Source organism: Actinoallomurus acanthiterrae (assembly GCF_054775715.1).
In genome coordinates, this window is record NZ_BAAHCO010000001.1 from 7,878,677 (window position 1) to 8,335,857 (window position 457,181).

Genomic DNA, 457,181 nt, shown 5'->3' on the forward strand with positions numbered 1-457,181 from the left:
CTCCGCGTCGTCCTCGGCGGGGACGTGCTGCGGTACGACCACGACACGGTCTCCGGCAGCCTGCTGGTGCCGTTCGAGGCGACGGCGGAGCCGCCCCTGCGGCTGGCCGAGCTGATCATCGGCGCGCTGCTCCAGGGGTTCGCCGTCGCACCGCCCGCCGCGCGTTCCGGGACGCCGGGTCTGACGTCCGAAGAAGTCATGGCCGAGAAGCAGATCGAGGCGCGTTACCAGGGCGCGGCGAAGGTGCTGGGCGCGCACATGGCCGAGGTCGTGGAGCTGCTGTGGGTGAACGACCGCAGCTACGAGCGGCCTCAGGTGCAGGTGCTGGAGAAGACCTTCGCCGCCTTCGAACCGGTCGCCGTGGGGCTGGGGGCCCGGGGCGTGCTGCAGACCGTTCTGCAGGCCGCCGAGATCGACGACCTGATCAGGCGCTGGACGATCACGCCGGCCCGCCTCGGGACGCTGCCCGCGCCGGCCCTCGTCGGCCTGAAGGTGTTCGATGACACCGCCGACAAGCAGCTCCGTCGGATCGCCGAACTCGCGGGCAAGCTGGCCGCACCGGTGTTCTTCACCGAACGCCCGAGCGTCGAGGCCGGGATCCGGGAGGTGATCGTTGCGATCACCGCGCTGGCCACCGGAGTCGACAAAGCCCAGGCGACGCGCGCCGCCACTCTGCTCGACGGGCTGCGGAAGGCCGCCGACGGGCTCGCCTAGGAGAATGGGGCAGGCGCCCGTCAGGGAAGGGAAGGGCGTGCCGGAGATCCCAAAGCTCGGCCAGTCCCGTGTGCGAGTTACACCATGCGCCAGCCGGGAAGTACCCCGAGCGCCCCGAACGTGACGTCGTGCTCGTGGGCAAAATCACCGGCGCGCCGGGCATGCTGCTTTCAGGGCCCGGTGCCAGCAAGGACGTTAACGGGGTCCTACAACGCTGGGGGGCGGCGGGCGGGACCGCCGTGCCTGGGGGGTAGCTCTCTGGGTGTTCTTCTTCTTGTAGGATCCAGCGGATCTTGAGCACTCACCGATCGGTTACCTGCAGTGTTGCTGGCTGTGAGCATTGCTGGTGTGCGGGCTTTCCGGTTGATCATGAGCAATTTCGCTGCGGTTCGTCTGGATGCGTTCTGGTGCGGGCCCGGCGCCCGGTCCGGTGACACGGCCAGTTCGGGGTGGCGTCCGCGTTGTTGATCACAACGGCCTTCCCGCAGCCTCAGGAATGTTGCGCGGTGACAACCTTGTGAAGTGCTACCCCAACCGCCCGGAGGCGACCGCCGAGGCGATCGACGCCAGCAGCTGCACACCGGCGATGTCGCAATCTGACCCTGATCGACCGCGCGAAGGGCATGGTTATCCGGGGGTACAACGTCTACCCGCATGAGCTGGAAGAGGTCCTGCTCACCCGCGCCGATGCGAGCCTCGCCGTGTTCGTCGGCATTCGCCCACGAACGCCGCGGCCCAAGCGTTCGCCATCCGTTAGCCGGGTGCCACCGTCGACGGAATGCCCTGATCGCCTGCTACAGGCAGAAATGGCGGCGTGGAAGTAACCGCGGGTCATGCCTTTCGAGACATGCTCCCTACCACCCAAGATCCTCAAACGTGAACTTGTCGACGTCTGGCCGTATTACGGATTGAATCGCCGAAACAGGAAGGTCGTGGGTCTCGATGTAGCGGGTGGGGGTACGTGAGGAGGCGGGATGCCGCTGGTGATCGGCGTGAGGGTTCGGCGGTGATTCCGGCCGTAGCGGTCGCGCTCGTCGGTGAGATCTTCATGCGCAGGCATGCGCGATGGCTGAGGCTCAATATTCGGCGGCAGCGGCGCGGTGTCCTGACGAGAAGAGCCGTGGGCGGCTACCTCGTGCAGATCGTCGTCGGTATGGCGCTGGCCCTCGCGGTGGCGCCGCTGCTGGAGCGGCTGACCGGGGTCGGCCTGCTGGTGGTGGCGGTGCTGCTGGGCCTGAACCGCGCCGTGGGCCTGGGACTGGGCACGTTGCTGGTGTTCTTGGTATGGCGGCCCGATGACACCGTCGTCTTGTGGTTCGCGGTCCCGCTGCTCGTCATCGCGCTGCTGGCGCTGCTGTCGTCCCGGTTGACCGCGATGTTCACCGAGGCCTTTGACACGGCCGAGGGGACGATGCCCTGGGGAGTCCTTCTGCTCGCCTCCTCCGTCGGCGCGGTCGTGTGGGCGATCTGGTCGTGGTCGGGGTGGGCGTCGGCGGCGGTGCCGGCCGCTGTGTTCGTGTGGGGGCATTGGTACCGGCTGACCGGGACGCTCCCGGGGCCGTGGCGCAAGCAAGTCCAGCGCCGCGACTGCGTGCGGTTGGCCGTGATCGCCTACCTTGTCTTCTCACCGCTGGGTGGTGCGGCGGTCGCCGAACTCTCGGCGTTCCGGCCGCAATGGCTGCTGGTCGTGGTTCTGCCGCTGCTCGCCCTCGTCGCGCACCTCACGTATCCCACCCCGCACCCGGCATGGCCGTGGTTGATTCCTGGTGGCATGCGGGTCCGTCAGGTTCTCGTGCAGGGCGGGTTGCTGGCAGCGTTTCTCGCCTTGCGGTACCCAGACGCGCCGCCCGCGTTGCCGGTGACGTCGGTGGTGATGGCCGGAGCGGCGCTGGCGACGCAGTGGGCGCTGGGCACGGCCCCGATCAATGGAGTGATCACCCAGAATCTGGTGCAGCTCTCTGACGTCGAAACGATCCTTGACGACTGGGCGGCACGCGCGGTCGTACGGCGTAGGCCGGACGCCCGCCTGCTGAACGCGCTCGCCGGACGGGCCCTGCAGAGCCTGAACAACCGGGCGCCGACCGCGGAAGCGCTGCTGAACGTGGCCTTGGTGGCTCCGGGCACGGTGCAGGCACGGGCGAGTGATCCCTTCGCGGCCTGGCTGGCGTTGGTGGAGCAGGCGCTGTCTGCGGTCGAGCGATGCGCCCGTGCGGCAGGACGCGACATGGACCGCGTGCTGGCGCTGTTGCGTGCCCATACCGCCGGGGCGGCGCTGGCGGGTGCCTTGCAACGTCGGGATCTCGGGGAGGCCCGTACGGTGCTGGCCCACCGCGTCGAGCAGTTCAGCAGGGCGGGGCTGCGGATACAGCGGGATGACAACAGGCTGATGGAAGCGCGGTTGCTGTTCGGCTGCGGCGATGATGTCACCGCACTTGAGATCGTCGAGTCAGTGCTCGCCGAGCCTGATCTGGACGTGTTCAACCGTCGTGACGCGCTGGTGTTGTCGACCCTGTCCGCCGTGATCGACGGCAGAACGGACGCCGCGCATGAGCATGTACGGGTCTCGGCGGGCCTGCGGGTGACGTGGGCCGATCGTCGCAGGCTGTGGCGTGAGGCCAGGGCCATGAAGATCGTCGGTGGTGCGGGGTGGATGCTCGTCCCGGTGCGGGTCTGGCGTGCGTTCCGCAGCAAACAGCGGGCCTTGGACTCGGGCTTCTACACTCCCGAGGTGGTCTTGGAGATCTTTGACACGCTGGGCGCCATGAGGGGTGTCGAGATCCCGTGACGTTCGATTGGACCGGCTGGCTGCTGAGCCCGGCGAGCCCCCTTCTTCGCGACGTTCCGGAACCGTTGAGGCTCGCGCTTCAGTCCGTCCAGCATCGAAGGGCCGGCGATCTGGACAAGGCGTGGAAGTCCGCGCTGGCCGCCTACGCGATGGTGCGCGACGAGCCCGCCGGCTACCAGTCGAAGGCGGCCGTGGAGTACACCCTGGCGTCGCTGTACAAGGCGCAGGCGGACTACGGCGTCGCGATCGACCTCTACGAGTCCTCATACCGCGGTCATCTGCGGGCGGACGGGGCCGCGTCGCCGTTCGCGGAGATCGTCCTGAGGGGGATGGCCGACGCGCACCACAAGGCCGGCCACTACGACAAAGCCCTGGACGCCTGCCTGCGGGCGCTGGAGATGACCCGTGACGTCCGGGATGTCCGGTACGCCTTCGGATGCCAGTTGCTCGCCCGGATCCGAAGCGACGTCGGCGACATCGCCGGCGCGGCAAAAGCCGTCGAGGAGGCGAATGCCGTCCTGGCAAAAGTCAGGGGCAACTCCCCGGACACCGCGCTACTGTACGCCGCCAACATCAGCCAGGGCGCCGCCATCCAGGTCCGGGAGGGCGACGTCCGGGACGGGGTCGCACGACAGCGCCAGGCGCTGAAACTGCGCCGGCGGTATGGACGGTCGAACGGCACGGCCATCGCCGAGAGCCTCAGCCATCTGGGGCACGCCGCTTTGGCCGTCGGCCGTCATCGGCGCGCCCGGCGCTACCTGCGCCGGGCGCTGGCGATGCATCGGCGTCAGGGCGAGCACGCGGACAAGGCGCGTCAGGTCATCGACCGGATGGCCTACGGCCACGCCGGTTTCCTGCTCGGCCGCAAGTCGGCCGAGACCGAGCTGGCGGCGGTCGTGGCGGACGCCGGCGTGATCCTGGGCGAGAGCCACCGGATCACGACCCGCGCGATGACGTCGCTGGCCTCGGTGCACGCCGCCGCCGGGCGTTCGGCGGACGCTCTCGCGCTGCTGTCCGCCGCAGTCGACGGCGAGAACAAGCGGATCGGACCGATCTTCACGACCCAGTCCGACCGGCAGCGGCTGGAGTACGTCGCGACGCTGTACGGCGCGCGGGACGCGGCACTCAGCATGTTGGTGCGGGATCACGACCTCGGCCCCGACGCGGTCGCCGCCGTCCTGCGGATCGTGGTGCAACGGTCCGGTCTCACGTTGGACGCCGTCGTACGCCAGCGCCGGTCCGTGCTCTCCGGCGGCCACCCGGATCTGAGCGCCGACCTGGGGCGCCTGCGGGAGGTCGACGAGTCGCTGGCGACGGCGACGTTCGGCGCCACGCCCCCGCCGTACCGGACCGTACGTGCGTGGGAGCAAGAACGCGATCGGCTGGAAGCCCGCTTGTCGAGCCGGATCCCGGAGCTACGCCGCGACCATGACCTCGTCACGGTGACGGTCGAGCGGCTCGCCGCGGCGCTGCCGGCGGACTCGCTTCTCCTGCAGTACGTGCGATTCGACCACAGCGACGATCCACGCCGACCCGCGCGGGAGTGGTACGGCGCGTTCGCGCTGGCTGCCGGGCGGCCCGAGTCGGTGCGATTCGCCAGCCTGGGACCGGCCGACGACCTCGACGCGATGGTCGACGCCTACCGTACGGCGATCGCACCCCGCGGCGGCCGAGGAGTACGGATCAGCGCAGCCGCTCCACCACAGGACTGGCGTCCGCTCGCGGCCGAGCTGTACCGGGCGGTGATCGCGCCCCTGAACCCGCCGCCCGTATCGCGGCTGGTCGTCGTCGCCGACGGAAGCCTGCACAGAATCCCACTGGCCACCCTGATCGGCCCACGGGGCACCCCCCTGGTCGCCGACACGATCCTGACCTACCTCGGCAGCGCCCGCGACCTCCTGCAGGACCGCCCACCCGCACACGAAGGAACGGCACTCGTGATCGCCGACCCGGACTACGGCGACTACGGCGACCGGCGGCGACGCGCCGCGCTGAAGCCGGTCTTCCACGCCCTGCCGGGCGGCGCCGAGGAAGGACGCAAGGTCGCCGAGCGGCTCGGCACCATCGCGGTGAGCGGGCCGAAGGCGAGCAAGAGCGTCCTGTTCACCGATGAGCCTCCCACGGTCGTCCACCTCGCGACCCACGGATTCTGGCTCGGCGGCCTCGCCGGATCCGGCCTGGCGCTCACCGGCGCCAACCTCCCCGGCGGCGACGGGATCCTGACCACGGCCGAGATCGCCCACCTGAACCTGACCGGGACCGGCCTGGTCGTCCTGTCGGCCTGCGACACGGGGATCGGCGCGGTACGCGACGCGGAAGGGGTCTTCGGGCTCCACCGTGCCTTCACCATCGCCGGCGCCCGTACAGTCATCTCGTCGCTGTGGCCCATCCCCGACCGGGCCACCGCGGAGCTGATGACGGCCTTCTACGACTCCCTTCGGGACGGCGAACCCGCCGCCGCGCTCACCCGAACCCAAGCCGCTTTCGCGGCAGACGACCGGCCCATCCGAGAGTGGGGTGCCTTTCTGTGTCACGGCGGACTGCCATCACCAGAAGATCATCGATGACCGCACCCGACCACGACCCGATCCCGTACGCGGTGGTCACGTCCCAGGAGCTCAATGAGATCGCCGCGGCCACCGCACGGGTCACCCTGTACCCGGACGAACAGCGGCCGGTGGACATCGAGGTCAGCGGCCCCTGCCCGGCCTGCCGCGGCGGCACCGTCCACATCGAACCGGTCGAGCTGGTGCGCGCCTCGAACGCCGGCGGCGAGGCGGAGGTCGAAGCGATCTGCGCGTGCGCTTTCACGCATCCCGACAGTCCCGACGGCGCCACCGGCTGCGGCAGGTCATGGCGCCTCCTCGTCGCCTGGGACGGGCAATGACCGTCAAGGTCAGACCGGGATCGGCCGGGCACTCCGCTGACCCGATGGCGGGCCGAACGCCTGCAGGAACTGCGGCGGACCGAGCTGGAGCACATCCGCAAGCAGGCCGAGCAGTGGCGCACGGGACTGGCCGGGTTCGTGACCGTGATCCTGACCGCCGCGTTGGTGTCCGGCCGTACCTTGATCACCGGCCACGCGACCGCCACGCGGATCGTCATCGGAATCCTTATGCTCGCCGCCGTCGCCACCGCTGCAACCGGTATCTTCCTCAGTACCCGCGCCGCGCACGGCTTTCCGCCACGCCCACGCAAGCTCGCCACCGAGGACCTGATCCTCGATGACCGCCTCGCTGCCCGCCGAAGCGCCCGTGACCTCCGCGCCGCGGTCATCACGGCCGGCGTCGGCCTGCTGATGCTCACGATCGCCGTCGCGGTCGTATGGTTCGGCCCGTGAGGAGTGCACCATGGCCTCCGAAGATGACATGACCAACAGATTTCCCGTGTAGGCGTCCAACGCCATCCCAGGCCAGGAGCATCGCTAAGGAATCCGGTCACGGCCGCCATGCCGCGCGCGGTGGTGGGCGCGGCCCGGCCGGCGGCGCGGCGGCAGGTGGCCGCTGCCGCCTACGGCCGTCTCTGGGGATGGAGCAGCCGCCACAGCAGCTGCTGCGTCTCCTGGCTGGGGTCGACGCTCAGTTCCTCGAGAGAGGTTTCCAAGAGCCGGTAGGTGCGCCGTACGGCGTCCAGGCGGCCGAGGCGGGCTTGCAGGGTCATGATCCGCTGGTAGATCTCCTCTGCGTAGCGGTCGAGAGATCTGGCCCGCTCGAGGACCGTCAGGCTGCGCTCTGGTTCCTGTGGCTCGTAAAGGGCGGCGAGGTGAATGAGTGCCTCGACGGCCTGCCGGCGGAGCGCCTCGCGTTCCGGCTCGATCCACTCATACGCCTGCTCATACGTCACCTCGGAGACCAGATGGCCCTCATACGTGTCCGCGGCCTCCTGCAGCAACGCCACCCGGGTCTGGTCATCCTCGGCGTGGGACGCACGATGCAACGCGGTCTGGAATCGCCATAGGTCGACGCTCATGAGCTCTGGGTCGATGCGGTAGCGGTCGGCGACGACCACGATGAAGTTTTCGTCCACCATCCCGGTGGCGCGCCGCAACTCGCGCCGTACGTCGTGCAGGGCGGCGTGGAAACGCATCACCGCGTACTTGCGGTCGACGTCGGGCCACATCGCCGCCAGGAGCGCGTCTCGAGTGGCACCGTTGGCATAGACAGCCAGATAGCTCAGCAGTTCCCGTCCCTTACCGCGGATGCCGGTCTCCAGCTCGCGATCGCCGACTCTCACGATCGGGAGCCCAAGGACCTGTAGCTGTACGGGGCGTTCGCTGGTGGCATCTGGTTCTTCAAGCACCGGCGGCGCTGGTTCCGTGTCGGCTGCGGCCGTCTCATTCACCGGTCTGGGGCCGGGTTCGGGCTCCGGCGTGCCATGGGCGTCGCGAATGACGTCCAGGACCTGGTGGGCATCGGCGGTGGTGACATGGAACATCCGCAGGTCCTGCCACAGTCCGGGATCTGCGCCGTCCACGGAGGTGACGTTTCCGTGGTCGTCCAGATGCACTGTCGGGCCGGGGTGCTCACCAAGGCCACCGAGACTGACGATCGCCATGTCGTAGACGCCGGCCGCCGCGGCGAGGGCCTCAACGCGACGCTCGTGTTCCTTGCTCGTGGTAGCGGCTAGGACGAGGCGCGGCAAGGGCTCAGTTGGGTCGGTCTGGCGTACAGCGGTGAGATCCTGCGCATCGGTCGTGGTGTCGAGGAGGCGGGCCCGGTGGATCCGCTCCGACTCCAGCAGCCGCAACGCTGCGCTGAGGTCCGAGGTGACCCTCAGGGCCGGGATGCGCCCGGCAAGCTCGTCGACGTCGTCCGGGTCCAACGCGAAGAGTCCGGCGGCGTCGCGCCGGGGAATGACTACTTCCACATCGTGGTCACCAGCGTGAGTGAGCAACGCCAGCAGCAGCGCCCGAGCCGCACCCCGTCTCCCTGGGCCGGCAAGACCAACGACGAGACCACCGATCGGAACCGTGACGTCCTCGTCATTGCGGACGCCCAAGACGATGCGGCCGCTCGACGCCAACGGAAACAGCTGCAGCGCGCCATTCTCTGATGAAGCCTGCGCCGGATCGACGTGACCACTCACGTGCGCAGCCAGGTCGGCACGCCTGAGCCGCCGTACGACAGGTGGGTGTTCGGGCTCGCGCGTTCCGAGATCCGGGCCAGAATCGGGGGTTCGGTGACGACGACGCCGATGCAGCCGGGAGACGGCCAGTGCGGCTCCTACGCCGGCGGCGAAGCTCAAACCCACCATCGCCCCGGACGGTAGGTTCACCGTGGTCGGTGGATGCGTCGGCGACGTCGTGACCGGCGGGTCTTGGGAGACAACCGGAGCCGGCGGCCTCTGTGGTACCGACGCAGTCGGCGAGGACGCAGTGGTCGGTTCAGCGCTCGGAGTCGCCGGGGCCGCCGGTACCGTCCCTCCGTTGTCGCCGCCCTGATGGCTTGGTGCCGGGCTCGGCGTGGCGTGCGGCTGTGCGGACCGCTTGACGACGTAGGTGATCTCCGTTCGGCGGTTGCGGGCACGTGCCGCAGGGTCATCACCTCCGTCCGGCCGCGTCTCGGCGGCAATCGGCTCCGTCTCGCCTCTTCCGCGTACCTCGAAGCGATAGTGGGGACCGATGAGCGAGGCGAGCGCATCGCGTACGGACCGAGCCCGCTGCGCTGATAGGCGCTGGTTGTAGGCGGCCGGACCGATGGAATCGGTGTGACCTGTGATCACGATTGGGTGGGCCGGGTCCGTATGTTCACGGATGTCTCGAGCCGCCCGGGCGAGGGCCTCTTGCGCGAACGACGACACTTCGGAGGAATCGAAGGTGAATCGGATCGTGACCTCACGCTGCCGGCTCGCCTGCGAGGCTGATGCCGTCACCTCGGCGTCGGTCGTGCCTTCAGACTGCGTCGGTCGATGGGCTCGGCCGTAGGGCGGAGCAGCCGGTCGGTCCTCTGGCTTCGCCGGCTCCGACTCGAGCTCGTGCGCTGCGGCTGTCGCGTGCCGGGGAGCGGTGGCCACCGTCAGAGCAGCCGGTGCGGCCGGTAGTGTCCCTCCTCGGCTGATCGACAGCGACGTTCCGATCACCGTCGCCCCCAAGCTCGTGATGAGCAGTGCGGCGAGCCGCTGAGGGCCGTCGAGTCCTGGTATGCGGGGAGCAGGTCGCCCTCGTATCTGCGCAGCGGCTTCTAGCAGCACCAGCGATGCCCAGATCGCCCACAGCAGCCAGGCGAGGTACTTGATGAATCCCAGCAGGAGCGTTCCGTCGTCGGGACGGGAAAGCGTGGTGTTGATCTGATTCCAGTCGGGCAGCCGGGAGGGTATCGGCGCCCCCGCCACAGCGATGAACACCAGCGGCAGCCCTGCTGTGGCGGCGATGAGTACCAGGGCGGCGGTCAAGCTGCGCAGAACCCTGCCGAAGCCTCGACGCCGAGGCATTGGCCCATGGTGTTCAGGTGCCATGAGGCGTCTCTACTCTCGGAAGCCTAGGGACTGTTTTCCTCGCCCAAATCGATCTTCACCAAATAACAGGCCGTTGCCAAACGGCTACTCTATGCATTCGATAACCAGTGACATCACTGCAAGCGACAGTTTTGGTGAAACCCCCATGCCCACCATGATCACTAATCTGGAAGGACAGCGGCCTAGCACCACGTCCCTCATGGCAGGCGTGGGTGTCCTTCTTGTACTGGTTGTCGGAGCATGCGGTAAGAGTCATCACGCGGTTGCGCTACCAACCACTTCCGCCCCTGCGGCTCCCAGCATGTCGGCCTCTCCAACGTCCGCCGAGGACGCGGTCCGGCAGAGCTACACCCAGTACTGGGCAGTCCTCCCCCGGGCCGAGCAGGAAGTCGATGAGGGGCGCCGACTCGTGGCATGGTTGATCAATGCCTCTGCAATGGCCGCCCGTACGCAACCGCCTTATCGTCCGCCAAGAACTCCACCGACATAGCCCGCAAAGCACGACTAATCAGTAGAAGGTAAACCCACCGCGATCAAACCGTTACAAGATCCCGGCCGTCCGACGCCCACCCGCATCTGAACTGTCAGTGGCGGTAACCCGGACACCGACGGCTCGCTCACGCCACTGGCCGTTCGGTTGCTGCTCAGGGGCCTGCGCCGGAACCGTTCGAGGGCGACCTGGTGGACACGCTCGTGCGCGAGGCGTTCGAGGAGAACCAGGTCGTGGTCAGCGACGCGGTCTACCTCGGGTACCAGGATGTCCATCGGCGCCATCGCGAGCCGTACGCCCAGGCTCGGATGGCTGGCCTGATCGGCTCGTTCGAGGAGCGCCGGCCGGACCCGGACGGCGGGCGCACGTACGGCCGGCTGATGACGTCGCTAGCGGAGGCTCCGCAGGTGTTGGGATGGGGCGAGCCCGCCGTCGCACAGGTCAAGATCGCGGCGCGTATCGCCGAGGACGCATGGGGCGTGCCCGTTGGCTCGCCGGAACCGGTCGGCTACGTCGACTGAGCCCGTGCCTCGCTGCCGTCGAAGCTCCGGCGGTTCAATGACCGGGTGCGGTCAATACCGAATCTGGTAAGGCAGGGGCACTCTCTCGTGACCGTTGGTGCATGGTGTAGCGGTGGTACTCGGTAGCCCGAAGGGACCGATGCGGTCGAGGAGAGTTAGCGGACGGAGGGGACGGTTCGAAGAGGCTGTTCTTCCTGTGAGGTCCAGCCGCGCCTACCGCCGTTTTCTGGCCGCGCGGCTGGTGTCGCAGACCGGCTCGTCGATGGCGCCGATCGCGCTGGCATGGGCTGTGCTGCAAATCGGCGGCGGGGCCGGTGCGCTGGGTGGTGTGCTTGCGATCAGCATGGTTCCGCAGATGGTGCTGATGCTGATCGGTGGTGCGGTCGCAGATCGGCATCCCCGCGGCCGGATCATGATCATCGCGCACCTGGTCTCGGGAGCCACCCAGGCGATCGTCGCCGCGCTGCTGTTCACGGGGCATGCGGCGCTGTGGCAGTTGCTGGCGGTGGGTGTCGTCAGCGGCGCGGCGGGGGCGTTCTTCGGCCCGGCTGCCCAGGGCACGGTGCGGCAGTTGGTTCCCCGGGAGTCGCTGCGGGAGGCGAACGCCCTCTTGCGGCTCGGCCAGAACATCGTGAAGATCGCCGCTCCGGCTGTGGCCGGCGTGCTGATCGCGGCTGCCGGGGCGGAGACCGCGATTGCCTATGACGCGGCCACGTTCGTCGCCGCTGCGTGGATGCTGTCGCGTCTTCGTGTGCCGCTGGCCCCGATGAAGGGCAAGCGGCTGCTCGGCGCGTTGCGGGAAGGGTGGACCGATTTCTGGTCCCGGCGCTGGCTGTGGATCATGGTGGCGCAAGGAGCAACGTGCATCACGCCCTGGCTAATCGGCTATCAAGTCCTCGGGCCGCTGTACGCGCGGGACCACCTGGGTGGAGCGCCGGCGTGGGGCCTGATCGTTTCGGGGTTCGCCGCCGGGCTGATCACCGGGTCGGTGGTGGTGCTGCTGCTGCGTCCCCGTCGGGTCGGATTGGTGACCTGTACGGCGACCGCGTCGATGGCGTTGCCGCTGGTGGCCCTTGCCGCACACGCGCCGCTGCCGGTCTTGGTGGCGGCGACGTTCGTGACCGGGGTCGGCTTGGACGTCAGCATCAACACGTTCGGGACCTACCAGCAGGCCGAGGTGCCGGTGGAGATGCAGGCCCGGACGTCGTCCTACAGTCTGGTCGGCCAGCAGCTCCCGATCCCGCTGGGCTACCTGCTGGCTGGCCCGCTCGCTGCGGCGGCCGGTGTCGTCCCGGCGTTGGCGGGCTGCGCCGTGGTGATCGTGACGGTCGCGTTCGTGCCGCTGCTCAGTCGTCAGGTCCGGGCGATGCGGCTGCCCGCCCGCGCGGCCGAGGAACCCCCGGCCGCTGGGGCGGTGCCGGTCACGGCTGGGACCTCGTCACGGTCCTGACCCGCTCGGTGCGGGCGGCGAGGTAGAACGGCCGCGCCGCCTCCACGGCGTCCGGCAGCGACAGGATGCCGCGATCGCGGGCGGCGGCGGTCAGCGCCGCCTGGTCGGACGGGTCGATGCCCCACTCGTCGGCCAGATGCGTACGGATGCGTTCGGGGTCGAGGTGGTCGGGCGTACGGCCCGGCCCGGTCGCTGCCACCTGCTGGTTGGTGGTCCAGGCGGTCACGGCCGCCGCCGCGCTCGCGTCGACGTCTAGGAATCCGGCGGCCTCGGCTGGGGTTTCCGGCCAGATGCTCGCGGTCGGGTCCAGGCGCGCCGAGCGTACGAGGATCCGCAGCAGCAGTTCCCGTCGGCACAGGTCGGCGATCTCGGCCGGTGTCGCCCAGTAGCCGATCTGCGCGGGCGTGAGCGCGTTCGCGTCGAGTCCCCGAGCGTGGGCGGCGGCGAGCGCCTGGTCCTCGAGGTCGTCGGCGCCGGGCGGGTGGGAGGCGATCCAGGCGAGCACGTGGCGGCGCCAGCGTGCCGGGAAGTCGGGGTCGTACAGCTGCGCGTGGTTCAGGACCGCGATGAACGGCACGCGCGCCTGCTCGGTGGAGGCGGGCCGATATGTCGCGATCCAGCGCCGCAGATGGGAGGTCCGCCACGGCTCGGTCCGCCACCCGCGCACGGGGGCCGCGGGGAGCTGCCCGGCGGCGGCCTGGGTGATGGCGAGCTCGGCGTCGTGTGTCTTGATGTTGGTGACCGCCGGTTCCTGCTCATCGAGCCACGCCATCACGCTGGCGTAGGGCTCGGCAATGTCGCCAGTCGTGAGGTACTTCAAGGTGTTCCAGGTGCGCCGCTGGAACGGCATGCTCTGGGCCAGGTCGAAGAGCCGGTCGGCGTCCGGGCGGGTGATGACGCCGGCGCCGGCGGCGACTGCCAGGGCGTGGCGGATGCAGACCAGTGCGGTGGACAGCGGCCGGCCGTCGGGGGTGTGGGTGACGGCGACTTCGTCGTCGGCGTCGATCGCGCCGCTGGCGTACTGCTCGTAGACCCAGCCGATGCCGAGCATGCCGTACGGGGCCAGCTCGGCGGCACGCAGTGCGCCCATGCTGGCCGCGCCGACCACGGTGACGCCTTCGTCGAGGAGCAGCAGGATCTCCTTGTGCCGGACGGGTGGTACCTGGTGCCACAGCCCGTCGACGATCAGCATGGTGTCGCCGGGCGACGGGCGCAGGCGCAGCAGGTCGCCGTGTTGGATCGGCGGGTGGACCATCGCGGCCGGGGCGAGCGTCCGGACGCGCGCAGCCGTGATGGTAGGGCCGGCGAACACGTGCAGCGCAGGGGCGGTCATGCGGCGGCTCCGGCGGGTTCGGGGCGGGGGATGACGTGCCGGGCGGAGTAGATCAGGCCCGGTGCGGCGACCCGCACCACCGCGAACGGCCGGTCCGGGCCGGCGAGGTCGACGACGAGGGGTTCCCAGCCGGTGACCTGAGTGATGCGGGTGGCCAGCCACATGGCGTCGGCGTCATCGGTCGCGTGCGCCGTGGTGTGCCGCGCGGCGATGTCCGGCCACACCCGCGCGGCGGCGGGGGTGACCGGCGGGCGGTACTGGCCTGGCCGGTAGACGAGGAAGGTGATGTCGTCGCGGGCACCGGAGATGTGCGTCAGGCGGGACTGCACGGCCTCGGTGATGGCCCGGGACAGGGCCACGCCGGGGTCGCGGTGCGCTCCGGAGCCGGACACGATCGCGCTTCCGGCGTCCTCGCGCCACAGGTGACACACCATCACGGGCACGCCGAACCGGTTGGGCAGGTGCACGAGCTCGACCCACGCCCCGGCGGCCTCGAGCAGTTCCAGGTGCCGGGCGCACCAGGTGTCCGTGACCGTGGCCGGGTCGATGTACTCCTGGGCGTCGGCGGCCTGGCCGGTCAGGCGGCTGGTGGTGTCCCGCTCGATCACCTCGCACAGCCCGTGGATGATCGCCTCGGCGCGGGTGTTGCCGGAGGCGAGACCGTTGGCGGAGGCCGTGAGCATGTAGATCCGCCACTCGCTGCGGACGTGCCGGCCGATCCGCACCAGCGGGCGCGGCAGCAACACCGGTGCGCTCGTCACGGCCGAGACCGCGGTGATCCAGTCCATGCGGGTATGTTCGGTGAGCAGGCTGCCCGCGTGCTGCTCCAGCTCCGTCACCGGGTACGGCAGGTCCAGGCCTGCGGCCGCGGCGTCGGTCACGGCCGGGGCCGGGATCGCGCGTTCGCCATGCCAGAACTCGATCGCCTCCATCGCCGCCGAGACCCGGGCGGCGTCCAGGGTCGCGCCCTTGCCCTGGGCGACCGCGAGCGTGGCCGCCAGCGGCCGAACCGCCATGACCACGGGGATGCCGATGTCGTCCAGGCCGGTGACGTCGGCCAAGCGGGTGATGCCGTAGGAGGCGAGCAGGGGGCTGATCGCAGCGAGCGTGTCAGCCGGGTGCCGGGTGCGGTGAGTACCGGCGAAGAACGTCTTCTGCATAGTCGTCTCCGTGCCGTGTCTTCGGGACGTCTTCCCAGAGGGCAGGGCAGGCCCGATACGGGGCCTGCCCTGCGTGTGCGTTCCTTCGGCCCGAATCAGTGCGTTCGGGCGCGAGTGACTAGTCGACAAGGTCGGGCAGCTCGAGCTTCCGCTTGGCGTGGCCCATGTACTCGGCCGCCCAGCGCGCGGGGTCGCTGCCGAGGCTGTCGGGCACGGCCGGGTCACCGCCCGCCGTGATCGGGAACTGGCCCTCGTCGCGGAGCTCGGCGATGAAGTCGGCCGGGTCGAACTTGACCGGCTCCGCCGCGGCGGACGGGGCCGCGGTCGTGGTGGAGGTGGACATGGGGGTGCTCCCTTCCTTGTGGGGGTGACGCGCGCAGGGTCTACACGCGTGAGGTGAAGCAGCAGGTGACCATGACGCCGAGCTGGTCCTCGTACGGCGGGCGCCAGTGCGGGACGCGCACACCGTCGAAGCCGGTCATGACCCGGTGCAGCACGGAGAAGTCGCCGTTGTCGTGGGGGAACTCGGTACCGGAGAACCGGTCGGCGATCTCAGGGCTGGGCAGCCACCGCAGGTTCGGCAGCCAGCCCATCGTGCCGAGGTCACCGATGAGGCCGGCCGAGTAGGTGATGGCGCATTTCCCCTCATCGCGGTGCACCTGCATGTGGTCGCCGGGCCGGTACCACTTGTAACCCCAGCGGATCGCGACCATGTCCGTGCTGCCGGTGGCCTCACACGCCAGCTCCATCAACGCCGAGTGCCGTACGAGAGTCTTGAGGGCTTCGCCGCCCGGGTGGACGTGGCAGCGCTGCGGCGAGGTGATACTGCCGTCCCGCAGCATCTGCAGGCCCGGCACGCCCCGCTCCCGCAGAATCGCCTCGCCTTCGAGTTTTTCGGCTTCGGTGGTCAGGTCGACCCACAACTGGTCGGGGATCGCGTCGGCCGGGAGCTGGACGCGACCTTCGGCCAGCCACTGTGCGCGCAGCATTCGCGCCCCCTCACAGGTCCAGGTAGGACAGCGTCGCCAGCACGGCGGAGCGGCTGTCGGTGTGCGGGGCCCGCCAGTGCGGGATGTCGTATCCGGCCCAGCCCTGCAGCAGGCCGGGCCCGTGCGGGTGCTCCAGATGCTCGAAGCCCTCCCCCTCGGGGAAGATTCCATGCTCGGCGACGACCTTGCCGAGCACGTCCGGGTAGACGGCCCGCAGGCCCGGCGCCCAGCCCATCGGGGCGAGGTTGCCGGTGAGGGCGAGCCCGACCGTGAGCGTGGACTTCACATCATCGGTGTGCAGGCCCTGGAAGTCGCCCTCGTTGTAGGTGACGTAGACGCACCCGAACGGGACGAGCCGCCGCATGCCTGTCATCTCGCGCAGCACCAGCAGCAGCGCCTTGTCGGTCAGCAGGTCGTGAAGCACCGGCCCGCCGGCGGCCATGTGGCAGTACGCCGGCGCCGCGAACGATCCGTCTCTGTGTCCGGAGGTCTCGGCCCGCTCGTACGGCTCGGACTGCCCGACCCGCTGCGCGGCTTCGGCCTCAAGGGCCTCGAACCGCTCGGCGGGCAGGAAGCCCGGCACGCGGACCAGACCCTCCTCCTCCCATACGGCGCGTGGTGTCGTCGTCTCGGCCATCGCCACCGTCCCCTTTCCGTTGTCGTCGCGGAGTGGCTTCAGCAAGGAGCAGGGACCGATCTGGGAGAAGACGGCGCCGTGTTGACGTTCACGCATGCCCACCCGAGATGTGCTGTCCGATGCCCATACCGCGATGCTCAGCTGCGACGATGGGGCGCGCAATTGGCAGTCTCCCGCAACCACCTTGCGGGTAGTCCGCAACCGCCGATCCGCTGTACGTGCGATGGGCCCGTGTTACTTTGCGCGCGTGGACTCCACGCGCCGCGAGGAAATCGCGGCCGAGCTCCGCGCCACGGCCGCCGCCCAGGGCTGGACGCCGTGGCAACTGGCGCAGGCCGTTCACGACAAGGCCCAGACGCCGACCCTGTTGATGGCCTGGCGACTGGCGATGGGCCAGCGCCAGGCGGACGTGGTCGCCGGCCTGCGGGGCTTAGCCGCCGACGAAGAGATCAACTGCGGCCTGACGACGCAGCAGCTGTCCCGATGGGAGAACGGCCACGAGCCGCCCGGCCCGACCTACCGGCCGCTGTTCGGGTTGTGGTATCGCACCACCTTGAATCGTCTGGGCCTGACGGATGACCATCCGATCGTTACTCTGATAAAGGACGCCGTCCCGGCCGAGGAGGTCCCAGTGAGACGCCGCGAATTCTTCCAAGCCGCGGCGGTCACGCCGATCCTGGCCCACCTCGAACGAATCCGGGCACAGATGGACTCGGGCCTCCGGCACGTCCTGCCCGCCGCCGACGTCGAGCACTGGCACGAGGTCGCCACAGGCCACGTCGCCTCCTACGGCCAGTTCGCCCCCCGGGACCTGCTCAACCGGCTCGCCCCCGACCTGGAGGAGATCGCCGGCCTCATCGAGCGCTATCCCCGAGAGAAGGATCTGCTGCTCGTCGCGTCCCGGCTCGGCGGATTAACAGGCGCGCTGTGGACCGACCTGGAGGACGAGCGCCATGCCCGCGCCTGGCTGCACACCGCTGACAGGTACGCCGCCCAGGCCGGCGACACCACCCAGCGGTACTGGATCGCGATGGCCCGCGCCATGACCGCCATGTACGGCCCACAACCCGCCGCCGTCCTTCCCATCGCCGCACGCGCCCGCGCCGAACTCGGCAACGCGCCATCCGCGCCAGCCGCCCAGCTCGCCGGGCTCGCCGCCCGCGCACACGCCAGTCTCGGCCCAGCACGCGCCAAGCAGGCCCGCGCCGAACTCCGCCGTGCGGAACACCTCGCCGGGCAACTCACCGCCACCCAGACCGGAGAGCAATTCTTCGGCTTCCCCGAGCGCGAACTCGCCGCCTACGCCTCCTGGGTGCTCACCGCAGTCGGAGACACAGGGGCATGGACGGCGCAGGACCGCGCGCTGGCCGGATACCCCGCCGACGACCCAATGGACCGGCCGCTCATCCTGCTGAGCCGCGCCCGCCTGCTGGTCGAACGCCGGGAAGCCGCCGAAGCAATCCGTGTTGCCGGTGACGCGATCACCACGATCCCCGCACAACTGCGAGTACCGCTGTTGATGACACAGGCCAGCAGGACCGCCACCGACCTCGAACCGGTCTCGCCCAGCCACGCACGAGAGCTTCGCGAGCGCCTAACCGCGTAGAGGCTGCCGCCAGCGTGAATCGCTGACCCCATGGCGGGCCTTCTCGTGGAGCAGCTGCGCTCACGCCACTCGGCACGGCCGCTCCGAGGGCGCGGGCTATGGCCCGACGGGATGACCGCCAGTCCCTTTGAGGCCTGTGGGTGCCCGGAATTCGGCGACCGGGCGTGACCTGGGGTTTTCCGTTCGGGATGCGGGCCCTGCCTGAGGGCGGCAGGATTCCGGTTCGTGGCTTTAGGCGTGACCACCAGCCCGTGCGAGCCGAAGGGATCCGGGTGGTGCTCACCGCGCCGCAGGCTCCACAAATGAACGCGATCATGGAACATTGGATCGCGGTATACGCCGTGAACTCCTGGACCGGGTCCTCATCATGAACCCCCGCCACCTACGCAAGGTCCTCGCCGAATACGAGGAGTATTTCAACGAGCATCGGCCCCACCAGGCCCTGGACCAAGCCAGCCACTGGGGCCACTGCCGAACCCCGTCGACGCTGGCACCGAGGTCATACGCCGAGACCGGCTCGGCGGTCTCCTGCACGAATATGCCCAGGTCGCATAGGGGCAGCCGAGTTACGGGCACCCACAGGCTCCTTCGCCCTCTGGCAGCTCCGTATGAGCCAGGCGAGAGGCGCCTGCAGACACCGCCGCCGCTTCGTATCCGGGCATTGCGCGAAACGGTGTCATCGGTCACGAGGGACGTATGAGGTATCTCTGAAGTGCAGAGGAAGCCCCGTCGGGCGGCATTCCTGACCGGGCGCATCAGCAGCTCACACGAGCCGATCAGAGCGCAGCTCGGTCAAGCGGCGGTCAGCCGGCCGCCCGCCGAAGGCTCGGCGACCGCCACGTTCGCCGCAGTCCGCTCCGCCGTGAGTCAAAAGGCTCGATGCCACGGGTCATGGCAGGGTAAATGCATCTATGTGCCCACATGTGACGATGTTGACTTAGGTTAGCCTAACCTCATGCACTTTGGGTGGTCGGTGGCGTTTCCGAACGTGCTGATCGGGCTGCGTGAGGGCCTGGAGGCCGGTCTTGTCGTCTCGATCCTGGTGGCGGCGATGCGGCGGCTCGCCCCGGAACGGTCCCTTGCGGCCGTGTGGACCGGGGTGGCCGGTGCCGTCGCGGTCAGTTTCAGCTTCGGCGCGATCCTGACATTCACTGAGACGTCGATGTCGTCCAAGGCGCAGGAGGCGTTCGCGGGCGGGCTCAGCGTGGTGGCGGTCGCGCTGGTCACGTTCATGGTGTTCTGGATGCGCCGAACCGCCCGTTCACTCAGCGGGGATCTGAAGGCCAAGGTCGGCTCGGCGCTCGCGGTGAGCCGTACCGCGCTGGTGGTCACGGCGTTCGTCGCGGTGGCTCGCGAGGGCCTGGAGACTGCGCTGTTCATCTGGACGAACACCCAGACGGCCGGATCGGATCTGGCGCCACTGGCCGGCGCGGTGGCGGGCCTACTGATCGCGACCGTGCTGTGCGCGGGCATGTACCGCCGGGCCCTGAAGATCAATTTGAGCCGGTTCTTCACCGTCACCGGAGTGATGCTCGTCGTCATCGCGGCCGGCGTGCTCACCTACGGTCTAAAGGACCTGCAGGACGCCGGAATCGTGACCAGCGCGACGGCGTTCGACGCGAGCGGCTGGGCACCGTCCGGCACCTGGTGGGTGCAGATCGTTCAGGGAGTGCTGAACCTCACGCCGCAGATGACATGGCTGCAGGTGATCGCCTACGTCGCCTACCTCGCCACCGTCATGACGCTGTTCCTGCGGCGAACCCGCCCGGCGACGCCGCCCACCACGGCCGCCGCGACGGCGACGGCCCCCGCGTCCGGGACCGGCGCACAGGCGTCCCCGGGCCCCGCCGCAGTGGCCGCGCCCGGCTCTGCCGGAGCCTCTGATGAGACGGGAATCGGTGCGCCGAGGAGAGGCCGGCCGCGGCGTCATGCGGTTGCGGTGGGCGGCGTGATCGTGCTCGTGCCCGCGTTGGTCGCCGGGGCGATCGTTGCGACCAGGTTCCACTCCGCGGCCAGGTCCGGGCAGAAGATCAGCTTGTCGGAGCGGAACTGCGCCGGCCGATGGGACGCGCCGAAGGCGGGCCACTCCACCTTCGTCATCTCGAATCAGGGCGGCCGTGCCGTCGACATCGAGCTGATCTCGGCCGGGCACGACGGCGATCACCGCTGAGATCGAGGTGCTCGGTCCGGGCACGACACGGGACTTGTCGGCGGACCTGGCCGCCGGCCGGTACGCCTGGCGGTGCGCCTTCGACGGCATGCCCGCCCGCCTGTCATCGGCCGCCCTCGTCACCGGACACGGTACGAGCGGGCAGGTTCGGCTTCCGGTGACGCAGGCGGACATGAACGCCCCCCTTTCCCGATACGCCTCGTTCGTCGCCGGCCAACTCGGCTTGTTGAAGCATCAGGTCGCAGCATTGCGGGCCGACCTCGCCGATGGGGATCTGGGCAGGGCCCGCACCGATTGGCTGACCGCTCACCTGACCTGGCACCGGATCGGTGCCGCCTACGACGCCTTCGGCGACGCCGGCAAGGCCGTCGACGGGCTGGCCCAGGGCTTGGCGGGCGGCGTGCACGATCCAGGCTTCACGGGCTTCCACAAGATCGAATACGACCTGTGGCACGGCGTCCCGGCCTTCCGGATCACCGCCGAGGCGACCGCCCTGTCCAACGCCATCGACGACCTGGATGCGAAACTGCCCGCCTTCACCTTCGACGCCAAGAACGTCTCCACCCGCGCTCACGAGATCCTGGAGGACACGCTGCGCTTCCAGCTCACCGGCCAAGACGACTACGGCAGCGGCACCAGCATGGCCTCGGCCCTGGCCGACCTGGAGGGCGAACGCACTCTGCTGAACATCCTCGCCCCGCTGATCAACGCCCGTTCCCCGTATCTGGTCGCCTCCGCCACCGCCGACTTCGACACCCTCGAACAGGACATCAACGCCACCCGGCACGACGGCCGGTGGGCAGCGATCAAAGACCTGCCTCTCCCCCGACGCCAAGCGGTGAACGCCGCGATCGGCCAGACCCTGGAGACGCTGGCGCCCGTGCCGGACCTGCTGGAGATCCAAAAATGAACCCAGACCGTCGCAAGTTCCTCAAAGGCGCCGGAGCCGGCGTCCTGGGCGGCGCGATCGCCGGAGCGACCACTGCCGGTGCGATCGCCACATCGGCCGAGGCAGGCCCCGGGATCGGCCAGGAGCCGGCGCCGCGCGTACGGTTCCACGGCCCCCATCAGGCCGGCATCTTGACCCCAGCGCCCTCCAGCGCGGCGTTCGCGGTCTTCGACATCGTCGGTCACAGCCGCACCGGCCTCATCGAACTGATGCGGGCCCTCACCGACCAGGCACGGTTCCTCACCAGCGGCGGCACGCCCCTCGACCCGGGGCCGGCCTCCCCACCCGCCGACTCCGGCATGATCGGCCCCACCATCAACCCCAACGCCCTGACCATCACCGTCGGCGTGGGCGCATCGTCGTTCGACGACCGATTCGGCCTCGCTGCGCAAAAGCCCAAACGGCTCAAGCCGATGACCACCTTCCCCAACGACAACCTCAACCCCGCCGAATGCCACGGCGACCTGCTACTGCAGATCTGCTCCGCCAGCACCGACACCACCTTCCACGCCCTGCGCACGATCGCCAAACACACCCGGGGTGCGATGCAACCGCGCTACCGCATCGACGGATTCACCTCCCCGCCCCGCCCATCGGGAACACCCCGCAACCTGCTCGGTTTCAAAGACGGCATCGCCAACCCACCCGTCCACGATGACGCCACCGCGCGCCGGCTGCTATGGGCCGCCCCCGACGAACCCGCCTGGGCCGCCGGCGGCACCTACCACGTCATGCGGATCATCCGCATGTTCATCGAGTTCTGGGACCGGGTCTCCCTCAACGAACAAGAGAACATGTTCGGCCGCCGCCGCGACACCGGCGCCCCACTCGACGGCAGCGCCGAAACCGACATCCCCGCCTACGCCAAAGACCCCAAAGGCGCCGTCATCCCACTCGACTCCCACATCCGCCGCGCCAACCCGCGTACCCCACAGACCGACGACAGCCGGATCCTGCGCCGCGGCTACAACTACGACCGCGGCATCGACACCAACGGCAACCTCGACGCCGGCGGTCTTCAACTGCTTCCAGCAGGACCCCATACGCCAGTTCGAGGCGAACCAGCGGCGACTCGTCGACGAACCCCTCGTCGACTACATCAGCCCCACCGGCGGCGGCTACTTCTTCACCCTCCCCGGCGTCCGCGACACCACCGACTGGTACGCACGCCCCCTGCTGACCGGAAGATGACCGGCCCCCGGCAAGGATTGCAGCGCCGGTATGGGCCGGTCGATCGGATGACACCGATCATCGCCGCTGCCGCCGGTGCCCTGGCGCTCAGCCCAATCCAGATCACCGACCCGCTCCGCGTCCAAGGTGATCGGCACTGGTCCCGAGCGCCCGGAACGCCTGGGCCTGATCTTCCCTCGCGGAGGCCCAGATGATGAACCAGCCGACGAGCGATAGCCACAGTCCTCCCGGCTGCCGCAAGACCATGACCTCCGCCAGCCCGGCACCGATGAGCACCGCACCCAGCACTTGGCCGGCGCCGGTCGCGACACGGTTCGCACGGCCACGGTCGCCACACCACATCCAGATCAGCGCCCGCAGGATCCGGCCCCCGTCCAGCGGAGCCCTGGGCAGCAGGTTGAACACGGCCAGGAAAACGTTCATCGCCCCGGCCCATCCCAACGCCGCCATGATGATCGCCGGGCCGCTGCCGGCTCCGACCGCCATGCCGGCACCGATGAACCCGGCACCAGCGGCCAGGCTTGTCATGGGTCCGGCGGCCGCGATCAGGAAGTCGGCCCGCACGGTTCCCGGCTCGCCGCCGAGCTGCGCCACTCCGCCCAGCATCCACAAGGTGATGGAACGCACCCGGATGCCCTTCTTGCGGGCGACGAGGGCGTGCGCCCTCATGGGCCAGAAGCGAGGCCAGGAACAGGGCCGCTGTCGGTATCGCCACGGCCCAGTAAAGCGCCGCGGGCCGGCCGGGGTCGGTGCTCGGGAGCAGCGAACCGGCCAGCATTCCGGCGATCAATGCCAGGATCACGAAGACGGACCAATCAGCTCCCACCGGAATGCCCGCCACGTGGCCGAGCCGCAGGCTCTGCCTCATCCTCGCTCCTCGCCGAACACGGTTTCCCCCTCGCGCTTCCGCATGGCGATGAAGGCATCGCTCCGGTGTCGGCTCCTTTCACTGTCCGGACTCCAGCGGATGCGGCCGACCTCATCGCGCGGACGCGGGCGTTACCGGTCCTCTGACGGTCTCGAGTTCCTGGAAGGGTTCGCCCGGTTCCGGGTGCTCGCTGCCGCGCCGGGCGATCTCCCGTGAGATGAACTGGGACAACGCGCGGGTGCTGTCGAGGAACTGTGCGGGGAAGACGATCGTGGAGTTCTTCTCTACCGCGATCTCCCCGAGCACCTGCAGGTTCCGAAGCTGCAGCGCCACCGGATGGTCGGCGATGACGTCGGCGGCCTCGGCGAGCCGACCGGCGCTGAGCGCTTCCCCCTCAGCCGCGATGATCTTAGCGCGTTTCTCCCGTTCGGCCTCCGCCTGACGTGCCATCGCCCGTTGCATCGTCTGGGGCAGTTCGATGTCCTTCAACTCCACCAGCAGGACGTAAATGCCCCACTGGCGGGTCGTACGATCCAGGATCTGCTTGATCGACTCGTTGAGGGTCTCGGTATCGGTGAGCACCTGATCCAGCAGGGAACGGCCCACCACGTTCCGCACCGTGGTCTGGGCGATCTGCCCGATCGCGGCTTGGACGTTCTCGATCTCCACGATCGACTTCACCGGATCGACGCGGCGGAAGTAGGCGACCGCCGCCACCCCGATGGAGACGTTGTCCCGGGTGATTATCTGCTGTGACTGGATGGGCATCGTGACCGTGCGCAGGCTTACCTTCCGCATCCGATCCACCAGCGGAATCATGAACCGTAGCCCAGGCTCGCGAACATTCCTGACCTTCCCCAGTCTGAACACCACCCCGCGCTCGTACTGCCGCACGATCGCCACTCCGAGACTGGCCACCTGACATCGCCTCCTCCCCAATTCCAGGCTGGAGGCGAGAGATGCCGCCGGACAGGGGCAAAAGCCCCTTCGACGTAGGCTGGAAGACCCGGCCGCCTGCGTCGACGGGCCCGGCCTTCCACAAGATCGGCCAGGCGACAAGCCCCTGATATCGGCCGGTCAACTGCCGTTCTCTCCGCCCGGCTTGAGCAGCGCGCGTATCTCGGTCGGCAAGAAGCCGAAGGCGTGCCCGACCGCGCCCGGCTCGACGTGGAAGAGCACGACTTCGGTCACGATGGCGGCCGCCTTGGGGACGTCCTCTCGCCCGATACCCGCCTCGTCCGCGAACCGGGCGGCGAATTCGTGCACGTCGTACTTGTGCGGTACGTGGCTGGGGTTCCAGCCGTCGTAGTACATGCCACGGATGGGGTCGGGTAGCTGGGCCGCCAGGTGAGCGGCGGCTTCGACCGTCAGACGGTCGCGCAGGGTATGCGACCAGGCGCGCAGGACGCGGTAGGCGAGGCGGCGATCCTCGGTTCCGAACGCCAGCGGTTCGTGCTGTGAATACCTCGATCGAGACTGTCGATTCCCGTGAACGACATCGATCTCCCTCCTCGTGAGCCGACTCGACGGGCTCGCATGAGCACCCGGGCCGGGATGCTTCACGCCGGTGGACCGGCGGTGTGCGTCAGGTGTTTCCGGCCTCCGGCCGGTGCGGGTGCGCGTGCGGGGGTGGGCTCGCCGATGGGTTCCCAGCGGTCGGCGATGCGGGTCTCGATCTGCGGCATGGTGGTGTACTCCAAGTCTTCGATCGGCAGCCGGTGCGGCTCGAACGGACCATGTCGGCGCAGGTAGTCCATAGCGAGATTGGCCTGGTGGCGTGCCTCGTCGAAACAGGGATCGGCGAACAGGTCCCGCGGGCCGATCAGCTTTCCGTCGTGGATCTGGAAGCCCAGTGCGACCACCCGCGGCGGGCCGTCGAAACGGGCCGGGTGCGCGTGGCCGACCGAGACCGGCATGAACGGAGCATGGTGAGAGCCGCGCATGCAGCCGGCGACGGTGTAGGCGAAGGTGAACGGCTCGAGGACCTCACCGATGGCCGGCAGTCCGGACTGGGCCCGTACGATCATCACCGGGTCGTCCTTGCCGACATATTTGCCGGCGATCAGCGACAGCCGCTGCGTGCTGGTGGCGGCCGCGGTCTCGCCGAGGGTCTTCGACCGGACGCCGTGCACGACGTACCGGGCAGGCGAGCCGATGAACATCAACATGTCGTACAGCTCCGCCGGGCAGTCGAAGAAGATCCTCTTCTCCTCGAACAGATCGTAGACCTCGAAGACGAACCCCGCGTGCATCTTCGAATCGATCACCAGCCCGGCGGTGTTGAACGGGTCGGCGAACATCTTGTACAACGGGAGGTTCCACGCCCCGGGCTCGGTCTTGTCCGCCAGGAAGCACACGACCGGCTCCGACGGACGCTCCTCGAACTGCAGCTCGGCGTAGCCGGGCCCCATCCCGCGCAGATTGCCGGAGAAGGCATCGGACAGCAGATCCTGGCCGGCCCCGTACAGGCCCAGCTCCCGAGCGACGTTGGTGGTCGTCTGGAAGGTGTCCCACGCGAACGAATGGATCAGTTCGCTGTCGGCGCCGTAGCCGTGCGCCATGATCAGCGATATGTCGTCACCGCAGGCAGCGACGTGTCCGTCGATCAAAAGCTCAGTCTCGACGGCTCGATCAATCGCGTGCCGGGCCGCTGTCATCATGTCCGGGTGAACGGCCGAATGACCGACGAACCCGCCGGTGTCGGCCTTGATGATGCTCAATGTGATCATGAGGACCACCCCCCTCTCCTTCCAACCCTCAGCCAGGCCGTCCGGCCGTTTCAGAGACCGTCGTCCCGAGAGGGGCAGGACCTTCGGCTCCGATATCGGCCACCGCACGTCCCGGTCGGCGAACGGCGCCTCGCCGCTCTGGGGCCTCAGGCCACCGGAACAAACACGCCACGAGCGGGACCTTCGGCATCAGGCGTAAGTCCGGGTGGCCCTGATGACCAGGACCTATGGCTCCTGCCAGGCATGGCACGGCTGTCTAGCGTCCGAAGAGAGCCTCAAGGTTTTGGTGGTCGCGAATCCCGATCCGAGAGACCTTCGGGTGAGCCCGGCACCGTAGTCGGCAGCAGCGCACCATGGTCTCCCCGTCCGACGGCGCGCGGGACGGAGTCCGTCATGAACAGCAGACCGGACGACCTGGTACTCGGTGATGACATCGTCGCGGTCGTCTTCGGAGTCGATGGTGTGATCATCGATATCGCCCGGCCTTGCGCCGCCGCGTGGAAGTGGGTGCTGGATCCGTTCCTGCGCTCCTACGCGCTGGTTCGGGAGGCCGAGTTCACGCCGTTCGACATCGATGACGACTACATGCGGCACATGTACGCCAAGTCGCGGCTGGAGGGCATTCGCGACTTTCTGACGTCGCGCGATGTCACGTTGACCTATGACGATCTGCGTGGCCTGGCGTGTCGCGCGGAAGAGGTGTTCCTTGCCCATGTCCGGTGCCACGGAATCACCGTGGTGGACTCAACGGTCACCATGATCCGCGCGGCACGCCGTCGCGGAATCCGGACGGCGGCGATCTCCGCCGACCGGCACGCCACGGAACTGCTTTCCAGCGCGGGCGTCGCGGATCTGTTCGACGTACGGCTGGACGGCCTTGACGCGCCCGGGGTCAGGCTGCTCGCCCACTGCGAGCCAGGTCTGCTGCTGGAGGCGGCTCGGCGGTTGGACGCACCCGCGATGCGGACCGCCGTCGTCGATGAATCGCCGGCAGCCATGTCGGCCGCACGGCGCGCGGGGTTCGGCCTGGTGGTCGGCCTCGATCGCATCGGCCGGGCCGCGACGCTACGCGGCCAAGGCGCGGACGTCGTCGTCACCGACCTGTCCCAGGTACCGGTCCTCGAACCCGCCATGGCTTGAGCACGAACAGTCCAGCGGCGGCGACCACGCTCGGAGCCGCAGCCGTCTTAGACGTCAGTGTGACGTGCTGGAGATGGCCTCCACCAGTTCACCGACCTTGTCCTGGGGCAGCTTCGCCGCGAGATCGGCCTGGCTGATGATGCCGACCAGTTCTTCCCTTTCCATCACCGGCAGGCGGCGGATGTGGTGTTCGGCCATCTGGTGCAGGACATCCCCGATATCCGAGCTAGCGTCGACGGACCAGACCTCGCCGTGGATGAGGTCTCCCGCCCGGACCTCCGATGGATTCCTGCCCTGCGCGATGGCCTTCACCACGATGTCACGATCGGTGATGATCCCCTTCAACCGGCCGTCCTCGCCGCATACCGGCATCGCGCCCACATCCAGCTCGGCCATCCGCCTGGCCGCCGCAGTCAGATTCTCGTTCATTGCCAGGCACTCGCACCCGTGGTGCATGACTTCACGTGCGGTCGTCATGATCGACCTCCCCCTTGGTCCCCTTGCTCGAATCCTGCTCTCCCTCGGCCGGGGCGAAACGTTCCGGATATCAGCTTGAATGCGTGCTTATCCTGACGTGCGGTCCAGAGCCGAACGGGCCGACGCGGCTCCAGAAGGCCGCTCTTCCGCATGTGCGACGAAGGTCCCTGGCGGTATACCGGCTGGTGGGCCGACGATGAGGTCGAAGAGAAGAGCTGAAACATGACCGGTGCCACGCCAGTTCGTCCGCGCGGCATCGGCCGATCGCATCAGGGGGTTCGCCGTGCCGCGGCGTTCGATCGTGGTGGGAATCGACGGCTCGGCGCCCAGCGAGGCGGCACTCGAGTGGGCAGTGCATGAGGCGTCTCTGCGCGGCGTCGGCCTATGCTTGATCCACGTCTTCCCCTCGGCTCCCAGCGTTCTCTCCGAGCCCGGCCGTGCCCAGAGCTGGGAGGACACTCAGCGGCTGGCCGACGAGCGGCACCGGAATGCTGAGAAGATCGCACCCGGCGTGCATGTGCGCAGCGAGGTCATCGCGGACGGTGCGGCCGCCACGCTGATCGAGCGATCCACCGATGCCGGGCTCGTCGTCCTCGGCAAGCGGGGGCGCGGTGGTTTCCGCGGATTGCTGGCCGGATCGGTCGCGCTGCAGGTCGCCGGACACGCCGACTGCCCCGTCGTGATCGTCCATGCCGGATGGCGACCACCGATCGATGACCGGGAGATCGTTGTCGGGGTCGGCGGCGACACCGCGCTACGGGAGGCGTTCGCCGAAGCCGAACTCCGTGGTGTCAGACTCCGCGCCGTACGGGCCTGGCAGCCACTGGTCGCCGCCGGCCCGACCGGGATGGTGCCGATGGGAACCACCATCGCGGAAGTCGAGCGGAACGAGCAGAGCCGGCTCGCTCAGGCTCTGCAGCCCTGGAGGGAGGAATATCCGCGTGTCCGGGTGGTCGAGTCGATCGTCTGCGACCGTGCACGCCACGCGCTCATCGAAGCGGCGGGGAACGCGGAGCTGCTCGTGATCGGAGCGCGTGAGCGCTGGGGCACGCATGCGCTGGCGCTGGGAACGACCGCCCACGCGGTCGTCCACCACGTCGACTGCCCGATACTGATCGCCCGCGACCGTCCACAGCCATCGGCTTGACGTCGGCTCCTGCGACTCGCGGAATCTCCTCCACGACGTGTCCGGTCCGGGTTTCACCGGCTGAGCCGGTGGGCGGCGGCTCCCGGTAGCAGCCGACAGCGCCGCGGGCCCGAGCGAGCTCCTGACGTCTTCCTCCGATACCTCGGCGAAGTCGGCGTAGCAGTCGGCGATCGTGACCAGATCTTCGCGCGATACGGCCAGCCCGGAGTCAAGATCGGCCAGTGATTCCTGATCGGGATGAGACGCCCGGCGGTTTGCCGGGGACCGTGACCACCGGGCATGGCGCGTAGGACAGGCAGTAATGGCCGACCGAGCCGGCCGTGAGGCGTCGCCTGCCGGGGTGATCGTGCGTCGCCAGGACGAGCAGCGACGCGTTGCGAGCGAGTTCGACGAGGATGGGACCTGGCGGGCCTTCGAGGATCTCGATGTCGGCGCTGATGTCCGGGGCGGCCTCGCAGAGCGCCTGTTCAATCGAGGTCCGGCACGCGGCGACCGCCACCTGACGTTTCTGCTCACGTTGGTCATGGCTGAGCGAGGCAACCTCGCCGGGCGCCAGTTCCCAGGCATGGATGATGCGCAGTCTGCTGCCTTGCAGGCGGGCTTGGTCGACAGCCCAGCGCAGCGCCGCGGTCTTGGCCGGCGATTCGTCGATGCCTACCAGGATCGGTGCGGGCTCTGTGCCGAAGGCAGTGGTATCGGTCATGATCGTGATCACCTCTGTGCAGAGCCGTTTACGCTCTCAACGGAGCGAGATGGACGATGAACCACTCGCGCGCGAGTTCGGCGACCGACCGCACAGCGACGGGTTCGTCGAGCAAATGGCGGGGCGCCGATGCGACGCACTCGCCCCACTGGCCGCATCATCGCCGGGCTTTGCGCCGACTCTCATCCCGGTGCGGGTCGGTAACGAGCACCAGTTCGTGAGCGCGGCGAGCGACCTCGGCGACCGTCTTTTCACCGGGCTCGGCCAGCGGGCCTTTCTCGAGTCCGTGCGCCAGCAACCGGATCACCTCGGCGACCGCCTCCGTACGCGGCTCCAGCCGGGATACACGTTTCTCAAGGTCGGTCAGGGCCGACTCCCGATCCCTCTGATCGCCATGTCGGATCATCAATGCCCCCTAACCCCTCATCCGTCTCGCCCTGGCCCGTACCTGTTTCCAGGCTCCCGCCCAGGGCGGAGAGGGCCCCAGGGTCTTTTGTCACCAAACCCCCCGTCGGCCAGCTCCATGCAACTCGTGATTCGCCTCGGGAAGATCCGATTTCCGCCGCGCTTCGATCCCGTACGACTCGGCGACGCCGTTAAGGTGCCGACGAATTCCGTCGCCTGCCCGTACGGCGACGACGCAGAACGGCGCCCCGGTCCTGAGCGTCGGCGGTGTTGTCAGAAGGTCGCGGGGACGCCGACGGATGCGACGGCGCGATCGCGTTCTTCGTCGTTCAGGACTCCAGGACGGCGTGGCCGTCGACGGTCTCGTGTTCGACGAGCATTCCCGCAAGCCGGTCGAGAGCGGGCCGATGAGCCCGAAGCATGCCCAGGGCTCGGTCCTGGGCATGCCGGAGCAGCCGCATGATCTCTTCGTCGATGTTCCGCTGCGTCTGCTCGGAGTAGGGCCGCCGCAGCGCGTCCTCGGGCGCGCCGCTGAGATACCTCGGTTCTCCGGAGGCGTAGCCCACGGGCCCGAGAGCCGGTGACAGGCCGAACTCGCGCACCATGCGGGTCGCGATCTGCGTGGCGCCGGCCAGGTCGTCGGCGGCACCCGTGGACCCTTCACCGAAGACGATCAGTTCGGCCGCCCGGCCGCCGAGCCGTACGGTGAGCAGATCGGTGAGATAACCCTCGCTGTAGAGGCGGCGCTCGGCTTCGGGGAGCTGCTCGGTGACACCGAGGGTCATGCCCGCGGGCAGGATGGTGACCTTGGCGACCGGATCGGCGTGTTCGCACAGCGCCGCCAAGAGCGCGTGCCCGGACTCGTGGACGGCCACCGCGTGCCGTTCCTCGGGCAGCAAAGCGTTCGAGGTCTCCCGGCGGCCCAGCAGGACGCGGTCGCGCGCGGTGTCCAGATCCCGGGCCTCGATGATCGTCCGGCCGGCACGGACCGCGTTGATCGCGGCCTCGTTCACGAGATTGGCCAGATCCGCCCCGGAGAATCCCGGCGGACGCCTTGGCTCACCTCATTTGCGGGGCCCGAGCGGTCACGAGACGGTGAGGGGCATGTGCCCCGTGGGGGCGTGGCCGCGACCGCGCGTTGACCTTGTGGGGCGGCCGTACCCGAACGGTCACGCCCCTCTTATTCTGCACGTTACGTTGTCCAGCCTCCGGGCCTGAGGGCTGGGCCCCGGCGGGTGTCCGTACCCCGGAGCCCGGCCCTCTCATGTCTTCCCCTGCGATCACCCGGTCGTGAGGAAAGGCATGTGTTGATCAACATCTGTCGGAACCCCAAACCCGGCGCGACGTTCCCTGCGAGGAGCGTGTTCGATACTGATCATGAGGCTCATTCCCCTGGTCGTGGCCGGATACTCCGCCAGCAGGGGCCGGTCTTGTCACGTGAAGCCGGGGGTGTTTTCAGGCGACGGAGTGGGAGACGACTCCGGTGTAGGTGCCGGCGTGGCGCCGAACAGGTGAAGGGCGAGCCCGAGAAGGGTCGCCGAGGACCGCCACCGCGGCTCAGACAACGGGCTGGCTCACCGCGCCGGTGTAGGTGCCCGAACCCGCCAGGGAGGGGATATTGACCACGAGGGTGGGGTTCCAGGTGGCGGAGTTGTCACCGGCTCCGGTCGTCTTGCTGAACACGGTCCGGGACACGTTCAGTGACTGCACGGCCGCTGCGTTGGACTGCCCGGCAACGAAGGTCCCAGTTCCGGTGGTGGCAATGGGCACCTGAGGGTGTTGGAAGGGGGCGTGCGAAATGGCTGGTGCGGTGGTCGCGGCACGGTGGGACGCGGTGACGACCAGCACGGCTGAGGTCGTTCAGCATCTGCAGGAGGTGCTTGGGCCGGACCTGACGGCGTTCATCGCCGGAGTCGGCCGAAGGACAGTGAGTCGCTGGGCCGGTGGCCGAGATCCGAGCCGGGAGAGGCAGGCGTGTCTTCGGGCGGCCTATCAGATCGTTCGCCTGTTGGAACGCGAGCACGACGCGGAGGCGGTACGTTCCTGGTTCGCCGAGGTGAACCCGGAGCGGGATGGCCGGCGGCCCGCCGCGGCGTTGAGCCAAGGCTGGTTCACACGAGTTCTGGCTGCCGCGCGGGCATTCGCCGAGACACGCTGATGGGGGCGGCGGAGTGATCCGTCGGCGGTTTCGCCTATGGCGTTAGGCGCCCCCCGGCGCCGGCTCGACTCCCCCAGACCATGGGGCGGCGTCTGCCTGGTCGTGGGCGGTGAACAGGCGAAGGAGGCGTCCGGCGTCTCCGTGCAGGGCGTGGCGTGGGTCGATGGCGTAGTGGTTACGGCGGCCGATGCGGGTGCGGGTGATGTAGCCGGCGGTCTGCAGGTCAGTGACGATGGCGCCGGCGGCGCGTTCGGTGACGCCAAGGGCGGCGGCGAGTTCACGCACCAGCACGTCGGGGTCGCGGGCGATGGCGATCAGGACGCGGGCGTGGTTGGTCAGGAACGTCCACCGGCGGCCGGGCCCGGGTGGATCGCCGGGTTCCATCGCGTCCCCTTCGCTTGCTCGGCGCCACTGAGATATAGGAATTGTATTTCCTGCGTTCCTCGCGGGTAGAGCGATCGCCGGATGTCCGGTCTTCAAAGAACGAGGGGACATGCTGCCCAACCCCGCGCACTCGATCACCTCGATCGCCAAGCTGCTGGGCGTCTCCTCCGGCACCCTGTACACCACATCCCCGACCTGAAGGAACTACGCGCCGCGGCGGCGGGCACCCAGTTGCAGGGCCAAGACTGACCATCGGGCAGCGCTGGAGCCTTCGGGCACGGGCCCGCCGGGCACAGGAGGAGCCTGGCCGAGACCGCTGACCAGGGCTACAGACGCGGCCGTACCCGATCGGTCAGGCCTCCATGACCTCACGCTATGTCCCGGCCCCGATCCGTACGACCTCACCACCATCAGGAACCGTGAACGGCGGCATCGAGCACCGTCTGGTGGAGTTCGGTGAGAGAGGCGCGGATCTCACCCATCGCCCGCCGGATTCGACGGGCGGCCTGGTCGCCCGGCCGCGATTCCAGCGCCAGCTCTAGGTCCAGGTGAGCCGCGAGCAGCCGGGAGATGACCACTGCGCAGGAGTCGACGGCATCCCACGTCGCGGGCACAGATACGGATCCGGCCGCCGGACCATGTCCGTTGGACGCGGCGAGCCGGGGTGGATCAGATCGTTCAGTTCGCTCAGTCATCTGCCGGCCCTTCCCGTGGGGATCGCTCACTCGGGGCGAACGGCTCGGCGGATCGGTACACCGCATTCTCCCTGGTCTGTCAGCTGGTGGACACCACGCTAGGTGGCGTCGGCGGGGCCGCGGCCGGGACCAACGTCACACCGTGCCGGGTCCTTCGGCCCGGGCGGCGGCCGGCTGTCCTCCCGGCTCACGGAGAGCCGGGACTGACCGCAAACGTGGGCGCGGGCCGGGAAGGTGACGCATGTGCAGGACCCGGCCCGCGCCGCCCCACCCTGGTCCGCGCACCCCTCGTCGCGCGAGACCGGACCCGTAGGCCTTACAGATCTCCCACACATGATCCAGCCGGGTCTTCTCCCGCTCCAGATACCGCTTCACACAAGAGGGCGTCTTCGATCCCGAGCTGCTCGGCGACCACGTCCAGCACCTCGGTCGCAACATCCAGCGGATCGGTCAGGAAACACCCCAAATACCGGACCGTCACCACCTGCGACCCGAAACCCGGCCTCATGCGCGCACCGCGCCGACGGCCGATCAGCGCTTTCTCCTCATCGTCGAGGAAGAAGATCTGATCCATCTCCGCCCGCACCTGCGGACCGGTGACCAGGGAAACCCTCGCTACCGCCGGATTTCGTTCCGAATCACTCCGACCCCCGATTCCCCCATCTGTGCCTCGGCTCGGTCAGCCACGCGGCCCTGCACCACGCCGAGGGCCCACTGGCCGTCGTACGGCGGTCCAGCGGCGACGCCGGAAGCGACGGACGATGACCGGCGGCATGTTCCCACGGCCCGAGCCGGTCGTACAGGCACCCAGAGCGGGCACGCCCCGTCAGTATCCGTCTGAGGGTGCCGTCACCCCGGTCTGAACGGCCCGACGGCGCGGGACCATCGCCTCTGGACCGCATCGGCTCACACTGCCGAGCCTGAATCTGAGGGGGCAGAGCCATGATGTTCATCGATCGAGTCGACGCGGGCCGACGCCTGGCGGCGCGGCTTCGCCATCTGAGAGGCCGGGGTCTCGTGGTCGTCGGGCTTCCGCGAGGAGGCGTTCCCGTCGCCAAGGAGGTGGCCCGCGCGCTGGACGCGCCGTTGGATGTGATCGTGGTCCGGAAGCTGGGGGTGCCGTTCCAGCCGGAGCTGGGGATGGGGGCGATCGGTCAGGACGGCGTGCGGATCATCAACGACGACATCGTCCGCATGGCACAAGTGTCTCCCAATGAGCTGGCCGCGGTGGAGGCACGTGAACGCGCCGAGTTGGAACGGCGCGGGCGGCGGTATCGCGGAGGCCGGGCTCGGGTACCGCTCGAAGGGCGGACGGTGATCGTGGTCGATGACGGTATCGCCACCGGTTCGACGGCGCGGGCCGCCTGCCAGGTGGTACGCGCCCAGAAGGCGGCACACGTCGTCCTCGCCGTCCCGGTCGCGCCTCCTGGCTGGACCGCCGCTCTGGAGGGCGAGGCCGACGAGTTGATCTGCCTGGAGACGCCCGCGGGATTCGCGGCGATCGGGCAGTGGTACGCCGACTTCTCCCAGACCAGCGACGAGCAGGTCGCGGCCTGCTTGCGGCAGGCGGGCGGCCCCGCATCCGCGCCGGGTGTCCACGCGTCGCCGAACACCGACGTGCCGCGGGATGAGGAGGTCGAGATACAGGCCGGGCGGATACGGCTGGCCGGCCGCCTGACCGTTCCCGAAACCCCGCGCGGGTTCATCATATTCGCCCACGGCAGCGGCAGCAGCCGCCACAGTCCGCGCAACCGTTACGTGGCCACCGCGCTGAACCAGATCGGGCTCGGCACCCTGCTGTTCGACCTGCTCACCGTCAAGGAGGAGGTCGACCGGGCCAACGTGTTCGACATCGAACTGCTGGCCCGCCGACTGGTCGACACCACGGCCTGGCTACGCGGCCTCCCCGAGGCCGACGGGCTCGGGGTCGGCTACTTCGGCGCCAGCACCGGGGCTGCCGCCGCGCTGTGGGCCGCCGCCGAACCGGACGCGGATGTCACCGCCGTCGTCTCCCGCGGCGGCCGACCCGACCTAGCAGGCCCCAGGCTGGCGCACGTGACCGCCCCCACCCTGCTCATCGTCGGTGGGCGCGACGAGATCGTTCTCGAACTCAACCAGCAGGCCCAGGCCCTGTTGCGCTGCGAGAACCGGCTCGCCGTCGTTCCTGACGCAACGCACTTGTTCGAAGAACCCGGAGCCCTGGAAACGGTCGCGGGACTCGCGCGAGAGTGGTTCATCGACCATCTCGCCCCGCTCCCCCAACCCTCCCCCGGGGCGTGAACCGCACACGCGGGATGGGAGGCGAACGCTGTGGAGACCAAGCAGTGGAGTGTACGGATCGACATCAGTGAGAGCGGCAAGGACACCCACGTGCACGCCGTCCTGGTGACGATGAACGGCACAGTCCTGGAGGGCCAGGGCCACGCCCGGCGCTATCCGCGCGACCGGGCCGTCCCGAAGGTCGGCGACAAACTCGCGGCGGACCGGCCTCTCATCGACCTGGGCAGCCCGGCTCGTGCAACTCGCCAGTACCGACATGGCCGAATCCGCCCCGTGGTGACCGTTCATGCGGACCACGATCCCCCGATACGGGATCACCGACGGCAGTGAGCGGCACGGGACTCGTTCTCGCCCAGCGCTCGTTCCAGTCCGGTTCTCTCGCGGTGAGCCCCGCCGATCATCGACACGCTCGAACCGATCGGCAGTGCGCTGATCGGCGTCGCCGTATTCCACGAACGGATCGCTGCGTCAGCGGTCGACCTGGTCGTTCAGGCGCTGGGGGGGATGCTGGCCGTGATCGGAATCGTCCTCTTGGGCCATTCGCCGCTTGTGCGGTCCTGACGCACCCGATGTCCTCCGGCCTTGCCGACGGGCTGGCGGAACGTCGGCGGTGGCGAGGACCATCGGCCCTGTCGCGCACGCCTTCTCCCACGGAGCCTGGAATCGAAGGACCGATGCCGTGTCGAAAGGGGCGGATCAGGCCGTCGGCGGCTTTGGAGCTCACATGCCCCACGCGGGCGAGGAAGGTGAACCGTCGTGCGCAATGAGGACCGTGTCGTTTGGTTTCCCGAGCTCAGTCGCGACGACATCGGCGTCGTCGGTGGGAAGAACGCGTCGCTCGGCGAGCTGATCCGGAATCTCGCGCCGGTGGGCGTCCGGGTTCCGGAAGGCTTCGCCACGACCGCCCGCGCCTACTGGGAGTATCTCGCGGTGGGCGGCCTGCGCGAGCGGGTGGCCGAGGAGATCGACCGATTGCACCAAGGGGCAGAACTGACGACGGTCGGCCGGGCGATCCGGCGGGCGTTCGATGAGACCAACCTTCCGCCTGCTCTCGCTCAGGCGATCATCGATGCCTATCGTCGTCTGGGGAAGAGCGTCGGGCGTGCCGACCCCGATGTCGCCGTCCGCAGCAGCGCGACCGCGGAGGACCTTCCCGAGGCCAGCTTCGCCGGGCAGCAGGAGAGCTTCCTCAACGTCACCGGTGAGCAGGCCCTGCTGACCGCCTGCAGGCGGTGCTATGCGTCCCTGTTCACCGACCGGGCCATCGACTACCGCGAGAAGCTCGGCTATGACCATCTCAAGGTCGCACTGTCGGTCGGCGTGCAGCGGATGATCCGTTCCGATCTGGCCGGCGCGGGCGTGATGTTCTCCATCGACACCGAGACCGGATTCCCGCACTCGGTACTGATCAACGCCGCGTGGGGGCTGGGTGACACGGTCGTCGGCGGACTGGTCGACCCGGATGAATACCTGGTGTTCAAACCCCTGCTCGACCGGCCTGACCTTCGTCCAGTCCTGTCCACGACGCAGGGACGCAAGCAGCGCAAGACCGTCTACGCGGAAGGCTCTGAGCGGGCCACCACGCGGATGGTGGACACGGAGGAGGACGAGCGGCACCGCCATGTCCTCGACCAAGCGGAGATCCTCGCCCTCGCCCGATGGGCGGCCGAGATCGAGAAACACTACGGCGTCGCCATGGACATCGAGTGGGCCAAGGACGGCCTCAGCGGCGAACTATTCATCGTCCAGGCCCGGCCCGAGACCGTCCAGACCCGTCGCGAGGCCGCCCTGCTGCGCTCATACCGGCTACGTGCCGGCGGGCACCGGATCGTCAGCGGACTCGCGATCGGGGACGCCATCGCCACCGGCAAGGTCTGCGTACTGCGCAGCCCGGCGGAGATCGATTGCTTCATGCCCGGCGCGGTGCTCGTCACCGAGATCACCGATCCCGACTGGGAACCCATCATGAAGCGGGCCGCCGCCATCGTCACCGACCACGGCGGCCGCACGTCACACGCCGCCATCGTGAGCCGGGAACTCGGCGTGCCCGCGATCGTCGGCACCGCACATGCCACGGCCACCTTGGCGGACGGGCAGCCGGTCACCGTCTCCTGTGCCGAAGGCGATCAGGGGTTCGTGTACTCCGGCATCCTCGGCTTCGAGGAACAAGACCTGGACCTGGCCGACATCCCTCGTACGAATACGAGGGTAATGCTCAACCTGGCCAACCCCGCGGCGGCGTTCCGCTGGTGGCGGCTTCCCGCCGACGGCGTCGGCCTGGCCCGCATCGAGTTCATCGTCAACAACCACGTCAAGATCCATCCAATGGCACTGATCCACTTCGACACCGTCGACGACGAAGATCAGAAGCGGATCACCGAGTTGACCCGCGGCTACGACGACAGGTCCGAATACTTCGTCGATCGGCTCGCCTACGGCGTGGCCCGCATCGCTGCCTCCCGCTGGCCCGATCCCGTCATCGTCAGGATGAGCGATTTCAAGACCAACGAGTACTCCAGGCTCATCGGCGGCCGGCGATTCGAGCCGAGCGAGGAGAACCCGATGCTCGGCTGGCGCGGAGCCAGCCGCTACTACAGCGACGGTTATCGAGACGGCTTCGCCCTGGAATGCCGGGCCATCCGGCGCGTCCGGGACGACATCGGCCTCACTAACGTCATCGTCATGATCCCCTTCTGCCGGACCGTCGAGGAGGCCGACCAAGTGCTCAAGGTCATGGGCGAGAACGACCTGATCCGAGGTCAGGCAGACCTGCAGGTCTACGTCATGGCAGAGATCCCCTCCAACATCATCCTGGCCGAGCTGTTCGCCGAGCGGTTCGACGGCTTCTCCATCGGCAGCAACGATCTGACCCAGCTCACCCTCGGTGTCGACCGCGACTCGGCGGCGCTGGCCCACCTGTTCGACGAACGCAATCCCGCGGTCACCCGCAGCATCCAGCGGCTCATCACCACCGCCCACATCCAGCACCGCAAGGTCGGGTTGTGCGGACAGCGCCCGAGTGACGACCCCGACTTCGCCCGGATCCTGGTGCATGCGGGCATCGACTCGATCTCTGTGACCCCCGACAGCTTCCTCACCGTCAAACAGAACGTGGCCGCCGCCGAGCAAGACCTCCCCCGGCGGCACGGATGAGATGTCGTCGTCTCGGTCAGAGCCTCGCTCTGCGGGTCCACGGTGTCCCGGTGCCGCAGATCGCCCGCAAGCTCGTCATCCCCGGGCGCGGCCGTACCCGCCGACCATGCCTCACCTGCCATTATCCAGCGGATATGCTCGCCGGTCCGGTCGCGGCCGCAGGACCCTCCGGCTGGAGGGCCCTGCGGTGTTCGGCGGGCACGGCGAGCATGCCGGCGATCATCGCCAGCTCGGCGCGTTCGTCGTCGGTGATCGGCATGCCCCGCCACTCCAAGGCGCGGATCAGCGCAGTGATGGCCCGCTCCCATTGCCCACTCGCGGCCTCTTCGGTGATCCGCTGCACGGCGCGCGGGGTGAGCCGGTCGGCGTACTGGCCGGGCAGCATGCGCATCATCTCGGCCAGCTCCCGGCTTTGCTGCGGGGTCGTGGCCACGGGCGCGACACGGCGCCGCCGGCGTCCGATCACCTGCCGGCCAGCGGTGCGCACGAGCCACAGCGCTTTGCTCCAGACCACCATGACCATCCCCTTCGGCCCGCTGGCTCGTCATGGGCGTCTGTACTCGAAGGCCCCCTGCCCGCCCGACGACCTGCGCAATCCTCGTCGGGGCCCCGATCGGGTGGCGCAGGCCGGTACGACGCGTCTGCAGGTTCGGCCCGCGCCGTCTCGCCGCCGTTGGTCCACGACGGAGCAGGCGAGGAACTGATCAACACCAATCCTCACCTAATGTAAACAACTATTCGCCAACAGTGAACAATCATGGGGTGTGCGGGTGTCAGGAAGCCAAGGCTTCAACGGCTGGGTCGCTGGTCAGGTCACCGTGCTCGGCACGGATCATGGCCGTGCTCGCTTCTTCCTTGGTGTAGCGGCCTGGCCGGAAGGGCAGGACCCCAGAGCCGCCGGGGACGGCCTTGACAACCTGGGGGCAGCGGTCGCTGCCGATCCACTCGTCCCCGATCCTCAGCGCCATTAATCCAGCCTACGTCTGCCCGCCCGGCGGCCGCGGATCCGCGGCCGACAGGTCCTGCCCAGCGCCGCGCTGGCGGCACGGCGGGTCGAGACGGCAACGGCCAGGGCCTGATCGAGGCTGGCGTACACCGGCAAGAGACGATCGGTCCCGGTGAGCCGCAGTACGAGCGCGGGAATCCGCCGCGGAGTGGCCAAGCGGACCATGCCGCCGTCGCGGCCGGCCTCCCGCCTCACACGCAGCAAGGCGCTGAGCCCGCTGCAGTCCATGAAGGCGGTACCGGTCAGGTCGAGGACCACCTGATCCCCGGGTCTGCGGGACCGGCGCACAAAGTCTTCCAACTGTCCCGCGGTCATGAGATCGAGCTCGCCGCCGACGACGATCACGCTGACCCCGCCAAGGCGACGGCGCGTAAGGGTCAGATCACCCACACCACGGCCATAGAACTTCCACCGGATACCCCTCGCACCCGGCTCGCCCATGGCAACGCAGACCCGCATCGTGGCCTCCCGACGCGCTGACGACCGGGCGGATGGGCGAGGCGGTGACGTCTTATCGTCACCCACTTGCTTCCGTACGCTCGGTCGTCGCAGCGTCGCGTAGCTGATATTCGGGCGGCGCCGAGGTGACCGCGACGGCGCATGGAGCCGTGGACAAAGCGGTGTGCGTGACCGGTCCCAGGCGTATTCCAGGTACCGCCCCGACTCCGTGGTCGCCCAAAACCAGCAGCACCGCTCCCTTCGCCATGTCGATCACTGCCCGCTGCGGTCTTTCGGTCATGAACTCGGTCGTCACCGGCACTTTCGGGTGTCGGGAGGTCCATGGCGCGACTTCCTCCTCGAAGCGCGCCGCAGCGTCTCGCCTTATCGCGGCGGCATCGGTGAACGGCACGCGGTTCGGTCCGGGCGACGCGCTGGGATCCCACCAAGCGCACACCGCCATCACCGACCCGCCTCGCAGCTCCGCCTCGGTAAAGGCGAAATCGAGAGCGGCCCGGCTCGGCGGCGAACCGTCCACTCCCACCGTGATCCGTACGCCGTCCTGCCGGACGGGCGGCAAGGTCGGCCGTACGACGATGACCGGCCTGACGCTGTGTGCCGAGACCTGCATCGCGGTTGATCCCACGTGCAGATCTTTGAACCCTCCATGTCCCCGTGAGCCCAATACGATCAATTCGGCATCGAGGGCCGCCTCCAGCAAAGCCGCCGCAGATGTTCCTTTTCCCAAGAGGGGATGGATCTCAAGGCCCTCGGCCATCTCCCGGGCACGACGCACAGCGGCGTCGAGCACGGTCCCGCCCACGCTCTCGACCTGCTCCAAGATCTCTTTCGCGAAGGGGCGGAAGGGATAGGGCCAGTGCCAGGCGTGGCAGATCATAAGAGGCAGGTCACGCAGTCGTGCCTCCTCGGTGGCCCAGTACAGCGCCTGTTCGGCCCCTGGTGACCCGTCATAGCCCACCAGTACGGGACGTCTGTCATCTGGATCGCTCACGGGGGTCTCCTCTTGTCCGTGATTTCGCGGCTTCGCCCCGCCGGTTCGTGAATCGCCGCCGCACTTCAACCCTTGAACAGGACGGCGCGGTCGGCTCAGGGCCGTTGTCCCATGAAGCGGGGGACTTTCGACTCCTCCGGACCGCCTCAGGCGAGCTTCGCGGCAAGACCCTCGTCGCACCTCGAACGACCAGGTGAGTCGGCGATTAGCGCCGCATGATGACGGGAAGGTCCGGCCGTGATCCGTATTCGTCCCTGCACTGATCATTGGCGGGATCACTCATGGCTGATCACGATGAAGCGCGTGAAGTCCCCGAATCCGAACGTGGAGCAGCAGACAGGCATCCGGTGGTCGAGCAGCTGGACGAGGCCGAGTGCCTGCAGCTGATCTCAGCGGGCGGCGTCGGCCGGATCGCATATACCGGCCGGTTCGGGCCCGTGGTGTTGCCGGTCAACTACAAGCTGCATGAAGGGGCCATCGTGTTCCGCACGGCGCTCGGCAGCCCGATGGATGAGGACCTCCGCACCGGGATAGCCGACGCCGAGTACCAGGTGGCCTTCGAGATCGACGAGATCGACATGGCGGCCAGGGAAGGCTGGAGTGTCCTCATCCAGGGATCCGCACATCATGTGGATTCCGAAGCGGAGCGCGAATCGCTGATCCACGCGGGTGTCGAGCCATGGCCCGGCGGCCAGCGAGAGCTCTTCCTCCGCGTCAACCCCAGTCGCACCACCGGCCGGTACATCCGGCGCGCCGGCAAAGCGGCGTCCGCATAGATCCGCGGCGCGGCCTTGGATCGTACGCTGCCACCAGGACCTCGTCCATCGCCCAGCCGGGCCCCGGCGACGGCCCGGGACGACGGGAGGGAGACGAGTGGTTTCTGTTCCCTGCCGTGGAAGGCTCGATGGCCTGGGCTGATCGCGAATTCAGGAGGATCGGGATGTCATCTCCGCAAGACGATCCCGTGCCGGATGACATTGGCACGGCTCAGCCACTCGATCGTGACACCTGCTTCACGCTGCTGCGGAATGTGGTGATCGGTCGTGTCGCTTGGCCGATGATGATGGTCGCGTAGCGGTACTGCCGGTCAATTTCGTCCTGGACGGAGAGGTTGTCGTGTTCCGGACCGCGGAGGGCGGCAAGCTGTCCGCCGTGTGGCAGGGGCGGCCCTTGTCGTTCGAAACCGATGAGGTCGAGCCGGGGCTCCGGACCGGATGGAGCGTTCTGGTCAGGGGTACCGCCGAGGTCGTCACCGACGCGGCGACGATCGATGACCTGGAGCGGCTGCCACTAGCTCCATGGTCATCCACCCCCAAGCCCTATTTCGTGCGGCTGCGCGCAGCCGAGATCACCGGCCGCCGTCTCCCCCTCCATCCGGGCGGTGTGACACACGAACACATCAGCCCGGACGACAACGCCCATTGACCACGGGACGTCACCAACGCGCTCGCCGAAAAGCCGCCATGCGACGATCCGGCCCACCTCGCCGGACCGTCGGGCCCAAGCAGGTACGCACCCGGATCAGGTACCTCATTCCTCCTCCGTGAGGAACGTCACGCCGGTCCCGATCGTGGCCAGGCGCGGGTAGTCGTCCTCGTCGATGCGGCGGCCGGCGCGGTCGCTGAGCGCCTCGACGAAGTTAAGGAAGTCCAGGGAGTCCAGTTCGAGAGATTCGCGCAGATCGCTGTCGGCGTCCAGCTGGGCGACCTCGGTGCCCGGCGCGATCTCGGCGAGGACGTCCTCGATCATCTTCTGCGCCTCATCCGGTGTCATGACAGCTCCTCCGGTCGCTGCAGCAACCGCCCGACGGCCCGCAGGTAACGTCCGCCCGTGTATCCGTCGGTAGCCCGATGGTCGGCCGCGAGGGTCGCGGACACCACCGGTCGTACGCCGATGAGCCCGTCGATCGACCACGGCCGTTGAACGATCCTGCCGAATCCGACGAGCGCCACCTGTGGCGGATAGATCACACCGAAGACCGACTCGACGCCCTGATCGCCAAGATCGGTAACGGTGATCGTGGCATCTGTCAGCTCCGAGGCACGGAGCCGCCCGGAACGCGTCCGGGCGACCAGGTCGCGCAGGCCCGCCATGAGCTCGGTGAGCGAGAGACGGTCGGCGTCGTGGAGGGCCGGCGCGATGAGGCCGCCGCCGCGCAGTGAGATCGCCACTCCCAGGTGCACCCCATCGCCTGGGGCGAAGCCGCCGTCGATCCAGAATCCGTTGAGCCGCGGCACCTCCCGCAGAGCAAGGGCGGCAGCCTTGAGGAGCAGCGCGGAGGACACCAGACGATCGTTCACCGGGAGCTTCCGATTGCGTTCCCGCATCCAGTCGAGAGCGGCTGTCACGTCGATGGTGTCGCCCAGATAGTAGTGCGGGATCTCTCGTTTCGACCTGGCCATGGCTCGCGCGATCGCCTGGCGCATCGACTCGGCGCGATCAGGCGGGGGCGCCTCGGCGCGACGCCGCTCGGCGACGGCCGGTCGCCTGTCCTGTGCCGCGACACGCACGTCCTCGGCTCGTACGACCTCGCCGTACCCGCTGCCGATGACGGTGGTCAGGTCGACGCCCAGTTCGGCGGCGAGCCTGCGCGCCAGTGGTGACGCCTTGACCCGGGTGGGAGCGGTGATGGCACGCTCGACGTCCGCACGCGTGATCTCGCCGGACGGCCCGGTCCCCCGGATCGCGGCCAGATCCACTCCGTGCCGGTGGGCTAGGTGCCGTACCAGCGGTGAGGCGACCGTCGGCTCCACCGCCGGCGGTCGTTTCCCGGCCGGCGGAGCGGGCACCTTCGGCCGCGTCCGGCGTGGGCGCCCTTTCCGTACCGGTTCGGTGACGGCCTCGGGCACGGGCTCCGCGGCAGGCGTGACGATACGCTCCGGCGCCGACGGCTCCGCGGAAGCCGTCGGTTCCGGAGCAGGTTGCGGGCCGGCCTCGGTGATGGTGGCGAGCGTGGTGCCGACGGGCACTCGCTGTCCCGGCTCGACGAGGAGTCGGTCGATGGTGCCGGCGTTGAAGCATTCGACCTCAACGGTGGACTTGTCGGTCTCGACGACGGCGACGATGTCGCCTTTGTGGACCTCGTCGCCGGGGTGGACCAGCCAGTCGGTGAGCGTCCCGGCGTCCATGTCCGCGCCGAGTGAGGGCATCCGGAACTCAGCCATGACCGTCCACCGTCCGGTGGACCGCGGCGACGATGTCCGCGGTCTGCGGGATCGCGGCCTCTTCCAGATGCTTGGCGTATGGGATGGGGACCTCGGCGGTGCACACACGCTCCACGGGCGCGTCGAGATCGTAGAAGGCCTGTTCGACGATGCGGGCGGTGATCTCGGCGGACAGGCTTCCGGACCGCCAGCCCTCGTCGACCACGACGGCCCGATGCGTGCGCCGGACCGAGTCGATGACGGTGGTGTCGTCGAGCGGCCGGAGAGTCCGCAGGTCGATCACCTCCGCCTCGATCCCGTCACCGGACAGTTCGTCGGCGGCGTCCAGGGCCTTGCCGAGGGTACCGCCATAGGTGATGACGCTGACGTCCCGGCCGGGCCGGCGTACCGCGGCGAAGTCGATGTCGACGGCGCTCGCGTCCGCGGGAAGCTCACCCGCCAGGCCGTAGAGCGATCCGTGTTCGAATATCAGTACGGGGTCGGGATCCTGCAGGGCGGTCCAGAGCATGCCTCGAGCGTCTTCGAGGGTCGCCGGTGTCACGATGCGCAGCCCGGGGATGTGCGCGTACCAACCCTCCAGGCTGTGGGAGTGCTGGGCGGCGAGCTGGCGACCGGCTCCGGTGGTCATGCGAATGACCACCGGCACGCTGACCTGCCCGCCGGACATGTGCAGCAACGTCGCGGCGTTGTTGAGGATCTGGTCGAGGGCGAGCAGGCTGAAGTTGACCGTCATGATCTCTACGATCGGCCGCATCCCGCCCATCGCGGCACCGATCCCGGCGCCGACGAAGGCCGACTCCGACAGCGGTGTGTCCCGGATCCGCTCCGGGCCGAACTCTTCGAGCAGGCCGAGGCTGACCGCGAAGCAGCCGCCGTACCGGCCGACGTCCTCGCCCATGAGGAAGACGCGCTCGTCGCGCTGCAGGGCTTCGCGCAGCGCGGCGCGCATGGCCTCCCGGTAAGTGATTTTGACCGGCTCGCTCATGGCGATCCGTCCTCGCGGCTGTAGACGAAGCGAGTGAGGTCGCAGGCCGGCTCCAGTGGAGCCGCCTCGGCGAACTCGATGGCCCCGGAGATCTCGGCGGCCACCTCCTTGTCGATCAGTTCCAGGTCGTCGGCGGGGAGCTTCTCGCGCAGGACGAGGGCGTCGATCGGGTCGTGGCGCTTCCACTCTTCGATCTCGGCCTTGTCCCGGTAGCGGTCGGGGTCGTACATGGAATGGGCGCGGAACCGGTAGGTGCGCAGTTCCAGGAAGTGCGGCCCGCCGCCTTCGCGTACGGCTTCGGCGGCGTGGCGCGCGGCGTTTTCGACGGCGATGACGTCCATGCCGTCGACGGGCCAGGCCGGCATCTCGTACGTCGCGGCCCGCACCGCCAGGTCGGTCTCCTTGTGCTCGACCGCCAGCGCGGTACCCATGGCGTACAGGTTGTTCTCACAGCAGAACAGGACGGGCAGTTCCCAAAGGGCCGCGAGGTTCAGACACTCGTGGAACTCTCCCTCCGCCACCGCGCCGTCACCGAAGAAACAAGCCGTCACGCTCCGGTCACCGCGCATCTTGTCGGCGAGGGCCAGGCCGATGGCGAGGGGCAGACCGCCACCGACGATGGCGTTGCCGCCGTAGAACCGCCGGTCCACGCCGAACAGGTGCATCGAACCACCGCGGCCGTGGCTGCAGCCGCTGGTCCGGCCGTACATCTCGGCCATGATCGCCGACGCGGGTATGCCCCGGGCGAGAGCGTGGCCGTGCTCACGATAGGTGGAGACGACGTTGTCGTCGGGGGTGAGCGCCTGAAGAGCACCGGCCGCGACGGCCTCCTCGCCGATGTAGAGGTGGAGGAAGCCACGGATCTTCGCCGCGCTGTAGAGCTCGACGCATTTCTCCTCGAAGCGGCGGATGCGCAGCATCTGACGCAGCAGTTCCTTGCGGTGCTCCGCGACGGTGGCCTTCTTACGGATCATGGCGGACGCTCCAGCGTTGACACGTCGCCTTCGGGCAGGCCGAGCTCCCGCGCTTTCAGCAGGCGACGCATGACCTTGCCGCTGCGCGTGTGCGGCAGGTCCCGATCGAAAGCGATCTCCTTGGGCGCCACCGCCCCGAGCCGGCGACGGGCAAAGGCGATCAGGTCCCGTCGCAGGTCATCGCTCGGCTCGCGACCGGGTTTCAGGGCGACGAAGGCCTTGACGATCTCGCCCGCGACCGGGTCCGGTTTGCCGATGGCGCCCGCTTCGGCGACCGCCGGGTGTTCCATCAGCGTGCTCTCGACCTCGAACGGGCCGATCAGATGCCCGGCCGACTCGATGACGTCGTCGGCGCGGGCGACGAACCAGAAGTAGCCGTCGTCGTCACGGCGGGCGACGTCGCCGGTGAGGTACCAGCCGGCCGCGAACGCCTTGGCATACCGCTCGTCATCGTGCAGGTAGCCCCGGAACATCGACGGCCAGCCGGGACGAAGCGCCAGCTCACCCTCGCCGTGATCGATCACCCGGACTTCTCCGCCTTCCACGCGGGCGCGGCCGTCGGGACCGCGTTCGAGCAGGACGGCCTCGACTCCGGGCAGCGGGCGGCCCATGGAACCCGGCCGGATCTCCATCGCGGCGAAATTGCTGATCATGATCGCGCCGGTCTCGGTCTGCCACCAGTTGTCGTGGATCGGCAGGCCGAGCGCCTCCTGCCCCCACACGACCGCCTCGGGATTGAGCGGCTCACCGACGCTGGCGACGAACCGCAGCGCCGACAGGTCGTACTCCTTGGCGACCCCCGCTCCATGCCTCATGAGCATGCGAATCGCGGTCGGCGCGGTGTACCAGACGGTCACAGCCTGCTCCGACAGCACCCGATACCAGCGGCGCGTGTCGAACTCGCCGGCGTCGGTGACCAGCGCCAGCCCGCAGGTGAGCGGCGCGATCACCCCGTAGGACATGCCCGTCACCCAGCCCGGGTCCGCCGTACACCAGAACACGTCGCCTGGGTGCAGGTCGAGCGCGAACCTGGCAGTGGCGTAGTGGGCGACGACCGCCTCGTGGACGTGGATCGCGCCCTTCGGCCGGCCCGTCGTGCCGCTGGTGAAGTGCAACAGCGCCATGTCCGCCGGGTCGGTGGCCGGGATGGCGAACCCGTCGCTCGCCGCGGCCAGCGCCTCGTGGAAGGACATCGTGCCCTCCGGCATCGGGTCACCGACGATGAGCACGTGTTTCAGCCCCGGCAGCCGGTCCCGGATTCCAGCGACCTTCCGCCGGTACAGCTCCTCGCTCGTCACCAGGACCCGGGCGTCCCCGAGGCGGAGCCGCTCACAGATCGGCTCGGGCCCGAACGCCGAGAACAAGGGCGACAGCACGCTGACGTTCTTCAGAGTGCCCAGCACCGTGACGTAAAGCTCGGGAACGCGTCCGAGGAGGGTGAACACGCGATCACCTCGGCCGACGCCCAGGCCACGCAGCAGGTTGGCGAACCGGTTGGTGGCCCGGCGTAGATCCTCATAGGTCGACTCGGTGACCTTCCCATGACGGCCGACACAGCGAAGGGCGACGTCGGCACCATGACCGGCCGCGTGCCGGTCGACCGCCTCATGGGCGATATTGAGGCCGCGCCCACCCGGCAGCCCGGACAACTCGGCCCGAGCCTGCTCCCAGGAGAACTCGCGCCTGACCGTGTCGTAGTCGAGCAGGTTGGGCCGTACCGGCGGAGCCGCCCGTTTGAGGATCGGCTCCCACCTCATGGCCACGCCTCCGTTTCGCAACGACCAGTTCCAGACTCGCCGCGGCGCCTCCGCCTGCCCAGGGCCGTTCGACCACGACGTCGAAGACCGAAGGTCCTTGTGCCGGTGGGTTTCGGTCGGTCAAGGACGATAGGTACGGCCCTCGATCCCCCACTCGCCGTAAGGCGGTTGCCGCCCCGTGTCGATGGCACGGATCGAGGGACGGCCGATGTGCGCGAAGACCAGCCTGTCGACTCCATTCCGACGGGCCTGCTCCGCCGTTTCCACCACCGCCGCGTGGCCACCGACGCCACCGGCGAACCGGATCGGCCGCCGCCAGCCCGCCGCGTCCGCGAACATCAGGTCGGCGCCGTGCGCCCACGGCGGGAACTCCCAGAATTCCGGCGCCCACACCGCACTCCGCCCGACGGCCTGGATCAGGTAACCAAACGTCGGGTGAGACGTGTGGGCCACTGGCATCGGCGCGATACGCAAGTGCCTGCCGGTGAAGTCCTCGACCGCCGGGCGCAGATCGAGCGTCCGGCAACGCCGCCGGATATCGGGCATCAACTCCGCGCGCTCATCGCACACCAGCCAAGCGTCCAATGGCGGCTCCGGAACGCTCGCCTCTCCCCCGTCCAGCATGACGCGACACTCCCCATGGACCACCAGCAACCCGGCAGGCCGGTAGCGGGGCGACTTCATCGCTCCGACTCCCAGGAGTGTGAGCTCTACGGCCACCGGGCCGGTATTCCCCGCGAGGTGGTAGACCAGACCGCTGGTCCCCTCCAGATCTCGGACACCGGCCGGGAAGCGCCTCTCGGCCCGTCCGGACAGGACCTATGCCCCATGCCCGGGCAGCGCACAGGCACCTAACGTCCGAAGAAAGCCCCTGGAAGCGCCTCCTGTGCACGCGGGTCACCGTTGAGCGGCCCGCGGCGGGGGCGGACGCGTAGACCAAGGGAGGCCTGAAATGAGGTCGCGGACCGTAAGGCATCTGATGACGACGGCCGTGGTGAGCGCGTATCGGGGCGCTTCGTTCAAGGACATCGCCCAGATCATGATCGAACGTGGCATCACCGCTTTGCCGGTGATCGACGACGACCGCCGCGTGATCGGTGTCGTCTCCGAGTCCGACCTGCTCGCCAAGGAGGAGCACAGGGAGGACGAGCCATGGACCCGGCCGGAGAGGCGCCACGAGAGGCTCTTCCGGGCGAAGGCCCAGGCGGTCACCGCCGAGGAACTCATGACCACCCCGGCGATCACCATCCGGCCCGAGGCGACGGTCGTGCAGACGGCCCGGCTGCTCGACCAGCACGGGATCAAACGCCTCCCGGTCGTCGACGACCAGAATCACCTCCTCGGCATCATCAGCCGCCGCGACCTCCTGCGCGTCTTCACCCGTCCGGACGAGGAGATCCGTGAGGAGATACGACAGGAGGTGTTCGCACGCCTGCTACCGGCCGATCCCGACGCGGTGTCCGTGCGCGTCAGCCACGGCATCGTCACCCTGACCGGCGCGCTGGAGCGAAAGAGCCTGATCCCTATTGCCGTACGGCTCACCGCCACCACCGACGGCGTCGTCAGCGTGATCGACGAACTCGACTACGCCGACGACGACACCACCGAGGCCGCCCACCGCGTTCCCCGCGCCTGAATCCAGGACGGCCGCCAGAGGCCGAAGGTCCTCAGAGCCGGGACCCATGCGGCCCTGCCCGGAGGCGTCATCTGCCCGGAGGATGGTGGCATGGCGAGGTTGCGGGACCTCCTGGAACGGTTCCGGCCCGCAGGCGCCCCGGGCGCGGCGGCGCGCACTGGGGTGCCCGCCGACCGAGCGACCGAACTCGCGGCCGAGCTGGCCGACGTCTTCGCGACCCTGGAACCGGTGCAGGCCGAGTGCACGGCGATTCGCGAAGCGGCCAGGCGGGACGCACGCGACGCCCGGGGGCGAGCTCACGATCAGGCCGACACACTGATCGCGGAGGCCCGGATGAGGGTGGCAGCCGAGCGAGCGGCCGCCGCTGCCCGGGCGGGCGAACGTGTGTCGGCCGAGTACGCGGCCATCGTCACCGACGCCGAAGGGATCGCCGCTCAGATCCGAGCCCGCGCCGATGAACGGTTGCCGGCGCTGGTCGCCAGGGCCATTAGCGTCCTCAAGGGACAGACGTGAACGCGAAGCAAGCCCCACGCGGCGAGCCGGGTAAGCGGCCGAACGGTGCCCATGTGAGGCGCGCCTCCCGCACGAGGAGACGCCTGTGAAGCGCGTGCGGAGCGGTGAGGGACCATGAGTACGGCGTGGGTCGCCGGGACCACACGGGCCAGAGCGTTGGCGCGCAGGCGGGCGGGCGTGGGCATGGCTCGCAGGCTGGCGACCTGCCGGAGCGTGGATGAGGCCGTCCGGACGCTGACTCGGACACCGTACGGCCACGACGTGCGCGAGGGGCAGGATCTGGCCGCGACGCAGCATGCTGTTCTGGCGACTCTCCTCTGGCACATTCGAGTCCTGGCGGGGTGGCTGCCCGGCCGGGGCGTGGCGGCGCTGCGGATGCTCGCCGGCTGGTTCGAGATCGCCAACGTCGAAGGGCTCCTGTTCGGCGAACCCGCCTTCGAGACGGGCACACTCGCAACGGCTTGGCCCGCCCTGCGCGGGGCCTCCGATCTGCGCGCCGCGCTGGCCGCCTCGCCGTGGGGCGACCCGGGTGGAGGCGATCCCCGGTCGATCCAGCTGGGTATGCGGATCTCCTGGGCGGGACGCGCGGCCGTGGTGTCCACGAGCACGAGGCCGTGGGCCGCCGGTGCCCTGGCTCTGCTGATCGCCCGCGAGGGTTTCCTGGAGGGACGGACCCTTCCCCCGCTCCCGCCGGACCTCGTGGGACGGAAGGCGCAGCAGGCCGTCACCTTGGCCGAGCTGGCCCGTCGGCTGCCCGCGGATGCCGCCTGGTCGTTGCGGGGCGTCGAGGGCGAAGACGACCTGTGGGCGGTCGAAAGGCGCTGGTGGACCCGGGTGGAGCACGACGGTCAGGACCTGTTGTCCGGTGCCGGTCACGGTCTGGCCCCGGTGCTCGGCGCCGTCGCCGTCCTGGCGGCGGACGCTTGCCGGATGCGGGCCGCCCTCGAACTGGCCGCGCGCGGCGGCTCGCCGGAGGTCTTCGATGCGCTCGTGGCGTGAGAACCTCCAGCCGATCCGCATGGAACGGATCGCCATCGTCACACCGGCCGAAGCATTGCGCGACGTCCTCGTGTGCGTCGCGGACGCGGGCGTGGTCGAGTTCGACGGCGCGACCGCCGAAGTGGACCCGGACGCCGCATTGTCGGTCAAGCCACTCGGCGACACCGATCGCCGTGATCTCCTCGCGGGCGAAGCGCAGTTGGATGAACGCTCACGGGACGCGATCGTCCATGGCGAGGTGGCCGCCATGGCCGGGTGGACTCCGGCGGTCGCCGTACCGGCATTGGCGGAGCGGCTCGCCCCGGTGGGCGGTGGTGTCATCGTCCTGCCCCGGCCCCGTGGCGTGGACGCCCCCACCCTGCTGCGCGGCGATGGCCTCCGCGGTTCACTCAGGCCGCTCGTCGAGACGTACGGCACGGTGCCGTACCGGGATCTCGATCCGACGCCGCCGGCCGCCACGGCGTACCTGCTGATGTTCGGGATGATGTTCGGCGATGTCGGTCATGGCGCGCTGCTGCTGGCGGTGGCCGTGGTGTTGCGGTACTGGTCGCGTCTCGCCCGGTTCCGGCGGGCCTGGCCCTTCGTGGCCGGAGCGGGTCTGTCGGGCATCGCCTTCGGCGTGCTGTACGGCGAATCTTTTGGTCCGACCGGGCTGGTGCCGGCCGTCTGGCTGCGGCCGCTCGACCGGCCGGTTCCGCTGCTGATCGCCGCGGTCGGTGTCGGCGCGGCGCTCCTGACCGGTGCGTTCGTGCTGGGAGCGGTGAACCGTGTGCGCGAAGGCGGCTGGGCGGCTGCGCTGTACGCCTCGTCGGGGATCGCCGGAGCCGCGCTGCTCGCCGGCACGGCGCTCATCGCGGGCGGCTGGTACGACCATCGGACTTGGCTGGTCGCGCTCGGTGCGGCGATCGCGGTGCTCGCGATGGCACTGCTGTTCGCCGGCTTCCTCAGCCGGGGCGGTGTCTTCGAGGCGCTGATGGAGCTGTTCGACACGATCCTGGGTCTTGGGTCCAACGTGGCGTCCTTCACCCGGCTGGCCGCCTTCGGGCTCATGCACGCCGCGATCGGCCTGATCGTGTGGGACGCCACACGCTCCCTGTGGCATCAGGGAGGCGCCGCCGCGCCGGCGGCCGTCGTGCTGTTCATCGCCGGGAACCTGCTGGCGTTCGCGCTCGAAGGCCTCGTCGTCGCGATCCAGGCCCTGCGTCTGGAGTACTACGAGCTGTTCTCCAAGGTCTTCCAGCTTCAGGGGCGGCCGTTCCGGCCCTGGCACATTCCCATCACCACCGAGGAGGTCTCCTCATGTCCGCATGGCTCATCGGCCTCCCAGTGATCACCGGTGGGATCGCCCTCGCGTACGTCCTGCGTCGGCACGGCCGCCGGGCGCTGCGCCTGCTCCTCGTCGCGGACGGCATCGTGGCCGCGGCCGCGCTCGTCGTCCTGGCGGTCGCGTTGACCGCCGGTCCGGCGTCGGCCGCACCGCAGACCGCGGCCACGACCGGGAACTGGGCCGCGTTGCTGGGTGCCGCGATCGCGGTCGCCGGATCGTCGATCGGTGCCGCGATCGCGGTCGCCTACACAGGCGCGGCGGCGATCGCCGCCATGAGCGAGCGCCCGGAGCTGTTCGGCCGGGCGATCGTGATCGTCGGCCTGGCCGAGGGCATCGCGATCTACGGGCTCGTCGTCGGGGTCCTCCTGATCGGGAAGGCATGACATGGCCAAAATCGCGGTGATCGGCGAGGAGGCCCGGGTCATCGGCTTCGGTCTGGCGGGGGCGGTGGTCCTGCCGGCCGAGGACCCGGCGGCCGTGCGCGCCGCTTGGCGGTCGCTGGGCGAGGACGTCGCAGTGGTCGTCTTGACCCCGCTCGCCGCACGGTGCTTGACCGACGAGACGGCGTCGTGGCCGCTCACGGTGGTAATGCCGTCATGAGCGAGGCGGTGGCGGCGCAAGGAGGCGGTTCTCCGCACCCGGACGAGCGGGAGGCACCGGCCGGTACCTCCCCGGTCCGTTGGTTCCTGCTGCGGAAGTCGCGGCAGGAGGCCGAGCGGGTCCGCGCGGCGGCGGCCACCGATGTCGACACACAGCTCGCACGGGCCCGTGCGGAGGCGGACGCGATCCTAGCGGACGCCCGGGCCGCCGGCGCCGAGGAGGGCACCGCGCTGGGCACCGCGGACCTGGCAGGGGCCCGCCGGCGGGCCCGGGCCATCGTGCTCGGTGCTCGCCGCGAGGCCTACGAAGAGCTGGTCCGCCGAGCCCGCGTCGCAGCGTCCGCGCTGCGAGACGACCCGGTGCTGATGGGGCACCTGCGGACCGTCGCCCGCGATTTGGCCGGACCCGGCGCACAGGTCACCGAGCACGCCGACGGGGGGTTCGTCGCCGTCGGGCCGGGCACCCGCGTCGACTGCTCGCTTCCGGCGCTCGCGGACCGCGCGGTCGACGCCTTGGGCGCTGAGGTGGAGCGACTATGGGCGCCCTGACGCGTGTCAACGGCCCGCTCATCGAGGTGGCCGGGCTGCCGGGACTGGCGATGTTCGAACTGGTCGGGCTCGGGCCGGCGTCCCGGGCGAGGTCGTCGCGATCCGGGGCGACCATGCGACCGTGCAGGCGTACGAGTACACGGGCGGACTACGCCCCGGCGATCCGGTGGTGGCCTACGGTGAGCCGCTGTCCGCGTGCCTCGGGCCTCACCTGCTGGGCGGGGTGTTCGACGGGCTGCTGCGCCCGCTGTCCGGCGCCGGCACCTGGCTCACGGGCGCCCGTACGTCCCCGGACGGCCGGGAGTGGCGTTTCTCCCCGCTCGTCGCGGCCGGCGATGACGTCGGCGCGGGAACCCCGGTCGGCACCGTGCGGACGGCGGGCGCACTGACCTACCACGTGCTCGCCGACGCGTCCGGCCGGGTGCTCGCGATCCGCCCGGCCGGGGCATACGGCCCCGGCGATCCGGTCGCGAACGTCGGAGGCCACGAGGTCACGCTGACGCGCCGGCGGCCGGTACGGCGTCCGGCGCCGTACCGGGAGCGTGTGGATGAGATCGTTCCGCTGGTCACGGGCCAGCGGGTCGTCGACCTGCTGCTGCCGGTCTCCCGGGGCGGCACGGTCGCGGTGCCCGGCGGGTTCGGCACCGGCAAGACGGTGCTGCTCCAGCAGATCGCCAAGTGGTGCGATGCGGACGTCGTCGTGTACGTCGGCTGCGGGGAGCGCGGAAACGAGATGGCCGATGTCGTGGCGGAACTGGCCGAGCTGGACGACCCGCGAACCGGCGGGCGGCTCTCGGACCGCACCGTAGTGATCGCGAACACCTCGAACATGCCGATGATGGCGCGGGAGGCGAGCATCTACACGGGTGTGACGGTCGCCGAGCACTTCCGGGACATGGGCTACGACGCCGTCGTCATCGCCGACTCCACCTCCCGCTGGGCCGAGGCGCGACGGGAGTTCGCCTCGCGCAGTGGCGCGCTGCCCGCGGAAGAGGGCTACCCGGCCGATCTGGCCTCCGCGCTGGCCGCCTTCTACGAGCGGGCCGGACGGGTCACCACGCTCGCCGGACGCACCGGCTCCATCACGGTCATCGGGGCGGTGTCCCCACCGGGCGGGGACATGACCGAGCCGGTCACCGCGCACACACAGCGGTTCGTACGGTGCCTGTGGAGCCTGGACCGCGACCTCGCCTACGCCCGTCACTACCCTGCGGTCTCGTGGAGCGCGTCGTTCGCCCGTGACGCCGGGGCGATCGCGGGCTGGTACGCCCGACACGGGCATCCGGGCTGGGGCGAGCGCCGCGCCCGGCTGGCGTCGCTGCTGGCCGAGGCGGACCGGCTGGCGCTGCTGGCCGAACTCGTCGGCGCGGCCGCTCTGCCAGCCCGCGAGCGGGTGACACTGCTGGCCGGGCGGCTGCTGCGGGAGGGCGTACTGCAGCAGAGCGCGCTGAGCCCTATGGACGCCTTCTGCGGCACGGAGCGGGCCGTCGCGCTCACGGACTCGGTCCTGGGCGTCATCGGCCGCTGTGAAGCCCTGGCCGCTCGCGGGGTGCCCGCCGAACAGGTCGAGGGGAACGACTTCTCCCCCCTGCTCCGGGCCAAGGACGAGACGGCGAACCCGGACGCCGTACGGGTGCGGGCGGAGGCGATGCCGGATGAGGCCTGAACTGGAGTACACCGACATCGCGGAGCTGCGCGGTCCCCTCATCATCGTGCGCCGCACGTCCGGCGTCGGCTGGGACGAGTTCGCACGTATCAGGCTGGACTCGGGCGAGGAGCGGCACGGCCTCGTGCTGGAGGTCGATGGCGATCTCGCCGTGGTGCAGGTCCTGGAGGGCACCGAGTCGATGGCGCCGGACGGCACGCGCGTGGCCTTCACCGGAAGCCCGCTGCGGATCCCGGTCGGCCAGGGCTGGCTGGGCCGGGTCTGTGACGGCCGTGGCGAGCCTCGCGACGGCGGGCCACCCGTGTTCGGCGGCACCACCGCTCCGGTCGGCGGAGCTCCGCTGAACCCCACTGTCCGGCAGCCACCCGCAGAGCCGGTGCTCACCGGCGTGTCCGCGATCGACGCGCTCACCACCCTCGTGCGGGGCCAGAAGATCGCGATCTTCTCTTCGGCCGGCCTCCCCCACCTCGAACTCGCCGCGCAGATCGGCGCCCAGGCGAACGCCGGAGGCGAGCCGTTCAGCGTCGTGTTCGCCGCCATGGGCCTCACCCACGCCGACGCCGCGACCGTACGGGACGCGCTCGAGAAACGCTCGGCCGCCGGTGAGCTCACCCTGCTGCTCAATCTGGCCGACGACCCCGTCATCGAACGGGTTCTCACCCCCCGCCTGGCCCTGACCATCGCCGAGGGCCTGGCCTTTACCGGCGGGCGGCACGTCCTGGTCGTCATGGCCGACATGACGAGCTACTGCGAGGCATTGCGCGAGGTCTCGGTCGCGCGCGGCGAGATCCCCGCTCGGCGTGCCTACCCCGGCTACCTCTACAGCGACCTCGCGTCCCTGTACGAGCGCTGCGGAAGGATCCGCGGCATGCCGGGCTCGATCACCGTGCTCCCGGTGCTGACCATGCCGGCCGGCGACATCACGCACCCGGTGCCCGACCTCACTGGATACATCACCGAGGGCCAGATCGTCCTCACGCCCGACCTCGGCATCCATCCCCCGGTCGACGCGCTGTCGTCGCTGTCCCGGCTGATGCGTTCCGGCGTCACACCGCTGCACATGGACCTGGCCGCACAGATCCTCGCCGCGCTCGCCCACGCCCGGCAGGCCCGCGAACTCGCCGAACTCGTCGGTGCGTCCGCGCTCAGCCCGGCGGACCGGCGCCATCTCGACTTCGAACGGGCCTTCAACGAGCGTGTCGTGGCCCAGCGCCCAGACGAGAAACGGGAACTCGCCGAGACCTTCGACCGCGTCTGGCAGGCACTCGCCGCGCTGCCACGCCGCGAGCTCACCATGATCGCGGCAGACGTGCTGGACGCCCACCACCAGGAGCCGGCATGACGACACTGTCACGCATCCCGCCCGGCCGCGCCGGACGGCTGTGGCTACGCCGGCGCCTGACCACCGCCGAACGCGGCCTCGACCTTCTCCAACGCAAACTCCGCATCCTCACCAGAGAGCACGAACGACTCGTGCTGGAGGCCGAACGCGCGACCGCCGAATGGACTGCGGCGTGCGAGGAGGCCGACGCCTGGCTGCTGCGGGCGGCGCTGGCGGGCGGGCGCCGCTCCCTCCGGCACGCAGCCGAGCCGGCCGATGTCACCGTGCACTGGACATACGCGATGGGCACCGGCTATCCCGAGCGCGCGACGTGCGCACTGCCGGCGCTCCCGCCCTCGCTGCCCTGTTCCGCCGCGCTCGTCCGAGCCCGGAGAGCCTGTCGCACCGCACTCGAGACGGCCGTCCGCCACGCGGCGGCACAGGAGGCGGAACGCGTCCTGGCCCAGGAGGTCACCATCACGCGCCAGCGGATCCGGGCCCTCGAGAAACGCTGGATTCCCCGGCTGGCAACGGCGATCGCCGACATCGACCTTGCACTCGAAGAGATGGAGCGCTCTGACGCGGCCCGTCTGCTGCGTGCCGCACCGCGCGGCCGTACGGGCATCGGGCGGGGACCGTGGTCGTGATCAGACCTTCCGCACGGTTCGGCTGGGGAGGTCCGCGGCGATCCGCCGCGCCCACGCCCGCACCGCCTTCTCATCGCGGTAGTCCCCTGCGACACGCTTGGCCATCGCGGCGGCCGGGAACCCACGAGCGTCCCGCGGCAGCCGGCCACCGAAGGTGACGTGGCCCCGGGCACCGATCCGCTCGGCCAGCCTCTGCACCCCACGAACGGGAGGCGTCTCCTGCTCGCCCGCGGCTCCGCCGAGCGGACCGCTGCTGAACAGCCAGACCGGCATCTCCCTCAGGACATGCGCCTGTCTCCGGGCCAGACGACGCGCGTCACGCTGCCATCGGCCCACGTAAACGGCGCCCCCTAGGACCACAGCGTGGTACGGGGTCACCTCACGCACCGACCGCGCATCACACACGTCCACCCGGAGGCCCGCACTCCTCAGCTCCTCGCCGATCCAGTGTGCGATCTCCGCGGTTCCTCCGTGCCTTGACCCGTAGGCCACCAATACCTGGGTCATGACGACGACCTCCTCTCCGCTTCTCAGCAGACCCCACGACCGGTCGCCGTCAACGTTCAGCGAGCCTTCTCTGAACGCTGAACGGCCACCGGACAGTCCGCCTGGTGCAGTACGGCTTGACTCACCGAGCCCAGCAGCAGGCCCCGGAATCCGCCGCGGCCGCGCGAGCCGACTACGAGGAGATCGGCGTCCGCGGAGGCGTTGATGAGGGCCTCGCCCGGGTGGGCGGTCACCGTGGTCAGTTCCGCGGGGACATCGGGAAAGCGTCCACGCTGCTGGGCCATCGCGTCGCTGATACCGCTGTCCTCCTCGTCCACCGGGTGGTGGACGGCATGGATCGCGGTGAGCCCCGCCCCGCGGAGGTTGGCCTCCTCGAACCCGTACCCGAGTGCCGCCAGCGAGGACGCGGAACCGTCCACTCCCACGACGATCCGTTGCGCCTTGTGCTCCCGGCCCCGTACGGCCACGACGGGACACGCCGCTCGCGCAGCGAGCTCCACGCCCGTGGATCCCAAAAACAGCGCTCCGACGGCGCCGAGGCCACGCGAGCCGACCACCACCAGAGACGCCTTGGCCGCCTCCTCGAGCAGAACAGGGACGGGAGCCCCATCTATCACCGCCGACTCGACTCCGAGCTCAGGAGCCCGGGCCTCCGCATGACGTACGGCGGTGCGAACGATCTGCCTCGCGATTCCCATCAGGTCATCCAGCCGAGAGCCCGGCAACGGTGCACCGAGGGGCACATAAAGGTGTGGCCAGGCGAACACGTGAACGATGCGAAGCGGGCAGCGACGCAGTTCCGCCTCGCCCGCAGCCCAGTCGACGGAGGCAAGGCTCTCCTCAGAGCCGTCCACGCCGACGACCACAGGTTTCACCATCGATCCAGCGTCCATCTCGGCCTCCTTAAGTCACCTCCACCCCATCAGCGGCGGGACGGCCTTGGGCAGGGACCAACGGCCCGAACCGGGCCGCCATCGGCCCTTTGGACATCGGGCCATGGCGTCTCGTCGGAATCCGCGTTGAGCGATGGCGCGGCCGCAACGGTCTCGGAGATCGGGTGTGGGTCGGTGTTTCTCCTGCAACCGGAACGCTGACACATGCCGGAAGGGACCGAAGTCCTAGCGCGTAGGGGAAGTCCGCCTCTACAGCGCGGTGCACGGTTCACCTGGAATGGAGGTACCGCCGAGGCGAGGAGGAAGCGATGGGAACGCCAATGCGCAGAGAGGCCAGGTTGCCTGAACTGTTCGACCTCTTGGAGATGCCGTTCACGACGCTCCGGCCGTTCACCGGGCAGGCCATCCGGGTCGAGGAGTATGTCGATGATGACAAGTTCGTGATCCGAGCCGAGCTTCCCGGCATCGACCCGGACAGAAACCTCGAGATCAGCGTCTCGCGGGGGATGCTGACGATCCGCGCGGAACGCGAGGAGGAACACGAAGGGCGCCGTCACTCCGAATTCCGCTATGGCACCTATGAGCGTCATATCCGGCTGCCGGAGAACATCAAGGACGAGGACATCAAGGCGACCTACGACAAGGGCATCCTGACGATCACCGTGCCGCTTCAGGAGGCCAAGGAGGCCAGCCGCCGGATTCCCATCGAGCACTGAGCCGCACTGATGCCGGCGTCGGGCACCGACGCCGCCGACGGCATGCAGGTCGGCCAATCGGCGTACTGGACAGGAGACCGCCATGAAGACGACGCCCGATCAATGCGTGCTCGGCGCCGACATCGCCGCGATCATCTTCGGGGTCGACGGAGTCATCATCGACAGCGGCCGAGCGTCGGCCGCCGCGTGGAAAGCGGTGCTGGACCCGTTCCTGCGCTCGTACGCCAGGACTCAGGAAAGTGAGTACACGCCGTTCCAGGTTCCTGACGACTACCTAGGGACCATGGTCGGCAAGCCACGAATCGGCGCGGTACGCGACTTTCTCGCGTCTCGGGAGATCACATTGCCCTATGACGATCTCCGAGGCCTGGCGGGACGCGCGGAGGAGTTCTTTCTCACCGAGGTCCGCCACAACGGCATCGCCCCCTTCGCCGAAACCGTGGCCCTGATTCGCTCGGCACGCCGGCACAGGCTTCGCACAGCCGCGGTCTCCGTCGACTGGTACGCCACGGAGTTGCTCACCAGAGCGGGCGTCGCGGACCTGTTCGACGTACGACTGGACGGCCTGGACGCCCCAGGAACAGGACTGCCCATGCATCCCGAACCCGGCCTGTTCCTGGAGACGGCCTTGCGGCTGAGGACGTCACCGGCGCGGACCGCCGTCGTCGAGGAATCACTCGCCGGCGTGTCGGCTGGACGCCATGGCGGGTTCAGGCTGGTGGTCGGGGTCGATCGCACCGGCCAGGCCGCCGAGCTCCGCGAACACGGCGCGGACGTGGTGATCGCCGACTTGTCCAGGATGGGCTTCCTCACAGAACCCGCCATGGCGGGATGATCCTCACAAAACCCAGTTGATCACGGTCACATGGACGGCACGGCACCCACGAACATGTCGTCCACGTCATAGGCGAGCCGCGCGTTCGCCGACACGACGCCCTCGACCTGACGTACGGCGTGCAGCAGGACCGGGATCTGCGAGCGGCGCGTGACGTGTCCTTCCGCGGTCACGCGGCCGTCTTCGACGATGATCTTGATTCGTCCGCGGTCCAGCGGCAATTCCCTGGCGACGACTTCGTGGAAGACGTCGCGCCGGATGTCGGCGTCCGGGCGACGGTAGGCGCTCAGCACGTCGGCGCGTCCGACGATGCCGACGAGACGCCCGGTCGCCGGATCGATCACGGGAAGCCGGCCCACTTTGCGCTCATGCATCGTCCGTGCGGCGTCCTGGATGGTCGCGGACGCCGACACGGTGATGGGCGGTGCGGTCATCAGCTTGGCGGCCGTGACCGCCTCAGCCTTGCGCTGCTCTCGCAGGCGTCCGGGCATCAGGTGGATGTCCTCGGTAGCGGTCGGATCGGCCTCCTTGAACAGCAGGTCGCTCTTGGAAACGACCCCGCGGACCTGCCCGGTCATGTCCAGGACCGGCACGGAGTTCACCTTGCCACGGCACATGATCTCGACGATCTGTTTGAAAGGGGTCTCCTCTTCGACCGCCACGACGTCCGTCGTCATGACGTCTTTCACTTGGGTATGCACGGCCTCGTCCTCCTCTGCATCCCGATTCGCGGCCTTGCGGGTGATCTCCGCGGTCCGTGGCCTTCTTCACGCCGTAGGGGCGGCCATGTACTCGATCAGGTCCGCGAGACGGTTGGTGTAACCCCACTCGTTGTCGTACCAGCCGAAGACCTTCACCAGTTCGCCGTCGGCCTGGGTGAGTGAGGAGTCGAAGACGCAGGACGCCACCTGGCCAATGACGTCACGGGAGACGATCGGGTCGGTGGTGTAGCGGATGATGCCGGACATACCGCTCGCGGCCGCCGCGGCGAACGCGTCGTTGACCTCCTCGGTGGTCACCGGCCGGTCGAGCAGGCAGGTCAGATCGACCAGCGATCCGTCCTCGACGGGCACGCGCAGCGCCATGCCGTCGAAACGGCCCGCCAACTCCGGGATCACCTCGCCCACTGATCTGGCCGCGCCCGTGCTGGTGGGAATCATGTTCACCGCGGCGGACCGGGCGCGACGAAGATCCTTGTGCGGGCCGTCGAGAAGCACCTGGTCATTGGTGTATCCGTGGATCGTCGTCATATAACCCTTGGCCACGCCGAAGGCGTCGTGCAACACCTTGGCCATCGGTGCCACGCAGTTCGTCGTGCACGAGGCGTTCGACACGACGTCGTGCCGCGCTGGATCGTACGTGCGCTCGTTGACGCCCATGACGAGCGTCGCGTCGACGCCCTTGCCCGGCGCGGACAACACGACCTTGTGCGCGCCCGCCTTCAGATGCCGAGCGGCGTCCTCACGACGGCGGAACCGACCGGTCGACTCGATCACCAGGCCCACACCGTGCGCGGCCCAGTCGAGAGCGGCCGGGTCACGTTCGGCCGACACGACGATCGCGTGGCCGTCGACAACGATCGCCGAGTCATCGTGCCCGACATCGTGCTCGAGCGGGCCGTAAGTGGAGTCGTACTTCAGCAGATGCGCCAGTGTGGCGGGGCCGGTGATGTCGTTGACGGCCACGACCTGATGTCCACGTTTCAACGCGCACCGCAGGTAGTTCCGCCCGATGCGGCCGAACCCGTTGATGCCGATGCGGGTTTCCATCCTTGACCTCCCGAGAAAAAGGGCGTCGGCTTACGGGCGATGTACGACCCGGATGACGCCGGGCACCGTGCGGGCGATCACGTCGGCGATCCGCGCCGTCCTGTCATCGCCGTCGCCACGCAGCTCGACGATTCCCTCGTGGACGGCCACCCGCGTGGTCGCCGTCTCCGCGGACAGTTCCCTGAGGGCCGCGCGCACGTCGTCGCGGATCCGCTCATCGCCCTCGGCCAGGATTCCCATCAGGTCACGCCGGCTGACGATGCCGATCAGGTCGGCGTCGCGCAGGACGGGGACGCTCTTCACCCCGGTCGTGATCATCATGTCGACGAGCTTCAGGACATCGTCGGTCTCCCGCACGGTCCGCACGTTCGGGTTCATGACCTCCTCCACAACGGCCGGCGGTGGCGACTCCGGCTGTGCGGCGGGACGGAGGTAGGCGCGCGGATCCGCCTCGAACTCCCTACGCAGCAGGTCCATCTCACTCACGATCCCGACCATCCGCCCGTCGTCGTCGACGACCGGAGCGGCGGTGATGTCCCGCTCGTACAACAGACGGACCGCCTGCTTGACCGTCCACCCCCGCGGCACGGTCACCACAGGCATCGTCATCACCTCACGGACCAGCACTGCGACCACCTCCAGAATCCATCGGATCCCGCCCGGGACACGGCCGCCAGAGGCCGAAGGTCCCGTGGAAGGCGTCTTTGCGACATGCCGGCCACGGAGTTCCCGGCCGCGGCCGGCGCCGCGTCGAGTCAGCCGGCGGAAGGCACGACGGCCAGCGGGCAGTGTGCGTGGTGCAGCAACGCGTGGCTGACCGACCCCAGCAGCAGACCGGCGAAGCCACCCCTGCCCCGGGTACCGACCACGAGCAGATCGGCGCGGGCCGACGCCCCGGCCAGGATCCGCACCGGGCGGCCGTGCTCGATCTCGGAGACAACCTCGACCTCGGGGAACTTCTCCTGCCAAGTGGCCAGCGACTTCTCCACCATGCGCAACTCCTCCTCGGCCACGATCTGGGGGTCATAGACCAGTGGCTGCATGTCACCTGGCCCTCGCGACCCGGGATGTGACCAGACGTGGACGGCGCGCAGCCGCGCCCTGCGCAACGCGGCCTCCTCGAACGCGAATCCGATCGCCGGCTCGCTGACCGCCGATCCGTCCACCCCCACCGCGACCTCCCGCCGCACCGCGGGCTCCAGGTCCCGTACGACCACGGTGGGGACCTTCGCGTGCGTGACGACCTGCAACGTGGTCGAGCCCAGCAGCAGACCGGTCGCCGCGCCCATGCCATGGCCGCCCAGCACGACCATCGCCGCGTCCCTCGACTTCTCCAGCAGCACACGGGCCGTCTGACCGGGCACGGTCTCCGCCTCGACCGCGACGCCGGGGACACGTTCGCGCGCGGCGGCCACCGCTTTATCGAGCAGGTCCTTGCCGCCGGTCAGCAGCCACGTCCGTACGGCGGCGAGCCGCGGATCGACCGGCGTGTCGTACAACCACTCGGCCTCGGCATAGACGATCCGCAGGGGGAGGCCCCGGCGCCCTGCCTCATCGGCGGCCCACTCGACCGCGCGCAGGCTCTGGTCCGATCCGTCGGTTCCGACGATGATCGCGTTCATGATCGCCCCTCTCTTTGTCCGACCTGTTAAGACGACCGAGATTCGTGACGGCTGATGTCCGACTTCATGAGGTGCGGCGACCCACGACGGCGACGGGGCAGTCGGCGTGATGAATGACGCCGTGGACCACAGAGCCGAAGCACCGGTTGTCGTGGCCGTGAGAGCCGACGACGAGCAGGTCGGCTCGGCGGGAGTACTCGGCGAGTCTCTCGACCGGGTGGCCGGGGAGCGGTTGCTCGATGACCTTGACTTCCGGGAACTTCTCTCGCCAGGGCGCGACCACCTGCCCCAAGAGTTCCTGCACCGCAGCGGTCGCCTGATGGATGGTGGCCGGATAAGCGCCCTCATACATTGCGGTCGGCACCGGCCAGGCGTGGACCGCTCGTACCCAGGCGCCGCGGATGGCGGCGGCCTCGAAAGCGTGTTCCAAGACGATTGCCGAATGGTCGGACAGATCGACACCCACCAGCACCTCACCGCGGCTCTCGTCGGTAGCGCCCCGGACGACGATCACGGGACACCGTGTATGCCCGGCGACCCGCAAGCTGGTCGAGCCCAGGAGGAGACCGCTGAAGCCGCCGAGTCCGCGATGGCCGACGACGACTTCGTATGCCTGTTCGGCCCGCGCGAACAATGCGTACACGGGGCCTTCCAAGATCAGCTCTGATGTGATCCTCAGTCCGGGGCGAGCCTTGGCGGCTCGGGCGACGGCTTCCGCGAGAACGCGTTCCCCGGCCTCGGTCAGGGACCCGGAGGACCCGACCCCGGGGTGGAAGGGAATGCTCAAACCCCAGTGTCCGAAGGCGTGCACGATGTGCAGCGGACGGCGCCGGCGTGCTGCCTCGTGCGCGGCCCACGCCACGGCGGTGGTCGCACGTGGTGAACCGTCGGTTCCCACAACGATCGAGTCCACAGCGATCTCCTCCAGACTCCATCGCACCGGTCCGGGACACGCGCCGCCAGAGGTCGAAAGTCCCGCAGAAGATGCCCGCGCGGCCTTGATTCCGCACGCCTCGGGATGCAGAAGACCGTGCCCGCCGAGAGGCCCAAGTCCGTCGCTGCCGACTCTGACAGGGACGGAAGTCCCGGGTGGGCGGGAAGTCCGCCTCTCCTGCGAGCAATGCCCGGCGGCTGGAATGAGGATGCAGACGAGGACGAGGAGGCAGGCCATGCAGGCCTGGCTTGTCACATATGACGGCTTCGATCCCGGCGAAGAACGGCTGCGGGAGGCGTTGTGCACGTTGGGCAACGGGTACTTCGCCACCCGTGGAGCGGCCCCGGAGTCGACCGCCGACGACGTGCACTATCCCGGTACCTATTTCGCCGGGTGCTATGACCGGCTGTCGTCGCCGCTGGCCGGACGGACGGTGGTCAACGAAGATCTTGTGAACGCGCCGAACTGGCTGCCGCTGACGTTCCGCGTCCAGGGGGGCGACTGGTTCGACGGCCGTCCTTCCGGTCTGCTCAGCAATCACCAGGAGCTGGACCTACGCAGGGGCCTGCTCACCCGGCGGCTACGTCACCGCGATGTCGACGGGCGTGTCACCGCCGTGGAGCAGGAGCGGCTGGTGTCCATGGACGATCCGCACCTGGCGGCGCTGCGGACCACGATCCGCGCGGAGAACTGGTCCGGATGGCTGGAGGTGCGTTCGGGTCTGGACGCCCGGGTGCGCAACAGCGGTGTCGCTCGCTATCGAGGGCTGGCCGACGCCCACCTCGTGACCCGCTCGACGGGAGGCGATGCGGGTCTGGTCTGGTTGGGGGCCGAGACGGTCACCTCGGCGGTTCGGATCGCCGAGGCCGCGCGCACGACCGTGACCGCTTCTGGGTCGATACGTCGTGAGACGCGGGATGGACCAGGGTGGATCGCGCAACACCTGGCCGTCCAGCTGCGCCAGGACGACGTGGTCACGGTCGAAAAGGTGGTGGCGCTGCACACCTCCCGTGACCGGGCCACCGGCGACCCACTGGGGACGGCCCGGCTGGGAGCCGAGCGTGCGCCGGATTTCGCGGAGCTGCGCGACAGGCACAGCCTCGCCTGGGACCATCTGTGGCGGCGCGCCCGGCTGGACGTCGGCGGTGGCGCAGCGCAGCACACCATCAACCTGCACTTGTTCCACCTGCTGCAGACGCTGTCCCCGCACACCGTGGGGCTCGACGTCGGCGTTCCCGCCCGCGGGCTGCACGGCGAGGCCTACCGAGGGCATGTCTTCTGGGACGAGCTGTTCGTGCTCCCCTTTCTCAGCCTGCGTTTCCCGGACGTCGTACGCTCGCTCCTGCTCTACCGCTGGCACCGGCTGCCGGCGGCACGCCGGGCGGCCCGGGAGGCCGGGCACACCGGCGCGATGTACCCGTGGCAGAGCGGCAGCGACGGCCGGGACGAGACCCCGCGCATGCACTTCAACCCGCGCTCGGCGCGGTGGCTGCCGGACAACTCCCGGCTGCAGCGGCACGTCGGCCTCGCGATCGCCTACAACGTCTGGCAGTACTACCAGGCCACCGGTGACGTCGATTTCCTGTCCTCGTACGGCGCGGAGATGCTCCTCGAGATCGCCCGGTTCTGGGCGGGCCTCGCCACCCTGGACACGTGCTCCGGCCGGTACGACATCCGCGGGGTGATGGGCCCCGACGAGTATCACGACGCCTACCCTGGCTCGGCCGGACCAGGTGTGGACAACAACGCCTACACCAACGTCATGGCGGCCTGGACACTGTGCCGCGTGCCCGATGTCCTGGCCTTGCTGCCCTCCGAACGCCGCGCGGAGCTTCTAGAGCGCCTGGACCTGCGGCCTGAGGAGATCGCGCGCTTCGATGACGTGAGCCGGCGGCTCCGGGTCGTCTTCCATGCCGACGGGATCATCAGCCAGTTCGAGGGATACGAGAACCTCGCCGAGTTCGACTGGGACGGATACCGGGCCAAGTACTGCGACGTCCGCCGGCTCGACCGCATCCTCGAGGCCGAAAGCGACACCACCAACCGCTATAAGGCCTCAAAGCAGGCCGACGTGCTCATGCTGTTCTACCTCCTGTCCGCCGACCAGCTCGCCGCCCTTTTCGAACGACTCGGCTACCCTCTGGACCGCGCCGCCATTCCGAAAAACATCGAGTACTATCTGGCCCGCACCTCTCACGGCTCGACGCTCAGCGCGATCGTGCACGCCTGGGTCCTGGCCCGATCCGACCGCGCCACCTCCTGGCAGTTCTTCCTACGCGCCCTCGACAGCGACCTGCACGACGTCCAAGGCGGCACCACAGCCGAGGGCATCCACCTCGGCGCCATGGCCGGCACCCTCGACCTCGCACAACGCTGCTACACCGGCCTCGAACTCCGCGACGACGTCCTCCGGCTCAACCCCCACCTTCCGCCCGGCCTGCCCGGCCTGGGCATGGAACTGCGCTATCACGGCCACTGGGGCATCCGCCTGCACACCGACCACAAAGGCACCCGGATCGGGCTGCGTAGATCGACACAGCCACCCATCCGGATCGCCGTCAACGGCGGACCCGTCACCACACTGCCAGCCGGGCGAACCGTCTGGTTCGCCACGGACGCCGAAGCGGCCGAAGAGATCGGGTGATGGTCGAATCACCCGTAATGTGCCACCTCTCGGGCGAGCGTGGTGATCCGGTGAGCGACCTCGGTGACGGCCTGGGCTACCGGTGGTGACAGGCCGGGGCCGAGGCTGAAGTCGGCGCCTTCGATGCTGTAGATCCGCAACCTGCCGGGCATTCGGTCGAGGGCCTCGCCCAGGCGCGTCGCGGTGCCGAGTCCCAGAGCATGGCTGCTGCTGGTGCCGGGGTGGACGCCGTCGATGGAGTCGAGTTCCCGGACGCGACCGGGCTGCCCCGAGGTGGTCTGTACGGCGTCGACCACGACGGCCAGGTCCGCCTCGGCCCATAGATCGATCAGACGGGCCGGCTCACCGTCGGAGACGGCGAGGGTCACGCCCTTCAGTCGCTGGTCGCGTAGCTCGCCGATCACGGCGGGGCCGGCGCCGTCGTCGCGGCGGAGGTCGTTGCCGACACCGATGACGATCACGCGCGCTCCACGGTCAGATCGAGAAAGTGCGCCGCGCAGGAGATGCACGGGTCGTAGCTGCGGATCGCCCGTTCGCATTCGGTGGTGAGCGCGGTGTCGTCGAGGTCGATGCGTTCCTGGACCAGGCGACGCAGGTCCTCCTCGATGGCTGCCTGGTTCTGCGAGGTCGGCGGCACGATCCGGGCCGAAGTCACCATGCCGTGCGCGTCGATGTCGTAGCGGTGGAACAGGACTCCGCGTGGCGCCTCGGTCGCGCCGTGGCCGCGGCCGGCCCGGGGCGGAAGTGGGACGTACGGCTGCGGCGGGGGTTCGTAGGCGGCGACGATGCGCAGGGCCTCCTCGATCGCGTGGACGACCTCGACAGCGCGGACGATGATGCTCTGCGAGGGGTTCCGGCACTGTCGGCCGAGCCGGGCGGTGGTTGCGGCCTCCCGCGCCAGCGGTGAGAGCCGGTCCCGGTTGAGCGCGAATCTCGCCAGCGGGCCGGTCAGGTACCGGCCTCCGTGTGCGAGCCGTGCGTGCAGGGCCGTGGAGTGCGGGACCTGACTCTCGATGAGCTGGTCTTCGAAGGCGGAGACTTCGAAGGTGGTGCCCGTGGTGGTTCGTGGTGTGCCGCCCTCGAGCGGGTAGTCCTCTCCGGTCAACGCCAGGAATTCGTGGTCGATCGTCAGGTCGGGAAAGTCGAAGCCGGCCACCCATCGGACGGTGCCGAGGGCGTCCTCCAGGGCCCGGTTGAGCGGTGGCACGAGCGGGGACAGCTCGGCCGGGGCCGGCGCCCGGTGGAAGCCGCCGATCCGTACATTGATCGGGTGGATGGCCCGGCCGCCGAGCAGCTCGATGATCGCGTTACCGGCCTTCTTGATCCGAAGACCGCGTTCGACCAGCGACCGGTTCTCTCGCGCCATCTCCACCGCGCTCGGGTGGCCGAGGAAGTCCGGGGCGTGCAGCAGGTAAATGTGCAGGGCGTGGCTCTCGATCCACTCGCCGCAGTACAGCAGCCGCCGCAGGTCGTTCAGCGGTCCGTCGACCGCGACGCCGCAGGCCGCCTCCACCGCCCGGCACGCGCTCAGCTGGTAGGCGACGGGGCAGATCCCGCAGATCCGGGCGGTGATGTCCGGGGGTTCGGTGTACGCACGACCGCGCAGGAACGCCTCGAAGAAACGCGGCGGCTCGTAGATGTTCAGCCGGATCTCCTCGACCCGGTCCCCCTCGATCCGCACGTAGAGCGCGCCTTCGCCCTCGACTCGGGCCAAGGCGCCCACGCTCAGGGTCCGTTCACGTCGGTGGGTCATCCGGTATTTCCTTGAACGCGGCGACGTTGAAGGTCGAGAACGCCCGGTCCATCTCCGGGCGTGACATACCGATGTTTCCCAGCCAGGTCTTCAGCGAACCCATGTTCGCCCTGGTCGCGGGCCCGAAGCAGCCGTAGCAGCCGCGTCCGTAGGCCGGGCAGATCGCTCCGCAGCCGGTGTGGGTGACCGGGCCCAGACACGGTGTGCCGTGGGCGACCATGACGCATACGGTGCCACGCATCTTGCATTCGAAGCACACCGGATGGTTCGGGATGCCCGGCTTACGCCCGGCGAGGTAGGCAGAGATCACCTCCAGCAGCTGCCCCCGGTCGATCGGGCAGCCACGAAGCTCGAAGTCGACCGGCACGTGCGCGGAGATCGGTGTGGAGTCGGCGAGCGTGGCGACGTACTCGGGCTTGGCGTAGACGACCGACCGGTACTCCTCGGCATCGGCGTAGTTCCGCAGCGCCTGGATGCCGCCCGCGGTGGCGCACGCCCCGATCGTGACCAGCGTCCGAGAGGCCTCCCTGACGTGCTGGATCTTCTCGGCGTCGGCCGGGGTGGAGATCGAACCCTCGACCAGCGACACGTCATACGGGCCCGCCACGACGGCGCTGGAGGCCTCCAGGAAATGCGCGATCTCGACCTCGCCCGCCAGTGCCAGCAGCTCGTCCTCACAGTCGAGGAGGCTGAGCTGGCAGCCGTCACAGGAGGCGAACTTCCACACCGCCAGCTTGGGCGCCATCTACCGCTCCTTCACGCTCAGCTGCGCGGCGGCGTCCCGATAGGCCACCACCGGGCCGTCCCGGCAGATCAGCCAGGGACCCAGCTGGCAGTGACCGCACCACCCGACGCCACAGCGCATATTGCGCTCGAGGGAGATCCGCACGTCGGCCATGCCCCGGTCGCAGAGCGCCTGCGCGGTCAGGCGCATCATGATCTCCGGACCGCAGACGAAGGCCGTGGCGTTCTCCGGGCCGGCGTCCACGAGTCCGAGTAGCGAGGTGATCAGTCCGACGTGGCCGGGCCAGCCGGCGCCGGCGCGGTCGACCGTCACCTCGACGCGTGCACCGCGCTCGCGCCACCGGTCAAGCTCGGCCCGGTACAGCAGGTCCGCAGGGGTGCGGGCGCCGATGAGGACCGTGATGGCGCCATAGAACTCACGATGCTCCAGGGCGTACAGCAGAGCCGGGCGCAGCGGTGCGAGCCCGATCCCGCCCCCGGCGAAGACCAGGTCCCGGCCGACCGCGTCCTCGACTCCCCAGCCGACGCCGTACGGCCCCCGGACGCCGACCATCCGCCCGGGCCCACTCCCGGCCAGCGCACGGCTGACCGCGCCGACGTCACGGACCGTCTGCTCGATCACTCCTCCGGTACGGCTGACGGAGATCGGCGCCTCCCCGACGCCGAACGCGTACAGCATGGTGAACTGGCCGGGCCGGACCCGCGGGATCGGCGCACCGCACGGCTCCAGGACGAGCGTCGCGGTGTCGTGGGTCTCCTCCCGCCGTTCCGTCACCCGGTACGGGACCGGCGTCATGGCCGTCATACCTCACGCCCCAACGGCGCGCCGTACAGGTCCAGCAGCCGCATCCGGGTGTTCTGCAGCCGGTCGAGCATGACCGCGGTGAACCGGCGGGTGAGCTCGTACCCCAGCGCCGGATCCTTCGCGCACATCTCCCGCACCGCCCTCGCGTCCAGCCGGATCGCGCGGACCGGCTCGGCCGCGACGGCCCCGAACCGCCACTCATACGGCGGGAACAGCCACGACCAGCCCAGCACCGTACCCCGCCCGAGCGACTCCACGATCACGGTGCCACGGCCCGGAATGTGCAGATCCAGGGCGACCCGGCCGGCCTGGATCAACCAGAACCGGTCCGCGGAACCACCCTCCTCGAAGAAGCGGTGCCCGGCTGGCACGTCCTCGTAGCACGCCACCGAGGCCAGCCTCGCGATGTGGTGCTCCGGCATGTCACGGACGAAGGCGTGGCAGGTCAGCGCCGAGCCCGGCAGTGCGTGCGGCCGCTCACCCATCGCTTTCCTCCCGGAGTGCGGCCACCTCTTCGGTCAGGTCGATGCCGACCGGGCACCACACGATGCACCGCCCGCATCCGACGCATCCCGAAGAACCGAACTGGTCATGCCACGTCCCGAGCTTGTGGGTGAGCCACTGGCGGTAGCGGCTCTTGGTCGACGTGCGCACGCTGCCGCCCTGCAGATGGGAGAAGTCCAGGTCGAAGCAGGAGTCCCAGCGCTGCCACCGCTCGGCGTGGTCGCCGGTCAGGTCCGTGACGTCCTCGACGGTCGTGCAGAAACAGGTCGGGCAGACCATCGTGCAGTTACCGCAGGTGAGACAGCGTGAGGCCACATCGTCCCAACGGGCCGCCTCCAGACTTCCGGCCATCAGCTCCCGCAGGCCTTCGGCGGGCATCTCCCGGCCCATCCGGCCGGCTGCCGCGTCCACCTCCGCCCGCGCCCGCGTCTCGGTCACCGCGTCCGCCTCCTGGCGTTCGATCCGCGCGAGCACGCCGGCCCCGGCGTCGCTGCCGACGTCGACGAGGAATCGTCCCTCCCCCGTGAACTCGGTCAACGCCAGGTCATAACCGGAGTCGGCCCCCGGCCCGGTCCCCATGGAGGCGCAGAAACACGTCTCCCCCGGCTCGGTGCAGTTGACGACGATGATGAACACACCGTCCCGGCGCGCGGCATAGGCATCGTCGGAGTTCCCGCCACCGGCGAGAACCCGATCGAGGATCCCGATGGCCCGCAAATCGCAGGGGCGTACCCCCAGGAAGGCGTAACGCGGAGGCTTCTCCCTGGCCTCACTGATCTCAAAACCGTCATCGGTACGGCGGGCGTCCCACAGCTTAGAACGCGGCGGGTGCAGGAACGGCTTCCACGACTGCGGCCCCGCCGAATGGGCGAACGCCGCGGAGTCCGCACGACGCCGGATCCGGTACCCACCCGGCTCCAGCGCGACGCCCCAGCCGTAAGGAAGATCGTTTGCCGACGCCAGCTCCGCCAGCACGATCGCCCGGTCACGAACCGTCGGACCGATCACCGTATAACCCGAATCGATCAGCGCAGCGTGCAGCCCGGCCAAGCCATCGAGCATCCAGGCCATATCCGTGCCCCCGCGCGCCGTGTCTCTCCTCCTTCAGCCTCGCGGAGGGCCGACCGGCCTAGGAGGGTCCAAAGTCCCCTGTACCCAGGCCGCTCGGCCCTCTCACCAGCCCCGGTTCCGCAGCTTGTCGGCAGCGCGCCAGCCGGACATGCCGGGCACGACCGATGGCGTGTGTCGACCGTGCCCTCCTTTTCCGGAGTCAGCGGAGACGGCGAAGGTAGGGGTCCCAGTGCCGTTGTGGGAGAACACGAACGCGCGCGTCGACCGCGACGACCCCATCGGGCCCGGCGATAATCGGATTGAGGTCGACCTCGGCAATGTCAGGATGATCGTCGGCGAGGCGGGAAAGCCGCAGCAGAGCCTCCTCCAGCGACGCGGTGTCCACGGCCGGGGCGCCCCGGTGCCCCAACAGCAGCCGCGCGCCGCGCACCGAACGGATCAGCTCCGCGGCGTCCACGTCGGTAAGCGGCGTCAACCGGGCCGACCGATCACCGAGCACCTCGGTGGCGACCCCTCCCAGACCGAAGACGATCAAAGGGCCGAAGACCGGCTCCTGGACAATGCCGCACAGGACCTCGACGCCGACCCCGGCCATCCTCTGCACCAGAACACCGCTGAGCCGGTCGCCGAAGCGGGCAGCCAGCCGACCGTAGGCGCGCCGGACATCCGCTTCGCCGCGCAGGTCGAGCTCGACCGCACCGGCCTCGCTCTTGTGCACGATCCCCGGCACATCCGCCTTCAGAGCGACGTGGCCGCCGAGTTCGGCCGCGGCGCGTACGGCCTCATCGACCGAGGCGACCATCCGCCAGCCCGCCAGCGGCAGCCCGTACGCACCCAAGAGGTTCATCGTGTCGGGGGGTGACAGCCAGCCGCCTTGGGGTGACTCGTCGAGGAAGCGCCGGATGATCCGGGCCACCGTGTTCTCCCCCAGGTCGGCGAACTGCGGCTCGTTTCCGGCCGGACGTTCGAGCCACCGGCCGTGGGAGCAGGCGCGGGCCAGGGCGCGGGCCGCGTCCTCAGGGAAGGCATACGACGGGACGCGCACCTCCCCGGGCCCGCTGCGGACCCGCACCGACTCAGGCTGGCCGAGAACGACCGCCGCCAGCGGCTTGGCCACGCCACCGGCCACCACAGCGGCGGCCAGGTCAGAGGCAGCCGTCGGGACGGCCAGTGCCAGAACGGCGTCCACCCCACCATCGGCTGCGACCACGTCCAGGCAACGCGCGAACCGATCAGGGTCGATCGCCGCAGTGGTGTCCACCGGACCGGCGCAGGCGGCTCCGCGCGGCAGCAGCCGCGTCAGCTCACGTACGGTCTCCTCGCTCAGCGTCGCGGCGATCAGGCCGGCGTCGGCGCAGGCATCTGCGGCCAGCACACCCGCGCCTCCCGCGTTCGATACGATCGCGACGCGTTCCCCGGCCGGCACCGCCTGATGGGCGAGCAGCGCTGCGGCGTCGAGGATCTCGCCGATGCCGTGAGTCGCGATGATGCCGGCCTGCCGGAACAGTGCCTCCTGGGTGACCGTGGGAGTCGCCGCCGCGGCTGTGTGCGAGGCCGCCGCCCGGTGCCCGGCCGCCGACCGTCCCGCGACCACGGTAAGTAGCGGCATCCGGCGGCCGACGCGCCGGGCGGTCCGCGCGAACTTACGTGGATTGCCGAACGACTCGACGTGCAGAACACCGAGGCGGGTCGCCGGGTCCGCCTCCCACCACAGCAGAACGTCGTTGCTGCTCACGTCGTACTTGTCGCCGACCGAAACGAAGGACGACACGCCGACGTCCAGCCGGGATAGATGGTCACGGAGCGCGATGCCGATCCCGCCGGACTGCACGACGACCCCTGCCCTCCCGGCCAGGGCGGATTGGGCGGCGAAGGTCGCGTCGAGTCGTACGGCGCTGTTGGCGACGCCGAAGCAGTTGGGGCCCACCAGCCGCATGCCGTACCGCCGGCAGACGGCGAGCAGCGCGGGCCCGTCGCCCCCCGAGGTGATCACCACCAGTGATCGCACTCCCCGCCGGCCGCACTCCTCGACGACCTGGACCACGGCCTCCGGTGGCACCGCGATCACGGCGAGCTCCGGGGCCTCCGGCAGGGCGGCCACCGAGGGCACGCACGGCACACCCGCCAGCCGCTCCCCCGCGCGGGGATTGACCGCGAGCACCGCGCCACGAAAGCCGGCGGAGACCAGATTGCGCAGGATCGCCCCACCGACCGACTCGGCACGGCGGCCAGCACCGACGACGGCCACAGACGCCGGGCAGAGCAGGTGGCGCAGGCTCGCGACATCGGCGCGCCGCTCACGCTCGGCGACGGCGTCGAGGTACCCTTCGTCGGCCGTCAACGGCATCCGCACCTCGACGACACCATCCGCGAGATCGCGCTGGATGGCCAGACCCGCGGAGGCGAACACGCGCAGCATCGCGGCGTTCTGGGCCAGGGTGTCGGCGCGGAACTCCCGGACACCGCGAGAGCGGGCCAGGGACACCAGATGTTCCAGCAGCAGCGTGCCGACGCCACGGTGGTGCATTCCGTCCGCCACGACGAGCGCGATCTCCGCAGTGCCAGGGTCCCCTGTGGGCTCGTAGTTCGCGACGCCGACGAGTTCATCACCGAGCCAGGCGCCGAGAACCTCATGGGCCGGGTCAGGTCCTCGGCAGAGGCGTTCGGACACCTCGTCGGCGATCCGCGGACTCAGCCCGAAAAAGCGCAGGTAGAGGTTGTCCGGCGACATGCCATGGTGCAGGTCCCGGACGGCCCCCAGGTCGCCGGCGCGTACTTCGCGGATCTGGATCGCCGTGCCGTCGGTGAGCAACGCGAACGCCGGCTCCATCGACGCGCGTTTCGGCACGACGGCCTCTCCCGCCGCGGAGGCGTCACCCCACCGTGCCCGCCAGTGCGCTTGTTCGACCATGCTCAAAGCATCGACCGACGGGATCGTCCGGTCAGCGGGCCGAGGTCATCGAGACGCGGGACCTTCGGCCCGTACCGGGCCCTTGCTTCAGGCTCGGCGGCGTGACGGGATGACGACGATCGGGCAGCCGGCGTGGTGCACACATTGGCTGCTCACCGAGCCAAGGAGCAGCCGAGCGAACCCGCCGTGGCCCCGCGATCCGACGACCAGCATGTCGGCGTCCTCGGAGGCGTTCAAGAGCTCCTCGGCCGCGACGCCGGCGATCGCCCGGACCTTGATCGACACCTCATGTCCCACCACGGCCTTCTCCACCGCGGCGCGCGCGGCCTCGCGCATGGCCTGAAGCAGCTCCTGATCGACCGTCCCCAGCATCGGAGCGCCCGCACCGACGGTCACCATACGCGGAGCGACGGTAATCACGGTCAGCGGGACCTTCCACCGTTCGGCCTCAACAACGGCCCACTCAAGCGCGAACTGCGAATCGGCCGATCCGTCGACACCCACCACGATTCCCCCCATGGCAGCCTCCTTCGCCACGAGACGGCCCGTCGATGGCCGCCAGGCCACCGCTTTGAATTCAGTGCACCCAGCCGGGCCCGCTGTGACCAGGGGCCTTTGGCCGTTTCCCACGGGACTGACGCCCCTGGTAAGGCCGCGTCCCCGCACGACAGGCTGCCAATGTCGGAGGGAGAACCATGGACAGCTGGGCTGCGGACGTCGCTGAAACCCACGCAGGGGTCGTGTTCTTCACCGGAGACCGGGCCTACAAGATGAAGAAACCGGTCAACCTCGGCTTCCTCGACTTCTCCACGCGCGAGCGGCGGGAACGCGCCTGTCACCGCGAGGTCGAACTCAACCGACGCTTCGCCCCCGACGTCTACCTTGGCGTCGCAGACGTGGTCATGCCTCCGGGGACGCCGTGTGACCACCTGGTCGTCATGCGCCGGATGCCCGCCGAGCGGCGCCTTGCCGACCTGGTGCTGGAAGGTGCCTTTCTCGACGACGTGCTCCGGGCGATCGCCCGGCTGATCGCCTGCGCCCACGCCGCCTCGCCACGGACCGCCGAGATCTCCGCTCAGGGGACCCGAGACGCCCTGCGTGAGCGGTGGACCGCCAGTTTCGACCAGGTCCGCCCGTTCCATGGACGCGCGATCGACGCCGCAGAGGCCGGCGAGATCGAACGGCTGACGCTGCGCTTCTTGGAAGCACGAGAACCCCTCTTCAACGCGCGGATCCACGAGGGCCGCATCGTCGACGGGCACGGCGACCTGATGGCCGACGACATCTTCTGCCTCGACGACGGCCCTCGCGTGCTGGACTGCCTGGACTTCGACGACCGGCTGCGCTGGCTCGACGGGCTCGACGACGCGGCATTCCTCGCGATGGATCTCGAACGCCTGAACGCCCCGGACCTCGCCCAGCGCTTCATCACCTGGTACGCCGAATACGCCGACGATCCGGCCCCACCGTCGCTGCGCCACCACTACGTGGCCTACCGGGCATTCGTCCGCGCCAAGGTCGCCTGCCTGCGCTCGGGGCAGGGCGATACTCACGCAGCGGGCGACGTCGGCCGCTACACCGAGATCGCCCTGCGTCACCTGAACGCCGGCTCGGTCAGCCTGGTCCTGGTCGGGGGGCTACCGGGCACCGGCAAGACCGCGCTCAGCGAGGCACTCGGCGACCGGCTCGGCTTCACCGTGCTCAACAGTGATCGCGTCCGCAAGGAACTCGCCGAACTGTCCCCCGACACCCCGGCGCCTGCGCCGTACGGCACCGGCATCTACAACGCCTTCTGGACCCGGCGCACCTACGCCGAACTCCTCAAACGCGCCGCACGGCTGATGTCCTACGGCGAATCCGTCATCGTCGACGCCTCCTGGACCTCCGCTGAGCATCGGGCCGACGCCGCCCGGACCGCCGAACAAGCGCACGCGGACCTGATCCCCTTGCGCTGCGACACCCCGCTCGCCGGCGAACGCCTGCACACCCGCCCCCGCGGCGTGTCCGACGCCGACCCGGCGATCGCCGCCCACATGGCCGAATCGGCGGACCTATGGCCAGATGCCACCACGATCGACACGTCCGGCCCGATCAAGAACTCCGCCGAATGTGCCTTGATCGCCGTCCGGCCCCATGGCCCCGACCACGCCTGGCAACGCCGCCCTCGCCTGTCCCCGGACTGACCAATGCAATCACCAGCACGACGTAAGCGCATCGGTGATGAATCTTCGCCGCTAAACCATTGAGTGAATAGCAAGAAATGAGGAGGAATGATGCAAGCGGTTGCAGGCGATGAGTTGACCGTGAAGGGCCGTAATGTCGGCGATGAGGTACGCAAGGGCGTGATCCTCGAAGTACACGGTCAGAACGGCGCACCGCCTTACCTTGTCCGCTGGAGCGACGGTCACGAAAGCGTGTTCTTCCCCTCCGCCGACACTCTAGTCGAGCACTCTCCCAGTAAAGAACGATCACAATAATCGACGTGGAGATATACACGACGTCAACCTGGCAGCGGGTTCGTATAACGAACTTGAACAGCATTAATGCCACGGCGATGCGTTGATCAGGCCAGGGTGCCGCCGGCCAGGCGAGGGCTTTGTCAGCCGCATGGACGAGGCACCGGTACCGCTACGGGCACGGATCAGGCAGGTGCGGGGCAGCGAGGCCGACGGGCCGGAGAGTTGATCGATGAGCGACGTGGCCGACGCACGAACCAGCACGGGCCTTGATCCGACGGAGCGCGTGGACCTGCTGTTGCGTGACCTGCGCAGCACCCGGTCGGGGCTTTCAGCGCGGGAGGCGGAGCGGCGACTGGTCCACTACGGTCCGAACGAGCTTCAGCGCCGCGGCGGGAGACGATGGCCACGGGAGCTGGCGCGGCAGTTCACCCATCCACTAGCGCTGTTGCTGTGGGCCGCGGCGGGATTGGCGTGGGTGGCGGGGATCGCCGCGGTGGCGGTGGCGATCGTCGTGGTGATCGCCGTCAACGCCGCGTTCGCGTTCGCTCAGGAGGTGCAGGCGGAACGGGCAGTGGAGGCACTCGCCGCATACCTGCCCGTGCAGGCCAAGGTGGTACGCGACGGGCGGGTACAGGTCATCCAGGCTGCGCGGCTGGTGCCCGGCGATGTGCTGGTGGTCGAGGAGGGTGACCGGATCTCGGCGGACGCGCGGCTACTCGACGGCGGCATCGAGATGGACATGTCGACGTTGACCGGTGAGTCGATGCCGGCATTCCGTTCCGCGGAGCTACTGGACACCAGGGTGGGGTTGCTGCAGGCCCGCGATCTGGTGTTCAGCGGGACATCATGTACCGAGGGTGAGGCGCGGGCACTGGTGTTCGCGACCGGGATGCGCACGGAGCTGGGACGTATCGCGGCGCTGTCGCAACGCCTCGAGCGGGAGGAGAGCCCGCTGGAGACCCAGGTCCGCCGCGTGGCGTGGTTGATCGCCCTGATCGCGGTGCTGACCGGCCTGGCGTTCATTCCAGTGGCGACCTTCGGCGCGGGCCTGTCGCTGGCGAACGCGGTCGTGTTCGCGGTCGGGCTGCTCGTGGGCAACGTGCCCGAGGGTCTGCTTCCCGTGATCACCTTGGCGCTGGCACTGGGCGTTCGCGGGCTGGTACGCCGCGGGGCGGTGGTGAAGCGGCTGAGCGCTGTGGAGACACTGGGCTCGACCAGCGTGATCTGCACCGACAAGACCGGCACACTGACACAGAACCGTATGCGGGTGACCACGATCTGGACTGCGTCGAGCTCGTACGAAGGTGATGGGAGCCGCCCTCCGGCGGCCGGGTCGGGCGACGCGACGATTCACGAACTCGCCGCGGCGATGGCGGCATGCAACAACGCCGAGCCCGATGCGCGGGGCACCGTGGTAGGTGACTCCACCGAGGTGGCGATGCTTCAGGCGGCGAGGTCGCTCGGTGAATCCGTCGACGTGGCCGAACGGGTGCGCAGGCGGCGACGCCAGTTCCACTTCGACCCGGTCCTGAAGCTGATGTCGACCATCGACGAGCGCGACGGCGGTGTGTGGGTGGACGCCAAAGGCGCCCCCGAGGAACTGCTGCCACGGTGTACCACGATCGTGGAGAACGGTTGTGTGCGACCGCTGACCGTGGCTCGGCGAAAAGAAATCGAGCAGGTCGTGGACTCCCATGCCCGGCGCGGGCTGCGTGTGCTGGCCGTCGCAGCGCGCCACCTCGGATCAACACAACCGATACCAGAGCGCCGTGAACAAGCCGAGCGGGAGCTGTCCCTGCTCGGGCTCGTGGCCATGCACGACCCACCCCGCCCCGAGGTCGCCGACGCCGTCGCGCACTGCCACGCGGCCGGCATCCGCATCATCGTCGTCACCGGCGACCACGCGCTGACGGCCACAGCGATCGCCGCCCAGGTCGGCATCGTCCGCGGAGAGCCCACCGTGATCACCGGCGACGAACTCGACCGTCTGCGCGAGGACGACCTGGACGTGCTACTCCGCGACACACCTGAACTGATCTTCGCGCGAAGCTCACCCGAAGCCAAACTGCGGATCGCGGACGCGCTGCGGGCCGAGGGCCACGTGGTCGCCATGACCGGGGACGGGGTCAACGACGCGCCGGCGCTCCGCCGCGCCGACATCGGTGTGGCGATGGGCCGCTCGGGTACGGACGTCGCCCGCGAAGCCTCCACCATGGTGCTCACCGACGACAACTTCGCCACCATCGTCGCTGCCGTGAAGGCAGGCCGACAGGTCTATGACAACATCCGAAAGTTCATTCTCTACATCTTCGCCCACGCCACTCCGGAGATCACCCCGTTCCTGATCTTCGCACTGGCCGGCGGCGCGATCCCGCTCCCGCTGACAGTGCTGCAACTGCTCGCCTTCGACGTCGGTACCGAGACCCTCCCCGCGCTGGCGCTCGGCCGCGAGCCTGCTGAACCAGGGCTCATGCGGCGCGCCCCGCGCAAGCGCTCCGAAGGCGTGATCCGCGCATCGATGCTGCTGCGCGCGTGGCTGTTCCTCGGGGTGATCTGCGCGGGCCTGGCCATGGCGGGGTTCTTCTACGTGCTCTTGAGAGCGGGCTGGCGCCCCGGCGATGCCACCGGCCCCGGACGGCCGTTGCACCACGCCTACCGGCAGGCGACCACGATGACCTTCCTCGGCATGGTCACCGGCCAGATCGGCACCGCGTTCGCCGCCCGTACCGAACGCGCCTCCCTGCGCTCCGTAGGAGCCCTGTCCAACCCGCTGCTGCTGTGGGGCATCGCCTTCGAACTCGCCCTCGCCGCCATGTTCATCTACGCCCCGCCGTTCCAGACGCTCCTAGGCACTGCGGCCCTCACCCCCGACATGGTCGCCTTCGCCGCTCCGTTCCCCTTGATCGTGTGGGGAGCCGATGAAGTCCGTCGCTGGCTACTGCGCCGGCACGATGCCGAACTGCGGACCGTCCGCCCGGCGTGACAGCCGGCCCTGGCCGGTCGCGACCGCCGCACGGCCACGGATCATTCGGGGCGGCCCGTTCTCACCCTGGGATGGGTGCTTCTGGTCGGGCCTGGGCTTTTCGGCCGTGTTCCTCGGCTCGCAGGACGTTCAGGACAGCGTCGCCGGCGATGGTCTCGTGTTCGAGGAGAAGCGCGGCGAGTCGATCCAGTGCCTGCCGGTGGTCGCGGAGCATGGCGACCGCACGTTCTTCGGCGTGGCGGAGCAGACGCGCGATCTCTTCGTCGATGATCCGCTGGGTCTGCTCGGAGTACGGCCGCCGCAGGGCGTCCTCGGCGGGTGCGCCGAGGTACTGCGGCGTGCCGGATGCGTAGCCGACGGGACCGAGGGCGGGTGAAAGCCCGAACTCACGGACCATGCGCGCGGCGATCTGTGTTGCGCCGGACAGGTCGTCGGCGGCGCCGGTGGATCCTTCGCCGAACACGACCAGTTCCGCCGCTCGGCCGCCGAGTCGTACGGTGAGCAGGTCGGTGAGGTAGCCCTCGCTGTACAGGTGGCGCTCGGCTTCGGGGAGTTGTTCGGTGACGCCGAGCGTCATACCGGCGGGCAGGATGGTGACCTTGGCGACGGGGTCGGCGTGCTCGCACAGCGCGGCCAACAGCGCGTGCCCGGATTCGTGTACGGCCACCGCGTGCCGCTCCTCGGGCAGCAGCGCGTTAGAGGTCTCCCGGCGCCCCAGCAGGACCCGGTCGCGCGCGGTGTCCAGGTCGGCGGGCTCGATGATGGTCCGGCCGCTGCGGACCGCGTTGATGGCGGCTTCATTGACGAGGTTGGCAAGGTCGGCGCCGGAGAATCCCGGCGTGGCGCGGGCGACGGCGTCGAGGTCGACGTCACCGGTGAGGTGCTTGCCATGGGCGTGCACAGCGAGGATCGCGGCCCGTTCGGCCTGGTTGGGCAGCGGCACGGTGACCTGCCGGTCGAAGCGGCCAGGGCGCAGCAGCGCCGGGTCGAGGGTCTCGGGCCGGTTGGTGGCCGCCAGCACCACGATGCCGCTCGACTGGTCGAAACCGTCCATCTCGGCGAGCAGTTGGTTGAGTGTCTGCTCGCGTTCGTCGTGGCCGCCAGTGACGACGCCACCGCGTCTGCCGCCGATCGCGTCGATCTCGTCGATGAAGATGATCGAGGGTGCCCGTTTCCGCGCGTCGTCGAACAAGTCCCGTACCCGGGAGGCGCCGACGCCGACGAACATCTCCACGAAAGCCGAACCGGTCACCGACAGGAAGGCCACCTCCGCCTCACCGGCGACCGCCCGGGCGATCAACGTCTTGCCGGTACCCGGTGGGCCCACCATGATCACCCCACGTGGCGGTTTGGCGCCCGCCGCTGCGTACCGGTCAGGGTCACGCAGGAAGTCGACGATCTCGCTGATCTCCTGCTTGACGCCTTCATAGCCGGCGACGTCTTCGAACCGGGTGGTCGGCCGTTCGGCTTCAATGATCTTTGCTCGGGACCGCCCGAACCCGCCGACCCCACCGGCCAGGGAGCGCTGCGCGGCTCGCCCGCTCCAGATGAACAGACTGACGATGATCAGTAGCGGCAGGAAGCTGAGCAGAAGCGCGCCTGCCGAGCCGCTGCTGCGCGTGGCGGTGATGTTCACGCCCTTGGCGCGTAGCTGGCCTTCGAGTTGTGAGGTGTTCAGCGCGGTCGGGATCCGGCTGGTGAAGTGCTTGCCGCTCTTAAGGGTTCCGCTCACCGCGCCGGTGTCGTCAATCCGCACTTTTGTCACCTGACCGGCGTTCACATCGGTGACGAGCTGGCTGTAGGACAGCAACGTCTCCGGGGGCTTCGCGGACATGCCGCGTCCGAGCAGCAGCAACAAGGTGATGCCGATGCCGATCGGCACCAGCCAGCCACGCCAGGATGGAGGGGTCGGCGGTGCAGGCTTGGGGGGTTCGTTCGGCGGGCCGGGTTTTGCCGACCTCGTCGAGTGCCTCCCTCGGCCCGGCAGCCGGATCTGCGCCGTCATGAGCCGATCAGCGGCCCCACGCTTCATATCAACCTCCTTTCCTGACGCTCCCTCGGTCCGTGGAGAAGCCGGTAGGGCCGTAAGGTGGCACGTCCAGGACCAAGGTCCATGAACGGCCCGCTCGTCGTGCTCGCTGCCACGCGAATTCCCCTGGATCGCTTTAGCGGACCTCTGTGATCGCTCACTGGGTGACAGATTCGGCGATGTCGGCGGTGGCGAGCTGGACGAGCCTGCTGCCCAGGTCGATGAGCGCCCGGCCCGCGGCCAGTTCGTCACCGATCTCCGGCACGACCCGGTCGCGCGGGTGGCGCCGGGCGTGGCCGAGCCCCTCGAGGGTCGTGCCGCTCATCGTGGTGAGCACGGCGCGGACACGGGTGTCCTTGCCACTCTCGGTGATACCGATCTGCACACTCCACTGCTTGGTCTCCATCATGTCCACCTGCTTCATTCGAGCCTGCTTCAGCGGCGGGTACGGTCGTGTTCGGTGTCACGCCGTTCGCTCATGACTTTCCGGCCCTGGTCGGCCTCCTCGGCGGGTGCGGCAGAAGGGGATCACGGTCATGACGGCTACCTGCCGTCCCGCCTCGATACGTTCAACGGACACCATGGCTCTGCCCCTCAAACCTTAGGTTCTGTCTACGGAACCCGGTGCGGCCAGGGCCGATGGTCCTATCGCAGAAGGACGTCTATTGCGTGGGTGATCAGATGCCCCACGATGTGCCGTCGGTCAGGCGGGAAAGCCGTACCGGCCGTGAAGACGGACGAAGCTGGCCGGCGTCAGAACTCTCTGGGGATCCAAACCAGTCGCGACGCGCTGGAACAACACGACATTCTCCTGCCCGCCGGGTCCGATGGGTTGCACCAGCCGTCCGTCGAGCCGGAGCTGTTCGACCAGCGGCGCGGGGACTTCGGGGAAGGCGGCCGACACGACGATGGCATCGTAGGGAGCGCGATCGGGCACGCCGCCGCTGCCGTCCCCGGCGAGCACGTCAACGTTGTCGATGCCTTGCCGGGCGAGGTTCTGCCGGGCCTGCCGGGCCAGGTCCGGCCACCACTCGATGCTCACGACATCGGCCGCCAGACGGGCCAGCAGCGCGGTCTGGAAACCATGGCCGGTGCCGATCTCCATCACGTGCTCATCGCCTTCCAGCCCAAGGCCCTCGATCATCCGTGCCGACAGCGAGGGCTGCGTGGTCACCTGCCCGTGCCCGATCTCGATGGGCATGTCGAAGTAGGCCGCCGCCGCGTGATCGGCGGGCACGAATGCCGCTCGGGGCGTCATACGCACGGCTTCGATGACGCGCTCATCGCGGATGCCCGCCGCCCGGACGGCCCGGAGGAGATCATCGGGAGAAGCGTCAGCGGTCACGTCACCTGCGTTCGCGTTCGCCCGGACGGGCAAGCATCCCGCCCGGCCCGGGGTGGACGAAGCCGTACGGCCCACAGTGGTGATGCCCGGGAGCGGCCGGCGAAAATCTCCGGCGCTCGCCGATGATGCGCCGGTCCGTTGAGGCGGGATCCGGATGGTAAGGGACCTGCGGAGCGACGTTTCCGCCGGCAGGGACCATCGCCTCTATCTCGCCCGTAAGCAGGAACACACGATGCCAGAAGGGGCGAGCCCGCAAGGCCCGGCTCCCGTAAGAGATCAGGCGTGCGGAGGAAGGGGGCACCATGAGAAAACCCATCGTGGTCGGCGTCGACGGATCATCCCAGGCCCTTGACGCCTTGGACTGGGCTGTTGCTGAAGCCGGGCGCAGACGGCTCCCCCTGCGTATCGTCCACATCACGACCGGCTGGGAGCGCGGCGATATCCCGGCGTTCACTCATCCCGGATCGCAGACGCCAAAGCCGGAGAGTCCCGGGCTGCGCGTCCTCGATGTCGCCGAGGAACGCGCCCGTACGTTCGCCTCCGTCGAGCTCGAACGCCGACTCGGCGTCGGTCCCATTCCCGGCACTCTCCTCCAAGAGGCGGCCGACGCCACGCTACTCGTGCTGGGCCGGCGCGGCACCGGCGCCTTCACCCGCCTTCTGCTCGGCTCGGTGAGCCGCCAAGCGGCCGAACATGCCCCCTGCCCCGTCGTCATCGTGCCTGCGGACGGCGACACCCGGCCCCGCAGGCCGGAGATCATCGTCGGGGTCGACGGTTCCGAAGCCTCCGTCGACGCCGTGGGCTTCGCGATGGAGGAGGCGGCCCTGCGCGCGATGGGTCTGCGCGCCGTCCACACCTGGAACCGCCCCGACTACCCGGCGGAGATGCGACCGGTCTGCTACAACACGCTGACGATCGAGGAGGAAGGCGCCAGGCTCCTGTCGGAAACCCTGGCTGGATGGACGGCCAAGTACCCAGGGGTTCCGATCATCGAGCAGGTTTTCGAAGGCTCGCCTGCGGCAGTTCTCACTGAGGCCTCCCGTACTGCCGAACTCCTCGTCGTCGGCGCCAGAGGACGCGGCGGGTTCCCCGGGCTTCATCTCGGCTCGGTCAGCCACTCCGTCCTCCACCACGCGGAAGGCCCCCTGGCCGTCGTACGGCACTCCACCGGTGATACCGCGAGCAAGGGATCATGATCGGTGCTGCTCAGTGAAGGTGGTCAGGGCACCGCAGAAGCCGCTGCCGGCATTGACCTCGGGCGAGGACGCGCGGGTGGCGGCGATCCCGGCGATGTCGATCGCCCGGCGATGGTGCGGGATTGGCAACCGCCTGCTGGTCAACGCGTGTTAGCGCTCCACCAGTCAAAATTTGGGGAGCTCCGCGGCGGCCGGAAGCTGGATCGACGTTCGACCATGAGCAGAAGGAGCCGGACTTCTTCCGGTTTGAGGCTGGCGGCTGCCGTGAAGCGTTTCAAGATCGACGGCGTGCTTTCCAATTTCGGAAGTCTTCTCTGCAGTGCCACCCTCTGCGCTTTACGATCATCCGTGGCGATGACCAGGTCTCGGTGGATGGCCAATGCCAGCGACGCCGCCTCGCCGTCGTCGATCTCGGACGCCAGCTCGATGAAGGTCTGCAGCTCCGCCTCTCCAGCGAGTTCGAAGAGCTGGAGTGAGCCCTTGTCTATATGCAGATCGAGCTGCACCTGTATGCGCTCAGTAGCGCCATCGACGACTTCGATGAGATACAGCGACTCGGCTGCAGCGACGTCCGCCATGACGAACGTCACTCCGAGGCTTTCGGCGATGGCGTCGAGTTCGCCGGTGGCCAGCAAGTTCAGCGCTACACAGGCGTCCAATATCTCATGCACCCGCTCAGCACACCGCCTCGTCCATCCGTACAGATTGCGTAACCCCACCTTGCGTGATGTCCCGGCTGGTCGTCAGGCTCTGCACGATCTGCCGAGCTCGGACTCGATCTTCACGCAGATAGCCGGCGAGCTGCCCTTCAGTGATCTCACCTTCGGCGAACAGTTCGGCAGCCAGGTACCGGTAACGAAGCGGGAGGAGTTCAGCCGGTTCGACGTCCGGAGCCATACCGAGCAGCCGCTCCGCCTCGGCGGGGCGCAGGTTCGGCTGCAAACGATCGTACGCCCCCGAAGGCACCAGCTTCAGGTCTTCCAATCTGAGCATGAGGGCCTGCAACGACACCCGGAAAACCCGGGCGAGCTGAAACAGGTCGGCCAGTGTAGGCCCCTTGGGACGAAGACGATGCAGTTCGAGGAAGCGCCGCCGCAACCCGCTCCGCGGCATGAGGAAGTTGGCGGCGAAGAAGTCCGCGAACCGCTCCTCGGCCGGTCTGCGCTCCCCCATCAAGGTGACCTCAGACCGTTCCCGCCTGGTGAGGAAATGGGCATATTCGTGGCTGAGGGTCCACCGGCGGCGCTGCACTGGGTGATTGCGGTTGACTGCGACGCAGGCACCCAGTGGTTCAGCGAAGACGATCACACCGGCGACGCGCGAAGGCATCTCGGGCATGAAGATCCGGATTCCCACCTCGTCTTCGAGGATCTCGCGCAGTTGCCAGATCGGGCCATCGCCCAGCCCTAGACGTCGTCTTTCCTCAACCGCGAGATCTTCCGCCGCGTCCTCCAGGTCACGGCTGGGTGGCTCGACAGTCGCCGGATACCGGCGTGGCAGTTCCGCACCACTTCGCCGGGCCAGGTCAAGAAAGTCATCGCCCAAACGCTCCAACTCCCCGACAAGCGACTCCAAGTCCGGGGTGTCGGATCGTCGGGTCAACGCCAATCGGAACTGAGCACCGAGCGCCTCCACAGGAGGCTGCGGGCGGACCAGTTCGCTGACCTGACGGCCGTAGAGACGTGCCAGGGTAACCAGCTCCGCAGGGCGCACCTTGCGGGTGCCCTTTTCCATCGCCACAAGAAGCGGGCGGCTCACTCCCAACGCGTTGGCGGCGTCCTGCTGGGTCACGCCCGCGGCCTGGCGCGCAGCCCGAAGGCGCTCACAGACCAAAGTCTCGGCATCCGTCATCCGGCCACCCTCCGTTCTAGACCCCATCGACGCACGTTGACACCAAGATCGGCGCCGACGGCCTGCCACTCGCTGTAGTAGCGACCGTACAGGTCCAGCAAGGCGGCCCGCCCGGGTTCCGTGTCCGCTGCCGGCACGTCGAGGACCTGCGGGAACTCACCAGCCAGGCTGCTCCATGGGTCTGCGGCGACCAGGCTGCGCCCGAGCCTCATCACCTGCCATAGCCATGCCGCCCACCCCTCCGGCATGTCCTCGAATTCGGTGTTCGAGCGGTACGAGAGCCCGGCGTCGAGCTGGTCCCGCCCGGCCGCTGCGACTGCTTGCCGACGCAGTACGCAGGACGTGCATGCGCCGCAGGGATGAGCTCCGGCGATCCGGCTGGCAAAGCCGGTATCGCAGGAGATCGAGCGAGCGCAGGCCTCATCCGCACTGTCGGGCGCCTGTTTGACCACCTCCGCCTTCGTCGACCACAGGTAGGGAAGTTCGGTGCGGAACCTGGAATCCGAGGCAGCCGACACCAGATCGGCCATCAACTCCAAAGTGCGGGGATGCACCGCACGGGTGGCCTGGGATCCGTGCTGTCCCTCGATCAATGGCAGGTTGATCGCGCCGATCCCGTTTTCATAGACCCGCAGCCTCTGAAGACCGGCTGCCAATGCGGTCGCGATACCCGCAGACAGGAAGAGGAAGCCTCTGGTCCGTTGGGTGGTCTCAACCGATCGGCCCCGTCCCAGGTGGAGGCGGTACCGGCAGGGGCGGAGCTGTGGCGCGCGCAGGAGACTGAGGACGGTCTCCTGGCAGGAGGCCATCCGGGAGTTGGTGCTCACGCTCACCGGTATGTAAGTGGTGTCAGGCGCGAGGGCGATATCCCTGGCAAGGCCGGCAGTCGAGTCGAGACCTCCGCTGAAGAGAACGGCGACGGCGCGGTCGGGCACCGTGTTGAACAGGAAGTCCTGCGGTTCGTCGAGGGGAGACTCCGGCCACCGCGCCCGATCGAACTCGAACGCCCACTCATCGTCGGTCAACCAGTTCAGCAGGCCGCTGAGACGTTCCTGTAGGACCGTCCAGCGTCCTGGATCCCTTACCGCGATGTACAGGCGCAGGCGGCGGGCCCAGCCCAGCCCGTAGGGATCACGCCGGGCACGCGCGGTGAGCCGATCGGCGCTGTAGACGGCGGTCGCGATCTCCATCAGATCGGCCGCCACCGGAGGCAGCAGCGTGGACAGCTGGGAAGTGACCAGTCGTCCGTCGAGATAGGTGTCGTCTCCCCATCGGACCGCGTTGCCGGCGGTGGAACCGGCAGGACGGAAGTCGTACGGGTGCCAACTGGTGTTCATAGGTCACTCACCGGAAGGTCCAGGAGGGATTTCGTGGAGAGGCGAGGGTGGCCCGGCGCACGGACCTTGCCGTCGGGATGTGCGAGGAGGGCGCTCGCCAGCTTTTCAACGCCGGGCTGGTGCAACGCACACTCGCAACGTTCGTAGAGAGCGTCGGCCTCCCACCGCGATCTGAACACCATCCGAGGGAGGATGCGCCCGAAGCCGTAGTGCTTGGCAAGTCGCCGGACGAATCCCGACGCGAGCAGGTGCTTGGCAGCATCCGCATCGGCCGCACACTCCGCAGCCCGGGTTTCAAGCAGCACGTTGACCTCCTTGCGAAGCAGGTCGGCTTGCGGCCCGCTTTCCAGCGAGTTATCCAGCGGTGCCACCGCCGGCCCCCGTCCTGATCACCCGTGCGGAAACCTGCCCAGAGCTTCCGGGCCCGCTGGTGGAGTTCATCTGCGACGTCGAGGATCGAGGGCACACCGCCGATGTCCCGAAGCGTGGCGGCCAACGCTTTCTCCGTCCGCTCGGTCAGCTTCGCCAGATCGTCATCGTCGAGCAGGGTCCGTCGCACCGCTCGCCATGACCGAGGCAGTCCCCTGGGAAGGTAGTCGTCGTCCGGCACGCCATGCCTCCGCTCTGACATTGTCAGGCTTTAAGAGTACGTCAGGGCCGTACGATGTCAACGTCGTTGCTCCAAGGGGGCACGGCATTCGACGCGGGCCTGCCCGACGACGACGTTGTTAGCGAGATCGAGCGTTGCTCCCGTGACGACCGGGCAGATGCTGGTCGATGCCACGGAGGAGTCCGGGCACGTCCAGATCGGGGTCGCCGGGCAGCCTGCGGCATGGCGCAGCCGGTCACGGGCCGCGGTGAGCCGAGCGATGGTGGCGCGCTAAGCCTGTCACGTAGCTCCCGGTCGCGATCAGCAGCGCCGTCGAGGAGCTCGGCGACTTCATGAAGCAGCCCACTGGCCCGGTGGATGGCGGGACTATCGATGCCCGCCCGCGGGGCCAACGGCCCTACGGACTGGAGCGTTGTCAGGCGCATGCTGGGGACTGTCTGAACGTTGGCGTGCCCCACGGGAGGTATTCGGCGATGATGTGGGGTTACGGCCCCGGCTACTGGCTGGGCATGGGAATCACGACGATCCTGTTCTGGGGTTTGCTCATCGCAGGCATCATCGCCTTGGTCCGCTACATCGGCGGCGCCCGACGCACTGGTCCGCCGGATGCAACAAAACTGGTGCCACGACCAGAGGAGATCCTGGCCGAACGGCTTGCCCGCGGCGAGATCGACACTGACGAATACAAAGAACGCCTTGAGCTGCTGCGAGAACGCCGATGAACGTCACCGGTTCCCGGTCGGTTGGACACGCTCTCCGCAAGCCCCCACACGTCCAAAGCAGACCAAACCGGCACGGGAAGCGTTTTTGATCGCACCGCAGTGGTGTCAGACCTATCGATCGATACGCCCCGACCTCCCAAGTGAGAAAGGTCCCCATCAGAACTTAAGAGATCGGGAGGTGGCCATGAAGGGCTTGCGACGTTACATCGAGGATCTGCTCAAGGGCCGCCGCCCGCGCTCCTTCCCGGTCAACGAGGCGGACGCCGACGCGCTACGCGTCGCCATCCAGTTGCGTGCCGCCCGTCCGGGATCAGACGCGCCACGCGAGGAGTTCGTCGCCGACCTGCACCGTCGCCTCGCCCAGCCGGACACCAGGGCGGCACCAATGCCGATCCGGCGCCGCCTGGTGCTGGGAGGCGCGCTCGCCGCCACCGGCGCCGTGGCGGGCGCGACGATCGATCACGTGCTCACCAGCGGCACGACACCGCGAGGCGGGGGCACCTTGACACCTTTCAACGGCAGGTGGCGTCCGGTGATGGCCACCGCCGACCTCCCGGAAGGCGCCGTTCGCTCCTTCGACGTCGGCAGCGTCACCGGCTTCGTGACCCGCGCCGACGGCCGACTGCGGGCGGTCTCCCGCGTATGCACTCACCAGGGCTGCCGCCTGCACCTGGAGGCCGGCACACGGCTGCGCTGCCCCTGCCATCAAGCACTCTTCGCATTCGACGGCACAGTCCTGTACCACCGGCTACCGAAACGACCTCGTGCCCTCCCCCGCCTGGCCGTACGAGAGGCGAGCGGTGCCGTTGAGGTGTACGTCTCATCCGTCTGATACCGGTCGCGTGTGGCCGCGAACGACCAGGCGCCGGCTCGGTGGCCGCACCTGCAGCGGGGTTTAGGCCTGCACAGCAGCTCCCCGGTCGAATCCGCCAGCGCGACCGGCCTGTTTGACGAGCCGTCCTCAACGCTCACTTCGTCACCGGCCGGTGGGTTGGTAGTCGCGGGTGGGGTCGAGCGACCTCAAACCCATTGAGGGTTCGGGTCATTCCGATGTCCTGAGACATTTCGACCAGTACACGCAGCTCGCGGACCCGCTTGTCGATCGATGCGATGCCGGTCGAGTCCCGGGGCGGCGATGGCGGCGTGGGCAGCGGCGATCGCGTTGATTGTGTCAGGAAGTTACTTCGTCCAGACGGCCTTTGCGCCGCTGTGGCCGGCGAGCACGACCTCGACTACGCCTCCGATTCCGCCCACCAGCGCCATCGTGGCGAGCAGGACCGTCGCGACGGGTCGCCACCGCGATCTGGGCCCGCCGCCTCCACCCGGCGATCGTGACGTCCGTCGGGCCAAGTAGATCAAGAGGCAGATGCCCACGACGGACAGCCACAACACGATGACGAACGGCAGCACCTGCTCGCTCTGCTTGGCGTGGGCCTCGACGAGTTCCTTCTCCCCAACGCGTTCTTCGAGGGACTCGCCGCTTTGGGTCGTCAGCGGGACGGCGATCAGCCCGATGGTCGCGACGAACAGGACCGCCGGCCACAGGCGACGCGCTGCGGCGGGCCAGAATGCCATGAGGATCGCGCCGAGCGCCGCCAGCGGTACGCAGACCACGACGGCGTGGGCGACCAGCGGATGCATCGGCAGGCCGAAGACCATGTCCGTCTCCTACCCCGGCGGGTTCAACCGGCGGCAATGAAGCATGCCGGCATGCTGATGAAGCTCACCGGCGTTGGGGGCATGGCTACGGCAGCCGGTTCAGGGCCCGCTGGAAGGCGCGGGCGTGACCGGATTCGTCGTCGGCGTTGTGGGAGAAGCGTGTCGCCGCTTCGCTGTCGCCCGCTGCCTTGGCGCGCTGGGCGAAGGTCGGATACATGGTCCGGGACTCGTACTGCTCGCCGCTGATGGCCTTGGACAGGTTGGCGCGGGTCGTTCCGACGAGCCCGGCGAGTTTGGCCTGGTCGGCGAAGTGCTCGCGCCGTTCGACGTCGGCGTTGCCGCGGAACAGCCGTGCCACGGCCGGGTTCTTGGCGTGCTCGGCGTACAGCCGGTACTTGGCGTGGGCGAGGGCCTCGCCATGCATGGCGGTGTCGAGGTTGGCTTTTGTGCGCTCGGCGTGCACCATCGCCGGTCCGGCGGGGACCTGCACCGGATCGACCTTCGGCGGTGCCGGGACGCTGCCCTGCCTGGACTCGGTCACGCGCAGCGCGGTGCCGAACGCTTTGCCATGGACGGCTTCGTCGTCGGCGATTTCGGAGAAGGTGGTCGCCGCGTTGCCGTCCCCGTCGGTTTTGGCCTGCTGGGCGAACCCGGGATACATCGTTTGGGACTCATAGGTCTCACCGGCCTCGGCGGCACGCAGATTGCCGCTGTCGCTGCCCACCAGGCCGCTGAGTGCGGCCTCCTCCTTGAAGTGCTCGTTCAGTTCCACGTTGGCGGTGCGGTCGAACAAGCGAGCCACCGATGGCAGTCCTTCTCGCCGAGCCTGGTCGGCGTACAGCCGGTAAGAGGCGTTGGCGAACGCCTCACCCTTCATGGACTGGTCCAGGTCGGCGCGGCTCTGCGGGTTCGGGACCCGCGCCGAAGGCGCGGCGGGAGGTCCCGCCGCCAGGGCCGAGGCGACGAGCGCCCCGCCTACCGGGGTACTGAAGGCGATGGTGAACGCGCCGGTCGTCAGCGCTCCTCTCAGGAAGGGAATCACGAGAAGACCTCCACATCGGATGACAATGGACACCGCGGCCTTACCAAAACGCCTACCCGGCGAAGCGATCGCCAACGGCCGACCCAGTAAAGGTCTTCAATGCTCATGGCGGTTCGCGTAAACGATGTCTCACATGCGGGAAGGGTTGGATCGACTTGTCCTTGTGTCAGGTCCGCACGAGGGGTGATCGGTCCAGGATGGTGATCCCGGTGACGGCCAGGAGTGCTCCAAGGATCTGGATGGCCAGTGCCCAGGACGAGGCGAGACGTTCCTGGAAGATCAGGGTTCCGATCAGGACGGCGCCGATCGGCTCGAGGGTGTCGATGAGGGGCAGGCTGATCGCCAGTGATCCCGCCTGGTAGGAGCTTTGTGCCAGGAGCACCCCCGTGCCGCCGATGACGAGCAGCGCGTACGGTTCCCAGTGCCACAACGCGGCCAAACCGTCGTTGCGCAGCAGATCGGCGGTGGCCTTGGTCAGGGCGTCGAGCAGGGCGAAGAGCAGCCCGGCGGCGGCCGCGTACATGCCCGTCCGACGACGGCCGGGGTTGTGGAGCCCGGCCGAAACCAGCACGGTCACCAATGATGCGGTGACCAGCAGGAGCGGCAGCCAGTCCCATAACCCTGGTGCGGCCGCTCCAGCGGTATGGGGAAGCACCGTCAAGAAGGCGGCCACACCTCCGGCGGTGCATGCTGCCCCGGTCACCTCGGCCGAGGTGAGGCGCTGACCGCGGCGCCAGGCGATCAGCGGTAGAGCGAACAGCAGGTCGGTGGAGGCCAGCGGCATGACGAGCACCAGGGAGCCGAAGGCCAGGGCGGCCCCCTGGATGAAGTACGACGCCACCGACATGCTGATTCCGGCCAGCCACAGCGGCCGGTGGGCCAACGCCCAGATCAGTCGCGGCCGCAGGGATTGCGCTTCGGGGATCGAGGAGGCCGCGGCCTGCTGCACGACGGCGGCGACGCCGAAGCAGCACGCCGCCAGCAGAGCGGTCAGCACAGCGATGGCGGTTGCCACGATCACAGCATGCTCGCTGGTCGCCGTGGGTGCACGTACCGTCGGAAGCGCGAGCGGGTTGACCAGCGCCCTGGTCACCGAGCGGATGGCGCGCGGTCAGATCAGCGACGTTCCCGCCCGGTCCTCCCACTCGGCCGCCGCGGTCGTGCGCGCCAACGTCTGCACTCGCTTCAATGCGATCATGTTCAGTAGCCCGATTTCCAGCGCTCGACTTTGGCTGGTTGAGCTCGACACCTCGAGGTCAACCCGCCAAAGCACTGCGGAAGTCACCGACCTGACCAAGGCCATCGCCGAGGAGCGGTACGAGTTCCAGACCATGTACCCGCCCCTGGCCGAACGCGCCAAGGCGGTGAGCGACAACCAGGCGGCGACACGGTTCTCAACGACGCCGAGGACCAGGCCGACCCCACGCTCGTCTTCCAACATGCCCCGGACCGGCTGCGGTAGCCAGACCTCAGACGCCCGCCCCGTCGTGTCGGTGCTCCGGTCGTGCACGCCCGGTCGGGCGGCCGTCACCCGCCTTTGAACCCGTGCGTCACGCGATCCAGGCGAGTGCGGACGACCGATCGTACGGCGCTCGGCGCGACGCCCGCGACCGCTGCGGCACCAGGGCGGTGCGGCAGACCTAGCGAGGCGGGACGTTCGTCCCTGCCGACGTGAGCTCAGTCTTTCCAGTATTGAAGGCATGCTTCGTGACCTATTGAAGGCGCGCTTCGTGACCGCCACGGCGACACCATGGCATGTGGGTGGAAGCGATGATCGAAGGTGAGGCCGCTCAGCAGGCGGCCTTGGAGGGGCTGTCGTCGGCGGATGCCGCCGCACGTCTGGCCCGGGACGGGGCGAACGTCCTGCCGCAGCGCCCTCCGGTCCCGCTGTGGAGACGGATCGCGTCCCAGCTGCGCGATCCGCTCATCCTGGTCCTGCTGGTCGCGGCCGCGCTCACCATCGCCACAGGTGACCAGACCGACATGGCCGTGATCCTCCTGGTGATCGTCGTGAACACCACCGTCGGGGTCAGCCAGGAGATCCGTGCCGACCACGCGATTAGCGCCCTGTCCGAGTTGACCGCGCCGACCGCACGGGTACTCCGGGACAGGACACAGCGCCAGATCCCGGCGGCCGACGTCGTCGTCGGGGACCTACTCATGCTCGCCGAAGGCGACATCATCCCTGCGGACGCGACGATCGTCGAGGCGGCGGCGCTGCTGGTGGATGAATCCTCGCTGACCGGCGAATCGGTGCCGGTGGAAAAGACGGCACCCGCCCAGCCGACGTCCGGGGACGGATCGGTGTCGGCGGGCACGGTCGTCGTCAAGGGGCGTGGCCGGGCGGTCGTCACCGCAACCGGGACGGCCAGCGCGACCGGGCGGATCGCGGCGATGCTCGGCCGGCCCGCCGGGCTCACGCCGTTGCAGCGACGCCTGGTCGGCGTCGGTCGGCTGCTCGCCGGGGCGACCGTCGTACTGTGCGCGATCGTGCTCGCCGCGGGCCTGGTCCGCGGGCAGCCGGTCGAGCTGATGCTCGTGACCGCGATCAGCCTCGTGGTCGCGGCCGTCCCCGAGTCGCTCCCTGCCGTGGTCACACTGAGCCTGGCGCTGGGCGCCCGCCGGATGGCGGCACGCGACGCCCTGGTCCGCAAACTGCCGGCCGTGGAGACGCTCGGGTCGGTCACCGTGCTCGCCACCGACAAGACCGGCACGCTCACCGAGGGCCGCATGGTCGCACGCCGACTCTGGACGCCCACGGCCGAGGCCGCCATCACCGGTTCCGGGTACGCGCCCGACGGCCAGATCCACGTCGGTGACCACGAGCTCGACGGACCCGACCCCTATGGGTTCACCGACCTCCTGACGGCCGCCGCCCTGTGCAACGACGCGCGCCTGTCTCCGCCCGACGGCGCGGGCACACAGTGGTCCGCGCTCGGTGACCCCACCGAGGCGGCTCTTCTCGCGGCGGCCGCCAAGCTGGGCATCGACCGCCATGCCCTGCACGAACGGCTGCCGCGCTGCGACGAACGCCCCTTCGACAGCGAACGCAAGCGCATGACCACCATGCACCGCCTGCCCGACGGACGGTTCCGGGTCGTATGCAAAGGCGCGCCGGAGACCATGCTGACCCCGGCCGTTCTGGCCGACGACTCAGCGCTCCTGGCGAGGGCCGCCGACCGGGCGGATCGGCTCGCCCAGGCCGGTTTCCGCGTGCTGGCCGTGGCGTGGGCCGAGCGGCCGGACCGCCCCCGGCCGGATGAAGATCCCGAGCAGTGCCTGCGGCTCCTCGGCCTGGCCGCGATCGTCGATCCCCCGCGTACGGCGGCGGCCGCCACCATCACCGCCTGCCGCCGCGCAGGGATCCGGCCGATCCTCATCACCGGCGACCACCCGGGGACCGCCCGCGCCATCGCCACCGAACTGGGCATCATCCAGGCCGACGACCAGGTGGTCGACTGCCGGCGGCTGCGCGAACCCGACCTCACCGAGGCCGCCGTCTTCGCCCGTGCCACGCCCGGTCAGAAACTCGACATCATCCAGGCCCTGCGCGACCACGGCGAGGTGGTCGCGATGACCGGGGACGGCGTCAACGACGGGCCCGCGCTGCGCCGTTCCGACATCGGTCTGGCCATGGGCGCGTGGCACCGAGGTCGCCCGCCAGGCCGCCGACCTGGTCCTGGCCGATGACGACCTCGGTACCGTGGTCGCCGCCGTCGACGAGGGCCGCCGTGTTTACGCGAATGTCCGCCGCTTCCTCGTCTACGCCCTGTCCGGCGGTGCCGCGGAGATCGCCGTGATGTTGTTCGGCCCGCTGTTCGGCCTCGCTCTGCCGCTGTTGCCCGCCCAGATCCTGTGGATCAACCTGCTCACCCACGGCCTGCCCGGCGTCGCCCTGGGCGGCGAACCCGCCGAACCCGGCGCCATGGGCCGGGCACCTCGCCCGCCCTCCCAGAGCATCATGGGCGCCGGCCTGTGGCAGCGGGTGCCGCGCATCGCCCTCGTCCTCACCGCGGTCACCCTGGGCGTCGCCGTCTGGGCCCAGCACACCGGCCGCCCCTGGCAGAGCATGGCGTTCTTCGCCCTCGGCGCGACCCAGCTGGGCGTCGCCCTGGGCTCCCGGTCCCGGCCACATACCTGGGCCAACCCGATGCTCCCGGTCGCCGTCGCCTCCGCGCTGTCACTGCAACTCGCGGGCCTGTACCTACCGCCGCTCCGCGAACTCCTGAGCACCCGGCCACTCAGTGCCACCGACCTGGCGATCGTGCTGACCTTGTCCGTCCTCGGTTACGCCGCCGTACGCCTCGACCGCATCCTCCACCCCGGACAGCCTTCGGCCTCCCGCCCCGCCGACGTCGACGGAGCACAACGCATACGAGCAGGCGACCGGTGACACCGTCTCCTGCAGACCGCTCTGACCGCGACGGATCGCCTCGTGAACCCCGGTACCCGCCCATTAAGGAAGACGATCGGATGACCTGCGGATCTGGAATAGGAACAACTGATGTGGGTGATGACATGAATGGTGACATGGCCGGTTCGGCTGAGGCCGGGCCTGCGAGAGATGACCGGGTCGGTGGCGCAGCGACGCTGATCTCCCTGGACGAGGCCGAGTGTCTACGGTTGATCTCACCAGGCGGCGTCGGGCGGCTGGGCTACGTCGGCCGTTACGGTCTCACGATCCTTCCGGTCAATTATGGGTTGCACGAGGGCACCATCGTCTTCCGAACCGCCCAGGACAGTCCGACCGACGAGGACCTCCGTACCGGGATCGCGAACGCCGAGTACAAGGTCGCCTTTGAAATCGATGAGCTCGACCCGACAGCGCAACAGGGGTGGAGCGTCCTGGTTCAGGGCTCGTTGCATCATGTGGAGTCCGAGGACGAACGCGCATCGGTCCGACGAGCAGGCGTCGAACCGTGGGCGGGGGGTGTGCGGGAACTGTACCTGCGGATCCGGCCGACGCGCATCACCGGCCGCCGTATCGGCAAGGGCTCCTAGATGGATGGCGTGTCAAGAGGGCGATGACGCCGCCTTCGTACGGGAGTGTGCGGGGCTGAGCCATCGACGTCCGGTCACGTCGATGGCTCAGCCCGTCATTCGTCGCTGGCCCGGGTGCCGTCTACTGAGCGGATGGATCGGGCCGGGGATGCTGAAGGGCGCGGACCGGCGATGGAGGCGACGGTGCGGATGTGTTCCGCGACCGAGGTCGGGTACCGGCTGGGCTCGGTAGAACCGCGCCTTGATGAGTTCGACGAGCGCCAGATACGCCAGGACGATTCCGGCGGTGACGGCGAGGATCGCCCCGGTGACCCGCGAGAATCCCAGATCGGCCGCGAACGGCATGAAGGGCAGCGCCGCGCCGACGGCGACGACCGCCAGGGCGGCCGCGGCCACGACGGCGCCGGGCCTGCTCCGCCAGAAGGGCGTCCGGCGAGTCCGTACGAGGAAGATGACGAGCGTCTGGGTCGCCAGGGACTCCACGAACCATGACGCGCGGAACAGCGACGGGCCGGCGTCGAAGACAGCTCGAAGCAGCCAGAACATCGTGAGGTCGAACAGCGAGCTGAGCGGGCCGAACACGAGCATGAAGCGGCGGATCAGCCCAAGGTCGAAGCGCGCGGGGCGGGCGAGCTGCTCCTCATCGACCGCATCGGTGGGAATGGCGAGCTGACTCGTGTCGTAGAGCAGATTGTTCAGCAGGATCTGGCCGGGGAGCATCGGCAGGAACGGCAGCAGCGCCGATGCCGCGGCGGCGGAGAACATGTTGCCGACGTTGCTCGCCGTGCTCATCAGCACGTACTTCATCGTGTTGGCGAAGATCCGGCGCCCCTCGACGATGCCGTCCGCCAGGACTGCGAGGTCCTTCTCCAGGAGCACGACGTCGGCTGCGTCCTTGGCCACGTCGGTGGCCGAATCGACGGAGATGCCGACATCGGCGGCGTGCAACGCGAGGGCGTCATTGACGCCGTCGCCCAGGAAGGCGACGTCCAAGCCGTGCTCGCGCTGAGCCCTGACGAGCCGTGCCTTCTGTTCGGGGCCGATGCGCGCGAAGACGGTGGTCCGGGAGATCGCCTGGCGCAACTCGTCGTCGTCGAGCCTTTCGATGTCCTCGCCGGTGAGCACCTCCGCGATGCCAAGCCCGAGGTCGGCGCAGACCTTCCGCGCCACCAGCGGGTTGTCCCCGGTCACGATCTTCACCGTCACTCCCACCGCAGCGAGCCGGGCCAGTGCGTCGGCCGCGTCGGGTTTGGGCGGGTCGACGAAGACGAGGAAACCGCTGAGCCACAGGTCCTTCTCATCCGATCGCGTCAGCCTCCCGGTGCCATCACCGGCGGGCCGGGTCGCCACCGCGATGACGCGGGCGCCATCCGCGAAGTGCCGCTCGGCGAGGGCACGCGCTGCTTCGGGGACCTCCCCGCAGGATCTGAAGACCGCTTCGGGCGCTCCCTTGGTGATGACGATCCGTGCGCCGTCCGGGCACTCGACCAGTACGGACGCCATCCGGCGTTCGTGGTCGAATGGCAGGTCGTCGAGGCGCCGGTAGCGGTCGGTCGGCAGCGTTCGTGCGTCAGGCGCCCGCCACAGCGCCGCGTCCAGCGGATCGGAGCCTTCCGCCTGGCCGATCCCCGTGCACAACAGGCCGTACAGCAATGTCATGTCGTCAGCGCCGTCGGCGACCGGTACGGTTTCACGCAGCGTGATGTCCGCCCGGGTCAAGGTTCCGGTCTTGTCGGTGAACAGCACTTCGATGTCGCCCAGGTCCTCGATGGCGACCAGCCGCTTGACGAGGACCTTCAGGCGGGTCAGCCGCCGCGCTCCGGTCGCCAGGCTGGTGGTGACCACGGCGGGCAGCAACTGAGGGGTGATCCCGACCGCGATCGCCAGCGAGAAAAGCAGCGCGTCGAGGAATGGCCGGTGCAGGAGCAGGTTCACCACGAAGATCCCTGCGGTGAGAACCGCAGCGACGCGTACGAGCAGCATTGAGAACCGGCCCAGCCCGACCTGGAAGGCGGTCTGCTGCTGCCGCTCCCCCAGACCGGCCGCGATCCGGCCGAATGCCGTACGCGCCGCGGTCGCGGTGACCTGCCCGGTGGCGGTGCCCGATGCGACCACCGTGCCCATGAGCGCCGTGTCGGCGGGCCCCTTCGCCACCGGGAGGGACTCACCGCTGAGCACCGCCTCATCGCACTCCAGCGCACGGGCCATGATGAGGCGGACGTCGGCGGGAACGACCGTACCCGGCCGCAGTTCGACCACGTCACCCGGAACCAGTTCGGCGACGTCCCGGGAGACCAGGCGGCCGCCGCGGTGAACGAGGGCGCGGTGGCGAAGCCGTTCGTGCAATGCGCTCACGGCCTGCTCGGCGCGGTACTCATTGAAGAAACCCAGGCCGACACTCATCGCCACGATGACGGCGATGACGATCGCGTCGGTCCGCTCCGCGACGACGAACGACACGCCCGCGGCGACGATGAGGAGCACGAGAAGGGGGCTGCGCAGCTGACGCAACAGAACCGCCAAGGGACTGGTCCGATGACTCCGGACGGCGTTCGGACCGGCGGTGCGGCGGATCGCCGCCGCCTGTGCGTCGGTCAACCCGGGCGTTGCCGGTGGCGATGATTCCCCGCTGAGCGGGCGTTCGGGATCGGAGTGCTCCGGCGAACCGTCCATCGTCTTATGTCCTTTCGGGGTCCTCGCCGGATACGAGCGAAGGGAGAGCGCGGGCTCTTCGCCACGCGCTCTCCCTCAGGGGCGCAGTTGTCACTTGAGGATGGGGAAGCGGCGGACCAGATCGGTCTTGGCCCACCGGTGGCCGAGTCCGAGGGTGTCGCCGGCGCGCACCAGGGCCAGTCCGATGATGAGGAGCGCGTAGATGAGGTGGTCGTCCATGAACACGTTGTTGGCCGGGGGCAGAACGACGCTCCACATCATCACCAGCATCACCGCGCCCGCCGCAGCGGCGATACGCATACCGATCCCGAGCATCAGCGCGACACCGATCCCGGCCAGGCCCAGCATGAACAGCCAGTCCGCCCAGGCCGCACCCGCGATGCCGTGATAGAAGCCCTTGAACGGACCGGCGGCGGAGAACTTCAAGAACCCCAACGTGGGGTGACCGCCGTGAATCCAGGCCTGCTTGCTCGTAGTCTCATGCCCCAGCCCGAACAACTTGTCCATGAACGCCCACACGAACACGAACCCCAGCGACAACCGGGCCAGCGCCCACACATAGCGAGCAGCGGCACGTTCGGTCACCGGCTCCACACCGGGCAAACGAATGTGCAGGCGGCGGGTCGCGGCACGACGGTCGGTGACAGCCATCGTCTTCACCTCTCTCGGGGGGTGCCGGATCGGCTCCGGCTGCCTTAACTCAACCTCGTACGACCAGGCGTATCGCAGAGACGAAAGCCGTGCCGGCAGGGGACCTTCGTCCCCGCGTGTCGGGCCTTGCCGTGCGTTGCGGCACGGTCGCGGACCACCACGGCAGGACAGTGAGCGTGATTGACGCATTGCCGGCTGACCGAGCCGAGCAACAGTCCGGCGAAGCCACCACGCCCGCGGTCGCCGACTACCGAGAACTCCGCGTCACGGGACGCGTTGTCCGAGCGCCTCGGACGGGTTGCCCTCCACGACCGTGGAACGGATCGGAGCAGAGCTCTCACTTCCCACTACGGCGCGGACCGCCTCGTTCAACGCTTTGGCCGCATCGCCTTCACCACACGGCCTGGCGTCGTACGGTGGTCACGGCGATGATGGAGGCCCCACGGCGCCGAAAGGACATGTACCGGTGTTCGCTGAAGGCCTTACCGGTGACGATCGCACGCGTCCGGTACTCCCCCAGCTGCGGCTCGATGACCTGCTCACCGAGTTGCAGGGCCGGATCGCGGCCGTGCTGGCGACCCGTGATCGCGTGCACACGCTGCTCGAGGCGATCGTGTCGATCGGCAGTGATCTGGAACTGGATACCATGCTGCGCCGCATCGCCGAGACCGCGGCCACGCTGGTGGACGCCCGCTACGGGGCGCTGGGCGTGATCGGGGAGGGTGACCGGCTGGCCCGGTTCATCACCACGGGCGTGACCCAGGAACAGATCGACGCCCTCGAACACTGGCCGCACGGTCTGGGCATCCTCGGCCTGCTCATCAAGGATCCCCGGCCGATCCGGCTCCCTGACCTGTCCGCGCACCCCGAGTCGTACGGGTTCCCGGCGAACCATCCGCCGATGCGGCGGTTCCTCGGGGTGCCGATCCGGGTCCGCGACGAAGTGTTCGGGAACCTGTATCTCACCGAGAAGGCCGACGGCGGAGAGTTCGACGACGAGGACGAGAGCATCGTCCTGGCGCTGGCCACCGCCGCGGGCGTGGCGATCGAGAACGCCCGCCTGTACCAAGAGTCCCGCAGCCGCGAGCGCTGGCTGCAGGCCTCAGCGGAGGTTACGACCGCGCTGCTGTCCGGCACCCCTCCCGCCGACGTCCTGGACCTGGTGGTCCGGCGCGCACGGGACATCTGCGACGCCGACCTGGCGACCGTGTCGCTGCCTGAGGGCCCGGAGAAGAGGCTGGTCGTGCGGGCCTCCGATGCTCGGGGCACCGACCTGCTGAACCGTCCGCCCTTCGACCAGGCCATCGCCGCGAAGGTCTTCGCCAGCGGCTCTTCAGAGATGTTGCTGAAGGTCGATGAGTCCACGTCGCCGGCGACGGACGTACAGCTGGGAATGGCGATTTCGGTACCGCTCGGGATCGGAGCGGCCGCGCGGGGAGTGCTGTCGGTGGCGAACGTCACCGGCCACATCATGTTCGGCGAGCCGATGCGGCAGCTCCTGGAGACGTTCGCCGCTCAGGCCGCGATCGCGCTGGAACTGGCCGAAAGGCGGCGCGACGCCGAACGGCTCGTCGTACTCGAGGACCGGGACCGGATCGCCAAGGACTTGCACGACACCGTCATCCAACGATTGTTCGCGACCGCGATGACGCTGATGAGCGCTATCAAGATCACCCAGAAACCGGACGTCACGCGACGCGTCCAACACGCGGTCGACGACCTGGACGACACCATCCGGCAGATCCGCTCGACCATCTTCGCGTTGCAGGCGCCTCCCGACGAGCCGGCTGAGTCTGCGCTCCCGCCTCCATGACGTCATCGACGGCATGGCCGAAAGCCTGGGGTTCGCCCCCTCCGTACGCCTGGAGGGACCGATCGATGTGACCGTCGACGACGCGGTCGGCGAGAACCTTCTCGCCGTCGTCCAGGAGGCCCTGTCGAACGTCGCCCGCCACGCTCACGCGACGCGCGTCGATGTCAATGTCGTCGCCGGTCCCGACCTGCTGCTACGGGTCGCCGACGACGGCGTCGGCATCCTCGAGCAGACGAGCCGGCGCAGCGGGCTGGCGAACATGGCCGCCCGTGCCGAAACCCTGGGCGGCACCTTCGACGTCCACGCCCGCGACGGAGGCGGAACCCTTCTCAACTGGCGCGTCCCGCTGCACCCGGACAGGACGTGACCGACGTTCCGAGTGGCCGTGAGCACTGGGCCCTTATCCGCCTGAGTGGATCCGCGGAGCGGCGCCGTACGCTTGCCGAGACGGGACTTTCGCCTCATCCGGTGGCAGGGGGCGAACGGCATCGTTGAGTCATGAAGACCGATGTGGGTGAGTCTCCGGCGTTCGACCGTGCGCAGTGCCTCACGTTGGTGAAATCCGTGCCGATCGGTCGTGTGGTCTACACCCATCAGGCGCTGCCGGCGGTCATGCCGGTGAACTTCGTCCTCGACGGCGAGATGGTCATCATCCGCACCGGATCCGATTCCACGCTGGCCGCGGCCGCCCTCGGCACCGTGGTGGCCTTCGAAGTCGACCACCTCCACCGCGACACGCTGAACGGCTGGTGGGTAACCGTCACCGGGCACGCACAGCTACTCGACGACCCCGCGGACGATACGCACGCCGGGTTTGGACTTCGGCCATGGACGCAGGCACCGAACGCTCGATTCATCGGCATCTCATCCCAGTACATCACCGGCGGCAGGTTCGACCTGACGCACATCGATCCGCTGGACGAGCCCGTCACCCGGACCGGAACCTGAAGGACCGACCGGCCAACTGGCCGACCGGTTGACCGGCCGGCTGTAACTCTGCGGTCTGTTTCCGACCGTTCTGTTCCCGCGCGGGGACGAAAGTCCCGCCCGCCTGCGTGCTTTCGGCTCTGCGGCTGCCCCCGGCGGCCGGCGTTAGGTGAAGGCATCCGGAAATGCTCCGGAGCAGGACCCGCCTGGTCCGCCACTTCCCCGTCCGGAAGTGACCGGAACAGACAGCACGGGCGCATGGCCCGCGCTGTCTCCTTTCCAAAGGACGCACCGCTGACAGGGACAGACGATGACGAGAACACAGGACGATGTCGCCGCCGTGCTCATCGAGGCCGCCTCCTGGGCGCCGTCGGTGCACAACACCCAGCCGTGGTCGTTCGGCGTGCACCGATCGCGGCTGAGCGTACAGGCCGACCCGGACCGGCGCCTGAAGGTAGCCGATCCGGATGGCCGCGAGATGCTCATCAGCTGCGGCGCCGCACTGTTCAACCTCCGGCTGGCCGCTCGCCATCTCGGCCGGGTGCCTGAGATTCGGCTGCTGCCCGATCCAGGGCGACCGGGTCTGCTCGCCGATGTCGACTTCAGCGGCCAACGTCCGGCCACTCCTGCCGAAGACCTGATGTTCGCTCAGGTCAAGACCCGCCGCACCCACCGCCGCGGATTCGCCCCGGACGACCTGCCCACCGCCTTGGTGCCGAAGCTGCACACACAGGCGCGGCAGGAGGGCACCGCCCTCCGGCTCGTCGCCGATCCACGCGCCAAGCTGGCCTTGGCCGCGCTGTCTGAGGCCGGCGAGCAGATCCAGCGGCTGAATCCGGCGTACGTCGCCGAAGTCGCCCGATGGGCACCCGCCCCCGGCAGCCACCGGGACGACGGTGTCCATTCCGGCGCCTATCCGCGCGAGCCTGCGCACACCGACCCCTCCTTCCCCGTGCGTGACTTCGCGCGCGGCATGGGCTGGGGTCATGCGGAGGAGAAGCCCGACCATCTGACCGCTGCGGTGACCGGCAAGGTCCTGTTGCTCATGACCTCCGGTGACACCCCGGCCGACTGGCTCGCGGCGGGAATGGCCCTGCAACGGATCCTGCTGTGCGCCGCCGAGGACGACGTCTCCGCCGCCTTCCACACTCAGGCACTGGAGATCGGCGAGCTGAGGGCTCTCATCCGCTCGCGGTTCTGCGATGGCGCCTTTCCTCAGATGCTGCTGCGCATCGGCCACGCCGGGGGCCACCACGGAAGCGTACGGCGGCCGGGGTCCGACATCACCCGGCAAGAGCCCTGACTCAGACCCACCACATGACGGAGACCACGTGAACGCGCTCGATGTGGCCCGATGGCAGTTCGGAATCACGACCGTCTACCACTTCATCTTCGTGCCGCTGACCATCGGCCTGTCGGCCCTGGTCGCGGTGATGCAGACGATCTGGCATGTCAAGAAGGACCCGCTGTACCGGCGGATGACCCGCTTCTTCGGCACCCTGTTCCTGATCAACTTCGCGATGGGCGTCGTCACCGGCATCGTGCAGGAATTCCAGTTCGGGATGAACTGGTCGGACTACTCCCGTTTCGTCGGCGACGTGTTCGGAGCGCCGCTGGCCATGGAGGGACTGCTCGCCTTCTTCCTGGAGTCGACCTTCCTCGGCCTGTGGATCTTCGGCTGGGACAAGCTGCCGCCGCGTCTGCACCTGGCCACGATCTGGCTGGCCGCGATCGGCACGAACCTGTCGGCGTACTTCATCCTGGCCGCGAACTCCTGGATGCAGCATCCGGTCGGTTACCGGATCAACCCGGTCACTCACCGGGCCGAGCTGACCAGCATCTGGAAGCTGCTGACCAACTCCACCACTTTGGTCACCTACCCGCACGTGCTGGCGGGCGCGTTCATCACCGCAGGGGTGTTCCTCATCGGCGTCAGCGCCTGGCACCTCATGCGCGGCCGCGAGGTGGCGCTGTTCCGGCGCGCGATGCGCCTCGGACTGGTCGTGTCACTTCTCGCGGCCGTCGCCACCACGGTCTCCGGCGACCTGCAGGCCAGGATCATGACAAAGCAGCAGCCGATGAAGATGGCCGCCGCCGAGGCCCTGTACAACACCTCGGCACCCGCGTCCTTCTCCCTGTTCACCATCGGATCCCTGGACGGTGGCCAGGAGGTCTGGAGCGCCCGGGCGCCCCACGTGCTGTCGTTCATGGCCACCGGCGACCCGAACGGCAAGGTCGAGGGCATCGACGACATCCAGCGCTCCTACGAGCAGAAGTACGGTGCCGGCGACTACAAGCCCGTCATCCCGGTGACGTACTGGTCCTTCCGGCTCATGATCGGCTTCGGGTTCCTCGCCGGCCTGCTCGCGCTGGCCGGACTGTGGCTCCTGCGCCGCGGGCGCGACAACCGCTGGTTCCACCGCGCGGCGCTCGCGTCGATGGCACTGCCGTTCCTGGCCAACACGATGGGCTGGATCTTCACCGAGATGGGCCGCCAGCCCTGGACCGTCATGGGCGTACTACGCACCAAGGACAGTGTCTCGCCCGGTGTCGGGACCGCCTCGGTCGTGACCTCGCTGTCGGTGCTCACCCTGCTGTACGCGGCGTTGGCCGTCATCGCCGCGGTGCTCATGGTGCGCCAGGTGCGCACCGGCCCTCCGCCGGCCACCGGCGAACCCACCTCAGACGAGCCCGCGCCCGCCTTCTCGTACTGACCCGGAGACCTGAATGCAACTCACCACCGTCTGGTTCATCCTCATCGCGGTGCTGTGGACCGGCTATTTCGTCCTGGAAGGCTTCGACTTCGGCGTCGGGATCCTCCTGCCCGTCCTGGCCCCGCGCCGCGACCCGCACGCCGACACCGACCGCAGGGTCATCGTCAACGCGATCGGCCCGGTCTGGGACGGCAACGAGGTCTGGCTGCTCGTGGCGGGCGGTGCGACGTTCGCCGCCTTCCCCGAGTGGTACGCCTCGCTGTTCAGCGGCTTCTACCTGCCACTACTGGTCATCCTGGTCGCGCTCATCGTGCGCGGCGTGGCGTTCGAGTACCGCGGCAAGATCGACGGCGACCGGTGGCGGCGCAACTGGGACCGGGCCATCTTCTGGGGATCGGCGATACCGGCGCTGCTGTGGGGCGTGGCGTTCGCGAACCTGGTCCGCGGAGTCCCGCTCGACGCCGCCCACCGGTTCACCGGGAACCTGGTCACGCTGCTCAACCCGTACGCGCTGCTGGGCGGGCTCGCCACGCTGGGGCTGTTCGCGTTGCACGGTGCCGTCTTCCTGGCCCTGAAGACCGACGGCGAGGTGCGTCACCGTGCGCGGGCGCTGCTCACCCGGTGGTGCCCGCTGGTCGTGGTGATCGCCGCCTCCTTCCTCATCTTCACCGAGGTCGCGTACGGCAGGCCGGCGACGTGGGCGACCGCGCTCGCGGCAGCCCTCGCCCTGGTCGGCGGCGTGACCGCCGGGATCCGAGGCAGAGAGGGCTGGGCCTTCATCGGGACCGCCGTGACGCTCGCCCTGGCCGTGGCCACCCTCTTCGGGAACCTGTGGCCGGACGTCATGCCGTCGACCACCAACGCCGCGTTCAGTCTCACCGTCCACAACGCATCCTCCACGCACTACACGTTGACGGTGATGACCTGGGTCGCCGTCGTCTTCACGCCGGTGGTGCTGGCCTATCAGGGGTGGACATACTGGGTCTTCCGCAAGCGGCTGACCCGCGCCGCCATCTCCTCCCGAGGCGGCGGCCGCACCGCGCCGGGCCGGACGGCGGCATGAGACCGCTCGATCCCCGGCTGCTGCGATACGCCGGCGCGGCGCGCACCCACCTGATCGGTGCCGTTGTGCTGGGTGCCGTGCTGACCGGGCTGGTGCTCGCCCAGGCGAGGCTGCTGGCGCACGCGCTCGCCGGTTCCGGCCCCCGCAGGGCGACACTGGCGGTGCTGCTGGCCGTGGTCCTGGCGCGCGCACTTGTCACCTACGGCGGTGAGGCGGCCGCATTGCGGGCCGCCGCGGCCGTGAAGTCACAGTTGCGGCGGCGGCTCGTCCCACACGCCGTGCGCGGGCCCGGCCAGAACGCGGGCCGTATCACCGGAGAGGTCGCGACCCTGGCCACGCGCGGCCTCGACGCCCTCGACGCGTACTTCGCCAGGTATCTGCCGCAGCTCGTCCTGGCCTGCATCACACCGCTCGCCGTGCTGGTCGTCGTCGCCGGCGCCGACCCGCTCTCAGCCCTCGTCATCGCCGTGACCTTGCCCCTCATCCCGGTCTTCATGGTCCTGGTCGGCATGCACACCAAGGCACGGACGGAACGGCAGTGGCACCTGCTGGAACGGTTGGGCGGGCACTTCCTCGACGTCGTCGAGGGCCTGCCCACCCTGAAGGTGTTCGGCCGGGCCAAGGCCCAGGCGAAGGTCATCCGCGACATCACCGGCGCGCACCGGCGCGCCACGATGTCCACCCTCCGGATCGCGTTCCTGTCCGCCCTGGTCCTGGAACTGCTGTCCACCCTCGCCGTCGCGCTCGTCGCCGTGGAGGTCGGGCTCCGGCTGCTGGGCGGCGGCATACCGTACGAGACCGCGCTGCTCGTCCTACTCCTGGCGCCGGAGGCGTACCTGCCACTGCGGGCGGTCGGCGCCCAGTTCCACGCGAGCATGGAAGGTGTCACCGCAGCGCAGAGCGCCCTGGAAATCCTGGAGGCACCGGTACCCGGCCCGACGACGGGCGTCGCCCGCGCGGACCTGAGCCGGGACGTCATCCGGCTCGACGGCGTCACCGTCCGGCATCCCGACAGCGATACACCCGTGCTGAATGAGGTGTCATTGACCCTCCGCCCGACGGAACGGGTCGTGGTCACCGGCCCGAGCGGGGCCGGCAAGTCGACGCTGCTGTCGGTGCTGCTGCGGTTCACCGAGCCGACCGCCGGACATACCTCGTTCGCCGACGTTACGGTGGAGCGGTGGCGTGAACAGATCGCCTGGGTTCCGCAGCGCCCCCACCTGTTCGCCACGACCATCGCCGACAACATCCGCCTCGGCATGGCCGCCTCTAAGGAAGACGTACAGCGGGCCGCGCGGCTCGCCGGCGCGGCCCGGCTTCATCGAGGAGCTTCCCGCGGGCTACGACACCGAGGTCGGTGAGCACGGTCTGCGGCTGTCGGCCGGGCAGCGGCAGCGGATCGCGCTGGCACGCGCCTTCCTCCGCGACGCGCCGCTCCTCCTGCTGGACGAACCCACCGCCCACCTCGACCCGCACAGCGCCCACCTCGTCCGGGACGCGGTCGAACGGCTCATGACCGGGCGCACCGTCGTACTAATCACCCACGACCACGCCTGGACCCGTCACGCCGACCGCATCCTCACCGTCGACGCCGGGCGATGCACCGAACCGGAGATGGCCGCATGACCTCCGACTTCGCACTGCTGAAGCTGTTGTCCTTCACCCGGCCGCTCCGCGGCCGGCTCGCGCTCGCCGCCCTCGCCGGCGCGGCCACCACCGCCGCGGGGATCGCGCTGCTCGCCACGTCCGCCTACCTGATCGCGCGGGCCGCCGAACATCCGAACGTCACCGCGCTGGCGATCGCGGTCGTCGCGGTGCGCGCGCTGGGCATCGGCCGTGGCGTGCTCCGCTACGCCGAACGGCTCACGTCCCATGACGTTGCCTTCCGTACCCTGGCCGACGTGCGCGTGCGCCTGTACACACAGCTGGAACGACTGGTGCCGCTGCGCCGCGCCGACTCCGGCGATCTGCTCACCCGGCTCGTCTCCGACGCCGACGCCACTCAGGACCTCATCATTCGCGGGCTGATCCCACTCCTGTCCGCGTTCGCCGCCGGCGTCGGCGCCATCGCGCTCTGCGGCGCGCTCCTGCACTCCGGCGGCCTCGTGCTCGCCACCGGGTTGCTGCTGGCGGGCGTCGCCGTGCCATGGCTGTCGGTCATCGCCACCCGACGGGCCGGGCAGCGCACCACGGCCGCCCGGGCCCGGCTCACCGCCTCGACCGTAGACGCGCTGAACGGCGCCCGCGAGCTGCTCGCCTACGGCGCCACCGAACACGCATTGCGGCAGGTGCACGACGCCGACTCCGACCTGACCGCTCAGGCCCGCCGCACCGCGATGGTCCAAGCCCTCGGCACCGGCACGACCACGCTGATCGGTGGGCTGACGGTCTGGACCGCGCTCCTACTGGGCATCCGGGCGGACCTGCCCCACGTACCGCTCGCCGTCCTCGTACTGACCGCACTGGCCGCCTTCGAGACCGTCAGCGCGCTACCGGCGGTGGCGGCGCAACTTGGCCAGACCCGCGCGGCAGCACGCCGGATCACCGGGATCATCGACGCACCCGACCCGATGCCCGAACCCACGCATGCCGCACCCGCCCCTACGACGCCGGTCACCGTCCGCGTCCGCGGCGCCCGCCTCCGGTACGGCCCCGGCGACCCGTGGGCGCTGGACGGAATCGACCTCGACCTCACCCCCGGTCGCCGCGTCGCCCTCGTCGGGCCCAGCGGTGCGGGAAAGAGCACTCTGGCCGCGGTGCTGCTACGCTTCCGCGACCTGGACGAGGGGACTGTCACACTCAACGGCGTCGACCTGACCCACTACACCGCCGACGACGTACGCGCCGTCATCGGGGGCGTGCCGCAGGACCCCCACATCTTCGCGACCACCGTCCGGGAAAACCTCCGGCTCGCCCGCCCCGGCGCATCCGACCCCGAGCTACGCGCCGCCGCAGCACGCGCACGCCTCCTGACACGGATCGAATCATTGCCCGACGGCTGGGACACCATGGTCGGCGCCCACGGCATCGCCCTATCCGGCGGCGAGCGCCAGCGACTGGCACTGGCCCGGGCCCTCCTCGCCGACCCGGAAATCCTCATCCTGGACGAACCGACCGCCCACCTGGACACGGCCACCCGGCGCGCGTTGACCGCCGACCTGCTCGCCGCCACTCACGGGCACACCACTCTGCTGATCACCCACGACCTGGACAACCTGGAAGAAATCGACGAGATCATCGTCATGGACGATGGCATCGTCGTCGAACGCGGAACCCACGGCGAACTCCTGAGCCGCGAAGGCGGCTACCGCACACTCCACGAAGCCGGCCAGCCATAAGGGGGCGGACTAGACGTGTAACGACAGCCCCAGCCTTGGCCTTTCGGTGCACTCGGCCTGAATACGCAGTCGGCGCCGCCCTCATGCTGGTGCAGTCCGCACTCGGCTACCTGCATCTGCGCCGGGCTGGCCGACCGCGGAACTGCTGCTCAAGCTCAGCCATACCGAACCGGCCATCGATTCGGACGCCTGCTGATCTCCCCGACCACGCAGATTCGGTTCGTCCCTCGTCATCGGCGACCGGGTGGCCCACCTCGTCCCGGAGAACGTCCACTTCAGGCGCGATGCCCAACTCCGTCCTCAGCTCACTGCCAGACCGGCGCGGGCTGGCCGTCTGGTCGGAGATGTTCAGCGACGGCGTATTCGAGTTGGAGGAGGGCGGAGCGCTGAACCCGCAAAACCCGATCATCGCCCTCTTCGCGTTCGGCAGCGAGAAACTGTACGACTGGCTCGGCCGCAACGAACGGGCCCGGATGCTACGGACCGAAAAGACAGACCTCCAGCGCGAGCGTGGCCTCCGGGTCGTTGCGAGCGAGGATCCGCCGCATGTCGGCCGTGTCCGCGAGGGCCAGCAGCCCGGACTCCTGCTCGAGCGCCTGGGCGAGGTCGCCGGCGGGCAGGCCGGCGTGCTGCTGCAGCCACAGCAGCAGGCCCGGGTCGACGCTGCCGGAGCGGGTGGCCATGACCAGTCCTTCCAGCGGTGTGAACCTCATGGTCGTATCCACCGAACGGCCGTGGGCCACCGCGCACAGCGAGGCGCCGGCCCCCAGGTGACAGACGACGATGCGCAGCGCGGCCGGATCGGCGCCGACAAGCTCGCGCATGCCGGATTCGCGGGCGGAGCGGGAGGCACAGGCCCCGCCGGCTGTTCGCTCACTGGCCTCCTCCGTGCGGCCATACCCAGTCCGCCACGTCCGGCGTGTCCTCGCCGTGCTCGCGGGTGTAGGCGCGGGCGCGAATGCGGCGGTCGGTCATCTGCTGGCGTACGTGCGCGGCCCGGCCGCCCAGCTGCGGCAGCCGGTCGATGACGTCCATGACGAGGTGGAACCGGTCGAGGTCGTTCATCATCACCATGTCGAACGGCGTGGTGGTGGTGCCTTCCTCTTTGTAGCCGCGGACGTGCAGGTGATCGTGGCCGTGCCGCCGGTAGGTGAGGCGGTGGATGAGGTACGGGTAGCCGTGGAAGGCGAAGATCACGGGCTTGTCTGTGGTGAACAGCGCGTCGTATTCGGCGTCGGACAGCCCGTGCGGGTGCTCGGTGTCGGGCTCCAGCCGCATCAGGTCGACGACGTTGACGACGCGGACCCGCAGGTCGGGGAAGTACTGGCGGAGCAGATCGGCGGCCGCGAGGGTCTCCAGGGTCGGGATGTCGCCGGCGCAGGCCAGAACGACGTCGGGGTCGGCGCCCGCGTCGGTGCTCGCCCATTCCCAGATGCCGATGCCGCGCGTGCAGTGCAGGACCGCCTCGTCCATCGACAGCCAGGTGAGCGCGGGCTGCTTACCGGCCACGATCACGTTGACGTAGTCCCGGGAACGCAGGCAGTGGTCGGCCACGGACAGCAGCGTGTTGGCGTCCGGCGGCAGGTAGACCCGGACGATCTGCGATTTCTTGTTCACCACGACGTCGAGGAAGCCCGGGTCCTGGTGGGTGAAGCCGTTGTGGTCCTGCCGCCACACGTGGGAGCTGAGCAGGTAGTTCAGTGACGCGATCGGCCGCCGCCACGGCAGGCGGCGGGTGACGTACAGCCACTTGGCGTGCTGGTTGAACATCGAGTCGACGATGTGCACGAACGCCTCATAACTGTTGAACAGCCCGTGCCGTCCGGTGAGCAGGTACCCCTCGAGCCAGCCCTGGCACAGGTGCTCGCTCAGCACCTCCATGACCCGGCCACGGGTGGCCAGGTGCTCGTCGGTCGCCAACCGCTGAGCCTCCCAGACCCGATCGGTGACCTCGAAGACGGCCGACAACCGGTTCGAGGCGGTCTCATCAGGCCCCATGATCCGGAAGCTGTCGGCGTTGTCGGCGACGACGTCCCGCAAGAAGCCGCCCAGCACACGGGTCGCCTCGCTGAACGTCGTTCCCGGCTTGTCGACCGGCACGGCGTACGCGCGGAAGTCGCGCAGCGCCAGGTCGCGCAGCAGCAGACCGCCGTTGGCGTGCGGGGTGGCGCTCATCCGCCGCTCGCCCTCGGGCGGCAGCGCCAGCAACTCCGGAACCGGCCTGCCGTCCTCGTCGAACAGCTCCTCCGGACGGTACGAACGCAGCCACGCCTCCAGCGCGGCCAGATGCTCCGGGTCCTCCCGTACCCGGGCGAGCGGAACCTGGTGGGCGCGCCAGGTGCCCTCGACGGGCACCCCGTCGACCTCGCGCGGGCCGGTCCACCCCTTCGGCGTCCGCAGCACGACCATCGGCCATCGGGGCCGTTCGGTCGAGCCGCCGCGGGCCGACGCCTGAATGCGGGCGATGTCGTCCACGGCGTCGTCCAGGGCATCGGCCAGTTTCCGGTGCACGTCCGCCGGCTCGTCCCCGCTCACGATGATCGGCCGATGGCCGTACCCCTCCAGCAGCGCCACCAGCTCATGCTCCGGGATACGAGCCAGCACGGTCGGGTTGGCGATCTTGTACCCGTTCAGGTGCAGGATCGGCAGGACCGCGCCGTCGGCCGCCGGGTCCAGGAACTTGTTGGAATGCCAGCCGGCCGCCAGCGGCCCGGTCTCCGCCTCACCGTCGCCGACGATGCAGGCGACGACCAGGTCCGGGTTGTCGAACGCCGCACCATAGGCGTGGGCGAGGGAGTAGCCCAGCTCGCCCCCCTCATGGATCGAGCCGGGGGTCTCGGGCGCGACGTGGCTGGGCACGCCGCCGGGGAAGGAGAACTGACCGAACAACCGGGCCATGCCCGCCGCGTCGCGCGACACCGGCGGGTAGACCTCGCTGTAGGTGCCCTCGAGCCAGGCGTTCGCGACCGCCGCCGGACCGCCGTGGCCCGGCCCGATCACGTACATCATGTCCAGATCGCGTTCCTTGATCACCCGATTCAGGTGGACATAGCAGAGGTTCAGCCCCGGCGACGTCCCCCAGTGACCCAGCAGCCGGGGCTTGATGTGATCACGGGTCAGCGGTTCCCGGAGCAGGGGATTGCCCCGGAGATAGATCTGCCCGACCGACAGGTAGTTCGCGGCCCGCCAGTACGCGTCGATCCGGCGCAGCTCCTCATCCGTCAACGGCATGGCGTGATCTCCTTCTAGAACGTCTGCGTGGCCAAGTCGAGGGGGCGCCGCCCCATACTGACCGCCTGTTGCCGCGGCCTCTAATTCCCCATCGCTTCGAAGCGAAGCCTTTCGGTTCCGGCCGCACCCGCTTCGTGTCGCCAACACGACCCGGGAGACGACGTCCTGCACTTCGGCTTGCTTGTGATGATGTGCGAACGCCGCGCCCGTGGCATCTCGGGCGTGTAGGCGTCGAACACGCCGTCGTTGTGTGTCTTTCGGTACTCGGTGAAAACGGTGCGAACCGCCGTATCCAGCTCGTACCCGTAGGCCGCCAGGCCCTTTTCCACCATGCGCAGGCCACCGTTCGGCATGATGGCGCGCTTGAGCGGGGCATCGGTCTGCAGACCGACGATCAACTCGCGGTCGCGGAGAACGTATCCGGGCGCATGCGAGGTGATCGACGATGGCGTCGCGGCGTCGACGTCCGAGATGCCACGCCGACGTTCCTCGGGGAACATCGCGCTGACGTGCTCCCAGACCTCGCGGGTGCGCTCGGTAGGGCCGGTCAGGAACGAAGCGTCGCCTTCGTTGTTCGCCCCTCGTCCGGCACGGACGGAAATGGACCGCCGCAGTGTCGTGACATCAGTAGTACTGCTGAAATGGGACATATTCGTCGTCGGTTTCGTACGCCAGCTGACTCTGCATCGAAACGACGCCCTCGACCTGACGTACGGCAGCCATCAGCAGCGAGATCTGTGAGCGCTTTTCCGCGGTTCCCCTGATGGTGACGCGCCCGTCCTTCACTGTCACATCGAATCGTGTCGGATCCATGGCGAACTCGTCTTTGATCACTTCGTTGAGCACGTCCGCGCGAATGTCGGCGTCGGGCAGGCGGTAGACGGCCAGGACGTCGGCGCGGCCGACGATGCCGATGAGATGTCCGCTGAGGGCATCGACGACGGGAAGCCGGCCGATCTTGTGCCGGTACATGTACCGTGCGGCCTCCTCGACCGTCGCCGTGGCGGGCACCGTGACCGCCGGTGCCGTCATGAGGTCGGCCGCGACGGCACCGGCCACCTTGTGCTGTTCACGGCGCCGTTCGGGGGTGATATGGAATTCGTGCTCCGCCTCCGGAATGGCTTCCTTGAGCAGCAGGTCGCTTTTGGAGACGACGCCGCGTACCTGCCCGGTCGAGTCGAGCACCGGAACGGCGCTGACATGCTTACGGTGCATGACGTCGACGATGTCCTTGAACGGCGTCATCTCTTCGACTGCGACCACCGAGGTGGTCATGATGTCTTTCACTGTGGTGCGCATTGCGCCTTCCTTGATAGAGGGTTTCAGCAGGGTCACTTGAGGATGGGGAAGCGGCGGACCAGATCGGTCTTGGCCCACCGGTGGCCGAGTCCGAGGGTGTCGCCGGCGCGCACCAGGGCCAGTCCGATGATGAGGAGCGCGTAGATGAGGTGGTCGTCCATGAACACGTTGTTGGCCGGGGGCAGAACGACGCCCCACATCATCACCAGCATCACCGCGCCCGCCGCAGCGGCGATACGCATACCGATCCCGAGCATCAGCGCGACACCGATCCCGGCCAGGCCCAGCATGAACAGCCAGTCCGCCCAGGCCGCACCCGCGATGCCGTGATAGAAGCCCTTGAACGGACCGGCGGCGGAGAACTTCAAGAACCCCAACGTGGGGTGACCGCCGTGAATCCAGGCCTGCTTGCTCGTAGTCTCATGCCCCAGCCCGAACAACTTGTCCATGAACGCCCACACGAACACGAACCCCAGCGACAACCGGGCCAGCGCCCACACATAGCGAGCAGCGGCACGTTCGGTCACCGGCTCCACACCGGGCAAACGAATGTGCAGGCGGCGGGTCGCGGCACGACGGTCGGTGACAGCCATCGTCTTCACCTCTCTCGGGGGGTGCCGGATCGGCTCCGGCTGCCTTAACTCAACCCCGCACGACCACACGCACCGCAGAGGCGAAAGCAAGGCCGCACACAGGACCTTCGTCCCCGATCAACGACGCCACGGACGGGCCCAACACCGATGCCGAATCGTGGTCCGCCGATGGCGGGTCGCACGGGCCGTGCTCAAAGGGCCGTGACGTTCACGCTCATCGACGGGACCTAAGACCCTCCCGAGACCCGGCCGGCGACGAACACGCTGACAGCGCAGTCTCCATCGAACAGCGGGAGATGACATGCGAGCGCTCGTCTACCACGGACCAGGCCGTAGAGCCTGGGAAGACGTTCCCGATCCCCAGATCGTCGACGAGACCGACGCCATCGTCCGCGTCGACGCGGTCACCATCTGCGGCACGGACCTGCACATCCTCAAAGGCGACGTGCCGGCGGTGACGCCCGGACGGATCCTCGGCCACGAAGCTGTCGGCACCATCGAGACCGTAGGCGGCGGCGTGCGGACGCGCAGGCCCGGTGATCGGGTACTGATCTCCTGCATTACCGCGTGCGGGACCTGCCGGTTCTGCCGGGAATCCCGGTACGGGCAGTGCCTCGGTGGTGGCGGCTGGGTCCTGGGCCACACGATCGACGGCACCCAGGCCGAATACGTCCGCGTACCGTTCGCCGACACCTCCACCCACCCGGTGCCGGACGGCGTCGCCGACGAGGACGTGCTCATGCTCGCCGACATCCTGCCGACCAGCTATGAAGTCGGTGTCCTGAACTGCGGCGTTCGCCCGGCGACGTCGTCGCGGTGGTCGGCTCCGGGCCCATCGGCCTGTCCGCCATCATGACGGCACGCCTGTTCAGCCCGAGCCACGTCATCGCCATCGATCTGGCCGACAGCCGCCTCGAAGCGGCCAAGCGATTCGGTGCGGACGTCACGATAAACAGCTCCCGCCAGGACCCCCTGGGCATCGTCCGTTCGCTCACCGCGGGTCTGGGAGTGGATGTCACGATCGAGGCCGTCGGGGTGCCGGCCGCGTTCGAAGTCGTCCTGACGCGTTGACGTTCTCCCGCACCGGGAGAAGCGGCGCGCCCGCGCGCACCGGATCCGCGCTCGATGTGTACGGCATCGCACAGGCGGTGCCGTACACGCAACCCGAGAACGGTCGGATACCCCCGACCGGACGAAATGGAGGAGATCACACATGTTCTACGGCGACCACATGAACGGCTGGGGATACGGCTTCATGACCATCGGCATGGTGCTTTTCTGGGCGGCGCTGATCGTCGGTGTCCTCGTGCTCGCGCGCTACCTCGGCCGGACCGGGCACCCGGGCGCGGCACCGCCCCGGCCCACACCCGAGCAGCTCCTGGCCGAACGCCTCGCCCGCGGCGAGATCGGCACGGACGAATACATCGAGCGCCTGGATGCTCTGCTTTCAGGCGGCAGACGACCCCGACATGACGAGCCGCGCTCCACCGAGTACGAGACCGCCATACGACCAGAGAGGTCATGATGCGACGCTACTTGTTCGACTTCGCGTCCGGGAACAAGGACATGAAGGATCTTCTCGGAGGCAAGGGCGCGAACCTCGCCGAGATGACCCGGCTCGGGCTGCCGGTTCCCCCGGGCTTCACCATCACCACCGAAGCGTGCCGTGCCTACATCACGGCCGGGACCGAGCCGCCAGAGCTTCGCGAAGAGATGGTGGCCCACCTGGAAGCGCTGGAGAAGCGGATGGGCAGACAGCTCGGGCAACCAGACGACCCCCTGCTGCTGAGCGTGCGCTCGGGGGCAAAGTTCTCCATGCCCGGCATGATGGACACCATCCTCAACATCGGGCTGAACGACGAATCAGTCGTGGGGCTGGCCGCACAGGCGGGCGACGAACGGTTCGCGTGGGACTGCTACCGGCGTCTGCTCCAACTGTTCGGCGCGACGGTGCTCGGCGTGAACGGCGAACTGTTCGAGGCGGCGCTGGACGAGGCCAAGCACGTTAAGGGCGTGGCCGGGGACCTGAACCTGGACGCCACCGACCTGACGGCCCTCACAACGACCTTCAAACGACTCATCGCCGAGCAGGCCGGCCGATGCCGCAGGATCCGATCGAACAGCTGACCCTCGCCATCCGCGCCGTCTTCGAGTCCTGGAACAGCGACCGGGCCCGGGTCTACCGCCGTCAGGAGCACATCCCCGACGATCTCGGAACCGCCGTCAACGTCATGGCGATGGTGTTCGGCAACGTCGGTATGGACTCCGGCACGGGCGTCGCCTTCACCCGGGATCCGGGCACCGGCCAGGCCGGCGTCTACGGCGACTACCTGCCCGACGCTCAAGGCGAGGACGTCGTCGCCGGCATCCGTGACACGGTCCCGCTGCAGGAACTCGACCAGATCCACCCGGCGGCGTACGAGGAACTGCTGCGCATCATGCGGACTCTGGAGCATCACTACCGGGACCTGTGCGACATCGAGTTCACCATCGAACGCGGGAAGCTGTGGATGCTGCAGACGCGGGTCGGCAAACGCACCGCGGCGGCCGCCTTCCGCATCGCCGCGCAGCTGGTCGACGAGGGCCTGATCGACGCCGACGAGGCCCTGCGGCGTGTGTCCGGTGCGCAGCTCATGCGGTTGATGTTCCCTCGATTCGACCGTACGGCCGACGGGGTCGAGCCGATCGCCCGCGGAGTGAGCGCATCACCCGGCGCGGCCGTCGGCCGGGCGGTCTTCGACAGCCGTACAGCCGTCCAACGCGCCCAGAACGGTGAGAAGGTCATCCTGGTCCGGCGGGAGACCAACCCGGCCGACCTGGCAGGTATGATCGCGGCGGAGGGCGTTCTGACCAGCCACGGCGGAAAGACCTCGCACGCCGCAGTGGTCGCCCGGGGCATGGGACGCGCCTGCGTGTGCGGCACCGCGGCGTTGGAAGTCGACGCCGACCAGGGACGCTTCACCACCACGGACGGCATCGTCGTCCGAGATGGCGACCTGATCTCGATCGACGGGTCCGGCGGCGAGGTCTACCTCGGCGAGGTCCCCGTGGTTCCCTCACCGGTCACACAGTACTTCGAAGGCGGGCCGGACGAAGGCGACGACCTCGTGGCCGCCGTGGCCCGGACGATGTCCCATGCCGACGGAGTCCGGCGACTGGGAGTGCGCGCCAACGCGGACACGCCGCAGGACACGGCGCGGGCACGCCGTTTCGGCGCGGAGGGCATCGGACTCTGCCGCACCGAGCACATGTTCCTCGGCGATCGGCGACCCCTGGTCGAACGCCTCATCCTCGTCGAGACGCCCGAGGAGCGCCAAGCCGCCCTCGACGCGCTGATGCCGCTGCAACGGCAGGACTTCACCGAGATCCTGCGGGCCATGGACGGGCTGCCGGTGACGATCCGGCTGCTCGACCCTCCCCTGCACGAGTTCCTGCCGGACCTGACCGATCTGTCGGTCCGGGTAGCCCTCGCCGAGGAGCGCGGTGAACCCGATGAGGGCCAGGCCCGGCTCCTGCGGGCCGTCCGTCGCCTGCACGAGGAGAACCCGATGCTGGGGCTGCGCGGCGTACGGCTCGGGCTGGCGGTCCCGGGATTGTTCTCGATGCAGGTACGGGCCATCGCCGAGGCGGTCGCGGCCCGCCGGTCCAGCGGCGGTGACCCACGCGCGCAGATCATGATCCCGCTCGTCGCCGACGCGGCCGAATTGCGGATCATCGTGAAGCAGTCGAGGCAGGTGCTGGCGGACGTCGCCAGGGAGACGGGCGTCGACGTGTCCTGCCCGATCGGCACGATGATCGAGCTGCCACGGGCCGCGCTCACCGCAGGGCGGATCGCCGAGGAGGCGGACTTCTTCTCCTTCGGCACCAACGACCTCACCCAGACGACCTGGGGATTCTCCCGTGACGACGTCGAAGGCGCTTTCTTCGCCTCCTACCTCGACAAGGGCATCTTCCCGACCTCGCCCTTCGAGTCGGTGGACCGGGACGGCGTCGGCCGACTCGTCGAACTGGCCGTACGAGAAGGACGGGCCGCCCGGCCCCACCTGGAGCTGGGCATCTGCGGTGAGCACGGCGGCGATCCGGACTCGGTGCACTTCTTCCACACGGCCGGCCCGGACTACGTCTCCTGCTCACCGTTCCGCGTTCCGGTCGCCAGGCTCGAGGCCGGCCGCGCCGCCGTCGCCCAAGACGGCCGAGACTCCTCCTCGGACGCCCGCTGATCCTGCGGGCGGTGGCCGCTCTGCCGACTGGACCTGGTCGGCAGAGCGGTCATCGCCATGTGTCGGCGACGCCGGCGAGCGGTCATCACTCCTGGAGCGGGTCGGATGGCCGGTCCACGCGAAGCCGGGTGATGAAGGCCGCTGCCTGCGTACGGCGATGCATTCCGAGCTTGGTGAAGATGCCCGAGACGTAGTTCTTGACGGTCTTCTCCGCCAGAAACAGGCGTTCACCGATCTGGCGGTTGGTCAGCCCGTCACCGATGAGATCGAGGATCTTACGTTCCTGCTCAGTGAGCCCCGCAAGTGGATCTTCGCAGGGGCGTCGGCGGAGGCGCTCCAACATCCTCGCGGTGCTTCGCGGGTCCAGGAGCGACTGACCGGCCGCCACTGTACGGACCGCCCCCACCAGATCCGAGCCGTGGATCTGCTTGAGCACGTACCCCGAAGCACCGGCCATCACCGCCTCGAAGAGCGCTTCCTCGTCGGAGAACGAGGTGAGCATCAGACACGCCAGCTCCGGCATCCGCGAACGGAGCTCCCGGCACACCGTCACGCCGTCACCGTCGGGGAGCCGCACGTCCAGCACCGCGACGTCCGGCTTGAGGGCCGGAACCCGGGCCAGTGCCCGCTCGGCGGTGTCGGCCTCGCCCACGACGGTGATGTCGGCCTCGGACTCGAGCAGGGCAGCGACTCCCCGCCGCACGACTTCGTGATCATCGAGGAGGAAGACCTTGATGGGGGTCGTCATGCTCACGACCGTACAGCCATCGAGCGTACGGCGGTCCGACGATGATGGAGGCTCCCACCGCCTCGAAACGATGAGCCCTGGTGTCTCTGCGGGCATGCCTTGCACGACACCGTCATCCAGCGCCTCTTCGCCAGCGCCATGACGTGGATGAGCGCCATCAGGGTGACCTAGAAGCCCCGACGCGCCCGACGTGTCCCGGCCGCGTGGTCTTCACCGACCAGGCGTTGCCGACGGTCGCACCGATGCGCTTCGTCCTCGACGACGACGCGGTTGTCAGCGCAGGGGGAAGCCGAGCTCCCGACCCGCTTCGCGCAGGCTCTCGCGGGCGTCGGGGTGCGCGACCCGATCCACGATCTGCTGGGCCTGTGACGTGGCGTCCTGGCCCCAGATCGCTGCGGTGCCCTGCTCGCTGACGATGAAGCTGTGCTGGAAGGAGGTGACCGGTCCGGACAGCCGCGGGATCACCGCCCCGACGTTCGCCTTCGGATGCCAGGACGGCAGCGCGATGATCGCGTGACCGCCGGGAGAGTGCAGCGCCCCGACCACGAAGTCGGTCTGCCCACCGAACCCCGAATAGACCACCCCGTGCACTTGCGCTGCGTTGGCCTGGGCGAACAGGTCCACCTGCAACGCCGAGTTGACCGAGATCAGGCGCGGCTGCCGCGCGATCAGTCCCGGGTCGTTGGTCTTCTCCGTGCGCAGCATCCGCACCCGCTCGTTATGGTCCAGCCAGTCATACAGCTCCGGCGACCCGAACGCGAACGACGCGGTGATCGGGCTCGCTGACGACAGCGCTCCCGCCTTCTCCAGGGCGAGCACCCCGTCGCTGAACATCTCCGACCAGACGGCCAGCCCACGCCGGGGCCGCAGCGACTCCAGCACCGCGTCCGGCACCGCCCCGATGCCCAGCTGCAACGTCGCCTCCTCGGGCACCAGGGCCGCTACCCGCTCCCCGATGGCACGCGACACCGCGCTCGGCGCGCGACGTACCGGCCCCGGCAGTTCGCACTCTGCCTCGATCGCGAAGTCGAAGTCGCCCACCGGCACGACCGCGTCCCCGAAGGTGTACGGCATCTGCGGGTTCACCTGCGCGATGACCGGCCCGCCGCGAGCCCGGGCGGCCTCGATCGCAGCCGGCAGCACGTTCACCTCGATGCCCAGGGACACGGTCCCCTCCACCGGCCGTGATGTCTGCACGATCACAACGTCGGGCACCAGGACCTCATTGAGCAGAAGCGGCACGAGCGACAGCCTGCACGGGAAGTACCGCAGACCGGCGCGCCCTCGTTGTCCCGGACCGACGAACGGGGTCTCCAGCACGACCCCCTCCCGATCCGGCAGGCCCGTCTGACCGTTCAGCACGAACAACCGGTACTCCGCGACCGCAGCATCCAACACGGACAAGGCCCGCCACGGGGTGGCGAAGTTGCCACCGGTCACCACCCGTGGTCGGTGCGGCAAGCTTGCCAGCACCGCCGCAAGCCGTGTCTCCGAGATCACGCGCATCAGTCACCTCTGACCATCGTTCGGCCCGCTCCTTGAGCACCCGCCGAGTTCCCTAGCGATCCGCTCCAGCACACACACTGGACCACTCGACGCGCCACGGACGAAGTATGAGCCCTCTGACAGATCGCCTCCGATGGTATGGGCCTCATACGAGGCGATGCGGTCTTCGAGCACGTCCATATGAGCCGGGTAAGAAGCGCCTTCGGTCGGCGTCACGGCTTCGTATGCGGGCCTGTCCGGAACTACGCCATCGATCGTCGAGCCCGTATGAGGCTCCTCTGAAGCACCCCGCAGGCTCTGTGCGGTTGCGTTCCTGACCTGGCGCATCAGCAGCTCATACGAGCCAATCAGAGCACAGGACGGCCAGGCGGCGATCAGCCGGCCGACCGCCGAGGGTTCGGCCACCGCCACGTTCGCCGCCAAACTGGCGGCACTGCCGATGAGCAGCAACGCCCAGGGCAGCAGCCCACTCCGCCGACGGGATCGTGAATCCATCAGCAAGGACATGGATGAGGTGACAATCATTCCGTCGACCGAGATCGGAAGAAGCACGGCGGTCCAGGACGTCTCCCCGTACCGCCGCACCAGCAGATACATATGCCGATACGACACGATCGCCGCGATCACGGCCAGCACGACCACACTCAGCGTCGTCGCCCACTCACTCGGTCCCCGGCCCGCATCACCGCTCACCCACCGACGCAAGGCTGCCGTCCGGCGCCACAGCACACCGCGGGGCTGCGGCACAGTTCTTCACCACTCCCCCGCGCTCGCGCCGCAGACGGGCGATCTCGACCCTCAGCTCCGCCGATGCGATCAGGCCGCCTGCAGTGGATGAACGTTCCTGGTCAAACGCGTACCGGCGATCAGCGCCGCCTCGGATCTCGCGGACGGTTACAGAAAGTAGCGATGACGGGACGAACATGCGGGTGGCTCCCCTACAAGATCTGGAGAGGAACTGGAGACGAGGCCTTCCCGCAACGTCTCCGAACGTCCCTCAACTTCCTTGAACGGAGCCTCTGACCTGCACGTTTATGAAAAGTCGCTGGTCAACTGAACCAACGGATTCCTTTTGACACGGTAGAGGTCACTGGTTCAATCCCAGTATCGCCCACCACGTTTGGCCTGGTCAGCAGCCCGGACACCCGACAGGGTGGCCGGGCTTTTGATCGCTCGACCGTCATTTGACCGTGGCCGACGTCACGACACGGCAGCCTGGCGGGTGCCGGTGCGGGTCCGCGATGCAGGAAGATCACTTGGTCGTTCAGCGCCGTCGTGAAGATCGAACTCAACACAGTCTTACACCGCTGCACCGTCGTAGCGGATCTACCCGAGTCGGTGAGCCGGCGCAGGAAGTCCCGTACGTGCGAGGGGAGGGTCTCGATCATCCGCATCGCGCCGAACTCCGGCAGCAGATACCCCTTGATCACTGAGGTATAGCCCTGGCGTGTGTTGGCCTCCATCCGATGGGCGACCAGCCAGACATCCATCACGTACCGGGCGAAGGACTGCCGCCCGCTGCGCAGGTCAACGAACCGCCCCTCCCCGGTCCTGGCCTCAGCGCGCCGCCACGCACAAACCGCTGCTTTCTTCGCCGCGAACGTTCCCGCAGACCGCTCCCGACCCCGCACATCCCAGTAGTAAGCGGTATACCTCGGGCACCCATCACGGCGGTACCGTGTCCGCACGTACCCCATGAGCCATCCCCCTTGATCGCATGACCGTCAACTGACCGTCGTCCAGACCGACGCGATCAGCCCTTCTCCAAGTCAATGCAGTTCAGCGGGCACAGAGCATCTGGTCAGAGGAAATGCGGAGAGCCGCCGATGTTCAATAGGGCCAGGACCAGCCGAAGGCTGTTCACCCTGAATCGCCGACACGACCTTCTGAGCATGCCAGCCAGTCGGGACTCTGAATCGGCCATGCTTTCGGCCACGCCGGCATGGGGCGGCGCGGCCCGCTGAAGTGAAGGTCATGCGGCTCCGGCCTCGTTCGAGCCTTGGTCCGGCCACTCGTCCGGGAACGTCCATCCCATGCGCTTGCGCTCCTTCTCTCGCACGCGCGCCTCGCCCCACTGCAAGATCGGGTTCGGGCAGTACTGGCGGACGGCCGAATGTTCGCTCGGGTCCTTGCACATCAGGCAGGCGAGCACGCGCACCGGCCAGATCAGCTCGAATACGTGTTTGGGAGCGGGCAGCCCGGCGGCATGCGGTAGCAGTTCAAAGACCAGATCCACCGCCTTGCGCACTATGCCCTGGTACGGCAGCATGCGCGCCGACAGCGGGGGGTGCGGCACATTCCTGGCGGTGAGGGCGTCGACGACAAACTGCTTAGCCCTCTCCTACAAGCCCGGGCACTCATCCAGTGCCCCGGGCGGTCTGCGCGAACAACTCGCACCAGAAGTGCGTCTCGACGGCGCGGGCCTGAAATTCCACGACACGGGACGTACCGACCTCCTCAGCCAGTCGCGGGATGATATGCGTCTGAACGAACACGCGCTCCTCCACCGACGTTCGGTGAGGTCTGCGCCCGCCGCCCCGGCGCTCGTCCCGCGGCTTGCGGCGGAGTGGTTCACCTACGGCCGCCAGCCGTCCCCGTAGACCGTCGTCGTGGTGCAGCCACGCCGTGACGGCGGCCAACGCGCCCTTGACCGCCGCCCTACGCGCCTTGTCGGTCGGGCCGCCACCATCTGGGTTCTCTGCGTGCGCGGGCGGGCTCGGCCTTGTACCGAGCCCGCCCGCTCCAGCTCCACCCGTTCCTGAACGCGTGCTGTGACGCTCACCCGGTTCGGCGTACGTCGTTGCCCGCGAACGTCAGGAACACCCGAGCCGGACCTGCGTCACGCCACTGGCTAGCGCTGCAGCGTCAGCACGCCCGGCCGCCAAGGCAGGAGGTTGTAGTCCATGCCGTCGGAGCTCGGGTCCCGGCCCTGGTACAGCAGCTGCAGATTGCAAGGGTCAACGGTCTTGGTCTGATCAGGGTTGGTCCGGACCAGATCGCCGTGGCTGATGTCGTTGGTCCAGGTCGCGCCACTGTTGGCCTTGCCGGCGAAGGGGTTGCTCTCGGTGGCGGCCTGCGGCGTCCACGACCCGCCCAGGCTGGTGGCGGTGAACGAGCGGAAGTAACGCCCATTCGCCCCCTGCGCCTCGACGATCATGAGGTACTGGTTCTGACCCTGGACCTTGTAGACCTCAACCGCCTCGAACAGGTTAGCGGCCGTGTCGCTCATGACAGTCGTGTACGACGAGCCGAAGCTGCCCGGGAAGTTCCCGATGGGCATGCTCGCCCGGTAGATATTGCCGTCGTCGCCGGCGAAGAACATGTACATGTTCGTGTCGTCACCGATGAGTGTCTGGTCGAGGGGAGCCGCCGAGCCGGGAATGTCCCCGGTAAACAGCGTCTGCGGCGAGGACCATCCGTTGGCGTTGGTGGGGTCGCTCGAAGTGCGGTAGGAGAAGGTGGTCGCACCCACTGGTAGGCGAGCACCCAGATGTTCTTCGGGGCGAAGTACAACAGCGACGGCGCGACGGCACCGATGGACATCGTGTTCTGGCCGGCCGAGGCCATGTCGGACCAGTTTGTGAAGGGGCTGAAGTTCATCGATCCATAGTGCTTTTCGAAGTCGGTCGTCGAGGCATAGACGATGTGCTGGCCGTTGTAGACGACGTTGGTGAAGTCCTTGAGCGCGTTCAACCCCGACTTCGGGTTTGCCAGCGGGCCGGTCGATGTCCAACGGTAGCTCGACGGAAGAGCGCATGCGCTGCCCCCATCGACCTTGACGAGCTGCCACTGCTGGTTGCTGCCGTTCCAGTCGCTCCACTGCTGGACGCTGGCGCCGTCGGTGGTCGACAGGCCCGCCACCTCGACGACCTTGCCGCTGTTCCGGTTGACCAGCCGAACGTAGCCGCTGTCGGAGTCGACCAGCCGGAACTGCTGGTTGGTCCCGTCATAGTCGGACCACTGCACAAGCTGCGCACCGTCTGCGGTGGACGCACCGTTGACGTCCACGACCTTGCCGGAGTGGCGGGCCTTCAGTCGGTAGTAGCCACCGCCAGCGTCCACGAACTGGAATTGCTGGTTGTAGGCATTGCTGCGGTCCCACTGGATGAGGTTGGCACCGTCGGCGGTGGACGCACCGTTGACGTCGATGGCCTTGCCACTGTTGCGGTTCACCAGTACATACCAGGCGGTGGTGTCCACCGTGGCAGCCGACGCGGGCGTCGAGGCCATCGTGAGCAGCCCGCCCACGACCGCCACGGCCACCGCAGCGGCCAACCCCGACAGCCACCGACGACGCCACCTCGCGGTGCGCGCAAACCCAACGGACATGGCATCTTTCCTTCCATCATTTGGGATCGCCGACCTGAAGGAGGCCGCATCGGCGCGGACTCCGACGGCACCCGCGCACGGACAAACGGCCCAGGCGGCGACGGGTTAGCGCTAACATCCTTCGACGACGATCTGGGCAGGGATATGCAGGGATGTAGGCGACAGGTAACCAACCAGCGGTGCGACTGAACGCACCAAACGGACTGTGAACGATAACAATGACCGCGTCAAGATGTAACGGAAGGTTTGGAAGGAGAGTCCTGCGTGACACGCTCGGCCTCGCCGAGGCTCAGCGGCGGTCAAGCTGATCTCATCCTTTCGCCAACCGTTGATCAAGGCCACGATCTGCGGCTGCCGTGCTAACCAGTTCCGAGTTCAGTGGCCTCGGCCTAACCAGTTATGGGCCGCAAGAGCATGGGCAGGTTAATGGTGTCGGCCATTGTCTGATATCCGACGTCGTTAGGGTGCAGGTGGTCGCCGCTGTCGTAGGCGGTGTTGATCATCTGCGGGTTGCTTGGATCAGCGGTTGCCTTGGCGAAGTCGATGACACCGTCGAAGGCTCCGCTTTTGAGGATCCAGTTATTCACTGCCTCGCGTGTCTGTTCTTTTTCGGGTGACCAGTAGCCCGTCGCGATCTCCCAATCTCCCTTGAACGGGGTGAGGGTGCCGCCAAAGATCTTCAAGTGGGCTGCGTGCGCCCGGGCGATGAGCTGCTGATAGGCCGCGATCAGCTGGTTGGCCTGGGCGTCTGCGGCGCCTATGTCGTTGATTCCTTCGAGCAGGATGACGTCCTTTGCGCCGGTCCGGTCCACTACGTCCCGGTCGAACCGGTTCAATGCTCCGACGCCATAGGAGCTCGTGTCCTGCAGAACCTGGTTTCCGCTGATGCCCTCGTCGGCCACGCTCAAGGTGACGCCCTTACGGGTGTTCAGCCGGCGCGCCAGATCGTTGGGCCACCGCTTGTTCGCGTTGACCGTGGACGCCGCGCCGTCGGTGATGGAGTCGCCAAGTGCGACCACCGTGCCCTGGTTCGGCGGGCCGGCCATCACGTCAACGCTGTCCACGAACAACCACGACGAGGTCGGGGCGTATGCCGCTGTGGTGGTATCTCCGGCGTGATCGGTTCCCTGTGTGATGTACGAGGTCTCCCGTGAGTCGCTGTGCCCGGTCTGCTCGGTGGCTTGCGGTACGTAGACGCTAACTGCGAGGTCGGTCAGCGCGGGGACGGTCAGGCTGACTGGGTCGCTGAGGGCTTCAGCGCCCTGGGGGATCGTGGTCGTCCGCGAACCGGCAAAGGTCAGCGGCACGTTAGGGCCGTGGATGTTGCCATCAGCGCCGGAAACGCCGATGTATGCGTCGCCGATTTTCAGTGGCTGGTCGCCGAACGTGTTCGTGAGGCGGACGCGGACGGAGTGGCCGTCAACCGCGGCGAAAACGATGTTACGGATTGTCCCGGTGTAGTGGTGGTTGCCCATGTCCTGTGGGCTGCCGCCCCACGTGGCAACCCACTGAGCCGCGCCCGGGCGCGGCGTGTCCTGCGGCTGCTGACGCTGGTCGGCGGACGCGAAGCCGGGCGGCACCGCAATGCTACTAATTAGCAGGAACGCCCCGGCTATCGGCAGCCAAAGGTGCTGCGGGCGAGGGGTAGGGAACTTCATCTTTATTTCCTTTCGTTGAGGTGCAGAAACGCGCTGGCTGGTGTCACCCGGCGAAGGTGAAACCGCGCTGTGCGGGGAGGTCAGGACAGGTCCAGGCAATGCTGGTCCCGTGCCGGGCCGCTGCCCGGCGGGCCCGGTACGGGCCGCTATGAGGAGCCGCAGTGTCATGCCCGAGCCCAGGGGCGATAAAGGTGGAGGCGAACGCGCAACAGGGCATATTCGGTTGAGTAAATATTCTCGATAGCCCGGCACGGTGTTATCCACGCAGTTGTAGTAACCGGGGACCGCCCCCGCGGTCCGGGTCAGTTGTTGGAGCGGCCCTGGTTGTAGGAGGAGCCGATGCCGCTCAGCACGCTCTGCGGGCTGGCCGAGCCGTTGATCAGCTTTTGGGTGTCGGTCACGAGCACGTCGTAGAAGCCGGGGATCGGCCAGTCCGGGTAGAAGCTGAGCCTGTTGCCGGTGGCCAGCGTCTGGAAATCGCTGATCAGCTTCTTGTTCAGCGGGTCGGTGACGCCGTCGGTGTCGGCCGCGACCGGAACGCCGCCGTTGTTGGCGAGCAGGTTCTGGATGCCCTTCTTCATCGTGATGTCGATGAAGTCATAGGCGAGGTTCTTGTTCTTGGTGTTCTTCGGGATCACCCACATGTTGCCGCTGGACCCGGTGGTCAGATTGGTTCCGGGCCACAGGAAGCTGTCCCACTGGAAGCCCTTGATCTCCTTCTCGAACCGGCCGTACCACCAGGTGCCGGAGAAGAACATCGGGTACTTGCCGGACATGAAGGCGGTGCCGGCGTCCTCGGCCTTGATGCCCGAGGAGGCCTTGCTGATGTAGCCCTTCTTCACCCAGTCGGCGAACGTCGTCGCCCCGTACGTCCACGCGGCGTCGTGGAAGTCCACTTTGCCGGTGTAGCGCTGGTATTTGTCGACCCATGTCCGGTCGGCCTTGGTCAGCGCGAGTTGGTAGAGGTACTGCTGCGCCGGGTACTCCTGGCCGGCGTTGGCCAGCGGTGTGAGCCCCTTCTTGACGAAGGTGTCCATCGCGGCGGTGAACTCGTCGAACGTCGTCGGCACCTTGATGCCGTACTTGGCGAACATCGCCTTGTTGTAGTAGACCCTTTCGTATTCGGCGTAGTTCGGGACGCCGTACCAGCGATCGCCGCCCATCACGCCCTTGGCGTCGTACTTGGCGGTCTCGGCCAGGTTCGGGCCGAGCAGCTTGTCCCAGCCGCGTTTGGTCACCTCCGACGTCATGTCGGTGAGCAGGCCCTGCTTGGCGACCAGGCCGGCCGTCGCATTGCCCTTGCTGTACTCCAGGATGTCGGGCGCGTCCTTGGAGTTGAGAAGCATCGGCGCGGTCTTCTGGATCTGCTCGAAGCCCTTCTCCTCGAACTTCACCTTGACGCCCGGGTGGCTGCTTTCGAACTCCTTGATCGCCTGGTTCCAGGCGACGCCCATCGCGCTGTCCGCACTCTCGAAGTGCCACAACTTGAGTACCTTGGACGAGGATCCGGATCCGCCGCCGCACGCGGCGGTAAGGGCGAACATCCCCACGGCCAGCGCCGTGAGGGCCTTCGTCGGTTCGAACATTCGGTTTCTCCTTCAGCGGGCGAGTCTCGTCGGAGTACTTCAAGGGCGCGGATGCGCGAGAGCCGCTAGAAGGCGGCTGTGTCGATAGGTGCGGTCCCTCGATTCGTCGTGAGCGTCGGCGGTCGCGGCGGTCAGGTTGTGGTTTCCAGGCGCAGCAGGCGCGCGGATGGCCCCGGAGCGGCCGGCGTCACGGTGAGCCGCCCGGTACGGGCATCCCATCGAGGCCGCCAGTCGGCCATAGTCGTCGGATACTCCGGATGGATGGACAGCTGACAATCCCTCAACTGCGGCAGATCCAGGTGGATGTCGGCGGGTTGACCGCCACGCCACCAGATCGCCAGGCGGCGGGTGCCGCCGGTACGCAAGCCCAGCGAGATGACCTCGTCTGACCACCCGGGCAACCCCGAGGGCCAGAAGGGCTCGGCGGCGGCGAGTTCATCGCGGATCCGCTTGTAGACCGCCACCGCGTGCTGCACGAGGTCGCGCTCGTGCGCGTTCATATGATCGAGATGGCCGGACAGGTAGAGCCGGCCCACCATTCCATTGATCATCGCGAAGACGATGGTCTCGTCCGGCATGCCCGGTTGCGGGACAGCCCAGTTGCCGGCCTGTTCTGGCGCGATCGCGGCGGGTGCGGCCGCCGCGATCGCCGCGTAGAGCCGGACGTCCTGCTGGTCGGACGTGGACTGCAGTTGCAGGCGGGACAGCATTGCGTAGTCGGCCCGCATCGCGCCGGACGCGCAGTTCTCGAAGATCACATCGGGGTGCCGGTCGAGAAGTGCGTCGAGCCATCGGAGATGCGCCCGGTTGTGCGCGAGCAGCCCCTCGCCGGGTTGCAACGCCGCGTGGTCGGTTCCCGCGCCGGGCGTGACGTTGTAGTCGAGTTTGAAGTACGCGACGCCGTAGTCGCCCACGAGGCGGTCGACTGTAGTGTCCAGGTGAGCGCGGGCCGCGGGATGGCGCAGGTCGAGCAGGTACCGGCCGTGCTCGACGACGCGCTGCCCGCTTCGGCTCAGAAACGCCTCGTCCGGCAGTTTCGCCGCGATCGGGCTGCGTACCCCGATCACCTCCGGCTCCAGCCACAGCCCGGGACGCATCCCGTTGAGCCGGATGTGCTCCAGCACAGCGCGCAGCCCGCCATCGGGAAACCGGGTGGTCGACGGCTGCCACGCCCCCACGCTGTCCCACCACCGACCGCCGTCGTCGTACCACCCCGCATCGATGCAGAAATACTCCGCGCCGGCGCTCGCGGCGGCATCGATGAGCGGCCGCAAGCGAGCACTCGTCGGATCGCCCATCAGGGTGTTCATGTAGTCGTTGAAGATGACCGGCAACGCCGCGTCGGCCGGATGGGGCCGCCGTATGGCGCGTCGCTGCGCCGTCAGGGCGGCCAGCGCCCCCTGGTATCCCTGGTCGGACACGGAAACCGAGACGGGTACGGTCGTGAACCGGGCACCGGGCGACAGCCGGGTGCTCCACTGGTGGTCACCGTCGTTGGGCCCGGACAGAATGAGCGCGAAGGCGTTCGCGTCAGTGCGCCGACCGTCCACCTCCCAGCGCCACGCCCCATTGTGCTCGATCTGCCAGGCCCACGCCCGTCCGGTCCGCTGATTGACCAGCACACCGGTCGGCAGGTACTCGCCCGAGGACCAGGTGCTCCGGCTGACCGTGATCAGCGCGCCTCGCCCGTCATGGTCGTGGAGTTCGCTGTTGATGTCGGCCAGTCCGTCGCGTCCGCGTAGGGGGATGGTCGCCCACCTGCCCTCGGCACACCAGTCCGCGCGCGCTCGCATCAGGGCCACATCGGCCGGGTCCTCACCCGCCTCGAGCAACGCCCCGGAGGCGAAGGACGAGACCATCTGCAGGATCCGCGGCTCGGTGCCATGGTTGCCGACCTCCGTCCAGGTCCGCACGGTGGACAGGTCGGCCCGGCCGCGGAAGACCGACACCGCTTCTAGCCCGGTCACCGCGTCACGCTGCCGTACGCGCATCTCCCGCCACGGGCCGTCGGCCCGCTCCTCCGAGCCGGTGTACCGCAGTCGCGAGCCGACCGCGGTGTCGCTGAACCGGGTGTTCGACAGGGCCCGCCCTTCGCCCAGCACCAGCAGCTCGACGAGGGGCTGCCGGCGGACCGGAGGATCACTGTGCGGACGGTCCGCCGTGCCGTGCAGCGCGGCCAGCCGCACCGGTGCGTCCTTCGATACCTCCAAGACCAGCCGCACCCTGCCCGGAGACCATCCGATGAACTTGCTCGCCATAACGTCCTTCCGGCGGGGACTCCAGGCAACGTGAAAACGTTTATCAAGCGAATACGCTAACTAACCACCGACGATGTCGTGATAACGCTTTCACAACATCCATGGCGAATCGACGCCTGAAGTCAGACGGACACAGCGGGCGATCAGCCCGGGGACTCGGGAGAGGACGGCGGACTACGGCTGGGGTGGCGCCGTGCTGCCGCGGACCACCAGCTTCAGAGTCGACGAGGGAGCCCGGTACGCGCCGCCGGCCAGTCGTCCGAGCAGGAAACCGACCGCCATCCGGCCCAGTTCCGCGAAGTCTTGGCCCATCGTCGTCAGCGGCGGCGTCCACATCTCCGCGAGCGGATGGTCGTCGAAGCCGACCACGCTGACATCCTCGGGCACCCGCAGCCCCTCGGCCTGGAGACCCTTGATCACCCCGAAAGCGATCTCGTCGTTGCCGCACAACACCGCGGTCACATCACGCCGCCGGGCCAGGTGCACACCCGCCTGGTAGCCCGACCGAGCCGTCCAGTCGCTCATCAACGGCTCCGGCACCGGCGCCCCGGCCGCCTCTAGCGCCTCACGCCAACCCAGCGTCCGCCCGCTCGGCCGCCCCGATCCCGGGACGGCCACATGATGCACGGTGCGGTGGCCCAGCCCAAGGAGATAGTTGGTGGCGTCCCGACCCCCCGCACGGTCGTCAAACAACGCCCGCGGCACCCGCCGCCCTTCCGCCTCGGACGACACCGCCGCCACCGGCAGCGACTTCGGCAGAATCGTCAGCGCCCGACTGCCCCTGCTGTCAAACTCCAGCGCGATCGCCCCGGCCAGCGGCTGCCCCAGCGCCAGATCCACCGCCGCCTCGATGGACTCCTCGTCGTCGGCGTCCAGAACAGTGATCGCCACGACGAGCCCCACCGCCCGGGCGGCCTCCTCGATTCCCCGGATGGTCTCGGCGTACCCATACCGCGTGGTGTCGGCGGTCAGGACGCTGACGATCGAGCGTCGGCCGGTGACCAGAGCCTGCGCAGCGGCGTTCGGCCGGTACCCCAGCTCATCGATCGCACGCAACACCTGCCGTCGCTTGTCCGCGCTGACCGGCGCCGAACCACTAAGCACCCGTGACACCGTCGGGACGGACACACCCGCCGCCCTCGCCACGTCGGCGAGAACCGGCGGCCGCCGAAATGAACGAGTGCTCACCTCGGCAAGCGTACAGACCCTGTGCCGTGCCAAAACTCATCGTCAGAGCTTTACCTGGGCTTTCACATGATCGTTAGGAGGCTCTTCGGTATTCGTGGATCAGGCCTGTGACGGTACTGCGGCGCTTGATGGCAGCCGTGAGGTCGATCGGCTGGTCGTCGGGGGGTTGCGTCCACAGACGTGGTGTACGAGAGCGACCGCCGACCGCCGACGTCGGCCCGATGCAATGCGTTGGCTGCTCAGCAGGTGCTCGGATGCCACGAAACAGCACGTCAGCTGGCGGCACGGCGCGGCACCGGAACCGTTGTAGTCGCGGACGAACCGGCATAGACCGGCACCCAGAGCACTGATCTGACACGAGAGCAGCGGACTCTTAATCCGCGCGTTCGGACTTGCGGGTAGCCGCAGCGATGTCGGCAGAGTTCCAGGTAGGAGTGCTTCTCCTCTGGTCGTGCACGGCAGGGGCGGTCATCCGGCTGTGAAGCGTCCGTCGATCGCCAGCTGACCGTCGCAAATACGCAGGTCGCGCCCGTTCCCATCAGTGTGGCTTCCCCCAGAGAACTCGGACCTGCGAGTTGATCTATAAACTCTCCCGTTGGTGCAGGTCAGCGACTTGCTCGTTGCGCCCTATCGTGATCACCTAGGCATGCAGGTGGGATTCGAACCTGCGCGCCTCGCTGCATCTTCAGGGATCCGTCATCGTCGCCCAAGCGAGTAACGGCCTGGCGCCGATCGCTGGCGACCCACTTCGACTCACGGCGCCCGGCAAGAGAAGCGCGCTTCGCGGCATGAGCGGACGCAGTCCTGCGGTGGCCGTCCGAGGCCTCGTCCCGCTCGGCACGCTAGGTGACACCTCACGTTAGGTGACACCTACGGTTTGGCCGAGGAGGTGATCGGCGGTCCGGCTGGTGCCCCGGAGTCCGGCACCCCTGCGTAGTCGGGCAGCTCGGGCCCGTTGATCGCGCGGTCGATCAGCGCGGTGAACCACTCGCCGGCGAAATCTGGGCTCGGCTCGGCGTCCGGCTGGGGGACGTCGCGGCTCTGCACGTGCAGCCGGCCGATCTCCTGGTTGGCCTCGACGAACGAGCGCATCCGCGCCTCGTAGCCGGCGAACCCAGCCTCCGGGTCCCAGCCGGCAGCGGCCAGCTCTCCGGCCAGCAGGTAGGCGCCGACCAAGGCCAGCCCGGTACCCCCTCCGGACATCGGCGACGAGCTGAACGCCGCGTCGCCGATCAGCCCCACCCGTCCGTTCGACCAGCGATCCATCACCACCTGGGCGACCTGGTCGAGGTAGAAGTCCGGGGTGTCGTCCAGGTACGCGAGGATGCGCGGGGTCAACCAGCCCAGGCTGGCCATCTGCTCACGCAGCAGGCGCTTCTGACCCTCGACGTCGCGGTAGTCGACGTGGAGATCGGTCGCGGGGAAGGAGAACATGGCCATCGCCCGGGTGGCGTCCTGGATGGGCCGCAGCATGGCGGAGCGCCCGGACTCCTGGTCCTGATACTCGATCAGCCAGCGGTCCAGCCCGAACTCGTTGGGCACGCTATAGAAGGCCAGCACGAGCCCGAGGTGGCGGACGAACCGCTCGCGCGGCCCGAAGACCGCCGCCCGCAGCGCCGAGTGCAGCCCGTCCGCCCCGACCACCAGATCGAAGCGCCGCCGATCGCCGCCCGCGAAGGCCACGTCGACCCCGTCCGCGTCCTGGGTGAGCTCGGCGATCCGGTCGCCGAAGACGTACTCGACACCGTCCCGGGTGTCGTCGTAGAGCACCTGGGACAGGTCCCCGCGCAGGATCTCGATGTCCGCGATGAACCCGTCGCCACCGTCGTCGTCGGCGCGGAAGGTCTCCAGCACGTTCCCGTCGACGTCCACGTAGTGCGCGCCGGCGGTCTCGGTGCGGGCCGCGCGCACCGCCGCATCCAGCCCCATCCGCCGGATGACCTCCTTGGCCACCCCGCGCGCGTCCACCGCCTGCCCACCGGGACGCAGCTCGGGGGCCCGCTCCACCACGGTCACCTCGGCACCCCGCCGACGCAGCCAGTGGGCCAGCGCAGGCCCCGCGATGCTCGCCCCCGCCACCAACACCCTGGTACCGCTCACTTTGTCTCCCGCTCACCCCGCCGGATCACTGTCCGGATCGATTGCTTCTGCTCTGAACCACCGCTGTCGGTATATCCAGCGGTATAGACGACGGATCCACCCAGAATTCATCGGTGCAGCCGAGATCGTGTCCACGTTCCTGCGAACACGCTGAACTCGGCAGAAGCGAGTACTGCTCAGGATCGGCACCATCACGCGGTCGGCGGCATGAGAGCGCATCGGATGTCACACGAGCGGTGGTCGGGTCGGCTCCAGCAACTCGCTGACGTTGCCGCGGTCGAGTGCCGTGATGAGCGCATCCGTGCCCCGCGACACCTTGAGCCCGACCTCCGCCGGGTGCAGCGGCACCAATGCGAGCAGGTTGATCAGAGTTCCGTCCCCGACCTCGATGGTGCGTGCCTCCGGCCGAACGTTGAGCATCGGCGTGACGACCACCCCGACGAACGGGGTACCTGGTGCATACGGCACCGCAGGATCGCCGTTAGGTACCGAATGCCACTCCCCGATCCACGTCGCGTACTCATGCGGCAACCGAGCGACCTGTTTCAGCACCCGGACCGGCCACCCCGTCCGCTCGTCATACAACGCCGTCTGCGTCAGCGGCCAGTCCCCCGGCAGGCACAGCATCAACTCCGCGTACGGGCTGATCCCCGCTCCCTCGGGCACGGTCATCGGCCGTTCACTCATTCCCGAAGTGATCAGCGTCCGATACGGCCGCTCCGCCGTGGGCCCGATCACGTAGACGTGGACCCCGACGAGATGCGAGGCCATCTCGTGCAAAACGAACTCAACCGGCCCGAAGTGCGCGGCAACGTGCCGGTCGATGGCTTCGGCGACCTCTTCCCGCTGTCCTGCCGCCGCCACGAACCCCTCGTACCGCGGCTCATGCCGCTCAATCCCAGCCCCGCGTACCTCGTCCACGACCAGGCACTCTAGAGCAGCCGACGGCCTAGAGCACCGCCTGCCCAGCTCCGCGCGCTATTCGGCAGATCAGTGGCTCCCGGCCTGCAGGCCCGTCCGGGCAACGGCGAACGCGACGGGCCGGACGGGCCAGCGGGCACATAGGTGCGCCGCCATCGCGGCATGAGCGGGTGTTCGCCCGCCGCCTTGTCACGTGGCCGCCTGCGCTAATGGGTGCTGTGGCGGTCGGTGCTGGCCAACGCCAGGGTCTTGTACGGAAGATGGGCTCCTTACGCGTCCGGGCCATAGAGGCCGGCGATGTCCTTTGAGCCGGGCCATCGGGTGTAGGTCGGCGACTGCGGCCAGTCTTCGGGTGAGTCCTGCCATTCCTCCTGCCGTCCGTACGGCAGCAGATCGATCAACGCGAAGGTGTGAGTGAGCTGTTCGGTGCCGCGGCCGTTGGTGTGCCAGGTGCGATAGACGGTGTCGCCGTCGCGGAGGAATACGTTGACGGCGAATCCGCCGCCGGGCGGTGCGCCGACGTCGGTGCCGAAGGGACTGTTCGCCGTGGAGTACCAGGTCATCTTGTTCCCGACCCGCCGCTTGTACGCGAGCGCTTCGTCGATAGGGCCCTGGGTGACGATGACGAACCGGGCGTCGTAGTTGTCCAGGAACTCCAACCGGGTGAATTGTGAGGTGAACCCGGTGCAGCCCGGACACTGCCACTGCTCGCCGGGAAACCACATGTGGTTGTAGACGATCAGCTGCGTTCTACCGTTGAAGACGTCCGCGAGCCGGGCCGGCCCCTCCTCACCCTCCAGGGTGTAGTCGGGCATCTCGACCATCGGCAGACGGCGGCGCTGCGCGGCGATCGCGTCGAGTTCCCGGGTCGCGGCCTTCTCCCGGGCGCGCAGTGCGTCGAGCCAGCGCTGCCAGGTATCGGCGTCGACGACGGGCGGTAGCGCCTTGTTGGTCATGACTTCCTCCGAGGTGTGTTCGTGTCCCCAGCATGCGGTCTGCAGATATAGACGCCGGCCGGTCGATGAACTCATCGGTGGCTGGACCGAAGTCGTGCACGGATGCCGATCGACAATCATCCATGCTCGAACACCGGCTCGGTGGCTTTGTCGCCCAGAGCGGACACCACTTATCCATGACGTCCGACACCGCCCGGTCCGGCCGTGAGGCCGTGTCGATGAGTTCGGGCACCACCCTGTCGGGCATGCGTCACAGCTGGTCGCCCCGGTTGGCTGATCGGGCTGCGCCCGCGGTGTAGGTCATGATCGACTTGTTCCCTCTCTTCGTTTGAAGGAGTGTTATGGTCTTCGACGAATTCGCCTAGCCAGGCATCTTCCACGACGGCTGGGACGACCTGGCCAGGCTCCGGGCGCTGCTGGACTCCGGGGCCGACCCCGACGGTCGGGCGTGGGGTCACCGCAGGGTGCTGCACGTCGCGGCCGAGAGGGGTTCCCCGGAGGTGGTCGCGGAACTGGCCGGGCGCGTGGCCGACATCGACGCCGAGGACCAGGGGCATAGCGCGCTGTGGGCGGCCGTCTACCACGGCCGCCCGGACAACGCGCGCGTCCTGGCCGCAGCGGGTGCGGATCCATGGCGGCCGATGATGGCGGGCTGGTCGCCCGGACGGCTGAGCCTCGCGGGTCCTACCCCGGATCTGTTCCCCGTTCCCGCAGACGAGGTCGCGCTTTCGGACGACGAGGCTGCTCTGGCCGCCACAGCCCCACGGTTGGCCGAGATCTTCGACGGCTTCTACATCGACGGCCTGGGCTTGGCGTGTGTCGCGGGCATCAGCGCGGCCGAGGCCGGACGGCGGCTCGGCGCCACGCCGTTGCCGGTCACCGAGACGGGCCCCTTCGAGGAGCCTCCGTGGCCGGGCCCCGATGAGGAGTTGGAGGTCGTCGGCGCCACCGATGTGCTGGGCGGCTGTGTCATCACCCAACCCTGGGGGTACGCGCCGAGGATGACCGGTGTCATGGCCGCACTGTCAGTCGGCACCTTCGCCTATGGGCTGTACGTCAACCCCAAGAGCGGAGACCAAGGAGACATCTTCCGCGACGGCTCCTGCGAGGGCGGGGACCTGCACCCCGCCGGCGACCCGCACCCCGACGCGACGTCCCGCGAGATCCTTGTCGACTATCTGACGCGAGGCAACGCCGTCGCCTACTGCTGCGCCTACGCGGGCCTGCGTCTTCCTGATACCCGCGCGGTCGAGGGCCCACCCGATACCTGGCTGAGGCTGCCCGAGCGCGACTGGTGGAACTGAACGATCGCGTTCAAGCGGTCGGTGCCGACCGGGTTGAACTCGCCGGAACCGCTGTCACCAGCGACACGGACTGATCACTTCCCACCCGGACCGAGCCGTCGACTGCGCGTAGCCCAGAGCGCTGCTGCTCCAGTGTCCGCATCAGGCTCAGCGACCGGGCATCAGGTCCGCTGGCTCGTTCGGCCCGGCGCCGATGGTGCCCGAACTCGCCCACATTGATCTTGCATCGACACCACCTCGTGGTTCGGATGTGAACGACAGGTGGTGCCCGTTCCCATGTGCAGAGCCAGTTCGAGCAGCGGTCGGCGAGATTCCCGATCGTGGCCATGGCGCCGCTGCCTCGGTTGTCGTGGCGTGTAGTTACGCGCGAGGGTGACGAGCGTTCAGGTCAGCGGTAGCGGAAACCATCGAGGAAGCGGCGGAAGACACCCAGCGGCAACTCGGCCGCCGACTCTGATCGCCATGCGGCTATACCTCGATAACCGTGCGGATGTGCGGACCGAATCTGTCGAGCTACGCCTAGGATGTCGACCCGCACCCGCCGGTTTCATGGCGCGCACGAATCAGGCCGTCGGCTGCGGCTCAAGCTTCGGGTCTGGACCGTAGGCGTTGTCTCCGCGGTCGCCGGGGGTGGCCATGAAGACGATGAGGATGATGGTCCCGATGATGGGGATGAGGCCGATCAGCAACCACCATCCGCTCCGCCCGGTGTCGTGCAGCCGACGGACGCCCACCGCGAGCGACGGGATAAGCACCGCGAGTCCGTAAACGAAGCCGAGGATACCGACCAGCCTCACCGCCATACCGATCAAATCAAGCACCACGGTGATGATGACGTTGAAGAGGACGAACATCCAGTATTCCGTACGGCGTGCTCGCCCGTCGAAACCTGCATAATTCCTGAGTACGGCAAGAGGCTCTGTCGCTGATCTTGTGACGTGGAAGCATCTGGTAGTTGATCGTGTTCGGAGTGCGTTTCTGGATCTTTCGACGGTGTTCTCCCGCATCTGGCCGGGATCGTGGTGGAGACGGTGGAGCGGGTGGCTGGTCTAGTCACGTTGCGCGCCCGGGTACGGGCAGCAGCTGGGGTGTGCCCGCGCTGTGGAGAGCTTTCTGATCGGGTGCACGATCGGTGACGTGGCTGTAGACGCCGACGACGCCGGGCATCCGGTGCCCCATCCGCTCGTACTTGAGGGCGTCGCACCAGCCTTTTTGCTCTTACGAGCGCCAATCCGAGACCGGAATCAGGCATGATTCCCGTCTCAGTCGTCACGAGTTCGTTCGGTGCTTCCGCACGGAACATCTGAATTGGAGCAAAGCGTCCAATCTCGTTGGAACCGGCTCATCGCGGAAGTAGCCGAGCGCCGGATCGACCGGCAGCGCGCCGTCCGGCGAGCACCGATGCCCAGTGCCGGCCTACCTCCCGCAGCAACCGCTCGTCTTCCAGGCTCAGCGGGTGGCTCAGCATGATGGTCGGCTGCTCCTCCGGGCGGCACCCAGTTCCCTGGTTCTCCGCCTCCCTGCTCCTCGCGTACTGCCATCGACGCGGCCGAAGCCACCCATGCGTCGCGCGGTCACCGTCCGGCGGGCCGGCCGGTCACCGTCGCGCGGCTGAGTTCCCTGAGCCGCTCGGCGTCAGCGATCAGCCCGCACACCATGTCGCGAGTGTCCGCAGCACCCGCCGGCTCCGCCGAAGGTGCATCGGGGGCGATGTGGCCGACGAGTCCGGCCCGGCGCCGGCCGGGCGGCTCCGGCGAGCGTTGATCGCGGATGCCGACCTCGGCCTGTGGCGTTGCCGAACCCGGGCCGGGAAAGGCGAGGACCTCGTCGGCGCCCTGGTCAAGATGGTCGGCGACTTTGCGCGCGGCCGTAGCGATGGGACCGACCGGGACGGCGGCGAAGGACGCCGGTGACGTCAGGCGATCTCGTAGCCGCCGCGCGGCTCTGCCCGTCTCACCAATGCGCGCGATCTGTTCGTCGGGCGACGCAGCCTTCCGCCTGAGCCTGGTGCCGGCCGCTTCGAGCGTCGCGGCGACCGACGCCGCTTTCCGGTCCGCGCCGCGGATCCGGGCCTCGCGGCCCCTGGACGGTTCGGCGACCGCACGCGCGAGAACGGCATGGGTGTGCAACAGCCGGGCCAACCGCTCGGCTATCCGCCGCTGGATCCCGGCCGGGAACAGCAGCTGTGCGAAGAGCAGCGCGAGCAGGGCGCCCACGAGACTGAGGACGATGCGCAGGATCCCGGCCCGCCAGTTCAGCGGCGCGGTGAAGTCGATGAGGAGCATGGTCATCGGCGTGCCGAGCGTGATCCAATAGCCCGTGTTCACCGGTTTGAGCGTGAACCCCAGCGCGCCGCTGATGAAGATCAGAGCGAGGAGGGTGATCCGCCCAGGCGCGAGCGCCAGGGCAACGGCGGCGGCCGCGGCGCCGACCGTGGTTCCGACGGCCTGCTGCAGGACCATCCGCACCGTGTCGGTGTACGAGTCGCGCAGGCTGAACAGCACGGTGAGAATCAGCCAGTGCGGGTGAGACAGGTGCAGTTCGACGGCCAGGATCATGGTCAGCGCCAGCGCCGTACCCACGCGTGCGGCATGCCGGAACCGGGGTGACCGGGTCCTGACCGCTTCGACGCACCGGGCCCACCAGGCACGGATCCCGGGCAGTCGTCGCCCGGCGATGCGCCGCTCTTGCGCTAGGACCCGGCACACCGTGTCGGCCGACGCGTTCATCCGGCCGATGATCCAGTCGGCGTGGAGGCGCAGCGCGACGGTGGGCAGGCCGGCCCGCCCGGCGATGCCCAGGCTGTCGTGTTCGCCCAAACGGCCCATCGGGACCGAGCCCGCCGCCACAGTGTCGGGCGGCACGTCCGTATCCGTCTCGATCGCCATGCCGAGCGTGCGCAGCCGGACGGCGACGGCGGTGAGAGCTGCCCCGAATTCGGAGTGCCACTCCGTTGGATACGGTCGGCTTTCCAGGCGCAGCGTGCCCAGGACGGCTGCCTCGTCCATCACCTGGTCGATCGCCGCAATGATCCGAGCCGGTCGCCGCTGTTCCTCGAAGCCGCCCGAGCGGTAAAGGCCGTAGGCGATCCGGGCGGAGTGAAGGTCCGAACGCGCCGTGGCGCGCCGGCGAGACCATTCGCCCGGGTCCAGGTCATGGCCCGCCAGCTCATCGAGCATGTCGGCGACCGAACCTGCGGCGGCGGCGATACCAGCGCGCACCGGGCGGAGCCTCTGTGCGACCCACGGCGCCAGCAGCAGCACACAGATCCACACACCGCCCAGCGTCTCCAGCAGTCCGTTGTACAGCACCGGGCTGGTCGCCGGTCGCAGCGCCGCGACCAGCGTGCACAGCGCCGCCATCGGTCCCAGCTCGGGAATCGCCGCGCCGAGCGCTGCGACCGCGGATGTGACCACCACCATCAGCCAGTCATGGCCGCTGACCAGGCCGCCGAGCCAGGAGGACAGTGTCACGACGGCGACCCTGATGATCATCGAGCGGGCACGGGCGCCCTGGGGCCCTTGCGGCGCGATGACTCCGACGTAGAAGGCCCCCAGGGCGACGAGCTGGCTCTCGGCGACGTGCCCGGTGATCAGGCCCGCCACCAGCGGGACACACACGCCGGCCGCGGTCACCAGCCCGTAGACCGGCGCCGCGCCGCCCTCGAACGTGGCGAACGCCCGGCGCAGCCACAACAGCGATGACCGCACGGCCTGCTCCCCCCTGGCGACGTGGCGGCGGTCTCCGCCTCCTTACCCCACGTCGTTCACGACTACCCACCGCGATGCACGGAGCTACGGTCGGCTAAGGCACTGGGCCCGGGGGCCGGGGGCCGGGGAATGAAGCGGCTATTAGGCCCCTAGCCGACCGAAATGCTCGGCCGGCTGAGGGCCGGTCACATCAGCCCTTACGTTCAAGCCGGGCCCGCGTACATCACCGGCTTCATCGAAGCGCTCCTCGCGCCGGACCCGAACCGGCAACACCTCGTGTCGGCGTGCGTCTCTGCAGCGCAGAGCCAAGTACGGCTAAGCATGGAGTTCATGGCTCGGCCTGGGCGGGACGCCACAAGAGGTGGGACCCGATCAGAAGGGGTCCAGGGCGAAGGGGATCTCCAGCAAAGGGAGCCGTGCTGTGCTGGTCCAAGGTGGCACTCGGATATAACGAACGTCCCTTCGGGCCGCTTGGGCAGGCCATCGCGACCGTACCGGCGCTGACCAGGCCGATCGCCGACGACCTGGCCGGGCAGAGGAATTGGCCGAGGCCGTCGCCGACGACGTGGTCTCCCAGGTGGCGTTGACGGGGCGCTACGCGCCCGCCGTTCGGACCTATCTCGGCACGCAGGTCAGGCGGCCGCGGCCGGTCGGCGGCACCGCCCGCCTGATCTCCGCGGCGCCGGCCTCGGACGCGCTGGCGTGGCGGGCCGGCGGGGCGTGCTCATGAACGTGGGGGTGGACGTTCGGCGCCGCCGAGAAAGGCGCACCACATCCCTACGCCTGATCGGGCTCGCACATGCCCTGGCTCATTCCTCGCGCCGCACGACGATCGGGCCGTTGGCGCGAACCGCGTTCCCCGCGGTCACGACGCGATGCCCGGATCTGCGCGCCGCCGCCCGTCGCCCGCCGCCCGCCGCCAAGGCTCGAACGACCGCTCTCCGGGGAAGGACCGCGACCATGAGCCCCGCGTCCCTGTTCATCGTCGGCCTTGCCGTCGCGGTGGTGGTGCTGCTCTCCCGCACGCTGTCCGCCCGGGCGGGGATCCCCGAGGCCATCCTGCTGGTGATCCTCGGCGCTGCGGTCGGCTTCCTGCCCGGCATGCCCGAGACCCGGCTCCCGGCGCAGCTCGTGCTGCTCGGCTTCCTGCCCCCGCTCGTCTACCATGCGGCGTTCTTCACCGCGCCGAGGGAGGCGAAGGCGGACGCGGTGCCGATCATCACGCTCGCCGTCGGGCTGACGCTGGTGACCACCGTCGCCGCCGGGTCGGCGGCGTGGTGGACGATGCCCGCGATGGGCTGGGCGGCGGCCATCGCCCTCGGCGCCGCCGTCGCTCCGACCGACCCGGTCGCGGCGACCTCGATCATGAAACGGCTGGCCACGCCGATCCGAATCGTGACCATCGTCGAGGGTGAGAGCCTCATCAACGATGGCGTCGCGCTGACCGCGTTCGGGCTCGCCGTCGAAGCGCTGAGGGGGCCGTTCTCCTTCGGCCACGGTGCCGTCCGTCTGGCCGAGGTGGTCGTCGGCGGCATCGCGTACGGCCTCGTGGTGGGCCTCGTCAGCGCCCGTGTCCGCCGCCGGATCCGCGATGCCGGCAGCCAGATCATCATGTCATTGCTGACGCCGTACCTTGCGTTCGTCCCGGCCGACCGGCTTGGCCTGTCCGGGGTCCTCGCCACCGTCGCCGCGGGCTTCTACCTCGGCACCCGCGGCGAGGGCATGCTGCAGCCCGCGTCCCGGCTGACCGGACAGGTGTTCTGGCGAGTGCTGGTGTTCATGCTGGAGTCGGCCCTGTTCGTACTGCTGGGCCTGCAGACCCGTGCGCTGTTCCGTGAGCTGGCCGGCCTGCCCTGGTCACGGACCGTCATCGGCACGATGGTCGTCGCGGCCGTCGTCGTGGTCCTGCGGCTGGTGTGGACGCTGCTCGTGTTCCCGCTCTCGCGGTACCTGCCGGGGCGGCACTTCGCCTTCGACCACCTGCCGTGGCGCGAGCGGCTCGTCATCGGGTGGAGCGGCATGCGCGGCGCCACCACCCTGGCGATCGTGCTGTCCCTGCCGACGGCCGCGCGCGATCTGCCGCCGGAGATCCGCAGCGAGCAGATCTCCGTGGCTGCCGCGATCGTGTTCATCACCCTGATCGGACAGTCCGTGACGTTGCCGGCTCTGCTGCGCCGGCTCGGCCTCGCCGAGTCGGACCGCGTCCGGATCCAGACGCGCGATGCCCGCCGGGAGATGCTGGAGACCGCGCTGGCGCGGCTCGACGAGCTCATCGAAGCCGGCGCGGTGGACGAGCGCACCGCCCGGGCCTATCGCCAGATCTATGAGGACCGGATCGACCGGATCCGGGCCGAGCTCGACGAGGAGGAAGAGGAGGTCACCGACGCCGTCGGCCTGCGCCGCGAACTGGTGCGGACGCAACGCGAGAGACTCCGGCGGCTGTACCACAAGGGCAGGATCAGCGCGGAGGTCATGCGGGCCGTGGACCGCTGGCTCGACCTCGACGATCCCGACGTCCGCGACATCCGCGACGTCGAATGATCGGCGGGGCACGCCCGGGCCGCCGACCGCGGCCACCCCGCCGCGACCAGGCCGCCCCGGCACCGGGCCAGGCCCCTCCCCTATGTCCGGCTCACGACGGCCGACAGGTGGGGGTCGGACGCGCGGCGCTGTTCGTCGGTGGTGGTGACGCGAAGGCGGGCTCGTCGCTGTCCAGCCGCGCGGGCGGGCTGTCGCGATGCCCCTCGGGGATCACGGCGACCCCCATGGCGCCGCAGTTCGGGCAGGTGACCTCGCCTCCGGTGGGCGGCTGCACCGGCACGCCGTCCAGCCGGTAGAACGCGAACACCGCGCCGACGTCATCGCTCACGTACTGCACGTCGTCGTCGGCGGTCCAGTCACGGCCGCAGCGCCCGCACACGAACCTGTAGCGCTCGACCGCGACGTCGACCAGCATGGTCATCGCAACCTCCGGGTTCATCTCAGATCATGCTCAGGGGATCGCGGACGACGACGCTCTGCGGTCACCCCTGACGGCCTCGCGGTAGACATCATCCGGTTCGAGGCGCCGCAGTTCCTCGGCGATCAGTTCGGCCTCACCGCGCCGACGCAGCACCACCTGCCGGTCGGGCTCGCCGGACAAGGTCGCCCCCCTCCCATCCGGGCGCGTCACCGCGATCGCGCCGGACTCCGTGGACAGCCGGACAGTGGTGATCCGGGCCCACGCGAGAACGACAGCTCGCACGACACGCCGAGGCGTCCGGCCGGCCACGCGCCCAGCAGCGAACGCCACGGGGTGAGACGCGTCCAGGACAGGTCGGTGTCCCAGGCAGGTATGTATCCCTCGCCCAGCCGCTCGAGGGCGCCGAAAGGATCGGCGTTCCCAGCGGCGTCGGTGACGAGCCGCTCCGGAGCGAACCCGGGCCACCAGGTGACGAACGGAGTGCCGAGCACCAGCAGGGGCAGCACCACCGATTCGGCGTGCCGCACCAGCAGGCCGTACAACCGCAACAGCAAGGTCTCGCCCGGCCCGGGATCGCCCACGTGGATCTCCGCGTCCATCCGGGTCGCCACGTACCTGCCGCGCGGGATGACCACGATGATCCGGCTGGGGTGTTCCCTCGACGCCTCGGCCGATGCCCGCAGCGCGTCGTACTGGCCGGCCTCGGTCGTGACGATCATCAGGGTGAGCACCTTGCCTACGGCCGGACCGCACATCCGCGCCGCGGTCAGCGCGTGCTCGCTCGATGCTGCGGGTCGTCGTGTCAACCAGATCGATGATCATTTTCGACCTTCGCGCGGAAACCTCCGCGTGGAAACTCGCGGCCACAGGACGCCGCCCTGCGGGGTAGACAACCAGATCGACGGTTCCCTACGGCCCCGGCTCGCGCCGTGACACCGGACAGTTCCCATCTCACCACGGCGCATCTCTGGCCCGGGAACAGCCCGATGTCCTAGCTCGTTGTATCAAACCTAGCCGGGACGAGCGGTCGTCCCCCGACCCCCCGGCTCTCCGCACGGATTCCGCCGTGCCATCGAACGGTGGCGCCCGCCGCTCTGGGCGCTCCAGCACCCGGTCAGGACAGGGGCTCCGTCCCGTCGCAGGCCGTTTCGCAGGCGTCTTCGGTCATCGGCGGGGCACGCGTGCTGCGGCCTGCCCGGTACCCGCACGGCGGCATGGCTGGGGACCTGTCGGCCAATTCCCCGGTTCCCCCTCCCCGGCAGGTCCCCTGGCGTCCGGCGTCCGCCGACGCCGCAATGGCCCGGTGCGTTCGCACCACGGCCGAGAACGCACCGGGCCGCCCGACACGTCCCTGCTCGCGCCGGAAGGACGTCACGACACCGAGAAACGATCTATCAGGCGCGCCAGGCCGTCACCCACGGTCATATCCGCGTCGACGGCCGCAAGGTCGACAAGCCCGCCTACCGGCTCCGCCCCGGCCAGGTCGTCGAGGTCGCGGAGCGTAGCAAGGCCAAGACGCCGTTCGTGATCGCGGCGACGGGCGCCCACACCGCGGCGCACCCGTCGTACCTGCGGGTCGAGCTGCCGGATCTGCGTGCAAACCTCGTACGACCGCCGGCCCGAGGAGATTCCGGTCATCTGCGACGAGCAGCTCGTCGTCGAGTACTACGCGCGCTGACCCCGCCGTCGGGCGGCGGAAGCGCGCCGAGGACCGCTGCGCCCCGGACCGTGCCGCCGGCGTGGCTTATACCCCGTCCGGTCGTGGGATGCCACGAGCCCGTCCTGAGACAAGGCTGGGTGGCAGGAGGTGGTACCCATGCCCCCGACCGGCATACCGAGGTTTCAGCGCCTCTTCCGCGCCGCCGCGAGCCTGGACGTCGACAAGGACGACCTCAAGCGCTACGACGACTTCGTCGACGGCAAGATCTACGACCTGCTCCTCATCGGCCAGGCACACGCCAAGGCCAACGCCCGCGACATCATCCAGCCACACGATCTACCCGTGACCAAGGGCTTGCAGGAGAGCATCCACGAGTTCCGCAAGCTCGACGAGGAGATCGAGCTCGAGTCGCTCCTCGAGCGGCTCGCCAAGCATCCGCCGTTCGAGCTGGTGGTCGCGGACGAGACCGAGGCCGGCCTGCCGGAGATCGCCGGAGGGCTGACCGTCGCGCTCGCCCGCGCGTTCAAGCTGATCGATCCGAAGCTGAAGAACCCGCACACCGAGCAGTGGGAACGCGTCGCCCGCGTGTTCGACCTGCTGCTGTAGGCCACCACGACACCACCCGACGCACTACACGATCGGGGGATGTCAAGCGAGCACCCGCCCGAGGCGGAGTTCGTCCGGCGATCCCCGCCCCCCGGCACGGCCCGGGAGACCATGCGCCACCGCCGAGACGCGGACCGCCATGTCTACCAAGCCTGAGGATGCGACCGGCCACGCGATGGGCGAGCGTTGGATGGTGTAGCGCCATCTTGACGCAGGAGCTCCGAGCGTCCAAGCCGATCATGTTGTTCTCCGTCGAAAGCCGGGGCTCCGCCGGACCGGCCAGGAGGAGAGCATGGCCAAGGCAGTCGGAATCGATCTCGGAACCACGAACTCCGTGATCGCTACCACCGAGGACGGCCACCCGACCGTGATCCCCAACAGCGAGGGATCGCGCACGACGCCGTCCGTGGTGGCCTTCACCGAGCAGGGCGAGCGCCTCGTCGGGCAGCTCGCCCGCCGGCAGGCGATCCTGAACCCCAAGGGCACCATCTACTCGGCCAAACGCTTCATCGGCCGGCGGTACGACGAGGTGAAGAGCGAGATCAACGCGGTCTCGTTCGATGTGGTGGCCGGCCCGGATGGGGCGGTCCGTTTCAACGTCAGGGGCAAACAGCACGCGCCGGAGGAGATCTCCGCGCTGGTGCTGCGCAAGCTCGCCGACGACGCCGGCAAGTTCCTCGGGGAGCGGGTGACGGAAGCCGTCATCACGGTCCCCGCCTACTTCAACGACGCTCAACGGCAGGCCACGCGGGACGCCGGGAAGATCGCCGGCTTGGAGGTCCTGCGGATCATCAACGAGCCCACCGCGGCAGCGCTCGCCTACGGCCTGGACAAGGGCGCGAACGAGACGGTGCTCATCTTCGACCTCGGTGGCGGCACGTTCGACGTGAGCCTGCTCAGCATCGGCGAGGGCGTCGTTGAGGTCCTCGCGACCGCCGGGGACGGGCATCTCGGCGGGGACGACTTCGACCGCCGGATCGTCGACCACATCGCCGACGAGTTCCAGCGCGACAACGGCATCGACCTGCGCCAGGACCCCCAGGCGCTGCAGCGCATGTTCGAGGCGGCGGAGAAGGCGAAGGTCGAGCTGTCCTCGGTGACCCAGACGACGATCAGCCTGCCGTTCATCACCGCGGACGCGACCGGGCCCAAGCACCTGAACACGACGCTGATGCGCTCGACGTTCGAGCAGATCACCGGGGACCTGATCGAGCGCTGCACCGATCCGGTGGAGACGGCGATGGCCGACGCGAAGGTCACCGCGAATGACGTCGACGAGGTGATCCTCGTCGGCGGGTCGACGCGCATCCCGGCCGTCCAGGCCCTCGTGCGCCGGCTGACCGCCGGCAAGGATCCGAACATGACGGTCAACCCGGACGAGGTCGTCGCGCTGGGCGCGGCGGCGCAGGCCGGCGTCATCAAGGGCGAGGTCGAGGACGTCGTCCTGCTCGACGTCACCCCGCTCTCGCTCGGCCTGGAGACGCTCGGCGGCGTCATGACCAAGATCATCGAGCGGAACACGACGATCCCGGCCCGCCGGACGGAGGTCTTCAGCACCGCCGAGGACAACCAGACCGCGGTGGACGTCGTCGTCCTGCAGGGCGAACGCGAGCGGGCCGCCGACAACCGGGTCCTCGCGCGGTTCCGGCTGGAGAACATCCGCCCCGCCCCGCGTGGCGTGCCGCAGATCGAGGTGACCTTCGACATCGACGCGAACGGCATCCTCCACGTCTCCGCGCGGGACAAGGACACCGGTGCCGAGCAGAAGGTCACGATCAGCGAGACCAGCAACCTCGACCAGTCCGAGATCGAGCGGATGATCAAGGACGCCGAGCAGCACCGCTCCGAGGACGAGCGCCTGCGCGAGGTGATCGACGCCCGCAACCAGCTCGACTCCATCGCCTATCAGGTCGAAAAGCGGTTGCAGGAACTCGGGGAGGGCGTGCCGGCGCACGAGAAGGCGCGCGCCGAGATGCTCGTCGGCGACGCCCGCCAGGCGATCAAGGAGGAAGCGCCGGTCGAGCGGCTCCGGAACCTGGCCGCCGAGCTGCAGCAGGTCTTCTACGGCCTGACCGCGGCGACCGCCGGGGCGGGCCCGTCCGGGCCCGGCGGATCCGGCGGACCTGGACCCGAAGGTGGACCCGGCGCCGGGGGCGACGAGGACGTGATCGACGCGGAGTTCACGACCGATGAGTGACATGCGGCCGGAAGAGCCGAGAGAGGACGAGACCGGTTCGGCGACGAAGATCGCGGAACTGGAGGACCGCTGGAAGCGTGCCCTGGCCGACCTCGACAACCACCGCAAGCGGGCAGCCCGCGACGCCGAGCGGCAGCGCTTCGCCGAACGGGCCCGCACCGTCGCGGAGTGGCTCCCCTTCGTGGACAACCTCGAACGGGCGATCGAGCACGGCGGTGCCGACTGCGCGGTCCTCCTCGAGGGAGTGCGGGCCGTACGTGACCAAGCGCTGGAGCTGCTCACCCGGCTCGGCTTCCCGCGGCAGGACGACGTGGGGCGACCGTTCGACCCGACCCGGCACGAGGCGGTGGCCACCGTTCCCGACGCGGAGGTGCCCGAGGGGACGGTCGTCCAGGTGACCCGCCCCGGGTACGGCTCCGGGGACGGCCAGTTGCGCCCGGCGCAGGTCGTGGTGTCAAAGGGAACACAGGCCGATGGCCCCGGCTCGTGACTTCTACGAGGTCCTCGGGGTGCCGAGAAAGGCCGGCCAGGATGAGATCCAGCGCGCGTACCGCAAGCTGGCCCGTAAATACCACCCCGACGTCAACAAGGACCCGGACGCGGAGGAGCGCTTCAAGGAGGCGTCCGAGGCGTACGCCGTGCTGTCCGACCGGGAGCAGCGCAAGCGCTACGACGCCTTCGGCGAGGACTTCCGGCGCGTGCCGCCGGACGTCGACCCGCAGACGTGGGCCCGCGCCCGCGCCGGGGGGCGGACGCGTGCGGGTGCCGGGGCCGGAGGATTCGGCGACACCGGTTTCGGGGGGTTCGGCGGGGCCGGCGCCGAGGAGATCGATATCGAGGACCTGCTCGGCGGCATCTTCGGCCGCCGATCCGAGCGGGGTCGCCGCCGTGGCGGCGCCGGTTTCGGCCGGGGGCCGATCCCGGGCGCCGACCAGGAGGCCGAGCTGGAGCTCACCGTGGAAGAGGCGTACCACGGCGGGCACCACAGGATCACGATCTCCGGGCCCGACGGCCCGCGGACCATCGACGTCGACATCCCCGCCGGGGTCACCGACGGCCAGCGCATCCGGCTCGCCGGGCAGGGCGGCCACGGCTCGGACGGCGGGCAGCGGGGCCACCTGTACCTGGTCGTCCGGCTCCGGCCGCATGAGCGGTATCGCGTCGACGGCCGCGACGTCACCGTACGGCTTCCGCTGACGCCGTGGGAGGCCGCGCTCGGGACCACCGCCCCGGTCGACACTCCGGCCGGCGAGGCGAAGGTGAAGGTGCCGGCGGGCACGTCCTGCGGGCGGCGGCTGCGGCTGCGCGGCCGCGGCCTGCCCAATCCGCGCGGCAGGCCCGGCGACCTGTTCGCCGAGGTCCAGATCCAGGTGCCGCACCGGCTGAGTCCGGAGGAGAAACGCCTCTTCCAAGAGCTGGCCACCACGTCGTCCTTCGACCCGAGGGGGCGGTGATGAGATACGCGCTCGTCCGGCCGGCACGGCCCGTACCACCCGTCCGGTTCGACCTGGAGACGTTCGCGCGGGCCGCCCGGGTCCATCCGGAACTGGTCCGCCGCCTGGTCGTCCTGGGCATCCTCGACGCCGAGCGGGACGCCTCCGGAGCGCTGTGGCTCGCCCGCGACCAGTTCGCGGTCCTCGCCCGCGTGCAGCGGCTCCGCGCCGGCTTCTCGTTGAACTACGCCGCGCTCGGCCTCGTGTGCGACCTGCTCGACCGCATCGCCGCTCTCGAGGCCGCACAAAGACGCGTCCGTCCACGTCCCGGAGACCGATCATGGACCTGAACCGACTGACCGAGAAGTCCCAGGAAGCCCTGCACGACGCGCAGACCAAGGCCCTGCGCTTCGGACACACCGAGGTCGACGCCGAGCACCTCCTGCTCGCCCTACTCGACCAGCCGGAGGGCCTGGCCCCCCGGCTGCTGGCGGGGGCGGGCGCGAACACCGACCTGCTGCGCGCGGACACCGAGTCGCGGCTCGAACGGCGCCCGCGGGTCACCGGTCCGGGCGCGGCGCCCGGTCAGGTGTACGTGACCCAGCGGCTCTCCCGGCTGTTCGACACGGCCGAGCGCGAGGCGAAACGGCTGAAGGACGAGTACGTCTCGGTCGAGCACCTCGTGCTGGCCCTCATCGAGGACGGGCTGATCCAGGGGGTCACGCGGAACCGGTTCCTCGAGGAACTGACGAAGGTCCGCGGCAACCAGCGGGTGACCTCGTCGATGCCGGAGGCCGCCTACGAGGCCCTGGAGAAGTACGGCCGGGACCTGGTCACCGAGGCACGGACCGGGAAACTCGACCCGGTCATCGGCCGGGACACCGAGATCCGCCGCGTCATCCAGATCCTGTCCCGCAAGACCAAGAACAACCCGGTGCTCGTCGGCGACCCGGGCGTCGGCAAGACCGCGATCGTGGAAGGCCTCGCCCAGCGCATCGACCAGGGCGACGTGCCGGAAGGGCTGCGGGACAAGACCGTCTGGGCTCTCGACATGGGCTCGCTGGTGGCGGGCGCGAAGTACCGCGGCGAATTCGAGGAACGCCTCAAGGCGGTGCTGAACGAGGTCAAGGCCGCCGAGGGCCGGATCCTGCTGTTCGTCGACGAGTTGCACACCGTCGTCGGTGCCGGCGCGGCCGAGGGCGCGATGGACGCGGGCAACATGCTCAAGCCGATGCTGGCCCGCGGCGAGCTGCACATGATCGGCGCCACCACGCTGCAGGAGTACCGCAAGCACATCGAGAAGGACGCCGCGCTCGAACGCCGGTTCCAGCCGGTGATGATCGACGAGCCGTCGGTCGAGGACGCCATCTCCATCCTCCGTGGCCTGCGTGAACGCCTGGAGGTCTTCCACGGCGTGAAGATCCAGGATTCCGCGATCGTCGCGGCGGTGACGCTCAGCCATCGCTACATCTCCGACCGGTTCCTGCCGGACAAGGCCATCGACCTGGTCGACGAGGCGTGCGCGAAACTGCGTACGGAGATCGACTCGATGCCCGGCCGAGCTGGACGAGCTCACCCGGCGGGTGATGCGCCTGGAGATCGAGGAGGCCGCGCTGTCGAAGGAGGACGACCCGGCCAGCGGGGCGCGCCTGGAGGACCTGCGCAAGGAGCTGGCCGACCTGCGGGCCGAGGCCGACGCGATGCGGGCCCAGTGGGAGGCCGAGCGGCAGGCGCTGCGCAAGGTGCAGGACCTGCGCCAGGAGATCGAACGTGTCCGCCGTGAGGCCGACCAGGCCGAACGGAACTACGACCTGAACCGGGCCGCCGAGTTGCGCCACGGCCTGCTGCCGGAGCTGCAGCGCAGGCTGGAGGCCGAGGAGGAGCGGCTGTCCGAGAAGCAGGGCGGGCGGCGGCTGCTGCGCGAGGTCGTGGCCGAGGCGGAGATCGCCGAGATCGTGTCCCGCTGGACCGGGATCCCGGTGAGCCGTCTCGAGGAGGGCGAGCGGGAGAAGCTGCTCCGGCTCGACGAGGTGCTGCACGAACGCGTCGTCGGCCAGGACGAGGCGGTGCGGCTCGTCGCCGACGCGATCATCCGGGCCCGGGCCGGGATCAAGGACCCCCGCCGCCCGATCGGCTCGTTCATCTTCCTCGGCCCCACCGGCGTGGGGAAGACCGAACTGGCCAAGACGCTCGCCGCGGCGCTGTTCGACACCGAGGAGAACATGATCCGGCTGGACATGAGCGAGTACCAGGAGCGGCACACCGTCAGCCGCCTGGTCGGCGCCCCGCCCGGATACATCGGGTACGAGGAGGGCGGCCAGCTCACCGAGGCGGTGCGGCGTAAGCCGTACTCCGTCGTGCTGCTGGACGAGATCGAGAAGGCGCACACCGACGTCTTCAACACGCTGCTGCAGGTCCTCGACGATGGCCGGTTGACCGACGCCCAGGGCCGCACTGTGGACTTCCGCAACACCGTGCTGATCATGACGTCCAACATCGGCTCGGACTATCTGCTGGTCGGGGTCACCTCGGACGGCGAGCTCAAGCCGGACGCGCGCGATGCCGTCATGGACGCGCTTCGCTCGCACTTCCGGCCCGAGTTCCTCAACCGGGTCGACGACACCGTGTTGTTCAGACCGCTGACGCAGCAGGAGATCGAGCGAATCGTCGAGCTGATGTTCAACGATCTGCGGGCCCGCCTCGCGGATCGCCGGATGACCCTGGAGGTGACGCCCGAGGCGGACGCCTTCATCGCACGGCAGGGCTTCGATCCTGTGTACGGCGCCCGTCCGCTGCGCCGGTTCATCGCCCGTGAGGTCGAGACCCGCATCGGGCGCGCGCTGCTGTCCGGAGAGATCCTCGACGGCGCCGTGATCCGCGTGGAGCTCGACGACGGCGAGCTCACGGTCTCCTACGAGAACCCCTGAGGGGACCGAATGACCGTCCAATGCACGAACTGCGGCAGGAAGAACCGGGTGCCGACGGCGGCCGACGGCACCCCTCGCTGCGGGAACTGCCACCGGCCGCTCCCCTGGATCGCCGATGCCGGTGACGACGACTTCACCGAGGTCGCCGAACGCGCATCCGTCCCGGTGGTGGTCGATCTCTGGGCGACCTGGTGCGGCCCGTGCCGCATGGTCAGCCCGGCGCTCGAACAGCTCGGCCGCGAGATGGCCGGCCGGATCAAGCTCGTGAAGGTCGACATCGACCGTGCGCCGAAGATCCAGGAACGCTTCGCCGTCCAGGCCGTGCCGACCTTGCTCCTCATGCGGGACGGCAAGGTGATCGATCGGCAGGCCGGCGCCGCGCCGACTCCGGCGCTACGCGCATGGGTGGAGAAGAACCTTGCAAGAGACACCTGACCTGCACGGCGCGTGGCCGCGGCTGGAACCCGAGCAGATCGAGGACCTGTCCGCGTACGGCGAGCGCCTCCCGACCCGACAGGGCGAGGTCCTGTTCCGGCAGGGCGAGCCGGACTACGACTTCTTCGTGGTCCTGGAGGGCTCGGTCGCGATGGTCGACGCCGACAAGGTGATCCGGGTGCACGGCCCGGGCCGCTTCCTCGGCGAGCTGGGCCTGCTCACCGGGCAGGCGGCGCTGGTCGGAGCCGTGGTCGACGAGCCGGGAGCGGTCCTGCGGATCCCGGCGGAGCGCCTGCACCTGCTGATCGCCCGGGACCTCGCGCTCGGGGACCTCGTCCTGCGCGCCTACTTCATCCGGCGTTCGCTGCTGATCGAGCTCGGCGCCGGGCTGCGGATCATCGGCTCCCGGTTCTCCCCCGATATCCGGCGGCTGCGGGACTTCGCAGCGCGCAACCGGCTCCCGCACCGGTGGATCGACCTGGAACGGGACACGCAGGCCGAGCAGGCGCTGCGGCGGCTGTGCGTCCGGCCCGAGGACACACCGTTGGTGATCCTCAACGGCGACCGGATCCTGCGCAACCCGAGCAACGCCGAGCTGGCCCGCGCGATCGGCCTGCCGACACCGGCCGCCCACGGCGACGTCGCCGACCTCGTGATCGTCGGTGCTGGGCCGGCCGGGCTGGCCGCCGCCGTCTACGGCGCGTCCGAGGGTCTGAGCACGGTCGTCGTCGACGCGGTCGCCACCGGCGGCCAGGCCGGCACGTCCTCCTGCATCGAGAACTACCTGGGGTTCCCCTCTGGAGTCTCCGGCGCCGAACTCGCCGAGCGCGCGGTCATCCAGGCCGAGAAGTTCGGCGCGCAGCTCGGCGTCCCCGCGGAGGCCACAGCGTTGGAGGTCGAGAACGGCGGCTACGGCGTCGCCCTCGGCGACGGCGGTCGGATCGGTGCCCGTACGGTGGTGCTCGCCACCGGTGCCCGCTACCGGCGGCTCGACGTCCCTGGCCTCGAACGGTTCGAGGGCTGCGGCGTCTACTACGCCGCCACCGAGGTCGAGGCGTTGCAGTGCGTCCACGTGCCCGTCGCGGTCGTCGGCGGCGGCAACTCGGCCGGCCAGGCCGCCCTTTATCTCGCCAAGCGCGCGGACCGGGTCAGGCTTTTCGTCCGGGGCGGTGACCTGGGCGAGAACATGTCCCGCTACCTGATCGACCAGATCGAGCGCTCCCCGGGCATCGAGGTCCACCTGCGCACCGAGGTGCGCGAGCTGGTCGGCGACGAGACGCTGGAGGCGGTCGTCGTCGAGGACCACCGCACCGGCGAACGGCGCGTCCACGAAGCCCGGAACCTGTTCATCTTCATCGGCGCCGACCCCTGTGTCGGCTGGCTGGCCGGCCAGGTGAAGCTGGACGAGAAAGGCTTCATCCACACCGGCGACGACGCGCTTCCCCTGGAGACCAGCCTGCCGGGCGTGTTCGCGGTCGGCGACGTCAGGAGCGGGTCCATCAAGCGGGTTGCGTCTGCCGTGGGCGAAGGCGCGATGGCCGTCCGGCTGCTTTACGAGCGTCTCAGCGGATGATTTGGACGGTACGGCGACGTCCGGACCGCGGGCGCCTCCGTGGATCGGACGAGGCTCAGGCCCGTCGACGCGACTGCCCGGAGCCCGAGGTCTCCACGGTCCGGCGGGGCCTGGGGCCCCGGACGGCCGCCGCACGGCGTCCGCCGGCGGGCTCAGGGAGGCAGGGCGGGTTCCGGTCGCAGGAGCAGCAGGGTCGCGGTCCCGTCCCCGTCGACGATCCGGACGTCGGTCTCGGCCGAGGCTGGGACCGTGAAGTCGATCTCCGTGGGATGGTCGATCATATGGCGGAGCAGAACCGGGAATCGCGCCGAGTTCCCCCCGAGCGCGATGACGACCACATCGTCACGGGGATCGTAGGAGGCGTACGCGAACGGCAGGCGCTCGGCCTCGAACTGGTCGCCGAAGTCGGCGCCGAGCAGTTCGACGGCGGCGCTGTGACCGGCGTGATCCGCGCTAAGCGTGTCGAAGAACTCCGCCCACTTGCCGCGGTCGACCGTTGTGGTCTGGCTCATCTCGATCTCCTCCCGAAGGGTCACACCGGCCGGCTCGCGCTGTCGGCCGGAGCCACCAGGGCCGCGGCCAGTACGCGCCGCGCCTCCTCGGCGAATGGTGCGTCGAGGCGCTCGTGTGGTCCTCAACGGTTTCCCTACCGTTGACGCTATGCACCGGGGCTTCGGGCGACATCCCCTGATCGGCTAGGCTGCCGGCCACTCGCGGCGGCCCCGTCCTGATCACTTGCTCGCCTTCATGACGAGCCGGGTCAGCTCCACCCGCGAGGTCACCTCGAGCTTGCGGAAGACGTGCCGCAGGTGGAAGGCTTCGCGGCGGTCGCCCGGAACGCGCAGCGATAGACCTCGGGGCGTTACTTCAGCTTGTCGAGCATGCCGTGCAGGTGGGCCGCGGCGACCTCGATGTCGTCGTACTTCCGCTGCGCCGCCCGCACCTCCGCGGCGATCACACCGCACCTGTGGACCCTCTCGAAGTCCCCGTAGGGGAACTTGTACCTGGACTTCTCGTCCTTGGAGTAGTCGTCGTCGATGCCGAGGTACCACCTGCCGTAGTCGTCGAATCCGAACTTCTCGATGAACTCGTTCTCCTGCTGTGTGGACGGCTGGTGTTCGCTCCATTCGCCCATCTGGTCGACGACGGCTCTCCCCTCGTCGATCAGTTTCTTCGCGTACTCGAAGGACCGCTCACTCAGCTTCACTGCCATGGCTCCCCCTCGATCCGCGGCCAGTTGCTCGGGTCGCCCGGGGCGGGCGTGCCGGGCACCGCCCGGGGTCACCCCGGGCAGCTGCGCAGCGGGCTGTGATGTCGTCAGCGCTTACCTGCGGACCGTTTGCCTTTGGGCATTTTTCTCATGAGTGGCGCCCATATCGGCGTCCACTGTCTCCGTAGATCAACGGTCACCGCGACCAGCCAAGGCCGTACGGTCGCCGACGGGGCGTCACTTTGCCCGATACCCGGCCGTACTCCTGCCGACACTGGTCCTTCCTCCCTGGTCCGGCCGGTCGCCATCGGGCACCGCCCTACGCCGCGTGGGCCCCGGCCGGCGCGGAGATCATGCGGGCCGTGGACCGCCGGCTCGATCGGGACGACCCTGACTTGGCCAGGGAGGTGCGCTGACCGGTGTCGCCGCGCCGAGACGTGCGTCGGGCGGCGTCCGTTGCCGGTTCTCCTCCATGACCCGCCGGGCCAGCTCGAAGCGTGAGCCGATTTGGAGCTTGCGAAAGATGTGACGGAGGTGGAAGGCGGTCGTGTGCACGCTGATGAACAGCTGGTCGGCCACCTGCCGGTTGGTCAGTCCCTGGGCGACCAGCTCGGAGATCCGGCGCTCGGTGTCGGTGAGACTGCCCCAGCCCGAGACGGGACGGTCGCCCTGTGTCCAGTGGCGGCGCCGCACGCCCAGCCGACGAAGCCGGCGGCGCACCCGGGCGGCGTCCCAGGTCGCGCCGATGCCGTCGTAGCCGGCCAGCGCCTGGTCCAGGCCGGCGATGGCCGACTGCCGTGACCCGGTGCCCCGGCTCGCAGCCAGTGCGCCGAGGTCCTCCGCCGCGGACGCGCGTGCCCACCGGTCGGCGTGGTCCACGGACGCGCGGTCCAGCGCGCACGCGTCCCCGTCGAGCAGGCCGCGAGCGTGTTCGGCGGCCGCCGCGATGGTGGGAAAGCCCGGGTTGTTGTGGGCGAGCCGTTCCGCGGCGCCGACCACGGTCTCGGCTCGCGCGCGATCGTCCAGGGCGAGTGCGGTACGTACCAGCCAGGCCGCCGCAGTGGGGTCGCTGACCAGCGCCCAGGAGTGCTCCGGCACCTGCTCGCACAGCTCCGCGAACGCCGTCGCCACGGCACCGGCACCATCGCGGGCCATCGCGATCTGGCTCCTCACGAGCGCGAAGCGGGCCTCCGCGTGCGGCGAACCGTACTGCGACAGCCCAGGCCGTGCCCGGTCGACGTACCGCTGTGCGGCGTTCGGGTCCCCGGACCGCAGCGCGGCGACGGCGAGCACCGCCAGCGCGGACGACATCAGCACGTGCGGGCCCAGCCCGCTGGTGGCCGCCAGGCCCGCCTCGGCCTCGGCGATCGCGTCGTCGAAGCGGCCCGCGGCCAGATGCAGGCGGGCGCGGAGCACGGCGGGCGCTGCCGCCCACACGAGACGTCCGCGCACCTTGGTGTCGTCGCCCGCGCTCGCCATCACCGAACGTGCCTCGTCCAGCCGTCGGACGTCAGTCAGGAGCATCGCCAGGATCATCCGGGGGTGCAGGCACCAGGCGTCGGTGGACGCCGCCCGGCGGACGGCCTCGCGGGCGAGCCGCAGTCCCTCGGCCAGGTCGTCCGCGCCCCACGCGGCCAGCGCGAGCGTGATGAACGCCCCGGTGACGAGGGCGTCGCCGTGCTCGCCGGCCGCCTCGACGATCGCCTGCGCGTGCCGCGCGCGAGCCTGCCGTCACGGGCGGCGACCTGCGCGTTGAGTAGCGCGAGTTCGGCGGCGTCACGGAGCCGGTCCGGCAGGCCTGGTTCGGCCAGTACGGTCGCGGCGTCCGCCGCGGCCTCGGCCGACCGGCCCTGCATGTGCAGGATCTCCGACCGGAGGCAGCACAGGTACGCGTGGGTGGCGGTGGTCAGCGGCCGGGTGAGGGCCGATTCGGTGAAGCCGGCGGCCTCGTCCAGCCGACCCGCCTCGATGAGCGTGCGGACGGCGGTGAGCGTGCGGTCGGTCCGGGCCGGTTCGGCAGGATCGGTGAGGCGCATCACCCGCAGCGCGATGTCCGCCGCGGTCTGCGGTGAGACCGGCAGGACGTCGTCGACCAGCCGGTCCAGCTTGGCGAGGCCACGGGAATCGCCCGCGCGGACACCCTGCATCAGGTGCGCCGCGGCCGCCGTCGCAGGCCCGCCCCGGTCGAACAGGACGTCGCCGATCTGCCGGTGCAGCGCCTTTCGGATGGGAACCGGAACGGCGTCGGTGACCGCCTGCCACAGCAGGCCGTGCCGGAAGGCCAGCTCCTCCCCCGCGACGGTGAGCACGCCCGCCGACAGCGCCTCGTCGAGCTGCGGGACGATCGCGGCCGGGGTCGTGCCGAGCACCGCGGCCGCGGCGTCCGGCGAGAACGAGCGTGCCAGGACCGCGGTCACGGTCAGCAGGTGGCGCGTCCGCGGGCCCAGCTGGTCGAGCAGGTGCCGTGCCGCCGCCTGGAACCGCCGCGGCAGGCCGGCCGCGACGAGCCGTGCGCCGCCGTCGCAGATCTGGATCCCGTTCTCGCCGCGCAGCCCGGCGATGAGCCCGGTGAGCAGGTACGGGTTGCCGCCTGACTGGCCGGCGAGCGCCACCAGCCGCGGATCGGGCGCGGCACCGAGCATGTCGATGACGATCCCGATCAGCGCGTCGTCGTCGAGGGGCGGCAGGGTGATCCGCCGCGCGCCGTCGTATTCGAGGAGGTCGAAGAGGCGGCCAGCGGCCTTCCCCGCCTTCACCGTGCTGCAGGCCAGCAGCCACGCGACGGGCCGGCCGGCGAGCTGTGACGTCCAGGCCCGCAGTGTCGCGAGGGCCGTCGGCGCCACCAGCTGAAGGTCGTCGAGGCTAACCAGCACGGGGCCGGCTCCGGCTCGTTCGTCGAGACCGGCGCGGATCCTCTCGACCCGCCACATGCGCCGGTCCGGCTCGGCGGACGGTCCCTCGCCGTCGGCGATCACGTCCTCGCCGAGCGCCGAGAGCAGCGACTCCATGAGCGGCATCCGGCCGAGCTCGGGGCTGCCGGCCGTCACCGACGAGAAGCCGCACGCGCGGGCCGTTCGCGTCGCCTCGCGGAGGAGGAGGCTCTTGCCGATGCCGGGCTCGCCCTCGACGAGCAGGACTCCGGAGCGCCCGTCGTGCGCCGCGGTCAGCAGATCGAGGGCGGCGCTCCATTCGGCCGCACGGCCGCGCATCGTCGCCGGCCCGTGAGGCTCCTCGGTGCAGTACGCCGGCAGGGTGGACATCATGGCTCCGGCAGCAGCGCGTGGTAGTCCATCGGCAGCTGGACGGTGACGTCGAAGTACTCGTCGTCCCGTACCACCTCGCGCAACGTGGCGAAGACCGCGCGGGCGTACTCCCGCGCCTCGAACGGGTCCACGCCCGCCGGCTCGGCGATGCGATCCACGAACCGGTCCAGCGATATCCGTCGCGCCGTCTCGCCGCTCGTGGCCGGGCCGTGTCCGAGCGGACCGTGCAGCACGTAGAAGACGGCGTGCGCGTGCCGCTCGGTGGTCTCGACGTCAGCACCCTCGCGCTCGGCGACGCGGCACAGGAACTCATCGATGTCGAACCATTCGGCGGCTCGTTGGGGGTGGAGCCAGGGCTTCATCTCTGCAGGGATCTGTTCGAGAAGGTCGCAGGCCTGCCCAGGCGACGGGCGCTTGGCCAGCGTCATCGGGGTCGCCCGCGCGGCGCGTTCGGCCAGGTCGCCGTCGATACAGCCCCTGCGCTGCGTGACCTGGATGAACTCACGGTAGTCCACGGTCGCTCCTCCCCCGCTCAGGAGCCGGTCTCGGCGGCGTGCGGCGAACGCGATTACTCGCCCGCAAGCGGGTTTTCGGGCAATCGATCAGGGGCGGCGCGAAGACCTCGATGGTCGAGCGGCCCGTATCGGCAAGACGGACCGATACGGCATTACTCCACCGTAGCCGCCGCCCGGCCGCCCCGCACCCTGTGGTAGCTCACCCAGTGAAGACGGCCCGCCCGGGTGCCGTGGTGGGAGTAAGCGCCACCCCAGGCCGGCCCCCTCGTCGCCGTGCTCCCAGAAGACCAGCATGGCGGTTGTTCAGGTGGGACTGCTTCAGGACAGGACCGCTCTCGTCGCCGGGGGCGGCACCGGAATCGGCCTGGCCAGTGCCGTACGGCTCGGGGCGTGAGGTGCGCGGGCGTGTTCCGGTCCGGTGGAGGTTCCTACGCCTTGCGTCCGACCAGGGAACAACGCCCGCGCCATGCCATCGGCTCGCATCTCCGCGCTTGCGGACCGGTCAGACCGGACCCACCCGTGACAAAGACATGCAAGGAAGCTCCGAGAGAGCGAGCGGCGTGGTGTGACAACCGAGCGTGGTCAGACGGGCTGGCCCACGGGCCGGATGGTCAGGGTGTTGAGGTCGACGCCCGCCGGCTGGTCGAGGGCGAAGCCGATGGCCTCCGCGATGGGCTGGGGAGGCAGGGCGAAGGGGGGAACGCCGGCGCCTTGCCAGAAGGGCGTGTCGATCATGCCGGGGTTGACCAGGGTGACACCGATGCCGCGGGCCGTGGCGAGAAGACGCAGGTTCTCGGCGAGCCCGGTGGTGGCCCACTTGGTGGCCGAGTAGAGGTTCCCGGGAGAGTTCTTCAGCCCGGCGACGCTACCGAGGAGCACCAGCCGTCCGCCGGTGGCCTCCAGGTGAGGCAGGGCGGCGTGGGCCAGCAGGGCGGGGCCGAGGACGTTGGTGAGGACCATGGACGACCACCGGGTCGGGTCGCCGTCCCCAATGGAGTCACCGGTCATGAATCCGGCGTTGGCCACCGCCGCGTCCAGGGCACCGAAGTGCTCCACGGTGCGGGTCACGACCGACTCGGTGGCCTCCCAGTCCGCCGCGTCCGAGACGAGACCCAGCAGCCGGTCGGGGTGGCCGGCGTCCTCGAGGAAAAGCTTCAGTTTGCTCTCGTTGCGGCCGGTGACCACCACACGGTGGCCGCGGTCGAGGAGCAACCGCGCGGTGTGGGCGCCGATACCGCTGGTCGCGCCGGTGATCAGTACGGTCTTGCTGGCCATGGTCATGCTCCTGGGGTGTGGATGATGGACCGGCGGACGGCGGCCCGCGATGAAGGAGTGCCGTTCTAGTCCGCCGATCCCAGGTAACCGGCTCCGTCAGAGGCGGGAAAGGTCGCGTTTATGGGGGGTATAAACGCAACCTCTCTATCGGCCGGACCATGGATACCCTGGGCGAATGGAGCCTCCGTCCGAGAACCACGCCGGTGATCCCACCGACAACCGCTCGGAGATCCGCGACTTCCTCATCAGCCGACGCGCCAAGCTCACCCCGGAGCGGGTCGGACTGCCCACCAGCCGACGCCGACGGGTTCCTGGACTACGGCGCGAGGAGGTCGCGGCCCTCGCCGGCGTGAGCACCGAGTGGTACACGCGGCTGGAGAAGGGCCACATCGGCGGTGTCTCCGAGGACGTGCTGGAAGCGGTCGCGCAGGCACTGCACCTCAATGAGGACGAGCGCACCTACCTGTTCGAGCTGGCCAGAGCGGCTCGCCCCACCCGCCGCAGGCCGAATCGCCGCAAGGACGTCAAGATCCCGTCCTCCGTCCAATGGATGGTGGACTCCATGACCATGGCCCCCGCCTTCGTACGTACCGGCCGTCTGGACATCGTCGCGAGCAACGCGCTGTGCAGGTCCCTGTACTCACCGATGTTCGACAGCGCCACCACCGGCGACCGGGGTTGCGCCAATTTCCCCCGTTACTTCTTCCTCGACCCGGGCTCCCGCGACTTCTTCGTCGACTGGGAGGAAGGCGCGAGGGCCACGGTCGCGGTGCTCCGCGCCGAAGCCGGACGCGAACCTCACGACCGGACCCTGCGCGAGCTTGTCGGCGAACTGTCCACGCTCAGCCCCGACTTCCGCACCATGTGGGCCAGTCACGACGTCCGAATCCGTCACGAAGGCGTCAAGCGGCTGAACCATCCCGAAGTCGGCCGCGTGGAGATGACCTTCCGCGATCTGAATCTGCCCCTGCCGCAACGGGCCGTACACGACCTGATCATCTACACGGCCGAGCCGGGCACCCCCTCGGAGGACCGCCTCAAACTCCTCGCCAGTTGGACAGCACCGCAGACCTCACCCACGGAACCAATCCGCCCGCCCCGCTGACCTCACGCGTTCGTGAGATGGCTGTCCAGGGATTGACCAGAAACACGAAAGTGCCCTTGACCTGCAACGACAGGACTTGCTGAGGGTGTGCCGCTCGAATATTGAGTTACGTGCTATGAGCTGGGGTTACGGCTGCGTGGTGATATTCGTTGATCACTCCCGCGACGAGAGAGATCAGGCGCGGAGTAGGTCGGTCGAGACAGTCCAGAGGCGCTTGGCGATGGCGGGATCGAGCGCCCATTCCTTGACACCGTGCGGGTGCTGCGCGAGGTCGGCGTCGTTCGGCACGGTGTAGGCCTCTTGTGCATCGTCGAGGTAGTGGCCTCCGGAGCCAGCGAACTCGGGGGCGACGGCCGCGACGATGCTGGTGGCGGCCCCCTGCTCGACCGTCTTGTAGGTGAAGACGCCGGCGGCCTCGGCCGCGGCGAGCGACTTTTTCTGTTCTGTTGTGAAGTTCCGTTGCAGTCCTGTCGCGATACCGCCCGGGTTCACAGCATTGGCGACGATGCCGTCGAACGCCCAGAGACGGGACGCCTCGACGGCGAAGAGAGAGTTCGCCGTCTTCGACTGGGCGTAGGCAATCTGCGGATCGTAGCTGCGACGCTCGAAGTGGAGGTCGTCGAAGTCGATGCCGGAACGCATGTGCGCCGTCGAACTGACCGAGACGATCCGTGCTCCGTCGCGGTCGGCCGCTCCCAGAGCCAGGGCGTCATGAAGGCCGGTGGCCAGGGCGAAGTGGCCAAGATGGTTTGTCGCGAATTGCAGCTCCCAGCCCTCATGCGTCCGTTCGAGGCCACCGGTGACCACGCCAGCGTTGTTGATCAGCAGGTGAAGCGGGCCGCGCCACGCGTCGACGAATCGTGTGACCGAGGTCCTATCGGCAAGGTCGAGCTGGACGACTCGGGGACGGATCCCTTCGGTCGACTTCTCGATCGTCTCAGCGACGGCGTCACCCGCAGTCGTGTTCCGGACAGCGAGCGCCACTTCCGCCCCGGCAGCGGCCAACACACGAGCCGTCTCGATCCCGAGTCCGGAAGAAGCTCCCGTCACGATCGCGCGTACGCCGGCGAGGTCGACGCCTCGCAGCACCTCGTCCGCGGTGCTGGAGGCAGTGAAGGGCGTGGAGATGAGTGCGTGAGTCATGGCACCGACTATACGCACTAGACTTGATTTGTATAGTTTGCTGCTCGCTCCTATGCTCGTTCCATGAGCAGTCCCGATGCTGGCCACCCGCCGTCGACAGTCGCCGATACCGATCGCCGGACCCTGGTTCTGGACTCCGCGATGGTCACGTTCGCGCGATTCGGTTACCGGAAGACCTCGATGGAGGAAGTGGCGCGGGCGGCGGACATCTCCCGGCCCGGGCTCTACTTTCTCTTCTCCTCGAAGGAGACTCTGTTCCGTGCCGCGGTCACCCAGGCCCTGGAGCGGGACATCACAGCGGTCGAACACGTCTTGGCCGAGACCGACCGCCCCCTTCCAGAGCGCCTCGTCGAAGCGTTCGACCAGTGGGCAGGCCGCTACATCGGCCCGCTGACGCAAGACGTCGCGGCGGTCATCGAGGACAACCCCGACCTCCTCGGAGAGATCGTCGAAACCACGCCGCGACGTTTCGAGGAATTGATCACAGACGCGATCGCCGTCGAGTCAGGACAAGACGCGGCCCCCTTGGTCGCACAGACGATGATCAGCGCATCGATCGGCCTCAAGCATCAGGCCGCATCACGGGAGTTCTACCTCGACCGGCTGAAGGTCGCTGTCGATCTCCTGGTTTGCTAAGAGGTCGCGCAGATAGGCGCGGTGGTGCTTCGGTGGCCCTGCACGGCTGGGCGTGGACACCGTCCGCTTCGGCCGGCCGGATCGACACCTCACTCCTGCGCTCGCAGCCGGGTGCTGGACTCCAACGACGCGATCGCCGCCGCCGGATCGACCACTCCCCTCGGCCGCTTCGGTACCGCCGAGGAAGCCTCCGCCTCGGCCCTCCTCTCATGGCCCCCAACTACGTCACCGGCCAGGTCATCACGGTCGACGACGGCAGGACCCTCACCTGACCTCACCGCTTGAGCTCAGGAGTTGAGCATGATGGCAGCCCGGGCACAGGTCTCCCCAGTGATCACTTAGCGTCGCAAGTCCGTGATCACCAGGACCGGTGCTCGTTCTGACTTTGTCCACGTAGTCGTGAACAAAGCCATGGGCTCCACGGCGAGGGCCCTGGTGAGGGTCTCCACGGCACTGACGACCGACAGCGGGGCGGTCATTCGGGGCGTAGGGCGGGCAGCTCAGGGCGGTGGCATCTCCGCCGGCTTGGCGTTGCGCATACGTTCCGGCGACCAATACTGGGTCGTCGGAGACGGCTGAACCTGGCTGCCCGTGGAGCCGGTGTCCGGCGGAGGTGACGACGTGGTCGACGCGGCCACATAACGGATCACCGCGATCACGGTGACCACCGCCGACGCGGTGGCGATCATCGCCAGTCTGCGCACTCTGGAAGATCTCACCTTGTGCACTCCTGATCCAGGCCGGTGACCCCGCGTACCAGTCTAGGCCTCAGCGGGGCCACCGGTCGTCGATCTGTCAGGTCACGCCGCCCTGGGCGTCGAACATGGCCTTCACCGCGTCATCGAAGTAGGAGGCCCGGTTCCAGCCCGTGCTGTCGAGTGTGCTCATCACGCCGTCGACCTGCCCGAGCCCTGTGCTGTCATTGAAGTTCATCAGCCAGCCGCTGCCGCTGGAGCCGCCGTTGAAGTTGCACTGGAGCTTGATGGTGCCTCCGCCGCCGTCACTGGTCGTGCCCTGGCACCACTGCTGGATCTCGCCGTTGTTCGCGTTGGCGGGGTAGCCGAGGATCGTGATGGCGACGGAATTCCCCCAGTTCCAGTTGAGGCCGTGGCCACCGACGACATTGACGAGCTTGTTGCCGTTGAGCGGCCAGGTCGTCACCATGCCGACGTCGCGGCTCAGGTCGCTGCTGCTGATCCAGGAGTTGAAGGTGCGGAACTCCTTGGCCGCGAAGGTGCCGAACGGCCGCGCTCCACTGCGGTAGCGCGGCACGAACGTCCAGTTCTGCATCCAGTTCCCGCCCGCGCCCTCATGGACGCAGTGGCCGGCGGTGATGACGAGTTGCTTGGAATCGCTGTTCAGCGCGCTCGCGGAGCAGACCCAGTCGCCGCCGCTCGGCTTGTGGAAAAAGACCTTGCCGGCCACCGCCGACTCGGTGATCATCGGCGAGATCGAGCCGGAGGCGACGGGCTTGGCCGGCGGAGTGGAGCCCCGAGGGCCGCTCGGTCGAGTGGGCAGTGCCTTGGTCTGCGGGCCCGGAGTCTGTTCCGGAACCGGGGTGGCGTGACGCATCCGCTCCGGGGTCCAGTAGTCGGCCACTTTCTTGAGGGCGGCCGCCGAGTCGACGGCCTGGCCGTCGCTGAGGCGCGCGGTCGAGCTCGTCGTCCCGGCGGGGTTCGGGGCGGCGTGCGCGGTCGCGCCCGCTCCTGCGAATCCGAGCATGAGGGCCAGTGCGGCCCCCGCCGACAGCACCCATCGGCGTACGTGCGACATTCGGTCTCCCATTACTCATCGCGTCGCCCGGCCGCAACAGATTCCTTGACTCGGGCCGACAGACAGCAATGAGAGTCGATTTCCAGTGATTTCCCTATACCTACGGAGTGTCCGCAAGCGGTCAGCTCACGGCATCCGAGGCAGGACCGTCCACAATTCATTCGCGGTTCATCGGCGGGTCGTCGCCGATGAACCGCTCGGCGGACCGGCGCTCTCCGGAGAGAGAAGGACTGTCGCCGGCCTCCCGGCGACGGCCTTTCTCCGCCCGGCCTGCCGCCGACCAACGTAGGAGAGAACGGGCGACCTTCCGCCGCGACGCGGCGAGCAGGCCGATTCCGACGGACAATGCCGTCGATACTCTCTGGCGGACGCGCCCTCTAACCGCGCGGGCCGCGGCGGTGCCGAGCCGGATTGCGAATTACCCCGCATTGACCAGGCCGCAGCCGTACGTGCACGCCCATGTACTCGCAGCCACGACTGCACAATGGCCGATTCAGGACGACTGCCAACTATTTCGCCAATTGCGCAACTATCAGAATGTTTCAGTGGCTAGGCAGCCGGTTCTCACCCCCGCCTCCGGCGGCCGCCACCGTGCAGGCTGCGGGCGCGACCCCGCGGATCGTCACGGGCAGCGGAGCGCAACTGCGGCAGGCCAAAAGGGAACGCCAGGAGACGTATGAGGCTCCTCATGACCTCAGGCCGTCCTGGTGTTGGCGATTCTGTCCAGGAGGCGCCGCCAGACGCCGAACGCGATCTCCTCCTTGTCGCGGGGCAGGCCCATGCGGTTGCAGTGCATGTGCAGGAGGCTTACGGCGAGGTCCATGCGGTGGGCGAGCGGCTGTGCCGCGGGGCGCCAGATCTCCTCGGCTTGGGCGTGGACGCCGGGGTTGGTCAGGTCTGTCCAGAGGGTGCGTCCTGTCTCGCGGTATTCGGGGCCGCCGATGTGGTTGGGGGCGGCCGCCCGGGCCAGGCGGCGGCGGTCTTGGAGGGACGGGAGAAGCAGGCGGCCGATGTGCTCCAGGCTGAGGGCGGTTGTCGCGATTCGGTCTCCCGGGTGCCTGAGGAGAAGCGTTACCGCGGTGCTGTCGCGCTGGAACCAGCGTTCGGCGTGCTCGATCAGCTCCGGGCCGCCGTAGCGCTCGATCTCGCGGTGGTAGGTGGCGAACGTGAAGTCGATGATCCGGCCGTTCGCGAGAAGCGCGCGTGCCCATTGCGCTGTCGTGGCGAGGATCGTCTCGTCTGAGGCAGGGAAACGGACGCGGAGGTGGGGTGCGGGGTCGCTGTAGCGGACGAAGAACGGCTCACCGCATTGTTGGGCGAACGCGGCGAGCTCGTTGGTCACGAGGGCGTCGTGTGCGTCCGGCTCGGCGTAGAGCTTGACGTACAGCCAGTCGCTGCCGACCGGCTTCACGCGTTCGGTGACCGGTGCTCGGCGGACGGTGGGCTTGTGGGGAGCGGATGGTGCGGGGGCGGCGCGCAGGAGCGGGACGACGACCTCCGAGACGTAGCGTTCTCCGGCGGCGTCGGTGAGGAAGCCCTCGTCGGGGTCGGGAAGTGCCTCCTCCAGTAGGACGTCGCCGGCTGGTGCTCGGGCGATCGCGGTGCGCAGCTCGGCCAGGGAGGGGGCGCTCGTGAGATCGAGCAGGATGGAGTTGTCGGCCTGGATCAGGTGGACGCGGCGGGGAACCATCCACGTCTCCCTCCAGGCTTGCATGGCATCGGCGTCCGCGGCGACGGCCTCGTCCCTCAGTCTCCAGCGTGCTCGGCGCAGTACGAGGCCTGCGTGTTCGAGGCGCGGCAGGAACGGGGTGGCTTCGGCGAGGCGTTCCCACTCGAACGGCGAGACCCGGCGTGCCTGGGCGGTCGAGCTCTCGATGAGGAAGCGGCAGACGTTCGGCGCCTTGCCCAGGTTGAGCATCGAGCGTTGGGTCACGTGCAGGTGGCGGTCCAAGCGGGGACTGCGGAGGTAGAGGCGCCCGCCGTCCACGCCTACGACGACGTCCGCCAGCTCGATCAGCCGGTCGGCGGGGCGGTCGGTCGCGACGTTGATCGGCAGTTCCCACTCGTGCAGCAGCGGGCGTATCGACACGTTCGCGGCGCGGGCGTCCGAGGATAGGTAAGTGAGCTCGACGGTCAGCGCGTCCCCGATGAGCTCCTCTTCGGCGGCGGCGAGGTCCCGCAGAGCGGACTGGACCTCGGGGGCGAGCAGGTCGTGGAACCGTCCGAAGGTGCGGCCGCCGAGGGTGACGCCGACTCCGGAAACCATGCCGCGCCAGCCTTCGGCGCCATGCGTCAGCTGCAGGTGGACGTCGATCGAGGGCCATCTGGGGCGATCGTCGGGGTCTGAGGCGTCGGCGAACTCGGCGAGGATGCGGTCATCGAGCGACACCTTGATGCTGCGCTGGGCGAGCGCGGTGGACGCCAGCCGTACGAGCAGCGCCTCGCGGTCGGTCCATGCCGGGGAATCGGCGTCCTCGTAGGCGAGCGGATACGACCGCTCCGGGCACAGGTAGCCCGCTGGAGGCCCGAGACCGTTCTCCTCGGAGAGGAGCTCCAGCACGGGGACCTCGGCACGAAGGCCATAACGTTCGACGAAGGCGTCCGCGTACTGCCGCAGGTGCGGTGGGTACTGATCGGATCCGACGATGGCCAGTACCTCGGCTGCGTGCTCTGCCAGGCGGGCCACCTCTTGGGGAAGAACGGGAGGCGACGTGAAGCCCAGCGCGGAGTCGATCTGCAGGACCTCGCCTTCGTAGTCGGCGGCGACGGCCTTGGCCTTCGACTCGATCCGCGCGCGCAGGTCGCCGTGCACGTCGCGGGTCTGGTTGAACGCCTGGATCGCGGTCTCGACGTCGTCAAGGGCCTGGGCCAGTGCGGGGTCGGCCGGCAGGAGAGAACGGAGTGGGATGTTCTGGCTGCCTGCGAGCATTCCGGGACGTTCGGCGGTGACGAGGATGTCGAGTTCGAGAAGCTCCCGGAGCAGGCCGTCGATCTTCTCCGCCGCGCCCTTGGGATAGCGGGCCACCAGATGGGTTCGCAGGTCGCCGAGGGTCCTCGGCGTCGTGGTGTGGTCGAGGACGGCGACGACGGGCCCGTTCAGGCGGACACTGATCGCGCGATTCTCCTTCGTCCCGTAACCGTCGGCCGACTGCAGCCACACCCTGCCGCGGTCCGCGTAGAGGAGATCGTTCTGGCGTACGAGAAGGTCAGGAGAGAGACCCGCGTCCTTGGCGATGCTCTTTGCCAGGTGCATCACCCATCCCATGTCGGCCCTGGCCCGTGCCCTGCCGATGGCGGTGTCGCCGAGCCGCGCGTGCGCTTCGTCGCCGGCGTCGCCGGGGTCGCTGAAGAAGCCGCCGGCGACCCCGGCGACGAGGCCGAACGGGGTCGCGCGGAGGCTCATCCTGTTGAGGTAGCGGCCGAGGCTCAGCATCGCCCGGCGCCGGTCCTTGGGGGACAGGTCGTCGAAGCGGTCAACGGCATCGGCGAGGTCGGACGTCGCGGAACGGATCGCGGCCGAGACTCCGGGCATGGCCCAGAGCTTCAGCAGGGCGTCGGCATAGCCGTCCTGCCAAGCATCATCCGCTGTCGCGGGGAACGACTCCAGGATGTCCAACATCGGGCGGACCGGTAGCGCCGGTGCTCTGAGGAGGAAGAACCCACTCGCCTTGTAGGGGCTGGTCCGCTTCATGCGGCGCTCATGTCCATTGGTGTCAAGAGCAGCACTTCGTCCCATCGGGAGGCCTTGGGGGAAATAGTGCCGAGCAGGGCGAGCAGCACTCCGGCCGCGCCTTCGAGCAGGCCTGTGTTGTGCGAGGGCCTGTCCGGCTCGGGCAGATCGGCGAACACAAAGGGATGCTCGTCCACTGCCATGGCGCAGAGCTGGGCAATGGTGTCGTTCCGCGTTCGTTCCAGGGCCGGATCGCCTGTCTGCGCGTAGGCCCTGGTGTAGACGGTGAGCAGGCCGGCCGACCCCATGGCAGAGGGTGGGGGCGAACGTCCGGCGCTCGGCTTGCGGGGTGTCTCGTACGCGGGTGAGCGCCGCGACCGCGAGTTCGGTGTCTCCGGTGATCGCGGAGGCCGACAGCAGCGCGGCTGCGATGCCGGGTGCGCCGTAGCACCATGCCGTACGGGCCGGGGCGTCGTTATCGGTATGAATGGGGAGCCGGGATTCGGGGTCGGCCTGCAGGGCGCCGGGCCAGCTCGGGCCGCCGCCGTTCTTGTCGTCGTCGTTCAGCTGCCATTCGTCCAGCCGGTGCGCGAGTTCGGCGACGCGTTCCTCCGCCTGCGTCCGCCTGATCCCCGCGGAGGCCGCCAACGTCAGCGCGGCGAGCATGCCCGGCAGTCCGTGGGAGAAGCCCAGGTTGTACATCCCGCTCGGGAACTGGTCGTGGAACCAGGGCGCGGCCTTGGGATAGAGGCGGGGCGGGCAGAACCAGTTCGGTGCACCGTCCGCGTCGATGGCCGTGACTTCCAGGAGGTAGGCGACGAGCCGGTCGGCCGCGTCCCGCAGCTTGTCGTCCGACGCCGCGCTCATGGTCCCGATGGTCTCCGCGGCCTTCAGCACGGCGGCCAGCTGCCCTGCCGCCCCATTGATCACGTCGAACTCGCCCAGGGCGACGCCGCCGCGTTCCGGCGGGCTCGGCGTCTGCTCGGCCAGCCTGGCCACCGAGCGAAGCGACCTCACATAGCGCGCATCACGGCGTGCGAACTCGGCTAGGACCCATACGAAGCCGGCCGTGCCGGTGAACAGGCCCGCCGCCATCAGAGGGTCCCGCGCCGTGGCCTCGACCGCACGGCGAAGAACGTCGCGTCCGGCTTTGAGATAACGCTCGTCATCGAATACTTCGCTCGCGTAGTGAAGGGCAAGCGCAATTCCGAGGTCTCCGCTACCCAGATTTTCCCAACCCTCGTTCGGCGGGGCGCCGGCAAGCCGATCGGCCATGCGTCGAGCGAGCTCTGCGATCTCAGTATCGGTCAATTGTCTGCCCTATGCGCCTGAGGTCGTCCAGCCATTCATCAGCGACCGTCCGGCGGAGCCCCGGATCACCATTTTCGCCATGGCACCCACATGAGGATGCTCGGATGAAAACGGCCCGGCGCTCCGCCCGGACGGTCATCCTCCGGGGCACGCGGAGGCCGGGAACGTCAAGCGAGGCATCCGGGACGGTTGCTCCGGATCATCCTTGACGGCCGCCGCGCGTCGGACCGGTCAGATGCCTTCCAGACAGGTAGGCGTGGACTGGCAGGGGGCTGTGAAGCATGGGCAGGAGTCGGTGCAGCCGAGGATCTCGGCGGACGTCGACAGCTCCGAAACTCGGACGTCGAGGTCGAACTCGTCCTGAGCCTCGGCGTTGGCCTGGTCGGTGAGCGAGATCGTCATCGGTTCTCCGATCACTGTGGGAGCGATATCGGCACCGGATATCCGGATGCCTCCCTGATAGGCCGCAGGCGACCGCGTCAATTGCACGGGATACCTCGGGAGTTTCTCCGAAGGGAGGCGATGGAATGAGCTCCTTTCAGGTCGGAGTGGTCCGGTCGCGAACCCTTATCGCCCTACCGCCTTGCGCACCATTGCGGGGAATCTATCTAAGATCATCTAGGGGAGTCAACGGCGCCAGGGGGCCCAATGACCTGCGCTCCCAGGCCATACGGCGACGACCTTGTGGAACGCGCCAAAATCTCTTTCGCTCGGCCGTTGGTTTCTTCGACGAAGTGTTCGGCCGCTCAGCGGGCGTCGCGCCGGCGAAGCGGCTCGGTGGCGCGGTGGACCAGATCCCGTACGTACGTGTGCTCCGGGTCGTCGTCGTAGATCGGATGCCACCACATCGCCTCGACCAGCGGCGTCAACTGCACCGGGAACCGCGCGATCCGGACGCTGGCGTCGGTGGACAGGCGCTCGGGGAGCCGGCCTTGCAGAACGGCGATGCGATCGGTCCCCGCGACGAGATCGGGGATGGTGAGAAAGCTTTCGGTGATCACTTGCGCGGTCGGTTCGATGCCGAGCAGCTGCAGTTGCCGCGAGGCGGGGGTGGCAGCCGTTGGGCCGGCGTAGGTGAGCACCCAGGGCAGGGTGCGTAGGTCATCGACGGTGAGCGCTTTATCGGCGGCGGGGTTGTCGACCGAGGTGACGCAGACCCAGTCGTCGTGGTCGCCGCCCTCAACAGCGGCGGGCTGATCGACGAGGTCGACCGCGCCTGTCGGCCGATCAAGGAACTCGCCGCCCGGGGCGAGGACGCCGGCACCCCGGGTTTCCTGCGGGCCTGGACGGCGCTGACCGACCAGTTGGTCGCGCAGGCCGAACAGGCCGAGCAGGCCGGGCGCGCCCGCGCCGCCGGCCTGTACGCCCGCGCCACGAATTACCTGTGCCAGGCCGAGCGGATGCAGAGCGCGTCCGCGCCGGGACGGTTGGACACCTACCGGCGGGTCCTGGAGCTGCAGCAGAAGGCGTTCGACCTCGCCGATCCCGCCACCACGCGGGTGGCCGTGCCGTACGAGGGGACCACGCTGCCGGCGTACTTCACTCGCGCCCCCGGCGACGCCGCCAGTCCAGTGATCATCATGTGGAACGGGCTGGACTCCACCAAGGAGCACATGTACGCCTCCGGGTTCGGCCAGGAGCTGGCGGCCCGCGGGATCAGCACACTGATGGTGGACTGCCCCGGCAGCGGTGAGGCCCTGCGCCTGCAAGGGCTGCACGCCCGCATCGACACCGAGGTCTGGGCGAGCGCCTGCGTCGACTACCTGCTCACTCGGACCGACGTCGAACCGGCGCGGATCGGCCTGGCCGGCTGGTCGCTCGGCGGCTACTTCGCACCGCGCGCACTCGCCTTCGAAAAACGTCTTGCCCTTGGTGTGGCGTGGGGTGCCAACCACAATTGGGGCGCGGTGCAGCGCCGCCGACTGGAACGCGAAGGGGAACGGCCGGTACCCCACTACTGGGAACACGTCCTGTGGGTGTGGGGCTTCGACGATCTGAACGCATTCATCGAATTCGCCGACAGCATCCACTTGGACGGTGTGGTCGAGCAGATCACCGTCCCGTTCCTGATCTGCCACGGCGAGAACGACCGGCAGATTCCCCTGGAGTACGCGCATCGCTCCTACGACAAGGCGGTGAACAGCCCGAAGTGCGAGCTTCGCGTTTTGACCCGAGAGGAAGGCGGCGCCGAACACATCGGCCTGGACCATCTCTCCCACGTCAGCACCTACATCGCCGACTGGGTCACCGACACCTTCGCCCGGCGTCCTTCGCCGTCGCTCGGCGGCTGATCAGGCAGCCGACCGGACGCGCACGGGCAGGGACTGCCACGAGCGCGTGAGAGACGAACTTCCGGCGCGCTTCACACCGCCTGCGCGCCGCCGTCACCTGAGCCACGACGTCGCCCGCCGGCGGCAGGGGCCCCGATCGCCCGCGAGACACCACGTGCCGCGGTCCGCACCACCGGCACGACAGACGCGGCGGCGGCCTCGTTCGGCACGATCACCGCCAGCGCGGCCACCACCTCGCCCCCGCTTCCGCGCACCGGGGCCGCGACGCCCAGCGCGTCCGGATGCACATACCCCGGACAGTACGCGTACCCCTGACGACGCACCTCGGCCAGCGCGGCCCGCAGCCGCGCGGCGGTCGCGGGAGTCTCCGGGGTGTAGCGGTGCAGCGGCCCGGCGAGCACCCGCCGGCGCAGGTCGGCCGGGCCATGCGCCAGGAGCACCAGGCCGCTGGAGGAGACATGAAGCGGCAGACGACCGGCGATACGCGTGTAGTTGATCACCGCCCCCGGCGCCGACAGCCGCTCCAGGAACAGCACCTCATCACCGTCCAGCACCCCGAGCTGCACATGGTGACCGACGACATCGTGGACGCCCTCCATGAACGGCATCGCCGCGTCCCGCAACGAAAGAGCGGGCGACGCCCGCGTCACCAGCTCCCACATGCGCATGCCGATACGCACCCGCCGGTCCGCGTCTCGAGTGAGGAACTCATGCGAGACCAACTCCGCCACCAGCCGCGACGCGGTCGCCACATGCAACCCCGTACGCCGGGAGATCTCCGAGACGGTCAGGGCCGGCTCCTCCGGCGTGAACGCCTCGAAGATCCGCACGACCCTGCTCAGAACCGACTCACCGTTCTGCGTCCTCACCTCACCATCATCGAATCCCCTCCCGGAGCGTCAAGCCCAGGTCGGCGTCTTCGACCGCAGCGGCATCCGGCTCCTCCCAGGCCAGGTCCGGGCAGGCGCACCCGCGACCGGTGCCGGACCGGCCGCAGCGCATCGTGCGGAGTGGGACGGCGATCACCGTTCCGGATCCGCCGGGGAACCGGGACGGTGATCGCGGGCCGTGAACGTCACCGGGTCGGCAGTGCCCCGAACGGGATCACGGCGGTCTGGTAACCGGCCATCATCGCCGTCACCGGCTCCTCGTACCGCTTCAGCCACTCGTCGGTGGCGTACATCGACTGGGACAGCCTCACGCGTTCGTCCTCGTCGCGGAAAAGACGGAGCAGGTAGTAGCCGTTCTCGTCGTTCAGCGACGGGCCGTAGGCGAGGACGTTGATGCCGCAGTCGCGCATCAACGGGATCGTGCCCTCGTGGCTGATCTGGTGCCACTCGTCGCGGGTGCCGGGCTGGACGGTGAAGAGGCGGATCTCCAGCAGACCCTCAGCCATTGTCGCTCTCCTTGACTCGGCGGCCGGCCTTCCAGACGCCGGTGATGTGCTTGGGTTCGGCCAGTGCGGAGATGTCCGCCAGGGGGTCGGTGTCGAGGGTGATGACGTCGGCGTCGTAGCCCTCGCGTAGCAGGCCGGACTTGGGGGCCTGGGGACCGAGCGTGAGGGGGCCGGTGGCGGTGGCGGCCTCGACGGCCTCGAGCGGGGTGAGGCCGAGCTGCACCAGGAGAGGCAGTTCACGGCCGTTGCGCCCCCAGGAGTCGGGCATGTCCGAACCCGACATCGCCACATCGGTGCCGGCGGCGATGGTGACGCCCGCCTCGCGGGCGATCATGATGGCCTCGCCGTGGCGGTCAGTGGTGTCGCGCAGCTTCTGCAGGGCGTACGGCGGGAGCATGTGCCCGTTGTCGAGCAGCTCCTGGAAGATCGTTCGGGTGGTGACCAGGATCGCACCGGCCTCGCGCATGGCCACGGCGGCCTCCTCGTCGAGGAACGTGCCGTGCTCGATCGTCGTCACGCCCGCCTCGAGGGCGGCCATGATGCCCGGCTTGCCGTGGCAGTGGGCGGCGACGATCCGGTCCGCCATCCCGGCGACCTCGACGATCGCACGCAGCTCGGCGTTCGTGAACTGCTGGTGGACAGGGTGGTCGACCTCCGACAGCACGCCGCCGGAGGCGCATACCTTGATCAGCTTGGCGTTTCGGCGCAGCTGTTCGCGGGCGGCCCGGGCGCACTCGTCGGGACCGTCGCACAGGCGCAGCTCACCCCCCATGTGCCCGAAGTCCGCGACCCAGGAGGCCGGGTAGCTGTGCAGGTCGCCGTGGCCGCCGGTGGTCGAAAGCGTGGTGCCGGCGGCGTAGATGGCCGGGCCCTCGATGGTGCCCTCGGCGACCGCCCGCGCGATGTGGATGCCGAGCCCGCCGACCTCGCGGACCGTGGTGATCCCGGCGTCCAGGGCGGCGCGCAGGTCGGCGGTGATACGGGCGGCGCGGACGGCGATGGGCTCCTGCGGCAGGAGGTGCAGGTCCGCCGAGCGCAGGCCCATGAAGTGGCCGTGGGCGTCCCACAGGCCGGGCATCACGGTCTGCGCGCGCACGGTACGGACGCCGGGCGTCTGCGGCGCGCCTTCCGCCGCGCCCGCGTAACTGATCTTGTCATCGTCGAGGACGACGACACCGTTCGCGATGGGATCCCCAGATCCAGGGATCAGCTGTTCGGCGTCGATTCGCTGCAACATGGTCAAGCCCCAATCCAAGTTTCTCGTGCGGGATGCGGCGGTTCCGTGGGACGTAGGGTCGGCACGCTCTGTCCGGACACCGGTCAGGACCCGGCCGCGTCGCGGGCGTAGTTCCGGAGGAAGACGGCCTCGGCCAGGGCCATGTGCTCGATCTCGGTGGGGTCGACGCTCTCGTTCGGCGCGTGGATGAGGGACTGCGGGTCCTCCACGCCCAGCAGCATGATCTCGGCGTCCGGATACGTGTCGGCGATGACGTTGCACAGAGGGATGGAGCCGCCGTTGCCCTGGGCGGTGGGTTCCCGGCCGTAGGCCTCCCGGAGCGCCGCGCTCATCGCCGTGCGCGCGTCCCCGTTACCGGAGGCGCGGAACGGCGAGCCGATCGCCTCCACCTCGACCTCCACGCGGGCCTTCCACGGCACCGCCGCCCGCAGGTGCTCGGTGATGGCGTCCCGCGCGGTCTCCGGCGCGATTCCCGGCGGGATGCGCAGGTTGAGGCGGGCGCGGGCCGTGGGCTGGATGGCGGCGGACGAGCCGACGACCGGAGGGGCGTCGATTCCGATGACGTTGAGGACGGGACGTGCCCACACCATGTCGGCGACCGAGCCGTCCCCGAGGAGTTCGACGCCGTCGAGCACGCCGGCGTCCCGGCGGAATCGTTCGGCGGGGTAGTCGACGCCGGTCCAGGCCTGGTCGGACGGCAGGCCGCGTACGGTGGTGTTGCCGTCCTCGTCGCGCAGACTGGCGAGCGCGTGAATGAGGGCGGCGAGGGCGTCCGGGGCGGCGCCGCCGTACGCGCCGGAGTGCACGGGGCCGCTCAGCGTGGAGACGGTGACGACGAGGTTGACGCCGCCGCGCAGCGTCTCGGTGAAGGTGGGCAGGCCCGCGGCGGAGTTGCCTGTGTCGGCGACGACGATCGCGTCGGCGCGGAGCAGGTCGGCGTTCGCGGGCATGAACTCCTGGAGGCCGCCGGTCCCCTGTTCCTCGGAGCCCTCGGAGACCAGCGTGACGCCGAGCGGAAGGTCCGGCCCGAGAGCGCGCAGGGCGGTCAAGTGCATGACGATGTTGCCCTTGCAGTCGGCGGCCCCTCGTCCGTACCACCGGCCGTCCTTTTCGGTCAGCTCCCATACGGGGGTGCGCCAGGCGTCCTGCTCGACCGGCGGCTGCACGTCGTAGTGGCAGTACAGGAGTACGGTCGGTGCTCCGGGCGGGGCAGGACGGCGGGCGATGACGGCCTTGGACCCGTCCGGGGTGTCATGCAACCCGGCGTCGGTCAGGCCGGCCTCCCGGAACGCCTCCGCCACCCATTCGGCGGCCCGGTCGCATTCCCGCTGCGGGTACTGCCGGGCGTCGAAGACCGAACGGTACGACACCAGTTCCGCGAGGTCGGATCTGGCCTGGGGCATCAGCCGCTTGACCGCGGCGCGTAGGTCTTCGTTCATCGGATGCTCTCCTTGTCGGCGGCGCCGACGGCCACGGTGGCCGGTACGGCGGGGGTGGACTGGGTGCTGTGAACGGGGGTGATACGCAAAGCGGCGCCGGCCGCGTCCAGGACCGCCGCACAGCGCTCGATGCCGTCGGCGGCCGCGATCGCGAAGGCGACCCGGCCCCAGACGGTGCCCTTGGGCGGGGGCGAGACCACGTCCCCCGGTGCGGCGGCGACCGCCAACTGCTCGATCTCATCCGGCAGCCGGGCCTCGTCGAAGTTGACCGAGCCGATCGTGGTGTCGTCCTCGTCGACGTAGAAGAAGCGGATGCCGACGACCTGGCGACGGAACGGGGCGATGTCCGCCGGCAGGCCACAGGCCGCGGCCGCTGCGGCGGTGCCCGGATCGATGCCGGTGGCCAGCAGCCCGAGGTAGGGGATCATGTCCCCGCCGAGCCGGCCGTTCACCTCGATCACGCGGGGCCCGTCGCCGGTCAGCATGAACTCGCTGTGCGTCCACCCGTCCCGGAAGCCCAGCGCGTCGTGGGTGTCCTGCAGGATCCGCAGCAGCCCCGGGTCGGTGAGCAGGGGGTCGGCCGCGTCGACGTAGTGCCCGATCTCCTCGGCGTACGGCGGGTAGCCGACGACCTTGCGGGCGATGAACAGCGGGATCACCCTGCCGCCCTGGATCACCGCGTCGACGCTGATCTCGTCGCCGACGACGCGCTCCTCGACAAGGACCGGCTCCTCGCCGGCGTACACGACCGGGTCGGGGGCCTTGGTGTCACGGGTGAAGGCGAACTTCTCGCGGAGCCCGGCGGGGTCGTTCACGATGACGACGCCGAGGCTGGCACCCAGGCCACGCGGCTTGAGCACGGCGGGGTAGCCGACGTGGTCGGCGGCCGCGAGCGCCTGGTCGAGGGTGCTCACCGGGATCGAGCGGGGCTGCGGGACGCCCGCCGCGTCCAGCGCCGTACGGGTCTGGGCCTTGTCGCGCAGCCGCCAGATCACCGCCGGGTCGCCGTTGCGGACCCCGAGCGTCTCGGCGACGTACGACGCGGCGTGGATGCGGCCCTCGTCCCAGCAGAGCACGCCGCTGACCCCGGTGAGGGTGCTGCGGGCCGTCTCCGCCATCGCCGGGCCGTCGAGGGTGCTGGGCACCACGGTCCAGCCCGACAGGTACTCCCGTTCCCACGTCGGCTCGGCGACGTGGAACAGGTGGATGCGGAACCTCGTGCTGATCGAGCGGAACAGGTACTCGCGGTAGAGCCGCATACCCGTCGCGACGACCAGCAGCAGTGGACGATCTGCGTCAGCGGTCATGATTTCCTCTCTTTCGGCGTTTCGAGCAGAGCGGGGAGCGCCGCCGTGGTCCGGGGCGCGGAATAGGAGGTCATGGGGTCATCGGCCGAACAGCACCTGCTCGCGGCGTCCCTCCTCCTCGGTGACGTCGATCCGCCGAGCGGCGTACCGGAGCATCGGCGGGGCCATCAGGGAGGTCACGATCGCCAGGAGGACGACGACCGTGTACATCGCGACCGACAGCACGTGAAGCCGAAGGCCGACCATGGCGATGACCACCTCGATCACCCCTCTGGCGTTGAGCCCGGCCCCCAGTGCCAGCGCCTCCCAGCGGCCGACCCGGCTGGCGCACGCTCCGGCGTACACGCCGACGAACTTGCCGACCACCGCGACCGCCGGCACGCCCATCGCCGTCAGCGCGACGACCGGCCGGCCGAGCGCGGTCAGGTCCACCCGCAGGCCGGCGGTCACGAAGAACAGCGGGGCGAGCACGGCCATCACGAACGTCCGCAGGGACGCGAGCCGCTGCGGGGCCGCGCTCCAGCCCGCCATGTTGATGAGGAGGCCGCCGATGAACGCGCCCAGGACCGGCTCCATGCCGAGCGCCTCGGTGCCCGCGCCGAACAGGATCATCACCGCCACGGCCGCCGCGACGCTGACCCCGGTCTCGGAAGAGCGGGCGGCGAGCCACATGGTGTAGCGCACGAGCGGACGGCCGAGGACGGCGCTGACGGCCACGACCCCGGCCAGGCTTCCGACCCAGATCACGATCGACCCGGCCCGTACCCCGGTGGTGGCCATCGCCGAGACCACCGACAGCAGCATCCAGCCCACCGCGTCGTCCACGACCGCCGTGCTGACGATCTGCTGGCCGAAGTCGCGGTGGAGAAGCCCCATCTCCAGCAGCGTCTTGGCGATGACGGGGATCGCGCTGACGCACATCGTGACCCCGATGAAGCAGGCGAAGGTCACACGGTCGCCACCGGGGACGAGCAGCCTCGCGGGCAGGATCAGGCCGATGCCCACCCCGGCGGCCAGCGGCACGAGGAGGCCGCCGGCGTTGACCCGAATCGACGTGACGCTCTGCCGCTTGATCAGGTCCAGGTCGACGTTCAGGCCGGTGACGCCGACGAGGAGCAGGACCCCGAGCTGTCCGGCGGCGTCCAGCAGGTGCTGCTGGTCGGGCCGGTGGGGCAGCAGCCAGCCCGCCAGACCGGACGCCACGTGGGTGAACAGCGACGGTCCGAGCAGCACGCCCGCGCACAGTTCGCCGACCACCGCGGGCATCCCCAGCCACCGTGCCAGCCGGCCTAACGCCAGCGCGAGGCTCAGGAGCACCCCGGCTTGGAGAAGGAAGACGAGGAGTTGGTGAGTACTGAGGGGAGCCACGAGCGTCATGAACGGGTCCTCACGAGGTCATGGGAAGGCCGACGGGCCGAAGGCGACGCGGAGCCGGGTGGGCGGCTCGAAGGAGGCGGACCGGACGCCCGCCCGGGGTACGGACGTCCGGGTCAGGTGTCCGGTCCCCTCCTCCGGGCCCGTACGTCAGTCCTCGAAGTAGTGCCAGTTCTCCGGGTTGATCATTCCGAACGGATTGACCGGCTCGAACCCGCCGAGTTCGCGCGAGACCTCGAAGAGCCGGATGGGAAAGTTGGGAGTGAAGATCACTGGGACCTGCTCGGCGATGAAGTCCTGGTACTCGTACAGGACCTCGAGATCGTCGCTGGTGACGGTCTTCTCGATGAGCGCGTCGGTCCGCGGGTCGGTGTAGAAGCCGAAGTTGCCGCCCGCCTTGGTCCTGAAGAGGATCTCGCCGGTCGGGTAGTGGTACGCCCAGCCGCCGTTCCAGCAGGTCATCTCCCATAGGCAGGGCTGGTCCGGCCCGGGCTCGCACGGACCGTCCTCGGCGACCAGGATCGACCCGTACACCTCTTCCATCCGCAGCTCGATGCCCGCCTTGGCGGCGTCCTCGCGGTAGCGCCGCATCAGTTCGGTCAGCGCCGGGCGGCCCTCCACGTAGCGGAACGAGAAGCTGAGCGGGGTGCCCGCCGGGATGCCCTCCCCTGCCTTCTCCGGGTCGACGCAGACCGCGGGCGTCCGGCTGGTGTCCCAGCCGTTCTCCTCCAGCAGCCGGCGGGCCCGATCCACGTCGAACGGCAACGGCCACGCGCCCTCGCGCTGCCGGGGCGACACCAGGTCGGTCACCGGGACCATCGGCACGGGACCGTTCTGCCGGTAGGCGTAGCCCTGGTAGATGTCGGCGACGGCCCGGTCCTGGTCGAGCGTGCTCTGCAGGGCCTGCCGGAAGTAGGTCTGTTTGAAGATCTTCCCGGCCACCGTGGGGTTGTTGTAGTTCAGACAGAAGTAGCGGATGCAGAACGCCACCTGCGGCACCAGGTCGTACCGGTCGCCGAGCGGGTTGGCCCCGCCCTTGGTGGGGTCGGTGGTCGGCTCGGTGGCGAAGCTCAGGGGCAGGTAGCCGACCTGGATGGCGTCCCCCGACTTGAGCATGTCGTACTGCTGCTCGTCCGACGTGGTCGGCACCTGGCGGAACTCGTCGAGGTACGGCCTGTTCGGGCCGGAGTAGTGCTCGTTCGGCACGAACGTCACGACCCCGTCGACGGTGTAGCTCTTGAGCCGCCACGGCCCGCTGACCACGCTCCAGATGGGGCTGTCGGCCCAGCGGGTGCGGTGCAGGTTGCCCTCCTCCAGGATGTCGCCCTGCGCGGCCATCAGGAACTCATAGACGGCCTCGACGTCCTTCAGGTCCCCGGAGGCGTTGGCGGGCCCCTCGGCCGTACGGTCCCAGGCCTTCGGCAGCGGGGTGATGGTGCTGAGCTGGTTCATCAGCACCCACCTCTGGGAGTACGGCTTGTCGAAGGTGAAGTAGACGGTGTCCTCGGCGGTCTTGCCGTACGAGGTCAGGTTGTCGGGGAAGTAGCCCGGGACGTACTCCCCGTACCGCGCGCCCTTCACCTTCATCAGGTTGACCCAGAGCAGCACGTTGTCGGCACACAGGGTCTCGCCGTTGGACCACTTCCACGGCTTGACGCGGATGGTGACCGTCCGGCCGTCCTCGCTCCATACCGGCGGCTCGCCGATGCTCTCCTCGTAGTCCACCTCGGGGGTGCCCCGGCTGCCGAAGTAGTACAGCGTCCGGTACATCAGCATCTGGAACTCGTAGATGTTACGGGTGCCCATCCGCTCGGCCGGGGTGAACGGGAAGATCACCGCCGGCGGGAACCCGGGGGCGCATGCCCACGTGACCACGCCGCCCTTCTTGGGACGACGTGTCCCGGACCGCCCGGCCTGGGCGGTCCGGCCCGAGGGCTCGGACCGGAGAACGGGCTGTGCCGTCATCGCTGCTCCCTGGTTTCCTTGAGGATCTCGGTGATGACAGAGCGGCCGCTGGCCGCGTGCCGGCCGAAGCGCTCCCACTCTTCGTGGAGGTCGATGCCGCCGTCCGCCCGTACCTTCGGGGTACTGCGGCAGAACCCGGAGACCACGTCGCCGTCGTCCAGGACCATGGAGTAGGCGAACTCGATCGTGTCGTCGGGCGCGCAGGCACCGGTGAGCGAGCCGCGGCGCACCCGGCCGCCGGTGAACTCGCCCCAGAGCAGGTCGCCTTCCTGGTGGTAGACCGCGATCCGGCCCTTCGCCTCGGCCTCGGCGGGCTCGAAGCGGCGTCCGTCATAGTTGATCATTTGGCCGCTACCGGATCTCGAGGGTGCAGCACTTGGCGCTGCCACCGGACTTCATCAGCTCGGACAGGTCCGTGCCGATCGGCACGAAGCCTCGCTCCCAGAGGGCCTCGATGAGGTGGACGGCCTGCTCGGGCAGGATCACGTGCCGGCCGTCGGAGACGGCGTTGAGGCCGAAGACCTCGGCGTCGGCGGCGGTCGCCAGGAGCGCGTCCGGGTACAGCTCGCGCAGCGTCGCCTGGCTCTCCGGGCTGAACGCCTCGGGGTAGTACATGATCTCTTCGTGGTCGAGCACGGCCAGGGCCGTGTCCAGGTGGTAGAGGCGCGGGTCCACCAGGGTCAGACCCACCACGGGAAGGCCGAGGAACCGTTCGGCCTCGGCGTGCGCGTGCGGGTCGGTCCGGAAGCCGCAGCCGGCCAGGATCCGGTCGCCGGTGACCAGAAAGTCGCCTTCTCCCTCGTTGACGTGCTCGCCGACGTGGACCGGGTAGCCGCGCCGCCGGAACCACTCGGCGTACGCCGGGCCCTCGGCTTCCCGTTCGGCGTGGCGGAAGCGTGCGGCGAGCACCTGTCCGCCGACGACGGTCGCGCCGTTGGCGGCGAACACCATGTCGGGCAGCCCGGGGATCGGGTCGATGAGCTCGACCCGGTGCCCGAGCCCCCGGTACAGGCTGCGCAGCCGTTCCCACTGCGCGACGGCCAGGTCGGCGTCGGCCGGCTTGCCGAGCTCCATCCACGGGTTGATGGAGTAGGCGATCTCGAAGTGAACGGGTCTGCACATCAGATAGCGCCGTGGGGTGGCGATACGCGACGGGCGCATTGGGTTCTCCTTTGAACGCATGGCGAGAGACGTTTCGCGGGTGTGCGGAGCCGCGCGGGGCGTCTTCGGGCACGAGGCCGTCCGCGCCGCTCACCGCGCGGGGCGTCTTCGGGCGCGCGCGGCCGTCCGACGCCGCTCACCGCGCGGCGCCGGGCGGGTCGCCGCGATCAGCTCTGAGGCCGGTCCCGGAAGGTGACCTTGATCTTGGAAGCGAAGTCGGTCATGGTCTGGAACGCCTCCTCCTGGGAGGAGCCGGTGGTGCCGAGGAAGCCCAGGATCGTGTTGCCGTTGGGCGGCCGCCGGATCAGGTCGCCAGGCCGCGCCGTGATCTTGAGCAGGAACACCCGGTCCGACTCGCTGACCTCCGGCGGCACCTCGACGTGGTCGACGACGCCCTCGTCGCAGATCAGGCACATCGCGGTGACGTGCGTGCCGGTCGGCCGGAAGTGGCGCACGTCGGGGCGGCGCCCCTGGGCGATATCGGCCACCGCCTTGATCGGGTCGTGCTCGGCGGTGATACGGGCGATCATGTCCAGGCCGCCGCCGCCGACCCGCGAGGCGATCTCCAGCAGGTGCGGCTCGCCCTCGTGGAACCGGACCTCGGCGTGCATCACGCTGCGGCGCAGGCCCATCGCGTGCGCCCCGGCCTTGACGGCGGCGTGCACCTTGGCGACGTCGGCCTCGCCGAGCGAGGTCGGGGCGTGGTGGACGTCATCGTCGAACGTGGCGCCCTCCTCGGTGATCCGGTCCACGATCGAGCCGAGGTACACCTCGTCGTCCCAGGCCACCGCCTCCATGAGGTACTCCTGGCCGTCCAGGAACGACTCGACGAGGAGCCCGTTCGGCCCCAGGTCGACGCCGTCGGCCTCGGAGTTCACCCAGAAGAGGTTCCGCAGGCCGGCCGCCGCCTGGGAGTGGCGCTCGGCCATCTGTTCCGGGGAGTCGACCCGGAACACCAGGTGGCTTCCGGCCCCCAGCGTGGGCTTGAGGATCACCGGGTAACCGAAGTCGTCGGCGGCCCGCAGCGCCGCCTCCAGGTCCTCGACCAGGCGGTACCGGGGAATGGGCGCGCCCGCCCGCTCGTAGGCCTGGCGCATGAGGTACTTGTTCCGGCTGGTCACGGCGGCCTGGACGCCGATTCCAGGCAGGCCGAGCGCCTCGGCGACGGCCGCGACCGTGATCACCGAGGATTCGGAGAAGGTCATCACCCCGTCGAACCTCTGCTCGGCGTGCCAGTACTTGGCCTGGGCGACGATGTCGTCGATGTTCTTCGAGCCGACCAGCCGGTAGTGGTCGGCGGGCCAGAAGTCCTCGGTGCCCTCGCCGTTCAGGACGTAGAGGTCCACGCCGAGGTCCTGCACCTGGTTGTACCGCGAGTGGTAGTAGGTGAGGTACTGGCACGTCTCGATGGTCAGCAGCTTCATGGCGTTCTCCCTGGAGGCCCCGGTCAGGCCCCGGCGACGGGGCTGCCGGCGGCCAGGCGGTCGGCGGTGGCGCGGTCGTCGCCGTGGGCGCTCGGCAACGGTGTGAGTGCGAAGGCGCGGATCCGGGCGGGCTGCTCACCGCCGATCGACAGGTCCGCCCCGGCGGCGGCCGCCCGCGCCGCCGCGTCGATGAGGATGGGCGCGGCGTAGGCCAGCAGCACCCGGAGCTCGGCGAACAGGTCCCCCGGCGGGACGGCGCCGGCCTCGGCGGCCGCGGCGAGCCGGTCGAGGCGCGTCGCGAGCGTGTCGGCGGCCCGGGCCGGGCTGAAGGCGTCCAGCTCGTAGCAGAGCCGGAGCCGCTCGGCCGTCGCGCCCGCCCGGGCCCGCCCGGCCTCCGACACCGGCAGCGGGTCGAGGCCGGGCGAAGGGAGGGCGGCGGCGAGCCGGTTCCACGGCTCCACGAGCCGCCTGGTGGTCACGGCCCGCATCTCGTCGAGCTCGAAGTTGGTCCGCTGGAACTCCGGCGCGGTGAGCGACAGGTAGAAGCGGACCAGGTCGCGGGGCACCTCGGCCAGCAGGTCCGCCGACCAGATCAGGTGTCCCTTGCTGGTGGAGAACTTCGAGCCCGCCAGGTCGTAGAACTCGTTGACGACGTTGCCCGCCGGGGTGATGTAGCGATCGCCGTGGGCCATCAGCATCACGAGGTCCAGGAAGCCCCAGTGATAGACGTTGTCGAAGCCGTGGAAGTAGACGAGCTCGGCGTCGCCTCCGGCGCGCCAGTGCTCGTCCACGGCCTCGGTGGCGTCGCCGCGCCGGGCCGCCGACCACCACGTGGCGTAGATGACGGCCGGCATGGCCTCGACCCACGGGTACAGGATCTGGCCCGGCGTCTCCGGGAACGGCGCCTCGATGCCCCAGGTGCCGGGGACGGTGATGGGGATCTCGGGCAGCCGCCGGTCGAGCAGTTCCCTGATGAGCTGCATGGCGTGCGGACGCCAGCGGCCCTCCCGCTCCTTGTAGTAGGCCGTCAGGCGCTCGCGATACTCCTCGGCCGGCAGGACCAGGATGGTGGCCTCGCGGTACGTGACGGGCTCGGTGGGGTCGAGCGCGTGGCGCGGCTCCAGGAGCTCGTCGTAGTTGTTCGGGTGCCCGCAGGCCTCGCACACGCCGCCGCTGCTGGCCTCCAGGCACTCCGGGCAGGTGCCGGCCATCAGGCCGTCGTAGAGGTAGACGCCGGACCGCTCGGCGTACGGCAGGCGCACGGTGCGCTCCTGGAAGCGGCCCGCGGCGTGCAGGGCGGTGAAGAACTCCAGCACGGCCGCCCGGTACCGGTCGTCGATCGGCGGCAGGCCCTCCATCGACAGGCCCATCGCGGTCAGCGTGCGCTCGATCTGCTCGGTGGACGCGGTGACCAGGTCCTCCGGGGTCGTCCCCCGGCGGTGCGCGGTGAGCGGCACGTACGTCTGGCTGTCGTCGGTGACGGTCGTGTAGGTCACCGGCCGCCCGGTGGCGGCGACGTAGCGGCTGTAGACGTCGCCGGCGAGGTACGGCCCGGCCATGTGGCCGACGTGCAGGTCGCCGTTGGAGGTGGGGGTCGCCGCGATCACGATCGCGGGACGGGGGCTCATGCCGCTCCCTCGTGCCGGGCGGCGAAGCGCTCGGTCATCTCGGCGTCCCACCAGACGGCGTACATCTGGAACTCGCCGCCGCCCTCGTTGACGACCTGGTGCCGCGTCCCGGGGCGGAAGTGGACGATGTCGCCGGCGACGAACGGCACCCGCCGCCCTTCGCTGATGATCTCGGCCTCGCCGGTCATGGCGACCCAGATCTCGTACTCGTGGTGGCTGTGCGGGCCGGAGGCCGCACCCGGGGGGACGACGCACCACGAGCCTTCGAAGGGGGCGTTGAGGTCGGGCCAGGGCACGAGGCGCTGGGCGTTCAGTCCGTTGTCGGGTTTGAGGTTGTCGCGGTCGAGTTTGCGGATCTCCACCATTCCTCCAAGTGGGTCTTTCGTGGCGTCCAGGCGCTCACGCCGACGGGGCGTTCAGCAGTAGCTCCGGCCGCCGCGCGGTCTCCCGGCGGCTCAGCAGGTCCGACAGGACGTCCTGGGCGCGGATGGCCAGCACGCTCAGCAGCGAGTCGGCGATGCCGTGCGTGGCCTCGTTCACGCCCTGCAGGTAGCAGTCGGCCGTGTACGACGGCGGCAGGTTCATCCGGTAGTTGCGGTCGACCGTGGCGCCGCCGACCCCCGCGGCGGCGGCCAGGTCCTGCACCAGCCGCGGCATCCCGCGGACGAAGCCGGTGCCGAGCAGCACCGCGTCGCAGCGCAGCTCGTCGGTACGCCGGGTCTTGCGGTCGGTGATGGACAGCACGACGTCGTCGCCCTCGAGCCGGGCGCCGGCGATCTCGGTCATCGTGATCATCCGGAGCCGCTCGGTCCCCATCAGCCGCTCCTGGTACATCTCCCGGTAGAGGGTGTCGAGCATCCCGGGAGCCAGGCCGGCGTAGTTGCTGCGGTGCATCTCGCGGAGCAGTTGCTCGCGGGCCTCCGGCAGCGCGGAGTGGAACTCGTCGACGAACGAGGGATAGAACAGCTCGTTGGTGAACTTGCTGGACTCGTAGGTGTTCAGCCCGATGGACCGCATGATCATGGTGACCTGGGCCTTCGGGAAGCCCTGGTAGGTCGCCCACAACATCTCCGCCGCGCTCTGCGCGCCGCCGACCACCACCAGCCGGTGCTCGCCCTCGGGGTCGAGCGCCCGGCACCGCGAGGAGTACTCGGTGCTGTGGATGATCCGGTCGCGGGGCAGCCCGGCGATCTCGGCCGGGATGTGCGGGTCGCGGCCCGCGCCGATGACCAGGCTGCGGCAGAGGATCTCACCGCCGTCGGCGGTGCGCACCGACCACTGGCTCACCTCACCGTCGTCGGAGAGGACGGGCTGCACCGCGACGCACCGGCGGCCGTACTCGATGCGGACGTGCCGCAGCGAGTCGGCGACCCACCGCAGGTATCCGGAGATCTCGACCCGGTACGGCGTGAAGCTGCCCAGGTTGATGAACTCGTCGAGCCGCCCGATCGAGTACAGGTAGTTCACGAACGAGAACTCGCTGCGCGGGTTCCGCAGGGTGACCAGGTCCTTGAGGAAGGACACCTGGCTCTGGGTCCACGGCAGCAGCATCCCGCGCTGCCAGACGATGTCGTCGTACTGTTCGATGATCAGGGTGTCGCCGGCCAGCTCCGGGCCGGCCAGTTCCTCCACCGCGATGGCCAGCGCGAGGTTGGCCGGACCGGCGCCGATGGCCAGCAGTTCTACTTCCTGACGCTCCATTTGGGATCTCCCTGCTGCCGCGTCGCTCGGCGGACGCGGCATCGGTGAACGTGGACGGGACGCTTAGTCGGCATGGGCGTCGGCGGTCAGCCCGCTCGCCACAAGGTCGATCAGTCGCGTGACGGTGTGCGCGGCGTGGAAGGAACGCAGGTCGAGCGTGACCTCGAACTCGCTCTCCAACATCGCGAGCGCTTCCAGCGAGGCGATGCTGTCCCAGCCGTGTGCCGCGAGAACCTCCTCTCTTCCGAGTTCCTCGGGGGTCTGGCCGAGGACGTCGCAGACGATCTGGTGGATCGTGGTCCCGATCTGTGCCGTGTCGCTCATGTCAGCTGCCGCTCCGTTCGAGAAGAGTGATCCACGCCGGGGTGATGTCGGCCGCGGAGGCCACGTCGAGGGCGAAGGCCTCGCCGTCCGGGACGAAGCCGGCCCTGGTCCAGAAGTCGGCGGCGACGCCGTTCTTGGGCGACGGGGTGAAGCGGCCCTCGATGTGGGCGGCGCCGGCCCGCCTGGCCTGTTCGGTGAGCCACCCGACCACGGCCAGCTCCACTCCGCGTCCCAGGACCCGGCAGCTCAGCACCATGTTCAGCACCTGCCAGGTGTCCGTGCCGCGCTCCACCCAGAAGGCGCCGACGATGCCGTCGTCGCCGAACCGGTCCGACACGGCCACCGAGACGACCAGGTGGTCGGGGTCCTGGCTCATCCGGGTCGTCGCGGCCTCGTCGAACCGGATGCCCGTCAGGTTGAACTGGTTGGTGCGGGCCGCCAGCTGCGCGATCCGGGCGACGGTGAAGTCGGTGGCCGGGGCGATGTCCACCGCCAGGCCGAGCGCCTCGAGGAACTCCTGGGAGGAGCCGAACCCCTGGGAGAACTCGCTGCGCATCGCGCGCGTCCGGTACAGGTCGGGCCGCTTGCGGTCGGTGTCGGTCAGGTTCATGACGTCGAACCAGCCGTGCCGCAGCAGGGACTCCACCAGGTAGGCGGGGTCGCCCGCGGCGGACACCACGGCGACGTCCGGCAGTTCGGCGGTCACGTGCCCGCGCTCGAAGTCCGAGTCGTCCATGAAGACGAAGGACTCGACGGACAGCCCCAGCGACTCCGCCGCCCCGCGGAGGTTGCCGGCCTTGGGCGACCAGTTCACCGCCCGGACGGAGAACGCCTCGTCGCGCAGCACCATCTCCGGGTGGTCGCTCAGCGCCTTCTCCACCGGCTCGAGGTCGTTCTTGCTGGCCAGCACCAGGATCACGCCCTGGTCGCGGAGCCGCTGGGCGGTGCGCTGCAACTCCAGGTAGGCGTTGCCGGGGTAGAGACCACCCAGTTCCACGCCGTGCACGTCCACCTCGCCGAGGACCCCGCCCCACAGCGTGTTGTCCAGGTCGAGGGCGAGCACCTTGCGCGAGAGCCCCAGCTTGGCCTGCGCGACCCGGCGGACCAGCCCGGCCAGCAGGTGCAGGGCGTCGTCGGTGTAGGGCAGGTCGCCGTAGCGGTGCAGCCGGGCGTCGCGGGCGGCCACCGGCGCGTCGGCCAGGGCCCCGGCCAGGTCGACGGTCACGACCTGCGCGTGCTCGCCGGCCAGGTCGAGCAGCGCCGCGTTCAGCCGGTACCAGAGCCCGCTCAGCCTGGCCCGGTCGTCCAGACTCAGGAAGGTGTCGCGCACCTCGGCCGGCAGCGGGACGGTGTGCAGCACCAGCGTGGCGGTCGTCCGTTCCACGGCGGCCGTCACCAGCCCGGTGAGCTCCCCCAGGCGGGCCTCCACCTCGGCCTCGAACTGGTCGTACGCGGCCGGGCTCCAGTCGCGGGGCAGGAAACGGGCGGCGTCGAGCAGCAGGGCGACGACGTCCGGGTCGCCGTTCTCGGAGAAGGCGGCGCCGGCGAGCGTCATGTCGAACGTGCCGTAGTCGGTCTTCTCGATGGCGGGCCGGAACCCGGCGCCGACCAGCGCGGACCGCAGCAGCTGCTCGAACGGGCCGATGGTGCAGGTGGCGGTGATCGCGACCCTCAGGTCGCGCAGGTCGCGCAGGCTGTCGGGAGAGATCTGGCCGAGCAGCCGGCCCGTGGCGCGGGCGGCCGTCGCGTCTTCCTGTTCCAGGAGCACCCGGCGCGTGGGGGCGTCGGGGGCGCGGTCGGCCTGGGCGGCCTCGCGCAGGGTCTTCAACAGGAGGTTCATCGTTTCAGTACCTCTTCTTGTGCGGGTCGGCGACGCGTCAGGCGCGGATGAGCGTGCAGTACCAGCGCATGCCGATGGAGATGCCGGTCAGCGCGACGAGGTCGCCGGGCCGGATCACGCCCTGTTCGAGCTGCCGGCCGAAGACCGTCAACTGGTCGGCGGCGCCCATGTGGCCGTGCTCGGCGGCGATGGCCTGGTTGGTGCGCTCGAGCGGCAGGTCGAGCAGGGGCGCCAGGTCGCCGATGCCGTCGGGGTCGTTGATGTAGATGAAGTGGGCGACGTCCTCGCGGCGCACGCCGGCCTGCCGGCAGGCTCCGTCGATGACGCCGGTGGACCGCTCGACGGCCTGCTGGGCGAAGGCCCGCAGTCGCTTGGGGTCCTTCTGGAAGTGCGCCTGGACCCGCTCGTGCCCGGCGGGCGCCGTCATGGCGGACCATCCCTCGGGGGGCACCGGCGCGACCGCGCCGCCGTAGTCGGTGCGGAACCAGTCGCAGAGTTCGGCGTCCATGATCTGCTCGGTGGCCAGCCATTGGTTGTGGTCGTGGCCGCGCCGCAGGATCGCCGCCACGGCGCCGTCGCTGTGCACGGCGTTGTTGACCGTCATCCGGTTGCGGTGGTACTCGCTGACCCGGTTGACCGCGACGAACAGTACCGTCCGCAGCTCCGGCCGGACGGCCAGCAGGCCCGCGACGATGCCCAGGCCCGTCACGCCGGACGCGCAGCCCTCGGTGAGCAGCAGCGTCTGGACTCCGGGGATGTTCAGCTCACGGGCCAGGGCGGTGGAGGGGTCCCAGTTCAGGTAGCCGGGAACCTCCGAGGCCGCCAGCACCAGAAGGTCGATCCGGTCCGCGCCCGTCCCGGCGCGCTCCAGCGCGTTCCGCCCGGCCTCGGCGGCCAGGTCGACCGCGGTCACGCCGTCGGCGGCGCGGTGAAAGGTGTGATAGCCCCAGCTCAGAATGCGCTCAGGGTCGGAGACGTAGGACGAGGCCTCCTTCGCCACGTCCTGGTCCTCGCCGAAGGCGTAGCCGAACTCGCTGATTCCGAACTGAACGGGAGGTCGTACCATCGGGCGTTCCTCTCCAGCACAAGGTCGAATGTCTGGTCGATAGGGTCGGTGTTCGGGGTGAAGGGCTTTCGTGATCAGTCCAGGAGGGCGCCGGCCGCGGTGCGGCTGTCCGCCAGCACCGTCTTGGCCGCTCCCCCGCTCCCGCCGGTGAAGGTGTAGAGCCGGTCCGCGACAGGGCGCAGGGCCAGGCCCGCCGGCTCGCGGTAGCAGTCGAACGAGGCGACCGAGCGGAGGGCACGGACCGGGACGCCGAACGTCCGCTCCGCACGGTCCACCACCCGGTCGACCAGGTCGCGATCCCAGGTGACCTTGTCGGGGTCCACGTCCCACCGGTCCGACGGCAGTCCGAGCAGGAACGCGCCCGGCCGCATCCAGCGGCCGTAGAGGCCGGTCGTCTCGTCGACGAAGCAGCACAGGCCGGTCAACGGCGCGTGGCAGACGCTGTACTGGATCTGCTTGGTGCGCAGGCCGTCCGCCGGGAGTTCGCTGTCGCAGAGGAGCCGCGGCGTCCAGGCCCCGGCGGCCACGACGACCGCGTCGTACCGCAGCTCCGCGCCGCCGGCGGTCCGGACCGCCGCGTCCGCGGTGACCCGCGACACCCTGGTCCGGCGCAGAGTCGCACCGGCACGGGCGAGCTCTCCCAGCGCCCCGGCGCGCAACCGGTCCGGCGAGAGGTACCCCGCACGGCGCTCGACGACCGCGACGGCGCCCGCGGGCAGGTGCCGGAACGGGTGGTCGCGGGTCAGCGCGGCACCGTCCACCAGCGTCGCCGACCGCGGCAGCAGCTCGTCCAGGACCGCCATCGAGGCGGACGTGTCGACGCCGTCGGCCGGCAGGTACACCGACCCGGCCTCGCGATACCCGGACCACTCGCGCAGGGTGGCGCTGCCGCGCAGCTCCACCAGGCTCTCCGCGGCGGCCCGGGAGGCAGCCGGATCGACCTCGAACCCCCGGACCATCCCCCCGGAGGCGCGTGAGGCGTCTCCGCCGGACGGCGCCTCGCCCAGGAACAGGTCCACCCGGGGCCTGCGCGGCGACCGGCACAGCCTGAGCGCGAGCAGGGCGCCCGCGACCCCTCCGCCGATGATCGAGATGCGCACCGGGGCCTCACTCGGTCCCGGCCGCGGCGCGGGCCTCGACCACGCGCCGCAGGTCATCGGTGTAGTCGGCCGCCCGGCGCCGCAGCGTCGGCGACAGGTCGTCGCGGGCGAGCATGGCCTTGGCCAGCGCCAGCGTCTCCGGGGTCGCCGCGTACCGCGGGTAGAGCGAGCGCAGCAGCAGGTCCAGCACCATGTCCCCGCGCAGCCTCGCGGCGTCGGGCATCTCGGCGAAGAACCGCTCGACGTACGGCTCGGTCAGCTCGAGCTGTTCCGGCTGCCAGAAGCCCTCGGCCAGGGCGAAGAGCCGATAGCTGGAGAGCGAGGTGTCGGTCGTCATCGCCGTCCAGGCGGCCTCCTTGGCCGCCGGATCGGGTCGTGCCGCCCGGCATCGGATCGCGTACTGCTCGGTCAGCGCGCTCGGCGCCGCGGCGTGGGCGGCCTCGATCTCCTCCTCGGTCAGTTCGCCGAGGGCCGCCAGCCGTCCCCGGGCACGCCAGCCGAGGTCGGTGTCGAGCGTCAGGCCCTCCGGCAGCCCGCGGCCGGTCAGCCAGCCGCGGAGCAGGTCGGCGTCGAAGGTGAAGTCCACCAGCGCGCGCAACAGCGTGACCTGCAGCTCCTCTCCCGGCCGGAGTTCCGCGAGCCGGGCGCCGAGCGCGTCCGCGACCCGTTTCATCGCGCCGGGACGGGCCGCGGGATCGAGGAACCGGTCGGCGACGTCGCCCCGGGCCTGCTCCAGCACCTCGGCCTGGATCGACAGCTCGTCCTCGACCGCGACCATCCGGCGTACGAGCTCGAGGTGTCCGGCCGCCGGGTGGACCCCGTCCTGCACGCCCAGCAGCAGCGCGCACCAGACCATCGCCCGGTTGATCGGCGAGAGGGTCGGCAGCAGCTCTGGCAGCGCCTCGACGCTCGCCTGGTCGAACCGGATCTTGGCGTAGGTGAGGTCGCCGTCGTTCAGCAGCAGGAGCCGCGGCGCCGGCCCCGCAGGCCGGGAAGTTCGGTACGTTCGCCGCTGACCTGGGCCCGCACGGTCGTGGCTCCGGCGTCGCCGTAGAGGCCGACGTTCAGCGTGTGCGTCCGCAGCACCGGATGGGAGTCGGGGGCGGTCTGCCGGATCGCCGCGCTCTCGATGCGTCCGTCGCGCACCACGAGCTCGGGGGTCAGGGTGTTGACGTTGGCGGACCTCAGCCACTGCCGCGCCCAGTCGGTCAGGTCGATGCCCGCCGCCTCGCCGACGGCCGCCAGGAAGTCGGCGAACGTGGCGCTGCCGTACGCGTGCCGCGAGAAGTAGATCCGCAGCGCCGCGCGCAGGGCGTCGTCGCCGATGTGGGCCGCCAGCTGGCGCAGCACCGAATGGCCTTTGAAGTAGGAGATGCGGTCCAGTTCCAGCAGCACCGTCCGGACGTCGGGGCCGGTGAGCGCGACCGGGTGCGTCGACGGCCGCTGGTCCGGCACGTACGCCTGGCCCTTCCGGCGGGCCGCGAAGGTGGTGGGCGGGCCGGGGAAGCGCGTCGCCTCGCTGGTCAGCCGGTGCGCCATGTAGTCGGCGAACGTCTGCCCGAGCCACAGGTCGTCCCACCAGGCGCAGGTCACCAGGCCCGCCAGCCACATCAACGAGATCCCGTGGGCCAGCACCACCGCCCGGGTCTCACGCTCGCTCGCGGTCGCCGCCGAGCTGAACAGGTACTGCTCACGCAGCAGGACGCACCCGGGATGGTCCAGCGAGAGCACGCTGAACTCGGGGACGAAGACCTGGTCGAGCTTGCCGAACGGGTAGTCGATCCCGAACATCTCGGTGCAGGCGGCCAGGATCCGGCCGGTGATCTCGAAGACCTCGTCGACGTCGGCCTTGAGGGCCTCCGCCAGCGAGGCGCGGCAGTGGAACCCCAGCTCGACTCCCCCGTGCTCCGCACTGTGGAACGAGGTGTACGGGCCCGCCACGAGCGCCGTGAGATACGTCGCCAGCGACGTCGCCGACGCCACCTCCCAGCGGCCCGGGGCGACCTTGACCGCCGGCGCGTTCCCCAGCACCTGCCACTCGTCCGGCACCGTCACCGCGAACGTGTACGGAGCCTTCAGATCGGGCTGGTCGAAGCAGGCGAACACCTTCGGGGCGTTGTCGACGTACACGAAGGAGTACACGTACACTTGCCCGTCGGCGGGGTCCTCAAAGCGGTGCAGGCCCTCGCATTCCTTCGAGTAGGCCATGTCGGCGACGACCACCAGTTCGTTCTCGGTCGCCAGACCCGTCAGCGACAGCCGGCCGTCCGTCACGGCCGCGTCGAGCGGCCGCCCGTTCAGCGTCACCGACAGCAGCTCACTGGGCTCCAGGTCGAGAAACGTTCCCGCGCCCGGCTCCCTGGCGTCGAATTTCACCGTCGTCGTGGACCGAAAAGTGTCCGGCCCGGTGGTCAGATCAAGGTCGATCCGGTAGGAGCGAACGCGCAGAAGCGCGCCGCGCTCGGCGGCCTCGGTACGAGCAAGACTGGGCATCCAAATTCCCCTTCTCAGTGACGCATTGATCCTCACCCGCCATTCATAAAAACGTCAAGGCGCACCCGATCGGTCATACACCCGCAACAATTCACGCATTTGACAAGAGCGAGCCTGGGATCTCAAAATTCTCCGAATACGACCGCGTCGCCGTACACCCATAGAGAAAGCCCATGCGAGCTGGGCTCGCATGGGCTTAGAACGTTCCTGAGTCGATGCTCAGGCGGTGCGTTTGCTTTGGCGGTCCAGAGTTTTGGCGATTTCGAGCCACCGCTCCGCGTGAAGGCGGGCCAGGGCCGCGATCTCGTCGCGCCAGTGCGGCGGAACGGCGTCGACGATCGGCTTCCACCCGGAGGCGTCCACCGCGTGGGCGTCGAACCAGTGCAGGAATGTGCGCCCCGAGGCGTTGTACCTCAGGGCGGGGTCCTTGTTCATCTTCTGGCGTACGGACGGCCAGCCGGAGACGTCCGACGGAGGCCGCGGGGCCGGGACGGACGGCGCCTGGTGGGGCCGCTCGACCTGGGCCTCGTCCTGTCTGTTGCGCTGGCCGGCCGGGAGCGGGTCACGGCCCTGCCGAATGCGTTGCCGTACGTCCCTGGCGGTCGACAGGGAGATCCCCGCTTCGCGGGCGATCTGGCGGAGCGACAGGTCGGGACGGTCGTTGATGATGTCGCTGGCCCGTAGCCGGCCTTCCGCGCCGTCGAGTGGGCGCATCCGGCCGTCCCGGCCCATGCGTGCGTTCAACTGCGCCGCCGCATCAGTCGAACGGACGCGGATGGCGGCGACGGCTCTGGTGGACAGGCCGGCCACGGCGGCGATGGCCCGGTCGGACCAGTGCGGCTGCGACGCGAGGATGCGGGCCGCGGCCATCTCCCGATCGGCCGTCGACAGCGGCAGGCCGTGTTTGATGTTCTCGCGGACCGCCAAGAGGAAGGCCGCGTCGTCCGGACCCTCGAAGAAGCGGGCTTCAATCGTCTCCCGCCCTCGCATCAGGGCCGCCTTGAGGCGGTGCATTCCATCGATGACGCGCATGGTGCGCCGGTGGACCAGGATCGGCGGAAGAGGAGACTCCATCTCCGCGAGGATTCTGGCGTGTTCGAAGTTCTCTCCCAGGATGCGCGGGGAGTCCGCCGGCAGCAGTTGTTCAATCCGTATGGTCTCTATTGACCCGATGCCCGTTTGAAGAAATGAGATCTCATCGTGCTCTACCCCCGTGTCGCGGTTGACGGTATCTCCGTTAAAGGTTTCCCGCTCCGCCATTTTTTCCAGCACCTACACCATCCTCGGTGGAATCAATAAACTCATCGATCTGTAGCGATGGTGGGCATTCCGGGCATGCGCAAATGGCATCGATTTCAGCGGGGAGCCAGGCGCATAAGACCGATGTATAGCATGACCCAGAGTGACAATCAAGAGATTACAGAATGGGTCATTGCCACTACTCAGCGTCAATATAATCGATCACTTTTCGGTGGCCACAAACCGAAGTTTCGACGAGGCGATAGTTGTTGACGGTGTGCGCTATGCCGCTTACTTGAAAAAGATCGATTGTCCAGCGCAGGGGTGCGGGGCCGGAGCGGAGCGGTGGGGCCCGAAGGGGGCCGGGGCGTCCTGGGACGCCCCGGGCCGCCCCGCTAGCGCAGCCTGGCCACGGCCTTGACCACCTGGTCGACCTCGTGCGGCATGGTGGTGATGGACGGGCCGAGCCGCAGATGCGATTGCCCGTAGGGCGTGGAGGTCGCGACGACCCTGGACTCCGCCCGAAGCCGCTCGGCGGCCGTGGCGGGGTCCACACCGTCGACGAGACAGCAGACGATCCCGGCCGACAGGGCCGGGTCCCGCGGCGTGACGAGCTGCACCCCCGGCAGCCTGCTCAGGCCGGCCTTGAGCCTGGTGGCCTGCTCCACCGTCCTCCGGTGGATCCGCGACTGGCCGATCGCGTTGTGGAAGTCGAACGCCGACGGAACCGCCCAGCGATGCTCGAAGGAGTGGAATCCGCCCGGGGTGTTGTACACACCGGGTGGGCCCTCCGGCTGGTGGTTGTCGACCCAGGCGTAGTAGCCCGCTCGCGTGAAGCTGGAGATCGTCGGCCGGACCAGCGCCATGTTGTCCCCGCGACCCCACAGGAATCCGGTGCCGCGCGGCCCGAACATCCATTTGTGGATGCTGCTGGCGAAGAAGTCGCAGCCCAGATCGCCGACCTTGTCGGCCTCGATGCCGAACCCGTGCACGCCGTCCAGGCAGAACAGCACCCGGTCGGCCTCGTCGCGGCGAGCGTTGATGGGCGCCAGTGCGGCGGCGATCTCCTTGGCGGGCAGCTTCACCCCGTAGTTGGACTGGACCCAGGTCAGCGCGAGCACCCGCGTCTTGGGAGTGATGGCCCGGACGATGTTGCCGACGATCTCGTCGACGGAGGCGCGCGCCGGATCGTCGTAGAGCCGGATGATCCGCACGGGCGTGCCGTCCCGCTCGTTCCGCAGCCGCAGGGCCATGTGCGTGACGTAGAACTCGTGCTCGCTGGTCAGAACCTCCTGACCGGGCCGCAGCTTGAGCCCGGTGTACAGCAGGGCGGTCCCCATGGCGGTGCTGTCGGTCAGCGCGATCTCCCCCGGCTGGACGCCGGCGAAGTCGGCGATCGCCTTCCGGACCGGCACGCTGTGGTCCTCGTCGCCGAAGCCCTCCCCCAGCTTGATGGGGTCCGCGTCGAGCTGGTCGCGCAGCTGGTCGATCGCCGCCCGGACCGGGGCCGGGTGGGATGCGAGCACGAAGGTCGAGAAATGCAGCAGCCCTTCCTTCAACGCGAACTGGTCGCGTACGGACTGCCAGTCGTGCGGATCGAAGCGGCCCGCCGTGCTCGCCGCCGCCCGAGTCGGCGAGCCGGCGGCCATCAGCAGACCCGAGCCGAGGGCGGTGCCCAAACCACCGGCCATGACCGCTCGGCGTCTCAATCCGGGCTGGGTCCCGGACTCGCGCTCCGAGTCATGCGTCCTTTTCACCTGAACTCCTCCCGTGGTGGCGATTCTCATCTTTGAATCGCCCCGAAATCCACGAAGAAGATAGGAAGGTTTCGCACTCCCAGACGCGGACATTTTTGCGCATGGGCGTAAGTTCCGCATATGGCCACGAGCCGATTGCCATGACGTCGGGCCACTATTGATCATGATTGCACCGGTGACCGGCCGGAAACTCCCAAGGCGGCCAGAGTTCAGGCGGCGTTCGCTTTCATCGCCGCCCGGATCGAGACGCCGGCTTGGCGGTAGGCCGAAGGCGTCGTCCCGTAGCGCCGGCGGAACATCCGCTGGAAGTGACTCAGGTCCCGGTACCCCACGGCATGGCAGACGTCGCTCACGCTGTCGGCCGTGGTCAGCAACCGCAGCCCGGCCTCGGCCAGCCGGAGGGTCGTGAGGTACTCGATGAACCGGACGCCGGTCCGGGCCTTGAACATCCGTGAGAAGTGAAACCGGCTCACGCCGGCGATCTCCGCGACGGCGTCCAGGCAGAGCCCGCTGTCGGCGAAGTTGGCGCGGATGAATGCCAGGGCCCGGCCGAACCGGTCGTGTGCCGCGGGTGCGACGAGCGTGGCGCCGTCACTGGGCATGCTGTCACCTCGTTCGGTATCGGATCGCTGGAGCGGTGTGCCGGTGCTGGAGCGGTGTGCCGGTCAGCCGAGGTCGGCCCAGCCGGGCAGCGGGCCGCGCAGGTGCTCGTAGGCGTGGCCGACGCGCAGCACGGTCTCGTCGTCGTAGCGGCGGCCGACGAGCATGAGCCCGACCGGCAGGCCGCCGGAGAAGCCGCAGGGAACGCTGAGCGCCGGGTTGCCCGTGGCATCGAACGGCGCGGTGTTGTGCATGTTCCCGAGCGCGCGGCCGACGATCTGCGCGATCGAACCGTCGGTGTGACGTTCGGTGGCCTTCATGCCCACGGTGGGCATGAGCAGGACGTCGTAGTTATCGAGGGCGGCGGAGTACTCCCGTCCGAGCTGCCGTGCCACGTTCTGCGCCTTGGCGTAGTAGTGGTGGCCGCAGCGTTCCGCCACGTACGTCCCGAACAGCACGGTGAAGACAAGGGTCGGGGAGAATCCCCCCGCCTGCGCGGGCCTGGCCTGGCGGTAGAAGTCGACGAGGTCCAGGTCGAAGTGGCCGTTCCAGTTGGTCCCGGTGGCCTCGCCGCGTGCCATGAGCTCGGTCGCGCCCTGAAAGACGATCGCGCTCCAGATGGCCAGGCCGTCGCGGTGCAGCGGGACGGAGACCTCCTCGACCTCCGCGCCGCCTCGGGCGAGGGTCTCCGCGGCCTCCAGCACGGCTGCGTCCACGTCCGGCTCGGAGACGTCCGGGATCTCGAACCCCTCTCGCAGCACCCCCACCCGCAGACCGCGCAGGTCCTCGTCCAGGAACTGGGAGTAGGAGGCGATGCTCAGGTCCAATTGCTGCCGCGGGTCCAGACCGTCGGCGCCCGCGATGGCCTCCAGGAGCGCCGCGCAGTCGGCCACTGAGGCGGCCATCGGCCCGACGTGATCGAGGGTCCGTTCGAGCGGGAAGGCACCGGTGTAGGGGACCAGTCCGTACGTCGGCTTGAGTCCGACGCATCCGCTCCAGGCCGCGGGCAGCCGGATCGAGCCGCCCTGGTCGCCCCCCACGGCCAGATCCGCCTGGCCGGTGACGATGACGACCGCGTTGCCGCTGGATGACGCGCCCGGCAGGCGCTTCGCGTCGTACGGGTTGGTCGGCTGCGGCTCGGGGCAGGTGAGGCCGCCGGCGTCCGCGCAGAACGCCGGGACCGCGGTCTTGCCGACGATCTCGGCACCGGCGTCCAGCAGCCGCCTGATCACGGTGGCGTCCTCTCGGGGGGCGAACCCCTGCATCGCGGGCGAGCCGTTCAGCATGGGCACCCCGGCGACGCTGATGTTGTCCTTGACGGCGACCCTCTTGCCGGCCAACGGCCCCTCAGTGGTCTCCTGGATCGAGCAACGCCACACCCAGCCGTGACAGGGATTGTCGGCGGAGTCGGGCCGGTAGCCGGGATCGCGCTCCAGGTGTCCCTGCGGCAGCGCGGGCGGCGGGGTGAGCTCGTCCAGGCGGTCGTAGGTAGCCAGGCTCTGCCCGATCAGCATGGTGTACTCGGCGAGTTGCTCGGCGTCGACGTCCAGGCCGAGATCGGCGGCGATGCGGCTCAGCTCGGACTCGGTGAGGGGCTTGTTGACCATGGCGACTCGGCTCTCAGAGGTAGGCGGTGGTGGTCTGAGGCGCGGTTTCGCCACGCCCCGGAAGGAGCGCACGGCGCCGCGCCGGCGGCCGGCCGGGCTTCGGGACCCGTGGTCGGGGAGCCGTTCCGGGAGTCGGATGGCTCCCCGACCGATACGGTCCGTTCACTCGGCCGTGCCGCGTCAGCCCGGTTCGGACACGGCGTCGGCCGTGGACGGAGTCACCGGCGCGGCGGCCGCGCGGGTGACGGCCCGGTGCCGGACCAGAGCCAGCACCAGGGTGCCGAGCGACGCGGCGACGATGCCGGCGCCGAAGATCTGGAACGTGTCGACCGCGCCCAGGTGACGCACGGTGAATCCGGCGGCGATGGCGGGCAGCGAGATCGCCGCGTAGGCGACGATGTAGAAGGCGGCCATGACCTGGGCCCGCCGGTCGGGCGGCGCCGCGGCGCCGACGGTGCGCAGCGCACCGAACATCCCGAAGCCGACGCCCACTCCGATGATCACGCTGGCGACGATGAACATCGCCGCGGTGTTGCTGGACAGCGACCACGCCATGAGCCCGATGCCGGCGGTCAGCGCGACCGTCCCCCACGCGATCTGGACGGCGGGCGCCATCTTCTGGGTGAGCAACGGCGGAATCGCCGACGTGCCGCCCAGGGCGAGGATCGCCCAGCCTGCCGCGAGGTTGCTGTGCGTGTGCAGCAGCGCCGGGGCGAGCGTGCCGACCAGGCCCAGGTAGATGCCGATGATCGACCAGGTGCAGGTGATCCCGAGCCCGGCGAGGATGAACGGGGCGACGATCCCGCGCGGCACGCCCGGCGCGGCGATCCGGAACCCGGTCCGCGACTGCCCGGGAACGGTCTCGGGCACCAGCGACATGCTCACCAGGAGCAGGGCGACGAGTACGGCGAGCACGACGAACGGGGCGACCAGCGGGCCGGGCGCGTACTGCACCAGCACCGCGCCGAGCAGCCCGCCGACGCCGACGCCCAGGGCGCTGGCCACGACGTTGTAGAGGCTGGCCTTGGCCGGGTTGCCGCCCTGGTAGAGCTCGAGCAGGGCCGCGCCGGCCGCGCTGATCGCGATGCCGGTCGCCAGCCCCTGGATGGCGCGGGCCACGAACAGCCAGGCCACGTCGGAGGCGCTCATGAACACCACCATCGAGACGAGCAGGCCGATCAGGCCCATCGCGATGACGGGGCGGCGTCCCCAGGAGTCGGAGACCCGGCCGAACGTCAGGAGCGTGGTGAGGACGCCGAAGCAGTAGGTCGCGTAGATCAGGGTGACGGTGGAGGCCTCCAGGTGCCACTTGACCGCGTACAGCTTGTACAGCGGTGACGGCATGGCCGATGCTGCGAGGCACACCCCGATGACCCCGGCGGTCAGCGCGAACGCCAGCCCCGGGGGCAACAGTCGCCTCGCGGGCGGAGTAGCGGAACTCATCTTGTTCACGACCACCAGGCTCCGGGATCGTCTACAACCTGACGAGTGGCAAGACTGCCTATCTTCGTCAAAATCCTGCCGCTACGATGCTGCCATGGGAGCCAACACCGGGATCGTGGCCCTGGCCGTGACGTCCGACATGCCGATGTTCGAGCTGTCCATCGCCTGCGAGATCTTCGGCACCGACCGCAGCGAGCTCGCCGATCCGTGGTACGAGCTGCGGCTGTGCGCCGCCGAGCCGGGGCCGACGCGGGCGCAGAACGGCTTCGTGCTGCACACACCGCACGGCCTGGAGGCGCTGGCCACCGCCGGCACCGTGGTGGTCCCCGCCCTCTCGGCCGGCAGCGTGCTGTCCGGCGAGACGCCCGACCCGCGGCTGCTGTCGGCGCTGACGGACGCGCACGCGCGTGGAGCGCGGATCGTGTCGCTGTGCACCGGAGCGTTCGTGCTGGCCGCGGCCGGGCTTCTGGACGGGCGGCACGCCACCACCCACTGGATGTACACCGACATCCTCAGCGCGCGGCATCCGCGGGTGCGGGTCGATCCCGGCGTGCTGTACGTGGATGAGGGCGACGTGCTGACCAGCGCGGGCCGCACCGCCGGTATCGACCTGTGCCTGCATCTCATCCGCACCGACCTCGGCGCCGACGTCGCCAACCAGGTCGCGCGGCGGCTGGTCGTGCCCGCGCACCGGCCCGGCGGGCAGGCGCAGTACATCGAGACACCGGTGCCGCCCGCCGGCGGCGACGGGCTGGCACCCCTCCTCCAATGGGCGGTCCAGCACATGGACCAGCAGCTCACCGTGGCGCAGATGGCCGACCAGGCCGGGCTGAGCCCGCGCACCCTGGTCCGCCGGTTCCACGAGGCGACGGGCACCACTCCCCTGCGCTGGCTGCACGCCCAGCGGCTCGCGCGGGTCCGGCATCTGCTGGAGTCGACCGACCTGTCGATCGAGCGCATCAGCCAGCTGTGCGGCATGGGGTCGGCGGGGAATCTCCGGCACCATTTCACCCGTTCGGCCGGCGTGACCCCGGCGGAATACCGGCGGGCCTTTCACTGCCAGACCGCTACGGACGCCCCCGGAAAGGTTCACGCCCTTACCTGACCGCGACGAGACGCCGAATGAAAAGCGCATTTCAATAAGTCGCCGCGGCGTGTCGCCGCGCCGACTCGACACCATTGATTTTAATGGCCGAAAACGGCGTTCCATCTTATTGACTCGGCGGACTCCTTTCCTAGAATGAGCTCATGTCTTCAATTGACGGGCTGGAGTTTCTCCGGTCGATCGCCGACGGGCGGACCCCGCAGGCGCCGATCTCCGTGACGCTCGGGTTCACGTTGGTCGGGGCCGAGCCGGGAAGCGTGGTGTTCGAGGCGGAGACCGGCGAACACGTCTACAACCCGATGGGCACCGTGCACGGCGGCTATTTCGCCACCCTGCTCGACTCAGCCCTCGGATGCGCGGTGATGAGCCGCCTCCCGGCGGGCAGGGCGTACGCCACCGCGCAACTCAACGTCAACCTGCTGCGCCCGGCCACCGAGGCGACCGGCAAGCTGCGCGTCACCGGCACCGCCATCCACGTCGGCTGGACCATCGGCACGGCCGAGGCGCAGGTGGTCGGCGTCCGCGACGGCAAGCTCTACGCGCACGGCACCACGACCTGCGCGATCTTCCCGCTGCCCGCTTCCTGACCCGTCCGCGCCGTTCGGTCCGCGCGCCGGGCTCATGAGTAGTGGACCAATTCGATCAGCAGTCCGGCGGGCCTGCGCGCGTACATGAAGGCGACCCGCATCCCCTGCCGGGCCCCGGCGCACGGCCGGCCGTCGACCGCGACGTACCCGTGAGCGCGCAGCCGGGCGAGCTCGCCCTCCAGGTCGTCCACCCCGAACGCCACGTGGTAGACGCCGGGCCCGTGTTTCTTGAGCCGTTCGGCGATCGCCGAGTCCGGGCGCACCGGGGACACCGTCTCGATGAAGGGCTGCCCGACCCCGTCGGCGTAGCGCCAGAACTCGCAGGCCACGCCGTAGTCGTCGGCGACGCCCTCGTCACACGTCACCAGTCCCAGGGCCTGAAGGAACGGCGCGGCCCCGGCGGCGTCGTCGGTGGCCAGACCGATGTGGTCGATGCCGAGTATCACAGGGGCTCCGATCGAGTGAACCGCACGTAGCAGTAGTCATCGAAGATCTTGCTGAGGCTTCGGCCGGGCGCACCGAGGGCGGCGGCCAGGCCCGTCTCGTCCAGGCCGGTGCCGGCGAGCAGTTCGCGGGCCCACGAGCGGCCGAGCCGCTGGTGGGCCACGAACTCCGCCGGGCCCCGTCCCCCGTACAGTCGCTGGGCGATGGCCTCGTCCCACGGCATCAGGCCGCGCGGCCGCAGCATGTGCAGCGCCTTTGCCGCCGCGGTCGGCCCGAGCCGGCGCGGCCGGTCCGGTCGCCCGACCGGGAGCGCGGCCAGCTCGGCGAAGCAGCCGGCCAGGTGATCGAGGTCGGCGTCGGTCAGGTCGGCGATCGATCTGCCGGCCGCGGGCAGGGCGTGCCCGGCCGCTCCGGGCCCAGGCGCCCACGCCCGCGTCGAACAGGTCCGGTGCCCCGGCCCGCGGGTAGGGGAGCCGGCAGCCCCACGCGTTCAGCTCCTTGAGGAGCCTGCGCCGGTCGCCCGGCAGCGTCGGGTCGAAGGTGGGTCTCGCCGCTTCGGCGGCTCCGCCGCCGAAGATCGCCAGCGCCTTCCGGAGCCGGTCCGGGTCCGGCGTCGCACGGTCGTCGAGGGTCGCGGTCACGAGCCCAGCTCCGCGACGGGCTCCGGTCGCTGTTCCGGCTGCGCGACCCGCCAGCGCCGGCCCAGGCGAAGGTAGAGCAGGGAGGCTCCGGTCACGACCACCGGCCACACCAGGTAGACGCCGGACATGAGCAGCAGCCCGATCACCGCGACGAGAGCGGCCATCGCCGTGGCGCGTCCCAGGCTGCGCCGGGGCAGCAGCTTGATGGCGGCGGCGACCCCGACCGCGTACACCGTCACGAACGAGCCCGTGGTGAGCAGCACCAGCGGCCGGGTGCCCACGCCGGTCGCGACCACGGCCGCCAGCGCGGCGAACGACAGCGCCGAGTTGGCGGCCAGGCTGCGCCGCGGCACCTCGCCCGCCATGCTGCCCTGACCCAGCACGGCGGGCAGCGCGCCGTCCCGGCCCAGGGCGGCTCCCAGTTTGGCGGCGCCAGCGTAGTAGGCGTTCATCGCACCGAGGGTCAGCAGGATCGCGGCGCCCGCCGCCAGCCAGCGCGCGTTGCCGCCCAGCCCGCGGGCCATCAGCTCGCCCAGCGGTGCGTCGGTGTGGGCCGCGGCGGTGCCCAGGACCGCGATGGTGGCGAACGCGACGAGCAGGTACAGCGTGCCCACGATCGCCACCGCCGCGCCGGTCGCCCTCGGCAGGTCGCGGTGCGGACGGCGGAACTCGGCGGCCAGGTGGGTGATCGCCTCCCATCCCGCGAAGCTCCACACGAGCAGCGCCGCCGCCGAGCCGATGGCGGTCCACCCGTGCGGGGCGAACGGCTTCAGGTTGCCGGTGCGGGCGTGCGGCAGCGACAGCGCGACCGACACCAGCAACAGCGTGACCAGAAGCCCGGCCAGCGCGAACTGCAGCCTGCTGCTCACCTGCAGGCCCAGGGCGTTGGCCAGCGTGACCACGGCCATCAGCGCGAACGCCGTGACCGCCGTGGTCGTCGTCCCGCCGCCCAGTGCGGCCGAGACATAGGCGCCTCCGAACAGGGCGGCCGCGGCGGCCCCCGGAGGCACCGCGAAGTAGAAGCACCAGCCCACCACCGCGGCCGCCCGCTCCCCGAAGGCGAGGCGGGCGTAGGTGGACACGCCGCCCGCGTCGGGGTACCGGGCGCCGAGCGTCGCGAAGGTGGCGGCGAGCGGGATCGACAGCACGACAAGCAGCAACCAGGCCAGCAGTGAGGCCGGTCCGGCCGCGTCGGCGGCCAGCGCGGGCAGCGCGATGACACCGGTGCCCAGCACCGCACCGACGTACATCGCCGTGCCCTGGCCGAAGGTCAGCCGACCGGTCTTGGTCACGTCACTCATGTCGATCAGGATCCGGGCATACGGCCGGTCCCGGCCATCGGCAGAAACGCCATTCTGCGCTAAATTCCTGCCATGGACCGCCACGTGATCGGACTCGCCGTCACCGACGGCACCCCCGTGTTCGAGCTGGCCGTGCCGTGTGAGGTGTTCGGCACCGACCGCAGCGACCTGGTCGATCCGTGGTACGAGTTGCGCATCTGCGCCGCGCAGCCCGGCCCGCTCTACACCACCGCCGGGCTGAAGATCGACACGCCGTACGGCCTGGAGTCCCTGGTCGACGCCGACACCGTCGTGGTGGCCGCCGTCGCGCGGCCGCTCCAGCTCGATCCCCCGCCTGAGCTGCTGGACGCCGTGCGCGCCGCGCACAAGGACGGCAAACGGGTGATGTCGATCTGCTCGGGGGCCTACGTGCTGGCCGCCGCCGGGCTGCTGCACGGCCGCCGCGCCACCACGCACTGGCTGAACGGCGGCGACTTCGCGCACCGCTTCCCCGAGGTCGACTTCGACCCCGTGCCGTTGTACATCGAGGACGACGGCATCATCACCTCCGCCGGCACCGGCTCTGCCATCGACGCCTGCCTGCACCTCGTCCGCGAGGACCACGGCGCCGCGGTCGCCAACGAGGTCGCCCGCCGCATGGTGGTGCCGCCGCACCGTGAGGGCGGCCAAGCACAGTACACCCAGCCGGTCGCCCACCCCACCGGCAACGGCGACTCCCTGTCCCACGTGTTGGACTGGGCGCGAGACCGCCTCGACGAGCCCCTGACCGTGCCCCGGCTCGCCAAGGTGGCGCACCTGAGCGAGCGCACCTTCGCCCGCCGCTTCCGCGAGACGCTGGGCATCACCCCGCTGCAGTGGCTGCTCCAGCAGCGCGTACGGCTCGCGCAGGAACTCCTGGAGACCACCGACGACTCGATCGAGGACATCGCGCGCCGTGCCGGTTTCGGCACGGCCGCGACGTTCCGCTACCACTTCGGCCGGGTCACCAGCGTCTCCCCGCAGACCTACCGGCGCGTCTTCCGCTACCGCGCCGCGTCGCGGCCGGGAGACCTCCCCGCCTGACCCTCCACGACCACACCGCGTTCCGGCCGGTCACCGGCCGGCCCAGGCGGCCATCGCCGCCGACCAGGCCATCGCCTCCAGGTCTGCCCCCGCAGCCACCCCGGCCGCTCCAGCGCCCCAAACGCGTGTGATCGCGGTGTGATCGCGACATTAACCCGCATTGCAATGCTTAGCCGGACAGCGGCCCCTCCGGCCTTTCAGCCCGCCCGACGACCACTGAAAACCTCATCCACTCGCAGGGCGGCGAGCCGGTGGCCCGACCTCGTTCGGAAGGACTGAGACTCCATGGCATTGCCTTCGCTCCGCGGCGGTACGACGCTTGCGCGTGCCGTCACGGTCTGCGGCATCGCCGCGGCCGCGACCGGCCTCCTGGCCACCAGTGCCTCCGCGGACACCATCTGCGCCTTCTTCACCTCGTCCCAACCTGACTGGTACGCCTCGAACAACACCACCTGGGGATCTTGGGTCCTGAGTCAGGGGCCCACCTACAACAGCATTTACATCAAGTTCCAGTCCGACGGAAACCTGGTGGTGTACCGGCAACGTGACAACGCCGTGATGTGGGCGTCGGGCACCTGGGGCCGCAATGTCACCGACCTGGACTGGTCGGTCGGCGCCGGCGGAATCCTGCTCAAGCGCGCCGACGGGTCGGTGGTCTGCCAGATCGGCGGGGGCGCCTCCACCGGCCGTGCCCAGGTCCAGGAGGACGGCAACTTCGTCTTCTACAACGACATCGACGAGGCCACCTGGTCGATCTGGGGGACGCCCTACACCACCAACTACTGCGGCATCAGCCACTAGTAAAGACAGACGTGCGCTAGGAAGAAAGGCGAGCCATGTTGACTCGAACAAAGGCGGCTGCAGCCCTCTGCGGTACGGCCCTTGGCATGACCGCGCTGGTCGGCGCGGCAGCACCAGCCGCATACGCGACCTCGTCCGGAAGTAGCTGTGTTGGAAACCTGGTGGAGTCCGACCAGCTCAAGGCGCCGTCAGGGAATGTGCTCGGATTCCTGAGCATCTACTGGGACGGTGCCACCGGCGAGAACTGCGCCACGGTCACCTCCAGCTCCATTGACTGGGGCGTCAGCAAACCCATGTACGCCTGGATCAGTGCCTGCAAGACCGACACTCCGAACACCACATGCTACGGAGCCCCTCCTGGCGTGCGGGAGGACCCGCCCGGTGGCTTCGGAACCGCCAACTACAGCTACCAGGCCGGGCCCGTTTCGGTACCCGCGGTCGGCCATTGCATCATGGCCGGCGGGCAGATCGCCTACAACGGGGAGACCGCGGAGTACATCACGCCCACCAGCCATTGTTAGCACGACTCAATCGCGGGCTTTCAGCCGCGAATCAGAATTCAGCCGTGAGAAGGGGGAAGCTGAATGAAGCACAAACTCCAGGCGGCGGCCGTGGCGGTCCTCGCCGCTTCGGCAGCAGTCGCGGCACCATCAGCCGCGAAGGCCGACATCATCATCACTCAAGGCTGCCGTGGCTGGTACACCACCGGGCATGCGGGAGTGCTTCTGAACCCATGTGTGGAGGCCGACGCCAACGACCTCGGGCAGGGCTGGTACCTGAAGCCGTATGCGTACGTGACCTCACCTTCGACGGACGTGCGCGTCTACATCGAGACGGGAACGTCCGCCAACCGGACCTCACCGATCACCTGGGAATCCGCGACCATCCAGTCAGCGGTGTTCGGGCCCAAGGTATACAACCAGAAATGGGAGGCCGACGAGCAGATCTCCGACTACTTCCAGGGCTGCAATTGGACCCGGGTCTGGGCGATCGACGGCACCGTCACCATCGCTTGGGACGTCGAGAGCCCGCCTGCCTGCTACGGCGTCTGACCAAGTACCCATAAGCATCACCACCACCCGCGGCACATCCAACCGGAACGGAACCGCAATGCGCTCTCTCCTCCGACTCCAACTCGCCGCTACCGTCATCGCCACGGCCGCCGGCGGCCTCGCCGTCGTGACCACGTCGGCGGCCAACGCCGAAACCGGCTGCAAGTCCGGGTCGGTCGTCTCCGGCCCGGCACACGGCTGGTACCTGCAGATCTGCAAGACCCCCTACAACGGGACCACCGACACGTTCTCCTGGACCGCCCGGAACACCGACTCCGGCGCCGCGGTCGCGACCATCTCCTACGCGGTCCAGTGCACAGGTGGCACCTCCGGCCACGCAGCCGTCGCCCCGCCCGGCCCGGAGAGCTGGGGCAACTGGTACTCGTCCGCATGCGCCTTCCACGCCGAGCTGAACGTGGGCGGCGCGCCCGGCCCCGGCGGAGCCCCCATCATCCTCAACCTGTCCGCCGACTAAGGGGAAACTCATGCGCGCCATCATTCCTTCGAAGACCGCAATGAAAACAGCACTCGTCGCCACAGTCGGAGCGGCCACTCTGATGGCTTCTGCCGGGGTGGCCCAAGCCACGACGTATTACGGTCCCGCTAAGGCATGCCGTGGCTACACCAGCCCTGGCACCTACCCGGAGTCCATCCAGCTCAATCCCTGTTTCGACTCCACCGAAGAAAACGGCCGCTGGTTCTTCACCGCGGTGGCGGTCAACTCTCCGTTCACCGCGATCGAGGTCCATTCCCAGGTCGGCTGGAAAAAGCGCAACGCCGATGGCAGCATACCTCCCGGCGAACCCTACTGGGGTGGCAGAGATGTCAAATGGGGCGACATTCAGGGCGTCTACGGCCCATGGTACGACGTCAACGAGAACGATGGGATAGGCGTCGATGCGGGCTACTGCTATTACAACAGGCTCTGGTTCATTGACGGCAGCACGACCTACGGTCCCGCCGAGTCTCCCGGCAATTGCTTCTAGCGGGAGAGCATTCTCCGTAACGCGGTCGATGGCGGCACGTGCCACTTCCCGCACAACCATGACTCCCCCGCGAAGCGCCCGATAACGTTCAGGTTAACAACGATATATCGGCGCGGTCGATTTCTATCATCTCAGGAGATGATTTCTGCTCCCGCCGGACGCCTGGTTTACTCCTTGCGGCCGGCGGGCTCCGATTCCCCATGTTGATACCGGTGAATTGGACGGCAAGCCGGATGTCCGATGCGCGAATGGGCCGCTCGATCTGGTGAGGCAGAGATGACGCTGATGACCCGACGCTCCATTATTCTCGCCGGTACCACCACCATGGGGGCGCTGCTGTGCCGCCCGGCGATCGCCGACGTCGGGGCGCCCGAGAGGACGCCGGAGACGGATGAGATCTCCGTTGGATCCGGCCAGACCTATGTGGTCCGTCGGACGACGCGAGCCAGGCTCGTGACCATCGCCAAGGGCGGCACGATCACCGCCCCTGAGGGATACAGCCTGACGATGACCGTCGACGGAGTGGAAACCGGTGGCGTGCTCACCGAGACCGCCGGCAGCGATACGAAGATCGCCCCCGGGACCTACCGGGGGAACATCGTGCTCACCGTGGCGAAGGCCAATCCCGTCACTTGGAACGGGGTGTCGAAGACGTTCGTCTTCCCATTCCGCCAGGCGCTGTTCGTGGACGACACGGGCCTGGTGGCGTCCACCTCCGTCCTGGCCGCCGCAGTCGGCGGGCGGGTCGCCGCACACGACGCAAGCGGCGTGTCGATCGTCTCGGCCGGGGAGGTCTTCGACGGCGTCTACGTGACGGACGGCACCTACACCCTGCGAAACTCCCGGATCGCGCTGGACGGCAACGGCCGCTGCGACTTCGTCGGCTACGGTGCGGCGATCGTGGGCACCGGCACCACGACGAGGCTGGTCGTGGACCACGCCCAGGTGTCGAACCGGGGCGCGGTACGCAGCGGTGTGATCGCCGACGGCGGCGCGAACGTAGTGGTCAAGAACTCCCGCATTCACACCCGCGACCGGAGGAGGCGGGCAGATCGCCGGGCTGAACATGGTGCTGACCTTCGACCGCGCGAAGGTCGAGGGCGTCATCTCGGCGACCCGGACCAAGCACCACGTCGACACGATCAGCTCGGCGAACTACGAGCAGCTCGGTGAGGTCGTCAACACGGTGAGCCCGGTCGTCAACAACGGCGTGATCGTCCAGCTGAACAGTGGTTCGACGTGGACGGTGACCGGCACGTCGTACCTGAGCAAGCTGGTCGTGGCGCAGGGCGCCACGGTCGTCGCGCCGAACGGCCACACGGTGTCGATGACGGTCGACGGCAACGCGACCGCCATCACCCCGGGTCACACCTACACCGGCGTCATCGCCATCAAGGTCGCCTGACCGACCTGAACACTCGCTGGTCGCGTAGCCGATCCGGAACTTTCGAGCCCACACCCTCTTTGGGGATCTCAAAGCGGCCGGAGAGATGCCCGAGTTCAAGTCCGAGGGGGTACGGCGGCCTGCGACCGAGAAGGCCCGTCAGGCCGGCGCGAGCGGCTGTTGCGGCTCTTGCGGCTGTTCCGGCTCTTGCTGTTGCGGCTGTTCCGACTCTTGCTGTTGCGGCTGTTTCGGCTGCTCGCCCAGCACGGCGCGCCGGCCGAGATCCTTCTCGATCTCCGCGTTGGCCTCGGCGCCGAAGAGGATGATGTAGGTCGACAGGTACAGCCAGCTCGCCAGCGCCGCCGCCCCGGCGAGCGTGCCGTACGTCGCGCTGTCCCCGCTCTTCCCGCTGTCGTACACGCCCAGCGCGATCGACATGGCGAGCCACGCCGTCATCGCGATGCCCGCGCCCCAGCGCACCGCGTGCCAGTCCGCCTTCTTCCGGTCGGGCCCGTACCGGTACAGCAGGATCAGGCCGACCATCGTCAGCACCGCGAGCATCATGAAGCGGATGCCGAGGCCGAGGACGCGGTCGACGCTGTGCAGCCGGGCGTGCGGCACCGCGGCGACGATGGCGAACGCCGCCAGCACGGTGACCAGCGCGCCGACCGCGAGCCCGAGCGCGATGAGCTTCTTGCGGAGGAAGCCGCGCGTCTCCTGTTCATCGATGACGACGTGCAGGCCGCTGATCAGCGCCTCGAACCCGCGCGAGCAGGTCCACAGCACGCCGGCCAGAGCGCCGATCAGTCTGAGGGTGAGTCCCTGGCCGCTCATGGCGGCCGCGTCGTGCGCCTGGCCCGCCAGCATCCTGCCGAGTAGCGGCGGCAGCACGTCGGTCAGCGGCGCGAGCTGCTCGTCGATCTGCGTGGGGGTGATCACCAGCGAGCACACCGCGATCACGCCGACGGTCAGCGGAACGATCGACAGGGTGATCCAGAAGGTGACACCGGCCGCGATGAGCGGCAGGTTGTCCTCCTTCGCCTCGCCGCGCACTCGGCGGAGCAGGATGACCCAGTCGCGCGCGGCGTAGCCCTCAGGACCGGCGATGGCCCGGCGCATGGCCTGGGCGTTCAGGATCCTCCTGAGGAGCAGTGCAATCCGGATATGTCGCTGATCTTCAGACACGGGGAAGACGATACGGGTGCGGACGGTCACCGCGCACGCACAACGCGAAGTCTGCTCCGCGTCGAGATCCGCCTGATACCCCAGGCTTGACGTCGTCTGGCCGATCAACCACGGAGCGCCGGATAAGTACGTGCTCGCGGCGCGCTGCCCGGCAGACGCAGCCGAGCCCTGTGTCACTGCGGCAGTACAAGTCGTACGTTTCGGTTGATCAACGACGAGGACTCTCGATAGCGTTCGTGCTCGCCAGCCGGCCTGCGGTGAGCAGGAGAATCTGCCGGCAGTGGCACATCATTTGAGGACGTGAGCCCACGATGGGTTTGTTCAGCAAGCTGTTCGGCAAGGAGAAGGCCCGGGTCAGGACGCGCGCCAAGAAGGCGGCGCAGTCCCACCCGAAGGCCGCGAAGGCCGCCTCGAAGGTGAAGGAGAAGGCCGAGCACGCTCGCGAGCACGCCTCGCACGCGAAGGCCGCCGTGGTCACGGCCGCCCACCAGCAGGCGCTGACGCTCCACATGCTGACCCACATCCCGAGCCATCATCCACGTGAGGACGACCCGCACTACCACCTGTTCGAGCAGGCCAAGGAGCGCCTGAAGCGTCAGGGCCTCTGGAAGTGCGTCATCGACGACGAGCTCTGTGAAGGGCAGCCGGAGCTGCACCACACACACGTCGAGTTCTCCCAGATCAACCAGGTGGACCCGAAGGCGATCGAGAAGCACCTCGGCCTCCACTTCGAAACCGATGAGGACTTCCAGGAGTGGGTGGAGTCCCCCGGCAACCTCGAGGTGCTCTGCGCCAACCACCACCGCGCCCACTACGGCATCCACGTGATTCCAGGGCCGCTCTGGGAAGCGGTGCGCTACCACAAGAAGGGCACCAAGGCGGCGGCGGAGTTCATCTCCAACGACGACGCCAAGGCACTGGCGGACAAGTCGAAGGACTAGTGCCGCGTTCCTTAAAGCAGGGAAGGCGGCCGCTGCAATACCTACACGGCTGCTCTCCCGTGCAGGTCATGGACCCTGTCCCCCACCAGCGGGGAACCCTGGCCTCGCATCCACCCGCTCGCGCGGGCGGGTGGATGCAGCCACGGTCTCGCGCCGCCACTCACCTCGGAGTCGTTTCCGGTTGCCCCGTGCCCTCGAACAGCGTCCGGATATCGTCGGTGAATCCCGCCGTGTCGGTCAGGTCGAAGGCCACCCGTTGGAGCAGGAACCCGTGCAGCAGGCCCATCACCAGCCGCGCGCCGCGCTCCGGGTCCGCGGCGGGCGGAACGGCGCCTGCCGCCTGGCCACGGCGTAGCGCATCGGCAATGCTGCGGCGTACGGACTCGAAGCCGTCGACGGCGCGAGCGTACACGGCGTCGTTCCGCAGCAGCTCCGACCACGTCTGCACGGCGCAGCGCAGCAGTTCCTCGACCGGCACCGTACGTCCTGCGGCATCGGTGACGGTCTCGGCACTCAGTGCCTCAAGTGATGCCGCCACCAGGTCGGCGACGGAGACATCGTCGGCGACGGCGGCCAGCCGCTCGACCGGCTCGAATATCAGCCGGAACGCGTCTCCGGCGATGGCAAGGATGATCTCCTCCTTGCTCGCGAAGTAGCGGTAGGGCGCCCCGGCCGAAACGCCGGCCTCGGCGGCGATGTCGGGCATCGAGGTCTGATGGAAACCGTCGCGTGAGAAGCAGCGACGCGCCGCCGCCACGATCTCCGCGCGCTTGGCCTCGCGGCGCTCCGGCGTGATGCGCGGCATGGCCGACCTTCCTTCAACGTAAATGACCATTCACCTTGACGTCCAGATCCTACACGCCTAGCGTAAAGTGAAAGATCATTCACGGAAGGGTCCACGATGAGTGCGGAACTGCGTATCGCCTCCTACGCCTACGAACACACCGAGGCGCTGTTCGACGGCCGCGTCACGATCGACGGGGTGGACGCCACCCTCGAGTCGGCGCCGCTGGTCTCGGACATCTTCCGCGGCATGCTCGAGGGCCGCTACGACGTGGCGGAGTTCGGCCTGACCTACTTCCTGCGCTCCTTCGACCTCGAAGACGCGCCGTTCATGGCGCTGCCGATCTTCCCGAACCGCAACTTCCGGCACTCGGCCATCTTCGTGAACACGACAGCGGGGATCGAGAAGCCGCAGGACCTCGAGGGCAGGACGATCGGCGAGTTCGCGCTGTTCGGTCATGACCCAGGGGTGTGGATCAAGGGCATCTTCTCCGACGAGTACGGCGTGACCCTCGATCAGTGCCGCTGGGTCATCGGGGGCACCGACCACCCCATCCCCGCGTTCGACTGGGTCCCGCAGCCGGTGCCGGACGGGGTGGACGTACGGCACGCGGCCGACGGCGAGACCCTGGGCGCGATGCTCGAGTCCGGCGAGATCGACGCGCTCATCTCGGTCGACGTCCCCCAGTCCCTGCTGAACGGCTCGACGAAGATCGCCCGGCTCTTCCCCGACTACGAGAACGTGGAGCGCGACTACTACCGGCGTACCGGGATCTTCCCTCCCATGCACGTCGTCGCGGTCCGTAGGGAACTGGCCGAGCAGACCGACGTTCTGACGTCGGTCTACCGCGCCTTCTGCGAGGCCAAGGAACTCACCCAGCAGAGGTACCGCCGAGACGCCCTGAAGCAGCACATGGGCGTCATCACCCCCTGGTTCAGCAAGCACTTCGACGAGAACAGGGCGCTGCTCGGCGAGGACTGGTGGCCCTACGGCCTCGGCGCGAACCGCAAGGCCGTCGACACGTTCCTGCGCTACCACCACGAACAAGGCCTCTCGAAGTACCTGCTGACCAGCGAGGACATCGTCGTCCCCGCGTTCCTCGACACGTGAGCGGCACGAACGCCAGGTTCGGCGGAAGGTGACCGACACGGCCCAGCCGGGTATGCGCGGCCCGGCCACCCCTCCCGCCTCCGTCGGCCTGAGGTGCCGTCCGGTCCGAGCGTGTTCGCTGTACGTAGGGTGAGCTCATGACGGACTCGCAGCTCTCGCCGGAGCGGTTCACCCCGCGGACCGAGCCCGCGGCGCTGGAGGACCTCCGTGCGCGGCTGCGCGCGACGCGCTGGCCGGACACGCCCGAGGACGCCGGATGGTCGCTCGGGACCGACCTCGCCTACCTCCGCGAGCTCGTCGCCTATTGGGTGGACGGGTTCGACTGGCCGGCGCAGGAAGCGACGCTCGCCCGGCTTCCTCGGTTCCGGGTCCGGCTCGGCGGCCTTGGAATCCACTTCGTGCACGTCCGGGCCGCCGCGTCTGCGGGGCCCGTCCTGCCGCTGGTCCTCAGCCACGGCTGGCCGGACTCGTTCTGGCGCTATGCGAAGGTCATCCCGCTGCTCACCGACCCCGGCGCGCACGGTGCCGACCCCGCCGACGCGTTCGACGTGGTCGTGCCCGATATGCCGGGCTACGGGTACTCCGACCGCCCTACCGGCCCGCCGCTTGACTCCATCGCCGTCGCCGGCCTGTGGGCCGAGCTCATGAGCATCCTCGGCTACGTACGGTTCGGCGCGGCGGGCGGGGACATCGGCAGCCACGTGAGCCGCTACCTCGCACTCGACCACCCCGACCAGGTGGTCGCCGTCCACCGCATGGACGCGGGCCTGCCCGTCTTCACCGGAGACCCGGCGGACCTCGCACCCGAAGAGCGCGCCTGGTTCGAGCAAGCCGCAGTCTGGGGCGCGACGGAGGGCGCGTACAGCGCGATGCACCGTACGAAGCCTCAGACCGCCGCCTTCGGACTCACCGACTCGCCGGCCGGGCTCGCCGCGTGGGTCGTCGAGAAGCTTCGAGCGTGGAGCGACTGCGACGGAGACGTCGAACGGTGCTTCACGAAGGACGAGATCCTCACCAATGTCACGCTCTACTGGCTCACGGGGACGATCGGCTCGTCGATGCGCATGTACCACGCGAACGCCGCGATTCCGCCCGCGCAGCACGCCCGCCGGGTCGAGGTGCCGTCGGGTTTCTCGCTCTTCCACGGCGACATCGTTCGCCCGCCGCGGGCGTTGCTCGAGCGCACGGCGAACGTCGTGCGCGTGACCGAGCCCGCGCGCGGCGGGCACTTCGCGCCGTTCGAGGAGCCCGAGCTCTACGCGGAGGAGCTACGCGCGTTCTTCCGCCCCTACCGGGCGGTGGCGGCGGGCTGAGCTCGCCGTCGCGCGGGCGCGACCGGTAGCTCCCACACTTCTGGTCGACCACGCCGGGGGCTTCATCCGGTGACTTTGGCGATGAACGCGGAGAGGTTCACGACGGTCCGCTCGATCTGCTCCTCCAAGGTGAGCGACTCGTGAAGCCGTGCGCCGGGGCCCGCGTCCTTCTTGCCCCGCACGTACAGCGGGCAGGCGAGGTCACTGCATATGTAGGCGCCCACGGAGTTGCCCTGCTGCCCGGCCTTGCCGGCCTTCCGGGCGACCATCAGCGAGACGCCGCCGGTATGAGTCGTCATGCACAGCGAGCACATGCTGCGCCGCATTCGCCAGGAGGCGGGGCTCGGGCAGCGCAGGGCGAACGCCACCAGGCGGCCGTCCACCTCGGTGGCGAAGTAGGCACGGTCAGGGGCCTGGGGGTCTCGCCAGCCGAGGAAGTCCAGGTCATCCCAGGGCCGCTCCGCCAGGTCGCGGGGGACGGGCAGGCGCTTCGCCTCTCCCTTGGTGCAGTTCACGAACGCGGCGCGGATCTCTTGCTCGGTCAGCGGCTTCATGGACGGCAGGCTAATTTGCCTAAAGCCTTTAGGCAATTCCATAATGGCTGTCGGCAACCGGGAGAAGGCTCTCGGCGACCGGGAGGAGGATCATGGTTCGAGTGGGGCTGACCCCCGAACGACTGACCCAGGCGGGGGCGGAGCTGGCCGATGAGGTCGGCTTCGACCAGGTGACCGTCTCGGCACTCGCCCGCCGCTTCGACGTCAAGGTCTCGAGTCTGTACTCGCACATGAAGAGCTCCCAGGACCTCAAGACCAGGATCGCCCTGTTCGCCCTGGAGGAGCTCGCCGACCGGGCCGCCGACGCCGTGGCCGGGCGCGCCGGCAAGGACGCCCTGGTCGCCTTCGCGGACACCTACCGCGACTACGCCCGGGAGCACCCCGGCCGCTACGCCGCCGCCCGGCTCAGGCTCGCCCCGGAGACGGCGGCCGCCAGCGCCGGCGTTCGGCACGCGCAGATGACGCGGGCAATCCTGCGCGGCTACGACCTGACGGAGCCGGACCAGACGCACGCGGTCCGGATGCTGGGCAGCGTCTTCCACGGCTACGTCAGCCTGGAGATGGCCGGAGGCTTCAGCCACACCGCCGTCGACTCGCAGGAATCCTGGTCCTGGATCGTGGACTCCCTCGACGTCCTGCTACGCGACCGGACCGCGCACCAATCAGGTTGAGGCGATGAGCACCGAGCACGATTTGATCACCACACCCGTCACCGCTGACATGCTGCGCGGTGCCCTCGACGTGGAGCGCACGGCGCACGGGCTACTCCCGCACCGGCTGCCCCTTTGGGCTCGTCGGCAGATCCCGGACGACCAACTGGCCGTGGCCGAGGCCCAGCCGTCCGGCGTGCGGCTGGTCTTCCGCACCCGGGCCACCACCATCGAGCTGGAGACGCTGCCCACCAAGCGGGCCTACCGAGGTCTCCCTGCCCCGGCGGACGGTGTGTACGACCTGCTGGTCGACGGCCGTCTCGCCGCCCAGGCCACGGTGACCGGCGGCAATCTCCGCACGATCATCGACATGGTGACCCGGTCCGCGGAACTGCGCGAAGGGCTTCCCGGCACCGCCCGGTTCACCGATCTGCCCACGCGTGACAAGGACATCGAGATCTGGCTTCCGCATACGGAGATCACCGAGGCGATCGCCCTGCGCACCGACGCCCCGGTCGAGCCGGCACCGGGCAACGGGCGCAGGGTGTGGCTGCACCACGGCAGTTCCATCAGCCACGGCTCGAACGCCGCCCACCCGACCGCCATCTGGCCGGCCCTGGCCGCTGCCCAGGGCGGAGTGGAGCTGGTCAACCTGGGGTTCGGCGGCAGCGCGCTGCTCGACCCGTTCACCGCCCGTGCGATGCGGGACACCCCCGCGGACCTGATCAGCGTCAAGATCGGCATCAACGTCGTCAACGGCGACGTGATGCGCCTGCGTGCCTTCATCCCCGCGGTCCACGGATTCCTCGACACCATCCGGGAGGGACATCCGGCCACGCCTCTGCTGGTCGTGTCCGCCATCCTGTGCCCGGTCCAGGAGGACACCCCCGGCCCCCTCATGCCCGACTTCGACGGCGGGACCTTGCGGTTCAAGGCCACGGGCGACCCGGCCGAACGCGCCGCCGGGCGCCTGACGCTGAACATCATCCGCGACGAACTCGCCCGGATCGTCCAGCAGCGGTCGGCCGGCGACCCGAACCTGCACTACCTGGACGGCCGCGACCTTTACGGCGAGAAGGACTACGCCGAACTGCCGCTGCCCGACGAGGTCCACCCCGACCCGGCAGGCCACCGACGTATCGCCGAGAACTTCGCGCGGCTCGTCTTCGGCGAGGGTCTGTTCAGTTAGCTGCTGTCCGGGTCCACCGGTCACACTCAAGGGGTCCGTAGGCCAAGCCGGTCTCGTCGGTGAATGTCAGGCTGGTCGAGTCGGCCCGTCCTCAGCGGCCGGTCACCGCAGTACGCTCGCCGTGTGACGGGACAGGCGCCACCAGATCAGAGTCGCCTCGAACACCGTCGCCCACGCCGGTTGCGGGACGTCCATCCGACCCGGCGGGGCCTGGTGCTCGCCTGGTGGGGATTCACTGCCACCTTCGCCGGGCTGCGGTTGTTGACCTGGGCGATCCACGTACATGTTGCCGGGTTGGGCAACGTCCAGGTCGGTGGTGTGCACATCCACCACTACATCTGGGGCATCCTCGCGCTGATCGCCGTGGGAGCATGCGGTCTCGTCGAGCGCTCTCCCCGCTGGCGCATGTGGATGGGCCTGGCCTTCGGGATCGGCCTCGCCCTCGTCGTCGACGAGGCAGCGCTGCTGATCGAGCTCAAGGACGTCTACTGGAACCACGCGGGCGGGATCAGCGTCGCCATCGCGATCATCCTGATCGGTGCGGCGGGCAGCGCCCTCGTCCTCACTCGAGCACCAAGGGCCGAGAGCGAGGCGGGCTGAACGCCCGTCTGAGACGGCCATGTCGCATCATCATTCTCGAGGCTGATGGCATGAGGCTCATCGGCGACCACACTTGTAGCCATCGGCCGACGCGGAAACGGGAGGCGCAGGGGTGCGAGACCATCGGGGGCGATGGCTTGTCGGCTCGGTCGCGGTCGTCGCCGCGGCGGCCTGGCTGCTGACGCACGACGGGAAGGACTCCGGCGGCGGGGAGGCATCCCGGGCCGGGACGCACGGTGTCGCGTCCCCATCGAGTCACGGGTCATCCGTCCGGCCCGATTCGACGTCGAGTGCGAACGATCCCGCGCGCTTTGCCCCGCAGGTCATCAAGCACGCCCGCGAGGCCAGGATCAGCTCGCGGCTGCTGATGGCGATCCTGTTCAACGAGTCGGACAAGCCGCACGACCCGGGCTTCGAACGCGCCTGGCAGAAGATCAAGCCGGATGCCGCGTTCGGCATAGCCGACATGCACCGGGCCGCGTTCGATGAGGTCAAGCATGGCCGCAGCTTCTCCGACCGGCGCTGGGAGGAGCTTCCCGACGACCCGGATCTCGCGATCACCGCCGCGGCCTGGTATCTGCATGACCTGGCCACCGACCTGCCCGCCAAATGGTCCGGACCGTACACCCGGAATGAGCTGCTCGCCCTCGGTTACAACGCCGGGCCCGGCAATATGCGGGCGTTCGCCCGCGGAGCCAGGCCCGGCGACATCGCCCAGTCGTATCTGGAACGTCTGCGTCAGAACTGGGCTGCGGCGGAAAAGGCTCTCCGCCGTTAGCTCTGCGAGTTCTCGTGCCGTACGGCGTCGGTCGCGGGGACGGTCAGTTCCTGCGGCCGGTCGGTCTGCCCTTCCAGTCGGGCGGCCTCTTCTCGAAGCCGGGCGGCCTCCTCGCGCATCTGCTGCGCGGACGTGGTCGGCGGATCGTCGTCGGTCATCAGTCCCCTGGTCTCGGACTTGAAGATGCGCATCGATCGCCCGAGTGATCGTGCGGCCTGCGGCAGCTTCGCCGATCCGAACAACACGAAGAACACCGCGATGACGATCAGCCAGTGCCATATCGAGAATTCACCTGGCATCGTCTCCTCCTTACTGACCGGCACGCCGCGTGCCCTCGTTTGGAATCATGTGCCGCCGCTTCAGCACTCAGGTGGCTTCGGGGTCATAGGGCGGCGGTTCGCCGTACGGGAGGAACGGCTCATCGCTCCCGGCGGTCGCCTGGTAAGGCGAGCCGTCGGCATCCTCGAGCAGATGCTTCTGGATGAAGCGACGTGGGTTGAGGTCGGCGATGTCGAAGTCCGCGTGCTCCGGCCCGAGGCCTTCCTGGAGATCCCGCTTGGCGTTGTTGGCGATGTCCCGCAGCTGGCGCAACGCGCGTCCGGCCTGCCCCGCCACCGTGGGTAGTCGATCACCGAAGATGATCACGGCCAGCACGAGAAGCACCAACGCCTCGCCGGGCCCGACGTCGAACACCTGACCTCCACCGGTGATGGCTCCACGTCGATCCGCGGAGTCACGACCCACTCATATCCTACAGTTGTGCAACTGTACAAGCATTATCTTGCTCTGAAGCCCGCGCAGAGCCGAGAACTCAGCTCCAAGCGAGGACGACCGGCGGCACCGCCCCGGACGCCGTCATGGCCCCTTGGAATCGTTCCTCTGCCACAGGGTCTTCGCGGTGGTGATCGCGACGCAGAAGCCGGCCAGCACGAGGACGAGCGGGATCAGGGACGTGTACGGAAGGGGCGTCATTCCCAGGGTGGCCGCGAGCGGGGACAGCGGCAGCGTCGCGGCGATGGCGAGGATCGCGGCCGTGCCGAGCCACACGGGCAGCGCGGCACGGTCACGCCGCGACGGCGGGCGGCGGCTCCGTAGCAGGTGGACCGCTGCCGCCTGGGTGAGCAGGTTCTCCACGAACCAGCCGGTGTGGAACAGCGCCTGTGCGGCCGGCGTGGGGTGGCTGCCGGTGATGTGCAGCATGAACGCGAACGCGGCCAGGTCGGCCAGGGTGTTGATCGGGCCCAGCCACAGCACGAACCGGACGAGGCGGGCCCTGTCGAAGGTGCGCGGCCGGCGCACCGCGCGCGGGTCGACGTGATCGAAGGCGAGCGGAAGCAGGCACAGGTCGAAGCAGAGGTTCTGGACCAGGATCTGCAGCGGCAGCATCGGCAGGAAGGGCAGCAGGACACCGGCCGCCAGCATCGACAACACGTTGCCGAAATTCGACGACAAGGTGATCTCGAGGTATTTCGCGATGTTGGCGAAGGTGCGCCGGCCTTCGGTGACGGCCTTGGCCACGGCCATCAGGTCACCGCGGAGCAGTACGACGTCCGCCGACTCGCGGGCGATGTCGACGGCGCTGTCGACGGTGATTCCCACGTCGGCGTCACGCAGTGCCGGCGAGTCGTTGACGCCGTCGCCGAGGAACCCCACCGTACGGCCGGCGCCGCGCAGCGCGCGGACGATGCGGGCCTTCTGCTCAGGGTCGAGGCGCGCGAACACGGTGGCGTGATCGGCGAGCTCCCCCAGCTGGGCGTCGCTGAGCCCGATGATGTCGTCACCGACCACGACACGGCCCGGCTCCAGGCCGACGTCACGGCAGATCCGCGCTGCCACCAGCGGATGGTCACCGGTCAGCACCTTCACCGCGACACGGCGTTCCGCCAAGGCCGCGATCGCGGCCGACGCCGAGTCTCGGGTCCGGTCGCGGAACCCGACGAAACCCAGCAGCGTCAGCTCCTGTTCATCGGCCGGCCGGTACGCGCTGATCCGCGTGGACCGCTCCGCCAGAGCGACGGCGAGCAACCGTACGCCATTCGCAGCGTGCCGGTCGGCCAGCTCGGTCAGCCGATCGCGTTCCGCCGCGGTCATCGGAACGTCGCCGGCGCCGGTGCGAAGCCAGGCGCAGCACCCGAGCACCTGCTCGACGGCGCCCTTGGTCACCAAGGTCTCGCTTCCCAACCGGCCGTTTCCGCGGACGACGACGCTGACGCGCCGGCGAGTGAAGTCGAACGGGATCACATCGACGGCGGTGAACCCGTCGACCGAGATGGCGTGCTGGTCGGCGTAGGCCAGCAGCGCCTCATCGAGCTCGTTGAACACGATCGCGCCGTCGCCCTCGGACGCCCAGGCGCTGTTGACCGCGGCCCAGCGAAGCACCTCGGCGTCGGGACGGCCACCGGAGTCCAGGTGGCAGTCGACGGTGACGTCGTCATTGGTCAGCGTGCCGGTCTTGTCCACGCATAGCACATCGATCGCGCCGAGATTGTGGATGGCCGGCAGCCGCTTGATGATCACGTCGTGCCGGGCGCTCGCCTTGGCGCCCCGGGCCAGCGCCGTGCTGACCATCACCGGCAGCATCTCCGGAGTCAGTCCGACCGCCACGGAGATCGCGAACCACACCGCCTGAAATCTGAGTCCATGCGCTGTGGCGTTGGCGATGAACACCAGCGGCGCGCACACCAGCATGAGGCCGATCAGCGCCCAGGAGATGCTCCTGACGCCGCGGTCGAATGCGGTCTCGGCGCGTCGCGGTGCCACGTTGGCGTTCATGGCACCGAAGTAGGTCGACCCACCCGTGGCGACCACCACGGCGCTGCCGGTGCCCGCGGTGACCGTACTGCCCATGAAGCACAGCCACGGGCAGTCGAATGTGCCGAGGTCCCCCTCTGGCCGGTCCGTCGCGGAGACCTCGCCGTTGAGCTCGGCGTGCTTGGCGACCGGCAGTGCCTCTCCGGTCAGCACCGCCTGATCGACGGTCAGCTCCGTCGCGCGCAGGAGTCGTACGTCGGCCGGGACCATGTCGCCCGGGATCAGGTCCACGACGTCGCCGGGAACGAGTTCGTCGACCGGAATCTCCCGAGGGACCGGCTGCGCGTCCTCCGTGACGCGGCGTACCACGGTCGCCGTCGTGACCACCATCGCCCGCAACGTGGCGGCGACCCGATCGAACCGATCTTCCTGCCGGACCTGCAGCCAACAGCTGATCACGACCATCGTGAAGATCACCGCCGCCGCGCCCACGGAGTCCAGCGCGACCGACACGCCACCGAGCACGACCAGGATCATCACGAAGGGATTGGCGATGGCGCCGACGAGCCGCGCCCCACGGCGCGCTGCGGGAGAAGCGGTGATGACGTTCTCGCCGTGGTGGATCAGGCGCTCCTGAGCCTGCCTCTCGTACAGGCCACGGGGACCGCTCTCCAGCCTCCGCAGCACCTGCAGCAGCGGCATCGACGCGTGTTCGGTGAGCCGAGTGCGCACCTCCGGAAGCCGGGGGCCGGCCACCGCGCCGGTCGACGGCGGAGGAAGCTCGGGGGCGGAGTCAGGCGCCCACGCCACGGCGGCGTCCCAAGCCGGTGGACCGGTCTCGCATGCGGTCGACCATCTGGCGCACGATCGTCACGATGTGCGGGTCGTCGATCAGATAGATCTGGCGTCGGCCCTCCCGGCGCGAGCGCACCAGCCCGGCGAGCTTGAGCTTGGCCAGGTGGTGGCTGACCGTCGGGACGCTCCCGCCGACGTGCCCGGCGATCGTCCCGACGTCGCAGTCGCCGTGGGCCAGCACCCACATGATGTGCAGACGCATCGTCGAGGCGAGCAGCCCGAAGGTGCCCGCCATGTCCTGAAGGAACTCGGCCGACAGATACTCCGGCTCGCCGGCACCGGTATCCGTCACGACAACCTCCACGTCTGTTCCGTCACCGCCCAGCCTTCCGGAGAAGACCACGGATGCGCAAACGACACCGCCGGATCGGGCTCTCTCCGTACGTTCATGTTCAGCCGCAGACGTTCTTCAGTGAGACGGCGCCTCCGGGGGCGCTCGTGGGCGTCGCGGTGGCGGTCACCGTCCTGCGCGCCGTGTGCTTCTTCTTCGCCGTGCTCGACGGCTGCGGGTTCCCGCTGTCGGCGATGGCGTTGGCGGTCACTCTGCGCATGAGGGCGACATCGGGCTGGTACACGTGGAACCCGGTCAGCTTGTACGGGTTGAACGCCAGGTTCCGGATGTCGGCACCGTGCTTGACCGTGCCGGACAGCTTCACCAGAGCCGGCAGCAGCGCCGAGGGGATGTTGGTGAAGATGGTGTTCTGCGCCGCCTTGGCGAGTTCCTCGAAATGCGTGACGACCGTCTGTGGGTCGGCCTGGTCGGCGATGTCCTTCAGCAGGCACTTCTGCCGGTCCATGCGGTGGAAGTCGTCGTCGGCGTGCCTGCTGCGCCCGTACCACAAGGCATCTTCGCCATCGAGCTTGTGCCAGCCGGGTTCGAGGTAGCCGCTCGGTGGGATGCCCCGCTCGGGCTCACCGCCGATCGGGAGCCGTTTCTCGATGTGCACCCGTACGCCACCCATGGCGTTCACGATGTCCTTGAAGCCGCCCAGGTTGACCAGGACGTAGTAGTGGATCTTCAGGCCGAGCAGATACCCGATCACGTCTTCGGTCAGATGCGGGCCGCGCTGGCCCTTCGCGTAGCCCGGCTCGAGTTCGGGGTGCCGCTCCCCCATGATGTACAGCTCGTTCAGCAGCCCCTGGTCCCCGGGATCTCCGGTGTACCCGTCCGGCCACCTGGACCGCAACCGGGGCGGCATCGGGAACTTCTGCAGGCTCCGGGGCAGGCCGAACAGCACGGTGTCGCCGGTCTTGGTGTCGATGCTGGCGACCGTCATGCTGTCGGTGCGGATGCCGGTACGGTCCTGACCGCCGTCACCGCCCAGCAACAGGACATTCAGCCGGGGCAGGTTCTGCCACGGGTTCGCGGCGTTCACCGGCTGACCGGAATGATCTTCTCCGGGGAAGATCGTGGACAACGCGTTGCTCAGCACGTACGTGCTGTTCGCCGCGTACACCAGCGGCGTGCAGACCACCAGCGCCATCACCACGACCAGGGAACCGGCGACGACGCGCATCGCGGGCGGCAGGCCGTCCGGTCGCACCACCTGGTAGGAGCGGATGACCACCAGCGCCCAGACCAGGGCGAGCGCCAGGATCCCGATCGTGATGCCACCGAGCCAGGTGCGCTGGACGGCGATCTGCTTCAGGCTCTCCTGAAACACCAGCGCGGCCGTCACGGCGCCGGCCACCAGCGCGCCGAACGATCCCATGAGAGCGAGACCGGCCAGGCGGCGCCCGGACCACACATGCGCCACGCCCCAGACGAACACCGAGGCCAGCGTGAGGCCCAGCGCCTGCCACAATCCGGCGACCGGAACCGGTTCGCGATCCGACACCACGCGCCGTTCAGCCTGACGCAATGCCATGCAGTCTCCCGATCGTCCGCTCGCCGACGCGAGGTCAAGCGTTGTGAGCCCGGATCGGGGTGATCCCGCCCGCGGGCCGCGGTGTGGCGCGTCGACCGCTCAGCAACACCGACGGCCGAGTCGGCCGCTTGACACTTGCAGACTTGTACAAATATCAGATGCGAACAAATCCCTCAAGCGATTGCGGATGAGGCTCTCGAACGGCCGCCTGGGCGCACGACAGTTGCAGGCTTGAACAAGTAATAGGTATAAAACGGAGTACGGCAAGGCACGCGCACACGCGCCGAGAAGGCCCCAGCGGCAGGAAACGGGGACAGGCGCCGCGCCGTCTTACCTCAAGAACACCGCGAAAGGGGGCGGGGTGTTCGTGTCCTCGGGCACTCACCTGCAGGATCCGCCTGGTCGGCATGGGACGCCACGGCCGACTGAGGCGTGGAGATCCGCCATGACCAGGCAACGCAACATGGGGCCGACGATCACCTTCTGGGCGCTCAACGCCTTCCTGGTGACGTACGACGTCCTCGACAAGACGTGGATCGCGGTACAGAAACTGTGACCGAGACCATCACTGTTCGGCCAGGACGATGACGCGGTCCTCGGCGGCCAGGGTGAGCGGGGCGGCCTTGCCGGGGTTCAGCACGACGCCGTAGCCCGGCGACTCGTGGAAGGCCTCGTGCCTGCGGTACCCCAGCGCCGTCTGCCCGCGCCTTCGGGCGGCCTCGATGACGGTGGCGAAGTTCGCCGACGCGTCCGGCAGTAGGTAGTCGGTCGCGGGTTTGAGGTAGATCTCCGAGCCGGTCGGGTCCAGGAGGTTGGCGAACACCTCCCGCAGGTGGTGGTTCTCGGTCAGCTGGGTGAGCAGCAGGCTGATGAGCCGGGCGCTGACGACGAAGTCGTCGGCCTTGGTCACCTGGGCCACCTCGCGGTTTCCCTCGTCGTTGATCTCGCTGACGATGGAGTACGGATCGCCGATGCGTTCTTCCATGTCGCGCAGGTGCAGCAGGGTGACCAGCGTGCGGGCGTCGGCGTGCTGCGCGTCGTAGGCGTCGTCGGAGAGCACGATGACGTGCTGGTAGGAGCCGACGTCGAGGGTCTCCAGCGCGGCCCGGTCGGTGGGGTCGCATCGGGTGAAGCCCATCGCGAGGTTGGCCGGAGCGGCGAGCCGCGCGCGTGGATCGTCGTGGAGCGCGGCGACGTCGAGAACCGATTCTGGCTGAGCGAACGCGTCGAGCAGGTTGATGATCTTCGGTGCGCGCTGGTTCCAGCCGACGAGCAGCGTGCGGGCGGGCCTGGGGGCCTCGGGCACGGTGACGCTGATCGCCTCGTTGACGATCCGCGGCGGGCTGTCGGTGAGCCGGATCAGCAGGTCGTCCTCGGCCAGCACGATCATCTCGTCGTCGGCCTTGATGACGGTGTCCATGGTCGGGTTCACCACGACCGCGCCGTCCGGTCGCCGCATCCCGATCGGGATGCCGAGCTCGTAGCAGTCCAGTGCCTCGCCGTAGGTCCGGCCCGCGAGAGACGGTTCCGAGCGCAGATAGAACTCGTTGCCGGAGAAGTCCAGCAGGTCGGTGCAGACGGTGGACAGCCCGGACTGGCGGTGGGACTGCACGACCAGCCGGACCCCGATGTCGTCGGCGTCAACCACCTGCGCGGCGGGGCCGCCGGCGAGCCTTGCCGCTGGAAGGTTCGCCGAGTTGGTCACGGCGGCCACCACCGGCGGCCGGTGCGCGCCCCATTCCCTCGCTCCGAGGGAGAGCAGCACCTTGATCACGTGGGTGTCGGGATCGTCGGCGGGCGGCGCGATGACCATGATGGACCGTGCCGTGCCCGGGCTGACCAGTTCGAGGTCGGCGCGGCTCAGCGGGTTGCCGCGGCGGCAGACCACCCGGGTGTTGCCGGTGTCACCGAGGCGGTGCCGGATCGCCTCTTCCATGTCGACCTTGTCCTGGTCGGCAAGGATCGCCACGCACGAGCGGCGCTGGCTCTGGTTGGCCTTCACCAGTTCGGAGATCACCGTGAACACCTGGTCCGACCAGCCCAGCAAGACCGTGTGGTTCCGCTCGATGATCTTCGAGTGCCCCTTGCGCAGATCCGCGATCCTGGCTTCCAGCCCGGTGGTGAGCACACCGATCAGCGCGCTGACGATGAAGATCCCGCCCACCGTCACGCCCAGCATCAGCGCCAGGTACATGTGGCTGCCGGAGTCACCGCCGACCGTGCCCGGGTCGATGGCACGCATCAGGGTGCGCCAGAGCATCCCCGGCCAGTGCCCGTCGTGCTTCGCGTCGCCGGGGGCCAGCAGCACCGTGAGGGAGGCGATCACCACGATGAGGATCGCCGAGGCCAGCCCGAGCCAGCCGATCAGCGCCGACGTGCCTTTCGACATGGTGTTGTCGAAGGCGTACCGCGCACGATCCCGCCACCGCACCTGAGCCACCCGAATCCCCGATCTATTGCCGCACACCGTGTCCTGCGCCGCATGAAGCTATCAGTCCACGCGAAGGGGATTCGGGCAGCCGCCGTCTCGGCTGCTCTTATCGGCCCGAACCTCGGGTCAGGGTGGTGGAGCCATGATGGATGGTGTGGAGCATCCGCTCCGACGGGCTCGGATCGAGCACCAAGAGAAAGGTCGGTGAGCGATGCAGGTCGCACGACAACACGTGGTCGACATACTGCGGGCAGCGGGGCTGTCGGAGGTGGCCGAGGAGGTCGACCGGGCGCTGCCCGACCTCATCGAGTACGAACACGCGGAACGCGTTCTCGCCCAGCACGGCATCACCAAGGATGAGCTGATCAGCCGCCGGGGAGGCAGCCCGTAACCGGTGACACGAAGGTCGCTCACGAGGTGACCGCATCCGCCGCGAGGGCGGACGGGGCTACCACGCAGCCTCCGTCCCGCCGAGGGGCTCCCGCGTCTGTGGAAGTCCCCAGCGCGGATCCCCGGCTGGGGCTCGCTGTCCCCGGCTACGGGGAGACGATGGTGCCGGCCGTGCGGTGGAGCAGCGGCGCGGCGGCGTCGAGGCGGCCGATCGCCGCCATGCGGCCGGTCGCCTCCACGAACCGGCAGGCGGCCTCCACCTTCGGGCCCATCGAGCCGGCCGCGAACGAGCGGGCCCGCAGCTCACCGGGCGTGGCGTGACGGATGGGCCGGGCGTCCGGAGTGCCGAAGCCGTCGGTCACGGCATCGACGTCGGTCAGCAGCAGCAGGGCGTCGGCGTCCACGGCGCGGGCCAGCAGGGCCGCGGTCAGGTCCTTGTCCACAACGGCTTCGACGCCGCGCAACGCGCCCGAGGGCTCCGCCACCACGGGGATGCCGCCGCCACCCGCGCACACCACCATCGCGCCGCTGTCCAGCAGCACCCGGATGAGCGGCATCTCCACCAGCTCGAGCGGCTCGGGAGACGGCACGACCCGGCGCCATGCGGCACCGTCACGGCGGACCACCCAGCCGCGCGCGGCTGCCAGGTCCAGCGCTTCCTTCTCCTCGTAGACAGGGCCGACGAACTTCGTGGGATCGGCGAAGGCGGGATCGTCCGGGTCGACCTTCGTCTGGCAGACCAGGCATCCGGCGGGCCTGCCGGGCACGGCACCGCGCAGCGCCTGGGTGAGCCAGTATCCGATCATCCCCTGCGTCTGCGCGCCGAGCACGTCCAGCGAGTACGGGTGGGTCAGCGCGGGGTCCCGCGCGCTTTCCAAGGCCAGCATGCCCACCTGCGGCCCGTTGCCGTGGGTCACGACGAGGTCATGCGCTCGGGCGAGCGGCGTGAGCGCCTCCACCGCCCGCTGGATGTGCGATTCCTGGATGTCGGCATCGGGCTTTTCGCCCCGCTCCAGCAGCGCGTTGCCGCCGAGCGCCACAACGATCATCAATGCCGTCTCCTCAGTTCCGCCGGCCCGGCCGCACCTCGACCATACGTCTTGCGGCGTCGTGCCCGGCAAGGCGCCGGCCAAGACCGCGCGACCCCGCCGGCTGTGACGGCCCCGGCGGAATTCGCTCGTCACAGACCGGCATGTCGTCCGGTCTTTATCCACGAAGACGAACCTTTCGCGGGACAGGAGCCAGAACGTGCCAACGGCGACCAAGGGGATCCGGGTCCGGATGCGTGCGCGGCCGATCGACGAGCCGCACCGTGTCTCCAGCCAGCTGGAGCTGCTGTTCGACCTGACCTTCGTGGTCGCGGTCGCGGCCGTCACCACCCAGCTCGCGCACGGCATCGCCGACGGCCATGGCCTGGCCGGGCTCCTCCCGTTCTTTCAGGTCTTCTTCGCGGTGTGGTGGGCCTGGATGAACTTCACCTGGTTCGCCTCGTCGTACGACACCGACGACGTCGCCTATCGCTTGATGACCATGGTGCAGATGGCCGGGGTGCTGGTCCTCGCCGCCGGCGTACCGGCCGCTGCCGACCACGCCGACTACCGGGCCGTCACACTCGGCTACTTCATCATGAGGATCGGACTCGTGGCCCAATGGCTGCGGGCCGCCGTCGAAGACCCGGCCGGCCGCCGTACGGCGCTGCGGTACGCCACCGGGATCGCCATCGTGCAGGCGGGCTGGGTACTCCGCCTCGTCCTCTCGGCGACCGGCGCCCTGCCGTCATCCGCCCAGCTGCCGTTCTTCATCGGCCTGGACGTCCTGGAACTCATGGTGCCGCGCTGGGCGGAACGGATCACGCCCACCAGCTGGCACCCGCACCACATCGCCGAACGCTACGGCCTGTTCACGATCATCCTGCTCGGCGAGAGCGTCCTCGCCGTGAGCAGCGGAGTCGCGGGAGCGCTCGAGACAGCCGAGATCAACGGTCGGCTCGTCGTCATCGCCGTCTCCGGTCTCGTCCTGCTGTTCGCCATCTGGTGGCTCTACTTCCTCGTGCCGGCCGGCGCGGGCCTGGACGAGCGCCGCCATCGGTCCTACCGATGGGGATACGGCCACTACGGCATCTTCGCGGCCCTCGCGGCCCTCGGCGCCGGCCTCAAGATCGCGGTCGAGCAGACCGGACATGACCTCAATGCCTCGCCCCTCGCCATCTGCTATGCCGTCGCGATCCCGGCCGCGGTGTTCCTCACGTCGCTATGGCTCGTCCACGCGCCCATCGTGGCCGAACCCGTCGTCAAGCCCGCTGCGATTCTCGGCGGCACCGGTGTCATCCTCGCCGTACCGCTCGCGGCACCGCGGATCGGAGTGGTCGCCGTCGTCGCGGCGATCGCGGCCGTCAACGTCCTGATCACCGCCATCACCATCGCCACCGGCCGGAAGCGCTGAGCCCTGGCCTCGCGGCATCGACGGCTGATCGATCAGTCACGCTCGGAGCCTGGTTCGAGGCTCGGCGACTCCGGCCGAGCGCGGGAGATCCCCGCGAGCTTGGCCGGGTTCATCACCCACATGATCTGGTCGATGCCCTGTTCCGAAGCACTGACCGTCAGCAGCACGACGACGGTGTCATCGCGTGAGACCAGCACGCCTGGCCGTCCGTTGGCCTCGACCCACGCGGTCGCCGTTCCAGGCCAGAACCCCACTGCGAGTGCCCCGACGCTACGCGATGCCGGGCCTACGGCATCCCGCGATTCGAGTCCCAGGCGTCGGCAGGGCCTTCGGGCGTGGTGGCCAGTCGGTAGGTCTTGATGGCCAGGTGCAGCAGGAGGCGGTCTGCTCCGGAGTCCAGGTCGAGGCCGGTCAGTGCCTTGATCCTGGACAGCCGGTAGTACAGGGTCTGGCGGTGCACCGACAGGGCCTCGGCGGTGCGCTGGGCATGACCGGCGTGGTCCAGGTAGGTCTCGGCAGTGCGCAGCAGGTCGGCGCGTACGGGGTCCAGGAGCGGGATCAGGGCCGGATCGGCGGGCGGCGCCGTGGGGGTCGCCATCGGGGGCGCGGCGATCAGCCGGTACGCGCCCAGCTCGTCCCAGCAGGCGACAGGTCCCAGCCGGGGTTCGGCGCGCGCCGCCCGTACGGCGAGCCGGGCCTCCCGCCATGAGTGAGGCACATCGAGCAGGTCCGTCCGGGCACCGCCCACGCCCGCGAGCGTCCGGTCATCGAGCAGTCCGGCGGCGATCGCCTCGGCGGGAGCGGTGGCGGCGGGGTCCGGCAGCGGTACGAGAAGCGCCAGGCCGGCTGTACGCCGATGGGTCAGCACCCCGTGCGGGAGCCGGGCGGGGGTGAATCGCGGAGCGGGGCTCACCCAGACGACGGTGACGGACGCGGACGCTGACGCCGGATGCCGCAGCGCGCCCAGGGTTCGGGCGGCCTCGGCGCGATCGGCGGCCGAGTTCGACAGCAGTTGCGCGAATGCCCGCGGCGCGGCCTCTCCCTGCCAGGTGTCGGCGGCCAGCAGCCGTCCGGCCCGGGTCGCCAGGGCCATCACCCGGGTCATGCGGGGATCGGCGGGGTCGATGGTGCCGTCGTCCAGCAGCCACAGGTAGCCGTAGACGGCGCCCTCGTGCCGGGCGGGCACGCACAGCCGGGCGCGGATCCCCGCCTCGTGGTCGACGGGCGTACGGACCGGGCCGGTGGCGCGGGCGATCCCGAAGCCCTCGAACCAGGCGCGTACCTCCGGGGAGGAGCGGCGGCGCAGGATCGAGCGGGTGCGTACCGGGTCGAGGTCGTCGTCGTGAGAGCTGAAGGCGATGAGCGTGAACTCCCGGTCCTCCAGGGTCACCGGCGCTTGGAGGAGTGCCGATACCTCGTCCACCAGGCTCTGGTAGTCACTCATTTCATACAAATGTACAAGGCGTGGTGGCCAGGGTCGTGACCGCTGTCGATGGCGGCCGCACCGCCCGGCTCGTACCTTCAAGAGCGTCGAAGATCCCCTGCTTGACCTGGGAGATTGCCCGTGCTCGGTCCCGTCTTGCTCGCCGCCTCGCGCAGTGACCGGATACACCGGCTCGTCAGCCGGACCCCCGTGACCCGGCCCGTCGTCGATCGTTTCATCGCCGGGAACACGCTGCCCGAGGCGCTGAAGTCCGTGGAGGCGCTCACCGCCCACGGCATCGAGGTCACCCTCGACCACCTGGGCGAGGACATCACCGACGCCGACCAGGCCCGCCGCAACCGCGACGCCTACCTCACGCTGCTGGACGCGCTCGGCCGCAAGGACCTGGGCGAGCGCGCCGAGGTCTCGGTGAAGCTGTCGGCGTTCGGTCAGAGCCTGCCCGGCGGCCACGACCTCGCCCTGGCGGGCGCCCGCCGGGTCTGCGAGGCGGCCACGGCGATCGGCACCACCGTCACGCTCGACATGGAGGACCACACCACCGTCGACTCCACCCTGGCGATCCTCGCCGAGCTGCGCCGCGACTTCCCGCGGACGGGCGCCGTCCTGCAGGCGTACCTGCTGCGGACCGAGGACGACGCACGGGCACTGGCCGTCGAGGGGTCGCGGGTGCGCCTGGTCAAGGGCGCCTACAAGGAACCCGCCTCCGTGGCCTACCAGGGCAAGCGGGACGTGGACCTGGCCTACGCACGCTGCCTGCGGATCCTCATGGCCGGAGACGGCTACCCGATGATCGGCTCGCACGACCCTCAGATGATCGAGCTGGCCGTCCGGCTCGCCGAGAGGTACGGTCGCTCCCCCGGCGGCTACGAGTTCCAGATGCTCTACGGCATCCGCGTCGCCGAGCAGCGCCGGCTGGCCGCCGAGGGACAGCGGATCCGCGCGTACGTTCCCTACGGCGCCGACTGGTACGGCTACTTCATGCGCCGCCTGGCCGAGCGGCCGGCGAACCTCGCCTTCTTCCTGCGCTCGTTCACCACCCGCCACTGACCCCGAGGAGGTTCCCATGGACGCCATCACCAGCGTGCCCACACCGGCCAACGAGCCGGTGCACGACTACCGGCCCGGCAGCCCCGAGCGCACCCGTCTGGAGGCCGAGCTGGCCGCGCTGTCGGCCGGCGGCACCGAGCTGACCTGCACGATCGACGGCCAGGAGCGGATGGGCAGCGGCGAGCGGATCCCGGTCGTCCAGCCGCACAGTCACCGGGAGGTGCTCGGCATCACCGCCAACGCCGACCACGCCGACGCGCGGGCCGCCGTGGACGCCGCCCGCCGGGCCGCCCCCGGCTGGCGGGCCCTCGCCTTCGACGACCGGGCGGCGATCCTGCTGCGCGCCGCCGACCTGCTGTCGGGGCCGTGGCGGGAGACGATCGCCGCGGCCACCATGCTGGGCCAGTCCAAGACCGCCCAGCAGGCCGAGATCGACGCGCCGTGCGAGCTGGCCGACTTCTGGCGGTTCAACGTTCACTTCGCCCGCCAGATCCTGGCCGAGCAGCCGGTCTCGTCGCCCGGCGTGTGGAACCGCGCCGACCACCGGCCCCTGGAGGGCTTCGTCTACGCGGTCACCCCCTTCAACTTCACCGCGATCGCCGCGAACCTGCCGACCGCGCCCGCCCTCATGGGCAACACGGTGATCTGGAAGCCGTCACCCACCCAGCAGTTCGCCGCGCACTTCACGATGCGGCTGCTGGAGGAGGCCGGGCTGCCGCCCGGCGTGATCAACATGGTCACCGGGGACGGCCGCGCCGTGTCCGACGTCGTGCTGGCCGACGCCGACCTGGCGGGCGTGCACTTCACCGGCTCGACCGCGACCTTCCAGCACCTGTGGCACACCGTCGGGGAACACCTCACCGGCTACCGCTCCTACCCGCGCCTGGTCGGCGAGACCGGCGGCAAGGACTTCATCGTCGCGCACCCCTCGGCGGACCCGGCGTCGCTGGTCACCGCGATGGTCCGCGGCGCGTTCGAATACCAGGGGCAGAAGTGCTCGGCCGCCTCCCGCGCCTACGTGCCGCGCTCCCTGTGGGTGCGGATCAAGGACGAGCTCGTCGCCGAGACCGAGGCGCTGACGATGGGGGACGTACGCGACCTGCGCAACTTCGGCGGCGCGGTGATCGACGACAGGTCCTTCGGCCGGCTCCGGGACGTCCTGGAGCGCGCCGCCAAGGATCCGGCCATCGACGTCCTCGCGGGCGGCACCTGCGATGACGGGGAGGGCTACTTCGTCCGCCCGACCGTCCTGGTCTGCGACGACCCGGGGCACGAGGTGTTCCGCAACGAGTTCTTCGGCCCCATCCTGGCCGTCCACGTCTACGACGACGCCGACTACGAGCCGATGCTCGCCCAGATGGAGTCGGTCAGCCCGTACGCGCTGACCGGGGCCATCTTCGCCCGTGACCGGGCCGCCATCGCCCGCGCCGCCGAAGTGCTGCGGTTCGCCGCCGGCAACTTCTACATCAACGACAAGCCCACCGGCGCGGTCGTCGGGCAGCAGCCCTTCGGCGGCGGACGCGCCTCGGGCACCAACGACAAGGCCGGCTCCGCCCAGAACCTCCTGCGCTGGACGTCCACCCGGACCATCAAGGAGACCTTCGTCCCGCCCACCGGCCACCGCTACCCGCACATGGGCTGACCGCCTCACGAGCCACAGGTCCCGCACAAAGGCGTGCGGGGCCTGTGACCTTATCGGTGCCCGCAGGTGTCCCGGTAGGCGAGTGCCGGGACGTACCTGGCCCATTCGGCTCGATCGAGGCCTCGGCCGGTGGCGGCGCACGCCCGGTCCAGCGGCTGCCGGCGGAGGGCGTTCAGGTCGGCGAGGTTCCACATCGTGACGATGGTGTCGCCCGACTTGGTGACGCTGTAGCCGTTGGCCGCCAGAGTGTTCCCGTCAGGGGAGAACGCCGCCTCCAGAGCCACATGGCCTTGGGTGATCAGGGGCTGGCCGAGCCGGTGTGGCGCGGAGGGGTCGGTGAGGTCCCACAGGAGGACGGTCTGATTCTTGTAGGCGGCGGCGAGGGTGCGCCTGTCGGCGGAGAACGCCACCGCCAGCACGGCCACCGTGCTGTCCATCCAGCTTCCAGGAATGCCACCCGGCTCTGACGGGCCGACCAGGGTCTGGTCCAGCCGAACGGGCAGGCGCGGGTCGCTGAAGTCCCACAGCACGATCGAGCCGTCACCACGGCCGACGGCCAGCATGCGGCCGTCGGCGGAGAAGGCCATGGAGGCGATGAAAGTGGAGTCCTTCGTCGCGATGGCCGCCCGCTTACCGAGCGGACGCGGGGGCGTCGGGGTGAGGTCCCACTGCGTGACGGTCGCGCCGATGCCGAACACGTCGGTGGTCAGCAGGGTGCGCCCATCGGGCGCCAAGGCCGAGGCCATGGAGCCGAAGGTCACCGTCGGCACGGTGGGTCGGCGCTGGATCGGAGCGGTGGGCCGGGAGATGTCCCAGACCGTGGCCTTGGAGTTGGTGGTCCGGGACGTGGGGTCGGCCGTGAAGAGCACCCGCGTGTCCGAGGAGAACGCGACGGGCAGGCCGCTGTCCTTCAGCGGTGGTCCGCGCCGGGCCGGGTGGTCGGGGTCGGAGACGTCCCATAGGGTGACGCCGTTGTCGGCCGCGTACACGGCCAGCGTCCGGCCGTCGGGCGACAGTTTCGAGTAATAGCCCGGTACGGACGGCCCATGCCGGACGGGCCGGGCGGGGTTCGAGGCATCCCACAGCGATATCGCGCCGGCCTTCTCGCCGGTGGCCAGGATCCGACCATCGCGTGGGAACACCGCGGAAGTCGCGCCGGTGAGGGGCGGTGCGCGCCTGACCGGCTGTGCGGTGCCCGGGACGTCCCACAGCCTGACCGTACGGTCATCGCCGCCGGTGGCCAGGAGCCCGCCGTCCGCCGAAATGGACACCGAGGGCACGAAACCGGCGTGGCCGGTCAGCGGTGCGCCCACCTGGGTCGGGTGGGACGGGTCGGTGAGATCCCATACGACGGCGGTCCCGTCGAAGTTCGCGGTGACCGCCATCCCGGCGTCGGGCGAGAGGGCGATCGAGGTGTTGTTGCCCGTCAGCGGCGTACCGGTCCTGACCGGCCGGGCCGGATCGGAGACGTCCCACAGGACGAACGCGTTGTTGTTCGTCTTGGCCTTGTCATGTGTGGCCATCAGGTGACCGCGCGCGGAGAACGTGACCGGGGACCTGCCGGCCAGCTGCCTGCCGAGGAGGGCAGGATGACGGCGATCGGCGACGTTCCACAGCCGGACCCAGCCATTTCCCGGACTGCCGTCATTGCCGGTGGCGAGCAGCCGGCCGTCGGGTGAGAAGGCGACCGAATTCGCGCTGCCGCCGTGGCTCTGCGGTGTGCTCGCGAGTCTGGCCGGAGTCTGACCCGACAGGTCCCACAGGACGATGCTGCCGTTCTCGTACGCGGCGGCCAGCGTCCGGCCGTCCGGGGCGAAGGCGAAGGATGTCACCGACGACGCGAGCGTCGAGCCGACTCGGCCGAAGAAGGGACCGGTCGCCGGGGTCTCCGCGACGCGCTTCAACGTCGGGACCTGCCACAGGCCGACCGTGTAGCCGGAGCCGGATTCCGTGGCCAGCATGCGGCCGTCCGGGGAGAGCGCGATGGTGCTCCCGGAGACCTGCGGCCTGCCGGCCAGCGTCGAGATCCGGCGGGGCCTGGCGGGCTCTTCGAGATCCCACAGAGTGACGTGGCCTTCGCCCGCTCCCGAGGTACCCGCGGCGGCCAGGATCCTGCGGGCCGGGGAGAACGCCAGCGATCGCACTTCGGCCGGGAACCCGGTGATGATTCCCGCGTACCGGTCGGTGAGCAGGGTGTTGACGAGGCTGGAGGAGGCCTGGTCACCGCCGTGGATCCGCGCGGCGGCGACCCCCAGTCTCAGGGCCAGTTGCGGATCGCTGCCGCGGATCGCGTCGGCCTGGGCGACGAGGGCGCGTGAGACGGCGAGGGTACGTTGCCGGTCCGCGTTCCTGGCCGAGATGACCGCCAGAGTGCCGGCGACGAGGACGAGGACCATCAGGGTCGCCAGGACACCGATGGCGGCCTGCCGCACCCGGATGCCGCGGGTCTGCGCGCTGATGCTGTCGTCCAGGAAGGCCCGCGCGGTGTCGCCGAGCTCGGGGTAGCGGTCCGGGTTCTGCCGCCAGTGCTCTTCGGCGGTACGCAGGGCCTTGAGCCTGGTCCCGCCGACGAGGAAGGACGGGTCGCGGTCATGGCCGGCCCACTCCTGCGCGGCGTCCACCAGTTCGGTGTAACGGGCCGGCCCGGTCGTCCGCGAGCCAGTCACGGAGCCGGGACCAGCCCGTCAGCAGGAAGTCATGGGCGATCTCGGCGGTCTCGCGTTGGACGACGACGAGCCGCTGCGCGGCGAACGCCTCCACGACCTCCGCCATTCGCTCCTGGCCGGGGTCGCCATGGGGGTACGGCATCGGACGTCGCACCACCTGACCGTCCCTGGTGATCTTCGTCATCGCGTAGAAGACCTGCCGGACCGTGGCCTGCTGCTCCTCGGAGAGGGACTGGAAGGTCGCCTCGGCGGTGGTCTGCACGGCTTTCCGGACCCCGCCCGACAGACCGTATCCACGGCTGGTCAGCCAGATGCCCTCACGGTTCTCCCAGGTGATTCGCATGGCCTGGGACAGCAGTGGCAGGGCCCCTGCCTCGAAACCACCGTCGGGTTCGCGGGGAAGCTCGGCGAAGATGGCGTCCACCAGACCCGGTTCGAGGCGCAGGCCGGCCTTCTGCGCCGGGCCGGTGACGGTGCGGCGCAGGTCCGATTCGCTCATCGGTCCCACCAGGACCAGCCCGTCGTCCGCGGCCTCCGCGAGCTCCGGATGGGCCGAGCACGCGGTCAGGAAGTCACTGCGTACGACGATCACCACGAGCGCCGCAGGCTCGCCGGACGGTCCGCAGGGGACGGTCGCGATCGACTGCAGCGCGGTGACGAACGCCTGCCGCAGGTCGCCCGCGTCCTCGGGAAGAGTGAAGACGCGCTCGAACTGGTCCACGACGAGAACCAGCCGCTGGTCGGGCCCGGCCAGCGTGCGGGCGAGCAGCGGCGCTTCGGCGAGGTCGCCGTCCGGGTCGCCGAGCGCGTCGGCCAGGTCGCGGCAGGGGTCGGTGCCCGGCACCATCACCCGCACCGGCCAGTCGGCTGCCCTGGCGGCCAGCGCTCCTGACGCCAGCGCGGGCAGCAGACCGGCTCTGACAAGGGAGGACTTACCGGCACCGGACGGACCGGCGACGATCTGCACGCCCGGATGGTTCAGCCGGCCCGCCAGGGACTGCACCAGCCGCGCGGTCAGTTGCTCGCGGCCGTAGAACACCTCGGCCTGGTCGGGCTCGAACACCGCCAGGCCCCGATAGGGCCCCACGCGTTCCCAGCGGGCGGTGTCGACGGCTTCCTCGTCCGGGCGGGCGGCGGCGTTGCGGGCGAATGCCAGCCGGGTGACATGACCGGTGGAGGCGCTGGTCGGGATCGGTTTGCCGTCCCGGGCCAGCGCTTCCACGACCTCGTGGAAGATCGCGTCCAGGCGCAGGTCGGGGCCCTGTCCGGGGATACCGTTCTCGACGACGTCGGCGAGATACCTGGTGAAGTAGGTCTGCGGTGCGGCCAGACCCGGATCCGTCTCGAACCAGGCGGGCGAGAACTCCCCCGCCGCCGCGATCGTGTAGGCACCGGTGCCGCGGATGCGGTCCATGATGTCGTCGGCGGCCTGCAGCCCCGTCGCCGCTAACCCGGCGTAGCAACAGTCCAGGATCACGATCTTCGTGGTCGCCGGGCTGAGCGTCAGCGCGTTGCGTACCGCGTCGAAGGGCAGGCTCGTGGTCCGCCTCCGCGCCGCCTCTCCCCGCGACTCCGTCAGGCCCAGGCAGAGCATGCCCGACGGATCGACCTGCCCGTGCCCGACGTAGTAGAACAACGCGACGTCATCGGCCTCCTGGAAGAGCTCCACGAGCTGGTCGGGCAGTTGCTCCGGCAGCCGCCGGTCCAGCAGCCTCGTCACCCGCGTGGGCGGCCAGCCGCAGAGGTCTCCGGTGAGCAGCGACTCCATCCGGGCCAGACTGTTGACCGCGGGCCGAATTTGGGGCAGATACCGATATGTTCCGGTGCCGACGAGGACGGCCCGCGACCGCGCCAGGTCGGTCACGCCAGGAACCTCTCGATGAGCGACTCCGCCTGGGCGATATTGGTCGCGTCGAGCTTCAGCTCCTTGCCCTCGGACTTGAGGGTGATGATCAGATCGGCCCTGCGGGACCGGATGAACTCGGGAAGAGTCCGCAGCGCCGCCGCCAGCACACCACTCCCACCACCCAGCACGACGAGGACGTCCCAGACCCCCTGCTCGCCGGGAAGAGGCGTCCCCGCCCGCTGCTCGACCCGGACGCCCGGAGCCCGCTCCAGCCACCTGCGTAATGCCAGGAATTCCGCTGGATCGGAAAAAGCGAGTTCGACGCCGTGAGAATCCCGCACCCCCACCCCACCCCCTTTGCGCCGAGAGCACGGTACAAAGGGTTCGCCACTGTGCGCGACCGTGTCAACACATATACGCAAAGAGCCATCCGGCGTCTTGCCACAGAACGAGGCCCGGCATCCGGAGGGCGATCAGCGCGCCTGGCCGGGTGGTGCCTGAGCCGGGGGGAAGAGGCGCTGGACGGCGGCGACGATGGCCGCGCGGCGGGCGGCCAGGTAGGCGGCCCGCTCGTGTGGGGGGACCGCGGCGGCGAGGTCGGGCTGGTCGGCCCAGGAGACGGCGATCTGGTTGACCAGGACCAGGACGTCGAGCGGGTCCCAGGCGGGGTCGAGGTGCCCGGCCTCCTGCGCCTTGCGCAGTTGCTCGGCCTTGTGGGCGATGGTCTGCCGGATCGCGTCGTCGGCCGGCCTGCCGGTGTCGCCCAGTTCGAGCCGGCCCCAGGCCATCAGCCGGAAGCGTTCGGGGTGGGCGGCGAAGTAGTCGTGGATGCGGCCCGCGTATCCGGGCAGGTCGGTGGGGTCCAGGCGGGTCGCCTCGGCGACGGCGGCGAGCTCCCGGGCGGAGACGAACCGGTACAGGTCCTCCTTGCCGCCGAAGTAGGCGTAGACGCGCTCCTTGCTGGTCTTCGCCGCTTTGGCGATGCGGTCGATGCGCGCGCCGGCGATCCCGTACCGGGAGAACTCGGCCGTGGCCGCGGTGACGATGCGGTCGCGGGTGGAGTCGGCACCGGGCTGAGGAGTCACGCCGCGAGCGTACCAAACCGTTTGGTTTGACCGTCGAGCAGGAATCGACATAGGTTCAAACCAAACGGTTTGGTTTGATCATGGGAGACCTCATGCAGCACAGGACACTCGGCCGCCAGGGCCTGACCGTCTCGGCGATCGGCTACGGCGCGATGGGCCTCACGATGGCCTACGGCCCCACCGACGAACAGGAGGGCGTCGCCGCCGTCCGGCGCGCCCACGACCTCGGGGTCACCTTCTTCGACACCGCCGAGCTCTACGGCTGGGGCACCGGCTCCAACGAGATCCTTCTCGGCAAGGCGGTCAGGGACTTCCGCGACGAGGTGGTCCTGGCCACCAAGTTCGGCTTCGACATGTCCGCCGAACCGCGCGGCAGCGTCCTGAACAGCCGGCCCGAGAACATCCGCAAGGTCACCGACAACAGCCTGCGCCACCTCGGCGTCGACCACCTCGACGTCCTGTACCAGCACCGCGTCGACCCGGACGTGCCGATCGAGGACGTGGCCGGCGCCGTCAAGGAGCTGATCGACGCGGGCAAGGTGAAATACTTCGGCCTGAGCGAGGCCGGGCCGCAGACCATGCGTCGCGCGCACGCCGTGCAGCCGGTCTCCGTCCTGCAGACCGAGTACTCCCTGTTCGAGCGCGATGTCGAGCAGCTCTTCCCCACCCTGGAGGAACTCGGCATCGGCCTGGTCGCCTACTCGCCGCTGGGCCGCGGCTTCATCACCGGCACCGCCAAGCCCGCCGGTCGGTACGACGCCACCGACATGCGCAACATCGACCCGCGCTGGCAGCCCGGCAACTTCGAGAAGAACGTCGAGGCCGTCGACCGGCTCGGCGACCTCGCCAGGGCCAAGGGCATCACCGTCTCCCAGCTGGCCCTGGCCTGGCTGCTCAGCCGCGGCGAGCACCTCGTGCCCATCCCCGGGACCCGCAGCGCCGCCCGGATCGAGGAGAACACCGCCGCCGCCGACGTCACCCTGACCGAGGCCGACCTCGCCGCCATCCGCGAGATCCTGCCCCACGGCGGCTTCGGTGCCCGCTACGCCGAGGGTTACGTGCCCACCTGGGTCTGATGCCGTCCGCCTCCGTACGCGACGTCAGCGGGTGAAGAGCTCGAAGGCCACGGCGGGACGGCCGCCGAACCGGGCGGACGCGGCCTTCATCTCGTTCTCCAGGAACGACCGGGAGTACTGCTCGGGGTCCTGGTCGGTGAGCGCCTCGATGTAGGTGCGGTGGGCCAGCAGCGACCGGCAGGCCCGCTCGTACCCGGCGCTCGCGTCGACGGCGTGCGTGGGCTGCGGCGAGCCGGCCACGGCCACGTACCGCACGCCGTTCCACGGTTCGAGGCCGTCCTCGGCGAGCTCGGGGAAGATCCAGCGGTTGCCGGCGTCGGCGACGGCGTCGAGGACGGCGCGGCCGACGGCCCGGTGGTCGGGCGTGTTCCAGGCGGTGCCGCCCCAGGTGTCGTGGTGGTTGAGGGTCAGCACGAGCTCGGGGCGGTGGAACCGGATGGAGGCGGCGAAGTCGCGGCGCAGCGCCGTGCCGTACTCGATGACGCCGTCGGGGTGGCGAAGGAACTCGACGGTGGACACGCCCACGGCGGCGGCACTGGCCCGCTGCTCCTGCTCGCGCAGGGGGCCGGCCTTGGCGGGTTCGATGCCGTCGATGCCGGCCTCGCCGAGCGTGGCGAGCACGTAGACGACGTCGCGACCCGCGTCGGTCCAGGTGGCGATGGCGGCCGAGGCCCCGTATTCGAGGTCGTCAGGGTGGGCGACGATCGCGAGGGCGCGCTGCCAGTCGGTGGGCATCTCGGCCAGGTGCGCGGACGCGCCGGCCATCTCGGCCTCCTTGGTTCGCGGTATGAGGGCAGCCTACGACGCCGACCTGGTTCAGTCCGCTTCCCTGGGTTCCCAGATGACGGCGTACAGGCGAACGTCGGCCGGGCGGCCGGTGGCGTCCCGCGTGACGGCGACGGTCCGGCAGAGCACGTAGCGGCGGGTGTCGGTGATGAGGCAGAACAGGACACCGGGCCGGTCCAGGGCCGGGGTGACCGGTTCGCTGTAGTTCTCCTGGGCTCCGCACTCCGACCGTGTGCCATGGCTGCCGGGCGGAAGGACGGTGATGTCGTCCTTGCCGATGCTGTCGAGCGAACGCTGCTGTGAGGTGAACTCCAGGTCGTACGGATTGCCCTTCGACGCCTCGGCGATCGGCCATGACGGATCGTCGAAGTCGATGATCTGATCCACGCGCAGCCGCACGAACCCCTCGCGGAGCACAGGGCGCAGCCGGCCCTTGTTGTCGGCATCCCGCGTGTCGGCCGCCGCCTGCCGGACGGCTCGCGGGGCCGGATGCGCCGTCGTCGGACCGGCCGGCACCAGGAAGGCGGCCACACCGCCTGTCGCGGCCAGCCCGATCACGGCGGCCACGGCGATCCGCGGCCACCGCCGGCCGCGAACACGGCCCGGGACGGCCGCCGGCACCGAGCCGCCCCCGGAACCAGGGCCGAGGACGGCCTCAGAAGATGGAGCGGTGCCGGGATCGGCGGTCGGCATCGACGGCTCCGCGACCACCCCCTGCTGCTCCGATCCGTCCTTCAACTCCGCGTGCACAGCGTGCCAGCGGGCCTCCCACTCGCGAGTGTCCCCACCGCACGCGGCCACGAAGGCCAGGGTGACCCCCAGTGACGGGAGCATGTCCCCGGAAGCCGCCCGCGACAGCGCGGTGGCGGAGAAGTGGGCCTCGGCGGCCAGCCGCCGGTAACTGGGAGTCCCCGCCTCATGCCGAAGAGCGCGCAGGTCGTGGGCGAAACTGGCCAGCGGTCCCTGTGTCGGGTCCAGCGGCCGCTCGGGCCTTCCCATGGGGGAGATAACCCTCCAAACCGACACGAACGAATTGATGCCGTGCGTCCCGGACTGATTGTCAACCGGAGTCGTTACTGATCACCAACCCTAAGGTCACCTTCTCTGCGGCCGCAAGGCATCACCATGTTCCAGACCGGGCACGGGCCGTGACCCGGTGGCCGGAATTGATTGTTAACCGGAGGCACGACTGGTCATCAATTCCAAGGTCATCTTCTCTGGAGCCGCAAGGCGTCACCGCCCAGCCGGCTCGGCGGTGACGCGGCATCCCGGCGGCCCCGGCCGGTACGCTCCGGCCGCCCGCCCTACCCCGAGGCAGGGCAGTGAACAGACCAAGGAAACTGCTGGCAGCGCTGACCGCGGTGGTGCTCGCCACCGGCGGTGTATCGGCCGCCGACGCGGCGGCCTCCGCCGGGCCCATGAGACCCGCGGCGAGCAGCCCGGACGCCGCCTTCAAGGGCATCATCGCGTTCAGCGGAGGCCATACCTCCGACCTGGCGAGCAACCCCGATATCGCGGGCCGTTCGCTCGCCTAACTACTGGGCGCAACTGGAGCCCAAGAAGGGGCAGTACAACTGGAGCCTCGTCGACAACGACATGAAGCCCTGGGCCGACGCGGGCAAGAAGGTCGTCCTGCGCGTCTCCGCGGCCGGCTGGGCCAAGTGGGACAAGGACGCCGACTCCGCGCACGGCACCCCGCAGTGGGTGTACGACGAGGGCGTCAAATCAGTCACCGAGCAGGACAAGGCGGTGTTCCCGCAGTACTGGAACTCCACCTTCGAGAATGACTACGACGACTTCATCAAGGCGTTCGCGGCCCGCTACGACGGGAATGCGAGTGTCGCGTTCATCGACGCGGGCGTCGGCGTGGGCGGTGAGACCAAACCGGACAGCGAGAAGAACTCCAAGATCCTGGACCTCTGGAAGTCGATCGGCTACACCGACAAGATCTGGTGGGGTTACGTCCAGAACGCCATCGGCACGTACGCCCAAGCGTTCACCAGGACACCGGTCGCGGTCATGCCGGACAAGACGTTCCTTGGGTCCACCGACGGCTACAACGAGCAGAAGACGCTCGACTACACCGTCGCGCAGGGCGCCTGGCTCCAGGACAACGGCCTGGGCGCCGACTGGCAGCTGAAGGGCGACGACTGGCAGAAAACCACGCTCGTCGGTGAACAGCGCGGTTCGACCTCCGACACCGGCGACGATCTCATGGCCGACTTCCAGGCCGCGCTGGACCACGGGGCCGCCTACATCCTCGCCTTCACCGACGACCTGGAGAATCCGGACAACGCGCAGACGATCCACCAAGTCGCCTCCGAGGCCGGAGGCGGCTCTCCCACCCCGCCTCCGCCGTCCGGCTCCGACGAGACAGTGTGGAACGGCGACTGGAGCGCGTACGACTGGGAGATCCACGCCGGCGGCGACTGGGGGAACAGCACGCTGGAGAAGGTCGACGCGCCCGGCGGACGGTCCGGTGCGGCCGGGAGGTTCACCGTCAACACGACGAAGAACATGGAACAGGCCCTCTACCGGAATGACGTGAAGGGCACCAACGTCCTGTATCACGCCGGCACGCGACGCCACACCGAACACGTCGACGACGGCGGTGGCAGCGGCTCCTGACCATGAACTTCTCTACGGTCTGGCCGCAGTCGGATCGCACGGCTGACCGTACGGGAAGTTCGCGTTCATCGCGGCGACGCGGGGTGTGCGGGCCGCGGGGTGTGCGGGCCGCGGGGTGTGCGGGCCGCGGGGTGTGCGGGCCGCGGGGTGTGCGGGCCGCGGGGTGTGCGGGCCGCGGGGTGTGCGGGCCGCGGGGTGTGCGGGCCGCGGGGTGTGCGGGCCGCGGGGTGTGCGGGCCGCGGGGTGTGCAGGTCTCCCGGCTCGCCGTCGGCGACCGGCTCACCCCGCTCGTCCGCCAGGCGTCGTCAGGCGAGACGGTGGATGTCGCCGTAGGCGCGGTAGAAACCGCCGCGGCCCGACTCGCGCACCTCGCTGACCACGTAACGGACACCGCGCTCGCGGATCCCCTTCGGGAACTGAACCCGCCAGCTCTGGTCGAATCCGGGAGAGACCACGCGGACTCGAAGCTGGCCGTGCTCTTCGAAGCACTCCACGACGACGCCCCCGCTGCTGTCATCGACGACGTCGACGGCGGCCGACGGGATGACCGTCTCGACCGCGGCCGGCGCCTTGACGTCGACGACGTCGGGGACCGAGCCCCGCTCCGCCGACCTGATGGCCTCCTCGCTCGCGTCGACGCAGGCCAGTGAACCGTCCGTGGTCACGATGTAGAGGCGCTGGTCGTGGTACTGCATGGAGTAGGCGGCGCCGCAGCCGGTGCCGAGCTTCCACAGGCGGGTGCCCGCCTCGTCGAAGCAGTAGATCGAGCCCAGGCCGTCCCCGGCGAAGACGTACCGGCCGTCCTCCGCGGTCGCGCAGGAGAAGACCGGTGCGTCGCAGTCGTAGGTCCGCTCCCGGCCGCCGTCCTTGCGCAGCCGCACCACCGTCCGGGTCGAGGTCCCCGCGTAGACCGTCGACCGCTCCTGCCAACCGAAGAGCACCGGGCCGGTGGACTGGTGCCACAGCTCCTTGCCGGTACTCCAGTGATAGCTGGTGACGCCGCCGCTGTGACCGTGGTGAACGGCGGCGGCGTCACATCGCACCATCCAGCCCTGCGTTCCGCGGCCCTGCCGGCGCCACAGGAACTCGTCCTCGTGGTCGATCGCCACCACGCCACCGCCGGCGTCGGACACGCCGAGGATGCCGTCGTGGATGTCGAGCCAGTAGATGTCGATGTCCGGGGAGATCTGGTAGGCCAGCCTGGGCACCTTCCCGGACAGGTCATAGACGTTGCCGTCGTCACAGCCCGCGTAGAGCCAGGCGTCGTCGGCGACGATGCACTTCACGCCGTCGGGCAGCCGGACCTGCTGCACCACCTGGGCGTCATGCGTCAGCGACGTGATCACACCGGCCTCGTTGCCCACCATGCACAGCCGGTCGTCGATGAAGATCCCGAACGCGGCGGCGCCCGAGGCGTACCGCCACAGGACCGGAGCCCGCCGCGTCGCCGCGCGGCCGACGGGGGCCGACGCGCCACCGACGTTGGCGCTCATGACCTGGCGACGGGAAAAGCCTCGCTTCTTTCGGGCTCCGCGTACGGCTGGGGCGTAGCCCTTACGGACCTTTTCCCCAATCTTCTTCGCGGCCGTCTCTCTCGCTTTTGCCTCATCCGGGAACGTGCTGGTCTTGCGCTGTCCGGCGTCACCGATCCGGCCGTACCGGATGGTCATCGTCGTGCCGTCGACCGTGACCTCATAGAACTTGTGCGCTCCGCCGCCCTCTTCGGAAAGTTCGAGGTAAGTGGTCTCTTCGGTCGTTTCCACGGATATCGGGCCTTCCAACGAGAGGTTCGGGAGACGGAGGTCGAGAAAGCGAATAAGTGTCGCCTTCCGCATCGACATCCCAGACCGTACAAGTCGGGTGCGACATTTCGGGTGTCATTGGTAGGTGGTCTCGTCCAGGCCGCTCAGCGTCGGGTCGTAGGAGACCTCTCCGACGTCGTACATCGACGTCATCCAGTGGTAGAAGTTGTCGCCCCGGTCCCGCAGCACCTGGTACAGCCGCCGCAACAGCCGACCGCGCACCTTCGCCATCTCCGGATGCCCGTAGACGTTGAGCAACTCGTCCGGGTCGGTGGACAGGTCGTACAGCTCGTTGACCGAGTCCGGGTTGACGACCAGCTTGTAGCGGTCGGTCCGGATCATCCGCTGTGGGTACGGGAAGTGGTGGCCGTGGAACTCGCAGACGATGTCCTGCTCCCACGGCACGTCGTCAGCGGAGGCGAGCGGCACCAGGCTGCGCGAGTCGACGGCGGGGGCGGGGTCGACGCCGGCCAGTTCGAGGATGGTCGCCGTGCAGTCGACGAGGCTGACGAACTCGGTTCGTACGACCCCGGGTCGCTGTCCCGGGATGCGCAGCAGGCCGGGCGTGCGGTAGATGTCCTCGTACATCGCCGGGCCCTTGTCGTGCAGCCGGTGCGCGCCGGTGAACTCACCGTGGTCGCAGGTGAAGAACACCGCCGTGTCGTCGACCAGCTCGAGACGCCGCATGGCGTCCATCACCCGGCCGATCTCGGCGTCGATGAGCGCGACGTAGCCCCAGTAGACGGCGATGAGCTTGCGGGTCACCTCCAGCGGCATCGTGTCGAACGTCCAGTGCGCGCTGTAGTTCGCCTGCACCTGCGGCTTGCCGGCGAAGGTCTCGGCGATCGACTTCGGCAGCTCTACCAGCTCGGGGTCGTACAGGTCGAAGTACTCGTCCGGCACGATGTACGGCAGGTGCGGCCCGAAGAAGTTGAGCTGCAGGAAGAAGGGCCGCTCGTCGGCCGCGTAGCGCTCCAGCATCTCGATCGTCCGGGTCGCGAGGTAGTGCTCGAACGAGGCCTCGACCGGCTGGCGCAGCCGCGCGGCGAGCAGGTTGCCGGGTCCGCCGTTCGGCAGCGTCCCGCGGATGCGGTCGTGAATCTCGTACGGCGGCAGGTCGTTCGCCGCCAGGTAGTCCAGGTAGTCGGGGTGGTCGACGGGGTTGTGCCATCCCGGCAGGTCGGGGCCGTCGAACCCGAAGTCGGCCGCTCGCCGCCGGTGCCCGACGTGCCACTTGCCGATGAGCCCGCAGTTGTACCCGGCGGCCCGGAGCGCCTGGGAGAAGGTGAACTGGTCCTCGGGCAGGTCGTCGATGTAGCCGACGTTCCTCTCCTCGTTGGCGAGCAGCTTGTGCCGGAACGGGGCCTGCCCGGTGAGCAGGCTCGCCCGCGCCGGCGTGCAGATCGCGGAGGGGGTGTACCAGCGGTCGAAACGCGTCCCGCTCCGCGCCAGCTCGTCGAGTACGGGCGTGGCGACGAGAGGGTTCCCGTACGCGCCCAGGGTGTCGACGCGGTGCTGGTCGGTCATCAGGAAGAGGATGTTCACTTGGCGGCACCCGAGAACAGATCGCTGGTGTAGTAGTTCTTGGGATCGACGGGTCCGGTGAGCTTGCCGGCGCCGACGAAGTAGTCGTTCATGCCGCTCAGCCACTTGTTGATCGTGCCGTCCCTGGTGTAGCCGTCCAGCTGCGGCAGCGTCAGCACGGTGACGTTGGCGGCGTCGGCGCGGACCTGGGCGACCGGCTGGTTCAGCATCTCGGCGGTCGCGGAGATGGCCTTGTCGAGGTGCTGGCTGCGGTACTGAATGGCCTCGCGGAGCACGGCGATGACCTTCTGGGCCTTGGGCCGGTCCTTCGCCACGACCTTGTTCCCGGCGACGAACGCGGTGGGGAACGCCACCGTGCCGGCGAAGTCCTGGTTCTTGGCCAGTTCGACGAGGTTCGGCACCTTCTTCTTGATCGTGGCGATCGCGGGATACCAGAAGCCGGCCGCAGCGATCCGTTTCGACGTGAACGCCGACACGATCGTGGCCGGGTCCATCGGGACGATCTTGACGTCCTTCTTCGTCATCCCGGCCTGCTTCAGCGCGAGCGTGAGGATCATGTCGCCGGAGGTGCCCTCGGGCACGCCGATCGTCTTGCCCCGCAGGTCGACCATTGACCTCGTGCCGGGTTGCGCGATGACACGGTCGGCGTTGCCGAGCGTGTTCAGCGCGACGACCTTGGCCTTGCCCGAGGCGGGCAGCCACATGGCGCCCGGGCCGATGTAGCCGAAGTCGAGGTCGCCGGTGCCCAGTGCCTGAATCTGCAACGGGCCGTTGGTGAAGACCTTGGTCTTCACGTCGAGGCCGTGCTTCTTCCACAGACCCTGGTCGTGGGCGACGGCGAGCAGGCTCGTGCCGTTGAAGTCGCCGATGTAGCCGAACTCCACGTGGGTGCCGCCGGAGCCGCCCGACGAGCAGCCGGCCGTCCCGAGTGTCAGGACCAGGGCGGTGACGGCGGCGAACATTCCTCTCATGACGTGGACTCCTCGACCTGTCGCTGGTGGTGGACCGCGTGCCAGACGCGGTTGCGCAGTTCCCCGAACGCCGGGCTCAACCGGACCTCCTCGTCGCGCGGATACGGGAGGTCGACGTCGATGACGTCGGCGATCCGGCCGGGTCGCGCGGCCATGACGACCACGCGGCCCGCGAGGAACACCGCCTCGTCGACGTCATGGGTGATGAACATGACCGTCCGCCGGTCCTGACTCCAGGTCCGCAGGAGCTGTTCCTGCAGCTTCACCCGGGTCAGCGCGTCCAGCGCGCCGAAGGGCTCGTCCATGAGCAGGATCGACGGGTCGACGGCGTACGCGCGGGCGATGGCGCAGCGCTGCTTCATCCCGCCGGAAAGCGTCTTGGGCAGCGCGTCCGCGAACTGCTCGAGGCCGACCAGGGCGATGAAGTGCTCGGCCCGCCGCCGGCGCTCCTCCTTGGGGACCTTCGCGGTGCGCATGCCGAACTCGACGTTCTGGCGGACGGTCAGCCAGGGGAACAGCGCGTACTGCTGGAAGATGACGCCGCGGTCGGGCCCCGGCCCGGAGACCGGCCTGCCGTCGACCAGCGCGGTGCCGCCGGTGGGTTCCTCCAGTCCCGCGAGAACGTTGAGCAGCGTGCTCTTGCCGCAGCCGGACGGGCCGACGACGGTCACGAACTCGCCGTCGGCGATGTCGAGGGACACGCCGCCGAGGGCGACGAAGTCCTCCCCGCCGATGGTGAAGACCTTGGAGACGTCGCGTACAGAGATCTTCGAGGTGGTCATCGGGTCTCCTGCCAGGCCGTCAACTTGTCGCCGGCGAGCATGAGCAGCCGGTCCATGACCAGGCCGAGGATCCCGATCGCGATGATGTCGACGAAGATCGTCGGTAGGTCGTAATAGAGCTGCGCGCTCTGCATCCGGTGCCCGAGGCCCTCCTGTGCGGCCAGCAGTTCGGCGGCCACGAGCGTCGCCCACGCGGAGCCGAGCCCGACCCTCATCCCGACGAGGATGAACGGCGTCGAGGCGGGCACCACGACGCGGGCGAAGATCGTTCCGTCGTTGGCGCCAAGCACCCGCGCGGCGTTGATGAGGGTCGGGTCCACGCTCACGACGCCCTGGTAGGTCGAGATGACGCAGGCCAGGAAGGCCGCCAGGAAGATGACGAAGATCTTGGGGCTCTCCCCGATCCCCATCAGGACCAGCACCAACGGCAGCATCGCGAGCGGCGGGATGGTCCGGAAGAACTGGATCCACGGCTCGAACAGGCCGCGCGCGACCGTGTACCACCCCATGAGGAAGCCGACCAGGATCGCCGCGACGGTGCCCAGGACGAATCCGGCCAGCACCCTGACGAGCGACGTGCCGGCGTCACTGAACAGCATGCCGTTCCGGACCATCCGCCAGGCGGCCGACACGACCTCGGCCGGGGTCGGGAAGTCGAAGCCCGCCAGCGACAGCCCCCACCAGATCCCCACTCCGGCCACGATGGACACGCCGTTAAGGATCAGCAGGGTTCTTCGGCCTCCCCGCGGCCGGGCCGGTGCGTCCCTTACCTTCGCCGGCTGCGTACTCGTCACGGCCACCGTCAGCCTCCGTCCGTCGTTACCTGCGCGTCGTACCTGTCCAGCAGCGGGGACTCGTGGAACAGCGTCGCGATGGCCCCCAGCACCCCGCCGTCGTCCGACAGCCGGGCGGGGCGGACGACCGGCGCCGCGTCGGTCAGCCAGGACAGCTCATAGGTGATCGCGGCCGAGACCTGCCGCATCAGGGTGGGGGCGATCGCGACGATGTCACCGCCGAGCACGATCTCGTCCGGGTTCAGCGTCAGCGCCGCGGCGCCGAGGACCCGGCCGACGGCCGCACCGGCCTCGCGCAACACCTGGTCGACGACCGGGTCGGCGATCTCCACGGCGGCCTTCAGGTCATCGAGTGTCGCCATCGGGACGCCGAGCTCACCGCACCGCCGGAGGACCGCCGGGACCGACGCGACGGTCTCGACGCAGCCGCGCTTGCCGCACCGGCACCGCGTGCCGTTCGGGACGGCGGTGACGTGGCCGAGCTCGCCCGCATAGCCCGCGGAACCCCGTACGAGCCGGCCGCCCACCACCAGGCCGCCTCCGACGCCGTCGGACAGACGGAGGTAGATGAGGTCGCGCACGGAGTCGGACTCGGAGTGCAGCGCTTCGGCCAGCCCGGCGAAGCGGACGTGGTTGTCGACGATCACCGGGGCGTGGAAGCGCTCCGCGAACACGTCGGCCACCCCGTCGGCGCGTGACCGATCGCCCCAGCCGGGCACGCCGACCCCGATGCCCTGCAGCGCGCCGTAGTGGACGCCGGTGGTGGCGCTCAGCCGGTCGATCAGGTTCAGCCCGGCCCGGAGACGCTCGGGCCACCGCCACGACTCGTCATAGCGGGAGGTGCCGGACGCGATGACCTCATGTGCCGCGTCGGCCACCGCGACGTGCACCCGGCGGTGGCCGAAGTCGACGCCCATGTACTGCCCCGCTCCGGGATCGAGCGCAAGGCGCTCGGCCGGCCGGCCGCTGCCCACACGCTCGACGGCGTCGGTGTCCACGACGCGGATCGCACCGCGCGCGAGCAGATCACCGGTGATCTCCGAGACGGTGGTACGAGACAGGCCGACCCGTGTCGCGATCTCGCCGCGGCTCAGCGCGCCGTTCCGCCGCAGCACGCGCAAGATGCGCTGCTCATGCGAGCCGCGGACGAGCGTGTGCAATCCCATCGGTGCCGTGGACACGCTGGGAAACCTAGGCTTCGTACTTTTTTCCGTCAACGGCCCGACAAAAAGAATCCGGGAATCGGACTCCAGGCCGGATGAAATGCTGACCTGCGGCAATGCGGTGCAGACCTTCCCCGCCCCAACGATGATCCGCGACAGGGACGGGAAGGGGACCGGTCGCCGCACTGAGGACCGGTCGGCGCTGAGCGTAGGCGAACTACGCCAAATGGTGATGGTGGCGTGCTCGGCCCGGGTGCAACCGTTGCGTCATGAAATGGCCCTTCGTCGGGGTGGCGGTCGGCTGTCTGGTGCTGACCGCGTGCGGTGGGACGTCGCGGACGCCCGTGGCGGCGACGCCCCGGCCGACGGCCTCGACGCCGTCCGTCTCGGCACCCGCGCCGTCCTCGACCGCCTCGGCGGCCGAGGACTCCCCCGCGCCCTCGTCCGAGCCGAGCGAAACGAGCACGGACACCCCGTCCTCGCCCGCCGTCTCCGACGACTTCCCGGCGACGTACCGGGTGTCCCAGGTGACCTCGTTCGCCCATTACCAGGGCAACCCGGCCTGGGCCCCCGCCGAACGGTCCAGGGTGGCGAACGCGGTCTGGCATTTCGACGGGGACGGGACGTTCGCGTTCACCACCTCGAACGTCCGGACCGACCTGTTCCCCCTGCACGGCACGTACCAGGTCAACGGCACGACTCTCACCTTCTCCGCGCACGGGGCCGCGGCCAACGCCGGCGGCAGCGCGCATGCCGAGCTGGTCGGCACGATGGACCTGTCGGCGGATCCCCGCACCGTCCAGTTCAAGCTCATCACCGGCGCCGGATACGGAGCGGTCGTCGACGACCAGCGGTTCGCCTCGGCGACGACCGCGGCGTACGGCGGCACGGTCGCCGTGGCGACCGGTTGACGGCGAGGAGGGTCGCCCGGTGAACATCGTCGCGGAGTGGTCGGAGCGCATCGCCCGGAGGGTGACGCCCGACGAGGTCGACTTCGCCGCCGACGTCGGCGAGGCGTACTCGGCCGGGGGCGACTCGCGGGCGGCGCTGTTCGACCGGCCGGGTGCGGAGCCGGGCGGATTCGGGCTCGTGAGCGCCATCGGCGAACTCCCCGTCGTCCTCGCCGCCCTGGCGGACACCGGCCGGGTCCTCCGGCACGCGCTGGCCACGCAGGAGCTCGGCAACGCGGTGGCCGTCGCGAGTCTGTGGGTCTCGCTCCGCGGGGCCAGAACGCCGCCGCCTGTGCCGGGGAGCACCAACGCCCCGGGCGACGCGCGAACCGTGTCGGGCGACGCGCAAGCGATGTCAGGTGACGTGCGAGCGATGCCGGGTGACGCGCGAGCGATGTCAGGTGACGCGCGAGCGATGCCGGGCGACGTGCGAGCGATGCCGGATGGCGTCCGGGCCATGTCGGGCGACGCACAGGCCGCCTCGGCGGACGACGCCCGTACGGCGCTCACCCGGGCGTACGTCGAGCTCAGGGATCGGCTGCGGTCCCTCGGGTTCCCGCCCGAACGCGCCGAACCACTGGCCCGTGAGCTCCTCGAGGAGTTGCTCGCCGACGCCGTGAGCGCCGAGGACTTCATCCGCCGGCTGGACGGCGGGAAGCGGTGAGGCGACCGGGTGTCGACACCGTGGCGCCCCCGTGGATCTGGATGTTCTTCGTCGGATACCTCGCCATCGGCGTGCCCGACTGGATCCGTACCTGGCACGGCCAGCTCGCCGGCTACCGCGGTCACCACTCGCTCGCCTTCACCCTGTTGAAGGTGTTCGCCGTCGTCGAGCTCCTGCCGGTCGCGTTCCTCGCCGCGGGCATCGCGGGTGTCGCGCTGCCCGCCGTACGCGGACGCTGGGTGGAGCGGAGGTTCGGCCTCGTCCCCGACGACCGGCCGGTCATCGCCGAGATGCGACGGTTCGCCGAGGCGTACGCGCCGGGCGTCGAGCTGCGGGTCACGCTCCGGCCCGGCCGGCTGGCCCGCGTGTACCCGGTCGGCTTTCGCCGGGCCCGCATCGCGGTCTTCCGGCCGATGGCGGCCCTGTGGCGCCAGGACCGCCCGGCCGCCGAGGCCGTGCTCCTGCACGAGATCGCGCACCTGCGGCAGGGCGACCACCTTCTCGTCGGGCTCGGCAGCCCCTTCCCGTGGCTCGTGCGCGTCTGCGCGCCGGTGTTCCTCGCCGTCGAGGTGCTGCCCGCCGTCGTCTTGTTCGTGGTGGAGCCGCACCTGGGCACCGCCGTCGGCGCCCAGGTCGTACTCGACTTCGGCGCGATCCCCCGCCAGCTGATCCTGCCCGTCGCCGCGCTGTGGCTCGCGGAGCTGGGCGCCGACCGGTTCCCCGCGCAGGTGGCCGGGCCGCACGCACTCCAGCGCGCGCTCGACCGCTCGCGGTCGGCCTCCTGGTTCGGCCCGCTGTCGCATCCCCCGAAGGGCCTTCGGCGGCACCTGGCCGCTCATCCGCGAGCGGCGACGCTGACCCTGCTCACCGGCTGGTTCGCCGCGCTGGTCGTCAAGCTCGCCGTCACGATCGTCGCCGCGACGCCCGCGTCGCTCATGCTCGGGAACTCCGTTCCGGACACGGCGCGGATGCTCACGCGCGGCATCCGCGACTTCCTCGTCGACGGCCGCCCACTTCTCCTCGCCGCTCTGGCGCTCCTCGTGACGTGGCCGCTGCTCGCCCGGCCGTGGACGCGCGCCTGGTCGCCCGGCACGCCGCCCGGACGACCGGCCCAGTACCCGCTCTATCTCGCCGCCACCGCCGCGCCGACGCTGCTGGTGCTGGGTTCCGTCCTCGTTCCCGTCTCTTAGGTGCTCTCGCACGCCGGCCGCGGGCTCACCGGCCGCCCTGGCCGTCGGCCTGCCGCCTGGCCATCCAGCCCGCGATCTGGGCGCGCGAGCCGAACCCCAGTTTGTTGAGGATGCGCTCGACGTGGCCCTCCGCCGTGCGCTGCGCGATGACGAGTTCGGCGGCGATCTGCTTGTTGGACATTCCCTGCGCGACGAGGCAGGCGACCTCGCATTCGCGGGTGGTGAGCGCCGTGTCGGAGTCCGGTTCCGGCGGAACGAGCGTCGTGGTGCGCGGTTCCGGCTCTCTGCCGCCCACCGCGTACGCGACCAGGTCCTCCTGGGTGAGCAGCGCGCCTTTGCGCAGGTCGGCTTCGAACTCCGCGTCGCCGAGCGCCGCACGCGTCTCCTTCGCGCGCTGCCTGCTCCAGGCGAGCAGCGTCTCGGACTCGAACAGGGGCCTGCCGATGGGCTCCCACATCTTCCTCGCGAAGCCCAGCAGCACGGCCGCACGCCGGAAGTCTCCGGCGGCGGCCGCGACCCACGACAGCAGTTCGACGCAGCAGGGGATGCCGATCAGGTCGTTCAGTCCCTGCTTGTTCAGCAGGGACGCGCGGAGGTGCGGGACCGCCTTCGCCGGCTCGTTCAGCGACCACCACGTCACACCGACGTTCCACTCCGTCCAGGACAGTGCCCACCGCTCGCCGAGCGAGGCGCAGATGGCCCGGCACTCGTCGAGCAGGGCGACGGCGTGGTCGACGTCGCCGAGCAGGCCCGCCGTCTGGGCGCGCAGCGCGAACGCCAGCAGGCCGGGCGCCGTCCACCGGCCGGACGCGCGGTGGCGGGCGAGCGCGTGGTCCAGGAGCCGCGCCGCGTCCTCCAGATCACCGGCCCACATCTCCGAGTCGCCCAGGAACTGGGTCGCGAACGTCAGCGTCGCCTCGTCCCCCAGCCGTTCGGCCAGGTCGCGGCTCTGCCGGTGGAACTCCTGGCTCGTGTCCGGCTCGCCCTGCAGATGGGCGATCCAGCCATTGATCCACAGCGCCTTGGCGCGCTCGCCGCTGGGGGTGGGGTCCAGCGCGAGCGCCCGGTCGAGCCAGTACCGGCCGTCGCGGACGAAGCCACAGGCGATCCAGTGGTACCAGAGCGCGGTGGCCATCCGGAGCCCGGTCCTGGCCTCGCCCGGGACGGTGCAACAGTGATCCAGCGCCGCCCAGAAATTGGTCCGGTCCGCCCGCAGCCGGTCGCCGAGTTCGCTCTGGTCCGGGCCGCACGAGCCGGCGTCGGCCTCCTCGGCCAGGCGCAGGTAGTAATCGCGGTGCCGGGTGCGCAGTGCCTCGGTCTCGCCGATCTCGGCCAGTCGTTCCTGTCCGAACTGTCGGATGGTCTCCAGCATGCGGTATCGGGCGATGCGGCCGGTCTGCTCCACGGCCAGCACGGATTTGCCGATCAGGCCCGCGACGATCACGAAGACGTCCTCGTCCGCGTCGTCGTCCGTGCAGACGCTCTCCACCGCGTCCAGGTCGAACTCCCCCGCGAAGACCGAGCATCTCGCCCACAGTGTGCGCTCGGACTCCGTGCAAAGGTCGAAGCTCCACTCCACCGCGGCGCGCAACGTCTGGTGTCGCGGCGCCGCAGCGCGGTTGCCGGTCGTCAACAGCTTGAAGCGGTTCTCCAGGCGGACCAGGATCTGGTCGGCGGTCAGCGTCCGCATGCGCACGGCGGCCAGTTCGATCGCCAGCGGAACCCCGTCCAGGTCCCGGCACAGGCGGATCACCGCCGCCGCGTTGTCCGGACCGATGGTGAACCCCGGCATCACCATGGACGCCCGGTCCTGGAACAACGCGAGCGCCTCATAGTCGGTGTAGGGCCGGTCGCCCGTCGCGTCCTGCGCCGGCATGGACAGCGGTGGCACCGGCCACACGCGTTCGGCGATGATGCCCAGCGGCTCCCGGCTGGTCGCCAGCACACGCAGCCCCGGGGCGGCGGACAGCAGACGGTCTGCCAGCAGGCAGCACGACTCCAGCAGGTGCTCGCAGTTGTCCAGCAGCAACAGCAGTCGTTTCGACGCCAGATAGTCCACGAGCACCGTCTCGGCATCGCGTGCCGACTGCTCCAGAACACCCAGCGCGGCGGCGACCGCCGACGGAACGAACGCGGGATCCTGGATCTCGGCCAGCTCGACCAGCCACACACCATCGGCAAAGGCCCGCTGCAACTCCCGGCCGACACGCAACGCCAACCGCGACTTACCCACGCCACCGACACCGGTGAGGGTCACCAGCCGGGACTCGGACAACGCGTGCTTCAGCTCGGCCGTCGCCTTCCGGCGTCCGACGAAACTCGTGATGTCGTGGGGAAGGCTCTTCTTCTGCGTGGTCTGCGTCATGGCGCTCTGCCACGAAAACTCGGAACGTGAGAGAAATTCTATACTGCGGCCCCTGGAAGGTGCGGGTAATGCGGCGGGCAACGGGCTGTCCGGAATATGGCGATCCGGCGGCGCCTGAGGTCACCGGGCCTCCGACCGGCCGCGACCGTATGTCACTCTGGTGAATACAACGGCAATGGTCCGGCGACACGCCGACGAACCCGGGCGCCCTGTTCGGCCACGCCCAAGAGGCGTCCGCTCGTACACCCGCGCCAGCGCGGAGCGGCCGCCCCGACGTGGATTTCGGCGAACACCACCGGTCGTTCCCACGCTTCCCGGCAGCGACCGCGAAGCCGCCATCCCGACGACCAGAGGCGGGTGAATGATCATGACCGACATCAAGGACGCATTCGCTGCCGGGCGCAGCGACCTGAGCCGGGTCCGGGTCGGCAGCGCGCCCGACTCGTGGGGGGTCTGGTTCCCCGGCGACTCACGGCAGATTCCGTGGCACCGGTTCCTCGACGAGATCAAGCAGGCCGGGTACGAATGGCTGGAGCTCGGGCCGTTCGGCTACCTGCCGACCGAACCGGAGCAGTTGCTCGCCGAGCTCGGCGAGCGGGGACTGAAGCTGTCCGGGGCCGCCGTCTACGGCGCGCTGCACCGGCCCGGCGACTTCGCGGCCATCCGTGACGAGGCCCGCCGGATCGCGGCGCTGGTCTCCACCGTCGGCGGGCGCTATCTCGTCTTCCTGCCCGCGTTCTACCGCGACGTCATGACCGCGGAGTGGGTCGAGCCCCGTGAGCTGGACGCGGACGCGTGGCGGCAGCTCGTACGCGCGTCCGGTGAGCTCGGCCGTATCGTCGCGGAGGAGTACGGCGTGCGGCTGGTGTTCCATCCACACGCCGACACCCACGTCGAGACCCAGGAACAGACCGAGCGCTACCTGCGGGACACCGCCCCCGAACACGTCGGGCTCTGCCTCGACACGGGCCACCTCGCCTATCGCCGGGCCGACAGCGTCGCGATCATCCGCCGGTTCCCCTCGCGGGTGGGCTACATCCACTTCAAGCAGGTGGATCCGGCGGTGCTCGCGGAGGTGGAGAAGGAGGACCTGGCATTCGCGCCCGCGGTACGCCGCGGCGTGATGTGCGAACCCCCACGGGGGATCCCCTCTCTGGAGTCCCTCGCGGGCGCGATGGACGAACTCGACGCGGACATCTTCGTGATCATCGAGCAGGACCTCTACCCGTGCGATCCGGACGTGCCGCTGCCCATCGCCACGCGCACTCGCGACTACCTGCGTCGGTATGGCCTGGGTGCGCCCTGACACCGCTGAAGGACCTCGATCACGCCCGCGCCGCGCGGGCGACCGAGGAGGCGGGCGCTCGCGTCCATCGCGCAGCCGTGCACGGGCTGCGAGGACGACCGGGCGGCGAGCGACCCGACCCTGGACGACTGCCTGCTGACATGGTTACATGTCAGACAATGTTCAGCGAACGGTCTCTCTCCACCAATGTGCTGCGGAAGCTCCGCTCGGTCGTCGGCGACGAAAACGTGCGCACCGACCCCGGGGTGCTCGAGGCGTACGCGCGGGATGCGACGCCGCTGTTCCACGCCTACCCGCAGGCGATCGTCGAGCCCGGCGACGCGCCGCAGATCGCCGAGATCGTCCGCATCGCCGTCCAGCATGGCATCCCGATCATTCCGCGAGGCTCCGGGTCCAACCTGTGCGCCGCCACCTCGGCCCAGCAGGGCGGCATCGTCCTGACCACGACCCGGATGCGGCGCATCGAGGAGATCGCCCCCGCAGAGCTCCTGGCCCGGGTCCAGCCGGGCGTGACGACGGCGACGCTGGCGAAGGCGGCGGGCGAGCACGGCCTGTTCTATCCGCCCGACCCGGGCAGCCACACCGTCTCCACGATCGGCGGCAACATCGCCACCTGCGCCGGCGGGCTGCGCGGGCTGAAGTACGGCGTCACCCGCAATTACGTCCTCGGCCTCACCGCGGTGCTCGGAACCGGTGAGATCGTCACCACCGGTGGCCGGCTGTGGAAGGACGTCGCGGGATACGACCTGACCCGGCTGCTCACGGGCTCGGAGGGAACGCTCGGCATCATCACCGAGGCCACCGTCGCCCTGCTGCCCGCGCCCGCGACGGCGGGGACCGGACTGGCCTACTTCACCGACCTCGAGGCGGCGGGGCGTGCCGTCGCCGAGATCATCGCGCGCGGCGTCGTGCCCGCCACGCTGGAGTTCCTCGACCGGCGCTGCATGGACGCCGTCGACGCCTACGCCCAGCTCGGGCTGCACGCGACGGCCGGCGCGATGCTGCTCTTCGGCGACGACGGCGAGGACCATCAGGTGGCCGCGAGCCTCGCGCGGATGCGGCAGGCGTGTCTCGACAGCGGTGCCCTGTCCATCGAGATCGGTGGCGTCGCCGAGGCCGAGTCGCTGCTGGCCGCCCGCCGCTGCACCCTTCCGGCGCTGTCCCGGCTCGGCTCCCTGACGATCCTCGAGGACGCGAGCGTGCCCCGGCCCCGTCTCGCCGAGATGGTCGCCCGCATCGACGAGATCGCGCGCCGGCACGACGTCGTGATCGCGACGTTCGGGCACGCCGGTGACGGCAACCTGCACCCGACGTGCGTGCTGCCCTCCGCCGACGACACCGAGGCCATCGACCGGGCCGAACGCGCCTTCGGCGAGATCTTCCGGACCGCGATCGCAATGGGCGGGACGATCACCGGCGAGCACGGCGTCGGCGCAGCGAAGCTGCCCTACCTGACCGAACGGCTCGGACCGGCGCAGACGGCCCTCCTGCGCCGGATCAAGTCCGCCTTCGATCCGGCGGGCATCCTCAACCCCGGAAAGCTGGGATCATAAGTGGCCGACCTCTTCGACCCCGACCGGCTCAGCCGCTGCATCTCCTGCGGGTTCTGCCTCCCGGCATGCCCCACCTACGCCATGACCGGCGACGAGGCCTCCTCGCCCCGGGGCCGGATCACCCTCATGCGCGCCCTCGACGCCGGGCGGCTCGACCTCGACGATCCCACCCTGACCGACCAGGCGTCCCTCTGCCTCGGCTGCCGCGCCTGCGAGCCGGTCTGTCCCGCGGGTGTCGAGTACGGCCAGTTGCTCGAACAGTGGCGCGGCGCGCAGTGGCAGGGACGCCGCCGTCCGCTGATCGTGCGCGCCCTCGTCCTGCTGGTGACGCTGCGCCCGGTCCACCGGATCGCCGGGATCCTCCGGCGCGCCGCCCGCCGGAAGGCCGCCGGGGCCGATCAGCTGATGCTCGGCTGCGTGGAGCGGACGCTGTTCCCCCAGGTCAGCCGTGCCGCGCTCGCGTTGGTGCCGGGCCTCGCGGCCGACCCGGACCAGGGCTGCTGCGGCGCGCTGCACGCGCACAACGGAGAACCCGAACGGGGCGCGGCGATGGCCCGCCGCCTCGGCGACGACCTGCCCGGCACCATCGTCACCACCTCTGGCGGATGCGCCGCCCATCTCGCCTCGGTGATCGGGCGGGAGCGGGTACGGGAGTTCTCCGAATACGTCCAGGACCAGCGGTTCCAGCCGGTCCTGATCGACGGCCGGCCCGCCCGGGTGACGTTGCAGGACTCCTGTCACCTGCGCAACGGCCTCGGTGTGTGGCGCGAACCGCGACGACTGCTGCAGAGTGTCGCGGAGTACGTCGAACTGCCCTCGGCGGCCACCTGCTGCGGCGCCGCCGGCACGTACGCGCTGGTCCGCCCCCGCGAGTCGCGGACCCTGGCGAAGGCCAAGGTGGCCGAGATCGAGGCCGCCGGCGTCGACCTGGTGGTCGCGGTCAACCCCGGTTGCCTGCGCCAGCTTCGCCAGGCGTTGCGCCGGCACCGTTCGCGGGTCCGCGCCGTACACCTGACCGAGTTCCTCGCCCTCTCCACGAAAGGACCATGATCACCATGAGATTCGCGCGTACGGGTGCGCCGGGAGCCGAGCGGCCCATCGTGTCCGGAGCCGACGGCCTCTGGCGCGATCTGACCCCGCTCACCGACACCATCGACGCCGAGTTCGTGAGCTCTCCGGAGGGGCTCGACGTCGACGCACTGCCGGTAGTCGAGCCTGGGCGGTTCGGCCCTCCGCTCGGCCGGGTCGGGAAGGTCGTCTGCATCGGGCTCAACTACGCCGACCACGCGCGCGAGACCGGCGCCGCCCCGCCCGAGGAGCCGATCCTCTTCCTCAAGGCGGCGGACACCGTCGTCGGTCCCGGCGATGACGTGCTGATTCCTCGTGGTTCGAAGAAGACCGACTGGGAGGTGGAGCTCGCGGTCGTCATCGGCGCCACCGCGCGCTACCTCGACTCGGTCGAGCAGGCCCGCGCCTGCATCGCCGGGTACGCGATCAGCAACGACGTGTCGGAGCGGGAATTCCAGCTCGAACGCGGCGGCCAGTGGGATAAGGGCAAGAACTGCGAGACCTTCAACCCGCTGGGCCCATGGATCCTCAGCGGGGACGAGGTCGCCGATCCGCAGGATCTCCGTCTCCGGCTGTGGGTGAACGGCGAGCTGCGCCAGAACGGCACCACCGCGGACATGATCTTCGGAGTCGACCATCTCGTCTGGTACCTGAGCCAGTTCATGGTCCTGCGGCCGGGCGACGTCATCAACACCGGTACGCCGCCGGCGTCGCGCTGGGTTCTCCCACCGCCGACTTCCTGAAGGCGGGCGACGTCGTCGAACTGGAGATCGACGGTCTCGGCCGGCAGCGCCAGCAGTTCCGGCAGGCCTGACGTTCCGTTTTCCGTACGCGTGCGGCGATCACCGGATGAGCGTCCGGCGACCGCCGCACCACCGGATCCTCAGGCCGTCCGGTCGGCCCGCTCCAGCAGCGCGTCCCGTGCTTCGGTCAGGTGCCGCCGGGCGGCCTCCACCGCGCCGGGCCCGTCCCCGCGACGGATCGCCTGGAGGATCTGGCGATGCTCGTGGGCGATCCGCGTCCGGCCGAGGGCCTGCCGCGTCTGCATCATGCACAGGTGCACCTCCCCCGCCAACGCGTTGTAGGAGCGCTCGAGGCGCCAGCTGCCGGTCGCCGCGGCCAGCGCACGGTGGAACCCCAGGTCCGCCTCCACGAACGAGCTGGTCACCGCGTCGTCGGGCAGCCTCTCCAAGGCGCCGATCGCGTTCTCGGCGTCGTCCAGCCGGGCGCCGTTCGCCTGACTGAGGCGCTCGACCATCGCGAGCTCCAGCGGAATACGGACGAAGTACAGATCCTCGATGTCCTGCGCGGAGAGGGACGGAACAACGGCCGCGTGGTGTGAGTCCTGTCGGAGCAGGCCCTCGAACACCAGCGTGCGTACCGCCGCCTTCGCCGTCGGCCGCGACACCTGGAAACGCCGCGCCACCTCCACCTCGGCGACCGGCGCCGCCGGAGGCCACTGCCCGTCGAGGATCTGCTCCCGCAGCGCCTCGACCAGCGCGTCGACCACCGTGACCGTCGAGAGACCCGCTCGCCCCATGCCGACATGATTACACGTCTGACAATCCACGGCCACGCGAACGCACCACGGCCGGCCGTGCCGATCCGTCTCAGCGGGCTTCGAAGGCTCCGAGATCCGGTGCCGACCCGCTGTAGGGCAGGCCGACGTTGACGCCCTTGTCGATCAGGGTGCTGTTCGACGCGAGGCGGAGGTTGGGCAGTACGGGCAGGCTGCCGTCGGCCTGGCGAGCCGTGTCCCAGCCGGACGTCGACACGCTCTGGAACTGCGCGTCCGAGAGGGTGACGCTCAGGTTCCAGGAGTTGTACGCGGCGTTGGTGCCGGTCATGTTCGACGTCAGGGTGCCCGTGTAGGCGAGGTTGTTGCGCAGATTGCCCAGGCCGACGGCGGCACCGCTCGAGTTCACGCCGAGCATGTTGAAGTCCGGGTGGTTCCCGTAACCGGTGTTGTTGAAGTAGTCGTTCGCCAGCGTGTGGTGGTTGGCGTAGAAGCCCGCCGCCCTGTTGGCGAACGCCACCGAGGTACGGACCGTGTGCTTGGCGCCGTTGGCGACATAGTCACCGCCGTATCCGCCCGCCTTGAAGCCGTTTCCGTTGCCGGCCGCCGTGGTCGTCTCCGGCACGTACCCGTTCCGCCACGCCCACGAGTTCTCGATGGTCACCGACGAGAAGGCGTTGATGAGGTCGAACCCGTCGTCGGAGTTCCACCACGCGCGGCAGCCCCGGAACACGTTCCCGGGATGGCCGGCCGAGATGTGCGCCCCGAACCCGTCGGCGCTCTCGCCGGCCCCGTTGGAGGTGTGCAGGTCGTAGTTGTCGTGCGAGTCGGAGTTGAGGACGAGGTTGCCGCCGCCGTCCTGGATGAACAGGCCGGGTCCCATGTTGTTGTGGGCGTTGATCAGTTCGAAGGTGTTGTCGCTGCCGGAGACCCAGATGCCCCAGGACTCGTGGTTCAGGTCGTTGTTCTGCGGAACGCCCTTGACCTCCAGCCCCTTGAGGTGGATCCAGCTCCCGGTGACGTCGAAGCCCTTGATCCGGCAGTCGTCGGTCATGCGGGAGAAGTCGAAGACCGGCTTCTCTCCTGGATAGGCCAGGTAGCTGATCGGACTGCCGGAACTCCCGCTCTTGTTCAGGGTGATCGCGTCGACCTTGTCCGTCTGGCTTTTGCAGCTGCTGTCGGCGTGTGTGTAGGCGTAGGTGCCACCCCGGAGATACACCGTGTCACCCGCCGCGGCGACGGACTGCGCGTGCGCGATCGTGGCCCAGGGCGCGGCCTGCGTCCCCGCGGCGCCGTCATTGCCCGTCGGGGCGACGTAGTAGACCTTCCCGGCCGCCGCGCTGCTCGCGGCCGCCGTGATCGCACCGATCGCGCCGCTCAGGGTCAGGATCGCTGAGGCCGCTGCGACCCGGCGAAGGGCCCGCCGCCGCGGTGTCGGATACATCGAGATCTCCCTCGCGCGAAGGTGCGTGATCATCAAGTTCCGGGCGCTGATGTTACCGCTAACAAGGTCGCAGTCAATGTCCCGTCCGTCGGCCGCCGCGGCCATCCCGTCGTCACCGGGGACGGCCTGCGGTGAGGCGATGAAAGTTTCAGTGCCCGGACATGGCGACGGCCCGCCGGGATCCCCGGCGGGCCGTCACTTCCGTTGTGCGAAGGTCAGTCGTTGTCCGACGCGGGGATGTACGCGCCGGGGACCTGGTCCGGAGCGTAGATCTTGGTCTCACCCGGGTAGGGCTTCGTCCACCCGTGCGCCTCGTACCACGAGAAGTGGTTCATCTGCTCGGGGTTGGCGGAGTCGGCCTTGGCGTTGGGCCCGGTGAACGGCTGCTTCGCCTTCCACGCCTGCCACTTCGCCGCCACCGGCTGCTCGGCCTTCGGCACCGCCGCCGACGGCACGGCCGCGGCCTTCACGTCCTGCGGTGCCGGGGTGTCCGAGCCGCAGGTCGGCTGGGTCGACAGACCCAGGGTCAGCGAGGTCCGGTTGGGCAGAGCGGTGAACGGCGTGTTGTCGGGCTTGCCGTTGAACGCCGTGCTCATCGGGGTCGCGGCGCTGTCCTTCTGGTTCATCGGGTGGATCCCGAGGATCTGCTCGATGGTCCGGATCATCGTGATCTGCGAGTAGTAGCGGCTGTCGACGGTGCCGTGCTTGGCCCAGGGGCTGATGATCTGGATCGGGGCACGGTGGCCGTCGACGTGGTCGACGCCGGCCTGGGAGTCGTCCTCGACCACGAAGATCGCGGAGTCCTTCCAGTACTTGCTGTGCGAGATGGTGTCGATCACCTTGCCGGTCGCGAGGTCGTTGTCCGCGACCTGGGCGGGCCCGGTCGGCGGACCACCGGTGTGGTCGTTGGAGAACCAGAACATGTTCAGGTTCGCCTGCCCGTTCTTCTGGAAGTCACGCTTCCAGATCTCGTACTTGTAGATGTCCGGGACGCTCGTGTCGAAGAGCGGGAAGCCGGGCGCCGACACCTTGTTGAGCGACGGGATCGCCGAGCCCGTCTGGATGGGGTAGGCGGTGTTCTGCGCGGGGTTCGCCGACATGGTCTTGGCGTCGCAGTACAGGTTCTGCCAGGTCGCGCCGGCCTTGCTCTCGAACGACTGGAACTCGCCGAAGTCCCGTACGGTCTTGCCCGCCGCCTGCGCACCGGTCCAGATGAAGCCGGTCCGCTGATGGCCGAGAGCGTCGTCCTCGGTGTCGTAGCTGCGCGTGTACTCACCGGCCGAGGACTCGGTGTACTCCGGGTCGTCGGCCTGCATGAGCCAGTTGTGGCCTTCGGCGGAGTTCGTGCCGATGTCGTAGGTGTTGTCGTACAGCCCGAACTGCTTGGCCAGCGCGTGCTGGTTCGGCGTCACGTTCTCGCCGTACTGGGCCAGCGTCGGGCTGCCGTTGCCCTGCGGCATGTCGCCGAAGACCTGGTCGTAGGTCCGGTTCTCCTTGACGAGCAGGAAGACGTGCTTGATCGTCGAGGGGTCGCCGAGCTTCACCGGGACGGCCACCGGCTTCGCACCGTTGCCCCTGCTCCGCAGGACCGAGCCCGGAGTCCAGCCGTTCTGCTGGAAGACCTTCCTCGTCAGGGACCTGATGACGCCGTCGGACGGCAGCTTGAACCGCTGCAGGCTCGACGTCGTGTCGTGGGTGCCGTGCCCGGCGCTGTTGGCGGGCGGCGTGCGGAGGGCGTCGATACCACGGGTGTTGGAGACCAGCACGTCGTTGCCGACGGTGGTGATCTCCGACGGGAAGTAGTCCGTCGGGAGCAGACCGACGTAGCTGACCGGCTCCAGCGGCTTCGTGTACCGGTAGACGGCGACCGCGTTGGCGCGGCCGAGCGTCACCAGCAGGTGACCGTCGTCGGTGAGCGTCACGGCGTCGGGCTCGTAGCCGACCGACGCCTCCGGCCACGGCTGGGTGGCGATGGTCTGGACGACCTTATCCTTGGCCGTGTCGATGACGGACACGTTGTTGGTGGCGGTGTTGGTGACGAACAGCGCCCCGTTCTTGGCGTACAGGGCCGTCGGGTGCAGACCGACGTCGATGCTTCCGGCGGCATTGGCCGGGTTCGCCAGGTCGATGACGCTGACCGTGCCGGTGGTGGTGGCACCGGTCTCCGGGTTGGCCGGCACCTGGGTGCCGTAGGAGTTGATCGTCGTCTCGCCGGGCTTCGCCGGGCGGCCGCCCTCGTTGCTGATGTAAAGCTTGTTGCCGACCAGCGCCAGATCACGCGGGGCGTTGCCCACGGCCCAGCTCTGCTGGATGGCGCCGGTCGCCGCGTCGATGGCGACCACGCGGTTCTGGCCGTTGACGGCGGAGTACACGGTCTTGCCGTCGGCCGAGAACACCGCCTGACCCACGAGCGCCTGCTTGGACCCGTCCGCCGCGATCTTGATGGACGTCGGGTTGGCGAGGGTGCCGTCCGGGTTCACGGTGAACTTGGTGTAGCCGTTGGCCTGGCCCAGCCACAGCTGCGAACCGTCGGGCGAGTACGTGGGGCCTTCCTGGCCCACGTCGTTGCCGCCGATCTTCAGGTCCGCGGCCTTGTTGTTGCCGACGAGCTGCTGGACCTTCCAGTTCTTCAGGTCCACGACGGCGAGCGCCATCCCACCGTCGGTGACGTTGGCCGCGAGGTGGGTGCCGTCCGGGCTGACCGTGGACGACATGATCTTGCCGTTGTTGATGACGAGACGCTCGCCGATCGGCTTGATGTACTGGTCGGCGGATACCACCATGCCCTTGCGGGTGGTCTCTCCGACGTGGCTGGTGCCGAAGCCGTTGGTGGAGGCGAACGCCACGCCCCCACTGGTGATGGCGAGAGCCGCGGTGCCGGCCGCCACCACGCGGAAACGGCTGTTGGTGAATCGACGGAAGAGCCCGAGCGGGACCTTCTCGATGCGCTGGCGGGTGACCTGCATGAATCTATTCCTTAGTGCTTGCGAGCAGATCGACGTTCCCGTCGAATTGCCACAGGGGGTTGGGTGCGTCCCCGGTCTGGGTGCGCACCGGGAAGTAGCCGTTCACCTCCTTCGGCCCGTCTCCGTCGGCGACGTACCGCCCGTCCGCGGTGACGTCGAGCTGGTAGATGGCGGTGCCCACGGCGGTCGCGCCGGGAAGGTGCCAGGTCACGACACACCGCCAGTCGTTGCCCGGTCCGTGGTCGGGGACCAGGGAGCCGCCCTTGTCGCAGGACGCGGTGGCCCGCTGCTGCGCCTCGGTGACGTCGGGGCGATGGAGCTCCCGCGTCTGCAGCCGGTAGAGGTGGGCGTACGCCGTGGCGAGCGAGTCCTGCAGCTTGGTCCGCTCGATCCCGGAGCCCTTGGCCGGGGTCGCGCCGATGAGCACGACGACGGTGAGGGCGACCAGGCCGGCCAGCGGCAGCACGCCCGCCACGAGGACGCGCCGGCCCGACCCGTCGTACGCGAGGTCGGTGAAGTCGCGGCGCAGGAAGAGGTGGTAGGCCAGCGCGGTGGCGACGGCCGCCCACGCCAGGCTCACCGCGATGCCGACGAGGAGGGGACCCACCTGCGCCGGGCTGGTGAAGAGCCCGCGCCAGGCGAGGAAGGCGTGGCTCGGCAGGGCCAGCTGCACGGCCACCGGCAGCGGGAGCAACTGCGCGAGCTGCAGCGCGAACGCGACGAGCGCGGGCATCAGCAGACCCATCGTGGAGCGGCCCAGGGCCACCGAGCCGAGGAGGCCGATCGCGGCGAACGCCAGCGTCGGCGCCAGCACGCAGGCCCACGAGAGCAGGACCGTGCCGGCCGCGGCCGCCGGGGTGAGGAGATGGCCGTCCAGGCCGACGAGCGGCCGGTTGCCGACCGCGGCCAGGCCGCCGGCGATGCCCGAGGCGGCCAGCCCGGCCACCAGCAGCAGCAGCACGGTGAGGCTCGCGAGGCCCTTCGCCACGAAGATCCGCCTCGGTGAGCGGACCGCCACGAGGAGGTGCCGCCAGGTGCCCAGCCGGTCCTCGGTCGCGAAGACGTCACCCGCGACGAGCGCCGTCAGCAGCGGGAGCGCCCAGCTGCGTGAGAAGTCCAGCACGACCAGTGCCCCCGCCCAGCCGGTCGCGTGCATCCACCGGCCGAAGACCGTGTCGGCGGGCAGCTGGCTCTGCGCGCTCACCGCGGCCACGAAGCCCGCGGGGGCGATCCAGCAGGCGAGCAGCAGCACGCGGATCCGCCACTGGGAGAGCAGCTTGACCAGCTCGAACCGGTAGCCACGCAGCACCGGCGCCGGCCGGGCCTCGACCGGCGGTGGTGCGACGGTCGCGGTCATCGAACATCCTCCTCATCGGTCTGCCCGGTCCCGGTCAGGGCCAGGAACGCGGCCTCGAGCGGCGCCACCACGGGCGCCACCTCGCGTACCGCCACGCCGGCCCGCACCAACCGCGCCACCAGGTCCTCGATGGTCGGCACGGCTCCGCGGACCACGAGTTCGTCGGCGTCCAGCCGCTCGACGCGGTCGCGACCGGGTACGACGCGGAGTCCCGGCGTGTCCAGCGCCACCTGGCGGGCGGCCGCCGAGTCGGAGGTGAGCAGCCGGTAGTCGAGCTCCCCGCTCTCGGCGGCGAGCTTGCTCACCGGCCCGGAGAAGACGACCCGCCCGGTGGCGAGGACGGTGACCTCGGAGCACAGCGCGGCGAGGTCGTCCATCCGGTGGCTGGAGAGGACCACCGCGGTCCCGTCCTCGGCGAGCCGGGTGATGACGCGGTGCACGTGGTACTTGCCGGCCGGGTCCAGACCGTTGGCCGGCTCGTCGAGCACGAGCAGTCGCGGTGTGGTGAGCAGCGCGGCGGCCAGCCCGAGCCGCTGGCGCATGCCCAGCGAGAATCCCCGGATGCGGTCGTCGGCGACATCGGTGAGCCCGACCTGCTCCAGCGCGTCGTCGACGCGCGCGGCGCGACCGGCGTCGTACCCGCGCAGTGCGGCCAGGGCCGAGAGGTTCTGCCGCGCGGTGAGTGACGGATAGAGCCCGGGCCCGTCCACGAAGCCCGCGACGCCGTCGGGGACGGCGAGCGTCCGTCCGACCGGCGTACCCAGGATCTCCAGACGGCCACCGTCCGCGACGGCCAGGCCCAGCAGCAGACCGAGGAGCGTCGTCTTGCCCGCGCCGTTCGGGCCGACCAGGCCGTGGACCTGCCCGCCCGCCACGTCGAGGTCGACGCCGTCGAGTGCGACCACGTCACCGAAGGACTTCCTGATCCCGCGACCCCGGACTGCGGGGCTCCTCTGCATGTCGCTCTCCCTTGGCGTTGATCTCCAGCAGAAGGAACTTAGAGATCGTGGTTTGCGTTAGGAGGGCACCCAGTCGAACGTTTGGCAAATGACAACCAAGTCCGGTGGTGCGCGACCGGGCCCTGTCGATTCGCAGTCAACCCAGCAGTCACGGCCGGTCCAAGATCGTTAGCATGGCTAATGGACGGGGCGCGCTAGCAGCGCCTGAGCGGCAGGGCGATCTTGGGCGGGTAGTGCGCGAGCGGGTGGGCGTGGTCGGTTTCGGCGTTGAATTCGTGGACTTGCACACCGCTGCCGGTATGCACTTATAAAGTCACTGACTGTGAAGCTGGTGGTGCAGGTGAAGCTGCTGCCGACGCCTGAGCAGGCGGCGGCGCTCGCGGCGACCCTGCCCCTGTGCAATGCCGCGGCCAATGAGGTGTCGGCGGTCGCGTTCGCCCAGAAGGTGTTCGCTCGGCAGAAGCTGCAAAAGCTCGTCTACGCGGATTTGAAGGCGCGGGGGCTGTCGGCACAACCCGCATTGCATGTGATCCGGAAGGTCGCCGACGCCTACACCACCCTGCACGCCCAGATCGAGGCGGGCCTGCTGGGGGCTGAGCATTCACGTCGGCGCCGCAAAGCCGAGTCCAAGCCCATCGCCTTCCGGGCCGATGCCGCCCAGCCGTTCGATGACCGATGCCTGTCCTGGCAGATGGACGCCCGAACAATCTCGATCTGGACCGTAGCGGGCCGAATCCGGAACATCGCCTTCACCGGCGAACCCGGGCAGCTGAAGTTCCTGGAGGCCCACCGCAAAGGCGAAACCGACCTGGTGCACCGCGACGGGATGTTCTTCCTATATGCGACCTGCGAGGTCGAGGGGGCTCCGCAGTTCGAGCCTGCCGATTGGATCGGGGTGGACCGGGGGATCGTGAACCTGGCCACCACCTCCGACGGGGACGACCACCAAGGCAAGGGCCTGGCGCGGTATCGCAGGCGCCAGGCTAGGCTGCGCGCCGAACTGCAGGCCAAGAAAGCCGCGGGCAGCCGGTCGGCGGCCCGTCGTCTGGCCCGTCGGTCAGCGCGGGAGGCGCGGCACGCTTCGAATGAGAACCACAAGATCAGTAAGCAGATCGTGGCCGTTGCCCGACGCACCGAACGTGGTATCGCGCTTGAGGAATTGAGTGGGATACGCGATCGGGTACGGCTCAGGCGGCACCAGCGGGCCACACTCTCTACCTGGCCGTTCCACCAGCTCGGTGAGTTCCTCCAGTACAAGGCCCTGCGGGCCGGGGTGCCGTTCGTGGAAGTGGACCCGGCCTACACCTCCCAGCAGTGTCCCGTGCCCTGGTGCGGGCACACCATGCGGGCCAACCGGCCCGACCGCGATACCTTCCGTTGTCGCCGGTGCGGGTTCGCTGGCCCCGCCGACGTCATCGCCGCCATGAACATCCGGAAACGGGCGTGCGTGGCGTGGGCATTCGTCAGCATGCCCGTCCCCACCCCTGAAACCAAGGGGAAGGGAGATGCGACCCCGGCACGACAGCCAGCCGCGACGAGGAGCGCAACAAGGTGTGAACCCGGGCCGCAAGCCCGGCCGTTCACGGCCGAGAAGCTGACTTGGACCGGTCAGGTCAACCCGAACGTCAGATGGACGCCGTAGCCGGCGTCACCACTGGTGTCGCCACGGGTGGGGCTGAGCACATCGAGACGCTCCCCCGGAGGTTCCGTAACACGTCCGGCCGGGGCCTCGATGACCTTCGCTCTGACCTTCGCTCCCCTGCCCGTTCACCGGCGCGTCATCCGATTCGTCGGTGTGGTGCGGTCTCGGCCTGGTCGGCCACTGACCCGGCCACTCGTCCGGCGAGGTCGGTCTGGCCGTCGGGGCCGGTTCGGCGGGTCGCGTCGCTTCGGCGGACCGCGTCGGTTCCGCCGGCGAACTCGGTTCAGCGGGTGGCTCCGGTTCGGCGAACGGATTCGGCTCGGCCGTCAGGGACGGTTCCGTCGGCGTAGCCGGCTTGGCCGTCCGCGTCGGCTTGGCCGTCCGCGTCGGCTTGGCCGTCCGCGTCGGCTTGGTCGTCGGCGTCGGTTTGGTGGTCTTGGTCGGCTTGGTGGTCGGGGTCGGGGTCGGCGTCACGGATCGGGTCGGCTTGGCGGGTGGCGTCGGGGTCGCCGAGCGCGAGCCGGTGGCAGCGGCGGTGCCGCGTCGAGGTGCCGCGGTCGTGGGCGCGGCGGCGGTACGGGCCGGCGTCGGCGACGCGCTCGCGCCCGAAGTGGCCGCCTTGGGTGACGGGGACGTCCGGTCGCCCGACGGTACGGGCTGGGCCGGACGGCTCGGCCGCGCACTCGGATGCACGACCACGCCGGTGTCGTGCGCGCGGCCGGAGCCGGACAACGCGAAGGCCGCGCCCGCCGCCGCGGCGACGCAGGCCACCGCGGCCACGACCGGCAGGACGCGGCTACCGACCGATGACCTCTTCCGCTCGGCGTGCGTGTCTTCGACGCGTGGCGGCTGCTCGCCGCCGCGTGCGTTCGACTCCTCGGCCCACGCCGCGTCGATGGCCTTCCAGGCGGCCGATCCCAGCGTGACGTCCGCGGACCTGTGCTCGGAGCCCGCGGGCGCTTCGGGCACCGGCTCGGCGGGCCGGGACTCGCCGGTCCCGAACAGATCCGGTCGCGTGTCCGCTGAGCCCGTGTCGACCCGGCGCAACGGCGCGGTGGCCGCCTCGTCCGGGCGGACGCCTGGGATCTGCCGGGTCGCATCAGCGGCCCGCGCGTCGGGCGGGGGCGTGCCGTCGGCGGCGAACGCTCTGCCGGACACGCGCCCGGCCGCCGCGCACGAGGACAGCACGCGCTCTCGGTATCCCGCCGGAGGCACGTGCCCCAGCGTCACCAGCCGGTGCAGCGCCTCTCCGCTCAGCGGGGAGAGCATGGCCGAGTCCCGTGTCTCCTGGCTGCTCACGATGGCGGCGGCCTGCTCCAGGCGCCGTTGTGCCTCACGCGCGAGCGTCTCGGCGGCCTCCCGCGTCACGCCGAGCACCCGGGCGGTCTGCTCGGGATCGAGGGCGTTCGTCAGCGCCAGGACCTCACGGTGTTCGGGACTCAGGAGGGCCAGCGCGCGTCGCAGCGAGTCGGCCGACGTGGTCGTCGCGACGGCGCGCACGAGGGCGCCGCGCCGTACGCACGCGGCACGGGCGAGCGAGTGGAGCCATACCGGCAACTCCGCGTCCTCGCGGGGAACGGCGTCCGGACGACCGGCGACCGCGACGAAGGTGTCGAGCAGCGCGTCGCCCGCCTCCACACCGACCATGACATGGCAATAGGCGTAGAGCGGTTCGGCGTACTCGTCGTAGAGCGCGCCGAACGCCTGCGGAGCTCCTGCCCGTAGGGCCTCGGTCAGGGACACTGATACCTCCGTCCCACCACGTCACCCCCGAATGGGGATAACTTACGCATAGCGACAGGAAACGGATACTATCCTCCAATTCGGCATGCGATGGCCCGCTGACCAGGCGAAACCCTGTCGTACGCGGGGCAACGGCGACGATTACGCCCGTCTGGGCGAGGTGGCCGAATCCATCCGCAGGCGCCCGTCCGGGGCCGGGATGGCCACGGACTAGCGCCTGCGCACCTGATCGCCGGCAGACGGCGGCCGGGTCAGGCCGCCGTGCAGGTGAGCGCGGGTACTTCGCTCGTTCCGGAGCCGAGGAACCCGAACTCGGTGCTGGCACCCGCGCCGAGCGCGCCGTTGTAACCGACGTTACGGGCGGTGACCTGGGACCCGGAGCTGGTGAGCGTCGCGTTCCAGACCTGGCTGACGGTCTGGCCGCCGGCGTATCGCCAGGTGACGGTCCAGCCGGTGATGGCCGTGGTCCCGGCGGTCACCTTGACCGATGCCTGGAAGCCGCCGGACCACTGCCCGACCACGCTGTAGGCGGCGGTGCAGCCGCCGGCCGGTGGTGTGGGGCCCGTGCCACCGGGTTCGCCGATGCTCCCCGGTACCGATTTGAGGGCGTTGTACCAGGTGGTGGCCATCTTGTCGTAGCCGGTCGCGTTGGGGTGGACGCCGTCGGCCAGGTCCGCGGTGGTCAGCGCGGCGTGCATGTCCACCAGGTGCACGTGCTTACCGGCGCCGGCCTTGCTCTGGACGATGCCCGGGATCGCCGCGTTGAACGTACGGGCGGCCGACTCCAGGCCGGACGATCCGAGCGGGATGATCGTGGCCACGAACACCTCGGCATCCGGCACCGTCGCGGTGATGTGGTCGATCAGCGTCGACAGCCGCGCGGGCGCGTTGGGCAGATCGTCGTTCTGGCCGACGTCGTTGGTGCCGATGTGCAGCAGCACGGTGTGCGGCATGTAGGTGCGCAGCCAGGACACGACGTTCGCGTCGATCTGGTCGATCCGCCAGCCGGAGTGCCCCTCGTGGTCGTGATCCCCGAGTTCGGCCGGCCCGTTCGACAGCGACCCGACGAAGTCCACCCGGTACCCGTCGTTCACGAACCGCTGCCACAGACCGATTCGGTACCCGCCGGGAACCGTGAACCCATCGGTGATCGAGTCGCCCAGCGGCATCACCCGTACACCGCCGTTCGACTCCGCGCCGGCGGTGCTGAGACCCATGAGGGCACCGGCCGCCAGCACGATCGCGACGATCACGGCCAGCGCGCCGGCCGACCACAGGGAGGTTCTCCGCATCATTACCGCTCCGCAACTACGGTGTCGGCCGGTAGACGGCATTTCCTAAAAGCTTTGTTCTGGTGTCGGACGTGGCCCGAATCCATGCCAGGACGCTAAGCCTCGCCACCAGGGCGGTCAACCGGACTTTCAGCGGCTTTCATTTGAAAGAAATGAAAGCGTCTCAACCGATGTTTGACAAGTGTCGCCGACAACTCGAAACTCAGGCCGTCGACATTCCTCAGCATCGGTCGCTGAGATCGCTGCGCAGCCTCCCCCACCGCACGGAAGGAGAGCCCTAGTGATCATCAGCTCGGGCCGCTCTGGGATCCGTTCCGTGATCGTCATGTCGGCGATGGCGGCACTCGCGATCGCTGGAGCGGCAACGGCGCCAGTGAGAGCCGCGGCCACCGGCCGCCTCGCGGTCACCGTGCCCGTCGAGGACGAGGGCGCCGACTGCCCGGTCTCCCTCCCCGGCTCGTTTCCGGCCAACTCCAAGCTTCCCGATCCCTTCACGAAACTGAACGGCACGCGCATCTCCACGAAGTCCGATTGGCGGTGCCGGCGGGAAGAGATCAAGAAGCTGGCCGAGAAGTACGTCTACGGCGAGAAGCACGGAAAACCGCAAGGTGTCACGGGAACGGTCTCCCGGACCGGCATCACCGTCAATGTGACGGACCAGGGAAAGAGCGCCGGCTTTTCGGCGAGTGTCCAACTGCCGAGCGGCACCGGACCTTTCCCGGCCGTCATCGTCTACGGAGGATTCGGCGCGGACACGGCCACCATTCTGGCCTCGGGTGCCGCCGTCATCAGCTACGACCCGTACCAGGTCGGAAAGGAGGGCACCCCACGGAACAACAAGCAAGGCGCGTACTACAGCATCTACGGCTCGTCGAGCAGCACCGGGCTGCTCATGGCCTGGGCCTGGGGTGTGAGCCGGATCATCGACGTCATCGAGCAGTCGGGCGGCGGCATCCTCAAGGCGGACGCGACCGGCGTCACGGGATGCTCGCGGTTCGGCAAGGGCGCCTTCGTGGCCGGTACGTTCGATCAGCGCATCGCTCTGACCATGCCGATCGAATCAGGCAGCGGGGGTGCTCCCATCTTCCGCGGGATCGCCGGGGAGAGCGGTGCCCAGCCGCTGAGCAGTGCCTATTCCGAGCAGCCGTGGCTGGGCGACGCGTTCGGCTCCTTCACCGGAAACCCGGGCGACCTGCCGGTGGACACGCACGAGATGGTGGCCATGGTCGCCCCGCGCGGACTCTTCATCATGGAGAATCCGCACATCGACTGGCTGGCCGCCAGGTCCGGGAGCGTGGCCGCGCTGGGCGGAGCGGAGGTCTACAAGGCGCTCGGCGCGGGAGACGACATCACCTACTGGTCCGACGTCCAGGACGGCACGCACTGCGCCGTCCGGCCTGAGTGGAAGACCCCGTTGGTACAGAACATCCAGAAGTTCCTGCTGAAGACGGGCAACGCTCCAGGCGTGATCAGGATCTCCGGCCAGAAGGCCGGCAACCTGGCCCAGTGGCGGGACTGGCAGACTCCGCCCCTCTCCGGTGGCCCGGCCGGTTGACCACGTTCGGCTCCCAGGGCACCGGTACCGGCGTGGGAGTGACCCCCGCCTGTTCCGCCGACCGGTCCCCCGCACCAATGCAGGTCAGGCCACGCGCCTGACCTGCATTTCGGCGTGCTCGCGCCCGACGGTTCGCGGTCGGTGGGCGCGTTGTAGTAGACCGAGCGGTACGGGTCGGCGGAGTCCCAGAGCGAGCGGATGGCCACGGCATCCGCGAGGCGAACCCCAGGCCGGAGATGGGAGAAGCTCACATGGACCAGGTGACCGTCGCGGGCAGCGTCCTCGACGCTCTCGCGTCGATCGGAACGGAGCGCGTCTTCGGCCTTCCGGGCGTGCACAACCTCGCGTTCTGGCAACAGCAACGGCCCGGCCGGCCGGGCATCATCGGGGTCAGGCACGAGCAGACCACCGTGTACGCCGCCGACGGCGCCGCCCGCGCCACCGGCGCGCTCGGCGTCGCGCTGACGACGACGGGCCCGGGCGCCGCCAACGCGGTCGCCGCGTTCGGCGAGGCCGCGGCGTCGCACAGCCCGGTGCTGCTCGTCGCCAGCGAGGTCGCCACCACGCTGCGCCGCCCCGGTGTGGTGCGCGGCATCCTGCACGAGAGCGCGGACCAGGCGGCGCTGTTCGAACCACTGGCCAAGGCCGTCCACCGGCCGCGTACGCCCGGCGAGGTTGCGAAGGCCGTCGGCGCGGCGATCACCACCGCGCTCACCTGGCCGCAGGGGCCGGTCTACCTGGACGTGCCGACCGACGTCCTGGGACGACCGGGCGTGCCCGTACGGCACACCGCGCCGGAACGCACCGTCCCCGGGGACGACCGGCTCGCCGCCGCCGTAGCCGAGATCGACCGGGCCGGACGGGTCGTGCTGTGGGCCGGCGGCGGGGTGGTGCAGGCCGGTGCCGAGGGCGACCTGGACGTCCTGGCCCGGCGGCTGGGCGCCCCGGTGGTCACCACGTTCGGCGCTCGCGGCGTGCTGCCCGACGACCATCCGTGCCTGGTCGCGGCCCCGCCGCACGAGCCCGAGGTGGCCGCGCTGATCGCCGAAGCCGACCTGATGGTGGCGGTGGGCACCGACTTCGACGGGATGAACACCCGCAACTGGTCGATGCCGCGCCCGCCCCGGCTGGTGGCGGTCAACTGCGACGCGACCGACCTGGCCAAGAACTACTCCCCCGACGTCGGCGTCCTCGGCGACGCCCGGGAGACGCTGCGGGCGCTGGCCCACGCGGTCGCCGCCCGCCCGGCGTCGTGGACGGACGCGGCGGGGCTGCGCGAGAAGGTCAGGGAGAGGCTGCGCGGCGAGAAGTGCGACGAGCCGCTGGGCCTCGTCGAGGCCGTCGAGGACGCGTGGCCCGCGGCGGGCGCCGTCGTGGCGGACATGGCCGTCGCGGGCTACTGGGTCGGCGGGTACGCCTCGATGGGACGCCCGCGGCGGCTGCAGTACCCGGTGGGCTGGGGCACGCTCGGCTACGCCCTCCCGGCGGCGATCGGCCCCGCCGCCGTGTCGGGCACGCCCACCCTCGCCGTCTGCGGAGACGGCGGCCTGATGTTCGGCGTCGGCGAGCTCGCCACGCTCGCGCAGGAGCGGCTGCCGGTGACGGTCCTCGTCGTGGACGACGCCTGCTACGGCATGCTCCGGTATAACCAGGAGCGGTTCGGCCATCCCGAGAAGGGCGTCCACCTGGCGACTCCGGATTTCGTGGCGCTCGCGCGCAGCTTCGGCATCGCCGCCGCGGAGGTGCCCGGCGTCGCGGAGCTCCCCTCCGCGCTGCGCGAGGCGGCGGGACACGGCCGCCCGACGCTCCTGCGGCTGCCGGCCGCGCTGCCCCCGCCCCGTACGACCTCCCCGCGCTGGCGCGACTGACCGGCACCCGCGAGCCCCTGACACCCGAGCGCGAAAGTGAGCCCGACCATGACTGCGGTCTCCATTGATGGCGACCCGGCCCGAAGCCGTACGGAGACACCCTTCCCCGAGGGCGGGGAACGCCGATGACGGACCGCGGCCCGCTGTCCGGACTGCTGGTGGCCGACTTCAGCCGGGTCCTCGCCGGGCCGCTCGCCACCATGATGATGGCGGACCTCGGCGCGACCGTGGTCAAGGTGGAACGGCCGGGCGAGGGGGACGACACGCGCCGCTGGGGACCGCCCTGGACGCCGCGTTCCAGCTCGTACTTCGAGGGCGTCAACCGCGGCAAGCGCAGCATCGCGCTCGACCTGGCCGACCCGGCCGACCGCGAGACCGCGACCGAGCTGGTGCGCCGCGCCGACGTGCTGGTGGAGAACTTCCGGCCTGGAGTGCTGGCGCGGTACGGGCTGGACCACGACAAGGCCGGTGAGCTGAACCCGCGCCTGATCTATACCTCCATCTCCGGATTCGGCAGCTCGGCCGGGGCGGAACTGCCCGGCTACGACTTCGTCGTCCAGGCCGCGGGCGGCCTCATGAGCATCACCGGCGCGGCCGACGGCGATCCCATGAAGGTCGGCGTCGCCCTCATCGACGTCATCACCGGCAAGGACGCCCTCATCGGCATCCTCGCCGCCCTGCGTCAGCGGGAGCGCACCGGCCGCGGGCAGCATGTCGAGGTGAACCTGCTGTCCAGCCTGCTCGGCGGGCTGGCGAACCAGGTCTCCGGCTACCTGACGACCGGGCAGGCGCCCGTCCGGATGGGGAACCGGCATCCGAGCATCACACCGTACGAGACGCTGCGGTGCGAGGACGGCCTGCTCGCCGTCGCGGTCGGCAACGACGCGCAGTTCCGCAGGTTCACCCTCGAGCTCGGGCTGCCCGGCATGGCCGACGACCCGCGGTTCGCCACCAACGCCGCGCGCGTCGAGCACCGCGCGGAGCTGGTCGAACGGCTGGAGGGAGCGCTGTCGGCCCGTACCGCCGGCGACTGGCAACGGCGGCTGACCGCGATCGGGATCGCGTGCTCGCGGGTCAACGACATCCCCGCGGCCATCGACTACGCGGCCGAGCTCGGCCTGTCCCCGCTGCTCCACGTCGGGGACGACCATCCGCCGCAGGTGCGGCCGCCCATCACCTTCTCCGACACCGCCGCGACCACGCCGACGCCGCCGCCCGGCCTGGATGAGCACGGCGACGCGCTCCGGGCGTGGCTGCGGTCGGCCGATCCCGGCCCGATCCCCTGACCCACGGCCGAGGAGCGGAGACGCACACGCTCGTGCTCGGTCAGGCGCTCACCGGGATCCTGGCGTCTCGAGGCTGAGGCTGGGTACGGCTCGGCGGGCGAGTTCCGACTGGTAGCGGCGGCCGATCCGGGCGGCGTTCTCACGCAGGTAGCCGGTCAGCGGCGTGGGGCAGGTGGCCTCGCCTTCGACCATGACGAGTTCCGCCATGAGCCCTTCGATCTCGTCCCGCGTGAGCACGACGTCCCGGGTCAGCATCGACACGCCGCGCAGGAGGACGGACACCGCGGCCGCCGGGAGATGCACCGGCCGGAACGGGACGCCGATGGTCTGGGCGATCGTGCCGACCAGGTCCTCGAAGCCGAACGACTCCGGGCCGATCGCGTCGGTGATCGTGTTCGTCCGCTCCGCGCCCAGCCGTACGCACAGGTCGGCGAGGTCCTGGACGTGCACCGGGCGCAGCCGGTACCGGCCCGTCCCCGGGATGGCGAACACCGGGAACCGGCGCAGCAACCAGGCGATGTTGTTGATCAGAATGTCGCCTCCGCCGAAGATCACGCTCGGCCGGACGATGGCGTAGGACATGTCGCCGGCCGTGACGAGATCCTCGACCGCGGCCTTGCCCTGGTAGTAGGTGTAGAAGGAGGCCGGATCCGGATTGGTGATGCTGAGGTGCACGACCCGCTCGACCCCCATCCGGGCGGCGGCCGCGAGCAGTGTCTCGCTGTTGGCCACCGCGTCCAGGTGGCTGGTGCCGGCCGGCGCGTATCGGGACCAGTAGGTGTTGTAGAAGGTCGTGACGCCGTCGAAGGCCTCGGATAGGGCCTCCGGGTCGCTGAAGTCGAGGGGGAAGACGTCGATGTCGGCGTCGGCGTCGGCCGCCGGATGGTTCGTCAGCGTACGGACCGTGTGGCCCGCCATCTCGAGCCGACGCCTGAGGTAGGTTCCCGAGTATCCGTATGCACCCGTCACAAGATCTATCTGGCTCATGACCGATCCTTCCGTCGGCGCGGTTCCGGCGGCCATCACCGAAATCATACATACGTATGAGTGAGCGACAAGACCCTACTCGCCGCCGCCTGCTCGACGCCACCCTCGACGTGCTCCGCACCCACGGGGTCGCCCGGGCGACGTCCCGCGAGATCGCCTCCGCGGCGGGAGTGAACCTTCAGGCGATCACGTACCACTTCGGTTCCAAGGACGAGCTCGTGGCCCAGGCGCTGGTCCACGCCGTCCGAACCTGGATCGAGCCCGCCCGCACCGCGTTGACCGGCGTCGCGGACGACCCGCTGGGCCGCCTCTTCGGGACGGTGCTCGCCCTTCAGGAGGCCCTGGAGCAGGCACGCGAGCATTTCCCCGCCTACATCGAGGCCCTGGCCGCCGCGTCACGCGACGAGACCGTCCGCGACCAGGTCGTCGGCCTGCTGGCCGAACTCCGCGACGCGCTCGCGACGAGCATCCGCGAACTACGCGAGAGCGGTTTCATCGCCGCGTGGGTGGATCCGGAGCCGATGGCGTCCCTCATCATCGCGGCCGGTGACGGGTTCGTCCTGCACTCCACGCTCGATCCCGGCAGCTACGCGCCGGAGGCGACGCTGAACCAAGTGGTGCAGCTACTGCTCGCCGCGAGGCGCTCCGAGGCCTCGGACTGAACGGCCGCTCGGGCGGCCGTCTGAAACTTTCCGGCTCTCAGCCGCGTTCCCGCACGTCCCCGGTCGCCGCCGTCGACGCTCATTGACACGGCGGCGGCGGCTCGTTCACCGTGCTCGATTGTTAGCGCTCACATTCGACCGCCGGAAGGTAGTACGGCACCGGTCGAGCCGCGATGGAGGAATGGGATGCACCAACGAGCACTACGTGGGGGCCTTATCGCCTGGCTCCTGACGGCCTGTCTGATCAGCGGCGCGATGGCGACCACGGTCGTGGCACGCGCCGCCTCGACCGGTTGCCAGGTCACCTACACCGTCGGCTCGCAGTGGGCCGGCGGCTTCAGCGCGAACGTCGCGATCAAGAACCTCGGCGATCCGCTCACGAGCTGGACCCTGCGCTGGTCCTTCGGCTCCGGGCAGACGGTCGGCCAGGCCTGGAACGCCCAGGTGTCGCAGAGCGGCAGTGCGGTGACCGCCTCCAACGTGAGCTGGAACGGCTCCCTGGCGACGGGCGGTAGCGCCTCGTTCGGATTCAACGGCACGTGGAACAACGCCAGCAACGACGTGCCGACCGGATTCACCCTCAACGGCGTCACCTGCACCGGCGACACCACCACCCCGACCCCGCCGACCACGCCTCCGCCGGGTACTCCGCCGGCGAAGACGGTACGGGTCTTCTGGCTCAAGCCGTCGGACGTGGCGTACGACCAGCGGTACCCGGACGGCATCACCAAGGTCCTGCAGGAGGCGCAGCGCTTCTTCAAGCAGGAGCTGGGCAAGACGTTCACGTTGAACAACCCGGTCGTCGAGGTCGTCAACGGCGACAAGCAGCGAACCTGGTACGAGAACACGCCGAATTGCGGCGACAAGTACTGGTGGTCGGTGTGCAACATGGAGGACGAGCTGCGCCGTAAGTTCGGTCTCGGCGCGCCGGACAGCCGCTGGATCAACGTCGGCGAAATCAGCGCGGAAGGTGACGGCGCCGGCGGCGGTGGCGGCAACGGATGGGTGATCCTCAGCGGCCACGACGCCGACGGCGCGGCGGGCATCAACGGCCCGATGAACCGGTGGTACGGCGGAATGGTGCACGAGCTGGGGCACGCGTTCGGCCTGCCCGACGCCACGTCCACCGACGGGACGTGCATGTCGGCGTCCCTCTACGACTACCCGAACTGCCACTTCAGCCCGACGCAGAAGAACGGCATCCTCAACGGCCCCTTCGGCAGCTTCCTCTCCTGATCGGTGACGGGCGGCGTGACCGGAGTGTCACGCCGCCCATCCCGTGCCGGGTCGTTCGATCGAGTTATCCACAACTCGCGAAGACGCCTCGATGCACCGGTCCGGCGAACGCGATGATGAAGTTCCCGGTGGTCACCGCCGCCGTGATGGCGGGCTCCTCGGCCGCCACCGGATGCCGCCTTCGCGAAAGGGGTCTGAAATGCACGGGGGTCTGCCCTTCATAGGGTTCAGCACCATCATTTACGGCGTCGTCGGGATCGTCACGGCGGTCGCGCGGTTCAGGAGGCGCAAATGACGCCCTCCGTGACCGTCATCGTTCCCGCCCACAATGAGGAGGAAGGGCTTCCGGCGACGCTGGAGTCCCTTCTCGGTCAGACGGTCCCGCCCGACGAGATCGTCGTGGTCGACGACGGCTCGACCGACCGCACCGGCGCGGTCGCGCGGTCCTACGGGGTGACCGTGCTGACGCCCGTACGGAACCTCGGCAGCAAGGCCAAGGCGCAGAACCACGCGCTGCCGCACTGCCGGACCGATCTCGTGCTCGCGGTCGACGCCGACACCGTGCTCGCACCCGACTACATCGAGAAGATCAAGCCGGCGTTCGACGATCCGGCCGTCGTCGTCGCGTCGGGAAACGTGCAGACGCGGTTCACCCGCACCGTCTGGGAGCGTGGCCGGTCGATCGAGTACCTCTTCGGCTTCCACTGGAACCGGCCGATCCAGAACCACGCGAACAGCCCGGTGGTCTGCTCCGGCTGCTGCTCGGCGTTCCGGCGGGACATGCTCGTGGCCTTCGGCGGCTTCCCCGAGCGCACCATCGTCGAGGACATGGACATCACCTGGTCCCAGCAGATCGCGGGCCGCAAGGCCGTCTACGTCGGTGACGCGGTCGCGTGGGCGGCCGACCCCGAGACCCTCACCTACCTGCGCAAACAGGTGTGGCGCTGGATGGCCGGCTTCTTCCAGAACGTCCGGCTGCACCTCGGCGGGCTGGTGGTCCGCAAGCCCATGCTGGCGCTGTGGATCGTCCTGGCGGTGTTCGAGGTCTTCACCGCGCCGCTGTGGTGGGCCGCGCCGTTCCTCCTCACCCTCGGGATGCACCGCCCGGTCGCGCCGACCCTGGCGTGGTGGCTCGGCTCCGAGCTGCTCCTGACCGCGCCGCCGCTGATCTATGCGGCGCGACGGCGGAGGCTGCCGGTGCTGCGGGTGCTGATGAACGTCCCGTTCGTCTACCTGACGAAGGCGGTCAACCTCTACTACGCGTGGAAGGCCCTCATCGTCGAGCTGATCCTCGTCCCGCTCCGGCTCTCCCAGGGGCTCGTCGTGTACGAGAAGGGACGCGCCCACACGCCTCCCGGCGCCTAGCTCGAGCCTGATCGCGTACGGCCGGCAGCGGCCGTACGCGATCACGTCCCATGCGACGAATAAGTGCGAGCCGCCTAGGCGTAACAGAATTTCGGGCACCCATAGGCGCGCACTCAGCCCGATTAGCACGATTCACATAAGAAGCCGCTCAATGGTCGACTCTTGTGGTCATTCAGTGACGATCAGTGGGGATGAACGGCCATGCCCGGCGAACCACCAGCTCACCGCATCCGGGCGCCTCTCTTTCGAGATCCAGGGAAAAAGATGCTCGATCACCATCTTTCCGGATGCGATCTTCCGGTCTATGATCGCTACGCGCTGTCAATGTTTCTGACAACACGACTCGGAGTTCCAGCTCATAATGGGGAACGACTCGATGACGCACCGTGTTTCCTGAGCGCGCTGAATGCGCCGATCCCGAGACTCGGTGAGCGTTTACGCAATTAACCACCCACCTGATCGGAGGATCACCCATGGCCGGCGACGACCGGATTAAGAACATCGTTGTTCTGGGAGGCGGCACGGCGGGCTGGATGTCGGCCGCGTACCTGGGAAAGGCACTCGGGCGATCGGTGAATATCACGGTCCTCGAAGCACCCGCCATTCCGAAGATCGGGGTGGGCGAGGCCACCATTCCCAATCTCCAGAAGGTGTTCTTCGACTTCCTCGGCCTGTCGGAGGAAGACTGGATGCCCGAGTGCAACGCGAGTTTCAAGATGGGCATCAGGTTCGTCAACTGGCGGACCGGCGGTGCCGGCGAGGCACGGCCGAGGCCGCACGGCACGGGGCTGGACCGGTTCGATCACCTCTTCGGCCTGCTGCCGGAGCACGACAACCTGCCGTTGTCCCACTACTGGACGTACAAGCGGCTGCGGGGCGCCACCGATGAGCCGTTCGACCGCGCCTGCTACGTCCAGCCGGCGATCTTCGACAAGAAGCTGTCCCCCCGTCACATGGACGGCACGAAGTGGGCGAGTTACGCCTGGCACTTCGACGCCAACCTGGTCGCCGACTTCTTGCGCCGGTTCGCCACCAAGAAGCAGGGAGCGGTGCACATTGAAGACAGGTTCACCGGCGCGGAGACCGATCAGAACGGACACATCACCGCGATCACGACCGAGGCCGGCGGCTCGAAGCCGATCTGTTCATCGACTGCTCGGGTTTCCGGAGCCTGCTCATCAACCAGGTCATGAAGGAACCGTTCCTGGACATGAGCGACCACCTGCTCAACGACCGGGCGGTCGCGACCCAGGTGCCGCACGACGACGAGAGCGACGGGATCGAGCCGTTCACCTCGTCGATCGCGATGTCCTCCGGCTGGACCTGGAAGATTCCGCTGCTCGGCCGGTTCGGCACCGGTTACGTGTACTCGAGCCGGTTCGCCACGCAGGACGAGGCGACCGAGGAGTTCTGCCGGATGTGGAACCTCGACCCGGAGAAGCAGCCGCTCAACCACATCAGGTTCCGGGTCGGCCGCAACCGGCGGGCCTGGGTGAAGAACTGCGTCGGCATCGGCCTGTCCTCCTGCTTCCTGGAGCCGCTGGAGTCCACCGGCATCTACTTCACCTACGCGGCGCTCTACCAACTGGTCAAGCACTTCCCGGACAAGCGCTTCGACCCCGTCCTGATGAACCAGTTCAACCGCGAGATCGAGAACATGTTCGACGACACGCGGGACTTCATCCAGGCGCACTTCAGCTTCGCGCCGCGCGACGACACGCCGTTCTGGCGCGCCTGCAAGGAGCTGGAGCTGGCGGACGGTTTCAAGGAGAAAATGGCGCTGTACAAGTCCGGGCTGGGAGTCAACCTGCCGGTCACCGACGAGAGCAACTACTACGGCAACTTCGAGGCCGAATTCCGCAACTTCTGGAGCAACGCGAACTACTACTGCGTGTTCGCCGGACTCGACGTCCTGCCGGAGCACTCGATGCCGTTGCTCAGCCACCGGCCGGACTCCATCGAGTCCGCCGAGGCCGTGTTCGCGGACGTCGGGCGCCGACGGGACGAGCTCCTGAACACTCTGCCCTCGACCTATGCGTACCTCCGCCACCTCCACGGAAAGTAACGGCGCGCCGCCCTCCGGGCGGGCCCTGTCCTCCGGGCGGATCCCGGAGGACGGGGCGATGGGCCTGCGCGCGGGGCGGCGGCATGACGAAGAGGTTCCGGCGCCGTCCCAGCGTTGACGACGTGGCGGCGCCGGCCCGCTTACGCGAAGGGTCAGGTGCAGTGACTGAATCATCCCTTTCAATGCCGGATGTCTGCTCGCCGAACGAGTTCCGGTCCCTGATGTCGGAGTTCCCCAGCGGCGTTGCGATCGTGACGACCCTGGACGACGAACGGCGGCCGTGGGGCATGACGTGTTCCGCGCTGTGCAGCCTCACGACGGCCCCGCCCACGCTGCTGGTGTGCCTGCGCGCGGAGAGCCCGACGCTGAACGCGATCCTGCGGCGAGGCACGTTCGCGGTCAATCTCCTGCACGGCGGCGCGCAGTCCGTCGCCGAGATCTTCAGCTCGAGGATGAGCGTCCCTGAACGGTTCGAGTCGGTGGACTGGTCGGCCGGGCCCTCGGGACCGCATCTGACCGGATACGCGCACGCGATCGCCGACTGCCGGGTCGCCGGCACGGCGGACGGAGGAAGCCACCTCATCCTGTTCGGGAGGGTCGGCGGCGTCACCCAGCGAAGGGGCCACGCTCCCTTGCTCTACGGCAGGAGGCGCTACCACACCTGGCCGCAGTAGGTGGAACACCTGCCGCCATTCACCCGGTGCCCCGGACATCGCGGCCGGCCGACAGATGGCGTTGACGTCGCGATCGGACGGTCTGTCAAGTAATCACGGAAAGGCCGTTGACAGGCCCCAACAGGCGTCTTAACGTCCATGCGACCGCTTCCGAACATTGTTCGATATATCGAACACGCAAGGGCGAAGTCCGAAGGAGACAGAGAGAAATGCGAAGCAGACCGCCGCTGCTCCCGGGCTGAAGCCGGATGAGAGGCTCACCATGAATGTTCTGTCACGACTTCGCCGTGCGCGAAAAGCACTGATCTCGGCGGGCGCGGCGGTCGCGCTCGCCGCCGGCCTGCAGACCGGAATCTCCACGCCGTCACAGGCCGCGACGTCGCTGCCGTGTGACATCTACGCCGCCGGCGGCACCCCGTGCGTGGCGGCGCACAGCACGACCCGTGCCCTGTACGCCTCCTACAACGGTTCGCTGTACCAGGTGCGCCGCTCTTCGGACAACACCACGCGGAACATCGGTCTGCTCAGCGCCGGCGGATACGCCAACGCCGCCGCGCAGGACTCGTTCTGCTCCGGCACGAGCTGCGTCATCACCGTCATCTACGACCAGTCCGGCCGGGGGAACAACCTCACCCAGGCACCCGGGGGCGGGGCGGCCGGCGGCCCGGACAACCTCGCCAACGCGACCGCGGCGCCGACCACCGTGGGCGGCCACAAGGCCTATGGCGTCTACGTGGCTCCCGGCACCGGGTACCGCAACGACCACACCTCGGGCATCGCGACCGGAGACCAGGCACAGGGGATGTACGCGGTCCTCGACGGCACGCACTACAACGGCGGCTGCTGCTTCGACTACGGCAATGCCGAGACCAGCAACAACGACACCGGCAACGGCCACATGGAGGCCATCTACTTCGGCAACATCAAGGTCTGGGGCTACGGCGCGGGCAACGGCCCCTGGATCATGGCCGACCTGGAGAACGGCCTGTTCTCCGGCGTGAACCAGCACTACAACGCGGGCGATCCGACCATCAACCACCGGTACCTGACCGCGATCGTCAAGGGTGAGCCGAATCACTGGGCCATCCGCGGCGGCAACGCGCAGTCCGGCGGCGTGTCGACCTTCTACAGCGGCGCGCGCCCCAACGTCTCGGGCTACAACCCGATGCACAAGGAAGGCGCCATCATCCTCGGAATCGGCGGCGACAACAGTAAGGGTTCCGCCGGTACCTTCTACGAGGGCGTGATGACCTCCGGCTACCCGTCGGACGCCACCGAGAGCTCGGTACAGGCGAGCATCGTCGCCGCCGGATACACGACGTCGAGCGGCGGCGGCTCTGACGGATCGCTCACCCCCGGCTCGTCGATCTCGCTGCGCGCGACGACCTCCGGCTACACCGACCGCTACATCCGACACTACGACGACAAGGCCATCACGTCGGTGATCAACTCGTCCAGCCCGGATCTCGACAAGAACGACGCCACCTGGATCGTGCGCAGCGGCCTGGCCAGCGGTTCGTGCGTGTCGTTCGAGTCGACGAACTACCCCGGCGACTACCTACGGCATCAGAACTTCGAGCTGTACCGGCAGCACAACGACGGCAGCTCGCTGTTCGCCTCGGACGCCACGTTCTGCCCGCAGACCGGCAAGAGCGGCCAGGGCACCTCGCTCGCCTCCTACAACTACCCGGACCGGTTCATCCGCCACTACAACAACACCGTCTACGTCGCCTCCAACGGCGGATCGCACGACTTCGACAGCTCCTCGTCCTGGGCCGACGACGTGAGCTGGGCCGTCAGCCAGCCCTGGGTGTAGACGCGGTCGACCTGAGCGGAGCCGTCCCCGGTTCCCGGGGGCGGCTCGCGCCGCCCGGAGCGTAACGTTCCGGCCATCCGCCGGTCATCGGCCGCTGGTGCGGCGGTCGATTACGCGGCGGACAATGCCGTCAGACATGAGGCGGCTCATATCAATGGCGCTGGCGGGGGTCCTCGCGGTCGGCGTCGTCATAGCGATCATCGAGGGCCGCGGTTCGTCGCACGGGGCGATCACGATCCGCGGCGTCATCGGCTCGGAGAAGCAGGCGTTCTTCGACGACCCTCAGGTACGGAAGGCCTTCACTCGTAACGGGCTGAAAGTCGAGGTCGATCCGGCCGGCTCGCGGCAGATCGCGACCTCCATCGACCTGAAGCGTTACGACTTCGCCTTCCCTTCCAGCGCGCCCGCGGCCGACCGGATCCAGCAGGAACGCCGGATCACCACGAAGTACACCCCGTTCAGCTCTCCGATGGTGATCGCGACGTTCCAGCCGATCGCGGAGCTGCTGGCCCGGGAGGGCGTCGCCCGGCACGGCGCCACGTGGACCTTCGACATGTCGCGGTACCTCCGGCTGGTCGCGCGGAAGGTGCGCTGGGACCAGCTGAAGAACAACACCGCCTATCCGGTGCGCAAGAACATCCTGGTCTCCACGACCGACCCTCGCAGTTCCAACTCGGCGGCCATGTACCTCGCCATCGCCTCGTACGTCGCCAACGGAGACTCCGTCGTACGCGGGGAGGCGGCGGAGAAGAAGGTGCTGCCCTTGCTGTCCGGGCTCTTCCTCGACCAGGGCTACACCGAGAACACGACCGAAGGCCCCTTCGAGGACTACCTGTCCCTCGGAATGGGGAAGACGCCGCTGGTCTGTGCGTACGAGGCCCAGTTCGTCGACGCCGGCGTACGGGGGCGGCTGCGGCCCGGCATGGTGCTGATGTACCCGTCGCCGACCGTGCAGTCCACGCACACGCTGGTGCCGCTCGACGCGAAGGGCGACCGCGTCGGCCGGCTGCTGACCGGCGACCCCGAGTTGCAGCGGCTCGCGGCCCAGCATGGATTCCGCACCGCGGACCCCGCGCGATTCACCAAGCTCACCGCCGACCACCGGCTCCCGGTCGCGCCCGACCTGATCGACGTGGTCGACATCCCCTCTTACGACACTCTCGAGCACCTGCTCGAGAGTGTCGCCAAGTCGTACGGCTAAGGAGCCTCAATGGCCGATGAGGATCTCATCCTCACGCCCCCTGAACCCGTCGCCGCCGTCCCGGCGGACCGGGCGGAGACACTGATCCCGCTCGAGGACGCGAAACGCGAGGAGCTGACGCTGCGGGCGCGGACGTACGTGGGCGATCTCGCGGCGCTCGATCCGCGCAGCCCGGAGTTCGCCGGCAAGATCGGTCAGGTGGCCGCCCTCGGTGACGGGGAGATCCGGTCGTCGGCCCAGGCCGCGAACAGGATGCTCGGCCGTTCGGTGGCGGCCCTCGCCGGGGCCAAGGGCGAGTCGGCGGACGCGCAGCAACGGGTGGCCAAGGGCCTGGTGGAGCTGCGGCGCACGGTCGAGGATCTCGATCCCAAGGACGTCGGCAAGGTCACCGGCCGGCGGCTGCTGTCGAAGCTGCCGTTCGGCAGGTCCCTCCGCGACTTCGTCTCCCGCTATCAGTCGGCGAACGTCAACATCAACAAGATCGTCACCGCGCTGCGGTCCGGGCAGGACGAGCTGCGTCGCGACAACGCCGCCATCCAGAACGAACGCGCCGCGCTGTGGGCCACGATGGGCAAGCTCCAGGAGTACGCGGTGCTCGCCCAGGCACTCGACGAGGCCGTCGAGCAGAAGATCCTGGAGACGGCGGACGAGGAGAAGGCGAACGCGCTGCGCGCCGACGTGCTGTTCCCCGTACGCCAGAAACGGCAGGACCTCCTCACCCAGCTCGCCGTCTGCGCCCAGGGCTACCTCGCGCTGGACACCGTGCGCCGCAACAACGACGAACTGGTCAGGGGCGTGGACCGGGCCGCGTCGACCACGGTGTCCGCGCTGCGAATCGCGGTGACCATCGCGGCCGCGCTGTCCAACCAGAAGCTCGTCATCGAGCAGGTGAACGCCCTGCGGGCCACCACCGAGGACATCATCGCCGCCAACGCCGAGATGCTCGCCGGGCAGAGCGGAGAGATCCAGCGGATCGCCGCCGACCCGGCCGTCGGCGTGCGGACTCTGCGGACGTCGTTCGAGCAGATCTATCGCACGATCGACGCGATCGACTCGTTCAAGGTGCAGGCCGTCACCAACATGCAGTCCACGGTCGACGCGCTCGGCGCGGAGCTGAACCGGGCGTCCGAGTACCTGAGCCGCGCCCACCGGCGGAACGAGCTGGAATCATGACGAGAGCCCGCCCGCGGGCGCGGCACGTCTTCGCGCGACTCGCGGCCGCCGGGGTCCTGACGGTCGCCGCGGGCTGCAGCGGCGGCGCCCCGGCCGACACGAAGAAGGCCGGCACGCTACGGATCCTCGCCGGCAGCGAGCTGTCCGACCTGGCGCCGATCCTCCGCGAGGCCACGAAGGCCACCGGAGTCGGCGTCGAGCTCGACTACGCCGGCACCCTCGACGGCGTTCAGCAGGTGCTCAGCGGTACGGCCGGCGGGCGGCACGACGCGATCTGGTTCTCCTCCAACCGCTACCTGACGCTGCGCCCGGACGGCCAGTCCCGGCTGGGCCCCTCCGTGAAGATCATGTCGTCCCCCGTGGTCCTCGGCCTGCGCGCCTCGACCGCACGCCGCCTCGGCTGGGATCACACCAGGCCGACCTGGGCCGCGATCGCGGACGCCGCGTCGGCCGGGAGGTTCACCTACGGCATGACCGATCCGGCGTCGTCGAACTCCGGGTTCTCCGCGCTCGTCGGCGTCGCCGCCGCGCTGTCGGGCACCGGCGCGGCGCTGGACGGACCCACCATCGACCGGGTCGCACCTCGGCTGAAGGGCTTCTTCGCCGCCCAGCGGCTCACCGCGGGATCCTCCGGCTGGCTGTCGGACACGTACGCGCGCGACCCGTCCCGCGTCGACGGCCTGGTCAACTACGAGTCCGTGCTCCTCGGCCTGGGCGCCGCACGACGGCTCCCCGAGCCGCTCACCGTCGTCTACCCGAGCGACGGCGTGGTCACCGCGGACTACCCGCTCACGCTGCTGTCCTCGGCGTCCAGCGGTGCCGGCGACGCCTTCCGCAGGCTGACCGGCTACCTGCGGCGCGCCGACGTCCAACGCAAGATCATGACGCAGACCCACCGGCGGCCGCCGACCCGGACGTACGGCCCGGCGCCGAGTTCGCGGCCCAGCCGCCCGAGCTGCCGTTTCCGGCGCGCGCGGACGCCGTCGACGCGCTCGTCGACGCCTACTTCAACCGGCTCCGCCGCCTGCGCGCACGGTCTACGTGCTCGACGTCTCCGGCTCCATGGCAGGCGCGCGGCTGGCGTCCCTGAAGACCGCGCTGACGGCGCTGACCGGCGCGGACTCCACGCTCGCCGGACGCTTCCAGCGGTTCCACGACCGCGAGGAGGTGACACTGCTGCCCTTCAGCACCCGGCCCGGATCCCCCGCGACGTACGTGTTGCCCCCGAGCCGGCCCGAGGCCGAGCTCGCGCGGATCCGCGGGTTCGCCCAGAGCCTCAACGCCGGGGGCGCCACCGCGATCTACGACAGTCTGGAGCGGGCGTTCGCGGTGGCCGCGCGGCCGACCGGAGGCGAAGCCGACCGATTCACGTCGATCGTGCTGATGTCGGACGGTGAGAGCAACAAGGGCGCCTCGGCCGAATCCTTCCGCGCCTGGTACGGGGGACAGCCTCCGCAGCTACGGCGGATCCCGGTCTTCACGGTCCTGTTCGGGGAGTCGGCGATCGGTCAGATGACCGCGCTCGCACAGCTCACCCAGGGCAGGACGTTCGACGCCCGGGCACAGTCGCTGTCCGTGGTGTTCAAGGAGATCCGTGGCTATCAGTGACCGGGTCGTCCGCTACCTCGGGTCGACCAAGAACCTCGTCGGCTCGGCGGCCGGCCTGGCCGGGCTGGTCCTGCACTTCGCGGGCCTCGCGGGGCCGTACTGGCCGCTCGTCGTGGTCGGCATGTACGGCGTGGGGGCGCTGGCCGCACCACCGCAGAGGGTGAACCTCGTCGTCGGCGACACCGCGGCTGAGACCGGTCGGCTGCGCGGCGACCTCGACGAGCTGGTCGCCCGGGTCCGCGACCATCGCGTGCCCGCGCAGGCTCGGGAGCGCCTCGAGATCATCGCGTCCATGCTCCGCGACGTCCTGCTCCGATCCGACGTGCTGAACGGTTCACCCGACCTGCTGTACGAGGTGTCCCGCGCGATCCGGACCGACCTCCCGACCAGCTTCGAGACCTACCTCAACCTGCCCCGCTGGTACGCCGCCCGCCGGATCGGCCACGGAACGGCGGGTGAGGAGCTCATCACCCAGCTCGACCTGATCATGGTGTCCGTGACGAAGACCGCCGAGCACGTCTACGACGCCGACACGCGGCGGATGCGCGACCACACTCGCTACCTGCGCGACCGCGAGCCGGACGACGACCTCGGAGCGCCGCCGGCGGCGGGCTGACCGGCAGCGGGACTTCTTCATCGACCGCCTTTCACCGGATGACGGCTCTCCTTTTCCGGGAGATGACGATGCCCATGGCGATTCCCGGAAGACCAGGGGTAGGTACCCGTAGGCGATCAAGCCCTCCGGCGGGAGTGAGCGCGGACCGTGGGAGCGAGGAGTACGCGGATGTGCCTGGGGATCCCTGGAGAGCTGGTCGAATTCTGTGACGACCCTCCGGACCTGGCGACCGTCGACGTGAGCGGGGTCCGGCGCCGGGTCAACATCGGGCTGCTCGCAGGACAGAGCCTGCAGCAGGGCGACTGGGTCCTCGTGCACGTCGGCTTCGCGCTGTCCAAGATCTCCGAGTCGGAGGCTCAGGCCGTCCTGGACCTCCTCGAGGACATGGGCCAGGCGTACGACGACGAGGTCACCGCGCTTCGGGAGTCGAACCTGTAGGAGGGGCCGGGATGCGCTTCGTCGATGAGTACCGGGACGCGGGGAAGGCACGGGTGCTGGCCTCGCGGATCGCCGCGCTGTGCGAGCCCGGCCGGCGGTACCGGTTCATGGAAGTGTGCGGCGGGCACACGCACACGATCTACAAGCACGGCATCGAGGACCACCTGCCGGAGGCGATCCAGCTCGTGCACGGGCCGGGCTGTCCGGTCTGCGTCATTCCGATGGGCCGGGTCGACGACGCGATCGCGATCGCCGGGCAGCCGGATGTGATCATGACCTCGTTCGGTGACATGATGCGCGTCCCCGGCGGCCAGGGGTCGTTCTTCGACGCCAAGGCCGCGGGGGCGGACATCCGGATGGTGTACTCCCCGTTGGACGCCCTGAAGATCGCGCGCGCCAATCCGGACCGGCGCGTGGTGTTCATGGGGATCGGGTTCGAGACGACGGCGCCGTCCACCGCGATGACCGTGCTGCGCGCCGCGGCGGACGGCGTCGACAACTTCTCGGTGTTCTGCAACCACGTGATGATCATTCCGGCGATCAAGGCGATCCTCGACTCCCCCGATCTGCGCCTCGACGGATTCCTGGGACCCGGTCACGTCTCCACGGTGATCGGCTGCCGGCCGTACGAGTTCATCGCCCGCGACTACGGGAGACCGCTCGTCTGCGCCGGGTTCGAACCGCTGGACGTCCTGGCGTCGGTGCACATGCTGCTGCGCCAGCTCGCCGAGGGCCGCGCCGAGGTCGAGAACCAGTACGCGCGGGTCGTGCCGTGGGACGGCAACCCCACGGCGCTGCGCGTCATCGGCGAGGTGATGGAGCCCCGTCCGTACTTCGAGTGGCGCGGCCTGGGCTTCATCTCGCATTCCGCGCTCCGGATGAGGGACGCGTACGCGCGCTTCGACGCCGAGCGGGTCTTCGAACTGCCGGGTGTCCGGGTCGCCGATCCGAAGGCGTGCCAGTGCGGAGAGGTCCTCAAGGGCGTGCTGAAGCCCTGGGAGTGCAAGGTCTTCGGGACCGCGTGCACGCCGGAGACTCCCATCGGCACCTGCATGGTCTCCGCCGAAGGCGCCTGCGCGGCGTACTACAACTTCGGCCGGTTCAGCCGGGAGCGCGCCCGGGAGGCGAGCGGAACGTGAGCGAGGCACGGGGCGAGTCGAACGTGGGCGAGGCACGGGAGCACGCCGTCTGGGCGGAGCGGGCCGTCCGTGAGGCCGCGGCGGAGCACGTCGCCGCTGTACCGCCCGTGGCGGGCGAACCGGACCGGGAACGGCAGGTCCTGGAGCGCATCGAGCAGGTGCGGCGCCGCAGGCCCCGGCTCAGGGAAGAGCGCATCACGCTCGCGCACGGCTCGGGCGGCAAGGCGACGCACACGCTGATCGACGCGATCTTCCTGGAGGCGTTCCGCAATCCGCTGCTCGAGGCGATGGAGGACGGCGCGACCGTCACCGTGGACGGCGCGCGGCTGGTCTTCACCACCGACTCCTTCGTGGTCTCCCCGCTGTTCTTTCCCGGGGGCGACATCGGCCATCTCGCGGTGAACGGCACGGTCAACGACCTGGCCGTGTGCGGCGCGCGGCCCCTGTTCCTGTCCGCGGGGTTCGTTCTCGAAGAGGGCTTCCCCATCGAGGAGCTGCGGCGCGTCACCGGTTCGATGGCCCGGGCCGCCGTCCGCGCCGGCGTGCGGGTCGTCACCGGCGACACGAAGGTCGTGCAGCGCGGGAAGGCCGACGGCTGTTACATCACGACGGCCGGCATCGGCGTGCTCGAGCGTGACCTGTGCCTGTCCGCGGGCGCTGCGCGTCCTGGTGACGCGGTGCTGGTGTCGGGGCCGATCGGCGACCACGGCATCACCGTGATGCTCGCGCGCGGCGAACTCGACATCGACGCGGATCTGATCTCCGACACGGCGCCCCTGCACGAGCTGTGCGCGTCTCTCCTGGAGGCTGCGCCCGGCACCCGGGTGCTCCGGGACGCGACGCGTGGCGGTGTCGCGACGGTCCTGAACGAGGTGGCCGCCGCGTCCGAGGTCGCGATCGTCGTCGACGAGACGGCCGTGCCGATCCGTCCGGAGGTCGCCGGCGCCGGCGAACTGCTCGGCATCGACCCCCTCTACGTCGCCTGTGAAGGCCGCATGGTCGCCGTCGTGGACGGCGCCGACGCCGACGCCGCGCTCGCCGCCCTGCGCGCGCATCCCCTGGGCGCCGACGCGGCGCTGATCGGAAGGGTCGCCCCGGACCCCGTGGGTCTGGTGCTGCTCAACACGGCGTTCGGCGGAACGCGAATCGTCGACCTCCTCGTCGGCGACCCGCTTCCGCGCATCTGCTGACCTTCAACGCGGAGCGCCGTACGGCCCTATCGCGGCGGTGTCGCTCGCCCGGTACCGCCGTTCAGCTCCTGCTGGACGAGCTCCCACAGGACCTGGTACGTGGTCGTCTGGGCCTCCTGGATCCGGTGCACCGAGGAGGAGGGCACGACGAACAGGTGGTCGACCGCACCGCACTCGGCCATCCGGCCGCCGTCGTACCCGGCGAAGCCCACGGTCACCATGCCGAGCCGCCGCGCCTCCTCCAGCGCGTGGACGATGTCGGCCGATCCGCCGCTCGTCGACAGCCCGACCGCGACGTCGCCGGCCCGGCCCAGGGCCGCCAGCTGTCTCGCGAAGATCACTTCGAAGGCGACGTCATTGCCGAGCGCGGTGAGCACCGCGACGTCGCTCGTGAGCGCCAGCGCCGGCAGCGGACACGCCCCGGGCCCCGGGTTGGTGAACAGCTCGACGATCGCGTGCCCGTCGGTGCTGCTCCCCCCGTTGCCGAACGCGAACAGCCGTCCGCCCTGCCCGAACGACCGGGCGAGCGCCCTCGCGCACGCCGCGATCCGGCCGGCGTTCCGCTGGCACATCTCCGCTCGCAGCGCGACGATCTCGTGCGCCTTCTCGACCGTGGACCGGGTCACCTCCGCGAGCACCGCGTCGAAGTCCGCACCGACGTCGTACAGCCCCGGATAGAGCGACCGCATGTCGGTCCCTACCGCCGAGGCACTGCCGTCGGCGTGGCGCGCCAGGGCGGGATCCGAAGGGTGCGCGCTCATCGGCCCGGCTCCGGTTCGAGGACCCCCGGCTGCTCGAGGAAGACGTGTACGAGCTCCCAGAGGATGTGGTAGGCGGTGACGTTGATCTCCTTGACGACGCGTGGATCGTCCGTGCGGATCACGAGAGTGTGGTCGATCGGCGGGGCGCCCGCGATCCGCCCGCCGTCACCGCCGACGAGCGCGACCGTGAGCAGGCCCATCTCGTGGGCGGCCGCCAGCCCCCGCCGGACGTTCTCGCACCGTCCGTCCGCCGACAGCCCGACGGCGATGTCGGCCGGCGCCCCCATCAGTCGGACGCCGACCGCGTAGGTCTCCTCGAATCCCGCCCGGCGGGTGACACCCGTGAGGGCGTTCGGGTCGGCGGCGAGGGACAGCGCCGGCAAGGCGCGTTTGCCGACGATGACGGGATGGACGAACTCCACCGCGATGTGCGCCGCGTCGGTGGCCTGTGCCCCGTTGCCGAAGACGATCATCTTGCCGCCCCGGTGGAACCGTACGGCCATGGCATGGCACGCACGGGCGACGCGCTCCGCCTCCGCGGCGAGGGCCTCCGCCGGTTCCGTACGGCGGGCGAACGCCGCGGCGACCGAGTCCTCCGAGATCGTCATCGCCTCTGTCCTCCCGGCTCGGCCGGCGCGGAGACCGACGCGTGACGGACCAGGTAGTAGTCGAGAAGCGCGCGGGTCTCGGCCAGGACGCCGGCCCAGGTGCCCAGGAGGGCTTCGCCGCGCTCGGTGAGGTGGTAGGTGCGCCGCCGCGGTCCCGCTTCCGAGGCCTCCCACTTCGAGCACAGCATCCCCTGGCGTTCGAGTGAGCGGAGCCTGCGGTAGAGGTGTCCCGGGTCTCCCTCCGCGATGCCGAAGGGCTTGAGCCGTTCGAGCAGCTCATAGCCGTGCGCGGGCCGCTCCCGCAGGAGCAGGAGCAGGCAGCACTGCAGGAAGTTCCGGGGTTCGCCGGCGGGCCGGGCCGCGACACGGTCGGCGTGCGCGGCGCGGGCCGTCGGCCTCAGGGCCCGGTCGGCCTGTGCCATGTCTCCCCCGGCGGATCGACTCGTTCGATACGGAAAGCGATGTCCCCATCACCCGGAGTACCCACATGATCGCGATCGCATCCACGCCCGCCGCTCGTTTCCTCCGGAGCGCGGGCACAGGCACACCCCCGCGGCTACCTGCCGAGACCACATAGAGGGAGGGATCACTTACCGTACGTGGCGCTCGTGCCTTATACCGGTTAACGCCGCTTTTCCGCGGTGTGAGGGACCACCGGCCGGAGAAGGGAGCAGCGATCATGACAGCCGAGCCGGTCACCGCTGCGTTCGATCGCGCCCTCGCGGTCGCCGACGCGATCCTCTACGAGGGCTACCTGCTGTACCCGTATCGCCGCTCGTCGGCGAAGAACCGGGTCCGCTGGCAGTTCGGCGTGCTGACGCCACGGGCCTGGACCGAGGCGCGGGGGGTGGACGACGAGGGGGTGGCCGGGTCCGCCGAAGGATGGTGGCAGCAGACCGAGTGCCTGCTCGAGGCGAGCGACGAGGCCACCGTCTGGTGTCGCGTCCGGTTCCTGCAGCTCCGGAGCAGGTCGGTGGAGGAACGAAGCCCGGAGGGCGGCCATCGTACGGTCGACCGCCTTCGGATCGGCGACCGGCTCGAACTCGCCTTCGACGAGGCGATCCCCCGGGACTTCGACGCGCGGATCGTCGTCGGCGAGGCACTGAACGGCGAACGGCGGTTCGCCCTTGGCGCTCCCGGTGGCGAGGATTTCGAGGCGCTCACGGATGACGCCGGCCGCCCGGTGGGACGGACGGTGTCGCGGTCGTGGCCGGTGGACGCGGCGGTGGCGGTCTCCGCGGTCCGCTGCCCCACGGCACCCCGGCTCGTCCGGCTGCGCGTGCGCGTCGAGAACACCGACCGTACGACCCCGCCGGACGCTCCCCGGGGCGAGGCGCTGCGGCGATCGCTGATCGCCGCGCACACCCTGGCGGCCGCGTGCGACGCGTCGTTCGTCTCGCTGCTCGACCCGCCGGGCTGGGCCGAGGCGGAGGCCCGTGCCTGTTCGAACATCCGGACCTTTCCCGTGCTCGCCGGCCGGCCCGGTGAGCGGGACCTCCTGCTGTCGTCACCGATCCTCCTCTACGACCACCCGGCGATCGCTCCGGAGAGCCCCGGGGACCTGCACGACGGCACCGAGATCGACGAGATCCTCTCGCTGCGCACGCTGACGCTCACCGACGCCGAGAAACGTGAGGCCCGCGCGACCGATCCCCGCGCCGCGGCCATCCTCGACCGGGTCGACGCGATGCCGCCGGAGGTGATGTCCCGCCTGCACGGGGCCGTCCGTTCCCTCGGCCCTGCCTCCGCGACGGCCGGCGAGGACGCGTCGCCTCCGTCGCGCTGGACCCCGCCCGACGCGGCCGACCTGCCCCCCGACGCCGACGTCGTCGTCGTGGCCGGCCGCGTGTCACCAAGGGCAGCCGGGTGCGCCTGCTGCCGCAGCGGCGGGGCTCCGACCCGCAGGACATGTTCCTGGCGGGCCGGACCGCCAGGGTGGAGGCCGTGCTCCTCGACGTGGACGGCTCCCGTCAGCTGGCCGTCACCCTGGAGAACGATCCCGGGGCCGAGCTCGACCGATGGTACGGGCGGTTCCGTTACTTCTCCCCCGCCGAGATCGAACCACTCGCCGACACCGGAGGCACCGAATGAGCGCGCCCGGCCGCCGGGTGCTCGTGGCGGGCATCGGCAACGTGTTCCTCGGCGATGACGGGTTCGGCGTCGAGGTCGTCGGCCGGATCGACGCGTCGGCGCTTCCCTCGACGGTGGAGGTGACCGACTACGGGATCCGGGGCGTCCACCTGGTGTACGAGCTGCTCGACGGCCGCGTCGACACGTTGATCCTGGTCGACGCCGTTCCCCTCGACGGCCCGCCGGGGACGCTGGCCGTCCTCGAGGTCGATCCGCCGACCTGCCCGGCCCCCTCAGACCCGCCGACCGGCCGGGCCTCCTCAGACTTGCCGACGGGCCTGGCCTCCTCAGACCCGCCGATCGGTCCGGTCTCCTCGGATCCGCCGACCGCCCCGACGTCCGCACCGGAGCCGCCGTCTCCCCCGGCTCTCGACGGGCACGGCATGAATCCGGAGGCCGTCCTCGGGCTGCTCCGCGCCATCGGCGGCGACGTCGACCGCGTGCTCGTCGTGGGCTGCCGCGGCCGTCATCGAGGAGCGGATGGGACTGTCCGAGCCGGTGCGCGCCGTCGTGGACGACGCGGCCTCGCTCGTGACGGAGCTGGCGTGCGAAGAAGCGGCGAAGCCCGGAAGGGCGGAGAGGCGACCGGCCGATGCATGAGATGGGACTGTGCGACGCGATCGTCGACGCGACCGTAGCCCGCGCCCGCGGGCGGCGGGTGACCGGCGTACGGGTGTCCGTGGCCGGCCACCCGGTCGATCCGGACGTCGTCGACCAGGGTTTCCGGCTGGCGGCGGCCGGGACGGTGGCGGAAGGGGCGAGCGTCGAGCTCGTCGTCCGGCCGCCGTCGGTGCACTGCCGTGGCTGCGGCGCTCGCAACGAGGCCACCGACGCCTTCGTCCTCGCGGCGTGCCCGCGGTGCGGCGGCGTCGACGTCGACGCGGCGGACGCCGAGGAGGTCGTGCTGGAGTCGATCGCCTTCGAGCCGGCCGAGGAGAGGAGACCCTGATGGACGCCCACGCGCCGGACCGGCCGCCCGCGCCGGCGGCTCAGGTCGCCGCGATCTACGACGTACTCCGTGACCGGCTGGAAGGGAGGCCCCGGACATGAGCATCGAGCAGAACACCGCCGAGAAGCCCACGACCACGGGTTTCGAGCACATCGACATCCTGTGGATCTCCGAGGGGATGAGCTGCGACGGCGACACGGTGGCGATGACCGCCGCGTCGCAACCGCCGATCGAGGACATCGCCCTCGGCCTCATCCCCGGACTGCCCCGGGTCACCCTGCACAACAAGGTCCTGTCACCGGCCCAGGGCGGCGAGCAGTTCCTGGCGCCGTTCCGCGCGGCGGCCGCCGGCGAGCTGGAGCCGTTCATCCTCGTCATCGAGGGATCGGTGCCCAACCAGAACATCATCGAGGGCGACGGCTACTGGACGTCCTTCGGCAACGACCCGCAGACCGGCGAGCCGCTCACCCTGAACTGGTGGATCGACCGCCTCGCCCCGAAGGCCTGGGCGGTGGTCGCGGCCGGAACCTGCGCGACGTACGGCGGCATCCACGCGATGGCCGGCAACCCGACCGGATGCATGGGCCTGGCCGACTACCTCGGCTGGGACTTCACGTCGACCGGCGGGCTGCCGATCGTCAACGTGCCCGGATGCCCGATCCAGCCCGACAACTTCATGGAGACGCTGACCTGGGTGCTGTACCACGCCGCGGGCAGCGCTCCCCCGCCTCCGCTGGACAAGATGCTGCGCCCGCAGTGGCTGTTCGGCAAGACGGTCCACGAGGGTTGCGACCGGGCCGGCTACTACGAGCAGGCCGACTTCGCCAAGGACTACAACTCTCCCAAGTGCCAGGTGAAGGTCGGCTGCTGGGGACCGGTCGTCAACTGCGACGTGCCCAAGCGCGGCTGGATGGGCGGCATCGGCGGCTGTCCCAACGTCGGCGGCATCTGCATCGGCTGCACGATGCCTGGCTTCCCCGACAAGTTCATGCCGTTCATGGACGAGCCCCCGGGCGGATCGCTGTCCTCGGCCCTCAACAAGCCGTACGGCATGTTCATCCGCCGGCTGCGCGGCTTCACCAACCAGACGGTGAACACCGAACCCAAGTGGCGCCACAACAAGCCCGAACTGACCAGCGGATTCGACCCGCACTGGCGTCCGTGACCGGCCGCAGGGCGAAGGAGACCGACAGATGGCACTGACCGATCGGACGCGAGCGCCGCAGCGCGCCGGCGAACAGCTCGTCGAGATGGCCTGGGACCCGATCACCCGGATCATCGGCAACCTCGGCATCTACACGAAGATCGACTTCGCGAACCGGCGGGTGGCCGAATGCCATGCCACCTCGTCGCTGTTCCGCGGCTACTCGGTGTTCATGAAGGGCAAGGATCCGCGCGACGCCGGCTTCATCACCAGCCGGATCTGCGGCATCTGCGGGGACAACCACACGACCTGCTCGGTGTACGCCCAGAACATGGCGTACGGCATCAAGACCCCGCCGCTCGGCGAGGACATCATCAACCTCGGCGAGGCCGCCGAGTACATGTTCGACCACACGCTCTTCCAGGACAACCTGGTCTTCGTCGACTTCTGCGAGGCGATGGTCAAGGCGACCAACCCGAGCGTGCTGCAGCGGGCGCAGCGGACGGAGGCGCCCAACGCGGAGATCCACGGCTACCGGACGATCGCCGAGATCATGGAGGCCTTCAACCCGTTCGAAGGCGAGGTGTACAAGCAGGCGCTGCAGGTCAGCCGCACGACCCGGGAGATGTTCTGCCTGATGGAGGGGCGGCACGTCCACCCCTCGACCGTCTACCCGGGTGGCGTCGGGACGATGCCCGAGCCGAGCCTGTTCACCGACTACCTGAGCCGCCTCGTCTCGATCATCGACTTCGTCAAGCAGGCCGTCGCGATGAACGACGACGTCTTCGACTTCTTCTACGAGGCCCTGCCCGGGTACGAGGAGGTCGGGCGCAGGCGTGTCCTGCTCGGTTGCTGGGGCGCCTGGCAGGACCCCGATGTCGTCGACTACCGGTACGAGAACATGACCCGCTGGGGCCGGGCGATGAACGTCACCCCCGGCGTGGTCGTGGACGGTCAGCTGGTCACGACCGACCTCGTCGACATCAACCTCGGCATCCGCATCCTGCTCGGCAGCTCCTACTACGAGGACTGGGTCAACGAGGATCCGTTCGTCACCCACGATCCGCTGGGCAACCCCGTCGACATGCGCCACCCGTGGAACCAGACGACGCTCCCGGTGCCGCAGAAGCGGGACTTCGAGAACAAGTACAGCTGGGTGATGAGCCCGCGCTGGTACGACAAGCGCACCGGTGAGAACCTGGCCCTCGACACGGGCGGCGGGCCGTTCGCCCGCCTCTACACCACGGCGCTCGCCGGCCTGGTCGACACGCCGTACGTCAAGGCGACCGGGTCCAGCGTGCGCATCAGCCTGCCCCGCGGCGACAAGCTCCCGGAGACGACCCTGGAGTGGCGGATCCCGCAGTGGTCCAACGCGATCGAGCGGGACCGCGCCCGGGCGTACTTCATCGCCTACGCGGCCGCCATGTCCCTGCACTTCCTCGAGCGCGCCATGGAACGCGTCCGCGCCGGGGACGTCAAGGTCTTCCAGGACTTCACGGTCCCGGACGAGGGCATCGGCTGCGGGTTCCACGAGGCGGTGCGCGGCGTGCTGTCCCACCACCTCGTCATCAAGGACAAGAAGATCGCCAACTACCACCCGTATCCGCCGACCCCGTGGAACGCCAGTCCTCGTGACATCCACGGCGTTCCCGGCCCGTACGAGGACGCCGTCCAGGACATGCCGATCTTCGAGGAGAACGGCCCGGACGACTTCAAGGGCGTCGACATCATGCGCGCCGTCCGCAGCTTCGATCCCTGCCTGCCCTGCGGCGTCCACATGTACCTCGGCAACGGCACCGTGCTGAAGAAACTCCACTCGCCGACGTTCGGAGCAAGCCATGGCTGACCCGCCGGCCACCCGCCCGTCCGAGGACCGGACCGACCCGCCGGTCGGCGGCCTGCCGGAGGACGAGGTCGAGGACCGGCTCGTCCGCCTCGACGGCCTTCTCGAGCGGCTCGAGCAGGCCACCGGGCCCGTCGCCGAGACCGCGGCGCAGGCGGTCGAAGCCCTCACGGAGGTGTACGGCACCGCGCTCGCCCGCATGACGGCCCTGGTCGGCGGGCTGCCGGAGCTCGCCTCGGCGCTGACCCGGGACGAGCTGGTGCACCACCTCCTCATCCTGCACGGCATCCACCCGCAGCCGGTCGAGGAACGCGTCGCGCGAGTGCTCGACGACGCCCTTCGAGCAGGCGGCGGCACGGTCGAACTGGCCGAGATCACCGGCGACGTCGCGCGTCTTCGCTGGTCCGGGGGCCGGGGCTGCGCGTCGTCGGCGGCTGCGGCCGAAGGGGCCATCGCCGACGCCGTGCTCGCCGTGGCCCCCGAGCTGCGGCGGGTCGAGGTCACGCCCGTCGAGCGCGCCCCGGCGGTGATCCCCGCCGAGTCCCTGCTGCGCCGGCCGGCCGACCGGATTCCGGACCGGACGGCGTGAAGGGCACGGGCGCGCTGCGGCGGGTGGTCGACCGTGCGACGGCGGCCGGCCCGGGCAGCCGTGCGAACTGTGCTCCCGGCCGATCGCGGAGAACCACCGGCACCTGCTGGATCTCCAGGCGGACGAGCCGCGATGCGTCTGCTACGCGTGCTCGGTGCTCTTCCAGCGGGACGAGGCCGGCGATGGGCACTTCCGGCTGATCCCCGACCGCCGCGTCCCGCTTCCCGCGTTCGCACCGGCGACGGTGGGCGTCCCGGTCGGGCTGGCGTTCTTCGTACGGCGTCCGGACGGCCGCGTCAGCGCGCACTATCCGAGCCCGGCCGGCGCGACGCGGTGGGAGGTCGACCCACCCCGGTGGCGGTCCGCCGTCGAGGGCATCGGGCCGTTGACGTCCCTGGCGGCCGACGTCGAGGCGGTCCTCGTCAACACCGCCCGGGGATGCTCGGAGGCCTGGCTGGTCCCCATCGACGACTGCTACCGCCTGGTCGCGATCGTGCGCCGGCACTGGACGGGTATGTCGGGCGGTGAGCTGGTATGGACCGAGATCGAGCTGTTCTTCGATGAGCTGAGGAGGTGCCATGGGACGGATCCGGATCGGTAAGCCGGACGTCAGGCCGGACACCCCGGCCCACGTGCGCGGCATACGGGAGGGCAACGCGAAGCGGAAGCTCAGCAGGCAGATCGGTCACCGCAGGGACGGCACCGCCGACGCGCGCCGCTCCACGGGGGTCAGGCCGAGGAGGCACAACGCGATCCTCAAGATCATGCCCAACCTGCCACCGGGCTGAGACCGATCAGAGGAGACCATCATGATCAAGAAGGTGCTGATCGGCGCGGCGATCACCGGTGTCGTCGTCGTGGCCGTCCGGGAGTACCCCGCGCTCAGACGCGAGATCAGGATCTGGCGCATGTGACACCGATGGGCGCCCCGAGGGGGCGGCGCCGCGAGACGGCGTCGCCCTCCCGCGCGGGCCGCTGACGCGTCATCCGGTGATCGACCGGATCCGTTGGAGCGGTGCATATGACGGGCGATCGAGGAAATCACCGCTGGCATGGCCACTGCGTACGCCGAACAATCCCTTCCGCACGTCCTGCGGGAGTACGCCGTCGTCGCCGACGGCGAACGCGGAGCCCTGATCGGCCCGGAAGGGGACGTGGCATGGATGTGCTTCCCCTCCTGGGAGTCACCGGCGGTCTTCAGCGGGCTGGTCGGCGGGCGGGGCCGCTACATCGTCCAGCCGGTCGACGAGTGGCGCGTCTGGGGCGGCTACTACGAGGATCGCAGCCTGATCTGGCGAAGCCGCTGGGTCACCCGTGCCGGCACCGTGGAATCCCGGGAGGCCCTGCTCCGCCCGGCGCGTCGTGACCGCGCCGTCCTGCTCCGCCGGATCCACGCCACCCGGGGCCCCGCTCGCGTGCGGGTACACCTCGATCTGCACGGCGGCTTCGGGAAGCACACGATGACCGGGCTGCGACTCGAGGACGGCGTCTGGACGGCTCGCAGCGGGTCCGTCCGCATGCGCTGGGCCGGAGCCGCGAAGGCCGAGTGTGACGATGACGGCCTGCTGCTGATCGTGGATCTTCCCGAAGGTCAGTCCCACGACCTGGTGCTGGAGCTGACCACCGGCCGTCCCGACGGGTCGCTCTCCCCGCACGACCTGTGGGCGGCCACCGAGGCCGACTGGCCCGCCCGCGTACCGGCCTGTGCGGACACCATCGCACCTCGCGACGCCCAGCTCGCCTACGCGGTGCTGACCGGTCTCACCAGCGGCTGCGGCGGAATGGCCGCCGCGGCCACCACGTCGCTGCCCGAGCGGATGGGGTACGACCGCAACTACGACTACCGGTACGCCTGGATCCGTGATCAGTGCTACGCCGGCCAGGCCGTCGCCGTCCACGGTGCCCGGCCGGAGTTGCTGGACGCCGCCACCGGGTTCGTGGCCGAGCGTCTGCTGGCCGATGGCGACCACCTCAAACCCGCCTATACGGTCACCGGCGACGCCGTCCCCGATGAGGAACACCGCGACCTCCCGGGGTATCCCGGTTCCCGGCTCATCACCGGCAATCACGTCAACGACCAGTTCCAGCTGGACGCCGTCGGAGAGGCTCTCCACCTCTTCGCCACCGCCGCCCGGATCGACCGGTTGCCGCAGGAGGCGGCCCGTGCCGCACGCGTCGCCGTCGACGTCATCGCCACGCGCTGGCGTCACCCCGACGCCGGGATCTGGGAGACCGATGACCGATGCTGGACCCAGTCACGGCTCGCCTGCGTCGGCGGCCTGCGCGCGGCCGCGGCGACCATCGCGGCACCGCCCGAGCGGCCGGCATGGCTCGCCCTGGCCGAGACGATCCTCGCCGAGACCACCCGCACGAGCCTCAGCCCCGCCGGGCACTGGCGCCGCGCGCCCGACGACGACCGGATCGACGCGTCGTTGCTGGTCCCGCCGATCAGAGGTGCCCTTCCCGCGGACGATCCCCGCACCGTCGCCACCCTGGAAGCCGTCCGCGAACGCCTGGTCGAAGACGGATTCGTCTACCGGTACGCGATCGACGAGCGCCCGCTCGGCGACGCCGAGGGGGCCTTCATGCTCTGCGGGTTCTTCCTCGCTCTCGCCGAACACCACCAGGGCGACATCCCGCGGGCCGCACGCCGGTTCGAACGCATCAGGTCCGGCTGCAGCACCACCGGCCTGTTCACCGAGGAGTACGACACGCGCCAGCGTCAGCTCCGCGCCAACCTGCCGCAGGCATTCGTCCACGCGGTGTTCCTCGAGGCGGCGGCACGGCTCGCCGTCGACTCACCGTGAACACCCGGCGGCTGCCGGGCGGACGGCGTCGAAGGTGCAACCACCGGCCGGCGGCGCCGTTCGCGCGGGTGCGATGAGCCGGCGCCCACCCGATGAGGGGCGGTGCCGCGACCCCGGCCGGGCACCCGGCCGGGCCGCGTCGCGTCATGAACCGAGCGCGAAATCACTGACCTTCGACGCGTTGTCCTTATTGACCAGGACGCAGTCGACGGACTGCTTCTCAGGCTGGCCCGTGGAGCCCGTCCTGATGTATTTGTCGGCCTGGTCGACGGCCATCTGGGAGATCTTCGCCGCAGGCTGCAGGACGGTGGCCTTGATGCCGTCCTTGAGGACGGACGAGACCACGTCGGGGCTGCCGTCGAAGCCGGTGACGATCACGTTGGTCTTCTTCGCGGCCTGCAGCGCGGCCCAGGCGCCCAGCGCCATGGTGTCGTTGCCGGCGATGATGCCCTTGACGTTGGGGTGGGCCTGCAGCATGGTCTGCACCTTCTGCAGCGCCTCGGTCTGGTCCCAGTTGGCGCTCTGCTGGGCGACCATCTTCATCTTCGGGAACTGGTCCAGCACGGAGTGGTAGCCCTTGGACCGGACGCCGGCGTTGGTGTCGGTCTCCTTACCGGTCAGCTCGAAGTACTCCCCGGATTGGCCCATGTCCTTGGCGAACTCCTGCCCGCCGAGGGTCGCGCCCTGGGAGTTGTTGGAGACGATCTGGGCCTTGGCGACCCCGGTGGAGTTGATCTCGCGGTCGATGAGGAAGCTGGGGATCTTGGCGCTGCCGGCCTTCTGCAGTGCGGTGACCGTGGAGTCGGCCCCGGCGTTGTCGAGGATGATGGCCGCGGCCTTGCGGGAGATGGCGGTGTCGATCGCCTGGCTCTGCTTGGTCGGATCGTCGTCGTGGCTGAGCACCAGGGTGGTGTAGCCGAGCCTCTTGGCTTCGGCGTCGGCGGACTGCTGCTCGGCCTTGAAGAACACGTTGTCGGGTGACGGCGTGATGATCACGATCAGTTTCGATCCGCCACCGCCGGCGGACTTGCCGCTCGCGGAGGACTTGGATCCGCCGCCGCAGGCGGTGAGGCTGATGGCGGCGGCCACGGTGACGGCGGCGAAGCCGATGATGGGCCGGCGGCTGGGGAGACGGTGCACAGTCGGGCCTTCCTTTCAGGCGCATGACGTGGGGATGGGGGCGAAACCGGCAGCGCGGAGCGACGTCGGATGTGAGAGGTGGTGTGTGGAGGAGCTCTGCTAGGTGGTCATGCGGGTTTTGACCCGTTCCTGGGTCTGCTCCAGGACGACGGCCAGCACGATGACGGTGCCCTTGACGACGAGCTGCCAGAAGCTGGAGACGCCGACCAGGACGAGGCCATCGCTGAGGAAGCCGATGACGAACGCGCCGACGAGGGTGCCGATGATGCTGCCCTTGCCGCCCGCCAGCGCGGTGCCGCCGAGGACGGCCGCGGCGATGGCGTTCAGTTCGTACGTGGTGGCGGTGTCGGGGTAGGCCGCGCCGAGTTCGGAGGTGAGGATGAGTCCGGCCAGCGCCGCGCATGCCCCGGAGATGATGTAGACGGCGATCTTGATGCGGGAGGTGCGGATGCCGGCCAGCTCGGCGGCGCGTTCGTTGCCGCCGACGGCGTAGACGCGGCGGCCGAACGGCGTCCGGGTGGTCACGATGATCGCCAATGCGGCGACGACGATCATGATCCAGATGGCGACGGGCACTCCGATCCAGCTCTTACCGCCCAGGACGTTGAAGCCGGTGTTGTGCCGTGTGGGCGTCCCGGCGAGATTGGGAAAGGTGCCGCCCTTGCTGCGCAGGTCGGCCAGCCCGCGGGCGGCGTACAGGACGCCGAGGGTGGCGATGAAGGGGGCGACCTTGAGCTTGGTGACGAGCAGACCGTTGATCGCTCCGACCGCGGCGCCGATCAGGATTCCGATGACGATCACCATGACGGTGGAGAACCAGACGGTGTCGCCGCCGGGCAGTTTCAAGCCCTCGAACAGCAGCCCGCCGGAGATCATGCCAGCCAGTCCGGAGATGGAGCCGACCGACAGGTCGATGCCGCCGGTGAGGATGACGAAGGTGACACCGATGGCGAGCAACGCGGTGATGGACACGTGCTTGCTCATCAGCAGCAGGTTGCTGGTGGTCAGGTAGTCGCTGGAGATCAGGCTGAACATGATCACCAGGGCGACGAGAACGATCAGCGTCCGGCCCTGCAGGAGGATCATCGCCAGTCGTGTGCCGCTGCCGACACGGCCGGCGCGGCCGCCGCGCCGCCCTTGGCTTCGGGTTCCGTGCTGGTGCTCATGGGCTCACCTTCATGACGGTGGTGGAGGCGGAGGCGTTGACGAGCGCTTCCTCGGTGGCCTCGCCGCGGGGCAGGTCGGCGGTGATACGGCCACGGGCCATGACGAGGATCCGGTCGGACATGCCCATCACCTCGGCCAGCTCCGAACTGACGAACAACACGCCCAGGCCCTTGTCGGCCAGGTCGCTCATGATGCGGAAGATCTCGGTCTTCGCGCCGATGTCGACGCCGCGGGTCGGCTCGTCCAGCAGCAGGACCTTGGGGTCGGTCCGCAGCGCGCGTCCCAGGACCACCTTCTGCTGATTGCCGCCGCTGAGCTGGGTGACCTGGGCGTCGACACCGGGCACCTTGATCTGCAGGTCCGTGACCTGTCCGGTCGCCACCCGGCGTTCACGCGCCGGGGAGAGAAGCAGATGCCGGGTGAGGGTGTTCAGCGTGGACAGCAGCAGGTTCGCGCGGACCGACAATGCCTGGACGAGTCCATCGCGCTGGCGGTCCTCCGGGACCAGCGCCAGGCCCAGCGCCAACCGGCCGGAGACTCTTTCGCCCACGGCCCGCCGCCCGTCCACCTGGACCGTCCCGGTGTGGTGGCGCATGCCGATCAGGGCCTCCATGAGTTCGGTACGGCCTGCGCCCATGAGCCCGTAGATGCCGACGATCTCTCCGGCTTTGACGGTGAAGCTGACATCGTCGACCAGCGGCGTCGGTTTGCCGGGCACGGACAGGTTCTCGACGGCGAGCAGCACGTCACCGGTCCGGCTGGCCGAACGCGTGAACAAGCTGTCCTGGGAACGGCCGACCATCTGCTGGACGATCCAGGCGGTGTCGGTCTGATCCATCGACGCCTCGGCCACCAGCGCCCCGTCGCGCAGGACGGTGACGTAGTCGCCGATCCGCCGGAACTCCTCCAGCTTGTGGGAGATATAGATGACCGTGACGTTCTGCTCCCGCAGGTCGTCCATCACCTCGAACAGCACGTCGACTTCGGCATTGCTCAGCGCGGACGTCGGCTCGTCCATGATCAGGATTCGCACGTCCTGGGACAGCACCCGGGCGATCTCGACCAGTTGCTGCGTACCGATCGGCAGGTCGCCCACCAGTGTGTCGGGGTCGATGTCCTGCCGCAGCCGCGCGAGGGCGGCTCTCGCCTGCCGGCGCTGCTCGGCGACGCTGGTCAGATGCGCCCGGTTGTGCAGCTCGCGCCCGGCGAAGATGTTGTCGGCGACGCTGAGGTTGGGAAACAGGCTGAGTTCCTGATGAATGATCCCGATACCGTGGGCCAGGGCCTCGCGAGGTGTGGGGAACTCCACCGGCTCCCCGTCCAGCAGGATCCGGCCGCCGGTCGGCTGCTCGGCGCCGCTGAGGATCTTCATCAGCGTCGACTTGCCCGCCCCGTTCTCCCCCACCAGTACGTTCACCGCGCCGGTACGGGCTTTGAACGTCACGCCGCGCAGCGCGTGCACACCGCCGTAGGACTTGGTGATCTCCTCGGCCACCAAGGCCGTCGGCGCCGACGTGCCGGGAGTCGCCTCCGGGGCGCCGGGCCGGGGGCCGGCCGACGTCTCAGCCGAGGGCGCAGGCTCGGTCACGACGCCACCTCCAGGGTGATGGGCGTGATCATGACGCTGGAGGTCGCGAGCAGTTGGAAAGCCCCGGTGAAGGTGACCTTCTTCCCCTTGATCGATTTCAGGTCCACGGGGCCCACGACCGCCGTCTTGACCTTGGCGTTGAGCGCGGTTGCCGCGTCGGCGTAATCGATCTGGTTGGTGAACTGGCTGAAGTCGATGAAGCCGACGGCGTCACGTACGGCGGTGCCGACGAAGGCGGGCCCGACGGCCAGGTTGACGTCGGTCTTGCCGACGCCGGGAACGTCGACTTGGACGCTTCCGACCGCGCTCGCGCTGTTCACGGCGATTACCGTGCCCGTACCCTTGATCATGAAGGAGTAGGGGGATCCAGCCCCGGCCTGCCTGCCGTAACGGGCGCCCGCCGCTTTCTGGTCGGCTCGTAGTGCCGGCAGGAGGGTGGCCGCGTCGACGGCGCCCTTCTGTGCGGCCGGCACGACCTTGGTGGCCCAGATGCCGTTGGCGTAGGAGGTCGCGTCGAACTTCTTGCCGCCGCCCGCCGCGGCGGCCGAACCACCGGTCTTCTCCACGACATAGACGCCGGGAACCCCGGAACACGCCGCCAGCGAGCCGACCAGCACGGACGCCAGGACAGGAAGGAGGAGTCTGCGGTACGACCTGCCGAGCCGGGTTCTCGCTGTGTGAGCCATGGCCCTACCCTTGACGAATCTGAATATCTATTCAAAAGACGTTGTCTATGCCGAAATTAACGTAGCCGAAATCTGGTGTCAACCATGGACGGATCACCCGGCGGTGCGCCAGCACTGATCAGTAGGGGTTGAATGGGTATTCTCGTACCGCGCGAGTGGCGGCGGGCACTGTTGTACGCGGGCGAGACACGCCGGGCGCGAGCCGTCTGTGACATCGAGCGGGGGATCGACCGCCGCGGGCCCGCAGCGATGACGATGCGGTCGGCCGAGAACGTGGACAGAGGAGCGCTAGGCATCATGGATGGTCCCGGGGCGATGAGCCTGAGCGACATCCCGTCGGATCAGATCCGGCTGTTGACCAAGGTCGCGCGGATGTACCACGAGCGTGGGATGCGTCAGCCGCAGATCGCCGAGCAGTTGCACATCTCCCAGCCGCGCGTGTCGCGGCTCCTCAAGCGAGCGGTCAACCTGGGTATCGTCCGCACCACCGTCGTCACGCCCCGCGGCGTCCACGCCGACATCGAGGAACAGCTCGAGGAGCGGTACGGCCTCAGCGAGATCGTCGTCGTCGACACCGATGACCAGGCGGACGAGCATCAGGTGATGCCGGCACTCGGCTCGGCCGCGGCGGCGTATCTGGAGACCACGCTGATGGGCGACGAGCGCATCGGGGTGTCGTCATGGAGCTCGACACTGCTGGCCACGGTGGAGTCGATGAGTCCCCGGCCGACGCCGGTCGCCGACAGGGTCGTCCAGATGCTCGGCGGCGTCGGCAACGTGACCGCGCAGACGCAGGCCACCCGCATCACCGGGCGGCTGGCCCAGCTGACCGGCGCCACCCCGGTGTTCCTGCCCGCCCCGGGTCTCCTGGCATCGGGCGACGTGCGGCAGATGATCGTCACCGATCCCAACATCGAATCGGCGCTGGCGGCCTGCGAAGACCTCACCACGGCGCTCGTGGGCATCGGCAGCATCAAACCTTCCCCGCTGCTCCGCGAAAGCGGCAATGCCTTCGCCGAGAGCGAGCTTCCCGAGCTGCACGCCGCCGGAGCCGTCGGCGACGTGTGCATGCGGTTCTTCGACGAGCGCGGCGAGCATCTGCGGACCACCCTCGATGAGCGGGTCCTCGGCATCACCGCTGAAACCCTGCGCCGAGTCCCCCGCCGGGTCGGCGTCGCCGGCGGCGCCCGTAAGCACACCGCCATCCAGGCCGCCCTGCTCGGCGGCTGGATCAACGTCTTGATCACCGACCTGCAGACGGCCCAGTGGCTGGCCACCCCCGCCACCCCGTCCAGTCTCCAGCCCACCGGGTGACCCACGGCCGCCGGTAGGACCGCAGCGGACGGCATGAAGGCCGCTGCGGCGACCGGTCCGCGCCGTTAGATCACACTCCCGTCCCGGCCGTACACCGACAGGCGATCGCCGGCCCGGCCGCACCTCTCCCCTGCCACGGCACCGTTGACACTCTGATCATGTCGCCATAGTGTATTGCTAGTCGTGGTTGAATATATAACACCGGGTGCCAGACGCGGAGGACCGCTGAGCACGCCGCGTCGCCGGTCCGAAGCGGACTACGGCGTTCCCTGCGGCGGACCGGCAGGACGCGGCCGCGTACGAGAGTCGGGCCGGCCGTGATCCAGCGATCGCGCTTCGGCCGTCGGGCGTGCGTACCGCGCGGAGATGGCACCTGAAGGGGAAGGGACCACATGCTGACCAGTGATGACGCCCAGGCAGAGCGCTATCTGCGACTACGGCGGCGGCTCGCCGACGGTGACATCGCCGACGTCCCCGCGACGCTCGCCGAACTCGCCCGCCAGGTGCGCCAGGCCGATCTCGCCATGATCCGGCAGGCCGGGCTCGGGCACATCGGTAGCGACTTCTCGGTCATCGACATCCTGGTCACCCTGTACGGGGCCGTGCTGTCGATCGATCCCCGTGATCCGCTGGCAGCCGATCGGGACCGGTTGATTCTCAGCAAGGGGCACACCGCCGGCGCGCTCTACGCGGTCCTTGCCCAGTGCGGTTTCTTTCCGGAGTCGGCCCTGAAGACGTTCGCCGGGCCGCTGTCGCCGCTCAACGGCCATCCCAACCGCACCAAGGTGCCCGGGGTGGAGACCAACACCGGCCCGCTCGGCCACGGGTTTCCCGTAGCGGTCGGTGCGGCGCTGGCGAGCAGGCTCTCCGGATCCCGCAGCCGCACCTTCGTCGTCCTGGGCGACGGAGAGTTGCAGGAGGGCAGCAACTGGGAGGCGGCGATGACCGCCGGCCACCACGAACTCTCGGCCCTCACCGCGGTCGTCGACCGCAACATGCTGCAGCAGGGCGCCCGTACCGAGGAGACCACGCGGCTGGAGCCGCTGGCGGACAAGTGGATCAGCTTCGGCTGGGAGGTCCGCCAATGTGACGGTCATGACCACCGCGAGCTGCTGACCGCTTTCGCGCCCGCCGCAGGCGAGCGACCGGTCTGCGTCATCGCCCACACCACGAAAGGCAAAGGCGTGTCCTTCATGGAAGACCGCGTCGAATGGCATCACAAGGTCCCCTCGCAGGAGCAGGCCGCCACGGCGTACGAGGAGCTCGCCCGATGACCGACACCGTCGCGGCCGTGCCCCTGTTCGACTGCAGAAAGGCCTTCGCCGAGGAACTGATCGCCCTTGCCCGGGCCGATGAACGAGTCGTCGTGGTCTGCAACGACTCGGTCGGATCCAGCAACCTGGTGAAGTTCCGGGAGGAGTTCCCCGACAGGCTGATCAACGTCGGCATCGCGGAACAGGACATGGTCGGCGTCGCCGCCGGCCTGGCCAACGGCGGTCTGCTGCCCTTCGTCACCGCCGCCGCGCCCTTCCTGACCGGCCGCGCGCTGGAACAGATCAAGGCCGACATCGCCTACAGCCACGCCCGCGTCGTGCTGTGCGGGCAGAGCCCCGGGATGGCGTACGGGGAGCTGGGCCCCACCCATCACTCCATCGAGGACCTATCGTGGATCCGGGCGGTCGCCGACCTGCCTGTGATCGTCCCTGCCGACCCCGCCGAGACGCGGGCCGCGCTGCGCTGGGCCGCCGCCCACGACGGCCCGAGTTTCCTGCGGATCGGCCGGTTCGGCGTCCCCGCGGTCCATCCCGACGACATCACCTTCGAGCTCGGCCGTTCCCGGCAGCTGACCGAAGGCGACGACGTCACCGTGATCGCCGTGGGCACGATGGTGTCACGGGCCATCGACGCGGCCGCGACGCTCAGAAAGGAAGGGATCGGGCTGCGAGTGATCAATATGGCCTCCATCGAACCGCTCGACGAGGCGGCCGTGCTGAGCGCGGCCGCGGAGACCCGCGGCGTCATCACCGCCGAGGAGGCGACGATCACCGGTGGGCTGGGCGCCGCGGTGGCCGGCCTGCTCGGCCAGCGGCGGCCGACCTGGATGAGGATCCTCGGCGTGCCCCGCACCTTCGCGCCGACCGGCAGCACCGAGTTCCTCCTCTCCCACTTCGGTCTCACCGCGGACGGCATCGCCGCCGCGGCTCGGCAGTTGGTCGCCGATGGCCCGCGATGAGATGATCCTCGCCATCGACCAGGGCACCGGCTCGACCAAGGCGCTCCTGCTCGATCGACGCGGCCGCGTGCTCGCCCGGGCGGCCGAACCACTGGCCCAGACCCATCCCCGGCCCGGATGGGTGGAGCAGTCGCCGGCCGAGATCTGGGCCGGCGTGATCGCCGCGACCCGCCGCTGCCTGGACGGTCACGACCCCGCCCTCGTCGCCGCGGTGGGCATCAGCAATCAGCGCGAGTCGATGCTGCTGTGGGATCGTTCCACGGGCGAGCCGGTCAGCCCCGTCATCAGCTGGCAGGACCGGCGCACCACCGCGCGATGCGCGGCCTTGGTGGCCGATGGCTTCGGAGCGATGGTGTGGGAGCTCACCGGGCTGCCCCTGGACCCCATGTTCTCGGCGACCAAGGGGGCCTGGCTGCTCGATCACGCCGACCCCGACCGGCGCCGCTCCATCCGCGGGGACCTGTGCCTGGGCACCATCGACTCCTGGCTGCTGAGCAGGTTCGGCGGCGAGCACGTCATCGAGGTCGGCAACGCCTCCCGCACGCAGCTGCTCGACGTGCGCACCGGCCGGTGGGAACCGCGGCTGCTGGAACTGTTCGGCATCCCATCTCAGGTGCTGCCCCGCGTGGTGCCCTCGACCGGACCGTTTCCCGTGGTTCGTGGCCTGCCGCCGCTCGCGGACGGTGTGCCGGTCGGCGCCGTCCTCGGTGACTCGCACGCCGCGTTGTTCGCCCACGCCGGATGGCTGCCCGGCCGGGTCAAGGCGACGTACGGCACCGGCTCATCGGTCATGGCGCTCTGCCACGACACCGGCGAGATGGGCACCGGCCTGTGCCGGACCATCGCCTGGGGCACCGGCCTCGAATCCGGCACCATCGCGCACGCGGTCGAGGGCAACATCCTCTCCACCGGGTCCACCCTGCGCTGGCTCGCCGACACCGTGGGCCGCACGCCCGCGGAACTGGCCGACCTCGCCGATGGCGCGAGCAGCGACGGCGTGCACCTCGTGCCCGCTTTCGGCGGCCTCGGGGCCCCCTGGTGGGACAGCGATGCCCAGGCCACTTTGGCCGGCATGACATTGGCCACGGGACTTCCCCAGATCGCCCGTGCGGCGCTGGAGTCCACCGCCTTCCAGGTCGAAGACGTCGTCGAGGCGGCCGGCCGAGGCGAGGTTCTGCTGGCCGACGGCGGCGCCGCCGCCAATCCGACGCTCATGCAGATACAGGCCGACATCAGCGGGCGCCACGTCCGTCAATCCCTGGTCAGCGACCTGTCGGCGATCGGCGCCGCGCACCTGGCCGGCCTCACGGGCGGACTGTGGACCCAGACCGAACTCGAGGACTTCGACCGACCTGCCCGCCTCTTCACGCCCCGTGGCGGCTCCGAAGAGCGCGGGCGCCGGCGATCGGCATGGCACCAGGCGCTGGCCCGCGCCCGCACCACCGACCGGCCGGCATAGAACAAGCCCCGGCCAGTCGGTGCCGCACAGGCCCCGGCCGGTCGCCGTAGACCAAGCCCACGGTTCCCTCAACCCCAGGAGGCACGTCATGACGACCCCACCAGCAGCCCGGCCCGCCTCTGAACCGCTGTACGGTGCCGGGCTGTGGCACTTCGGCCAGTTCCGTGACCGCTACGCCACCGACGGGTACGGACCACCGGTCACCACCCTGGAGGCCATCGACCGGGCCGGGGAGGTCGGCAGCCTTTCGGTCGTCGACCTCAACTACCCGTTCAACCCCGCCGAGCTGGACATCGCCGCCGTCGAGGACGCTCTCAAGGCCAACAACCTGCGCGCCATCGCCCTCACCCCGGAGATCTACACCCGCACCTTCTGCCGGGGCGGCTTCACCAACCCCGACCCGAAGATCCGGCGTGAGGCCATCGAACTGGTGAGCCAGGCCGCCGACCTCACCCGCCGGCTCGGCGGCGACTACGTCAAGCTCTGGCCTGGCCAGGACGGCTGGGACTACCCTTTCCAGGCCGACTACAAGGCCCTGTGGGCCATGTCGATCGAGGCGGTCCGCGAACTGGCGCAGCGCCACCCCGACCTGCGCTTCGCCATCGAGTACAAACCCCGCGAACCCCGCAACCGCATGACCTTCTCCTCCGCCGCCCGCACGCTGCTGGCCATCGAGGAGATGGACGTCCCCAACGTCGGCATCCTGCTGGACTTCGGGCACTCTCTCTACGGGCTGGAGTCACCCGCCGACGCGGCCCAGATGATCATGGCCCGGGACAAGCTGTACGCCATCGACGTCAATGACAACTTCCGGGGCTGGGACGACGACATGGTCGTCGGCTCGATCCACCTCGTGGAGACCTTCGAGTTCTTCCATACGCTCGTCCAGGCGGACTGGCAGGGTGTCTGGCAGCTCGACCAGTTCCCCTTCCGGGAGAACGCCGTGGAGGCCGCCCGCGCCGGCATCGAGGTGATGCGCACCATCTGGCGGGCCCTGCAGATCCTCGACACCGAGGCTCTCGCCGACGCTCAGGCCCGCCAGGACGCCCTCGCCGCCCAGCGCATCGCGCGAGCCGCGCTGCTGGGCGCCCAGCGCACCTGAGCCCATGACCGGACGATGGCCCGCCGCTCGGAAGCGGCGGGCCATCGTCTCGTTCTACTCGCCGTACAGGGTCCGTAGCTTGGCGAAGAAGTCGGCGAACATCAGCCGGGTGTCGACGCCCTTGTAGACCCGAATCCTGCGACCGCTGTCACGGGCCGTGTAGGTGCCGTCGGCGTTGAGCCGGGGAGCGTAGATGGTGTCGTAGGGGCTGGTGTAGGTCGCGGTCTTGTCCCAGGGAGAAGTCAGCGCGGTGAGGAGGACGAGGGGCGAGTCACCCAGTTGGTAGACCTCGCCGAAGTTGATGCGCTTGGCGAACCGCTGGTAGTAGCTCAGCTGGTTCTGCCACAGCCAGCGGCCGATGTCGCCGGCCGTACCGACGTTCTGTTGAAGCTCGAAATCCGACACCATGCACATCGAGTACACGTCCGACGGAATCTGCCAGATGGGCATGGTGGACTGGTTGAACACCACCTGCGCCGCCACCGGATCGGCGTTGAAGTTGTACTCGCTCCCCCCTGCCGGGTAGGGCTTGCCACCGATCCACACCAGCGTCACCTTGCCGGCGATGGAGGGTTCCATCAGGAACGCGCTGGCTACGTCGGTGAGCGTGCCGCCCGCAGTGATGTAGAGGGGCAGGCTGGTGTCGGTGCGCATCGCCTCGGCCACGATGGCCTTCGCGCCTGCCGTCTCCCGTGGCGTGGAGGAGTCCTTGAGGGCGTCGTTCGAGCCGGCATAGGCCTTGACGTCGCCGCGACGCATGAGGCGCAGCATGGTGACGGCCGCCTTGTACGAATCCTCGGCCTGGTACTTACCGGTGTCGAAGGGGTCGGACGGCAACTGGGCGTGCGCGCCCACGACCAGTGGTACGTCGGTCGAGGGCGACATGACCTGGTGGACGAACGCGAACAACCCGTCGGGGTCGGCGCCCAGGTCGTTGCTGATGATGACTCGCGCTCGCGGCCCGGCCGGTGGCTGGAAGCCACGCTTGGCCGTACCGGTCGACACCGACGCGGCTTCGGCCGCCGACGCCGGTAGGGCGGCCAGGGCACCGAGGCCGGCAGCACCGGCCGAGCCCATGAACAGACGCCGATCCATAGCGCTCCTTCTTCCGTGGCGCGGTGCCACGTGGCTAGCGGACGGTGAGGACGACCCGCGCGTAGCGGGTCAGCGGCGCGCTTCCGGAGCCGGTCGCTGCGAGGATGAGGTGGATGGTCTGGCCGGGCTCGGCGCCGGCGGGAACGGTGACCTGAGCGCACTGGTGATCCGCGTTGGCGATCGTCACCGCGCCGGGGAAGGTCCCGGCCTCTCGGTACTGCGACCACCGCACGGTGACGGGCGTGCCATCGGGGTCGTGGGCGAGACCGCACACGGTCGTCGTCCGGCCGGCGTGGACCCGGCGGTCGGAACCACGCAGCGTGACCACCGGCTCATGGTCGACGGCCTGACCGGGCGGGGTGACGCTCCACTTCAGGCGTGCGGCGAAGTCGTTCTGCGCGGCGGGAATCCAGCGCGTCCAGCCGTAGGAGGCGATCGGCGTCCCGTCGGGACCGAGGTCGGAAGGCGCCGACGTCCACAGGTTCGGTGTAGTGGTCTTCTGCACCAGGCGGCCGCCCCAGCCGCCCCAGGTCGGGTCGGGTTCGCTGCGCAGCCCGGTGTCGATCAGGCCCATGAAGGCCACGTTGTCGCCCTCGGACAGGAAGTCGTACTTCTTGCGGGCCGGGAGCCACTTGGGCGGGTTGCTGAGGTCCCCGAAGGTGTCCAGCTGGTCGCCCGGTGTGGATCGGCCGTCTCCCCAGACGAAGTACTGCGCTCCGAGCGGCCCGACGTCCAAGACGTTCTTCTTGGTCCAGTCGGCGCCGAAGTAGTACTGCCACTGCGGCGGCACGGGGCTGCGGCCCTCGATGTAGTAGCCCCAGGCGCTGTAGCCGCCGCTGGTGTCCCGCACCTGCAGCTTCGGCCAGTTGGGCGCGATGTACTGCGTGTAGGTGAGGTCCTGGAAGCCGCTGGCCATGATGACGGCCTTGGCCGAGACCTTGTCGTAGACCCGCTGCCACTGGGCGGTGCCGGCGTACTGATCGTGGATCGACTGCAATGCCCGCGCGATCGTGTTGGTACCTCCCCATGCCTGCAGGTAGAGCGGCCGCGGGTCATTGTCGAGGAGGAGCTTTTTGATCAGGTTCGAGCCGGCGGTGTCGTGCGACATCTCGCCTTCGAAATCGATATTGCCGATCTTGGTCTTCGCCAGTAGCTCTTGAGGCGAGGGGTAGGCGCGGTCGTGGGCCCGAAGGTTGCGGTATACCCGCGCGTACTGGCCCAGCAGTTCCTGGATGATGCTCGTGCCGGTGAACCGCCAGGAGGTCTGCGGCGTGTTGTACTCACGGCGCGGGTTGGGCGAAAGGAACAGCGTCCCCTTCCCGTCGCCGGCCCAGTGATACACCGACGAGGAATAGACGATGCCCTGGGTGTCGAAGTCGTCGGAATAGAGCAGGTAGCGGATCAGGGAGTCGTAGTCATCCTGCTCCATGTCGGTGGTGACCACCGTGCGGGGCTTCTGCCCGCCCGGCTGGAGAACAGGCGCGGCGTGCGTCACCGCCGCGGACGCCGTACCGCCGACCGCGGCCAGACCCGCGCAGGTCACCGCCGCGGTCGCCGCGGCCGCGCCGATTCGCAGCCGCAGGCCGCGGTCGGACCATGCGCTCAGGGGCACCTTCATACATCGTCTCCTCGAGGCGAGCCAGTCAGTGAGTGAATTTATATTCACACCTGAATTAACTTTCCTCGAAGTTATCTACCTCCCCGCTAACCGGCACTTCAAGATCTTGAAACATCTCTTCAGGCGTGGTAATGCAGCCGATCAATGGTGCACGGCAGTGCCCGAAGGCGCCGTCGCCGCGGAGTCGTCGACGGTGACGGAGAACAGGCTCAGGTTGCCGACGGCTGGCAGGGTGACGTAGGCGAGCGTCTTGCCCGCTGGCAGCGGACGGACCGCGCCGTAAAGGCTGACGTCGTGCGGGCCCTTGCCGCCGGTGAGCGGCTGGTTCCACCGGCCGGTCGACACGATCGAGCTGAGATCCGCCGGCGCGTTGCCGTACCAGTCGGCGAAGGCGATCGGCACGTCGGCCGACGTGCCGTCGGTGAACGTCGCCTTCAGCGTGCCGCGCCCCGCCCCGTTGTGGGCCGCGCCGAGGACCACCAGGGCGCCGGTGCCGCCGGCCTTGACGACCTGCCCGGACGCGCTGACCGCGTCCGGCGTGCCGGGGGCCTGTGCGGGGAAGACGGTCGTGGCGGCGCCCACCTTCACCGTGCCGCCGGGGGTGACGCCGTCGGCCGCGAGGTTCTGCGCCGAGTAGCTGTACCCGCTGCCGTCGAAGTCGCCGGGACCGGGATCTCCGTTGTCGGTGACGCCGACGACGTCGGCGGCGGCCGCCATCGAGGCGTACGGCACGTTCAGCCGCGTCGTCCGGGTGGCCGACATCCGTCGGCCGTCCACGCGTCCGCTGAGGGTGACGGCCAGGCTGGTCGCTCCCTGTACGGCACCGGCCGGCACCGTGACGCGGAAGGTCCGGCTCGCCCGCCTTCTGGCCTGGACCGTCCCGATGTCCCCCTTCTGCGGGACGACCCGCCACCGGCCGGCGCGGAGACCTTGAGCGTGGCCGAGGTGAGCGGGACGTCGGACAGGTTGCCGACCTGCACGGTCGCCGGGTAGGTGGTTCCGGGTTCGACGACGCCCGGCAGCTTGGAGATCTCGACGCGGACCGGACCGTCGGTCTTCCGGACCCGGTACGTGGCGTGCAGCGGCAGCGAGGCCGAGGAGCCGCCGACCGCGATCGAGTAGGAACCGTCCTGGACGGTGAAGGCCTGGGCGCCGCTGTCCCAGTAGGACAGCTCCCGCGGGTTCACCGTGAGGGTGACGGTCCTGGTCTCGTGCGGGGCGAGCTCGACCTTGCCGAAGGCGCCAAACTCCTTGGGCGCGGTCGGCGCCAGCGTGTCCGGTTTGCCGACGTACACCTGCGGCGCCTCGGCGCCCGCCCGGTCGCCGGTGTTGGTGACCTTGAACGACACGGTCACCGGGTCGCGCGAGTCGCCCGAGGAGTGGCGGAGCCGCAGGTCGCCGTAGCGGAAGCGGGTGTAGGACAGGCCGTGGCCGAAGGGGAACAGCGGGGTCTCGTCGTGCCGGTCGTACCACCGGTAGCCGACGTAGACGCCCTCGGAGTAGGAGGTCTCGCCGTCGACGCCGGGGTACTGCGCCGGCGTGCCGACCGGCGTCTGCGCGTTGCTCGCGGGCCAGGTCTGCGGCAGCTTGCCGGAGGGGTTCACGTCGCCCCACAGCAGTTGCGCGGTGGCCGCGCCGCCTCTGGCGCCCGGGTACCAGGTCTGCAGCACGCCTTCGACCTGCTTCAGCCAGGGCATGAGGACCGCCGAACCGGTCTGGAGCACGACCACGGTGTGCGGATTGGCCTTCGCCACCGCGTCGACCAGGGCGTCCTGGCCGCCCGGCAGGCTGAGGTTGGACCGGTCGGTGCCCTCGGCCTCGCCGTCCTTGACGAACACCAGGGCGACCTGGGCCGCCTTCGCGGTCGCCGCCGCCTGGCCGAGGTCAGAGCCGTCGGCGTAGGAGACGGTGGCCGATGAGCCGGCGCGGGCGACGATGGCGTCGAAGGCGTTGTCCATCGACAGCGGGTTGACCTTGCTGCTGCCTCCGCCCTGGGCGGAGGCCTTCGCCGGGGTGCCGATGACGGCGATGTCGTGCGTCGCGGAGCCCAGGGGCAGGACGTCCCCGTCGTTCTTCAGCAGCACCGCGCTCTGCGCCTCGATCCGCTGGGCGGCCGCGTTGTCGGCGTCCTGGTCGATCGGACCGCGGGCGGTGGTGTCGCGATCGAACAGCCCGAACGTGAACAGCACCTTGAGCGTCTCGCGCACCCGGGCGTCGACGTCGGCCATCGTGATCGAGCCCTTGGCCAGCGCGGCCCGCACGCTGGGGAGGGTGTTGAACACCCCGGTCGGCAGCTCGACGTTCAGCCCGTCCTTGATCGACGTGGTGGCGTGCGTGGCCGGGTAGTCGGACACCACGAAGCCCGTGAAGCCCAGCTGCGAGCGCAGCGACCCGAGCGTCTCGCCGTCGTCGCAGGCGTACACGTCGTTGACCCGGTTGTAGGAGCACATCGCCGCTCCGGGCCTGCCGTCGGCGACGGCCACACCGAAGTTCTTCTCGTAGATCTCGTGCAGCGTACGGTCGTCCATGTTCGCCGACACGGTCTTGCGGTTGGTCTCCTGATTGTTGGCCACGTAGTGCTTCACCGTGGCGATCACGCCGTGGCGCTGGATGCCGCGGACGTCCGCGCCGGCCATCGTGCCGGACAGGTACGGGTCCTCGCTGAAGTACTCGAAGTTACGGCCGTTCACGGGCACGCGTTGGATGTTCTGGCCCGGGCCGAACACCACGTCCTGGCCGAGCGCCCGGGCGTCGCCGCCGAGCACCGAGCCGTACTCCTCGGCGAGCCGGGGGTCGAAGCCGGCCGCGAGGGCCGACGGGGACGGCAGCGCGGTGCTCTTGTCGACGCGGTCGCGCACACCGGCCGGACCGTCGGTCATGGTGATGCCGGGAACGTGCAGCCGCGGGATCGGCGCGATGTACCCGACCGTGGGGACGGGGGCGTCCGCACTCCCGTGCAGCATGTTCACCTTGTCGGCGAGCGTCATCGCCGCGAGCAGTTCGTCCGCCCGTTTCGACGGGCTCTGGGCCGTGTTCATCCACGGCTGTCCGGCGTCGGCCGACGCGGAGTGAACGGGGACGAGCAGCCCTCCGGAGGCGATCGCCAGGCCGGCGATCGCCGCCCACAGGCGCCGGGGTCTGCGCCCGTGGGCACGTGATCTGGTCATTGTTTCGACGCACATCCTTGGCGAGGTGAGTGGTCGGTGAGGTGGGTGCGTCGGCAGCCGGGAGGCCTACCGAAATGATCAAGGTAGGTTCGCCGTCAATTCACCGTCAAGATCTTGAAATTCCGCCTGTTTCCGTATTAGCGGCATCGACGACGAGAGCCTTGACCATCCGCACGAAAGGCGATTACGTTCGTTAGGGAGTCTTCCTAACAGTTCCGTCCCGATCCCCGCCGGAGGAACTCGATGACCACAGGACGCGCCCGTGCTCTCCTCTGCTCCCTCTGGGCCTGCGCCCTCGTGCTCGCCCTCGGCGGTGCGGCCGCCGCGGCGCGGGCCCCGGTCGCGCCGCGCCCGATCGCCCGGTTCTCCGCCGGGTCCGCGACCGCCCTGGCCGGATACCGGATCCAGTCCTCGGCCAAGGTGACGGACTCCGGTGCCGCCATCTCGACCCCGGGTTACGCCGGCGCGTCCGGCTGGTACGCCGCCGGCCCACGCTCGACCGTCCTGGCCGCGATCCTCGCGAACGGCAAGTACGGTGACCCGTTCTACTCGACCGCGCTGAAGTCCATCCCGGCGAGCGACTTCACCGTGCCGTGGTGGTACCGCGCGGACTTCACCCTCGGCTCGGAACCGGACCTGCACACCTTCCTCGACTTCAGCGGCGTCATCTCCAGCGCCGACGTCTGGGTCAACGGAACGCGGGTGGCGACCGCCGCGCAGACCGCCGGCGCCTATCCCCGGTACCAGCCGGACATCACCGCGCTCGTGCACTCCGGCACCAACTCCGTGGCGTTCTCGGTGAACCCCAACGACCCCGACAAGAACCTCACGACCGGCTGGATCGACTGGGTGCAGTCGCCGCCCGACCACAACATGGGCCTGTTCCGCGACGTGCTCGTCCGGCGCAGCGGCGCCGTGGCGCTGCGGAACGCCCACGTCACGACGAAGCTCACCGTGCCCGCGCTGGACAAGGCCGACCTGACCGTCAAGGTGGACGCCCGAAACGACTCCTCCGCGACGGTGCAGGCGACGGTCGCCGGAACCGCCGGCCCGGCCTCCTTCTCCCAGGACGTCTCCCTCGCGGCCCACGAGACCAAGACGCTGACCTTCACCTCGTCGATCGCGAGCCCGAAGGTCTGGTGGCCGTACGGGATGGGCGGCCAGCCGCTCTACGACCTCGACCTCACGGCCACCGTGGGCGGGACCGCGACCGACGCGGCGCACGAACGGTTCGGCGTCCGCGACGTGCGCTCCGCGCTGAACTCCGACGGCGCCCGCACGTACACGATCAACGGCCGGCCGTTGCTCATCCGCGGCGGTGGCTGGTCGCCCGACCTGTTCCTGCGCCCCGACCACACCTATCTCGAGGACCGGATCCGCTACACGCGTGACCTCGGGCTCAACACGATCCGGCTGGAGGGGCACCTGGAGCCGGACGACTTCTTCGACTTGGCCGACGAGTACGGCATCCTGACCCTGCCCGGCTGGGAGTGCTGCGACAAGTGGCAGAGCCTGAGCGGCTGGAGCAGCGCGGACCACACCGTCGCGAAGGCGTCGATGGCCGCCGAGGCCGCGCGGCTCCGCGACCACCCGAGCGTCATCTCCTTCCTGATCGGCAGCGACGAGGCGCCGACCAAGCAGGTGGAGCAGGAGTACGTCGACGCGCTGAAGGCGGCGGACTGGCCGAACCCGATCGTCCCGGCCGCGTCGGACGCGTCCGCGCCGATCACGGGCTCCTCCGGGATGAAGATGACCGGACCGTACGACTGGGTGCCGCCGAACTACTGGTACACGAAGAAGGAAGGCGGAGCGTACGGCTTCAACTCCGAGACCAGCGCGGGCCCGGACGTGCCGACGCTCGACACGCTCCACCGGATGATGAGCTCGAGCGAGCTGGCCACGCTGTGGCAGGACCCCTCGGCGAAGCAGTACCACCGCTCGCCGTCCAGCACGTTCGGCACCCTGAAGATCTTCGACAACGCGCTCATCGGCCGCTACGGCAAGCCGACGAGCCTGGAGGACTACGTACGCAAGGCGCAGCTCGCCCAGTACGAGGCGGTACGCGCGCAGTTCGAGGCGTACGGCCGGAACTTCACCGACTCCTCCGACCCGTCCACGGGCGTCGTCTACTGGATGCTGAACAGCGGCTGGACCTCCCTGCACTGGCAGCTGTTCGACTACTACCTCGACCAGGGCGGCTCCTACTACGGCGCCAAGGAGGCGAACCGGCCGCTGCACGCGCAGTACTCCTACGACGACCGGTCGGTCGCGGTGGTGAACTCGGGCCACGGCACGGCGTTCGGCCTCACGGTGAAGGCCGACGTGTACAACCTCGACGGCACCTCCAAGTACTCGAAGACCGCGACCGTGAGCGTCCCCGGCGACGGCGGCCGTGTGACGGCGCTGACCCTCCCCTCGTCGATCAGCGGCCTGTCCACGACGTACCTGGTGCGCCTGACGGTCGCCGGCGCGGACGGCCGTGAGATCGACCGCAACGTGTACTGGCTGTCCACCAAGAAGGACGTCATCGACTGGTCGAAGAACGACTGGTACTACGTGCCGACGTCGAGCTACGCCGACCTCAGCGGGCTGTCGGGCATGGCGACGACGACGGTGAGCGCGGCGGTCTCCTCGGCGGCGTCCGCGGACGGCACCACGACGACCACGGTGACGCTCAAGAACACGGGCACGGGCAAGCTGCCGGCGTTCTACCTCGACGCCCACGTCGTCGACGCGTCCGGCAAGCCGGTGCTCCCGGTGCGGTGGTCGGACGACGCGGTCAGCCTGTGGCCCGGCGAGTCGACCACGCTGACCGCCACATACCGCACGTCCGACCTGCACGGATCGGCGGCCGGCGTCCGCGTCTCCGGCTGGAACGTCGCCACCCGGACGGTCACCGGGTGACGAATGCCCGGGTCGGACCGGATCCGCGCGGTGGCGTAGCGTGTACGTCACCGCGCGGGCCGTTCCCCGACGAGGCGTCGGTGTAAGGCGCCCGCCTGTCCTCGGAGGGTCGCAGGTGCCGATCGAAACAGCGGAGTTCGGGCGTACCGGTCACGACAGTACGCGCGTCATCTTCGGCGCCGCGGCGCTGGCCGCGGTGTCCCAGAGCGTCGCGGACCAGACCTTCGACGTGATCCTCGAGCACGGGATCAACCACATCGACGTGGCCGCCTCCTACGGCGAGGCGGAGGTGCGGCTCCGGCCGCTGCTGCAGCGGGAACCGGACCGGTTCTTCCTGGCGACCAAGACCGGCGAGCGCACCGCGACGGGCGCGCGCGAGGAGCTGCACCGGTCGCTGGACCGCCTCGGCGTCGACCACGTCGACCTGTGGCAGTTGCACTCCCTGGCCGACCCGATCGAGTGGGACATCGCCCTCAGCCCCGACGGGGCGCTCGAGGCCGCCCTGGCGGCGCGGGAGGAAGGGCTCGTGCGGTGGATCGGCGTGACCGGCCACGGCACGCAGATCGCGGCGAGCCACCGGCGGAGCCTGGAGAGGTTCGACTTCGACTCGGTCCTGCTGCCGTACAACTACCTCACCCTGCGCAATCCCTACTACGCGGACAACTTCGAGGCGCTGTACCGGACCTGCCAGGAGCGGCGGGTGGCGATGCAGACGATCAAGTCGATCGCGCTCCGGCCGTGGATGGGCCGCCCGCACACCCGGTCCACCTGGTACGAACCGCTGGAGCGGCAGGACGACATCGACCTCGCCGTCTGGTGGGCGCTCAGCCGGCCCGGCGTCTTCGTCAACAGCGTCGGCGACGTCGACCTGCTGCCCCGCGTCCTCGACGCCGCGTCCCGCTTCGGCGAAGCTCCCGACGACGCCGCGATGGACGCGCTGGTCCAGCGGTCCCAGGCCGAGCCGCTGTTCGTCTGATCCCCGGCCCTCAGTGCAACTCGTCGGAGAGATGCACGAAGTGGTGGCCGGCCGCCAGCAGGTGGGGCACGGCGGCGGCGATGCCCTCCGCCGTGCCGCCCTTGGGCTGGTTCATGTGGCAGATCACGATCGAGCCATCGGCGGCGGACCCGACGGCGTGGCGGACCTCCGTGGGGGTGAACGTGGCGCCCGCGTCGCCGTTGACGCTGAAGCCGACGAAGCGCTCCCCGAGGTCGGTGACGATCCGCGCCGCGACGTCGTCGCAGTACGCGGTGCCGGACCGGAAGAAACGCGGCGGGGAGCCCAGCAGCCGGGTCAGCTTCACATGGTTGCCGGCGACCTCGTCGTACACCTCACCGGCGTTACGCGTGCCGGCGATGCCGTACGCCGATCGCCCGGTGACCGACAGCGGACGGTGCCGGGTGCCGTGGTTGGCGATCTCGAACAGCGGTTCGCGGGCCAGCCGGCGGAAGACCGCCGGGTTGGCGTCGATCCAGCGTGAGTTGAGGAAGAGGGTCGCCGGCACCTCCCGCCGGCGCAGGAAGTCGATCAGCTTGTGGTCGTAGCCGCTCCCGCCCGGCCCGCCGCAGGCGTCGAAGGTCAGCGCGATCGCCCGTCGAGTGGGCAGTGCCCGCACCGTCCCGGGCGCGCCGAACCCCCAGGTGTGCGGCTTCAGCCGCCCGTAGCGGGCCACCACCTCCGAACGCGTCAGCGTGTGGGCGTCGACCGGCCGCGGGGTGAGGCTCCGCCTGCCGCTTCCGGCCCCCGGGCTGGGCGCCCCGGTGCCGGCCCGGCCACCGTCGGCCGTGCCGGACGGGCCCCCGCAGCCGGCGAGCGCGCTCGCCGCCATGGCCGCCAGGACCGCCCGGCGGCTGGGAGGCATTCGGTGATCCACCCCGCAATCATGATGCGTGCGGCGTTCACGCCAGGTTAAGCATCGACGGGTGCCGGGCGACGCGCCCTGCTCGACGGCACATCCCGCCCCGGGCTTCGGCCGAGTGACCGCGGGCCTGACGGCAGTCATACGGAAGCGGTTCCGCCCCTTCCCAAATCCGGCCGGCTGGAGTAGACAGACGGGGAAACTGATCGGCGAATCAGTATCGGGGGCGCCGGACCGGCAGAGAGGCGGTGCCAATGGCCGCGATCCCCGACGACTTCACCGGCCGCTGGGAACACGAGAAGACCCACCTGCGAAAGTCCTTCTTCCGGCTCGACATCGCGGCGTTCCTAATCTGCGCCCTGGTCGGCCTCGACACGCTCGGAACGGTCGCGGCCAAGGGCCCGCAGGGCCTGGTCTGGCTGCTGTTCCTCGCGGTGTTCTTCTTCCTGCCGTACGGGCTCCTCGTCGCCGAGCTCGGGTCCTCGTTCCCGTTCGAGGGCGGGCCGTACGTGTGGACGAAGCTGGCCTTCGGCCGGTTCACCGCAGGGGTCAACCAGGTGCTCTACTGGCTCTCCAACCCGGTGTGGCTCGGCGGCACGCTCACCATCGTCGCCGTCACCACGTGGGAGAAGTTCTTCTTCGACCTGCCGGGCGCCTGGAAGTACCTCGCTGGCGCGATCTTCATCTGGATCGGCGCGCTCGCGGTGCTGCTGGCGTTCCGCGTCGGCAAATGGCTGCCCACCATCGGGGCGATCGCGCGCGTCGTCCTGATCGGCACCTTCCTCTTCTCGGTGATCCTCTATGGCGCGAAGCACGGCGTCCACCTGCACGGACGCGATTTCAAGCCCAGCTACGTCGGCTTCGTCGGGCTGGTCCCGATCCTCGTCTACAACTACGTCGGCTTCGAACTGCCCAGCACGGCGGCCGAGGAGATGACCGCCCCGCAGCGGGACGTGCCCTTCGCCATCGCCCGCTCCGGGGTCCTCGCGGTGCTCCTGTACGGCGCGCCGATCCTCGGCACTCTCCTGGTGCTGCCGGGCACGGCCATCGGCAGTCTGGGCGGGTTCGTCGACGCGTGCAAGGCCGTGTTCACGGTGTACGGCGGGCACGTCGCGGCCGACGGCTCGGTGACGCTGACCGGCGCGGGCTCGGTGATGGGCAAGATCGCCGCGGTCGGCCTCATCATCGGGGTGCTGACCAGCGGAATCACGTGGTCGATGGGCGGCGACCGCGCTCAGGCGGTGGCGTGCGCGGACGGCGCGGGGCCGGCGTTCCTCGGGAGGTTCTCGGCGCGCTTCGGCACGCCGATCCGGGTGAACCTCCTGTCGTCCGTGCTGTCCACGGTCGTCATGGTGGCGGCGTTCCTGATCACCAAGGGCGACGCGCAGAAGTACTTCTCCGCCGTGCTCGGACTGGCCATCTCCACCACCTTCATCTCCTACATGCTCGCCTTCCCGAGCCTGTACGTCCTGCGGCGCAGGCTGCCGGACGTCGAGCGGCCGTACCGCTCCCCCCTTGCGGGCCTGGTCGCGGCGCTGCCCACGTTCTTCGTGGTGTTCACCCTCGTGCAGCTCGTGTGGCCGGGGCTGGGCGTGGGGTGGTTCGGCACGTCGGGCGACCCCGCCGACTCGCTGCCGGCGGGCTTCGCGCACGACCGGCTCGGCTACCTGCTGAGCCAGGTCGTGCCGCTCGCCCTGTGCGTCGGCCTCGGCGTGCTGTTCTACGTGCTCGGAACGCCGACGCGGCGGGCACGCCGGGCGGAGCCGGAGCACGGCGACGTGGCGAACCGGTGAGCATTCGCGCCCTTGTCCGGTCCCGGGGCGCGGCGGATACTGACTCGAGAATCAGTAAGGAGTCGCCATGTACGACGTCGTGGTGGTCGGCGGTGGGCACAACGGCCTCGTGGCCGCCGCCTATCTGGCAAAGGCGGGGCTGCGGGTCTGCGTCTGCGAGGCGCGCGAGGTGGTGGGCGGGGCCGCCGTGAGTGAACATCCTTTCGGTCCGGACTACACGGTCACGTCCCTGTCGTACGTGGTGAGCCTGCTGCCGCCCGCCCTGGTCCGCGACCTGGGGCTCGACCGGCACGGCTACCACGTGTACCCGCAGGGCCCGTACTTCGCGCCGCGCGCCGACGGCGGGCACCTGCGGCTGCCCGACGACCCGGCGCGGCGCCGCGAGGAGATCGAGCGCTTCTCCTCCAAGGACGCCGCCGCGTACGAGCGGTGGGACTCCTGGATGGGCGAGCTGGGGCGGCTCCTCGGCCCGCTGCTCGACCAGATCCCGCCGAAGCTCGGCTCGCACCGGCCCGCCGACCTCCTCCGGCAGGCCGGGCTGCTGCGCACCCTGCGCGGCGTGGACGAGCGCTCGGCGGTCGACATCACCCGGATCCTGACCGACAGCATCGCCGACCTGGTGGAGGACTTCTTCGACTCGGACGCGATGCGGGGCGTCCTGTCGGTGTCCGGCGTCATCGGCACCTGGGCGGGCCCCCGGTCCGCCGGGACGGCGTACGTCATGCTGCACCACCACGTCGGCGAGACCGCGTGGGGGTTCCCGCGCGGCGGCATGGGCGGGGTGACCCGGGCGCTGGCCGCGGCCGCCCGCGGGTTCGGCGCCGAGATCCGCACCGCCGCGCCGGTGGCCCGCATCGACGTCCGCTCCGGCCGGGCCACCGGCGTCACGCTGGAGTCCGGCGAGGAGCTGGCGGCCGGCACCGTCATCACGACGGCGCACCCGAAGATCTCGTTCCTGCGGCTCCTCGAGCGCCGGGACCTGCCGGCGGACTTCGTCGCGGACATCGAGCGCTGGAAGACTCGCAGCGGCACCGTCAAGATCAACCTGGCGGTGGACCGGCTGCCGGAGTTCCGCGGGATCTCCGGCTTCGACCCGGAGGTGCACGGCGGCACGATCGTGCTCGCCGAGTCCCTCGACGACATCGAGGGCGCCTTCCAGGACGCCGTGGCCGGCCGGGCCGCCGCACTGCCGTTCGCCGACGTGTGCATTCCCAGCGTGTTCGACGACTCGCTGGCGCCCGAGGGGCACCACATCGTGTCGATGTTCACCCAGTGGGTGCCGCACACCTGGCACACCGCGCAGCCCGCGGCGGAGCTCGAGGCGTACGCCGACCGGATGGTGGCCCGGATGGAGGCGGTCGCGCCAGGCTTCGCCTCCTCGGTCCTGCACCGGCAGGTGATCGGGCCGTACGACATGGAGCACCGGTACAACCTCATCGGCGGCAACATCTTCCACGGCGAGCTGACGCCGGGCCAGATGTTCCACGCGCGCCCGGCGGCCGGCTACGCCGACCTGCGCACGCCGATCAAGGGGCTCTACCAGGCCGGCTCGGCCACGCACGGAGGCGGCGGCGTCACCGGGGTGCCCGGCCGCAACGTCGTCGCGCAGGTGCTCAAGGACCGCCGGAGGCGCCGGTGACCCGGCTGCCGGTCGTCCAGCTGCCGGTCACCCGGCTAGAGGACCTCGAGGCCGAGCTCGCGGGCGGCCTGCTCGTACGCCCACGCCTCGGCCTGTTTGCGGGTCAGCACGCCGCGGTGCACCGTCGTCTGCACCGACAGCCCGTCGATCAGCGCGGTGATGCGCCACGCCGCGGACTCCGGGTCGGCGCAGGCGAACTCCCCCGCCGCGACGCCCTCCGCGATGATCCCCGCGATCGTGTCGCGCCACCGCAGGTCGAGGCGGCGGCAGACGCGGCGCAGCTCGGGCTCGCGCAGGGCGGCCGACCAGCCGTCGATCCACAGCCGCCAGCCTGGCGCCGCCGATCCGCTGGGGTGGTACAGCCTCAGCGCCCGTACGAGACGCCGCCGCGCGGAGCCGCCCGACCCGGCGACCTCGGCGAGCCGGTCGAGGTCGCGGCGCGCCGCGTACGCGAACGCCTCGGCGACCAGGCGGTCCTTGGAGCGGAAATGGTAGAAGACGAGCGCGGTGCTGACCCCGAGTGCGGCGGCCACGTCGGCGACCCGTACGGCCGCGACGCCGCGCTCGGCGATCTGGGCGACGGCGGCGCGCAGGATCTCCTCGCGCCGGTCGGGGGCGGTCAACCGAGCCACGCGCCGACACTATCCCGGCCGGGAGGTCCCCGATGAGGTCGTGGCCGCCCGCGCCGTTCGGTGACCGGGACCTCGACGACGCGCTCCGGCCGTTCGGCGAGGCGACGATGCTGCCGGGCCGCGCGTACACGGCGCCGGAGGTGCTCGCCTGGGAGCGGCGGCACCTGTTCGCCGGCACGTGGAGCTGCCTGGGACGGGCGGAGGAGCTGCTGCCCGGTGGAGTGACACAGCGCGGCGTCGTCGTGGGCGACGTTCCGGTGCTGCTCACGCCGGAGGGGGCCTTCGCCAACACGTGCCGGCACCGCGGCCACGAGCTGCTGCCCGACGGCGGCAGCGGAACGCGCGACCTCGTCGTCTGCCCGTACCACGCGTGGGCGTACCGGCTCGACGGCAGACTGCGCGGGGCGCCCGGCTTCACGGTGACCGGGTACGACCTGCCGCGTCTGCCGCTCATCGGCTGGCACGGCTGGGCGTTCGTCAACGCCACCGGCGACGCGCCGCCGTTCGCCGAGCACGCCGGGGCGCTGACCGCGCTGGTGGAGCCGTACGCGCCGGAGACGCTGAGGCTCGCCGCCCGGCACGAGTACGACGTGCGGGCGAACTGGAAGGTGATCGTCGAGAACTACCACGAGTGCTACCACTGCCCGCTGATCCATCCGGAGCTGTGCGCGGTGTCGCCGCCCGCGAGCGGCGACAACTACGACCTGCCGGGCGCGTGGATCGGCGGGTCGATGGACCTGCGCGACCACGCGGAGACCATGTCGCTGGACGGCCGGTCGGGCGGCGCCTTCATCCCGGGCGCCGAACGCCGCCGGGTGCACTACTTCGGCCTGGCCCCCGACCTGCTGATCTCACTGCACCCGGACTACGTCATGACCCATCGGCTGCGGCCGCGCGCTCCGGACCGCACCACGATCGAGTGCTCCTGGTACGTGCCGGAGGAGGCGGGCGACGCCGGCTACGCGGTGGAGTTCTGGGACCGGACGAACCGCCAGGACTGGGCCGCGTGCGAGTCGGTGCAGCGCGGCCTGGCCTCCCCGCATTTCCGGCCCGGTCCCTTCGCCCCGAGCGAGGACGCCGTGCACGCGTGGGTGCGGATGCTCGCGCGCGCCTACCAGGGCGTCCCCGTCTGGGCGTGACACCGTACGTCCTCAGCCGATCTTGACGCTCGGTCCGAGGCTCCGGCCGCCGTCGACGCTGAGGTACGCGCCGGTGACCTGGCGGGCTCCCTCAGCGACGAGCATGGCGACCACCTCGGCGACGTCCTCGGGCCGGGAGACCCGCCCCAGGGGCGCCTCGGCTTCGGCTCGGGCGATCCAGGACGCCTGGTGGTCGCCGGCATTGGCGTCGGTGGGCACGAGGCCCGGGGCGACGGTGTTGACGAGGATCCCGTCCGGGCCGAGCTCACGGGCCAGCACCAGGCCCAGCGTGTCCTGGGCGGACTTGGCCACGGCGATCTCGGCCATACCGGGGGCGCCGCCGGCGCGGGATCCGCTCGCCCCGATGAGGACGATGGACCCGCCGCCGCGGGCGCGCATGCCCGGGACGACGAGGTGGCAGCTGTTCAGGGTGCAGGCCAGCTGGACGGCGGCCCGCCCCTGGATCGCCGCGACGGACTCCCAGGAGTCGATCGTCGGCCGCCGCCGGATGTCCGACGTGTCGCCGAACGCGTTGCACACGAGGATGTCGATCTCACCCAGCTCTTCGGCGGCCTCGCGGACGACCCGCTCGGCCGAGGCGGGGTCGCCGACGTCGCCCTGGACGGCGACCGCGCGCGAGCCCGCCGCCTCGATGTCGGCCACCACCTCTCCGGCCCGGTCCGGGCTGTTCACGTAGTTCACCGCGACCGCCGCGCCGTAGCCGCCCAGCGTGCGGGCGATGGCGGCCCCGATCCCCCGGCTGGCCCCGGTGACCAGCGCGACCCGGCCGGTCAACGATCCGTGTCCACTCGGTACGCCCATGCTCTTCCCTCTCCTAGATCGACAGGATCCTGTCGAAAAAGGTAGCACTAAGGTACGGGCATGGACCAGCAACCGGCCCTGGACCGCCGAGACGCCGGCGGCGATCTGATCACCGCACTGATCGACGAGGTCTTCCAGCTCAACGGCAGGCTCCTGCGCGCGGGCGACGCGCTGGCGGCCGAGTTCGGTCTCACCAGCGCCCGCTGGCAGGTCCTCGGCGCCATCGGCGACGGGCCCGCGACGGCCGCCGCGATCGCCCGCCGGCGAGGGCTGCGCCGGCAGAGCGTGCAGGAGATCGTGACGCGCCTGCGCGCGGACGGGCTGGTCGAGACCCGGCCCAACCCGGCCGACCGCCGTGCCCCGCTGGTCACCCTCACTCCCCGAGCGGAGCGGCTCCTCACCGCGATCGGACCCGCGCAGGCCCGCTGGGCGAACCAGTTGGGAAACACGCTCACCGTTGAACAGCTCGCCACCGCCGTCGAGGTCCTCACGGCCGTCCGCGCGATGATCGACGACTGAAGCGGCCCCTATCAGAGGCCGGTGAGGCGCAGCAGCCGGGCGGTGTACGGCTCGGGCAACGTGACGCGCAGCGGCCGGGTGGACGTCCAGCACGGGTCGGCGGCGACCGGGTACAGGGTCGACACGGACGCGGCGGAGAGCGGCAGTTCGCATGTCGGGTCCGCGCCATCGCGGCGCCACACCGCGAGGAACATCTCCCGCCCGCAGTCGACGGCCAGGGCGAGCCAGCCGTCCCGCCAGCCGGGAAGACCCAGTGGCCAGCGGGGTATCCCGCTCGCCAGCGAGCCGCGGTAGGTCCGGTACACGTCGATCGCACCGGCGACCAGGCCGAGCTGCCGGTCGGACAGGAGGTCGATCCGCCCGGACAGGTGGACGCGGCCGAGCATCGCCGAGATCATCGTGAAGACGATCCGTCCGTCGTCGAAGTCCGGCTGCGGGTAGGCCCATACCGCGCCCTGTTCGGGCGGGACGGCGGTCGGCGCCGCGGCGGCGATCGCCGGAAGGAGCGTCTCGTCCTGCTGGTCGGTGATCGACTGGACGGGCACCCGCGCGAGCGTGGCGGGGTCGACGCGCATCCCTCCGGCCGCGCACGCCTCCACCACCAGTCCGGGATGCCGGTCCTGCAGCCGTTCCAGCCAGTGGAGGTAGGCGCGGTTGTGCTCCAGGAGCCCGGAGGCCGGGGCGATGGCGACGTTGTAGTCGAGCTTGAGGTAGCCGAGACCGAATTCGCCGACCAGCCGGTCGACCGCGGAGTCCAGGTGCCGAACGGCCGCCGGGTGGGTCAGGTCCAGCTGGTGCCGCCCCCACTCCACGAGTCGCCGGCCGTCGCGCCGGAAGTAGGCCTCCTCCGGCAGGTCCAGCCCGCTCCGGACGCCGACAACCTCCGGTTCCAGCCACAGGCCGGGCACCATCCCCGCGGCGCGGATCGCGTCCGTCACCTCCGTCAGCCCCCGCGGGAACCGCTTCGCCGACGGCCGCCAGGCGCCGACGGCGTCCCACCAGCCGGGCACCCCGCCCGGCCCCGGCGTGGCGCCGATCTCGTCGTCGAACCATCCCGCGTCGACGCAGAAGTACTCGGCGCCCGCCCGGGCGGCCGCCGCGACCAGCGGCAGCAGCCGGTCCGTCGTCGGATCCCCCATCAGGCAGTTCATGAAGTCGTTGAACACGACCGGCAGTTCGACGTTGTCGCGGTGCGGGCGCCGTACCGCGCGCCGGTGGCGGGTCAGGGCGCCCATCGGGTCGTCGCTCAGTGTGATCGCAACCGGCACCGTGACGAAGGACTCGCCGGGCAGGAGGCGCTTCGACCACCCGTGTTCCCGCCCCGACGGCCCGGCGAGCGACAGGTAGAGATCGCCGAAGCGGTCGCCGATCTCGAAGTGCCAGGTACCGTTGTGCTCGATCTGCCAGGCGAGGCAGCCACCGTCCCCGCGCAGGAAGCCCATCGGCAGATGCTCGGAGGTCGGCCACGACCCCGTTCCGGTGCGGGACAGCCGGTTCTTGGTGCCGGTCTGGCCGAATCGCACCATACCAACGTCGCACAGGCCGAGCTCCCCCAGGGGCGCGCCCGACCAGCGGTACTCGCCGCTCCACGGGTTGCGGGCGGTCCACAGTTCGAGCCCTTGTTCCCAGTCGAGTGCGCCCAGCGCGGTCGCGACCCCGGAGCAGACGAACGAGGAGACGTGCTCGACCGTGACCTCCCGCTCGGCCGTCAGCTCGGCCCACGAGCGCAGGACCTCGCCACGCAGTTCGTAGTGGGCGACGACCCGCAAGCCGGTGTCCGGATCGCGCATCCGTATCGCCAGCGTGCCGTCGCCCTCCTCATGGCCGGCCCACCGCAGCCGCCGGGACGCCAGGCCGTCGACGTGCCAGCCGCCGGCCGTACCGGTCCTGCCGTGGCCGGTCAGCTCGATCTCGACGAGCGGCAGCGCCGAACGGCTCGGCCGGTTGATCCCGGCGAGGCGCACTCCGTCCTCGAACAGCAGCGTGATCGTCTCATTGCCCCAGCGTTCGATCACTGGATCCTTCCCATGGCGAGCGTCTTCCTTCAGAGGGCTGTCGGACTCAGCGCCGCGGCTCCGTGGCGGGTCCTCGCCGGCTGTTCTCTGCCGGATGATAGAAAACGGTTTCTATAGACTGAACCGCACAAAGAGGAGACATTCGGTGCCGATCGGCGATCCCGGCAGTGTCCGGATCTTTCACACCGACCACGGGTCGGGCAGCACCGTCCTGCTCCTGGTGCACGGCTGGGGCGGGGATGGCCGAGAGTGGTCGCCGCACGTGGAAGCCCTGGCCGGACGGCATCGCGTCGTCGTTCCGGACCTGCGCGGCCACGGCCGCTCCGACGTGCCCGCCGACGGCAACACGCCCCGGGCGATGGCCCAGGACCTCGCCGCGCTCGTCGCGCGCCTGGCCACCGGTCCGGTCGTCGCGGTCGGTCACTCGATGGGCGGTCAGGTCGTCAACCTGCTCGCCGTCGAGCACCCGGAGGCGGTCCGCTCCGTCGTCGCACTCGACCCGGCGCACGGAGCGGCCGGCGAGGAGGTCGCGGACATTCCCCGCCGGCTCCGCGTGTACCAGGAGAAGGGCGCCGAGGCCGCCGCCGAGTTCGTCGCCGCGGCCTTCTCCCCGGACGCTCCGGCCGGACTGCGCACCGCCCACGTCCGCACGATGCTCGGCACGCCCGGCCACGTCATCGCGCAGGCGTACGCGGGCATGTACACCGATCCGGAGGCAGTGGGGATCCGCGCGCGCAGCGAGGCGTACCTGAGGCTCCGCGCGTGCCCGTCCCGCACCGTCTGGACCTCCGCCGAACACGCCGCCTGGGAGGACGGCCTTCGGCTGCCCGGCGCCCGCGTCGAGCACTGGCCCGGCGTCGGCCATTACGTCCACGAGGAGCGTTTCGCCGAAACGGTGCGGCTCATCGACCGGTGGTGCGACCGTTGACCGGCGCCGCCGCGTCGGGTGGGGGGCCGGGCGCGTACGGGGCGTGAACCGCACGTCCGCCGCGAAGCCGCATCGCGCCGCGTTCCGCCGGCCGACTCCGGTCTCGGTCACCGGTCCCCCGTCTCCCGGCGCAGGACCAGCGTCGTGAGCGGGCCGATCTGGTGACGCTCCCGCAGGTTCACCCGCTTGCACTGCGGCATATTCCAGGACGTTGCGGCGGGAGACCGGGTTTTCGGGCATGCTTCGCCCTCCCTTGAGGGTCTGAGGCTTGACGCTTCGAAAGGTGCGGGACTCAGCGGAGGCTTCCGGCGAGGATCCCGCCGCGCCAGAACCGCTGCAGCGAGATCATGAACAGGGCGAGCGGAACGATCGACAGCAGCGAGCCGGTGACGACCATCGGCGTCATGTTCTGAGCACGTACCACTTCCTGGTTCCACGAGTACAGGCCGAGGGTGACCGGGAAGGTCTTCTCGCCGCTGAGCATGAACAGCGGCAGGAAGAAGTTGTTCCAGATGGTGATGAAGTCGAGCATGAAGATGGTGATCGCGCCGGTGGTCATCAGCTTGAGCGCGATCGTGGCGAAGATCCGGAGTTCGCCGGCGCCGTCCATGCGGGCCGCCTCGATCAGCTCGTCCGGGACGGTGCTCTCGGCGTACACGCGGCCCAGGTAGACGCAGTACGGGTTGATGAAGCTCGGGATGAGGACCGACCACACCGTCCCGGTCAGGCCGATCTTGGCGAACACGAGATACAGCGGCAGCGCGATCAGCGTGGTGGGCAGCAGCGAGGCCGCGATCGTGGTGGCGAACAGGGCGGCGCGCCCGCGGAACCGGTACTTCGCCATCCCGTAGCCGGCCGCGAGCGAGATCAGCGTCGCCCCGGCCGCGCCGACTCCGGCGTACAGGATCGAGTTGCCGATCCACCGCAGGTAGATGTGGTCGTGGTAGGTCAGCGTGTCCCGGACGTTCGCGCCCAGATGGAAGTCGCCGGAGAACCAGAGGCCGAACGACCCGTACAGGTCGGACAGGCCCTTGGTGCTCGACACCAGCAGCCACCAGACCGGCGCCACCGAGTACAGGAGGAAGAGGACCATCAGGACCGTGGTGAGCGCGATCGACCCGCGGGACGGGCGCACGCCGGTGGTGAGGGGCGCCGGGCGGGTTCTGCGCCGCCCGGGCGCGGTCTGCGCCGTCATGCGGTGACCTTCCGGTTGGTGAGGCGGTAGAAGACGAACGCCAGGATCCCGGTGACCACGGCGAGCACGGTGGACATGGCCGCGGCGTACTCGTAGTTACTCTCCGCCGACGCGGCGTTGTAGATCATCTGCATCGGGGTGAAGTCCTTGGAGATGGACTTCCAGCCCACCAGCCGCAGCACGAACGGCTCGGTGAGCAGCTGCAGCGCGTTGATGACGGAGAACATCCCGGTGAAGACCAGCACCGGCCGCAGGTTCGGGATCTTGATGGACCAGGCGATCCGCCGCTCGGAGGCGCCGTCGATCCGCGCGGCCTCGTACAGTTCCCGGGGGATGGCCTGGAGCGCGGAGTAGATGAGGATCATGTTGAACCCGATCTGCTCCCAGACCAGCACGTTGCCCAGCGTCAGGTAGGTGGTGACCGGGCCGAAGAAGTCGATGGTCACACCGACGTGCCGCGCCGTGCTGTTGATCGGGCTGACCTCGGGGCTGTAGAGGTACAGCCAGATGAGCGCGGCCACGACGCTCGGCACGACGTACGGGATGAGGTAGCCGACCCGGAAGAGCCGGACGGCGCGTGCGGTGATGCCGTCCAGCAGCAGCGCCAGGAGCAGCGCGAGGCCCAGCATGATCGGGATCTCCACCGCGCCGAACAGCGCCACACGCAGCAGGCCCGTCCAGAACAGGCCGTCGTGGAGGACCCTGACGAAGTTGCCGAGTCCGGCGAAGACACTGCGCGCCGGCCCGAATCCCAGCCCCGACCGCTGCTGCCGGTAAAGGCCCCGGACGATCGTGTAGCCGACCGGGACGACGTAGACGGCCAGGAAGCCGACGATGTAGGGAACGGTGAACAGCAGGCCCTTCGTCGCCCCCGTGCGCGCGCTCCCGGGCCGGCGGCCGAAGCGGGGCGCTCGGGGCGCCGCGCCGCGGGCCGCCTCAGGTGTGGTCGCCGGATGTCGCCGGTCCGCCTCGATGGCCATGGTCAGCCGGCCACCACGTTGATGCCCTGGGACTTCAGGTCGCCGACGACGAACCTCTGCATCTCGTTCAGCATGTCGGTGACCTTCATCTGGCCGGACAGCACCTTCGGCCAGTAGGTCTGCATCTTCTGGTACATCGTCGCGTAGTCCGGGCCGAACTCCCAGGCCGTGTTGACCTGGCCGGCGGCGGTGGTGATGACCTTCGCTGCGTCGTCCTGCGGGATCATCTTCTTCGGGGCGAGGTCGGTGACGTACGGGGTCACGTCCTTGAGCGCGGGGAACAGGCCCGATCCGGAGTTCGGGTCGGCCAGCGCGCTCACCGGGGCCTTGTCGCCGCCCAGCCAGGCGGCGAACTTCACGGCCTGCCGCAGGTTCTTGCAGCCCTTGTAGACGGTGACGCCGCGGTAGCCGCTGTCGGTGGAGGACTCCCCGGCCGCGTACTGCGGGACGGTGGTGATGGCCCACTTGCCGTCCGACTTCGGGAACGACTTGGCGTAGATCGGAAGCTGCCAGGTCGACGTGGTCATCGAGAGGGTGCCGCCGTCGTCCCACGTCTTCCACACGCCGGGGTCGGAGTAGGACACCGAGGACAGCAGTTTCTCGTCGACGAACTGCTGCAGGACGTTCGCGGCCTTCAGGCTCTCCGGGGAGGCGAAGGTCACCTGCCAGCCGTTGCCGGACTGCTTGTACCAGGTGCCGCCGGCCTCCCAGACCAGGCCGACGAAGCCGCTGGGATCCTCCGGCGCGTAGTTCATCATCGTGAGCTTGGGGTTCGCGGCCCGGAGCTTCTTGCCGTCGGCGATGAACTGGTCCCACGTCTTCGGCGGGGTCAAGCCGTACTTCTTGTACAGGTCGGTGCGGTAGGCGAAGAAGTTGGGCGAGGCGGACAGCGGCAGGGCGTACGTGGTGCCGCCTGGGCTCATCGCCTTCCACGCCGGGGCGGTGAACAGGTTCTGGTACGCGGCCGCGTCCTTGGTGATGTCCTGGACCAGCCCCTGCGAGGCGAAGGTGACCAGATGCTCGGCGTCGGTCTGACCCACGCAGGGGCCGTTCCCGGCCTTCACCGCCGCCGCGATCTTCTGATAGTCGGGGTAGCCGAGCGTGACCTTGGTGAACTTGACCTGGATGTCGGGGTGCGCGGCGTTCCACGCCGCGGTCTGCTTGCTCAGGCCCTCGGCCTCACCCCAGAACGTGAGGGTGGCGGGGCCATCGGCCTTGGCCGAATCCGAGCCACCGCCGCCGCAACCCGTCAGGGCCGCGGCGAGCGCGCAGATGGAGACGACCGCTCCGGCGCGGCCCTTGACTGTGGTGCGCATGAGGCCTCCTGAGGCGTCCCACGCTGGAAGCTGGGGATAGAAAACGCTTGCCGTGGAATGTACGACCGTACGGTGCGTCACCACAAGGGGTCGATGCCAGAGATGTTGCACGACGATTTCCAGTCGAGCGTACGACCAGGGAAGATGCGCTCCATTTCTGCCTGCGCGCCACCTCCGGCCGTCTCATCCGATCGGCGATTGACCCGCCGCGACGGCTCCACTTAACGTAGAAACCGTTTTCTATCGATCATGGAGAGTGATCTATGGCCGACCGGCCGAAGGCGCTGTTCGCCATGCGTGCGCAGTACCTGCCGCAGCTCTTCCCGACCCCCCTCATGCGCCGGCTCGCCACGCTGGTGGACATCGATCTGTCGCTCGTCGCCCAGCGGTTCGACCGGCCGGAGATCGCCGAGGCCCTCGCCGACGCCGAGATCCTGATCACCGGGTGGGGGTCCCCTCGCGTGGACCAGGCGGTTCTCGCCGCCTCCCCACGGCTACGCGCCGTCGTGCACGCCGCGGGCAGCGTGCGCCCCCTGATCGACGAGGCGTGCTGGGATCGCGGCCTGCTGGTCTCCAGCGCGGCGCAGGCCAACGCGATGCCCGTGGCCGAGTACACCGTCGCCACGGTCCTGCTGGCCGGCAAGCGCGTCTTCGAGGCCCGGGAGCGCTACCGCGCCGACCCCGCCTACCGCCGCCCGGAGGACGACCCCTCCGTGGGCAACTACGGGCGCCGGGTCGGTCTCATCGGAGCGTCGCGGGTGGGACGCCGCGTGCTCGAGCTGCTCCGGCCGTACGACCTCACCGTGGCGCTCGCCGATCCGTACCTGAACGCCGCCGAGGCCGCCCGCCTCGGCGCGACGCTGCTGCCGCTGAACGACCTGCTCCGCACCAGCACCATCGTCAGTGTGCACGCCCCGGACATCCCGCAGACCCGGGGACTGCTGGACCGGCGCCGGCTCGCGTTGATCCCCGACGGGGGCGTGCTGATCAACACCGCCCGGGGAGCGCTGGTCGATCACGACGCACTGATCGACGAGCTGGTCGCCGGCCGCATCAGCGCGGTCCTCGATGTGACCGACCCCGAACCCCCGCCCGCGGACTCTCCCCTCTTCACCCTCCCCAACGCCTTCCTGACGCCGCACGTCGCAGGCTCGATGGGCAACGAGCTGGAGCGGCTCGGCAGGAGCGCGGTCGAGGAACTGGAACGGCTGACGGACGGCCGGCCGCTCGTCCACCAGGTGCGAAAGAGCGATCTGGAACGAGTGGCCTGAGAGGCCCCGCCGCCGGTGCCGGCCGGGTGGGGCCGTCGCAGGTCTCAGCCGATGCGGATCGGGAGCGCGCGGGGCCCGCGGACCTGGCCCGGCGCCCAGGTCACCGCGTCCGGGTCGTCGAGGGCGAAGGCCGGGACCCGTTCGAGCCAGACCTCCAGGGCGACCCGCAGCTCCATGCGCGCCAGGTGGGAGCCCACACAGCGGTGGATGCCCAGGCCGAACGCGGCGTGCCGGTTGACCTCACGGTCGATGACGACGTCGTCGGCCCGGTCGAACTGGGCCGGGTCGCGGTTGGCCGCCGGGAACGACAGCAGCACCCAGTCGTCGGCCTTCATGTCGACGCCGCGCCAGTGCATGTCCTCCTTGACCAGCCGCGCCATCGTGACCGGGGCGTAGACCCGCAGGAGCTCCTCGATCGCGGTCGGCACCAGCCCGGGCTCGGCGACCAGCCGTTCGCGGTCGCCGGGCGTCTTGGCCAGGTGCCACAACGACGCCCCGATCGCGCTCCACGTCGTGTCGATCCCGGCGATGAGGAGCAGGGCCATCGCGCCGGCCACATGCGACGGTTCGAGTTTCTGGCCGTAGAGCTCGGCGTTGAGGAGGTAGGTGGTGAGATCGTCGCGCGGGTCGTCGAGGTGGTCGCGGATCTGCTCGAGCAGGTAGTCGAACAGCTGGTCCATCCGCTGAATGCGCTCCTCCGTGGGCTGGTTGGCGCCTTCGAGGGCGTTCGCGACGAACTGGGCGAACTTCGGCGCGTCCTCCGGAGGGAAGCCGAGCATGCCGGCCATGACCCGCATCGGGATGTGCTGGGCGTAATCGCTCGCGGCGTCGACGACGTCCCGCCCCTCCAGCCCGTCGATCAGCGCGTGGCACAGCGCCCTGGTGTCCGCCTCGTACGCGGCGATCGCCCGCTTCGTGAACGCCGGGAGCAGCAGCCGGCGGGCGTCGTGGTGGAACGGCGGGTCGGAGGAGATCGGCGGCACCGCGCCCACCGGCGCCAGGCTCAGCGGGGGCCGGTAGTTGCTCACGACGATCGCCCGCGAGGAGAAGCGCTCGGTGTCGTAGGCGATCGCGGCGACGTCCTCGTACCGGGTGGGCAGCCACGCGCCGCCGAACCGCTCGGTGTGCGCGATCGGGCAGCGCCGGCGCAGGTCGTCCTGGATCGGGTACGGGTCGGCGGCCCATTCCGGCTCGGTGTGGGAGAAGTCGGTCGCCCAGTCCGCGACGGGACCGGTGACGACTTCGTTGCGCGTTCCGAGGAGCCGGGGGTCGTCCTGCGTGTCCCGGAAGTCGCGGGTGAAGCGGTCATCAACCGTCATCTCGGGCTCCTTCGTGAAGGTCGATGGCGTGTTCGGGGCAGTTGGCGGCCGCGCGTCGCGCGTCCTGCGCCTTGTCCGGCGGCACGACGCCGTCGCCGAGGACCGTCCCGAAGCCTTCGTCGTCCTCGCCGAACACGTCGGGGGCCAGGTCATAGCAGCGGCCGTGTCCCTGACAGCGCCCGGGATCGAGCTGAACTCTCACGATGCCTCTCCGATCTGGAAGTGTGCTGTCACGCGGAGCGGTGGGCGGCCTCGCGGGGCGCGGTCCGGCGGGAGAACCGCATGGCGCCGTCGTCGACGCGGCCGTACCGCAGGTCGACCAGGTCACGGGGGTAGCTCGTGCGAAGCCGCCACGGCGTCCGGGAGCCCGCCTTGGGGAACTCCTCGATGGAGCGCAGCACGTAACCGGCCTGGAAGTCCAGCAGCGGCTCCTCCGAGACGGTGGGGTCGTCGTTGACCGGCACACACTGATCATGGCCGTGGACGTCCAGATGGCGCAACAGCCGCATGACGTACTCGCTGACGAGGTCGGCCTTGAGGGTCCAGGACGCGTTGGTGTAGCCGATCGTGAAGGCGAAGTTCGGCACGCCGCTGAGCATCATGCCCTTGTAGGCCATCGTCTCCGGCACCGCGACGTCGCGGCCGTCGACGGTGAGCCGGATGCCGCCGAGGACCAGCAGCCGCAGGCCGGTGGCGGTGACGACGATGTCCGCGTCGAGTTCGGTCCCCGATTCCAGGCGCAGCCCCGTCTCGGTGAACTCCGTGATCCGGTCGGTGACCACCGACGCGCGCCCCTCGCGGATCGCTGCGTACAGGTCGCCGTCGGGGACGACGCACAGCCGCTGGTCCCACGGCCGGTAGCGCGGCTTGAAATGGGTGTCGACGTCGTAGCCAGCCGGCAGTCGCCGGATCGCCGCCTTACGGATGATCGAGCTCACGAGGCCCGGGCGACGGCGGCTGAGCCGGTAGAACAGCGTGACGGCGGTGATGTTCTTCCACCGCACGATCGGGTACGCCCGGCGGTCCCCGATCAGGCGCCGCAGGGTGTTCGCGATCGCGTCCTGGGCCGGCAGCGAGATGATGTACGTCGGTGAGCGCTGCAGCATCGTCACGTGCGCGGCCTCGTGGGCCATGGCCGGGACCAGCGTCACCGCCGTCGCGCCGCTGCCGATCACGACGACCCTCTTGCCGGTGTGGTCGAGGTCCTCGGGCCAGTGCTGCGGGTGGACCACGGTGCCGCCGAACCGCTCGACGCCGGGAAAGTGCGGCAGGTGGCCGGCGTCGTAGCGGTAGTAGCCGCTGCAGGCGTACAGGAAGCCGCACGTGTAGCGGACCGGTTCGCCGTCGTGGATCGCCTCGACCGTCCACCGGGCGTCCTCGCCGGACCAGGAGGCGCTCACGACGCGATGCCCGAAGCGGATGTGCCGGTCGATGCCGGCCTCGGCGGCGGTGTCGCGGATGTAGCGCAGGATCGACGGCCCGTCCGCGATGGCCTTCGCCTGCGTCCACGGCCGGAACCGGTAGCCGAGCGTGTGCATGTCCGAGTCGGACCGCACCCCCGGGTACCGGAACAGGTCCCACGTCCCGCCGATCGTTTCTCGCGCCTCCAGGATGGTGTACGTCTTGCCGGGGAGGGCCGCCTGGAGATGGTGGGCCGCGCCGATGCCCGACAGTCCGGCACCGATGATCAGCACGTCGACGTGCTGGGTCATGACCGGGCTCGTCATGACCGGGCTCCGGCGGCCGTGGCGGTGGCGGGCGGCACCGGCGGGGAGTTCCGGCGGCGCACGACCGCCCGGCCGCCCTTCGCCGGGGCGTTGGCGATGCCGCGTGAGTGCCATCGCTCGTCCGGCTCCGTGGTCGGCACCAGGGTGAGATCGCGCAGCAGGGTGCGCAGGACGACGTTCATCTCCATGGTCGCGAACGCGGCGCCCAGGCAGCGCCGGGCGCCGCCCCCGAACGGGATCCACTCGTACAGGTCCGGCTTGGCGTCGAGGAAGCGGTGCGGGTCGAAGGCCCGTGCGTTCGGGAACAGCGACTCGTCGTCATGGATCAGGGTGATGCCGACCAGCACCGTGTAGCCCTTCGGCAGCGTCCACCGCCCGAGCCGGAAGCCGTCGGCCTTCACGTGGCGCCCCACCAGGTCGATGACGGGGCGCGTGCGCTGCACCTCGACGATCGTCGCCTGGCGGAGCGCGTCACCGCCCGCGTCGGCCTCCGCGACGAGTTCGCGCAGGACCTCGGGGTGGCGGCGGAGCCGTTCGACCGCCCAGGCGAGGGTCGTCGCGGTGGTCTCGTGCCCGGCGGTGAGCAGGGTGAGCAGCTGGTCGCAGATCTGGCCGCGGCTCATCGGCGAGCCGTCGTCGTAGCGGCTCTGCAGCAGCAGCGCGAGGACGTCGTCGCGCTGGTCGAGGTCCTCCCCCGCCGCCTTGTCGATCAGCCGGTCGACGATCGCGTCGTAGCGCCGGCGCGCCATCCAGAACCGCCCCCACGGGCTCCACCGACCGAGGTCGACCTGCGGGATCGGCAGCACCGCGAGCCGGGAGCCGAACGAGACCCACGGCGGCAGCAGCGCCCGCAGCTCCGCGAGCTCGGCGCCGTCCGCTCCGAAGACCGCGCGCAGGATGGCGTTCAGCGTGATCCGCATCATCGCCGGCAACGTGGCGAACGGCCGGTCCTCCGGCCACGACGCCAGCTCGCGTACCGTCTCTTCCTCGATGATCTCCTCGTACGCCTTGAGCCGGCGGCCGTGGAACGGGGGCACGAGCAGCTTGCGCTGCTTGCGGTGCTCCTCACCCCTGAGCGCGAACAGCGAGCCGGGGCCGAGCACCCGCCCGAGATTCGGCTCCAGGTTCTCGACGAGGTCGGGATCGGCCGTGAACAGCTGTTTGATCTCGTCGGAGTCGCTGATGACCACGGCCCGGCCGAAGATCGGCACATTGACCTTGAAGGCATCACCGTAGCGGGCGCGCATCCGGCGCATCCCGCGGAACGGAGTGGCCAGTGCGAAGGCGCCCTGGACGAAACGCGGGGACGACGGGCCCGGCGGAAGCGTCACGTTCGTCATGGAGAAGCACCCCTCTCTGCATGGTACACGGCCGTACCGCGTCACGGTACGCCGTTGTACCATTCGATTCAAGGCCGGCCATGACGGGAGGTACAGCGTGACCACGGTGACGACCGTGCGGCGTCGGCGCGATGAAGAACGCGCCGCGACCGCGTCCGACGACACCGGCGGATTCCGCCGGCGGCTGCTCGACGGCCTCGCCGCGTCGATCGCGGAGAAGGGCTATCGCGCCACGACGGTCGCCGACGTCGTGCGCCGCGCGCGCACCTCCCGGCGCACCTTCTACGAGCACTTCGCGGGCCGGGAAGAGTGCTTCGTCGCGCTGTTGACCGACTCCAACGCCGAGATGATCCGGCAGATCTACGCCGCCGTCGACCAGACCGCGCCCTGGAAGAGCCAGGTGCGCCAGGCCGTCGAGACCTGGATCGCCTGCGCCGAGTCGGAACCCGCCCTCACGCTCAGCTGGATCCGCGACGTGCCGTCGCTCGGCGACTCGGCACGCCGCCTGCAGCGCGAGATGATGGAGGCGTTCGTCACGATGATCCAGACCCTCTGCGACACCGACGAGCTACGCGCCGCGGGCGTCGGCCCGGTGTCCCGCCAGGTCGTCGTCATGCTGCTCGGCGGACTGCGCGAACTGACCGCCACCACCGTCGAGGACGGCGGACGGATCAGCGACATCACCGAGGTCGCCGTCCAGGCCTCGATCGCACTGCTCGGACCGCACCCCGCGGCCTGAGAGCCGGGTCGAGCTGGAAGGTGCCGCCCCCGGGCGGGGCGGGGGCGGCACGTCCGTGGTGGCTAGTGGACGAACTTCCAGGTGAGCGGGATGTTGCCGAGGTTCGGGTCGGCGAGCCGGGAGAACGCCGGAAGACTCAGGTCGATGTGCGTGCTGGAGCAGCTCGGGCACTTGTCCTTGACCGGGACCGTGATCGTCCGCCCGTTGTAGGTCACCTGGACCGAGACGCCGTTGCAGAGCGGGTCGTTGTTCGGGTTGGCGGTGGTCCAGTACGCGGCGGGAACGGCCACGAGCATCTCCGTGGCCGCGTTGATCTGCGAGCCACAGGCACCGTAACCGGCGTCGTTGTAGTAGGTGGCGTTCCCGTTCATGGTCTGGCCGAACGGGATGTCCGCGTGTGCGGTGCCCTGCGCCAGGATGGGCAGTGCCATCGCCACGGCCAGTGTTCCGAGCGCCTTACTGATTTTCACCATGCTGAATCAGCGCATCCTTTCTGCACGGACTTCGGAATGGTCCGATCGGACCGTCAGGAGCCGACGGGAAATCGGACCGTCAGGAGCCGACGGGAAATCGGACCGTCAGGAGCCGACGGGAAATCGGACCGTCAGGAGCCGACGGGAAATCGGACCGTTAGGGGCCGACGGAAATCGGCCCGCACCGCCGGTCAGGCGGGGTTTTGGGCGTGGGTGAGGGTCTCCCACGCGACGAACAGGTTGTTCGTCCCGGCCGGCCGCTGCTGCTCGGTGAGCTTCTGGGTGTTGGCCATCGCGATGCCCATCCGGTTGTGCAGCGCGTTGAAGGCGACCTCCGTGACGGGCCCGAGGCCGCGCTTGAGCGTGCCGCCGCACAGCCAGGACGGCACGGCGGCGCCGAGCTGGTACTTGGCCTGGAAGCCCAGCGCTTGGCGGAGCCGCTCGCCGACCTCCGGGTAGAGGTCCTCTTTCTGGATCCGGCTCGTCTCGGCGACGTGCGAGATCGCCGAGATCCCGTATCCGGTGTGCACGAAGTCGCGGCAGGTCTCCTGGGTGAGCCCGGTGACGAACGTCGACTGGCCCTGCCAGTACTTGACGATCTCGGCCTTCGTGTCGATGCCGCTGCCGGCGGGGGCGACGGGGAGCGCGCCGTCCGAGGAGAGGTAGATGTAGGCGGGCACGCGCTTGCGGAACCTGGCGACCGCCTTGTCGTAGCTCGTCCGGTCGTCCAGGAAGACGGAGATGCCGACGGCGGCCTCCATCATGGAGAGCTCCCAGTTCCCGTTGCTGTTGGAACCGTTGATCACCTTCGGGAGGTAGACGTTCCGCAGCATCGCGGCGAACTTGCCGACGGCGTCGCTCGTCCAACCGGTGTAGGTGTAGCGGATGATCTCGGCGGCCCTCGGCCAGACCGACGCGGACCAGCCGGACTGCAACGGCGCGTTGCTGTTGGTGTGGTCCTTGAGCACCGCGGACCAGGCGTTCATGAGCTGGACGGCCTTGGCGGCGTACCGGCCGTCGCGGGTGATGTACCAGGCGAGTGCGTCCGTGTACGCCGCCAGCGCGTCCTCCCGCTCGTCGGTGCAGCCGTGGTTCGGGTTGCTGACCGGGCCGCACTCGACGACCGCGCGCGGCTTCGGCGTACGCGACAGGGAGGCGTACCTACTGGCCATCATCTGGTCGTAGGCGGACTTCCACGGCTGGGCGCCCGCGTTGACCTTCCCACGTACGAAGTCCAGCTGGGACCTGCTGACCAGAACGCCCGGATGGGTGAAGGCGGCCGGGGCGGCCTTCGCACCGAGGTTCACCACACCGGCGGTGCTCGTGGCGCCGCTGACCTGCGCGCAGCCGCTCGCCGCCAGCGCGGCGGCAAGGACGACACCGGCGATGGACCGGACACGGCGGCTGCCGGGAATTCGAGTCATGCACTGCTCCGCAGTTAAGGAGGTTTACGAAAAGCAGTCATGACCCTAGACAGCCGACCGGCCGGGGAATACGCGCTTACGCCGCTCTTAAGGAAGAAGGCCGCTCGCTTAGAACGGCCTTAAGGAAATGCGTCGCGCCGGGTGCGCTCAGGCCGGGCGGCGGCCCGGCGAGTGCCCGGTGCACTGCTTGTACTGCCGGCTGAAATACGCCAGGTCGGTGTAGCCGAGCGTCGCGGCGACCTGGCCGACGGACATGTTCGTCTCGGTCAGCAGCTGACGGGCCCGGTCGACGCGGGCGCGGATGAGATAGCGGGCCGGGGACATGCCGGTGTACGCGGTGAACCGCCGGGTGAACTGGGCGCGGGACAGCGCCGCGCGAGCCGCCAGCTCGGCCACGGTCCAGCGCCGGCTCGGATCCTGCCGGATCTCCTGGGTGATCTGTTCCAGGGCCGCGTCGACGCGCTCCGGCGCGGGCCGGGTGGCGTCGTCCCAGTACAGGCAGAGCAGCTGTTCCAGGCACAGCAGGCTCTGCCGGGCGCCGAACCGGTCGCCGCGCCGGTGGGCGGCGTCGCAGCGGCTCGCCAGCGCGGCGGCCAGCGCCGGGTCGCGCAGCCGGCAGCACCGCTCCGCGGGGACGACGGCGGCCGGGGCGACCGGCTCGCCGTCGGCGGTGCTCAGCGTCAGGTGCAGGCCGAAGACCAGGAGCCGCCGGCGCGGGTCGTGCCCGGCGACCGGCTCGTCGCCGGGCGCGAACAGCACGGAGCTGCCAGCCGCCAGCGCGTGCCGCCGTCCGTCCAGCGTCAGATGCCCGACACCGTCCACGACGTACCACAGGAGGTGGTCCGGCAGCGGGCGGGCGTGCCAGGACCAGGCCGGTTCGCAGCGCCAGTAGGTGGGCGCCGTGACCGGCCGCACGCGGATCTCCGCGCCGTACGGGGTGGGCAGCAGATGCGTCAAACAGTCAACTCCTCGCGTCGATCGTTCCTGGTCGATCACGGTCGGCTCGCCACATCATCTTCCCAAGGGCTGGATTTTCGTCCTCCAGCGGCCGATGCCACGCGAACGCGGAGAGAGGGACCATGAGCGATTCCGACAAAGAGGTGTTCGAACGGGAAGGCTACCTGGTGGCGCGCGGAGCGTTCCGCCCCGAGGAGGTGGAGCGGCTGAGGGACCACTTCATGGAGCTACGCCGGCGCGGTTCGCACCCGGACGACCTGGTGGGCGTGCGGGTCGCCGGACGGGACCCGCTGCGGCGGTACCCGCGGATGGCACAGATGCACCGATGGGACGACACCACTCTGCGGTGGCTCCTGGACTCCCGGCTCCGGGAGCGTCTCACCGCCCTGCTCGGCGAAGAGCCCTACGCCGTCCAGTCGATGCTGTACTTCAAGCCGCCCGGCTCCCGGGGTCAGGCCGTGCACCAGGACAACTTCTACCTGCGCGCGGAGCCCGGCACGTGCGTCGCGGCCTGGATGGCGCTGGATCCGGCCGACGAGGAGAACGGCTGCATGATGGTGGTGCCCGGCAGCCATCGCTGGCCGATCCTGTGCACCACCAAGGCCGACACCCGGGTGAGCTTCACCGACGTCACGGTCCCCCTGCCCGACGATCACCAGGCGCGGCCCGTGCGGATGGACGCCGGCGACGTGCTGTTCTTCCACGGCTCCCTGGTGCACGGCAGCATGCCCAACACGAGCGCCGGCCGGTTCCGGCGGGCGCTGATCGGCCACTACATCCAGGCCGAGGCCCGGCAGGTCGCCCAGTACTTCCATCCGGCGCTGCGCATGGACGGCACGCCACTCCGACTGGACGTCAGCGAGGGCGGCGGCCCGTGCGGAGAGTGGACCGAGGCCGACGGCGTCCCCGCCATCGCCATGACGGGCCGGCAGACCATCACCCGCAAGCACGAGTGAGCGGACCGGCGCCTGACCGCGCGGGCGCGCTCACGAGGCGTTGAGGGCGACGTCGTCGACGACGAAGCCGGTCTGCAGGGAGGCGTCCTCCGTGCCGGCGAAGGACACCGACACGGTCTGGCCGGCGAAGGACGACAGGTCCAGCGCGACGGCACGGTAACCCGCGGCGGCGTCGACGTTGGTGTACGTCGCGACGGTCCGGGTGCCGACCTTGACGGTCAGGGTGTCGTAGGCGACGGTGCCCGTCTCGGCCGTGTCGATGTGCAGCCAGAAGTTGAGGACCGCCCGGCAGCCCGCGGGGATCGTCACCGTCTGCGCGAGGGTGTCGGTGTGGGTGGTCCCGTAACCGTCCAGCCACGCGAAGCGGGTGCCCGTGTGGGCGGTCTCGCCGCTGCCGTTGGCCAGGATCACGTTGGGGGTGCTGGTCCAGGGCGACGCGCCGTTCTCGAACCCGCCATTGACGATCTTGTTTCCGGGTGCGACGCAGGGGCTGGTGCCGGACCGGAAGGCGGTGAGGCCGTTCGGGGTCCCCAGACCGGTCGGCCCGTCGTAACCGGCGCCGGCGGTGCACAGGTAGGCCGGGGTGCAGGTGCCGTTGCGGCCGGACGCGACGTCGAACAACGCCGCCGGGTGCTGGTACGGGAAGGACGCGGCGTAGTTCTGGGCCGGCGGGGGCCCGGCCAGCGCGTACACGCCGGCGATGATCGGAGCGGCGGCGCTGGTGCCTCCGTAGACCTGCCAGCCGCCGGACTGGTACGTGTCGTAGACCGCCACACCGGTGGCGGGGTCGGCGACCGCGGAGACGTCGGCGACCGTGCGCCTGCCGCACCCTCCGTCGCTCTGCCACGACTGCTTGGCGGCGTACGCGGAGCATCCAGACCCGGAGCCGTTCCACGCCGTCTCGCTCCAGCCGCGCGCGCCGGACGCCCTGTACAGGCTGGTGCCGCCGACCGCGGTCGTGAAGCGGGACGCCGCCGGGTATTCGATCCGATATCCGTCGTCACCGGAGGAGGCGGTGATCGCCACTCCGGGATGGTCGAAGTAGGCGGCGTCGAAGCTCGGAGCGTCGGTGGTCTCCGGCCCGCCGTAACTGTTGGAGACGTACTTCGCGCCCATGCGGACGGCGGTGTTGACCGCCCCGCCGAGTTCGGAGAGGTACGGCTGAGCGGCCTCGACCAGCAGGATCCGGCAGCTCGGGCAGATGGCGGACGCCATGTCCAGGTCCAGCGACTCTTCCGCCGCCCAGCCGGCGTCCGGGGTGGGCAGGCTGTTGCCCCCGTTCTCGTCGACCTTCCGGAAGCAGCCGTTCGCGGTGGTGCACGGCGGGAGCCCGTACTGGGAGCGATAGACCGCGAGGTCGGACTCGGCGTTCGGATCGTCGTACGCGTCGACGATCGCGATCGTCTGCCCGGCGCCGCCCGAGGACGGCAGCGCGTAGGCGCTCCGCAACTCGGCGGGTCCGAAGCCGGCAGGCGCGATCAGATGCTGGATGCCGCGCGACGGCTTGACGTCGGTCCGGATCAACGTGAGGCACGCCACCTGGTTCCGGTGCGTCGGCGGCGCGCACGCCCGCCTGGTCAGCATCTTTCCAGCGGGGATCGCCGCCACACCGCCGTGGTTCCGCGGCCCCGGATCGGTGGTACGTGCCGCGGCGGGAGAGGCCACGAATCCGACGGCCAGGACGATCGCGGCGAGCGCCGTAAGGCCGGCACGTCTCCTCCACGACTGCTCAATGTCCGACATGGCGCTTCTCCTCGGCCGGGTGTCGACGATGTCTCCGCGCGACCGCGAGCGGTCACGACGACCACCGTCGACAGTTCCGGCCGAGGAACCGGAAACCGGCATGCCGGTGATGCCGAACCTTGGCGATTCGATTAACCCACCGGCACCAAGGCCGGGACGCGGCCGTGGCCTCCCGCTCCCCAGCAGCCTCCATGGGCCGATCGTGCGGCCGGTCACAACCTTGGGGAAATCATTGCACTGTGCGTGAATGCGAGGTCAGGCAGGGGGGAGGGCCTTCAAGGACCGAACTTCTACCCGGGGAAGAGGGTGGACACCATGACAACCCGGTCGGTCTATGACATGGAGCAGCACCCCGATCTGGCGGAGCTGCGCGCTCGATACGACCGAGCGGCGGAGACGCCGGCGGCGCAGGTCGTCAGCGGCCTGACCTTCCTGAGCGGCCTGTACCTGGCGATCTCGCCGTGGGTCGTGGGACTGAACGGACGCACGACCATTACGGTCAACAACCTGATCACCGGGATCGCCCTCGCACTGCTCGCCGTCGGATACGCGTCCGCGTACGGGCGAATGCACGGCGTCACCTGGGTGGCCCCGCTCATCGGTATCTGGACGATCATCGTGCCGTGGGTCCTGCCCGGGCACCGAGGCACCACCGCTGAGATCGTCAACAACGCCCTCACCGGCGTCGTGATCATCCTATGCGGCCTGGCCGCGACCGGAATCGGCATGATGTCGGCGGCCCGGCACCGGGCGAGGACGATGACGTAGGCGTCGTCCGGGAACCGCCGCGAAACGAACGGAGTCCATGATCGAGAGCCGGCGGCAGCCGTTCCCACGGCTCTGCCGGCGCTCGCATGTCCGTCAGCGCCCGGTGTCCCATTTCAGGGGCACGGCGTCAGGGACGGGCTCACCGGCCGCAGGCTCACCGGGCTCACCGGGCTCACCGGGCTCACCGCCGGCTTCGGTGAACGCCCGCAGCCCGTCCACCAGCCCGGCCCGGTGATCCGCGGGCATCGCGGCGACGATGGCCGCGATCTCCTCCCGCCGGCGAGCCGTGACCTCTTCCACGATCTGCAGCCCGGACTCGGTCAGCCGCAGCAGGACCTCCCGGCGGCTGGCCGGGTTGGTCCGCCGGCTCACCAGGCCCGCGGCCACGAGCCGCTCGACCATCCGCATCGCGGTGGAGGGATTGACCGCGAGATCCTCGGCGAGGGTCACCAGCTTGGTCTCTCGATGGGTGGCCAGCACCACCAGCAGGCGGAACTGGGGAAGCGTCACCCGCTCCCCCACCGACGCGAGCGACCGAACCGAGATCCCCACCAGCAACCGCGAGGCGGTCAGCACCGCGGACGTCACGGCGTCGACGTGCTCTGCCGATGCCGGATCCGGCCGCACCGGTTCGATCGCACTTTCGGTCATGGGTCTGTTCTACCCCGTATCTCGGCCGCTCATTGCACGGTGCAATGATCGGCCGTCCGGCTCAGCGCTGACGCGCGACCGCCGTCCAGCCGGCCCGCAGCGGTTTCTCGATGCGCGTGGGCCGCCACTCGCACAGGTGGACCACGCCGGGCTCGAGGATGTCCAGGCCCTCGAGGTAGCCGGTGACCTGGTCGCGGGTCCGCGCGATGAAGGGGGCGTTCGCGCCCCGGTAGGCGGTCGCCACGTCCGCGTTGCGGCGTTCCTCGACGGCGGCGTGGGAGAGGATGACGTGGCTTCCGGGTGCGAACTCGTCCCGGTACTTCCGGACGAGACCGGCCGGGTTCTCCTCGTCGGCGACGAAGTGGAGGACGGCCACGAACAACAGCCCGACCGGGCGGCCGAAGTCGATCAACCGCCGGGTCTCCGGGTCCTCGAGGACGGCGCCCGGATCGCGCAGGTCGGCGTGGACGACGGTGGTGCGCTCGTCGGAGGCCAGCAACGCCCGCGCGTGGGAGATCACCACCGGGTCGTTGTCCACGTAGACCACCCGGGCGTGCGGGTGAACGGACTGGGCGATCTCGTGCACGTTGCCCTGCGTCGGCAGACCCGAGCCGAGATCGATGAACTGGTCGACACCGCGGTCCGCGACGTGCCGCACGGCCCGCTGGAGGAACTCCCGGTTCGCCCGGGCGACCGCGCCGACGTCGGGCAGGGCCTCGGTGACCTTCTCGGCGGCCGCCCGGTCGGCGGCGAAGTGATCCTTCCCGCCGAGGAAGTAGTCGTACATCCGTGCGACGCTCGGCGTGGTGGGGTCCAGGTCGAGCCCGGCCTGCCCGACCCTGGCACGTTCATTCATCCAGCGGGTCATCGGCCGCGGCCTCCACCGCTGCGAACGATCACGCGGAGATCGTACTAGGGCGGGTCTTGGTCGTGGCGCGCTCCGGGCGCCGACGGCCGGACCGGGATCCACCGGACACGCCCTGACGTCGGCTCGGGCGATCGTGGGCATCGCGCGACTACACGATGTGAGGATGTGGCGGACCCGGGTCGCCGTCACCATGGGTATACGCGGCGTGTGGCCCGGCCGGCCGCGTCGGCCCGGGGGTGCCCGCGGCCCGTGCTCGTGGCGGCCACCGTCGTCATCCCGGCTCGCCATGGGACAGGGGGAGGTGGACCGGATGGCCAACGGCCGGTGTCACGAACTCCGCATCGGGGTGCTCGGCTCGTACGGCGGGTTGAACCTCGGCGACGAGGCGATCCTCGCCTGTGTCCTCGACAGCCTGCGGCAGATACGGCCCGCTGCGCAGCAGGTCGTCTTCAGCCGGCACCCTGAGCACACCCGCACCTGTTTCGGCACCCCGGCGGTGGGCTACACCGAGGTCTCGCTGGGGCAGCTCGCGGAGATAGAGGCCGGGCTCGACCTGCTCATCCTCGGCGGGGGCGGCATCCTCCACGACGGCCTGGCCGCCTCGGTGATGCGGCCGGTGCGCCTCGCGCACCGGCTGGGCGTCCCCACCTTCGGCTACGCGATCGGCGCCGGGCCGCTGACCGGTCACGAGGAGATCGACGTCGTACGGGACACCATCGAGCGGATGACCGACCTGACGGTCCGGGACCACGAGTCGATACTCGTCCTCGAAGGGATGGGGGTCACCCGGGAGATCCCGGCGACCGCCGACGCGGCGGTGCTGCTCGAGCCGGAGGAGTTCACCGAGGAGATGCTGCTCCGGGAGGGCATCGACGGCCAGGCCCGCCTGGTGGGGCTCTCGGTGCGCGAGCCGGGCCGGGCGGCCGACAACCTCGACGAGAGCAGCTACCACGGTCTGCTCGCCGAGGTCGCGGACTTCATGACGTGCAGGTACGAGGCCCAGGCGGTGTTCATCCCGATGGAGCGCGGGGACATCGCCCACTCTCACGCGGTGCTCTCGGCGATGAGCGCCCCGGAGAACGCACGGGTGCTCAATCGCACGTACAGTCCCGGGCAGATCGCCGGGCTGATGCGTCACCTGGACTTCGCCGTCGGCATGCGGCTCCACTTCCTGATCTTCGCCGCCCGCGCGGGCGTACCGGTGCTGCCGTTGCCGTACGCGGGGAAGGTCTTCGACTTCGCGCAGACGATCGGTGCTCCCGCCCTGACCGGCATCGCGCGGCGGCAGGCGGGCCCGCTCCTGGCCCAGCTCGATCGGCTGTGGGACGAACGGGGTGCGTGCTCCGCGATGCTGCGGGAGCGATTCCAGGTCCTGCGCGAGCGCGCGCGGGAGAATCAGGCGCGGTGCCGAGCGCTCATCGATCGGCTGGCCCCGGTCTGATGGCGCCGGACCGGTTCGTGCACGACGCCCGTGACAGCGGACTCACCGGGGACGGGCGCACCAACGACCAGCCCGCCCTGCAGGCCCTGGTCGACGAGCTCGGGGCGGCCTACGCGGCCGACGGCCGGCCGCGCACCATCTTCTGCCCGTCGGGGCTGTACTCGATCCGGGACCGGGGCACCGTCTGGCGGAGCGGGGTGTCCCTGATCGGCGCCGGGCCGGCGGCAACGCGGTTCGCCCTGGCCAACCCGGGCGACCCGGACACCGCGACCCCGCTGGCCTACTTCACGGCTCTGCAGCACGGCGCCGGCCGCGGGAACCCCGTCGCCGACTGCACCTTCGCGCGGTTCGAGATCGACGGCTCCGGCGTGAGCCTCCCCCAGTACGACGTGCTGTCCAAGGGGCTCGGCCTGCAGTACGTCCTGCGCGGGCGCTTCCACGACCTCTACATCCACGACACGCCCGCCACCGGGTTCGGCTGCGACTTCCTGCAGGACAGCTTCGTGGACGGCCTGCTGGTCGTGCACTGCGGGCGGCTGGAACGCCAGGGCGAGTGGCTGGGAGGAGCCGGCATCGGCATCGGCACCGGCGGCTGGGGTTCCACGGAGCGCTGCACCGTGTCCTCGTGCACGACGGTGCGCAACGGCACCAACGGCATCTTCTTCGAGCTTCAGGACCGGCGGTGGCCGGCGACCCGCGGCATCCGGGTGATCGGCTGTCACTCGGAGGGCAACCGGTTCGGCGTCTCCGACTGGGGCGCCGACGGACTGGTCGTCTCCGGGTGCACGCTGATCGGCAACCACCAGGCCGGCTACGACGTCTCGGCGCTGGGCACGTCCGCGGTCGCCGGGCGCGGCGGGATCGTGACCGGCTGCATCATCGAGGACAACGTCTGGGACGGTGTCGCGATCGGCAATACGCCGGGCCCGTACACCCTGGCGGGCAACCGCATCAGCCGCAACGGCCGGTACGGGTACTGGCAGCACAACCTGGCCGGCGGCCCCCAGGAGGCGGCCGGCAACATGATCATCGATGCCAACGAGTTCTGGGACAACGGCCTGGACGGCATCTTCATCGACTCGGCCCTCGCGGATCCCGACATCGCCGGTAACCGCCTCCGCGGCAACGGCCGCCAGTGCGAGCCCGCCACCGAGGGCGAAGGCGACATGGTCTCCTATGGGGCGCAGTCGCTGATCGACACCGCGGCCGACTGGCGGCCGAACGGGCACATCGGCAAGTGCGTCACGGCGGGCGTGCAAGAGGCCATCGTGATGGGCAACAGCGCCACCGAACTCGCCCTCGCGCCCTTCCGCCCCGGCGCCATGACCGCGTGGCCGGACGGCACTCCCTCCCCCGGATCCCCGTACCGGCTGCCCGAGGCCCCCGACGTCAGAGCCGGGCTCACCCTCGCCGCCGCCGTCGACAGCCCGACGATCCGCGACAACCGCGTCTGGGACGCCCAGGCCCGCAAGACCCAGACCCACGGACTGGTCATCACCGGCGCCGGCACCTGCGGCGCGGCCTGGGTCCACGACAACGACCTGACCGGCAACGCCGTCGCCGCGACCCGTTTCGACACCGCACCCTCCGGGGGCTGCTGGTGCCACAACCACGGCCTCGACGAATGCCCCGGCAAGCCCGGAAGCGGCCGGTGACCTCACTACTACTCATGTAGTAGGTTGACTCACAGTAGGCGAGCGGTGACCACACGGTCACCGCTCGGCAGCCGCCGCCTGCCGGGCCGTACACGCACGCCGAACCTGTCACCGACTCGGGGAGAGAGATGACAAGGCCGGAAGCCTTGACCGAAGCCGACATCGCCGGCGTCGGAAGATACGTGGTGAAGAAGTTGCCGGAGGTCACTCTGGCCTTCTGGATAATGAAGATCGCCGCGACGACGCTCGGCGAGACGGCGGGCGACCTGTTCGCCCAGACACTCAAGCTGGGCTACTTCCTCACGACGATCGCGCTGTTCCTGATCTTCCTCGTCACGCTCGTGGTCCAGCTCGCTTCAAAGCGGTACAACCCGTTCTCCTACTGGACGGTGATCATGTCCACGAGCATGGTCGGCACCACGACGTCGGACTTCATGAACCGCGACGCAAGCGCCAAATTCCTCTCCGAAGGGGCGAAATCGCTCGGCTGGGGGCCGCAGGGTCTCGGCCTGGACTACCCGGTCGGCGCCGCGATCTTGACCTCGATCCTGATCGCCGTCTTCGTGGTCTGGAAGTTCAGCGGGCTGACCTTCGCGATCCGCGACATCGACACCTTCCGCGGCGAAGCCCTGTTCTGGTCCGCGATCCTCGTCTCCAACACACTCGGCACCTCGATGGGCGACTTCCTGTCCGACAGCTCAGGCCTCGGGTACGGCGGAGGCGTCCTGCTCATCACCGGGCTGCTCGCCGCACTCCTCGCGCTCAGATACGCACCCGCCGTGCCGAACGTGCTGCTGTTCTGGCTCGCCTTCGTCCTGACCCGCCCGTTCGGCGCCACGGCCGGCGACCTCCTCACCAAGCCGGCCGCGAAAGGCGGCCTCGACCTGGGGACCGCCGGCTCGTCCGCCGTCCTGCTCGCCACCTTGTTCGCCCTGATGGGCTGGGCCCACGTCCGGAACGGCCGTCGGCCGGCCATCGCCACCTAGAAAATCTCCAGACCGCCTACTATCGTGATAGTAGAAATCTTCTGGGATGAATGGGAAACGATGCTGGTCAACCTCCTGTTCGGCAGCGCCGGCCTGGTGTTCATCTGGCACCTTCAACTCGCGCCGCTGCTGATCGACCGGCCCGGCCGAGGCGACGCCGACGACCCGGCGACGCGGCGCGCGGACGACGCGCCGCGGGGATCACAAGCGCCGTGATCGCGGCTGAGGCGATCAGAACGTAGCGGTTTCCGCACGGCGGCGTGCCCGCCCGAGCTCCCCTCCCGGCTCGGCCCGTCCATCCCGCGATGTAGCCGTACATCGGTCGGTGGACCTTCGTGACCTGCCGGAATCCTCCGGTCGGGCGACGAATGTGCCTGAGGCGGCGCCGTACCGTTCTCCTCGAGAACGCCGCCGAATCCCCCAAGGAAACGATAATGATCGAGGCCAAGGGCCTGACGAAACGCTATGGCGACAAGACCGCGGTGAACGACCTCTCGTTCACCGTCAAACCCGGGGTCGTCACCGGCTTCCTCGGCCCGAACGGGGCCGGCAAGTCCACGACGATGCGCATGATCCTCGGTCTGGACCGGCCGACCTCCGGTTCGGTGACCGTGAACGGCCGGGCGTACGCCGACCACGCCGCGCCCCTCCACGAGGTCGGCGCGCTCCTGGAGGCCAAGGCCATCCACACGGGCCGGACCGCCTACAACCACCTGCTCGCGCTCGCCGCGACCACCGGCATTCCGCGCGGCCGGGTCGACGAGGTGATCGACCTGGTCGGCCTGCGCGACGTCGCCCGCAAGCGCGCCGGCGGGTTCTCCCTCGGCATGGGCCAGCGCCTCGGGATCGCGTCGGCGCTGCTGGGCGACCCCAAGACGCTGATCCTCGACGAGCCGGTCAACGGCCTGGACCCCGAGGGCATCCTGTGGATCCGTAACCTGCTCAAGGACCTGGCCGCCGAAGGACGTGCCGTCTTCGTCTCCTCCCACCTGATGAGCGAGATGGCCCTGACCGCCGAGCACCTCATCGTCATCGGGCGGGGCCGGCTGATCGCCGACACGTCCGTCGCCGAGTTCATCGAGCGCGCCTCCACGGGCCGGGTCAAGGTCCGCTCCCCCCAGGCGTCCCGGCTGCGCGCCCTGCTGGCGGGCCCGGACGTCACGGTGGCGGACACCGAGGAGGGCACCCTCCTCGTCAGCGGGCTCATCAGCGACCAGATCGGCCAGATCGCCGCCGACAACGGCGTCACGCTGTTCGAGCTGGCACCGCAGCAGGCCTCGCTGGAAGAGGCGTTCATGGAGCTGACCGGCGAGTCCGTCGAATACCGGGCCCCCGCCCGTACCGCAGAGAGGTCCGCGGCATGACCACCGCCACCACGACCGTCCGGCCCGGCAGGGTCAGTCAGCTGCGCGTCCTGAACTCCGAGTGGATCAAGCTCAGGACCCTCCGTTCGACCTTCTGGTCGCTGTTCGCCGCGATCGTCGCGACGATCGGCCTCGGCATGCTCTTCAGCTGGGGCTTCGCCACCCGTGTCGGCGACCACGCGCGTCCCATTCACGACGCCGCGACCATGGCGGTGACCGTGCCGCTGCGGCCGTACGTCATCGCCCAGCTCGCGGTCGGCGTGCTCGGCGTCATGGTGATCACGGGCGAGTACTCCACCGGGATGATCCGCGCCACCCTGTCCGCGGTCCCCCGCAGGCTCCCCGTGCTGTGGGCCAAGGCCGCGGTGTTCAGCGTGGTCGTCCTGGTCCTCATGGAGATCGTGTCCTTCGCGACCTTCTTCGGCGGCCAGGCGATCCTGTCCTCCCAGCACATCCAGGCCACGCTCTCCTCGCCGCAGGCCCTGCGGATCGTCACCGGGGTCGGGCTCTACCTCACGGTCGTCGGCCTCCTCGGCACCGCGCTCGGCGCCATCATCCGCAGCACCGCCGGGGCCATCGCCGCGCTGTTCGGCATCCTGCTGGTGCTGCCGGTCCTGGGCGAGGTCCTCAACCTCACGTCCTGGGGCAAGCACATCACGCCGTACCTGCCGAGCAACGCCGGCGGCGACCTGCTCACCAACGCCCCCGACCCCGGGTCGCTCGGCCCGTGGACGGGATTCGGGGTCTTCGTCCTGTACACCGTCGTCGCGATGGCGGTGGGCGCGTACCTGCTCAAGCGCAGGGACGCCTGACGCTCGATGATCGGCACCTCGCCCGAGTCCGGCCCCGGCGCGCTCACCGCGCGCTGGGGCCATCGCCTGCGTACGCTCGCCGGCCGGCATCCCGCCGCCGTCGACGGCGCGTTCGCGCTCATCCTGCTCCTCATCGGAGTGCCTCACCTGCTCAAGGAGCCGCCCCGGCAGCCGTTTCTCGGCTGGGGACTGCAGATCGCGCTCCTCGTTCCGCTGATCTGGCGGCGGCGCGCACCGTTCACCGCCTTCGCCGTGGTCGCGGCGCTGGCGTTCGTGCAATGGCTCGGCGGAGTGCTCCTGTCGACAGGCGACGTCGCCGTGCTCGTCGCGCTCTACTCGGTCGCGGCGCACTCGACGCTGCGCCGGCTGCTCGTGGCGGCGGGCATCGTGGAGATCGGCGTCGCGATGGCCACCGACCAGTGGGCCCCGCGGGGTCACCTGGGGAAGGTCTTCGTGCTGCTGTCCGGGATGACCACGGCCGCAGCCGTCATCGGGCTGAACATGCGCACCCGCCGCGCCTACCTGGCGTCGCTGGAGGACCGCGCCGCCCGCCTCGAGAAGGAGCGCGACCAGCAGGCCCAGATCGTCGCCGCCGAGGAACGCGCGCGGATCGCCCGCGACGTCCACGACATCGTCACCCACAGCCTGTCGGTCATGGTCGCCCTCACCGACGGCGCTGCCTACACCCTTCCGGCCTCTCCGGAGCGGGCCGCCGACGCCGTGTCCAAGGCGTCGGAGATCGGGCGCCAGGCCATCGCGGAGATGCAGCGCGTCCTGGAGGTACTCCGCCAGGACGCCCCGCCGTCCGCCGGGCTGAGGCGCCCGCAGCCGGGGCTGGGCCAGCTCGACGCGTTGCTCGCCGAGGTCCGCGCCGCGGGACTCCCGGTGGAGTTCGTGGTCACGGGACGGCCGCCCGCCATGGCCTCCGGGGCCGAGCTCACCGTCTACCGTCTCGTCCAGGAGGCGCTCACCAACGTCCGGAAGCACACCCCGCCCGGCACCACCGCCCGGGTACGGCTCGAGTACACCGCGGCGCACGTCGAGGTCGAGATCACCGATGACGGGCGGCCGGCCGTCGGCGTTCCGTCCGGGCCGCGGCGCACCGGGCACGGCATCGCCGGGATGCGCGAACGCGTCGCCGTCTACGGCGGCCTGATGCAGGCCGGTCCGCTGCCCGACGGCGGCGGCTGGCGGGTCCACGCCCGTTTCGAACCGTCCCAGCTGGAGAGCGCCAGATGATCAAGGTTCTGCTCGTCGACGACCAGCCGTTGCTGCGCATGGGCTTCCGGCTGGTGCTCGAGACACAGCCCGACATCGCCGTCGTCGGTGAGGCCGGTGACGGCGCCGAGGCCCTCGCCCAGGTGGCCTCGCTGGCCCCCGACGTGGTGCTGATGGACGTACGGATGCCGGGCATGGACGGCCTCGAGGCCACCGAGCGGATCACCCGCGACCACGCCGGCTCTCGCGTCCTCATCCTGACGACGTTCGACCTCGACGAGTACGCGTTCGCCGCCCTCCACGCCGGCGCCGCCGGTTTCCTGCTCAAGAACGTCCAGCCCGCCGAAATGATCGCGGGCATCCGCACGGTCGCCGCGGGCGACGGCGTCGTCGCGCCCCGGCTCACCCGGGTGCTCATCCAGTCGTTCACCCGCCTGAACCGCGCACGGCCGGGCTCCGCCGACGACCCACGTCTCGACCGGCTCACCGACCGGGAGCGCGAGGTGCTCATCGAGATGGCGAAGGGACTCTCCAACGCCGAGATCGCCGCCGAGCTCGGACTGTCCGAGGCGACGGTGAAGACGCACGTCAGCCGCATCCTGCCCAAACTCGGCCTCCGCGACCGTGTCCAGGCCGTCGTGCTGGCCTACCAGACCGGACTGCTGCGACCACCGTGAACCGGCATGGGATAACACCGAAAGGACGACTGCTAACCTTTCTCTAATCTAACGCTCGGCTTTGTGAAAATGTGCGCCCGAATTACTGATGGCGCCGCATTGATATGCCGGATCGTGCCATCAAGAGGCGGCGGTATGTCATCCTTGTCGGCATGGCGACGAGTCACCTTCAAAACAGCCCCATTACCGTTACGCGGCGGGCGATGAGCAAAGTCCCGGAAGTGACGGCCTACTTCTGGATCGTCAAGGTCTTGACCACCGGAATGGGCGAGACGACCTCCGACTACCTGGCCCATCGCCTCAACCCGATCATCGCGGTCGCCCTGGCGGGGATCCTCCTCGCGGTCTCACTGGCAATCCAGTTCGGCGCTCGGCGCTATGTCGCCTGGATCTACTGGACTTCCATCACCATGGTCAGCGTCTTCGGCACGATGGCCGCCGATGTGCTGCACGTCGCCCTCGGCATTCCGTACCTCATTTCGACCGCATTCTTTATGGTCACGCTGGCCGCGATCTTCGCGATCTGGTACGCGAGCGAGAGGACGCTGTCCATTCACAGCATCGTGACGATGCGCCGGGAGCTGTTCTACTGGGCCACCGTCATGACGACGTTCGCGCTCGGCACCGCCACGGGTGACATGACCGCGGTCACCGTTCACCTCGGATACCTGGCCTCGGGCGTCATGTTCGCCGTCCTGATCGCGCTCCCGGCCCTGGGCTACCGCTGGCTGCGGATGAACGCCGTCTTCGCCTTCTGGTTCGCCTATGTCCTCACCCGGCCGCTCGGCGCGTCGTTCGCCGACTGGATGGGGGTGTCGCACGCCCGAGGCGGTCTCGCCCTGGGCACGGGTCCGGTCAGCCTGGCCCTGGGCGTCGTCATCGTCGGCTTCGTCGGCTATCTGAGCGTGACCCGCAAGGACACGGCACGCTGATCAGGATCACCTGCACCGGGGCGGCACGCCGCGATCACGGTCCCGTGATCGTCCGGACGGCCGCGACGTAGCCGCGCACCGCCGGTGCGGACAGGGCGCCGGCGGGCAGCTCGACCACGAACGCGCTGTCGGGCACCACGGTGTTCTCCCAGCCGGTGGCGCTGCCCGGATAGTCGGTCAGGGGCCGCGCCGGAAGCCCCACCTGCCGGGCGAAGCGCCGCTCGACCTCCTTCGGTCCCTCCGAGGTGTCGACCACGGCCATGTGCTGGTGGAACCAGATCCCCACCGCCGGCCTGATCCGGCGGATCAGGGCGGCGGCCGACCTGGACTCCGGTTCCGAGAGGGGACCGGACCCGGCGAAGAACTCCGAGCCCGGCGGCCCGAGCGACCGCCAGCCCGCGGGGAAGTTCCGGTTGAGATCGACTCCGCGGGCGTTGCCGCGCGTGCGTGCGGCGACTCCATCGGGGTTGAGGACCGGGATCACCCACAGGTCGGCGCGGGCGGGAGCCGGGCCGTCGACGAGCGCCCGGGCGACCGCGATCCCCGCCGCCTCGTTCCCGTGGATGGAGCCGACGACCAGCACCTTCCGCGGGCTGGCCGGATCGCCCGACTCGACCGCGACGATGGGAACGCCATGGACGGAGCCGCCGAGCCGCACGGAACGGCGGACCGTCGCGGACGGAGGCGTCCCGCCGGTGGCCGGTGTGGCGGTGCCGCCGGACGCCTCGCACGCGCACGGGAGCAGCAGCGCGAGGACGCACACGGCCGGCCACCGGCCGCGCCACGGCGTCCGGTCCGGTCCCCCGCTCGTCGCCACGGTCGCCTCACCACCCCGTATGGGAGCGCACCCATGGGGTGACTACCCGGGAACCCTCACCGGGAGACCTCTTCTCGCCGGTTCACCCGCGGCCGCTCGTCCACACGTCGGTGATGGGGCTGCGCGAGGCGCTCGCCCCGGCGTGGGACAGGCCGTAGGCGTCCTCGACGGTCCGCAGCACGCTGTAATGGTCGATCTTCTCGGGATAGGCGCCGGGCTTCACGGGCGCTCCGGCGAAGATGGTGGCGATCTTGTTGCCGGGAGAGCCGTCGTTCTCGTCGAAGGTGACAATCAGCAGGCTGTCGTGGGTGCGCGCCCACCGGACATAGCCGTCCAGGTTGTCCCGGACCCAGGCGTCTCCGGTCTTCACCGGGCAGTTGTGCATGTCGTCGCACATGTCAGGGATGACGAACGACACCGTGGGCAGCGCGGCGTAGTCGGACGGGAAGTCGGCGAAGGACCGGCTCACCGCGTCCGGCAGGTCGGGGAAGTCCGCCCAGGGGACGTGCTTGCGGGCATAGCGCCCGCCGGCACAGGCGGTCCGGTCGAACGCCGGGAGTCCCTCGGCGTAACCGGCGAAGGTCAGCCCCGCCGCGGAGAGTTCCGACGCGAGGTTCGGAGCCGTGTAGGAGTGCGGGCAGGAGTCGTCGGTGAGCCCTTGCGTCGATCCGGAGAACAGCGCCAGGTAGTTCGGCTGGCTCGGGTGCCGGACCGCGTAGGAGTCGGTGAACAGCGCGCCGCCCCGGGCCAGCGACGTCAGGTACGGCGCGTCGCGGGCACCGATGATCTGGGAGTCGGACTTGTTCTCCAGCACGACCACGACCACGTGCCCGAGCCGCGGCACCGAGGGGGCCGTCGAGCGCGGACCGGCGGCAGGGGCGGAACCACTCTTGCCGCACGCTGCCGCCAGGAACCCGGCGAGGGCCACCATCGTGAGGAGCAGAGCACGCCGTTCTTTCACGACCGGCCTCCGGCGCAGGATGCAACTACTACCCCGATAGTACATAGATCCAGGCCCGGGCTCAGGCTCCCGCGGCGGTCACGATCGCGTCGGTGGCGAACCCGGCCAGCACGCCCAGCAGGATGCCCCAGGTGGTCAGCGTCTTCAGCCCCAGCTTGCGGGCCACCGCCAGCAGTTCGATCACCACGTACAGGATGGATCCGGCGGCCAAGGTGAGAAATCCGATGGACAGCGTGTCATTGACGACACGCTGGCCGATGAGAGTGCCCAGGAACGTCGGGCCGCCGCCGATGAGGCCGAGTAGCGCCAGGTAGCCCCATGACGGACGGCGGCTTTCGGCGGCCATGGGGGCGACGATTCCGAATCCTTCGGTCGCGTTGTGCAGGCCGAATCCGATGATGAGCAGGACGGCGAGCTGCAGCTCGCCGTGGGCGGCGGAGTTGCCGATCGCCAGGCCCTCGGCGAAGTTGTGCAGCCCGATGCCGATCGCGATCATCATCGGCAGGTCGCCCAGGCGCGACAGAGCAGAGGTCTCGGCCCGGAAGTCGGTCGCCGACGCCGCGCCGGGACCGGACCGCGCCGGAGCCGTCGGCCTGGCGCGGCGTGCGATCGCGCGGTCGAAATGGACGAGGCCCAGCAGACCGATGCCGAAGCAGACCGCGAACACCGCCCCGTTGCCGATCGCCGCGCCGTACCCGTGATGGCCGAGCGCGGTGTCGATCGGCTCCCACGCGTGTGCGAGCACGTCCCACAAGAGGAAGATCAAGATGCCGGTGGCGGTCGCGTTGAGCAGGGCTCGGACCTTTGGCAGAGGCGCGCGCATCCGGCCGATCGGCAGGCCGAGATAGATGGTGAAGCCGGCTATCGCTCCGAGCACGGCGATCTGAGCGGATCCCATGAGGACACTCCGAGAGTCGAGATATGAGGCATGCCTCTGCCGCACCGTTCGCGCACGCTGGACAGGCAAGGCTTGCCTAATACTACTGCGATAGTAGTGAGATCACTCGGCGTCGTCGTGGCGCAGCAGTTGCTGCAGCAGGCGCTCGTCCTCGGGGGCCAGGTCGGACACGAACCGGGCGAGCACCGCCGCGCGGTCGCGGCGCCGCCGGAGCAGGTCGTGCATGGCGGTGGCCGTGTGCGCCGCCTCGTCGACGTTGGGCGAGTAGACGAATCCGCGGCCGGCCCGGGTGCGGGTGGCCAGGCCCTTGCGGTGCAGCCGCGCGAGGGTGGTCATCACCGTGGTGTAGGCCGGGGTGTCGGGCAGCACGGCCTGCACGTCGGCGGGGCTCATCGGCCGGCCGCCATGCCACAGGGCGGCCAGCACGGCGTCCTCGAGCATGCCGGCGGGCCGCCGTCCCTGCTCATGCTCCTTGGTCACGTCGATCTCCATACACCCGGGTATTACCTCGATAGTAGATCACTCGGAACGAGAAGGCCGTGCGGGCGGCCCCGCGCGTGCGCCCATAATGAAGGGCATGGTCGTCGACGTATGGATGCCGCTGCTGGCGCCCCTGCTCGCGGTGCCGCTCGTCCGTCTCCTGGCGGATCGGCTGCCGCCGCGGTCGGCCTCCTGGCTGCTGGCCGCCACCGGCGTTCTCCTGTCCGGCTGCACCACGCTCGCCCTGCTCCTGCTGACCGGCGCGGGACTCCTCCGGGTGCCGTTCGTGGCGGCCGCCGAGCACGTGTCCCCCCTCCTGCTGCGGCGATTGTCACCGGTCCCCGTGCCGGTGGCGTGCGCGGCCGGTGCGGCCCTGGCCGTCACGGCCGCCCTCACGATCTGGACGCTCCAGCGGCGGCTGACCGCGCTGGCACCCGCCCGGACCGCCGTACGGTCGCGGCGCGGCGGCCTGGCCGTGCTGCCCGACGATCTGCCGGACGCGTACGCCGTTCCCGGCCGTCCCGGCACGGTCGTGGTCACGACCGGCATGCTGCGGGCCCTGGATGCCCGCGAGCGCGACGTCCTGCTCGCCCACGAGCGCGCGCACCTCTCCGGCCGCCACCACTGGTTCACCCTGGCGATGGATCTGGCGGCCGCCCTGCATCCGGCGCTGACCGCCCTCCGCGGCCCCCTGCGCTACCACCTCGAGCGCTGGGCCGACGAGTCGGCGGCGGACGCCGTCGGGGACCGGCGCCTCGTGGCCCGCGCCATCGCGCGGGCCGCGCTGGCGCGGAGCCGGGCGGGCGCGCCCGGTCCCGTACCCGGCCCGGTCCTCTCCGCCACCACCGGCCCCGTCCCCCGCCGCGTCGCGGCGCTCCTGGCCGCTCCGGCGCCGAGACGGTCTCGGTTGCTGCCCGGCATCGCGGCCGCCCTGGCGGCCTGCGTGGCGATGTCCGGCGCCGGGGCGCTGGACGCCGCCACCGATCTGCACGGGAGCCTGGAGGCCATGGAGATCCACCACCATCCGGTGGCCGGGAGGACCTGACCTCACGATCCGCGTCGACGCTCACAGCGCCACGAAGGCGAGGCCGCGCCGCTGGAGAGCGGGGATCACGGTGCGCAGCGCCTGGATCGTCTCGGAACGGTCGCCGCCGCCGTCATGGCACAGGATGATGTCGCCGGCCTGAGCGCGGAGCATCCGGTCGGTGATCGCGATCCTCCCGGGGCGCGCCCAGTCCCGGGGGTCGACCTCCCAGTCGACGCAGATCATCCCGTGGGCGGCGGCCGTGTCCATGACCTCGGCGGACCAGAAGCCGCCGGGCGCGCGGAAGAACCGCGGGGCGACGCCCGTGGTGTCGGCGATGCGGTCGTGCGCGCCGCCGATCTCGTCCCGGATCCGCCCGGCGGAGAGCCGCGGCAGGTTCAGCGGGTGGGTGACGGTGTGATCGCAGACCTGGTGCCCCGCGGCCACGATCCGCTCGACCAGTTTCGGGAGCTGAGCGACCTGGTCCCCGATGAGGGAGAACGTCGCGGGCACCCGGAACTCGGCGAGCAGGTCGAGCATCATCGGCGTCCACCGGGGGTGCGGGCCGTCGTCGATGGTCAGCGCGACGGCGTTCGCGGGGGCCGCCGGCGTCAGGTCGTGCAGGTTGTGCACCGGGCGGCGCAGCGAGTGCAGCGGCCCGTGCGCGTATCCCGGGTCGCGGAGAGGATGACGGGCCGCCTTCAGCGCCTGCCGGGCCGGCCGCCTCGCCGGCGAGTCGGGTCGCTGCATTCGTGTCAGCTCGGGCGCTCCGCCCGCCAGGAGCCCGGCTCCCGCCGCGGCCACGGCCATCAGCACTTGACGTCTGTCCGGTCTACGCATGTCGCCCCCGATCGCCACTCCTGTCAACTACCTACCCAACTCGGCGTTTTCTTCCCAGTTTCGCCGCGACGAGCATCATCAGCCTGACTCTTGACAAAGTGGGTTTCAAGCCTCGTGTAAATGTTGACCAGGTGTCGCCCCTGCCGCCACTTCAACTCTTCCCGAAAAACAGTAAAAACTGCAAACCTGTTGAAGTTGGACCGAAATACCAGAAAGAGGAGATCACATGACTCGGAAGATCACACGGTTGGCGGCGGCGGCCGGGACCGTCGCCATGCTGGCGCTCGGGGCGGCCGTAACGCCCAGTGGCGCTGCGAACGCCCGGACGACCACCGCCGCCCCGGCATCGGCGGCACGGATCGTCGTCAAACCTCCGCCGTGTACCCGATGCTGCCTCAAGATGAACCCCAAGACCCATCGGTGCGCCAAATACGGCTACCGCCGGGGCAAAGGAAAATGCAACACTAAATGCAAGTAGAGGTCGACCCGGGCATCGGGTAAATGCCGAGAATTCGGTAACGGCTTGAGGTGAGTGTCGAAGGTCGTCGTCGCGCCCACCGCCCGGTGGGCGCGACGACCCGGCCGCCGGGTCAGCGGACTCCGAGCCAGACCAGGCTGCCCAGCCCGGCGACCACGCAGTACACGGCGAACGGCGTCAGCGTCCGCGTCTCGAAGTACCGGGTGAGGAACCGCACGGACACGTAGGCGCCGACGCCCGACAGCACACTGCCGACCAGCACCTGACCGTGGATGCCGTCCCCGAGCGGACCGGTCAGGTCGGGGATCTTCAGCACGCCCGCGGCCAGGATCACCGGGGTGGCCAGCAGGAACGAGAACCGGGCGGCGTCCTCGTGCGACAGCCCGCGCAGCAGGCCCGCGACCATCGTCACGCCCGAACGGCTGATGCCGGGCAGCAGGGCGAGAATCTGCGCCGCGCCGATGCCCGTCCCCCGGCCGAAACCGAGCCGGGCCAGGCGCCGATCCGACTCCAGCGCCAGGTCGGTGGCCGTGCTCCCGACGGAGGCCGCCACCGCCCGGTCGGCGGCCTGCGACTCGCGGCGGCGCAGCCGCTCCCCCGCGTACAGGACGCCGCCGTTGAGGGCGAGGAAGATCGCCGCGGGGACCGGCTTGCCGAGCACGGTCCGGAACGTGTGCTCGACCAGCAGCCCGACGACCCCGACCGGGATGGTGCCGAAGATGATCAACCAGGCCAGGCGCTGGTCGGGGGTCTCGACGCGGCGGTCGCGCACCGAGGTCAGGAAGCCGCCGATGATGCGGATCCAGTCCCGCCAGAAGAAGGCCAGCAGGGCGATCGCCGTCGCCACGTGCAGGCCGACGATGAACGCCAGATACGGCGACTCCGGGGTCGAGACGTTCAGGTCGCGCGCCCACTGGCCGCCGACCAGAGCCGGGATCAGGACGCTGTGGCCGAGGCTGGAGACGGGGAACAGCTCCGCCACGCCCTGGAACAACCCGACCACGATGGCCTCGGTGTACGTCAAATGGGACACCCGCACCCCCAGCGAAGAACTACTATCCGGATAGTTATTACTATCCGGATAGTAGTGCAGGGCGCTCCCCTACCAGGCGTGAAGCCCGAAACCATAGGGATAGAGCGGGTTCCCGTACGTGGTGGGCGGTGACTGACCGGCGTCGATCTTCGCGCGGATGTCGGCGCGCTCGGCGGCGGTCGCGCCCAGGTCGTACGGCAGACTCCAGTCCTCGACGGCGTCGGCCGGCGTGTCCGTGCCGCCGGGCTTCAGGATCTGGTCGACGCCGCGCGGGAGCTGCCACGGCAGTGACCCGTGGGGCGTGTAGTCGCCGAACAGCAGCGACGCCGTCGCCGGGCCGACCTCCTCGCCGCCGCGGTAGGTCATCACGATGGCGTCGGCGATGCCGTTCCAGTCGGAGACCACCGTCGGCCGGGGCAGGTCCATCACCACGACCACCGGGACGCCCTGGTTGTGGAAGTTCTGGATGATGGCCAGCTGGTCCGCGGGCAGGTACGGCTGCTCCTTCACCCACGCGGTGGCGTGCGTGTAACTCGGCTCCCCGACCGCCACGACGGCCAGCTTGGGCGACGGTCCGCTGTCGGAGTAGACGTTGACGCCGTCCTTGGCCGCCCGGACCTTGATCGCGTCCAGGATGTCCAGCGAGCCGTAGTTCTGGTGGAAGTAGCTCGTCCAGATGCAGCACGAGGCGCCGTCGGTCGCACGCGGCCCGGCCACGACGATGTTGTCGCCCGCCTTGAGCTTGAGCGGGAGGACGCCGTTGTTCTTCAGCAGGGTGATGGACTCGCGCGCGGCCTGGTTCGCCAGCGCGACGTACGACGGCTGGTGGAAGCGGTACGGGCCGTTGACCGGGTCACCGTACGGGCGGTCGAAGATCCCGAGCTCGAACTTGAGCCGCAGGATCCGGGTGACCGCGTCGTTGATCCGGGACATCGGCACGCTCGACAGGAAGCTCGCGATGGAGAACCCGGAGGCGCCCGGGTCCGCCCCGCCCATCACGTCGGAACCGGCGTTCGCCGCGCTGATCCACGCGCCCGACGGCAGCCAGTCGGTGGTGATGAGGCCGGTGTAGCCCAGGTTGTTCCGCAGGTAGTCGAGGATGGGCTTGCTGTTGCCCGCGCCGGGCCCGCCCGGGTCGAGGTAGGAGCTGCCGGCGTAGCCGGGCATGATGTTCACCGCTCCGGCGTCGAGCGCGGCCCGCCACGGGATCATGTGGTACTTGATCGTCATCGCGTCGTAGACGATGCCCGCCTCGCCGCCGGCCCCCTCGCCGGGCCAGTGCTTGACGGTGGCGAGGACGGACTCCGGGTTCAGCTCCGGCCCGCCCTGCAGACCGGTGACCAGCGCGCGTACCTGGGCGGCCGCGACGTCGGCGTTCTCGCCGCCGCCCTCCTGGATGCGGGGGTAGAGCACCTTCGTGCCGACCTCGGCGAGCGGCCCGAGCACGCCGCGCGTGCCGACCTCGAGTTCCTCGCGGCGCTGCATGTCGCCGAGCTTGTAGTCCAGCGGGTAGTCCTTGCCGGCGGCCAGCGCGCTCTGCAGCGGATAGGTGGTCTCGTAGCCGGAGATGGTGTCGCCCGCGGAGACCGGCGGGATGCCGAGGCGGGTGCCGGCGGCGGCCCGCAGCACCGCGTCGAGGTCCTTCGGCTGCGCCGGTCCGAAGTGCCACCCCGACTGCGCGTACGTCTGGGCGTTGTAGAACATCTGGTACGCCTTCTCCTCAGGCGTCATCCTGCCGAGCAGGTCGGCGACCCGCGTCTCGACCGGCTGCCGCCAGTCCTCGTACGGCTGGATCGTCCCGTCCTTGTTGAGGTCCCGGGCGCCGTTCACGATGTTCACGCCGTCACCGGCCGCCTTGATGGCGGGCAGGTAGACGCTGAACGTGCGGATGTTCGACGTCGTCCGGGCGCCGGAGCCGCTCACCGCGACCACGAACCACTTGTACGTCCAGCGGTCGCCGAGGTCCCAGGTCGGCGTGTAACCGGTCGTGCCCGTGGGCTCGGCGACCTTGGTGTAGAGGTCGAGCAGCCGGCCGGACGCGGTGAAGTCGTAGTCGGTGCGGCTGACGTTGATCCACACCTCGTAGTGCGCGGTGCCCGGCACGGCCGCCCAGGACAGCACCGGGCGGCGGGTGTCGGTGACCATGGCGTGGTCGGCCGGTGACGTCAGCGCGAACTGGTCGGTCGTCGCCGGGGCCTTGGTCGGCGGCGAGAGCAGCGGCGGCGTGCTCACCGACGTGTCGACCGAGCCGAAGATCTGGAACTCCCACAGCGAGTAGCCGTATCCCGTTGCGCGCGCCGTGCCGTAGAAGCGCACATAGCGGCCCTTGCCGGAGATGCCGAGGTTCTCGGTGCCGCCCTTGCCCGTCGTCGTGGTGTAGATCGGGGTCCAGTTCGTCTCGTTGTCGGACACCTCGATCCGGTAGCCGGTGGCGTAGGCGTTCTCCCAGACGAGCGTGGCGCCGGTGATCGTGGCGGGTCCGCCCAGGTCGACCTCCAGCCACTCGTTGTCCGTGAACTGGCTGGACCAGCGGGTGTTCGTCCGTCCGTCCACCGCCGCGCCGGGGGCGTTGTCGCCCTCCGTCGACGAGGCGCGCACCTGCTTGAAAGCGGAGATCGGCGTGGCGTCCGACGACGATCCGCTCGTGCCGTACACCTGGAACTCCCAGAGCGAGTAGCCGTAGCCGGTGGCCCTCGCCGTCCCGTACATCCGGACGTATCGTCCGGCGCCGGAGACGTTCAGGGTCTGCGTGCCGCCGGTGCCGCTGGTCGTGCCGTACACCGTGCTCCAGGTGGCGGCGTCGTCGGAGACCTGGATCTGGAAGGCCGTCGCGTAGGCGGTCTCCCAGGTGAGGACGACCTGGCTGAGGGTGGCGGGCCCACCCAGGTCGACCTGCAACCACTGCGGGTCGCTGAAGGCGCTGGACCACCGGGTCCCGGCGTCGCCGTCCACGGCGGCCGAGGCGGGGGTGCCGGCGTTCTCCACCGAGGAGGCGGTGGCCGGCTTTCCCTGTGAGAGCAGTGCGGGGGCCGCGGTCGCCGGAGTCGGCGGGACGGCCCCCACGAGGGCCAGGAGCAGGGTCAGGATCGTGATCACTACCAGGGGCACAGCGGGATGTTCCGCTGCCCGGACGCGGGGCTTCATCGGGGCGGGGCTCCTCTTCGCGCACGACGGGGCGGCGGTGGGACCGCCGTCCGCACGACTGAAGGACTCCCGGCGGCGTGGTGGCGCCGGGAGGTGAAGAAGGAGCGCGCTCTCCCGAGAGAGTGATCGCGGTCAGAGGCAGTGTCAATAAGTCTCGGCGAACTTTTTTCGGAGCTTATATTAAGGCTGCGCCGATTTCGTCACATCCGGCGCGCGCGGCTCAGGTAGGTCTGCGCCACCACGACGACGGCGAGGAAAGCGCCGCTCACGACCTGCTGGTAGGAGGAGGACAGGTCACCGATCTGGTTGATCAGGTTCTGGATCACGCCGAGCAGGAGAACGCCGGCGATCGTGCCGCTGACGGAGCCCGCGCCGCCGGTCAGCAGCGTGCCGCCGATGACGACCGCGGCGATGACGTCCAGTTCCATCCCGGTGCCGAGGATGGTCACGCCCGATGACAGGCGGGCGGCGTTCAGCGCCCCGGAGAGCCCGGCCAGCGTGCCGGACAGCGCGTACACGATGATCTTCGTGCGGGCGACCGGCACGCCCATCAGCGCCGCGGCGTCCTCCGCTCCCCCGATGGCGTACACCGCCTGGCCGAACCCGGTGCGCTGCAGCAGCACGGCGCCGACGACGAACAGGGCGAGCGTGAGGTAGACCGCGTAGCCCAGCCCGAGCAGGCGTCCCTGGCCGAACCGGGCGAGCACCGACCCGTGCGGGATCAGGTACGTCGTCGCGCCCTCGTGCGAGATCGACAGCAGCAGGCCACGCGCGCCGAGCAGGCCGGCGAGGGTGACGATGAACGGCGCGAGCCGGACCCGTGCGATCAGCAGGCCCTGCACGAGGCCGATCGTGCCGCACACGACCAGGGGCAGCAGGAGCGCGGCCGGAGTGCCCCACCGCACCGCGTACGCGGCCAGCACCCCGCCGAGGGCGAAGACCGAGCCGACCGACAGGTCGATGCCGCCGGTGATGATGACGAAGGTCATGCCCAGCGCGACCATCGCGGGGAACGTCGAGGTGATGGCGATGTCGCCGAGATTCTCCCCGGTCGGGAAACGGGCGAAGGCGAGCGAGCCGACGGCGAGCAGGAGGACGAGCACCGCCGTGGCGCCGTGCCGCTGGATCAGGCCGAAGGCGCGGTCGCGCCGGCTCGGCCGGTAGGCATCGTGGATGACGGGCGCGTCGGCGGCCGCTTGCTCGGTGGTCATCGTCCGGTCCCTCCCCTGGCGGCGTAGACGGCCGCGAGGATGATCACTGCCTGCACCATCTGGGCGACCGAGTCGGGCAGGTCGTGCTTGATCAGCGTGGCGCGGACGAGCTGGATCAGCAGCGCGCCGGCGACGGTGCCCAGGACGCGGACCCGGCCGCCGGTGAGCGGCGTGCCGCCGACCACCACGGCGGTGATGGCCGACAGCTCCATCAGCAGGCCGAGCGACGACGGGTCGCTGGCCTGCAGCCGGGCGGTGGCGAGCACGCCCGCGACCGCGGCGAGCAGGCCCGACAGCACGTACACCAGCAGCAGGACCCGCCGGACCGGCAGGCCGGACAGGACGCTCGCCGTGCGGTTGCCGCCGATCGCGACGAGCTGCCGGCCGAACGTCGTGCGCCGGACGACGCCCGTCACCAGGAGGGTCAGCGCGCCCGCGACCACCACGGGAAGCGGAACGCCGGCGACGCTCGACGAGCCGAGGTCCAGCAGCGTGGCGTTGTGGAGGTCCTTGAGCTGACCGCCGGCCAGCACGAGGGCGAGCCCCCGGCCGCCGACGAACAGCGCGAGGGTGGCGACGATCGGCTGGACCCGTACGAACGCCACGAGCGAGCCGTTGACCAGCCCGACGGCGACACCGCCGAGCAGCGCCACGAGGATCGCCTGCCCGACCCCGTACCCGAGGTAGAGCGGCAGCAGCGCGGTCGCCAGGGCCATCACCGAGCCCACGGACAGGTCCACGCCCTCCGTGCCGATCACCAGGGCCATGCCGAGGGAGACGATGACGACCGGGGCGACCTGGACCAGCTGGGTGCGGAGGTTCTCCATGCTGAGGAAGTGCGGCGTGATGGCGATGTTGACGGCGACGAGGACGGCGATCGCCGCGTACACCCCGTAGTTCTGCAGCCAGGTCAGCACCCGCGCGCCGGCCGGGGCAGCGCGACGGCGGCCTCGCTCATGAGACCCCCTGCGCGATCGTGGTCATCACGCCCTCCTCGGTGAGTTCGTCGCCGGTCAGTTCGCCGACCACGGCACCGTCCTTCAGGACGACGACGCGGTCGGAGCCCTCGACCAGCTCCTCCAGGTCGGAGGAGATCAGAAGGACGCCGAGACCCGTCTCGGCGAGTTCGTCGACCAGCGCCTGGACCTCCGCCTTCGCGCCGACGTCGATGCCGCGCGTGGGCTCGTCCAGCAGCAGCACCTTCGGCTCGGTGGCCAGCCAGCGGGCCAGCAGCACCTTCTGCTGGTTGCCGCCGGACAGCTCGGCCACCGGCTGGTGCGGCCCGGTCGCCTTGATCCGCAGCCGGTTCATGAACGTCTCGACGATCCGGTCGATGCGCGCGTCGGAGACGACCCCGGAGCGGGCCAGCCGAGGGAGGGCCGCCAGCGCGATGTTGTCGCGGACCGACAGGGTCGGCACGATGCCCTCCGCCTTGCGGTCCTCCGGCAGCAGCGCGATGCCCGCGCGCACGGCGGCGCCGGCCGACCCCCGGCGCACGGACAGCCCGGCCACGGTGACGCGTCCCGTGTCGAGCGGCAGCGCTCCGGCGATGGCCTTGGCCGTCTCCGTACGGCCCGCGCCGAGCAGGCCGCCGAGCCCGACCACCTCACCGGGCCGGACGGTGAGCGAGACGTCGTCGAGGAGGTAGCGGCTGGACAGCCCGTGGGCCTCCAGGACCGGCTCTCCGGAGGCCTCGTGGGCCCCCGAGAACCGGGTGACGCCTTCCGCGCGGACCTTCTCGACGTCCCGGCCGAGCATCAGCGATACGAGACGGAGCCGGTCGAGGTCCGCGAGCGCCCCCTGGTGGACGACTCGGCCGTCGCGCAGCACGGTGACACCGTCGCAGATCCGGTAGAGCTCGTCCAGGCGGTGGCTGACGTACAGGACGGCGATGCCCTGCTCGCGCAGCCGTCCGATGACGTCGAACAACGTGTCGACCTCGCGGGGTTCGAGCGAGGACGTCGGCTCGTCCATGATGACCACGCGGGCGTCGACCGAGACCGCCCGCGCCAGCGCGACCATCTGCTGCGCGCCCACGCCGAGGGATCGCAGCGGCAGCCGGACGTCCACCCGCACGCCGTACGACGCCAGCGTCCGGGCGGCCGTCTCGTGCATGCGGCGCGAGTCGATCAGGCCGAACGCGCGGCGCGGCTCGCGGCCGAGCAGCAGGTTGCGGGCGATGCTGAGGTCCGGCACGAGGCCGATCTCCTGATGCACCGCCTGGACGCCGGCGCGTTGCGCGTCCAGCGGCCCGGCGAACCCGGCGGGCCGTCCGGCCAGGAGCACCTCGCCCTCGTCGGGCCGGTGGACGCCGGTGATCACCTTGATGAGGGTGGACTTGCCCGCGCCGTTCTCGCCGACGAGCGCGTGGACCTCGCCGGGGCGCAGGGCGAGGGACACGCGGTCGAGGGCGAGCACGCCGGTGAAGCGCTTGACGACGTCGCGGGCCTCCAGCACGGGCGCGTCATCGTACGGCGGGCGCCGATCGTCGGGAACGGGCATGTTCACGGGCACCCCCGGTGGTGTCATCGGTCAGTACGCGGTCGCCAGGGACTGTTTGGCGTTGGAGGAGTCGTACTCCCGATCGGAAATGATCACCTTGTCGGGGATCGGCTCGCCGCTCTCGAACTTGCTGAGCGTCTGGAACGCCAGCGGGCCGAAGCGGGGGTTGGACTCGACGACCGCGAAGATCCAGCCGCTGACGATCTGGGCCACGGCGTTCCGGGTGCCGTCGACCGAGACGATCTTGATGTCGCCGGCCTTCTTGCCCGCGCCCTTCAGGGCGGTCACCGCTCCCAGCGCCATCTCGTCGTTCTCCGCGTAGATGGCGTTGACGTCGGGGTGACTCTGGATCATCTGCTCGGTGACCTGCTGGCCCTTCTCGCGCGCGAAGTCGCCGGTCTGCTGGAAGGTGATCTGGATGCCGGGCGCCTGCTTGGCGATCTCGTCCTTGAAGCCGTTGGTGCGGTCGGTGGTCACGTTGTTGCCGGACGAGCCGAGGAGGATCGCGACCTTCCCCTTGCCGTTCAAGGCCTTGATCATCTGATCGGCGGCCCGCTTGCCCTGCTGGTAGAAGTCGGACCCGATGAACGTCACGTAGTCCTTGCAGGCGGTGGCGTTGATCTTCCGGTCCACCGTGATGATCGGGATGTGCTTGGCGGACGCCTGCTGCAGCACCGGCTCCCAGCCGTCGGAGTTCAGGGGCGCGATGACGAGGGCCTTGGCGCCCTGGGCGATCAGCTGCTGCACGTCGCTGATCTGCTTGCTGAACTGCGACTGGCCGTTGGTCGTGCGCAGCCCGGCGATCCCCTGCTGCTTCGCCTCCGCCTTGATCGACTGCGTCTCCGCGATGCGGAAGGGGTTGGCCTCCTTCTCGGACTGGGAGAAGCCCACGACCGAGGTCTTGGGGTCGAACTTCGTTCCGCCGAACTTGCCGATCGTGCAGGACGGCGCGTTGCCGGACGGCGTCTGCACCACCTGCTGGGGCTGCTGGCCGGACTGCGCGCCGGCCGACTGGTCTTTCTCCGACTTGGCGCAGCCGGCCGCCGTGACCAGGGCGAGGGCCACGGTGAGCACCCACGCGGGTGAGGACGTCCTTCGGGAGGTCGCAGGCACGGTCATGGCCGGTCCCTTCGTACGGGTCAGGAGGTGCCCGTATTGAGTCATCGCTGATCTGGTTCTGTCAATAGCGATCAGAAAGACAGCGTTGCATCGATCTGAATATTGCAAATCCGATCAGGCTCGCTCATGCTGAGGCGTGATCCGCGGTAAGCGTGCTGCTGCCGCGTGTCGCCTCCGCCGGTTCCCTCCGACAGATGTTCGACAGATGGGAGACCGTCCGTGTCCCTCTTCCGCCCGGTGCGCCGCGCCCGCCCCCGCGGCCCAGCGGCCGCCGCCCTCCTCGCTCTGCTCGCCGCCTTTCTGTCCCCCACGGCGCACGCCGCGGCGAGCCCCGCGGCCGCGCCGCGCGCCGCCGCCGACCCGCCCCTGACCACCCCGTGGACGAGCCAGGTCTCGGCCCGCAACGCCCTCCCGGAGTACCCCCGGCCCCAGCTCACGCGGGACCGGTGGCAGAACCTCAACGGCTCGTGGCAGTTCGCCGAGGCCACCGCCGGCCAGGCCCCGCCGCTCGGCCGGAACCTCGCCGAACGCGTCCTCGTCCCGTACCCGATCGAGTCGGCGCTGTCGGGCATCAAGCGGCACGTCGACCACATGTGGTACCGCCGGACCTTCGCCGTGCCGCGCTCCTGGCACGGCGACCGCCTGCTCCTGCACTTCCAGGCCGTCGACTACCACACCACGGTCTACGTCAACGGCGTGCGGGTCGCCACCCACACCGGCGGATACGACGCCTTCACCGCGGACGTCACCGACGCGGTCCGCGGCACCGGACCGCAGGAGCTCCTGGTCGGGGTCGACGACCCGACCGACATCGGGACCCAGGCGCTCGGCAAACAGCGCGCCCCCGGAGACGGCATCTTCTACACGCCCTCGTCGGGCATCTGGCAGACCGTCTGGATGGAGCCGGTCACCGCCGCCCACGTCGAGCGGGTCGACGCGACCCCGGACCTGGCCGCCAAGGACCTGCGGCTCACCGTCCAGGCGGCCGGCGCGCAGGCCGGGACCACCGTGGAGGCGACGGCGTACGCCGGGCGCCGGAAGGTCGGCCGGGTCACCGGAGCGGCCGGCGCGGAGCTTCGCCTGCACATCGCCAAGCCGCACCTGTGGACGCCCGACGACCCGTACCTGTACACGCTGAAGGTACGGCTGCGAGACGGCCACGGGCGCGCCGACGAGGTCGGTTCCTACTTCGGGATGCGCTCGATCTCCCTCGGCAAGGGCCCGGACGGCAAGGTCCGCATGCTGCTCAACGGCAAGTTCACCATGCAGGTCGGCACGCTGGACCAGGGCTTCTGGCCGGACGGCATCTACACCGCCCCGACCGACGCGGCCCTGCGGTTCGACCTGCAGGCGCACAAGCGCCTCGGCTTCAACATGGTCCGCAAGCACGTGAAGGTCGAACCCGACCGCTGGTACTACTGGGCGGACAAACTCGGCCTGCTCGTCTGGCAGGACATGCCCGCGACGTACGCCGGGCACTCGCCGTCCGCCGCGACCAAGACGCAGTTCGAGACGGAGCTGCACGCACTGGTCGAACAGCACCGCAGCCACCCGTCCATCGTCGTCTGGGTGCCCTTCAACGAGGGCTGGGGCGAGTACGAGCCCGGCCGCATCAGCGCCGCGATCAAGTCGTGGGACCCCAGCCGCCTCGTCAACGCCGACAGCGGCGTCAACTGCTGCGACTCCCTTCCCGACAACGGCGAGGGCGACATCCGCGACGACCACACCTACGTCGGCCCCGGCACACCGATCCAGCAGGGGGCGCGCGCCTCGGTGGACGGTGAGTACGGCGGCCTGGGCCTCAAGGTCGACGGCCACATGTACGACCCCGCCCACGGCTTCGCGTACGAGATGGAGCCCGACGCGGCCACGCTGACCCGGCGCTACACCGAGCTGCAAAACCGCCTGCTCCAGGTCGAGAAGGGCTGCGGCCTCTCCGCCTCCGTCTACACCCAGATCACCGACGTGGAGAACGAGCTCAACGGCATCTACACCTACGACCGCAAGGTCCTCAAGCCCGACGCCGGCGAGGTCCGCAAGGTCAACCTGGCCCTCATCAACGCCTCCGGCTCGGTGGGGCAGGGCGGCGGCGCGACCTTCCCGCCGGGCACCCCTGGCCTCGACGGCGTCGCCTTCTACCCCCTCGACGAGGGGACCGGCGCCACGGCCAAGGACGCCGCCGGCTCGCACGACGCCACGCTCGTGAACGGGCCGACGTGGACCGCCGGGCACTCCGGGTCGGCGCTGCAGTTCAACGGCTCGAACCAGTTCGCCGACACCGGCGCGGCCATCCTGGACACGACCGGGAACTACAGCGTGTCCGCCTGGGTGAAGCTCGACCGGCGCGGCTCGTTCGCCACGGCGGTCAGCCAGGACGGCGACACCAACAGCGCCTTCTACCTGCAGTACTCCGGGGCCGACGACCGGTTCGCGTTCAGCTTCGCCGGCGTCCGGGCGCTCGCCCCGGCCGCGCCGCAGACCGGCCAGTGGTACCACCTCACCGGCGTCCGCGACGCCGCGACCGGAACCCTGACCCTCTACGTCAACGGCGAGAAGGCCGGGACCGCGTCGGCGTGCCTCGGCGACCGCTCCACCGGTCACACCGTGATCGGCCGGGGCAAGTACGGCGGCAACCAGGTCGACTTCTGGCCCGGCGCCCTCGACCAGGTGCACGTCTTCGACCGGGCCCTGTCCGCCGAGGACGTCGCGGCCCTCTACCGATCCGGCAAGTGACCCAGCGCGGGAGGGACCACCGGGTCCCTCCCGCCTCCTCTGGAAAGGAGAGAGCCGATGGAACGACGGACGTTCCTCACCCGTGGCCTCGCCGTCACCGGGGGCGTCGCGGCCGCCGGCGTCGCGAGCCCTGCCCGCGCCGATCGCCTCCCGGGCGGCGTACGGGTCCTGCGGACGGTCGAGGCCGCCTCGGCGGGCGGCCACTACACGCCGAACCGCGCGCCGCTACGGCCGGCGCCGTTCCTCAAGCTTCCGCCAGGGAGCGTACGGCCGAGGGGATGGCTGCGACGGCAGCTCGACCTGCAGGTCGAAGGCCTCAACGGCCACATGCCCGAGGTATCGGACTATCTCAACTACGACACCAACGGGTGGGTCGATCCCTCGAAGGGAGGCTGGGAGGAGCTCCCGTACTGGCTGCGCGGGTTCACCGACCTCGGCATCGTCACCGGTGACGAGCGCGTACGGGGTCTGACCCGCCGGTGGGTGGACGGCATCCTGGCCGCCCAGCAGTCCGACGGCTGGTTCGGCCCGGCCGTCCACCGCGGCTCGCTCGAAGGCGGCCCCGACTTCTGGCCGCACATGCCGGTCCTGGACGCGCTCCGCTCGTACGCCGAGGCGACCGGCGATGAGCGGATCACGCCGTTCCTCATGCGGTACTTCGGCTTCCAGAACCGGCAGTCCGCCGAGGTGTTCCGGCGCGGCTGGGGCGCGTACCGCTGGGGCGACACCATCGACAGCGTCTACTGGGCCTACAACCGGACCGGGGAGTCCTGGCTCCTCGACCTGGTGCGCAAGATCCATGCCGGCTCCGCCGACTACGTCACCGGTCTGCCGACCTGGCACAACGTCAACCTCGCCCAGGGGTTCCGCGAGCCCGTCCAGTACGGCGTCCTGGCGGGTGATCCGGCGTTGCGCGCGGCGACGTACCGGAACCATGACGTGATCATGGGCACGTACGGCCAGTTCCCCGGCGGCGGGTTCGCCGGCGACGAGAACTGCCGCCCGTACTTCACCGATCCCCGGCAGGGCTTCGAGACCTGCGGGTTCGTCGAGCTGATGCACAGCTTCGAGGTCCTGACGCGGATCACCGGCGACCCGGTCTGGGCCGACCGCTGCGAGAACATCGCCGTGAACTCGCTGCCCGCCGCCTTCGACCCCACGCAGCGCGGCACGCACTACGTCACCAGCGCCAACTGCGTCCAGCTCGACAACAGCCCGAAGACGCACGGTCAGTTCGACAACGACTTCGCCATGCAGGCGTACATGCCGGGCGTGCACAACTACCGCTGCTGCCCGCACAACTACGGCATGGGCTGGCCGTACTTCGCCGAGGAACTCTGGCTCGCGACGTACGACTCCGGGCTCTGCGCCTCGATGTACGCCGCGTCCGAGGTGACGGCGAAGGTCGGAGCCGACGGCACCGCCGTCACCATGACCGAGGAGACCGGATACCCGTTCGAGGAGACCGTGACGCTGCGGATCTCCACGCCGCGCCCCGTCGACTTCCCGCTCTACCTGCGTGTCCCGCAGTGGTGCGAGGCGCCCGCGCTGCGCGTGAACGGTTCACCCATGCCCGTACGGGCGGCACCGCCCTGCTACGTCGTCGTCACCCGCACCTGGCGGAACGGAGACCGGGTCGAGCTCCGCCTCCCCATGCGCACGACCACGCGTACCTGGGGTCACCGGGCGATCTCCGTGGAGCACGGCCCGCTCACCTTCTCCCTGGCGATCGAGGAGAACTGGCGGCGGTTCGCCGGAACCACGACCTGGCCGGAGTACGAGGTCACCGCCGGCTCGCCGTGGAACTACGGCCTCGACGGACGGTCCTTCACCGTACGGCGGCGGCCGGCGCGCGGAAACCCGTTCACCCGGCGAGGAGCACCCCTGGAGATCAGGGCCCGGGCCCGGCGGATCCCCAACTGGCGGACCGACGACGAGAACGTCATCCGGCCGCTGCAGGACGGCCCGATCAGGTCGGACGAGTCCGCGGAGACCATCACCCTCATCCCGATGGGCGCCGCACGGCTTCGCCTCACCGCGTTCCCGGTCATCGGCCACGGCACGGACGCCCGGGAATGGAAGATCCTGCCGGTCGCCACGGCCTCCCACCTGTGGCAGGGGGACACGACCGAGGCGCTCTGCGACGGGATCGAGCCGGCGAACTCCGCCGACGAGTCGATCCCGCGGTTCACCTGGTGGGACCATCGCGGAGGCGTCGAGTGGGTGCAGTACGACTATCCGGAGCCGATCACGGCCGCGGCGACCGCCGTGTACTGGTTCGACGACACCGGACACGGGCAGTGCCGCGTCCCGGCGTTGTGGCGCCTCCTGTACCGCGACGGTGACACCTGGCGGCCCGTCGACAACCCGTCCGCGTACGGCACCGCACGCGACACCTACAACCACACGACGTTCACTCCGGTACGGGCCGCCGCTTTCCGGTTGGAAGCGAATCTCGCCGACGGGGTGTCCGGCGGCATCCTCGAGTGGACGGTCGAACATGAGTGACGAGCCCCCGTTTCTCCTCGCGGAGTTAGCGTGACGTCATGCCGATAGAGATCGTGTTCGAGACGCATTCCTGGAGCCGGGACAACGATCGAGGGATCGCCACCGGATGGCTGCCCGGACGCCTGTCCGAGCGGGGTCGGCACCTGGCCGTGGAACTGGGCGAGCGACGGCGTGAGGACGGCCTCGCCGCCGTTTTCACCTCCGACCTCGCCCGGGCGGTCGAGACCGCCTCCCTGGCCTTCGCCGGCGCCGACGTTCCGGTCCTGCATGACTGGCGGCTCCGGGAGTGCGACTACGGCGACGGCAACGGGATGCCTGCGATTCAGCTGCACCAGAACCGGTCCGAGCACATCGACGAGCCCTATCCGGGAGGAGAAAGCTGGCGGCATGCGGTTCACCGCGTGGGCCGCTTCCTTGACGACCTGCCCCTACGATGGGCCGATACGCGGGTCCTGGTGATCGGACACGTCGCGACGCGGTGGGCGTTCGATCACCTCCTCGACGGGGTTCCCTTGGAAGACCTGGTGGACGCCGACTTCGGTTGGCGCGAAGGGTGGGAATACCGACTCTCCTGATGAGCAGCCGAACCCGCCGATGGTGGACACTCTGTCCCGTGTGCTCGAGCCGGTGCGTCGAACCGGCTCACAGCGCCGGGCAGGAGAAGCAGTGGGGATCGACTGGATACGGATGCGGCCGGTGAGCGGTCTCTCCCCCGAACGCTGGGCTGCGCTGGTCGAAGCCCAGGTGGCCGCGTTCACGGCCCTCGGCAACTGGCACGAGGGGGAGTTCGACCACCTGCTCGGCGGACGGCACCCAGGTGCGGGATCGAACGAGATCGCCCGGCATGTGGAGCTCGACGGTGGCCCGGACTGCTACCGCCGGGTGGGCTCGTTCGTCTACAGTCCCGTCCTCCCGGCGGAGTGGCGGCTGGCGGCCTTTCGCAGCTTCCTGCCCGGTGAACTCGCCGACCACCTGCGGCGGTGGCGCACGCATCTGGACGAGGTGCGCGGCGGAGCCCATCGCGGTCACCTGCGGGCCTGGTACCGCTACGACGTCACCTCGCGGTACGCGCAGGCCTGGTCGCTCCTGCGCGAGCTGGCGGAGGATGCCCGGGAACGGACGAACAGGTGGGCGCTCGACCCTGAGCTGCGAACCGTCCGGGAGGAGATCCTCGCGATCCCGGCCCCGATCGTCCCACCGGCCCCGCGCTGGGATTCGGAGCACTCGCTCGTTCCGCCCGCCCACGGTGATGACGAGCCTGTCCCGGTGGCGCTGGCGAAGGCGTGGAACTACCGGGTTCCCCGGAAACACCGCGTATGGCTCCCCGGCCCCTGGACCTTCGAGAAGTACGTGCAGGAAGCCGTGGAGGATCCGGACCTGCACGACATCCTCGACTGGATGAGCCAGGGCGTCGATGAAGGCTGTGGCCTGCTCCTCGATTACTAACATTCCGGGGTCTGCTGGAGTCAAGAAACGATAAGGGCCCCCTCCGGCGGCAGACCCTTATCATCGCGTGCCGATCAGACCAGGGCGTCCTGCGGGGCGAAGGCGGCGAGACGTTCGTCGGTGCCGTCACCGATATCGGCGTAGTGGCGGAAACGCGGCCGCTCCGTCGCACCGACCAGAGCGCCCTGGAACACGCACTGCATGGTGGCCGCGACCATGGCCGGCTCCGGCAGGAGATCGCCGCCGAAGCTGCGCTCCTGGTCGAGCCGGGTGCGGATGCCCTTGCGGCCGCCCACAAACCGGCCGTACCGCCAGCCGCTCATCTCGTCCCACACCAGAGCGGGCGCGACGTCGGCGTGCAGGACGCTTGACGGCCGGGCCGCGAGCAAGATGGTGGCGTCGCGCGGGTCCATGGGGTCGACCCAGGACTCGGCGACGGCGATCCCGGCGGCGGTGAGCGCCGCACAGGTGGCGCCGAGGTAGTGGGCGGGAAGCTCCACCCAGTCATGCGTCCCCGGCACGGGAAGTCTGTTCATCGTCTGCTCCGTTGATGCGCTTTTGCGGATATCTGTGACCTTGAAGCTAAAAAGACAGAAAGCAACTTAAGGCACGATTCGAACCATTCGCTGCTGAACGCTTTCGACGCTCATAGATTACATGAGCAGTCGCTGTTAATCGGAAACCTGAGCACGAATGACGATTTCGCAGCGAATTGGAGCCGTCACCGGATGGTGAGAGTAATAGGTCGTACCACCGACCAGCACCCGGCCCCGGGGACACCCTCGCAGAGGAGCCCCACCCGCGCCCCAGCGTGGTGCGAGCGCCGCGACCTTGTCAAGGGTATGGTAGGACTCGTTGGTATGTTTTGAAACTCCGAGCCTGCGGGAGGCCTTTGCCGTGGTTGAGCGATCGCAGGGCCCCCGGTACCGGCGCATCGCCGCCGATCTACGCGCCAAGATCGACCAGAAGGTCTACGCCGCGGACGACCAGCTGCCCTCCGAGCCGGAGCTGATGGAGAAGTACGGGGTCTCGCGCAACACCGTGCGACTCGCTCTCAACCTTCTGGCGAACGAAGGGCGCATCGTCTCCCAGCCGGGACGCGGCACCTTCGTGCGCACCCGGACCGTGCTGAACTTCACACTGGGGGTCGAGGGGCCCGGCAGCGAGCACGATCCGGAGTACCGCTCGGAGATCGAGGCACAGCAGCGCACCCCTGGATGGGGCCCGGTCACGATGCGGGTGCTGCCCGCGACCACCGGTATCGCCGACCGGCTGCGCATCCCCATCGAAGACCTGGTGGTACTTCGCCAGATCACTCGCCAGGTGGATGGGGAGCCCGCACTCATCCAGCGCTCCTACTATCCGCTTGACATCGCGTTGAACACCGCTCTGACGAAACAGCAGGAGATCGAGCAGGGGACCATCGCGTACCTCGCCGAACTCGGCCACCAGCAGATCGGCTATCGGGACCAGCTCCTGGCACGCATGCCAGGACCGCAGGAAACAGAGGAACTCCGCCTCGGCCAGGGAGTTCCCGTCATGGAGTTGTTCCGGACGGCGAACTCCGCCGAGCGTTCGATCCGGCTGACACACACCATCTTCCCGGCGGACCTGTTTCATCTTGTCTACAACGTCGGAGACATCTCGCCCCAGGATCGATAGGCGCGGATCGCGCACGGGGATGACACCGCTTCCATCGCGCGATATGAAAGCTGTGGAGCGACTCCCCACGTTGCGCCCCGCCCATTCCGCTACAGGAGGGTCATGTGCATCGTCGCGACCGCATCCGACAGGTGACCGAGGAGCTGAAAGGGCGCATTCGTAGCGGAGAGCTCGAGCCCGGCACCGAACTCGCCACCGAGTTCGGCCTGGCCGCCCAGCACGACCTCGACGTTCAGTCGATTCGCCTGGTCCTCGCTGATCTGGCCAATCTCGGGCTCATCGAGCACTCGCCAGGCCGGCCCATCCGGGTTAGCGAGTTTCCCGCGTTCACGCTGTACGCCTCGCGGGAAAAGCCCGGTCGCGGCCCGGAGAACAGCGATTCTTACCACACGGACGTCGCGCTGCAGGGGCGCCTGGCGGGCCACCAGGTCTACGTCACCAAGGACACCGCCAAAGCGGAGGTGGCACGGCGGCTACGGATCCCCGAGGGATCGGCCGTCGTGTTCCGCCAGATGTGGCGGCAGATCGACGGGGAACATTGGTCCGTCGAGACGTCGTATTACCCGCTCGACCTCGTCAAGGACACCGACCTGATGAAGCCAGAGGACATCAAACGGGGCACCATCGAGGTGCTGGCCGAGAAAGGGCACCGGCAGGTCGGCTATACCGATCGTGTCACGGCGCGTGAGCCCACGCTGGAGGAGGCGGAGTACTTCGGGCTGGATCCCCTCACCCGCCCCGCGATTCCGGTGATCGAACACTGGCGGACCGCGTATTCGGTCCAGCGGCCGATCCGGGTCACCCACACGATTTTGCCGGCCGACCGGAACCACCTGCTCTATGAGACCGGCGACGTGTCGGCATACCATGCGGAAGAGTTCTTCCCCGGCTCCGACCACGACTGAAGCCCGGTGTTCATCGTCCGGCCCGCAACGCCCGACCAACAGTCCACCGTTCTGGCCCTGCTGGAAGACGCCTCCAGATGGCTACGGGCGAAAGGCACGGACCAGTGGGAAAAGCCCTGGCCCAGCGAGGAGGAACGCGCCGAGCGGGTACGGTTGTGCATCATCGCGCAGCGGACGTGGCTGGTGTGGGGCCCGGCCGGCGCGATCGCCACGGTCTCGATGGACGAGGAGCCGGACGGTCGCCTGTGGACTCCGCGAGAACGGCATGAACGCGCGTTCTACATCCGCCGTCTCGCGGTCCGGCGTGACCATGCCGGACAACGGCTCGGCGCCGAACTGCTGAACTGGGCCGGCACCCGTGCGGCGCTCCTCGGCGCCCGATGGGTCCGGGTCGATGTCTGGACCACCAACCGGGCACTGCATGCCTATTACCTGCGGCAGGGCTTCGTGCACGTGCGGACGAAGGACCTCGCCGACTATCCGTCCGGCGCGCTGTTCCAGCGGCTGGCGTCGCCGCAGCCGACGCCCCGGCTCCGCGAAGGCCGTCTGTCCGGTTGACGGCGATCGGCGGAAAAGTCACAGAACGGTAGTAGGTCCCTTACCTCCCGTTTGTACATGTTGAAACGTTGGTATGAGTCAGACGTAAGCTCGGCGACGGGACGCCGGGCCGGTCGCCGGGAGGAGCATCTGGATGATCGTCGTCGTGGCTGCGGCCGCCATACTCATACTCGGAATCGCGGTGGGCGCGATTCTCATGGTCGTAATCGCCGTCCGCCGAGAGGACCAGCGCAATGCTGGAAGACTGCCGGAACGCGCGCCCGAAAGTCTCACCCGCATGGCACGCCGAATGAACGGCCTGTACGTCAGTCGCCCGGATTCGCGGTACCGCGTCAGCCTCCGCGTCGACGCCGTACTGATGGGAGACGAAGAAGAAGCTCAGGCGGAAAGCATCGTTTCCTGAGCGAGATCGTTCTCAACACGGGGTGAGCGGCGCTGAGGCGGGACACCCCATGAGCGAGGGCACCCGGGCTACGACGGCCCGACCGACGGATTCTTCGAGGACCCCGGGATGGTGCCCTGGTGACAGCCGGACCGCCCGGGTGACACACTCGGCGGCCATGACCGCCGTGTCGCCCGGACGTGGTTCTGGTCACGGTCAGCGATCCGGTCGCTCGGCGCCGGCGGAGGCCATGGCGGCGATGATGCGGTCCTCGGTGACCTCGCGGCCGGTCAGCTCGGCGGCGACGGTGCCGTCGCGCAGGACCACGACGCGGTCGCAGCCGGAGACCAGTTCCTCGAGGTCGGAGGAGATCAGCAGGATGGCCAGGCCGGCCACGGCCAGTTCGTCCAGCAGGTCGCGGAGCTGGGCCTTGGCGCCGACGTCGATGCCTCGCGTGGGCTCGTCCAGCAGCAGGACCTTCGGCTGCATCGCCAGCCAGCGGGCCAGCAGGACCTTCTGCTGGTTGCCGCTGGAGAGCTCGGCGACCTTCTGCAGCGGTGACGTCGCCTTGATGTGCAGGCGGCGCATGAAGGTCTCCACGACCCGGTCGATCCGCGCGCCGGACACGATGCCGAAGCGGGACAGGCGTGGCAGCGCGGCCAGCGCGATGTTGTCGCGGACGGACAGCGACGGGATGATCCCCTCGGTGGCGCGGTTCTCCGGCAGGAGGCCCACGCCCGCGCGGATCGCGCCGGCGATCGAGCGCCGGGGCAACGGGGCGCCGGCCACCGTGACCTGGCCGGAGTCGAGGGTCAGTGCCCCCGCGATGGCCTTGGCGGTCTCCGAGCGACCCGCGCCCAGCAGACCGCCCAGCCCCAGCACCTCGCCCTCCCGCAACTCCAGCGAGACGTCGGCCAGCGCGTGCCGGCGCGTCAGCCCGGTGGCACGCAGATAGGGCGGGTCGGCGGGGGCGTCGGCGGCCGCTTCGGGTACGGCGGACGGCAATCGCTGGAGCCGCCGCCCAAGCATGATGGACACCAGCGTGCGGCGGTCCAGCGCCGCGAACGGCCCGCTGTGCACGACGCGGCCGGTGCGCAGCACGGTCAGGCGGTCGCCGAGCCGGTAGAGCTCGTCGAGCCGGTGGCTGACGTACAGCACCGCGCGACCCTGCTCGCGCTGCTCGGCCACGACGCGGAATAGCGTCTCGATCTGCGGGGGCTCCATCTCCGCGGTCGGCTCGTCGAGGATGATCACCTCGGTGCCCGGCCGTGACCACGCGGGCCAGCGCGACCAGGGTCCGGGCGCCCGGGTCCAGCGTCGCCAGCGGGCGCCGCACGTCCACGCGCAGGCCGTAGCCGGCCAGGATGCCGGTGGCCCGTTCGTGCATCCGCGCGGTGTCGATCAGACCGAGCCGGCCCCTCGGCTCCGCGCCGGCGAACAGGTTGCGGGCGATGCTCATCGAGGGGATGAGCGCGTCGTCCTGGTGGACCGCCATGATGCCCGCGCGGCGGGCGTCCAGCGGGCCGGCCGCGCAGCGGCTCGCCGTCCCGGCGCAGCCGCCCGGCCTCCGGGCGGTGGACGCCCGTCAGGACCTTGACGAGCGTGGACTTGCCCGCGCCGTTCTCACCGGTCAGGGCGTGGACCTCGCCGCGCGCGAGCGTGAGTGAGACGTGGTCGAGGGCGACCGTGTCCGGGAACGTCTTGAGGATCCCGGCCGCCTCCAGGGCTCTGTCCGTCACGACGCACCTCCGGTACCGCGCCGGTTGTCCGCTCGTGATACCACGCCGCGGCCCTCACCTGCCAGATCAGAGACGGGCGATGTGGATTCGTACGCCCCGTGCGCTCAGCTCGTGCAGTTCGTCCGGCGGTGCGTCCTCGCCGGTGACGAGGTGGTCGATGCGCTCGGGGGGCACGGTCTGCACCATGGTGTTCACGCCGACCTTGGTGTGGTCGGCGAGCACCACGACCTCCTCGGCCGCCTCCGCGAGCGCCCGGTCCGTGCCCGCCACCTGCATGTTCGGCGTGGACAGGCCTCGCTCGGCGGTGAGCCCGTTGCCGGAGATGAACACCCGCCGCATGCGCAGCCCGGCCAGTGACCGCTCCGCCGCGCTGCCGATCAGCGCCTGCACCGGACCGCGCAGCGTGCCGCCGGTCACCACGACCTCGATGCGCGGCGAGGCCGCCAGCGCCTGCGCGACCAGGAGCGAGTTGGTGACCACCGTCAGGTCGGTGTGACCGGTGAGGCGCTGCGCCAGCGCGTACGTCGTGGTGCCGGGACCGATGGCGATCGCGTCGCCGTCGTCGACGAGTGCGGTCGCCAGGTCGGCGATCGCGGCCTTCTCCTCGCTCCCGACCTGGGCCTTCTGCAGGTACGTCGACTCCTGGGAGAGCTCGCCGGGCAGCGAGGCTCCCCCGTGGTGGCGGTCCAGCAGCCCGTCGGCCTCGAGCGCGCGGACGTCGCGGCGGACCGTGACCTCCGACGACTGGACGGCCTCCGCCAACTGGCGCAGCGAGAGGGTGCCGTTCGCGCGGAGGAGTTCGAGGATGCGCTTGCGGCGTTCGGCGGCGAAGACCGGCTTGCGTCCGTCCGACGGCCCTGGGACGTCGCTCACGGTCCCCCCTGATGGAAAAGCATCGGATGACCCGATCGTAGCCATCAGGGCCACCGAACGGCGCATCCGGTGGGGATCAGTGCGTCTGGGCCGGTTCCGTGGTCACGGGCGGCGAGGTGGGGATGGCCGCGCGCCGGCCGGGCAGGAAGGCGGCGACCGCGAGGGCGATGACGGCTCCGGCCGCGGAGATCACCATGACCACCCGGAAGGCGTTCTGCGAGGGAACGGACGCCGGGCCGAGCGTGACGGTCATGTGGGCCAGCACCACGCCCGCGACCGCGCTGCACACCGAGGTGCCGATCGAGCGCATCAAGGTGTTCAGGCTGTTGGCGGCGGCGGTCTCCGCCACCGGCACGGCCCCCATGATCAGTGCGGGCATGGCGCCGTAGGCCAGGCCGATACCGGCGCCGATCACGCAGGAGACCAGCACCAGCTGCCAGATCGCCGACATCAGGGCGATGCCCATCCCGTACCCGGCGGCGACCACGACCGCGCCGGCCATCAGGGTCACCTTCGGGCCCCGGGCCGCGGAGATGCGGGCGGAGAACGGGGCCGCGGCCATCATGACGAGGCCGGTCGGCGCCATCACCAGGCCTGCCGTCAGCATGCTCCGGCCCAGGCCGTACCCGGTCGCCTTGGGCAGTTGCAGCAGCTGCGGCAGTACGAGGGACATCGCGAACATGGCGACGCCGAACACGACAGAGGCGATGTTCGTGAGCAGGACCTGACGGCGGACGGTCGTGCGCAGGTCCACGAGGGGTTCCCGCGTGCGCAGCTCCCACCAGCCCCACGCCGCCAGCACGATGACCGCGGCGGCGAACAGCCCGAGAGTCAGGCCGCTGGCCCAGCCCCAGTCGGCGCCCTTGGAGATGGCCAGCAGCAGGCAGACCAGGCCGGCGGACATCCCGGCCGCGCCGAGCAGGTCGAAGCGTCCCGGGGTGCGTACGGGCGACTCCGGCACGATCAGCAGCACCAGCACGGTGGCCAGCGCGCCCATCCCGGCCGAGGTCCAGAACAGCATGTGCCAGTCGGCGCGTTCGGCCAGGAACGCGGCGGCGGGCAGGCCCAGCGCGCCGCCCACCCCGAGTGAGGCGCTCATGAGCGCGGTCGCCGCGCCGAGCCGCTCGGCGGGCAGTTCGTCGCGCATGATGCTGATGCCCAGCGGGATCACGCCGGACGCCAGTCCTTGCAGGGCGCGGCCGACGACCATGGGCGGCAGGGAGTCGGACAGTCCGGCCACGGCGGAGCCGACGATCAGCAGCACGAGGCTGGCGAGCAGCATGCGCCGCTTGCCGTACATGTCGCCCAGCCGCCCGATCACCGGGGTCGCCACCGCCGCGGCCAGCAGGGTGGCGGTGACCGCCCAGGTCGTGTCCGAGGCCGAGGAGCCGAGCAGGTGGGGCAGCTGGGGCAGCAGCGGGATCACGAGGGTCTGCATCAGCGAGACCACGATCCCGCCGAGCGCCAAAACGGCGACGATCGGACCGGCGTTCGCTCTTGGCGGGCCGGACGCTCCGGCGGCGGTCGAAACGTGGGACATGAGGGGAACCTCCATCGGAACGGTCGGCGCACATGCGCCTTGGCAAAATTTAAATCAATCGATTGACTTAGTCCAGCCGAGCGGGTTCACTGACAACGACGGCGACACCGAGTCGACAGGAGGACGCCCCGTGAGTCAGGTCGACGAGCAGAGGCTGGACTACCCGCTGCCCCGCCCGGCGGCGCTGGAGCCCCCGGCCGAGTGGGCGACGCTGCGGCGGCGGTGCCCGGTCGCGCGCGTGGCCATGCCGAGCGGAGACGAGATGTCGCTCGTCACCCGCTACGCCGACGTCAAGCAGGTGCTGTCCGACCCGCGGTTCGGCCGCCGGCTGAACGCCCCCGACGCGGCGCGGATCTCCGACACCGGGTCCGGCGGGGTGTTCAACAACGAGATGGCCAACGTGCTCCCCCAGAGCGGTGAGGAGCACCTGCGCTGGCGGCGGCTCGTGGGCAAGTGGTTCACCGCCCGGCGGATGGGGGCGCTGCGCCCGCGGATCGAGGCCATGGCCGGCGGGCTCATCGACGCGATGGTGAAGAACGGCCCGCCCGCGGACCTGAAGTCGGGCCTGGCGTTCCCGCTGCCGGTGTGGGTGATCTGCGACCTGCTCGGCGTCCCCGACTCCGACCGGGACCGGTTCGCCCGCTGGTCGGACTGCATGCTCAACCTGACCCGCTACACCGATGAGCAGGTCGAGACCGCCCAGGCCGAGTTCAACGCGTACATGGCGGGCCACATCGCCGACCGCCGGGGCGAGCCGGGCGATGACCTGCTCAGCGAGCTGATCGTCGCCACCGACGCCGAGGGCCGGGGCCTGTCCGAGGCGGAGCTGGTCGCCACCGGTCAGGGCCTGCTGGTCGCCGGGCACGAGACCACCGCGAACATGATTGCCAAGATGGTGGCCATGCTGCTGGCCGACCGGCGGCGCTGGGAGGGGCTGCTGGCCGACCGGTCGCTGATCCGGACCGCCGTCGAGGAGGTACTCCGGTTCGACACCAACCTCGGGCTCGGCATGGTCCGCTACATCGACCAGGACGTCGAGGTCGGTGACACGCCGGTTCCCCGCGGCACCACCGTGCTGTGCGACATGTCCGCGGCCAACCGGGACGAGACCGCCTTCGACCGGGCTGACGAGATGGACCTGACCCGCAGCCCGAACCCGCATCTGACCTTCGGCGCCGGGGCGCACTCCTGCCTCGGGCAGTCGCTGGCCCGCACCGAGCTGCAGACCGTCCTCGGCGTGCTGCTCGACCGCCTTCCGTCCCTGGAGCTCGCCGTCCCGGCGGAGAATCTAGAGCGCGTTGAGGGACTGGTCGTCGGCGGGCTGCGCAGCCTGCCGGTTCGATGGTGAGGAGATGACCATGGCGGTACGGGCGGAGCGGGTGCAGGCGACGCGAGAGTCGATCCTGGCCGCGGCGGAGCGGCTGTTCGCCGAGCACGGGGTGTTCGCCGTGTCCAACCGCCAGATCAGCGAGGCCGCGGGACAGGGCAACACCGCCGCGGTCGGCTACCACTTCGGCACCAAGACCGACCTCGTCCGCGCGATCGTGCGCAGGCACACCGAGGACATCGAGCGGCGGCGCACGCGGATGGTGGCCGAGGTCGCCGGCTCGACGGATCCGCGGGACTGGATCGCGTGCCTGATCCGCCCGAACATCGACCACCTGGCCTCGCTGCCGCGCCCCAGCTGGTTTGCCCGGTTCAGCGCGCAGGTGATGACCGACCCCGAGCTGCGCACCATCATGGTCGACGAGTCGCTCGGCGAGCCGTCGCTACGCGAGGCAGTGGACGGGATGAACCGGTGCCTCCCCGAGCTGCCGGTCGAGGTCCGCATGGAGCGCGGCGAGATGGTCCGCCAGCTGGTGATGCACATGACCGCCGACCGCGAACGCGCGCTCGCCGAAGGCACGCCCACCGCCCGGTCCAGCTGGCACGACGCGGCCTCGGGGCTGATCGACGCGATCGCCGGGCTGCTGCTGGCCCAGGTCACCCCGCCCCGTGACGATTCCGAGGAGAACCCCTGATGAGAGTGGCCGTCGACCAGGACAAGTGCTGCGGCGCCGGCAACTGCGTCCTGCTCGCCCCGGAGGTGTTCGACCAGCGGGAGGAGGACGGGATCGTCGCCCTGCTCGACGAGCGCCCTCCCGAGCGGCTGCACGGCGCGGTCCGCGAGGCCGCCGACGTCTGCCCCGCCGGCGCGATCCGGCTGAGCGAGACCTCATGACCGCGCGCGTCCGGGCGGAGCTCCGCGCCATATCGCCGACCGAGCCGACCCCCCGTACGCCGTCGGCGTTCGGAGTGCGGCGATGACGGGGGCTCCGGCCAGGGTCCTGGTGGTCGGCGCGTCCGCCGCCGGGCTCGCGACCGCGGAGGCCCTGCGCCGCAAGGGATACGAGGGCGAGCTGACGCTGCTGGGGGCCGAGCCGCACGCGCCGTACGACCGGCCCCCGCTGTCCAAACAGGTGCTCTCGGGAGCGTGGGAGCCCGGCCGGGCCGCGCTTCGCCCGCCCGCCCAGCTGTCCGCCCTGGACGCCGAGTTCGTCCTCGGTGACCCCGCCGCCGGCCTCGACGCGGCGACGCGGACCGTACGGACCGCGTCCGGGCGCACCCTGCGCTCCGACGCCGTCGTCGTGGCCACCGGACTGCGGCCCCGCCCGCTCCCCGGCCAGGACGGCCTGTCCGGCGTGCACGTCCTGCGCACCCTCGACGACGCCGCCGCCCTGCGGGCCGACCTGCTCACCGCCGCACGCGTGGTGGTCGTCGGGGACGGCGTGCTCGCTGCCGAGATCGCCGCCACCGCCCGCCGCCTGGGCCCTGCGGTCACCATGGCCGGCCCGGGACCGGCGCCGCTGGCCGGCCGGTTCGGTCCGCTGGTCTCCCGGCTGCTCGCCGAGACGCACCTCGAGAACGGGGTCGACCTGCGGCTCGGCACCGGAGTCGCCGAGCTGACCGCCCGGCACGGGCGCGTCACCGGCGTGCGCCTGGACACCGGCGAGGTCCTGCCCGCCGACGTGGTCGTCGTGGCGATCGGGGCCACGCCGGCGACGGACTGGCTGGCCGGGAGCGGCCTGCGGCTGGACGACGGGCTGGTGTGCGACGCCCGCTGCCGGGCCGCCGACGGGATCTACGCCGTCGGCGACGTGGCCCGCTGGCACCATCCCGGGCTCGGCGCCCTGCTCCGGCTGGAGAACCGGACCAACGCCACCGAGCAGGCCATGGCCGTCGCCGACGCGATCCTCGGCGACGACCGGCCGTACGCCCCGGTGCCGTACATGTGGACCGACCAGTTCGAGACCAAGATCCAGGTCCACGGCCTGCCGGGCCCGGACGCCGAGGTGACCATCGTCGACGGCGCGGTGGCAGACCGCCGCTTCGTCGCCCGCTACCACCGGGACGGCCGCGTCATCGGCGTCCTCGGCTGGAACATGCCCAAGCAGGTCCGCCTGCGCCGTCAGGAGGTCGTCGACGCCCGGCTCGCACCGGCCCTGCCCTGATCGATCCCGAGGAACCCGCTCGACAAGGAAGGTAGCCATGACCAGCACAGTGAGTCCGGCCGGCCCGGAGGCGACAGCGGTTCCGGAGTACCCGATGGACCGGGCGGCGGGCTGCCCGTTCGACCCGCCCCCGGGCCTTGCGGCCGCGCAGCGCCAAGGCCCCCTGGCCAGGGTCCGGCTGTGGGACGACAGCACCCCGTGGCTGGTGACCCGGTACGCCGACCAGCGGGCGCTGCTGGCCGACCCCCGGCTGAGCGCCGACATCGAGCGCCCCGGCTACCCGAGTTCGGCGCCGATCCAGCCGGGCGGCTCGAAGATCGGCTTCATCCTGATGGACGACCCCGAGCACGCTCGGCTGCGCCGGATGGTGACCGCGCCGTTCACCATCAAGCGGATCGAGGCCCTGCGCCCCGCGGTACAGCAGATCGTGGACCGGCTGATCGACGAGATGCTGGCCGGCCCGAAGCCGGTGGACCTGGTGGAGGCGTTCGCGCTGCCCGTGCCCTCCCTGGTCATCTGCGACCTGCTGGGCGTGCCGTACGCCGACCACGACTTCTTCCAGGCCAACAGCAAGACCATCATCAAGCGGACCTCGACGCCCGAGCAGCGGATGACGGCGAGCGGGAACCTCACCGCGTACCTGGACCGCCTGGTCGGCGAGAAGCTCGAGAATCCCGGCGACGATCTGCTGTCCGGGCTCACCGGGCGGGTCAAGGCGGGCGAGCTCACCCGGCAAGACGCGGCGCAGATCGGCGTGCTGCTGCTGATCGCCGGGCACGAGACCACCGCGAACATGATCGCCCTGGGCACCCTGGCGCTGCTCGAACACCCCGACCAGCTCGCCCTGCTGCGCGACGCCGACGACCCGAAGCTCGTCGCCTCGGCGGTGGAGGAGCTCCTGCGCTACCTGCACATCACCCACAGCGGGCGGCGCCGCGTGGCGGTGGAGGACATCGAGCTCGCCGGCCAGACCATCCGCGCCGGCGAAGGCGTCATCCTGCCCAATGACATCGGCAACCGGGACCCCGACGCCTTCGAGCAGCCCGACCGGCTGGACCTCCAACGCGACGCCCGCCACCACGTCGCCTTCGGCTTCGGCGTCCACCAGTGCCTCGGCCAGCCGCTGGCGCGCATGGAGCTGCAGGTCGTCTACAGCACGCTCTACCAGCGCATCCCCACTCTGAGACTCGCCACCGACCTGGACCGGATCCGCTTCAAGCACGACGGATCCGTCTACGGCGTCTACGAACTCCCCGTCACCTGGTAATCCCGTAAAGGAGCGAACCCATGAAGGTCATCGTCGATCAGGACAAGTGCGTCGCGTCCGGACAGTGCGTGACCAGCGCCCCGGACGTGTTCGATCAGCGCGACGAGGACGGCATCGTCGTCCTGCTCGCCGAGGAGCCGCCGGCGGACCTGGCCGCCGACGTCCGGCAGGCCGCGGCGGTGTGCCCCGCGCTGGCCATCCAGGTCGAAGAGTCGTAGCGGCCAGGTGCGGCGGCTTCGGCCGCCGCACCGGACGGCGCGGAGGCCCGCGACCCCGGCAGCGCTTCCCGCAACTCATGTAAGCGACTTGCAGGATTTGCGATATTCTTGCGACATGTCACGACGACTTGCTGATGTCGCCAAGAAGGCCGGGGTCAGCGAGGCCACCGTCAGCCGGGTGCTCAACGGCAAACCGGGGGTCTCGGCGACGACCCGCGACAACGTGCTGACCGCGCTGGACGTGCTGGGCTACGAGCGGCCGACGCAGCTGCGAGGCGACCGGGCCCGGCTGGTCGGCCTGGTGCTGCCGGAGTTGCAAAATCCGATCTTCCCCGCCCTGGCCGAGGTGGTCAGCGGCGCCCTGGTGCAACTCGGTTTCACGCCCGTCCTGTGCACGCGCACGGCGGGCGGCCTCTCGGAGCCGGAGTACGTGAACCTGCTGCTCGACCAGCAGGCCTCAGGAGTGATCTTCGCCGGCGGGATGTTCGCGGAGGCGGACGCCGCGCATGAGCACTACCACCTGCTCCGCAGGCGCGGCATGCCGGTGGTGCTCGTGAACGCGTCGGTCGCCGACCTCGGCTTCCCGGCGGTGGCCACCGACGACGTCGTCGCCGTCGAGCAGGCGTACGGGCACCTGCGCGCGCTGGGGCACGAGCGGATCGGCCTGGTCGTCGGCCCGGCGGACCACATGCCGTCGCGCCGGAAGGTGGAGACCTTCGAGCGGCTGGCCCAGGCGGCCGATGGCGGAGAGTTCGTCGAGCGGACCCTGTTCTCCCTGGAAGGCGGCCAGGCGGCGACGACCCGCCTGCTGCGGCGGGGGGTCACGGGGGTGATCTGCGGCAGTGACCCGCTGGCGCTGGGCGCGATCAAGGCGGCCCGCAGGCAGGGGCGGCGGGTGCCCGAGGACGTCTCGGTGGTCGGCTTCGATGACTCGGCGTTCATGAGCTGCGTCGACCCGCCGCTGACCACGGTGCGCCAGCCCATCGACGCGATGGGGCGCGCGGTGGTGACCCTGCTCGGCGCCCAGATCGACGGCTCGGAGGCCGCCCCCGAAGAGCTGCTGTTCGAGCCGGAGCTCGTCGTCCGCGGCTCCACGGGTCCCGCCTGACCGGGAGCTGTCGTCTTTTTTCTAGTTTCAGTTCGACTATTGCAGTTTGGTGTCGGTCTATATATCGTTCTCGCACCGGATCCTGCATCCCGGCCCTCGCCCCGAGGCCTCTGGGCACCGGAGGCCAGTCCAGGAGGGAGTCGATGATGAGACCCCGACGACGGCTGCATCCGGGCATCACCGTCGTCGGCAAGGATGCCTTCCCCTGCGGACCCCAAGACGTTCACGGCCAAGCTCGCGGGCGACCAGATGGAGGACGTCTTCTACCCCTACTTCACCGACGTCCAGAATATGATCAAGTCCGGCCAGGCCGCCGACCTCGCTGTCGAACCAGACGCCGGAGAACGTCCTCATCGCCGCGCTCGTGATCGCGAGCGTCCCGGCCATCGCCGTCTTCCTGCTCTTCGAGCGGCACATCATGGCGGGCCTGACCGCCGGAGGAGTCAGCTTCTTGGCCGTGGACGGCCGGGCTTGGGGCTCGGGTGTTCACACCTTGTTGCGCTCCCCGTCGCGGCTGGCCGTCGCGCCAGGGTCGCATCTCCCCTCCCCCTTGTGCTGGGGTCGGGGACGGGCATGCTGACGAATGCCCACACCACGCACGCCCGTTTCCGGATGTTCATGGCGGCGATGACATCGGCGGAGCCAGCGAACCCGCACCGACGACAACAAAAAGCATCCCGATCAGGCCGGTTGGCCCGCATGGTGTACCCGCACCACGGCACCGGACACCGCTGAGAGGTGTAGGCCGGATCCACTTCCACGAACGGCACCCCGGCCCGCAAGGCCTTGTACTGGAGGAAGGTACCGAGCTGATGGAACGGCCAGGAGGAGAGCGTGGCCCGCTGGTGCCGCCTGAGCCGTACCCGATCGCGTATCCCACTCAATTCCTCAAGTGCGATACCGCGTCCGGTGCGTCGGGCAACGGCCACAATCGCCTTGCTGATCTTGTGGTTCTCGTCTGCGGCGTGCCGCGCCTCCCGCGCCGACCGGCGAGCCAACCGACGGGCGGCCGACCGGCTCCCCGCTGCTTTCCTGGCCTGCAGTTCGCTGCGCAGCCGGGCCTGTCGCCTGCGATACCGCGCCAGGCCCTTGCCCTGATGGTTGTCCCCATCGGAGGTGGTGGCCAGGTTCACGATCCCCCGATCCACCCCGATCCAATCGGCAGGCTCGAACTGCGGGGCCTCTTCGACCTCACAGGTCGCGATCAGGAAGAACATCCCGTCGCGGTGCACCAGATCGGTCTCGCCCTTGCGGTGGTCCGCCAGGAACTTGAGCTGCCCGGACTCGCCGGTGAAGGCGATGCCCTGGACCCGGCCCTGGGCGGTCCAGATCGAGACGGTCCGGGCGTCCATCTGCCACGACAAACACCGGTCATCGAACGGCTGCGCCGCATCCGCCCGGAAGATGACGGGCTTGGACTCCGCCTTTCGGCGCCGCCGCGAATACTCATCACCCAGCAGACCCGCCTCAATCTGGGCGTGCAGCGTGGTGTAGGCATCGGCGACCTTACGGATCACATGCAAAGCCGGCTGCGCCGACAACCCCCGCGCCTTCAGATCCGCGTACACGAGCTTTTGCAGCTTCTGCCGAGCGAACACGCCCTTGGCGAACGCGACCGCCGACACCTCATTGGCCGCGACGTTGCACAGGGGCAGGGTCGCCGCGAGCGCCGCCGCCTGCTCAGGCGTCGGCAGCAGCTTCACCTGCACCACCAACTTCACAGTCAGCGACCCTACAAGTACGCACCGACATCAGCATCGAACTCCACGAATTCAACAACGAAACCGACCACGTCTACCTGCTCGCGCACTTCCACCCAGACCGCCCTACCCCGCCCGGTCAACAGCCTCAAAGGCCTCTCCGCCCACCATCTCAGGCAGGAACACCAGGCCCACCTGTCGAAGCACCTGTGGGACGGTTACCTGCCGTTCCCGTCCTACTTCGCCGCCTCTTACGGTGGCGCAACCTGGCGATCATCGCCGAACACATCGAAAACCAGAAACGACCTGGCTGACCAACCGCTCAGGCGGCGCTAACGTGCCGCGCACAACAGAAGCGATTCCTCCCGGTCCTGAAGATCACAATGGCCGGTTTGCGGATTTCCCAACGAAGTCCTGAAGGGCCGGGATTCCTCGCTAGAAGCCAGCTGAAAGGGTGAGGGCGCGCGTGCCCGCGACCCGACCGAACCGTTCGAGGAGATGATCCGGCATGGCCGAACTCGTTCCCCCCGGCAGGTCACCGCAGCCGGAGGGCTGGTGGCGGAGTGCCGCGATCTACCAGGTCTACCCGCGCAGTTTCGCGGACGGCAACGGTGACGGCGTCGGTGACCTGGCCGGCCTGCGCGGACGGCTCCGCCATCTCGCCGACTTGGGCGTCGACGCGGTCTGGGTGAACCCCTGGTACCCCTCGCCGATGGTCGACGGCGGCTACGACGTGGCCGACTTCCGCGACATCGACCCGGTCTTCGGCTCGCTCGCCGAGGCCGAGAAGCTCATCGAGGAGGCGCACGGGCTGGGGATCAGGGCGATCGTCGACATCGTCCCCAACCACTGCTCCGACCGGCACGCCTGGTTCCAGGAGGCGCTGCGGGCCGGGCCGGGCTCGGCGGCCCGGGCGCGCTTCTGGTTCCGGCCGGGGCGCGGCGACGGGCCGCCGAACGACTGGCAGTCCATCTTCGGCGGCCCCGCGTGGACCCGCGTTCCGGACGGCGAGTGGTACCTCCACCTGTTCGCGCCGGAGCAGCCCGACTTCAACTGGGGCGACCCCGGGGTACGGGAGGAGTTCCTCGACGTCCTGCGGTTCTGGTTCGACCGCGGCGCGGACGGCATCCGCATCGACTCCGCCGCGGTCCTGGTCAAGGACCCCGACGCCGAGCCGGACGGCCGGGACCCCTACACCGACCGGGACGGCGTGCACGAGATCTACCGGGCCTGGCGGCGGACCGCCGACGAGTACGGCGACCGGGCGCTGATCGGCGAGGTCTGGCTGCCCGACCAGGACCGGTTCGCCGCCTACCTGGCCCCGGACGAGCTGCACACGGCCTTCAACTTCGACTTCCTGGGCTGCCCGTGGGAGGCCCGGGCGCTGCGCCGCGTGATCGACGCGACGCTGGCCACGCACACTCCGCTGGGCGCGCCGCCGACCTGGGTGCTGTCCAACCACGACGTGACCCGTCCGGTCACGAGGTTCGGCCGGGAGGACACCTCCTTCGACCTGGCCGACCGCCGGCACGGAGCGCCGACGGACCTGCGGCTGGGCCTGCGCCGGGCCCGGGCCGCCGCCCTGCTCGCCATGGCGCTGCCCGGCTGCGTCTACGTCTACCAGGGCGAGGAGCTCGGCCTTCCGGAGGTCGAGGACCTGCCGGAGGACCGGCTCGAGGACCCCATCTGGTTCCGTTCGGGCCGCCGCGACCGCGGCCGGGACGGCTGCCGGGTCCCGCTCCCGTGGTCGGGCGACGCGCCGCCCTTCGGCTTCGGCGGCGGCGACCCGTGGCTGCCGCAGCCCCCGTCCTGGCGTGACCTCACCGTCGAGGCCCAGGCCACGGACCCGTCCTCGACGCTCGGCCTCTACCGGAAGGCGCTGCGGCTGCGGCGCGAGCGGCTCGGCGACGGCACGCTCGCCTGGCGGTCGATGGGTGAGGACGTCCTGGCCTTCGACCGGGACTCGGGCGTCACCTGCGTCGTCAACCTCGGCGCCCGGCCCGTACGGCTTCCGGAGGGCCGGTCGGCGCTGCTGGCCAGCGGGCCGCTGGAGCGGGGCGAGCTCCCTCCGGACACCGCCGTCTGGCTGGACTGAGCCGTCATGGCGGTTCCGGGGAGAGAGCCCGCCGAAAGTGTTCGACATTGTCGGCAGGATTGCGTTGACGCGCCCGGATACGCGGCTTAACGTCTCGGAGAGCTTGCGGACCGGTGGTGGTGCCGTCTCTCCCATGGCCGGTCCGGCCGCGACGTCTACGCGTCCCCTTCCCCCGTTTACGGGTGGGGTGTTCCCCCAACACCCCACCCGTAAAAACCTCAGGCGGGCGACCGCGATCACCGGGCGTGCACCGGCTCGTCAAGCGCGTAGGCGACGACCTCGTCGACCGGGAGTTCGGCGCCCTCGTGACAGACGTCCTCGAACCGGCGGGGGCCGAGGACGTCTTCGAGGTGCGCTCTCCATCGCCGGCGAGCGTCCCTCAGCACCTGGAACTGGTCGGGAGGCGAGCCGATCGATCGCCACAGCCGGTCGGCGGCCCCGAGAAGGCGGGCGGAGTCTTCGGGCCGGCTCGGCGCGAGGGTCCAGGCGAGCGCCTCCATGCAGCGGGTGATGCCCCACCGGTCCCCTTGGGCGTGCTTGAGACCGAGGGCCTCGCGCAGCAGCCGGCCCGCGCGGGCGGTGTCCCCGCACCACAGGGTGGCGATGCCGGTCACCCACAACGCGTGGGCTTCGGCCCAGACCGCGTCGTGAGCGCGGCCGATCGCCAATGATCGTTCGCCGTAGTCGATGGCCTGCCGGTGGTCGTCGAGGTGGCTGCTGACGAGTGCCAGCTGATAGAGGGCGAGCCACTCGCCGTCGTCGTCGCCGGCGTCGTGATGGTCCGCCCGCACCCGCCGGAGGTGGAGGCGCGCATGCTCGTATCGTCCCTGGAAGATCTCTGCCAGGCCGGTGAACTGCGTCACGCGCCGGAGCGCCGACGTGTCACCGATCTCCTGCGCGAGGTCTCGGCATCGCCCGAGCAGGGCGAGGCCCTCGGCGGTCCGCCCTTGCAGAAGGGTCAGCCACCCGGCGGTCCACAGCGCCTCCGCCCGCGCCGGCCCGGGCTCGGGACTCTGGTCGAGGGCCTGGATCAGCAGGTGACCGCCCTTGCTGACCAGACCGGCGGTCAGGTAGTGACGCGCCAGGAGGGCGGTGATCCGCAACCCGGTCACGGCCCCGTGGGGAGCGGTCAGGTGGTAGTCGGCCGCGGCTCGCAGGTTGGCGCGCTGCAGCCGCAGGCGGGCGAGCGACGCGGCCTGGTAGCGGCTCATCGGATCGGCCTCGAAGGGCTCGGCGAACCGCCGGTAGTGCTCGCCGTGCCGATGGCGCAGCCAGTCCTCCTCAGGCGACCGGGACAGCTCCTCGACGCCGAAATCGCGGATCATCTCCGGCAGCCGGTAGCACAGGAAGGCGTGTGGCGCGGCCTCGCGGATGACGATCGACATGTCCACGAGGTCGGCGACGAGCGGGCCGATCTCCTCGCGGTCGATCCCGCGGCCGGAGCAGACCGTCTCGGCGTCCTCCAGGTCGAACCCACCTTGGAAGGCGGCGAGCCGTCGCCAGAGCGTCTGCTGCTCCGGGTTGCACAGCCGGTGGCTCCACTCGATCGCCGACCGCGGGCTCGGCAGCCGGGGGACGCCGAGCCGGCTGCCCTCGACGAGCCGCCCGAGGTGGCATTCCAGGCGTTCGAGGATCTGCTCCGCCGGCATGGCGCGCACCTGCACGGCGGCCAGTTCGATCGCGAGCGGATTGCCCTCCAGACGGTGGCACAGCCGGGCGACCGCCGCGTGATTCTCGTCGGTCAGCCGGAATCGCCGGGACGCGCCCGCCGCGCGATCGGCGAACAGGCGGATCGCGTCGAACCGCGCGACGGCGGCCGTGAGCTCGGCGTCGTCCGGGTCCGGAACGGGCAGCGGCCCCACGGTCAGGACGCGCTCTCCGGCGACCCGGAGCGTCTGCCGGCTGGTGGCCAGGATCCGCAGCCGGTCGCACCGGCGCAAGAGCGTGTGGACGAGCCGCGCCGTGGCCTCCAGCACGTGTTCGCAGTTGTCGAGGATCAGGAGCGTCCTGCCGCCGGACAGCTGGTCGGCCACGGCGTCGATCAGACCGCGGGCCGGGGACTTCTGCACGCCGAGCGTCGTCTCCTCCGCCCCGAGGGCTTCGGCGACCGCGCCGGTGACCATCTCCGGATCCCGCAGCGGGGCCAGCTCGACGAACCACACCCCGTCCGGGAACGAGCGCCCCGCCCGCAGGGCCAGCTGCAGCGCGAGGCGTGTCTTGCCCACCCCGGGGCCGCCGGTCAACGTGAGCAGCCTGGCGCGACGCAAGGCCGCCCTGGCCTCGGCCAGCTCTTCCCTGCGTCCGATGAAACGGGTTTCCCCGACCGGCAGGTCCCCCACGTCGCCGAGGATAGATGACGCCCTGAGGCCGGGAGGCCTCCATCCCCCACGGCAGGCCTGTTCGATCACCCTTGACACCTTTATGCCACGTCTTAAATCATGTCTTAAAATTAGCCTCACGTGAGGAAGTGGGCAGTATGCGCGTGCGGGTCCGTACCGCCATCGGCGCCGCGTTCGGCGCGACTCTCCTTGCCGTGCTCCCCGGCTGCGGGGGCGGGACCTCGACCGGTGGTGGCGGCGACAGCCATCCCAAGACGCTCACCTACTGGGCGAGCAACCAGGGCGCCAGCCTGGAGGACGACAAGGCCAAGCTCACCCCCGAGCTGCAGGCGTTCGAGAAACAGACCGGGATCAAGGTCAAGCTCGAGGTCGTCCCCTGGACCGACCTGCTCAACCGCATCCTCGGCGCCGCGTCCTCCGGCCAGGGCCCCGACGTCCTGAACATCGGCAACACCTGGTCGGCCTCCCTGCAGACGACGGGGGCGCTGCTGCCCTTCGACGACAAGAACTTCGCGAAGGTCGGCGGCAGGGACCGCTTCCAGGACTCCGCCCTCGCCTCGACCGGAGCACCGGGGAAGACCCCGACCGCGGTCCCGCTGTACTCCCTGGCGTACGGCCTTTATTACAACAAGAAGATGTTCGCGGACGCGGGCATCGCGAAGCCGCCGGCGACCTGGGACGAGCTCGTCCAGGACGGCAAGAAGCTCACCGGCGGCGGCCACTACGGCCTGGCCGTCGAGGGCGGCAACGTCTCGGAGAACATCCACCACGCGTTCGTCTTCGCCAAGCAGCACGGCGCCGACTTCTTCGACGCGGCCGGCAAGCCGACCTTCACGTCGCAGGGCGCGGTCGACGGCGTCAAGCAGTACGTCGACTTCATCGCGCGCGACAAGATCGCCGCGCCGGGCAACGCGGAGTACGCCCAGAACGAGTCGGTCGCCGACTTCGCGACCGGCAAGGCCGCCATGCTGCTGTGGCAGGCCGCAGGCCCCAACCTGGGGAAGCACGGCATGAAGCCCGACCAGTTCGGCGTGGCGCCGGTCCCCGTCCAGTCCGGCACGCCCGGGCAGGGCAACAACATCGACACGATGGTCGCGGGCATCAACATCGCCGTCTTCAAGAACTCCGGCAACCTCGACGGCGCGCTGAAGTTCGTGCAGTTCATGACGAGCGACGCCGAGCAGAAGAAGCTGAACGGCGAGTACGGCTCGATCCCGCCGGTCAAGAGCGCCTCGCAGGACCCGGCCTTCAACACACCCGAGCTGACCGTCCTGCGCAACGCCATCGCGACCAGCGCGGCACCGCTCCCCCAGGTGCCCAAGGAGTCGCAGTTCGAGGAGCTCGTCGGCGGCGCGGTGAAGGACCTGCTCGCCGACGCGGCGGCCGGCCGCCCGGTGACGACGCAGTCCGTCCAGGCGCGGCTCGCCAAGGCCCAGCAGCAGATGCAGTAGGCGTGCCGCCACCGATGACATCGACCGTGCACCGTCAGGCGCCTCCGGCCGGACCGGACCCCCGTCCCGAGGACGGCCGGAGACGCCTGTTTCGCATACCCGGCCGGGTCCGCCGGGGCAGCCTGCCGTACCTGCTCCTGCTGCCCGCGCTGATCTTCGAACTCATCGTCCACGTCATCCCGATGGTGCTGGGCGTGGTGATGAGCCTGAAGGAGCTCACGCAGCTCTACATCCGCCAGTGGTGGCAGGCGCCCTGGACGGGGTGGAGCAACTACCGGGTCGCCGTGGACGTCAACGCGCCCATCGGCCGCGCCCTGCTCGACTCCTTCCTGGTCACCTGCGCCTTCACCGTGCTGGCCGTGGGCCTGTGCTGGCTGTTCGGCACGGCCGCGGCCATCCTGATGCAGGACCATTTCCGGGGCCGCGGCGTGCTGCGCGCCGTCTTCCTCACGCCGTACGCGCTGCCGCTGTACGCCTCCGTGATCGTCTGGGCGTTCATGCTCCAGCACGACAACGGGCTCGTGAACCACGTCCTGCACGACCAGCTGGGCGTCACCGGCAAGCCGACGTTCTGGCTGATCGGCGACAACAGCTTCTTCTCCCTCCTGGTCGTCTCCGTCTGGCGCAACTGGCCCTTCGCGTTCCTGTGCGTGATGGCCGGCCTGCAGAACATCCCGCGGGAGCTGTACGAGGCCTCGGCGATCGACGGCGCCGGCATCTGGCAGCAGATCCGGCTCATCACGCTGCCGTCGCTGCGGTCCATCAACCAGGTGCTCGTGCTGGTGCTGTTCCTGTGGACCTTCAACGACTTCGCGACGCCGTACGTGCTGTTCGGCAGGTCGGCGCCGGCCGCCGGGGACCTCATCTCCGTGCACATCTACTCGGCCTCGTTCGTCACCTGGAACTTCGGGGCCGGCTCGGCGATGTCCGTGCTGATGCTGCTCTTCCTGTCCCTGGTGACCGCCGCGTACCTGCTGGTCACGTCCCGAGTGAGGAGGAGCCGTGGCTGAGCGCTCGCCGACGGCGCCGCCGCCGTCGTTCGTCTGGACCCGCCGGATCGTCCTCACGCTGCTGACCGTCTTCGCGCTGCTGCCGGTCTACGTGATGCTGAGCAGCTCGCTGAAGCCGCTGCGGGACGTCTCCGGCGCCTTCCGCTGGATCCCCGAACACGTCACCTTCCGCCCGTACGCCGACATCTGGCGCACCATCCCGCTCGGCCGCTACTTCGAGAACTCGATCATCGTGGCGACCGCGGCCACCGCACTGTCCGTGGTGGTGGCCATCTTCGCGGCGTACGCGGTGAGCCGGTACCGCTTCCGCGGCAGGCGGGTCTTCACGGTCACCGTGCTGTCCACCCAGATGTTCCCGGGCATCCTGTTCCTCCTGCCGCTGTTCCTGCTCTACGTCGGCATCGGGAACGCGACCGGGATCGCCCTGTACGGCTCGCGCGGCGGGCTGATCCTCACGTACCTCACCTTCTCGCTCCCCTTCTCCATCTGGATGCTCGTCGGCTACTTCGACTCGATCCCGCAGGGGCTCGACGAGGCCGCGCTGGTGGACGGATGCGGCCCGCTCGGCGCGCTGTTCCGCGTCATCGTCCCCGCCTCGCTCCCCGGCATCGTCGCGGTCGCCATCTACGCCTTCATGACCGCCTGGAGCGAGGTGCTGTTCGCCTCGGTCATGACCAACGACGCCACCCGGACGCTCGCGGTGGGCCTGCGCGCCTACGCGACCGAGACCGACGTGTACTGGAACCAGGTGATGGCCGCCTCGCTGGTGGTCAGCGTGCCGGTGGTCGCCGGGTTCCTCCTGCTTCAGCGTTACCTGGTCGCCGGGCTCACCGCCGGGGCCGTCAAGTGAGCGCCGTCCCTACCGCAGAAAGGCACTCCGTGGATCACCTCAGCCTGCTCCCCGTGGACTTCGCATGGGGCGTGGCCACCTCCGCCTACCAGATCGAAGGCGCGGTCGGCGAGGACGGCCGGGCCCCGTCCATCTGGGACACCTTCAGCCACACTCCGGGGAAGGTGGACGGCGGCGACCACGGCGATGTGGCGTGCGACCACTATCACCGCTGGCCGGAGGACATCGAGATCATGAAGCGGCTCGGGCTGACCGCCTACCGGTTCTCCATCGCCTGGCCGCGCGTCATGCCCGGCGGGTCCGGTCCGGTGAACGCTCCCGGGCTGGCGTACTACGACCGTCTCGTCGACGCCCTGCTCGAGGCGGGCATCACGCCGTTCCCCACGCTCTATCACTGGGACCTGCCGCAGGTCCTCCAGGACGCCGGCGGCTGGACGAACCGCGACACCGCCAGCCACTTCGCCGACTACTCCGCCCGCGTCGTGGAGAGGCTCGGCGACCGCGTCACCGACTGGGCCACCGTGAACGAACCGCTGTGCGCCGCCTGGATCGGCCACCTCGAAGGCCGCCACGCGCCGGGCCTCGCGGACGTCAAGGCGGCCGTGCCCGCCTCGTACCACCTGCTCCTCGGTCACGGGCTGGCGGCGCAGGCCGTACGGGCCGCCGCGCCCGGCGCACGCGTCGGCATCGTGCACCTGCTGAACCCCGTCGAGCCCGCCGGCGACTCGGCCGCCGACGCCGCGGCGGCCGACCGCTTCGACGGGCACACGAACCGCTGGTGGCTCGACCCGGTCTTCGGACGCGGCTTCCCCGCCGACATGCTCGAGGTGTACGGCGTCGACCTTCCCGAACAGCCCGGCGACCTCGAGACCATCGCGGCGCCGCTGGACTGGCTCGGGGTGAACTACTACCGTCCGGCGGTCGTCGCGGGCGACCCCGACGGCGCGCCGCCGTACGTCCGGGAGACCACGCCGACCGGCCGCCGGCTCACCGGGATGGACTGGGTGATCGAACCCGACGGGCTGGAGAGCATCCTGACCCGCGTCGCCGAGGAGTACCGGCCGCCCCGGATGTACGTCACCGAGAACGGCTCCGCGTGGACCGACACCGTCGACGGCGGGCGGGTGCACGACCCGGAGCGCGCCGACTACCTGGAAGGGCACCTGGCCGCGTGCGCGTCGGCGGCCGGGCGCGGCGTGCCGCTGGCCGGGTACTTCTGCTGGTCGCTGCTGGACAACTTCGAATGGGCGGCCGGCTACGCCCCGCGCTTCGGGCTCGTCCACGTCGACTTCGCGACACAGCAGCGAACCGTCAAGGACAGCGGCCTCCGCTACGCCGAACTGATCCGCTCACATCGCGAGCGGGCGCGCGTCTGACCCGGGACCCCGAGACCGCGGCCCTCGCCGGCGTCGCCTCCCGGCGAGGGCCGCGCCGTTCCAGGGGCGGCACACGACGCGAGGATCACGCGGGAGTCGAGAACGCTTGGTCGCTGCCGGTTCCGGCTCACAATGCGTCGCGCCCAGGTTAGGTTCGACGCGTGGGGTGGCGAAGCGGGTGGCGAACGTGGGCGGCGTTGGCGGCGGGGCCGGCGCTGATCGCCGTTGGTGTGGCGCTGGCCTCCGGTCCCATCGCCGACTCGATGGCGTTCGAGCGGGCCCCGTACTGCGCGACGCCTCCGCCGGCCGATACGAGTCACTGCGTCACGCGGCTCGCGATGACCGTCATCCGCCAGTCCACGTACACGACCGAGAACCCGGACCCGCCGGACCCGCCGCAGGTCCCGCCACCGCAGCCGCCGCAGCAGCCCCCGATCGGGCCGTTCCGGGTGGTCCTCCCGACCGTGGCGGGTCTGCGGATCCTCGCCGCCTCGCGGACCACCCACTACGCGATCACCGTACGGACCGCGGACGGGCGGTACCACGACTTCGAGGTGGAGCACGGCTTCTACAAGGTCGCCGAGGCCGGCACCACCGGCACCGCCGAGGTCTGGCACGGCCGCGTGGTACGGCTGCGGATCGGCACGCACGTCGACGACGAATGGGCGGACTGGAAGGTGGCCTTCCCGGTCTTCATCGTGCTGGCCGGAGTGGTCGTGTTCGTCGTCGTGGTGATCCGCCTTCTCAGGCGAAGCCTCCGTGCGCGCAGAAGACGGCGCGTCACCCGCGTCCGCGGATTCCCGTACGGCTGAGGCCCGCGCGGCGGGGTGCCGCGTGGGCCACGGGTAGGGATCAGCCGGTCACGGGTAGCCGACCACGTCGACCGGGGTGGTGGCGGTGCCCTGGGCGGCGCCGCCGGTGTCGTTGATGACGTGGTCGATCGTGCCGTTGCCGCCGAGGGACACCGTCAGCAGGTCGTGGAACTTCACGCCGGAGGTGTTCGGCACCTCGAAGGCGTGCGCCGCGTGGATCGAGGGGTCGACGTTGAAGTAGCAGTAGCTGCCGAGGCCCCACCCTTCGTGCGTCTTCACGTTCGCGCCCACCTTGTAGGCGGCGTAGCCGTTGGTGGAGCCGTTCATCCAGGCGCCCTGGTTCGGCGGGTCGTACGGCATCTCGTTCTGGAAGAAGTACGTCCGGCCGCGCTCGCCGTTCCAGATGACCTCGTACTTCTGGTAGTGCTCGACGAACAGGCCGTACGCGGTGACGTCGTTGCCGTTGACGATGAGTCCCGTGTCGGCGGTGTTGCTCGTCCAGCCGACGCCCGAGCCGTGGTCGGCCCGCCACGCCCAGATGTGGTCGATGATCGCGTTGTTGCTGTTGACGACCAGGCTGTTGGTGGCCTTGCCGACGCCGGCGCCGCCGATCCGGAAGAAGACGTCCTGGATCGAGGTCGGGTCGGCGGAGTGGTCGGCGGTGGATCCGCTCGGGCCGATCTGGAGCAGGTTCGGCGAGTTCACCGAGCCGGCGTCGAAGAGCAGGCCGGCGACCTTGACGCCGTTCACGTCGGCGACGGACATCGGCGTGACGCCGTTCTGGGGCACCAGCGTGGCGTACCCGAGCCCGAGGACGACCGTGTCCGCACGGGTCACGTTGAGCGTCTGGTCGATCTTGTAGACACCCGGGGTGAACAGCAGGTTCAGTCCCTGGCCCAGCGCCTGGTTGAGCGTCGCCGCGCTGTCGGAGGGCTTGGCGACGTAGAACTGGCTCAGCGGGATGGACGAGCCGGCGGTGCTGCCGCCGCTCCAGGTGGTGCCCTGGGAGTTCTTCCGCAGCGCGGGCACGAACACCCGGTAGGCGCCGGAAGAGTCGACGTACAGGAACGGCTTCTCCCGCGTCACCGGCGAGTTGGCCACGGTGGTGTACGGCGGGTTCGGGAAGCTCTGCGCGGGCGCGCCCGACACCCCGCTGAACACCATGTTCCACACGCCGTTCAGCCATCCGCCGATCTGGCTGTCGCGGGTGAGCCACTGCTGCTGCGAGTACGGCTGCGCCTGGCCGTCGACCTTGCTGTCGGCGATGTAGCCGCCGCTGGCCCAGCCGTAGCCGGTCGGCGCGAGGTTCAGGTCGCCCTTGATGTGCATGCGGCGGAACGGCGCGGCCTGCGACACCGCCCACCGGTCGAATCCGCCGGACGGCTGGACGGCCAAGTTCTCCGCGGACCGCCAGAAGTTCTGCGTGGCGTTCCCGTTGAACCATCCGGCGTCGACGGTGACGCCGCCGTTGATGGTGACGTCGTCGGGCGAGGCGCCCAGCCCGGCGATCGAGGTGTAGAAGCCGATGTTCGCGTTGACGTTGTAGCTGCCAGGCTTGAAGAGCAGGGCGTACCGCTCGCCGCCGAACTGGTTGCTCTCCTGCTGCTTGAAGACGGTGTCGAGCCGGCTCTGGATGGTGGCGGACGACATCGAGGGGTCGAACACGAAGACGTTCGGCCCGAGGTCGCCGCCTCCGGGCAGCGTGCCGCCGCCACCGGCGGTGGTGTGGACGGCGAATTCCCAGAGGGAATAGCCGTAGGCGGTGGTGCGGGCGGTGCCGTACATGCGAACGTAGCGACCGGTGCCCGTGACGTTCAGCGTCTCGGTGCCGCCCTGGCCGGTCGTCGTGGAGTAGACGGTGGTCCAGGTGGATCCGTCGGGCGAGGTCTGGATCTGGTAGGCCTTGCCGGCGGCGGTCTCCCACTGGAGCACCACCTGGCAGATGTCCTGCGACGAGCCGAGGTCCACCTGGATCCACTGCGGGTCGCTGAAGGCGCTGGACCAGCGCGTGCCGGTGTCGCCGTCGACCGCGTTCGCGGCGGCGAATCCGGCGGCTTCGGTGGAGGACGCGGTCGCGGGCCGGCCCTTGGCGGCGTCGTCGCCGCCGCAGGTGGCGGCCCCGGCGGCGGGGGCGACGGCGATGAGGAGACCGGCGATGAGCGCGATCAACGCGGCGACGGACGCCGGTCGGTGGCGACGGGATCTCGGCCGGGGCCGGCGGCAGGGGCGTGGGCGGGTTTCATCACATCTCCCGGGTCGGGGGCGGGGAGGAGGATCGGAGCGCGGGCCCGCGGGTCCGCGTGGGGAGCACGGGTCCGGGCGCGGTGTGCGGGGTCCGCGCGCCGGCAGACTTGATATACACCTTATTTAATGACGTGATTTAACCTCCGGTGAAAGGGGTCGTCAAGAGTGCGTAACACCCGGCCCGAGGCTTCTTCGAGCGCTTGTTATAAGATCTGAACTACTCGGGGAGGTCGATATGTGGGAGCACGTCACGCCGGAGCGACGACGGGGCACGGTGCGGGATCTCCGGCGCGACAACCGGTCGGTGCTGCTCTGGTCGCTCTACTTCGACCAGCCGTCCACCCGCCAGGAGCTGAGCCGGACGACCGGCCTGTCCCCCGCCTCGGTCAGCAACGTCGTCCGCGAGCTGATCGACGAGGACATCGTGCACGAGGCCGGCGCGGTCGACTCCGACGGCGGCCGGCCCCGCGTCCTGCTGCGCATCAACCAGGACCACGGTTACGTCATCGGCGTGGACGTCGGCGAGACCCGGGTCCGCGTCGAGCTGTTCGACCTCGCGATGACCGAGCGGGCCACGGCCGACTATCCGCTGGACCCTCGCGAGCACGGCGTGACAACGATCGTCGACCGGATCCTGGAGGGACTGTCCGCCGTGCTGGCCGACGCCGGCGTCGGCCCCTCGGCGATCCTGGGTGTGGGCATCGGCGTCCCCGGCGTCGTCGAGCAGGGCGACGAGGTCATCGTGCACGGCCAGACGTACGGCTGGGACGCGGTCCCCCTCGGGCATCTGCTGCGGGCCGGCACCGACCTTCCCCTGCACATCGACAACGGCGCCAAGACGATGGGCCGCGCGGAGATGTGGTTCGGCGCGGGGCGGGGCGCCCAGCACGCGGTGGTGTGCCTCATCGGCTCGGGCGTCGGCGCAAGCGTCATCGCGCACGGCCGGACGCACCGGGGCTCCACGTCCAGCGCCGGCGAGTGGGGCCACACGACCATCGCGGTCGACGGCCGCGAGTGCCGGTGCGGGGCCCGGGGATGCCTGGAGGCGTACGTCGGCGCCGAGGCCATCCTCGACCGTTACGCGGGCGCGCCGCCGGGCCAGGACGAGGAGTCCGCGCTGGCCGCCCTGCTCGACGCGGCCGAGGACGGTGCGGGTGAGGCGGAGAGCATCCTGGAGGAGACCGCGCTCTATCTCGGAGTCGGCATCTCCGACCTGATCAACCTGTTCAATCCCGAGCGGATCATCCTGGGCGGCTGGGCCGGCCTGCTGCTCGGCGAGCGGCTCCTGCCGCAGATCCGCGACGCTGCCCGCCGGCACTCGCTCAGGCACGCGTTCTCCGAGACCTCGATCGAGCTGGGCCGGCTGGGCCCGGAGGCGGTGGCGCTCGGCGCGGCGACCCTTCCGATCGAGCGTTTCCTCAACGGGGAGACCCATCTCCCGGTCGAGCGCACACGCTCGGCCGGCTGAGCACGCCCGAGCGGAGGGGCGGCGCGCCGGAGAGCCAGCAGGTCCGACAGGTCTTGCCAGGGCTTTACTGACCTGTAAGTATGCATTCCGTGGACGGATTGAGCCCAGGCGGTCGGCGACTCCTCGACGTCGCGTCCGAGGTCTTCTACGCGGAGGGGATCCGTGCCACGGGCGTCGACACTCTGGTGGATCGGGCCGGCGTCTCCAAGCCCACGCTCTACGCGCAGTTCGGGTCCAAGGAGAATCTCGTCGCCGCCGTCCTCGACCAGCGCCGCCGGCGGCGTCAGGAGGTTCTGACCGCGTTCCTGGCCCAGAGCGACGCCCGGGGCGTCGACCGGATCCTGGCCGTGTTCGACTGGCTCGCCCAGGGGCACGGCCGGGAGGGGTTCCGCGGTTGCCCGTTCACCAACGCCGCCGTCGAACTGCCCGACCCGGCCCACCCCGCCCGTACGGTGATCGCCTCCTACAAGGACTGGCTGCGTGAGACTCTGACGTCGCTGGCGCGGCAGGCAGGCGCTCCCGACCCCGAGGAGTTGGGCTTCGCCCTCCTCATGCTCATCGACGGGGCCAACGCGCGCGTGGTCGTGGCCGGTGACCGTACGGCCATGCGCCGGGCCAAAGCGGCCGCCGCCCGGCTCATCGGGCGCCTCGACGACCCCGACGCCGAGCCCGCGACCGAACGGAGGACCACGTGAGAGCATCCCTGCGCCCCGGCCTGACCGCGACGCTCGACTACCGCGTGCCCGAGACCCGGACCGTCCCGCATCTGCTGCCCGAATCGGACGAGTTCGGCGCGATGCCGGCCGTGCTGGCGACCGGCTATCTCGTCGGGCTGGTCGAATGGACCTGCATGCGGGCGCTCGCCGGTCATCTCGACGAGGGCGAGCGCACCGTCGGCGTGCACGTCGACCTCAGCCATGAGGCCGCCACTCCCCCCGGCCGCGCGGTCACCATCGACGTCGAGCTGACCGCCGTCGACGGTCGCCGTCTCACCTTCGCCGTCCAGGCCAAGGACGACGCGGCGACCGTGTGCCGGGGCACGCACCGGCGTGCGGTGATCGACCTGCGTCGTTTCGAGGAACGCCTCGCCGACCGGGCCGCGACGGAGGGCCCCGCGTGAACGCGGACGCCCACCGGGTGTTCGACGCCCACCTGCACATCATCGATCCCCGGTTCACGCTCATCCGGAACAACGGCTATCTCCCGCCCGCGTTCACGGTCGACGACTACCGGCTGCGGACGCGCGCGCTCGGAGTGACCGGCGGGGCGGTGGTGTCCGGCTCCTTCCAGGGATTCGACCAGGACTACCTGGTGGAGGCCCTCCAGCGGCTGGGCGAGGGGTTCGTCGGCGTCACCCAGTTGCCCGCCTCGGTGACCGACGAAGAGATCGCGCGACTGGACGCGCAGGGCGTACGGGCGGTGCGGTTCAACGTACGCCGGGGCGGCTCGGAGACCCTCGACCACCTGGACGCCCTGGCCCGCCGCGTCCACGAGGTCGCCGGGTGGCACACCGAGCTGTACATCGACGCGCGTGACCTGCCGGACCTGACTCCCGCCCTGAGCGCCCTCCCGGCGGTGAGCGTCGATCACCTCGGGCTCTCCGAAGACGGGCTGCCGCACCTGCTCGCGCTGGTCGAACGCGGCGCCCGGGTCAAGGCGACCGGTTTCGGCCGCGTCGACCTCGACGTGACCAAGGCGATCCAGGCCGTGGTCGCCGTCAACCCGGAGGCCCTCATGTTCGGCACCGATCTGCCGTCCACCCGTGCCCGGCGCCCGTTCCACGACGACGACCTGCGCCTGCTGGCCGACGTCGTCGGGCCGGACCACGTCCAGGCGGTGCTGCACGACAACGCGCGCGCCTTCTACCGCGTCTCGCGCCCGCTCGGCCGCTGAGGACCGGGAAGGCGCCCGGGCCGGGTGGGCCTTGCCGACCGGTCGGCGAATTCGGTAGGACTCGGACGATCGTGCGATACGCGGCGAAAGCGTTGTCCGAAGAGGAGCGTCAATGTTGCTCGGTGAGGTCCGCGAAGAGATCGTGGAGGTGTGCCGGCGCCTGTCCGCCGCCGGCCTCATGCCGGGCACCTCCGGCAACGTCAGCGTACGCGTCGGCGACCGCGTCGCCGTGACCCCGAGCGGGCTCGACTACGAGCGGATGACGGCGGACCTGGTCGGCGTCCACCGGCTGGACGGGACCCCCGTCGAGGCCCCGCTGGCGCCCACCTCGGAGATGCCGCTGCACCTGGCGGTGTACGCCGCGACGGAGACCTCCGCCATCGTGCACACGCACTCGACGGCGGCGACCGTGCTGTCGACGCTCGTCGACGAGCTCCCGCCCATCCACTACATGGTCGCGATGTACGGCGGACCGGTCCTGGTCACCCCCTACGCGACGTACGGAACGCCGGAACTCGCGGACAACGCGGTCCGCGCGCTGCGCAGATCCGCCGCGTGCATCCTCGGCAATCACGGCACCGTGACGCTCGGCCCCGATCTGCGCACCGCATGCTCGCGAAACGAGTACCTGGAATGGGTGAGCGAGCTCTACCTGCGGGCCGCGAGCGTCGGCCGGCCGCGGCTTCTCGACGCCGAAGAGATCGAGCGGGTGGCCGGCAAGCTGGCCGACTACGGGCAGGCACCAACGTTGTAACGGGCGGACCCCCGCATCAGGTCCACTCATCTTGTTGTGGCTGAGAGCCCGCAAAGCCCCGACGAACGCGTTCGTGACGAGCGCGTTCGCTAGGCTGCGGGCATGACAGCGCGTTCCGAGTCCCCACGCAGCCGCCGCGAACGACCGGCCAAGCCGGCCCTGACCCGCGAGGGCATCGTGGCCACGGCGATGGAGATCATGCGGGCCGAGGGTCTGCAGAAGGTCACGGCGCGCCGCCTGGCTCAGGAGCTCGACACCGGCCCCGCCTCGTTGTACGTCTACTTCCGCAACACCGCCGAACTGCACGCCGCGGTGCTCGACGAGCTCCTGGGCACCGTCGAGCCGCCCCCGGCCGAAGGAGACTGGCGCGAGCGGCTGGAGAGGCTGCTGACCTCCTACACGCTCGTGCTGTTCGAGCATGCCCGGCCTGGCCCGGTCCGCGCTGGTGTCCCGTCCCGGCGGCCGGCACTACCTCAACCTGATCGAGTCGCTGCTGGCCCTGCTGGACGAGGGTGGCGTCGCGCCCGCCCAGGCGGCCTGGGGAGTCGACCTGCTGCTGCAGGTCGCGACGGCAACGGCGGCCGAGCAGGCCACCCGGGACGGATCAGCCACCGCCCAGGACGAGTGGGACGCCCTCTCCCAGGCCCTGCACGGCGCTTCCGGGCAGACGCACCCGCACGTCGCCGCGCTCGCCTCCCAACTGCTCTCCGGCACCGGGCCGGAGCGGCTTTCCTGGGCCTTCCAGGCGCTGATCCACGGCATCGCGCACACTCCCACGCCCGCCGACGACGTCACCTGACACGACGCCGCAACGGACGACGCGTCGGCCCCTCTCCCGCAGGCGAGCGGGTGACCGATCCCGCAGGTGACCCATGCCCTTTCGGGCCCATCATTTGTCTGACTGTGATGTCAATTGACCCTCGGAGGGAGCGGTGGCGACACGCCCGTCCCGACGTCGACGGACACCGTTTCTCGCCCGCCAAGCGCACTCCGGCCGGTCCGACCGCGTTCACAATATGGCCTCTGAGCTGGGATTATCACACCGTGGCCGTCCGGCGGTTACGGCGGACATCGCGCGGCAGCGTCTCCGATTCATCGCTCTCACCGGACCGGACATCACGCTCTTTACTTCTCGAGCGATTTGCCATTATTGTCACTCTGCTCACACCGAGTGGCCGGATCTCGGGCGCGCCATCCGACCCCTTCCCGCCCCCGGCGTGGCGACCACGCGCGTCGTGTCGCGCCGTCCGTCGCCCGCCTCTACTCGATCGGACGAGCGCAATGACCGTCGAGCTTCACCATCCACCTGGCCGACGTCGACCGAGCGGGACCGGGCACGGCCCGGCACCGAAGAAGATCCGCGCGATCAAGCGAGCCATCTGGTCCGCGGTCGCGGCGGTGGTCGCCACCGTGCTGGCCCTGCCCCTGACCGCGAGCCCGGCGGCGGCGAGCGACACCGGCGTGGCACGTGCCACGGCCTCCTACCGAGCCCTCCAGCGTTACCTCGCCGCCGACCACGGCCTCTACCTCGAGACCTATCCGCACCGGGCACAGGACAACCCCTACTCCTACGTCTGGCCGTACTCACAGGCGCTGGTCGGCACGCTCACGCTCGCCGGCCTGCCCGGCGGCGGCCGCTACGCCGGCGACGTCACCGACCGGCTGCGGGCACTGGAGGCGTACTGGAACGGCCAGACCGATCCGCCCGGCTACGACTCGTACCTGCGCCCGCCGCTCGGCCAGGGCGGCGACAAGTTCTACGACGACAATGAGTGGATCGGGCTCGCCCTCGTCCAGCACCACAAGCAGACCGGGGACAAGGCCGCGCTGGCCCGGGCCGAACAGATCTTCAGCCTCGTGGTGCACGGCTGGGACACCGACTCGTCGCATCCGTGCCCGGGCGGGGTGTACTGGACGCAGGCCCCGTGGAGCCAGGACCGCAACACGGTGTCCAACGGCCCCGTCGCGGAGCTCGGCCTGCAGCTGTACCTGCGCACGCGGAAGCCGGAGTACCTGACCTGGGCGAAGCGGATGTTCGCCTGGGCGGACGGCTGCCTACGCGCGCCCAACGGCCTCTACTGGGACCACATCGACCTCAAGGGCACGATCGAGAAGACCCAGTGGTCGTACAACCAGGGCGTGATGCTCGGCGCGGCCACGCTTCTCTACCAGGCCACGGGCGACCGGACGTACCTGAACAAGGCGCGGGCGATCGCCGCCGCGGCCATCTCCTTCTACAGCGCCGACGACGGGTGGTTCACCCAGCCGGCACGGTTCAACGCCATCTTCTTCAAGAACCTGCTGATCCTCGACGCCCAGTCCCCCGACCCGGCGTACCGGAAGGTCATCCAGCGCTACGCCGACACGGTCTGGGACAAGGTCCGGAACCCACAAACGGGCATCTTCCCGACCGACCTGGACAGCGGCCGGTTCAGTTTCACCGGCGGTAACCAGGTGACGCTCCTGGAGCAGTCGGCGATGGTGCAGATCTACGGCCTCCTGGCCTGGAGGCCGCGCGACTACCGCCTGCTCGCCTGAGCACCCGGCCGGAGACGGCTACGGGCGGGGTGCGGGGGGCACCCCGCCCGTGAACCCGGGGGGAAGGGGCGATCATCGGCTCCGCTCGGCGGAGGTACGCGGTCGGCCCACTTCATCGGCGGGACCGGCCGGCGGCTCGTACGTCATCGGTCCTGGAGGACGGTCGGTCCCCGTGGCCTTCCCGGGACGCTAGGGGGCGCATCCGGGCAGGTCAACAGCGCCCTGTCGACAATGTCGAACAGTCAGGCGGCTACGCCGGGTCGGCCGCAGGCGAATGGGCTCAGGCCGGCTTCAGGCGGAGGACGGCCGATCCGTTGCCGACCGAGACCACCTGGATGACGAGCCGGTTGACCGTGATCACCGCACTGCCGTGCGCGGTCACGTATCCCGTGTTGGTGTTCGTACCCCCGACGACGCTGCTGTCGCAGTCCTCGTCGCTCTGGCAGTCGAGACGGTTCGCTGCCGCGGGAAGCGTGATCACCAAGGACAACTGGTGATCGTCGATGGACTTGACGTTGATGGTGCCGACCTGGAATCGCCGCGCGTCCACCTGGATGTCGGCCCCGCGGGTCACCTTCACCTCGCACCTGCCGCTCTTGCAGGCCTTCAGCGCGCCGCGGCTCGTCGGCGGCGACGCCGGAGTCGGCGACGCCGTCGCGGTGACCGGGGCGTGAGCCGGTGTCGCGGAGGTCACGGCCGGGGCCGTCGGGGCCGTCGGGGCGCCGCCGGCGGAGCCGTGCTCTCCCCGACCACACCCGGTGAGGAGCGCGGCGGCCGCGAGGACCGTCAGGCTCCGGCGCGTACGGCGAGGAAGATCAGCACGTCGAGGCATCATCTCACCACATGGTAGCAAGATGACTACGGAGAGTACATATCCGCGCTGTCGTCAGCCCGCCGTCTCGCGGCCGGTGTCCTCGGCCGGGTGGACGGCGGCGTCGATGTCGTCGGCGAACGTGAGCTTCTCGTCGAGGCCGGCGTTTCGGAGGCGTCGGTGCAGCGTTTCCCCGCCCACGATCGTCACGCTCGCGGGCGGATCCTGGTCGACGTGGTGCTGGACGGAGGACAGCGAGGCCATCCCGGCGGTGTCCCAGAAGGTCAGCCCCCGCAGGTCGAGGATCAGGTCCGCCGGGTGATCCTTCAGTAGGTCGGTGACCGCCGCGAGGAGTTCCGAACCGGCCCGCAGGTCCAGATCGCCGGTGGCGGTGAGCACCAGACGCCGCCGGCCGGTCTCCGCATCGACCGGCAGGGCGCGTGAGGTGAGGTGGAAGGGCGGGCGGGGGCCCGGCCGCGGCAGCGTGAAGGTGAGGACGGCATGGGTGCCGGCCGGGCCGGAGTCGAGGCTGAGAGTGTCGGCGGCACAGCGGATGAGCCACAGCCCGTGGCCGTGCCGGTAGGGCCACCCGCCGGCGCTGTCGTCACCGGGCGTGGGCCGGCTTCCGGGCCGGGCCGGATCGGCGGCGGCCGGGTCATCGCGAACGGCCGAGGGCACGCCGCCGTCGTCGTCGACCTGGCAGCGAAGCTGGCCGGGCAGGCGCCAGACGCGCGCCCGCCCGGACCCGGCACCGTGCCGGATCGCGTTGGTCGCCAGTTCGTGCACACAGATGACGATGTCCTCGGCGCGGCCCTGCGGCATGCCCGCCTCGACCGCGTGGGCCTCCACCGCCGAACGCAGGGCGTACAGGGAGTCACCGTCGAAGAGCTGGTCGAGGATCGGCGGCGGGGCGGCGCGAGCCGCCGGCACCGCTTCGTCACCCTGTGCGCGGCCGGCGTCCGGGCGGTGCGGGTCGTACGGCATGTCGTGGCTCATCGTCGGCTCACATCGACGTTGGGCAGATCGGCGGCGCCCAGGATCACGAATCGGGACTCGATCGCCGGATGGCACTTGAGGATCACGCGGCGAGAGTCGGCGATGCTGCGCGCGGCGTCCAGGATCATGCGGGTGATGGAGACGTCGATGAAGGTCAGCTCCGCCATGTTGACGGTGATGTCGCCGTCGACGCGGATCGCCTCGCTCAGGGCGAGCGCGAGCGCCTCCTGAGCCTGCACGTCGATCTGTCCGGCGATGCGGATGCCCGGCGGCGCGTACTGACGGCAGATCCGCAGCAGTTCGTCGTCGTGGTAGGTGGCCGCCGCGACCGAGTGGGCGTGGAAGGGGGTGACCGAGGCGAGGGTCACGGGATCGAACCGTTCCCGGTCGTACTGGCACAGCACCGACAGAGCGGCGCTGGTCTCCGCGGTCGAGCCCGGGCCGGATGCCGTTCGCGTCGCCAGCTCACCGACCATGCTGGCGATCTCCCGCTCGAACACCGGGAGCTGCTCGATGCCGTCGATCGGCCGCAGCGCCCACGCCATGTCGAGAGCAACCCGCAGGCCCCGGTACCCCTTCCGCTGGGCCACCGCGACCTGCTCACGCAGCCAGCCCACCGCCCGCTCGACCTCGAACGCCCGGCCGGCCAGCAGACCCTCCTGGCAGTCCACGACCGCGATCGGCCCGGCGCCCGCTGTTCCCTCAGCCGGAGGATCCGCCGGGGCGGTGGCGGTGACGAGTCCGCGCCTGCCCAGCTCGACCGCTGCCGCCTGCGGGGTGTCGCTGAGCCACACCACCCGCGATCCCGCCGCCAGCCCGTCGCGGACGAACGCGGCGGTCAGGTCGGCGAGCTCTTCGGTCTCCCCGAAGGTCAGGCACGCGTGATCGTTGACCAGCAGATCCGTGACCTGAGCACCTGTGTCCAAGCTCACCGCGCCACCTCTTCCATCGCACCGACGGCCGCGATCCGCTGACGCGACTGGATCGTACGAATGTAACGGCCCGCCGGTCCGCCCGGGGTGCGAGCCCCCATCGCTCCGAATCGCGATCAGGCCGGTCACGCCTCAGGTGAACGTCGGGCGCCTCCATGCGCCGCCCGGCCGGCCGTCCTCCCTCCGTTCGCCCCGTCTACCCGGAAAAACGCCCCTATCACCCTCTTCGCGGCGGTCCATCTGTGATCACCCTTCGGCGAAGATTCGCCCTCAGCTCATCTCCCCGTCGCCGCCCCGCGTGCCCGAAAGGCGACTTTTCAGGGGTGGGTGGTTTCAAGGTGGTACGGCTGGCCAACGCCGTCGCACCTCATTCCGGCGGACTGCGGACCGCGCTGCGCGAGCTGGGAACGGGCTATCTCGAGGCCGGGCACGAACCGGTCCTCATCGTTCCGGGGTCCGGACCGCACGACGAACAGACGTGTCAGGGACGGGTGATCACGGTACCGGCGCCCATCGTCCCGAAGACCGGCGGCTACCGGCTGATCGTCGCGAGGCGTTCGCTGCGGCGGCTGCTGGAGCGGCTGGAACCCGACCGGCTCGAGGTCTCCGACCGGACGACCCTGCGCTGGACCGGCGCGTGGGCCAGAGCACACGGTGTGCGCTCGATGATGGTCTCCCACGACAACCTCAGCGGCCTGCTGCGCGAGCTGGGTCCGCCGGGACTGCCCACCGAGCGCCTCGCCGACCACATGAACCGCGCCACCGCGGCCTCGTTCGACGTCGTGGTCTGCACGACGGACTGGGCGGCGGAGGAGTTCCGCCGGCTCGGCGTGACCAACCTGATCCGCGTACCGCTGGGCGTCGACCTGGCCTCCTTCTCTCCCGCCCGGTACGACGGGGAGCTCCGGTCCTCCCTCGCGCGCCCCGACGAACACCTCCTGGTGCACTTCAGCCGGCTCTCCCCCGAGAAACGTCCCGACCGGCCGATCGCCGCGCTCGCCGAACTGCGGCGCCGGGGGGTGCCCGCCGTCCTCGCCGTGGTCGGGGACGGTCCTCGTCGGCGTGCGCTGGAAGCGCAGGCCGCCGGGCTGCCGGTCCGGTTCTTCGGTCACGTCAGCGCGCGCGGGCTGGTCGCGTCCCTGCTGGCCACCGCCGACGTCGCCATCGCGCCCGGTCCGGTGGAGACCTTCGGCCTGGCGGGGCTCGAGGCTCTGGCCAGCGGGACCCCGGTCGTCGCGAATCGGGCGAGCGCGCTCCCGGAGGTGATCGGGCGGCCGGGCTCGCCGTCGAGGACGACCCGAAGGCGTACGCGGACGCGGTCGAACACCTCCTCGCCCGGGAGCCTTCGCGGCGCAGGAGCCTGGCTCGCGCCCAGGCGGAGCGGTTCGGCTGGTCCGGGGCCGTCGAAGGTTTCCTCAGGGCGCATGACGTGACGGGCGGGCCACCGGGCCGCCCGGACCCGCGACGTTCGCAGATCGACCCGGCCGCAGGCCGACGCGGCGCGATGGACGAACCGACGGGACGGTGGAACGCGGTGGACGCGCGGGCGGCTCGAGGCGGCGCAGTGGGCGAGCCGACGGGGCGGGACGGCGCGGTGGGCGAGCCAGCGGGCCGGACCGGCGCGGTGGGCGAACCAGCGAGCCGGACCGGCGCAGTGGGCGAGCCGGCCGGACCCGCGTGGTGGGCGAGGCGGCCGTGAGCGGGGACGCGGAATGACGGCGGCGGTCGGACACACCGGTGTGCTGCGTTTCGTGGCCTTGGGCGACTCGGTCACGGTCGGGCTCGGCGATCCGGCGCCCGACGGGGGCTGGCGCGGTTGGGCCGCGCTGCTGAGCGAGTCGCTCGCGCCTCCGGGACACGTGGAGCTGATCAATCTCGCCCGTTGCGGCGCGCGGACCCGGGACGTGGTCGCCGACCAGCTTCCGTACGCGCTGGCGGGGCATCCGACGCTGGCGTCGGTGGTGGTCGGCGTCAACGACACGTTGCGCGGGAGGTTCGAGCTCGCGACGATCGCGTCCGACCTGGACGAGGCCATCACGCGGCTCAGGGAGGCCGGGGCTCTGGTGCTGACCGCGAGCCTGCCGGATCCTGGCGTCATGCTGCGGATCCCCGGTCTGCTCCGGTATCCCCTGGCCCGCCGGATTCAGGCGATCAACACGGTGCTCGACCACCTCGCGGCCCGTCATGGCACGGTCCACCTCGACCTGACCCGACACCCGGCCCTCTACGACCGGCACATGTGGGGGGTCGACCGCATCCATCCGAGCGAACGCGGGCACCGGCTGCTGGCGCAGCTGTTCGCGGTCATGCTCGCCGACCATGGGGTTCGCCTGTGGGAGCGGCTCGACCCGCAGCCCGCCCATCCGAGCCCGAGCGTCTGGGCCCAGGCCCACTGGCTGGCCACCAAGGGGACGGGGTGGGTGCTGCGGCGGTCCCTCGATCTGCTGCCCCACCTGGTACGCATGGGGATCAGCGAGTGGTGGCATCGGATCCGGAACCGGACCGCACGGCTCGACGCGCGCCTGCGCTCGGAGATCGACAACGTCCTCGCGGCCCTCACACCCGAGCCCGCCGCGGGCAGCGGTGTCCTCGAGGACTCCTGATGGTGCTGAGCGTCCCGCTGGCGCTGCTCGGCGCGATGCTGTTCGCGGTCTCCGCCGCCCTGCAGCAGCGTGCGGCACGGACCGCCGCGCAGCGGCACCAAGCACAGCGGCACCACGCGGCACGGCGGCCGTCGCCGGCCCGCGTCGGCGCGGGCGGCCACTCCTCGTCCGCCGAGGAGGGGGCCCCGCCGCCGCGCGTGTCGTCGCTGCTCGTCCGGATCGCGCGCGACCCCCGGTGGTTGCTGGGCTGGGCGGCGGGTGTCACCGGCTTCGGCGCCCAGGCGCTGGCGCTGCACTTCGGGTCGATCGTCATCGTGCAGGCTCTGCTGGTCACCCAGCTGCTGTTCGCGATCCCCCTCGGCGCGATGTTCGGCGGCCGCCGGCCGCTGCGCCGGGACTGGTCGGGGGCGGCCGTGGTCTGCGCCGGGCTGGTCCTGCTGGTGAGCGTCCGCGGCGCGGTGCCGCAGACCGCCGGGCAGGGATCCGCGGTGGCAGTGGTGGTGGCGGTGGCGGCGGGGCTGATCGGCCTGCTTCTCATCGCCGCCCGGTCGCTCCGGTCGTACGCGCAGTCCCGCACGGCCGCGCTCGCCGTCGCGGCCGGCATCTGCTTCTGCCTGACCGCCGTCTTCGTGGTGTTCGCCGGCGACGACCTGGCCCGGCGCGGCCTGCTCGCCACCGCCCTCGACTGGCCGCCGGCCGCGCTCGCCGCCTCGACCGTGCTGGGCACGGTCCTGGTGCAGAGCGCCTTCGCCGGCGGTTCGCTGGCCACCGCCATGACGGCGATGACGGTGACCGACCCGGTGACCGGCTGGATCGTGGGAATGGTGGTCTTCGACGCTCCCCCGGCGGCGAACGCCGGCGTGATCTCGGGGAGCGCGGTCGCGATCGTGCTCATCGTGGCCGGCGTCGCGGTGCTCGCCACCTCGCCGAGCCTGCACGATGAGCGACGCGCGTCACCGGGAGGGTGAGACCTCCGCGTCGGCCGGGCCGATGACCTCGTAGCCGCGCAGGAGCCCGGCGACGGTCTCCGTCCAGGGGTAGCGCTCGGCGGCGGCGCGAGCCGCGGCACGGCGCCGGGCCGCCGGCATCGACAGCAGGCCGCGCACCGCGTCCGCCATGCCGCTCGGCGTACCGTCGCTGACCGCCCCGGAGCCCGGGCCGTCCAAGAGCTCCCGGGCCGCTCCCTCCGGTGGCACCACGACCGGTGTGCCGCAGGCCAGGGCCTCCAGCGTCGCCAGCCCGAAGGTCTCCGCCGGGGAGGGGAACAGCGCGACGTCGGCCGCGGCGACCAGCCCGGCGACGGCCCGCCGGTCGGACAGATGCCCGAGGAACGTGACCGGCAGGCCCCGGGCGCGACGCCGGAGCCGCCTACGGTGCGGGCCGTCACCGATCACGACCAGGGCGGCGTCCACGCCCTGGTCGCGGAGCGCGGCCAGGGCGTCGATCGCGTTCTCCGGGCGCTTCTCCCGCGACAGGCGGGTGACCGTGACCAGCCGTACCGGCCGGTCGCCGTACGGGTCCGCGGGGGCCTTCGAGCCCGACGGGACCTCGGGCTCGGGGCCGCCGTACGGGTCCGCGGGGGCCGCCGAGCCCGGCGCGGCCTCGGGCTCGGGGCGGAAGGTGACGAGGTCGACGCCCAGCGGGATCCGGTGGACGTGGGGCGCGCCGATCCGCTCGAACTCGGCCGCCGAGAAGGCGGAGGTGACGATGACCCGGTCCACGAGGCGGCTGAGGCGCCGGTTGACGATGTTCGCCGCCGTACGCAGCGGGAACCAGCGTGGCACCCTCGGCAGCAGGATCGCGTCGAGGCGTTCGTGGGAGAACAGTACGAGCGGCACGCCGCGCCGGCGGCTCCACCGGGCCAACCAGCCAAGGCTGATCTTGTCGCTGACCTCCAGCACGTCCGGTGGCCTGGCATCCAGCAGCCGGAGCACCCGCTTCCGGCCGGTCAGGATCCGGTAGTCCCCGAGGCCGGGCAGGCTGAGGCCGCGCACCGTGATGCGCTGCCCGGCCGGCGTCTGCTCCACCGACTCGGCTGGCCCCGGCACGATGAGCACCCGCTCATGGCCGGCCTGCCGGTAGCCGCGGCCGAGTTCGTCGAGCGCGATGCGCAGGCCGCCTGACGTCGGGGTGTAGAAGTTGGCGACCTGCACGATCCTCAATGCGCACTCACAGCGTCCGCCGCCACCACGTCCGAGTAGGTCATCGCCCGGCCTCCCGCCGCGAGCACCGCTTCGATCGCGCGCAGCGTGGTGTCGCGCAGGCCCGGGCGGTCCAGTTCGTCGGGGTGCAGGGCGATGCGCACGAGACCGCCACGCCTCGCCCGCCACCGCGCCCACTCCTTCAGCAGGACGGCCCCGAGCCGTTCGCCGGCGCCACCGGGCCGGTGGGACAGCGCGAACCCGCGCCACAGCCGCCCGCTTCGCAGGTCGCGTACGCCGAAGTGCGACGTGGTGTACCGGAATCCGGCCTGGCGCAGCGCCCGGTTGGTGGCGGCCGAGGCCAGCCACCCCGGCGGCGTGAAACCGTGGGCGACCAGGCCCAGCTCCCGCAGGACGGCCCGCCCCGACATCAGCCGGTCGGCCGCCTGCACCTCGTCGAGCGCGCCGAACTCGGCCGCGCCGCGCGCGACCAGCCGGCCCACCGCACGGCGCGGCAACGACCCTTCCGGGCCGGCCTGGTGGCTCCACCCGTGCATCACCAGCTCGTCGCCGTGCGCGGCCCGGGCCCGGAGCACCGCCGCGTACCCCGGCTCGTCGGCGAGCGAGGTGCCGCGCCACGGGCCGGGGACCACGAGAAGCGACACCGGGATCCCCAGCGAGTCCGCGTCCGCGCACCAGCGCCGCGTCTGTTCGGCCGTCACGGGAGCGACGTCGTGCACGCTCACCACCAGGTGCGTCACTCCGTGCCGCACCGTGAGTCCTCGACCATCCGGTCCCCCTGCCTGCCTGAGATGATTCGAACGGACGGCGGGACGATATTCCGGGCGGCGGACGCGGAGTGGACGACCCGGTTGCGGGAATCTTCAGGGCACCCGACCATTCCGTGACCCGCCGCGTCTCCCGCCGTCGTAGGGGCCTCGCCGCCCATGCCCATCGGCCACCCGCCGCCGCGCATCAGGCGGCCTGCCGCGCGGCCCGGCCGTACCGGACGGACTGGTAGTGGCCCACCAGTTCCTCGCAGACGCTGCTCCAGTCCCGCCCGCGAACCGACAGCAGGGCCTGGCCGGCCAGCTGCCGGCGCAGCGCGGGGTCGTCCACCAGGGTGGCGACCGCCGCCCGGAGCATGGACGGGTCGTCCGGGGGATAGAGCAGGCCGTTGTAGCCGGGACGAACCAGGTCGAGCGGGCCTCCGGCGGCGGGCGCCACCACCGGGACCCCGGCCGCCAGCCCCTCCTGGACGGCCTGGCAGAACGTCTCGTCCGCGCCGGTGTGCACGAACACGTCGAGGGAGGCGACCAGCTCCGACAGTTCCCGGCCGGTACGGAACCCGGTGAAGACCGCGTCCGGCAGCATGCGGCGGAGCCGCCGCCCGGCCGGGCCGTCGCCGACCACGACGAGCCGGACGCCCGGCATGTCGGTCAGGTGCCGCAGGAGGGACACGCGCTTCTCGACGGCCAGCCGGCCGACGTAGCCCACGAGCACCTCTCCGTTGGGGGCGAGGCCGGCGCGCAGCGCGGCCGACCGGTGCCGTGGGTGGAAGCGCCCGTCGTCCACTCCCCGCGCCCACAGCGACAGCCGTGGGACGCCGCGCCGGTGGAGCTCGTCCAGCGTGGGTCTGGACGGCGCCAGGGTGCGGTCGGCCTGTTCGTGGATGTGACGCAGCCAGGCCCATACGAGGTGGTCGGCCCCCCGAAGGCCGTACCGGCGGGCGAAGCCCACGACGTCGGTCTGGAAGACCGCGACGGTCGGTACGTCCAGCCGCCGGGCGGCGGCGACGCCGGACGCGCCGAGCGCCAAGGGAGCGGCCAGGTGGATGACGTCCGGGCCGAATTCGTTGAGTGCGCCCGTCACCTGGCGCGTTGGTATTCCGACGACGAATGAGCGGTAGAACGGCAGTGCGACCCCCCGCGTCAGCCGTACCGGCTGACCCGCATGGCCGTCGGGCCCGGGCCCTGGTGCGACCACCAGGACCTCATGGCCTCGACCGGCCAGATGCTCCACCACACGGCATACCGAGTTCGTCACCCCGTTCACACGGGGCAGGAACGACTCGGTCACGATGGCGACCTTCACGGCCGTGAGCCTGACTGCGCCGTACGACCACCGGGCCGCCGCCCGGTTCCGCCGGAGGAAACATCGGACGAACGGCGTTGATCGCAGCCCGTGAGCGGTGCCTCGCCGACCGTGGAACGGTCCTTCGCGCCGGCGTGACGTCATTCGGGCGACCAGGTGAGAGGCCGTTCGGCGTCCGGGGTGTAGCGGCAGGTCGCGCCGGTCGTGATCGAGGATCGCAGGATGCCGCCGATCGTGGCGTCCGCGGCGTAGATGTCATCGATCGCCCGCTTGATCGCCTTCCGTACGGCGGTGCGGGCGCGCTCCCGCGGGTCCGGGAACGACCGGGTACGGCCGCCTCTGTCGGCCGTACGGCTGAGCTCCTGCAGCAGCGCCTCGCGTTCGGCGTGCAGCCGCTCGTCCGGTTCCGGATCGGAGGAGGCGGCCTGCGCCAGCCGGCGGGTCAGCTCTTCGGCCCGCCTCCGGTACGCGCTTCGCGCCCTTTCGTCGACCATCGGGTGGCGTGCCGGTTCGACGAGGGTGGTGTCGCCGGTGGCGGACGTGGCCAGCTCGAGGGCGGAGATGGGGTGCGGGCTGGTCAGCAGGCGCGCGAGGTACCCGACGCCGAGGCGGTGGGGGACGACCGCCTGATGGTCCCCCAGCGACAGGATCCACATGCGTCCCTGACGGCGGATGGTGGCATGGCCTTCGTCGAGCACGCGGCTGCGCTGGGCGAAGCGGTCGGCCCGCGACTTCAGCCCGACCGCCTCTGCCTCGTGCCGGGCCTGTTCGAGGAGGTCGGCCGCTCGCTCGCGGTCGCCCGGCCGGTGGCGCCGGAGCAGCGCCTCGGCGAGGTCTCCCAGGGTGACGGCGGTCAGCGGCCGGTTCCCCAGGAGACGACCGGCGGTCGCCGCGCGCTCGAGGTGTTCGACGGCGCGGTCGGGGCGGCCGAACGCGAGGGCGGCCATCCCGAGGGGGCGTTCGACCGAGCCGAGGCAGGTCACCGCCAGCGACGGCGTGATCGAGAGCTCCGCGTACGGGGTGAGCAGGTCGTAGCCCTCCCGGGCGACGGCGGCGTCACCGAGAAGGAACGCCGTCTCCACGATCGACATCATCCCGCCCAGCCACGTGCTGGACTCGGGCAGCGCGGCGAGCCCGGAGGCGGTGAGCTCGTCGAGGATCCGTCGCGCCTTGCCGTGCTCGCCCACGCGGGCGGCCAGAACGGCGGCGGTCGCCTGGAGCCCGAACTCGGCCGGGATGAGCGTCGGTGAGCCGACGATCTCCTCGAGCAGGGGGAGCATCTCGGCGTCGCGCTCCTGGAGCCAGCGAATGGTGACCAGCTGCGCGCCCAGGTAGGCGAACGCGTCGGCGTCGCCGACCTCGCTGCCGAGCTCGAAGCACTCGGCGGCCCTCGCCTCCGCCTCCTCCAGGCGACCGGCGCGGATGAGGAGCATGGTCTCCATGACCTCGGCGATGTACAGGACACTGCGGCAGTTCAGGGCGTCCGCGCGGTCGCGCAGCTCGGCGAGGGCCCGCGGCGCCCGGGGGTCGCCGAGGTGGAACAGGTCGGTGGCCCGCCAGCACAGGCCCATGAGCACGAGCATCCCCGCACCCGCCGGGGACGCGACCGCGATCAGTTCCTCGGCCAGCTTCAGCCGGGTCCGCGCGTAGCGAGGGGCGAGGAGCGCGTGGTGGGTGAGGGAGAGCGCCTCGGCCAGCACGTCGCTGTGGCCGAGGCGCCGCGCCTCCTCGAGGGCGTCGAGGACGGGGTCGACCGGACCGCCCTGGTACACGTCCTCGGCCGCCAGCCGGACGGTGAGCCGGCAGCGCAGCCGGTGTTCGCCGGGGAGCAGCGACGCCAGCGCCCGGCGCTGCAGGCCGAGGACGCGCTCGTGGTCGGGCCGGGAACGGTGCTCGTTCACCCAGACGCCGCCGAGGCCGAGCGCCGCGCGGGCCAGTTCGATCCGGTTCCCCTCGGCGGTCGCGGCGTCGACCGCCCGGCCGAACAGCACGCGGGCCTCGGCCAGCCGGCCGGACATGAGCACCGTCTGCGCCCATTCGACCAGCAGCGCCGCGACCGGGTCGGCCAGGCCGGCCTCCTCGTGCACGGTGACGGCCGCCTCCAGAAGCGATGTGGCCTGGTCGTAGTCGAAGCCGCCGACCATCGCCCTGGCGGCGGCCCGGCAGGCGGTGATCGCGCGGCGCCCGTCCTCCGGCGAACGTGGCGCCGCCCGCAGGGCGTGGGAGGCGTAGCGGGTGAGCTGCCGGGAGGCCGGCGCGGCGGGTGGCCGTCCGGGAGGCGGCGAGGCGGTGAGCTGCGGTCCGGAAGGCGACGACGCCGGTTGCGAGGAGGCCGATTGCCGCGAAGCCGATTGCGGCAGCGCCGGTTGTCGCGGGTCCGGCCGCAGGTCCGGTGGCCGCAGGCTCGGTTGTCGCGGGTCCGGTTGCCGCGAAGCCGGTTGCGGCGGCGCCGGTTGCGGCAGGGCCGGTTGCGGCGGGGCGAGGACGTCGGCCGCTCTGGCGTGCGCCGCGCACCGCTCGCCGACGGTCAGGAGCTCCTGCAGCGACTCGCGGACGAGTTCGTGGGTGAAGGCGAAGTCGCCCTGCCCAGGCGGCGCGACCAGCCCGACCTGCTCGGCTTCGGCCAGCGCCTCGCCTAACTCGGCCGTCGTGCAGTCCGCGACGGCGGCCGCGTGCGCGATGGGCACCGAGGAGCCGAGCACCGACGAACGGCTGAGGACCTGCCGTGCCCGCTCGCCCAGCCGGTCCACGGCCTGGACGATCGCGGCCCGTACGTCCTCTGGGGGCAGCCGCCCGACCACGGGATCGGCCGGTCCCAGGGCGATCACCCGGTGCAGGAAGAGCGGGTTGCCGCCGGTGAGCCGCCACAGCGTGCGCCGCAGGTCCGGATCGACGTCGCGATAGCCGTACGACCGGAGGAAGAGGTCGGTCTCGTCGACGTCGAGGGGGCGCAGCGTCAGCGATCCGGCCTGGTCCTCGAGTTCGTGCAGCAGCCCGGCGGCCGGCGAACGGCCGCCCGCGCCGTGGCGGCGGGTGAAGACCAGTGTGAGGGGCCGCCGGGCGAGGGCGCGGGCGAGGAATCGGGCGAGCAGGACCGCTCCCGGGTCCGCCACGTGGATGTCGTCGATGACGACCAGCACCGGTGAGGTGTCACAGGCACGGGCGAGCTCCTCGCCGACCGCGGCGAACCGCGCGAACCGCTCGGGGTCGACGACCGGCCCGCCGCGATCGGCTCCGAGCAGGTCCGTCGCCGCTCCACGGCCCAGGTCGGACAGGACGGCCTGCCAGGGCCACAGCGGCGGAGCGCCGCCCTCGGGCCAGCACGTGCCCCAGCCGACCGCGAACCCTGCGTCCGCGGCGCGGGAGGCGATCTCCCGGCACAGGTGCGTCTTGCCGATCCCCGGGTCGCCGGCCACCACGACGAGGCGGCCTTCACCGCCGCGCGCCATGGTCAGCGCGTCGTCGAGCACGCGGAGCTCTCTCCCCCGACCGACGAGGTGACGGTCAACCCCCGGCATGCCGTCATGGTGTCACCCGGGGCCCGGAGCGACGCCGGGCGAGCAGCGAAACAGATGGCCGGAAGCGGACAGATTCCCAGCGTCATGCGGGTGTGCCACGCCATGGCACACCCCTCCCCGTCCACGTCACGCCGTAGGGGGCAGGGACGAAGCACCGGGGATCAATGGGGGTCTCATGACAACGGGGTTGAACACGACGGATGACCTCGTGGCGGCTCGATCCGCCTTCGAACGACGCGCCTGGATGGACGCGTGGACCGGGTTCAGGAAGGCCCGCGAGAGCGGCCCGATGTCGGCCGACGACCACGACGCCCTCGCCCAGGCGGCGTGGCGGGTGGGCGAGATCGACGAGTCGCTGGCCGCTTTCACCGACGCGTACCGGCTCTACCAGTGGGAGGCACGACCACGCCCGGCGGCGATGGCGGCGGTGCTCCTGGCCGTGCACCACCTCGAGTGGGGGGACGACGCGATGGGCTCCGGCTGGATGAGCCGGGCGCACCGCCTGCTGCGCGGCGAGGCGGACTGCGCCGAGCACGGCTATCCGATCTACCTCGACATCGCCTCCGCGCTGACCCGCGGGGAGAACGACGAGGCCGCCGACCATGCCCGCAGGATGCAGGGCATCGGGCGCCGGTACGGCGACGCGTTCCTCCTCGCCGCCGGCCTGCTCGGCGAGGGACGGGCGCTGGTCGGCCTCGGCCGCGCGGGCGACGGGCTCCCGCTGCTCGACGAGGCGATGCTCACGGCGTTCTCCGACGGGTTGCACCCGATCTGGTCCGGCGCGGTCTTCTGCAACCTCATGGACGTCTGCCACGAACTGGGCGACCTGACGCGGGCCGCCGAGTGGACACGGACCGCCACCCGGTGGTCCGACGTCGTCCCCGCGACCGTGCCGTACCGCGGTGCCTGGCGGGTCCACCGGGCACGGATCCTCCGGATGCGGGGGGCGTGGGGACCGGCCGGACGCGTGGCCGAGCGCGCCGCCGGGGACCCGGCGCATGTGCGCGTCTGCGTGCTCGCCGAGGCGCTGTACGAGGCCGGTGAGGCCCGCCGGCTCCGTGGCGACGCGACCGCCGCCGAGGGCTTCTTCCGGCGGGCCCATCAGCTCGGCCGCGATCCGCAGCCGGGGCTGGCGTTGCTCCGGCTCTCCCAGGGCCGGCCGGACGCCGCCGCGGCGTCCATCCGGGCCGCGCTCGTCGCCGAGAGCGGGAACGCCCTCGCGCGGGCGCGGCTGCACCCGGCCCAGGTGGAGATCGCGCTCGCCGTCGGCGACGCGGGCACGGCCCGCGTCTCCGCCGCGGAGCTCGAGGCCACGGCGGCGGCCTACGGCACTTCGGGTCTGCGGGCGGAGGCGGCACAGGCCCTCGGCTCGGTCCTGCTCGCCGACGGGAAGGCCGACGACGCGCTGGCCGTGCTGCGGACCGCGCGCCGGATGTGGCAGGAGCTCGACGCGCCGTACGCCGTCGCGCGGACGCGGCTGCTGCTCGCCGAGGCGTACCGGTCGCTCGGCGACGAGGACGCCGCGCACCTGGAGTCCGAGGCCGCCCACGACCGGCTGCGGGAGCTGGGCGCGCCGCCCGGCGACCGGGCCACCGCGCCCGTCCGTGACGGACGCCTCGGCGGGCGGGACCCGCTTCCCGACGGGCTGACCGAGCGCGAGGCCGAAGTGCTGCGCAACGTCGCCGCCGGAGGCAGCAACCGGCAGGTCGCGACCACTCTGCGCCTCAGCGAGAAGACGGTGGCGCGGCACCTGTCGAACATCTTCACCAAGCTCGGTCTGTCCTCGCGCACCGCCGCGGCGGCCTACGCCTTCGAGCACGGGCTCGCCGCCCCACCGCATGGGTAGAACGACCCATTCCCCGAGAACCGCGACTACATGATTCGGCCGATGTGCCGGAATCGACGCGCCACCTAATCTTCAGGTCAAGCGGTTTCGAAACGATTCCTCGCAGCACGCCGGGGGAAGCATGTCGCACACCAATTTCACGATCTCCGACCCTGATTTCTACGACAGTCTGGAGAGAATGCCGGACGAGAATATGCGGTTCGCCGCCGCGAGCCGTCCGGTGCCGGACGGCTGGAAGCTCGAGCAGCTGCGGGAGTGGGTGTACGTCCAGCCCGTGGAGGCGCACCTCCCCGACCAGGGCTGGAAGATCCACGTCGGCGTGCGCCTGGACGAGGCCGTGGCGGCGATCGACATCGTCTGGGATCACTGCGTGTCCCACGGAATCGCCTTCAAATTCCTGCGCAGCCGCCCGATGGCGCTCATGTCGAATTTCAAGTACGCACATCGGGGTTCCAGCGGAAAACTGATCACCATTTATCCGCGCGACGAGAACGAACTGCGCACGACACTGGAAGAGCTCGACCGGAAACTCGCCGGATTCACCGGGCCGTACATCCTCAACGACCTGCGCTGGCGCGGCGGCCCGCTCCACGTGCGGTACGGCGGGTTCACCCTGCGGTACTGCGTCTCCGGCACCGGGGAACTGCTGCCGGCCATCGAGGACCCGACCGGGCGGCTGGTCCCCGACGAGCGGCAACCGTCCTTCCGCGTGCCGTCCTGGGTGACCGTGCCGGACTTCATCGCCGCCCAGCAGGCGGCGGGTTCGGAGTCGGACGCGGAGTTCCCGTACCGCGTCGAGGAGGCCCTGCACTTCTCCAACGCCGGCGGCGTCTACCGCGCGGTGGACCTGCGCACCGGGAAACGGATCGTGCTCAAGGAGGCGAGGCCCCACGCGGGCCTCGACCGCAACGGCCATGACGCGGTCGCCCGCATGGCCCGCGAAGAGCACGCCCTCCGGCTACTGGCCGGCCGTCCCTTCGTGCCCGCGCTGGTGGAGTCCGCGCGGTACTGGGAGCACCACTTCCTCGGCCTGGAGTACATCGAGGGCGAGACGCTCTTCCGCGCCAGTGGGCTCCGGGATCCGCTGATCCACCACAGCCCCGGCGAGCGGGAGGTCGCCGAATACACCGAATGGGTGCTGCACGTCGTCGCCCAGGTGGAATCGGCGCTGCGCGAGATGCACGGCGACGGCATCGTCTACGGCGATCTGCATTCGTCCAACGTCATCGTGCGCCCCGACGACCGCATCGCGCTCGTCGACTTCGAGTCGTCCTCGCACATCACCGAGAAGCACCGGCCCGGGCTGGCCGCGACGGGTTACGCCGGACCCGACACACTGACCGGTTTCGACGTCGACGAGTACGCGCTGGCGTGTCTTCGGCTGGCGGCCTTCCTGCCCCTCACCGCGATGATGCAGTGGGATCCCCGCAAGTCGCTGGACCTGCTCGACATCATCGTCGACCGATTCCCGGTGCCCGCGGACTTCGGCTCGGTCGTCACCCGCGGGCTCTTCCCGGCGGAACGGCCCGTGGTCTGGAGACGCCGCGCCGCCGATCCCGACTGGGACTCCCTGTTCGACTCGGCGGTGGCCGGGATCGTGTCGAGCGCGACGCCCGAGCGACCGGACCGGCTGTTCCCCGGCGACATCGACCAGTTCCGGTACGGCGGCGCGAACCTCGCGTACGGCGCCGCGGGCGTGCTGTACGCGCTAGCGGAAATCGGCCGGTCCGACCACCCGGAGTTCACCGACCACGTGGACTGGCTGGTGAGCACCTGCCGGGGCACGCCCCTTCCGTACGCGGGGTTCTACAACGGGCTGCACGGCATCGCCTTCGCCCTGGACCGGATCGGCCAACGGGACGAGGCGCTGACCGTCTTCGAGCGGGCCCTGGACATGGGCGACACCATCCGCTCGGTCGACCTGTTCGGCGGGCTGGCGGGAGTCGGCCTGAACGTCCTCTACTTCGCCGGCCGGACCGGTGACCGGACACTGCTGGACGAACCGCTCGCGTACGCCGCGCGGCTCGCCCGCGCCGTCGAGGAGGACGGCGCCGACCTCGCTCCGCCCTCGCGACCCGGCCTGATGCACGGGTTCAGCGGAGTCGCGCTGTTCTTCGTACGGCTCTTCGAGGCCACCGGGGATCCCGCCCACCTCGACGTCGCCGCGGCGGCACTGCGACGCGACCTGGAAGGGTGCAAGGAGGCCCTGGACGGCCTGTACGTGCGCGAGCCGTCGCGCATCCTGCCGTACCTCGACGCCGGCAGCGGAGGGATCGGCGTCGTACTCCACGAGTACCTCCGCCACCGCCCGGACCCGGAGTTCGAACGGGCCCGGGACCTCGTCCGGGACACCTGCCGCGCCGAGTTCGTGGTGCTGCCCGGCCTGTTCTCGGGCCGCACCGGGCTCATGACCTGCGCCCGCCATCTCGGCGACGGCCGCGACGCCGGCGTCGACGTGCACCTGCGGCGCATGTTCTGGCACACGGTCGAGCACCGGGGCGCCGTGTTCTTCCCGGGCGACGGCATGCTCCGCCTCTCCACAGACCTGGCGACGGGATCCGCGGGGATCCTGCTCGCCGTGCACATGGCGGTCGAGGGGAGGCCCGGCGGTCCCCTTCCATTCCTGGCCGCCGGGCACCCCGCGACCACCGTGATCCCAACGCTCGAGACCGGACGGAGGTGAAAGACATGAAGGCGATCCTCGACCTGCAGAACCTCAAGCACGAGGCCTACTCGCGAGAGCTGTCCAGCAACAAGAGCTCGATCTGCTGCATCAAGACCTCCTGATCAGCCACCGGGCGACGCCCGATCGGCGTCGGCCCTTCCGGCGGGGGTCGCCGGCCCTCTCCGAGTGCCGGCGGCCCTCCGCCCCACGCCCCCGGCGACCCGCGCGTCCCGGGACTCCCCTTCGGACGGAGGTGAAAGACATGAAGGCGATCCTCGACCTGCAGAACCTCGAGCAGGAGGCTCCCGCGGCGGAGCTGTCCAGCCAGGCCAGCAGCATCTGCTGCATCCAGACCCACTGATCCACCGGGCACGGTGCTGGCATTCCGAAGGCGGTGCCGGCGCTGCGGGGCGCCGACACCGCCGCCCACACCACACCAGCCCCCCGCCCGCGGGCAGACCCGCCATCCGCACCACCGCAACTCCCCGCCGTCCGCACCACCGCAACCCCCCGCCGCCCACACCACCGCAAACCCGCCGCCCGCACCACCGCGACCCCCAGCCGTCCGCACCACCGCAAACCCGCCGCCTTCCACACCACAGCAGACCCGCCGCCGCCCACACCACCGCAAACCCGCCGCCCGCACCACCGCGACCCCCAGCCGTCCGCACCACCGCAAACCCGCCGCCTTCCACACCACAGCAGACCCGCCGCTCATCGATCGGGAGAATGGCGTGAGAACCTCCGAACCGCTGCGCGCCAACCGCGAGTTCCGCGACATCTGGATCGCGCAGGCACTGTCCAAACTGGGATCGCAGGCGTCGTACCTCGCACTGCCGCTCCTCGTCCTCTCCCTGACCCACTCCCCCGCCCAGGCGGGCCTGGTCGGTCTGGTCAAAGGGGTGGCGGAGGTCGCCTTCCTGCTCCCCGGCGGCACCCTCTCGGACCGGCACGACCGGCGGCGGACCATGCTCACCTGCGACATCGTGCGCTCCCTCGGGATGGCGGCACTGGCGTACTCGGTGGCCGTCCACCGCACGGTGCTTCCGCTCATCCTCGTCGTCGCGGCGGTCGACGGCGCCTGCACGAGCGTCTTCGCCGGGGCCGTGAGCGGCGCCGTACGACGCCTCGTGCCCGAGGAGCGCTTCGCCTCCGCCATCGCGCTGATCCAGGCCCGCAACGCCGCCGTCTACACGGCGGGACCCGCGCTCGGCGGGCTGCTGTTCGAACTGTCCCCTGTGGTCCCGTTCGTCGCCGACGCGGGCTCGTACCTCTTCTCGATGGCCGCGGTGCTGGCCATCCGCACGCCCATGACCGCGCGGCGGGGCGACGGCGAGACCGGCACCGGATTCTGGAGGGACACCGCCGAGGGGCTCCGCTTCGTGATGCGCTCGGCGTACCTGCGCAACGTCGTGCTCAACGCGACGGTGACCAACTTCACCTACGGCGGCATCGTCCTGGTCGCGGTGGCGGCGAGCTACGAGGGTGGCTCGTCCGGGCTGTCCGTGGGCAGCATCGTCACGCTCTCGGGGCTCGGCTCGCTGGTCGGCTCCCTCTTCGCGCCGCGGGCGATCGGACGCCTCGGCACACGGCAGATCGTCCTGGCGGTCTGCTGGGCCGACGCCGTCCTCGCGCTCCTGATGGCGACCACCTCGCGGCCCTTGGTCCTCGGGGCGCTCATCGCGCTGAGCGGCCTGCTCACCCCGGCCCTCAACGTCGTCTTCGGCAGCACGCTGCTGCGCATGACCCCCGACCACCTGCAGGGCCGGGTGCAGAACACCGTCAGCTTCACCGCGATGTCCCTGGCGCCCCTCGGCCCGATGTTCGCCGGCGCACTGCTCGGCGGGCTCGGCGCCGTCGTGGCCTTCATGTCCTTCGGACTGTTCCTCTGCGCGATCGCCGGCGTCAACACCGCGAAACGGCACCTGTTCGACGCACCGGCGACCGATTCCCCCGCCGAGCGGCCCGCGCCGGGCACCGCCGCCGCCGAGCCGCCTCCCGCTCCGGCCCGGTGAGGAAGCACGACCGCTATGGCCGGGTCTGGACGGCGACGGGCATGAACGCTGACAGAACGGATCACTTTCTCTACACTCCGCTGTCGTGTCCGGCCCTCCCGCAGTCCCGCCGCCCCTGTTCCCGGCCCCGTTCCCCGGTCCGATGCAGCCGGAGCCTCCCGATGGCGCCGCGCCGCGCGTCCGGCGACTGACGGCCTGGGGGATCGACACGGCGCTGCTGTGGGGCGCCGCCGTCCTGCTCGCCATGCTGACCTGGGCACGGCTACACGGATACGTCATGGACGACCTGCCGGGGAAGGCCCTGTCCGCGACCGGCGGCCTGCTGCTGTCCGGCGGCGACGTGGAGAAGGCCGCGACCGACTTCGGCACCGGCGTGTGGACGACGTTCGTCGGCGACGTCGAGCAGGCGCTCGTCCTGCTCATCGCGATCCAGGTGCTGTACCAGTTCGCCGCGCACGCCTGGCTGGGACGCACGCTCGGCAAGGCGGCAATGGACATCCGCGTCCGGGCCGCCGCCGACGGCGACGCCGCCGGCAAGGCGCGCGCCTTCCGCCGCGCCCTCGTCACCACCGCGGGCGGGACGGGACTGTACTGCCTGGCCTGGATGCTCCTCCTGGAAAGCCAGTTCGTCCTCGCGCTGGCCACCTGGATGCTCTCCGCCGGCGTCTTCGCCGCCAACAGCCTGCCCGCGCTCTTCGGCGGCCGCCGCCGCACGCTCGCCGACCTGCTGGCCGGAACCGCCGTCGTCCGCGCCCGCACGTACGAGCGCGCCGTCGCCGCCGCACGTCAGGGCGCCGAGCAAGCCTGGGACGGCGCCCAGGCCGCGGGGCAGATCGCCTGGGACGGCGCGCAGGCGGCCGGGCAGGTCGCCCGCGAGGGCGCCCAAGCGGTGGGACACGTCGCTTGGGACGGTGCCCAGGCGGCCGGGCAGGTCGCCAGGGACGCCGCCCGCGAGCAGGCCGCCCGCATCGCGCAGTCCGATCACGTACGGCGCGTCGTGGAGTCCGAACGCGCCCAGCGTGTCCAAGGCATGGGCCGGCGGCTGGGCGGCCGGATCAAGAACGCATACCAGGAACGCGCGGCCGGCCGGTCTCCCCAGGAGGCGCCGCCGCTCCCGAATCCGAACACCGCTCCGGCCCGGGACGGTGCACCGCCTTTCCCGGATCCCGCTACCGGCAGGGAGGAGGCACCGCCGATTCCGGACCCCGGTCCCGCACCGGCCCTGCCGCCGCCGCGGCCGCGATACGACCTGCTCCAGGACACGTACGGCCAGGAGGCCCCGCATGTCCCGCCCCCGGCACAGGAGGAGCGGGTCCGTCCAGACGAGTCATGAGGTTTTTCAGCGGGCGAGACCGCTTCAACGTGCACAAAAGCGACAAAAGTCGAATGACCTGACGAGGCCTGGTTATCTCCCATTAGAGTGATCGCCATGGCCCTGGTACGCATGGTGGTGGAGAACTACCGCTCCTTCAAGGAACGACAGGAGATCGAACTCCGACCGATCACCGTCATCCTCGGCAAAAACAACTCCGGCAAAAGTGCGCTCACCAGGCTTCCACTGATCATCGAAACGGGCATTCGTACCGATTCGGAGCTTCCGCTCGATCTCGACAGGCTGGGAGATGACCCACCGGAATTTCTGGATCTTGTTTATGGGCGAAACGTGCACCGCCCTCTCAAGCTGGAAATGACCACAGAAAGCAGCGGGCGCACCACCCACCTTAGAGCGACGATCCAGAACGTAGACGAGAGGAAGAGTCAGTTCGTCAGCGAACTAGAGATCGAATACAACGGCTGGCAAGCTCGGTTCACGTGGACCCCCGAAGGGGGAGACGATGTCTACGAAGTGACTTCGAGCCAGAAGCCTTCCATGACGGGCAGGGTGCAATTTCATGGGATCCTTCCAAGAAATAGCATCGAAAAATATACTGACCACAATCTCGGCGAGGCATCTTTTTCCGCCTTTGCCGGAATTGGCCGGATTAGATATCTGGGCCCCTATCGGCAGCGCCCGTCACGCCTTACCCGCCTTCCCTCTCGGACCGCCGCCGAGGTCGGTGCCGCAGGAGAGAACGCTGCCGGGATGCTCGTCAACGACCACGTCCGAGGCGGACGCGCGCTGATCCGGCAGGTCAACGAACTCCTCGGTGACAGCTTGATGGGATGGTGCCTCGAGATCGAGCCGCAAGGGCCGCTATACGCGGTCAATCTTCGGTCGACCACGGACCCGGATCTCGCAGTCAACCTCCTCGACTCCGGCACTGGCGTCGCGCAGGTGCTTCCTCTGCTCGTGCAACGCGCTCAGGACCTGACCGCTCAACCGCACGACGGGACGCTACAGGTGGTGGAAGAACCCGAACTGCATCTTCATCCCGCGTTCCACGCCCTGCTCGCCGACCTGTTCATCACGGCGGCCGCGCAACACGGACGATTTCTGATCGAGACGCACAGCGAGACGCTGCTGCTCCGGCTCCGCCGACGCATCGCGGAAAAAAGGATCGCACCCGACGACGTGGCGGTCTATTTCGTTGACCATCGCGAAGGCACCTCACACGCACGTCGAATCAAGATCGACGAACTCGGCAACCTGGACTACTGGCCCAGCGGGGTCTTCTCTGAGGACTTCGAGGAGACCAAAAAGCTTGCCGAAGCACAGTTCGCCAGGGAGCGTAATGAAGGTTGAACTGGCAGCTGATGTCTTCACTGAAGATGGCTTCGAACTGATCGTCACACTGCTTCAGTACTTCTCCCAAGACAGGCATGAGTGGGTCGTGGACATGCATCACGTCCCCCTTATGGAGGAGTACTTCGGGGAACAGGCGCCTAAGCGGGCGGATGTCTGGCTCCAGTTGGCACGCAAGGGGATGGTCAGCGAGACATGGACCGCCGAGCCGTCTCGGCGCGCCAAGGTGACGGTCACGCGGGAGAGCCTGGCGGACCACGTCGACGATCTCGGCTCGGCCGCTCGACTCGTCGTGGAGAACGGGGAAGGGGACGGTGCCTTCGTCCTGGCTATCGCACACGTCTTCGGAGCCGGCAAAGTCGTCAAGGCAAAGGAATGTCACTGGCTCAAGTTCGTTCAGGGCGGAGGCAGCGGCGAGGTTCCCAAGGTCGCACGGAAGGAGCATGAGGATTTCAAGCGGACCAGCCGGGTGACCTTTCTTCTGGACAGCGATCGCATGACGCCGGACGAGCCATCCAAGCACGAGCCGGTCGCCGATGAACTCCGCGATGCCGGCATCAACGGACACATCCTGCGCTTCCGCGAGGCGGAGAACTATGTGCCCAACCGGATCCTTGCCGCGGCCTTAGTGCCCGAGCAACGCAGCGTCGTCGCTGAGCGAATCAGGCATCTGAAAACGCTCACTCCCGAACAACGAGCCCACTTCGACATGAAAAAAGGGTTCGCCGACCGTAAAAGGGAGGGGTTCGAAATCCCTCCCGAGCAGCAGGACCTCTATGCTTCGCTACCCGAGCCCAGCCGGGTGGTGCTCCGACTGGGATTCGGTGATGGCCTCACGGCAATCCTCCTGCGCGAAGCCGAAGCAGGCAACCTGGGCGAGGAAGACTTCGCCGCGCTCGGCCCAGAAGTATGCGACGAGCTGCGTGCGATCCTAGACCTGGTGCAACGAATCCTCTAGGAAGACGTCATGGCCACCCACGAAGACGAGCACGGACTGACCGCCCCCGGCGGGTATCAAGGGACCGGCGGCGAGATCGGCGTTCGACCGGACGTCAATCTGCTCGAGACCTACCTCGCCGAGGTCAGCAAGGGCCAGTTGCGGATCCCGAAGTTCCAGCGGCCGTTCGTCTGGCGGCCCGATCAGATGCTGGACCTGTTCGACAGCATCGAGCGGGGCTATCCCATCGGCAGCCTGCTGCTCTGGGAGACCGACCTGGAACTGGAGAGCCTGGACCATGTCGGCGGCCTGTCCGTCCCAACAGCTCCGCGCGAGTTGGCCACCTACGTCCTCGACGGACATCAACGGCTGTCGACCCTCTATTCCTGCCTTTACCTCACCGAGGCCGACAAGACCGTCGAAGATGACGACGCACCACGGTGGCTCTGGCAGATTTACCGGATCCTGGGTCTTGGAGACAGCCGAGCCAACCGGTACGTCCACTGGAAGAAAGCTGGGCCGCCCCCGTCCAGCTATCTGCCGGTGAGCTCGGTCCGGAGAACCCTCGACTTCCTCGCCTACGCCCGCAACCTCTCGAAGAGCTACGAAGGCCAGGAGTACGACGAATTGATCGAAGAGGCCGAGCAGGTGGCCCAGCGCATCAAGTCGTACAAAATCTCAGTAGTGACGCTGCTCGGCGGGAGTCTCGCGCAGGCGGTAGAGGTGTTCTCCCGGGTCAACAGCAAGGGCCAGGCGATGAGCCCCGACCAGATGGTCTCGGCGCTGACCTACAAGGGCGGCGGCGAGGAGAGCCTGGCCAACCGTATCGACGCGATCCTGGAGCACATCGCCGAGGAGGGATTCGGGCAGATCAACTCCACGACGGGCTTCCGCGCAGTGTTGGCGGTCGCGGGTGAGGAGGAGGTCACCGGAGCCCGCTGGGACGTGCTGGCCCGCAGAGTCGAAGGCAAGGTCTCGCAGGCGGTAGAAGACGCCGATCGCGCCCTCTCTCTGGCGGTGGCCTTCCTCCGGGACCGGGTGGGGGTGCCACTTGCCCGCCTCATCCCCTACAACAACCAGTTGATGCTGCTGACCCTGTTCTTCCATCTCTGCCCCGCCCCTTCCGACGAGCAGGTCGGCGGGCTGATCCGTTGGTTCTGGATCACGTCATGGTCAGGACAGTTCGCCAGCATGAACTCGACCACTAGCAGGCAATCGATCCAGGACATGCGGGCATTCGCCACGGGGCACAAGGAACTAAAGGACTTCGCCGGAAGCCAGGGGATGTTCGATTTCGCCGATCAGCGTCCCCGATCCTTTCCGGACAAGTTCGATCTGCGAAGTGCGCGGGTCAGGGCCTATCTGCTCTGGGAGTTGCGCGAGTTCCCGGTTCGATACAGCGTGACGGGAGCGGAATACCAGGCGATCGATGTGATCCGCCGGCTCGACACTGCTGCCTTCCGGCGTATCTCCAACAAGGCGGGCTTGTCCAACGGCTCCCATCCGGCCAACCGCGTCGTGCTTCAGCCAAGCCCAGGGTCCAACTCCCGGCAGTACATGATCAACAGTTTGAGAAGGGCTTACGAAAAAGGAATTCTCGGCGTCTCCGACGAAGCGCTCGCGAGGCTGGCCACCGGTGCGGAGGAAGAGTTCATCGACCTGCGCGGTGCCGAACTGGCGAAACAGGAGCGGCGGTTCATCGACACGATCGCAGCTGCCGCCGAACCGAGCGATTACGGCGGCGCAGAGATCGACACGGAATGACCCGTGCTGTCTTCGGTGGGCCCCTCGGAGACGAGGGGCCCACCGAAGACAGCACTCAGCCTGCTGGATGACGCTGGGCTTCAGCGGGCAGGCAGACCCAGGTGGCGGGCGATGAGCATTCGCTGGACCTCGGAGGTGCCCTCGCCGACTTCGAGGATCTTGGCGTCGCGGTAGAAGCGGCCGACCGGGTACTCGTTCATGAAGCCGTAGCCGCCGAAGATCTGGGTGGCGTCGCGGGCGTTGTCCATCGCGGCGTTGGAGGCGACGAGTTTGGCGATGGCGGCCTCCTTCTTGAAGGGCTCCCCGGCCAGCAGCCGGGACGCCGCCGCGTAGTAGGCGAGCCGTGCCGTGTGCGCCCGCGTCTCCATGTCCGCGATTTTGAACTGGATGGCCTGGTACTCGCCGATCGCCCGGCCGAACGCCTCGCGCTCGCGCACGTACTTCAGGCACTCGTCGACGCAGCCCTGGGCGAGGCCGACCGAGAGCGCGGCGATCGCGATGCGGCCCTCGTCGAGGATCCGCAGGAACTGCGCGTAGCCCCGGCCGCGCTCCCCCACGAGGTTCTCCTCGGGGACGCGGACGTCGGTGAAGGACAGTTCGCGGGTGTCGGAGGCGTTCCAGCCGACCTTGGAGTACTTCTTCCCTACGGTGAAGCCGGGGGTGCCCGACGGCACGATGATCGTGGAGATCTCACCCTCGCCGGTCAGCGCGGCCACCGTGACCGCGACCGTGACGTCGGTGCCCGCGTTGGTGATGAACGCCTTGGACCCGTTGATGACCCAGTGCCCGTCCTCGAGCCGCGCGGTGGTGCGCATGCCGCCGGGCACGTCGGTGCCGCCGCCGGGCTCGGTCAGCCCGAAGGCGGCCAGCCGCTCACCCGAGCACAGGCGCGGCAGCCACTCGCGCTTCTGCTCCTCGGTGCCGAACCGGAAGATCGGCATGGCGCCCAGGGAGACGCCCGCCTCGAGGGTGATGGCGACCGAGGAGTCGACGCGGGCGAGCTCTTCCAGCGCGACGCACAGCGCGAAGTAGTCGCCGCCCATCCCGCCGTACTCCTCGGGGAAGGGCAGCCCGAAGAGCCCCATCTTCCCCATCCGGGCGACGATGTCGTACGCGAACGCGCCCCGCTCGTAGTAGTCGCCGATGACCGGCGCCACCTCGTCGCGGGCGAACGTCTCGACGGTGCGGCGCAGCGCCTCGTACTCCTCGTCGAGGGTGAATCCGATCATTGGTCGCTCCCTTGCTCTTTGGACAGGGCCTGGACGACGCGGGACGGGCTGGGGCGTCCGAGGCGTTCGGCCATCCAGAGGCTCGTCTCGGCGAGGCGGCGCACGTCGACGCCGGTCTCGATGCCCAGGCCGTCGAGCATCCACACGAGGTCCTCGGTGGCCAGGTTCCCTGTCGCGCTTTTGGCGTACGGGCAGCCGCCGAGGCCGCCCGCCGAGGCGTCGACGGTGGTGACGCCGCAGCGCAGGGCGGCCAGGGTGTTGGCCAGCGCCTGCCCGTAAGTGTCGTGGAAGTGCACGCCGATCCGGTCGACGTCGACGCCCGCCGCCGGCAGCGCGCCGATGAGGGCCGTGACGTGCCCGGGTGTGGCGACGCCGATGGTGTCGCCGAGGGAGAGTTCCGTGCAGCCGAGGTCGAGCAGGCGGGTGGCGACCGAGACGACCTGCTCGATCGGCACGTCGCCCTCCCACGGGTCGCCGAAGCACATCGAGACGTACGCGCGCACGTCGAGGCCGGCCGCGCGGGCCCGCTCGACGACGGGCGCGAACATCTCCACCGACTCGTCGATCGTCCGGTTGAGGTTGCGCCGGGCGAACGTCTCGGTCGCGCTGCCGAAGATCGCGATCTCGGTGACGCCAGCGTCGAGCGCCCGGTCCAGGCCGCGCTCGTTCGGGACGAGTACCGGATAGCGGACGCCCTCGGCGCGCTCCAGCCCGCCGAGCAGTTCGGCGGCGTCGGCCAGCTGCGGCACCCACTTCGGATGAACAAAGCTCGTCGCCTCGATCACCCGCAGTCCGGCCCCGGCGAGCCGGGTGATGAACTCCCGCTTGACCTCGACCGGGACGATCGCCGATTCGTTCTGCAGGCCGTCCCGCGCCCCGACCTCATAGACGGTGACCCGGGGCGGCAGGCCCTCGAGCGGTACGCGCATCAGCGATCTCCCTTCGGGGTGACGACGGCGAGGACCCCGGAGACCGTGACCCTGGACGGCAGGCCATCCAGCGGTACGTGCATCAGCGATCTCCCTTCGGGGTGACGACGGCGAGGACCTCGTCGAGGGCGACCTGCGCGCCGGGCTGTACGGTCAGCCCGCTGACGACGCCGTCGACCGGCGCGGTGACGGTGTGCTCCATCTTCATCGCCTCGACGATCACGAGCGGCTGACCGGCCACCACCTCGTCGCCGTCGGCCGCCTTGACGGCCGCGACGGTGCCGGGCATGGGGCTGCGCACGGCACCGGCGGAGACGGTGGTCTCGGTGGCCCGCGCGGCGAGGGGTTCGGTCTCCTCGAGCGACCAGACCCGGCCGTCCCGGCCGAGCCGGCAGACGTCCCCGTCGCGGGCGCACACGAAGCGCGTGCGGTCCCCGGCGTAGTCGACGACCAGGTCGGCGCCGTGGCGGCGGGCCGCGACCCGTACGGGCTCGGCGCCGTCGACCGACACCTCCGCGTCGGCGGCCCGGCCGCGGATCCGCACCTCGCGTCCGGCGATCCGCCAGGTCGTCCAGGCGGGCCGGCCGACGCGCCAGCCGTCCAGGACGTCCCAGGGGCCGGGGTCGGGCACCTCCAGCGCGAGCATCCGCTCCAGGGCCGCGGCAGCGAGGACGTCTTCGGGGATCTCCTCGGCCGGCTCGGCGGGGCGGCGCTCGACCAGGCCGGTGTCGAGCCGCCCGGCGACCACGTCGGGGTCGGTCAGCAGGGACCTCAGGAACGCGACGTTCGTCCCGACGCCCAGCAGCGTGTACGAGGCGAGCGCGCGGTCCAGCCGGCGCAGCGCGGTCGCGCGGTCCGGCCCGGCGGCGATGACCTTGGCCAGCATCGGGTCGTACGAGCCGCCGACGACGGTCCCCTCGACCAGGCCGGAGTCGACCCGGACGCCGGGACCGGCGGGCTCGGCCAGCAGCAGCACCCGCCCGCCGGTGGGCAGGAAGCCCCGGGCGGGGTCCTCGGCGTACACCCGAGCCTCGACCGCGTGCCCGGCGAACGCGACCGCGTCCTGCGCGAACGGCAGCGGCTCCCCCGCGGCGACCCGCAGCTGTAGCTCTACCAGGTCCAATCCCGGCCGGTCGCCGATCGCGACGGCCATCTCGGTCACCGGGTGCTCGACCTGCAGGCGGGTGTTCATCTCCATGAAGAAGTACTCGTCGGGACGGTCGGCGGAGACGATGTACTCGACCGTGCCCGCACCGACGTAGCCGACGGCCTTCGCGGCGGCGACGGCGCTCGCACCCATCGCGGCGCGGATCCGCTCGCCCTCCGGGCCGGTGCCGAGCAGCGGCGACGGCGCCTCTTCGACGATCTTCTGGTGGCGGCGCTGCAGGCTGCACTCGCGCTCGCCGAGGTGGACGGCGTCGCCGTGCGCGTCGGCGAACACCTGGATCTCGATGTGCCGGGGGTTGTCGATGTAGCGCTCGACGAGCAGCGTGTCGTCGCCGAACGCCCCGAGCGCCTCTCGCCGGGATGCCGCGATGGCGTCCCGCAGCCCACCGGGGTCCTCGACCCGGCGCATGCCCTTGCCGCCACCGCCCGCCGACGGCTTGAGCAGCACGGCCGCGCCTGCGTTCAGGCCGACCTCCATCGCCGCGGCGGCCAGCTCGTCGTCGCTCAGCCCCGCCTCGTCGCGCCCCGGCACGACGGGGACGCCCGCGGCGGCGACCGTCCGCTTGGCCCGGATCTTGTCGCCCATGGCGGCGATCGCGTCCGGCGGCGGGCCGACGAAGACGATCCCGTGCTCGGCGCACGCGCGGGCGAGGTCGGGGTTCTCGGCGAGGAAGCCGTACCCGGGGTGCACCGCCTCGGCGCCCGCCCGTACGGCCGCCCCGACGACGTCGTCGACGTCGAGATAGCCGCGCACCCACTGGGCCGCGTCGGCCTCCCGTACGTGCCGGGCGTCCGCGTCGGCGTCGGTGTAGGTCACCACGGACCGGATCCCCAGCCGCCGCAGCGTACGGATGATCCGGCAGGCGATCTCGCCGCGATTGGCGATCAGGACGGAGTCGAACATGGTCACATCCGGAAGATGCCGTAGCCGACGGGTTCGAGTGGGGCGTTGGCGCAGGCCGCCAGGGCGAGGCCGAGCACCCTGCGTGTGTCGAGAGGGTCGATCACGCCGTCGTCCCAGATCCGCGCCGTGGAGTAGTAGGGGCTGCCCTGACGCTCGTACTGTTCCCGGATCGGCTTCTTGAACTCCTCTTCCTCCTCGGCCGGCCACTCGTCGCCGAGCTGGTCGCGGCGTACGGTCGCCAGCACCGACGCGGCCTGCTCCCCGCCCATGACCGAGATCCGGGCGTTCGGCCACATCCAGAGGAAACGCGGCGAGTAGGCGCGGCCGCACATCGCGTAGTTCCCCGCGCCGAACGACCCGCCGATGATGACCGTCAGCTTCGGCACCCGCGCGCACGCCACGGCGGTGACCATCTTGGCCCCGTGCTTGGCGATGCCACTGGCCTCGTACTCCCGGCCGACCATGAACCCGGTGATGTTCTGCAGGAACACCAGCGGGATCGACCGCCGGTCGCACAGCTCGATGAAGTGCGCCCCCTTGAGCGCCGACTCGCTGAACAGGATGCCGTTGTTCGCGACGATCCCGACGGGCTGCCCGTGGATGTGGGCGAAGCCGGTGACGAGCGTCGGCCCGTACCGCTCCTTGAACTCGTGGAACCGGCTGCCGTCCACGATCCGCGCGATCACCTCGCGCACGTCGTACGGCGTCCGGGGGTCGGGCGGGACGATGCCGCGCAGCTCCGCGGGGTCGGCGGCGGGCTCCTCGGACTTCAGGACGGCCCACGGCGCGGGTCCGGGCGGCTCGAGCGTGGCGACGATGGACCGGACGATGCGCAGGGCATGGGCGTCGTCGTCGGCGAGGTGGTCGACGACGCCCGAGACGCGCGAGTGCACGTCCCCGCCGCCCAGTTCCTCCGCGCTGACGACCTCTCCGGTGGCGGCCTTCACCAGCGGCGGGCCGCCGAGGAAGATCGTTCCCTGTTCCCGGACGATGACGGTCTCGTCGCTCATCGCCGGGACGTACGCGCCGCCGGCGGTGCAGGAGCCGAGCACGGCGGCGATCTGCGGGATGCCCCGCTCGGACATCGTCGCCTGGTTGAAGAAGATCCGGCCGAAGTGCTCGCGGTCGGGGAAGACCTCGTCCTGCCGGGGCAGGAACGCTCCCCCGGAGTCGACGAGGTAGACGCACGGCAGCCGGTTGTGCAGCGCGACCTCCTGGGCGCGCAGGTGCTTCTTCACCGTGACCGGGTAGTACGTGCCGCCCTTGACCGTCGCGTCGTTGGCCACGACCACGCACTCGCGCCCGGACACCCGACCGACGCCGGTGATGATGCCCGCCGCCGGGGCCTCGTCGTCGTACATCCCGGTCGCCGCCAGCGGCGACAGCTCCAGGAACGGCGAGCCCGGGTCGAGCAGGGCGTCCACCCGGTCCCGTGGCAGCAGCTTGCCCCGCGCGACGTGCCTCTGCCGGGAGCGTTCGGGGCCACCTTGGGCCGCCCGATCCAGGCGCTCGCGCAACTCGCCGGCGAGCGCGAGGTTCTCCTCGGCGTTGCGCTGGAATGCCGCCCCACGTACGTCCGCGCGGCTCCCCAGCCGCGGAGCTTCCACCACAGGCCCTCCTGTTAACGATCGTTAACAAGTCCGATGTTAATCAACGTTAACAGCACCGTCTAGACTCTTGGACATGGCCGAGGCGACCGCTCCACCGACCCGCCGGCTGGAGATCCTCTCCGCGGCGGCGGAGCTGTTCGCCCGGCGCGGCTACCACGGCGTGTCCATCGGCGACCTGGGGCGGGCCGTCGGCCTCACCGGACCGGCGCTGTACCGGCATTTCCGCGGCAAGGAGGCCCTGCTCGCCGAGATGCTCCTCGACATCAGCGAACGCCTCTTCACCGAGGGCGGACGCCGCGTCGAGGCCGCCGAGAGCCCGGCCCTGGCCCTGGACGCGCTGCTGCGCTGGCACATCGACTTCGCGCTCGACAACCCCGCCCTCATCACGGTCCACGTACGGGAACTGGGCAACGTCCCCCAGCCGCAGCGCCGCGAGATCCGCCGCCTGCAGCGCGCCTACGCGGAGGAATGGGTCCAGGTCCTGCGCCTCATCCACCCGGAGGCGCCCGACGACCGCGCCCGCTCCGCCACCCACGCGGTCTTCGGCCTGCTCAACTCCACTCCGCACAGCACCGGCGACCTCAGCCGCGACGCGATGGCGGGGCTCCTGCACGCCATGGCCTCCGACGCCCTCACCGGCGCGTTCCGGCCGTAGGTCGCGGGACGAGCTTGGCGATCACCGACGGGAGCGGGTCGCCGCCGAGCGCCTCGCGCAGTTCCGCCACGCCCTCCGTACGCCGTTCCGGATCGAGAGAGACGTAGTGCTCGATCCGTTCGTTGAACGTGCCCCGGAAGCACCGGTAGAGCCCGTCGTCGTCATGGATCCGGCCGGCGATCGAGACGATGGCCGCGGTGCCGGCGAGGTCGTCCTCCGGCACCGGATGATGCGGCAGGACATCGGCGAACCGGCCGGCCGACCGGCCGAAGAGCGTGTCGGCGAGCCGCCGGATCGTGAAGACGTGCGCGTAGTGCTGTTCGGGCAGAGCCAGCGGCAGCCGCCCGAGGGCCATCGCCTCGTGCAGCGCCGTCAGCCCCGGAGCGAGCAGGTAGTCCGGAACGGCCGCCGCACGCCGCAGCAGGTCACGCTGTGCCAGGAGACGACAGTCCGCGCGACGGCCCGCGACCGAGATCGTCTGCTCGCGGCCCGGTCCGAAGGGCCCGCCGCACACCAGGACGCGCGCGAATCGCGGCCAGTCGCGCAGCAGGTCCGGAATCCACCGGTGGAGCAGCCGCAGATAGTCGTTGTTGACGTCGAAGTCCAGCAGGAAGTTCTGAAATCCGCCGACGTTGATCAGCAGGTCGCATCCGGGATCGGCATCGACCGGCAGGTGCCGCAGCCCTTCCAGGTCGATGATCGAGCCGGTCAGGTGGATCTCGGGGCCGATACCGAGAGCGGCGAACTCGGCCACCCGCTTGGATACGCCGGGGAAGTTCTGCACGACACTGTGCGTGGCGAGCAGGTGCGCCGCGATGACCCGCTCGTGCGGGGACAGACCGGCCAGGTGCCGGTCGGCCGCCGCGAAGGACGAACGCGGCAGGCTTGCGCACAGGTCGTGGACGGCCGCCGCGGGGCGGCGGAGCAACCAGAAACCGAACAGGCTGTCCACCATGACGACCGGACGGCCCGCCACGGCGGCCCGCAGGACCAGGTCGGCGTCCATCACCGAGATCACCAGGTCACCGGCCTCGACCAGGCCGTCGATCGACGCGGACGCGGTGCCCGGCGCATCGTGGACCTCGTCGAAGGCGTCGGCGTTGCGGCGCGCGAACAGCGCCGCCACCCCGTCACCGACGAACACCCTCTCATGGCCGGCCAGCAGCCGGGAGACCGCGACCAGTTCGGCCGCCGGGCCAAAGCCGCAGTTCTGCGCCCCCATCACGATCCGCATGTCATCGCCCCTCGATCTCGCGATGCGGCCGTGGCCGCGAACACCTCGACGAGCCGCCCGGCGAAGGCGACGGGATTCTTCGCGTAGCCGACATGGCCGCCGGGGAAGAGCACCGGGCGGTGACCGAGCCGCTCGGCGAGGGCGACCGCCGGGCGGTGGACGGTGTACGTACGCGAGTCTTCGCCGCCCGCCATCACGATCCGCTCCCCCACGGTGCGGAGCGCGGCGAGATCGGGGACGTGACGGGTGAACGGCCGGACGACGTGGGCGAGGAAGAACGCGTTGTTGTCGCCGGCTTCGGGCAATGCCGGCGCGGGACGGCCGCCGAAGATGCCGCTGAGCCTGTCCAGCGCCGATGCCACGCCCTCGCGACGGAACACCGCGTGTACCTCGTCGAAGAACGCCCGGTGAGCCTCCGCGTCCGGCAGCAGCGCCATCACGGGTGGCTCGTGGGCGACCACCGTACGGACCCGCTCGGGATGGCGGATCGCGAGTTCGAGCGCGACGAGCCCGCCCGCGCACCCCCCGAACACACGCACCGGCTCTCCGTCGGCGGACAGATGGTCGAGCAGGCGATGGGCGTCGTCGGCGTGGACGTCGACCCGCTGGTCGGCCGGCGGCCCGTGAAGGCAGCTGCGGGAGTTGCCGCGCGGATCGTAGGAGACCACGCGGTGGCGGGCGGCGAGGACCGCCGCCATCGGTCCGAACACGGCCGCGTCCGAGGCTCCTCCGGCGATGAGTAACAGCAGGGGCCCCGCGCCGCGTACCTCATAGTGCAGTGTCGCGCCGGGCACCGCGAGCGTGCCGATCTCCAGGGCATCCATCGCGCTCCAGCCGAGAATCGGGATGACCGTCATCATCGCACAGCGTCGCCGGATTTCCACGGAAAGTACACGAAGGCTCGCCGGATGTGCTCTGATTGCCCAACCGGATCACTCACCGTCGGTGATTGGTTCATCACGGAAACGAAGGAGACGTTTCATGGCCGTCCGCGGATCATCGGCGCGCGCCCTGGTCACCGTGGCCGTCGCGGCGCTCGGAGCGCTCACGCCGGTCACGCGTCCCGCCTGGGCGGGGCCGCCCGCACTCCTGCAGTGCCAGGGCACCGAGACCACCACGTACCGGCCCGGAGTGGTCTTTCGGCCGCGGAACATCGAGATCACGACCAGCGGGCGCTTCACCTCCTGCGTCGGCGGCGCGGGCGGCGTCACGAGCGGAGCGTACGGAGAGCGGTTCACGATCCTCGTCGGCTGCGATGACCTGCTGGACGGGTTCCACCGTTCGCGGACGTTCCGGTGGAACACCGGTGACACGAGCGTGATCGACGGCACCGGCAGCAGCACCGCGGCGGCCGGCCAGATCGTCACAACGATCACCGGGCCCATCACCGCGGGCCGCTTCCGGGGCCGGAAGGCGATCGAAGTGATCACCCTGCCGCAGCCGGGCGCACTGCGATGCCTCACCACCGGCCTGACGAACGCGACCGGAGTGACGACGCTCATCATCGCCTGAGCGCGTTCTGACCGACGACGGGCTCCGGCATCTTTCCACCTAGGACGCGTATCGAGTCGCTTTGAGCACGCGTGGCCCGGGTGTCAGCGTGGACGGAACACAGCCGATCCGTTGTCGTAGATGGCGCGCAGCCACGGCTGACGGACGGCGGGCAGGCGACGCCGTCGGGCCCCGGGCCATGACGATTGGACCGGGCGTCCCGAAAGGCAGGGCGTACACGGGTGCGAACACTCCACGGGCCTCTGCCTCGGCTGGAGTCTGCCCGTCCCTCACGTGGTCCGGCGCCATACGCGCATGCGCGAGCGGAGGTAGCGGGGCGCGCCGTCGTCGTCGAAGCCGAAGAACGCCACGGGTCCGGCCGGTGAGGTGAAGGTGATGCGGTCCTGTGGGGTGAGGGCCAGGGCAGGGAATCCCTCGGCCTGGACGCGGAGCCCGTCTTCGGTGACGGAGACGGTGAGCGGGAAGACGTGGGAGGCGTAGCGGCCGGCGTACGCGCCGAGGTCGGCGGGCTCTTCGTGCTCGCCGGGGGGCGGTCCGGCGGCGTCGAGGAGCGCGTTGACGGCGTTGATGCCCTGGTCGGAGTTGGTGAGGACGACGACGGCGGTGTCGGTCGCGGGGTCGGCGGCGATGATGCCGGACTGGCCGGGATAGCCTCCGCCGATCCGGACGCTGGACTGCGCGGCGTTGGCCCAGATCATCCAGCCGAGCCCGGCACCGCGCATGGTGGCGACTCCGCCGGGGGCCGGCGCGTGCAGGGTCCGCATCACCTGCGTGCCCGGTGTCCGCAGATGTGCCGCCACGAAGCCGGCGAGGTCGCCGGCGGTGGAGACGAGGGTGCCGCCCGCGGGCCCCAGCGCCCTTGAGCACACGGGGTTGTCGATCGGGCGGGGAAGGGCCGTGAGACCGTCGGCTCCGGCGAGGTGGCCACGGGCGATGCCGAGGTCCTTCTCGGCGTCGCGCTCGGTGGCGAAGCCGGTGTCGGTCATCCCGGCCGGGTCCAGCAGCCCCGCGCGGAGCGCCTGGTGCCAGGGCCGCCCCGACACGAGCTCGATGACGCGCCCGGCCAGGACGAAGCCGCCGTTGCAGTACGAGAACGTGGCGCCCGCGGGGAACAACGTTCCCACGCCCGCCAGGTGCTCGACGTAGCGCGCGACGCAGTCGTCATCGTCGCCGGTGTCGAGGAAGATGTCGCCGGCGTCCACGCCGGAGGAATGCGAGATCAGGTGGCGGATGAGCACGTCATCGCCCCACGGGCCGGGGACGAATCGGTTGAGGGGGTCCTCCAGGCCGATGCGCGCGTCGGCGACGTACTTCATCACGAGGCTCGCGGTGAGGAGCTTGGTGATCGATCCGGGGCGGAAGCGCGTTTCGGCGGTGACGGGTGCTCCGGACTCGGCGTCGGCCGTCCCGGCGGCACCGACGCGGAGAGCGCCGTCGAGGAGACCGGCGACCTGGACGCCCGCCACCTGAGGCAGGGCTGCCAGCCGGTCCGCCGTGGCCTGGGGGTCGGCGGCCAGCTCGGCGATGGGGTTATATGACGGGTTATTGGACGGGTTACTCATGGGGGTATAGTGTGGGGTGCTATGGGAAAAGTCAACGTGTACCTTCCGAACGACCTGGAGCGCGCGGTACGGGCGGCGGGCCTGTCGATCTCGGCGATCTGCCAGACGGCGCTGCAGCGGGAGCTGGTTCGGCTGGAGCGATTGCGCGCCACGGGAGAGGCGGCCTTCACTCCCCGGCTGGCCGCCATCATCGAGGGGCTCAAGTCGGATCTCGCGGCCCAGGGCCGGGACGTCACGGTACGTGACCTGCTGTGCGGGATCCTCAAGCACGGTGACAACCTCGGCGCCCGCGCGGTGGCGGCCATGGGCGTCGAGTTGCCGCCTCCCCGCCGCGACGAGCCACGCGGCGGCGGGGACGGCGGCCTCGCGCCCGATGCGATCGACGCGCTGGCCGCGGCCTACAAGGTGTCGCTGGAGATGCGGCACGACCATCTGGGCACCGAGCATGTCGTGATCGCCCTGGCCGCGGACGACTCCCCGTTCCAGGAGATGTTCGCCGCGCTGGGCATCACCGACCGGCTGCTGCGGCAGCAGGTCGAACGCATGATCGCCAATCCGTGGACCACTGATCACGTGAAGCCCGTGGAAGACCCCACCCAGCTCGAACGGCTGAACCTGGAGGTCCAGCGTCTGGCCGCCGAGCTCGGCCGCCTCCAGCGAGGCAGCCGCTGATCATCGCCGGCGCGACCACGCCTCCGGTCGTGACCGGAGGCGGGTCCGCGGCCCCGGCAAGGCCAGGGTTCGCCTCGATGTTGATCACTTGTGCCGGTCGGCCGATGATCGTGCCTGTGGTCAGCGATTCCGGACTGAGAGGCCGACGTGAGCGTGGGTGAGGACGAAGCAGCGAAGGACCGGGCGGGCGCTGTGCAGGGGTTCATGGCGCTGCCGGCGCGAACCGACGACGGACGGGCACCGTTCCTGCGGTGTCTCGCCGACGTCGTCCGTGTGATCGGGATCGAGGTCGCGCCCGAGCCGGATCCCGGTGACGAGCGACGCTGGGCTCAGCTGGTACGGGCGGCACTCCGGGATGCCTGCCGCCAAGGCCTGATGCTGCCCGACGCCGCCTTCGAGGTCCTGATCAAGGCGGCCGTCTACGACCCGGACCCGAGCTTCGATCGGCAGTTCGTCGAGCCGGCTCTGAACGCGTTCGGACGCCGGCGCGTCCAGTCCGCGCTCCTCGACCAGCTGCTAACGGGCACCGACGTGGAACGGGCCGGTGCCGCACGAGCGTGGTACTGGTCGGCTCTACCGCTTCGGCTCCACAACGTGCGGGCGGAGAACCCTCGCGCCGAAAGCCAGGCAGCACCCGATGACGGATCGGTCCTGGCGCGGGAGTGGAACGAGGCCGCGCTCCGGGAATTCGTGAGCAACGAGCACATGGACGTTCGGCGTTGCCTTCTCCCCGGACTGCCCCTGTGGCCGTCTGCCTACCCGCCAGAACTGCACGACCTTGTGGACGCGGCGGTGGCGATCGCCCGCTCGCACCCGGACGAGTACATCCGTCACCGCGTGGAACACCAGGTCCGCAGCTAGCCCTCAACCAGAAGGTCAACGCTCCGGGTGATGGATGATCCGGGCGGCTCCGGGCGGGAGTGCGGTGCCCGCCCGGAGCCGCCCGTCAGGCCGGTCCTACTGGGCGAGGGGTTTCACGGTCAGGTGGTAGTCCTGCCGGATCAGGCCGTCTTCATCGAGGATGAGGAAGACGCGGGCGGCCCAGGCGGCCTCGTCGCCGCCCTGCGGGATCAGCTGGATGGTGAGGGTGACGATGTCGCGATGAACGGTCACGTCATCGGCGGACGTGACGGCGTATTCGCCGCTCTCCACGAATTGCCGGTAGGCCTCGGTGATTCTGGCGTGGAGTTCCCCGTGCCCGCGGAACTGCACGCCCTCGACGAACTCCACGCCGTCGGGTGCCCAAAGGCCGGCGATGGCCCTGCGTCGCGATTCGGGGTCGGGTTCGCTCCACACGGCCACGTAGCGGCCGACGATCTGTTCGGGATCGATGGTCGAAGTCTTCGCTGCGGTCATTTCCGTCATGGCTGTTCGTCCTTTCCACCGGCCGATGTGGCCGTGGAGGCA

The 457,181-nt window shown here is 69.9% G+C and carries 409 protein-coding genes and 10 pseudogenes (1 of these 419 cut by a window edge); 200 read left to right on the top strand and 219 right to left on the bottom strand.

The features are described 5' to 3' along the window. The 5 genes from ACYVF7_RS37160 to ACYVF7_RS37180 all read left to right on the top strand — a co-directional run. Window positions 1-714, top strand: the 3' end of a protein-coding gene (locus tag ACYVF7_RS37160) for a hypothetical protein (RefSeq protein ID WP_460349930.1). It extends 882 nt beyond the left edge of the window; the window shows 714 of its 1,596 coding nt (coding positions 883-1,596); its start codon lies beyond the left edge, outside the window; its stop codon occupies window positions 712-714. A 1,120-nt stretch (window positions 715-1,834) separates the two neighbouring features. Next, the gene (locus ACYVF7_RS37165; protein ID WP_460349932.1) at window positions 1,835-3,499 is read left to right on the top strand and encodes a hypothetical protein; all 1,665 of its coding nucleotides are present in this window, start codon (window positions 1,835-1,837) and stop codon (window positions 3,497-3,499) included. After that, window positions 3,496-6,066, top strand: a complete 2,571-nt coding sequence (locus tag ACYVF7_RS37170; protein ID WP_460349934.1) for a CHAT domain-containing protein — start codon at window positions 3,496-3,498, stop codon at window positions 6,064-6,066. The genes ACYVF7_RS37165 and ACYVF7_RS37170 overlap by 4 nt, the downstream gene beginning before the upstream one ends. After that, a complete protein-coding gene (locus ACYVF7_RS37175; RefSeq protein ID WP_460349936.1) occupies window positions 6,063-6,386 on the top strand; it encodes a hypothetical protein in 324 nt (107 codons plus the stop codon). Before ACYVF7_RS37170 ends, ACYVF7_RS37175 begins: the two co-directional genes overlap by 4 nt. 138 nt (window positions 6,387-6,524) lie before the next feature. After that, window positions 6,525-6,839 (top strand): hypothetical protein, encoded by a 315-nt coding sequence (locus tag ACYVF7_RS37180; protein ID WP_460349938.1) that lies wholly within the window; start codon window positions 6,525-6,527, stop codon window positions 6,837-6,839. Window positions 6,840-7,009: 170 nt separating this feature from the next. Here ACYVF7_RS37180 and ACYVF7_RS37185 read toward each other — a convergent pair whose 3' ends face one another. Next, entirely contained in the window at window positions 7,010-9,889 is a 2,880-nt protein-coding gene (locus ACYVF7_RS37185) for an OmpA family protein (RefSeq protein ID WP_460349940.1), read from the bottom strand. Between the two features lie 744 nt (window positions 9,890-10,633). On the opposite strand from ACYVF7_RS37185, the gene ACYVF7_RS37190 reads away from it, so the two are divergent. After that, window positions 10,634-10,963, top strand: a complete 330-nt coding sequence (locus ACYVF7_RS37190) for a hypothetical protein (RefSeq protein WP_460349942.1) — start codon at window positions 10,634-10,636, stop codon at window positions 10,961-10,963. Window positions 10,964-11,159: 196 nt separating this feature from the next. After that, window positions 11,160-12,413 (top strand): MFS transporter, encoded by a 1,254-nt coding sequence (locus ACYVF7_RS37195; protein WP_460349944.1) that lies wholly within the window; start codon window positions 11,160-11,162, stop codon window positions 12,411-12,413. On the opposite strand, the gene ACYVF7_RS37200 is transcribed toward ACYVF7_RS37195, so the two are convergent. The 5 genes from ACYVF7_RS37200 to ACYVF7_RS37220 form a co-directional block, all read right to left on the bottom strand. Further along, window positions 12,385-13,746 (bottom strand): TfuA-like protein, encoded by a 1,362-nt coding sequence (locus ACYVF7_RS37200; protein ID WP_460349946.1) that lies wholly within the window; start codon window positions 13,744-13,746, stop codon window positions 12,385-12,387. The two genes, ACYVF7_RS37195 and ACYVF7_RS37200, sit on opposite strands and share 29 nt — an antisense overlap. Continuing rightward, entirely contained in the window at window positions 13,743-14,906 is a 1,164-nt protein-coding gene (locus ACYVF7_RS37205) for a YcaO-like family protein (RefSeq protein WP_460349948.1), read from the bottom strand. The genes ACYVF7_RS37200 and ACYVF7_RS37205 overlap by 4 nt, the downstream gene beginning before the upstream one ends. A 118-nt stretch (window positions 14,907-15,024) precedes the next feature. After that, window positions 15,025-15,249, bottom strand: a complete 225-nt coding sequence (locus ACYVF7_RS37210; RefSeq protein WP_460349950.1) for a hypothetical protein — start codon at window positions 15,247-15,249, stop codon at window positions 15,025-15,027. Window positions 15,250-15,289: 40 nt separating this feature from the next. Then, window positions 15,290-15,895, bottom strand: coding sequence for a hypothetical protein (locus ACYVF7_RS37215; protein ID WP_460349952.1), 606 nt, complete (start codon window positions 15,893-15,895; stop codon window positions 15,290-15,292). A gap of 10 nt (window positions 15,896-15,905) precedes the next feature. Then, the gene (locus tag ACYVF7_RS37220) at window positions 15,906-16,628 is read right to left on the bottom strand and encodes a hypothetical protein (protein WP_460349954.1); all 723 of its coding nucleotides are present in this window, start codon (window positions 16,626-16,628) and stop codon (window positions 15,906-15,908) included. 151 nt (window positions 16,629-16,779) lie between these two features. On the opposite strand from ACYVF7_RS37220, the gene ACYVF7_RS37225 reads away from it, so the two are divergent. The 5 genes from ACYVF7_RS37225 to ACYVF7_RS37245 all read left to right on the top strand — a co-directional run bounded on the left by ACYVF7_RS37225 (window position 16,780) and on the right by ACYVF7_RS37245 (window position 22,642). Continuing rightward, entirely contained in the window at window positions 16,780-18,138 is a 1,359-nt protein-coding gene (locus ACYVF7_RS37225; protein ID WP_460349956.1) for a hypothetical protein, read from the top strand. Window positions 18,139-18,460: 322 nt separating this feature from the next. Next, window positions 18,461-18,838 carry an integrase core domain-containing protein gene (locus ACYVF7_RS37230; protein ID WP_460349958.1) on the top strand — a complete coding sequence of 126 codons (378 nt, stop codon included), beginning with the start codon at window positions 18,461-18,463 and terminating at the stop codon, window positions 18,836-18,838. A 255-nt stretch (window positions 18,839-19,093) separates the two neighbouring features. After that, complete coding sequence (efeU, locus tag ACYVF7_RS37235) at window positions 19,094-20,308, top strand: iron uptake transporter permease EfeU (protein ID WP_460349960.1); 1,215 nt, start codon at window positions 19,094-19,096, stop codon at window positions 20,306-20,308. Window positions 20,309-20,342: 34 nt separating this feature from the next. Then, window positions 20,343-21,218, top strand: coding sequence for an imelysin family protein (locus ACYVF7_RS37240; protein ID WP_460349962.1), 876 nt, complete (start codon window positions 20,343-20,345; stop codon window positions 21,216-21,218). After that, entirely contained in the window at window positions 21,215-22,642 is a 1,428-nt protein-coding gene (locus ACYVF7_RS37245; protein ID WP_460349964.1) for a Dyp-type peroxidase, read from the top strand. The genes ACYVF7_RS37240 and ACYVF7_RS37245 overlap by 4 nt, the downstream gene beginning before the upstream one ends. On the opposite strand, the gene ACYVF7_RS37250 is transcribed toward ACYVF7_RS37245, so the two are convergent. From ACYVF7_RS37250 to fbp, 4 genes are all read right to left on the bottom strand, one after another. Then, complete coding sequence (locus tag ACYVF7_RS37250; RefSeq protein WP_460349966.1) at window positions 22,551-23,117, bottom strand: site-2 protease family protein; 567 nt, start codon at window positions 23,115-23,117, stop codon at window positions 22,551-22,553. The genes ACYVF7_RS37245 and ACYVF7_RS37250 overlap by 92 nt on opposite strands. A gap of 310 nt (window positions 23,118-23,427) precedes the next feature. Further along, on the bottom strand, window positions 23,428-24,234 hold the full coding sequence (locus tag ACYVF7_RS37255; RefSeq protein WP_460349968.1) for a slipin family protein: 807 nt from the start codon (window positions 24,232-24,234) through the stop codon (window positions 23,428-23,430). 159 nt (window positions 24,235-24,393) lie between these two features. Continuing rightward, the gene (locus ACYVF7_RS37260; protein WP_460349970.1) at window positions 24,394-24,879 is read right to left on the bottom strand and encodes a DUF2267 domain-containing protein; all 486 of its coding nucleotides are present in this window, start codon (window positions 24,877-24,879) and stop codon (window positions 24,394-24,396) included. After that, window positions 24,876-26,045, bottom strand: coding sequence for a fructose-1,6-bisphosphate aldolase/phosphatase (gene fbp, locus ACYVF7_RS37265; RefSeq protein ID WP_460349972.1), 1,170 nt, complete (start codon window positions 26,043-26,045; stop codon window positions 24,876-24,878). Before fbp ends, ACYVF7_RS37260 begins: the two co-directional genes overlap by 4 nt. A gap of 393 nt (window positions 26,046-26,438) precedes the next feature. On the opposite strand from fbp, the gene ACYVF7_RS37270 reads away from it, so the two are divergent. Next, on the top strand, window positions 26,439-27,185 hold the full coding sequence (locus ACYVF7_RS37270) for an HAD family hydrolase (RefSeq protein WP_460349974.1): 747 nt from the start codon (window positions 26,439-26,441) through the stop codon (window positions 27,183-27,185). A gap of 54 nt (window positions 27,186-27,239) precedes the next feature. Here ACYVF7_RS37270 and ACYVF7_RS37275 read toward each other — a convergent pair whose 3' ends face one another. Further along, complete coding sequence (locus ACYVF7_RS37275) at window positions 27,240-27,662, bottom strand: CBS domain-containing protein (RefSeq protein ID WP_460349976.1); 423 nt, start codon at window positions 27,660-27,662, stop codon at window positions 27,240-27,242. A 283-nt stretch (window positions 27,663-27,945) separates the two neighbouring features. Between ACYVF7_RS37275 and ACYVF7_RS37280 the strand changes: the two genes are divergently transcribed. Further along, on the top strand, window positions 27,946-28,809 hold the full coding sequence (locus ACYVF7_RS37280; RefSeq protein ID WP_460349978.1) for a universal stress protein: 864 nt from the start codon (window positions 27,946-27,948) through the stop codon (window positions 28,807-28,809). Between the two features lie 208 nt (window positions 28,810-29,017). On the opposite strand, the gene ACYVF7_RS37285 is transcribed toward ACYVF7_RS37280, so the two are convergent. The 4 genes and pseudogenes from ACYVF7_RS37285 to ACYVF7_RS37300 all read right to left on the bottom strand — a co-directional run bounded on the left by ACYVF7_RS37285 (window position 29,018) and on the right by ACYVF7_RS37300 (window position 31,627). Further along, window positions 29,018-29,512, bottom strand: coding sequence for a universal stress protein (locus tag ACYVF7_RS37285; RefSeq protein WP_460349980.1), 495 nt, complete (start codon window positions 29,510-29,512; stop codon window positions 29,018-29,020). Window positions 29,513-30,246: 734 nt separating this feature from the next. Beyond that, a complete protein-coding gene (locus tag ACYVF7_RS37290; protein ID WP_460358335.1) occupies window positions 30,247-30,816 on the bottom strand; it encodes a hypothetical protein in 570 nt (189 codons plus the stop codon). A gap of 60 nt (window positions 30,817-30,876) precedes the next feature. Next, window positions 30,877-30,951 (bottom strand): annotated as a pseudogene (locus ACYVF7_RS37295) (hypothetical protein); the annotation flags it as partial. A 523-nt stretch (window positions 30,952-31,474) separates the two neighbouring features. Further along, window positions 31,475-31,627, bottom strand: a complete 153-nt coding sequence (locus ACYVF7_RS37300) for a hypothetical protein (protein ID WP_460349982.1) — start codon at window positions 31,625-31,627, stop codon at window positions 31,475-31,477. Window positions 31,628-31,751: 124 nt separating this feature from the next. Between ACYVF7_RS37300 and ACYVF7_RS37305 the strand changes: the two genes are divergently transcribed. Continuing rightward, the gene (locus ACYVF7_RS37305) at window positions 31,752-32,075 is read left to right on the top strand and encodes a hypothetical protein (protein WP_460349984.1); all 324 of its coding nucleotides are present in this window, start codon (window positions 31,752-31,754) and stop codon (window positions 32,073-32,075) included. 42 nt (window positions 32,076-32,117) lie between these two features. Here ACYVF7_RS37305 and ACYVF7_RS37310 read toward each other — a convergent pair whose 3' ends face one another. The 3 genes from ACYVF7_RS37310 to ACYVF7_RS37320 form a co-directional block, all read right to left on the bottom strand. Continuing rightward, window positions 32,118-32,459: a helix-turn-helix transcriptional regulator gene (locus tag ACYVF7_RS37310; RefSeq protein ID WP_460349986.1), complete on the bottom strand. Its 342-nt coding sequence runs from the start codon at window positions 32,457-32,459 to the stop codon at window positions 32,118-32,120. Between the two features lie 410 nt (window positions 32,460-32,869). Next, window positions 32,870-33,073 (bottom strand): hypothetical protein, encoded by a 204-nt coding sequence (locus ACYVF7_RS37315; protein WP_460349988.1) that lies wholly within the window; start codon window positions 33,071-33,073, stop codon window positions 32,870-32,872. 397 nt (window positions 33,074-33,470) lie between these two features. Beyond that, window positions 33,471-33,809, bottom strand: coding sequence for a DUF4158 domain-containing protein (locus ACYVF7_RS37320; protein ID WP_460358337.1), 339 nt, complete (start codon window positions 33,807-33,809; stop codon window positions 33,471-33,473). Window positions 33,810-34,096: 287 nt separating this feature from the next. On the opposite strand from ACYVF7_RS37320, the gene ACYVF7_RS37325 reads away from it, so the two are divergent. The 3 genes from ACYVF7_RS37325 (at window position 34,097) to ppsA (ending at window position 38,587) form a co-directional block, all read left to right on the top strand. After that, a complete protein-coding gene (locus ACYVF7_RS37325) occupies window positions 34,097-35,434 on the top strand; it encodes a phosphoribosyltransferase family protein (protein WP_460349990.1) in 1,338 nt (445 codons plus the stop codon). Window positions 35,435-35,464: 30 nt separating this feature from the next. After that, window positions 35,465-35,764, top strand: coding sequence for a dsRBD fold-containing protein (locus ACYVF7_RS37330; protein ID WP_460349992.1), 300 nt, complete (start codon window positions 35,465-35,467; stop codon window positions 35,762-35,764). Between the two features lie 426 nt (window positions 35,765-36,190). Further along, window positions 36,191-38,587 (top strand): phosphoenolpyruvate synthase, encoded by a 2,397-nt coding sequence (ppsA, locus tag ACYVF7_RS37335; protein WP_460349994.1) that lies wholly within the window; start codon window positions 36,191-36,193, stop codon window positions 38,585-38,587. Between the two features lie 121 nt (window positions 38,588-38,708). Here ppsA and ACYVF7_RS37340 read toward each other — a convergent pair whose 3' ends face one another. The 4 genes from ACYVF7_RS37340 to ACYVF7_RS37355 form a co-directional block, all read right to left on the bottom strand. Further along, window positions 38,709-39,104 (bottom strand): hypothetical protein, encoded by a 396-nt coding sequence (locus tag ACYVF7_RS37340; protein WP_460349996.1) that lies wholly within the window; start codon window positions 39,102-39,104, stop codon window positions 38,709-38,711. 256 nt (window positions 39,105-39,360) lie between these two features. After that, a complete protein-coding gene (locus ACYVF7_RS37345) occupies window positions 39,361-39,555 on the bottom strand; it encodes a hypothetical protein (RefSeq protein WP_460349997.1) in 195 nt (64 codons plus the stop codon). Further along, window positions 39,555-39,983: an STAS domain-containing protein gene (locus tag ACYVF7_RS37350; RefSeq protein ID WP_460349999.1), complete on the bottom strand. Its 429-nt coding sequence runs from the start codon at window positions 39,981-39,983 to the stop codon at window positions 39,555-39,557. The genes ACYVF7_RS37345 and ACYVF7_RS37350 overlap by 1 nt, the downstream gene beginning before the upstream one ends. Window positions 39,984-40,110: 127 nt before the next feature. Continuing rightward, entirely contained in the window at window positions 40,111-41,043 is a 933-nt protein-coding gene (locus ACYVF7_RS37355; RefSeq protein WP_460350002.1) for a universal stress protein, read from the bottom strand. Window positions 41,044-41,324: 281 nt separating this feature from the next. Here ACYVF7_RS37355 and ACYVF7_RS37360 point away from each other — a divergent pair, with 281 nt between their 5' ends. Together ACYVF7_RS37360 and ACYVF7_RS37365 are read left to right on the top strand one after the other, a co-directional pair. After that, a complete protein-coding gene (locus ACYVF7_RS37360; RefSeq protein ID WP_460350004.1) occupies window positions 41,325-41,819 on the top strand; it encodes a pyridoxamine 5'-phosphate oxidase family protein in 495 nt (164 codons plus the stop codon). A 274-nt stretch (window positions 41,820-42,093) separates the two neighbouring features. Then, the gene (locus tag ACYVF7_RS37365) at window positions 42,094-42,468 is read left to right on the top strand and encodes a pyridoxamine 5'-phosphate oxidase family protein (protein ID WP_460350006.1); all 375 of its coding nucleotides are present in this window, start codon (window positions 42,094-42,096) and stop codon (window positions 42,466-42,468) included. Window positions 42,469-42,573: 105 nt separating this feature from the next. On the opposite strand, the gene ACYVF7_RS37370 is transcribed toward ACYVF7_RS37365, so the two are convergent. The 6 genes from ACYVF7_RS37370 to ACYVF7_RS37395 form a co-directional block, all read right to left on the bottom strand. After that, window positions 42,574-42,816 carry an acyl carrier protein gene (locus ACYVF7_RS37370; protein ID WP_460350008.1) on the bottom strand — a complete coding sequence of 81 codons (243 nt, stop codon included), beginning with the start codon at window positions 42,814-42,816 and terminating at the stop codon, window positions 42,574-42,576. Further along, window positions 42,813-44,207, bottom strand: a complete 1,395-nt coding sequence (locus ACYVF7_RS37375) for a 2-oxo acid dehydrogenase subunit E2 (RefSeq protein ID WP_460350010.1) — start codon at window positions 44,205-44,207, stop codon at window positions 42,813-42,815. The genes ACYVF7_RS37370 and ACYVF7_RS37375 overlap by 4 nt, the downstream gene beginning before the upstream one ends. Further along, the gene (locus tag ACYVF7_RS37380) at window positions 44,200-45,192 is read right to left on the bottom strand and encodes an alpha-ketoacid dehydrogenase subunit beta (protein WP_460350012.1); all 993 of its coding nucleotides are present in this window, start codon (window positions 45,190-45,192) and stop codon (window positions 44,200-44,202) included. Before ACYVF7_RS37380 ends, ACYVF7_RS37375 begins: the two co-directional genes overlap by 8 nt. Next, the gene (gene pdhA, locus ACYVF7_RS37385) at window positions 45,189-46,166 is read right to left on the bottom strand and encodes a pyruvate dehydrogenase (acetyl-transferring) E1 component subunit alpha (protein ID WP_460350015.1); all 978 of its coding nucleotides are present in this window, start codon (window positions 46,164-46,166) and stop codon (window positions 45,189-45,191) included. Before pdhA ends, ACYVF7_RS37380 begins: the two co-directional genes overlap by 4 nt. Continuing rightward, a complete protein-coding gene (gene acsA / locus ACYVF7_RS37390) occupies window positions 46,163-47,923 on the bottom strand; it encodes an acetate--CoA ligase (RefSeq protein WP_460350017.1) in 1,761 nt (586 codons plus the stop codon). The genes pdhA and acsA overlap by 4 nt, the downstream gene beginning before the upstream one ends. Before the next feature lie 120 nt (window positions 47,924-48,043). Beyond that, on the bottom strand, window positions 48,044-48,607 hold the full coding sequence (locus ACYVF7_RS37395) for an MBL fold metallo-hydrolase (RefSeq protein WP_460350019.1): 564 nt from the start codon (window positions 48,605-48,607) through the stop codon (window positions 48,044-48,046). Between the two features lie 268 nt (window positions 48,608-48,875). Here ACYVF7_RS37395 and ACYVF7_RS37400 point away from each other — a divergent pair, with 268 nt between their 5' ends. The 10 genes from ACYVF7_RS37400 (at window position 48,876) to ACYVF7_RS37445 (ending at window position 57,180) form a co-directional block, all read left to right on the top strand. Then, window positions 48,876-49,559: a CBS domain-containing protein gene (locus tag ACYVF7_RS37400; protein WP_460350021.1), complete on the top strand. Its 684-nt coding sequence runs from the start codon at window positions 48,876-48,878 to the stop codon at window positions 49,557-49,559. A 90-nt stretch (window positions 49,560-49,649) separates the two neighbouring features. After that, a complete protein-coding gene (locus ACYVF7_RS37405) occupies window positions 49,650-50,072 on the top strand; it encodes a hypothetical protein (protein WP_460350023.1) in 423 nt (140 codons plus the stop codon). A 114-nt stretch (window positions 50,073-50,186) separates the two neighbouring features. Then, complete coding sequence (locus ACYVF7_RS37410) at window positions 50,187-51,071, top strand: hypothetical protein (RefSeq protein ID WP_460350025.1); 885 nt, start codon at window positions 50,187-50,189, stop codon at window positions 51,069-51,071. Next, window positions 51,055-52,401: a V-type ATPase 116kDa subunit family protein gene (locus ACYVF7_RS37415; RefSeq protein ID WP_460350027.1), complete on the top strand. Its 1,347-nt coding sequence runs from the start codon at window positions 51,055-51,057 to the stop codon at window positions 52,399-52,401. Before ACYVF7_RS37410 ends, ACYVF7_RS37415 begins: the two co-directional genes overlap by 17 nt. After that, window positions 52,371-52,781 carry an ATP synthase subunit C gene (locus ACYVF7_RS37420; RefSeq protein ID WP_460350029.1) on the top strand — a complete coding sequence of 137 codons (411 nt, stop codon included), beginning with the start codon at window positions 52,371-52,373 and terminating at the stop codon, window positions 52,779-52,781. Before ACYVF7_RS37415 ends, ACYVF7_RS37420 begins: the two co-directional genes overlap by 31 nt. A 1-nt stretch (window position 52,782) precedes the next feature. Beyond that, window positions 52,783-52,998 carry a V-type ATP synthase subunit F gene (locus ACYVF7_RS37425; protein WP_460350031.1) on the top strand — a complete coding sequence of 72 codons (216 nt, stop codon included), beginning with the start codon at window positions 52,783-52,785 and terminating at the stop codon, window positions 52,996-52,998. After that, window positions 52,995-53,546: a hypothetical protein gene (locus tag ACYVF7_RS37430; RefSeq protein ID WP_460350033.1), complete on the top strand. Its 552-nt coding sequence runs from the start codon at window positions 52,995-52,997 to the stop codon at window positions 53,544-53,546. The genes ACYVF7_RS37425 and ACYVF7_RS37430 overlap by 4 nt, the downstream gene beginning before the upstream one ends. Then, window positions 53,518-55,212, top strand: coding sequence for a V-type ATP synthase subunit A (locus ACYVF7_RS37435; protein WP_460358338.1), 1,695 nt, complete (start codon window positions 53,518-53,520; stop codon window positions 55,210-55,212). The genes ACYVF7_RS37430 and ACYVF7_RS37435 overlap by 29 nt, the downstream gene beginning before the upstream one ends. Continuing rightward, a complete protein-coding gene (locus tag ACYVF7_RS37440; protein ID WP_460350035.1) occupies window positions 55,202-56,554 on the top strand; it encodes a V-type ATP synthase subunit B in 1,353 nt (450 codons plus the stop codon). Before ACYVF7_RS37435 ends, ACYVF7_RS37440 begins: the two co-directional genes overlap by 11 nt. Next, window positions 56,551-57,180 (top strand): V-type ATP synthase subunit D, encoded by a 630-nt coding sequence (locus tag ACYVF7_RS37445; protein WP_460350037.1) that lies wholly within the window; start codon window positions 56,551-56,553, stop codon window positions 57,178-57,180. Before ACYVF7_RS37440 ends, ACYVF7_RS37445 begins: the two co-directional genes overlap by 4 nt. Here ACYVF7_RS37445 and ACYVF7_RS37450 read toward each other — a convergent pair whose 3' ends face one another. Beyond that, window positions 57,181-57,687: a flavodoxin domain-containing protein gene (locus tag ACYVF7_RS37450; protein WP_460350039.1), complete on the bottom strand. Its 507-nt coding sequence runs from the start codon at window positions 57,685-57,687 to the stop codon at window positions 57,181-57,183. Between the two features lie 56 nt (window positions 57,688-57,743). Further along, complete coding sequence (locus ACYVF7_RS37455; RefSeq protein ID WP_460350041.1) at window positions 57,744-58,580, bottom strand: universal stress protein; 837 nt, start codon at window positions 58,578-58,580, stop codon at window positions 57,744-57,746. A gap of 308 nt (window positions 58,581-58,888) precedes the next feature. Here ACYVF7_RS37455 and ACYVF7_RS37460 point away from each other — a divergent pair, with 308 nt between their 5' ends. Further along, window positions 58,889-59,296, top strand: coding sequence for an Hsp20/alpha crystallin family protein (locus tag ACYVF7_RS37460; RefSeq protein ID WP_460350043.1), 408 nt, complete (start codon window positions 58,889-58,891; stop codon window positions 59,294-59,296). A gap of 82 nt (window positions 59,297-59,378) precedes the next feature. Beyond that, window positions 59,379-60,131: an HAD family hydrolase gene (locus tag ACYVF7_RS37465; protein WP_460350045.1), complete on the top strand. Its 753-nt coding sequence runs from the start codon at window positions 59,379-59,381 to the stop codon at window positions 60,129-60,131. A 26-nt stretch (window positions 60,132-60,157) separates the two neighbouring features. Here the strand turns inward: ACYVF7_RS37465 and ACYVF7_RS37470 are convergent, their stop codons facing one another. The 5 genes from ACYVF7_RS37470 to ACYVF7_RS37490 form a co-directional block, all read right to left on the bottom strand. Further along, window positions 60,158-60,832: a CBS domain-containing protein gene (locus ACYVF7_RS37470; RefSeq protein ID WP_460350047.1), complete on the bottom strand. Its 675-nt coding sequence runs from the start codon at window positions 60,830-60,832 to the stop codon at window positions 60,158-60,160. Between the two features lie 66 nt (window positions 60,833-60,898). After that, the gene (gene gap / locus ACYVF7_RS37475; RefSeq protein ID WP_460350049.1) at window positions 60,899-61,900 is read right to left on the bottom strand and encodes a type I glyceraldehyde-3-phosphate dehydrogenase; all 1,002 of its coding nucleotides are present in this window, start codon (window positions 61,898-61,900) and stop codon (window positions 60,899-60,901) included. 30 nt (window positions 61,901-61,930) lie between these two features. Beyond that, on the bottom strand, window positions 61,931-62,536 hold the full coding sequence (locus ACYVF7_RS37480) for a CBS domain-containing protein (protein WP_460350052.1): 606 nt from the start codon (window positions 62,534-62,536) through the stop codon (window positions 61,931-61,933). A gap of 119 nt (window positions 62,537-62,655) precedes the next feature. Then, complete coding sequence (locus tag ACYVF7_RS37485; protein WP_460350053.1) at window positions 62,656-63,522, bottom strand: universal stress protein; 867 nt, start codon at window positions 63,520-63,522, stop codon at window positions 62,656-62,658. A gap of 64 nt (window positions 63,523-63,586) precedes the next feature. Continuing rightward, window positions 63,587-64,693 (bottom strand): universal stress protein, encoded by a 1,107-nt coding sequence (locus ACYVF7_RS37490; RefSeq protein ID WP_460350055.1) that lies wholly within the window; start codon window positions 64,691-64,693, stop codon window positions 63,587-63,589. On the opposite strand from ACYVF7_RS37490, the gene ACYVF7_RS37495 reads away from it, so the two are divergent. Further along, entirely contained in the window at window positions 64,692-67,100 is a 2,409-nt protein-coding gene (locus tag ACYVF7_RS37495; RefSeq protein ID WP_460350057.1) for a glycoside hydrolase family 65 protein, read from the top strand. The two genes, ACYVF7_RS37490 and ACYVF7_RS37495, sit on opposite strands and share 2 nt — an antisense overlap. A gap of 8 nt (window positions 67,101-67,108) precedes the next feature. Here ACYVF7_RS37495 and ACYVF7_RS37500 read toward each other — a convergent pair whose 3' ends face one another. The 8 genes from ACYVF7_RS37500 to ACYVF7_RS37535 form a co-directional block, all read right to left on the bottom strand. Continuing rightward, entirely contained in the window at window positions 67,109-67,561 is a 453-nt protein-coding gene (locus ACYVF7_RS37500) for a hydrogenase maturation protease (RefSeq protein WP_460350059.1), read from the bottom strand. After that, a complete protein-coding gene (locus tag ACYVF7_RS37505; RefSeq protein WP_460350061.1) occupies window positions 67,558-68,853 on the bottom strand; it encodes a Ni/Fe hydrogenase subunit alpha in 1,296 nt (431 codons plus the stop codon). Before ACYVF7_RS37505 ends, ACYVF7_RS37500 begins: the two co-directional genes overlap by 4 nt. Beyond that, a complete protein-coding gene (locus ACYVF7_RS37510; RefSeq protein ID WP_460350063.1) occupies window positions 68,837-69,598 on the bottom strand; it encodes an NADH-quinone oxidoreductase subunit B family protein in 762 nt (253 codons plus the stop codon). The genes ACYVF7_RS37505 and ACYVF7_RS37510 overlap by 17 nt, the downstream gene beginning before the upstream one ends. Beyond that, window positions 69,599-70,402: an FAD/NAD(P)-binding protein gene (locus ACYVF7_RS37515; protein ID WP_460350065.1), complete on the bottom strand. Its 804-nt coding sequence runs from the start codon at window positions 70,400-70,402 to the stop codon at window positions 69,599-69,601. It lies immediately after the preceding gene. Then, the gene (locus ACYVF7_RS37520) at window positions 70,399-70,887 is read right to left on the bottom strand and encodes a Crp/Fnr family transcriptional regulator (RefSeq protein WP_460347376.1); all 489 of its coding nucleotides are present in this window, start codon (window positions 70,885-70,887) and stop codon (window positions 70,399-70,401) included. The genes ACYVF7_RS37515 and ACYVF7_RS37520 overlap by 4 nt, the downstream gene beginning before the upstream one ends. Continuing rightward, entirely contained in the window at window positions 70,880-71,968 is a 1,089-nt protein-coding gene (locus ACYVF7_RS37525) for a 4Fe-4S dicluster domain-containing protein (RefSeq protein ID WP_460350067.1), read from the bottom strand. Before ACYVF7_RS37525 ends, ACYVF7_RS37520 begins: the two co-directional genes overlap by 8 nt. A 208-nt stretch (window positions 71,969-72,176) precedes the next feature. Then, window positions 72,177-74,888: a bifunctional acetate--CoA ligase family protein/GNAT family N-acetyltransferase gene (locus ACYVF7_RS37530; RefSeq protein ID WP_460350069.1), complete on the bottom strand. Its 2,712-nt coding sequence runs from the start codon at window positions 74,886-74,888 to the stop codon at window positions 72,177-72,179. An 87-nt stretch (window positions 74,889-74,975) separates the two neighbouring features. After that, entirely contained in the window at window positions 74,976-75,407 is a 432-nt protein-coding gene (locus ACYVF7_RS37535) for a universal stress protein (protein ID WP_460350072.1), read from the bottom strand. A gap of 176 nt (window positions 75,408-75,583) precedes the next feature. Between ACYVF7_RS37535 and ACYVF7_RS37540 the strand changes: the two genes are divergently transcribed. From ACYVF7_RS37540 to ACYVF7_RS37550, 3 genes are all read left to right on the top strand, one after another. Continuing rightward, entirely contained in the window at window positions 75,584-77,071 is a 1,488-nt protein-coding gene (locus tag ACYVF7_RS37540) for a bifunctional aminoglycoside phosphotransferase/ATP-binding protein (RefSeq protein WP_460350074.1), read from the top strand. Between the two features lie 87 nt (window positions 77,072-77,158). Beyond that, a complete protein-coding gene (locus ACYVF7_RS37545; protein WP_460350076.1) occupies window positions 77,159-77,365 on the top strand; it encodes a DUF1918 domain-containing protein in 207 nt (68 codons plus the stop codon). Between the two features lie 211 nt (window positions 77,366-77,576). Further along, on the top strand, window positions 77,577-80,330 hold the full coding sequence (locus tag ACYVF7_RS37550; protein ID WP_460350078.1) for a cation-translocating P-type ATPase: 2,754 nt from the start codon (window positions 77,577-77,579) through the stop codon (window positions 80,328-80,330). A gap of 61 nt (window positions 80,331-80,391) precedes the next feature. On the opposite strand, the gene ftsH is transcribed toward ACYVF7_RS37550, so the two are convergent. The 3 genes from ftsH to ACYVF7_RS37565 all read right to left on the bottom strand — a co-directional run bounded on the left by ftsH (window position 80,392) and on the right by ACYVF7_RS37565 (window position 83,704). Further along, window positions 80,392-82,212 carry an ATP-dependent zinc metalloprotease FtsH gene (ftsH, locus tag ACYVF7_RS37555; RefSeq protein ID WP_460350080.1) on the bottom strand — a complete coding sequence of 607 codons (1,821 nt, stop codon included), beginning with the start codon at window positions 82,210-82,212 and terminating at the stop codon, window positions 80,392-80,394. A 304-nt stretch (window positions 82,213-82,516) separates the two neighbouring features. Then, window positions 82,517-82,783, bottom strand: coding sequence for a DUF1876 domain-containing protein (locus ACYVF7_RS37560; RefSeq protein WP_460350082.1), 267 nt, complete (start codon window positions 82,781-82,783; stop codon window positions 82,517-82,519). A 279-nt stretch (window positions 82,784-83,062) separates the two neighbouring features. Beyond that, a complete protein-coding gene (locus tag ACYVF7_RS37565) occupies window positions 83,063-83,704 on the bottom strand; it encodes a protein-L-isoaspartate(D-aspartate) O-methyltransferase (protein ID WP_460350085.1) in 642 nt (213 codons plus the stop codon). A 302-nt stretch (window positions 83,705-84,006) separates the two neighbouring features. Between ACYVF7_RS37565 and ACYVF7_RS37570 the strand changes: the two genes are divergently transcribed. Both ACYVF7_RS37570 and ACYVF7_RS37575 read left to right on the top strand, forming a co-directional pair. Continuing rightward, on the top strand, window positions 84,007-84,900 hold the full coding sequence (locus ACYVF7_RS37570) for a universal stress protein (RefSeq protein WP_460350087.1): 894 nt from the start codon (window positions 84,007-84,009) through the stop codon (window positions 84,898-84,900). 13 nt (window positions 84,901-84,913) lie between these two features. Then, complete coding sequence (locus ACYVF7_RS37575) at window positions 84,914-85,054, top strand: hypothetical protein (RefSeq protein WP_460350089.1); 141 nt, start codon at window positions 84,914-84,916, stop codon at window positions 85,052-85,054. Here the strand turns inward: ACYVF7_RS37575 and ACYVF7_RS37580 are convergent. From ACYVF7_RS37580 to ACYVF7_RS37595, 4 genes are read right to left on the bottom strand one after another with little or no spacing between them, the layout of a single operon-like run. After that, on the bottom strand, window positions 85,041-85,571 hold the full coding sequence (locus ACYVF7_RS37580; protein WP_460350091.1) for a hypothetical protein: 531 nt from the start codon (window positions 85,569-85,571) through the stop codon (window positions 85,041-85,043). The two genes, ACYVF7_RS37575 and ACYVF7_RS37580, sit on opposite strands and share 14 nt — an antisense overlap. 4 nt (window positions 85,572-85,575) lie before the next feature. Further along, complete coding sequence (locus ACYVF7_RS37585) at window positions 85,576-86,751, bottom strand: helix-turn-helix domain-containing protein (RefSeq protein ID WP_460350093.1); 1,176 nt, start codon at window positions 86,749-86,751, stop codon at window positions 85,576-85,578. After that, the gene (locus ACYVF7_RS37590; protein WP_460350095.1) at window positions 86,748-88,088 is read right to left on the bottom strand and encodes a 7-cyano-7-deazaguanine synthase; all 1,341 of its coding nucleotides are present in this window, start codon (window positions 88,086-88,088) and stop codon (window positions 86,748-86,750) included. Before ACYVF7_RS37590 ends, ACYVF7_RS37585 begins: the two co-directional genes overlap by 4 nt. Beyond that, complete coding sequence (locus tag ACYVF7_RS37595; RefSeq protein WP_460350097.1) at window positions 88,085-88,459, bottom strand: hypothetical protein; 375 nt, start codon at window positions 88,457-88,459, stop codon at window positions 88,085-88,087. Before ACYVF7_RS37595 ends, ACYVF7_RS37590 begins: the two co-directional genes overlap by 4 nt. A gap of 381 nt (window positions 88,460-88,840) precedes the next feature. On the opposite strand from ACYVF7_RS37595, the gene ACYVF7_RS37600 reads away from it, so the two are divergent. The 3 genes from ACYVF7_RS37600 to ACYVF7_RS37610 all read left to right on the top strand — a co-directional run bounded on the left by ACYVF7_RS37600 (window position 88,841) and on the right by ACYVF7_RS37610 (window position 90,252). Beyond that, window positions 88,841-88,972, top strand: a complete 132-nt coding sequence (locus ACYVF7_RS37600; protein ID WP_460350099.1) for a hypothetical protein — start codon at window positions 88,841-88,843, stop codon at window positions 88,970-88,972. 199 nt (window positions 88,973-89,171) lie between these two features. Then, window positions 89,172-89,420 carry an SHOCT domain-containing protein gene (locus tag ACYVF7_RS37605; protein ID WP_460350101.1) on the top strand — a complete coding sequence of 83 codons (249 nt, stop codon included), beginning with the start codon at window positions 89,172-89,174 and terminating at the stop codon, window positions 89,418-89,420. A gap of 184 nt (window positions 89,421-89,604) precedes the next feature. Beyond that, window positions 89,605-90,252 carry a Rieske (2Fe-2S) protein gene (locus tag ACYVF7_RS37610; protein WP_460350103.1) on the top strand — a complete coding sequence of 216 codons (648 nt, stop codon included), beginning with the start codon at window positions 89,605-89,607 and terminating at the stop codon, window positions 90,250-90,252. Between the two features lie 347 nt (window positions 90,253-90,599). On the opposite strand, the gene ACYVF7_RS37615 is transcribed toward ACYVF7_RS37610, so the two are convergent. From ACYVF7_RS37615 to ACYVF7_RS37630, 4 genes are all read right to left on the bottom strand, one after another. After that, window positions 90,600-91,079 carry a DUF2231 domain-containing protein gene (locus ACYVF7_RS37615; RefSeq protein ID WP_460350104.1) on the bottom strand — a complete coding sequence of 160 codons (480 nt, stop codon included), beginning with the start codon at window positions 91,077-91,079 and terminating at the stop codon, window positions 90,600-90,602. An 85-nt stretch (window positions 91,080-91,164) separates the two neighbouring features. Next, window positions 91,165-92,121 (bottom strand): ferritin family protein, encoded by a 957-nt coding sequence (locus ACYVF7_RS37620; protein WP_460350106.1) that lies wholly within the window; start codon window positions 92,119-92,121, stop codon window positions 91,165-91,167. A gap of 166 nt (window positions 92,122-92,287) precedes the next feature. After that, complete coding sequence (locus ACYVF7_RS37625; protein WP_460350108.1) at window positions 92,288-93,136, bottom strand: DMT family transporter; 849 nt, start codon at window positions 93,134-93,136, stop codon at window positions 92,288-92,290. 96 nt (window positions 93,137-93,232) lie between these two features. Next, entirely contained in the window at window positions 93,233-93,562 is a 330-nt protein-coding gene (locus tag ACYVF7_RS37630; RefSeq protein ID WP_460350111.1) for a hypothetical protein, read from the bottom strand. Window positions 93,563-93,891: 329 nt separating this feature from the next. Here ACYVF7_RS37630 and ACYVF7_RS37635 point away from each other — a divergent pair, with 329 nt between their 5' ends. The 3 genes from ACYVF7_RS37635 to ACYVF7_RS37645 all read left to right on the top strand — a co-directional run bounded on the left by ACYVF7_RS37635 (window position 93,892) and on the right by ACYVF7_RS37645 (window position 97,122). After that, window positions 93,892-95,811 carry a cation-translocating P-type ATPase gene (locus ACYVF7_RS37635; protein ID WP_460350113.1) on the top strand — a complete coding sequence of 640 codons (1,920 nt, stop codon included), beginning with the start codon at window positions 93,892-93,894 and terminating at the stop codon, window positions 95,809-95,811. Window positions 95,812-95,824: 13 nt separating this feature from the next. Next, a complete protein-coding gene (locus tag ACYVF7_RS37640; RefSeq protein ID WP_460350115.1) occupies window positions 95,825-96,514 on the top strand; it encodes a cation transporting ATPase C-terminal domain-containing protein in 690 nt (229 codons plus the stop codon). A gap of 80 nt (window positions 96,515-96,594) precedes the next feature. After that, the gene (locus tag ACYVF7_RS37645) at window positions 96,595-97,122 is read left to right on the top strand and encodes a pyridoxamine 5'-phosphate oxidase family protein (protein WP_460350118.1); all 528 of its coding nucleotides are present in this window, start codon (window positions 96,595-96,597) and stop codon (window positions 97,120-97,122) included. A gap of 87 nt (window positions 97,123-97,209) precedes the next feature. Here ACYVF7_RS37645 and mgtA (ACYVF7_RS37650) read toward each other — a convergent pair whose 3' ends face one another. The 3 genes from mgtA (ACYVF7_RS37650) to ACYVF7_RS37660 form a co-directional block, all read right to left on the bottom strand. Further along, window positions 97,210-99,795 carry a magnesium-translocating P-type ATPase gene (gene mgtA, locus ACYVF7_RS37650; protein ID WP_460350120.1) on the bottom strand — a complete coding sequence of 862 codons (2,586 nt, stop codon included), beginning with the start codon at window positions 99,793-99,795 and terminating at the stop codon, window positions 97,210-97,212. Window positions 99,796-99,885: 90 nt separating this feature from the next. Beyond that, complete coding sequence (locus ACYVF7_RS37655; RefSeq protein ID WP_460350122.1) at window positions 99,886-100,446, bottom strand: hypothetical protein; 561 nt, start codon at window positions 100,444-100,446, stop codon at window positions 99,886-99,888. Between the two features lie 44 nt (window positions 100,447-100,490). After that, window positions 100,491-100,787 (bottom strand): universal stress protein, encoded by a 297-nt coding sequence (locus ACYVF7_RS37660; RefSeq protein WP_460350125.1) that lies wholly within the window; start codon window positions 100,785-100,787, stop codon window positions 100,491-100,493. A gap of 125 nt (window positions 100,788-100,912) precedes the next feature. Here ACYVF7_RS37660 and ACYVF7_RS37665 point away from each other — a divergent pair, with 125 nt between their 5' ends. The 9 genes and pseudogenes from ACYVF7_RS37665 to cydC all read left to right on the top strand — a co-directional run bounded on the left by ACYVF7_RS37665 (window position 100,913) and on the right by cydC (window position 110,301). Further along, a complete protein-coding gene (locus ACYVF7_RS37665; protein ID WP_460350128.1) occupies window positions 100,913-102,259 on the top strand; it encodes a GAF domain-containing protein in 1,347 nt (448 codons plus the stop codon). 13 nt (window positions 102,260-102,272) lie between these two features. Further along, entirely contained in the window at window positions 102,273-102,626 is a 354-nt protein-coding gene (locus ACYVF7_RS37670; RefSeq protein ID WP_460350130.1) for a sensor histidine kinase, read from the top strand. Window positions 102,627-102,757: 131 nt separating this feature from the next. Further along, a complete protein-coding gene (locus tag ACYVF7_RS37675; RefSeq protein ID WP_460350132.1) occupies window positions 102,758-103,207 on the top strand; it encodes a pyridoxamine 5'-phosphate oxidase family protein in 450 nt (149 codons plus the stop codon). A 289-nt stretch (window positions 103,208-103,496) separates the two neighbouring features. Further along, window positions 103,497-104,489, top strand: coding sequence for an Acg family FMN-binding oxidoreductase (locus tag ACYVF7_RS37680; protein WP_460350134.1), 993 nt, complete (start codon window positions 103,497-103,499; stop codon window positions 104,487-104,489). A 28-nt stretch (window positions 104,490-104,517) separates the two neighbouring features. Further along, window positions 104,518-105,900, top strand: a complete 1,383-nt coding sequence (locus tag ACYVF7_RS37685; protein WP_460350136.1) for a cytochrome ubiquinol oxidase subunit I — start codon at window positions 104,518-104,520, stop codon at window positions 105,898-105,900. 13 nt (window positions 105,901-105,913) lie between these two features. Beyond that, entirely contained in the window at window positions 105,914-106,963 is a 1,050-nt protein-coding gene (cydB, locus tag ACYVF7_RS37690) for a cytochrome d ubiquinol oxidase subunit II (protein WP_460350138.1), read from the top strand. Continuing rightward, window positions 106,960-108,324 (top strand): thiol reductant ABC exporter subunit CydD, encoded by a 1,365-nt coding sequence (cydD, locus tag ACYVF7_RS37695; RefSeq protein ID WP_460350140.1) that lies wholly within the window; start codon window positions 106,960-106,962, stop codon window positions 108,322-108,324. The genes cydB and cydD overlap by 4 nt, the downstream gene beginning before the upstream one ends. Before the next feature lie 37 nt (window positions 108,325-108,361). Then, window positions 108,362-108,451 (top strand): annotated as a pseudogene (locus ACYVF7_RS37700) (ABC transporter ATP-binding protein); the annotation flags it as partial. Window positions 108,452-108,585: 134 nt separating this feature from the next. Further along, entirely contained in the window at window positions 108,586-110,301 is a 1,716-nt protein-coding gene (cydC, locus tag ACYVF7_RS37705) for a thiol reductant ABC exporter subunit CydC (RefSeq protein WP_460350142.1), read from the top strand. Window positions 110,302-110,777: 476 nt separating this feature from the next. Here cydC and ACYVF7_RS37710 read toward each other — a convergent pair whose 3' ends face one another. The 5 genes from ACYVF7_RS37710 to ACYVF7_RS37730 all read right to left on the bottom strand — a co-directional run bounded on the left by ACYVF7_RS37710 (window position 110,778) and on the right by ACYVF7_RS37730 (window position 115,424). Next, window positions 110,778-111,125: a hypothetical protein gene (locus tag ACYVF7_RS37710; protein WP_460350144.1), complete on the bottom strand. Its 348-nt coding sequence runs from the start codon at window positions 111,123-111,125 to the stop codon at window positions 110,778-110,780. Between the two features lie 49 nt (window positions 111,126-111,174). Continuing rightward, a complete protein-coding gene (locus tag ACYVF7_RS37715) occupies window positions 111,175-113,532 on the bottom strand; it encodes a phosphoketolase family protein (protein ID WP_460350146.1) in 2,358 nt (785 codons plus the stop codon). Window positions 113,533-113,612: 80 nt separating this feature from the next. Beyond that, a complete protein-coding gene (locus tag ACYVF7_RS37720) occupies window positions 113,613-114,182 on the bottom strand; it encodes a pyruvate formate lyase family protein (RefSeq protein WP_460350148.1) in 570 nt (189 codons plus the stop codon). Beyond that, a complete protein-coding gene (locus tag ACYVF7_RS37725) occupies window positions 114,157-114,867 on the bottom strand; it encodes a CBS domain-containing protein (protein WP_460350150.1) in 711 nt (236 codons plus the stop codon). Before ACYVF7_RS37725 ends, ACYVF7_RS37720 begins: the two co-directional genes overlap by 26 nt. Beyond that, window positions 114,864-115,424 carry a hypothetical protein gene (locus ACYVF7_RS37730; RefSeq protein WP_460350152.1) on the bottom strand — a complete coding sequence of 187 codons (561 nt, stop codon included), beginning with the start codon at window positions 115,422-115,424 and terminating at the stop codon, window positions 114,864-114,866. The genes ACYVF7_RS37725 and ACYVF7_RS37730 overlap by 4 nt, the downstream gene beginning before the upstream one ends. 301 nt (window positions 115,425-115,725) lie before the next feature. Between ACYVF7_RS37730 and ACYVF7_RS37735 the strand changes: the two genes are divergently transcribed. The 4 genes and pseudogenes from ACYVF7_RS37735 (at window position 115,726) to ppdK (ending at window position 119,644) form a co-directional block, all read left to right on the top strand. Beyond that, entirely contained in the window at window positions 115,726-116,280 is a 555-nt protein-coding gene (locus ACYVF7_RS37735) for an alcohol dehydrogenase catalytic domain-containing protein (RefSeq protein WP_460350154.1), read from the top strand. Beyond that, entirely contained in the window at window positions 116,277-116,495 is a 219-nt protein-coding gene (locus tag ACYVF7_RS37740; RefSeq protein WP_460350156.1) for a zinc-binding dehydrogenase, read from the top strand. The genes ACYVF7_RS37735 and ACYVF7_RS37740 overlap by 4 nt, the downstream gene beginning before the upstream one ends. A gap of 142 nt (window positions 116,496-116,637) precedes the next feature. Further along, window positions 116,638-116,949 carry an SHOCT domain-containing protein gene (locus ACYVF7_RS37745; RefSeq protein ID WP_460350158.1) on the top strand — a complete coding sequence of 104 codons (312 nt, stop codon included), beginning with the start codon at window positions 116,638-116,640 and terminating at the stop codon, window positions 116,947-116,949. Next, window positions 116,949-119,644, top strand: a pseudogene (gene ppdK, locus ACYVF7_RS37750) (pyruvate, phosphate dikinase). The gene ACYVF7_RS37745 and the pseudogene ppdK overlap by 1 nt, the downstream one beginning before the upstream one ends. Window positions 119,645-119,729: 85 nt before the next feature. Here the strand turns inward: ppdK and ACYVF7_RS37755 are convergent. The 12 genes and pseudogenes from ACYVF7_RS37755 to ACYVF7_RS37810 all read right to left on the bottom strand — a co-directional run bounded on the left by ACYVF7_RS37755 (window position 119,730) and on the right by ACYVF7_RS37810 (window position 135,788). Then, on the bottom strand, window positions 119,730-120,392 hold the full coding sequence (locus ACYVF7_RS37755; protein WP_460350161.1) for a response regulator: 663 nt from the start codon (window positions 120,390-120,392) through the stop codon (window positions 119,730-119,732). A 273-nt stretch (window positions 120,393-120,665) separates the two neighbouring features. Further along, a complete protein-coding gene (locus ACYVF7_RS37760) occupies window positions 120,666-121,898 on the bottom strand; it encodes an acetyl-CoA hydrolase/transferase family protein (protein ID WP_460350163.1) in 1,233 nt (410 codons plus the stop codon). Between the two features lie 3 nt (window positions 121,899-121,901). Continuing rightward, window positions 121,902-122,591 carry a DUF2637 domain-containing protein gene (locus ACYVF7_RS37765; protein WP_460350166.1) on the bottom strand — a complete coding sequence of 230 codons (690 nt, stop codon included), beginning with the start codon at window positions 122,589-122,591 and terminating at the stop codon, window positions 121,902-121,904. 356 nt (window positions 122,592-122,947) lie between these two features. Next, window positions 122,948-123,388, bottom strand: a complete 441-nt coding sequence (locus ACYVF7_RS37770) for a tyrosine-type recombinase/integrase (RefSeq protein WP_460350168.1) — start codon at window positions 123,386-123,388, stop codon at window positions 122,948-122,950. A gap of 482 nt (window positions 123,389-123,870) precedes the next feature. Further along, on the bottom strand, window positions 123,871-124,146 hold the full coding sequence (locus ACYVF7_RS37775) for a hypothetical protein (protein ID WP_460350171.1): 276 nt from the start codon (window positions 124,144-124,146) through the stop codon (window positions 123,871-123,873). A 603-nt stretch (window positions 124,147-124,749) separates the two neighbouring features. After that, window positions 124,750-126,227 (bottom strand): annotated as a pseudogene (locus ACYVF7_RS37780) (non-reducing end alpha-L-arabinofuranosidase family hydrolase). Window positions 126,228-126,616: 389 nt separating this feature from the next. Beyond that, window positions 126,617-127,885: an SGNH/GDSL hydrolase family protein gene (locus ACYVF7_RS37785; protein WP_460350173.1), complete on the bottom strand. Its 1,269-nt coding sequence runs from the start codon at window positions 127,883-127,885 to the stop codon at window positions 126,617-126,619. Between the two features lie 302 nt (window positions 127,886-128,187). After that, entirely contained in the window at window positions 128,188-129,471 is a 1,284-nt protein-coding gene (locus ACYVF7_RS37790) for an ABC transporter substrate-binding protein (protein ID WP_460350175.1), read from the bottom strand. A gap of 131 nt (window positions 129,472-129,602) precedes the next feature. Continuing rightward, window positions 129,603-131,729, bottom strand: coding sequence for a glycoside hydrolase family 36 protein (locus tag ACYVF7_RS37795; RefSeq protein WP_460350177.1), 2,127 nt, complete (start codon window positions 131,727-131,729; stop codon window positions 129,603-129,605). Between the two features lie 174 nt (window positions 131,730-131,903). Then, window positions 131,904-132,917: a LacI family DNA-binding transcriptional regulator gene (locus ACYVF7_RS37800; protein ID WP_460350179.1), complete on the bottom strand. Its 1,014-nt coding sequence runs from the start codon at window positions 132,915-132,917 to the stop codon at window positions 131,904-131,906. A gap of 870 nt (window positions 132,918-133,787) precedes the next feature. Continuing rightward, window positions 133,788-135,017, bottom strand: coding sequence for an FAD-dependent monooxygenase (locus ACYVF7_RS37805; RefSeq protein ID WP_460350181.1), 1,230 nt, complete (start codon window positions 135,015-135,017; stop codon window positions 133,788-133,790). Window positions 135,018-135,242: 225 nt separating this feature from the next. Further along, entirely contained in the window at window positions 135,243-135,788 is a 546-nt protein-coding gene (locus ACYVF7_RS37810) for a suppressor of fused domain protein (protein WP_460350183.1), read from the bottom strand. Between ACYVF7_RS37810 and ACYVF7_RS37815 the strand changes: the two genes are divergently transcribed. Further along, entirely contained in the window at window positions 135,762-135,953 is a 192-nt protein-coding gene (locus ACYVF7_RS37815) for a hypothetical protein (protein WP_460358654.1), read from the top strand. The two genes, ACYVF7_RS37810 and ACYVF7_RS37815, sit on opposite strands and share 27 nt — an antisense overlap. A gap of 254 nt (window positions 135,954-136,207) precedes the next feature. Here ACYVF7_RS37815 and ACYVF7_RS37820 read toward each other — a convergent pair whose 3' ends face one another. Then, on the bottom strand, window positions 136,208-136,894 hold the full coding sequence (locus ACYVF7_RS37820; RefSeq protein WP_460350186.1) for a DUF899 domain-containing protein: 687 nt from the start codon (window positions 136,892-136,894) through the stop codon (window positions 136,208-136,210). Between the two features lie 395 nt (window positions 136,895-137,289). Between ACYVF7_RS37820 and ACYVF7_RS37825 the strand changes: the two genes are divergently transcribed. Next, window positions 137,290-138,198 carry an ankyrin repeat domain-containing protein gene (locus ACYVF7_RS37825; RefSeq protein ID WP_460358340.1) on the top strand — a complete coding sequence of 303 codons (909 nt, stop codon included), beginning with the start codon at window positions 137,290-137,292 and terminating at the stop codon, window positions 138,196-138,198. Between the two features lie 563 nt (window positions 138,199-138,761). Here the strand turns inward: ACYVF7_RS37825 and ACYVF7_RS37830 are convergent. Beyond that, entirely contained in the window at window positions 138,762-139,205 is a 444-nt protein-coding gene (locus ACYVF7_RS37830; RefSeq protein WP_460350188.1) for a DUF805 domain-containing protein, read from the bottom strand. A 567-nt stretch (window positions 139,206-139,772) separates the two neighbouring features. Further along, a complete protein-coding gene (locus ACYVF7_RS37835; RefSeq protein ID WP_460350190.1) occupies window positions 139,773-141,908 on the bottom strand; it encodes an FUSC family protein in 2,136 nt (711 codons plus the stop codon). Window positions 141,909-142,449: 541 nt separating this feature from the next. Here ACYVF7_RS37835 and ACYVF7_RS37840 point away from each other — a divergent pair. Next, on the top strand, window positions 142,450-142,638 hold the full coding sequence (locus ACYVF7_RS37840; protein ID WP_460350192.1) for a hypothetical protein: 189 nt from the start codon (window positions 142,450-142,452) through the stop codon (window positions 142,636-142,638). Between the two features lie 230 nt (window positions 142,639-142,868). After that, entirely contained in the window at window positions 142,869-144,449 is a 1,581-nt protein-coding gene (locus tag ACYVF7_RS37845) for a Na+/H+ antiporter (protein WP_460350193.1), read from the top strand. A gap of 91 nt (window positions 144,450-144,540) precedes the next feature. On the opposite strand, the gene ACYVF7_RS37850 is transcribed toward ACYVF7_RS37845, so the two are convergent. Genes ACYVF7_RS37850 through ACYVF7_RS37860 form a run of 3 tightly spaced genes read right to left on the bottom strand, consistent with a single transcriptional unit; the run spans window position 144,541 to window position 145,676 of the window. Next, window positions 144,541-144,888 carry a hypothetical protein gene (locus ACYVF7_RS37850; RefSeq protein ID WP_460350195.1) on the bottom strand — a complete coding sequence of 116 codons (348 nt, stop codon included), beginning with the start codon at window positions 144,886-144,888 and terminating at the stop codon, window positions 144,541-144,543. 12 nt (window positions 144,889-144,900) lie between these two features. Continuing rightward, complete coding sequence (locus tag ACYVF7_RS37855; RefSeq protein ID WP_460350197.1) at window positions 144,901-145,179, bottom strand: OpcA/G6PD domain-containing protein; 279 nt, start codon at window positions 145,177-145,179, stop codon at window positions 144,901-144,903. Beyond that, the gene (locus ACYVF7_RS37860) at window positions 145,077-145,676 is read right to left on the bottom strand and encodes a glucose-6-phosphate dehydrogenase assembly protein OpcA (protein WP_460350199.1); all 600 of its coding nucleotides are present in this window, start codon (window positions 145,674-145,676) and stop codon (window positions 145,077-145,079) included. Before ACYVF7_RS37860 ends, ACYVF7_RS37855 begins: the two co-directional genes overlap by 103 nt. 1,010 nt (window positions 145,677-146,686) lie before the next feature. Between ACYVF7_RS37860 and ACYVF7_RS37865 the strand changes: the two genes are divergently transcribed. The 8 genes and pseudogenes from ACYVF7_RS37865 to ACYVF7_RS37900 all read left to right on the top strand — a co-directional run bounded on the left by ACYVF7_RS37865 (window position 146,687) and on the right by ACYVF7_RS37900 (window position 155,701). After that, window positions 146,687-147,136 carry a DUF1931 family protein gene (locus ACYVF7_RS37865; protein WP_460350201.1) on the top strand — a complete coding sequence of 150 codons (450 nt, stop codon included), beginning with the start codon at window positions 146,687-146,689 and terminating at the stop codon, window positions 147,134-147,136. Between the two features lie 292 nt (window positions 147,137-147,428). Next, a complete protein-coding gene (gene dnaK / locus ACYVF7_RS37870) occupies window positions 147,429-149,333 on the top strand; it encodes a molecular chaperone DnaK (RefSeq protein WP_460350203.1) in 1,905 nt (634 codons plus the stop codon). Next, window positions 149,326-149,823, top strand: coding sequence for a nucleotide exchange factor GrpE (locus ACYVF7_RS37875; protein ID WP_460350205.1), 498 nt, complete (start codon window positions 149,326-149,328; stop codon window positions 149,821-149,823). Before dnaK ends, ACYVF7_RS37875 begins: the two co-directional genes overlap by 8 nt. Next, window positions 149,807-150,787: a DnaJ C-terminal domain-containing protein gene (locus ACYVF7_RS37880; protein ID WP_460350207.1), complete on the top strand. Its 981-nt coding sequence runs from the start codon at window positions 149,807-149,809 to the stop codon at window positions 150,785-150,787. Before ACYVF7_RS37875 ends, ACYVF7_RS37880 begins: the two co-directional genes overlap by 17 nt. Continuing rightward, a complete protein-coding gene (locus ACYVF7_RS37885; RefSeq protein ID WP_460350209.1) occupies window positions 150,787-151,116 on the top strand; it encodes a chaperone modulator CbpM in 330 nt (109 codons plus the stop codon). Before ACYVF7_RS37880 ends, ACYVF7_RS37885 begins: the two co-directional genes overlap by 1 nt. Beyond that, window positions 151,107-153,693 (top strand): annotated as a pseudogene (gene clpB, locus ACYVF7_RS37890) (ATP-dependent chaperone ClpB). Before ACYVF7_RS37885 ends, clpB begins: the two are co-directional and overlap by 10 nt. Before the next feature lie 9 nt (window positions 153,694-153,702). Next, window positions 153,703-154,128 carry a thioredoxin gene (gene trxA, locus ACYVF7_RS37895; RefSeq protein ID WP_460350211.1) on the top strand — a complete coding sequence of 142 codons (426 nt, stop codon included), beginning with the start codon at window positions 153,703-153,705 and terminating at the stop codon, window positions 154,126-154,128. Further along, complete coding sequence (locus ACYVF7_RS37900) at window positions 154,112-155,701, top strand: FAD-dependent oxidoreductase (protein ID WP_460350213.1); 1,590 nt, start codon at window positions 154,112-154,114, stop codon at window positions 155,699-155,701. Before trxA ends, ACYVF7_RS37900 begins: the two co-directional genes overlap by 17 nt. Before the next feature lie 152 nt (window positions 155,702-155,853). Here ACYVF7_RS37900 and ACYVF7_RS37905 read toward each other — a convergent pair whose 3' ends face one another. The 6 genes from ACYVF7_RS37905 to ACYVF7_RS37930 form a co-directional block, all read right to left on the bottom strand. Then, a complete protein-coding gene (locus ACYVF7_RS37905) occupies window positions 155,854-156,213 on the bottom strand; it encodes a DUF5335 family protein (RefSeq protein WP_460350215.1) in 360 nt (119 codons plus the stop codon). Window positions 156,214-156,563: 350 nt separating this feature from the next. Beyond that, complete coding sequence (locus ACYVF7_RS37910) at window positions 156,564-156,914, bottom strand: hypothetical protein (protein WP_460350217.1); 351 nt, start codon at window positions 156,912-156,914, stop codon at window positions 156,564-156,566. 348 nt (window positions 156,915-157,262) lie between these two features. After that, window positions 157,263-158,435: a helix-turn-helix transcriptional regulator gene (locus ACYVF7_RS37915; RefSeq protein ID WP_460350219.1), complete on the bottom strand. Its 1,173-nt coding sequence runs from the start codon at window positions 158,433-158,435 to the stop codon at window positions 157,263-157,265. 8 nt (window positions 158,436-158,443) lie between these two features. After that, a complete protein-coding gene (locus ACYVF7_RS37920) occupies window positions 158,444-160,174 on the bottom strand; it encodes an AAA family ATPase (RefSeq protein ID WP_460350221.1) in 1,731 nt (576 codons plus the stop codon). After that, window positions 160,171-160,689, bottom strand: coding sequence for a DUF2267 domain-containing protein (locus tag ACYVF7_RS37925; RefSeq protein ID WP_460350223.1), 519 nt, complete (start codon window positions 160,687-160,689; stop codon window positions 160,171-160,173). Before ACYVF7_RS37925 ends, ACYVF7_RS37920 begins: the two co-directional genes overlap by 4 nt. Before the next feature lie 582 nt (window positions 160,690-161,271). After that, window positions 161,272-161,964: an SDR family oxidoreductase gene (locus ACYVF7_RS37930; RefSeq protein WP_460350225.1), complete on the bottom strand. Its 693-nt coding sequence runs from the start codon at window positions 161,962-161,964 to the stop codon at window positions 161,272-161,274. 175 nt (window positions 161,965-162,139) lie between these two features. Between ACYVF7_RS37930 and ACYVF7_RS37935 the strand changes: the two genes are divergently transcribed. Next, window positions 162,140-163,069, top strand: coding sequence for a helix-turn-helix transcriptional regulator (locus ACYVF7_RS37935; RefSeq protein ID WP_460350227.1), 930 nt, complete (start codon window positions 162,140-162,142; stop codon window positions 163,067-163,069). A 174-nt stretch (window positions 163,070-163,243) separates the two neighbouring features. Here ACYVF7_RS37935 and ACYVF7_RS37940 read toward each other — a convergent pair whose 3' ends face one another. Beyond that, on the bottom strand, window positions 163,244-164,212 hold the full coding sequence (locus tag ACYVF7_RS37940) for an SDR family NAD(P)-dependent oxidoreductase (RefSeq protein WP_460350228.1): 969 nt from the start codon (window positions 164,210-164,212) through the stop codon (window positions 163,244-163,246). Between the two features lie 63 nt (window positions 164,213-164,275). Here ACYVF7_RS37940 and ACYVF7_RS37945 point away from each other — a divergent pair, with 63 nt between their 5' ends. Further along, window positions 164,276-164,848: a TetR/AcrR family transcriptional regulator gene (locus tag ACYVF7_RS37945; protein WP_460350230.1), complete on the top strand. Its 573-nt coding sequence runs from the start codon at window positions 164,276-164,278 to the stop codon at window positions 164,846-164,848. Window positions 164,849-164,880: 32 nt separating this feature from the next. Beyond that, complete coding sequence (locus tag ACYVF7_RS37950; RefSeq protein WP_460350232.1) at window positions 164,881-165,120, top strand: hypothetical protein; 240 nt, start codon at window positions 164,881-164,883, stop codon at window positions 165,118-165,120. Between the two features lie 228 nt (window positions 165,121-165,348). Here ACYVF7_RS37950 and ACYVF7_RS37955 read toward each other — a convergent pair whose 3' ends face one another. The 7 genes and pseudogenes from ACYVF7_RS37955 to ACYVF7_RS37985 form a co-directional block, all read right to left on the bottom strand. Next, complete coding sequence (locus tag ACYVF7_RS37955) at window positions 165,349-165,567, bottom strand: hypothetical protein (protein ID WP_460350234.1); 219 nt, start codon at window positions 165,565-165,567, stop codon at window positions 165,349-165,351. Window positions 165,568-165,643: 76 nt separating this feature from the next. After that, window positions 165,644-166,621 (bottom strand): trypsin-like serine peptidase, encoded by a 978-nt coding sequence (locus ACYVF7_RS37960; protein ID WP_460350236.1) that lies wholly within the window; start codon window positions 166,619-166,621, stop codon window positions 165,644-165,646. A gap of 694 nt (window positions 166,622-167,315) precedes the next feature. Next, complete coding sequence (locus ACYVF7_RS37965) at window positions 167,316-170,357, bottom strand: lantibiotic dehydratase (protein ID WP_460358342.1); 3,042 nt, start codon at window positions 170,355-170,357, stop codon at window positions 167,316-167,318. After that, a complete protein-coding gene (locus tag ACYVF7_RS37970; protein WP_460358345.1) occupies window positions 170,309-170,599 on the bottom strand; it encodes a lanthionine synthetase LanC family protein in 291 nt (96 codons plus the stop codon). The genes ACYVF7_RS37965 and ACYVF7_RS37970 overlap by 49 nt, the downstream gene beginning before the upstream one ends. A gap of 4 nt (window positions 170,600-170,603) precedes the next feature. After that, window positions 170,604-171,566 (bottom strand): annotated as a pseudogene (locus ACYVF7_RS37975) (lanthionine synthetase LanC family protein); the annotation flags it as partial. Between the two features lie 267 nt (window positions 171,567-171,833). Then, window positions 171,834-172,004, bottom strand: a complete 171-nt coding sequence (locus ACYVF7_RS37980; RefSeq protein WP_460350238.1) for a hypothetical protein — start codon at window positions 172,002-172,004, stop codon at window positions 171,834-171,836. A 344-nt stretch (window positions 172,005-172,348) separates the two neighbouring features. After that, window positions 172,349-172,756: pseudogene (locus tag ACYVF7_RS37985) on the bottom strand (LysR substrate-binding domain-containing protein); the annotation flags it as partial. A 12-nt stretch (window positions 172,757-172,768) separates the two neighbouring features. Between ACYVF7_RS37985 and ACYVF7_RS37990 the strand changes: the two are divergent. Continuing rightward, window positions 172,769-173,893, top strand: a complete 1,125-nt coding sequence (locus ACYVF7_RS37990) for an alpha/beta hydrolase family protein (RefSeq protein ID WP_460350240.1) — start codon at window positions 172,769-172,771, stop codon at window positions 173,891-173,893. Between the two features lie 71 nt (window positions 173,894-173,964). On the opposite strand, the gene ACYVF7_RS37995 is transcribed toward ACYVF7_RS37990, so the two are convergent. The 24 genes from ACYVF7_RS37995 to ACYVF7_RS38110 form a co-directional block, all read right to left on the bottom strand. After that, window positions 173,965-174,762, bottom strand: coding sequence for an IclR family transcriptional regulator (locus tag ACYVF7_RS37995; protein WP_460350242.1), 798 nt, complete (start codon window positions 174,760-174,762; stop codon window positions 173,965-173,967). A gap of 206 nt (window positions 174,763-174,968) precedes the next feature. After that, on the bottom strand, window positions 174,969-175,289 hold the full coding sequence (locus ACYVF7_RS38000) for an NIPSNAP family protein (RefSeq protein ID WP_460350244.1): 321 nt from the start codon (window positions 175,287-175,289) through the stop codon (window positions 174,969-174,971). Next, on the bottom strand, window positions 175,282-176,526 hold the full coding sequence (locus tag ACYVF7_RS38005) for a metal-dependent hydrolase family protein (protein WP_460350246.1): 1,245 nt from the start codon (window positions 176,524-176,526) through the stop codon (window positions 175,282-175,284). The genes ACYVF7_RS38000 and ACYVF7_RS38005 overlap by 8 nt, the downstream gene beginning before the upstream one ends. A gap of 83 nt (window positions 176,527-176,609) precedes the next feature. After that, on the bottom strand, window positions 176,610-177,965 hold the full coding sequence (locus ACYVF7_RS38010; protein ID WP_460350248.1) for a M20/M25/M40 family metallo-hydrolase: 1,356 nt from the start codon (window positions 177,963-177,965) through the stop codon (window positions 176,610-176,612). Continuing rightward, window positions 177,962-179,272 (bottom strand): ATP-grasp domain-containing protein, encoded by a 1,311-nt coding sequence (locus tag ACYVF7_RS38015; protein ID WP_460350250.1) that lies wholly within the window; start codon window positions 179,270-179,272, stop codon window positions 177,962-177,964. Before ACYVF7_RS38015 ends, ACYVF7_RS38010 begins: the two co-directional genes overlap by 4 nt. Before the next feature lie 78 nt (window positions 179,273-179,350). After that, a complete protein-coding gene (locus tag ACYVF7_RS38020; RefSeq protein WP_460350252.1) occupies window positions 179,351-180,649 on the bottom strand; it encodes a cation:proton antiporter in 1,299 nt (432 codons plus the stop codon). A 147-nt stretch (window positions 180,650-180,796) separates the two neighbouring features. Beyond that, window positions 180,797-182,611 carry an ABC transporter substrate-binding protein gene (locus tag ACYVF7_RS38025; protein ID WP_460350254.1) on the bottom strand — a complete coding sequence of 605 codons (1,815 nt, stop codon included), beginning with the start codon at window positions 182,609-182,611 and terminating at the stop codon, window positions 180,797-180,799. Next, window positions 182,608-182,955: a hypothetical protein gene (locus ACYVF7_RS38030; protein ID WP_460350256.1), complete on the bottom strand. Its 348-nt coding sequence runs from the start codon at window positions 182,953-182,955 to the stop codon at window positions 182,608-182,610. Before ACYVF7_RS38030 ends, ACYVF7_RS38025 begins: the two co-directional genes overlap by 4 nt. Window positions 182,956-182,962: 7 nt before the next feature. Next, the gene (gene ddaH, locus ACYVF7_RS38035; protein ID WP_460350258.1) at window positions 182,963-183,793 is read right to left on the bottom strand and encodes a dimethylargininase; all 831 of its coding nucleotides are present in this window, start codon (window positions 183,791-183,793) and stop codon (window positions 182,963-182,965) included. A 146-nt stretch (window positions 183,794-183,939) separates the two neighbouring features. Beyond that, entirely contained in the window at window positions 183,940-185,196 is a 1,257-nt protein-coding gene (locus tag ACYVF7_RS38040; protein WP_460350260.1) for an ATP-grasp domain-containing protein, read from the bottom strand. A 23-nt stretch (window positions 185,197-185,219) separates the two neighbouring features. Continuing rightward, window positions 185,220-186,824: a class I tRNA ligase family protein gene (locus tag ACYVF7_RS38045; RefSeq protein ID WP_460350262.1), complete on the bottom strand. Its 1,605-nt coding sequence runs from the start codon at window positions 186,822-186,824 to the stop codon at window positions 185,220-185,222. After that, the gene (locus tag ACYVF7_RS38050; protein WP_460350264.1) at window positions 186,821-187,189 is read right to left on the bottom strand and encodes a cupin domain-containing protein; all 369 of its coding nucleotides are present in this window, start codon (window positions 187,187-187,189) and stop codon (window positions 186,821-186,823) included. The genes ACYVF7_RS38045 and ACYVF7_RS38050 overlap by 4 nt, the downstream gene beginning before the upstream one ends. Window positions 187,190-187,223: 34 nt before the next feature. Beyond that, window positions 187,224-188,525: a lysine N(6)-hydroxylase/L-ornithine N(5)-oxygenase family protein gene (locus tag ACYVF7_RS38055; protein ID WP_460350266.1), complete on the bottom strand. Its 1,302-nt coding sequence runs from the start codon at window positions 188,523-188,525 to the stop codon at window positions 187,224-187,226. 63 nt (window positions 188,526-188,588) lie between these two features. After that, window positions 188,589-188,849 carry an acyl carrier protein gene (locus ACYVF7_RS38060; RefSeq protein ID WP_460350269.1) on the bottom strand — a complete coding sequence of 87 codons (261 nt, stop codon included), beginning with the start codon at window positions 188,847-188,849 and terminating at the stop codon, window positions 188,589-188,591. 1 nt (window position 188,850) lies between these two features. After that, window positions 188,851-190,689, bottom strand: a complete 1,839-nt coding sequence (locus ACYVF7_RS38065) for an HAD-IIIC family phosphatase (RefSeq protein WP_460350271.1) — start codon at window positions 190,687-190,689, stop codon at window positions 188,851-188,853. 37 nt (window positions 190,690-190,726) lie between these two features. Continuing rightward, the gene (locus tag ACYVF7_RS38070; RefSeq protein WP_460350273.1) at window positions 190,727-191,755 is read right to left on the bottom strand and encodes a 3-oxoacyl-ACP synthase III family protein; all 1,029 of its coding nucleotides are present in this window, start codon (window positions 191,753-191,755) and stop codon (window positions 190,727-190,729) included. A 74-nt stretch (window positions 191,756-191,829) separates the two neighbouring features. Next, window positions 191,830-192,855, bottom strand: a complete 1,026-nt coding sequence (locus ACYVF7_RS38075) for an FAD-dependent oxidoreductase (RefSeq protein WP_460350276.1) — start codon at window positions 192,853-192,855, stop codon at window positions 191,830-191,832. A 7-nt stretch (window positions 192,856-192,862) separates the two neighbouring features. Next, window positions 192,863-193,819 carry an ERAP1-like C-terminal domain-containing protein gene (locus tag ACYVF7_RS38080; RefSeq protein ID WP_460358346.1) on the bottom strand — a complete coding sequence of 319 codons (957 nt, stop codon included), beginning with the start codon at window positions 193,817-193,819 and terminating at the stop codon, window positions 192,863-192,865. Continuing rightward, window positions 193,810-195,348, bottom strand: coding sequence for a M1 family metallopeptidase (locus tag ACYVF7_RS38085; RefSeq protein WP_460350279.1), 1,539 nt, complete (start codon window positions 195,346-195,348; stop codon window positions 193,810-193,812). Before ACYVF7_RS38085 ends, ACYVF7_RS38080 begins: the two co-directional genes overlap by 10 nt. Before the next feature lie 219 nt (window positions 195,349-195,567). Next, window positions 195,568-196,422, bottom strand: a complete 855-nt coding sequence (locus ACYVF7_RS38090) for a ParB/RepB/Spo0J family partition protein (RefSeq protein WP_460350281.1) — start codon at window positions 196,420-196,422, stop codon at window positions 195,568-195,570. A 560-nt stretch (window positions 196,423-196,982) separates the two neighbouring features. Beyond that, a complete protein-coding gene (locus ACYVF7_RS38095; RefSeq protein ID WP_460350282.1) occupies window positions 196,983-198,344 on the bottom strand; it encodes an aminotransferase class V-fold PLP-dependent enzyme in 1,362 nt (453 codons plus the stop codon). A gap of 209 nt (window positions 198,345-198,553) precedes the next feature. Then, complete coding sequence (locus ACYVF7_RS38100) at window positions 198,554-198,946, bottom strand: helix-turn-helix domain-containing protein (protein WP_460350284.1); 393 nt, start codon at window positions 198,944-198,946, stop codon at window positions 198,554-198,556. Window positions 198,947-199,009: 63 nt separating this feature from the next. Beyond that, window positions 199,010-200,551: an amidase gene (locus tag ACYVF7_RS38105; RefSeq protein ID WP_460350286.1), complete on the bottom strand. Its 1,542-nt coding sequence runs from the start codon at window positions 200,549-200,551 to the stop codon at window positions 199,010-199,012. A 180-nt stretch (window positions 200,552-200,731) separates the two neighbouring features. Beyond that, window positions 200,732-201,994 (bottom strand): MFS transporter, encoded by a 1,263-nt coding sequence (locus ACYVF7_RS38110; protein ID WP_460358349.1) that lies wholly within the window; start codon window positions 201,992-201,994, stop codon window positions 200,732-200,734. A 94-nt stretch (window positions 201,995-202,088) separates the two neighbouring features. Here ACYVF7_RS38110 and ACYVF7_RS38115 point away from each other — a divergent pair, with 94 nt between their 5' ends. Further along, the gene (locus ACYVF7_RS38115; RefSeq protein WP_460350289.1) at window positions 202,089-203,099 is read left to right on the top strand and encodes a helix-turn-helix domain-containing protein; all 1,011 of its coding nucleotides are present in this window, start codon (window positions 202,089-202,091) and stop codon (window positions 203,097-203,099) included. Window positions 203,100-203,242: 143 nt separating this feature from the next. Then, a complete protein-coding gene (locus ACYVF7_RS38120) occupies window positions 203,243-203,686 on the top strand; it encodes a PaaI family thioesterase (RefSeq protein WP_460350290.1) in 444 nt (147 codons plus the stop codon). A 32-nt stretch (window positions 203,687-203,718) separates the two neighbouring features. On the opposite strand, the gene ACYVF7_RS38125 is transcribed toward ACYVF7_RS38120, so the two are convergent. From ACYVF7_RS38125 to ACYVF7_RS38135, 3 genes are all read right to left on the bottom strand, one after another. After that, window positions 203,719-204,132 (bottom strand): VOC family protein, encoded by a 414-nt coding sequence (locus tag ACYVF7_RS38125; RefSeq protein ID WP_460350292.1) that lies wholly within the window; start codon window positions 204,130-204,132, stop codon window positions 203,719-203,721. Beyond that, a complete protein-coding gene (locus tag ACYVF7_RS38130; protein ID WP_460350294.1) occupies window positions 204,129-204,374 on the bottom strand; it encodes a hypothetical protein in 246 nt (81 codons plus the stop codon). The genes ACYVF7_RS38125 and ACYVF7_RS38130 overlap by 4 nt, the downstream gene beginning before the upstream one ends. A gap of 393 nt (window positions 204,375-204,767) precedes the next feature. Beyond that, a complete protein-coding gene (locus ACYVF7_RS38135) occupies window positions 204,768-206,072 on the bottom strand; it encodes an APC family permease (RefSeq protein WP_460350296.1) in 1,305 nt (434 codons plus the stop codon). A 72-nt stretch (window positions 206,073-206,144) separates the two neighbouring features. Here ACYVF7_RS38135 and ACYVF7_RS38140 point away from each other — a divergent pair, with 72 nt between their 5' ends. The 8 genes from ACYVF7_RS38140 (at window position 206,145) to ACYVF7_RS38175 (ending at window position 211,378) form a co-directional block, all read left to right on the top strand. Then, a complete protein-coding gene (locus ACYVF7_RS38140) occupies window positions 206,145-207,134 on the top strand; it encodes a GlxA family transcriptional regulator (protein ID WP_460350298.1) in 990 nt (329 codons plus the stop codon). 285 nt (window positions 207,135-207,419) lie between these two features. Beyond that, on the top strand, window positions 207,420-207,935 hold the full coding sequence (locus ACYVF7_RS38145; RefSeq protein ID WP_460350300.1) for a hypothetical protein: 516 nt from the start codon (window positions 207,420-207,422) through the stop codon (window positions 207,933-207,935). Window positions 207,936-208,021: 86 nt separating this feature from the next. Next, complete coding sequence (locus tag ACYVF7_RS38150) at window positions 208,022-208,456, top strand: hypothetical protein (RefSeq protein WP_460350302.1); 435 nt, start codon at window positions 208,022-208,024, stop codon at window positions 208,454-208,456. Between the two features lie 63 nt (window positions 208,457-208,519). Then, a complete protein-coding gene (locus tag ACYVF7_RS38155) occupies window positions 208,520-208,987 on the top strand; it encodes a hypothetical protein (protein ID WP_460350304.1) in 468 nt (155 codons plus the stop codon). Window positions 208,988-209,045: 58 nt separating this feature from the next. Next, complete coding sequence (locus ACYVF7_RS38160; protein WP_460350306.1) at window positions 209,046-209,462, top strand: hypothetical protein; 417 nt, start codon at window positions 209,046-209,048, stop codon at window positions 209,460-209,462. Between the two features lie 10 nt (window positions 209,463-209,472). After that, on the top strand, window positions 209,473-209,973 hold the full coding sequence (locus tag ACYVF7_RS38165) for a hypothetical protein (RefSeq protein WP_460350308.1): 501 nt from the start codon (window positions 209,473-209,475) through the stop codon (window positions 209,971-209,973). Window positions 209,974-210,249: 276 nt separating this feature from the next. Further along, a complete protein-coding gene (locus ACYVF7_RS38170; protein ID WP_460350310.1) occupies window positions 210,250-211,146 on the top strand; it encodes a hypothetical protein in 897 nt (298 codons plus the stop codon). Window positions 211,147-211,159: 13 nt separating this feature from the next. Further along, complete coding sequence (locus ACYVF7_RS38175; RefSeq protein WP_460350312.1) at window positions 211,160-211,378, top strand: hypothetical protein; 219 nt, start codon at window positions 211,160-211,162, stop codon at window positions 211,376-211,378. A 138-nt stretch (window positions 211,379-211,516) separates the two neighbouring features. Here the strand turns inward: ACYVF7_RS38175 and ACYVF7_RS38180 are convergent, their stop codons facing one another. Further along, window positions 211,517-212,650 (bottom strand): YihY/virulence factor BrkB family protein, encoded by a 1,134-nt coding sequence (locus tag ACYVF7_RS38180; RefSeq protein ID WP_460350314.1) that lies wholly within the window; start codon window positions 212,648-212,650, stop codon window positions 211,517-211,519. Between the two features lie 203 nt (window positions 212,651-212,853). Between ACYVF7_RS38180 and ACYVF7_RS38185 the strand changes: the two genes are divergently transcribed. Then, the gene (locus tag ACYVF7_RS38185) at window positions 212,854-213,483 is read left to right on the top strand and encodes a hypothetical protein (protein WP_460350316.1); all 630 of its coding nucleotides are present in this window, start codon (window positions 212,854-212,856) and stop codon (window positions 213,481-213,483) included. 160 nt (window positions 213,484-213,643) lie between these two features. On the opposite strand, the gene ACYVF7_RS38190 is transcribed toward ACYVF7_RS38185, so the two are convergent. After that, entirely contained in the window at window positions 213,644-214,288 is a 645-nt protein-coding gene (locus ACYVF7_RS38190; RefSeq protein WP_460350318.1) for a TetR/AcrR family transcriptional regulator, read from the bottom strand. Between the two features lie 96 nt (window positions 214,289-214,384). Here ACYVF7_RS38190 and ACYVF7_RS38195 point away from each other — a divergent pair, with 96 nt between their 5' ends. Together ACYVF7_RS38195 and ACYVF7_RS38200 are read left to right on the top strand one after the other, a co-directional pair. Further along, window positions 214,385-215,377, top strand: coding sequence for a substrate-binding domain-containing protein (locus tag ACYVF7_RS38195; RefSeq protein WP_460350320.1), 993 nt, complete (start codon window positions 214,385-214,387; stop codon window positions 215,375-215,377). Window positions 215,378-215,514: 137 nt separating this feature from the next. After that, entirely contained in the window at window positions 215,515-216,690 is a 1,176-nt protein-coding gene (locus tag ACYVF7_RS38200; protein WP_460350322.1) for an epoxide hydrolase family protein, read from the top strand. Window positions 216,691-216,752: 62 nt separating this feature from the next. On the opposite strand, the gene ACYVF7_RS38205 is transcribed toward ACYVF7_RS38200, so the two are convergent. Beyond that, on the bottom strand, window positions 216,753-217,244 hold the full coding sequence (locus tag ACYVF7_RS38205) for an FBP domain-containing protein (RefSeq protein WP_460350325.1): 492 nt from the start codon (window positions 217,242-217,244) through the stop codon (window positions 216,753-216,755). A gap of 92 nt (window positions 217,245-217,336) precedes the next feature. Between ACYVF7_RS38205 and ACYVF7_RS38210 the strand changes: the two genes are divergently transcribed. The 4 genes from ACYVF7_RS38210 (at window position 217,337) to ACYVF7_RS38225 (ending at window position 220,461) form a co-directional block, all read left to right on the top strand. Next, window positions 217,337-217,915, top strand: coding sequence for a TetR/AcrR family transcriptional regulator (locus tag ACYVF7_RS38210; protein WP_460350327.1), 579 nt, complete (start codon window positions 217,337-217,339; stop codon window positions 217,913-217,915). A gap of 4 nt (window positions 217,916-217,919) precedes the next feature. Further along, window positions 217,920-219,083, top strand: a complete 1,164-nt coding sequence (locus ACYVF7_RS38215) for a GDSL-type esterase/lipase family protein (protein WP_460350329.1) — start codon at window positions 217,920-217,922, stop codon at window positions 219,081-219,083. Window positions 219,084-219,206: 123 nt separating this feature from the next. Further along, on the top strand, window positions 219,207-219,683 hold the full coding sequence (locus ACYVF7_RS38220; RefSeq protein ID WP_460350331.1) for a hypothetical protein: 477 nt from the start codon (window positions 219,207-219,209) through the stop codon (window positions 219,681-219,683). Window positions 219,684-219,795: 112 nt separating this feature from the next. After that, a complete protein-coding gene (locus ACYVF7_RS38225; RefSeq protein WP_460350333.1) occupies window positions 219,796-220,461 on the top strand; it encodes a transglycosylase SLT domain-containing protein in 666 nt (221 codons plus the stop codon). Here the strand turns inward: ACYVF7_RS38225 and tatA are convergent. The 6 genes from tatA to ACYVF7_RS38255 all read right to left on the bottom strand — a co-directional run bounded on the left by tatA (window position 220,458) and on the right by ACYVF7_RS38255 (window position 228,375). Next, a complete protein-coding gene (gene tatA / locus ACYVF7_RS38230; protein ID WP_460350335.1) occupies window positions 220,458-220,760 on the bottom strand; it encodes a Sec-independent protein translocase subunit TatA in 303 nt (100 codons plus the stop codon). The genes ACYVF7_RS38225 and tatA overlap by 4 nt on opposite strands. A gap of 67 nt (window positions 220,761-220,827) precedes the next feature. Next, on the bottom strand, window positions 220,828-221,154 hold the full coding sequence (locus tag ACYVF7_RS38235) for a sec-independent translocase (RefSeq protein WP_460350338.1): 327 nt from the start codon (window positions 221,152-221,154) through the stop codon (window positions 220,828-220,830). A 162-nt stretch (window positions 221,155-221,316) separates the two neighbouring features. Beyond that, entirely contained in the window at window positions 221,317-224,022 is a 2,706-nt protein-coding gene (gene mgtA, locus ACYVF7_RS38240; protein WP_460350340.1) for a magnesium-translocating P-type ATPase, read from the bottom strand. Continuing rightward, window positions 224,006-224,359: an ArsR/SmtB family transcription factor gene (locus tag ACYVF7_RS38245; RefSeq protein WP_460350342.1), complete on the bottom strand. Its 354-nt coding sequence runs from the start codon at window positions 224,357-224,359 to the stop codon at window positions 224,006-224,008. The genes mgtA (ACYVF7_RS38240) and ACYVF7_RS38245 overlap by 17 nt, the downstream gene beginning before the upstream one ends. Before the next feature lie 100 nt (window positions 224,360-224,459). Continuing rightward, complete coding sequence (locus ACYVF7_RS38250) at window positions 224,460-225,935, bottom strand: LCP family protein (protein ID WP_460350344.1); 1,476 nt, start codon at window positions 225,933-225,935, stop codon at window positions 224,460-224,462. A gap of 565 nt (window positions 225,936-226,500) precedes the next feature. Then, on the bottom strand, window positions 226,501-228,375 hold the full coding sequence (locus ACYVF7_RS38255; protein WP_460350346.1) for a CASTOR/POLLUX-related putative ion channel: 1,875 nt from the start codon (window positions 228,373-228,375) through the stop codon (window positions 226,501-226,503). 202 nt (window positions 228,376-228,577) lie between these two features. Between ACYVF7_RS38255 and ACYVF7_RS38260 the strand changes: the two genes are divergently transcribed. Next, window positions 228,578-228,757 carry a hypothetical protein gene (locus ACYVF7_RS38260; protein ID WP_460350348.1) on the top strand — a complete coding sequence of 60 codons (180 nt, stop codon included), beginning with the start codon at window positions 228,578-228,580 and terminating at the stop codon, window positions 228,755-228,757. A gap of 145 nt (window positions 228,758-228,902) precedes the next feature. On the opposite strand, the gene ACYVF7_RS38265 is transcribed toward ACYVF7_RS38260, so the two are convergent. Further along, the gene (locus tag ACYVF7_RS38265) at window positions 228,903-229,805 is read right to left on the bottom strand and encodes a carbamate kinase (RefSeq protein ID WP_460350350.1); all 903 of its coding nucleotides are present in this window, start codon (window positions 229,803-229,805) and stop codon (window positions 228,903-228,905) included. Between the two features lie 199 nt (window positions 229,806-230,004). Between ACYVF7_RS38265 and ACYVF7_RS38270 the strand changes: the two genes are divergently transcribed. After that, window positions 230,005-231,198, top strand: a complete 1,194-nt coding sequence (locus ACYVF7_RS38270; protein WP_460350352.1) for a low temperature requirement protein A — start codon at window positions 230,005-230,007, stop codon at window positions 231,196-231,198. 32 nt (window positions 231,199-231,230) lie between these two features. On the opposite strand, the gene ACYVF7_RS38275 is transcribed toward ACYVF7_RS38270, so the two are convergent. Both ACYVF7_RS38275 and ACYVF7_RS38280 read right to left on the bottom strand, forming a co-directional pair. Then, entirely contained in the window at window positions 231,231-231,452 is a 222-nt protein-coding gene (locus ACYVF7_RS38275; protein WP_460350354.1) for a hypothetical protein, read from the bottom strand. A 32-nt stretch (window positions 231,453-231,484) separates the two neighbouring features. Continuing rightward, window positions 231,485-232,642, bottom strand: coding sequence for a PucR family transcriptional regulator (locus ACYVF7_RS38280; protein WP_460350356.1), 1,158 nt, complete (start codon window positions 232,640-232,642; stop codon window positions 231,485-231,487). A 120-nt stretch (window positions 232,643-232,762) separates the two neighbouring features. Here ACYVF7_RS38280 and ACYVF7_RS38285 point away from each other — a divergent pair, with 120 nt between their 5' ends. Both ACYVF7_RS38285 and pruA read left to right on the top strand, forming a co-directional pair. Beyond that, on the top strand, window positions 232,763-233,689 hold the full coding sequence (locus ACYVF7_RS38285; RefSeq protein ID WP_460350358.1) for a proline dehydrogenase family protein: 927 nt from the start codon (window positions 232,763-232,765) through the stop codon (window positions 233,687-233,689). A 16-nt stretch (window positions 233,690-233,705) separates the two neighbouring features. Further along, window positions 233,706-235,331, top strand: coding sequence for an L-glutamate gamma-semialdehyde dehydrogenase (gene pruA / locus ACYVF7_RS38290; RefSeq protein ID WP_460350360.1), 1,626 nt, complete (start codon window positions 233,706-233,708; stop codon window positions 235,329-235,331). Between the two features lie 50 nt (window positions 235,332-235,381). Here the strand turns inward: pruA and ACYVF7_RS38295 are convergent, their stop codons facing one another. The 4 genes from ACYVF7_RS38295 to ACYVF7_RS38310 form a co-directional block, all read right to left on the bottom strand. Continuing rightward, window positions 235,382-237,952 carry a WD40 repeat domain-containing protein gene (locus ACYVF7_RS38295; RefSeq protein WP_460350362.1) on the bottom strand — a complete coding sequence of 857 codons (2,571 nt, stop codon included), beginning with the start codon at window positions 237,950-237,952 and terminating at the stop codon, window positions 235,382-235,384. After that, the gene (locus ACYVF7_RS38300; RefSeq protein WP_460350364.1) at window positions 237,921-239,861 is read right to left on the bottom strand and encodes a caspase, EACC1-associated type; all 1,941 of its coding nucleotides are present in this window, start codon (window positions 239,859-239,861) and stop codon (window positions 237,921-237,923) included. Before ACYVF7_RS38300 ends, ACYVF7_RS38295 begins: the two co-directional genes overlap by 32 nt. Further along, window positions 239,858-240,184, bottom strand: coding sequence for an effector-associated constant component EACC1 (locus ACYVF7_RS38305; protein ID WP_460350366.1), 327 nt, complete (start codon window positions 240,182-240,184; stop codon window positions 239,858-239,860). Before ACYVF7_RS38305 ends, ACYVF7_RS38300 begins: the two co-directional genes overlap by 4 nt. Before the next feature lie 132 nt (window positions 240,185-240,316). Then, window positions 240,317-240,928 carry a TetR family transcriptional regulator gene (locus ACYVF7_RS38310; RefSeq protein WP_460350368.1) on the bottom strand — a complete coding sequence of 204 codons (612 nt, stop codon included), beginning with the start codon at window positions 240,926-240,928 and terminating at the stop codon, window positions 240,317-240,319. A 92-nt stretch (window positions 240,929-241,020) separates the two neighbouring features. Between ACYVF7_RS38310 and ACYVF7_RS38315 the strand changes: the two genes are divergently transcribed. After that, window positions 241,021-242,004 carry an aldo/keto reductase gene (locus ACYVF7_RS38315; protein WP_460350370.1) on the top strand — a complete coding sequence of 328 codons (984 nt, stop codon included), beginning with the start codon at window positions 241,021-241,023 and terminating at the stop codon, window positions 242,002-242,004. A 24-nt stretch (window positions 242,005-242,028) separates the two neighbouring features. Here the strand turns inward: ACYVF7_RS38315 and ACYVF7_RS38320 are convergent, their stop codons facing one another. Next, complete coding sequence (locus tag ACYVF7_RS38320) at window positions 242,029-242,769, bottom strand: PIG-L deacetylase family protein (protein ID WP_460350372.1); 741 nt, start codon at window positions 242,767-242,769, stop codon at window positions 242,029-242,031. A 51-nt stretch (window positions 242,770-242,820) separates the two neighbouring features. Beyond that, on the bottom strand, window positions 242,821-243,789 hold the full coding sequence (locus ACYVF7_RS38325; protein ID WP_460350374.1) for a helix-turn-helix domain-containing protein: 969 nt from the start codon (window positions 243,787-243,789) through the stop codon (window positions 242,821-242,823). A 323-nt stretch (window positions 243,790-244,112) separates the two neighbouring features. On the opposite strand from ACYVF7_RS38325, the gene ACYVF7_RS38330 reads away from it, so the two are divergent. Together ACYVF7_RS38330 and ACYVF7_RS38335 are read left to right on the top strand one after the other, a co-directional pair. Next, on the top strand, window positions 244,113-244,325 hold the full coding sequence (locus tag ACYVF7_RS38330) for a hypothetical protein (RefSeq protein WP_460350377.1): 213 nt from the start codon (window positions 244,113-244,115) through the stop codon (window positions 244,323-244,325). 13 nt (window positions 244,326-244,338) lie between these two features. Further along, window positions 244,339-245,418 carry a hypothetical protein gene (locus ACYVF7_RS38335; protein WP_460358351.1) on the top strand — a complete coding sequence of 360 codons (1,080 nt, stop codon included), beginning with the start codon at window positions 244,339-244,341 and terminating at the stop codon, window positions 245,416-245,418. A 305-nt stretch (window positions 245,419-245,723) separates the two neighbouring features. On the opposite strand, the gene ACYVF7_RS38340 is transcribed toward ACYVF7_RS38335, so the two are convergent. From ACYVF7_RS38340 to ACYVF7_RS38365, 6 genes are all read right to left on the bottom strand, one after another. Next, entirely contained in the window at window positions 245,724-247,181 is a 1,458-nt protein-coding gene (locus ACYVF7_RS38340) for a WGR domain-containing protein (protein WP_460350379.1), read from the bottom strand. A 114-nt stretch (window positions 247,182-247,295) separates the two neighbouring features. After that, on the bottom strand, window positions 247,296-248,765 hold the full coding sequence (locus ACYVF7_RS38345; protein WP_460350381.1) for a sulfatase-like hydrolase/transferase: 1,470 nt from the start codon (window positions 248,763-248,765) through the stop codon (window positions 247,296-247,298). Continuing rightward, on the bottom strand, window positions 248,762-249,736 hold the full coding sequence (locus ACYVF7_RS38350; RefSeq protein WP_460350383.1) for an aliphatic sulfonate ABC transporter substrate-binding protein: 975 nt from the start codon (window positions 249,734-249,736) through the stop codon (window positions 248,762-248,764). Before ACYVF7_RS38350 ends, ACYVF7_RS38345 begins: the two co-directional genes overlap by 4 nt. Further along, the gene (locus tag ACYVF7_RS38355) at window positions 249,733-250,518 is read right to left on the bottom strand and encodes an ABC transporter ATP-binding protein (RefSeq protein ID WP_460350385.1); all 786 of its coding nucleotides are present in this window, start codon (window positions 250,516-250,518) and stop codon (window positions 249,733-249,735) included. Before ACYVF7_RS38355 ends, ACYVF7_RS38350 begins: the two co-directional genes overlap by 4 nt. Further along, entirely contained in the window at window positions 250,515-251,228 is a 714-nt protein-coding gene (locus ACYVF7_RS38360; RefSeq protein ID WP_460350387.1) for an ABC transporter permease, read from the bottom strand. The genes ACYVF7_RS38355 and ACYVF7_RS38360 overlap by 4 nt, the downstream gene beginning before the upstream one ends. Window positions 251,229-251,320: 92 nt before the next feature. Then, window positions 251,321-252,493: an ROK family transcriptional regulator gene (locus ACYVF7_RS38365; protein ID WP_460350389.1), complete on the bottom strand. Its 1,173-nt coding sequence runs from the start codon at window positions 252,491-252,493 to the stop codon at window positions 251,321-251,323. 251 nt (window positions 252,494-252,744) lie between these two features. On the opposite strand from ACYVF7_RS38365, the gene ACYVF7_RS38370 reads away from it, so the two are divergent. Genes ACYVF7_RS38370 through ACYVF7_RS38380 form a run of 3 tightly spaced genes read left to right on the top strand, consistent with a single transcriptional unit; the run spans window position 252,745 to window position 255,279 of the window. Continuing rightward, a complete protein-coding gene (locus ACYVF7_RS38370) occupies window positions 252,745-253,386 on the top strand; it encodes a hypothetical protein (protein ID WP_460350391.1) in 642 nt (213 codons plus the stop codon). A 19-nt stretch (window positions 253,387-253,405) separates the two neighbouring features. Continuing rightward, window positions 253,406-254,089, top strand: coding sequence for a hypothetical protein (locus ACYVF7_RS38375; protein ID WP_460350393.1), 684 nt, complete (start codon window positions 253,406-253,408; stop codon window positions 254,087-254,089). Beyond that, window positions 254,086-255,279 (top strand): hypothetical protein, encoded by a 1,194-nt coding sequence (locus tag ACYVF7_RS38380; protein ID WP_460350395.1) that lies wholly within the window; start codon window positions 254,086-254,088, stop codon window positions 255,277-255,279. The genes ACYVF7_RS38375 and ACYVF7_RS38380 overlap by 4 nt, the downstream gene beginning before the upstream one ends. Before the next feature lie 25 nt (window positions 255,280-255,304). Here the strand turns inward: ACYVF7_RS38380 and ACYVF7_RS38385 are convergent, their stop codons facing one another. Beyond that, on the bottom strand, window positions 255,305-257,644 hold the full coding sequence (locus tag ACYVF7_RS38385; protein ID WP_460350397.1) for an ATP-binding protein: 2,340 nt from the start codon (window positions 257,642-257,644) through the stop codon (window positions 255,305-255,307). A 367-nt stretch (window positions 257,645-258,011) separates the two neighbouring features. On the opposite strand from ACYVF7_RS38385, the gene ACYVF7_RS38390 reads away from it, so the two are divergent. From ACYVF7_RS38390 to ACYVF7_RS38405, 4 genes are all read left to right on the top strand, one after another. Then, window positions 258,012-258,950 carry a TIM barrel protein gene (locus ACYVF7_RS38390; RefSeq protein WP_460350399.1) on the top strand — a complete coding sequence of 313 codons (939 nt, stop codon included), beginning with the start codon at window positions 258,012-258,014 and terminating at the stop codon, window positions 258,948-258,950. A gap of 158 nt (window positions 258,951-259,108) precedes the next feature. Then, window positions 259,109-260,503: an FAD-binding oxidoreductase gene (locus tag ACYVF7_RS38395; protein ID WP_460350402.1), complete on the top strand. Its 1,395-nt coding sequence runs from the start codon at window positions 259,109-259,111 to the stop codon at window positions 260,501-260,503. Next, on the top strand, window positions 260,504-261,553 hold the full coding sequence (locus tag ACYVF7_RS38400) for a (Fe-S)-binding protein (protein WP_460350405.1): 1,050 nt from the start codon (window positions 260,504-260,506) through the stop codon (window positions 261,551-261,553). Further along, on the top strand, window positions 261,550-262,314 hold the full coding sequence (locus ACYVF7_RS38405; RefSeq protein ID WP_460350408.1) for a fumarylacetoacetate hydrolase family protein: 765 nt from the start codon (window positions 261,550-261,552) through the stop codon (window positions 262,312-262,314). The genes ACYVF7_RS38400 and ACYVF7_RS38405 overlap by 4 nt, the downstream gene beginning before the upstream one ends. A gap of 140 nt (window positions 262,315-262,454) precedes the next feature. On the opposite strand, the gene ACYVF7_RS38410 is transcribed toward ACYVF7_RS38405, so the two are convergent. The 5 genes from ACYVF7_RS38410 to ACYVF7_RS38430 all read right to left on the bottom strand — a co-directional run bounded on the left by ACYVF7_RS38410 (window position 262,455) and on the right by ACYVF7_RS38430 (window position 269,813). Continuing rightward, window positions 262,455-263,111 (bottom strand): GntR family transcriptional regulator, encoded by a 657-nt coding sequence (locus ACYVF7_RS38410; RefSeq protein ID WP_460350411.1) that lies wholly within the window; start codon window positions 263,109-263,111, stop codon window positions 262,455-262,457. A gap of 70 nt (window positions 263,112-263,181) precedes the next feature. Next, window positions 263,182-264,531, bottom strand: coding sequence for a right-handed parallel beta-helix repeat-containing protein (locus tag ACYVF7_RS38415; protein WP_460350414.1), 1,350 nt, complete (start codon window positions 264,529-264,531; stop codon window positions 263,182-263,184). A gap of 215 nt (window positions 264,532-264,746) precedes the next feature. After that, complete coding sequence (locus ACYVF7_RS38420) at window positions 264,747-267,497, bottom strand: bifunctional YncE family protein/alkaline phosphatase family protein (RefSeq protein ID WP_460350417.1); 2,751 nt, start codon at window positions 267,495-267,497, stop codon at window positions 264,747-264,749. A 4-nt stretch (window positions 267,498-267,501) separates the two neighbouring features. Next, window positions 267,502-268,854, bottom strand: coding sequence for a hypothetical protein (locus tag ACYVF7_RS38425; RefSeq protein WP_460350420.1), 1,353 nt, complete (start codon window positions 268,852-268,854; stop codon window positions 267,502-267,504). After that, a complete protein-coding gene (locus ACYVF7_RS38430) occupies window positions 268,851-269,813 on the bottom strand; it encodes an ABC transporter ATP-binding protein (RefSeq protein ID WP_460350422.1) in 963 nt (320 codons plus the stop codon). The genes ACYVF7_RS38425 and ACYVF7_RS38430 overlap by 4 nt, the downstream gene beginning before the upstream one ends. A 322-nt stretch (window positions 269,814-270,135) precedes the next feature. Between ACYVF7_RS38430 and ACYVF7_RS38435 the strand changes: the two genes are divergently transcribed. Next, window positions 270,136-271,455, top strand: coding sequence for an RNA-guided endonuclease InsQ/TnpB family protein (locus ACYVF7_RS38435; protein WP_460350424.1), 1,320 nt, complete (start codon window positions 270,136-270,138; stop codon window positions 271,453-271,455). A 6-nt stretch (window positions 271,456-271,461) separates the two neighbouring features. Here ACYVF7_RS38435 and ACYVF7_RS38440 read toward each other — a convergent pair whose 3' ends face one another. Further along, entirely contained in the window at window positions 271,462-273,198 is a 1,737-nt protein-coding gene (locus ACYVF7_RS38440) for an RNA polymerase sigma factor (protein ID WP_460350427.1), read from the bottom strand. A 251-nt stretch (window positions 273,199-273,449) separates the two neighbouring features. Further along, a complete protein-coding gene (locus ACYVF7_RS38445) occupies window positions 273,450-274,493 on the bottom strand; it encodes a cellulose binding domain-containing protein (RefSeq protein WP_460350430.1) in 1,044 nt (347 codons plus the stop codon). A gap of 277 nt (window positions 274,494-274,770) precedes the next feature. Here ACYVF7_RS38445 and ACYVF7_RS38450 point away from each other — a divergent pair, with 277 nt between their 5' ends. The 3 genes from ACYVF7_RS38450 (at window position 274,771) to ACYVF7_RS38460 (ending at window position 279,199) form a co-directional block, all read left to right on the top strand. Then, on the top strand, window positions 274,771-276,045 hold the full coding sequence (locus ACYVF7_RS38450) for a glucuronyl esterase domain-containing protein (RefSeq protein ID WP_460350433.1): 1,275 nt from the start codon (window positions 274,771-274,773) through the stop codon (window positions 276,043-276,045). 251 nt (window positions 276,046-276,296) lie between these two features. Next, window positions 276,297-277,913, top strand: coding sequence for a thiamine pyrophosphate-binding protein (locus ACYVF7_RS38455; protein WP_460350436.1), 1,617 nt, complete (start codon window positions 276,297-276,299; stop codon window positions 277,911-277,913). A 125-nt stretch (window positions 277,914-278,038) separates the two neighbouring features. After that, the gene (locus ACYVF7_RS38460) at window positions 278,039-279,199 is read left to right on the top strand and encodes a CaiB/BaiF CoA transferase family protein (protein ID WP_460350438.1); all 1,161 of its coding nucleotides are present in this window, start codon (window positions 278,039-278,041) and stop codon (window positions 279,197-279,199) included. Between the two features lie 48 nt (window positions 279,200-279,247). Here ACYVF7_RS38460 and ACYVF7_RS38465 read toward each other — a convergent pair whose 3' ends face one another. Beyond that, window positions 279,248-280,186 carry an SDR family oxidoreductase gene (locus tag ACYVF7_RS38465; protein WP_460350440.1) on the bottom strand — a complete coding sequence of 313 codons (939 nt, stop codon included), beginning with the start codon at window positions 280,184-280,186 and terminating at the stop codon, window positions 279,248-279,250. Window positions 280,187-280,242: 56 nt separating this feature from the next. On the opposite strand from ACYVF7_RS38465, the gene ACYVF7_RS38470 reads away from it, so the two are divergent. From ACYVF7_RS38470 to ACYVF7_RS38505, 8 genes and pseudogenes are all read left to right on the top strand, one after another. Further along, window positions 280,243-280,848, top strand: a complete 606-nt coding sequence (locus tag ACYVF7_RS38470) for a TetR/AcrR family transcriptional regulator (RefSeq protein WP_460350443.1) — start codon at window positions 280,243-280,245, stop codon at window positions 280,846-280,848. A 186-nt stretch (window positions 280,849-281,034) separates the two neighbouring features. After that, window positions 281,035-282,084 (top strand): cellulose-binding domain-containing protein, encoded by a 1,050-nt coding sequence (locus tag ACYVF7_RS38475; protein ID WP_460350445.1) that lies wholly within the window; start codon window positions 281,035-281,037, stop codon window positions 282,082-282,084. A gap of 291 nt (window positions 282,085-282,375) precedes the next feature. Then, window positions 282,376-283,449, top strand: a complete 1,074-nt coding sequence (locus tag ACYVF7_RS38480; RefSeq protein WP_460350447.1) for a glycosyltransferase family 2 protein — start codon at window positions 282,376-282,378, stop codon at window positions 283,447-283,449. A gap of 533 nt (window positions 283,450-283,982) precedes the next feature. Further along, window positions 283,983-285,514 (top strand): annotated as a pseudogene (locus ACYVF7_RS38485) (tryptophan halogenase family protein). A gap of 182 nt (window positions 285,515-285,696) precedes the next feature. Continuing rightward, window positions 285,697-286,188: a flavin reductase family protein gene (locus ACYVF7_RS38490; protein ID WP_460350449.1), complete on the top strand. Its 492-nt coding sequence runs from the start codon at window positions 285,697-285,699 to the stop codon at window positions 286,186-286,188. Window positions 286,189-286,450: 262 nt separating this feature from the next. Continuing rightward, complete coding sequence (locus tag ACYVF7_RS38495; protein WP_460350451.1) at window positions 286,451-288,004, top strand: alpha-L-arabinofuranosidase B; 1,554 nt, start codon at window positions 286,451-286,453, stop codon at window positions 288,002-288,004. A 154-nt stretch (window positions 288,005-288,158) separates the two neighbouring features. After that, entirely contained in the window at window positions 288,159-289,205 is a 1,047-nt protein-coding gene (locus ACYVF7_RS38500) for a hypothetical protein (protein ID WP_460350453.1), read from the top strand. Between the two features lie 9 nt (window positions 289,206-289,214). Continuing rightward, window positions 289,215-290,378 (top strand): toxic anion resistance protein, encoded by a 1,164-nt coding sequence (locus ACYVF7_RS38505; protein WP_460350455.1) that lies wholly within the window; start codon window positions 289,215-289,217, stop codon window positions 290,376-290,378. A 116-nt stretch (window positions 290,379-290,494) separates the two neighbouring features. On the opposite strand, the gene ACYVF7_RS38510 is transcribed toward ACYVF7_RS38505, so the two are convergent. Beyond that, complete coding sequence (locus ACYVF7_RS38510; RefSeq protein ID WP_460350457.1) at window positions 290,495-290,644, bottom strand: hypothetical protein; 150 nt, start codon at window positions 290,642-290,644, stop codon at window positions 290,495-290,497. A 197-nt stretch (window positions 290,645-290,841) separates the two neighbouring features. After that, window positions 290,842-291,066: a hypothetical protein gene (locus tag ACYVF7_RS38515; RefSeq protein ID WP_460350459.1), complete on the bottom strand. Its 225-nt coding sequence runs from the start codon at window positions 291,064-291,066 to the stop codon at window positions 290,842-290,844. Window positions 291,067-291,440: 374 nt separating this feature from the next. Here ACYVF7_RS38515 and ACYVF7_RS38520 point away from each other — a divergent pair. From ACYVF7_RS38520 to hypE, 6 genes and pseudogenes are all read left to right on the top strand, one after another. Beyond that, a pseudogene (locus ACYVF7_RS38520) lies at window positions 291,441-291,716 on the top strand (hypothetical protein); the annotation flags it as partial. Window positions 291,717-291,761: 45 nt separating this feature from the next. After that, window positions 291,762-291,986 carry a hypothetical protein gene (locus ACYVF7_RS38525; protein WP_460358655.1) on the top strand — a complete coding sequence of 75 codons (225 nt, stop codon included), beginning with the start codon at window positions 291,762-291,764 and terminating at the stop codon, window positions 291,984-291,986. Continuing rightward, window positions 291,973-292,602, top strand: a complete 630-nt coding sequence (locus ACYVF7_RS38530) for a hypothetical protein (RefSeq protein WP_460350461.1) — start codon at window positions 291,973-291,975, stop codon at window positions 292,600-292,602. Before ACYVF7_RS38525 ends, ACYVF7_RS38530 begins: the two co-directional genes overlap by 14 nt. Window positions 292,603-292,770: 168 nt before the next feature. Then, entirely contained in the window at window positions 292,771-293,040 is a 270-nt protein-coding gene (locus ACYVF7_RS38535) for a HypC/HybG/HupF family hydrogenase formation chaperone (protein WP_460350463.1), read from the top strand. An 11-nt stretch (window positions 293,041-293,051) separates the two neighbouring features. After that, complete coding sequence (gene hypD, locus ACYVF7_RS38540) at window positions 293,052-294,179, top strand: hydrogenase formation protein HypD (protein WP_460350465.1); 1,128 nt, start codon at window positions 293,052-293,054, stop codon at window positions 294,177-294,179. Further along, entirely contained in the window at window positions 294,176-295,369 is a 1,194-nt protein-coding gene (gene hypE, locus ACYVF7_RS38545) for a hydrogenase expression/formation protein HypE (protein ID WP_460350468.1), read from the top strand. Before hypD ends, hypE begins: the two co-directional genes overlap by 4 nt. A 26-nt stretch (window positions 295,370-295,395) precedes the next feature. Here hypE and ACYVF7_RS38550 read toward each other — a convergent pair whose 3' ends face one another. Genes ACYVF7_RS38550 through ACYVF7_RS38560 form a run of 3 tightly spaced genes read right to left on the bottom strand, consistent with a single transcriptional unit; the run spans window position 295,396 to window position 297,160 of the window. Continuing rightward, window positions 295,396-296,130, bottom strand: coding sequence for a D-sedoheptulose-7-phosphate isomerase (locus ACYVF7_RS38550; protein ID WP_460350471.1), 735 nt, complete (start codon window positions 296,128-296,130; stop codon window positions 295,396-295,398). Beyond that, the gene (locus tag ACYVF7_RS38555) at window positions 296,127-296,738 is read right to left on the bottom strand and encodes a D-sedoheptulose-7-phosphate isomerase (RefSeq protein ID WP_460350473.1); all 612 of its coding nucleotides are present in this window, start codon (window positions 296,736-296,738) and stop codon (window positions 296,127-296,129) included. Before ACYVF7_RS38555 ends, ACYVF7_RS38550 begins: the two co-directional genes overlap by 4 nt. Beyond that, entirely contained in the window at window positions 296,735-297,160 is a 426-nt protein-coding gene (locus ACYVF7_RS38560; protein ID WP_460350475.1) for a PadR family transcriptional regulator, read from the bottom strand. The genes ACYVF7_RS38555 and ACYVF7_RS38560 overlap by 4 nt, the downstream gene beginning before the upstream one ends. Window positions 297,161-297,417: 257 nt before the next feature. On the opposite strand from ACYVF7_RS38560, the gene ACYVF7_RS38565 reads away from it, so the two are divergent. The 9 genes from ACYVF7_RS38565 (at window position 297,418) to ACYVF7_RS38605 (ending at window position 306,200) form a co-directional block, all read left to right on the top strand. After that, window positions 297,418-298,887, top strand: a complete 1,470-nt coding sequence (locus ACYVF7_RS38565) for a hypothetical protein (protein ID WP_460350477.1) — start codon at window positions 297,418-297,420, stop codon at window positions 298,885-298,887. Beyond that, the gene (locus tag ACYVF7_RS38570) at window positions 298,826-299,506 is read left to right on the top strand and encodes a hydrogenase maturation protease (RefSeq protein ID WP_460350479.1); all 681 of its coding nucleotides are present in this window, start codon (window positions 298,826-298,828) and stop codon (window positions 299,504-299,506) included. Before ACYVF7_RS38565 ends, ACYVF7_RS38570 begins: the two co-directional genes overlap by 62 nt. Then, window positions 299,461-299,817: a hydrogenase maturation nickel metallochaperone HypA/HybF gene (locus ACYVF7_RS38575; RefSeq protein WP_460350481.1), complete on the top strand. Its 357-nt coding sequence runs from the start codon at window positions 299,461-299,463 to the stop codon at window positions 299,815-299,817. The genes ACYVF7_RS38570 and ACYVF7_RS38575 overlap by 46 nt, the downstream gene beginning before the upstream one ends. Window positions 299,818-299,914: 97 nt before the next feature. Continuing rightward, window positions 299,915-300,982, top strand: a complete 1,068-nt coding sequence (locus tag ACYVF7_RS38580; RefSeq protein WP_460350483.1) for an NADH-quinone oxidoreductase subunit B family protein — start codon at window positions 299,915-299,917, stop codon at window positions 300,980-300,982. A gap of 28 nt (window positions 300,983-301,010) precedes the next feature. Then, window positions 301,011-302,807, top strand: coding sequence for a nickel-dependent hydrogenase large subunit (locus ACYVF7_RS38585; protein WP_460350485.1), 1,797 nt, complete (start codon window positions 301,011-301,013; stop codon window positions 302,805-302,807). Further along, window positions 302,800-303,393, top strand: coding sequence for a NifU family protein (locus ACYVF7_RS38590; RefSeq protein WP_460350487.1), 594 nt, complete (start codon window positions 302,800-302,802; stop codon window positions 303,391-303,393). Before ACYVF7_RS38585 ends, ACYVF7_RS38590 begins: the two co-directional genes overlap by 8 nt. 106 nt (window positions 303,394-303,499) lie before the next feature. Next, window positions 303,500-303,994, top strand: a complete 495-nt coding sequence (locus ACYVF7_RS38595) for a DUF5947 family protein (protein ID WP_460358354.1) — start codon at window positions 303,500-303,502, stop codon at window positions 303,992-303,994. Beyond that, window positions 303,972-304,181, top strand: a complete 210-nt coding sequence (locus ACYVF7_RS38600) for a hypothetical protein (RefSeq protein WP_460350489.1) — start codon at window positions 303,972-303,974, stop codon at window positions 304,179-304,181. Before ACYVF7_RS38595 ends, ACYVF7_RS38600 begins: the two co-directional genes overlap by 23 nt. A gap of 264 nt (window positions 304,182-304,445) precedes the next feature. Then, a complete protein-coding gene (locus tag ACYVF7_RS38605; RefSeq protein ID WP_460350490.1) occupies window positions 304,446-306,200 on the top strand; it encodes a glycoside hydrolase family 15 protein in 1,755 nt (584 codons plus the stop codon). Window positions 306,201-306,344: 144 nt separating this feature from the next. On the opposite strand, the gene ACYVF7_RS38610 is transcribed toward ACYVF7_RS38605, so the two are convergent. The 4 genes from ACYVF7_RS38610 to ACYVF7_RS38625 all read right to left on the bottom strand — a co-directional run bounded on the left by ACYVF7_RS38610 (window position 306,345) and on the right by ACYVF7_RS38625 (window position 310,781). Beyond that, window positions 306,345-307,340: a substrate-binding domain-containing protein gene (locus ACYVF7_RS38610; protein WP_460350492.1), complete on the bottom strand. Its 996-nt coding sequence runs from the start codon at window positions 307,338-307,340 to the stop codon at window positions 306,345-306,347. Window positions 307,341-307,439: 99 nt separating this feature from the next. Then, entirely contained in the window at window positions 307,440-308,426 is a 987-nt protein-coding gene (locus ACYVF7_RS38615; protein WP_460350495.1) for an ABC transporter permease, read from the bottom strand. A 76-nt stretch (window positions 308,427-308,502) separates the two neighbouring features. Next, window positions 308,503-310,095: a sugar ABC transporter ATP-binding protein gene (locus ACYVF7_RS38620; RefSeq protein WP_460350497.1), complete on the bottom strand. Its 1,593-nt coding sequence runs from the start codon at window positions 310,093-310,095 to the stop codon at window positions 308,503-308,505. Beyond that, a complete protein-coding gene (locus ACYVF7_RS38625) occupies window positions 310,092-310,781 on the bottom strand; it encodes a DUF2291 family protein (protein WP_460350499.1) in 690 nt (229 codons plus the stop codon). Before ACYVF7_RS38625 ends, ACYVF7_RS38620 begins: the two co-directional genes overlap by 4 nt. A 297-nt stretch (window positions 310,782-311,078) precedes the next feature. On the opposite strand from ACYVF7_RS38625, the gene ACYVF7_RS38630 reads away from it, so the two are divergent. The 5 genes from ACYVF7_RS38630 (at window position 311,079) to ACYVF7_RS38650 (ending at window position 316,889) form a co-directional block, all read left to right on the top strand. Further along, complete coding sequence (locus ACYVF7_RS38630; RefSeq protein ID WP_460350501.1) at window positions 311,079-312,095, top strand: sugar-binding transcriptional regulator; 1,017 nt, start codon at window positions 311,079-311,081, stop codon at window positions 312,093-312,095. Between the two features lie 392 nt (window positions 312,096-312,487). Next, window positions 312,488-313,369 (top strand): transketolase, encoded by an 882-nt coding sequence (locus tag ACYVF7_RS38635; protein ID WP_460350503.1) that lies wholly within the window; start codon window positions 312,488-312,490, stop codon window positions 313,367-313,369. Continuing rightward, a complete protein-coding gene (locus ACYVF7_RS38640) occupies window positions 313,366-314,328 on the top strand; it encodes a transketolase family protein (protein ID WP_460350505.1) in 963 nt (320 codons plus the stop codon). The genes ACYVF7_RS38635 and ACYVF7_RS38640 overlap by 4 nt, the downstream gene beginning before the upstream one ends. After that, window positions 314,315-315,787: an FGGY family carbohydrate kinase gene (locus tag ACYVF7_RS38645; protein ID WP_460350508.1), complete on the top strand. Its 1,473-nt coding sequence runs from the start codon at window positions 314,315-314,317 to the stop codon at window positions 315,785-315,787. The genes ACYVF7_RS38640 and ACYVF7_RS38645 overlap by 14 nt, the downstream gene beginning before the upstream one ends. An 88-nt stretch (window positions 315,788-315,875) precedes the next feature. Beyond that, the gene (locus tag ACYVF7_RS38650; protein WP_460350510.1) at window positions 315,876-316,889 is read left to right on the top strand and encodes a sugar phosphate isomerase/epimerase family protein; all 1,014 of its coding nucleotides are present in this window, start codon (window positions 315,876-315,878) and stop codon (window positions 316,887-316,889) included. Window positions 316,890-316,943: 54 nt separating this feature from the next. Here the strand turns inward: ACYVF7_RS38650 and ACYVF7_RS38655 are convergent, their stop codons facing one another. The 4 genes from ACYVF7_RS38655 to ACYVF7_RS38670 form a co-directional block, all read right to left on the bottom strand. Next, window positions 316,944-317,984: a nucleoside hydrolase gene (locus tag ACYVF7_RS38655; RefSeq protein WP_460350512.1), complete on the bottom strand. Its 1,041-nt coding sequence runs from the start codon at window positions 317,982-317,984 to the stop codon at window positions 316,944-316,946. Between the two features lie 34 nt (window positions 317,985-318,018). Further along, window positions 318,019-319,602, bottom strand: coding sequence for a DUF1593 domain-containing protein (locus ACYVF7_RS38660; protein ID WP_460350514.1), 1,584 nt, complete (start codon window positions 319,600-319,602; stop codon window positions 318,019-318,021). Between the two features lie 141 nt (window positions 319,603-319,743). Next, window positions 319,744-320,364 carry a hypothetical protein gene (locus ACYVF7_RS38665; RefSeq protein ID WP_460350516.1) on the bottom strand — a complete coding sequence of 207 codons (621 nt, stop codon included), beginning with the start codon at window positions 320,362-320,364 and terminating at the stop codon, window positions 319,744-319,746. Next, the gene (locus ACYVF7_RS38670; protein ID WP_460350518.1) at window positions 320,337-322,769 is read right to left on the bottom strand and encodes a glycoside hydrolase family 3 protein; all 2,433 of its coding nucleotides are present in this window, start codon (window positions 322,767-322,769) and stop codon (window positions 320,337-320,339) included. Before ACYVF7_RS38670 ends, ACYVF7_RS38665 begins: the two co-directional genes overlap by 28 nt. A 243-nt stretch (window positions 322,770-323,012) precedes the next feature. Between ACYVF7_RS38670 and ACYVF7_RS38675 the strand changes: the two genes are divergently transcribed. Both ACYVF7_RS38675 and ACYVF7_RS38680 read left to right on the top strand, forming a co-directional pair. Further along, the gene (locus ACYVF7_RS38675) at window positions 323,013-325,673 is read left to right on the top strand and encodes a glycoside hydrolase family 2 protein (protein WP_460350520.1); all 2,661 of its coding nucleotides are present in this window, start codon (window positions 323,013-323,015) and stop codon (window positions 325,671-325,673) included. Window positions 325,674-325,788: 115 nt separating this feature from the next. Then, window positions 325,789-326,649: an aldo/keto reductase gene (locus ACYVF7_RS38680; protein WP_460350522.1), complete on the top strand. Its 861-nt coding sequence runs from the start codon at window positions 325,789-325,791 to the stop codon at window positions 326,647-326,649. A gap of 10 nt (window positions 326,650-326,659) precedes the next feature. Here the strand turns inward: ACYVF7_RS38680 and ACYVF7_RS38685 are convergent, their stop codons facing one another. After that, window positions 326,660-327,544: a polysaccharide deacetylase family protein gene (locus tag ACYVF7_RS38685; protein WP_460350525.1), complete on the bottom strand. Its 885-nt coding sequence runs from the start codon at window positions 327,542-327,544 to the stop codon at window positions 326,660-326,662. A gap of 239 nt (window positions 327,545-327,783) precedes the next feature. On the opposite strand from ACYVF7_RS38685, the gene ACYVF7_RS38690 reads away from it, so the two are divergent. Both ACYVF7_RS38690 and ACYVF7_RS38695 read left to right on the top strand, forming a co-directional pair. Next, the gene (locus tag ACYVF7_RS38690; protein ID WP_460350527.1) at window positions 327,784-329,322 is read left to right on the top strand and encodes an APC family permease; all 1,539 of its coding nucleotides are present in this window, start codon (window positions 327,784-327,786) and stop codon (window positions 329,320-329,322) included. A 67-nt stretch (window positions 329,323-329,389) separates the two neighbouring features. Beyond that, window positions 329,390-330,961 carry a phytoene desaturase family protein gene (locus ACYVF7_RS38695; RefSeq protein WP_460350529.1) on the top strand — a complete coding sequence of 524 codons (1,572 nt, stop codon included), beginning with the start codon at window positions 329,390-329,392 and terminating at the stop codon, window positions 330,959-330,961. A 35-nt stretch (window positions 330,962-330,996) separates the two neighbouring features. Here ACYVF7_RS38695 and ACYVF7_RS38700 read toward each other — a convergent pair whose 3' ends face one another. Beyond that, window positions 330,997-331,593: a TetR family transcriptional regulator C-terminal domain-containing protein gene (locus ACYVF7_RS38700; protein WP_460350531.1), complete on the bottom strand. Its 597-nt coding sequence runs from the start codon at window positions 331,591-331,593 to the stop codon at window positions 330,997-330,999. A gap of 32 nt (window positions 331,594-331,625) precedes the next feature. Between ACYVF7_RS38700 and ACYVF7_RS38705 the strand changes: the two genes are divergently transcribed. After that, on the top strand, window positions 331,626-332,732 hold the full coding sequence (locus tag ACYVF7_RS38705) for an aromatic ring-hydroxylating oxygenase subunit alpha (protein ID WP_460350532.1): 1,107 nt from the start codon (window positions 331,626-331,628) through the stop codon (window positions 332,730-332,732). 12 nt (window positions 332,733-332,744) lie between these two features. On the opposite strand, the gene ACYVF7_RS38710 is transcribed toward ACYVF7_RS38705, so the two are convergent. Next, window positions 332,745-333,554, bottom strand: coding sequence for an SDR family NAD(P)-dependent oxidoreductase (locus ACYVF7_RS38710; protein ID WP_460350534.1), 810 nt, complete (start codon window positions 333,552-333,554; stop codon window positions 332,745-332,747). Window positions 333,555-333,614: 60 nt separating this feature from the next. Here ACYVF7_RS38710 and ACYVF7_RS38715 point away from each other — a divergent pair, with 60 nt between their 5' ends. Continuing rightward, window positions 333,615-334,073: a MarR family winged helix-turn-helix transcriptional regulator gene (locus ACYVF7_RS38715; protein ID WP_460350536.1), complete on the top strand. Its 459-nt coding sequence runs from the start codon at window positions 333,615-333,617 to the stop codon at window positions 334,071-334,073. A gap of 11 nt (window positions 334,074-334,084) precedes the next feature. Here the strand turns inward: ACYVF7_RS38715 and ACYVF7_RS38720 are convergent, their stop codons facing one another. Further along, the gene (locus tag ACYVF7_RS38720) at window positions 334,085-336,088 is read right to left on the bottom strand and encodes an alpha-galactosidase (protein ID WP_460350538.1); all 2,004 of its coding nucleotides are present in this window, start codon (window positions 336,086-336,088) and stop codon (window positions 334,085-334,087) included. 145 nt (window positions 336,089-336,233) lie between these two features. Between ACYVF7_RS38720 and ACYVF7_RS38725 the strand changes: the two genes are divergently transcribed. Then, window positions 336,234-337,016, top strand: coding sequence for an alpha/beta fold hydrolase (locus ACYVF7_RS38725; protein ID WP_460350540.1), 783 nt, complete (start codon window positions 336,234-336,236; stop codon window positions 337,014-337,016). Window positions 337,017-337,308: 292 nt separating this feature from the next. On the opposite strand, the gene ACYVF7_RS38730 is transcribed toward ACYVF7_RS38725, so the two are convergent. The 3 genes from ACYVF7_RS38730 to ACYVF7_RS38740 are packed head-to-tail and all read right to left on the bottom strand — an operon-like array spanning window position 337,309 to window position 340,507. Further along, window positions 337,309-338,211: a carbohydrate ABC transporter permease gene (locus ACYVF7_RS38730; RefSeq protein ID WP_460350542.1), complete on the bottom strand. Its 903-nt coding sequence runs from the start codon at window positions 338,209-338,211 to the stop codon at window positions 337,309-337,311. Beyond that, complete coding sequence (locus tag ACYVF7_RS38735) at window positions 338,208-339,191, bottom strand: carbohydrate ABC transporter permease (protein ID WP_460350544.1); 984 nt, start codon at window positions 339,189-339,191, stop codon at window positions 338,208-338,210. The genes ACYVF7_RS38730 and ACYVF7_RS38735 overlap by 4 nt, the downstream gene beginning before the upstream one ends. A 2-nt stretch (window positions 339,192-339,193) precedes the next feature. Further along, window positions 339,194-340,507, bottom strand: coding sequence for an ABC transporter substrate-binding protein (locus ACYVF7_RS38740; protein WP_460350546.1), 1,314 nt, complete (start codon window positions 340,505-340,507; stop codon window positions 339,194-339,196). 263 nt (window positions 340,508-340,770) lie between these two features. Between ACYVF7_RS38740 and ACYVF7_RS38745 the strand changes: the two genes are divergently transcribed. Next, on the top strand, window positions 340,771-341,778 hold the full coding sequence (locus ACYVF7_RS38745) for a hydroxyacid dehydrogenase (protein WP_460350548.1): 1,008 nt from the start codon (window positions 340,771-340,773) through the stop codon (window positions 341,776-341,778). Between the two features lie 44 nt (window positions 341,779-341,822). Here the strand turns inward: ACYVF7_RS38745 and ACYVF7_RS38750 are convergent, their stop codons facing one another. Genes ACYVF7_RS38750 through ACYVF7_RS38765 form a run of 4 tightly spaced genes read right to left on the bottom strand, consistent with a single transcriptional unit; the run spans window position 341,823 to window position 346,164 of the window. Continuing rightward, window positions 341,823-343,097: a cytochrome P450 gene (locus ACYVF7_RS38750; RefSeq protein ID WP_460350550.1), complete on the bottom strand. Its 1,275-nt coding sequence runs from the start codon at window positions 343,095-343,097 to the stop codon at window positions 341,823-341,825. After that, window positions 343,087-343,299: a ferredoxin gene (locus ACYVF7_RS38755; RefSeq protein WP_460350552.1), complete on the bottom strand. Its 213-nt coding sequence runs from the start codon at window positions 343,297-343,299 to the stop codon at window positions 343,087-343,089. Before ACYVF7_RS38755 ends, ACYVF7_RS38750 begins: the two co-directional genes overlap by 11 nt. 28 nt (window positions 343,300-343,327) lie before the next feature. Further along, a complete protein-coding gene (locus ACYVF7_RS38760) occupies window positions 343,328-344,824 on the bottom strand; it encodes a flavin-containing monooxygenase (RefSeq protein ID WP_460350554.1) in 1,497 nt (498 codons plus the stop codon). Next, on the bottom strand, window positions 344,821-346,164 hold the full coding sequence (locus tag ACYVF7_RS38765) for a cytochrome P450 (RefSeq protein ID WP_460350556.1): 1,344 nt from the start codon (window positions 346,162-346,164) through the stop codon (window positions 344,821-344,823). Before ACYVF7_RS38765 ends, ACYVF7_RS38760 begins: the two co-directional genes overlap by 4 nt. Window positions 346,165-346,261: 97 nt before the next feature. Here ACYVF7_RS38765 and ACYVF7_RS38770 point away from each other — a divergent pair, with 97 nt between their 5' ends. Then, on the top strand, window positions 346,262-346,903 hold the full coding sequence (locus tag ACYVF7_RS38770; RefSeq protein ID WP_460350558.1) for a TetR/AcrR family transcriptional regulator: 642 nt from the start codon (window positions 346,262-346,264) through the stop codon (window positions 346,901-346,903). 62 nt (window positions 346,904-346,965) lie between these two features. Here ACYVF7_RS38770 and ACYVF7_RS38775 read toward each other — a convergent pair whose 3' ends face one another. The 3 genes from ACYVF7_RS38775 to ACYVF7_RS38785 all read right to left on the bottom strand — a co-directional run bounded on the left by ACYVF7_RS38775 (window position 346,966) and on the right by ACYVF7_RS38785 (window position 349,757). Beyond that, complete coding sequence (locus ACYVF7_RS38775; RefSeq protein ID WP_460350560.1) at window positions 346,966-347,376, bottom strand: cysteine/serine endopeptidase inhibitor; 411 nt, start codon at window positions 347,374-347,376, stop codon at window positions 346,966-346,968. Between the two features lie 191 nt (window positions 347,377-347,567). Continuing rightward, entirely contained in the window at window positions 347,568-348,800 is a 1,233-nt protein-coding gene (locus tag ACYVF7_RS38780; protein WP_460350562.1) for an alginate lyase family protein, read from the bottom strand. A 147-nt stretch (window positions 348,801-348,947) separates the two neighbouring features. Then, window positions 348,948-349,757 carry a helix-turn-helix domain-containing protein gene (locus ACYVF7_RS38785; protein ID WP_460350564.1) on the bottom strand — a complete coding sequence of 270 codons (810 nt, stop codon included), beginning with the start codon at window positions 349,755-349,757 and terminating at the stop codon, window positions 348,948-348,950. Window positions 349,758-349,879: 122 nt separating this feature from the next. Between ACYVF7_RS38785 and ACYVF7_RS38790 the strand changes: the two genes are divergently transcribed. Continuing rightward, a complete protein-coding gene (locus tag ACYVF7_RS38790) occupies window positions 349,880-350,713 on the top strand; it encodes a phytanoyl-CoA dioxygenase family protein (protein WP_460350566.1) in 834 nt (277 codons plus the stop codon). 30 nt (window positions 350,714-350,743) lie between these two features. On the opposite strand, the gene ACYVF7_RS38795 is transcribed toward ACYVF7_RS38790, so the two are convergent. After that, complete coding sequence (locus ACYVF7_RS38795) at window positions 350,744-352,456, bottom strand: S53 family peptidase (protein WP_460350568.1); 1,713 nt, start codon at window positions 352,454-352,456, stop codon at window positions 350,744-350,746. Window positions 352,457-352,771: 315 nt separating this feature from the next. Between ACYVF7_RS38795 and ACYVF7_RS38800 the strand changes: the two genes are divergently transcribed. Further along, a complete protein-coding gene (locus tag ACYVF7_RS38800; protein WP_460350570.1) occupies window positions 352,772-353,224 on the top strand; it encodes an SPW repeat protein in 453 nt (150 codons plus the stop codon). A gap of 93 nt (window positions 353,225-353,317) precedes the next feature. Here the strand turns inward: ACYVF7_RS38800 and ACYVF7_RS38805 are convergent, their stop codons facing one another. Both ACYVF7_RS38805 and ACYVF7_RS38810 read right to left on the bottom strand, forming a co-directional pair. Further along, on the bottom strand, window positions 353,318-353,875 hold the full coding sequence (locus tag ACYVF7_RS38805; RefSeq protein WP_460350572.1) for a MarR family winged helix-turn-helix transcriptional regulator: 558 nt from the start codon (window positions 353,873-353,875) through the stop codon (window positions 353,318-353,320). Between the two features lie 61 nt (window positions 353,876-353,936). Then, the gene (locus ACYVF7_RS38810; protein ID WP_460350574.1) at window positions 353,937-354,731 is read right to left on the bottom strand and encodes an SAM-dependent methyltransferase; all 795 of its coding nucleotides are present in this window, start codon (window positions 354,729-354,731) and stop codon (window positions 353,937-353,939) included. Window positions 354,732-355,029: 298 nt separating this feature from the next. Here ACYVF7_RS38810 and ACYVF7_RS38815 point away from each other — a divergent pair, with 298 nt between their 5' ends. From ACYVF7_RS38815 to ACYVF7_RS38855, 9 genes are all read left to right on the top strand, one after another. Further along, window positions 355,030-356,184 carry a polysaccharide pyruvyl transferase family protein gene (locus ACYVF7_RS38815; protein ID WP_460350576.1) on the top strand — a complete coding sequence of 385 codons (1,155 nt, stop codon included), beginning with the start codon at window positions 355,030-355,032 and terminating at the stop codon, window positions 356,182-356,184. Between the two features lie 17 nt (window positions 356,185-356,201). Beyond that, complete coding sequence (locus ACYVF7_RS38820) at window positions 356,202-357,839, top strand: right-handed parallel beta-helix repeat-containing protein (protein WP_460350578.1); 1,638 nt, start codon at window positions 356,202-356,204, stop codon at window positions 357,837-357,839. Window positions 357,840-357,967: 128 nt separating this feature from the next. Beyond that, window positions 357,968-358,825 (top strand): COG4705 family protein, encoded by an 858-nt coding sequence (locus ACYVF7_RS38825; protein WP_460350580.1) that lies wholly within the window; start codon window positions 357,968-357,970, stop codon window positions 358,823-358,825. A 60-nt stretch (window positions 358,826-358,885) separates the two neighbouring features. Then, on the top strand, window positions 358,886-359,041 hold the full coding sequence (locus tag ACYVF7_RS38830; protein WP_460350582.1) for a hypothetical protein: 156 nt from the start codon (window positions 358,886-358,888) through the stop codon (window positions 359,039-359,041). A gap of 218 nt (window positions 359,042-359,259) precedes the next feature. Continuing rightward, on the top strand, window positions 359,260-360,189 hold the full coding sequence (locus ACYVF7_RS38835) for an ABC transporter ATP-binding protein (RefSeq protein ID WP_460350584.1): 930 nt from the start codon (window positions 359,260-359,262) through the stop codon (window positions 360,187-360,189). After that, on the top strand, window positions 360,186-361,001 hold the full coding sequence (locus ACYVF7_RS38840) for an ABC transporter permease subunit (protein WP_460350586.1): 816 nt from the start codon (window positions 360,186-360,188) through the stop codon (window positions 360,999-361,001). The genes ACYVF7_RS38835 and ACYVF7_RS38840 overlap by 4 nt, the downstream gene beginning before the upstream one ends. 6 nt (window positions 361,002-361,007) lie before the next feature. After that, window positions 361,008-362,240 carry a sensor histidine kinase gene (locus ACYVF7_RS38845; RefSeq protein ID WP_460350588.1) on the top strand — a complete coding sequence of 411 codons (1,233 nt, stop codon included), beginning with the start codon at window positions 361,008-361,010 and terminating at the stop codon, window positions 362,238-362,240. Further along, entirely contained in the window at window positions 362,237-362,896 is a 660-nt protein-coding gene (locus tag ACYVF7_RS38850) for a response regulator (protein ID WP_460350590.1), read from the top strand. The genes ACYVF7_RS38845 and ACYVF7_RS38850 overlap by 4 nt, the downstream gene beginning before the upstream one ends. A 203-nt stretch (window positions 362,897-363,099) precedes the next feature. Then, window positions 363,100-363,828, top strand: coding sequence for a COG4705 family protein (locus tag ACYVF7_RS38855; RefSeq protein WP_460350592.1), 729 nt, complete (start codon window positions 363,100-363,102; stop codon window positions 363,826-363,828). Between the two features lie 34 nt (window positions 363,829-363,862). On the opposite strand, the gene ACYVF7_RS38860 is transcribed toward ACYVF7_RS38855, so the two are convergent. The 4 genes from ACYVF7_RS38860 to ACYVF7_RS38875 all read right to left on the bottom strand — a co-directional run bounded on the left by ACYVF7_RS38860 (window position 363,863) and on the right by ACYVF7_RS38875 (window position 366,984). Further along, window positions 363,863-364,645, bottom strand: a complete 783-nt coding sequence (locus tag ACYVF7_RS38860; protein ID WP_460350594.1) for a M14 family zinc carboxypeptidase — start codon at window positions 364,643-364,645, stop codon at window positions 363,863-363,865. An 82-nt stretch (window positions 364,646-364,727) separates the two neighbouring features. Further along, on the bottom strand, window positions 364,728-365,606 hold the full coding sequence (locus tag ACYVF7_RS38865) for an alkaline phosphatase family protein (protein WP_460350596.1): 879 nt from the start codon (window positions 365,604-365,606) through the stop codon (window positions 364,728-364,730). 61 nt (window positions 365,607-365,667) lie between these two features. Next, window positions 365,668-366,504 (bottom strand): ZIP family metal transporter, encoded by an 837-nt coding sequence (locus tag ACYVF7_RS38870; RefSeq protein WP_460350598.1) that lies wholly within the window; start codon window positions 366,502-366,504, stop codon window positions 365,668-365,670. Between the two features lie 102 nt (window positions 366,505-366,606). Next, entirely contained in the window at window positions 366,607-366,984 is a 378-nt protein-coding gene (locus ACYVF7_RS38875) for a BlaI/MecI/CopY family transcriptional regulator (RefSeq protein WP_460350600.1), read from the bottom strand. 97 nt (window positions 366,985-367,081) lie between these two features. On the opposite strand from ACYVF7_RS38875, the gene ACYVF7_RS38880 reads away from it, so the two are divergent. Further along, window positions 367,082-368,029, top strand: a complete 948-nt coding sequence (locus ACYVF7_RS38880) for a M56 family metallopeptidase (protein ID WP_460350602.1) — start codon at window positions 367,082-367,084, stop codon at window positions 368,027-368,029. Between the two features lie 21 nt (window positions 368,030-368,050). On the opposite strand, the gene ACYVF7_RS38885 is transcribed toward ACYVF7_RS38880, so the two are convergent. From ACYVF7_RS38885 to ACYVF7_RS38915, 7 genes are all read right to left on the bottom strand, one after another. Further along, window positions 368,051-368,818 carry a polysaccharide deacetylase family protein gene (locus ACYVF7_RS38885; RefSeq protein WP_460358356.1) on the bottom strand — a complete coding sequence of 256 codons (768 nt, stop codon included), beginning with the start codon at window positions 368,816-368,818 and terminating at the stop codon, window positions 368,051-368,053. Window positions 368,819-369,438: 620 nt separating this feature from the next. Continuing rightward, window positions 369,439-370,359, bottom strand: coding sequence for an undecaprenyl-diphosphate phosphatase (locus ACYVF7_RS38890; RefSeq protein WP_460350605.1), 921 nt, complete (start codon window positions 370,357-370,359; stop codon window positions 369,439-369,441). A 69-nt stretch (window positions 370,360-370,428) separates the two neighbouring features. Next, window positions 370,429-373,467: a discoidin domain-containing protein gene (locus ACYVF7_RS38895; protein ID WP_460350608.1), complete on the bottom strand. Its 3,039-nt coding sequence runs from the start codon at window positions 373,465-373,467 to the stop codon at window positions 370,429-370,431. A gap of 236 nt (window positions 373,468-373,703) precedes the next feature. Beyond that, complete coding sequence (locus ACYVF7_RS38900) at window positions 373,704-374,714, bottom strand: ABC transporter permease (protein ID WP_460350610.1); 1,011 nt, start codon at window positions 374,712-374,714, stop codon at window positions 373,704-373,706. After that, window positions 374,711-375,631 carry an ABC transporter permease gene (locus ACYVF7_RS38905; RefSeq protein ID WP_460350612.1) on the bottom strand — a complete coding sequence of 307 codons (921 nt, stop codon included), beginning with the start codon at window positions 375,629-375,631 and terminating at the stop codon, window positions 374,711-374,713. Before ACYVF7_RS38905 ends, ACYVF7_RS38900 begins: the two co-directional genes overlap by 4 nt. Before the next feature lie 37 nt (window positions 375,632-375,668). Continuing rightward, window positions 375,669-377,216 carry a sugar ABC transporter ATP-binding protein gene (locus ACYVF7_RS38910; protein ID WP_460350614.1) on the bottom strand — a complete coding sequence of 516 codons (1,548 nt, stop codon included), beginning with the start codon at window positions 377,214-377,216 and terminating at the stop codon, window positions 375,669-375,671. Between the two features lie 30 nt (window positions 377,217-377,246). Beyond that, window positions 377,247-378,335, bottom strand: a complete 1,089-nt coding sequence (locus tag ACYVF7_RS38915) for an ABC transporter substrate-binding protein (RefSeq protein WP_460350617.1) — start codon at window positions 378,333-378,335, stop codon at window positions 377,247-377,249. 219 nt (window positions 378,336-378,554) lie between these two features. Here ACYVF7_RS38915 and ACYVF7_RS38920 point away from each other — a divergent pair, with 219 nt between their 5' ends. The 4 genes from ACYVF7_RS38920 (at window position 378,555) to ACYVF7_RS38935 (ending at window position 385,022) form a co-directional block, all read left to right on the top strand. Continuing rightward, window positions 378,555-381,068: a LamG-like jellyroll fold domain-containing protein gene (locus tag ACYVF7_RS38920; RefSeq protein ID WP_460350619.1), complete on the top strand. Its 2,514-nt coding sequence runs from the start codon at window positions 378,555-378,557 to the stop codon at window positions 381,066-381,068. Window positions 381,069-381,125: 57 nt separating this feature from the next. Further along, entirely contained in the window at window positions 381,126-383,576 is a 2,451-nt protein-coding gene (locus tag ACYVF7_RS38925) for a beta-L-arabinofuranosidase domain-containing protein (RefSeq protein WP_460350621.1), read from the top strand. 38 nt (window positions 383,577-383,614) lie between these two features. Next, window positions 383,615-384,151, top strand: a complete 537-nt coding sequence (locus ACYVF7_RS38930; RefSeq protein WP_460350623.1) for a histidine phosphatase family protein — start codon at window positions 383,615-383,617, stop codon at window positions 384,149-384,151. Between the two features lie 91 nt (window positions 384,152-384,242). Further along, window positions 384,243-385,022 carry a hypothetical protein gene (locus tag ACYVF7_RS38935; protein WP_460350625.1) on the top strand — a complete coding sequence of 260 codons (780 nt, stop codon included), beginning with the start codon at window positions 384,243-384,245 and terminating at the stop codon, window positions 385,020-385,022. A gap of 74 nt (window positions 385,023-385,096) precedes the next feature. Here ACYVF7_RS38935 and ACYVF7_RS38940 read toward each other — a convergent pair whose 3' ends face one another. Continuing rightward, a complete protein-coding gene (locus tag ACYVF7_RS38940; RefSeq protein WP_460350627.1) occupies window positions 385,097-385,558 on the bottom strand; it encodes a DUF6292 family protein in 462 nt (153 codons plus the stop codon). Window positions 385,559-385,919: 361 nt separating this feature from the next. Between ACYVF7_RS38940 and ACYVF7_RS38945 the strand changes: the two genes are divergently transcribed. From ACYVF7_RS38945 to ACYVF7_RS38960, 4 genes are all read left to right on the top strand, one after another. Further along, window positions 385,920-386,684 carry a GntR family transcriptional regulator gene (locus ACYVF7_RS38945; protein WP_460350629.1) on the top strand — a complete coding sequence of 255 codons (765 nt, stop codon included), beginning with the start codon at window positions 385,920-385,922 and terminating at the stop codon, window positions 386,682-386,684. A 131-nt stretch (window positions 386,685-386,815) separates the two neighbouring features. Further along, window positions 386,816-387,589 (top strand): GntR family transcriptional regulator, encoded by a 774-nt coding sequence (locus ACYVF7_RS38950; RefSeq protein ID WP_460350632.1) that lies wholly within the window; start codon window positions 386,816-386,818, stop codon window positions 387,587-387,589. A gap of 6 nt (window positions 387,590-387,595) precedes the next feature. Beyond that, window positions 387,596-388,147 (top strand): GNAT family N-acetyltransferase, encoded by a 552-nt coding sequence (locus ACYVF7_RS38955; protein WP_460350635.1) that lies wholly within the window; start codon window positions 387,596-387,598, stop codon window positions 388,145-388,147. 133 nt (window positions 388,148-388,280) lie between these two features. Next, window positions 388,281-388,550, top strand: coding sequence for a hypothetical protein (locus tag ACYVF7_RS38960; RefSeq protein ID WP_460350638.1), 270 nt, complete (start codon window positions 388,281-388,283; stop codon window positions 388,548-388,550). Between the two features lie 195 nt (window positions 388,551-388,745). On the opposite strand, the gene ACYVF7_RS38965 is transcribed toward ACYVF7_RS38960, so the two are convergent. From ACYVF7_RS38965 to ACYVF7_RS38980, 4 genes are all read right to left on the bottom strand, one after another. Further along, the gene (locus ACYVF7_RS38965; RefSeq protein ID WP_460350641.1) at window positions 388,746-389,783 is read right to left on the bottom strand and encodes an ATP-binding cassette domain-containing protein; all 1,038 of its coding nucleotides are present in this window, start codon (window positions 389,781-389,783) and stop codon (window positions 388,746-388,748) included. Further along, window positions 389,780-390,268, bottom strand: coding sequence for an ATP-binding cassette domain-containing protein (locus ACYVF7_RS38970; protein WP_460350644.1), 489 nt, complete (start codon window positions 390,266-390,268; stop codon window positions 389,780-389,782). The genes ACYVF7_RS38965 and ACYVF7_RS38970 overlap by 4 nt, the downstream gene beginning before the upstream one ends. A gap of 66 nt (window positions 390,269-390,334) precedes the next feature. Then, complete coding sequence (locus ACYVF7_RS38975) at window positions 390,335-391,141, bottom strand: DeoR/GlpR family DNA-binding transcription regulator (RefSeq protein ID WP_460350647.1); 807 nt, start codon at window positions 391,139-391,141, stop codon at window positions 390,335-390,337. A gap of 76 nt (window positions 391,142-391,217) precedes the next feature. Continuing rightward, entirely contained in the window at window positions 391,218-392,681 is a 1,464-nt protein-coding gene (locus ACYVF7_RS38980; protein ID WP_460350649.1) for an MFS transporter, read from the bottom strand. A 130-nt stretch (window positions 392,682-392,811) separates the two neighbouring features. On the opposite strand from ACYVF7_RS38980, the gene ACYVF7_RS38985 reads away from it, so the two are divergent. From ACYVF7_RS38985 to ACYVF7_RS39015, 7 genes are all read left to right on the top strand, one after another. Continuing rightward, window positions 392,812-394,029, top strand: coding sequence for a cytochrome P450 (locus ACYVF7_RS38985; RefSeq protein WP_460350653.1), 1,218 nt, complete (start codon window positions 392,812-392,814; stop codon window positions 394,027-394,029). A gap of 10 nt (window positions 394,030-394,039) precedes the next feature. Further along, window positions 394,040-394,702: a TetR family transcriptional regulator gene (locus tag ACYVF7_RS38990; protein ID WP_460350656.1), complete on the top strand. Its 663-nt coding sequence runs from the start codon at window positions 394,040-394,042 to the stop codon at window positions 394,700-394,702. Then, window positions 394,702-394,902: a ferredoxin gene (locus ACYVF7_RS38995; protein WP_460350658.1), complete on the top strand. Its 201-nt coding sequence runs from the start codon at window positions 394,702-394,704 to the stop codon at window positions 394,900-394,902. The genes ACYVF7_RS38990 and ACYVF7_RS38995 overlap by 1 nt, the downstream gene beginning before the upstream one ends. Window positions 394,903-394,984: 82 nt before the next feature. Next, entirely contained in the window at window positions 394,985-396,172 is a 1,188-nt protein-coding gene (locus ACYVF7_RS39000; RefSeq protein ID WP_460350661.1) for an NAD(P)/FAD-dependent oxidoreductase, read from the top strand. A 37-nt stretch (window positions 396,173-396,209) separates the two neighbouring features. Then, complete coding sequence (locus ACYVF7_RS39005; protein WP_460350663.1) at window positions 396,210-397,439, top strand: cytochrome P450; 1,230 nt, start codon at window positions 396,210-396,212, stop codon at window positions 397,437-397,439. Between the two features lie 20 nt (window positions 397,440-397,459). After that, on the top strand, window positions 397,460-397,657 hold the full coding sequence (locus tag ACYVF7_RS39010) for a ferredoxin (RefSeq protein ID WP_360881307.1): 198 nt from the start codon (window positions 397,460-397,462) through the stop codon (window positions 397,655-397,657). 115 nt (window positions 397,658-397,772) lie between these two features. Then, window positions 397,773-398,765, top strand: coding sequence for a LacI family DNA-binding transcriptional regulator (locus ACYVF7_RS39015; RefSeq protein ID WP_460350667.1), 993 nt, complete (start codon window positions 397,773-397,775; stop codon window positions 398,763-398,765). A gap of 177 nt (window positions 398,766-398,942) precedes the next feature. Here ACYVF7_RS39015 and ACYVF7_RS39020 read toward each other — a convergent pair whose 3' ends face one another. Together ACYVF7_RS39020 and ACYVF7_RS39025 are read right to left on the bottom strand one after the other, a co-directional pair. Next, window positions 398,943-399,152 (bottom strand): hypothetical protein, encoded by a 210-nt coding sequence (locus ACYVF7_RS39020; protein WP_460350670.1) that lies wholly within the window; start codon window positions 399,150-399,152, stop codon window positions 398,943-398,945. A 56-nt stretch (window positions 399,153-399,208) separates the two neighbouring features. Further along, window positions 399,209-400,486 (bottom strand): RNA-guided endonuclease InsQ/TnpB family protein, encoded by a 1,278-nt coding sequence (locus ACYVF7_RS39025; RefSeq protein ID WP_460350673.1) that lies wholly within the window; start codon window positions 400,484-400,486, stop codon window positions 399,209-399,211. Window positions 400,487-400,973: 487 nt separating this feature from the next. Between ACYVF7_RS39025 and ACYVF7_RS39030 the strand changes: the two genes are divergently transcribed. Next, window positions 400,974-402,560 carry a glycoside hydrolase family 13 protein gene (locus tag ACYVF7_RS39030; protein ID WP_460350675.1) on the top strand — a complete coding sequence of 529 codons (1,587 nt, stop codon included), beginning with the start codon at window positions 400,974-400,976 and terminating at the stop codon, window positions 402,558-402,560. A 236-nt stretch (window positions 402,561-402,796) separates the two neighbouring features. On the opposite strand, the gene ACYVF7_RS39035 is transcribed toward ACYVF7_RS39030, so the two are convergent. Beyond that, window positions 402,797-404,899, bottom strand: coding sequence for an ATP-binding protein (locus tag ACYVF7_RS39035; RefSeq protein WP_460350678.1), 2,103 nt, complete (start codon window positions 404,897-404,899; stop codon window positions 402,797-402,799). 137 nt (window positions 404,900-405,036) lie between these two features. Here ACYVF7_RS39035 and ACYVF7_RS39040 point away from each other — a divergent pair, with 137 nt between their 5' ends. The 5 genes from ACYVF7_RS39040 (at window position 405,037) to ACYVF7_RS39060 (ending at window position 410,398) form a co-directional block, all read left to right on the top strand. Beyond that, window positions 405,037-406,350 carry an ABC transporter substrate-binding protein gene (locus ACYVF7_RS39040; protein WP_460350681.1) on the top strand — a complete coding sequence of 438 codons (1,314 nt, stop codon included), beginning with the start codon at window positions 405,037-405,039 and terminating at the stop codon, window positions 406,348-406,350. Between the two features lie 14 nt (window positions 406,351-406,364). After that, window positions 406,365-407,360 (top strand): carbohydrate ABC transporter permease, encoded by a 996-nt coding sequence (locus ACYVF7_RS39045; RefSeq protein ID WP_460350684.1) that lies wholly within the window; start codon window positions 406,365-406,367, stop codon window positions 407,358-407,360. Next, the gene (locus ACYVF7_RS39050) at window positions 407,353-408,210 is read left to right on the top strand and encodes a carbohydrate ABC transporter permease (RefSeq protein WP_460350687.1); all 858 of its coding nucleotides are present in this window, start codon (window positions 407,353-407,355) and stop codon (window positions 408,208-408,210) included. The genes ACYVF7_RS39045 and ACYVF7_RS39050 overlap by 8 nt, the downstream gene beginning before the upstream one ends. Window positions 408,211-408,239: 29 nt before the next feature. After that, window positions 408,240-409,586 carry a GH1 family beta-glucosidase gene (locus ACYVF7_RS39055; RefSeq protein WP_460350690.1) on the top strand — a complete coding sequence of 449 codons (1,347 nt, stop codon included), beginning with the start codon at window positions 408,240-408,242 and terminating at the stop codon, window positions 409,584-409,586. Window positions 409,587-409,747: 161 nt separating this feature from the next. Continuing rightward, window positions 409,748-410,398 (top strand): hypothetical protein, encoded by a 651-nt coding sequence (locus tag ACYVF7_RS39060; protein WP_460350693.1) that lies wholly within the window; start codon window positions 409,748-409,750, stop codon window positions 410,396-410,398. Between the two features lie 48 nt (window positions 410,399-410,446). On the opposite strand, the gene ACYVF7_RS39065 is transcribed toward ACYVF7_RS39060, so the two are convergent. After that, the gene (locus ACYVF7_RS39065) at window positions 410,447-412,567 is read right to left on the bottom strand and encodes a galactose-binding domain-containing protein (protein WP_460350695.1); all 2,121 of its coding nucleotides are present in this window, start codon (window positions 412,565-412,567) and stop codon (window positions 410,447-410,449) included. Window positions 412,568-412,877: 310 nt separating this feature from the next. On the opposite strand from ACYVF7_RS39065, the gene ACYVF7_RS39070 reads away from it, so the two are divergent. The 8 genes and pseudogenes from ACYVF7_RS39070 to ACYVF7_RS39105 all read left to right on the top strand — a co-directional run bounded on the left by ACYVF7_RS39070 (window position 412,878) and on the right by ACYVF7_RS39105 (window position 419,295). After that, window positions 412,878-414,110: an ROK family protein gene (locus ACYVF7_RS39070; protein WP_460350697.1), complete on the top strand. Its 1,233-nt coding sequence runs from the start codon at window positions 412,878-412,880 to the stop codon at window positions 414,108-414,110. 89 nt (window positions 414,111-414,199) lie between these two features. Then, on the top strand, window positions 414,200-414,805 hold the full coding sequence (locus ACYVF7_RS39075; RefSeq protein WP_460350699.1) for a TetR/AcrR family transcriptional regulator: 606 nt from the start codon (window positions 414,200-414,202) through the stop codon (window positions 414,803-414,805). Further along, a complete protein-coding gene (locus tag ACYVF7_RS39080) occupies window positions 414,802-415,230 on the top strand; it encodes a thioesterase family protein (RefSeq protein ID WP_460350701.1) in 429 nt (142 codons plus the stop codon). Before ACYVF7_RS39075 ends, ACYVF7_RS39080 begins: the two co-directional genes overlap by 4 nt. Then, window positions 415,227-416,003, top strand: a complete 777-nt coding sequence (locus tag ACYVF7_RS39085; RefSeq protein WP_460350703.1) for an amidohydrolase family protein — start codon at window positions 415,227-415,229, stop codon at window positions 416,001-416,003. The genes ACYVF7_RS39080 and ACYVF7_RS39085 overlap by 4 nt, the downstream gene beginning before the upstream one ends. A gap of 112 nt (window positions 416,004-416,115) precedes the next feature. Next, complete coding sequence (locus ACYVF7_RS39090) at window positions 416,116-416,757, top strand: class II aldolase/adducin family protein (protein ID WP_460350705.1); 642 nt, start codon at window positions 416,116-416,118, stop codon at window positions 416,755-416,757. 198 nt (window positions 416,758-416,955) lie between these two features. After that, window positions 416,956-417,012 (top strand): annotated as a pseudogene (locus ACYVF7_RS39095) (hypothetical protein); the annotation flags it as partial. Between the two features lie 163 nt (window positions 417,013-417,175). Then, complete coding sequence (locus ACYVF7_RS39100; protein WP_460358358.1) at window positions 417,176-417,556, top strand: TetR/AcrR family transcriptional regulator C-terminal domain-containing protein; 381 nt, start codon at window positions 417,176-417,178, stop codon at window positions 417,554-417,556. A gap of 482 nt (window positions 417,557-418,038) precedes the next feature. Beyond that, on the top strand, window positions 418,039-419,295 hold the full coding sequence (locus ACYVF7_RS39105) for a glycoside hydrolase family 76 protein (protein WP_460358361.1): 1,257 nt from the start codon (window positions 418,039-418,041) through the stop codon (window positions 419,293-419,295). 280 nt (window positions 419,296-419,575) lie between these two features. Here ACYVF7_RS39105 and ACYVF7_RS39110 read toward each other — a convergent pair whose 3' ends face one another. Genes ACYVF7_RS39110 through ACYVF7_RS39120 form a run of 3 tightly spaced genes read right to left on the bottom strand, consistent with a single transcriptional unit; the run spans window position 419,576 to window position 422,034 of the window. Next, window positions 419,576-420,130 (bottom strand): hypothetical protein, encoded by a 555-nt coding sequence (locus ACYVF7_RS39110; RefSeq protein ID WP_460350707.1) that lies wholly within the window; start codon window positions 420,128-420,130, stop codon window positions 419,576-419,578. A gap of 51 nt (window positions 420,131-420,181) precedes the next feature. Further along, window positions 420,182-421,102, bottom strand: a complete 921-nt coding sequence (locus ACYVF7_RS39115) for an ATP-binding protein (RefSeq protein ID WP_460350709.1) — start codon at window positions 421,100-421,102, stop codon at window positions 420,182-420,184. Continuing rightward, window positions 421,099-422,034, bottom strand: coding sequence for an MEDS domain-containing protein (locus ACYVF7_RS39120; protein ID WP_460350711.1), 936 nt, complete (start codon window positions 422,032-422,034; stop codon window positions 421,099-421,101). Before ACYVF7_RS39120 ends, ACYVF7_RS39115 begins: the two co-directional genes overlap by 4 nt. Before the next feature lie 323 nt (window positions 422,035-422,357). On the opposite strand from ACYVF7_RS39120, the gene ACYVF7_RS39125 reads away from it, so the two are divergent. From ACYVF7_RS39125 to ACYVF7_RS39135, 3 genes are all read left to right on the top strand, one after another. After that, window positions 422,358-423,467 carry a glycosyltransferase gene (locus ACYVF7_RS39125; protein ID WP_460350713.1) on the top strand — a complete coding sequence of 370 codons (1,110 nt, stop codon included), beginning with the start codon at window positions 422,358-422,360 and terminating at the stop codon, window positions 423,465-423,467. Between the two features lie 279 nt (window positions 423,468-423,746). Further along, window positions 423,747-424,637, top strand: a complete 891-nt coding sequence (locus ACYVF7_RS39130) for an SGNH/GDSL hydrolase family protein (protein WP_460350716.1) — start codon at window positions 423,747-423,749, stop codon at window positions 424,635-424,637. Next, complete coding sequence (locus ACYVF7_RS39135) at window positions 424,637-425,605, top strand: DMT family transporter (protein ID WP_460350718.1); 969 nt, start codon at window positions 424,637-424,639, stop codon at window positions 425,603-425,605. Before ACYVF7_RS39130 ends, ACYVF7_RS39135 begins: the two co-directional genes overlap by 1 nt. Here the strand turns inward: ACYVF7_RS39135 and ACYVF7_RS39140 are convergent. The 4 genes from ACYVF7_RS39140 to ACYVF7_RS39155 form a co-directional block, all read right to left on the bottom strand. After that, window positions 425,591-426,790 (bottom strand): glycosyltransferase, encoded by a 1,200-nt coding sequence (locus tag ACYVF7_RS39140; RefSeq protein ID WP_460358364.1) that lies wholly within the window; start codon window positions 426,788-426,790, stop codon window positions 425,591-425,593. The genes ACYVF7_RS39135 and ACYVF7_RS39140 overlap by 15 nt on opposite strands. Before the next feature lie 5 nt (window positions 426,791-426,795). Then, a complete protein-coding gene (locus ACYVF7_RS39145; RefSeq protein ID WP_460350720.1) occupies window positions 426,796-427,551 on the bottom strand; it encodes a DUF2334 domain-containing protein in 756 nt (251 codons plus the stop codon). A 202-nt stretch (window positions 427,552-427,753) separates the two neighbouring features. Beyond that, complete coding sequence (locus tag ACYVF7_RS39150) at window positions 427,754-428,872, bottom strand: glycosyltransferase family 4 protein (protein WP_460350722.1); 1,119 nt, start codon at window positions 428,870-428,872, stop codon at window positions 427,754-427,756. A 140-nt stretch (window positions 428,873-429,012) separates the two neighbouring features. Beyond that, on the bottom strand, window positions 429,013-432,390 hold the full coding sequence (locus ACYVF7_RS39155) for an ATP-binding protein (protein ID WP_460350724.1): 3,378 nt from the start codon (window positions 432,388-432,390) through the stop codon (window positions 429,013-429,015). Between the two features lie 175 nt (window positions 432,391-432,565). On the opposite strand from ACYVF7_RS39155, the gene ACYVF7_RS39160 reads away from it, so the two are divergent. From ACYVF7_RS39160 to ACYVF7_RS39190, 7 genes are all read left to right on the top strand, one after another. After that, the gene (locus tag ACYVF7_RS39160; protein WP_460350726.1) at window positions 432,566-434,236 is read left to right on the top strand and encodes a helix-turn-helix transcriptional regulator; all 1,671 of its coding nucleotides are present in this window, start codon (window positions 432,566-432,568) and stop codon (window positions 434,234-434,236) included. Window positions 434,237-434,357: 121 nt separating this feature from the next. Beyond that, window positions 434,358-436,919, top strand: a complete 2,562-nt coding sequence (gene lanKC, locus ACYVF7_RS39165) for a class III lanthionine synthetase LanKC (protein WP_460350728.1) — start codon at window positions 434,358-434,360, stop codon at window positions 436,917-436,919. Between the two features lie 716 nt (window positions 436,920-437,635). Continuing rightward, the gene (locus ACYVF7_RS39170; protein WP_460350730.1) at window positions 437,636-438,916 is read left to right on the top strand and encodes an MFS transporter; all 1,281 of its coding nucleotides are present in this window, start codon (window positions 437,636-437,638) and stop codon (window positions 438,914-438,916) included. 85 nt (window positions 438,917-439,001) lie between these two features. After that, window positions 439,002-440,249, top strand: coding sequence for an RDD family protein (locus ACYVF7_RS39175; RefSeq protein WP_460350732.1), 1,248 nt, complete (start codon window positions 439,002-439,004; stop codon window positions 440,247-440,249). Between the two features lie 96 nt (window positions 440,250-440,345). Next, on the top strand, window positions 440,346-441,599 hold the full coding sequence (locus tag ACYVF7_RS39180) for an AAA family ATPase (RefSeq protein ID WP_460350734.1): 1,254 nt from the start codon (window positions 440,346-440,348) through the stop codon (window positions 441,597-441,599). Further along, entirely contained in the window at window positions 441,589-442,557 is a 969-nt protein-coding gene (locus ACYVF7_RS39185; RefSeq protein ID WP_460350736.1) for a hypothetical protein, read from the top strand. The genes ACYVF7_RS39180 and ACYVF7_RS39185 overlap by 11 nt, the downstream gene beginning before the upstream one ends. Before the next feature lie 9 nt (window positions 442,558-442,566). Next, the gene (locus ACYVF7_RS39190; RefSeq protein WP_460350738.1) at window positions 442,567-444,300 is read left to right on the top strand and encodes a DUF262 domain-containing protein; all 1,734 of its coding nucleotides are present in this window, start codon (window positions 442,567-442,569) and stop codon (window positions 444,298-444,300) included. A gap of 80 nt (window positions 444,301-444,380) precedes the next feature. On the opposite strand, the gene ACYVF7_RS39195 is transcribed toward ACYVF7_RS39190, so the two are convergent. From ACYVF7_RS39195 to ACYVF7_RS39210, 4 genes are all read right to left on the bottom strand, one after another. After that, window positions 444,381-445,529, bottom strand: a complete 1,149-nt coding sequence (locus tag ACYVF7_RS39195; RefSeq protein ID WP_460350740.1) for an acyl-CoA dehydrogenase family protein — start codon at window positions 445,527-445,529, stop codon at window positions 444,381-444,383. After that, window positions 445,526-446,458, bottom strand: a complete 933-nt coding sequence (locus ACYVF7_RS39200) for a hydroxymethylglutaryl-CoA lyase (protein WP_460350742.1) — start codon at window positions 446,456-446,458, stop codon at window positions 445,526-445,528. The genes ACYVF7_RS39195 and ACYVF7_RS39200 overlap by 4 nt, the downstream gene beginning before the upstream one ends. An 82-nt stretch (window positions 446,459-446,540) precedes the next feature. Further along, window positions 446,541-448,529 (bottom strand): acetyl/propionyl/methylcrotonyl-CoA carboxylase subunit alpha, encoded by a 1,989-nt coding sequence (locus ACYVF7_RS39205; RefSeq protein WP_460350744.1) that lies wholly within the window; start codon window positions 448,527-448,529, stop codon window positions 446,541-446,543. A 2-nt stretch (window positions 448,530-448,531) separates the two neighbouring features. After that, on the bottom strand, window positions 448,532-450,139 hold the full coding sequence (locus ACYVF7_RS39210; protein WP_460350746.1) for a carboxyl transferase domain-containing protein: 1,608 nt from the start codon (window positions 450,137-450,139) through the stop codon (window positions 448,532-448,534). Between the two features lie 73 nt (window positions 450,140-450,212). Here ACYVF7_RS39210 and ACYVF7_RS39215 point away from each other — a divergent pair, with 73 nt between their 5' ends. Then, on the top strand, window positions 450,213-450,794 hold the full coding sequence (locus tag ACYVF7_RS39215; protein ID WP_460350748.1) for an SACE_7040 family transcriptional regulator: 582 nt from the start codon (window positions 450,213-450,215) through the stop codon (window positions 450,792-450,794). Here ACYVF7_RS39215 and ACYVF7_RS39220 read toward each other — a convergent pair. Continuing rightward, entirely contained in the window at window positions 450,772-452,028 is a 1,257-nt protein-coding gene (locus tag ACYVF7_RS39220) for a hypothetical protein (protein ID WP_460350753.1), read from the bottom strand. The two genes, ACYVF7_RS39215 and ACYVF7_RS39220, sit on opposite strands and share 23 nt — an antisense overlap. Next, complete coding sequence (locus ACYVF7_RS39225) at window positions 452,016-452,852, bottom strand: alpha/beta fold hydrolase (RefSeq protein ID WP_460350755.1); 837 nt, start codon at window positions 452,850-452,852, stop codon at window positions 452,016-452,018. Before ACYVF7_RS39225 ends, ACYVF7_RS39220 begins: the two co-directional genes overlap by 13 nt. A gap of 157 nt (window positions 452,853-453,009) precedes the next feature. Between ACYVF7_RS39225 and ACYVF7_RS39230 the strand changes: the two genes are divergently transcribed. Beyond that, entirely contained in the window at window positions 453,010-453,540 is a 531-nt protein-coding gene (locus ACYVF7_RS39230) for a hypothetical protein (RefSeq protein WP_460350757.1), read from the top strand. Between the two features lie 269 nt (window positions 453,541-453,809). Here the strand turns inward: ACYVF7_RS39230 and ACYVF7_RS39235 are convergent, their stop codons facing one another. Next, a complete protein-coding gene (locus ACYVF7_RS39235) occupies window positions 453,810-455,102 on the bottom strand; it encodes a serine hydrolase domain-containing protein (RefSeq protein ID WP_460350759.1) in 1,293 nt (430 codons plus the stop codon). A gap of 21 nt (window positions 455,103-455,123) precedes the next feature. Here ACYVF7_RS39235 and ACYVF7_RS39240 point away from each other — a divergent pair, with 21 nt between their 5' ends. Then, the gene (locus ACYVF7_RS39240) at window positions 455,124-455,774 is read left to right on the top strand and encodes a Clp protease N-terminal domain-containing protein (protein WP_460350761.1); all 651 of its coding nucleotides are present in this window, start codon (window positions 455,124-455,126) and stop codon (window positions 455,772-455,774) included. Window positions 455,775-455,921: 147 nt separating this feature from the next. Further along, complete coding sequence (locus ACYVF7_RS39245; protein WP_460350763.1) at window positions 455,922-456,635, top strand: hypothetical protein; 714 nt, start codon at window positions 455,922-455,924, stop codon at window positions 456,633-456,635. Window positions 456,636-456,731: 96 nt separating this feature from the next. On the opposite strand, the gene ACYVF7_RS39250 is transcribed toward ACYVF7_RS39245, so the two are convergent. Continuing rightward, window positions 456,732-457,139 carry a Cif family virulence factor gene (locus ACYVF7_RS39250; RefSeq protein ID WP_460350765.1) on the bottom strand — a complete coding sequence of 136 codons (408 nt, stop codon included), beginning with the start codon at window positions 457,137-457,139 and terminating at the stop codon, window positions 456,732-456,734. Between the last annotated feature and the right edge of the window lie 42 nt (window positions 457,140-457,181).

What these genes read in the sequence shown, in the direction of transcription:
- ACYVF7_RS37175 (WP_460349936.1), top strand. Translation starts at nt 6,063, where the DNA reads ATGACCGCACCCGACCACGACCCGATCCCGTACGCGGTGGTCACGTCC.
- ACYVF7_RS37200 (WP_460349946.1), bottom strand. Translation starts at nt 13,746, where the DNA reads ATGACCGCCCCTGCGCTGCACGTGTTCGCCGGCCCTACCATCACGGCT.
- ACYVF7_RS37205 (WP_460349948.1), bottom strand. Translation starts at nt 14,906, where the DNA reads ATGCAGAAGACGTTCTTCGCCGGTACTCACCGCACCCGGCACCCGGCT.
- ACYVF7_RS37210 (WP_460349950.1), bottom strand. Translation starts at nt 15,249, where the DNA reads ATGTCCACCTCCACCACGACCGCGGCCCCGTCCGCCGCGGCGGAGCCG.
- ACYVF7_RS37215 (WP_460349952.1), bottom strand. Translation starts at nt 15,895, where the DNA reads ATGCTGCGCGCACAGTGGCTGGCCGAAGGTCGCGTCCAGCTCCCGGCC.
- ACYVF7_RS37220 (WP_460349954.1), bottom strand. Translation starts at nt 16,628, where the DNA reads ATGCGTGAACGTCAACACGGCGCCGTCTTCTCCCAGATCGGTCCCTGC.
- efeU (WP_460349960.1), top strand. Translation starts at nt 19,094, where the DNA reads ATGCACTTTGGGTGGTCGGTGGCGTTTCCGAACGTGCTGATCGGGCTG.
- ACYVF7_RS37245 (WP_460349964.1), top strand. Translation starts at nt 21,215, where the DNA reads ATGAACCCAGACCGTCGCAAGTTCCTCAAAGGCGCCGGAGCCGGCGTC.
- ACYVF7_RS37250 (WP_460349966.1), bottom strand. Translation starts at nt 23,117, where the DNA reads ATGAGGGCGCACGCCCTCGTCGCCCGCAAGAAGGGCATCCGGGTGCGT.
- fbp (WP_460349972.1), bottom strand. Translation starts at nt 26,045, where the DNA reads ATGATCACATTGAGCATCATCAAGGCCGACACCGGCGGGTTCGTCGGT.
- ACYVF7_RS37270 (WP_460349974.1), top strand. Translation starts at nt 26,439, where the DNA reads ATGAACAGCAGACCGGACGACCTGGTACTCGGTGATGACATCGTCGCG.
- ACYVF7_RS37275 (WP_460349976.1), bottom strand. Translation starts at nt 27,662, where the DNA reads ATGACGACCGCACGTGAAGTCATGCACCACGGGTGCGAGTGCCTGGCA.
- ACYVF7_RS37285 (WP_460349980.1), bottom strand. Translation starts at nt 29,512, where the DNA reads ATGACCGATACCACTGCCTTCGGCACAGAGCCCGCACCGATCCTGGTA.
- ACYVF7_RS37310 (WP_460349986.1), bottom strand. Translation starts at nt 32,459, where the DNA reads ATGGAACCCGGCGATCCACCCGGGCCCGGCCGCCGGTGGACGTTCCTG.
- ACYVF7_RS37325 (WP_460349990.1), top strand. Translation starts at nt 34,097, where the DNA reads ATGATGTTCATCGATCGAGTCGACGCGGGCCGACGCCTGGCGGCGCGG.
- ACYVF7_RS37340 (WP_460349996.1), bottom strand. Translation starts at nt 39,104, where the DNA reads ATGGTGGTCTGGAGCAAAGCGCTGTGGCTCGTGCGCACCGCTGGCCGG.
- ACYVF7_RS37345 (WP_460349997.1), bottom strand. Translation starts at nt 39,555, where the DNA reads ATGGCGCTGAGGATCGGGGACGAGTGGATCGGCAGCGACCGCTGCCCC.
- ACYVF7_RS37360 (WP_460350004.1), top strand. Translation starts at nt 41,325, where the DNA reads ATGGCTGATCACGATGAAGCGCGTGAAGTCCCCGAATCCGAACGTGGA.
- ACYVF7_RS37370 (WP_460350008.1), bottom strand. Translation starts at nt 42,816, where the DNA reads ATGACACCGGATGAGGCGCAGAAGATGATCGAGGACGTCCTCGCCGAG.
- ACYVF7_RS37375 (WP_460350010.1), bottom strand. Translation starts at nt 44,207, where the DNA reads ATGGCTGAGTTCCGGATGCCCTCACTCGGCGCGGACATGGACGCCGGG.
- ACYVF7_RS37380 (WP_460350012.1), bottom strand. Translation starts at nt 45,192, where the DNA reads ATGAGCGAGCCGGTCAAAATCACTTACCGGGAGGCCATGCGCGCCGCG.
- pdhA (WP_460350015.1), bottom strand. Translation starts at nt 46,166, where the DNA reads ATGATCCGTAAGAAGGCCACCGTCGCGGAGCACCGCAAGGAACTGCTG.
- acsA (WP_460350017.1), bottom strand. Translation starts at nt 47,923, where the DNA reads ATGAGGTGGGAGCCGATCCTCAAACGGGCGGCTCCGCCGGTACGGCCC.
- ACYVF7_RS37395 (WP_460350019.1), bottom strand. Translation starts at nt 48,607, where the DNA reads ATGAAGTCGCCCCGCTACCGGCCTGCCGGGTTGCTGGTGGTCCATGGG.
- ACYVF7_RS37400 (WP_460350021.1), top strand. Translation starts at nt 48,876, where the DNA reads ATGAGGTCGCGGACCGTAAGGCATCTGATGACGACGGCCGTGGTGAGC.
- ACYVF7_RS37405 (WP_460350023.1), top strand. Translation starts at nt 49,650, where the DNA reads ATGGCGAGGTTGCGGGACCTCCTGGAACGGTTCCGGCCCGCAGGCGCC.
- ACYVF7_RS37410 (WP_460350025.1), top strand. Translation starts at nt 50,187, where the DNA reads ATGAGTACGGCGTGGGTCGCCGGGACCACACGGGCCAGAGCGTTGGCG.
- ACYVF7_RS37415 (WP_460350027.1), top strand. Translation starts at nt 51,055, where the DNA reads ATGCGCTCGTGGCGTGAGAACCTCCAGCCGATCCGCATGGAACGGATC.
- ACYVF7_RS37420 (WP_460350029.1), top strand. Translation starts at nt 52,371, where the DNA reads ATGTCCGCATGGCTCATCGGCCTCCCAGTGATCACCGGTGGGATCGCC.
- ACYVF7_RS37425 (WP_460350031.1), top strand. Translation starts at nt 52,783, where the DNA reads ATGGCCAAAATCGCGGTGATCGGCGAGGAGGCCCGGGTCATCGGCTTC.
- ACYVF7_RS37430 (WP_460350033.1), top strand. Translation starts at nt 52,995, where the DNA reads ATGAGCGAGGCGGTGGCGGCGCAAGGAGGCGGTTCTCCGCACCCGGAC.
- ACYVF7_RS37440 (WP_460350035.1), top strand. Translation starts at nt 55,202, where the DNA reads ATGAGGCCTGAACTGGAGTACACCGACATCGCGGAGCTGCGCGGTCCC.
- ACYVF7_RS37445 (WP_460350037.1), top strand. Translation starts at nt 56,551, where the DNA reads ATGACGACACTGTCACGCATCCCGCCCGGCCGCGCCGGACGGCTGTGG.
- ACYVF7_RS37450 (WP_460350039.1), bottom strand. Translation starts at nt 57,687, where the DNA reads ATGACCCAGGTATTGGTGGCCTACGGGTCAAGGCACGGAGGAACCGCG.
- ACYVF7_RS37455 (WP_460350041.1), bottom strand. Translation starts at nt 58,580, where the DNA reads ATGGACGCTGGATCGATGGTGAAACCTGTGGTCGTCGGCGTGGACGGC.
- ACYVF7_RS37460 (WP_460350043.1), top strand. Translation starts at nt 58,889, where the DNA reads ATGGGAACGCCAATGCGCAGAGAGGCCAGGTTGCCTGAACTGTTCGAC.
- ACYVF7_RS37465 (WP_460350045.1), top strand. Translation starts at nt 59,379, where the DNA reads ATGAAGACGACGCCCGATCAATGCGTGCTCGGCGCCGACATCGCCGCG.
- gap (WP_460350049.1), bottom strand. Translation starts at nt 61,900, where the DNA reads ATGGAAACCCGCATCGGCATCAACGGGTTCGGCCGCATCGGGCGGAAC.
- ACYVF7_RS37485 (WP_460350053.1), bottom strand. Translation starts at nt 63,522, where the DNA reads ATGAACGCGATCATCGTCGGAACCGACGGATCGGACCAGAGCCTGCGC.
- ACYVF7_RS37495 (WP_460350057.1), top strand. Translation starts at nt 64,692, where the DNA reads ATGCAGGCCTGGCTTGTCACATATGACGGCTTCGATCCCGGCGAAGAA.
- ACYVF7_RS37490 (WP_460350055.1), bottom strand. Translation starts at nt 64,693, where the DNA reads ATGGCCTGCCTCCTCGTCCTCGTCTGCATCCTCATTCCAGCCGCCGGG.
- ACYVF7_RS37505 (WP_460350061.1), bottom strand. Translation starts at nt 68,853, where the DNA reads ATGACCCACCGACGTGAACGGACCCTGAGCGTGGGCGCCTTGGCCCGA.
- ACYVF7_RS37510 (WP_460350063.1), bottom strand. Translation starts at nt 69,598, where the DNA reads ATGGCGCCCAAGCTGGCGGTGTGGAAGTTCGCCTCCTGTGACGGCTGC.
- ACYVF7_RS37515 (WP_460350065.1), bottom strand. Translation starts at nt 70,402, where the DNA reads ATGACGGCCATGACGCCGGTCCCGTACCGGGTGACGGAACGGCGGGAG.
- ACYVF7_RS37520 (WP_460347376.1), bottom strand. Translation starts at nt 70,887, where the DNA reads ATGGGTGAGCGGCCGCACGCACTGCCGGGCTCGGCGCTGACCTGCCAC.
- ACYVF7_RS37525 (WP_460350067.1), bottom strand. Translation starts at nt 71,968, where the DNA reads ATGCTCGATGGCTTGGCCGGGCTGCACGCTGCGCTGATCGATTCGGGT.
- ACYVF7_RS37530 (WP_460350069.1), bottom strand. Translation starts at nt 74,888, where the DNA reads ATGGTCGAACAAGCGCACTGGCGGGCACGGTGGGGTGACGCCTCCGCG.
- ACYVF7_RS37535 (WP_460350072.1), bottom strand. Translation starts at nt 75,407, where the DNA reads ATGGGGGGAATCGTGGTGGGTGTCGACGGATCGGCCGATTCGCAGTTC.
- ACYVF7_RS37540 (WP_460350074.1), top strand. Translation starts at nt 75,584, where the DNA reads ATGGACAGCTGGGCTGCGGACGTCGCTGAAACCCACGCAGGGGTCGTG.
- ACYVF7_RS37545 (WP_460350076.1), top strand. Translation starts at nt 77,159, where the DNA reads ATGATGCAAGCGGTTGCAGGCGATGAGTTGACCGTGAAGGGCCGTAAT.
- ACYVF7_RS37550 (WP_460350078.1), top strand. Translation starts at nt 77,577, where the DNA reads ATGAGCGACGTGGCCGACGCACGAACCAGCACGGGCCTTGATCCGACG.
- ACYVF7_RS37560 (WP_460350082.1), bottom strand. Translation starts at nt 82,783, where the DNA reads ATGAAGCAGGTGGACATGATGGAGACCAAGCAGTGGAGTGTGCAGATC.
- ACYVF7_RS37570 (WP_460350087.1), top strand. Translation starts at nt 84,007, where the DNA reads ATGAGAAAACCCATCGTGGTCGGCGTCGACGGATCATCCCAGGCCCTT.
- ACYVF7_RS37585 (WP_460350093.1), bottom strand. Translation starts at nt 86,751, where the DNA reads ATGACGGATGCCGAGACTTTGGTCTGTGAGCGCCTTCGGGCTGCGCGC.
- ACYVF7_RS37590 (WP_460350095.1), bottom strand. Translation starts at nt 88,088, where the DNA reads ATGAACACCAGTTGGCACCCGTACGACTTCCGTCCTGCCGGTTCCACC.
- ACYVF7_RS37605 (WP_460350101.1), top strand. Translation starts at nt 89,172, where the DNA reads ATGATGTGGGGTTACGGCCCCGGCTACTGGCTGGGCATGGGAATCACG.
- ACYVF7_RS37610 (WP_460350103.1), top strand. Translation starts at nt 89,605, where the DNA reads ATGAAGGGCTTGCGACGTTACATCGAGGATCTGCTCAAGGGCCGCCGC.
- ACYVF7_RS37615 (WP_460350104.1), bottom strand. Translation starts at nt 91,079, where the DNA reads ATGGTCTTCGGCCTGCCGATGCATCCGCTGGTCGCCCACGCCGTCGTG.
- ACYVF7_RS37630 (WP_460350111.1), bottom strand. Translation starts at nt 93,562, where the DNA reads ATGTTGGAAGACGAGCGTGGGGTCGGCCTGGTCCTCGGCGTCGTTGAG.
- ACYVF7_RS37635 (WP_460350113.1), top strand. Translation starts at nt 93,892, where the DNA reads ATGATCGAAGGTGAGGCCGCTCAGCAGGCGGCCTTGGAGGGGCTGTCG.
- ACYVF7_RS37645 (WP_460350118.1), top strand. Translation starts at nt 96,595, where the DNA reads ATGACCTGCGGATCTGGAATAGGAACAACTGATGTGGGTGATGACATG.
- mgtA (WP_460350120.1), bottom strand. Translation starts at nt 99,795, where the DNA reads ATGGACGGTTCGCCGGAGCACTCCGATCCCGAACGCCCGCTCAGCGGG.
- ACYVF7_RS37655 (WP_460350122.1), bottom strand. Translation starts at nt 100,446, where the DNA reads ATGGCTGTCACCGACCGTCGTGCCGCGACCCGCCGCCTGCACATTCGT.
- ACYVF7_RS37670 (WP_460350130.1), top strand. Translation starts at nt 102,273, where the DNA reads ATGGCCGAAAGCCTGGGGTTCGCCCCCTCCGTACGCCTGGAGGGACCG.
- ACYVF7_RS37675 (WP_460350132.1), top strand. Translation starts at nt 102,758, where the DNA reads ATGAAGACCGATGTGGGTGAGTCTCCGGCGTTCGACCGTGCGCAGTGC.
- ACYVF7_RS37680 (WP_460350134.1), top strand. Translation starts at nt 103,497, where the DNA reads ATGACGAGAACACAGGACGATGTCGCCGCCGTGCTCATCGAGGCCGCC.
- cydB (WP_460350138.1), top strand. Translation starts at nt 105,914, where the DNA reads ATGCAACTCACCACCGTCTGGTTCATCCTCATCGCGGTGCTGTGGACC.
- cydD (WP_460350140.1), top strand. Translation starts at nt 106,960, where the DNA reads ATGAGACCGCTCGATCCCCGGCTGCTGCGATACGCCGGCGCGGCGCGC.
- cydC (WP_460350142.1), top strand. Translation starts at nt 108,586, where the DNA reads ATGACCTCCGACTTCGCACTGCTGAAGCTGTTGTCCTTCACCCGGCCG.
- ACYVF7_RS37710 (WP_460350144.1), bottom strand. Translation starts at nt 111,125, where the DNA reads ATGCGCGAGCTTGTCGGCGCCGATCCGGCCGCGCTGCGCATCGTCGTC.
- ACYVF7_RS37715 (WP_460350146.1), bottom strand. Translation starts at nt 113,532, where the DNA reads ATGCCGTTGACGGATGAGGAGCTGCGCCGGATCGACGCGTACTGGCGG.
- ACYVF7_RS37720 (WP_460350148.1), bottom strand. Translation starts at nt 114,182, where the DNA reads ATGTCCCATTTCAGCAGTACTACTGATGTCACGACACTGCGGCGGTCC.
- ACYVF7_RS37730 (WP_460350152.1), bottom strand. Translation starts at nt 115,424, where the DNA reads ATGGCTGTCACCGACCGTCGTGCCGCGACCCGCCGCCTGCACATTCGT.
- ACYVF7_RS37735 (WP_460350154.1), top strand. Translation starts at nt 115,726, where the DNA reads ATGCGAGCGCTCGTCTACCACGGACCAGGCCGTAGAGCCTGGGAAGAC.
- ACYVF7_RS37740 (WP_460350156.1), top strand. Translation starts at nt 116,277, where the DNA reads ATGACGGCACGCCTGTTCAGCCCGAGCCACGTCATCGCCATCGATCTG.
- ACYVF7_RS37745 (WP_460350158.1), top strand. Translation starts at nt 116,638, where the DNA reads ATGTTCTACGGCGACCACATGAACGGCTGGGGATACGGCTTCATGACC.
- ACYVF7_RS37755 (WP_460350161.1), bottom strand. Translation starts at nt 120,392, where the DNA reads ATGACGACCCCCATCAAGGTCTTCCTCCTCGATGATCACGAAGTCGTG.
- ACYVF7_RS37760 (WP_460350163.1), bottom strand. Translation starts at nt 121,898, where the DNA reads ATGCGCGTGATCTCGGAGACACGGCTTGCGGCGGTGCTGGCAAGCTTG.
- ACYVF7_RS37770 (WP_460350168.1), bottom strand. Translation starts at nt 123,388, where the DNA reads ATGGATGTCTGGCTGGTCGCCCATCGGATGGAGGCCAACACACGCCAG.
- ACYVF7_RS37785 (WP_460350173.1), bottom strand. Translation starts at nt 127,885, where the DNA reads ATGAAGTTCCCTACCCCTCGCCCGCAGCACCTTTGGCTGCCGATAGCC.
- ACYVF7_RS37790 (WP_460350175.1), bottom strand. Translation starts at nt 129,471, where the DNA reads ATGTTCGAACCGACGAAGGCCCTCACGGCGCTGGCCGTGGGGATGTTC.
- ACYVF7_RS37795 (WP_460350177.1), bottom strand. Translation starts at nt 131,729, where the DNA reads ATGGCGAGCAAGTTCATCGGATGGTCTCCGGGCAGGGTGCGGCTGGTC.
- ACYVF7_RS37810 (WP_460350183.1), bottom strand. Translation starts at nt 135,788, where the DNA reads ATGGCCTCGCATCTCGTCGGGGTCCACGTCTACGTGATCGGGCCCACG.
- ACYVF7_RS37820 (WP_460350186.1), bottom strand. Translation starts at nt 136,894, where the DNA reads ATGACCAACAAGGCGCTACCGCCCGTCGTCGACGCCGATACCTGGCAG.
- ACYVF7_RS37830 (WP_460350188.1), bottom strand. Translation starts at nt 139,205, where the DNA reads ATGCGGGAGAACACCGTCGAAAGATCCAGAAACGCACTCCGAACACGA.
- ACYVF7_RS37845 (WP_460350193.1), top strand. Translation starts at nt 142,869, where the DNA reads ATGAGCCCCGCGTCCCTGTTCATCGTCGGCCTTGCCGTCGCGGTGGTG.
- ACYVF7_RS37850 (WP_460350195.1), bottom strand. Translation starts at nt 144,888, where the DNA reads ATGAACCCGGAGGTTGCGATGACCATGCTGGTCGACGTCGCGGTCGAG.
- ACYVF7_RS37865 (WP_460350201.1), top strand. Translation starts at nt 146,687, where the DNA reads ATGCCCCCGACCGGCATACCGAGGTTTCAGCGCCTCTTCCGCGCCGCC.
- dnaK (WP_460350203.1), top strand. Translation starts at nt 147,429, where the DNA reads ATGGCCAAGGCAGTCGGAATCGATCTCGGAACCACGAACTCCGTGATC.
- ACYVF7_RS37875 (WP_460350205.1), top strand. Translation starts at nt 149,326, where the DNA reads ATGAGTGACATGCGGCCGGAAGAGCCGAGAGAGGACGAGACCGGTTCG.
- ACYVF7_RS37880 (WP_460350207.1), top strand. Translation starts at nt 149,807, where the DNA reads ATGGCCCCGGCTCGTGACTTCTACGAGGTCCTCGGGGTGCCGAGAAAG.
- ACYVF7_RS37885 (WP_460350209.1), top strand. Translation starts at nt 150,787, where the DNA reads ATGAGATACGCGCTCGTCCGGCCGGCACGGCCCGTACCACCCGTCCGG.
- trxA (WP_460350211.1), top strand. Translation starts at nt 153,703, where the DNA reads ATGACCGTCCAATGCACGAACTGCGGCAGGAAGAACCGGGTGCCGACG.
- ACYVF7_RS37905 (WP_460350215.1), bottom strand. Translation starts at nt 156,213, where the DNA reads ATGAGCCAGACCACAACGGTCGACCGCGGCAAGTGGGCGGAGTTCTTC.
- ACYVF7_RS37910 (WP_460350217.1), bottom strand. Translation starts at nt 156,914, where the DNA reads ATGGCAGTGAAGCTGAGTGAGCGGTCCTTCGAGTACGCGAAGAAACTG.
- ACYVF7_RS37915 (WP_460350219.1), bottom strand. Translation starts at nt 158,435, where the DNA reads ATGCTCCTGACTGACGTCCGACGGCTGGACGAGGCACGTTCGGTGATG.
- ACYVF7_RS37920 (WP_460350221.1), bottom strand. Translation starts at nt 160,174, where the DNA reads ATGATGTCCACCCTGCCGGCGTACTGCACCGAGGAGCCTCACGGGCCG.
- ACYVF7_RS37930 (WP_460350225.1), bottom strand. Translation starts at nt 161,964, where the DNA reads ATGGCCAGCAAGACCGTACTGATCACCGGCGCGACCAGCGGTATCGGC.
- ACYVF7_RS37935 (WP_460350227.1), top strand. Translation starts at nt 162,140, where the DNA reads ATGGAGCCTCCGTCCGAGAACCACGCCGGTGATCCCACCGACAACCGC.
- ACYVF7_RS37940 (WP_460350228.1), bottom strand. Translation starts at nt 164,212, where the DNA reads ATGACTCACGCACTCATCTCCACGCCCTTCACTGCCTCCAGCACCGCG.
- ACYVF7_RS37945 (WP_460350230.1), top strand. Translation starts at nt 164,276, where the DNA reads ATGAGCAGTCCCGATGCTGGCCACCCGCCGTCGACAGTCGCCGATACC.
- ACYVF7_RS37960 (WP_460350236.1), bottom strand. Translation starts at nt 166,621, where the DNA reads ATGTCGCACGTACGCCGATGGGTGCTGTCGGCGGGGGCCGCACTGGCC.
- ACYVF7_RS37965 (WP_460358342.1), bottom strand. Translation starts at nt 170,357, where the DNA reads ATGGGACGAAGTGCTGCTCTTGACACCAATGGACATGAGCGCCGCATG.
- ACYVF7_RS37970 (WP_460358345.1), bottom strand. Translation starts at nt 170,599, where the DNA reads ATGGGGTCGGCCGGCCTGCTCACCGTCTACACCAGGGCCTACGCGCAG.
- ACYVF7_RS37980 (WP_460350238.1), bottom strand. Translation starts at nt 172,004, where the DNA reads ATGACGATCTCGCTCACCGACCAGGCCAACGCCGAGGCTCAGGACGAG.
- ACYVF7_RS38000 (WP_460350244.1), bottom strand. Translation starts at nt 175,289, where the DNA reads ATGGCTGAGGGTCTGCTGGAGATCCGCCTCTTCACCGTCCAGCCCGGC.
- ACYVF7_RS38005 (WP_460350246.1), bottom strand. Translation starts at nt 176,526, where the DNA reads ATGTTGCAGCGAATCGACGCCGAACAGCTGATCCCTGGATCTGGGGAT.
- ACYVF7_RS38010 (WP_460350248.1), bottom strand. Translation starts at nt 177,965, where the DNA reads ATGAACGAAGACCTACGCGCCGCGGTCAAGCGGCTGATGCCCCAGGCC.
- ACYVF7_RS38015 (WP_460350250.1), bottom strand. Translation starts at nt 179,272, where the DNA reads ATGACCGCTGACGCAGATCGTCCACTGCTGCTGGTCGTCGCGACGGGT.
- ACYVF7_RS38020 (WP_460350252.1), bottom strand. Translation starts at nt 180,649, where the DNA reads ATGACGCTCGTGGCTCCCCTCAGTACTCACCAACTCCTCGTCTTCCTT.
- ACYVF7_RS38025 (WP_460350254.1), bottom strand. Translation starts at nt 182,611, where the DNA reads ATGACGGCACAGCCCGTTCTCCGGTCCGAGCCCTCGGGCCGGACCGCC.
- ACYVF7_RS38030 (WP_460350256.1), bottom strand. Translation starts at nt 182,955, where the DNA reads ATGATCAACTATGACGGACGCCGCTTCGAGCCCGCCGAGGCCGAGGCG.
- ddaH (WP_460350258.1), bottom strand. Translation starts at nt 183,793, where the DNA reads ATGCGTTCAAAGGAGAACCCAATGCGCCCGTCGCGTATCGCCACCCCA.
- ACYVF7_RS38040 (WP_460350260.1), bottom strand. Translation starts at nt 185,196, where the DNA reads ATGAAGCTGCTGACCATCGAGACGTGCCAGTACCTCACCTACTACCAC.
- ACYVF7_RS38045 (WP_460350262.1), bottom strand. Translation starts at nt 186,824, where the DNA reads ATGAGCCCCCGTCCCGCGATCGTGATCGCGGCGACCCCCACCTCCAAC.
- ACYVF7_RS38050 (WP_460350264.1), bottom strand. Translation starts at nt 187,189, where the DNA reads ATGGTGGAGATCCGCAAACTCGACCGCGACAACCTCAAACCCGACAAC.
- ACYVF7_RS38055 (WP_460350266.1), bottom strand. Translation starts at nt 188,525, where the DNA reads ATGGAGCGTCAGGAAGTAGAACTGCTGGCCATCGGCGCCGGTCCGGCC.
- ACYVF7_RS38060 (WP_460350269.1), bottom strand. Translation starts at nt 188,849, where the DNA reads ATGAGCGACACGGCACAGATCGGGACCACGATCCACCAGATCGTCTGC.
- ACYVF7_RS38065 (WP_460350271.1), bottom strand. Translation starts at nt 190,689, where the DNA reads ATGAACCTCCTGTTGAAGACCCTGCGCGAGGCCGCCCAGGCCGACCGC.
- ACYVF7_RS38070 (WP_460350273.1), bottom strand. Translation starts at nt 191,755, where the DNA reads ATGGTACGACCTCCCGTTCAGTTCGGAATCAGCGAGTTCGGCTACGCC.
- ACYVF7_RS38085 (WP_460350279.1), bottom strand. Translation starts at nt 195,348, where the DNA reads ATGCCCAGTCTTGCTCGTACCGAGGCCGCCGAGCGCGGCGCGCTTCTG.
- ACYVF7_RS38090 (WP_460350281.1), bottom strand. Translation starts at nt 196,422, where the DNA reads ATGGAGTCTCCTCTTCCGCCGATCCTGGTCCACCGGCGCACCATGCGC.
- ACYVF7_RS38100 (WP_460350284.1), bottom strand. Translation starts at nt 198,946, where the DNA reads ATGCCCAGTGACGGCGCCACGCTCGTCGCACCCGCGGCACACGACCGG.
- ACYVF7_RS38105 (WP_460350286.1), bottom strand. Translation starts at nt 200,551, where the DNA reads ATGGTCAACAAGCCCCTCACCGAGTCCGAGCTGAGCCGCATCGCCGCC.
- ACYVF7_RS38110 (WP_460358349.1), bottom strand. Translation starts at nt 201,994, where the DNA reads ATGAGTTCCGCTACTCCGCCCGCGAGGCGACTGTTGCCCCCGGGGCTG.
- ACYVF7_RS38115 (WP_460350289.1), top strand. Translation starts at nt 202,089, where the DNA reads ATGGGAGCCAACACCGGGATCGTGGCCCTGGCCGTGACGTCCGACATG.
- ACYVF7_RS38120 (WP_460350290.1), top strand. Translation starts at nt 203,243, where the DNA reads ATGTCTTCAATTGACGGGCTGGAGTTTCTCCGGTCGATCGCCGACGGG.
- ACYVF7_RS38130 (WP_460350294.1), bottom strand. Translation starts at nt 204,374, where the DNA reads ATGCTGCGGCCGCGCGGCCTGATGCCGTGGGACGAGGCCATCGCCCAG.
- ACYVF7_RS38135 (WP_460350296.1), bottom strand. Translation starts at nt 206,072, where the DNA reads ATGAGTGACGTGACCAAGACCGGTCGGCTGACCTTCGGCCAGGGCACG.
- ACYVF7_RS38140 (WP_460350298.1), top strand. Translation starts at nt 206,145, where the DNA reads ATGGACCGCCACGTGATCGGACTCGCCGTCACCGACGGCACCCCCGTG.
- ACYVF7_RS38145 (WP_460350300.1), top strand. Translation starts at nt 207,420, where the DNA reads ATGGCATTGCCTTCGCTCCGCGGCGGTACGACGCTTGCGCGTGCCGTC.
- ACYVF7_RS38150 (WP_460350302.1), top strand. Translation starts at nt 208,022, where the DNA reads ATGACCGCGCTGGTCGGCGCGGCAGCACCAGCCGCATACGCGACCTCG.
- ACYVF7_RS38155 (WP_460350304.1), top strand. Translation starts at nt 208,520, where the DNA reads ATGAAGCACAAACTCCAGGCGGCGGCCGTGGCGGTCCTCGCCGCTTCG.
- ACYVF7_RS38160 (WP_460350306.1), top strand. Translation starts at nt 209,046, where the DNA reads ATGCGCTCTCTCCTCCGACTCCAACTCGCCGCTACCGTCATCGCCACG.
- ACYVF7_RS38165 (WP_460350308.1), top strand. Translation starts at nt 209,473, where the DNA reads ATGCGCGCCATCATTCCTTCGAAGACCGCAATGAAAACAGCACTCGTC.
- ACYVF7_RS38170 (WP_460350310.1), top strand. Translation starts at nt 210,250, where the DNA reads ATGACGCTGATGACCCGACGCTCCATTATTCTCGCCGGTACCACCACC.
- ACYVF7_RS38185 (WP_460350316.1), top strand. Translation starts at nt 212,854, where the DNA reads ATGGGTTTGTTCAGCAAGCTGTTCGGCAAGGAGAAGGCCCGGGTCAGG.
- ACYVF7_RS38190 (WP_460350318.1), bottom strand. Translation starts at nt 214,288, where the DNA reads ATGCCGCGCATCACGCCGGAGCGCCGCGAGGCCAAGCGCGCGGAGATC.
- ACYVF7_RS38195 (WP_460350320.1), top strand. Translation starts at nt 214,385, where the DNA reads ATGAGTGCGGAACTGCGTATCGCCTCCTACGCCTACGAACACACCGAG.
- ACYVF7_RS38200 (WP_460350322.1), top strand. Translation starts at nt 215,515, where the DNA reads ATGACGGACTCGCAGCTCTCGCCGGAGCGGTTCACCCCGCGGACCGAG.
- ACYVF7_RS38205 (WP_460350325.1), bottom strand. Translation starts at nt 217,244, where the DNA reads ATGAAGCCGCTGACCGAGCAAGAGATCCGCGCCGCGTTCGTGAACTGC.
- ACYVF7_RS38210 (WP_460350327.1), top strand. Translation starts at nt 217,337, where the DNA reads ATGGTTCGAGTGGGGCTGACCCCCGAACGACTGACCCAGGCGGGGGCG.
- ACYVF7_RS38215 (WP_460350329.1), top strand. Translation starts at nt 217,920, where the DNA reads ATGAGCACCGAGCACGATTTGATCACCACACCCGTCACCGCTGACATG.
- tatA (WP_460350335.1), bottom strand. Translation starts at nt 220,760, where the DNA reads ATGCCAGGTGAATTCTCGATATGGCACTGGCTGATCGTCATCGCGGTG.
- ACYVF7_RS38250 (WP_460350344.1), bottom strand. Translation starts at nt 225,935, where the DNA reads ATGGCATTGCGTCAGGCTGAACGGCGCGTGGTGTCGGATCGCGAACCG.
- ACYVF7_RS38260 (WP_460350348.1), top strand. Translation starts at nt 228,578, where the DNA reads ATGCAGGTCGCACGACAACACGTGGTCGACATACTGCGGGCAGCGGGG.
- ACYVF7_RS38265 (WP_460350350.1), bottom strand. Translation starts at nt 229,805, where the DNA reads ATGATCGTTGTGGCGCTCGGCGGCAACGCGCTGCTGGAGCGGGGCGAA.
- ACYVF7_RS38280 (WP_460350356.1), bottom strand. Translation starts at nt 232,642, where the DNA reads ATGAGTGACTACCAGAGCCTGGTGGACGAGGTATCGGCACTCCTCCAA.
- pruA (WP_460350360.1), top strand. Translation starts at nt 233,706, where the DNA reads ATGGACGCCATCACCAGCGTGCCCACACCGGCCAACGAGCCGGTGCAC.
- ACYVF7_RS38315 (WP_460350370.1), top strand. Translation starts at nt 241,021, where the DNA reads ATGCAGCACAGGACACTCGGCCGCCAGGGCCTGACCGTCTCGGCGATC.
- ACYVF7_RS38320 (WP_460350372.1), bottom strand. Translation starts at nt 242,769, where the DNA reads ATGGCCGGCGCGTCCGCGCACCTGGCCGAGATGCCCACCGACTGGCAG.
- ACYVF7_RS38325 (WP_460350374.1), bottom strand. Translation starts at nt 243,789, where the DNA reads ATGGGAAGGCCCGAGCGGCCGCTGGACCCGACACAGGGACCGCTGGCC.
- ACYVF7_RS38350 (WP_460350383.1), bottom strand. Translation starts at nt 249,736, where the DNA reads ATGAGAGGAATGTTCGCCGCCGTCACCGCCCTGGTCCTGACACTCGGG.
- ACYVF7_RS38355 (WP_460350385.1), bottom strand. Translation starts at nt 250,518, where the DNA reads ATGACCACCTCGAAGATCTCTGTACGCGACGTCTCCAAGGTCTTCACC.
- ACYVF7_RS38370 (WP_460350391.1), top strand. Translation starts at nt 252,745, where the DNA reads ATGAAATGGCCCTTCGTCGGGGTGGCGGTCGGCTGTCTGGTGCTGACC.
- ACYVF7_RS38385 (WP_460350397.1), bottom strand. Translation starts at nt 257,644, where the DNA reads ATGACGCAGACCACGCAGAAGAAGAGCCTTCCCCACGACATCACGAGT.
- ACYVF7_RS38390 (WP_460350399.1), top strand. Translation starts at nt 258,012, where the DNA reads ATGACCGACATCAAGGACGCATTCGCTGCCGGGCGCAGCGACCTGAGC.
- ACYVF7_RS38395 (WP_460350402.1), top strand. Translation starts at nt 259,109, where the DNA reads ATGTTCAGCGAACGGTCTCTCTCCACCAATGTGCTGCGGAAGCTCCGC.
- ACYVF7_RS38405 (WP_460350408.1), top strand. Translation starts at nt 261,550, where the DNA reads ATGATCACCATGAGATTCGCGCGTACGGGTGCGCCGGGAGCCGAGCGG.
- ACYVF7_RS38410 (WP_460350411.1), bottom strand. Translation starts at nt 263,111, where the DNA reads ATGGGGCGAGCGGGTCTCTCGACGGTCACGGTGGTCGACGCGCTGGTC.
- ACYVF7_RS38415 (WP_460350414.1), bottom strand. Translation starts at nt 264,531, where the DNA reads ATGTATCCGACACCGCGGCGGCGGGCCCTTCGCCGGGTCGCAGCGGCC.
- ACYVF7_RS38420 (WP_460350417.1), bottom strand. Translation starts at nt 267,497, where the DNA reads ATGCAGGTCACCCGCCAGCGCATCGAGAAGGTCCCGCTCGGGCTCTTC.
- ACYVF7_RS38425 (WP_460350420.1), bottom strand. Translation starts at nt 268,854, where the DNA reads ATGACCGCGACCGTCGCACCACCGCCGGTCGAGGCCCGGCCGGCGCCG.
- ACYVF7_RS38430 (WP_460350422.1), bottom strand. Translation starts at nt 269,813, where the DNA reads ATGCAGAGGAGCCCCGCAGTCCGGGGTCGCGGGATCAGGAAGTCCTTC.
- ACYVF7_RS38445 (WP_460350430.1), bottom strand. Translation starts at nt 274,493, where the DNA reads ATGATGCGGAGAACCTCCCTGTGGTCGGCCGGCGCGCTGGCCGTGATC.
- ACYVF7_RS38455 (WP_460350436.1), top strand. Translation starts at nt 276,297, where the DNA reads ATGGACCAGGTGACCGTCGCGGGCAGCGTCCTCGACGCTCTCGCGTCG.
- ACYVF7_RS38460 (WP_460350438.1), top strand. Translation starts at nt 278,039, where the DNA reads ATGACGGACCGCGGCCCGCTGTCCGGACTGCTGGTGGCCGACTTCAGC.
- ACYVF7_RS38465 (WP_460350440.1), bottom strand. Translation starts at nt 280,186, where the DNA reads ATGAGCCAGATAGATCTTGTGACGGGTGCATACGGATACTCGGGAACC.
- ACYVF7_RS38470 (WP_460350443.1), top strand. Translation starts at nt 280,243, where the DNA reads ATGAGTGAGCGACAAGACCCTACTCGCCGCCGCCTGCTCGACGCCACC.
- ACYVF7_RS38475 (WP_460350445.1), top strand. Translation starts at nt 281,035, where the DNA reads ATGCACCAACGAGCACTACGTGGGGGCCTTATCGCCTGGCTCCTGACG.
- ACYVF7_RS38480 (WP_460350447.1), top strand. Translation starts at nt 282,376, where the DNA reads ATGACGCCCTCCGTGACCGTCATCGTTCCCGCCCACAATGAGGAGGAA.
- ACYVF7_RS38490 (WP_460350449.1), top strand. Translation starts at nt 285,697, where the DNA reads ATGCCGGATGTCTGCTCGCCGAACGAGTTCCGGTCCCTGATGTCGGAG.
- ACYVF7_RS38495 (WP_460350451.1), top strand. Translation starts at nt 286,451, where the DNA reads ATGAATGTTCTGTCACGACTTCGCCGTGCGCGAAAAGCACTGATCTCG.
- ACYVF7_RS38500 (WP_460350453.1), top strand. Translation starts at nt 288,159, where the DNA reads ATGGCGCTGGCGGGGGTCCTCGCGGTCGGCGTCGTCATAGCGATCATC.
- ACYVF7_RS38505 (WP_460350455.1), top strand. Translation starts at nt 289,215, where the DNA reads ATGGCCGATGAGGATCTCATCCTCACGCCCCCTGAACCCGTCGCCGCC.
- ACYVF7_RS38525 (WP_460358655.1), top strand. Translation starts at nt 291,762, where the DNA reads ATGTCGGACGGTGAGAGCAACAAGGGCGCCTCGGCCGAATCCTTCCGC.
- ACYVF7_RS38535 (WP_460350463.1), top strand. Translation starts at nt 292,771, where the DNA reads ATGTGCCTGGGGATCCCTGGAGAGCTGGTCGAATTCTGTGACGACCCT.
- hypD (WP_460350465.1), top strand. Translation starts at nt 293,052, where the DNA reads ATGCGCTTCGTCGATGAGTACCGGGACGCGGGGAAGGCACGGGTGCTG.
- ACYVF7_RS38550 (WP_460350471.1), bottom strand. Translation starts at nt 296,130, where the DNA reads ATGAGCGCGCACCCTTCGGATCCCGCCCTGGCGCGCCACGCCGACGGC.
- ACYVF7_RS38555 (WP_460350473.1), bottom strand. Translation starts at nt 296,738, where the DNA reads ATGACGATCTCGGAGGACTCGGTCGCCGCGGCGTTCGCCCGCCGTACG.
- ACYVF7_RS38560 (WP_460350475.1), bottom strand. Translation starts at nt 297,160, where the DNA reads ATGGCACAGGCCGACCGGGCCCTGAGGCCGACGGCCCGCGCCGCGCAC.
- ACYVF7_RS38565 (WP_460350477.1), top strand. Translation starts at nt 297,418, where the DNA reads ATGACAGCCGAGCCGGTCACCGCTGCGTTCGATCGCGCCCTCGCGGTC.
- ACYVF7_RS38570 (WP_460350479.1), top strand. Translation starts at nt 298,826, where the DNA reads ATGAGCGCGCCCGGCCGCCGGGTGCTCGTGGCGGGCATCGGCAACGTG.
- ACYVF7_RS38575 (WP_460350481.1), top strand. Translation starts at nt 299,461, where the DNA reads ATGCATGAGATGGGACTGTGCGACGCGATCGTCGACGCGACCGTAGCC.
- ACYVF7_RS38580 (WP_460350483.1), top strand. Translation starts at nt 299,915, where the DNA reads ATGAGCATCGAGCAGAACACCGCCGAGAAGCCCACGACCACGGGTTTC.
- ACYVF7_RS38585 (WP_460350485.1), top strand. Translation starts at nt 301,011, where the DNA reads ATGGCACTGACCGATCGGACGCGAGCGCCGCAGCGCGCCGGCGAACAG.
- ACYVF7_RS38590 (WP_460350487.1), top strand. Translation starts at nt 302,800, where the DNA reads ATGGCTGACCCGCCGGCCACCCGCCCGTCCGAGGACCGGACCGACCCG.
- ACYVF7_RS38600 (WP_460350489.1), top strand. Translation starts at nt 303,972, where the DNA reads ATGGGACGGATCCGGATCGGTAAGCCGGACGTCAGGCCGGACACCCCG.
- ACYVF7_RS38605 (WP_460350490.1), top strand. Translation starts at nt 304,446, where the DNA reads ATGGCCACTGCGTACGCCGAACAATCCCTTCCGCACGTCCTGCGGGAG.
- ACYVF7_RS38615 (WP_460350495.1), bottom strand. Translation starts at nt 308,426, where the DNA reads ATGATCCTCCTGCAGGGCCGGACGCTGATCGTTCTCGTCGCCCTGGTG.
- ACYVF7_RS38625 (WP_460350499.1), bottom strand. Translation starts at nt 310,781, where the DNA reads ATGGCTCACACAGCGAGAACCCGGCTCGGCAGGTCGTACCGCAGACTC.
- ACYVF7_RS38630 (WP_460350501.1), top strand. Translation starts at nt 311,079, where the DNA reads ATGGATGGTCCCGGGGCGATGAGCCTGAGCGACATCCCGTCGGATCAG.
- ACYVF7_RS38635 (WP_460350503.1), top strand. Translation starts at nt 312,488, where the DNA reads ATGCTGACCAGTGATGACGCCCAGGCAGAGCGCTATCTGCGACTACGG.
- ACYVF7_RS38640 (WP_460350505.1), top strand. Translation starts at nt 313,366, where the DNA reads ATGACCGACACCGTCGCGGCCGTGCCCCTGTTCGACTGCAGAAAGGCC.
- ACYVF7_RS38645 (WP_460350508.1), top strand. Translation starts at nt 314,315, where the DNA reads ATGGCCCGCGATGAGATGATCCTCGCCATCGACCAGGGCACCGGCTCG.
- ACYVF7_RS38650 (WP_460350510.1), top strand. Translation starts at nt 315,876, where the DNA reads ATGACGACCCCACCAGCAGCCCGGCCCGCCTCTGAACCGCTGTACGGT.
- ACYVF7_RS38655 (WP_460350512.1), bottom strand. Translation starts at nt 317,984, where the DNA reads ATGGATCGGCGTCTGTTCATGGGCTCGGCCGGTGCTGCCGGCCTCGGT.
- ACYVF7_RS38660 (WP_460350514.1), bottom strand. Translation starts at nt 319,602, where the DNA reads ATGAAGGTGCCCCTGAGCGCATGGTCCGACCGCGGCCTGCGGCTGCGA.
- ACYVF7_RS38665 (WP_460350516.1), bottom strand. Translation starts at nt 320,364, where the DNA reads ATGTCGGCCACCCGGACGACGCGGCTGAACGTGCCGTACGCCTCGATG.
- ACYVF7_RS38670 (WP_460350518.1), bottom strand. Translation starts at nt 322,769, where the DNA reads ATGACCAGATCACGTGCCCACGGGCGCAGACCCCGGCGCCTGTGGGCG.
- ACYVF7_RS38675 (WP_460350520.1), top strand. Translation starts at nt 323,013, where the DNA reads ATGACCACAGGACGCGCCCGTGCTCTCCTCTGCTCCCTCTGGGCCTGC.
- ACYVF7_RS38690 (WP_460350527.1), top strand. Translation starts at nt 327,784, where the DNA reads ATGGCCGCGATCCCCGACGACTTCACCGGCCGCTGGGAACACGAGAAG.
- ACYVF7_RS38695 (WP_460350529.1), top strand. Translation starts at nt 329,390, where the DNA reads ATGTACGACGTCGTGGTGGTCGGCGGTGGGCACAACGGCCTCGTGGCC.
- ACYVF7_RS38705 (WP_460350532.1), top strand. Translation starts at nt 331,626, where the DNA reads ATGAGGTCGTGGCCGCCCGCGCCGTTCGGTGACCGGGACCTCGACGAC.
- ACYVF7_RS38710 (WP_460350534.1), bottom strand. Translation starts at nt 333,554, where the DNA reads ATGGGCGTACCGAGTGGACACGGATCGTTGACCGGCCGGGTCGCGCTG.
- ACYVF7_RS38715 (WP_460350536.1), top strand. Translation starts at nt 333,615, where the DNA reads ATGGACCAGCAACCGGCCCTGGACCGCCGAGACGCCGGCGGCGATCTG.
- ACYVF7_RS38730 (WP_460350542.1), bottom strand. Translation starts at nt 338,211, where the DNA reads ATGACGGCGCAGACCGCGCCCGGGCGGCGCAGAACCCGCCCGGCGCCC.
- ACYVF7_RS38735 (WP_460350544.1), bottom strand. Translation starts at nt 339,191, where the DNA reads ATGGCCATCGAGGCGGACCGGCGACATCCGGCGACCACACCTGAGGCG.
- ACYVF7_RS38740 (WP_460350546.1), bottom strand. Translation starts at nt 340,507, where the DNA reads ATGCGCACCACAGTCAAGGGCCGCGCCGGAGCGGTCGTCTCCATCTGC.
- ACYVF7_RS38745 (WP_460350548.1), top strand. Translation starts at nt 340,771, where the DNA reads ATGGCCGACCGGCCGAAGGCGCTGTTCGCCATGCGTGCGCAGTACCTG.
- ACYVF7_RS38750 (WP_460350550.1), bottom strand. Translation starts at nt 343,097, where the DNA reads ATGACGGTTGATGACCGCTTCACCCGCGACTTCCGGGACACGCAGGAC.
- ACYVF7_RS38760 (WP_460350554.1), bottom strand. Translation starts at nt 344,824, where the DNA reads ATGACGAGCCCGGTCATGACCCAGCACGTCGACGTGCTGATCATCGGT.
- ACYVF7_RS38765 (WP_460350556.1), bottom strand. Translation starts at nt 346,164, where the DNA reads ATGACGAACGTGACGCTTCCGCCGGGCCCGTCGTCCCCGCGTTTCGTC.
- ACYVF7_RS38775 (WP_460350560.1), bottom strand. Translation starts at nt 347,376, where the DNA reads ATGGTGAAAATCAGTAAGGCGCTCGGAACACTGGCCGTGGCGATGGCA.
- ACYVF7_RS38780 (WP_460350562.1), bottom strand. Translation starts at nt 348,800, where the DNA reads ATGACTCGAATTCCCGGCAGCCGCCGTGTCCGGTCCATCGCCGGTGTC.
- ACYVF7_RS38790 (WP_460350566.1), top strand. Translation starts at nt 349,880, where the DNA reads ATGAGCGATTCCGACAAAGAGGTGTTCGAACGGGAAGGCTACCTGGTG.
- ACYVF7_RS38795 (WP_460350568.1), bottom strand. Translation starts at nt 352,456, where the DNA reads ATGTCGGACATTGAGCAGTCGTGGAGGAGACGTGCCGGCCTTACGGCG.
- ACYVF7_RS38800 (WP_460350570.1), top strand. Translation starts at nt 352,772, where the DNA reads ATGACAACCCGGTCGGTCTATGACATGGAGCAGCACCCCGATCTGGCG.
- ACYVF7_RS38805 (WP_460350572.1), bottom strand. Translation starts at nt 353,875, where the DNA reads ATGACCGAAAGTGCGATCGAACCGGTGCGGCCGGATCCGGCATCGGCA.
- ACYVF7_RS38810 (WP_460350574.1), bottom strand. Translation starts at nt 354,731, where the DNA reads ATGAATGAACGTGCCAGGGTCGGGCAGGCCGGGCTCGACCTGGACCCC.
- ACYVF7_RS38815 (WP_460350576.1), top strand. Translation starts at nt 355,030, where the DNA reads ATGGGACAGGGGGAGGTGGACCGGATGGCCAACGGCCGGTGTCACGAA.
- ACYVF7_RS38825 (WP_460350580.1), top strand. Translation starts at nt 357,968, where the DNA reads ATGACAAGGCCGGAAGCCTTGACCGAAGCCGACATCGCCGGCGTCGGA.
- ACYVF7_RS38830 (WP_460350582.1), top strand. Translation starts at nt 358,886, where the DNA reads ATGCTGGTCAACCTCCTGTTCGGCAGCGCCGGCCTGGTGTTCATCTGG.
- ACYVF7_RS38835 (WP_460350584.1), top strand. Translation starts at nt 359,260, where the DNA reads ATGATCGAGGCCAAGGGCCTGACGAAACGCTATGGCGACAAGACCGCG.
- ACYVF7_RS38840 (WP_460350586.1), top strand. Translation starts at nt 360,186, where the DNA reads ATGACCACCGCCACCACGACCGTCCGGCCCGGCAGGGTCAGTCAGCTG.
- ACYVF7_RS38845 (WP_460350588.1), top strand. Translation starts at nt 361,008, where the DNA reads ATGATCGGCACCTCGCCCGAGTCCGGCCCCGGCGCGCTCACCGCGCGC.
- ACYVF7_RS38850 (WP_460350590.1), top strand. Translation starts at nt 362,237, where the DNA reads ATGATCAAGGTTCTGCTCGTCGACGACCAGCCGTTGCTGCGCATGGGC.
- ACYVF7_RS38855 (WP_460350592.1), top strand. Translation starts at nt 363,100, where the DNA reads ATGAGCAAAGTCCCGGAAGTGACGGCCTACTTCTGGATCGTCAAGGTC.
- ACYVF7_RS38870 (WP_460350598.1), bottom strand. Translation starts at nt 366,504, where the DNA reads ATGGGATCCGCTCAGATCGCCGTGCTCGGAGCGATAGCCGGCTTCACC.
- ACYVF7_RS38880 (WP_460350602.1), top strand. Translation starts at nt 367,082, where the DNA reads ATGGTCGTCGACGTATGGATGCCGCTGCTGGCGCCCCTGCTCGCGGTG.
- ACYVF7_RS38885 (WP_460358356.1), bottom strand. Translation starts at nt 368,818, where the DNA reads ATGGCCGTGGCCGCGGCGGGAGCCGGGCTCCTGGCGGGCGGAGCGCCC.
- ACYVF7_RS38900 (WP_460350610.1), bottom strand. Translation starts at nt 374,714, where the DNA reads ATGACCACCGAGCAAGCGGCCGCCGACGCGCCCGTCATCCACGATGCC.
- ACYVF7_RS38910 (WP_460350614.1), bottom strand. Translation starts at nt 377,216, where the DNA reads ATGCCCGTTCCCGACGATCGGCGCCCGCCGTACGATGACGCGCCCGTG.
- ACYVF7_RS38915 (WP_460350617.1), bottom strand. Translation starts at nt 378,335, where the DNA reads ATGACCGTGCCTGCGACCTCCCGAAGGACGTCCTCACCCGCGTGGGTG.
- ACYVF7_RS38925 (WP_460350621.1), top strand. Translation starts at nt 381,126, where the DNA reads ATGGAACGACGGACGTTCCTCACCCGTGGCCTCGCCGTCACCGGGGGC.
- ACYVF7_RS38930 (WP_460350623.1), top strand. Translation starts at nt 383,615, where the DNA reads ATGCCGATAGAGATCGTGTTCGAGACGCATTCCTGGAGCCGGGACAAC.
- ACYVF7_RS38940 (WP_460350627.1), bottom strand. Translation starts at nt 385,558, where the DNA reads ATGAACAGACTTCCCGTGCCGGGGACGCATGACTGGGTGGAGCTTCCC.
- ACYVF7_RS38960 (WP_460350638.1), top strand. Translation starts at nt 388,281, where the DNA reads ATGATCGTCGTCGTGGCTGCGGCCGCCATACTCATACTCGGAATCGCG.
- ACYVF7_RS38980 (WP_460350649.1), bottom strand. Translation starts at nt 392,681, where the DNA reads ATGTCCCACGTTTCGACCGCCGCCGGAGCGTCCGGCCCGCCAAGAGCG.
- ACYVF7_RS38990 (WP_460350656.1), top strand. Translation starts at nt 394,040, where the DNA reads ATGGCGGTACGGGCGGAGCGGGTGCAGGCGACGCGAGAGTCGATCCTG.
- ACYVF7_RS38995 (WP_460350658.1), top strand. Translation starts at nt 394,702, where the DNA reads ATGAGAGTGGCCGTCGACCAGGACAAGTGCTGCGGCGCCGGCAACTGC.
- ACYVF7_RS39000 (WP_460350661.1), top strand. Translation starts at nt 394,985, where the DNA reads ATGACGGGGGCTCCGGCCAGGGTCCTGGTGGTCGGCGCGTCCGCCGCC.
- ACYVF7_RS39005 (WP_460350663.1), top strand. Translation starts at nt 396,210, where the DNA reads ATGACCAGCACAGTGAGTCCGGCCGGCCCGGAGGCGACAGCGGTTCCG.
- ACYVF7_RS39010 (WP_360881307.1), top strand. Translation starts at nt 397,460, where the DNA reads ATGAAGGTCATCGTCGATCAGGACAAGTGCGTCGCGTCCGGACAGTGC.
- ACYVF7_RS39015 (WP_460350667.1), top strand. Translation starts at nt 397,773, where the DNA reads ATGTCACGACGACTTGCTGATGTCGCCAAGAAGGCCGGGGTCAGCGAG.
- ACYVF7_RS39020 (WP_460350670.1), bottom strand. Translation starts at nt 399,152, where the DNA reads ATGGCCGGGACGCTCGCGATCACGAGCGCGGCGATGAGGACGTTCTCC.
- ACYVF7_RS39030 (WP_460350675.1), top strand. Translation starts at nt 400,974, where the DNA reads ATGGCCGAACTCGTTCCCCCCGGCAGGTCACCGCAGCCGGAGGGCTGG.
- ACYVF7_RS39040 (WP_460350681.1), top strand. Translation starts at nt 405,037, where the DNA reads ATGCGCGTGCGGGTCCGTACCGCCATCGGCGCCGCGTTCGGCGCGACT.
- ACYVF7_RS39045 (WP_460350684.1), top strand. Translation starts at nt 406,365, where the DNA reads ATGACATCGACCGTGCACCGTCAGGCGCCTCCGGCCGGACCGGACCCC.
- ACYVF7_RS39070 (WP_460350697.1), top strand. Translation starts at nt 412,878, where the DNA reads ATGTGGGAGCACGTCACGCCGGAGCGACGACGGGGCACGGTGCGGGAT.
- ACYVF7_RS39090 (WP_460350705.1), top strand. Translation starts at nt 416,116, where the DNA reads ATGTTGCTCGGTGAGGTCCGCGAAGAGATCGTGGAGGTGTGCCGGCGC.
- ACYVF7_RS39100 (WP_460358358.1), top strand. Translation starts at nt 417,176, where the DNA reads ATGCCCGGCCTGGCCCGGTCCGCGCTGGTGTCCCGTCCCGGCGGCCGG.
- ACYVF7_RS39105 (WP_460358361.1), top strand. Translation starts at nt 418,039, where the DNA reads ATGACCGTCGAGCTTCACCATCCACCTGGCCGACGTCGACCGAGCGGG.
- ACYVF7_RS39110 (WP_460350707.1), bottom strand. Translation starts at nt 420,130, where the DNA reads ATGATGCCTCGACGTGCTGATCTTCCTCGCCGTACGCGCCGGAGCCTG.
- ACYVF7_RS39115 (WP_460350709.1), bottom strand. Translation starts at nt 421,102, where the DNA reads ATGAGCCACGACATGCCGTACGACCCGCACCGCCCGGACGCCGGCCGC.
- ACYVF7_RS39130 (WP_460350716.1), top strand. Translation starts at nt 423,747, where the DNA reads ATGACGGCGGCGGTCGGACACACCGGTGTGCTGCGTTTCGTGGCCTTG.
- ACYVF7_RS39135 (WP_460350718.1), top strand. Translation starts at nt 424,637, where the DNA reads ATGGTGCTGAGCGTCCCGCTGGCGCTGCTCGGCGCGATGCTGTTCGCG.
- ACYVF7_RS39155 (WP_460350724.1), bottom strand. Translation starts at nt 432,390, where the DNA reads ATGCCGGGGGTTGACCGTCACCTCGTCGGTCGGGGGAGAGAGCTCCGC.
- ACYVF7_RS39160 (WP_460350726.1), top strand. Translation starts at nt 432,566, where the DNA reads ATGACAACGGGGTTGAACACGACGGATGACCTCGTGGCGGCTCGATCC.
- lanKC (WP_460350728.1), top strand. Translation starts at nt 434,358, where the DNA reads ATGTCGCACACCAATTTCACGATCTCCGACCCTGATTTCTACGACAGT.
- ACYVF7_RS39180 (WP_460350734.1), top strand. Translation starts at nt 440,346, where the DNA reads ATGGCCCTGGTACGCATGGTGGTGGAGAACTACCGCTCCTTCAAGGAA.
- ACYVF7_RS39185 (WP_460350736.1), top strand. Translation starts at nt 441,589, where the DNA reads ATGAAGGTTGAACTGGCAGCTGATGTCTTCACTGAAGATGGCTTCGAA.
- ACYVF7_RS39190 (WP_460350738.1), top strand. Translation starts at nt 442,567, where the DNA reads ATGGCCACCCACGAAGACGAGCACGGACTGACCGCCCCCGGCGGGTAT.
- ACYVF7_RS39195 (WP_460350740.1), bottom strand. Translation starts at nt 445,529, where the DNA reads ATGATCGGATTCACCCTCGACGAGGAGTACGAGGCGCTGCGCCGCACC.
- ACYVF7_RS39200 (WP_460350742.1), bottom strand. Translation starts at nt 446,458, where the DNA reads ATGCGCGTACCGCTCGAGGGCCTGCCGCCCCGGGTCACCGTCTATGAG.
- ACYVF7_RS39205 (WP_460350744.1), bottom strand. Translation starts at nt 448,529, where the DNA reads ATGTTCGACTCCGTCCTGATCGCCAATCGCGGCGAGATCGCCTGCCGG.
- ACYVF7_RS39215 (WP_460350748.1), top strand. Translation starts at nt 450,213, where the DNA reads ATGGCCGAGGCGACCGCTCCACCGACCCGCCGGCTGGAGATCCTCTCC.
- ACYVF7_RS39220 (WP_460350753.1), bottom strand. Translation starts at nt 452,028, where the DNA reads ATGCGGATCGTGATGGGGGCGCAGAACTGCGGCTTTGGCCCGGCGGCC.
- ACYVF7_RS39225 (WP_460350755.1), bottom strand. Translation starts at nt 452,852, where the DNA reads ATGGATGCCCTGGAGATCGGCACGCTCGCGGTGCCCGGCGCGACACTG.
- ACYVF7_RS39230 (WP_460350757.1), top strand. Translation starts at nt 453,010, where the DNA reads ATGGCCGTCCGCGGATCATCGGCGCGCGCCCTGGTCACCGTGGCCGTC.
- ACYVF7_RS39235 (WP_460350759.1), bottom strand. Translation starts at nt 455,102, where the DNA reads ATGAGTAACCCGTCCAATAACCCGTCATATAACCCCATCGCCGAGCTG.
- ACYVF7_RS39240 (WP_460350761.1), top strand. Translation starts at nt 455,124, where the DNA reads ATGGGAAAAGTCAACGTGTACCTTCCGAACGACCTGGAGCGCGCGGTA.
- ACYVF7_RS39250 (WP_460350765.1), bottom strand. Translation starts at nt 457,139, where the DNA reads ATGACGGAAATGACCGCAGCGAAGACTTCGACCATCGATCCCGAACAG.